Origin of the sequence: Streptomyces sp. NBC_00647, assembly GCF_045207245.1 — a bacterium.
In the GTDB taxonomy this organism is placed as follows: domain Bacteria; phylum Actinomycetota; class Actinomycetes; order Streptomycetales; family Streptomycetaceae; genus Streptomyces.
The window spans coordinates 8,484,384-8,945,756 of record NZ_CP109040.1 but is presented as its reverse complement, the minus strand read 5'-3'; the positions used below and the strand labels follow the sequence as shown (position 1 = coordinate 8,945,756).

The following is a 461,373-nucleotide window of genomic DNA, read 5'->3' as shown; positions in this document are numbered from 1 at the left end:
GTGCTTGCTGTGCTTGCCGCGCATGGAGTCCTTGGCGTCGTGCACGGCTTCCTTCGCCTCGCCCTCCGCCTGGTCCATCTTTCCCTCGGCCTTCATCCGGTCGCTGCCGGTGACTTTGCCGACCGCTTCCTTCGCCTTGCCCTTGGCCTTGTCCATGCCGCCCTTGTCAGCCATGTCCTGCTCCTTGCATGAGAAATCAGTGACGGTGACAAACTAGAGCTTAACTACCCATATCGCTCGGCGAGTGGTGCACGAGACAGGCCCCGGCCAAGGTGACAGCAGGCGGGACATCAGGCCCGGGGAATCCGGGCAGGTTGGAGCAGCAGGGGTCTCGCCTCCGCGATGGGTCCGAGGATTCAGGAGACGCGCAGGAGCGTGGTGGCAGGGCGGATCGCGTCGGTGGCCCGAACTTGGCGCGGATGCGGTCGCCGACTTCTTCGGCGACGAGGCGGGCTTCGCACCAGCGCTCCCCCGCCACCGGTCAGCGAACCGGACCCCTCCACCTTCACCTGCCCCGGCAGCCTGGTCGGCCCGTGTTCCGGCTGCCAGCGACGCACCCACAAGTACGGCAACGGCGGCATGCCCCTGTGCCAGTGGTGCCTGGCCCCCGTCCAGAAGAACTGGGCTCCACCGTCCGCTTCACCAGCAGCCACCCGCAAAGCACCTGATGCGGCGGCCCGGCAGCCCCTGCGGATCCTCGCCTGACCATTCACGCCGATGCCGCCTCTCCCCCGTTCAGCAGCGATGCCTCGCCGTGCTTGGGCCTGCGCCTGCTTCTAGGCTGAAGGCCTCGGGGCTTGTCGCGGAGGTCCCCCATGCCCCGAACCATCTGGTCCGGCGCCATCAGCTTTGGCCTGGTCACCGTGCCGATCCACGTGGTCAACGCCCGGGAGGACCACTCCATCCACTTCCACCAGGTCCACCTGGAGGACATGGGCCGGGTGCGGAACCGCAAGATCTGCGAGATCGAGGACCGCGAGGTGGCCCAGTCCGAGATCGGCAAGGGCTATCAGTGGGGCAAGGACACGATCATCCCGGTCCTCGACGAGGAGCTGCGGGAGATACCGCTGCCCACAGCGAAAGCCATCGAGATCGAGGCGTTCGTGCCCCTGGACTCCATCGACCCGATCCAGATCGGCGAGGGCTACTACCTCGAGCCCGACGGCCAGGTCGCGGCCAAGCCGTACACACTCCTGAGGCAGGCCCTGGCGCGGTCGTCGAAGGTGGCCGTCGCGAAGTACGCATGGTCGGGGCGCGAGAGGCTGGGCCTGCTCCGCGTCCGCGACAACGTCATCGTCCTGCACTCGATGCGCTGGGCCGACGAGATCCGCGACCCGGCCCAGCTGAAACCGGAAGAGGTGGAACTCACCGAAGGCGAGATCGCCCAGGCGGAGCAGCTCATCGACCGGCTGACCCGCGACGACCTCAAAGGTGAGGAATTCACCGACCGGTACACGGAAGCCGTGGAGCAGCTCATCGACGCGAAACGGGAGAACCGTGAACCGCCCACGGCTGAGGAGCCCGAGGCACCGGGGCAGGTCGTCGACCTGATGGCCGCGCTCAAAGAGTCCGTGGCCAAGGCCAAAGCCTCCCGCGGCGAGGACGCCACCGTCCACGACATGCCCAGAAAGAAGACCGCAGCCAATAAGGCGACGGCCAAGAAGACGGCAAAGAAGCAGCCCGCCAAGAAAGCAGCCAAGAAGACGACGGCACGGAAGCCGCGGCGCAGCGCCTAGACCTGCTCACTGCCTGGCCACACAGGATCGAACGCCTGCAGAACAGTGTTGGTGACCGCATCACTGGCCAGGTTCGCTCAGCAGTCTCGGCGAGGCCGTTCAGGGGCACTTGAGTCAGGAGGTACGGCTCTGCCAGTAGGTTCGCCCAGTCATGGGCGTGTCGGGCCATGTTCTTCTTCCAGGCCTGCGGGTCGTTGCGGGCGATCTCGTCCCAGGCTGCGGCGCTGGCGTTGGCGAAGACCGTTGCCCCGGCTGTGGGGGCGGATTCCCAGGAGGCGAAGGACGCGCGGGCCCAGGTATCGGCGCCTTCGACACTGTGCCCGGCTTCCATGAGCCGGAGGATGATCACCGCTCGGTCGATCCAGGCCGCGCCTCGCGTGGGCCAGGCCCAGTCGATGATGTGCGCGCGGTCGTTGATCAGGACGTTGTGGGGTGCAAGGTCGGTGTGCAAAAGCGTGTCACCAGCGAGCAGGCCGACGTCGGCGGATCCGGCATAGAAGGCCCAGCGCTGTTCCGCGCGCTGAGTTCGATGCCGGGCCACGACGTGGCCTGGAGTTCCGCCACCGCGCGGGCGACGAGGGGGAGATCCGGGGAGCCGGACGCGTAGTTGGCGCGTGACGGCCGGCGAGACGCTGATAGCCCATCAGGTCCCAGCCGCCGGCATTCACGTGCCACAGCAGGCGCGGGCACGCTTGGGGCAGGTGCGGGTTGATCGCAGCTTCGCGGTGCTGGGTACGCACTTGCGGGTGATGGGCGGGCACGCCCTTGACGAACAGGGACGTCTCGGCGGTGCGGAGGGTGGCGGCGATCCCGGAATTCACTCCGCCCTGGGCGGTCTCCGCTCTGAGGACGGGGCCAGTACGGGCTTAGACGGCGGCGCGAGCCGCGACGGGAAGGTCGGTCCAAGGGAGGCAGGCGACAGGCATGTGGTTCCTGATGGTGAAGCGGGTGCCGGACACGAAGTACGAGGGCGAAGCGCCGCCGCCGACCCCGGAGCTCTACGCGGCACTCGCCGACCTGGGTCACAAACTCCACTTCACGGAGTACATCCGCACACGTATGCCCAGTCCTGTCCGGCAAGGTCCAAGTGCAAGGTGCTCCTCCGGGGTGGGCCGGATGCCTGGGCACGCGCGAGGGCACCGGTTGCTCTTCTTCTTCCTCAGCCCTTCGGGCTTTGGCCAAGAAGAAGCAGCAGGGTGTCGGCGGCCGCCATGGCTGCTTTGGGGGCGATGCGGGCAAGGGTGGGCAGCGCGGGCGGACACGGACCAAGGCGTAGCGCTTCGGCGACAAGCGCGGCGGCCTTATCGGATTCGGGGTCGGCGTCAGCACGGGCCAGGAGTTGCTGGGCTTGTCGCGAAGGGTCGGCCGTGAGGTTGTCCCTTTCCTCTACAGGGGGTGGGGTGGATTCGGTCCCCGTCTGGTCGGCATCCTGAGCGGATGCGTCAGGAGCGACACCCGAATCCTTAAGGTTGTTTGGCGGAGCGCAGTGCCGGGCGCGTGCTGCCTCAAGGCCAAGGGCATGCCACCCTGGGTCGACGATGGATGCCACGACGTTCTCCGCGCGGGCGAAGTCACCGGCCCGGGCGGCTTCCCAGGCCAGGGCAACCAGCGCGGGCGATCGTCCACCTCGGACGGTGATGGCTCGTGCGGCCTCCTCTGCGATGTCGAACTCACCTTGAGTTGCCGCTAGCCGTGCCACTTCCGAGAGCGCGTCGGCCTGCCGGTCGGGCGGATCAACTCGTAAGGCTGCCTCGATGGCGCGGGTCGTCTGTCCAGCAGCGGCGCGGGCTCGCGCAACGTCGACCAGGGCGAGCGCCCGTTGGTCCGGATGGCCGATGCGCTCTGCGGCGTCCGTGGCCTGGTCGAGGTCGCCGAGCGTGAGAGCGGTGGCAACCTGTGTTTGTATCGCCCGGACCTGGTCGTGCTCTCCGGCGATCTGCCGTGTGAGATGCCCTAGGGCACGCACCTGCGCGCGGGCGGTGTCCAGGTCACCGCGGTCGGCTGTGGCCAAGGCCCGGACCGCCAGATGCTCCGCCCAGGTGCATGGGATGGCCACGCAGCGTGCCGCTTCCTGGAACAGTCGGTCTGCGCGGTCCGTGTCACCCGCCACGGCCACGACGGCGCCCACGTCTATGAGAGCGGCCGCGCGTGACGGTGCGTGATGGGGTGTGTGGGCGGCAGCTTCCGCTGCCGTCGTTAACATGCTCGTCCGGCCGATGTCGGCGGACGGCAGGACGGCCCAGGCTGCTTCTGCCAGTGTCTTGGCCCTCCAAGCGGGGTCCGGCGCGGTACGCATGGCGGTTTCCCAGGCTTCCAACACTTTCCGGGCTTGGACCGGGGTAGCGGAGGCAACGGCAGCCTGGCCCACCATGAGCCACAGCATCGCCCGCAGATTTTCGTCGTGGACTGCGTCGACCAGCGTTGCGGCGCGCAGATAGTCACCCGTGTCCAGGGACGCCTGGACGACATCCATGACGAGCCTGTCGCGCTGGTACTCGTAGACGTCGACTGTGCGTTGGACGGCCTCCAGCGCCGCCCAGGGGTCCCCGGCAAGGAGATGCGCGCGAACAAATTCTTCCTGGCGCTGGTCCCGCACCCTCGGATCCGGGATGAGGTCGGTGATAGCTTCGGCTTTCGGCAGGTCTCCGGCCTTGAGGACCTCTCCTCTGATGCGGTCGAGCACCATCGATCGAGCGTAGGTGGCCGCCAGGGACTGGGCCGCCGCGAGAGCTTCGTCGGTGCGGCCGACTCGTGTCGCGAGCCCGACTGCCTCTGCGAGCGGCTCGCCTGCGTACCCCACGTCACTGGCCCGTGCCTGCCGAAGAGTGCGGACGGCTAGGGCGTCTGCTGTCGCCTCGTCGCCGGCGTTCAACGCGGCCCACGCCAGGGCCAGCAGCACGCGGAGTTGAGTGGAGGCGTCGTTCAGCTCTGCCGCCCTGGTCATTGCTTCGTCGAGGCAACCGATCTCTGCGAGGAGGGCTAGAGAGTCGACCATCGCGTCCTGCGCGTGCGCCGATATCTCGCCGGGGGGTTCAGCTTCCAGAATTTTCACGATCAGCGCCCGACCAGAGCCGTCACCGTGCCGGCGGCAGACAGCGCGGGCAACTTTGAGCAGCGCCTTTGGACCCCGACCTTCGGTCCTCAACTTTTGGGCGATGCGCTCGGCGTCGTCGAGGAAGCCGCCTTCTACTGCCGCGTCAACCAGGCGGTCCTGTGCCACGTCCTTCTCGTACCACCCATCGAGGGTGTCGGTGAAGCGCTCGGCACGGTCCGGATCGCCCGCCAGCGTCACACGTTCGATCCAGGAGAGCAGGGGCTGCGTCGAGGAGAACCAAGAACGGGCTGTGCGGATCACTGCCTCCGCATGGTCGATGTCGCCCCTATCGAGCATGCGCTCTACGACACGCTCGACAGGGTCGCCCCGTCCCGTGACGTCGGATCGCCCCGCAACATGGTCGACAGGGATGGCCCGTCCCTCGACATCGGGCTGTGGAAAAGCATGCTCTGAAACGGGGTGCTCTTGCCGGTGGTCGATACCACGGACCGTGGAGAGATCGTTCCACAACTCGGCGCGAAGGTCCGGGTCCCGGGCGGTATACGCCGTAGCCTCTGCCGCCTCAAGCAACGTCAGTCTGTCGACACCTTTACGGGAGCGGGCTACGGCGATGAGTATCGCCACATCGTCCCGTACAACTGCGTCGTCGTGAGGCTCCTCAGCACGCCTCACGTGCGATGGGAGCGGCGGCAGTGACGGTCCGGAGGACTGCTGTTCTTCACTGGCAGCGACCGTGGGTGCCGTTGCGTCAGCGACCGCCTCCAGCGCGGCGGCCCGCTGTTCGGGATCGACGATCGATTGAGCAAGGGCTTCCGCCCGTGCGTACGCGCCGAGTTGGGCCCACAGTCCAGGAAGCTCCACTGGGATGTTCCGGTTGCGCCGCGCCATCACGTCGCGATGGACGGCAACCGTCGCCAGCGCCATCAGATCAAGCGCATCCGCGCTCTGGATCGCGTCCTGGACAGTAGCGAGTTCCGCCATGGCAGCGCTCTCGGCGCCCGAGCGCTCCAGGAGTCGCGCATGCCGAGCAGAATCGATGACCAACTCGATCATTTGCTTCACCGAACCCGCCGTCCGGAGCAGACGGAAGTAGCCGTGCAGCGCAAAGTCCGGGGTGTCCTCGGGCCACCCACCGTCGCGGTAGGCCTTGACCCACTCATGCAGTTGCCCGCGGTATCGGTCCACCTCTTCAGAGCCGAACAGGGCCAAGGCATCATTTTGGAGCTCTTCGTGGCCCAGTACGTAACCCTCCCTCTGCTGCCACAATCCCTCGCGCGTGCTGAAGGTCCGGCCAGCGACCGCGTCGAGTCGCTCCTCGACCTGCCAGGGGAGCAGGTCCGTCAACTCGGCTAGGTCGCGGGCTGTGAGGCCGCCACCTGCGCTCGCAACGAAGCCCAGCAATTGCCGGTCGACTGGATTGGCCAGCAGTCGCTTGACCTCTTGCTGCGTGGTGTTCCGGGTCAGCAAGGCGTACGAGGAGGACTCCAGGATGCGCACCGTCGCCGGGTTGCGCAGGGGATGATCTTCGACGACGTCTGCTGGCAACGGAGGGTTGAGCCGCCCCGCAACGACGACCCGCATACCGGCGACTGGCCGTACCGGCAGCAAGGCGGCGATGCTGTCACCGTCCGCGCTGCGATCCTCGTCCAGCCCGTCGAGGGCGAGGACCAACCGTTCCCCCCGCGCTCGGCACAGCGCGGCGGCCTCACCCAGCTTGGTCAGCAGGTGCGCATCCCGCGTCGTGTCCGTAAGCAGGACCGGGGCGGACTGCCCGAGCAGTGCCAGCAGTTGCTCCAGTACGGCATCGGCGAAAGCCACGCGGTCGTCTTGGCCGGCAAAGCGGGCGGTGACGAAAAACGAGACCACTCGGACGCCCGGTGGCGGATGCAGGACGAACCACGACAGGAGAGCCGATTTACCTGCCCAGGCAGGTGCCCGCAGCCACCGGTAGTGCCCGGAGTCCGGTCCCGCGCAAAAGTCCTCCAGTTCGGCCAACTCGGCGTCCCGGCCACGTAGTTCCACAGGGGCGATGCGCTCCACTTGGGCCAGGTACGCAGACCTGCACTCCGTCGGCGCCTCGTTCCTCGGAAGCGGATCCAAGTCCTGCACGCCTTCGACGCCAAGCTGGCGCCACCACGACCCGGGATCGGTGACGCCAGGACCCCAGCGCGGCCGCTGCGGGTCGGCCTCCAACGCCGTCAGCGGCACCACCGTGAGGGCTGAGGCGCCCTCCGGGAGGCCGTGCTCGGAAACCACGCCAAGGAGGCGTTGATCGGCGACAACTGGACCGCCGGACATCCCCGACCAGGGCGACTCCCCCGCCCGGGGCGTCGGCTGGCTGGAAACCACCATGCTCAGCAGGCCGCGGGTCAGCTTCGACAGAGGCGCGATAAACCCGGTTGCCTGGATCACATCACGGGCAGCAGCGGCCCCGGAAGACAACCGCGTCTCGGCGAAGACGGGATACCCCAAAGCATGGCAGCGTTCGATGACTGCGGTCGCCGGAGCGTCCCGTACCGCCCGCGCCAACGGCATGGCCGGTAAGCCCTCCCCCGGCAGACCATCGGCACGCAGCAGCGCCAGGTCGGGGCCCGGCCCGTCGGGGTCACCGATGAAAGCGGCGTCGGCCGTGGCCGGATACTCGCGCTTGCGCACGTCACGGATACGCAAGGCGTCTGCACCGGCTACGACATGGGCGGCGGTGAGAACCGTCTTGCCCGCCACCACACAGCCGGACCCGTACCGGAGGCCGAACGGTCCTTCGGCGATCACCTCGACCAGTCGATCCGCCCACGGAACTGCCGACAACGGCCTATTCCTTCAGTTCGCCGCTGTGACGGGCTACCTTCACCGGTCTGCCCTGAGCATCGACCGGTTCACCGAACACCACGGTCACCCGCTGCTCCGTGGCCTGCCCGCGCACCCGTCCGGCGCCAAGCTCAGCGCCGGTGAAGGGCACCTTGAAGCCGGCCTTGCCATCCACCGAGCGCGACGCGGTCACCACGAGTTCGACCGTCATCGACTCGACGGGCAGGTGCACGTCGGTCCCAGCTCCCGCGGCGCGGGCACGCAGCAACTCCTGCCGCAGCAGCCCAATAGCTTCCGCCAGCCCGATGCCTGGTATTTCGCCGCTATCGTCCACGAAGTCAGCCACGAAACCCATCCCCCGGAGCACTCATCAGTTGTGACGCTACGTTCATAGGCCATCACCAGTCACGAGCGCAATCCTTCGGCGTATGAGCAGCCGTTGTGGTAGGGGGCTGGCTGTGACGTCCTCCAGTGGCCCCCTACGATCGGCGTCGTGGCCATCCTCGGCGTCACTGACACCGGCATGTACGAACCGGTCGACAAGATCGCCGCTGTCCTCGATGCCGTCCAGCGCGACAGCGGTCCGGGAAACCATCCCCGCGCGTGCGGGGTGCAGGCGACCAGGTACCCGCCTGCACCCACTGCCAGCCGGACAGCGCGCTGGGACACATCGAGGGCTGACGCTAGGCTCGGCCCGCGGCAGGCGCGTCATCTGACATCCCTCGGGATGCGTGGGCTGTAGCCCTACGCCTGCCGCACCTCACGCACTCCGCGGCTTCCGGCTGGTCTTCCGGACCATCCCCGCGCGTGCGGGGATGGTCCTATCGTCGGGGATCCCTCCGCCCTGCTTCTCTTCTGCTCCCCGCGCACCCGGGGATGGGCCCTCCTGCCCTCCCCGCCGCCGGTCGAGGCCCGGTCGAAGGACTGCTCCCCGCTGTCGGTCTAAAATTGACGATCGCCGTTGACACCTGTCGGGGTCACGACGAGCGGACCGGGTATCCCGTCGCGCGGATCTCGTCACGGACGTCGGCGAGGGAGATCTTCGGGTTCAGGCGTCTGACGATGTCCTCGTCCAGCGGGCGCTGCGCGTAGATGTCCCGCACCGCGTCGAGGTCCACAGGCCGTTCGTAGTAGTCCTTCGCCCATGACCGGAACGCCTGCGGTGTGCGCTCGGTGAGCATCGCGAACATCCATCCGGAGCCGTCGGGGTCCCTCTCCCCCTCGGGGAAGTCGATCCGGCCCGTGCGCCACCGGTCGTCCTCCTTCTCGCGCCACAGACAGCAGGTGACCATGGGCATGTCCTCGTCCTGGAAGGCCGGTTCCTCGACGGCGGAGCGGAACACCTCGGGCACCGTGTCCAGGACGCCGGGCCACACCTTGTCGTCCGCGTACGGGCTCATCGCCGACTCATGGTCGAAGCCCCGGATGTACGCACCGGCCGCCGAGAAGACCACGTCGTACTCGTCGCCGCCACCGTTGCGCATCGAGAACCACTTCTCGCCGCCCCGTCCCCGCGCGCCGAAGGTGTAGTACCGATAGGCGCCGCCGTGATTGAGCACGGCCTCCGCGACGGCGATCGAGAGGCACAGGTCGTGCAACTCGGGCAGGTCAGACAGCGAGGCCGCCACGTCATGAACAGTCATGACGTCATCCAAGCGCACACCACCGACAGCGCTGCCGTCGCCGTCGCGCCCCACCCCCAGCGCGCCACCCCCCAGCGCGGCGGACGTCAGGTCCGGTCGGACTGGGCTCGGTGCACGGGCGTCTCTGGCGGCCGGAGCCCGACCCGCCTTGTCTGGGCGGCTTGCGCGTACTCGCCGATGGCGCCGACGTCGGCGCCATCGCTCCGGTCCGCCACCGCAAGACGGAGAATGTCCGCCGGACGGCCGGGCATTGGCTGCGCACCCTCGGACGCGGCCCGTCCCACACGGACCGGGACATCGCCGCCCGGGTCGTCATCGCGGCAGAAGAGGCCTGGGTCCCGCTGCCCGACTAGGACGACGAGGCCTTCGACCGAATCCCGGCCGGCTTGCGCAGCAACCTCTACGGCACGGCCGGCCAAGTCGACCTGCGGCGCGGACGGCTCACCCAGGTCCAGCCCGGCGCCTACCGCCGGCAGCTCCACGCCGCGATCGGCCAGACGCGGTGTACCGCCACAGGCCCGGTTCTTCGGCCAGCACCTGGCCGTCCTGCTCGACGCCGCGCGCGCGGATCTCGGCGCCCCGAACAGCCCGCCGACTACCCAGTTGCCGCACCCGGCAGCGGTGTGACTCGACTGCGACACCGCCCTCATGGTCGGACCTGAACCGGCCCGGGCCTGCGTCCATACCGGCACCCGACAAACACGCCGGCGCCAGGGACAGTGGCCCGTGCCTCAGGCCAGCAGGGCAAGCGCCGCGACCCACAGCACGGCCAGCGCCAGGGCCGCGGGCCAGAGCGGCCGCCCGCGCTCGGGCCCGCTGCTCTCCCCCGTCGGTCTGAGCCGGGGGTCGTCGCGCATGACCGTGAGCTCGGCCGCCAGCGTGTCGTAGGGATGGGTCAGGCCGCGCCGCCGCTCCAGCCATGTCCACTTCGGCGCCCTGACCGACCAGTTGTCGTCCCGCCAGCGCAGCTTCAGCTCGAAGGACTGACGGCGCACGGAGCGGAAGTCGTCCCACGGGATGTGCCGGGGACCGCGCAGCCCGGTGATCCACAGGCCCGTGCTGTCGGCCGTGATGCGCCAGGCGAGCTTCTGGGGGACGCGCACGGCCCCGTAGAGGCCGATCGCGGCGGCGAGGGCCAACTCCCACGGTGACGGGCCCCAGTCGGTGAACCAGGCCCCGCAGAGCCAGCCGCCCCACTGCACCAGCAGCGCCGCCGCGAGCCAGTCGAGCCAGCCCGCCTGCCAGCGGCGCACCGGTACGGCGGGCCGCCCCGCGTCGCGCTCCCTGACCTGCTGCTCCAGACGGCGGCCGCGGGCCTCGCGGGCCTTCTGCCGGGTGATCCGCCGCAGGCCCGCGCCCGGGGTGAGCGGGCGGACCGGCCCCGCCGACCACTCTGTGAGCGGGGGCTGGGCCGGATCCTCGTCGGCGCTCACGACCACGACCTCGGCTCCGTCGAAGGGAGCTCCGTAGAGGACGGCCTCACGGACCGGGCCCGGGGTGTCGTCGTCCATCGCGTCGAACAGCCTCTCCAATTCCTCGTCGGCCTCGTCCGGCTCTTCCGGCTCGTCGTCGGCCGCCTCGGTGTCGCCGTCGTACGACGTCAGTTCCACCGTGAACAGGGGGCGCCCCGCCGCGAGGTCGTCTGCCGCGTACACCTCCGTGGTGCCCTGCGCGTCGTCGCGCACGAGGACCCGCAGGACGGGCGCGGGGTCCCGGCGCAGCGCGACGGCGCGGTGGCGGCCCAGCCAGGCGGAGGCCAGCGCGGTGGCGGCGAGGCCGGCCAGGTAGCAGGCCACGATCCGGGAGCCGTCGCGGTCCTCGGCCGTGCCCCACATGTCCGCGGTGGCGCCGGTGACGACGGCGAGGCCGAGCACGACGAGGCCGAGCGGGCGCAGGAACCGGCCGCGGCGCACCGGTGCGTCGGCGTCCGGGACGCGTGCCGTGCCGTCGGCCGCGGCCCCCAGCGCCCGTTCGAGCTGGGTGCTCCTGGCCCGCAGGCGCACGGCGACGGCGGTCCAGGACACGAGGACGACCAGTGCTCCGGCCAGGGTCACGGCCCAGGGCAGCGAGGGGGCCTCCACGGCGAGCCCGACGAGCAGCGCGGGCGCCCCCACCCAGACGAGCTCGGGCCGCGCGAGCACCCACAGGGTGTACACGGCGAACCCGGCCGCGACGAGCGGCCACAGTCCGCCGAGCATCACGGCCCAGGCGCCCGCGCAGAGCGCGAAGGTGGTCGCCGCGGCGGCGACGGACCTGCGCACGGCCGGGAGGGTCCAGCCCGGTGCCAGTGCCGCCGACCAGTCGGCTGCCGGACCGGCCGTCCAGTCCCGGCAGCCGTCGGGTATCGCGGCCGCGGGCAGGGGCAGCGGCTCGTCGTAGGACACATTCACTCCTGGATCAGGTCGGAACACCGGCGGTGGCGGTGGCAGCCTGAGCCCGGCCACCGGACGCCTCCGCCCGCGCTGAAGGGTGCCACCTTCTCGTACGGCCGCGCGGGTCGATCGCCTCAAGCCGTTGTGCAGGTCGGCGGGAAGAACGGGGTGCCGCCTCAGCCGACGGCCAGTAGCACCGCCGGCAGGACCACCCCGGCGAGCGGGACCCATGATCTCGTACGCCCAGCATACGGTCACCTCGCCCTGGGCCAGGGGGTCCTTGGCTCCGGACTGGGCCAGTTCGCGCAGCTGCCGTCCAGCTGCCGTGGTCGGGCCGACCACGCGCCTTCAACGCGGCACGCAGTCGTACCCGAGGTCCGATTGCGAAGCCCTGGACGAGCGTTGCGCAATCGGGCTGCGCAACCGGTCCGAGGGTTCTGCAGAGGTCGCCATGCGCGGTGCGGCTGCGCAGAATCCTCGGAAGCTTCCGATCCTTGCGGTGCCGAGGTCCGGGTGTCGCACTGCGCAGGTGGCAAGCGCGGCCCGGGTGGGTTCCGTCTGCGCACCGCCGTCACGGACTCCAGGGCCGCGTGACTGGCGGGTGTGACGCGGTCCTCGGCCGTGGCACGTGTGCGGACCCAAGAACCCGTCACAGGCTCGAGCAGCCCATGGTCGGGGTCGTGAGCCCGACCATGGGCCTTTGTGTCCCCATCGTGGTCGGGGTCTGGTGGTCGGGTTGGGGGCGCTCCGTCGAGTCCATACGCGTTCGCGGGCACCGAACCCGCTCGGCCTGTCGGTTCACCGGCTGCGTCTGCTTCGATGATGAGATGCAGCAGGTCCCGGCCGGAACGGCTTCAGGGCCGGTACGTCGGGGGCGAGCTCGGCAGTCTCGCGGCAGATCGCCGCAGCGTCGCCGAGGGACAGGTGCGGAGTGCGCATGCGTCCCCAGCCGCCGGACGTGTCACCGGCCACGGCCAGGCCCGGACGTTCAGCGGGAATGGTGGCAGCGACGCCCACCGCTTCGGAGGCGATGTCGCCAAGGGCCATCTTTGCCGAGGCCTCGTCGTTGACGCGGTGGCAGACGCGTCCGCTGAGTTGAGCGCGCAGCATGGTCGCGCCCTTGCCCAACTCCGCACCGAAACGCTGGCCGCAGATCTCCACGTAGATACCTGCGGCCCGTCCGAGTTGGGCGAGTCGGATCAGTTGGGTGACCATCTCGTCGCGCCGTTCCTCGTCCTTGCGGCTTGCCACGAGGAAGAGTTCGGCCACCTCGTCGACGAACAGCACGATGGGCGGCGGCCGTTCGTCGTCCGGCAGCCCCCACACGTCAGAGGTGATCTCCTCGTCCGGGGTGCCGGGCGCGATGCCCTGGCGTGCCTTGATCAGGTCGTAGCGGTCCTCCATTTCCTGGACGAGGACGGGCAGCAGCTCGGCGGCTTCATCGGAGTCGGTGGCCAGGGCCGACAGTCGCGGAGCGAAGGGCGCCAGCTCGACCCCTCGCTTGCAGTCGATGCCGACCAGGGCGACCGGTTGAGCGGCCAGCCCTGTCAGCAGATTGCGGAGGAACATCGACTTCCCCGACAGGGTGGCGCCGAGGACGAGTTCATGAGGAACGGCCCGGTAGTCGCGGACGAACACGGTCGCGTCCTCCCGCAGAGCCACCGGCACGGCGAGGAGGTCGTGTCCCGCACTGCGAGGCATCTTCACCTTGCGCAGCAGGTCGAACCCGACCAACCGCAGCTCGACCACGCCCGGCTTGATCTCGCGAACGTGGACCGCGTGAACGCCCCAGGCATGCCGCAGCCGCTCACACGAGGCAGCCACGTCCGCCGGCCCCTGGCCGGGGGCGAGCCTAAGCCGGACCCACAGCCCCGTGGAGGTGGAACGAATCAGCCCTCGGCGCGGAGGCACCGGCCGAACCTCATGGCGGGTGGTAGCCCGCACCGCCAGGGCCCGCAGACGAGACGGCTGAACCGTCAGCCCGCACGCGTCCATGGTCGAGCTGTACGAGCCGACCAGCCGGGCCACCGATGAGGGCAGCCCGACCGTGGCCCAGTAGATCGCCGGATGCGCCTTCCGGGCGTAGATCGCCCCGCCTAATAAGGCGAGGGGTCCGCCCAGCCCGGCCATGGTCACCAGCTCGGACACGAGATCAGTTCCCCTGTCCGACGGGGAAAGCACCCGGGACGACAGCGGCCGCCCGGTAGGCGATGCCGTGGCGGGCCTGCCCGCTGAAGACGCTCTCCCAGGGACGGGCGACGAGGCCGGGCAGGGAGACCGGGGCGCCGACCGCCAGGCCGTCCGTGATCCCGCTCTCCGGAACGGTCACCGCGATGAGCGACGACTCCCCCTCGTCGATGTAGACGACGCCGACCTTCATCAGCGCCTCCCCACTGACCGCGTCCTTGGCGATCTCGCCCGTCTGCCGGTCCTTGACCTTCGGCTCAGGGGCCTCGGTCAGCAGGATCGTCGCGGACGAGGTCTCAACTCGGATTGCACGCACAGAACTTCTCCTTCGTAGACACCCACCAGACGACCTGACAGGTTGACTTAGCAAGTTTAAAGTTAGGGATGCCAGGTTGACTTGTCAAGTGACTTCAGCGGCTTGCCGGCCGGGGCTCTGAGACGCCAACAGACCTATTCCTGCAGCTAGTTCGGCTCAGCCAAGGCGGTAGGTGTCTTCGAGCTCCTGCCGATCGGCAGGCAGAAGAACATCCGTGACCTGCAAGGCTTGCCCGGCAACATCGCACGCGACGACCAGCACGCTGAGCACCGGCTCCCCTTGAGGCATCGCCAAGAGGTCAGCCTCTTCCTGGCTTGCCAGTCGGGCCGAGACACGCTCGGTTACGTGATCGAAGCGAACCTTCCTACGCGCTTCCAGGTGTGCACGCTGGCCCTCTCGCAGCGGAGACGAGACAGAAAGATCGGTCCCTTCGACCAGGCCGGCCGGGAAGTAGGACGAAGAGAGCTCAACCGGCTCGCCGTCCTGCTCCACCAACAGCCGCCGAACCAGAACGCTTGCCCTCTTAGGCACCCCGAGGATGGAGGCGACCCTCGGAGGCACGGGAACCTGCTCGACCTGGACAAGGCGAACCTGAACCGAGGATTCGTCGCGCTCCAGCGCGTCACGTCCCCGCTGACCCTTCTGCTCGACAGCTTCCGGCCGTCCGCGAACGATGGTGCCGAACCCTTGCCGAGACTCCAGCCAACCATCCCGCTTCAGCAGCTCCAGCGCGCGGACGACAGTGGGCCGGGACATACCGAAGGCTTGGACCAGCTGGTTTTCACTCGGGACCCGGCTCCCAGGCGGGTACGTACCGTCCTCGATACGCCCCTGGAGCGTCTGCGCCAGCCGCACATACTTGGGTGCAGCCACCTCGTACGCCATAGCCCCGCCTAGTGAGAATCCGCCAAGTCAACCTGTCAACCAGCCTACTCACGTGAGTGGGTACTGAACACCCGCGGACGCGCCGACGCCGCAGATTCGGATCGACCTCACGGCTTCCAGGCTTCGTCGATCTGGAACCACACAACGGTTCCACCGAAGCGGCTGGGGCCGGCCGCCCACGAATCCGCCAGCGCGTCAACCAGGCAAAGCCCCCTGCCGTGCGCGTCATTGGCCCTGGGACTGCGCAGCCGCACGTCCGCCGGGAAGCCGGGGTTGTGGACGCCGACTCGCAGGGACTCTCCCAGGCGCGACCACTCAACGCGGACCCGCCAGGGCTCTTCGGCCTCCCCGTAGAGGATCGCGTTCGTCACCAGCTCGGAGAGCATCAGGACACAGTCATCGATCGAGCAGGCCAGGTTGTACGGCGCGGTGAACTTCCGGAACCATCGCCTGGCCCGAGCCACGGACTCGGGCACGGGATAGAGGGTCATGCCCCCGATCGGCGATGATCCGGCAACCGCGGCTTCGGACTCTTCACGCGCATCCGCCATGAGCGCCACTACTCCCTACCGGTGCCGTCACAGTCGAGACAGCGCCGCTTGGACGTAGCACGGACGCGAGCGTCGGTGGCGGAGAGCGCCAGGGCGGAGCGGGAGCTGACGTGCTTCCACCCTCGCCCCCGGCATCCACGGCAGACCGCTTCCCGCGAGACGTGCCGTAACTCCCCGCACTCCTGGCTCACGTCCGTGCCCCTTCCGGTCAAGTGGCCTTAGCCACTTACTGGATAGCGGCATTAGCCACTCGAAGCCACAAGCGGTTCGCGAAGAGAGCCGCGACTTTCTAGCTGATCGGGTAGCCCTGCTCGAACGCCCAACGCCCGGGCGGATACGTGGCCTCGGCAAACTCCAGAGGCCGATCCTGCATGTCATGGACCACGTGGTGGACAATCAGGACGGCTGCTCTGGGCTCAAGTTCGAGATCAGCGGCCTCGTCCTCGGTCGCCAGTCGGGCGCACATCCGGTCCTCGGCATAGCTTCCCTGGCGACCCGTCATGCTCTCGACGTACATGAGCGTCCCCTCCTGAATCCGTTCAGGGTCAAGGAGCTTGGGGGCCCGCTCGCCGACATCGACACCGAACCACGACGTCGAGATCGTGATGGGGCCGGACTCGTTCTTGGTCACCCGGCGGCGATGAACAGCTCGGGCTCCGACCGCCAGACTCAGCGCATCGGCCACGTAGTCAGGGGCTTCCAGCCAACCGGCGGAGGTGATCACCGCGTACTCGCCCGGCGTGTAGATCTTGCCGGTCTGCTTGGCGCGGCCGTAGAGCTCCCGAGCGCGCCGATTCACCGCGAGGCCCCGCACGTAGGTGCCCGAACCCTGGCGCTTCTCCACCAGGCCTTGGTGACTCAGGGCTTCCAGCGACCGAGCCGCCGTCGGGCGTGAAACGCTCCAGTCGGCGGCCAGTTGGCGTTCCGACGGGACCTCGTCGCCAGGCCTCAAGTCGCCTCGCAGAATCTGATCGCGGATGTGGTGTGCGATCTGGAGGTACTTGGGCTGGGTCTCTTCGATCTGCGGCATCCGAGCCCCTCCCTAAGTGGCTATGACCAGTAGCCACTATAGGGTGAGTGGCCAGCAGGGGAACCCGTACGCTGCGAGGGTGACCCGCTTGATCGTGGCAGCAGGAGGAGGGGGCGACGCAGTCGCCGCCGCAATGCTCGACGCAGCCCTTTACGGAGGCGGCGACAGTCCGGCGGTGATCCTCACGTACGCGTGGGACCGCCTCCTGATCGATCCAGTGCCAGGGCCACGAGGGCCGGCGAACTTTACGGGCCTAGGTCCGTACACGCGAAGCGTCTGGACAGTCCCGGCCGACGCGAAGCCCATCGCCCCCGCAGGCTCAACACTCCCCCGGCTGGCAGCCGAGCTCCCCCACACCTTCGCTCTGATCGACCCGACGCACGGCGCCGAGGGCATCACCCGCCAACTCGAGGAACTCATCGAGAATCTGGCCCCCGAGTCCATCGATCTCCTGGACGTGGGCGGCGACATCCTCGCCAAGGGCGACGAACCCACCCTGCGCAGCCCACTCGGCGACGCCCTCACCCTGGCCGCATGCTGCCAAGTCGACGCGCCTGTGCGGCTCTTGATCGCCGGACCGGGCTTGGACGGAGAGCTCCCGGCAGAGCTGCTGGCCGACCGTATGGGCACGACAGCCCTGACGCTCACGGCCGAGCACGTCGAACCGATCAGCTCGGTTCTGGAGTGGCACCCGTCCGAGGCGACAGCGATGCTGGCGGCCACGGCCCGTGGCGTCCGGGGTCTCTGCGAAGTCAGGGACGCCGGCCTGCCGGTCCCCCTCACCGACGAAGGCCCCACCGTCCACGAGGCGGATCTGGACGACGCTCTCAACCGCAACGAGCTGGCACGCGCCATCCTCGCAACGGAGACCCTGGCCGAGGCTGAGCAATACAGCCGCGAGGTCTGCGGCTACTCGGAGATCGACTACGAGCGCAACAAGGCCGCTTGGCTCAAGGACCAGTCGCTGACCGACCTCGAGCCCGAGTCAGCCCTGTCCAAGCTCATGCAGTTCGAGGCCGAGGCTCAAAGCCGCGGAGTCACCCACACGACGTTCCGGCGTCTCACCGAAGCCCTGCACCTCAAGGGCTCTCAGCGCGATGGCCTGCGCCAACTCCTCCTCAACAGGCAACCGGAACGGTATTCAGCGCCTCTCTGGGCAGTGAGTTGACAAGCCCAGGAGTTACCTCAACTCCGTGGAGGACTCGAGGTCTCCGACGTCCAGCGCTCAAGCCTGCGACGCATGGCTCCAGGGGGATTCTGCTTGACCAGGCGATACAGGTTCTCGTAGTAGCCCTGCCATTGGACCTCATCCGCCGGCCCTCCATACCTGAACCTGCGGTGAGCAAGCACAAGGGGTTCCATGTTCTCCCAGGTGGACACAACAGACCCGCCCAAATAGCCCGAGACTGGGCCAATGTCGACTATCTCGTGAGCAACAAGGGCTCCCAGGTTGTCGTAATACCAGGCGAGGTCGCGTACCAGCTTGCGCTTGTCGGGCGGCAGGCTGTTCAGGCCCTCCGAGACGTCATGTCCGGGTAGGTCTTGGTGCACGAAGAGACGCGCCTCTGCTAAGTGATCACTGCGATGCTCGCGGAACAGTTCGACCAAGACAGGCAACGTGTTGGCCTGCCTAGCCAGAGTCAGTTGACGATACGAAGTCGCTCCCGACACCAGCAGAGCCACAACGGAGACAATGACAGCGGCCACATTCACTAGCCCCCCAAGCAAGCCCAAACGCCGATCGTGTGCCCTAGGCTGCCCGACCGATGTGCGGGAGACACCTATTCCGGCCGGGTGAGAGTCGGCGACGGGCCCCGATAGCTGGCCAACAAGGCGACCGATGGGCACAGCTGCGGCGAGGTAGGCGACCTCGGACATCATCCGAGACAGGACAGCCTCCCAGCCGACGCCTGAGTAACAACTTTCTCTACTGGTTCAAGAGCCCGCGCACGGCGCGGGTGCGCGCCGCCTCTGCGGCGCGGCCTGCCTCCTGTCTGCGCCCCGGCTGGCCGCGCCCGGCGGCGCGCTGCGTGCATGCGGGCGGAAGCGAGAACGTCATCCGCGGGTCATAGACGTGCCTCCGGCGGGGGCGCTCAGACTCTGGGATGGAGGGGGCGCCGTACGCGAGTGCCGGCCGGTTCGTGGTGAGCGTGGTGGGCTCCCATCCCGTCCACCATCGCCCCAGGCAGAGCCGAGCAGACGCGGCCCATGGCGTCCAGGTCGTTCGTACAGTGGCGCGCTCCACCTGGACGCCATGAACCACGCCCGCTCCACGGTGTGTGGGTCGACGGCGGACGGGATGGGAGCTGGGGAGGGCGGTCGGTGAGGTTGTGTCAAAAGCTGGCCTGGACCTATTGGCCGAGAGTCAACGCCCTGCTTTACTTCGCACATGTTTTCGGCGATCTGCGGCGCCCTCGGCGTGCTACTCGGGACTGTGGCTGTCCGTAGGCGAGCGAAACAGGCTATGGCTCGGGTCAATGCGGGGCAGCCAGCCCTCTTCCCGATCGGGGCCAAGCGGCCGGACTTGAGTCACCGATGGAACTTGGGCCGAACGCAAGCCAGTGCTGAAGAGTTCCGATGGGAACCTCGCTGGCCGTGGACGCGGCTGCGTGAACTCCCGGCAGACCTGCAGTGCGTCCGCACACGTGAAATGACCTTCCGCGAGATGCTGTGGCTCCCGGACGGCGCCTTGGTGATCGAGTGCGAATCGTCTGATGGACCCGTGTGGCTGTGGGTCATGCCCGTGCAGGTGAAGCACGTAATAGCGATGATCCGGCGTGGCTGGTGACTGTGCCATTCTCGTGTGGATCCGGACCAGAGCGCTGGTGATCGAGTGTGAATCGTCTACTGGGCCTGTACGGCTATGGGCCCACCCGAGGCAGGCGGTGCACGTTGTGGAGATGATCCGGCGTGCAAGTAGCCCGAACTCGTCGAACACCCCGGTTCCTGACGTCAGCAGCTGACACCCGCAGGCGCGAAACAGCCGCGGTCGAGGCTGGACCTCAGTAGACAGCTAGTCGAGGCACAAAGCGGGTTGGCCGAGGTCGACGTCCCCGTTGATCGACCTGCGAAGGATTGACCCGGGCATTAGAAATCCATCGACCACGCAATATTGTGCCGAACGAGGAGGGGTTTAGTGACCGAGCGGAACCGGAGAGGCGTTGTCTGGTGGCTCCAGGTGGCGCTGACGGGCTACTTTTTGATCATGCTGGCATGGAAAGCGATCGACGACCCATGGGCGAGGATCCCGCTGGCTGTAATACTGATCTTCTCGGCGTACGTCTTTGGGCACGTGATGGGCTTCCGGTCGGCCAACCAACGACAGCCCCGTCCTGACGAACGGCCCACCATCAACGACGGTGGCAGCTAATGGGCGTTTAGCCCAAGCCACTCCATCCACCTCATCTCCGACCGTGCCACTCTCGTGCCAGAACGGGCGGGGGCTCAAAGGGAATCGCGGCACGCAGCGGGCAGTACGGCCGCACTGCGCCAGACCAGGGAACCCGCAGCTCGGTCCCGTGACCGCCCAACCTCGCTCCTAAAGTGGTGATCGGCTGGCAGGACAGGCGGCTGTACAGCATCGAAGTACAGCAACCATCGCGACCAGACCCGACCACCACCGGCCCTGAGCGACCGCCTGACGTGCCCGGCAGACCTCAGTGACCGTCGCGCCCATAGTTCGCATCGAGGGGGCCCGCGCCCGTGCCACATCCGTGCCAGAACGGACGGGGACTCACGGGGAATCGAGGTTAGCCAGGGCGCTTACCGCCCCACACTGCCCAAGGCCAGGATTCACAGGTTAGACCTGTGGTCCCCCAACCTCGCTCCTAAAGCGGTAATGCCCACGCAGCCCAGCTCACGGCCCCGCCACATCTACGCCAGCGCACTCATCTAGGGCCCCCCTGAGTGCCGTTGTCGGTACGGTCGTCGGTGACTGGGCCCTGCTGCCCGTCATGAGATGACGACTTGGAGGCATTGTGTACCCGTTCGCTGCGATGACGGCCCAGAAAGTTGAACCTGCCCTGCGTGAACTGCTGGAGCTGTGCCGGCGACGCGAAGGCCGACCTGCTGGTATACACGCCTTGTTCGAAGCGACCTGCTCCATCGGCGGCGACAACGACACGTCCTACGTCCGGGTCAGTGTGGAGAGGCTCCCCCGCGACTGGGTGAAGATCTATGTGTATGCGTGGAACGTCGGCCACGACCTGGCGCGTTATGTCGGAGGTAACCCGCCACCGAGTTGGAACGACGAACTGCTCCGACTGCGCGGACCTGTGAGCCCGCACCAAAGCAACTCCAGCTGGCGCGTCGCCGAAGCCCTCTGTGCGCTGGTCGGAGGCACGAACGTCGCCAGGCCAGAAGACGGCCTCGCGTCCTTCTCTCTCGCATTGAACAGCGCAGTCGCCCCGAAACCTCCTGGCGAACAGTCATCCAACGCGCCGCTGGATCCGCCGAAGTAGTCGTCCGACCCCTTTGCGATTGATGAGACCCCGCGGGGTCACCGTTGACTACCCGCATTGGCCAACGACTCCTCGCCCTCGCAGCCGCCATCTGGCACAACTGGACCACCGGCGCCAAGATCAAACGATCCCCGATCGCCCACGACCTCTGAGAACATCGGACTCAGTCATCTAGCCCGATCGCTGGCCGTCGCGGGCCGTTCGAGGCCAGCCAATGGCGACCAACGTCGACAACCCACGACAGTACGCCGCAGGTCATCACGTTGATCACATAGATGGCCCCCGGTCAGCGGGGCCCGCGTCACTTCTTCGGCTACTGACCTCGTGGAGGGCACCTCCCCTGCCAGGATCGGTCTGTGATGGAGTCTTCGAGAGTCGCGAGATTGAGCAGAGCCCTCGACTGGGCGGGGTTGATCCCGTCCAGTCTCCTACTGGCGATCGGCATCAAGGACTAACGCGACGGCGGGGCTGTGGGATGGCCGATCGGCGGAGCGCTACTCGTTCTGATCAGCATCTGGGTGGTGTACCGCGGGATGAGTCGCCGGGGTCGTAACACCGCCGCTTCACGGTAGGCGTACAGCAGCGAAGTACCGCAACCCCAGCAACCACCACCGCCCGCTACCGTCCCTCCAGGGCTTCGTAGCGGCCGGTATGGCCGTCGCTGACCGATCCGGCTAGATCTACGGATCAGAAGGTGCCCGCGCCCCTGCCGTACTCGATCTACCGGGAACTGACAGGGAGCCACGGTGGTTGACGGACAGCGCACAAGAGAACGGCCCTCGACCGCCTGGTCAGGGGCGACAGGACTGTTGCCCTTATACGTCGATCAGTGGGCGACCAAGCCAGCCAACCGGGTGACTCAGCCACCTGTTCGATTTATGAATCCATCTAGGAGTAGGACCTCGCCTGTGATGCTGTGATCGGGCCACCCGACCACAGCTCGGCGTCAGCCAGCCCTGTTCAGCCTGGCCATCCATCGATGATGGAACACCCTCGCGGCCCCTTTGCACCCCGCTCTCGCCCTGGCTGCGGTCGAGGGAGGACCATAGGAGTTGAGTGAGCAAGGGAGCCCACCATGAAGACCGGAGCCTCGGACTACGACCGCTGGCTGTACTCTCACACCCCCTCCCAGGCCGAGGGTGAGCGTGACGAACCGGCCGAGCGCGCAGCCATAGATCAGCACCCCGACGTCCCCAGGACCGAGCCGTCCCAGGCCGAGGGCGAGCGGGTGGACGACACCAGGACCACCTGACCGCCGACAAGCGATCAACGAACGGCGCCTGATGGTCTGACTGCGTGACAACGCCGACGTATGACGGCACACGCCTGCGGACAGCCGCGGCAGGCAAGCAACCCACCGTCCTGGGTGGAGCATCCACTCAGGTGCTTTGGGACGAAGAGGCGGTCCGTGGACCATCCGTGGACGAGTCACGTGTTACTGATCAAGCAGACGCCTGTGACCTGCGCACACGCCCAGGACCGAAGGGCCCTCCGGAGGGGTGTGTGGACGGTCAGTGCCGACGGGCACGCCGTCCTCGACTGGAACCATCCGGGGTCGATCGACGAGGCAGCGGTGGCACACGCCATCGACGCGGCGCTGCTGCGCCCCGGCGTGCTGCTGGTGGTGGTCGAGGGCCTGTTCGCGCTGTCACTGCCGTCCGTGGTCCGGCGGGCGGCGTGGCGGGTGTACGTCGACACCCCGACGACATACGCCTGGCCCGCAAGATCCTCCGGAAGATCGAGGCGCAGCGGCAGGACCCCCGGCTGTCCCTGCGCAACTATCTGCAGTCCGGCAGGGACCGCCACGCAGCCCACGTCGCGCCCTCCCGGACAGCGGCCGATCTGGTCGTGGACGGGACCGCGAGCGAGGCGGAGATGCTGGCGGCCGTCATGCCGCTGATCGGGCCGGCCCTCGCGCCGCCGCCCACGGCGCCCTCGCGGGCACGGGGGGTGTGCGGTGAGACCCGTACCCCCGGGGTCCCGGCGTTCGCGCTATGACGTACCCGGGCGCACCGGCCCCGGCGAGAGACACCGCGTGATCACGCTTCAGGCAACACAGCCCAACCCCCGGCGGGCTCTCAGGCGAATCACGACCGATCCAGTTCACCCGCAGCCAGGCTCTTTTCCGTTTCGCCCGGCACCGCATGTGCTCTTCGCGATGCTCCACGACGGCACCTTCTACGCCGACGCGCCTGGGCGAGGACGGTCGCCTTCATTTCGTCGGGCGCACCACTGCCCTCAGTCGCGAGACTGCGGTCGGCGTCGGACATCTACTCCGTCTGCAGACGGGGCAGCATCCGTGGGCAGGCCGCCGGTTCTCGGCGCGCTGGGGCAACACGGTGGCGGTGTGGTCCGCGCGGGACCGCCGGTGCGCCGGGCCTGACGCGGAAGCCCGGCGATCACCTGCATTTTCACGAACGAGAGGGGTACTCGCGCGTCACGCCACACCCGCGCGAGGAAATGGAGGACGCCGTGAGCGAGCCCCGCCCGCAGGGCCCCGGGACCGGCGAGGGGCCAATGCCGAAGCCTGTACCCAAGGACCTGCCCGATCAACAGGCCGCACCCGACGAGGACCCCCTGGACGTCGTAGGCGAACCCGGGCAGTCGGCCCAGAGCCGCCGGACCGGCGCGGAGCGCGCGGAAGGCGAAGCCGAGAACTCGGAGAAGCCCGACGCAGAGGTCCCCGACGCGGACGAGGCGGGCACCGGCCCCAGGGGCGCCCCGCACTCCGGCAGCTCCCGCCCCGAGCACCCGGTGCCGGACGAACCGACGGACTGACACCCTCACGCTCCGCGGACGCTCACGCGGGTGACGCGGGCAGCGAGGGCCCACGACCGGCTCCGGGCCGGGAGGAGGTCCTGAACCGGCGACCGTATGCCACCGACTGGGAGCCGCCGGACTTGGGGACGGTCACGGGGCGCCGTCGTGCGCGGGCTCAGCGCTGTCGTACGCGGCCTCACCGCCCCGCACGCCGAACGCCCCGTCACCGTCCCCACGGAGGAGGCCGCCCACGCCTGCCTCACCATTCTGCGGGCCCGAGAGCTGGACGTGGAGGAAGAAGAAACGGATCCTCCCAGCTCATCCACTGCAGCCGCGCCGAAATCCGACGCTTGATCACCCGCCTCACCCATCGGGCACCCGGCCCCGGTCGACCACAGTCTGCCGGTGACCGAAAGTAGACCCACTCGTCAACGGAGCATTGATCTCCATTATCGCTCCCGGCCCTGACGACTGCCATATTCCCTTGACCCTGTGACCGCGCCTTCCCCGAATTTCCCATGTTGGGTGGGATTGACGCGCTCGGACTTGGATTTAGCTGTTGCTCCTCATTCGCAGGCGACTCGTCCACCGAGGGATTCAACTCCAACTCTGAAATTGTCGGAGTGGGAGCAGGTCTGGTTCGCTCGGCCGATATCGTTACTCCATGCTCCTCCTGTGAAGTCAAGGAAGAAAACCCGCCAGTGAAAAGCACGGTGAAAACCGCAACGACAATTCCTGCTAGAATTGGGCCAAAGGTGGCAGGCCAATAGAAGGTCGGTTCACGCCAAAGGGGAGTGCTCCCGCCTCCGGTGCTCATTGGCCCCCCTTAGACCTTCGAATTCTGGGACATTGAGGATGTCATCGGAGCGGCTGAAATAGGGCTAAATGAACGACATAAGTGAGAGTCGACGTCGGTTCTGTTCCGGTACGACCAATCCCCGCATGCGGGTGAAGAGCGGTGTGAGTCCGAGCGGGTCGCAGCCCTACGCCGCTAGCAAGGGATCGTGTTCCCGAAGATCGCGGTCGCTGCCGCCTTCCTCGCCCTGCCGTTCACCGTCACCCCCGTCCATGCGCCCGATGCGCGCACAAAGTCGTTGCCGATGTCCGAAGCGGTTGGTCTTCTGTCGGCGGCCGCCGAGTCCCGTGACGGCTATCAGCGCAGCAGCTTCAAGCACTGGGTCGACGCCGACCGCGACGGCTGCACCACCCGGGCAGAGGTCCTGATCGCCGAGTCGCGCGTGGAGCCGACGATCGAGACGGGCTGCAAGGTCACCGCGGGCCAGTGGTACGCCCATCCTTCCGGGACCGCCACGAGCGCGAGGTGCACCTCGGTGCCGTGCTTGTGCGCGGCGTCGAAGAGGGCCTGCAGCACCTGCAAGCCCGCTAGGTCGAGCGCGCCAAGACGCACACGCCACGTCTGCGTCGTCGGGTCGTATCCGGCGATGGGGCGGAGCATGTTCAGCTGCTCGCGCCAGTCCGGGTCGGCGCCGTGCGCGGCCTTGCAGGTGGCCTCTAATATCCACGCAGTGTCAGGAGAGGTCGGCGAAGTGGTCATACTGCGACGGTAGTTGCCGCCACTGACACCGTGGCCGAGCGGATGCGTCAGGGACGGGCGTGGAGCAGGGCGATGACGGCGGCCGGGCACGCGCGGGAGCGGTCCCAGACGGCGAAGTAGTCGGTGTTCATCTGCCTGGCCTCCTGGTACAGGCCGACTCGGTCCGGATGCCGCTGCCGCGTCTGAGGGGAAGCTTTACACGGCGGCTCATCACGGCGCCAAGACGATCCGGCGTGGCTTGAGAGGGTCCCCAGGGGGTCCGGTCAGGGCTTCCAGGTCCGCAGGAACGATGTGATCCGGTCGGCGGTGCAGCGCGGGTTGTTCAGTTCGTGGGCGAGCGCGGTGAGCTGTTCGCGGGTGGGGTTGACGGGGATATTGCTGGCCTCGAGATACATGACGGCGACGGCGCAGGCCACGGTGAGGTTGGAACGCTCCAGCCAGCGGCAGCGGCCGAGATTGTGCACCAGAGCAGCGGCCCGGGCGTACGGGCCGTCGTACACGGCGGTGTCGAGGAGTTCGCCGCGGTGGCGGGCGACGGAGGCGATGGGCACGCCGTAGTCGTCGGGGGCCGGGTCGCGGTGCCCGGCCCGTTCCGCCACCTCGAGGATCCAGGATTCGTCGACGTGCAGGATCACGCGGCGCCCGCCTGCGGATCGGCGTACGGAGCATCGAGCTGCTGCTCCAGATCGTCGAGGAACGTGCCGTGCTCATCGATGAGCCGCTGGGCGGCCGTCATGCCGGCGGCGCGGACGCCGGTGGTGTCCTCGATGATGAGCCGCTCCACGTACCGGTTGAAGTCCAGCCGACGGGCGGCTGCGGCGGCCTTGCCGGCCGCGAGCACGCCCTCTTCCAGCCGGACCTGCGTCTGCCTCTTCGCGGTGTTCACACTCGCATGGTAGCAGGGTGGTAGCACGCGTGGGCGGGGAACGAGTATGACGACGTGCGGACAGCGCCCCGAGCCTGCGGAGCGCCCCTGGGCCATGAAGGACCAGCCTGTCTCCGAGTTCATCGACGGGACACGGACACAGCCAGGCGCGGCCTTTCGGCACGCGCGTACTCTTCGGGGGCGAAAGGAGGCAGAGGAGAGTCCATTCTGGTCCGTACGAGGACGGAACCAGCGGATCCTGGGGTCGGCTGATGCCCTGGGACGGTTGAACGCCACGTCCTTGGTGGTAGCGCTGAGCCCATGGAATGGCGACTGCCCGAGGCAATGCTGGCCAAAGCCGTCAAGGACCTCCCAACGGGTCCCTTCGCCTATGAGGCTAAAAGGGACGGGTTCCGGGCGATCCTCAGTCGGAACCCCGAGTACGCTGTGGAGATCCGTTCACGGCAGGGGACTCTCCTGAATCCCGGATTCCCAGAGCTCGCTGCTGCAGCCCGCGACCTGCCACCGGTCATCCTGGACGGCGAGATCGTGATCTGGCACGACGGCCGCCTGGCTTTCGTACGACTGCTGCGCCGCCTCAACCGGAGTCCGGAGTCCGTGGCTGCTGAGGTCCGTTCTACTCCAGCCCACTACGTGGTCTTCGATCTCCTGCGCGACGAGGGTGCGGGCGGCAACGTGCCCCGTCTCCCCTACCAGGATCGCCGGGCACGTCTGGAAGCCCTGTTCGCCGAGCATGAGCTCAAACCGCCGTGGACGCTGTGTCCCATGACGCTCGACCGGAGCGAGGCGCTGTCGTGGATGCGGGAGTGGGCTCCGGCCGGGATCGAGGGCGTGGTCGCGAAGCGACTGGCGGGCACCTACCAGGGCGGAGCGCGCGGCTGGGAGAAGGCCCGAAAATGGACGCCCTGGTAGACCTGCCGCCCATGGTCATCGCCGACCTGCTCGGCATCCACCCCAAGACAGCCGAACGCTGGGCCACCCTCGCCGGCGGGAACTGGTCCGAATACTTCGCAGCGCGACGGGCCGCCCCGCAGAGTTAGGCAGTTGAGCAGGGCATTGTTCCGAGTCCGCGCTATTGGGGGATGGTGACCAGGATGCGGCCGTGGCCACCGCCGGCGTCGACGTGGTCGTGGGCCTTGGCGATGTCGTCCAGCGGGTAACAGTCGCCGACGGCGACAGTAAGGGCGCCGACGGCGGCGGCAGAGGTGAGGTCGCGGACGGCCTGGCGCTTGGCCTCGGCCGGGAAGTCGTCGCTGCCGAGCAGCCGCAGGGTGACGTTGTTGAACAGCAGAGGCCAGAAGGGGATCTCAGTGCGATCCGTGCGGGTGGCGTAGGCGGCGATGACGGCGTTGTTGGCGACGACGGCGTTGTCGAGATCGGCGTTGTCGGACAGCGCGACCTCGATGATCCGGTCGACGCCCCGCGGCGCGTACGAGCGGATGGCAGCGGCGGGCTCGCCAGTGTCCAGGGCGATGGCGTGGGCGACGGCCGGGTCGACGCGGTCGAGGTCCGCGGTGCGGCGGACGGTGGCGATCACGGTGGCGCCGGCCCAGTGGGCGAGCTGGGCGGCCAGGGAGCCGACACCGCCGAGAACTCCGTGGACCAGGACCAGTTGGCCGTCGACCGGGCCGTCGGCGAAGACGGTGCGGTGGGCGGTGATGCCGGGGATGCCGAGGCTCGCCCCCAGCTCATCACTCAGATGATCTGGCAGAGGTACGGCATGGTGGTCAGGTACGACGGTGTACTGGGCGGCTGTGCCGAAGGGGCGGTAGGACTGGGCGCCGTATATCCAGACCTGCTGTCCGACGCGGCGGGCGTCGACTTGGGCGCCCACGGCGTCGATGACTCCGGCGCCGTCGCTGTGCGGGATCACCCGCGGGAAGGGCATGGACGAGCCGAGCCAGCCGCGCCGTTTCTTGGTGTCGCCGGGGTTGACGCCCGAGACGGTGACGCGGACGCGGACCTCGCCGGGGCCGGGGACGGGATCAGGGAGTTCGCCGACGTGCAGGACATCGGCGGCGGGTCCCTGGTCGTCGTACCAGGAAGCAAGCATGGGGGTACCTCCGTGGGCAGTCAGCTCGCGGGAGCGGCGGGCGCATGTGGATCGCTGTCGGTGCATGCGGTGTCGAATGCGGGCGGTTCCTCGCCGAGGGTCTCGCGCAGCCAGGTCCGTTCGGCGCGGCTGGTGGCGCGGGCGGTGAGCAGCATGCCCCGCCGGTAGGGGTCGGTGATCTCCTCGGCACGCAGGGGCCGCTCGTTGTCGTAGAAGAAGCTCGCCGGTTCGTCCAGGAACTCCAGCCGTCTGCGCAGCACCGCGTGCTGTTCGGCCGGGTCGGGCAGGTGGGAGAGGAACGCCAGGACGACGTAGAACCGGGTGAAGTCGGTGATCTCGTGGTCGGCGGGCTCGCGCAGGCGCTGAAGCATGTCGGCCCGCCCGGCCGCGGTCAGGCTGAGCATGTATCGGGACGCCCCCGCGTCAGGGGCGGCGCGCCGCTCGATCAAGCCCGCCCTGGTCAGGCGGTTGATCGCCGGATACAGGCTGCCGTCACTGACCGGCCGCGTATAGCCGGTCAACTGTGAGACGCGGCGGCGCAGCTCGTGTCCAGGCAGGGGTCCCTCGGTGAGGAAGCCAAGTATCGCGAGTTCCAGCATGAGTCCATCTTTGCACGCAAACATCGAATCGATGTGAACATCGATTCGATGTTACGCTCGCAGATACCCGTCCAAACGTCTCTGGAGAGGCACAGCAAGATGCCATCGCAGTCCACCGAGTCAGTGATGAACCGTTTCGTCGAGTTCATCAACACGGGCAACGAGGATTTCGCCCGCGAGGTCATTTCTCCGGACGCGGTGTTCCACGCGCCAAGCCACCCGGAACCACTGCGGGGGCCCGATGGGTACTTGGAAGTCATCGGGATGATGCGCAGCGCATTCCCCGACGTCCAGTGGACGCTGGAGGAGACGGTCACCGAAGGCGACACCGTGGCCGCGCGGTTCACCATGCGGGGAACCCACGACGGTGAATTCTTCGGGATCCCGGCGAGCGGCAACAAGATCTCGGTGCAGGCCATGAACTTCTACTACCTGGCCGACGGCCGGATCGTCGGCGAACGGGGCCAGCCCGATCTCCTCGGGGTGATGCAGCAGATCGGTGCCGTACCGGCGCCGTGAACCTTGTAGCGCCGGGTGAGCCTTCTGCCGCGCGGGATTGCCGATGCCGGTAGGGGGCCGTACGGCGCTGCGGCAGAGGGCGAAGGCCCGCACCGGAGCGCGGGCGGCCGGCGGGTTCACCGCAAGAGGCCGGTCTTCTTCTTGATTCGGCGTCTTCGCGCAGACAGCGCCCGTTGCGGCGAGAGCTTTACACCTTGTCACCGCTGACGTGACCGAGCCGAGTACGGAACTGCTCGCTCTACGGCGAATACTGCAACCCTCGAATAAAACGACAGTCCACCAGTGTGTCCGCCATACGAGCGACGCGATCGTCGGTGCGGTGACCGGACGTGTCCCTGCGCCGTCCAGTCTGCTGCTCGGCCGACTCAATGCCGAGGGCCGTCTGCACTTCGTTGGCCGCACCACGCCCCTCAACCGGGAGCTCGCTGCCAGCGTAGGAGGCCTGCTTCAGGAGCAGGCTGGCCGGCACTCGTGGACAGGGCGTCGGTTCTCGGCGGGCTAGGGCAGCACACAGACTCTCGACGTCCACCTCGTCCAGCCGGAGCTCGTCGTCGAAGTGAGCGTCGACATCTCCTTGGATGCTGGCGGCCGATGGCGTCACCCCGTGCGGCTCGTACGCGCCCGACCCGACCTGGAACCCTCCGGTGTCCCGTCTGTCGGTGAGTGCTGCAGGGCGACACCAGGAACGGCGCAACCGTCGCCGCCGGGCCCAGCGCTCCTCGACCAGAGGCGTGGCTTGATGAGCCTTTGCGTGGACGAGGTGGGGCCACAACCAGGAGGCATCCTGGCCCTCGCGTCCGTCTTCTGCTGGTCAGGGGATCTCGAGAGGGCTTCGACTATGGCCTTGCGAGTCTCCTCGATGCGGGCGGGATCACGTTCGCCGTCACCCGCGCTGCGCCTGCTGCGCCGTTCTTGAGTCACCTCAGGGTCGTTTGACGAATTCCCGCTTGAGCTTCGGATCAGGCGGGACCGTGATGCGCACAACACCGTGCGATGGCGGGCCAGTACGCCCACACACCCGGCTCGCCACCATCCACCCCCGAACAGCCTCGAACGACCCCTGAAACGACGAAGGGCACTCCTGCCAAGGCCCCACCACACGGGAAGAGCCAGAGCCACAAGATCGCACGAGCTGTCCGCCAAAGACCGCAAGCGATAACTGGAGCTCATTCAGCGGCAATTGATAGCGGCAGTGAGGGCGTCTACGAACCCGTCCGTGGCGCTCAGCGAGCGTCGGCTGTGGGGATCTCGCCACGCTGGGCTTGCTGTAGGCGTTTGGCCTGCATGCGCGCCAGGGACAACAAGGTCTCGGGGGAAGCTGTCGCCTCCTGGGTGTAGACCATCGCGACCACCACCGTGTCGACCCGCATCACCATCGAGACAAGCGGCTGCCCGCTGTACTTGTGAAAACCGGTCCGCGCGATGCTCTCATCGCCCACCTTAGGCATGGAGACCTCCCGGTCCTTGGGGCCGGCAAACGAGGCCCTTCGTTGCTCGAACCCGGACCGGGCAGTCCCGCTGTCGTCAAATGCTGATGCCTCGATGTAGACGTTGCCCGTGCTCTCGGCGTTGTCATACTGCACCGCCGCATTGCTCCTCTTGCCTTGGCAACCGCCCTTGGGCCTCCGGCACGGCGCGTCCCTGGGGGTGTCACGACCTTGAAGCCGTGTTGCCCCCGCCTTCCAACCGGTGGGCATGCTTTGCAGATCAGGCATAGCTTGTTTGAGCCGGGAAAAGTCGAGCGGCACCGCACGATCTCGAGACACCGCGGGATTGCGCGGCTTCCCGCCGCTGGAACCCGCGCCCTCGCTACTGCAGCCTGAAGCCAGCAGAGACACGGCTGTCACTGTCAACAGGCACATACCCATCGCCAACCGCTTCTTGTGCATCAGTTCCCCCTCCATGTGCAACCGCACCGCAGCATAGGGACGAGTCGACACAGTATGGGGAATGATCAGACGACCCCACCGTGTTGGGCTGCGCTTCGCCCCCTGTCAGAGCCTCGATAGCGAGCCGCCAGCCAGTGCCCCGCCCCGGTGGCCACCTCACTGGCGAGGTAGAGGGCCGCCCCGGCAATCTCCTCCGGCTCGGCCGGGCGACCTGCCGGAGACGTCTTGGTCAGGGCGTCGAGTGCGGCGGCGGTGCTGTCCCCGGTGCGGATCGGGCGCATGCTCCGCTGAAGTCTGTGAAGGCTGTACCAACGCACTGTCTTCCAGCGGATTTGCACGGCAGGTGGGAGGGATCGAAACTGGTGAGTGAGGGCGGCCGCTCCGGCAGGCATTGTGAGCTGTGAGCGAGGCGATCACGTTGATGTGCCCTCCTCCGCGGTTGCGGCTGCTCGGTCAGTGCCGGCTGGAACTCGTAAATGATCTTTGAGTTGCACAACCTCGCCCTCGTGGACTCCGTCGCCTTTGAGGCGGCAGTCGCGGAGGATCTGCCAGGTCTTCATCCGGGCGAAGACGTGCTCGACGCGGGCGCGGACCTGCTTGTGGGACTTGTTGTGTGCTTCCTTCCAGTCGGGCAGGTCTTCGCCCTTGCGTCGGCGATGGGGCATGACGAGTCCCGTGCCGGGACAGCCGCCGTCGGCGATCGTGAGTGTCCTGCCGACGGCGGCCTTGGCGCCTGATTCCTCCCACGCCTTGCAGTCGTTGCGGTTGCAGCGCGCGGGCAACGGTCTCGCCGGGGCCCGTTGCTGCCCGACTGCGGCCGGCCTGCTGCTCGTGCAGCACGCTTGTGCTGTACGGGTCGTGCGAATACTGCGCGCCAGTCCCCGACATCGAGCAGCAACCGGCCTTGCACCCTTCACCACCAGGAGCAGCAGCTGGTTGCACAACGGGCGCTGCACCGCGCAGGACAGGAAGGGTGCAAGAGACTCCAGGAGCAACCCCTTGCAGCAACGGCAGACTCCACCGGGGGCGCCGGGGCCCCAGCGAGGACGGCCTGACGACACCGAATCTCGCACCCCAACAGTGGTTACCGAGGTCTTTTTGTTCCGTCTTCGGTGGTGACAGATGGTGATCCGTGTGGTGAGCGGCTGAGGCCGGGTCTTGTCGGACCCGCGTGGCCCGTGTCCAACATCCGGGGTCAAGGCCCTCGTCAGCCTCCTCCCATCAGCCTGCGATCGCCCGCAAGATCGGCTGGCCGAGTGCGCCGAGCCAGCCCGCGAGCGCTCCGAGCGGCCCGATCAGCCCGGTGCCGGCCGCGGCCAGCGCACCCGCCGAGGACAGCAGCCGGGTGATCCGGCCGAGCCGGCCCGCCACTGCCTCCCGGTCCGGCTCCGGCCGGGCGACCTCCTCGTCCAACGAGTCCAGCTCGGCCCGCACCTCGGGCTCGATTGCTGGCGGCAGCGCCGTCCGCTCGATCGACGCCCTCAAGTCCCGGACCAGGCCGCGCACCTCCTGCCCGCCCGCCGTGAAGACGGCCGACTGGCCACCGTGAACGGTCTGGTTCCCGGCGACGTTGTTGACCACGCCGCCCTGCTGGTTGCCGATGTTGAAGGCCATGGCTCCCCATCTCCTCACCGCTGCCGCCAGGACGCCTGCCGCTCGGCATCCTCGAAGCGGCGGCGCCGGGACGTCGTCACGATGTGCAGAACGATCCCGATGACCATCAGAACCATCCCGATAGCCGCCATCGCGAACCCGACCGCCCCCACCGGCACCCCGGCCACCTTCGGACCGAGCAGCTCCGGGGAGGAGTCGAAGGTCGAACTCCCCGACGAAATACCGTCGTTGGTCCCGGCAATGAATCGAATGATCACCCAGCCGTAGATCCCGCCCCCGACCAGAAAGACCAGGAAGCCGAGCATGATCAGGTGTCGTGCCCTGGTACGGGTCGCGGCGATCTCCTTGAAAAAGCTCTCGCGCTGCGCCTGCTGAACGTAGTTGTACTGGTCCCCGGCAACGTTGCTCAGCCGGTCGGCCTGCTGCTCCCCGATGTCGAACCGCCGCTCGCCGCCGGGCGGCATACGGCCGGCCTCGCGCGGTGCCGGGCGGCCCGGCGGGCCGGCGGGTGGCGGCCCTGCCGCGGGAGCGCCGTGAGGCGTGGGCCCGGGCCCAGGGGCGGAGCCCCAGCCCGGCATGGTGTCCGAGGTACCGCCCGGGGTGCCGCCGGCTCCGGGCTTCGGGGCCTGAACGGTCCGGTCGGCGGCGCGCAGGTCTTCGTAATGCACCTCTAAGGGCCCAAAATCCAGCACGTCGCCCGAGTGCAGCACCTGCTGCCCGAGCACCGGGTGCCCGTTCAGCATGGTGCCGTTGGTGGAGGCGAGATCCTCGACGGTGGTCCGGCCCGAGGCCCGCCACACCACCGCGTGCCGTCGGCTGACGCTCGGATCGCCCACCTGGATCTGGCAGTCGGAGTCCCGCCCGACCAGCATCGGCTGGTCGTCGAGGACGAAGACCCGGCCACGCAGCCGGTCCGGGCGGTCGACCACGAGGTGCGGTAGGTCGCGCTCTCGCAGAGGCGGGTCCATGGCACGACCTCCTGCCTTGGCAAAACATCCGGCGTCGGGCGAAACGATTCGCTCGCCTAGTCCGGTGATCCTCACCTTCCAGTAAAGGCCGATCGGCCCCGTCCTGCCACAGCATCCCGGACGGCCGGAACTCGGCAGTGCGCTCGGCCGCCGTCCCCTCGGTCCGCAGCCCTCCGATCCCGACAGGCTGGCCTCCGCGACTCCGCCCCGTGCCCGTCCGGCCGCCCGCCTCTCCGCGATCCACGGCGCCTTGATCCAGGACGCGACAGCACCGCCGTGATCGCGCCGAAGGCCAGGCCGCGGGTCAGGTCACCGTCTGTGCTGCCCGTCCGCTCGCCCCGGCCCGCTCGACAGGCAGCCACGTCGGCGTCGGTCATCCGGTACAGCACCAGCGCCACAAGCAGCATGACGCGGGTACCGGGCCGCTTGGCCTCCGGCACGTCGGCCAGGGCCACCCCGGCCGGGTCCCCGCCCAATCGCTGGAAGCCGATGCTCTCCCACAGCGCGGCGATCTTCTTCTTCGCCTGGCGCCGCCACGCCTCGGTGAGCTGCTCCCGGTCCTCGGGGTATTCGCCCATGTCCGGGTACACCGCCACCGCACAACAGCCGCCGGACAGGCGGCGGATCGCCTCGGCCGCCAGGATCGGTCCTAGCCCGAAGCCCCTCCATGCCCTGTCGAGATGGACACGGTCGAGGATCAGCAGATCACCGACGCGATGAGTGACCGCCTTCTCGAACGCGGTGAACCGCCTCGGGACAACCTGACAAGGGACGAGCGGCAAAGGCTCTGGAAGTACAAGCAGCGGATCGTTGCGGGCGAGATGCAGGACCGTCGTGCCACGCGTGAGCAGGACAGCTGGCCGAACCGTCCAACGCGATCAGGGGCCGAGCAGAACAAGGCGCCCCAGTTTCCGCTTGTCTGGGTACGCCCGCCCGAGCTGGATCGAATTCAGGAGCAACGCCAGGCCGCAGCAGCGCGGACCCGGGCGGCAGCAGAGAAGAAGCGGCAAGAACGCGCGACCATGGACCGGATAGAGCCCGTGGTGGACATGCTGCTGGGGCGCTGCGTGTCAGGACGGCTGTGAGGGGAGGCGGTACTCGTATTTGCGGGGGCGCAGGTCTTCTTCGGCGGGTTCCCAGTCCTGATGGTGGGTGACGGTGTCTCCCGTGGCGGTGTAGGGGTCGGTGCGGGTGTAGACCTTGATGTCGCTGACGACGTACAGGTCGACGGTGTTGTTCTGATCGCGGGCATGGAGGACTTCGTTGATGGTCAGCTCCACGCTGGTCGCTGCGCCGGTGGGTGCCTTTGACTTCGACGTGGCGTTCCTCGCTGCCGCGGGTGCAGCGCAAGTCGTAGGGCTTGCCGAGGCGTTCGACGTTCCAGCCGCGGCTTTCGTAGTAGGCGACGGCATGGTCTTCGGGGTGCTTTTCGATGGCGGTGCGCTTTTTCGGGTCGGAGATGTAGCCGGCGCCGCGGCGGCGACGCTGAGGTTTCTTCTTGCCCTCGACCTGATCGGCGGTGAAGCCAGGGGATTTATCGAGGGGAACCGTCTCGGGTTGGGCGGGGTCGATGGGGATGCCAGCCTGCTGCAGAAGCGGCAGTGCAGGCATGGGGACGAGTTTGCCCATACCGCGATCGGTGCCGGAGCGGCGGATGGCATCGCTCCCAGCTTCGGTGAGAGGACCTCCCGGACCCAGGGGCACATCGTGCAGGACGGCCAAGGGCTCAATACCAAAGCGGCAGGGGTACTTGATGCGCTGCTCGGCCTCTTCGTCAGGCCAGTGCCAAGCCGTACCGGTGTAGAAGCCACCTCACTGACGGGGCACCAGTTCGCACGGTGACGGGGCCAGGCAGGCAGGATCGGCGCACTCGCGAACTTGCAGAGCGAAGTACGACTGAACGTGCAAAGTGCGATCGGCGAGGATAGACAGTCGACGGACAGGACCTGTTGCAGCACCATTCAGGGCAGGGTCCGACGACAAGGAGCAAGGTGATCACCCAGGGCGTGAAGATCGCAACGCGATGCGATGCCTGCGGCGGCGTGCTGACACGCGACATCGGCCAGTTCATCGACCACGGACGCCTATGGTGGGGAACTGAAGGCGCCTGCCAGTCATGCACCGTCGCGTGGTGCGAGCAAGACAGCGACGGCAGAACTCCGGAAGAGATCCGCCACGCCCTCCTGTCCGAACACGGGCCCGCCCGGCTCCGCCTGATGGGGCCCCAGACAAGCCCGGTGGCCATCCTGCGCGCTCTCCGCGAGAAGAATGGCTTGACACTCACGCAAGCAAAGGCCCTGGCAGCTGAGTTGAAGGCGACCGGGCTCGTGGGGACCCTGGTCGAGATGGAGTTCATCGCCGCCCGACTCCGGCAGCACTCAATCAGGGCGGCAGTTGAGACATCACCCAGCTGACCCAGGAGCGAGATCGTTGGGTGCTCGATCAGGCGACGCCGGCTTCGCCCTCGATGGCGGTGAGGCGGTTCTTGAGGCGGTAGCTGGGGCCGTTGATCGGGACGACGTCGCAGTGGTGGAGGCGCCGGTCGAGAATCGATGGCGAGACTTCGTCGCCGAAGACCTGTCCGAATTCCGAAAGTCGACGACCGCGAAGCCCATCCTGCAAAGTACGGACCGACGGGCCGGATCTACGACCTGATTCGCCGATCGCAGCAGAACGGCACCTGGCACGCTTTCCCGCCATCGTTCACCAGTCCCGGCTGGCGGTCGGCTCCTCCGCATCCGCGTCCGTGAACCCGTATGTCGACGCGACGAAGCAAACCTCGTCACAGATCCACTCACGCGCAACCGCCTCGATCCCGCTCCCGGCCGCCGCGAACTCCCTGTCCAGCAGGTTGAACTCCTGCGTCGCAGCCTGGGCGAGCGCACAAGGTCCCCAGATCCGACGGCTGCTCAGCCTCAATTCGTTCGCACAGCCGCAACAGGATCGCCTTCCCCCCGGTCAACTATGCGATCAGGGAAGTATGAGTCGTCGTACATCTGCCGTAGGAACGCATGTCCTGCTATCTGCTGGCCTGTGATCGGCATGGTGCTTCCCTACCTCCGCAAAGACCTGACGCGCCGATCATGCACAGCACCACTGATAACGACGCCCCTATGTACACCAGACCCCACGCGACCAGGACTTTCACCACAGGCCGTAGGGGGTGGCCCACCACTCGCCTAGGGCAGCGGGCGCACCATGCAGTCATACAGTGGTGCGCCCTCCCACGGATGGGATGTCCCGACCAGCTTGTAGCCCCACGAGAGGTACGCGGCCCGAGGGGCTACGGCCTCCGGCTCGGGTCGCACCGTGAGTGTGACTCGCTCGGCGTCCACACCGTCGAGAAGCCGCTCATGGAGAGACGCCGCGATCCCCCGGCAGCGCCATGGCTTGCGGACCGCCATTTCGATGATCACGAAGGTGCGCCGGCCGTCCTCCCGTGCGAACTCGGCCGTCAGTTGCGCGTCCTGGATGTTGGTCCACCATCGGGTACCGGGGGCGAGGTAGTAGCCGTACGTGAAACCAACCAGCTCCTCGCCCTCGCGCGTGCCTGCACGGCGTAGTGCTCGATGAACTCCGCGACGTCGTGGGGGCCCTCGCGGTACGGGGGCTCCACGTAGATCTCTTCGTAGGCGGGCACGAAGTCGTCCAGTTGGGCTGCCGCATCGGTGCCGCTGTATCGGCTGTACGTGATGACCGTCATCAGGCGGCTCCCCTGTCCTGCACGTAGTCGGTCAGTTCCTCTGCTGCGTGGCGGGCGCTGACGGCGTCGGTGTCGGCGAGGAGATCAACGACCTCGGCCAGCCTCCGCAGAACTCTCCCGGACTCCACCTCGTTCAGGTGATCCAGGCTTTCGACGGCCTGGGCCGCCCCCTCGTCAACGTCGCCAGAGTTGATGAGGCTCCGGGCAAGGGTGAGCCGGTACAGGGCGCGGTTGCGGCCGTAAGTGCGGTGCTGGTGGTCGAGCGCGGCACGAAGAAGCGAGGTGGCCCGTCCGTGGTGGCCGGCCTCGGTGTAGAGCAGCCCCTGCGCGTAGTCGAGTTGCAGGTGTGCGGTACCGACGGTGCCCTTGCTGCGCAGCGCCGTATTGGACGCGGCTGAGGTGCTGTGAGACAGGCTGGCTGCTGCGGTTGCGCCGATGGTGTCGGCTAGGAATGCCCGTCGGTGCACGTTGATGCTGCCTTCCTGTGTGACGAGCGCTGTGCTCCTCACGGTGACACCAGGCGGGGGGTTTAGGAAACCGAGGCCGGTTGGTCTACGCCAAACATCGCGTGGATCACGCGCCATGGCCGGGCCCGAGGAGTAGGCGGAGGGATCTCTCGCATCCAGCGCCGGACGTGACGGGTAGTCACGGTCACCGGCTCGCCTAAAATCTCTGCCGTTTTCTCGAACGCCGCCACGAACTTGCCTGGCTGATCCCAGCCTTGAGCGATGCAGGCCTGCTCGAACGGTGTCTGATCGTCGGCCACGTCATAGCTCCACTCGTCTGCCCGTCTACCGACGGTAGCCGCTTCCCAGGTTCTCGAATGTCCGCTCGCTGAAATGTCCGCCCTAATGTCCGGGCGGACGTCCACACACGGGAGTTGAACGGCTGTTGGCTTTCAAGGCGGGCCCAGCCGGCCCGCTTCGAGGGAACGTAGGACAGCCGATTGGGAGCGTCGACCATGGCAAGCATCAGCACTCGTGACGCGGTCACCGCCGCGCGCGCCTACACCGAGATGCGATGGCCTCTACGCTGGGGGCACACCGGCCTGCGAGTATTGCGGTCACCCACGTGGGGCCGTGTCACAGGTATCTCGTAGGCTTCCGGCCATGAGCGAGGGTGATTCCGGCAGACGGGTCATAGAGGGGCGCTTCGAGCTGGAGACGCGGCTCGGTGGCGGTGGCATGGGCACGGTGTGGCGTGCACGCGATCTGGTCCTTGACCGGGCCGTGGCGCTCAAGGAGGTACGGCCGCCCGACCCGGGTCTTGCCGAGTACGACCCGCAGGGCGCGGCAATGCTCCGGGCCCGAGTACTGCGCGAGGCACGGGCGCTGGCTCGCGTCGATCACCCCAATGTCGTGACCATCCACCACGTGGTGGACGGCGGCGAGTACGTCTACCCGTGGCTCGTCATGGAACTGGTGACCGGCGGATCACTTCAGGACCGGCTCGACAAGGGGCCGTTGGCGCCCGCCGACGCCGCCCGGCTGGGTCGCGAGGTGCTGGCCGCGCTACGCGCCGCGCACGATGTCGGCATCCAGCACCGGGACGTGAAACCCGCCAACGTGCTGATGAGACCCGACGGACGTCCCGTCCTCACCGACTTCGGCATCGCGACCATCAGGGACTCGACCGCCCTGACCGCGACCGGGTCGATCATCGGCACGCCCGACTACATGGCACCCGAGCGCGTCTCCGGCGGCGAGGGTGGCCCGGGCTCCGACCTGTGGTCGCTGGCGATGATGCTGTACGTCGCCGTCGAGGGACATCACCCGCTGCGCAGGGGAAGCACCCTCGCCACGCTGGCGGCACTGTTGAGCGAGCAGCTTCCGCCACCCGCCCGAGCCGGAGTCCTGACCGAGTTCCTGAACGCCGTGCTCGTCAAGAACCCGGCCGACCGGGCGGACGCGACGACCGCGGACCGGCTGCTCGCGGAGGCGATCGAGGGCAGCAACACGGTTCCGAGTGCTCCCGCCGGGTCGGACGGGGCCACGTCGTACAGGCTGGCCCCTCCGCCGGGTGCAACGCCCGCACCCTCCGCACCGGTTGGGTCCGGACGGCCTGCCGGCTTCGGACCAGCTGCCGGCTTCGGACCGTCCACCGGCTTCGGGCCGGCCTCGGGCTTCGGCCCTCCGACTCCGTACCCCGCGGGCCCCACACGGCAGACGCCGGCGCGGCCGGGCAACCATGCGAAGAGCCGAATCGCGATCGCCTCGTCCGTCGTCGGGACCGTGATGGCAGGAGTCCTGGTCTGGACCCTGCTGCCGGACGGAGGCAACAAGGACAGCGGAAAGCCCGCCGATTCAGCCAGCGCTACTTCCTCGACCAGGACGACGGACCCCACTCGCACACCGTCCCGCTCGACCCCGACGCCTCAGGCCGACGCGAAGACGGATCTGCTCACCCCCGCCGGCATCCGGACGGCGGTGAAGGAGATCGAGGCCGCGACCGGCACGGACCGCGCATGCGACCTCACGGTCTATCCGACCTATGTCTCCGCGGACATCATGGTCAAGGGCAGCGACACCAAGTACGACAGCTACACCTACCGCCCGGGCCAGGGCGTCGAGAAGGGCATCATCAGCAGCGCGATCATCGGCGGCAAACGCTCCTTCAGTCTCGACAACTTCGACTGGGACGTCCTTCCCGCCCTGCTGAAGCGGGCGGAGAAGGACCTGAACGTCCAGCGGCCGACCATGCGTTACATCCTGGTCCGCCCTGCCGACGACACGTTCGACACCCCACTGGGACTGGCTGTCTATCTCGCCGACGACCACGTCACCGGCTATCTGGATGCCGACCTGAAGGGCAAGGTGACCCGGGTGATGCCGGCCCAGGACTGAGCGATCTGTCGGCATCGCCCGCGCCCTCGACCTGCTCGTGTGGCCCGCCAACGGCGCCGTCCTGTCCGCGCCCCGCCGCGCAGGCCTTGCCTCTGCCCTGCGCTACCACGCCGAACACGGCCACCTGCGCGTTGCCGCCGACCACAGAGTCATACAACAGAAAACAAACGGGAGAAAGAACGCGCAAGTTGGCAGTAGGCGCCCTCACGGCCGGCCTCTTCGCCATGGGGGCGGGCACAGCGTTCGCCGCCTCGTGGCACGACATTCCGACACTGTCGACCGGCGATGCGAAGTTCCACCACGGCGAATACGCGTGGCATCCCGCAGGCGACGAGCACGGCGCCTTCGAGTGGAAAGGCCAGCTCCAGGACGCTGACCGCGGTGACGACCACAACGTGTACGTACAGGTGAAGGTCGAGGGCTACGACTGGAGCCGCTACAACGGCAAGCAGCGGCAGACGGCTCCGCTGAACTACTCCAACGCCAGCCGGAACCGTCGCCTCGCCTCCGTGCGTCCGTTGGGCCTGAGCACCAGCCCGCCAGCGGGTCAAAGCTGGTAAGGCACTCTGACGGATGCATCGACGGCAAGGTGACGCGGCTCAGTGATCCGACCGCGGGCACCGGCCAGGGGGCGCGCCCTGGTGACACGCTCCCCTTCCGCAATCCGAAGGGCGGTCTCAAGACCCTGATCGCCGTCGGCATGATCATGGGTCCAGTCATCGGAACTGCGGCCTTCGTCGTCTCAACCCCAGCGTCGGCAGCCCAACGCAAAGGGCTGCCCCGCTCGCCCCGATCGCCAACCAAGCGTCGCAGGTGGCGGTGTGCTGTTCCTGCTGCCGGGCGCCGGAACCGTGTCCTGGTCGGCCGATCAGCCGATCGCCCTGAACCAGGCACGCGCCATCGGAAGCTGGCCCGTCGCACCCCACCCAGCACTACGGCACCGTGCCGCTCTCGCAGCGGCGGATCCGGTGTACCGCTGGATCGCGAGCAATGGAAGCAGCCGCTCTGCACGCTGGTGTGGGCTGCGGCCATCACGATGCTCGTGGAACTGGTCGCGGGCGCCGCGAGCAACTCGGCGCCCTCGATGCCCTCGAGGGCGAGGACGAGCAACGCGCCGTCGTCCTGGGCGACCTGGCCGCCGTCGAGGCCGCCGTCGGCCGGCCCGAGGAAGCCTGCCGATTCGCGCTCCACGCGCTCGACCAACTTGAGCGCACCTAAACGATCAAGTCCTATGTCGGGGCGGGGAGTCACCGAAGTGACAACTCCCCGTGAGTGTCACCGCGTTCGGAGCAGCAGATCACCGGGCTGGGGTTTCGGCGGTGACACGAGCTCGGGCCCCTTCGATCTCGTTGATGTGGGCTTCCGTCCATTGCCGGAGTGCGGTGATGGGCTCACCAAGGCTCTGGCCGAGCGTGGTCAGGTCATACTCGACCCGGGGCGGGATGGTCGGGTGCACCGTGCGGGTGATGAAGCCGTCAGCTTCGAGGCTGCGCAGCGTCTGGGTGAGCATCTTCTGCGAGACGCCCTCGATCCGCCGACTCAAGTCGGTGTAGCGCATGGTGCCTTCGAGGAGGGCGTCGACGACAAGGATCGTCCACTTGCCGGCGATGTGGTCGAGGACCTGGCGCGTCGGGCACTTCGCAGAGTAGGCGTCGGCCGGTAGTCCGGAGGATTCCACCACGGTCTTCATACCGGGAGAGTAGCGCACCAAAAGGTGCCCTCTTCCCAAGAGAGAGTCTCTCTCCAATAGTGAGTTCCATGACGAATCACATGCTCTCTGTCGCGGACGCGATCCGCACACGCCGCACCGTGCGCCACTATCAGCCCGATCCGATCCCGGAAGCCGTCCTGTCATCGTTGCTCGAACTCGCCGTCGAAGCTCCTACCAGCTGGAATCTGCAAGACCGGTCGATCGTCGTGGTCGCCAGCGACGAGGGCCGCGAAAGGCTCGCCTGGGCCACCGGTGGACAGCCGCAGCCGCAGGAAGCCCCCGTCGTGCTGGTCTTCGTCGCGGAGCCGCAGTCCTGGCGTGACGACCACAGCGACGTCTACGACCGGGCCCGGCTGGTCGGAGCATGGAGCGATGACTTCACCGCCATGTTCTCAGCGGCATCAACAACGTTCCAGGAAGATCTCGACAAGCGCGGCCTGCTCCGCGAGTACGCGGTCAAGGACGCAATGATCGCGGCCTCGTTCGTGATGCTCGCCGCGACCGAGGCGGGTCTGGCGACATCGCCGATGAACGGCTGGGACGAGGACAAGGTGAAGAAGGCGATCGGGATCGACAACCGCGACGACCTGGCCATCGCACTGCTCGTGTCCGTCGGCTACCCGGCGGAAGAACGGCGTCATCCCGGCCGGCGTCCCTTGGAACGCAACGTCTTCTACGAACGGCACACTGCGCAACGCGGCACCGCACACCAGAAATAGGCATCCTGCCCAACTCCGCGTCCAGGGACGGCAAGCAGGGCGTCCAAGATCCCCCTGCGAGGAAGGACCTGGACACCCTGCTGACTACCTTGTACATGAAGATCGACGACGACCTGCGGGCGCACCGGTGGATGGGCAGACCACCCAGGTGGACGGACGCCGAGCCCGCCGCCTGACGGTCGCGCAGGCACGGCTCGGCTTCGCCTCCGAGACACGCTTGCTGCGTCACGCGCACGCGCACCTGGCCTCGGTCTCGTACTGCCTGCGGGCGTCGCAGTCGGGCGAGGAGACTGAGATCCACGTCCCGAACCGCTCGCTCGCTCGCCCCGGTGACGAACGTCTACTTCGGAGTTCGGGAGGACTGCGAGGGGTTCTACGTCGGCGTTCTGGCCAGTGGTCTACCTCCGTGTATTGAGGAGGTCTTCGACACCCGGAAGGTATCCCTGTACGCCAGCAAGAATTGGGCTGGCCGGAAGCATGGGGAGCACTACTCGGAGACGCGGACCAACTTCGCATACCTGGCGTTCGTTGACAGCCACGGCAAGGAGTGGGTGCGCAGTGAGACCGACCTTCGCTACCAGCCGAAGGCCCGAGACACTATCCGTGGATACGTCGAGATGGGTAGGACTCGCGTGAGGAAGGCCGACGCCTGTGGCGACGATCGCGGTTGAGCTGGGATCGGGAGAGGCCCGTCGTCCTCACGGATGACGGGCCTGAGCGGCACGCCGAGCAGCGCAGCCCGTCTCGTCGTCGACCGTAAAGCCCCGCGTCCGCGTTGCGGGTTCAGGGATGGTGCGGGAACGACTCTGACGAAGTACGTCCGCGGTTCGCCGACCCCACGTTCCACAAGTGCGGGGAGGAAATGAAGAGTTGTGATCAATACGTCATGCACATCTTGATCACGGTAGATGACAAGTCCGGCCGCCTACGACGTCTCCCCGCTCCGATGTTGGTCTTTCGGCAGTTCAGCCGGTGCCGGCATGCCCTGCTGACCGGAGCGGGTGAAGTCCTCGGTTCTCGGGGGCTGGGTCATCATGACCTCGGTGGTGTTGACCTCGACGATCAGGTCGAGGCCCGTGGCGAAGTGGGCGGTGGAGACGATGGTGCATTTGTCCGCCTTTTGAGCCGAGAAGTCGAGGAACCTTTCGCGTGCTGGGTCCCCGTCGTTGAGTCCTCCTCCGTCATGTCCGTGATCCTCTCGTGAAGGCGCGGGCCGGTAGCGCGACCTTGCAGCCGTCCCAGCCGTGCGTCTCTCCCACGCACAGGTAACTCGATTGCCCAGCCACCGGTGTGAAAGGTGGCCGCCTCTGTCATATGCCAGTGTCGAATTCCTCTCCGCGTGGTAACCCCTGTAAACGTGAATATCGAAGACGTCGCATACTGCGAAATCCATCCCACGCTCGGTGTCGCGCGTGTCGGAGACAGTCCTGCCGAATTCTTCGTGGGACCCGAGGCTCCGGGCGTCGCCGTTCATCCGCCAGGCGGTTTCAAGGACTCCGAAGGACGCGTCAAGCGCCAGGCGGCACGCTTCCGCCTCTACGCGTACGACAAGGACCACAACGTGCTCGGCGAGGTGACCGCGGCGCAGGCACAGGTCCGCTGGACGGTAGAACTCGCGAACGCGAAGGCGGACTGGTACCGGTTCAACGGACGCTTCAACCAGTCGGACCAGCCCGCCAACCGACGCAACGCGAAGATCGACCCGGCCGACCCGCAGGCGCGTGCCGGTCTGGTCATCAAGCCCGGGCCCCGCAGTGTGGGCGGGCCGAACATGAACGGCGCAGGCACCCGGTTCGACACGGGAACGTTCCTCGGGACGCCCGTCGCCCTGGGCGAGCTGCGCACGGACGAGGCCGGACGACTCCTCGTACTGGGCGGACATGGCCGCTCGGAGTCCGTGAAGCGGCACAACCCCCTCGTGCACTACGCGAACAACGACTTCTGGTTCGACGACACCTCGGACGGGCCGGTCACGGCGACCGTGACCGTCGACGGTGGACGCGCGGTCCCCGTCACGCCCGCGTGGGTGATCGTCGGGCCCCCGGATTTCGCCCCGGACGTCACCAACCTGGTGACGCTCTACGACGTCGCCCGTGAGGTCGCCGAACAGGCCGGCTGGCTTCCGGCGGCGGAAGACGTGACCTTCAGCCGCGACATCCTCCCCCTGCTCGAACGCATCTGCGGCTACCGGTGGGTGAACGGCAACGCCCTGCGGGGACACGGCAAAGGTGCCCGCGGCGACTTCGTCGACGAGGAGCGCCTGGCGCGGCTGTCCTCGAACGCCACCGAGGACGCGTCGTTCCGCAACGAGGTGTTCACCCGGCTGCGCACCCCTGGGGCGCAGGACGTGACCCAGGCCAACTACACGTTCATGCCTCAGCTCGCGGGCGACGGCGGCGACCCGTTCGAGGGCAATCCGCGCAGGTGGATGACGCTGCTCGCCGGGCAGTACGAGCGGATGCGCCGTTGGGCCGCGGGGGACTTCGTCGCCGACGCGACGAGCGGTCCCCTGCCCGTGCGGCTGGCCGATCTGCCGTTGGCCGAGCAGCCGCACGCACTGGTCCGGGCCGCGCTGGAGGCGTGTGTCGGGGGCCCTTTCTTCCCCGGCATCGAGATGACGTTCATCGCGGACGACCCCGCGACCTGGTCAGGTCCCTTCCGGCTGCGCGACGGGCTGGCGCCCGGAGACGTCACCAAGTACATGGCGGTGCCATGGCAGGCCGACTTCTACGAGTGCAACACGCACTGGTGGCCGGCCCAGCGCCCGGACGACGTCCTGCCCGAGCAGGAGTACCAGCGTCTGATCCAGTCGGCGGCCACGGCCGCCGGGGAACTGCCCGAGCACGAGGTGCGCCGGCAGCCCTGGGCGCGTGGCGTCGGGCTCCAGGTGGTGTACAAACCGGAGCTGGACCGGCTGCCGGGCGAGAGCGACAGTGACTACGACGCACGGGTCAACCGCCTCTGGCAGAGGGCCCGCGACCACGCCGGGGACAACGACCTGGTCGACAAGTGGAGCACCCTGGGCTTCGTGGTCGCGCGCGCCGGCACGACGGGCGAGACGGTGCTGGTGGAGACCGAGCGGGCCGACCAGGTGGGGCTCAGCGACCGCGAGTGGTTCTACGTGCTTCAGCACCCGGAGCGCTACCCCGAGCAGGCCAAGGCCGCCAAGGCCTATGCGAAGGCCGTGCTGGACCGTGCCGAGTCCGAGCAGCACAACAACCCGATGCTGCCCCTGACGCTGCGCCCGTTCCGGTATTCGCGTGAGGCTCTCGAGTCACGCCTCGACCTCATCTACGCCGGTCTCTCGATGGACGCGGAGCAGGCCGACGACGGCCTGGCCCTGTACAGCCGCAAGAGCGTCATCGAGCGGCTCCGTCAGCTCGCGCCGTTCAACCTGCTCGACGGAGCCTGGCTGCGCAACGTCACTCCGGCCGGGCCGACCAACGAGGTCCACGCGCTGCTGTTCGCGATCTGGGTCGACGAGATGGGCAACGGCAACCCGGCACTGAACCACGCCAACCTCTACTCGGACCTGTTGCACAGCGTGGGTGTGTACCTGCCGCCGGTCGACTCCTACGCGTTCGCCATGCTGCCCGAGATGCTCGACTCGGCCTACACCGTCGCCGCGTTCGAACTGGCCATCTCCCAGCACTCCCAGGAGTACCTCCCCGAGCTGCTCGGTATGACACTGAACCTGGAATGGGAGGTGCTGGCGCTGAAGCCGACGGTGAAGCTGATGGAGTACCACGGCATCGACCCGCAGTTCTACACGATGCACATCGGCATCGACAACGCGGCGGAAGGGCACGGCGCCAAGGCCCGCGACGCAGTCGTGCAATACCTGGAGGAGATCTACAACGAAGGCGGGGACGCGGCGGTTCAGCACCACTGGCAGCGGATCTGGAACGGCTACGTGGCCTTCGCCAACACCGGGACGCTGGGCAACGACCTGGCGGAGCTTCTCTTCAATCCGCCCTCCCCGGAAGCCCGGCTGATCGACCTGATCGTCCGCAAGGCGCCGTACGCTTCCCGCAACCACGGAGCGAAGCTGCTCGGCGGTACCAGGCTGAACGACTGGTTCCTCGACCCCTCCGGACTGCTCCAGGAACTCCAGGACTCCGGCCTCATCAAGCCCGGCGACCCGGAGAACAGCCCCTTCTTCGAACTGACCGCGTTCACCGGCCCCATGTACAAGGTCTTCACGGACGCCGAACTGGACCTGTGGCGGCTGTGGACCCGGTCGCTCACCGCGCCTCCCCCACCACCCGAGTTGACGCCGCTCGACGCGATGACCAAGCTGGTCGAATTCCTTCGTGCCCGCCAGGCGGGCAATCCCGCCCACACCAACGCCGTCATCACCGGCCCCGACCCGGCGGATCCCACCCGTACCCGGACGGGGCCGGTGGCCTGGTGGTTCACCCAGCCGACCGGCGCGCTGCTGGCGGCGATCGCCCACCCGGACAACCGGCTCGTGCAGCCCGGCCGCCCTGAGGCGAGCCCCTTCGTCACCGACCTGATCGCTCCCACCAACGCCATGGGCAGGGCCTTCGACGTGGTGGTGCCCGGTACTACCCGCACCGGGCGGGAGATCACCGTCGCGTGGATCGGCGCAGGCTGCCCGCTCCCGGACCTCAAGCCGCCGCAGGCCCGGGTCCTGCTCTCCTCGGTGGTGCCGCTCGACGGCGCCATGGCGGGAGCCGAAGGCGTCAGCCTGCCGACGATCCACGGAATGGGCGCCGTCCACTGATGCTCGCTTGCGCGCGGTCGCAGTTCTGTGACGTGCTGATCGCGGGGGGCGGACCGGCGGGAGCGTCGGCCGCCCTCGCCCTTCGGCGTCAGGGCGCCACGGTCGTTGTCGCTGACCCGGGGCGGCGACAACACTGGAAGCCCGGCGAGAGCCTCTCGTCGAGGGCCCGGCCTCTGCTCGAGGGCCTCGGCGTACTGGACCGGGTGACGGCCGGACCGCACACGCCGTGTCACGGGAACGAGTCGGCCTGGGGCGGGAGCACGCTCACCCGGACCGACTTCCGCCTGGACCCTCACGGCCCTGGGTGGCATCTCGACCGCCTCCGCTTCGACAGCGTGCTGCTCGAGGCGGGCCGTGACGCAGGCGTCGGGCAACGCCGTTGTCAGATCCGGGCGTTGGAGCGCCGTGCCGGGCACTGGCGGATCTCGCTCGGCGACGAGACCGTACTCGCCCGGTACGTCATCGACGCCACCGGCGCCAGTGCCGCCGTCGCCAGGCGCGTCGGCGCACAGGTCGGACGCGACGACCGACTGGTCGCACTCGCGACTCGGCTGCCGCTGGGTGCTGCGCACGGGGACGTGCCGCGGACATCGCTCGTGGAGTCCGTGCCTCTGGGCTGGTGGTACACCGCACCGCTGCCCGGTGGCACGGCCCTGGTCATGATAGTGACCGATGCCGACGTGGTCGCACGGTACGCGCTGCACCAGCCGGCGCTCTGGTGGCGGGAGCTCACCGCGACCACACATGTCCGAGCCCGCCTGCGCCTCCGTGCGACACCCCCTCCCGTCGATCTGCTGATCACGCGGGCCTCGACCGCTCGTGCCCGTCCCGCGGCCGGGCCGGGATGGGCCGCGGTCGGCGACGCGGCCACGGCCTGCGACCCCATCGCCGCGCGCGGCATCACCACGGCCCTGGCCACCGGCATCTCAGCGGCCGACGCCGTGCGCGCGGACGCGGACGGCGCGCCCCGGCCACTGCAGCGGTACGCCGAACGAATCGAGGCGGTCCACCGGGAGTACCTCCAGGCGCGAACCGTCTGCTATGGAATCGAACAACGCTGGGACACACCCTTCTGGACACGACGCCGGCCAGAACCCTGACCTCGTGGGTGAGGAGCTCACGGAAGTCGGCCGGAACACCCCGCGTCAGCAGGGAAGACCGAGACACCCCCTGTCCGCGCGGCCCGACCGTGTGTCGGACGACGATGATCAACCGCCATCCCTTCTCAGCGAGCGGCTGCACGGCCTCCCAGCAGGCCCGAGTCTTCCCGGTCGACGAAGTACCCACCAAGACCACAATCCGGCTGCTGCCAGCCGCAGCACGCCGTACCGCTTCGGCCAGCACCCCGTCGTGCTCGCGCTCCACGTATCCGGGCAGCGCCCTTGTCCCGGACCCACCAGAGCCTGAAATCTGTCCAGGCCCCGCGGGGGTGAACCTCCAAATCGTGCGGCTCCCACTCCCCAATCGGCCTGCCGGCCCCGAATGCTCACCGCCCCCACCTCCGCCGACTCCGGCCGCGTCCCGCTGCAACGTCAGCAGCTCTGCGGCCGGCAACTTCAGCACGCGAGCCAGCACGGCCACAGTCTGCGCCGACGGCACCGGCCCATCGCCCTGGAAAGCCTGCGACACCGTCGTTCGCCCCAGCCCCGCCCGGACGGCCAGAGCCTTCTACTCCAAACGCATGCGAGCCAGCCCGCCATCCAGCGCCCTGCGTAATTCAGTGAGTGCCGGATTGTCGCCGTACTGCTCGTCGCGCACGTGCTCGCCCCCGGGCCGTGATGTGTCCACCGGCGTTCATCTTCGTCCCGGCGAACTACGGCGCGCACGATTTCCGCACCCTTCGGTCACGCCAACACCCCACCGTGTACAGGAAGTACTGCCGTGACCGTCGCCATTGCCCTCCTCATCACCACACTCGTCATCGTCATCGCGCTGCTGACAGCCACCAGCACGGCCACACTCGCCCGCACGGACGGCGCCACCTACCCCACCGCCCTCACCCGCGCCGCCACCGCAGTCGCCGCAGTCATCACCCTCGCCACCGCCGTGACCACAGCCACCGCCGCCCTACTCACCCAAATCCCTGAATCCCAAGCCGCGGGGACCCCGACCGAGGCACTCATCACCTACTGCAATCCCGCCGAACCCCCGGGGAAGGTCGTCAGACCTTGCGTGCGGCGGTGGCTGCCCCAGGTCCAGCGCGGCGGCCACCGCCAGCAGCCTGCTTCAGCCGCAGGCCGGGCGCGACGGTGCAGCCGCGGCGCGCAAGCAGCGGCCGGACCTCGCCGATGGCACGGGTGATGGTTGAGCGGTCCACGCCGAAGCAGCAGGCCAGCACGTCATGAGTGGTGCCATGCCACAGGTTCACCAGCGTGGCCAGCAACCGGTCGACGAAGACGAAGACGAACCTCTGCTTCGCCCCCGCTCCCACAGCCCGCCTTCGCGGACGAGCCGTGAGCCGAGCCTGAACTGCTCGTGCCACAACGGCCCCACCTCAGCGATGAGTTCAGCGATCACACCCGGCGACAACCCCGTGACCCGGTCCTCCGCCACGATCAGCTCACGTGCCCCAGCCCCCACCATGCACAGTTCAACGAGCCACCCAGGCGCCGAGCCACGGCCAACCGTGCACGAGGTCGTTAGGAGGCGCCGTCCGTCTTCTGCTGGTCAGATGATCTCGAGAGGGCTTCAAGCATGGCCTGGCGAGTCTCCTCGATGCGGGCGGGGTCACGTTCACCCGCGCTGCGCCTACTGCGCCGTTCTTGATTTAGCTCAGGGTCGGTTGACCAAATCCCCCTTGATCTTCACATCTCGCAACGGAGTTCCTGCGGTGTACAACCTTCACTCGCAGTGGTCCGTCTCCCGTTACGTCACACACGTTCCGCACAGGAGGCACAGTGCCCCGCCGCACTCTCACCGCCGCGATCGCCGTCACCGCGCTCGCGACCCCCCTCACGCTCTTCGCCACCTCCGGCACGGCGTCGGCCGCGCCCGTGCCGCCCCGCACGCCGATGACCGACTTCAACCACGACGGACACGCCGACCTCGCGGTCGCGGCGCCCTTCGGCACCGTCGGCGGTGTGGAGAAGGCCGGTTACATCTCGGTCGTGTACGGCACCGCCTCCGGGCCCGGAACGGCGCGCCACCAGATGATCAGCCGGGCCACGCCCGGCGTCCCCGGCGACCTCCAGGGCACCTTCGCCTTCGGTGTCCAGACGCTCCCCGGTGACCTCGACGGCGACTCGTACACCGACCTGCTCGTGGCGAGCGGCGGCGACGACGGCGAGCCGACCGTGCTCTGGGGCTCCAAGGACGGCCTTACCGGCCAGAACACCGTTCTGCCGTACCGGTACTCCGAGTTCGCTCTCGGTGACTTCAACGGCGACGGCAAGCGCGACCTCGTTGTGAACTCCGACCCGAGCGACGACCCGGACGTCTCCGGGATGACGATCCAGTACGGCCCGTTCACCCGCGACGGCAAGACGCGCACCCAGGACAGCATCACCACGGACGACGGCCCCTCGGGTCTGCGCTCCTTCATCACCGGTGACCTCACGGGCGACGGTGTCGACGACATCGTCACCACGCACGGCTTCGAGGAGATGCAACACGAGGCCCGCTTCTGGAAGGGGTCGAGGACCGGCGTCGGCCACACCTCCAAGGCCCTCGGCACGGCGTACAGCGGCACCGTCGGCGATGTCGACGGCGACGGCTACGGCGACCTGATCACCCGCGACATCGGCTCCGTCACCGAGGTCATCGACTCCGCCCCGGGCAGCATCACCATCCAGTACGGCGGCTCCACCGGGCCGAGCAGCACGCGCAAGAAGGTCATCACCCAGGCCACCGCGGGGGTTCCCGGGGCGAGCGAGGCGAACGACGCCTTCGGCGCGTCCCTCAGCGCCGGTGACGTGAACGGCGACGGCAAGGCGGAGGTCGCGGTCGGCGTTCCCGGCGAGAGCCTCGACGCCGCCGCCGGTACCGGCGCGGTGATCCTGCTCAAGGGCGCGTCCAAGGCCGCCGGCGGCATGACCGGCAAGGGCGCGATCGCCTACAACCAGTCCACTGCGGGCGTGCCCGGCGTCTCCGAGTCGGGCGACGACTTCGGCCGCCAGGTGAGACTCTCCGACCTGAACAAGGACGGCAAGGCGGACCTGACCGCGACGGCCCCCGGCGAGGACGGTGCCTTCGCCGACTCGGGCGCCCTGTGGAACCTCTACGGCTCCGCGAGCGGCCTGACCACGACGGGCGCCGGTACGCTCAGCCCGGTGAAGCTCGGCGCCCCCGAGAAGGACGCCGAGTTCGGCCACACGCTCGGCGGCTGACCCTCCCCCCTCTCTCGCCTTCTGACAGGTCAAATGGGTAGTGATCGCTTCCGCTGTGGTTCAGCGCAAAGCGGGGGAGTCGGTACAGCTGGCTTTGGCGGCAGCGGAGCGCTCAGACGTCGTCGATTGGACGAGCTCGAGGGCGACTTGTTGCGCAGGAAGTTGTTCACCCTGAGCCAGCACTCGATGACTCGCGGCCGAGGTGGCGGTGACCTGCGACGGACCCGTCGCCACGGTCGTTGTCAGTGAACCCTTCCAACGTTGCCTCTCAACGGTGAACAATGCTCCGGATGAGCCAGCTGTGGTGCGCACAAGGGCTTCCGCGAGTGCTCCGGAGCGGTCACCATGGAGGTCCGTCGGCGACCCGGGGGGGGGTGGGGGATGAGCGAGAGTGGGGACGTTCTGGACGGGCAACCGAAGCAGGACGGACCCGCGTGGTGGTTGGCGCTGGCCTGCCTGGTCGGGCTGCTTCTGGCCTACGTCGTGCTGACGAACTTCACCGGAGAGCTGCGGGCAGCGCTGTGGGGCGAGCCCGGTACCGTGACCGAAGCCCGCTGCCGGACGTACGACAACACCGTCGCCAACGCGGGAACATCGACGTCCTGCTCGGGCACTTTCACCTCAGACGACGGCAACTCGTCGTTCGACGTCACCATCGAGGGCGACATCCGCTCGCAACCGGTCCGTGCGTGGTTGGCGGACGGCACGTCCGGCACCGCATACGTCTCACCGACGCTGTGGACGGGGGTGCTCCCGGTGGGGCTCTCCCTCCTCCTGGCCGGTGTCCCGGCGGCGGTGACGGTGGGGCACGCGCGCCGCGTCCGCACACAGCGCCCGAGGCCGGCCCCACCCGCCCGGCCCGGTCCGCAGTGGCCGGCTCCGAGTGCGGACGACCCGGGGATCTCGGACTTCTGATCACACCACCCCTGCGGTCGCGCCACAGTCTCTACGTCGTCTGCCCGCCGGTAACCGCAACTACCCCAGTTACAGCGGTCCGACTGCTTTGTCTTATGTCGGCGAGTCATTCCTGGACAGCTGCGGCGAGGGTCGTGACACCGAGGAAGGAAGCCCCGGCCTAGGCCGTTTCCTTTGGATCACCTCGCCGACCAGATGAAGATGGCGGCGAGGTGGAGCCCGGCGAGGTAGATGGTGGCGGTCTTGTCGTAGCGAGTGGCCAAGCCGCGCCACTGCTTGAGCTTGTTGATGCAGCGCTCGACGGTGTTCCGCTGTTTGTAGGCCTCGCGGTCGAACGGTGACCGCGTCCGCCTCCGCGACGGCCCGTAACAGTGGGCCGGGGCAGGCCGGTTCGCCCGGTCGCATCGGACGCCTGTGGCGAGCACGCTCGGGTGCGCCTCGGCCGTCGCGCTCTCCTGGCGCGGCCGACTCGGTAGCTCCCGCTCAGGAGTTGAGGAACTCCAGCAGATCGGCGCTCAGTTGGTCCTTGTGCATGTCCGTGATGCCGTGCGGCGCGCCCGAATAGACCTTGAGCGTCGCGTTCTTGATACGGGCGGCCGACGCCTTGCCGCCGACCTCGAACGGCACGACCTGGTCGTCGTCGCCGTGGACGACCAGCGTGGGGACGTCGAAGGCGTCCAGGTCGGACCGGAAGTCGGTGGCGGAGAAGGCCGCGACGCACTCGTAGGCGTTACGGTGCCCGGCCTCCAGACCCTGCCGCCAGAACGCGTCCCGGACACCCTGCGAGACCTCGGCGCCGGGCCGGTTGTTGCCGAAGAACGGTCCGTCGGCGAGGTCGTGGTAGAGCTGCGAGCGGTCGGCGATGGAGCCGACGCGGAGCGCGTCGAACTCATCAAGGGGCACGCCGCCGGGGTTGTCGTCGGTCTTGAGCATGAAGGGCGGTACGGCGGAGACCAGGACGAGCTGCGCGAGGCGTGCCGTGCCGTGCCGGCCTACGTAACGGGCGACTTCGCCGCCGCCGGTGGAGAAGCCGACGAGGGTCGCGTCCCGCAGGTCGAGGGTGTCGATGAGGGTGGCGAGGTCGTCGGCGTAGGTGTTCATCTCGTTGCCGTGCCAGGTCTGGTCGGAACGGCCGTGCCCGCGCCGGTCGTGGGCGATGGCGCGGAAGCCGTTCGCGGCGAGGAACAGCTGCTGCGCCTCCCAGCTGTCGGCGTTCAGCGGCCAGCCGTGGCTGAGCACGACCGGCCTGCCCTGGCCCCAGTCCTTGTAGTGGATCCGCGCTCCGTCGGCCGCGGTGACGTACGGCATGGGTGCTCCCGTCTTCGGACGATTCCCGACCGGTTGATCGTCCGCCGGGACCGGGCGGCCCCGAATCCCGTGCGGCGCGTAGTCGTGACCGCCGCGCGCGGGTCGCGTCATCGGTGTCCCCGCCCCGTGGCCGATCCGCCCAGCAGCCTGGACGGGTGGACCGACCACGGCAACGCGGGTCCGAGAGGAGCTCCTTGAACGCGGGTTCGCGGGCAGCGCCTGTGACGCGGGCCCGAGGGCAACGCCTGGGACGCGGCTCCGGGTTCAGAGCCCCGGCGCCTCGCCGAGCCGGCGCCGGGAGGTGACGTCGAGCTTCCGGAAGACCTTTCTCAGGTGGTAGTCGACCGTGCCGGCGCTGATGAAGAGCTGGGCGGCGATCTCGGCGTTGGTCGCGCCGTTCTTCGCGAGCCGGGCGATCGTGAGCTCTTGCGGGGTCAGCGCGGGCTGCGGCCCCGTCGATCCACGACGGGGATGTTCGCCGGTCGCGGCCAACTCCTGGGCGCTGCGCGCCGCGTAACCCATGGCCCGCATGCCGTCGAACATCGCGAGGGCCGTACGCAATTGCTCACGGGCGTCCTTCCGGCGCTTGCGGCGGCGCAGCCACTCGCCGTACAGCAGATGGGCGACGGCGCGATCGGAGCGGGCCCTGGTGCCGGTGAGCAGGGTGATCGCCTCGCGAAAGAGCGGTTCGGACTCGTCGGCGGGGGCGAGCAGCGCTTCCGAGCGAGCCAGCAGGCCCAGCGCCCACGGTGTGTTCGCCGCCCTGGCGCGGGAGGTGAGCGTGCGCAGTGCGGCCGAGGCCAGCACGCGGTCGCCGCAGCGCACCGCCGCCTCGACAAGGTGGGGCAGCAGCCGGGAGTGCACGCCGAGGACGTCGTGCTCGATCAGTTCGTGGGCGGTGGTGCGTGCCCGCGCGTAGTCGCCGCGGCTCAGCGCCAGGACGACGGCGCCGATGCGGGCGATGGACGCGACGGCGCCCGCGCCGAGCCAGGTTCCGGCCTCCATCGAGCCACGCAGGACGGTGTCGAGATCGTCGGCCTCACCGTGCCAGGCGAGCAGTTCCGGGTGCCGGTAGATGGCCCACACATCGTCGTTGGCGCCGATCGCGGAGCGGATCTGGTGCCCCTCGGTCAGCAGGTCGTCGGCGGCGGCCAGTTCGCCGAGATTGGTCTCGGACATGGAGGCGCAGTACAGGGCGGAGTCCAACTGCCAGAGGGCGCCCGCCCGTCGGCTGATGTCGGCGCCGCGCCGGATGACGGCGGTGTGCGCCTCCTCGTCCCACAGGACCATGGTCATGGTGATGACGGGCACCTGGCCGCGCAGCACGTCCTCGTCACCGGTCCGCGGGTCGAGCAGCATCGCGGCAGCCGTCCGCAGATGGGGCACGGCGCTCTCGTACCCGTCGATGGCCAGGACGGCGAACGCCCGCAGCACGAGGTCGACACCCGTGGCGGGCGCGTCCCGCGGCACCAGTTCCTCGATGGCGCGGGCGATCTCGGCCGGTGTCGTCCCTTCCGTGAGGTGTTCGGCGGTGATGACGCGTTCGACGGCCCTGAGCAGTGCATCACGGGCGAGGCCGGGTGCTCCGCCGGTCAGGAAGCGGGCCGCGTTCAGGCACAGCGCCGGCGCCTTGGCGAACGAACCGGCGTCGCCGAGCGCGATGATGGTGTGTGCGCGGACCAGCAGCGCCCTGCCCCGGCCGACGTCGTCGAGCAGTCCGACGTCGAGGGTGTCGAGGAGCGACTCCGCCTGCACCGGCGCTCCGGCGCGCAGCGCGGCCTCTGCCGCGGCCAGCAGCCGGTCGGCGCGTGTACCGGCCTGTGGGGTGAGTTCGGCGGCCCGGGTCAGGAAGGTGGCGCGGGCCGCGTAGCCGCCGCGCGCGCCCGCCCGGTCGGCCGCCCGTTCCACCTCGGCTGCGACGGCCTCGTCCCGGCCGAGCGCCGCCGCGGCGAGGTGCCATGCGCGCCGGTCGGAGTCGGCCGGGCGGTCGGTGGCCTCGGCCAGGGCACGGTGGGCGCGTCGGCGCTCGCCGCCGCTCGCGCCGCCGTAGACCGCGGACCGCACCAGGGGATGCCGGAACCGCGCGGTGGTCCGCAGCACCACGAGGCGCTCGGTCTCGGCGGGGCCGGAGGCCTCGGGGTCGACGCCGAGGTGCCGGGCCGCGCTGGTGACGTACCCGAGATCGCCGCCCGGCTCGGCGGCGCCGAGCAGCAGCCAGGTCCGGGTCGGTTCCGGCAGGGCCCGCACCTGGCGGAGGTAGTGGGCCTCCAGCCGGCCGCCGAGGGGCAGCGGTTCGGGCAGGGCGAGTCCGCCGGAGAGCTGCTCGGCGGAGAGCTCCTGTCCGAGGTCGGCCAGCGCCAGGGGGTTCCCGGACGTCGCGGTGACGATCCTGGCCGCGACCCGGGCGTCGAGCTGTCCGGCGACGGCCTCCCGCAGCAGTTCCAGCGCGAACTCGTCCGCCAGGCCGCCCACTTCGGTGACGGGCAGCCCCGCGGGCACCTCGAAACCGGTGCGGGCCGCGAACAGCAGACCGACGCCTTCGGCGTGGAGGCGTCGGCCCACGAAGGACAGGACTCCCATCGATTCGTCGTCGAGCCACTGGATGTCGTCGACGCAGCACAGCACCGGACGTTTCCTGGCCGCTTCGGCGAGCAGGGTCAGCACCGCGAGCCCGACGAGGAACCGGTCGGCCGGCGGGCCGTCGGCCAGTCCGCAGGCCACGCGCAGCGCGTCGTGCTGGGTGGGTGGGAGGGCGCCGGAGTGCTTGAGCGCGTCCAGGCCGTCCCGTCCGTCCACCAGCGGGATCAGCATCCGGTGCAGCGCGGCGAAGGGGAACCCGGCGCTCTCGGACTCGATCCCCGCCACCGTGACCACGCACAGGTCGGCCGCCTCCGCCGCCGCGTACTCCAGCAGCGCGGTCTTGCCGATCCCGGCGTCTCCGCGCAGCACCGTCACCTTGCTGAGCCCGTCACGGATTCCGGCCACGAACCCTTCGAGGACACGGCGTTCCCCGGCCCGCCCCTTGAGAATCAACGCCACGCCTTTCGGATGCCCGGGTGGCGAGTCGACGACGGCACGCTCTCTCGCGCCCGCCGTGTTCTCACACTCCGCCTGTCCTGCTCATCCTGGGGGGATCTGACCGGGAACGGGGGCTGGCGGCGGAAGTCCGAGATCACGTTCCGTTTCGCCGGCTCAGTGGCCCGCAGCGCGTTTCGGGGGCGGTGTCACCCGCGCGCCCGTCGGCACGCCGTCGCATCCGGACAGGGGAACTCGACCGCCTGAAACGGGAGTTCACCGAGACGCCGGCACCGTGCGACCGCGCGGGAGGGTGCCGGGGCGGGCGAGGCGACCGTCACCGCGCCACCCGCCCCGGCCGCTTTACGGGGTCGCCGTCCTGGATTCCAGGTCGGCCCGCGTGTCGTTGCCGTAGACGCCGGACTCGTCGCCCCGGATGCCGTACCAGACCTGGAAGCGGGCGACGGCCGCGGTGAGTTCGGCGTCGTAGCTGCCGCTGGTGCTGCCGTGGTCGTAGACGTTCGGGATGCGGAGCAGGCGTTGCTGAAGCGCCGTCACCTCGGGGCCGCGGTCGCCCTCCCGCAGGGTGCCGGCCCCGTCCGGATCGTCGGCTCCGTCGGGGGCCGGGGCGGCGGACGCTGCCGAGGGTTTGCCTCCGGCTCCCGTCCGGGACGCGTCGTCCTGGCCGTGCGGCACCAGCAGGGCGAGGGCGAAGCCGATCAGGGCCGCCGTCGCGACGGCGACCGTGATCGCGGCGCCGCGCAGCCCCGCACCGCGGTCGAGGCCGTGGCCGTCCCCGTGGCCCTTTCCGTACAGGCGTCCGCGTCCGGTCGTGGGTCCGGCCCCCGCGTCCGTCGGCCCCGCGCCGTCGGTGTAGTCCTCCCCCATCAGGACCGGCGGCAGTTCCTCGGTCTCGTCCTCCTCGGGGGGCGGGAGAAGCCGTGTCGCGGTCGCGGGCACGGCGACCGGCTCGTACCCGTCGTCCGTGTCCATTCCCTCCTGAACCCGCACCTGCCGCAGCAGTTCCGCCAGGGACTCGGAACGGCGGCGTCGCTGGATGTGCGTGGGTTCGATCACGGAGCGCCCGGTGGGCTGCCCGCGTTCGGGCGGTGTCGGCACACTGCTCTCCTTCCGTACGCGCGGTCTCCCGCCGTCCGTGTGAAGTGATACGCGGGGCCGGGCTCGGACGTTCAGCACGCCATCCATCCCGGAAACGATCGATACGCTCAATTCGGTAAGTCTTATTGAGCGTTTGAACGTCGGCGTGCTAGAAACCGCCGTCATGACGACTCGTTGGTCACGCCGTGGTTTTCTGGCCGCAAGCGGCGGCACCGCGCTCGGACTCGGGGCGCACAGCTCCGCCGACGCCGCTCCCCCCACCTCCCCCACTCCCCCCACTCCCCCCACTCCCCTCGCTCCACCCACTTCCCCCATGAGCTTCGAAGCCGAGGAGTCCGGCACGGCCGTGGACGAGTTCGCGACGCTGCGCGCCAAGTGGCGCACGCTGATTCTCGGCGAGGGGTTCAGCCCGACCGCCGACCCCTTCAAGAGCCGGCTGGCCGACCTCGGCAGCACGGCCGGCTCGCTGCGGTCCACGATGGCGCCGGCGTCCGGCTCGCTCTGGCCCGACCTGGTCTACGCCGATCCGGAGCCCGACACCGACCAGGAGTCCTACGGCTACTCCGGAAACATGAACTCCAGCTACAGCCGGCTGAGCACCCTCGCCCAGGCATACGCCCAGCCGGGCACGGGCCTGACCGGCGACAGCGGTCTGCGGGACGACATCCTCACCGGTCTCGAGCACCTCCACTCCGAGGTCTACAACGAGAACCAGGCCCGCTACGGCAACTGGTACAGCTGGCAGATCGGCGCACCGCAGGCGCTGCTCGACGTGTGCGTGGTCATGTACGACCAGTTGCCGGCGACGCGGATCACCGGCTACCTCGCCGCAGTGGACCACTTCGTGCCGGACTCGGCCGTCTCGAGCTACAGCGGTACGAGCACGGGCGCCAACCGGGTCGACCTGTGCCGCGTACTGGCGCTGCGCGGGATCGTCGGCTCGGACGCCGCGAAGATCGCACTGGCCCGGGACGCCCTCTCGCCCGTCTTCCCCTACGTGAACAGCGGGGACGGGCTGTACACGGACGGATCGTTCATCCAGCACACCACGGTCCCCTACACCGGTTCGTACGGCTCGGTGATGCTCGGCGGCCTCGGGATGCTCTTCGCACTCCTGACCGGGTCCACCTGGGCGGTCACCGACGCCGGCCGCCAGATCGTCTTCGACGCGGTGGAGAGTGCCTGGGCGCCGTTCCTCCACAACGGTCTGGTCATGGACGGCGTGTCCGGGCGGGCGATCAGCCGGGGCGTCTCCGCGTCGGACGCCCAGCGGATCCAGCAGGACGACCATCTGCGCGGCCATCCGATCCTCGCCTCGATCGTGCTGCTGGGGCAGAGCGCGAGCAGCACGGAGAACGCGCGCTGGCGCGGCCTGGTCAAGGGCTGGGCGCAGCGCGACTACTACAGCCCGCCGATGAGCAACCCCTCGCTCGGCCTGACAAGTCTCGCCCGTCTGAAGGGAGTTCTGGACGACACCTCCGTGTCCGCGATCGCCGAGCCGACCAGGCACCGCCTGTTCACGAGCATGTCCCGGGCCGCCCACCGCCGACCGGGCTGGGCCGCGTCGATCAGCATGGCCGACCGGCGGATCACCTACTACGAGACGGGCAACGGCGAGAACCTGCGCGGCTGGCACACCGGGTCCGGAATGCTGTACTGGTGGGGCGACACCTTCGCCAACGGCCAGTACAGCGACGCCTTCTGGCCCACGGTCGACCCGTACCGGCTGCCCGGTGTCACCGCCTCCCGCAAGGTGCTCGCGGACGGCGCGGGCGGCGACTGGGGCGCGTCCCTGCCGGACGTGAACTGGGTGGGCGGCAGCACGGACGGACAGCGTGCCGCGATCGGCCAGTACCTCAAGGGACTGCAGAGCACGCTGCTGGCCAAGAAGTCGTGGTTCTGCCTGGACGACTCGATCATCTGTCTGGGCGCCGGCATCACGTGCACGGACGCGGCGGCCGTGGAGTCGACGGTCGAGAACCGCAACCTCGGGCCGACCGGCAACTCCCCCCTCACCGTGGACGGCACGGTGAAGCCCGCCGTCCATCCCTGGTCGGAGACGCTCACCGCCGCGCGGTGGGCGCACATCGGCGGCCACGGCGGCTACGTCTTCCCCGGCGGCGCGACCGTCAAGGCGCTGCGCGAGGCCCGGGACGGCAGGTGGAGCGACATCAACAAGGGCGGTGCGACAGCCGTCGTGAACCGCAAGTACCTGACCCTGTACGTCGATCACGGCACCGCTCCCGCCGACGCCACGTACGCCTATGTGCTCATGCCGGGCGCGACCGCGGCCCAGACGCAGGCCCGGGCCGCGGCCACGACCTGGCTGACGGTCCTCGCCAACACCGACGACCAGCAGGGCGTCAGCGTCCCCTCGCTCGGATTCACCGGTGTCACCTTCTGGTTCGGCGGCACCGTGGGAACCCTCACCGCGAGCGGTCCGTGCTCCGTGATGATCACCGAGAAGAGCGACGGGACCGCGGTCCTGTGCGTGAGCGACCCGATGCGCATGCAGACCGGGCTCACCCTCACCTGGAACAGGGCGGTCGCCTCGGTGACCTCGAAGCCGCCCACCGTCGCCTCGGCCACCACCGGCTCCGCCCTCACCCTGACCTTCGGCGATCTCAGTGCCACCGCGGGCGTCACCCAGAAGATCACCGTCAAGCTGGGCTGACCGTCGCGCCCCCGGGCCGACGACACGAACTCGGGTGCGCTCAGGGCGCGTCGGCAGTCGCGGACCGAGCGTGCGGGTCTCCGGGCGCCCCCTCCGACGCCCTGAGACCCGGGGTCCCGACGGCCGCGAAGGCCCGGCCGTCGAGGGTCCAGTGCCGGTCGGCGTCACGGCCCAGCGAGGCGAACACCTGGGCGGCGACGTCGACATGACGGACCCTCTCGGGTGCGGCCCCGACGCCCGGACCTGCCGCGATCAGCCAGGCGGTGCGTTCCTGCGGCGAACGGCCGCCGTGGCCACCGGAGTCGACGTGCCCGTGATCGGTCACGGCCAGGAACGTCCACCGCTCCCGGTCGTACGAGGGCCGGGAACGCACGGCGTCGAGCAGCAGGCCGACGCGTTCGTCGGCGCGCCGCACCGACCCCTCGTACGCGTCCCCGCAGCCGAGGAGGTGCGCGGTCTCGTCGGGCGCCCCGAGGTAGACGAAGGACGCGTCGACGTCGTCGTCCGCGAGCACGCGTACCGCCTCGGCGGTGATCCGTTCGTCGCAGCGCTCCCAGGCCTCGGGGGTGTCCTGCGTCGGGGAGACGAACGCGGCCCTGGACGGGGCGCGGAAGAGCGGGCCGCCGTCGTCGATCTGCAGGAGCGGCCGCCAGCCGGCCGCGACGAAGGTCCGGAGGCCGCACTGCCGCGCCAGCCTGGTGGCGAAGTCGGGGAACACGTCGAGCCGGTGGCCCCCGAAGTCGTTGCTCCACACCCCGTGCTTGTCGACGCCGACGCCGGTGACGATCGTCGCCCAGCACGGGCCGGACATGGTGGGGGTGCGGTCGTCGACCTCGACCGGCGTCAGAAAGCCCTCCGCCGCGAGGGCGTCCAGGTGCGGGGTGGGCAGACGGCTCAGTGTGTCCAGTCGTACGCCGTCGATGCCGACGACCAGGACGCGACGGGCGGCGGAGTCGGGCATGGTGCGATCCCTTCGGTGGGGTGGACTCGGACCGCGGGGCGCGGCGGGCACGCGGAGATCGCGTTCAGGCCGATCGGGTGAGCTGGTCGGGGCCGACGCCGTAGGCGAACGGGAGCCCTCGCGCATAACGCTGCACCTCGTCGACGGCCCAGTCGGTCATCCGGCCGAGCTCGTTGCCTAGGGAACCCGCGATGTGCGGGGTGAGCAGCACGTTGGGCAGGGTGTAGAGCGGTGACGTGGGAGGCAGTACCTCCGGTTCGGTCACGTCGAGCACGGCGTGCAACCGTCCCGCGACGAGACACGCGGTCAGCGCCTCCGTGTCGACGAGCGAGCCGCGCGCCGTGTTGACGAGCGTCGCTCCGTCCCGCAGGAGTGCCAGCCGGTGCGCGTCGAACATGTGCCGGGTCTCCGGGAGTTCGGGCGCGTGGATGGTCACCACGTGGCTGCGCCGGACGAGGTCGTCCAGGTCCGCGGGTTCCGCGCCCAGGGCTCGCGCCTCGCTCGGGTCCAGGTAGGGGTCGTGCAGCAGGACGTGCAGGTCGAAGGGGCGGAGCAGTTCGATGAGGCGGCGGCCGACGCGGGAGGCACCGATGACGCCGACCGTGCGCCGGTGGTTGCCGTATCCGGTGAAGTACGGCAGCAGCGGCGGCTGTTCACGGGTGAGGGCGTAGTCGTGGGCGATGTCCAGGACGCGCTTGTTCGCGAACAGGATCGCGGCGAGGGTGAACTCGGCGACCGGCAGCGCGTTGGCCTCCGCGGCAGAGGAGACGGTGATGCCGTGTTTCCAGACGGCCGCGGTGATGTGGTGCTTGATGGAGCCGGCCGCGTGGACGACGGCCCGCAGCCGCGGCATGCGGCTCAGCGCGTCCTCGGTGAGCGGCGGCGCGCCCCAGTGGGTGAACAGCACCTCGATCGCGGCCAGTTCGGTGGCGTCGGCCGCGGCGAAGTCGGTGATGGGGGCGGACGCGTCGACGGCCGCGACGCGAGCGAGTCGGTCGAGTGCGCCTTCGGTGACGAGGGAGCCGTGGATCTCGCGTCCCATGGCGAGGGCGGTGCGCGGACGCCGGTCCCCGGCGGACCGGTCCGGGGTGTTCAGGAGGGTGCCTTCCGGTGCGGACATGGTCACTTCACCGCGCCCGCGGTCAGGCCCGAGCGCCAGAAGCGCTGGAGGCAGACGAAGGCGACGACCAGCGGGACGACGGCGACGAGCGAGCCCGTGATGACGAGCGAGTAGTACTCGGGCTGTTGCTGCGTGACGCTGTTCCACATGAACAGGCCGAGGTTGACGGGGTAGAGCTTCTCGTCGTTCAGCATGACCAGGGCTCCGAAGAAGTTGTTCCAGCTCGCGGTGAACGAGAACAGGAAGATGGTCATGAAGCCGGGCGCGAGCATCGGCAGCGCGATCCCCGCGAAGGTGCGCAGCTCCCCGGCTCCGTCGACGCGGGCGGCCTCCAGGACCTCGTTCGGGACGTATCCCTCGGAGAAGACGCGGGCCAGATACACACCGAACGGGTTGACCAGGGCGGGCAGCAGGAGCGCCCAGTAGGTGTTCACCACGCCGACCTCGGTGGCGAGCAGATACATCGGCAGCTGGATCACGGTGGTCGGGACGAGGACGCCGCCGAGCACCGCGGCGAACAGCTTCTCCTTGCCCCTGAAGTCGTACTTGTCGAAGGCGTAGCCGGTGGCGACGCACAGGAACGTCGAGGCGGCCGAGCCGATGACCGAGTACAGGACGCTGTTGCCGAACCAGCGCAGATAGATGCCGTCGTTGAAGGTGAAGACGCGGTGCAGGTTGGTGAGGAGGCTGAAGTCGCCGAGGGTGAAGCCGGACGTGGCGAACAGGTCGCGGTCGTTCTTGGTGGCGGCGACGATCAGCCAGCTCACCGGCATCAGGGTGTAGAGGGCGGCGACGGTCAGCAGTCCGTTGACGACGCCCTTGGAGAGCAGCACGCGGGACGGGGCTCGGCGGGTGTTCGGGACGGGCTCGGGGTCGGTCCGGGGCGGGGCCGGGCGGGTGTTGTGGGCGGCGAGGGTGCTCATGAGGCCGCCTTCCACCGGTTGCCGAGCCGGGTGACGATGAAGGAGAGGACGACGCCGAGCAGGGCCAGCAGCAGGGACGCGGCGGCGGCGAGTCCGTAGTCGTGCTGGACGAAGCCGGCCTTCCAGATGAACAGGGTCGGTGACCACTCGGTGTCGACGGAGGGTGCTCCGCGCTGGTTGAGCAGCTTGGGTTCGGTGAAGATCTGGACGGCGCCGACGCAGGTGAACAGGACGGTCATGACGACCGCGGAGGCGATCAGCGGCACTTTGATCTGCAGGGCGGTACGGATGGCGCCCGCGCCGTCGACGACGGCCGCTTCGATCGTTTCGCGCGGAACGGCCTGCAGCGCGGCGTAGAAGACGACCGTGTTGTAGCCGATCCACTGCCAGGCGCACAGGTTGACCATGGAGGAGAGCACATGGTCGTCGCTGTAGAAGTCCCAGGAACCGCCGAGGGCGCCGATCCCGTCGAGCACGGGGCTCAGCCCCGGGGTGTAGAGGTAGATCCAGACGATCGAGGCGATCAGTCCCGGGATCGCGTGCGGCAGGAACAGCGCGAGCTGGAAGAACCGCTTGGCGCGGGCCATCGTGGAGTCGACCAGCAGCGCGAGGACGAGCGAGCCGCCGATCATCACCGGGATGTACAGGGCGCAGTAGAGCGCGATGTGGGCGAAGGAGTCGCGGAAGCCCGCGTCGGACAGGGCCTCGGTGTAGTTGCCGAGCCCGGAGAAGACGCGTTCCGTGCCGCCGAAGCCGAGTCCCGAGGAGCGTTCCTGGAACAGGCTCATCCACACGGCGTAGGCGATGGGCGCCGCCATCACCGCGGCGAACAGGACGAAGAACGGGGTGACGAAGAGGGCGGCGGCCCGGCGCTGGCCACGCCGGAGCTTCGAGGGGCCCGGGGGCTTCGAGGGGCCCGGGGGCTTCGCCGGGGAGGGGTGCCGGGCCTTCACGGCCGGGGCGAGGGGTGCTGCCACGGTTGGGCTCCTTGGCGGGCTGGACGCTTCGGGGAGAGTGCGGGGAAGGGGGCCGCGTGACCGGGTCCGGCCGCGTCGCCTGGCGCGTGCGGCCGGACCCGTCAGGTCACTCGGCGAGCTTCAGCCCGCGCTCGGTGATCCCCGACTCGGCCTTCTGCTGCCCGGCCTCGACGCCGCCGGAGAAGCCGGACTTGGCCGTGGCGTCCTGGACGGCGGTGTAGACGTCGAGCTGGTCCGGTCCCCAGGTCCAGCCGGGGACGATCGTGTCGACCTGCTCGGAGGCGAGCTTGTAGAGGTCCTGGCCGTTCAGGTACGCGGTGTCGAACTTCGCCGCCGCCACCGCGCGCATCTCGGGGTCGGCCGGAAGGGCGCTGCTGGGCGACGCCAGGTCGGCGAGCCGGGCCTCGACACCGGCCTTGTCCGTGGTGAGCCACTTGATGAACTCGGCGGCCTGCTCGGCGTGTTCGCTGCCCTTGAGGACGCCGTAGGAGGTGCCTCCGTAGTTGCCGGCGGCCGGGCTGCCCCAGTTCGGGAGGGGGGCCGCGGCCCACTTGCCGGAGAGATCGGGCATGGCGGCCTTGAGACTGCCCGCGGACCAGGAGGCACCGAGGAAGGAGAGCGTCCTCCCGGAGGTGCGCGCCTTGGTCTCCTCGGGGCTGTACGCGGTGTACGACTGCACGAGGTCGTCCTTGACGAGGCCGTCCCAGTACGCGGCGACCTTCTTGCTGGGGGCGTCATTCACGGCGGGCTTCCAGGCGTCGCCCTCGGTGGTGAACCACTTGCCGTCGGCCTGCCAGGCAAGGGCGGCCAGCAGCGCGGGGTCGGACTTCGGCATGGAGGCGAGCCGGGCGTTCTTGTCCTGCTTCTTGACCTTCGCCGCGGCGGCCTTGAAGTCGTCCCAGGTCTTGGGGACTTCGATGCCGTACTTCTTGAACAGGTCGGTCCGGTAGTAGTAGAGCTGCGGCGCCACGTCGTACGGGACGGTCCAGGTCCGTCCGCCGAAGGTGACCAGGCTCTGGACGGCGTCGGGGAACTTCGACTTGACCGTTTCACCCGCGTACTTGGTCAGATCGATCAGGTTTCCCTGGCTCGCGAACTCCGGGACCATCTGGTACTCGACGGTCGCCACGTCGGGCGCGTTGCCGCCCTTCACCGCGTTGGCCATCTTGCTGTAGCCCTCGGTGCCGCTGGGGATCTCTGTGAGCCGGACCTTGATGTCCTTGTGGGTCCTGTTGAACGCCTCGACCGTCGACTTGGCCCCGAGCGTCCAGGTCCAGTAGCTGATGGTGACCGGCTTGCCGTCCGACGCGGTGTCGGCGGAACCGCCGTCGCCACCGCATGCGGTGGCGAGCAGGCCGAGGGCTGCGACGGTGGCGGTGGCGGCTATGCGGAACGAACGTGAAGTGCGCGACATGGCACGGCTCCTACGAGACCTCGTACGGGAAGAGGCGGATGCAGGACATCCTTTGTGCGCGCACGATCAGAGTCAAGAGCATTCGACCAAGACAATCAAAACGATCGACTCATGCTCAGTTGTCGATCGTTTCACCACCGCAGGACGAGCGGACCCTCAACTCGGGGAGGAGTTCGAGGTGTTGCCGGGGCGTCGGCCGTCGGCCGCCCGCGCGCTCCGCGAGCCGCTGGAGCAGCAGCTTCGCGGCCAGCTCCCCCACCGAGCGCTTGGGCGGGGCGATGGCGGTCAGCGGGACGTCGGCGAGGCCGGCGACCTCGTCGTCGTAGGCGATCAGGGCGAGGTCCCCGGGCACACCGACGCCGCGCGCCTGGAGCTTGGGCACCAGCACGATCGCGTCCTCGTCGCTGTGCACGAGGGCCGCCGTCACACCGCGCTTCTCCACTGCCTCCACCAGGTAGTCGATGCTCGCCTCGTAGTCCCCGTGCTCACGGACCGACGGCGCCCCGGGGTCGACCTCCAGGCCGAGCGACCGCACGGCCGCCAGGAACCCCGACGAGATCTGCGCGGCGTGAGGGCCCTCCTGGAGCACGGCGGTGAGCCGCCGGTGCCCGAGGGAGGCGAAGTGCCCCACCGCCACGGCCGCCCCGTGCGCCCGGTCGGTGCGCACCCGGTCGAGGCCCGCCGCGGGGTTCCCGGCAGGCGCGGACCGCTCGACCAGGACGGTCGGGACCGGGCAGTCCACGAGCCACTTCTCCTGGCCGTCCACGGGCACGCCGCCGAACCAGCTGGGCGCGACGAGCAGCCCTTCGGCGCCCCCCGCGATCAGGTGTTCCGCCTGGACGGCGTCCTCGGAGTCGACGTATCCGCTCATCCCGAGGACCAGGCGTCCGCCCTGCTCCCCGACGGCCTCGCGGGCCCCGCGGACGATGTCCGCGAAGATGTAGTTGGTGGTCGGCACGATCATGCCGATCACGGCACCCTCGGCGGAGACCGGGCGGGGCCGCTCCTCGGCGGTGGTGTCGCCGGGCCACACCACCGCGCCGTGCAGCCGCTGCACCCGGCCCTGGGCGGCGAGCGCCTCCACGTCACGCCGCAAGGTGACCGCGGAGACGCCGAGTTCGGCCGCGAGATCGGCGACCCGGAGGCTGCCGCGCTCCCGGACCAGTTCGAGTACCCGCTCATGACGCTGATCGACATGCAGTCGCATGGCTCCCCCTGGGGCATTCCGGACGGACGAACAAGGGGCCGACGCGCAGCGTGATCCCGTAGAAACGCGCAGGGTGATCCCGTGTGGTCACTCTACGCCCCACCATCGTATCGATCGATTTCGCTCAATACGATCGATCGAGCCGAGGACGACCGCCTCCCCCGCCTCTCCCCGCCGACCATCGGAGCCCGTTCGACATGGACAAATCAAAAGCCAGTTGGCGGAAGGTTGACCAAATCCCTGGAGATCACTGACGGATACATCCATATCGTCGGCCACATGCCCCCACAACCTCCGAGAACCCCGGCGCTGCCGGTCCTCCCCTATCGGAAACCCACCCGCGACCGGGACTACTGGGTCTTCGACAACGTGCTGCCCGACGCGGATGCGGTGCGTGCCCGGTGCGTCGCCAAGGACGACTGGGTCAAGGGCCATCCGTACACCTCGGAGAGCTGGCCGGGCCTCCGGACGATGCCCGGACTCGAACCCGACGAACTGACGCGCGTAGAGCGATTGGTGAGGACGGCGACCGGCGCGCAGAAACTGTGGCAGCAGGCGACGCCCTCGGGCGCCACGCTCAACCACAACTGCGTCCAGGTCGTCGGCAAGGGTGAGGGCGAACCGCGCCCCCACACCGATTCCCGCGCCCTGTGCCGCTACGCCGCGGTGCTCTACCTGAACCCGAACGTCACCAAGGACTGCGGAACCAGCTTCTTCCGGCAGAGCCTGCCCGGCGGCCGGCTCGGCGGCAACGTCGTCACCGCGCCGCACAACAACCTGGTCGAGGCCCTGGGCACACGCTTCGTCCCACCCGACTCCTTCGTCGAGGACATCCGCGTCCCCCACCGCTACAACCGGCTGCTCCTCTACAACGCCAACCTGATCCACAGCGCCACCGACTACTGCGGGGACACCATGGAGGACAGACGGATGACCGCCGTCTTCTTCTGGATGGCTTGATCCGGACCTCCTCCCGGCGTCGGAAGTGGCCCCGAACATGGAGTCCAGGGCCACTCTCCGCTGTCCTGGAGCGGTCATCGACACGAAGCGTCGTCAATTTCGAGGCGATAACCGGACATTACGGGGCCACCGCCGGATTACGTCTGCCTCAACTCCTGGTGGCCGAGACATGAGCTCGTCATGATGGGCGCATGACCTTGGCCTCCAGAGCCATGACGCGACTGGCGAACTGGCCGGACCTCGCGGAGTCCCTGCCGAGTTGCGGCACGGGACGCGCACTGTGCGCGGCGCAGTGCGAGATCGTCCACTTCCATTCGGACCACGACGTGGACCTGCACCTCACGGACCGGGCCATCCGGCGCTACGAGGACCACCTCAAGGACTCCACCGCGATCCGCATGGTGCCCGGCTCGCGCTGGGTGACCATCCATCTCGAGGTCGACTCGGACATCGACCTCCTGCTGACCCTGGTGAGTGTCGCTCTCCAGGCCCACATGAACGGGCACGTCCCGGGCGACGAGACTCTTTCGGCGACCTGCAACGACCGCTGACCGTCCGGGCCGAGGACCGTGACGGCCGGTCGCTCCCGCGCTCCGCCCGTCGGACCCGGAAGCCGGCCGCCGCCTCCGAGGCCCCGCCGAAGCGTCGCCGCGCGCGGACGAGCCCCGGCACGCGCGCGGGAAACGCATGCCGGGGCTCGTCACGGGGTCATCGGGACGCGATGACGTGGTGCGTCAGGAACGGGTGCCCGTCGCGCGCCGACGGCGGGTGGCGACGGTGATCGCGGCACCGGCCGCGAGGACGGCCACGGCCGCGCCCGCGATCGGCAGGGTGCTGCCGCCGCCGGTCTCGGCGAGGTCGCCCGACGGGGTCGACCCACCGCCGTTCGGCGTGGGGGCGGCCGGCGTGGACGACCCGGGGGCGGACGGGGTCGCGGACGTCTCGGGAGCCGAAGGCGTCGCCGGAGTCGCCGGCGCCGAAGAGGCCGGGGTACCCGGCGTCTCCGCGGGCGGCGTCGAGGCCGGCGGGGTCTCGGGGGTGGTCGGCTGCGCGGTGCAGTCCTTCTTCCCTCCGTTCCACGCCATGATGAGCTTGTCCTTGATGACCGCGTGGTCCGGCCCCGCCGGAAGGTCACCGTGCTCGAAGCCGTCCTGGGCGTCGTGCTTGCCGTCGAACTTGACGGCGCCGCGGTAGAGGTCGATCTGCGCGAAGCAGCCGGCGTCGGGCACCGAGATGTCGAGGGAGTCCGTCGCCCCCGGCTTCACCGAGACGGTGTCGAAGTCGTGGAAGACCTGGACTCCGGACGTCTTGAAGGTGGCACCGTGCGTACGGTACGCGGCCAGCGAGGCGGTGCAGCTGCCGGCGTCGTCCGCGGCCCTGACCTTGATGTGGACCTTGCCGTCGTCGGTCGGCTTCAGGTTCTCGTCGTCGACCCGGACGGAGTCGTAGAAGTGCGTTCCGTCCAGGGAGAACTGGCAGCGGTCGGTCGCGGTCGCCGTACCCGCCCCCTGCCCGGGGGCGAATCCGCTGCCCGTCTTGTCCCACCCGTCACCGCCGGGCTTGTCGGTCGCCGAAGCGGTCGTGGAGACCGCGCAGAGGGCGAACGCCGCCGCGCCCGTCCCCAGCAGGCAGCGAAGGGTGACGCGTCTCGCTATGGACATGTGGATCCCATCCTGATGATGCGAGACCCGGTCGACGGCGGCGGGCAGCACTCGGCAGCCGGGGGCCGTCCCGGGGATAGGTGGTCGAAGAACACTGGACCCCTTGGTCACGGGGGCCACAGCTCGACCACATAGTCGATCACCACCTACGGACTGTCAACTTCACTTCATACGCGAGGACTTCACGAGTGAACACAAACCGCCACATGAGGAATCCTCTGCTCCGAGACCGGCGATCCGGCCGACGCGCGACCGGCCGGGAGGCCACGCGGCCGGTGCGGCGAGGACGGTGCGGTGAGGACGGTGCGGTGAGGACGGTTCGGTGAGGACGGTTCGGTGAGCCCGGTGCGGCAGAAGGGACACACAGCGCGGGCGTTCGGGCGCGTGCGACTCATCGGTTCGAGGCGTGCTGTTCCCCAGCAGAACCTCGAAGGCACTCAGTTCCCTGCCAGGTGCGCACCGAGTGCCATCGTGTCCGTTTCGGTGCTACTTTTCCGACCATGAACGAGGCACCGGGGCGCCGCGAGCCCGCCGACGCGACCGCCGTCAAACCGCCGATGCGGGACGCCCTGGTGAGTGCCGCCTTCCAGCTCTTCCTGGAGCGCGGCTACGAGGCGACCACGGTCGACGACATCGTGGCGCTCGCCGGGGTCGGCCGCCGTTCGTTCTTCCGCTACTTCCCCTCCAAGGAGGACGTGGTCTTCCCCGACCACGAGCGCTGCCTGGCGGACATGACGGCGTTCCTGAGCGAGGAGGCCGGCGCGGACGACCCGGTGCAGCGCGTCTGCGACGCCGCCCGGCTCGTCCTGCGCATGTACGCCGAGAACCCGACGTTCTCCGTCCAGCGCTACCGCCTCACCAGAAAGGTCCCCGGCCTGCGCGCGTACGAGCTGTCGGTGGTCTGGCGCTACGAGCGCGCCCTCGCCGAATACCTGCGCGGGCGCTCCACCGGTCCGCGCGCGGACACGTTGCGCGCCGACGTCGTCGCCGCGGCGGTGGTCGCCGCGCACAACAACGCCCTGCGCTCCTGGCTGCGTTCGGACGGGAAGGGGGACGCCGCGGAGGCGGTCGACCACGCGCTCGGGTACGTGCAGAAGGCGTTCGGCTCCTCGCCCGGCGAACCCGTGGACGAGGGGCCGGAGGACGTGGTGGTCGTCGTCTCGCGACGCGGGGCGCCGATGTGGCGTGTGGTCCAGGAGATCGAGTCGGCCTTCGGGCGGGACTGAGCGCGGACCGGGCCGGCCTCCCGTGCTCGCCTTTTATTTTGAGGGTACGGAGTGTCTTTACGGGTGGCACTCAGTGCCATAACCTGTGGTCGTGCACGGCGATCCGCGCACATCGGATTCCGGCCGAGCGCAGGGAGATGACATCGTGTACCACCCAGGAATCGCCCTTCACCCGGGCATCGGCTCCGCGCCGGACGTGCTCGACACCGTTTCGGAGGAGCACCCCGGGGACGTCCTGCTCTTCCAGCGGTGCCGCTGGTGCGCCACCGCCATGTACAACCGTCTCCTGTGCCCCGTGTGCGCCGGCAGCGACCTGCGGACCGAGGCCAGCGCGGGCACGGGCGTCGTGCGCCACTCCACGGTGATCCACCGCAACACCCCGGCGGCCCGCAACGTCTCCCTCATCGAGATGACGGAGGGATTCACGGTCCGCGGCCGCGTCATGGGCTCGCCCGCCACCATCCACAGCGGTGACCGCGTCCAGCTCTCCACCGCCCAGGACCCGGTGCGCCGGCAGCCGGTGTTCCAGCTCGTCGACGGCTCGTACGGCGGCTGGAACTGAGCACGCCAGACGGTCCGCACCGCGAGCCGCCGTCCGGTACAGCCGTGCGCGGCTGAACGAACCGGCGTGCGGGACCGGTCCGTTCAGCCGTCCTGCGACGGGCGTCAGCCGTAGGTGATGTCGGACGTCGCGTACTTGCAGTAGGTGCCGTCGGGACCGCTGCCGTTCGTCGACGGCTCCGCCCCGGTGTTGTTGCCGATGTACTTCTGGCAGGGGACGATCTTCTTGCTGCTGTCTCCGATGATCTTGATTGACTTGAGGGTCGCGCTGTCGCCGTAGTTGGTGTTGATGCCGACGAGCTTGCTTCCCTTGTAGGTCGCCTCGATGGCACTGAGGTTGATCGTCCGCTTGTACTGCGTCTTGCAGTTGCCGCAGGACCGGACGAAGGTGCCGAAGGTCTGCACCGCGAAGTTCGACACGTTCAGGGTTCCGGCGCCGTTGAACTGGAACACCTTGTCGCTGGCCGCCTTCGCGCCACCGCCGCTGACGGTGTAGACGTTGGACGACGAGGAGCCGAGGAACGTCGCCGCGTCCTCGCCGACGTCCTCCCACCAGACGTTCTGCAGCGTGCAGCTGCCCAGACAGTGGATGCCGTCGGCGGCGGGCGCGCCGATGATGACGTTCTTCAGTACGGTGCCTGCGGCCAGTTCCAGGATCGGCCCCTGGTCCTCGTCCTGGCTGTCCGAGCCCAGGTCACCGGTGCCGTACAGGCGCTTCATCCCGTAGTCCTTGGTGCCAGAGACCGAGATGGTGGAGGAGACGGCCTGACTGCCGTTCGCTGTGGGCCAGGTGGCGGCGCTCGCCGGCGTCAGAGCGCCGTCGGCCATCACCATGGCGGCCGAGAGGCCGAGCGCGGCGAGGGTGCCGGTGAGGGCGCGCCGCCGGGCGCGGGGGCCTGCTGATGACGTCATGTCCCGATGCCTTCTTCCAGGTGGGGGTGGGTGGGGGTGGTCGCGTGGGGACGCTCGGACGTGGGGGCGGTCAGAGCTTTCCGGCGCCCGCACCGGACGTCACCGAGGCGACGACGGTGGAGGCGGGCTCGGCGGTGTAGCTGTAGGACGGCTTGGTGAACGTGCCGACCTGCGAGATCTCGGTGGCGGCTCCGCCGAGGTCGTTGCCGGTGAGGTTGGCGTAGCCGTCCACGTCGCTGTCGCGGTTGGTGGTGACGGCGACCGCCGTGCTCCGGAAGACGTTGTTCTCGACGAGCATCTGGGCACCCATACGCGAGTGCACGGCGCTCTCCGCGCCGACGACGTAGTTGTCGTAGAAGTGCCCGGTGCCGAAACGCAGGCTGGGGATGCGGGAGTTGATGTTGTTGAACCAGTTGTGGTGATACGTCACCCGCAGGTGCCCGGTGTCCTCGCCGGAGTTGCTGTCGCTGTGGCCGACGAGCGAGCCCTTGTAGTGGTCCTTGAAGGTGTTCCAGGAGACGGTGACGTAGTCCGAGGCGTGCGTGATGTCGAGCAGGCCGTCGTAGTAGTCCTTGCCGTGGTCACGGTCGGACGAGAAGGCGTTGTGGTCGATCCACACCTTCGTCGAGGCCTGGACGGTGATGCCGTCGGCGGGCGCGACCGGCTTGCTGATGTTCAGGTTGCGGACGACGACATTGGTGACCTTCTTCAGCCGCAGTCCGCCGCCGGTGAACCCGGACGCCGAACCGACACCCAGGACGGTGGTGTTGGAGCCGATGTCGACCTGACCGCTCAGCGAGATCAGTCCGTTGACCTTGACGACCTTGGCCGAGTTGCCGGTGACCGCGGTCTTGAAGGCGTCGAGCGTCGTGACGGTGACGGCGGTCGCGCTGCCGCCGCCGGTGGTACCGGCGCCGAAGCCGACCGGCGAGGTCTCGGCGGCTCCGGCCGACTGCGGCAGAACGAGAGCCGCGGTGACGGCCAGGGCGGCCCCGGCCGTCACCAGGGCAAGGCGTGAGGAGTGCTTCCGTGGGGGGCGAGTACGCATACGGGAGTGTCCCTTCGGGGTTGACCGTGGGTCATGTTCACGAACTACGTACTTGGATCTGAACAGCATGTGGCGTGCGGCATTACGCGTACGGACTGAAACGCGGCTCATGGATGACGACTTGCCCAGGTGGTGCGGCTCGGAGATCTGATGTCTCGTATACGAGATGTCACACACGGGTCATGCTGCTGAACGGGAACGTAAGCGGTAAGCGCTTTCTAGTCAACGCTTCCCACAGAACACATCCGGCCAACTCCCGCACCACACGGCGCCCACGCGAGCGGAAACTCCCGGGCGTCGGCGTGCACCCGCGGCTGTTCCTGCGATGAAGGCGCACCATGTGCACGAGGGGGAGCCACGACTGTGAACCGGCGCCGGGCTGTGGCGGCTTCAAGCTGGACTGCGTCCGCACAACGTGCGCGATCAGCCCCGGCCATCGATGAACTTCGCTGCCGCGCAGGTGGATTGCCCGGTCGGCATGACGGCGTCCCAGTACGGGCTCAAAGGCACGAACGTGGCTGAGCGCGTCGGGGCCGTTCTACGCCCGGGAAGCCGAGGGCGGTCGTACGGCGGTCCGGATTGTGCGGGACCCCCGTACGACCGCGGGGCTCACGGCGTCACGGGGCCGGAGTGATACGGATGCCGACCGTGCCGCTCGCGCCGCGGCGCAGGCGGCTGCCGAACAGGGTGAGGCGGCCCACCAGCCCGTACTTGCGGGCGATGAGCTTCCGGTAGCGGGCGGTCTCGGCGGCGTCCACGATCTCCGCCGTGGCGGCGACCGGCTCCCCCGTCGGCCTGCCGCGCACGTCGCACGGGCCGACCAGGACGTCGGCCCGGTTGCGGATGCGCTTCACCTTCCAGCTGTCGGCGACGGTCCAGGCGCCGAGCGCCGCGCCGTCGGGCACCACCCACACCGGCGTGGCCACCCCCGTACCGTTCTTGCGATAGCTGGTGATCAGCAGATACTTGCCCGATCCCAGCGTGTTCAGCGAGGCCTCGTCCATGGCGGAAGTGTAAGGCGGGCCGGTGCCGCGGGCCCGCGGCACCGGAGCCGTCCGGGTCAGGACAACTGGCCGTCGTAGTCCGGCAGCTTGAAGGTCCGCTCGGCGTGGCCGCCGACCAGGTCGGTGGTGTTGTTGCCGACGTTGGCGATGATCGTGTAGCCGAGGGACTCGATCTGCGCGCGCTTGCCCGTCTTGTAGGCGCTGACCTCGTCGAACAGGTCCGGCAGGTCCCGCACGTAGAGGCCGTCGACCGGGTAGCCGACGCTCTTCAGGTTCCACTTCGTCTCGGCGGCGATGATGCCCGGCCGCGCGGTCACGAAGAAGACGGCGACACCGCGGGAGTGCGCGTAGCGGGCGAGCGCCAGAGAAGCCTTGACCGCCGGGGTCGGCAGCTCGTACCAGGGGTGGAAGTCGGTCTCCAGCGTGGTGTTGTCGATGTCGAAGACGACCGCGAGCTTTCCGCCGCCCGCGTCGGTGCGCTGCTCGACGTACGGCACCGCCTGGTCGACGACGGTCCGGACGTCCCGCTGCCAGGTGGCGTAGTCGATGTCGGCGGTCGCGGACGTGCTCGCGACCGCCTGGGCCGGAGCCGCGGCGGCGGACCCGGCCGCGGTGACCGTCCCTCCGATCCCCAGCGCCACGACCGCCGACACCACGCCTATCCGGCGCACCACACCGCGTCTCGTCATGCCTGTCCCCTTTTCACGTCTGTTGTGCAGGTCTGCTGTTGGAGTACGCGAACATCGCGACGGCGACGGTGCCTGGTTGCGGGACCGTCGCCGCGGCAGCCATGATCCTGGCAGCGCGTGTACTGAGGGGGAAGAGGTAGTTACTGATCGGTAGAGATCGTGCTTCGTGCGACGTGGGGTACCCGCGGTGTACCTGCGGTGCGGTGGCAGAGGTCCGCGCCGCGTGTGAGCCTGAGGCTCGCGGCTGGCACCAGTGGAGAGAGGCTGCTCGGATGCAAGGACCGAACATCGTCATCGTCGGCGCGGGTTTCGCCGGAGTCGAGGCCGCCCGGAGCCTCGAGCGGACACTCACCCCCGGCGAGGCACGGATCACCCTGATCAGCCCCACCGACTACCAGCTGTATCTGCCGCTGCTGCCGCATGTCGCCGCTGGTGTCGTCACCCCCCAGTCCGTGGCCCCCTCGCTGCGCCGGATCCTGCACCGCACGGCGCTGGTGCCGGGCGGGGTGATCGGTGTCGATCCGGGTGCCAAGGTCTGTGTCGTCCGCAAGATCACCGGGGATCTCGTCGACCTGCGCTACGACTACCTGGTCCTCACTCCGGGGAGCGTGACCCGCACCTTCGACATCCCCGGTCTGGCGGAGGAGGCGCGCGGCATGAAGACGCTCGCCCAGGCCGCGTATCTGCGCGACCATGTGATCGCCCAACTCGACCTGGCGGCGGCCACGTCGGACGACGACGAGCAGGCGGCACGGCTCCAGTTCGTGGTGGTCGGTGGCGGATACGCGGGCACCGAGACCGCGGCCTGTCTGCAGCGTCTGACCACCGCGGCGGCACAGCGCTACCACCCCCGTATCGACCCCGGCCTCATCAAGTGGCATCTGGTCGACGTGGCCCCGAAACTGCTGCCCGAACTCGGCGACAAGCTGGGCGCGAGCGCGCTGCGGCTGCTGAGCGAGCGCGGTGTGCGGATCTCGCTGGGCACGTCCGTCGCCTCCGTCACGAAGGACGCGGTGACCCTCACGGACGGGCGGGTGCTGCCCTCCCGGACGCTGGTGTGGACCGCCGGTGTCGCGGCGAGCCCGCTGGTCGACTCGCTCGGCGCGGAGACCGTACGCGGGCGGATCGCCACCGAGCCCGACTTCAGGGTTCCGGGGCTGGACGGGGTGTTCGCGCTGGGCGACGCGGCGGCGGTGCCCGACCTGGCCAAGGGCGACGGCTCCGCCTGCCCGCCGACCGCGCAGCACGCGGCCCGGCAGGGCCGGCACGCGGCCAAGGTCCTGGCGGCGAGGCTGCGCGGAGAGCCCACCCTGCCCTACCGGCACCGTGACCTCGGCCTGGTCGTCGACCTCGGCGGCCACGACGCCGTGTCCAAACCGCTCGGCATCGGCCTCAAGGGCGCCCCCGCGCAGGTCGTGGCCCGCAGCTACCACCTGTACGCGCTGCGCACGGGCGCCGCCCGGTTCCGTACGGGCGCCAACTGGCTGCTCAACGCCGTCGCGGGCGACGACTTCGTCCGCACCGGATTCCTCGCGGACCGGAAGGGAACCCTGCGGGACTTCGAGCGCACGGATGTGTATCTGACGCCGGACGAGGTGCGGGCCAGGACCCGCGCCCGCGCGTAGGGGCTGTCGTCCGGATCAGGTCGCAGGACACGGACGGCGCATTGTCGACCAGGAGGTACGGACGGCGCCCTGTCGACGAGCAGGTCCGGGTCCGGCGGGATCAGGCCGCGCCGTTCTCCCGGCCTGGTGTGCTCCGCAGCAGGGCGAGGAAGCGCCGGCCGAACAGGTAGGCGTCTCCCGGCCAGCGGGCGGAGAGGTAGTGGCCGTCCTGGACGACGAAGGCGTGGGTGTCGTCGCCCGCGGTGCCGCGCCGGGTGAGCGTGAGCGGGCCGCGTTCGAACCGCCCTCCCGGCTCGGTGAGCGCCGCCCTGACCTCGTCCTCGACGTAGGCGGGATAGGTGCGGTAGTAGCGGCCCAGGCGCCAGGCGGTGCTGAAGTACGCCGTGCGTTCCATGTACTTGGGCAGACAGGTCGTACGGCGGCCGGCCAGGACGCTGTGCCCGGTGGCGGGGTCCTGGGCTCGGGCCAGCACGAGGACGCCGTGGCAGATCGCGCCGACGGGCCGCCGCAGGGCCCAGAACCGGGCGATCTGGCGCTGCAACGACACTGAGCCGAGGTATTGCCGCATGCCGGGCGCGTGTCCTCCCGGGAGCAGCAGTCCGTCGAAATCCTCGATGTCCACGTCGGCCCAGGGCACAGGCGCCCGGAACGCGGCCGACTCGGTCAGTTCCCCGTAGAAACGGCGGGGTTCCGGCTCCGCGCCGAGCTGTCCGAACAGCACGCCCGTGAGCAGTCGCGGGTCCGCCTCCGGCCGGCTGCCCGCGCGTTCGGCCGCGAACACGACGTCGTGGCCGGCTTGCGTCAACATCCGCCAGGGTACGGCGACTTCGGTGACGTCGAAGTCGTGGTCGGGGAGCGGGATCAGCACACGCATGCGGCCATCATGACAGCCGGTGCCGGGGGCGGACCGGCGGCCTCGACAGGACCTGGGAGCGGGGGTGAACGCGCGGGCGTGGGCGCACGTATGAGGGGAGGGCCCTCGACCGGGGCCCTCGGCGGCGTTGACGCCGCTCCGTTCGGCTTCGGGAGCCCATGGATGAGGCACGCACGACGACGGATCGTCCGACGGGGGGCGCGCCTCGCGGCCGTCGGCGGACTGCTCTGCGGGGGGCTGATGGTGACGCACGCGATGGCGAGCGAACCGTCGGACACGTCGCGTGCCACGGAGAGTTCGGCCCAGCTGGCCGCGGACACGGGTGCCGGGCTGGTGTCCCGGCTGGGCGCCTCGCGGACCGCGGGCAGCTGGATCGCCCAGGACGGGCGTCCCGTCGTCGCGGTGACCGACACGGGTGCGGCGGCCGAGGTGAAGCGGGCCGGTGCCCGCCCGAAGGTCGTGTCGCACAGCATGCAGGATCTCAAGTCCGCCACGGAGACGCTCGGTTCGGCGCCCCGGGTGCCGGGCACGGCCTGGGCGGTGGACTACACGAAGAACGAGGTGGTGGTGCAGGCCGACAGCACGGTCTCCGCCACCGACTGGTCGCGCATGACGAAACTGGCCGACGGTATCGGCGACTCCGTACGGATGCAGCGGACCCAGGGCACTTTCACGACACGGGTGAACGGCGCGCAGGCGATCTTCTCGACCAGTGGGCGGTGTTCGGCGGGCTTCAACGTCTCCAGCCCGCAGGGCGAGTTCATCCTCACGGCCGGGCACTGCGGCCCCGAAGGGTCCATCTGGTTCTCCGACAACTCGGGCCGGCAGCAGGTGGGCCGCACAGTCTCCACCGCCTTCCCCGGGAGTGACTTCTCCCTCATCCAGTACGACGCCGGGAAGCAGCAGGCGGCGGCCGGGAGCAACATCGTCGGCATCGGCGGCGGCAACGGCGTACGGATCACGGGCGCCGCCGATCCGGCCGTGGGCCAGCGGGTCTTCCGCAGCGGCAGCACCAGCGGGCTGCACGACGGCAAGGTGACCGCGCTCAACGCGACCGTCAACTACCCGGAGGGCACGGTCACCGGGCTGGTCGAGACGACGGTGTGCGCCGAACCGGGCGACAGCGGCGGCCCGTTGTTCTCCGAGGGCATCGCGCTGGGGGTGACGTCGGGCGGCAACGGGGACTGCGCGACCGGCGGTACGACGTTCTTCCAGCCGGTCACCAAGGCGCTCACCGCGCTGGGCGTGACGCTCGCGGGTCAGCCTCAGGGCGCCGCCGGCGGTGCGGCCCCGTCGTCCCCGGCACCCTCGGCGCCGGCGTCGGCCGCGGCCTCTCAGGGGGCGGCGGCCGGACCGGGCTCGGCGGCACCGGGCGCGGTGGAGCCGGTGGAGAGTACCGGGGCGGGAACCGCGGAGACGTTCGTCACGGAGCTCACGGACCCGCAGAACGTCGGCCCTGGCCTGCTCGTCATCGCGGGAAGCATCATCGCGCTGGTGGCGACCCGGTTCATCCGCACCGAGCAGGACCGCAACGCCTATCGGCGGCAGTATTCGCAGAGTTGGGGCTGAGCGGTCCGGAGTCGGTTCGAAGCGGCCGGAGTCGGGACCGAGCGGCCGGAGGCCGGTTACCGGAGGCCCGGTGCCGGGTTACCGGAGAGGCCGGGGCCGAGGTCCGAGGCGGTGGCTCCCCTCTACGGGGAGCTCCGGCCGGGACGCGGAGGGGTCAGGCCGCCCGGGTCGACGACGGGGCGGCCTCGGCCCATTCCAGCACGAGGCGCTGGTACTCACGCCGCTCTTCCATGCTCAGCGTCCCGCCCGCCCGGAACCAGAGGGCCCGGATCTCCTCGTTGACCTCGGCGGCCGAGCGCTGAGTGTCGGTGTCAGGAGTGGTGGACATGGCGTGAAGCATACGGTCCTTGACGTGAAGACAATGTGAGTAAAGGCGCAGCGGGCGACATAACGGACCGTGAAGCTCGTCACTCACGTGCCGGGCTTGCGGCCGTACACGTAGACGTCGTCGCCGTTCTTGAGTAGTGACCAGTACTTCTTGGCTGTGGTCGAGGTCATGTTGACGCAGCCGTGCGAGCCCGGCGGGTTCCACATGCTGACGCCCACCGAGTGGAAGGCCTGACCGCCGTCGAAGAACTGGCTGTACGGCATCGCCACGTTGTAGATGCTCGAGACGTGGTCGATGTCACGCCAGTAGACCTTCTTCAGGCCGGTGCGGGTCTCGTAACCGTCCCTGCCCGTGCGGACCGGGACCGGTCCGTAGACCAGCCGGCTGCCGTCCTGGATCCAGCTGAGCTGGAGCGTGAGGTTGACGCAGGCGATGCGGCCCTTGTTCACCGGGCACTTGCCGTCCCGGTTCGGGTTGGTCCCCACGGCCTTCTGCTTGTTCATGAGATCCATCACGCCCCAGGTGACAGGTCCCGCGTACCCGATGTTCGGGGTTATGCCGTGCTTGGTCTGGAAGGCCTGGATCGCCTTGCAGTCGGTGGTGGACTGACGGCCGTCGACCGGCCGTCCGAGGAACTTCTCCACCTGCTTCTGGTTCGGGCCGGTCGACGTCGTGCAGCTCGCCGCCTGCGCGGGCGTCGCGCCCAGTGCGAGCGTGAGCGGCGCGACCAGTCCGGCGAGCCCGAGCGCGACGGCACCTCGTCTGTGTGTCTCCCCCATGGCGGGCCTTCCCTGTCGTGTCCATCGTGTTGTCTGCCTGCTAGACCGCCCATGAGGGTATTGCGTTGTACGGCGGTCCGGGCTGGGACCAAACGGTGACATTCCTCGCCGCACCGGCTCCCGCCCGGCGAGCGGTGCACGCACGCCGGGCAGGCAGGATGCCGCGATCCTCGGCATCGGTCCAGTTCTCCCCGATTGGACCGAGGTTTCGAGGGGCCTCCCCCCTACGCTGCCGATATGCACCCCACCCTCGCCGACGACCTCGAACACCTCCCCGGACTCCTCCAGGCCGCCCGTGACTTCGCCGTCGAGGAGGTGAGTGGCCTCGACCGCCGTCCCGTCGCCCAGCTCGGCAAGGCTCCCGCCCCCGCGCCGCTTCCGGCCGAGGGCGCGGGTGCCGAGGGCGCCCTGGCACACTTCGCCGGGCGCTGGGCCCCGGGTTTCTCCGGCTCCGCCGGCCCGCGCTACCTCGGCTTCGTCACCGGCGGCGCGACGCCCGCCTCGCTCACCGGGGACTGGCTGACCGGCGCCTACGACCAGAACGTCTCCGGAAGCGGCGGTTCCTTCGCGAGCGCCCTGGAGCACGAGACGCTGGGCTGGCTGCGCGAGCTGTTCGGGCTGGGCGAGGAACACCACGGGGCCTTCGTGAGCGGGGCGACGGTGTCCAACACGGTCGGCCTCGCCATCGCACGGGAGTGGCTCGGCGAGCGCCGGGGTGTGTCGGTCGCGCACGAGGGGGCCGGTGCGCTCGGTCCGGTGGCCGTGCTGTCGGGCAGCCCGCACTCCAGCGTCGCCAAGGCCCTGTCCGTGCTCGGCCTCGGCCGGGGCAGTCTGCGTCCGGTGCCGGTGCTGCCCGGCAACCGCGAGGCCATGGACGTCGATCGGCTCGACGCCGCGCTCTCCGCGCTCGACGGGCGTCCGGCCGTCGTCGTGGCCAACGCCGGGACGGTGAACACCGTCGACTTCGACGATCTGCGGGCGATCGCCGCACTCAGGGAGCGCCATGACTTCTGGCTGCACGTGGACGCCGCGTTCGGCGGCTTCGCCGCGCTGTCGCCCGCCTACTCCTCGCTGGTCGCGGGGCTCGACGCCGCCGACTCGGTCTGCATCGACCTGCACAAGTGGCTCAACGTCCCCTATGACGCGGCCGTCCAGTTCACCCGCCGCCAGGACCTCCAGGTCCGGGTCTTCCACAACGCCTCGCCCTATCTCGGACTCCCCACCGACGACCCCGACTTCCTGCACCTGACACCGGAGAACTCGCGTCGACTGCGCGCTCTCCCGGCCTGGTTCTCGCTGGCCGCCTACGGTCGCGAGGGACACCGCGAGATCGTCGAGCGGAACGTCGCGCTCGCCCGGCGTCTGGGCGAGCGGATCGCCCGTGTTCCCGCACTGCGGCTCCTCGCGCCCGTCCGGCTGAACGTCGTCTGCTTCACCCTCGCCTACGACCCGACCGAGCAACGCGTCCACGCACTCGCCGATGCCGTCGCCGCCTCGGGCGAGGCCTTCCTGACACCGACGTTCTACGACGGGACGCACGGTCTGCGTGCCGCGTTCAGCAACTGGCGTACGTCCGAGGCGGACACGGACCGGGTGTTCGACGCCCTCGAGCGGCACTGCGCGGAGCGGAGCGGCTAGCGGCCCTCGCTCCCGCCGCCGAACTCGCCGTCGCCGCCGTCGGCCCCGCGCACTCGCCGGAAGCCGGTGTTCACGCCCGTCAGGCCGCCGTCGACGCACAGGGTCGTTCCGGTGATCCAGGCCGCGTCGCGGGAGGCGAGGAAGGCGACGGCGGCCGCGATGTCCTCGGGTTCGCCGACCCGGCCCAGCGGATACAGCCAGGCCGCGACGGCGAGATCGTCCTCGCGGCCCTCCCACGCCGTGGTGCGGACGGTGCCGGGTGCCACCAGGTTCACCCGGACGCCGCGGGCCGCGGCGTGGCCGGCCAGGGTGCGGGTGAGCGACATCAGACCCGCCTTGGCCGCGCTGTAGGCGTGGTTGCCGAAGTCCTGGATGCCGTTGACGGAGCCGATCGAGACGATGGCGCCGCGGCCGGAGGCCACCAGATGCGGGAGCGCCGCGCGGGCGCAGCGGTAGGCGCCGGTGAGGGTGATGTCCAGGTCGCGGGCCCACACCTCGTCGCTCTCGTCCTCGAAGAGCGGGGCGTCGGGGCTGCACCGGTAGGCGTTGTTGACCAGGACGTCGAGCGAGCCGAAGGCGTCGACGGCGTACGCCACGGCGGCCTCGACCTGTGCCCGCTCCCCCACGTCGCAGGTGAACGCCTCGGCCCGCCCGCCGAGTTCACGCAGCAGGGCGGCCGTCTTCTCCGCCTGCGCCAAGTCCGTGTCGGTGACGAGGACATGGGCGCCTTCCTCGGCGAGCCGGCGGGCTGTCGCCGCGCCGATCCCGCGCGCCGCACCCGTGATCAGAACCCCGTATCCCTCGAAGCGCCTCATCGCAGTCATGGCAGCGAAGGTACTGCCAAGATCGTCACGGCGACAGATACGGTGCGCCCATGTCCGCCTTCATACAGCAACTCCCGGCTCTGATCGGCGTGGTCATCGGCGCCCTCGGCTCGTACGTGGCGATCGTGCGGGGCGACCGGGCCCGCTTCGGCCGCGAGCAGACCGCGCGCTGGGAGGAACGACGGCTCGCGGTGTACACCGACTACGCGCGGTGCCTGAAGAAGACGATCACGCTGACGTACCGGGTCGCCGCCCATCTCGGCAACGACCCCCACCCGCATCCGCTGTCGCCGCAGGAGGCGGCTCCGCTGCTGCCCGAGGCCGCCGAGGCCGGGGACCCGGCCGGTGAGGCCCTGCTGCTCCTGGGCAGTCCGGAGGTGGTGGAGAAGTCGCGCGCCTGGGTCGTCGTGGTGATGGAGATGGAGCGCTTCCTGTACGAGGGCACCCGCGACCCCGAGGCATGGCAGACCCTGCTCGAACGCCAGCGCACGGAGCGCGAGGCGTACTACGCGGCCGTGCGCGCGGACCTCTCCCTGATGACCGAGCGGCCGGCCACCTGGCAGGTACCACCGCTCCACGCGCGCACCTGACCCCGGCCCCGTCGCCGGCCCCGGCTCGCTTCCAGGGACCTACCCGCCGTCAGCGGTACCCCGTCGCGTCCGCGGGCTTGTCCTTGTCCTGGACCTCGACCATGTAGCGCCAGCAGTCCGGACGGCTGCCGTCGAGGTCGGTGAAGCCGTACACCTGGGCGACCTGCCCGCTGGAGAGGGACTGCCCGTTCCAGCGCGCGACGTCGGGGTCCGCGGCCAGGGCGGCGACCGCGCGTCCCACGTAGTGCGGCGTCTCGGAGATACCGAAGTGCGGGACGCGTTCCTCGGCGTCGTGCCAGTTCTCCTCGGTCACGCCGAAGGCCTCCAGCATCATCTCCGAGCGCAGCCAGCCGGGGGTGAGGGCCACGGCGGTGGCGCCGCGGGGGCCCAGTTCGTGTCCGAGGGCGAACGCCATGCGCAGCACGGCCGACTTGGCGAGGTCGTAGAAGAAGGAGACCCGGTAGGTGTCCCGGTTGTACTCCGCCGTGCCGTCGGTCATCTCGACGACCAGGCCGCCGGGACGACGCAGCAGCAGGGGCAACGCGTGGTGGCTGGTGATCGCGTGGGTCTCCACGGCGAGCCGGAGCATCCTGAGTCCGTTGTCGAGGTCGTGCTCCCAGACGGGGGCGTCCCACTCGAAGAGCTTCTCGGCGCCCCAGATGTCGTTGACCAGGACGTCCAGGCGGCCCTGCTCGTCCGCGATCCGGGCGACGAGCGCCGCCACCTCGGCCGGGACTAGGTGGTCGGTGGGGACCGCGATGCCCCGCCCGCCGGCCGCGGTGACCAGGTCCGCGGTGTCCTCGATGGTCTCCGGGCGGTCGTACTCCGAGCGCCGTTCGCGTGTGCTGCGGCCGGTCACGTAGACGGTGGCGCCGGCCGCGCCCAGTTCCACGGCGATTCCCCGGCCCGCGCCCCGGGTCCCGCCCGCCACCAGTGCGATCTTGTCCCGCAGCGTGCCTTCCAACGGCCCTGACATGTCCGACCTCCGTGCGCGTAGCGTTCACGGGCTGCTGTCCCCGTGGTGTCTCTACGAGCGTCTCCCGGAAGCCGGACATCTTCTGTCAGGTATCTCGGAGTCGTTTCCGCCGTGTCGGGCCGGGCGGGCGCCGCGCGGTCGGCGCGTCACAGCGGCGGGGCGGCGGGGCGGCGGGGTCAGTGGCCCCGGGCGATCCACTCCTCCAGGTGGGAGGCCTCCGCGCCGATCGTGGTCGTCTCGCCGTGTCCCGTACGGACGACCGTGTCGGGCGGCAGCGTGAGGAGCCGTTCGCGGATCGACTCGATGATCGTCGGGAAGTGGGAGTAGGACCGGCCGGTCGCCCCCGGGCCGCCCTGGAAGAGGGTGTCGCCGGAGAACAGGGTGCCGAGGCCCGGGTCGTAGAGACAGACCGCGCCCGGGGCGTGGCCCGGGGTGTGCAGAACGGTCAGGTCGGTGCCCGCCGCCTCGATCACCTGGCCGTCCTGGAGCCAGGCGTCGGGCAGGCGGTCCGGGTGGGTGAACTTCCACAGCGGCAGGTCGTCGGGGTGGAGCCAGATGGTGGCGCCGGTGCGCTCCGCCAGGGCGGGAGCGGCGTCGATGTGATCGTTGTGGGCGTGCGTGCACACGATCGCCCGCAGTCGCCGGTCTCCCACCGCCTCGGCGATGGCGTCCGCGTCATGAGCGGCGTCGATCACGATCGCCTCGTGATCGTTTCCCACGATCCACACGTTGTTGTCGACGTCCCAGGTGCCGCCGTCGAGGGAGAACGTGCCCGAGGTGACGAGGTGTTCGATGCGCGCGCTCATCACAGCATCACCACCGAGCGCAGCACGTCGCCGTGGTGCATCCGCTCGAAGGCCGCCTCGATGTCGTCCAGCGCGATCGTCTCGCTGACGAACGCGCCGAGGTCCAGGCGCCCCTGGAGGTGCAGGTCGATCAGCATCGGGAAGTCGCGGGAGGGCAGACAGTCCCCGTACCAGGACGACTTGAGGGCGCCGCCGCGTCCGAAGACGTCGATCAGGGGGAGTTCGAGCTTCATGTCCGGGGTGGGCACGCCGACGAGGACGACCGTGCCGGCGAGGTCGCGGGCGTAGAAGGCCTGCTGGTACGTCTCCGGGCGGCCCACGGCCTCGATGACGACGTCGGCGCCGAAGCCGCCGGTGAGTTCGCGGATCGCCTCGACGGGGTCCGTCGCGCGGGAGTTGACGGTGTGCGTCGCACCGAGCTTCTCGGCGGTCGTGAGTTTGCGGTCGTCGATGTCCACGGCGATGATCTTCGCCGCGCCCGCGAGCCGGGAGCCGGCGATCGCCGCGTCGCCGACACCGCCGCAGCCGATCACCGCGACAGTGTCGCCCCGGCCGACGTTGCCCGTGTTGATGGCGGCCCCGATGCCGGCCATCACACCGCAGCCCAGCAGTCCGGCGACCGCGGGGGAGACCGCAGGGTCGACCTTGGTGCACTGTCCGGCCGCGACCAGCGTCTTCTCGGCGAAGGCGCCGATACCGAGGGCCGGGGACAGCTCAGTCCCGTCCAGGAGCGTCATCTTCTGCTGCGCGTTGTGGGTGTTGAAGCAGTACCAGGGACGCCCGCGCAGACACGCACGGCACTGTCCGCACACCGCACGCCAGTTGAGGATCACGAAGTCGCCGGGGGCCACGTCCGTGACACCGGCGCCGACCGACTCCACGATCCCGGCCGCCTCGTGGCCGAGAAGGAACGGGAAGTCGTCGTTGATACCGCCCTGCTTGTAGTGCAGGTCCGTGTGGCAGACCCCGCAGGCCTGGATCTTCACCACGGCCTCGCCCGGCCCCGGATCGGGCACGACGATGGTCTCGACGCGCACCGGTTCGTTCTTGCCCGGTGCGATCACACCCCGTACTTCCTGCGCCATGTGAGTGAGCCCTTCGCTGAGTCGACGTTCCGTCGACCGACCCTACGGGGTGACGGGCCGGTAGCAGGCCAGGTGGCGACCGTGGGCCGCGGCCGCGGTGCGGCGAACGGCCGACCCGTGGGGGACGGCCGCGCCCCCCGCCCCGCCGCACCGGAGGCGGAGGACACGGCCGGGATCAGGGACGCGGGCGAGGAGAGGCGCGTCACCAACTGGCCCCAGATACCCCCGGGGGTACCTCTGCTACCGTGGAGATATACCCCCGGGGGTAATTTTGGTCGAGCCGCGAAGCCTGTCGGGCTTCACGCAGGAGAGGAGTGCTGCCGTGTTCTTCGTCGACACCATCGAGGTGGCGGGCCTGGGCAACCGGAGCTACCTGGCGGGCGGCCCGCGCACCGCCGTGGCGGTCGATCCACCCAGGGACGTCGAGCGGGTGATCACGGCGGCGGCCCGGCGGGGCGTGCGGATCGCCTTCGTCGTCGAGACGCACCTCCACAACGACTACGTGAGCGGCGGCCTCGAACTGGCCCGGCTCACCGGGGCCGCCTACCTGGTCCCGGCCGACGCCCGGGTCGCGTTCGAGCGGGTGCCGGTGGGCGACGGGGAGACGGTGGAGGTCGACGCCGGGCTGACGCTGCGCGCGCTGGCCACGCCCGGACACACCCCGCACCACACCTCGTACGTCCTTCAGGAGAGCGGGCGCGCCCTCGCGGCCTTCACCGGCGGCTCGCTGCTCATCGGCACGGTCGGCCGGCCCGATCTCGTGGAGCCGCGGCTGACCGGGGAACTGGCCCGCGCGCAGCACGCGTCGGCGCACCGGCTCGCCGCGGAGCTGCCCGACGACGCCGCCGTCCTGCCCACCCACGGCTTCGGCAGCTTCTGTTCCGCGGGCGGCGCGGAAGGCGACGCGACAACGACGATCGGGCATGAGCGCGACAGCAACGAAGCCCTGGTCAAGGACGTCGACTCGTTCGTCGCGGACCTCCTGGCCGGACTCGACGACGTACCGGCGTACTACGCGCACATGGGCCCCGCCAACGCCGCCGGCCCCGCCTCCGTGGATCTCACCCCGCCCGCGCTCGCGGACTCCGCGGAGATCGCCGCGCGGCTCGCGGCAGGCGAGTGGGTCGTGGACCTGCGCAGCCGCCTCGCGTTCGCCGCCGGGCATGTCTCCGGGGCGGTCAATTTCGAGGCGGACGGTCAGCTCGCCGTCTATCTGGCCTGGCTGCTGCCCTGGGGCAAGCCGGTCACCCTGCTCGCCGAGTCCCCCGAACAACTCGCGCACGCGCAGCGGGAGTTGTCCCGCGTCGGCGTGGACCGGCCGGCCGCGGCCGCGATCGGCTCACCGGGCGACTGGGTACGCGAGGGGGACCGGCCGCGTACCTTCCGGCGCGCCGGCTTCGCCGAACTCGCCGAGGCGTACGCCGTCCCCGGCCGGGCCGTGATCCTGGACGTCCGGCGAGATTCCGAGCGCGCCGGGGGCCATATCGCGGGTTCGGTGCACATCCCCGTCCATCACCTGCGCGAGCGGCTCGGGGAGATACCCGCCGGAACCGTCTGGGTGCACTGCGCCGGGGGCATGCGGGCCGCCATCGCCGCCTCGCTGCTCGACGCGGCGGGCCGGGAGGTCGTGGCCGTCGACGACTCCTTCGCCGCCGCGAGCACGTCCGGCCTGCCCATGGCACGGATCACCCCGGCCCGGCCCCGCGTTCTCACGGAGTCCGCAACCGACGCCGCCCCACTGGCCGCCCGCGAACCGGGCACGGGGACCGGAGCCGCACCCTCTGACTCCAGCCGCGCCCCTGCCGCCGCCTCGGTCCCGGGCCCCGCCTCGGTCCCGGGCCCCGCCTCGGTCCCGGGCTCCGCCTCCGCCTCTGCTCCTGCTCCTGCTCCTGCTCCTGCCCCTGCCCCTGCCCCTGCCCGGGGCTGCGCCTCCGACACACCCCGCACACCCCATCAGGTGCATGGCGACCCGATACGCGTCGTGCGTGGCGACGGCAACCCGGCCACGCACGACGCGGCGGGCCACGCGTTCGGCGGCCCCACGGCGTGAGCGTCCTGATCCTCGCTCTCGCCGCCGGAGCCGTGACCGGACTCGCGCTCGGAGCACTGGGCGGTGGCGGCAGCGTGCTGGCGGTACCCGCCCTGATCTATCTGCTGGGCTTCACGCCCTCGGCCGCCGGCTCCGCGAGCCTGGTCATCGTCACCGTCACGTCGGCGACCGCGCTGGCCGCGCATGCCCGGGAGGGCACCGTCCGCTGGCGTGCCGGCGCGCTGTTCGCGGCGGCGGGGCTGATCCCCGCGGCGCTGGGCGGGGCGGTCTCGGGAAGGCTGCCTCCCGCCGCGCTGACCGGCGCGTTCTCGGTCATCGCGGGCCTCGCGGCGTTCCGGATGCTCCGGCCGGCGGCCGGTGATCCGGCCGCCGTGCCCGCGCGGCCCGGCCGCATCACCGGGGCGGGCGCGGGCCTCGGTGCGGTGACCGGGGTACTGGGCGTGGGCGGCGGCTTTCTCGCCGTACCGGCTCTGGTGAACGTCGTGGGTCTGCGGATGCGGGCCGCCGTCGGCACCAGCCTGCTGGTGATCACGGCGAATTCGCTGGCCGCGCTGCTCGCCCGCGCGGGGACCGCTCAGAGCCTCGACTGGGCGGTCGTGGCACCGTTCGCCGGGGCGGCCGTCCTCGGCGCGTGGGACGGGAAGCGCCTGGCGGCCCGGGTGTCCGGCGGCACGCTCCAGCGGATCTTCGCCTGCGCCCTGCTGGGCATGGCCGCGCTGATGCTGGTGGACGTCGTGCTGTGAGGGTCACGCGAGCGACAGGAAGAGCTTCTCCAGGCGGGCCCGCATCTGCTCGTTGGTCTCGCCGTTCTTCGCGCCGTTCTCGGCGTCGGTCAGACACTGCTGGAGCCCGGTGGCGATGATCGCGAAGCCGGCCCGGTCCAGGGCGCGGGAGGCCGCGGCGAGCTGGGTGACCACGTCCTCGCAGTCGCGCCCCTCCTCGATCATCCGGATCACTCCGGAGATCTGTCCCTGCGCCCGGCGCAACCGGTTCAGCACTGACTTCAGCTCGGCACCCGCGAGTTCCAGTTCCACGAAGACTCCTTCAGCCATACCCCTAGGGGTATCGTACTCCGCCCTCCGGGGCACCCTCGAAGATCAAGGATGACACTCCTCATGAACACCCCCGTCGCCCTCGACGCCGACCAGGCCCACGGCCGGCTCGCCGAGCTGACCGTCATCGACGTCCGCACCCCCGGCGAATACGCCTCCGGCCATCTGCCGGGCGCCCTCAACATTCCCCTCGACGGACTCCACCGGGCGCTGTCCGTGCTCAGGGACGCCCGCACCGAGCTGCTCGTCGTCTGCGCCTCCGGCAACCGGTCCGCGAACGCCTGCGCCCTGCTGGCCGAGCACGGTGCACCGGCGGCCACGCTCACCGGCGGAACCAGCGCCTGGGCGGAACGCGGCCACGAACTGCGCCGACCGGTCACGCCCACCCGGGCCGGCTGGTCCATGGAGCGGCAGGTACGGCTCGCCGCCGGCACCGTCGTCCTCACGGGCCTCGGCCTCGGACTCCTGCGCCCCGCCTGGCAGTTGCTGTCCGCGGGCGTAGCGGGCGGCCTGGTCTTCTCGGCGCTCACGAACACCTGCGGCATGGCCGCGCTGCTCGCCAGGCTCCCGCACAACCGGCCGCGCCCGGCGGACCTCGACGCCACTCTGGCGGCTCTCGAAGCGCGCGTGTCCTGACTCCGCGCGGACTCGGAGCAGTTGGGACCGGGCCGGGCACGTCACCGACGTAGCCTGAGGGCTCCCTCTCAACTCCAGCAAGGAGCGCCGTGAGCCTGACCGAGGCCGAGCCCGAGGTGCCCGCGTGGCGCCTGCTGCTCGGGTACGTACGACCGCACCGCCGGGCGCTGTTCGCCGGCGCGCTGCTGGCGCTCGCGACCGGGGCGACCGGCCTGGTGCTGCCGCTGGTGGCACGCGGGCTCATCGACAACCTGTCGCACGACCGGCCGATCGGGCGGGCCCTGCTCGGCATGGCGGCGCTGGTGGTCACCAACGCGGCGGTGGGAGCGCTGGGTTCGTACGTTCTGCGCCGCACCGCCGAGTCGGTGGTGCTCGGCGCGCGGCGCGCCCTGTCCTCGTATCTCCTGCGGCTGCGCATACCGGCCGTGGACCGCAGCGAACCGGGCGACCTGATGGCCCGCATCACCTCGGACACGACCCTGCTGCGCGAGGTCACGACCGATTCCCTGGTCGGCCTCGGCACCGGCGGCCTCACCCTCGTCGCGACGGTGGTGATGATGGGCCTGGTCGACGTGGTGCTGCTCGGTGTCACGCTGGGCGTGGTCCTGTGCGCGGGAGCGGTGCTCGGCGTGATCGTGCCGCGCATCAACCGGGCGAGCAGGCAGGCCCAGGACGCCGTCGGGGTGATGGGTGCCTCGCTGGAGCGGATCCTCGGGGCTCTGCGCACGATCAAGGCGTCCGGCGCCGAGCACCGTGAGGAGCGGACCATCCACGCGGCCGCCCAGGAGTCCTGGCGGCAGAGCGTCCGGGCCGCCAAGTGGTCGGCGGCCGCGGGCAATACAGCCGGTCTGGCGATGCAGATCGCCTTCATCACGGTCCTCGCGGTGGGCGGCGCCCGGGTCGCCACGGGCGCCATCGACGTGGGCACCCTGGTCGCCTTCCTGCTCTACGTGTTCTATCTGATGTCGCCGATCCAGCAGGTGGTCGGCGCGATCACGCAGTACCAGACCGGGGCCGCCGCGCTCGCCCGCATCCAGGAGGCCCTGCGGCTGCCCGCGGAGCCCGCAGCCCTGCCCGCGCCCCTGCCGGCCCCCGGCGCGGAACCGGCGGCACTCGCCTTCGACGACGTCCGCTTCCGGTACGCCGACGATCTGCCGTACGTCCACCACGGGGTGTCCTTCACCGTCCCGGCCCGCGGCCTGACCGCGTTCGTCGGCCCTTCCGGCGCCGGCAAGACCACCGTCTTCTCGCTCATCGAGCGGTTCTACGACCCCGAGGCGGGCCTCATCACCGTCGACGGACGTGCGCTGGAGGAGTGGGATCTGCCCCGCCTCCGGTCGGCCATCGGTTACGTGGAGCAGGACGCGCCGGTGCTGTCGGGCTCCCTGCGCGACAACCTCCTGCTCGGCAATCCGGAGGCCGAGGACGGGGAGCTCACCCGGGTGCTGAAGACGACCCGCCTCGACGGCCTGGTCGGCCGGCTGCCGCGCGGCCTGGAGACCCTGGTCGGCCACCGCGGCACCAAGCTGTCGGGCGGCGAGCGCCAGCGTGTCGCCATCGCCCGGGCCCTGCTGCGCCGCCCCCGGCTGCTGCTCCTCGACGAGGCCACGTCGCAGCTCGACGCCGTCAACGAGGCCGCGCTGCGTGACACGGTCGCCGATGTGGCCCGTACGACCACGGTGCTCGTGGTCGCGCACCGGCTGTCCACCGTCACGACGGCCGACCGCATCATCGTGATGGACGCGGGCCGCGTCCGCGCCGTGGGAACCCACCGCGAGCTCGTGGCAGCGGATCCGCTGTACGCCGAGCTGGCCGCCACCCAGTTCCTCGCGACCGCCGGATGACCCTCGGCGGGCAGGTGCCGATCACCTGGGCGGCAGGTTCCTGACGAGCTGGGCGGCGGTTCCTGACACCCTGGGCGGCAGTTCCTCCCGAGGGACCGCCGACGATGCCGCGGACCGGGTCGATGCCGCGCCCCGGTCAGCCGTCCGTCGCCTGCCCCCTGCCCCCCGCCCTCTGCCCGCCCCCGGAGGACTCGCCGAGCATCCCGTTGCATCACCGATGTCCGTGATTTCCTTGGCCACGGACCGGCTCTCCTCTATCGTGATGCCCTCTTTCCGCCACGCGGGGCGGTCGTCGGTACGGCGAGCTCCCCGACCGGGCGGGGAGGCACGTCCCACCCGGATACCCAGGCGACTGATCATGGTCAAAAACCGACACCCGGCCGGGCAGGCCGCCCCCGGGGTCACCTTCACGGCCCCCGTCCGCGCATCCGCCGGCCTGGAAGTGATCTCGCTGGCCGCGCTGCGCGCCCGGTGCCGCGCCCGTGGAACCGATCCCGGCGTGCCCCAGCGACCCGGCTTCCACCACGTGCTCACGCTCGCCTCCGGCACGCTGCGCCCGACCGTGGACTTCACGGCCCACGACGTCGCGCGAGGCGACTGGCTGTGGACGCGCCCCGGGCAGGTCCTCCAGTGGGGCGATCTCACGCGCGCCGAGGGGACACTGATCGTCTTCGAGCGTGACTTCCCGGACGCGGCCACCGTCCGCACGGCCCGGCTCGACGATCCGCACGCGAGGGTCCTGCGCACTCCGAAGGCCGAGGACGCCGCGTCCCTGCGGGTCGCCACCACGCATCTGGAGCACGAGTTCCGGGCGCCGGGACGGCTGCCAGCCGACGCGCACCTCGCCGTACTGCGTCATCTGCTGGACGCGCTCATCCTGCGTCTGGCCCACCTGGAAGGGCCGGGCAGCGCGGCACCGGAGCCAAGAGAAACCTTTCTTCGGTTCCGCGAGGTCGTCGAGCGGGACTTCGCGCGCACCCGCAGGGTGGACGACTACGCCCTCACCCTCGGCTACTCCGCACGCACCCTGTCCCGGGCCGCCCTCGACTCGGCGGGGGTCGGCGCCAAGGAGTTCATCGACCGCCGGGTCGTCCTGGAGGCCAAACGGCTGCTCGCCCACACCGACCTGGCCGCCGCGCACATCGCCGCCCAGCTGGGCTTCTCCAGTGCCACGAACTTCGCCAAGTACTTCCATCAGCGTGCCGGGCAGGCCCCCATCGCGTTCCGCACGACGGTGCGCGAGCAGGGCACGGGCACCGCGGCAGCACGGGACGAAGAGGAGTTCACCCGGCGAACCGGGCGCCCTGCCGACGCGTGAGCGGTCCGGGCGTCCGTCGACCGGACCGGCCCGCTCAAACGACGGCGGGTCCCGGCGGAACACCTCTGTTCCACCGGGACCCGCCGCGGCCGACGCGGGACCGTCGCCCTAGCCCTGGATGCCTCCGAGCAGCCCGGTGGCCGGTGCGGCCAGGTCGGTGACCTGGTGCAGCTGGTTCAGGTCGTTCAGCCGGTTCAGTCCGGCGAGCTGGGCGGAGGGCCGTGGAAGTTGGGCCTGGTGCCCGGCGGGGATCTCGCTCGTGGCGAGCGAGTCGAGCGTCGCGATGGGGCTCAGCTTCCCGGCGTCCTGGACCGCGGGACCCGCGGCGGCCGCCATCGGCGCGGCAAGTCCCGTGACGCCTACGGCGAGACCAACGGCGGCGACGATACGTCGTGTTGAGATCATGTCTTCAGCAACGGCCCCGGCCCCCGGGCGGACACGGCCCGGTCCCCGCGCTCACCCGACAGGCTCATCGGGCCGTTGCGTTTGCCGTGGACCCCGGGGCGGAGGACGCTCGGGTAGACAGGCCCTTCGCGGTCGGCTCCACGCCGGTCCGCGGCCTTCCCGAGGAGGTCACCCATGGGCACAGCGGCATTCCCCACGTTCGACACCGAGGCACTGCGTCGGGGCATTGAGGGACACAGCGCGACAGATCTGCTGTCGCTCTACGCGGACGACGCGGAACTGCGCGTCGTGGACCGCAACGCCCAGCCCAGTCACCCGATGGTCAAACACGGTCGCGCCGAGATCGCCGAGATGCTCGAAGACGTCTACAGCCGGGACATGACGCACAAAATGGACCAGTGCGTCGTCCAGGGCGATCACGTCGCCTTCACCGAGTCCTGCGTGTACCCCGACGGGGTGCGGGTGCTGAGCACGTCGATGATGTCGTTGCGTGACGGAAAGATCATCGAGCAGACACTGGTCCAGGCATGGGACGAGTAGGGAGGAACTGGCCGAAGGTCCAGATCAAGTCGCGTCTGACCTGGACCTTCTCGGCCGGCACGGCGATGGGGAAATCCCGTCCTAGCCGGTCTCGGCGGCTACGACCAGTTTCCGCAGCAGGCCTGCGAGTGTCTGCCTCTCTGCTGGACTCAGTACTGCGAGCAGCGCGTTCTCACCCTCGTCCTCCGAGGCCGCGTGTCGTTCGAAGGCCTCATATCCGGCCGCGGTGAGCCGCACCCGTACCCGGCGGCGGTCGGCCGTCCCGGCGTTCCGGGTGATCAGCCCCGCGTCCTCGATCGGGCCGAGCCGTGCCGACAGCGCGCCGCGGGTGAGGCCGAGCATGTCGGCGAGCTGCGACGGGCTCGCTTCGTAGGGCGGCCCGAGTCTGCGCAGCATCAGCAGGATCTTGAACTGCCCTCGCTGGAGCCCGCCGGACAGGAGCGTGTCCCGGCGGGCCCGGTCCGCGTGCCGGGCCAGAACGGCGAGCCGCGCGAAGATCGCCTCCTTGACCGGATCCATCCAGTCGAGCTCCCTGGACCAGAGGGCGACATGCCGGTCGACGGAGTCCGGGGTCGACGCATCGGCGCGCTCTGTCATGGCGTCCTCCGAAAAGTGGTTTCCTTGTGGATAGTTTTTCGGATTACTACTTTCCTCGCCATGACGAACACCGCAAGCACCATCACGACGGTTGTACCGCTGGACCAACTCCTCTCGGCTGTACGTGAATTGAGCATCTCCGGCAGATGGACGCGCGCGGCGGACCTGCTGGACGCGGCCGACACCCCCGAGGTCCGTGACCGCGCCCGGCTCGCGCTGGCCGCCGCCGAAGTCGCCCTGGACAGCGACTGGTTCGGCGGGACGAGCCTGGCCGGGGCACGACTCGAAGCGGCGGAGCGGGCCCGCGGGGAAGACAAGGAAGCCCGTCCGGACGGCGGTTGGGAGCTGGACTTCCTCCGGCTGCGCCACGGCTACCTCGGTCTGGTCCGGGTCGACGGCCGGTTCCGCCCCGGGCCCGACGGCAAGGACCCGGCCGCTCTCACCGCTCTCCGTACGTCCGCGGAGGACCTGCGCGACCGGGCGCAGAACGCGGTGCGCCGGGGCTGGGCGGAGATGTATCTGGGCCTCATCGCCGACAACCTCCTCGCGGAACGCGATCTCGCGCCGGCCCACTACGAGGCCGCGCTGCGGGCCGGCGAGTCCGGGGACGACCTGTTGTCGCGGGAGGCGCTGCGCCACCTCGGCGATCACGACCACGACCACGGCGACCACACGCGCGCGCTGGAACGCTGGTGCCGTGCGACCGAGTTGGGCGCCCGCGCCGGCACCGTCCCCGGCACGCTCACGCAGCAACTGCTCCTCGCGGTGCTGGCCCGCGACACGGGTGACGAGGCGGGAGCGGCCGCGCTGGCCCGGGAGGTGGCGCGCTGGGCGGGAGCCATCGGAGCCGTGGCCACCGCGGCGCAGGCCAACGCGTTCCTGGCCGGCGCCGACCCCACGGCACCCCCTTCGCCGAGCGCCGCGGGCAGGTGATCGTACGGGCTACCCTGGTCGGCGGGCCGTGACTGGCGCTGAGGTGGAGTACCACCGGGGAGCGGCCTGACACCTGTGTCTCCGCCGCGCGCCTGGGCGACTGTCGGCAGCGCTCCGGAGGAACTCATGTCCCAGGCCCAGCTCATGGACGGCGCCGGTCTCGCCCGCCGGATTCTCGAGGACACGGCGCGGCGCGCGGCCGCCCTCAAGGACCGTACGGGCGTTTCCCCTTGTCTGGCGACGGTGCTCGTCGGCGAGGATCCCGCCTCCGTCACCTACGTCCGGATGAAGCGGAACCGCAGCCGCGGAGCGGGCATCGAGTCCCGGCACGTCGCACTGCCCGCCGGTACGACGACGGCCGAACTCGTCGCCGAACTCGCGGCGTTGTCCGCCGATCCGGCCGTGCACGGCATCCTGCTCCAGCATCCCGTGGGACCGCACATCGACGAGCGCGCCGCCTTCGAGGCCATCGCGCCGGGGAAGGACGTGGACGGGGTCACGCTGAGCTCGTACTCGGCGATGAGTTTCGGTCTGCCGGGCTTCGTGTCCTGCACACCCGGCGGCATCATGCGGCTCCTCGACGCGTACGACGTCGACCCCGCCGGCAAGCGGGCCGTCGTCGTCGGCCGCAGCGCGGTCCTCGGCAAGCCGGTCGGCATGCTGCTGCTCGGCCGCGACGCCACGGTGACGTACTGCCACTCGCGCACCGCGGACCTGTCGTCCGTCGTACGCGAGGCGGACATCGTGGTGGCAGCCGTCGGACGGCCCCGGCTGATCCGGGCGAGGACATCAAGCCGGGGGCCGTGGTGATCGACGCGGGCTACAACGCCGGGAACGTCGGCGATGTCGACTTCGACTCCGCCGTCACCCGGGCCGGGCTGATCACGCCCGTGCCGGGTGGCGTCGGCCCGATGACGATCGCGGTGCTGCTGGAGCAGACCGTCACGGGCGCCGAACGCGCGCTGGGCGTCTGAGCCACCCTCCGGCGGCGAGCGCCCCGTCCGCTGCGGGGGGGGCGGCGGGCGGTCGCCGTGGGCGGTGGTCAGCGGAGCCAGGCGCGGTACGACATCACCGCCCCGGCCTCGACACCGAACTCGGGATCGGCCCGGGTGACGGTGTCCTCCAGGCCGAGGACGGCTCCGGTCTCCGGGTCCAGGATCAGCATGCGGCGGACGGACCGGGCCGCTTCGTCGTACACGTATGCCTGCCCGGGGCGGCCGAGCCGGTCGGTGACCGCGCCCGCTGGACGCAGCCCGGGTGTGTCGGCGAGGACGCGCGCCAGCGCCGCTGTCTCCCGGCCGCCCAGTGTCCAGTTGTCGAGCAACTCAGCCATGGCATCGAGGAGTTGGTCGGTGTCCATGACCTCGTTGCGGTCGATCTCGTCCAGATAGGCGCGCAGCCGTGCGGCGTCCCGCGGCGGCTCGGCGCGCGGCGGGGCGTCGCTCCAGCTCGGCGGGTAGGTCTGCCGGCTGAGGACGTGTCCGTCCTCGACCGTGCGCGGGACGGGGTCGGCGTCGGTGACGACCGGCCTGCCCGGGTGTCTCGGATCGGTCGCCACGACCAGTTCCGTGTGGCTGCCGTCGGCCGCCCAGCGGACGACCCGTTCCTCGGGGAGTGTGACGGGCGGGCGGCCTCCGGGCCCCGAGGTCATGCTCAGGCTCCAGCTCTGGACATGCGTGCCCTGGCGGAGCAGGAGCCCGTCGTCGGACGCGGCGGCCAGGTCGGCCAGCCGGTCCAGGGGCAGCGGGGTGGAGCCGGGCCGGACGACCAGCGGGCGGGGCGCGGCGACGGCCGGGACCGTGGTCGGGCCCGAGAGGGTGAGGGCCAGCACGACCGCGCCGACGGCGGCGGCCGCCCCGAGGCTGAAGGCCCACTGGCGCGGACGGGGTGGGCGCACGCCGCCGAGCAGACGGCCGAGGCGTGGAGCGTGCCTCGGCCGGTCGGGGCGGGGGCTCCCGGCGTGGGTCAGGACGCGGAGCCGGTGCTCGGCCCGCCGGTCGAGCGGACGGTCGTGGAAACGGGGGTCGTCGGAGGGCACCGGGTTGGCTCGGCGCAGGAGTTCGAGTTCGTCAGCCATGGCCGTGCTCCTTCGAGGTGTCGCGGCGGGCCGTGGCCGTGCCGACGGCCACGGTGACGCGCAGGCGGTCGATCTCGGCACCGAGGCGGCGGCGGGCGCGGTGCAGACGCATCGCGGCGGCCCGGCTGCCGCAGCCCAGGGCGACGGCGACCTCGTCGACACCGAGTTCCTCCCAGGCCGTCAGCCGCAGTACCTCCTGGTCGGCCGGGGAGAGCCGGGCCAGTGCCTCGTGCACCCAGTCGCCGGGCGACTCGGCGTCGGGGCCGGGCACGACCTGCCTGCCGTGCGCGCTCTCGTGGTTGCCGAGCCGGTCGAGGAGCCTGCGGCGGCGCCCGTAGCCGCGTACGGCATTGGCCAGACAGTGCCGCGCCACGCCGTAGAGCCAGGGAAGGGGAGACGGCGGGAGGTCGGACCGGCGCCGCCAGGCGACGGTGAAGACCTCGGCCACCACCTCCTCCACATCGCTGTTCCGGCCGTCCAGTCGCCGCGCGACGTAGCGGCTGACCGCCCAGTAGTGCTCGCGATAGGCAGCGGCGAAGGTCTCGTCGTCGCTCATGTTCGGTAGGTGTCCGGCAGGTCCCTTGTCGTCACACCCGTCGATGTGACCCTCGTCGCTTCCCCTCAGTGTGACGTCGGGGGCGGCGCCGGACACAGGCGGGGCATGGAGAGCAACACTGTCACGGCGCTTCCCGCGCCCCCTCCCGTGCGCGCACGGCGTCCCGGCCTCGCCGCGGTGAAGTGGCTGACCACCACGGACCACAAGACGATCGGCACGCTGTATCTGGTCACGGCGTTCGGGTTCTTCTGTCTCGCCGGGGTGATGGCGCTGCTGATGCGTGCCGAACTGGCGCGCCCCGGCCTGCAGATCATGTCGAACGAGCAGTTCAACCAGGCGTTCACGATGCACGGCACCGTGATGCTGCTGATGTTCGCGACGCCGCTGTTCGCCGGCTTCGCCAACTGGATCATGCCGCTGCAGATCGGCGCGCCCGACGTGGCGTTCCCCCGGCTGAACATGCTCGCCTACTGGCTCTATCTGCTCGGCTCGCTGATCGCGGTCGGCGGGTTCCTCACCCCTCAAGGCGCCGCCGATTTCGGCTGGTTCGCCTACGCGCCGCTGTCCGACGCGGTGCACTCCCCGGGTGCCGGCGCCGACATGTGGATCATGGGTCTGGCCTTCTCCGGCTTCGGCACGATCCTCGGCTCGGTCAACTTCATCACCACGATCATCTGCATGCGCGCTCCGGGCATGACGATGTTCCGGATGCCGATCTTCGTCTGGAACGTCCTGCTCACCGGTGTCCTGGTGCTGCTGGCCTTCCCCGTCCTCGCGGCGGCGCTGTTCGCGCTGGAGGCGGACCGGAAGTTCGGCGCCCACGTCTTCGACGCGGCCAGCGGCGGAGCGCTGCTGTGGCAGCACCTCTTCTGGTTCTTCGGTCATCCGGAGGTGTACATCATCGCGCTGCCGTTCTTCGGAATCATCAGTGAGGTGATTCCGGTGTTCTCGCGCAAGCCGATGTTCGGCTACATGGGTCTGATCGGCGCGACCGTCGCGATCGCCGGTCTGTCCGTGACGGTGTGGGCGCACCACATGTACGTCACCGGTGGCGTGCTGCTCCCGTTCTTCTCCTTCATGACGTTCCTCATCGCCGTGCCGACCGGCGTGAAGTTCTTCAACTGGATCGGAACGATGTGGCAGGGCTCGCTGTCCTTCGAGACACCGATGCTCTGGGCCGTCGGCTTCCTCGTCACCTTCGTGTTCGGCGGTCTGACCGGCGTGATGCTCGCTTCTCCCCCGATGGACTTCCCGGTCTCGGACACCTACTTCGTGGTGGCCCACTTCCACTACGTGATCTTCGGTACGGTCGTCTTCGCGATGTTCGCCGGCTTCCACTTCTGGTGGCCCAAGTTCACCGGCAGGATGCTCGACGAGCGCCTCGGCAAGATCACCTTCTGGACGCTGTTCGCGGGATTCCACGGCACCTTCCTCGTCCAGCACTGGCTGGGCGCGGGCGGGATGCAGCGCCGGATTCCCGACTATCTGGCGGCGGAGGGCCTCACGACGCTCAACACCGTGTCGACGATCTCGTCCTTCGTGCTCGGCATCTCGTTCCTGCCGTTCCTCTACAACGTGTGGAAGACCGCCAGGTACGGGGAGAAGATCGAGGTCGACGACCCGTGGGGGTACGGCCGTTCGCTGGAGTGGGCGACCTCGTGCCCGCCGCCGCGGCACAACTTCCTTGTCCTGCCGCGTATCAGGTCGGAGTCTCCGGCGTTCGATCTGCACCACCCCGAAGTCGGCGCCTCGGGAGCCCGGCCGCAGTCGGCGCCGAAGGAGCTCGGGTGACCGCCATGGACGAACGGCCGCCGGGGACCGGTTCCCTGATCAGTGAGCTCGAAGGCCACCTCCTCATCGCGGCCACCCGCGCCGAGGCCCGCGCCGAGGCCGTCCGCTTCACGCGCTCGCTGGCCTGGCTGACGGACACACAGCGGGAGGAGGTGGAGGCCCGCTACGAGGACAACCACCTCGCCCTCGCACGGGTTTCGTGGGAGCGCACCGCCCGCCGGAGCCGGGAGCTGCGGGCCGAGTACGAGCGGAGGTACCGCTCGCTGCGCGGACGGCTGTGCGCGGGATGCCTTCTCGGCACCGCCCTCGCCCTGGCGGCGTTCGCGGTGACGGCCTGGTCGGGGAGGTAGCGCTCAGTGCGGGGCGGGAACCGCTCGGGCGACGGGCTCCACCGCCCGGAGGAGCATCGGCGAGGACCGGTCCACGAGGTCGTGCAGGACGGACAGATGGGCCGCGTCGCCGCCGAGTATGTCCAGGAGCCGATGGGCCCCGTCACGGAAGCCGTTGATGTCCTTCTCGTACCGGCGCAGCACGTCCGGTGCGAGAAGGATGTCGGTGAGTGCGGCGCGGGCATCGGACGACGTGCGTGCGGCGGCGTGCAGTTCCAGGACGCGGGCCCGGGACCCGGGGTCCGCGCCCTCCAGGGCGCACGCCAGCAGGTAGGTCACCGTTCCGTTCACGAGGTCTTCGTTGCGGCCGGTCATGATGTCCTGCTGATCGTTGAACAGCTGCCACAGGATACCGAAGACATTGCCGAACTCCCGCCAGAGTTCCACTCTGTCGTGCGTGCGGCCGGCCAGCTGCGCGGCCATGGCGGTGACCATGCTGTACGGAGCTCCGGACTTCCCGAGGTACGCCGTGACCACGGCGTCGCGCGTGGCGGCGCCCAGATCCGCGCGAAGGTCCCTCAACTGTCCCTCGGTGGCGTTGATCCAGCACTTCACGATCTCGGCCGACAGGGGGCCGCGCGCCGCTTCGGGGATCCGCGGCGACTGGACGACGAGCAGGGGGAGCGGAATTCCACCGATGACCGTGGCGAGCAGCGCCTCGCTCTCGCCGAGACCACCGGCGGCGAGGACGGCCTGGCCGTCGGCGAGGTCGTCCAGATAGCACGCGGAGGTCCACCACAGGTCGTGCACGACGGCCAGGGGGACGGCAGGCCCGGTCGTGCCCGTCTCCACGGCGTGGACGATCACCGGCAGCACGGACAGGGGGTAGGCGAACGTCCGGTGTTCCAGGAGTTCGGCGACCGACGCCCGGACCGACTCGGCGGAGGGTCCCAGCAGTTCGAGTGCGGAGTGCCGCTCCGCCTCGATCTCCGCGGACATTTCACGATGCAGATCCATGTACGACTTCGCCCGCACGGAGCCCACCCCCACCACCGAATTTAATCGAGCACCGATTCGATCATTCGCCACCGTGGCGAGCTAGAGCGATTTTGCGCCATGGCTCATTCTTTGACGAGCCCCGGTCCCTCGCACGGCCGACGGCGAGGCCGTTCGCATACCTCGCCTCCTGTGGAGCCGCGGGCAGTCGGCCGGGAACGCCGCCATACTGACCGTCGTGCGAGTAGCGATCATGAGCGCGGGTTCGCGGGGCGATGTGGCACCGTTCACCGGCCTCGGGCACGGCCTGGTGCGGGCCGGGCACGAGGTCACCCTGGTGACGCACGGATGCTTCGCGGATCTGGTGTCCGGCTCGGGGGTCGGGTTCCACGCGCTGCCCGTCGACCCGCGGGCCGAGCTGGAATCCGCGCGGGGGCAGCGCCTGCACCGCAGCGCCACGGGAGCGGGCAGGATCATCCGGCTGGTCGCACTGACCCGGGCGCTCGTCGGGCGGCTGAGCGACGACATGATCGCGGCGGCCCGCTCCAGCGACGTGCTCCTGGTGTCCGGTTCGCTGGGGCCGCTCGGGTACGCCGTCGCGGAGGGACTGGACCTGCCCAGCATGGGAGTGCATCTTCAACCACTCCATCCCACAGGGGAGTTCGCCCCTCCGGTGATCGGTGTCCGCTCATGGGGGCCCGCCGTGAACCGGGCGGCCGGCCACGGGGTGAACCTGGCCGCCGAGCAGGTCTTCGCCGAGACCGTGCGGACTCTGAGGAGCCGGCTCGGCCTGCCGCCCCTCGGTTCGGTCGCGGCGCGCCGGGCCCGCGAGCGTCGGGCCTGGCCGGTGCAGCACGGGTTCAGCCCTCTGGTGGTGCGCAGGCCGCGGGACTGGCGGCGCGGGCTCGATGTGTCCGGGTACTGGTGGCCCTACGACGGCGAGGACGCCCGGCTCCCCTCCGCGCTGCGGGATTTCCTGGACGCCGGCCCCGCTCCGGTCTTCGTGGGTCTGGGCAGCGCCACCGTCCCCGATCCCGGGCGGCTGAGCGCCGAGGTGGTGCGGGCCCTGCGGTCCGCCGGACTGCGCGGGGTGATCCAGCGGGGATGGGGTGAGCTGCGGGCGGACGGCGACGACATGTTCACGGTCGGCGAGGTGCCGCACTCCGTCCTGTTTCCCCGGATGGCCGCGGTGGTGCATCACGCGGGGGCCGGTACGACAGCGGCGGGGCTGCGGGCCGGGGTTCCCGCCGTGCCCGTGCCGGTCCAGTTCGACGAGGGGTTCTGGGCCGCCCGGCTCGTTTCGCTCGGCGTCTCACCCGGCTCCCTCGCGCTGCGGGGGCTGCGCGCCGAACGGCTGGCGCAGGCTCTGGTCCGGGCGACCACGCAACCCTCGTACCGGCGGCGCGCGAGGGACCTGGCGGAGCGCCTTCGCGCCGAGGACGGGGTGGCGCCGGTCGCGGAGGCGATCGGACGGCTCGGCGGCTGACGAGCGCACCGCTCACGGGCGCGCGGACGCCTCCGCGTACCACCCGGGAGGCCGCAGGATCCCGAGGAGCTGGCGGACCAGTTCCTCGACCACCTCGTCCAGGGTCGCGTCCACCCATCCGGCGTTCCAGTCGTGCAGCAGGCCGTTCACACTGCCGATGAAGGCGGTCGCGGCCACGCGGTAGTCGCGCGGCGTCGCCTCCCCGCGGGCGACGGCGGCCGCCGCCTCGCCACAGATGAACTCCACCCAGCGGGCCCGTCGGGCGAGCCTCTGTTCCTCCAGCCGCGCGCTCACGCCGATGATCTCCACGAAGGTGATGCGGATACGGCGCGGATCGCTGGTGACGTTCGCCGCGTAGGCGTGGAAGACGGCGGTGGCGCGCTCGGCGAGTGGCAGGTCACGCGCCTCGGCGAGCGCCGCCAGGGCCGCTTCCTCGGCCCAGTCGTTGACCTGGAGATGAAGAGCCGCCAGTACGTCTTCGAGGGTGCGGAACGCTTCGTAGAACTGGCGCGTGGACAGTCCCGCCGCCTCGCTGAGGGCGGCCACGGTGGTGGACCGGTAACCGGGACAGGCACCGAACAACTCGAGTCCCGCGTCGAGAAAGCGGCGGCGGCGCTCCGCCTGCCGCTCCTCGGCCGTTCTGCCGCCGTACCGGCCGGTGGGCTGTCTGAGCCTGCCCGCCACGCGTTCCTCCCTCGCCGCCGGCACGAACCCGGCGTCAGCCCTTCCGGCGATTTTGTCGTGCACCGCCCCTTGTGAAGAGAGTCCCCGACTCCTTACTTTCCAGTAAGTGCACTTTGAAGTCGGGCGTGTTCAGATTTCCTCTTGTCGTGCTCGCGCCATTTCCCGCAATCCTGGCCACAGCACCCGCCCCGTACTCCCCCACTACGACAGGGACCCTCCATGTCCGTCCTCAGACCCAGACACCTCTGTTCTCTCGCCGCGGCCCTCACCTTCACCCTCGGCGCCACGTCGACTGCCGCATCCGCCTCCACCGCGCAGGTCACTGCCGCCGATCTGCGCGAGGTGATGTTCGTGGGCAACAACTGGGAAGGCACCGCGGACGTCATCGGGTCCACCGGCGACTTCGCGAAGGTCGGCCGGATCAACGTCGTCCCGGACAAGGCCGAGCGGCTCGCGGCCATCAACGCCGATCCCATCAAGTGGGCCTTCTTCATGGCGATCCGCAACGGTGTCGGCGAGGGGCACGACCAGTTCGTCGACGACATGTACTCCACGCCCGACGGCAGGTCGGTGGTGGTGTCGCGCCCGAGTTTCGCCGACGTCGTGTCGATCGACCTCGGCACCGGTCGGATCAACTGGCGTTTCGCCGTGTCGGGTTACCGCTCGGACCATATGGCCGTGTCCCCCGACGGCACCCGGGTCGCGGTCTCGGCGTCGACCGCCAACACCGTGCACGTGCTCGACATCACGACCGGCAGACAGCTCGGCTCCTTCGCCACCGGTGACAAGCCGCACGAGAACGTCTTCAGCCGGGACGGCAAGTACATCTGGAACATGGCCATCGGCGACGTCAACACCGCTCTCGACGACCCCTGGCTGGACTGGACGAAGGGCGACCGCCACATCACGGTCGTCGACGCGGCCACCTTCCGGCAGGTCAAGGTGATCGACATGCGGCAGCGCCTCGACGCGATCGGTCTCACGGACTTCTCCGACGCCGTCCGCCCGGCCGTCTTCTCGCCGGACGAGTCCAAGCTGTACTTCCAGGTGTCGTTCTTCAACGGATTCCTGGAGTACGACGTCGCCACCGACCGGATCACCCGGGTCAAGACCCTCCCGAAGAACCCCACCACCAGCAGTGACCGCACGACCTGGGTCAACGACTCGCGCCACCACGGCATATCGATGAACCCGACCGGCACCAAGATGTGTGTGGCGGGGACGATGGACGACTACGCGACCGTCGTCGACCGCGCGACCCTCCAGGAAGGCCCGCTGGTCACCGCCTCCAAGCCGTACTGGGCGACCGTCAGCGGTGACGGCAAGGACTGCGTCGTCTCCGAGAGCGGCGCCGACCAGGTCACCGCCATCGACTTCGCCACCGGGCAGAAGAAGGTGTCGGTGCCGGTCGGCGACCACCCCCAGCGAGTCCGCCTCGGCCATGTGGAGGCGAACTGGACCGGACCGTCGGCGGGTTGACGGCGATCAGCCGAACCGCGCCGCGGCCCAGGCGGCCAGTTCGGCCCGGGCCCCGTTCAGCAGGGCGGAGGACGGGGCGCTCGCCCCGTTCGTGACCAGCGCGAAGTGCAAGGTCCCCGGGCCGGGAGCCGTGAGCAGGAGGCGGCGGCTCCCGGTGCCGCCCGGCTCGGGAGCCGCGGCGATCGGTGTGGCCGCGGTGTAGGCGGGTGGGTCCACCGTCGCTCCGAGGTCGGACACCACCGTCGTGGCCGAGGCCGGGAAGGAGGCCGGCAGGTGGAGCTCCGTGGGAGCGCCGTCGCCGTTCGAGCGCCAGACCGACAGCCCGTACTGCCCGGATCCCACGAGCTGGGAGACCTGCGGCAGGGTCGAGGGAACCGGGTTCCAGGTCAGTGTGGTGGTGCCGTCGCGGGAGCGGTCCTCGTAGGTGAAGGCGAGGGTGGAGCCCGCGGTGGCGCTGGGGTAGACGCGGTCGAGGAGCCGGGCGTCCTGGCGCAGCACGGCCGTATCCGAGCCGTCGAGGCGCACGGCGGAGAGATCCTCGTCGTTCCAGGCGTCACCCGCGGTCAGGACCTTGTCGGGGTTGTCGTTCATCAGCTCGTGGTGCCGGCCGCTGTAGATGTCCCACTGCCATTGGGTACCCGACAGAACCGGTCCCGACGCGGCCGTCCCCGTCCACCAACGGGAGCCCGGGAGACGGGAGTCGAGGGCCTGGTACATCGCCTTGTCGACCGTCGGCGCCTTGTCCGAGACCGTTCCCGAGAGCGGGTGGCCGAACTCGCTGACGACCGCCGCCGTCCCGGCCGCCGAGGCACGGTCCCGGACCGTGCCGAAGTCCGTGGCGTACTGACCGTCACCCGCTTTGCCCCACATGAGGATGCCGGAAATGGCCTTCTGGTCGTAGAAGTGGGTGTTGAACACATAGCGCGGGCCGAGTGTGCCCGCGTCCAGCAGTCCGCCCTCCTGCTTCTGCGAGCTGATGTTCGCGTTCCAGAAAAGGTTGGGTTCCACGAAGGCGGGCTTGTCCTGCCAGCCGGCCGCGTCCATGCGGGCCCGGAACTTCCCGTAGAACGGCCAGAGCAGGTCGCGTTCCCAGGTACGGCTGGTCTGTCCCGAGTCGTAGGTGCCCGCGTAGGGCTCGTTGAACGGGTCGAAGCCGGCCACACCCGCGAACTCGGCGGCGGTGAGGTGCTGTCGGACGTACGTCATGGTGGCCTGGGCCGTGACGAGGAAGGCGTCCTGGAGCCCGTGGGCGTTGTGCCAGAAGTCGTACTGCGCCGCTTTGACGGCACCGTTCTGGGTGATGTTCTGGCCCCAGAAGAGGCAGATGCCGCAGGACTCCTGGGGGTAACCGCCCTCGGTCACGGCCCACTTGGGGGCACCGTCGCCGGAGTACCAGCTGCCCGTGTTGAAGAGGTGGCGGGAGTAGAGGTCCTGGTGGAAGTCGGGGAAGACACGGACGCCCGCGTCGAGGAAGGCGCGCATCTGGTCGGTGGCGGCCCCGAGATAGGCACTGTCGACCTGGCCCCGGGCGGGTTCGGCGTGCGCCCAGGAGAGCAGGAAGCGCACGGAGTTGCCGCCGCCCAGGGCGCGCAGCGCCGTCGCGGACTTCCGTGCGTCGGAGACCGAGGCGAAGGGCAGTCCGCTGTTCTCCTCCAGCTTGGTCTCGCCGGAGACGTTGTAGCCGCGCAGCACGACCTCGCGGCCGAGGCCGTCGATGAAGCGGCCGTTCGCGACCGTGAGGGTGGCGGCGGGTTCGTCGAACCAGAGGGAGTCGGGGAGTCCGTCCGCGGCGGCGGGCCGGGGGCCCGCCGCCGTGAGGAAGCCGGTGAGGAGTACGAGGACGCCGAGCAGACGCGCACGTAACTTCGACATGTTCACAACAGTCCCGCCGGTACCGGAAGGCGTCAACACCCCTGACTCATGAGTAAGTTTCTCGTTTCACCCGCCCGGGCCGCCCGCCTCGTCACGCGCCTCGTCACTCGCCTCGCCGCACGGCGCCGGGAGGTCGGCGGCCGGCTCACCCGCCGACCCGGCGCGTCAGGTTCAGCAGGTACTCCTTGCGGTCCAGCGGGTTCAGATCCGTCCGGGGGCGGTCCGGGACCGCGCCGTGCGCCGCGGGCGCGTAGTGGTCGAAGGTGCATTCCAGTTCACCCTCGCCTCGCGTCAACCCCGGGAGCCGCTGCTCCAGTTCATGCGTCCGGACCACCGGCAGGACTCCCTCCAGCACGCAGGAGGACCCGTGCAGCCTGGTGGTCTGCGGCACGGCCCGCTGTCCGGCCAGCACGGGCAGTACGGCGGCCAGCGTGTCCGCGGGCGCCTCCAGACGGAAGTGGTGCATCGGCTCGTACACCTGGCTGCCGGCCTCCCGCAGCGCGTCCATGAGCACCAGCGGGGTGAGGCCGCGGAAGTCGGCACCCGTGCTGGACATGCTCTTGTCGAAGCCCTGGTGGGCGTGGCTCTGGCGTGGCGAATAGCCCGAATGCGTCATCGTGACGGTGCAGTCGGTGACCTGCCAGCCGTGCATTCCCTGCCCCAGCGCCTCGATGGCGGTGTCCTCGACCGCCTTGAAGAACGCGTACGGCATCGATCCGAGTTCGACCTCCCGGCGGAATTCCACACCGGAACCGACCGGCGCCGGATCGATGCGCAGTCCCACGGTCGCGAGAAACGGATTGGCGTCCTTCTTGTTGAACTCGACCGACGCGCCGGATCCGACGGGCCGTTCGACGCAGAGCGGAGTCGTCTCGCGGAACACGACGTCGATGCCGAACTCGTCGGCCAGGGTCGCCTGGATGACTTCCTTCTGCACCTCGCCGTAGAGCGACACGGAGATCTCCCCGCGCACTTCGTCCTGCCGGAGATCGATCAGCGGGTCCTGTTCGGCGAGTTGGGTAAGCGCGAGATGCAACGCGCCTTTCCTGGTGGGACTGCTGGGGGAGACGACGGTTTCGAGGGTCGGCGGGGCGAAGTGGTGCCCGCCCGCCGGCGAGGTCCGCGGAACGCCGATGGTGTCGCCGATCCGGACCGCGCCGAGTCCCCACAACTTGCCGATGCGCCCGGCGGTCACGCACGCCTCACGGACGTCCGAGCCCTGGTCGAAGACGCTGATCGCGGTGACCTTCCCCTCGTCGCCGCCGCGCAGGGCGAGCCGGTCGCGGGTCCGCAGGGTCCCCGAGAACATCCGCGCGTACGCGATCTTCTCCCCGGCCGCTCCCCGCTCGACCTTGAAGACGGTGCCCGACACCGGGCCGTCGGTGTCCGCCTTCGCCGCGGGCAGCAACTCCCTCATCCCTGCCATCAGTTCGGCGATGCCCGCGCCCGTCATGGCCGATCCGAAGAACACGGGATGCACCAGCGCCTCGCCGGTCTGCGTGACCAGTGCGGCACGCAGTCGCTCGTACGACACCTGGTCCTCGACGTACGCGGTGAGCAGTTCCTCGTCGTGTTCGGCGAGCGGATCGAGGAGGTGCGGCCGCAGCAGCGCGGCCGGGTGGGCGGTGAAGCGGGCCTCGCGCGCGCCCGGTTCGGCGACCTCGCCCATCGGGACGATCGCCGGGGTGAGCCGCTCGGCGATCCTCTCCAGCACGTGGTCGCAGCGCGCCCCGCGGCGGTCGATCTTGTTCACGAAGATCAGCGTGGGAATGCGCAACCGCTGGAGCGTCCGCATCAGGACACGCGTCTGTGCCTGGACGCCCTCCACGGCCGAGACGACGAGGACGACGCCGTCGAGCACACCGAGCACCCGTTCCACCTCGGCGATGAAGTCCGGGTGACCGGGGGTGTCGATCAGATTGACGGTGAGGTCGTCGATCGCGAACGAGACGACGGCGGATTTGATCGTGATCCCGCGCTGCCGCTCCAGCGCGAGGGAATCGGTCCGGGTGCTGCCGTCGTCGACGCTGCCGATCTCGTCGATGACCCCGGCCGTGTACAGCAGCCGTTCGGTCAGGCTCGTCTTACCGGCGTCTACGTGCGCCAGAATTCCCAGGTTGAGCATATGCACCGGGCGTCATGTCCTTCGAAGTGTGAGTGATTCCTTCCTGGGTGGACATGAACGGTGTGCGCATTGCTGCTCCTCGATCCGGTGAACGCGTCCTCCGTAGTGCAGCAGTCGGCCGCCCCCGACAGCAACGTATTAACGCTCGCCGAGAGCCCGCCGCGGAGCGGACACCGGAGGATGACCGGATCCTGGAGACAGACGCCCACCGCGGCGAGAGGAGCGGACGATGCGTGAGATCCTCCCGGCGCTGTACGAGTGGTACACGGCCGGATCTCCCTTCGGGCTGGCCACGGTGGTAGCGGTCGGCCGCAGCGCGCCCCGCGACCCGGGGGCCGCCATGGCGGTGGGTCCCGACGACGAGGTCGTGGGCAGTGTGTCCGGCGGCTGCGTGGAAGGCGCGGTGTTCGAACTGGCCCAGGAGGTGATCGCCTCGGGCGAGGCGCGCCTGGAGACGTTCGGGTACAGCGACGCGGACGCCTTCGCCGTGGGCCTTACCTGCGGCGGCGAGATCACGCTGCTGGTCCGGCGGGTGTCGCCCGCCGACGATCCGGCCTTCGGCGCGCTGGCCGAGTCGGTGGCCGCGGGCCGCCCGGTGACGGTGGCGACCGTACTCGACGGCCCCGCGCCGCGCGGAGCCACGCTCGCCGTGTGGCCGATGGAGGAGCCGGGACCGCCCGGCGGGGGCGCTGCCGGGGCTCCCGGCGGGGCGACGCGGCCCGCGGCGACCGGCGAGGCCTCGGCCGAGGCGGCCGGCCCAGTGACGGTCGGGATGGGGGACGGGGCGGCGGCCGGCCCGGTGACGGCCGGGAAGGCCGACGGGGCGGCGCCCGGAATGGCCGACCCGGCGGCGGCAGGAGAAGCCAGCGGAGTTGCGGCCGGAGCGGCCGACGCGACGGAGCCCGGGACAACCGGCGGGGCCACGGCCGAGGCGGCCGGCCCGGTGACGGCCGGGAAGGCCGACGAGGTGGTGCCCGGAGTTGTAGGGGTCGACGCCGCGGGGTCCGGGGTGGTCGGACGGGTGGTCGGTTCGCTCGGTTCGGCGGGGCTGGATGTCGCCGTCAGCGCCGACGCGCGTGGCGAACTGGCCCAGGGCGCCACGGGGCAACGGCACTACGGCCCGCACGGTGAACGGCGCGAGGACGCCGTCACCGTCTTCCTGCACTCCTTCGCGCCGCCGCCGCGCATGCTGGTCTTCGGCGCGATCGACTACGCGGCCGCCGTGGCCCGCATCGGCGACTTCCTCGGCTACCGCGTCACGGTGTGCGACGCCCGCCCGGTGTTCGCCACGCCGAGGCGGTTCCCGGCGGGCGTGGAGGTCGTCGTGGACTGGCCGCACCGCTATCTGAGCGGCACGACGACCGACGCGCGCACGGTGATCTGCGTCCTGACCCACGACCCGAAGTTCGATGTGCCGCTGCTGGAGGAGGCGCTGCGCCGCCCGGCCGCGTACATCGGGGCGATGGGCAGCCGTCGTACCCACGACGACCGCGTCGAACGGCTGCTCGCGTCCGGGGTGTCGGAGCGCGAGCTGTCCCGGCTGCGCTCCCCCGTCGGCCTCGACCTCGGGGCCCGTACGCCCGAGGAGGTGGCCGTGTCCGTCGCCGCGGAGATCGTCGCGCTGCGCTGGGGCGGCAGCGGGATGCCCCTGACGGCGACAGGCGGGGCGATCCATCCGCGGTAGCCGTGGGGTCAGCCGGCGCGCGGGGGCAACCGGTGCAGGGTCACGTCGGTGAGCCGGCCGTCGTCGGTCACCGTCGCGGTCATGTACGTACAGTGCGGCTGACGGCGGCGGTCGGTCGGCGAGCCGGGATTGAGCAGGCGCAGGCCGGTCGGCGCGGTGGTGTCCCAGGGGATGTGGCTGTGGCCGAAGATCAGGACGTCGAGGTCGGGGAAACGTTCCGCGCAGCGCTGCTCGCGGCCCCGCGCGGCGCCGGTCTCGTGGACGACGCCGACGCGCAGGCCGCGCAGCTCGGCGCGGGCGATCTCGGGGAGGCGGGCCCTGAGGCCGGGGCCGTCGTTGTTGCCGTACACGCCGATGACCCTGCGGGAACGGGCTTCCAGCAGGTCGAGGGTGGCGGTGTCCACCCAGTCCCCCGCGTGGATCACCACGTCGGCGAGCGGGAGTGCGGCGAGCAGCGGGTCGGGAAGCACCCTGGCCCGCTTCGGGAGATGGGTGTCGGACAGCAGCAGGAGGCGCACCGCCCCAGGGTGTCACTTCGTCCGTCAGTCCAGCGCGATCTCGCTCCAGACCTGCTTGCCCCCGCTCACCGGCACCGTGCCCCACGTCGCCGACATCGCCTCGACGAGGAGGATGCCACGGCCCCCGGTGGCCTCCCAGCCGATGCTGGTGGGCTTGATCGGCGTACGGGGCGAGTTGTCGGCGACCGCGATGCGCAGGCGGTGGTTGATGAGGGTGAGGTCGAGCCTGACCTGGCCGTCGGTGTGCACCAGGGCGTTGGTGACGAGTTCGGAGACGATCAGCAGGGCGGGGTCCACGTAGGCGCTCACGCCCCAGGCGCGCAGGGCGCGCCGGGTGTAGCGGCGGGCGTGCCGGACGGCCTCGGGGACCCGCCAGACGGTCCAGCTCTCGCGGAGCGGGAGCACCGCCATGCCGTCGTAGCGCATCAGCAGGAGCGCCACGTCGTCGCTGCGGTTGGCGCCCGTGAGCAGTCCGTCGGCGACCAGACCGAGGTGGTTCGGGTCGGCGCCGGCCAGGCCCTCGGCGAGCCGGTTCAGGCCGTCCTCGATGTCGACCTCGACGGACTCGACCAGACCGTCCGTGGTCAGCGCCACGATGGTGCCGGGCTGGAACCGCAGCGGGCTCATGGGGAAGTCGGTCTGCCGGATGACGCCGAGCGGTGGCCCGACCTCCGATTCGGGGACCTCGGTACGGCCGTTCGGGTGACGCAGCACCGGCGGGATGTGTCCGGCGCGCACATACCAGGCCGATCCCTCCTCCATGTCGACGTCGACATAGCAGCAGGTGGCGAAGAGGTCGGTCTCCAGATCGAGCAGGAGCCGGTTGGCGTGCGAGACCACCACGTCCGGAGGATGCCCCTCCACGGCGTAGGCGCGCAGCGCGGTGCGCATCTGGCCCATGAGGGTCGCGGCCGAGGCGTTGTGCCCCTGGACGTCGCCGATGACGAGAGCGACGTGGTTGTCGGGCAGCGGGATCACGTCGTACCAGTCGCCGCCGACGTCCAGGCCCGATGTGGTCGGCAGATAGCGGGCGACGGCGACCGCGCCGGGCAGCCGGGGCAGCCGTCGCGGCAGCAGGGTCCGCTGGAGCATGCCGATCAGTTCGTGCTCGGCGTCGAAGGCGTGGGCGCGCACCAGGGCCTGCCCGGCGAGACCGGCGGAGGCGGTGAGCAGGGCGCGCTCGTCGGGGCCGAACTCGTGCGGGGCGTCCCAGCCGATCAGGCAGGCGCCGGCCATGCGTCCGCCCGCCGGCAGCGGCAGGACGGCCAGGCCGCCGGGGCCGACGTCGGCGAGCGCGGCCTCCAGGTCCGCGCCTGCGGGCCAGATGGCGGGGCGCCCCTCGGTGAGGGCCGCCGCGAGCGTGGGCATGGCCCGGACGGGGGCGTCGGGCCACTCCGAGCGCCATTCGCTGCGCCACAGCTCCGGCCAGGACTCCGGCTCGGGCGGGTCCAGCAGCGTGACGACGAGGCGGTCGCCCTCCAGCTCGGCGACGGCGACCCGGTCGGCCTGGAGGGGCTTGCGCAGGGCGGTGACGACGGCCTGGCCCACATCGCGGACGGTGCCGGCGGTCGCGAGGGCGGCGGCGAGCCGCTGGACGCGGCCCACGTCGTTCAGGCCGGAGCGCAGCTTGGAGGCGTCGGAGACGGTGCCCACGAGCCGTGCGGGGCGGCCCTCTCCGGAGGGAAGCAGGCGGGCGCGCAGCCGGAGCCACTTGTGTCCCCCGGACGGCTGGAGGATGCGGAACTCCAGCTCGCGCTCACCGATCGACATGTGGTCCGGTTCCACCGCGGACATCAGCGAGGGGAGGTCCTCGGGCACGGTCATGGACAGCAGGGTCTCGACCTTGCCGTCGAACGCGGTGGAGCTCAGCCCGAACAGGTCGAGCACCTCGCCGTCGACCTCGACGTGCCCGGTGTCCATGGCGAGGCTGAAGGAGCTGGCGGGCAGGTCGGCCACGTCCTCCGGCAGCGGGGGCGGCGGGCAGACGACGGCGTCGGCGAGCATCCCCAGGCAGACCCGGTCCTCGGCGCCGAAGCCTCGCGGGCTCTCGCTGACGGCGACCAGGCAGCCGGTGTCCCGCAGGGGCAGGACGGCCAGGGAGAAGTCCTGGGAGGACAGCCGCCGGGCGTCGGCACAGCGGGCGACCTCCTCCGGTCCGAGCCAGCTCGGCGCCGCGGAGCGCAGGGCCTCGGCGGCCGGGGAGCCGCCGGACAGGGGGTAGCTGTCGCGGAGCCCGTACAGCGTCCTGGGCACCCCCGCGGACTCGGCCAGATGCAGTTCGTCGCCGCTCACGTTAGGTGAGTACACGGCGGCGACGGTCGCACCGGTGAAGACGAGTGCCTGTTCGAGCAGGCGGTGCAGCCGTTCGCGCGGGTCGAGGTCCGCGGTGAGCGTCTTCAGGGCGAGTTCGGCGCGCGACGTTCTCGTTTCGCGTTCCGCAGCACCCTCACTGACCACGTCCGCAATTACAGCGCTTCCGAGGCTCCGGCGCAGCCCCTGTGACCGTTCCGAACCCGTCGGGCCTGCGAAGGAGCCCATGCAGGACATCGTATCGAACGAAATCGAACTCATCTTGATTCGGGCGTTTCGCGCGGTGTTCTCGTGGGTGATCTCGTGACAGGCGTGACGGTCCGCGCCTCCGGCCGGGTGGAGGGTCGGGTGGCACGGCGGCGAAGGCCGAAGGGGCGTCGCGCGGACGAGCGGTACGAGGTCCTCGCGCTCGCCGTGCGCGATGGGCGTTCACGAGGGAGCCTTGATCCCTGGAAGTCCGGAGGCCGGCAGCGGCCCCGCGAGGAGGTGGTCGGCGTGTCCGACAGGCAGGGGGCCGCACAGGCGCCGGCGAGTCGGCCGGCCCCGGTGGGACAACCGCTGCTGTCGCTGACGCTGGCCGCCATGCTCGACGACGTGCACGCCCACTCGGGAGCCGTGTACCTGCTGGCGTCCCACGAGCCGGTGCTGGAGATGACCGTCTCCGCCGGTCTGCCGAGAGCGTTCGCCGCGCCCTGGGAGCGCGTGGGGCTCAGCGCCCCGATCCCGGTCGCCGAGGCGGTACGGGAGCGGCGGCTGATCTGGGTGGGGGGCGAGCACGAGATGGCCCGCCGGTACCCCCGGATCGCGCTGGTGCTCCCGTACCCCTTCGCGCTCGCGGCCCTGCCGGTGGCGACGGCGACCACCGTGTACGGCGCCGCCTACGTGACGTGGCCCGGCTCGCATCCGCCGGACCTCTCCGACCGGGAGCGGGACCACCTCACCGCCGCCTGTGACCGGCTCGCGCTGCGGCTGGAGCGGGCGGCCGTGGAACACCGCCCGATGCGCCACGAGCCCGACCTGCTCACACCGACCGCGGCGGCGCCGGGGGGCACGCTCGGCACGGTGGAGGCGACGCGGATGGTGGCGCGCCTGCCGTACGGGCTGTGCTCGCTCGATCTGCACGGTCGGGTGGTCTTCGCCAACGCCGCGACCGCCGAGCTGCTCGACGTGCCCGTCAGCCGCCTCCTGGGCACCCAGCTCTGGGCGGCCGTGCCCTGGCTGAACGACCCGGTCTACGAGGACCGCTACCGAGCGGCGCTGATAAGCCAGCACGTGACCTCGTTCGTCGCGCTGCGCCCGCCGGGCGACTGGCTGTCGTTCCGCCTGTATCCGAGCACGAACGGACTGAGCGTCCGTATCTCGCGGGCCCGGCCGGTGTCCGAGATGACACGGGCGGGGCCGCGGCGGCGCGACGGCAGCTCACGCCTGGTGACGATCTCCCACGTGCTGAGTCTGGCGAGCGCGCTGACCGAGGCGGCGGGCGTCCAGGACGTGGTGCAGCTGGTCGCGGACGAGATCTCGCCGGCCGTCGGCAGTCAGGCCCTGGTCGTCCTCGGCAGCCGGGCCGGCCGCCTGCACGTGCTCGGGCATCGCGGCTATCCGGACGCACACGTCGTGGAGCGCTTCGACGGGCTGCCGCTGAGCGAGCAGACCCCGGGCACCCAGGCGCTGAACACCGGTGTGCCCGCCTTCTTCGACTCGCGCGAGCAACTGGAGCGCCTGTATCCGTCGCGGAACGCGACACCCGACGGCATGGGCGCGTGGGCGTATCTGCCTCTGATCGCCTCCGGACGACCGGTGGGCACCTGCGTCCTCGGGTACGCGCAGTCGCACCACTTCGCGGCCGACGAGCAGGCGGTGCTGACCAGTCTGAGCGGGCTGATCGCGCAGGCCCTGGAGCGTGCCCTGCTGTACGACGCGAAACTCCAGCTGGCCCAGGGCCTCCAGGCCGCGCTGCTGCCGAGCTCGCTTCCGCCGCTGGCCTCGATCGAGGCGGCCGCGCGCTATCTGCCGGCCACCCAGGGCATGGACATCGGCGGGGACTTCTACGACCTGGTGTCCTCGCACGGCCGGGCGGCGGCGGTGATCGGGGACGTGCAGGGGCACAACGTGACGGCCGCCGGCCTGATGGGCCAGATCCGCACCGCCGTGCGCGCGTACACGGCGGTCGGCCAGGCTCCGGAGGAGGTGATGAGGAGCACCAACCGACTGCTCATCGACCTCGGCACCGAGCTGTTCGCCAGTTGTCTGTATCTGCGCCTGGACCCGGCGCGCGGGGTGGCCGTGATGGCCCGCGCCGGGCATCCGCCCCCGCTGCTGCGCCGGCCGGACGGCAAGGTCAAGGTGCTCGACCTGGCCGGCGGACCCCTGCTCGGGATCGACGCCGACGCCACCTATCCGACGACGGAGGTGCCGCTCGTCCCCGGGTCCGTGCTCGCCCTCTACACCGACGGTCTGATCGAGTCCCCCGGCGTCGACATCGAGGACGCCCTCGCCGACCTCGGGCGACGGTTCGCCGCGACCGGGGACCAGCCCCTGGACGAACTGGCCGACACGCTGCTCCAGCGGGGCGAGGAGGCGGGTCAGGAGCGGCCCGACGATGTCGCCCTGCTTCTGCTGCGGGTCCGGCCGCTCGGCTGACACGGCTCACCTGGCAAGGGAGCCGTCCGATCCGGGGAAAGGGAACGGTCCGACCCTGGAAAGGGAGCGGTCCGACCCTCCCGCCGGAGGGCCGGACCTTTCCACTGCCGACCGGAATTCCCTGTTCCGTTGGCCGAGTCAGTGGTTCTTGACCGCCGGAGTCTCCGGCTTCATCAGGGGGTGGTCACCAGCCCGAGCCGTCGTCCGCGGCGGCTCCGGACTGGTCGTGGCCCGCACCGGCCTGGTCGTCCGCTCCGGCCCCGGCCTGGTCGTCGGCACCCGCCCCGGCCTGCTCGTCAGCTCCGGCTCCGGCCTGGTCATCGGCACCCGCTCCGGCCTGGTCGTCGGCACCCGCACCGGCCTGGTCGTCGGCACCGGCGCCCGCCGGGTCACTGGCGCCGGCGCTCGGGTCGACAGCGCCACCCGCACCGGCGTCACCCGCGCCGGCGTCACCGGCTCCGGCGTCACCGGCTCCGGCGTCACCCGCGCCCAGCGTCGCGCCGGTCGCCTCCAGCGCGGTGGTGACCGGCTGGAAGAAGGTCTCGCCGCCGACGGTGCAGTCGCCGCTGCCGCCCGACGTCAGGCCGATCGCACTGCCGTCCTGGGTGAACAGCGAGCCACCGCTGTCGCCCGGCTCGGCGCACACATCGGTCTGGATGAGGCCGGTGACCGTGCCCTCCGGGTAGTTCACGGTGGCGTCGAGGCCGGTGACGTTGCCGTCGTTGAGACCCGTGGTGCTGCCCATCCGGAGAACCGGCTGGCCCACGGCGGCGTCGGCGGCCTGGTTGATCTGGACGGTCTTCCCGTCGCCGACGTTGACCACGCTGTTGGCCTGTGTGTTCGGGTCGTCGTACTTGACGAGCGCGAAGTCGCCGTCACCGGGGAAGGTGGCCTGGTCGACGGTGGCGATCGGCGCGCCGTCCTGCGCGTCCGACCACTGGGCGGCGGCGACTCCGCAGTGACCCGCGGTGAGGAAGGCGGGACTGCCGTCGCCCGCGGTGACGTTGAAGCCGAGTGAACAGCGCGCGCCACCGCCGAAGATGGCGTCGCCGCCGTCGACGAAGGTCTTGAAGGTGCCCGCGGACTTCTTGACGCTCGCCACGTCGGAACCGAGGCCCTTGACGGTCGACTCCAGCGTGTCCCACTTGTCGCCCGTGACGGTGGAGTCGGCGGTCACGCGGATCTCGTTGGTCTTCGGGTCCACGGACCACGCCGTACCCGGGATCGTCGCGTCCGCCTTCAGCGTCTTGGCGGCGGCCTGCAGCGTCGAGGTGCTGTTCTGCACCTGGTGCGCCACGGCTCCGGCCTTCTCGATCTGGTTGACGACATTGCTGTTGTTACCGACGACGTTGACGATGATCTGCTGCTTCGACGCGTCGTAGTACGACCCGGCGAAAGCGTCACCCAACTGGGAGGCGAGCTGCGAGGCGACGTCCGAGACATCGCCGGCCTTGAAGGTTCTGGGAGTGGCGTCGTCCCCGTTCGACTGCGAGGCGTTGGCGTTGGGCAGCAGCAGAGCCGCTGCTCCGAGCGCCGCAACGCTGCCCACCGCGATGGCGGCCTTGCGCTTGGGTATCCGTTTGTGACTCAACTCTTGACCTCCTGGGGACGGGGTCGATGCCGCCGTCCGGCAGCTGACTGGGGGGCGCCTGGTTGCCTGTTGATACGCGTGGGTCACCCGAGGTGTTCAACTGCCATTGCAAATTGCGGGAGTTAGCCGAGCCAAAGGCGTTGATTGCGGAGACAATCAGGCCTTTCCGCCGCGCGCGCGGCCGTGCGTGAACCGCCGGCCCGAACGGGAACAATGCGTCGCATGACGACGACACCACTGACCCTCGCAGAAGCCGACAAGATCCTCGCCGACAACTTCGCTCCCTGGGTGCTCGACCTCGGTCTGTCCGTGGCGGAGCTCGACAGCCGGCGCGCCGTCCTGCGGCTGCCGTGGTCCGCGCGGCTGGCCCGGGAGGGCGGCGGCCTGTCCGGCCAGGCCCTGATGGCGGCCGCCGACACCGCGACGGTGATCGCGGTCTCCGCGGCCCGCGGCGCTTTCGTCCCCATGACGACGGTTCAGCAGTCCACGAGCTTCCAGCGGGCGGTGACGGACGCGGACGTCCTGATCGAGGCGGTCCTCACCAAACTGGGCCGCCGCATGGCCTTCGCCGACATCACCATGACCGCCGAGGGGTCGACGGAGATCGCGGCGCGGGCGAGCACGGTGTACGCGATCCTCGGCTGACCGACGACGACCGCGCCGCGGTGCGGCGCACTCCCCCGCGGGGCGCGTGGAGTTCACGCTCCCGCCCGGCCGACGGACTCCGCCGCACCGCCCATCCCGCCAGTACACCGTGCGACCGGTCGGCGACGCTCCGTCGTCGATCCGGAACGGAATCCTGGATTCAGCGAATCTGCACAGCCCATGCTCAAGCAAGTCACCGCCTGCGAAGGATCTGCACAGGCGCACGCCCTCCTGCGCGCCATTGGGCCGGGACTGCCCATTCGGTCGCGGAGCCGCAAGGGCTCGCGTGAATCGATGCCGCGCAGCATGTGAAGAAGTGGCCGCAGAGGCGTGTGGGCGCCTGCACGGTTCCCCGCCGGTGGGGCGCAAGTGCGCAGGTGAGAGCCCTGGTTGATTGGAAGCGCGCCCCGTGGCCGTGCTTTGATCCGTTGCACCGCGGAGGTCGCAGCAGTGCTCCCGGGAACGGGAGCCGCACCCCTGCGGTGGCGGCCGTCATCTGTCCCCCAGAGGGGGCCGCTCTCCCCCTTGTGAATATCCATATGAAGGGAAGTTCCATCATGAACTCCACCCCCCGTGTCGAGACCGCCGAGATCTCGGACGCCGACCTCGACAACGTCTCCGGTGGCCTCGCGCTGAACGCCGTCGGCACCGTCACCGGTCTGGTGGACGGCGTTGCCCCGGTCTCCGGCATCCTGGGCACGGCCGTCGGCACCGTCGAGGGTGTGACCGGCCTGAACACCGCCCCGGTCACCGGCCTGGTCGCCGGTCTCTGATCGCGTTTCACGCCGCCGAGTCCCGGAACCGCCCCACCGGTTCCGGGACTCTCGGGTGCCGTAGACCTCTCTGACAGGTGAGGGAAGTCCCGTGCAGTTCCGTCAACAGGCCCTCGCCAAGCTGCGGTCGCCCGAAGAGCTCGACCTTCCGGTGCGCTTCGCCCGCCCCCAGGGCTGGCTCGTGCTGTCCGTGACCGTCGTCGCCATGGCCGCCGCGTCCGTGTGGGCCGTGACCGGCACCGTCGCCTCCACTGTCGGCGCGCCCGCCGTCCTCACCCACGGGGAGGGCAGTTACATCCTGCAGAGCCCCGTCGCCGGCCAGGTCACGGCGGTTCTCGCCGAGGAGGGCGAACGGCTCCCCGCGAACGCCCCCGTACTGAAGGTGCGTACGGCACAAGGGGAGACCGCGGTCGTCCGTACGGTCGCCGCGGGCCGCGTCACCGCGCTCGCCGCCACCATCGGCGCCATCATCTCGACCGGCGCGAACGTAGCGGCCGTGGAGAAGGTCGCCCACGCCGACGACCCGCTGTACGCCACGGTGTACGTCTCCGCGGGAAGCGCCGCCACGATTCCCGCCGACGCCGCCGTCGACCTCACCGTCCAGTCGGTCCCGGCCCCCCGGTTCGGGGTGCTGCGCGGCCATGTGAAGACGGTGGGCCGGAGCGTGCAGAGCCGGCAGCAGATCGCCTCCTACCTGGGCGACGACCAGTTGGGCGAGCAGTTCACCGACAAGGGCAGGCCGGTGGCCGTCCTGGTCCGGCTCGACCGTTCGTCCACCACGAAGAGCGGCCTGAAGTGGTCGTCGGCCGGCGGCCCGCCGTACGCGCTCACCTCCATGACCCTGGCCACGGCCTCGATCCGGCTGGCCGACCAGCGCCCCGTCGATTGGCTCCTGCCGTGACCACCGCACCGGACACCCGGCACCGACGGCGCGCCGCCCCGCCCCGACGCGGAGTTCCCAAGGGCCGGGGCAAGAACGTCCGCACCCCCAGCGTTCTCCAGATGGAGGCCGTGGAGTGCGGTGCGGCTTCCCTCGCCATGGTGCTCGGCCACTACGGCCGGCACATCCCGCTCGAAGAGCTGCGCATCGCCTGCGGTGTCTCGCGGGACGGTTCGCGCGCGAGCAACCTGCTGAAGGCGGCCCGCAGTTACGGCCTGACCGCCAAGGGCATGCAGATGGACACGGCCGCGCTCGCCGAGGTGCGGGCGCCCGCGATCCTGTTCTGGGAGTTCAACCACTACGTCGTGTACGACGGCATGGGCCGCCGCTTCGGGCGCCGGGGCGTGCACATCAACGACCCCGGCAAGGGCCGCCGTTTCCTGCCGATGGAGGACTTCGACACCAGCTTCACCGGAGTGGTCCTGGTCATGGAGCCGGGTCCCGACTTCCGCAAGGGGGGCCGCAGACCGGGGGTGCTGGGGGCCATGCCGGCCCGGCTGCGCGGCACGTCGGGCACGATGCCCGCCGCGGTGCTGGCGAGTCTGCTCCTGGTGGCGGTCGGCGCGGCGGTGCCCGCGCTCAGCCGGACGTTCATCGACCAGTATCTGATCGGCGGTCAGAGTTCGCTGCTCGGCGTGCTGTTCGCGTCGATGGGCGCCTCCGTACTGCTGACCGTGGTGCTGACCTGGTTGCAGCAGGCGAATCTGCTGCGCGGCCGCATCATCTCCTCGACACTCTCCAGCGCGCGCTTCCTGCGCCATCTGCTGCGGCTGCCGGTCACCTTCTTCTCCCAGCGCAGCCCGGCCGACCTGGTGCAGCGGCTCCAGTCGAACGACGCGGTGGCCGAGACCCTGGCCCGCGATCTCGCGGCCGCGGGTGTCGACGCGATCGTCGTCGTCCTGTACGCCGTGCTGCTGTACACGTACGACCCGCAGCTGACGGCCGTCGGCATCGGTGTCGCGCTGCTCAACGTGGTGGCGATGCGGGTGGTCATCCGGCTGCGCGCGACCCGCACCGCCAAGCTCCGGGCGGACACCGCCCGGCTCACCAACACGGCTTACACCGGGCTCCAGTTGATCGAGACGATGAAGGCCACCGGTGGTGAGGACGGCTACTTCCGCAAGTGGGCCGGGCAGCACGCCACCACGCTGGAGGAGCAGCAGCGCCTCGGGGTGCCGAGCGCCTGGCTCGGGGTCGTCGCGCCGACCCTCGCGATGCTCAACAGCGCGCTGATCCTGTGGATCGGCGGTCTGCGGGCGGTCGAGGGGCACGTCTCCGTGGGTCTGCTGGTCGCGTTCCAGGCGCTGGTCACCCGGTTCACCGCGCCGATCACCCGGCTCAACGGAGTCGCGGGCCGCATCCAGGACTTCGCCGCCGACGTGGCCCGTCTCAAGGACGTCGAGAATTTCCGCGCCGACCCGCTCTACGCCCGCTCGGGCACCGGCGATTCCACCCGGCGTCTGCAGGGCCATGTCGAGCTGGAGAACATCACGTTCGGCTACAGCCCGCTCGACAAGCCCCTGCTCACCGGGTTCTCGCTGACGGTCGGCCCGGGTCAGCAGGTCGCGCTGGTCGGCGGCTCGGGCAGCGGCAAGTCGACCGTCTCCCGGCTGATCTCGGGGCTGTACGCACCCTGGGAGGGCACGATCCGCATCGACGGCCGGCGCCTGGAGGACATCCCGCGCGGCGCGCTCGCGGCATCCGTGTCCTTCGTCGACCAGGACGTCTTCCTCTTCGAGGGGACGGTCCGCGACAACGTGGCTTTGTGGGATCCGTCGATCCCGGACGACGCGGTGGTCGCCGCCCTTCAGGACGCGGCGCTGTACGACGTCGTGACGCGCCGCCCCGGCGGCATCCACAGCCGGGTCGAGCAGGACGGCCGGAACTTCTCCGGCGGCCAGCGGCAACGCCTGGAGATCGCGCGGGCGTTGGTGCGCAGGCCCAGCATCCTGGTGCTCGACGAGGTGACCAGCGCCCTGGACGCGGAGACGGAGCAGACCGTCATGGACAACCTGCGCAGGCGCGGCTGTGCCTGTGTGGTGATCGCCCACCGGCTGAGCACCGTGCGGGACAGCGACGAGATCGTCGTACTCGAACACGGCACGATCGTGGAACGCGGGCGGCACGAGGCACTGGTGGCGGCTGGCGGCCCGTACACCGCTCTGGTCAGGGAGCGATGACATGACGACGGTTCACGAGAGCGTCCACGAGGGGGACGTCGTACTCGGCGCGCTCGGCGGGATGGGCACACCGGTCGACTGCGCGGGGCTGAGCCGCCTCGATCTGGAGGGTCCCCAGGTTCTGTGGCTGGTGGCCGCGGGCGCCATGGACCTGTTCGCGGTCGACGCCGCGCAGCAGGGTCACTGGCATCACCTCGGCCGGCTCGAGGCGGGCTCCCTGCTGCTCGGCCCGGTGGCGGGCCCTCAGCACACCCTGGTCGGGCGGCCGTTGCGCGACTGCGTCGTGCGCAGGATCGGGTTGCGGGAGCTGTACCAGCAGGCCGACACGGCAACCTGGTCGTACGACGAGTACGGCAACCCGCGCTACGTGCCGCCGACGTCGAGCCCTCTGGAGTACGCCCTCGCCCTCGGGGTCGGACGCAGTCTGTCCATCCTCTTCCAGGCGCCGATGGCCACGGAGAACGCGGCGGCGCCCACCGACGACGACGTGTTCTGGATGCAGGTCCCGCCGGGAAGTGTGCAGTACGGCTCCCTGTACGGGGCCGAGGCGGCGGCCGACCTGCTGATGGACTCCGGTGTCTGGCAGGGCATGGTCGACCACCAGTTCCGGCTGCTGTCCACCCTCGACCGGTGGATCGAGCAGGTCGAGGCCGGTCACGAGGACCGTACGGCGGCGGGCATCAAGGCCGGTGAGGCCGTTCGCGCCCAGGCCGACCGCACGCTGCTCGCCTCGATCGGCAGGTCGTCGGCCAAGCGCCCGACCGCGGCCGACACGGACGCCTCGTACGCGGCCTGCGCGCTGGTCGCCCGCGCAGCCGGGATCACCCTCGCCGAGCAGGCGCAGAGCGGCACGGAGAGCGACCGGCTCGACCCCGTGGAGCGGATCGCGCTCGCCTCGCGCGTCCGTACCCGTGCCGTGCGTCTCGACGGGCGCTGGTGGCGCGACGACATCGGACCGCTGGTCGGCCACCGGGCGGTGTCCGGCGCACCGGTGGCGCTGTTGTGGCGGCGCGGCGGATATGTGGCCGTGCAGCCGTCGTCCGGCCGGGAGACGCCTGTCGAGAAAGCCAACGCGGCGGAGTTCGAGGCGCAGGCCGTGATGTTCTACCGTCCGCTGCCCGAGCGGAGACTGAGCCCGCTGAGGCTGCTGCGGTTCTGTCTGACGGGCACCGGCGGAGATCTGCGCAACCTCGCGGTCAGCGGTCTGGTGACCGTGGCGATCGGCGCGCTGGTGCCGATCGCGACCGGCAAGGTGCTCGGCGAGTACGTGCCGAAGGCCCAGCACGGCCTCATCGTGCAGGTCTGTCTCGCGCTGATGGTCACCAGTGTCGTGTCGGCGGCGTTCATGCTGTTGCAGAACCTGAGTCTGCTGCGGATGGAGGGCCGGATCGAGGCGAGCCTCCAACCCGCTGTCTGGGACCGGCTGTTGCGGCTGCCGACGGCGTTCTTCGCCTCCCGCTCGACCGGTGAGCTGGCCGGCGCCGCGATGGGCATCAGCGCGATCCGCCGTCTTCTCGCGGGTGTCGGCCCGACGCTCGCGCAGGCCGGCACCGTCGGCGCGATGAACCTGGGCCTGCTGCTCTGGTACAGCGTGCCCATGGCGCTGGCCGCCATCGGCATGCTGGTGGTCATCGCGGCCGTGTTCCTCGGCCTCGGTCTGTGGCAGGTGCGGCGCCAGCGCCACCTGGTGGTGCTGAGCAACAAGCTCAACAACCAGGCCTTCCAGACCCTGCGCGGACTGCCCAAGCTGCGGGTCGCGGCGGCCGAGAACTACGCGTACGCGGCCTGGGCGGGCGAGTTCGCCCGCAGCCGTGAACTCCAGCGGCAGGTCGGACGCATCAAGAACCTGACGACGGTGATGGGCGCCGTGTATCTGCCGCTGTGCTCCCTGCTGATGTTCATGCTGCTGGCGGGCCCGGCGCACGGCTCGCTGTCGGCCGCCGACTTCCTCACCTTCAACACGTCGATGACGATGCTGCTGACCTCGGTCACCCAGATCACCGGCGCGTTCGTCTCGGCGGCGGCCGCGCTGCCGATGTTCGAGGAGATCAGGCCGGTGCTCGACGCGACGCCCGAGGTGCGCGTCGCGAGCACCCGTCCCGGTGTGCTGTCCGGCGGGATCGAGGCGCGGCGGCTGTCGTTCCGGTACGCCGACGACGGTCCGCTGGTCCTCGACGACGTGTCGTTCGACATCCGGCCGGGCGAGTTCGTGGCGATCGTCGGACCGAGCGGCTGCGGCAAGTCCACCCTGCTGCGGCTGCTGATCGGCTTCGACAGGCCGGTGTCGGGCAGTGTGCTCTACGACGGCCAGGACCTGGGAGCGCTCGACCAGTCCGCCGTACGCCGTCAGTGCGGGGTGGTGCTCCAGCACGCGCAGCCGTTCACCGGGTCGATCCTCGACTGTATCTGCGGCACCGAGCCGTACACGCCGGAGGAGGCGATGGCGGCGGCCGAGATGGCGGGTCTGGCCGAGGACATCAGGCGGATGCCGATGGGCCTGCACACGCTCGTGTCGGGCAGTGGCGCGATCTCGGGCGGCCAGCGCCAGCGTCTGATGATCGCCCAGGCGTTGATACGACGGCCTCGCATCCTCTTCTTCGACGAGGCGACCAGCGCCCTCGACAACGCGACGCAGCGCACGGTGATCGAGAGCACCAAGGCGCTCAACGCCACCCGGGTCGTGATCGCACACCGGCTGTCGACGGTGCTGGACGCGGACCGTGTCATCGTGATGGAGGACGGCCGGGTCGCCCAACAGGGCCCGCCCGCACAGCTGTTGGCGGACACGGCCGGGCGGCTGCACGAACTGGTGCGGCGACAGCTGGCCTGAGCGGTCAGTCCGTCCCCGGGACCGGGGCACCGGAGGGGACACCCGCCTCGACATAGCGGCGGTAGATCTCTTTCCAGGGCGCGTTCCCTCCGGCATGGGGACCGTCGGACCGCTCGCCGCGTGCCGCCGCGTCGAGCGCGGTGAGGCACACCTCCCAGCCGGCGCCGTTGCGGGCGGCCGTGTTCGGCTCGGCGAGCACATTGGTGAGCGTGAAGCGGGTACGCCCGCCGTCGAGGACCTCGAGGTCGAAGCGCAGTTCGTCGCCGCCCCACTCGAAGGAGAGGTGGCGGGGCGGGTCGACGGCGAGGACACGGCCCGTCGATTCCGGCATGTTCGGATCGCCGCTGAACGTGATCGTGCCGCCGGGGCGCAGCTCCATCTCGGCGCGGGAGGGAAACCACGCGGCCAGTTCGTCGGGGTCGGTCACGAAGAGCCAGACCCGGTCGGCGGGATGGTCGTAGGTGCGGCTGAAGCGGACGGCGGGGCGGCCGTCGTCCAGGGTGAGGTACGTCCCGGTGAGGGCGGTGGGTTCGGCGGACATGGTGGCTCAGTCCTTCGGTGAGGGTTCCTTCGGGGCGGGTTCCTTCGGGGCGGATGCTTCGCCGTTCGGCTGCCTTCGATCGTGCGGGAACGGCTCTCCGGGGTGGTCCGACGGCTCGCCCGCCACGTGGTCCGGGTCCCCGTCCAGACGGCGGCCGAGAGCGTCCAGGCTCTCGTTCCAGAGCTTGCGGTACGGGGCGAGCCAGGCGTCGAGTGCGGCGATCGGGGCCGGGTCGAGGGCGTAGACCCGGCGTTGCGCGTCCTGTCGTACCCGGACGAGCCCCGCGTCGCGCAGCACCCGCAGATGCTTCGAGGTGCCCGGCTGACTGAGCCCGCACGCCTCGACGATCTCACCGACGGCCCGCGGCCGCTCCAGGAGCAGCGCGACGATGGCCCGCCGGTGGGGGTCGGCGAGGGCGGCCCAGAGGGAGGCGTCGGACATGGTTCCAATATGCCTGCCGAGTTATATGAACGTCAAGGAATAGGTGGGACGCACCTCACACCCGACCCGTCCAGCGAAACGTTGCCGTTTCGCTCGACGGGGTCTAGCCTCGAGACGTCGATGTGTACGAAACCGTTTCGTTTACGTGCACGCAACGAGCGACTTCCCTGGAGTGCTTCTCCCATGTCCCAGACCCTGACCAAAGGCACCGGCACGGGTGCCGCGGACGTGACGTCCGCGCCCTCGTCGAAACGGCGATGGTGGATCCTCTCGATCATCGGCATCGCGCAGCTGATGGTGGTCCTCGACGCCACCATCGTGAACATCGCCCTGCCCTCCGCCCAGGCGGACCTCGGCTTCTCCGACGGCAACCGGCAGTGGATCGTCACCGCCTACTCGCTGGCCTTCGCCTCCCTGCTGCTGCTCGGCGGGCGCATCGCCGACCTCTTCGGCCGCAAGCCCGCCTTCCTCGTCGGCGTCGCCGGATTCGCCGGGGCCTCCGTCCTGGGCGGCGCCTCGACCAGCTTCGGGATGCTGGTCACCGCCCGCGCACTGCAAGGTGTGTTCGGCGCCCTCCTCGCGCCGGCCGCCCTCTCCCTGCTGAACACGACGTTCACCGACGCCAAGGAGCGCGCGAAGGCGTTCAGCGTGTACGGCGCGATCGCCGGTGCCGGTGGCGCGGTGGGCCTGCTGCTCGGCGGCGTCCTGACCGACGCTCTCGACTGGCGCTGGACGCTGTTCGTCAACCTCGTCTTCGCGGTCGTCGCCTTCGCCGGCGGCTGGGTACTGCTGAGCGGTCACCGGGACGCGGCGAACTCCAAGCTCGACCTGCCGGGCACCCTGCTGGTCTCCACCGGTCTCTTCGCCGTGGTCTTCGGCTTCTCCAACGCCGAGACGCACGACTGGAGTTCACCGGCCACCTGGGGCTTCCTCGTCGCGGGCGGAATCCTGCTCAGCGCGTTCACCTGGTGGCAGACGCGGGCCAAGCACCCGCTGCTCCCGATGCGCGTCCTGCTCGACCGCAACCGGGCCGCCTCCTTCCTCGCGGTGCTCATCACCGGCGCGGGCATGTTCGGCGTCTTCCTCTTCCTCACCTACTACCTGCAGCTGAACCTCGGCTTCAGCCCCACCAGGACGGGTGTGGCGTTCCTGCCGATGATGGCGGCCCTGATGGTCATGGCCCAGATCTCCACCACGGTCCTGGTGCCCCGGATCGGTCCGAAGGCGGTCATCCCCGCGGGCTTCGCGGTCGCCGCGCTCGGCATGGCCTGGCTGACCGGCATCGGCGTCGGCTCGTCCTTCTCGACCGACGTCCTGCCGCAGCTGCTCCTCATCGGCGCCGGACTCGGCATGGTGATGCCGCCCGCCATGTCCCTGGCCACCAGCGGGATCGCTCCCGAGGACGCGGGCGTCGCCTCCGCGACCGTCAACACCATGCAGCAGGTCGGCGGTTCGATCGGCACCGCGCTGCTGAACACGCTGGCCGCGAGCGCCGCGACCAGCTACCTCGCCGGCAAGGACCCGACGGACAAGCTGGTCCGGGCCCAGTCCACGATCGAGAGCTACACCACCGCCTTCTGGTGGTCGGCCGGCTTCTTCGCCGCCGGAGCCCTCATCGCGCTGGCCCTCTACCGTCGCGGCAAGCCGGTCCAGGACCCGGACGCCGCACCGGTCGTCCACATGTGATCGTGTCCTGACCGATCACCCGTCAGGCCGAGGGGCCGCCGTCCGCAGGGAGACGGCGGCCCCTCACCCGTCGCCGGTAGCGGGCCGTCGCGGCGACCCGGCGCGCCTCCTGGCGCAGTTCGTTCCCCGGCCGGGCGGGCCGGTACACGACCAGGGCCCGGCGCTCCTTCTCCAGCCGCAACCCGGCCGCGCCGGGGTGGACCTCTCCGTCGTACGCGATGGTGTCCGCGCCGGTGATCCCGTCCAGCTCCACCCAGGGGACCCGCTCGGCGCTGTAGACCCGCGAGTGGCGCAGGGTCCCCAGGAGGGCGGAGGCGACGACCCGGGTACGGGCCAGACGGTGGTCGCCGTCGACCAGGCGCAGATCGAGCAGCCCGTCGTCCAGGCGCGGCCGGAAGGAGGGGGCGAAGCCCTCCGGGACGTAACGCCCGTTGCCCGCGAACAGCAGCCACAGGCGGCGGGGACGCCCGTTGATGTCCAGCTCGATCGGGCCCGCGGTGTTCAGCACCCGGACCAGGGCGACGGCCGCCGCCGGCCACTTGCCCCAGCGCTGCTCCAGTTGCTCCCGGAGGCGTACGAGTTCGGGGTACAGGCCGATGCTGAAGGTGTTCAGGAACGGCATGTCCTGTCCGGCGCCCGAGCGCGCCACGCCGATGTCCACCGCCACCGCCTCGCCACCGGCGACCGCCACGGAAGTGTCCTCGAAGTCCGGGACGCCCACGTCCAGTGCGAAGTGGTTGAGGGTGCCGCCGGGGAACACGGCCAGCGCCAGCCCCCGTTCGGCCGCCGCGCGGGCGGCGGCGTTGACGCTGCCGTCGCCGCCGCAGACGCCCAGCGCTCCACGGACCTCCGCGGCCCGGTCGGCCGCCGCGCCGAGCAGCTCCGCGAAGTCGTCACCCGGGCCGCGCTCGATCAGCTCGGCCTCGGGCAGCAGGACGCGCAGCCGCTCGGCGGGCGGCAGCGGCGCCGCGGGGGCACCGGCGCCGGCCCGGCTGTTGACGAAGACGACCAGCCCCTTCCCGAGCGGCAGAGCGGGTGCCTGCGCCGGAGGTCGCTCCCGTTCCGGTACGGCGGCGCGCGGCGGCCACCAGCGGCAGGTGAGAGCGGCCGCGCCCGCGCCGATGGCCACGCCGGCGAGCACGTCTCCCGGGTAGTGCACCCCGACGTACACGCGCGAGAAGGCGACGGCGGCCGCCACAGGTGCGACCACGGCGCCGTAGCGCGAGGACTCCAGCGCTACCGCGGTGGCGAAGGCCGCGGCGGAGGCGGAGTGCCCGGAGGGGAAGGATGTGGTGTGCGGCTGACGGGTCAGGTGCCGGATCGACGGGACGCCCTCCAGCAGCGGGCGGGGGCGGCGGGCGCTCCACTTCACCAGCGTGTTGACGGTGAACGAGGCCAGCGCCAGTGAACCCAGCCCGCGCAGCGCCGCCCGTCGCGCCGTGTGCCCGCCGACCAGACTGATCCCCGCCGCCGTTCCGAGCCACAGGCGTCCGTGATTGGCCGCGTGGCTGAGCCGCCGCAGCGCCGGATCGGCTCCGGGCACCCGCGCCCCGGCCACCCGTGTGAAGAGCCGCTGGTCCCATTCGCCGAGTGCACCCATGCTCCACGGCTACGCCGTCCCGGCCGTGCGGGCATCCGGGGTGACTCGGAACGGTGAAGCGCGTGGGCCGTGCGGCGCACGGGGGCAGACCGTTCGCGGGACGCGGGACACTCCGGGGCGGGTCGGCCGTCCGGCCTCCGCACCGGCCGTCCACGCTGCCACACCGCCCGTACGCCCTGCCGCTCCGGCCGTACAAGATGCCGCCCCGGCCGTACACGCTGCCGCTCCGGCCGTTCAAGCTGCCGCCCCTGCGGTACCCGCGGACAGGGCGGTACACGCGGAAATGCCGAGGGCCGGCCGACAGCCCCACTCTGTCCGGCCGACCCTCGGTGCGAAATCACATGGCACCTCGCGACGGGGCTCGCGCTCCCCAGCCACGCACCCCGGTCCATGTCCACAAGGACCACGCGATCCCGGTCTCAGAACGCGAAGACGGTCATCCCGTAGGAGTTCTTCACGCACTCGTTGGCGAAGGTGTGCTCGTACGCGACGCGCTTGCCCTGCCAGACGCCGGCCACCGTGATCACGACAGGGTCGTACTGCCTGGTACAGAAGACGTCGTTTCTGGCCGTCAGCCCTTCGAGGTCACCCTTGATCCCCCGGAGTTCGGCGCAGGCGTCGACCGCGGCCGGGTGGGTCCCGGAGGCCGTCGGGGCGCAGTTGAGGGTGACGGCGCGTTCCGGAGTCGCGACGGCCGCGCTCTGGCCGTGGCCCGTGGTGAGCACCAGGGCAGAGGGGGCGTAGAGCCCGGACGGGGCGAGGCTGGGGGCTGCGTGGGCGGACCCCACCAGGGGGCCGCAGACGGCGGTGGCCGTCAGAGTGAGAGTCGCTGCCCAGCGCGCGGTGTTCGGCATTGTGTGCATCCTTCCGCTCGATCGAATGCGATACCGGCTCGGTCGAGTGCCGGTTCGGCGAGCGCGAGTCTGCCGAGTCCGCACAGGAAACACACATCGACCCCATGCGTTTCAGTAACTTTGAGTATTGAAACAGTGGCGTGAAGTTACGGAATTCGAACGCCTGAGGCCCGGAACTGAGCGGTTGTTGATCGTCGCCGATGGCCACCTGGCCGGATTGACATGGCTCAGCAATAGGCCTGAAACATTCCGCTTCAACCCGCATGGCGGCTTGCCTTCCGCTTACGGCGGACTTCTTCCGCACCCCTTGCACATCTCCCGCAATGGAGTAATCGTCATTACATGATTACAACGGAGCAACGCGAGAAGCTGCGCGGCTGGTTCGCCGGCCGCCTGCCCGACGATCTCTTCGCGAGCCTGACGGAGGTGACGGTCGACCGTGAGGAGATCACCGTCGTCGGCCGCATCCCCGAGCCGAAGCTCGCCGAAGGCGCCTCGGACGCCGAGAGGGACGCGGCCCTCCGGGCCCGTATCCAGGAATTCCGCGAGCGCACCCGCGAGGACCGCGTCGCGGTCGCCCGCGAGGCCGAGCACCGCTTCAGCAAGAAGGTCTCCTGGGGTGTGGAGTGCGGCACGGAGCGGGCCCTGTTCACGCATGTCGCCGCGCCGGTCATGACCCGGCTGCGCCAGCCCGAGCGCGAGGTCCTCGACACCCTCATCGCCGCCGGGGTCGCCCGCAGCCGCAGTGACGCCCTGGCCTGGTGCGTCCGGCTGGTGCAGCGGCACACGGACGACTGGCTCGCCGAGCTGCGCGACTCGCTGGAGCATGTGCAGCGGGTCCGCTCCCAGGGCCCGGACGCCGAGCACCAGGACACCGCCGACGACGAGGAGTGACCCGGCCGGAACGGCCATGACCGCCCCGCTTCCGGGTACCGCGCCACACTGGCAGCAGGTGCCGAGGAGACGAGGTGGTCACGGATGAAGTTCGGGGTGTCGACGTTCCTCACCGACGAGGGCATCGGTCCGGTGGCGCTGGGCCCGGCCTTGGAGGAGCGCGGGTTCGACGCGCTGCTGATCGCCGAGCACACGCACATTCCGGCCGGCCGGGAAACGCCCTACCCGCCCGGCGGCGAACTGCCGCGCATGTACTACCGCACGCTCGATCCCTTCGTGGCGCTCGGCGCCGCCGCGGCCGTGACCAGCGAGCTGCTGCTGGGCACCGGGATCGCCCTGGTGGTCCAGCGCGACCCGATCATCACCGCGAAGGAGGTCGCCACCCTCGATCTGATCTCCGGCGGCCGTGCGGTGTTCGGGGTGGGCGCCGGCTGGAACCGGGAGGAGATGCGCAACCACGGAACGGACCCGGCCCGCCGCGGACGCCTGATGGACGAGCGGATCCGCGCGATCATCGAGCTGTGGACGAAGGAGGAGGCCGAGTTCCACGGCGACTTCGTCGACTTCGACCCGGTCCACCTCCGGCCGAAGCCCGTCCAGCGGCCGCACCCGCCGATCTGGGTCGGGGGCGACGGCGAGCGGGCCTTCGGCCGGGTCGCCGAGTACGGGGCGGCCTGGATGCCGAGCGGCGTGCCGCCCGAGGAACTGGCCGCACGGATCGGCCACTTGAGGAAGACGGCGGGTGACCGGCCGGCCGTGGTGGTGTACGCGGCCCGGCACGACCGGGAGTCCCTCGACCGCTACGCGGAGCTCGGCGTCGAGCGCGTCCTGCTCTACCTTCCGACCCGGCCCGCGGACCAGACCCTGCACGAGCTGGACGAGTTGGCCGAGGCCGTGGCCGCCCACCGCTGACGGCCGGAGGACCGCCGCCGGGGAATGGGAGCCGATCGTGCCCGACATGGACGAGGACCAGGCGCGCCGCCGCTTCCTGGCGGCGCGGGTGGCCCGCCTCGCGACCGTCGACGCCGAGGGCCGCCCGCATCTGGTGCCCCTGGTGTTCGCGCGCTACGGCGACGGACTCGTCACCGCGGTCGACCACAAGCCCAAGCGGTCACCACTGCTGCGGCGGCTGCGCAACATCGCCGCCCGTCCGGCCGTCTGTCTGCTGGTGGACGCCTACGACGAGGACTGGGAGCGGCTGTGGTGGGTGCGGGCGGACGGCGACGCGCGCGTCGTGGCGCCGCCCGGGTGGCCCGACCCCGGTGAGCCGGGGCTCGGGCTGCCTCGGTCCGACGAGGTCCCGCACGTCTACGCCGCGGCGATCGACGCGCTGCGGGACAAGTACCCGCAGTACCGGAACCGGCCACCGGACGGCCCGGTGACGGTGATCACCGTCCACCGCTGGCTGGGCTGGCAGGCGACGCGGGAGCTTTGAGCGGCACCCGGGGTACCGAAGGGGGTTCGCCACCTCCGCCCCTGCCCTCCCCCCGAGGTCTCGGCTTCGCTCGCCCCGGGGGCACCCCCATCGCCCTCGGGGCTGAGCCCCGGACCCCGCTCCTCAAGCGCCGGAGGGACTGAATTTCCCCCGTCCGGCGCCGTAAGTCTCAGCCCGGCCGCGGTTCAGTCGCGGATCGTTCGGGCGATGTCCAGGGTGAGCCGCTGCCAGGGGTCACGCGGGTCGCGGCCGGTCAGTTCCTGGACGCGCCGCAGGCGATAGCGCAGGGACTGCGGATGAAGATGCAGTGTCCGCGCGGCCGCGTTCGCCGAGCCCGAGTCGATGTACGCCGTGAGCGCCTCCAGCAGATGCCGCTGAGCGGTGTCGGTGAGCGGCCCGAGCACCAGCCGGGCGATGTGGTCCGACGCCGCGGCGGGGCGCCCGGCGAGCAGGGCGAGGACCTGCGCGTCGGCGTCCGTGAGAACGTGCCCGGACCGGTGGGCGTGGGCGGGCGCGGTGTCGAGGGCGTCGGCGGCGAGCCGGTGCGCGACGGCGACCCGGTCCATGCTCTCGCCGGTGATGACGCACCCGCGCCAGGACCGGTCGCCCAGGACGGCGCCCACCCGCTCGGACGCCGCGAGCGGCAGCAGCAGAACGGCCCTGGACCCTCGTACCGTCGCCAGGGGCGTCGCCTCTCCCCCGGGACCGGCCAGCGTGTCGAGCAGGTCCGTCGCCGTCTCGTGCGCCAGGTCGGGCCGGTCCGCGGCGACCGGCTCCGCCGCCAGCAGGCAGAAGGGATCAGGGAGCTGGATGCCCAGCCGGGCGGAGCGGTCGGTCAGCGCGCCCACCGAGGCGTGCCGCCCGGCGATCAGGTCGTCGAGCAGCAGCCGCAGCGCCCGGGTCCGGTCACCGGCCAGATCCTCGCTGGTGGCGGCGTACGCGGTGGCCATCTCCTCGGAGAGGGTGTCGAGCGTGGCGAGCAGCATGCGGGCGAGCGCGAAGGCGTCGGCGGCGGCGAGCCGGGGCGCGCGGGCGGCGACCTCGTCAGTGAGGACGGTGCCCGCGACCCGGTAGGCACGCAGCACGGCCTGCACCGGGCGCCCGTCCGCCGCGCGGGCCGACGCGATGCCCCGGAAACGCCGCAGATCGGCAGGCCCCAGCGTGCCGTCGGTGGCCCAGAGATGGAGCAGCCGTTCAAGGCCCCAGGCCGCGATCGCCCGTACCTCGGGCAGCCTGCTGTCGTCGAGCGCCGCGTACACCGGGACCTGTTCGTGGACCGCCGCGACGATCGCCTCCACGACGCGCGGGTCGGCGACCATTTCCTGCCGGACGCGTTCCCGGACCTCGGACGGCTTGTTTGTCACAGGGTGATGATCCCAGCCGCACGTTGTGCGCACCACGGTGGACGGGACTTGTCACAGTCGCCAGGATCGTCGTCGTACAGCGCGGTCTCAGGGACGAGAGGCGGGACGTACGGATGGCTAAGCATTGGGCCGACTTCCAGTACGAGATCTATCTCAACGGAATGACGGGCGCCGTACCGCGGCTGCCCACCGATCTGACGCGGCTGGAGGAGCTCACCGAGCAGCGGCTCGGGCCCGGTCCGGTCGGCTATGTGGCGGGCAGCGCGGGCAACGGCAGCACGGCACGAGCCAACCGGGCGGCCCTGGACCGGCGCAGGATCGTGCCGCGCATGCTGCGCGACGTCCATGAACGCGACCTGTCCGTCGAGGTGTTGGGGCGCCCGCTGCCCGCGCCGCTGGCGCTCGCCCCGATCGGCGTGCTGTCGATCATGCATCCGGACGCGGAGTGCGCCGCGGCACGGGCCGCCGCCGCGCAGGGCGTCCCCTACATCCTGTCCTCCGCCTCCAGCACCCCCATGGAGCAGGTCGCCGAGGCCATGGGCGACGCCGAGCGCTGGTTCCAGCTGTACTGGGCGAAGGACCGCGAGGTCACCCGGAGCTTCCTGGACCGGGCTAAGGCGGCCGGGTTCACGGCGCTGATCGTCACGCTCGACACGCCCCTGCTGGCGTGGCGCCCGCGCGATCTCGACCAGGCGTATCTGCCGTTCCTGCACGGCGTGGGCACCGCCAACTACTTCTCGGATCCGGCGTTCCAGGCCGGTCTGGCCAAGCCCGTCCACGAGGACCCGAACGCGGCCGTGATGCACTTCGTGAGCATGTTCGCGGACCCCGGCAAGACCTGGCCGGACCTTGCCTTCCTGCGGGAGAACTGGGACGGGCCGATCGTCCTCAAGGGCATCCTGCACCCGAACGACGCCCGGCGGGCCGCCGAGGCCGGGATGGACGGCGTGGTGGTCTCCAACCACGGCGGCCGGCAGGTGGCGGGATCGGTGGCGGCCGCCGACGCGCTGCCGCGGGTCGTGGAGGCGGTGGGCGACCGGCTCACCGTCCTCTTCGACAGCGGGATCCGCACCGGCGACGACATCTTCAAGGCGCTCGCGCTCGGCGCGCGGGCGGTGCTCGTCGGACGTCCCTACGCCTACGGGCTCGGCCTCGACGGGCAGGCGGGCGTCGAACACGTCGTCCGATGTCTGCTCGCCGAGTTCGATCTCACCCTCGCTCTGTCCGGGCACGCCCGCCCGGCCACCATCGACGCCGACGACCTCATCGAGGAGACCGCATGACCGTCACGAAGAACGTGCTGGCCGTCGTCTCTCCGCATGTGGGCGGCCGTACGGCGGGAGCCGCGCTCGCGACGCTCTTCCCCGGGCAGGTCCGTGTCACCGTCGTGGAGGCGGCGGACGAGGACCCCGGGGCGCTGCGCGAGGCCCATGTCGTCATCACGGGCCTCGGCCCGGTGACCGCCGAGCACATCGCCGCCGCACCGGACCTGGAGCTGATCCAGTGCGCGAGTCACGGCTTCGACTACGTCGATCTCGACGCGGCGCGCGACCGGGGCGTGCCCGTGTGCAACATCGGTTCCAGCGGCGCCGAGAAGCAGAACGTGGCCGAGCAGACTTTCGCCCTCATGCTCGCCCTGGCCAAGCAACTGGTGCCCGCCCACACCGCGTTGACCGAAGCCGACTGGGCGCTGCCCCGGCTCCAGCAGTCCATCACCGAGCTGTCCGGCAAGACGCTCGGCATCATCGGACTCGGCCACATCGGCGAGGAGGTCGCCCGTCGCGCGCTCGCGTTCGACATGAGCGTCGTGTACGCCGGGCCCAAGCCCGTGTCCGCCGAGACGGAGGCCCGGCTCGGCGCCCGCCATGTCGAACTCGACGAGCTGCTGCGCACGTCGGACTACATCAGCCTGCACGCCCCGCTCACCGAGGCGACACGGCACCTGCTGAACGCCGAGCGGCTGGCGCTGCTCAAGCCGACCGCGTTCGTCGTCAACACCGCGCGGGGCGCCCTGATCGACCAGGACGCCCTCGCGGACGCGCTGCACGCAGGCACCCTGGCCGGAGCCGGCCTCGACGTCTTCGACCCCGAACCGCCCACCCCGGCCCTGCGGTTGCTCAAGGCGCCGAACGTGGTGCTGTCACCGCACGTCGCCGGTGTCACGCGCGAGACGCTGGTACGGATCGCGCTGGCCGCCGTCCAGAACGCCGCGGACTTCGTGGCGGGCAAGCCACCGCGGGACGTCGTCTCTTGACATCCTCTCCCCCCCCTGAAGGGGGGAGATTCCCGCCTACCGCGCCGTTGAAGGCTGCGGTGTCGAGTGGGTTCCTGCTTCGCCGCGCGGTGCCGGGACAAGTCCCGGTCTTACCTGCGCTCGACAGGCTGTTGCCGCCAGTCCGGCGGCCTTGGCGACGTTGACCGCCGCGTTGATGTCCCGGTCCAGGACTGCCCCGCACGCCCCACATGTCCACATGCGGACGTTGAGGGGCTTGGGGCCGTCCTTGACGCCGCAGTGTGAACACACCTGGGAGGTCGGCTCGAACCGGCCGATCCGGTGGAAGGCGCGCCCGTACCGGGTGGCCTTGTACTCCAGCATGGCCACGAACGCGGACCATCCGGCGTCGTGGACGGACTTGGCCAGGCGCGTGCGGGCGAGTCCCTTCACCGCCAGGTCCTCCACGGCGACCGCTTGGTTCTCGCGGACCAGTTTCGTGGAGAGCTGGTGGTGGAACTCGCGGCGCGCGTCCGCAACACGGGCGTGTGCCCGTGCGACGCGGATCCTGGCCTTGTCCCGGTTCTTGCTGCCCTTCTCCTTGCGGGAGAGGGCCCGTTGCGCCTTCTTCAGGCGCTTCTCCGCCCGGCGCAGGAAGCGCGGGGAATCGACCTTGGTTCCGTCGGAGAGGACCGCGAAGTGCCCGAGGCCGAGGTCGATGCCCACCTCGGGCGTCATCTCCGGCAGCAGTTCCTCGGGCCCGGTCTCCACGACGAAGGATGCGAAGTACCGACCCGCTGAGTCCTTGACCACCGTCACCGCGGACGGCGTCGAGGGCAGCATGCGGGACCACTTCACCTTCAGGTCGCCGATCTTCGGCAGCCGCAGCTTGTGCCCCGGCGTGATCGACCAGCGGGCGTTCGCGGTGAAGCGGACGGCCTGCCGGGTGTCCTTCCGCGACTTGTACCGGGGCGCGCCCATGCGCGGGCGCTTACCCTTCAGTGCGTCGAAGAAGTTCTCGTACGCGGTGTCCAGGTCGCGCAGGGACTGCTGGAGCACGACCGCCGACACCTCGCCGAGCCAGGCACGCTCCGGCGTCTGCTTGGCCTCGGTGATCAACGTCTTCGACAGGTCGCCGGTCTTCGGGAACGGCATGCCTTCGCTGCGGGCCCTCTCCCGCGCCCGCAGAGCGTCGTTGTAGACCACCCGCGCACACCCGAACACCCTTGCCAACGCTGTGCGCTGACCAGCCGTCGGGTACAAGCGGAAGCTGTACCGAAGCTGCACACGGATCACGATACGCAGTTGGTTTACGGGTATCGATGAGAACATTCGTACAGGCCGTCACTGTGTCTTCCGCATGCACGTCCACTTGGTTTTCGTGACGAAGTACCGGCACTCCGTCTTCTCCGGAAGCACCTGACGCGGTGCGAGGAGCTCATGCGGGCCGTGTGCGAGGACTTCGAGGCCGAGCTCGTGGAGTTCAACGGCGAGGCCAACCACGTCCACCTGCTCGTGAACTTCCCGCCGAAGGTCGCCGTGTCCAGGCCGGTGAACTCCCTCAACGGCGTCTCCTCACGCCGCCTCCGCCAGGAGTTCCCCGACCTCGTCCGCCACTCCTGGCGGGCACAGCGCCTGTGGTCCGGCTCCTACTTCGCCGGATCCGTCGGCGGCGCGCCACTCAGCATCGTGAAGCAATACATCGAGCAGCAGAACCGGCCGCTCTGACACGGCTGAAGTCAACCCTGCGGATCCGTGCCCACAGCCGAGGTCAGAGCAGTTCTCAGATTCGCTTCACCACCGGGCTGAAGCCCGGTGCACTGCGAATAGACCCGGTAGCCGCACACTCGCGTGGCGTCACGGCCACGTGGCGTGGACGTCCCTCGCGTGGACGTCCCTCGCGTGGACGTCCCGTCGCATGGACGTCCCGTGGCGCTACGAGCCGAGCCCGCCGATGATCTCGCCGACACCGGTGACTCCGGCGGCTTCGGCAGCCTCGGCGGCTTCGGGGAGGCCGGTGGCATCGGGGAGCGGCAGCGGCAGGACGGGCTGGGAGCCGGGCTCGGCGCGGTGGCCGTCGCTGACGGCCACCGCCCTCGGCCGTCCCCGATAGGTCCCCACCGACGTGGCCCCCGGGTCCGACGGCACGCCGGCCCGCGGTTCCTCCACGGGCTCGCTCGGGGAGGCGGGCGTGCCGTCGGCGGACGAGGGTTCGCCCGTGGGCCGTGGCGAGGCGGGCGACGTGCCCGCGATCGACAGCGAATCGGGGCGGGCCGACGAACCGTCGGTCCGCCACCGCTGCGTGTCGGAGCCGTCGCGGACCTTGACCACGACATCGGTGTCGGGGTCCGTGGACGCGGGCGTCACGGCCAGCCCGTCGTCCCGGCGGAGCAGCAACTCGCCCTGCGTGGTGAGGTCGTAGCGCATGTCCTTGCCCTGCTTCGCGTCCTCGGACACGCAGGGGCTGAGGAAGAGGACACCGTTGTCGGCGCCCGAGTCGAGGCACAGTCCGGGATCGGCGACGCTGCGCAGCAGTCCGTCGCCCTCGTACGACCACTGCTGGGTCCAGGCCGACGAGCACACCGCCAGCCTGGTCTCGGCGCCCTCCCCCAGTTTCTCGCCCCGGATGTCGAGGCACAGGTCGGCGCCCAGGTTGCGCAGCCGGGTCCGTTCGGCGTTCGTGGGAAGTGCGGCCGATTTGGGCGGCGCGGATACGGCGGGCGGACTCTGCGTGCCGGAACCGGGGTCGGGGTCGGGGTCGGGCGCCAGCGTGTGGTTGCTGCTCGCGCCGGTGGTGGTCGCGGGATCGGCGCCACCCTCCTCGTGCGGCCACAGGCTGACCGCGAGGACGGTCGCCAACAGGGCGGCCGAGAGACCGGCTCCGGTGAGCAGCGCCTGCTGGGGCCGGTCACCGGGCCCGGCGGCGCGGCGTCCGGTCGAGGAGATCTGGGACAGCAGACGATGGCGTCCGCCCGTCCCGCGGTGTCCGGCGCTCACGGATCCTCCGCCGTCCGCGGAGATTCCGGACGCTCCGGAGCGTGTGCTCTTGGAGGGGCGTCCGGCGCCTCGCTGCCGTCTGCCGCCGAGGGGCGAGACGCTCCGGTGGCGTAGCGCTTGCCCCGCGCGCGCCGGGCGCGAGTCGAGATAGCGCCGGGCGCCCCAGCCGAGCACGGACTCGGCGATCAGAATCCCCAACTCGCCCTCGAAATGGCTGAGTTGCTCGGCCGCGTGTCGACAGTAGGAGCAGACCGCCAGATGCTGCTGGACATCCGGCAGCAAGGCGCCGCCGCGGCGAATCGGTACGTCGAGAAGTCTGTTGTAGAAACCGCATTCCCGGCTCGGCGCGAGTTCCCGATGGGCGCGAACACAGCCCTCGCGGAATTGCTCGCGGGCCTGCTCCCAGGCCGCGGCCGCGATGTCGGTGTCCATACCCGAAAGGCCGGCGGGTACGGATAGGGACTCCGCCTCCACCTCGGTGTGCCACAGCAGACAGCGGGCGAGGCCGGGAAGAGCCAGGAATGCACGCTCGGCGACTTGGCGGTTTTCGGCCGTCATGGACTTCGCCGCGCGCAAACCGCGGCCTCCCGCGGGTTTCCTCAAGTCCGGCAGAACGCTGGATATCCGATCGTCCGCCGACCAGGCCTTGACCGTGTCCCTCACGGTCACGAGCAGTTCGGGACGCAGCGCGAGCGCCTGCTCGCCCACCGCGAGACGGCCGAGCACGTGATGGAAGGAGGCTTCCGCGACTGTCGAGGCCACCTGCCCCGAGGTGGCGAGGCAGATCACCGCGTAGTCGTACGCCGGCTGCCAGTGGCGGGCCGTCAGCTGGGCGACGGGACGGGTGGTGTCGCCCTCCGTCCGGCCCCTCAGCAGCGCGGCGAGGTCCTCGTCGGATTCGCCGGGAACGCCGCCGGGCGGATAGGCGGGAAGCGGTGGGTGGGGGGTGCGCACGGGAGCGGGGTTCCTTCCGAGGTGCAAGGTGGCACACATAAGGTGCTTGCCCGCCGAAAAGGATTCCTGATTGGTGTGGACCTTTTGACGGAGCGCCGGGAAACGGCCGGGGGACGAAGGCCGTGCGGCGACCGTCGGTCAGGAGCCTTTTGAGCTCGTCGACAGCCGGGAATGGCGAACAGCGATTCAGACCCGGCCATTGACCAAGCGCAGGAGGCTCACCCTCGCACAACACGCTCATGACCAACAAGGCGCGTGGGCAAGATCGGGCCTATTGAATGAATGTCAAAAGCGGCACGGCAACTCACCGGGTTCGCACCGGCTTTCGATATATCACGCGCCCCGTGTGAACCGTGCGCACGCGCCGGGCTCTCGCGCACGCTCCCGGCGCACAGAACTCCGCAGTCCACTGGGACCGGCCCTTCTCGGGGGCCCCGCGCGGGACGGCGGCTCTCCCGCGCGAAACCGGCCGCCGACCCCGTTCAGCCCGCCCTCGGTCGGCGGCCCCGAGGGGGCCCGCTCGGGACGGGCCCGGGTCCGTGCTCAGGCGGCCTTCCGGCCGGTCAGCGCGAGCAGCCGCTCCAGGGGCGTGGCGTCGGGGGCGGCCTCGACCTCGGGTCCGAAGGCCCCGTTGGCTCGGGCACTCTCGGCGATCTGTCCGGCGACGGCCGCGGCGGTCGCGATCACGTCGTCGTCCGCCGTGAACGACTGGCCGGTGGCGGTGGCCAAGTCCCAGCCGTGCACGGTCAGCTCCATGATGGTGATCATCCCGGCGACCGGCGCGGGGCGGACGCTTCCGGCGAAGGGCGTCTCACCCTCCCAGGCGCCCGGCTCGGACCAGGCGGCGGCGAGCTTGTCGACGAGCGGCGGGAAGACCACCCAGGGGGCTTCGGTCAGGGCCGTCGGGGCGTCCGCCGCCGGCGGCTCCTTCGCTGCCGCGCGAGCACCGGTGACCAGCACGCCGAGCAGGTGCTCGCTGAGCCGGTGGACATCGAAGTCGGCGCAGGGAGTGGGGAATTCTCGTTTGCCGGTGAGGGCGGACGACTGCGTGTGGTCCCGCAGGTTGTGTGCCGCGCGGGCGACCTGGCCGGCGAGTTCCACGGAATCGGCGTTCATGACGGTTTCTCCTGTCCGAAGGGCGTGACCCGTCGACGCGGCGGACGGGTCACCCTGTACAGACCGGGCTCGGCCGGAAAAGGAAACGGTCCCGCCGGCTGCGCCCTCTCCCGCCTCGCACGGGGCCGCGTCCGACCCGACCTGAGACGTGCGTCACATGTGGGCCCTCGGATGTCACATCCGGGCCCGTTCCTCCCCTCGCAGTGGTGAGCGCATCAAGGGAGGCGAACCATGTCCGAAAGCCCCGAAGCGGTCGCCGACGGCCCCACGCGGGTCTTCGTCGAACACCGCGAGCTCATGTTCGCGATCGTCTACAACATCCTCGGAACCGTGGCCGACACCGAGGACGTCCTCCAGGAGTCCTGGCTGTCGTGGACGGGCCGTGCCCACCGCTCCCCGGTCGAGGACATCAGGAACCCGCGCGCCTACCTCGTCCGCGTCGCGGTCAACCACGCGCTCACCCGGCGCGCCGCCATCACCCGCCGCCGCGAGACCTATGTGGGCCCCTGGCTGCCGGAACCCCTGCTGGACGAACCGGCCGACGACGACTCCGCGGACGACCGCGTCCTGCGCTTCGAGTCCGTGTCACTGGCGATGCTGATCGTCCTGGAGTCGCTCACCCCGCTGGAGCGCGCGGTGTTCGTCCTCAACGAGGTGTTCGGCTACCCCCACACCGAGATCGCGCGGGTCATCGACCGCACTCCCGCGGCGGTCCGCCGGCTCGCGCACCGCGCCCGGGAACACGTGCACGCCCGCCGTCCCCGCTTCCGGACTCATCCGCGCGTCCGCCGCCAGGCGACCGAACGTTTCGTGGAGGCGGCGCTCGGCGGTGACATCGCCGCGCTGATGGAGATCCTCGCTCCGGACGTCACGGTGTGGACGGACGGCGGCGGCAAGGCCCGCCCGTCCGGTCTGCGGCCGGTGCGCGGCCGGGACAAGGCGGCCCGTCTGCTGGCCGGCTACGCCGGCCGCCGGCGGTCCGGCCTCGACGTCCGCTACCGGCGGGTCAACGGCGACGACTCGGCGGTGGTCTTCGACGGCGCGTCGCCCTACGCGGTCATGGTCATGGACCTCACCCAGGACGGCGAGCGGGTGTCCGACGTCTACATCGTCACCAATCCCGACAAGCTCGCGCACGTCCGGCGCGAGGAGGAAGCCGGCGCGGACGCGTTCACCGGGGCGGCGGGACGGGGGCGGGCATGACGGCCACCGAACGGCCGGGCGGGCGGGCGTCCTCCGGCGAGCGGATCGCCGACTGGCTCGACGGCCGACTCGGTCTCCACTCCCTCGGCAGTCGCTATCTGCGCAAGGTGTTCCCGGACCACTGGTCCTTCCTGCTCGGCGAGATCTGCCTCTACAGCTTCGTCGTCCTCGTCCTCACCGGCGTCTACCTCACCCTGTTCTTCCATCCGTCGATGAACGAGGTGGTCTACCACGGCAGTTACGTCCCGCTGAACGGCGTCCGGATGTCGGAGGCGTACGCCTCCACGCTCGACATCAGCTTCGATGTGCGCGGCGGACTGCTCATCCGGCAGATCCACCACTGGGCCGCGCTGATCTTCCTCGCCGCGATGCTCACGCACATGATGCGGCACTTCTTCACGGGCTCGTTCCGCAAGCCCCGCGAGGTGAACTGGGTCTTCGGCTGGACCCTGTTGCTTCTCGGCATGTTCGAGGGCCTGTTCGGCTACTCGCTGCCGGACGACCTGCTGTCCGGGACGGGACTCCGGTTCGTGAACGGGGCGCTCCTGGCGACGCCGGTCGTCGGCACGTACCTGTCGTTCTTCCTGTTCGGCGGGGAGTTCCCGGGCCAGGACATCGTGGCGCGCTTCTACTCGCTGCACGTCCTGCTGATCCCGGGCATCATGGCGGCGCTCGTCGTGGCCCATCTGATCCTGGTCGTGTACCACAAGCACACCCAGTTCGCGGGGCCGGGGAGAACCGAACGCAACGTCGTGGGAACGCCGTTCATGCCGGTCTACCTCGCGAAGGCGGGCGGCTTCTTCTTCCTGGTGTTCGGGGTCCTCGCGCTGGTCGCGGCGGTCGCTACCGTCAACCCGGTCTGGTCGTACGGCCCTTACCGCGCCGACCAGGTGTCGACGGGCGCCCAGCCTGACTGGTACCTCGGGTTCGCGGAGGGACTGGTGCGGGTGATGCCGGGCTGGGAGATCACCCTGGGGGGCCACACCCTCGTGCTCGGGGTGCTGATCCCCGTCCTCGTCTTCCCGTTGCTCCTGGTCGCCCTCGGTGTCTACCCGTTCGTCGAGGCCTGGATCACCGGCGACCGGCGCGAACACCATCTGCTGGACCGGCCCCGCAACCGGCCCGTCCGCACAGCGATAGGGGCGGCATGGATCAGTCTGTATCTGATCCTGCTGGCGGGCGGCGGCAACGACATCGTCGCGACCCGGCTCCATCTGTCGATCAACGCGGTCACCTGGACCGTACGGATCTCCGTACTGGTCGTCCCCGTCGTCGTGTTCGTCGTGACCCGCCGGATCTGTCTGGGTCTGCAGGCGCGGGACCGCGCACTGGTGGCGCACGGCCGTGCGACAGGCGTCGTCAGGCGCCTGCCGCACGGCGAGTACGTCGAGGTGCACCGCCCGCTCGGGCCGGCCGAGCTCCACACGCTCACCGAGCACGAGCGGCGGCCCCTCGCCACCGGCACGTCAGACGACCGGGACCTCCAGACGGCTGATCCGCATGCCGCCGTCGGAGGCGCCCGGGTGACCGCTCGCCATGACGAGACGCAGCCGTGAGCCGCGGACGGCGTCGAAGGTGATCACGGTCGGGGCGTCCGACGTCGTGGCCCAGTCGACGGCGGTCCCCCGCACCGGCGCGTACCGCCTCCCGTCCCACACCGACACCTCGACCGAGGCCGGGCGGGTGTGGGTCGCGTCGACGGTGAAGGAGACCTCGACGCGGTCGACGCGGCGGGGCCGCGCCCAGGCGACCGAGACCCAGTCCCCGGGGCGGGCTCCGCCGAAGGCGGGCAGCAGTGCCGTCGCCGACTTGTAGAAGGCGTTGGACCATCCGGTGGCCGTGTCGCCGTCGAGCATCGCGGCCGGCAGGGTGTCCGTGCGGCCCGAGTAACTGGCGTCCGCGTGCGGGTAGTTCGGCGCCGCCGGGTGGTCGGGCCCGAACGGCGTCACCGGGGTGGCCGCCCCGGACCCGGCGCGGGTGGCGCGCACGGCCGTCGTGCCCGCCCGGAGCCCCTTAGCCCGCGCGGTCACCTTCAGGGTGCCCGCCCTCGTCCCGGACCGGACGATGGCGAGTGCCTTGCCGTGGAAGGCGGTCCGGCTGCTCGCCTGATAGCGCTCGGCACTCTCCTGGCGGCCGTTGTCGAGGCCGGCGAGCGATCCGCCGTCGACGTCGAACGCGATGGGGTGTTCCGCGTCGGGCACGACGACACCATGGGCGTCGACCACTTCGGCGGTCACGAACACCAGGGAACGCCCGTCGGCCGCGAGAGAGGTACGGTCCGGCGTCAGGCGTACCGCGTGCGGGGCCCCGGCCGTGCGCAGGACGTCCGTCGCGACCGCCTTGCCTGCATGCCGGGCCACGGCCTTCAACTCCCCCGGGGCATAGGGGACCTTCCAGGTGAGGTGCAGTTTGCCCGCGCTGTCGTTCGGGCTCGTGTAACTCCCGGGATACGGGCCGCCGGTGAAGGTCTTGTCGTCGCCGGTCGCTTCCGTGGTCTCCAGGTACGTGCGCCCGTCGGTGGTCTTCTTCGTGTCGAACGTCCGCGTGCCGAGGGACGTCCCGTTGAGGAACAGCTCGACGGTGTCGACGTTCGCGTAGGCCCAGACCTCGACGGTGTCCCCCACCGTGTGGTTCCAGCTCATGGGCAGCAGGTGGACCATGGGCTCGCTCGTCCACTGGCTCTTGAACAGGTGGTACATGTCCTTCGGGAAGCCGGCCGTGTCGACCGCCCCGAAGAAGGAGGCCTTCACCGGGAAGACGTCGTACGGCGTGGGCTCCCCGATGTAGTCGATGCCCGACCACAGGAACTGGCCCGCGAACCATTTGCGGTCGCGGTCCTTCTTGTGGCCGTACTCGCCGCTCATCGTCCAGGAGGCGAGATTGTTGTCGTAGGAGGAGACCGCGCGCCTGCCCGGGGTGTGGTTCTCCCCGGTGTTGAGGTGTTCCGGCTCCTGGTACGCGGAGCGGGTCGAGGTCTCGGAGGACGACTCGGACTCGAAGAGGAACAGCCGGGGGTAGGCGGCGTGCAGGGCGTCCACCGATTTGGCGGTGTTGTAGTTCAGGCCGAGGCCGTCGAGCTTGGCGAGCATGAGGTCGGCCGCGGAGCCCTTCGTGGGAAGGCGGCGGTATTTGTCCGAGCCGATGACCAGCGGACGGGTGTCGTCCGCTGCCCTGATGGCGCCGATGATCCGGTCGGCCATGGCGAGCCCTGCGGTGGAGGTGGAGTCGGGCACCTCGTTGCCTATGGACCAGAGCACCACGGCGGGCGAGTTGCGGGCCGCGAGGACCATCTCGGTGGCGTCCTTCTCGGCCCACTCGTCGAAGAAGCGGCCGTAGTCGTAGGTCGTCTTGCCGGTCCGCCAGCAGTCGAAGGCCTCCACCATCATCACGATGCCCAGTTCCTCGCAGACCTGGACGATCTGCGGCGAGGGCGGGTTGTGGGAGGTGCGGAAGGCGTTGACGCCCATCGACTTCATGATGGTCATCTGGCGGCGTACGGCGTCGATGCTGATCGCCGCGCCGAGGGCGCCCTGGTCGTGGTGCAGGTCGACGCCCTTGATCTTGGCGTGGACGCCGTTGAGGTGGAAGCCCTCGTCCGGGTCGAAGCGGAACGTGCGGATGCCGAACGGCGTGCTGAAGGTGTCGACGACGTCGCCCCCGACGCGCAGTTCGGTCTCCAGCGTGTAGCGGTGCCCGGGGGTCGCGAAGTCCCACAACTTCGGCTTTTCGACGGTGAGTTCGTGGGTCTCGTCGGTCCGGTCGCCGACCGTGACCGTGCCGTTCGCGCGGGCGGCGACCCGGCCGTCGGGGCCGATGACCGTCGAGATCATCTGCACCTCGGCCGGGGCGCCGGAGTCGTTGACGACGGTCGTCCGGGCCCGGACGACCGCCCGCTCCCCGTCGACCTCCGGTGTCGTGACACGTGTCCCCCAGCGCGCGACATGGATCGCCTCCGTCACGACCAGCCGGGCCTCACGGTAGATGCCGCTGCCCGAGTACCAGCGGCTGCTGGGGAGTTGGTTGCGGACCTGGACCGCGATGACGTTCGCGGTACTGCCGTCCGTGTGCAGCGAGCCGGTCAGATCGAAGGCGAAGCCGGTGTATCCGTACGGGTGGCGGCCGACCTCCTCGCCGTTGCAGTACACGGAGGCGTCCATGTACACCCCGTCGAACTCCACGGAGATCCGCTTGCCCGCGAAGGCCGGCGGCAGGGTGAAGGAGGTGCGGTACCAGCCGAGGCCGCCGGGGAAGAACCCGGTGCCGCTGGTGGTGCCGTGCTCCGTGGTGGGGGTCTGCTCGATGCTCCAGTCGTGCGGCACCGCCACCGCCCGCCACGCCGAGTCGTCGTACTCGGGCCGCTCGGCCCCCGAGTAGGCGCCGGTCGGGTCGATGATGCCGCCCGCGTCGACCAGGGCGAAGCGCCAGCCGTCGCGCAGGGCGCGTGTGCGGCGTCCCGCGGCGTGCCCGGGGGACGCCGGCCGGGCGTCGGCGACGCCGGCGAGCGCGCCCACAGCGGGTACGGCCGTTCCTGCGATCAATACGGATCTACGAGCGACCGTCACGGCGTCTCCCTCATCAGTTCCCATAAGTCATCACAACTGATCGTGAACAAACAGATTCTGACGGTGGGACACACGGCGGAGTCAAGGGTCAGGCGGTCACTTCCGTCCCGCCGGTCGCATCGGCCGAAAATTCACCGTACGAATGGCTGTCCGGGACGTCCGTGTTCGGCGGTGCGCGGCGCGCGCAGCCACTAGGCTGGAACCCGGATGACGCGCTTGTTCACGGTGAGTGTGCACAAGGGAAAGTGGCGACGATGAGCCCGGTCCACCCTCTCGACGAGGCCGCCACTGCACGGGCGGTCATCGACGAGAACGGCACCTTGATCCACTGGAACGAGGGCGCCCACCGGCTCCTGGGGTACGCGCCCGAGGAGGTCGAGGGCCGCCCGGCGGCGGGACTCCTCGCTCCCGAGGCCACCGGCGCACCGCCGGGATCCACCGACTACCACTGGCACGGGCTGCTCGCCCTGCGGCACCGCGACGGCCGTGTCCTGACCGTGTGGCTGCTCGCCCACCGCCTCGAACGGAACGGCGACTGGCTCGTGGTCACCCCGCTGGACGCCGAGGAGCTCCGCGCCGTACGTTCCCAGGCCCTCAGCGCCCTGGACGCCCCGCTGGTCCGCGCGGTCCTCGCCCAGTCCCCGTGCGCCATGGCCGTCTACGACGACCGGCTGCGGCTGTACGGCGTCAACGACGCCATGTCCGAGGTGATCGGCCTCCCGGAGGACCGCATCCGGGGCCTGCGGATCTCCGAGATCGGCGACCAGCGGGCCGGTGCGCAGCTGGAGCACGAGATGGCCGACGTCCTCGCCTCCGGCCGCGGGCGGGACGTGGAGACGTACACGCGCGGCGGCGGCAGGGACCGGCCGCACCACTGGCTCGCGCGGATCGCGCCGCTGACCGACACCGAAGGACGCGTGCACGGCGTGTGCGTGGCCGCGCACGACTTCACCGAGCAGTACCGGGCCCGCGAGCGGCTCCAGCTGGTCAACGAGGCGAGCGTGCGCATCGGCAGCACCCTGGACGTCACGCGGACGGCCGAGGAACTCGCCGACGTCTGCGTCCCCGCTCTCGCCGACTTCGTCAGCGTCGATCTGCTGGACCCCCCGGACAACGGCGGTGAGTACCGCGCCGAACCGCCGACCGCCCCGATCACGCTCCGCCGCGCCGCCCACCGGTCGGTGAACCCGGGCAGCCCCGAAGCGGTCGTCGAACCCGGCGACGTCGACGTCTACCCCGCGTCCTCCCCGCAGGCCGACTCCCTGATCGCGGGCCGGCCGCTCGTCGCGCCGAACGCCGACGGCACGCTGGAGGAATGGCTGAACTGGGACGAGGTCCGCGGCAAGCGTGTCCGCGAGTACGGCATCCACGCCACCATGTCGGTGCCCATCCGGGCCCGCGGCCGCACGCTCGGGGTGGCCGTCCTCAGCCGGTTCCGGCGGGCCGAGCCCTTCACCGCCGACGACATACTGCTCGCCGAGGAGGTCACGGCCAGGGCCGCCGTCTGCATCGACAACGCCCGCCGCTTCTCCCGCGAGCGCCAGACCGCGCTCGCGCTGCAGCGCAGCCTGCTCCCCCAGTCCCTTCCTCGCACGGCGGCCCTGGAGGCGGCGTCGCGCTATCTGCCCGCGGCGCGCGCCGGGGTGGGCGGCGACTGGTTCGACGTGATCCCGCTGTCCGGGATGCGGGTCGCCATGGTCGTCGGCGATGTCATCGGCAACGGCATCCAGGCCTCGGCGACGATGGGCCGGCTGCGCACCGCCGTCCGTACGCTCGCCGACATCGACCTGGCCCCGGACGAGTTGCTCACCCACCTCGACGACCTCGTCGTCCGGCTGTCCGCCGAGGCCGGTGCGGAGGGCACCACCGGAGAGGTCGGCGCCACGTGCGTCTACGCGGTGTACGACCCGGTCTCCCGGCGCTGCACCCTCGCCCGGGCGGGCCATCCGCCGCCCGTCGTCCTGCTGCCGGACGGCGTGCCCCGGGAGATCGACGTGCCGCCCGGTCCCGCGCTCGGCCTCGGCGGGCTGCCCTTCGAGTCCGTCGAGCTCGATCTGCCCGAGGGCACGGTGCTCGCGCTGTACACCGACGGCCTGCTCGAGAGCCGCGAACGGGACCTCGACACCGGCCACCGGCTGCTGTGCCGGGCACTGGAGGAGTCGTCGCAGTCCCTCGAGGAGGCGGCGCACGCGATCCTCCAGGCGCTGCTTCCGGCGGGCGGGGCACCGGACGACGTGGCGCTGCTGCTCGCCCGTACCCACGGGCTCGCCGCCTCGGACGTGGCCACCTGGGACATCCCCGCCGACCCCGCTCTCGTCGCGCCGATCCGCAAGCAGGTCGCCGAGCAGCTGGAGGTCTGGGAGCTGACCGGGGCCACCTTCACGGCCGAGCTCGTGGTGAGCGAACTCGTCACGAACGCCATCCGCTACGGCGAGTCACCGATTCGGCTGCGGCTCATCCACGACGACGAGACCCTGATCTGCGAGGTCTCGGACAGCAGCCACACCGCGCCGCATCTGCGGCGTGCGAAGACCTTCGACGAGGGCGGGCGCGGGCTGCTCCTCGTCGCCCAGCTCACCCAGCGCTGGGGCAGCCGGCACACGCCGGAGGGCAAGACGATCTGGGCGGAGCTGTCACTCCTCGGCGAGGAGTGAGCGCGCGCCGCTCCCGGCCTGACGGACCGTTCAGGGGCGAGTAACGGGCAGGTCGGCGACGCGGGGGTGCGGGCATCACAGGAGCGACGCGCAGAGAGCGCCTTCGCCGAGGCGGAGTGAAGGGGTTCGGGAGCGAGCGCGGGCAGGTCGGCGACGCGGCGTGCAGGGATCACGGGAGCGTGGCGCAGGGCCCTTTCGCCGACGCGGCGTGCAGGCTTCGGTAGCGAGCGCGAAGCAGGTCGGCGACGCGGGGTGCGGGCCCTGAGGGACGAGGGATGTCCCGTCTGATGTGATGGGAGCGCGCCGCCATCACCGCCCGGAGGACCGAATCCTGAACAGCCCGCTCGTCCAAGGAATCTCCGGCCCGGCCGGCACCCCCCTCGCCGAAACGCTCGCCGCCGGCCCCGGCGCCCATCTCGCCGCGCCGCACTTTCCCGGGCTCGGCGCGCAGGTGGCCGCGCCGCACTTCCGCGGGCTCGGCACGCAGATCGCCGCGCCGCTGTCCGCCGCTCTGGGCAGTCCGTTCGCCGAGGCGCTGTCCGTCGTCCTGCTCGCGGCCGTCCTCGTGTGCGCGGTGGTGCGGCCGTTCGACTGGCCCGAGGCGGTCGTGGCCGTGCCCGCCGCGGGGCTGGTCCTGGCCACGGGGGCGATCTCCTGGGACCACGTCCGCGCGGAGGCCGCGCACCTGGGTCCGGTGATCGGTTTCCTGGCGGCGGTCCTCGTCCTGGCCAAGTACTGCGACGACGAGGGGCTCTTCCACGCCTGTGGCGCGTGGATGGCCCGCTGGGCAGCGGGGCAGCCCGGCCGCCTGCTGACGGCGGTCTTCGTCCTCGCCTCGGCGATCACCGCCGTGCTCAGCCTGGACGCCACCATCGTGCTGCTCACGCCGGTCGTGTTCGCGACGGCCGCGCGGATGGGTGCCCGCCCGAAACCGCATGTGTACGCGTGCACCCACCTGTCGAACACCGCCTCGCTCCTCCTGCCGGTCTCCAACCTCACCAACCTGCTCGCGTTCACCGCCAGCGGTCTGAGCTTCACCCGGTTCGCCGCGCTGATGGTGCTGCCCTGGCTGGTCGCGATCGGCGCCGAGTACGTGATCTTCCGCCGCTTCTTCGCCCGCGACCTCGGGGCGGGCGCCCTCCCCCGTCGGACGGAGGAGGCCCCGGACGTACCGCTGTTCGCGCTGATCACCGTGGGCTGCACTCTGGCCGGTTTCGTGGTCGCCTCGGCGGTCGGCATCGATCCGGCCTGGTCCGCGGCGGCGGGAGCACTCGTCCTGGCCACCCGCGCCCTCGTCCGCCGCCGCACCACCCCGCTCACCGTGGTGCGTGCCGCCGCGCCCTCCTTCCTCGCCTTCGTCCTCGCGCTCGGCATCGTGGTCCGCGCGGTGGTCGACAACGGTCTGGCCGACGCCCTCGGCCGGCTCCTGCCGGACGGCGGCTCGCTGCCCGCGCTGCTCGGCATCGCCGCGCTCGCCGCCGTATTGGCCAACCTGATCAACAACCTGCCCGCGGTCCTCGTCCTGCTGCCGCTGGCCGCCGACTCGGGTGCGGGGGCGGTGCTGGCCGTCCTGCTCGGAGTGAACATCGGGCCCAATCTGACGTACGCCGGTTCCCTGGCGACGCTGCTGTGGCGGCGTATCGTGCATCAGCACGAACACGGCGTCGACCTCAAGGAGTTCACCCGGCTGGGCCTGATCGCCGTGCCCGCGGCGCTGGTTCCCGCCGTACTGGCCCTGTGGGTCTCGCTCCAGGTCATCGGAGGCTGATGGGTATGCGGGTGGTCGTCTGGCTGGTCGAGGGAACCTGGCCCGCGTGCGTGGACGCCGTGCACACGCACGCTCCCGGTGCGACGGACGTGGTGCTGCTCCATGTCGCGGACCCCGGAGTGCCCGGCCTCGCGCACGGTGCCTTCGCGGGGCTGCTCGGCCGCGGACGCTCCGAGCCCGACCCGGGCGACCTCCTGGAATCCCTCGGTACGGCCTCGGGCGCGGAGCTCCTCGACACGGCGGCCGCGCGGCTGGGCGGCCCGGCGACGCGGCTGGAGCGTTCCGGCCGCGTCGAACGGGAGGTGGTCGCCGCGGCCGAGGGGGCCGATCTGCTCGTGCTGGCCCGCGACGGCGACCGCAGCCGGCTCGGCCCGCACAGTCTCGGACCGGCCGGGCGTTTCGTCGTGGACCACGCGCCCTGCCCGGTGCTGCTCGTCTGGCCCGAGCCGGCACCGGACGTCACGACCTTGCCGCCCCCTCCCCCGCATCCCCCGCATCCCCCGCGTCACTGAGGTGCCGTATCCCGTGGGGCCCGGTGGCGTCCCGTCCCGCGGGCGGGGCGGCGGGCGGCACGGTGCGGCGGTCTCCCGCGGGCGTCACGCGCGCAGGCATCCCCCGGGCGGGGTATCGGCCCGGCGTGAGGCATGAGGGACACGGTGAGAAGGGACGGTCGTATGACAGTCACGGACGCGATCGGGCTCGGCCGGTTCGAGGAGGACGGCTTCGCGGTGGTACGCGGGCTGTTCACCCGCGCCGAGATCGAGGAACTGTGCAAGGAGTTCACGGCGCTCCACGCGGCCGGCCCGGTCCCCGGGCACTTCGAACCCCGCGCCGCGAAGACCGGCGGCACGGAGACCGGCGGCACGGAGGCGGGCGCCGCGAAGACCGGCGGCAGGTTGACGGGCGGCGGGCAGACGGGCGGCAAGGCGACCGGCGCCCCGGCCGACCCGCTGCACGTCTACCCCCGTGTCATGCACCCGCACCGCATCAGCGGCCTGTCGCTGCGTCTGCTGCTCGACCCGCGGGTGCGGGACATCCTCGAAACCCTGCTGGGAGAAGAGGTCCTGGCCGCGCAGAGCATGTTCTACTTCAAGCCGCCCGGAGCCCGCGGGCAGGCACTGCATCAGGACAACTTCTACCTCCGCGTCGAACCGGGCACCTGTGTGGCCGCCTGGATTGCCTGTGATGACATCGACCGCGCGAACGGCGGCCTGGAGGTCGTGCCGGGCACCCACCGGATGGACCTGTTCTGCCCGCAGGAGGCGGACCCGGCGCTGTCGTTCGCCCGCGAGTACGTGCCGCCGCCGTCCGGTCTGGTCCCCGTGCCCGTCGACATGGAGCCGGGGGACGTCCTGTTCTTCAACGGCAGCCTCGTCCACGGCTCCGGCCCCAACCGGAGCGCGGACCGATTCCGCCGCTCCTTCATCGGCCATTACGTCGGCCGCTCCACGCTGCGCATCGGCGGCTTCTACCGCACGCTGACGATGGACGGCGAACCCGTCGCCCTGCCCGAGAGCGAGGGCGCGGGTCCGTGCGGCACGGACTTCCCGGTGGCGGGTCCGCACTGAGGGCGGGCGGACTATTCCGGCAAGTCGGCCAGCGCGTCCCGGAGTTGACCCCGGGAGGTGATGCCGAGTTTGGGAAAGATCCGGTACAGGTGGAAGCCGACCGTGCGCGGGGAGAGGAAGATGCGTTCCCCTATCTCCCGGTTGGTGAGTCCGGTCGCAGCGAGACGGGCGATCTGCACCTGCTGCGCGGTCAGTTCGGCGAGGACGTCGAGGGAGGTCCGGGGTTTGGCACCGGGAGTGACACCGGCGGCCCGGAGCTCCGCGCGGGCCCGTTCGGTCCAGGGGCGGGCGCCGAGCCGCTCGAAGACGTGCAGCGCGGCGCCGAGCAGCGAGCGTGCGGCCACGGCACGCCGGCGGCGGCGCAGCCACTCGGCGTAGTCGAGGCGGACCTGGGCCCGTTCGAAGGGCCACTGGTCCCCCGCGGGGTCGGCCAGTGCCCTCTCGAAGTGCCGCTCGGCGTCGTCCGGTTCGGCCAGCAGTGCGGCGGCCCGGTGCACGATCGCGTCGAGCCGTGGCGACATCTCGCCGCGCGCGAGGCGTCGGCGGGCCGCGTCGAGGACGCTCCGCGCGTCCTCGGTCCGTCCGGTGCGGACGGCGGCGGCGGCGAGGTCGGCGAGGTAGTAGTCCGAGGCGTGGAAATGAAGGGGTGCGGGCTCCGGCTCCTGGGTGTAGACGGCCCGGAAACGGTCGTAGGCCGCCGCATGGTCGCCGTCCGCGAGCGCTGCCGCCCCGAGCGCGTAGTGGGCGCGTACCTGGAGGCTGAGGCAGTGCGGCAGGTCGATGCCGTGGACGGCGCGCTGCACGGCCGTCCGGGCGGCCTCGGTCTCCCCGCGCAGGGCGAGCAGGGTCGCGCGCAGCAGGGGCGAGCCGACCGCGACGTTCTCCAGGCCCGCTTCGGCGGCCGTGCGGTAGGCCTCGTCGAGGGCGCCGCGGCACTCCGCCCAGGCGCCGCTCTCGTAGAGGGCCAGTGCGAGCGCCTGGGCGACGGTCGCGTTCGCCCCGGCGGTCGGGGAGCGCCGCAGATGTTCCAGGGCGGCGCCGAGCAGGCGGACCGCCTCGGCGGTCTCGTCCAGCACCCAGGCGGTTCCTCCGGAGACGACCAGGCGGGAGAGCGGGAGGTCGGTCCCGTCCCCGGCCGCGCTCGCGGTCCGCGGGTCGGTCCGGACGTCCGCGAGCAGGTCGAGGGCCCGCCTGCGGTGGCGTAGGGGATCGCAGGCCGCTAGCGCCCACATGCGGCCCGCCTCGTCCTCCTGGGGCGGTACGCGTTCGACGAGGGCGAGGATCTTCTCCCGGTGTTCCGGAGCACCCGAGTTGTACGCGGGCGTGGCGGCGGTGCTGAGGGCGTCGAGGGCGAGGACCGGATGCGCATCGACGGCGGCTTCGGCGACGGGCAGCAGGAAGCCGAGCGAGCCCGCGAACTGGGTGGTCACGGCGAGTGCCCAGCCGGCGCGCAGGGCCGCTTCGGCGAGCAGGGCCGGGTCGTCGGTGATGGTGGCGACGCGGGCGCTGATCTCGCCGACCCAGCGGGGATGTCCGGCGTACATCGCCATGGTCGCGGCGCGCACCAGGCGCCGGGCGCGGACGGCGGGGTCGGGGCTGAGCCGGGCGGCGCGTTCGAGGGCCGTGGCCGCTGCCGCGTATCCGCCGCGGCGCTGGGCGCGGGCCGCGCTGTCCTCCAGTCCCCGGGCGGCCTGCTCGTCGACTCCGGAGACGGCGGCCGCGTGGTGCCAGGCGCGGCGGTCGGGGTCGGCGACGAGGACGCCGGCGAGTGCCCGGTGGGCCGTCCGGCGTTCGGCGTAGCCCGCGGCCTGGTAGACGGCCGAGCGGATCAGCGGGTGACGGAAGCGGATGTGGTCGTCGTCGATGCGGACGAGTCCGGCGCGCTCGGCGGGGAGCCAGTCGTCGGGGGTCGCCGTGTCACCGGCGGCGGAGAGGATGACGGCGAGTTCGGCGCTCTCCGCGGCTGCCGCGAGGAGCAGCAACTGTCGTGTCTCCTTCGGCAGTTCGGGCAGGTCGGCGGCGAAGATGGCTTCCAGCCGGTCGGTGAGGGGCAGCGTGCCCTGCTCGGCGTTCGCGGGGTCGCGTCCGACGGCGCGGGCGAGTTCGACGAGCGCGAGGGGGACGCCCGCGGCCTGTTCGAGGACGTGCGAGCGGGCCCGCCCCGCGGGCGGTTGCGGCTGGTGGTCGAGGAGGAGCGCGGCGGACACCTGATCGAGCGGCTCGACCGTCAACTGCCGTATTTCCCGGGCCAACTGGGGCGGTACGTCGGTGTCCCGGGACGCCAGGACCAGGGTGACCGGCTCGCCTTCCAGCCGCCGGGCCACGAAGGCGAGGACGTCGAGCGTGCCCAGGTCCATCCAGTGCGCGTCGTCCACGATCAGCAGGACGGGGCCCCGTTCGGCCGCGTCGGAGAGCAGCGTCAGGGCGCCGAGCGCGGTCAGCATCGGGTCGGACGCGGGCTCGGTGCCGTCGTCGAGTCCGAACACGCCGAGCAGTGCGGTGCGTTGACGCGGGGGGAGGCCGTCGGCCAGGTCCAGGACGGGGCGCAGGAGTTGGTGCAGTCCGGCGAACGCCAGCTCCGACTCCCCTTCGCTGCCCCGGCAGCGCAGTACCCGTACGCCGGCCCGCCGCGCGGTGCGGGCGGTGGCGTCCAGCAGGACGCTCTTGCCCGCGCCGGGGCCGCCCGTCACCACCAGGGACTCGGAGCCGCCCGCCGCGAGCTCGTCCACCAGGCGGGCCAGCAGTGTCATTTCCCGGTCGCGGCCGACGATCCACTCGTCTCCGGCCGGCGTCATACGGCGGGTCCGGGGATCGCCGTGGAGGTGAAGTCGAGGACGGCGTCGGCGACGCCCTTCGGGTTCTCCAGGAGCATCGCGTGGGTTCCGTCGATCTCCGCGATCGTCACATCGGGCCGCTCCTCGGCCAGTCGGGCCAGGTCCCGGGCGAGTCCTCGCGCGTAGGCGGCCATCAGCGCGTCGAACCACTCCATCCCGTGGATCGCCGGGCCGGGCCGCAGCGCGCGCCCGATGAGCTGGGGAACCGGCGTGTCGCGGAACAGGGCGAAGAGGTCGAGCGAGTCGATCGCGGCGAGCATCTCCCGCGCGTGTTGCCGCTCCGGTCCGACGTCGAGCGTTCCGTCGGGCCGCTCCCGCAGCGACCGCACGGCGCCGGCCTCCAACAGCTCGTAGGGGATGCCCAGTCGGGCGGACGTGGCGCGCTGCTGGGCGAGCAGCTCCCGCAATCCGTCGGCGGGCAGCGGGAGGCCGAACCGGGAGTGCGCCAACTTCCTGACCCGGAGGAGGCGTTGCTCGACGTAGGCGGGGTCGAGTCCCACGTACTGGTCGGGGCGGCCCCATCCGTACCCGTCGAGGTTCACCGCGCCGGGCGTGACGTCGGGGTGCCGTGACGCGTGGAGCACGGCGAGCATTCCGCCGAGGGAGTGGCCGACCGGCAGCGCGTGGGGGATGTCGTACTGCTCCAGGACGCGTTCGAGGTCGGCGAGCACCTCCGGCAGGCTCCAGGTGCCCTCGGGTGAGCGGCCGTGGCCGCGCAGGTCGACGGCGAGCACCCGGTGCCGGGCGACGAGCAGCGGGGCGACGGCGGCCCAGTCGGCGAGCGTGCGTCCCGCTCCGTGGAGGAGGAGCAGGGGTGGACCGTCTCCCCCGTGGTCGTGTACGGCCAGTTCGATGCGCTCTCCGGTCATATCCTGACAATAAAGCGTCAGGTCAGGGCTCCATGACGAGTTTGAGTGCGGCGAGCGGACCGCCGGGGAACTCCTGGAGCCGCCCTCCGTCCGCGAGTCGGCCGAGATCCGTGGCGGCCCAGCCCACGCGCCGGGCGAGACGGGCGACGCGTTCGTTGGCACGGGCGTGGTCGCCGGAGAGGAAGATCACACGCCGTCCGGCCGGAGTCAGCGGATCGGCGCCGAGCACGTCCGGCGGCAGGGTGTTGAAGGCCTTGACCAGCCTGGCGCCGGGCACCAGCCCGGCGACGATCTCGCTGGAGACGCGGCCGCCGAGGTCCGCGGCCCTGAAGTCCGGCGGGCCGAGCGGGTTGGTGGGGTCGACGACGATCCGTTCCTGCCAGTCGGTGACGTCCGCCGCGGCCACCACCTCGCCGAGCCGCCGCCACGGCACGGCGAGGACGACGATCTCCTGGTCCGCGGCCTCGCCGACGGTGGCGGGTCTCAGCGCGGATCCGGTCCGGGCGGCGAGGGCCCGCAGCGACGCGGGGCCACGGCTGTTGCTGATGACGACCTGCTCGCCCGCCGCGAGAAACCGCCCCGCGAGGGCCTGGCCGACGGCTCCGGCGCCGATGATTCCGATGGGCATGGCATGCCTGCTCTCCTCGATGTCCCCGCGGTCCGCTCCTTGGCCGCGCCCGGCCTCCCGACGGGCGCCCGGCCAGCATCGGGGCACTTCCCCGGCGGCGGCATCCGTCGTATGACCGGCCCGCGCTCCGGCCGGCGGGCCGGGGCCGGAGCGTGCCCGGGGCCGAGGCAGGCCCTTGACGAAGTCGGGCATGCGCGATTTGATCCTCGCGTGCCGTGGTGCGACCCGGCACGCAGAGGTACGCCCAGCCGGTAGCGGACACGGTTCAAGTCCGGCCAAAGTCGCCAGGATCGCGCTCAGCGTCCGAGGCGGGGACGTACTCGCGATTGATGGAGCGGACATGCCCCCCGTCAAACGTGTTCTCCGCGCCGGAATTCTGGGTACGGCCACGGCCCTGGCCGGTCTTCTGACGCTCGCGGGCTGCGACTCGGGCAAGAGCACGAGCGCATCGCCGAAGAGCCCGAGCAGGAAGTCCCGGACCCCGGCCGCCTCTCCGGAGCCCTCCGGAACCCCGGCCGAGCCCTCGACGGCGGCCGGTTCGCCGAAACCGACGCCCCGCCCCGACCGGACGGCGAAGGTGAAACTCCCGCCGCTCCACGCGGGTTTCGACTACCAGATCGGCGGCGCCTATCCGCCGGCCGCCGGTGTCCGCATCGTCAGCCGCGACCGCTCGTCGTCCCCGGCGCCGGGCCTGTACAACATCTGCTACGTCAACGCCTTCCAGGCACAGCCGGAGGAACGCGGGAAGTGGCCCGCCGACCTGCTGCTGCGGGACGCGCACGGCAAGGTCGTCGTCGACGAGGACTGGAACGAGGCGCTGCTCGACATCCGCACGCCGGCCAAACGCGAGCGGGTGGCCGCGCGCGTCGACCGATGGATCGACGACTGCGCCCGCAAGGGATTCGACGCGGTCGAGCCGGACAACTTCGACAGCTACACCCGCTCCCGGAAGCTGCTGACCGCCGACGACGCCACCGCGTTCATCCGCCTTCTGTCGGATCACGCGCACGCCCGGCAGCTGGCGATCGGGCAGAAGAACACCGTCGAACTGGCGGGGCTCAGGTCGCGGACCGGGCTCGACTTCGCGGTGGCGGAGGAGTGCGGCGAGTACGACGAGTGCGGGGAGTACGCGAAGGCGTTCCACGACCGGGTGGTCGTCGTCGAGTACACCGACAGCGGTCTGCGCAAGGCCCGTTCGGCCTTCGGTGACCGGCTGAGCATCGTGCGCCGGGACGTGCTGGTCTCGACGCCCGGCAGCGCGGACTACGTCCGCAAGACGCGCTGACGGGGGCCGGGATGACACGCGCGATCGCGCGGCGCCGGCTGCTCCTGGGCGCGGCCGCCGCCGGGACCCTCGCCGGCTGTGCCGGCCCCTCGGACGGCGTCGGCGCCGACGGCCGGGTGACCGTCGAGCTGTGGCACGGCCAGAACGACACGGCCAGGAAGGCCGTGGAGGCGCTGGTGGCCGAGTTCAACCGCACGCATCCACGTATCCGCGTGGACAGTTCGGGCGGCGGGGTGCTGGCCGACGCGATGCTCCAGAAGGTGACGGCCGCGCTCGCCGCCGGCTCCTACCCCGACATCGCCTACATCTTCGGCTCGGACCTGGCCAGCGTCGCCCGCAGCCCCCGGGTCGTCGACCTGACCTCCGCGCTCCACAAGGGCTCCCCGCCGTGGAACTCCTTCTGGGCGCCGGTACGGGACGCGGTCACCGTCAACGGCAAGGTGCGCGCCGCCCCGGCGGTCCTCGACTCGCTGGCCGTCGTCTACAACAAGAAGCTGTTCCGGCAGGCCGGGGTCCCCTTCCCGGAGCCGGGCTGGAGCTGGGACGAGTTCACCGACACCGCACGGCGGCTGACCGACTCCGGGCGCGGCGTGTTCGGCACCGGCTGGCCGGGGACGGGCGACGAGGACACCGTCTGGCGGCTGTGGCCGATGATCTGGGACCTCGGCGGCGACGTGGTCGCCGCCGACGGCAAGGGCATCGGCTTCGCCCGGCAGGGCACCCGGGCCCTGGAGACCCTCGCCCGGCTGACCCGCGACAAGAGCGTGTACGTCGACCCGAAGCCGGGCGGCGAGCAGATGTACCAGGTCTTCCTGGGCGGCCGGATGGCCATGGTGGCGACCGGGCCCTGGCAGCTTCCGGACATCATCACCGCGAAGGTCGACTACGACGTCGTCCCCCTGCCGACCTACAACGGCAGACCGGTCACCATCTCCGGGCCGGACACCTGGACCGTGTTCGACAACGGCGAGGCCCGTTCCCGGGCCGCCGTCGAGTTCGTCCGCTGGATGAGCCGGCCGGCCCAGGACGCGCGCTGGGGCATCTCGGCCGGCAGCCTCCCGCTCAGCTCGGGCACCGCCCGGCGGCCGGAGTGGCGCGCCCACTCCGCGACGACCAGGGGGCTCGACGTGTTCACCGACGCGCTGGATTCCGCCCGGGTCCGGCCGGTGCACGCGGCCTACCCGCAGATCTCCCAGGCTCTCGGCGAGGCGATCGTCTCGGTCCTGCTCGGCAAGGACTCCCCCGCCCACGCCATCCGCCGGTGCGCCGACAGGGCCGACGCGGCCCTGCTCATCCCCCGGTGACCTCGACTTCCGACGTTCCCAGCTGACTTCCAGGTGAAGGAGGCCGTCATGTCCACTCTTCCCCGCGCCCTCACGCTCGCACCGGGCGCCGCCGTGAACCCCGCCGCCGCACGGCGCGCCGCCCGCCGCCGGGCCCGTCGCGAGACGGCCACCGCCTGGGGGTTCATCAGCCCGGCGGTCGTCGTGATCCTGGGTCTGAGCATCGTGCCCGTCATCTGGTCGCTGCTGCTCTCCTTCAGGGCCGACGATCTGGTCACCCCGGGCCGCTGGGTCGGCCTCGACAACTACCGGGCGCTGATCCAGGACCCCGACTTCCGTACGGCCGTGGGCAATACGCTGCTGTACACCGCCCTGTACGTGCCGCTCAGCCTGCTCGGCGGACTGGCGCTCGCCCTGGCGCTGAACCGCCGCATCCGCCTCATCGGCCTCTACCGCACGCTCGTCTTCGTTCCGTTCGTCGTCTCGGCGACCGCGCAGGGCGTGCTGTTCTCGTTCATCCTCGATCCGGAGTTCGGTGCCGCGAACTCCCTGCTGCACAAGATCGGCCTCTCCCCTCAGGGCTTTCTGACCGACCCGGACCAGGCGATCTATCTGCTGGTGCTGATCTCGCTGTGGAGCGGCGTCGGCTTCTGTGTGGTCGTCTATCTGGCCGCGCTCCAGGACGTCCCGCCCGAACTCGTGGAATCCGCGCGGATCGACGGGGCGGGCCGCTGGCGCGTGCTGCGCCACATCACCCTGCCGACCCTCACCCCGGTCACCGTGTTCCTGCTGCTGTGGCAGCTGATCACGGCGCTCCAGGTCTTCGACCTGATCTATGTGACGACGAAGGGCGGGCCCCTCGGCTCGACCGGCGTGGTCGTCTACTTCGTCTGGCAGCAGGCGTTCCAGATGTTCACGGCGGGCTACGGGGCCGCGGCGGCGTACGTCCTCGCGGCAGCCCTGCTGGTGGCGGGCGGGGCGCTGCACCTCGTACGGCGCCGGCAGGCCCCTACGGAAGGAGCGGTCCGATGAGTTCACCCACCGCCTCCCGGAGGCCGAGCGCCTGGCACCTGTTGCTGGCGCCGCTCACGCTGTGCTTCGCGCTGCCGCTGATGTGGCTGGTGCTCAGCTCGGTGATGTCCAACGCGGAGATCAACCGGTTCCCGCCCGCGCTGTGGCCGAAGGGCATCGACCTGGGCGGCTACCGCTATGTGCTCGGAAACGCGATGTTTCCCCGCTGGTTCGCCAATTCACTGATCGTCGCGTCGGCGGCCGTCCTGTCGAATCTTCTGCTCGGGGCCCTGGGCGGTTACGCCTTCGCGCGGATGCGGTTCGCCGGATCTCGGGCGCTGCTCGGGCTGATGCTGGCGACGATGGTGATCCCCTTCCAGCTCACGATGATCCCGACGTTCCTGGTGATGAAGGAGCTGGGGCTCATCGACACGCTCGGCGCGCTGATCGTGCCGTCGCTCGTCACCCCGTTCGCGGTCTTCCTGTTCCGGCAGTTCTTCCTCGCCCTGCCCCGCGAGATGGAGGAGGCGGCCTGGATCGACGGGTGCTCGCGGCTGCGGGTGCTGTTCTCGATCGTGCTGCCGCTGGCCCGGCCCGCGCTGGCCACGGTCGCGGTGCTGACGTTCCTGAGCACCTGGAACGACCTGTCCTGGCCGCTCATCGCGATCAACCACGACACCCAGTACACGCTGCAACTCGGTCTGACGACGTTCCAGGGACAACACCACACGCGGTGGTCGGCGGTGATGGCGGGCAATGTGATCACCGTGCTGCCCGTCCTGATCGCGTTCCTGCTGGCGCAGAAGACCTTTGTCCAGTCGCTCACTTCGAGCGGGCTGAAGGGCTAGGCGGCATGAAATCCTTCGATCTCCTGGTCGTCGGCGACGCCAATCCGGATGTCGTGGTCGGCCCGCTGCGCGGCCCCCTTGTCTTCGGGCAGCGCGAACAACTCGTCGAGCACGCCGGGCTGGTGCTGGGCGGCTCCGCGGCGATCATGGCGTGCGGGGCCGCTCGGCTCGGGCTGCGGGTCGCGTTCGCGGGCCGGGTCGGTGACGATCCCGCGGGCGCCTTCGTGCGCGAGGCGCTCGCCGGACGCGGCGTCGACGTCGGCTTCCTGGTCACGGACCCCGTTCTGCCCACGCCCCTCACGACGGTCGTCACGGCCGGGGACGGGGACCGGGCCATCCTCACCGCACCGGGCTGTCTCACGGCGACCGGTCCCGAGGACGTGCCGCGGGACCTGCTCGCGGCCTCCCGGCACGTGCACGCGGCGTCGTTCTTCCTGATGCCCCGTCTGGCACGGTCGCTGGCCGGGGTGTTCGCCCTGGCCCGGGAGACGGGCGCGACGACGTCCCTCGACACCAACGACGACCCCTCCGGGCGATGGGATCACCAACTGCTCGACCCAGTACTGAAGTTCACCGACTTCCTGCTGCCCAACGCGGCCGAGGCGTGCGCCCTGTCCGGGGAGACCGAGCCGGTCCCGGCCGCCGCCCTCCTGGCCGGCCGGGGGCCGACGGTCGTCGTCAAGGACGGCGCGAACGGAACCCTCGCCTGCACGGGGACACGGCTGTCGCGCGCGCCCGCCGTCCCCGTCGACCCGGTGGACACCGTCGGCGCGGGCGACAGCTTCGACGCCGGATTCGTCGCCGCGACCCTGCGGGGTCTCGACCTGCGCTCCGCGCTCACGCTGGCCGCCGCCTGCGGTTCACTGTCGACGCGGGCGCACGGCGGGACGGCGGCGCAGCCCACCTGGGACGAGGCCCACGCCGCGATCTCTTCCCGGTCCTCATCCTCCCGGTCCGCCTCCTCCCGGTCGTCGTCCTCCGCGGCCTTCGACCGCACGGGCCACCCGGGCACACCTGAAAGCGCGGACCTCCCTGACGCCACCCCGCACCCCTCGAAGGCCCCGAACACCGCCGAAGGCCCGGGCACTTCAGAAGCCCCCCGCACCTCCGACACCTGGAGCCGCTCTTGACTTCCTCCCCCGCCTAAAGGCGGGGGATTCCAGCGGTCGCCCGTTGGGTTTCCTGCTTCGCCGACGACCGCCCCGTCCGGGAGGACTCCCGTTGAGGTCTTACACCGTCTCCACAGGCAGACACCGCCAGCCCGGCGGCCAGAATGTTGCATGCCGCGTTCACGTCGCGGTCATGCGTGGCACCGCAGTCGCACGTCCACTCACGGACGTTCAGCGCCAGCGTGCCGCGGACCGCTCCGCAGGCTCCGCACTGCTTCGAGCTGGGGAACCAGCGGTCGATCACGACGAGTTCGCGCCCGTACCAGGCGCACTTGTACTCGAGCATCATGCGGAGTTCCGTCCAAGCCGCGTCGGAGATGGCGCGTGCGAGCCTGCCGTTCTTCAGCAGGTTGCGGACGGCGAGGTCCTCGATCACGACCGTTTGGTTCTCACGGACGAGACGCGTGGTCAGCTTGTGCAGGAAGTCGCGGCGCCTGTCGGCGATCCGGGCATGCACGCGGGCGACCTTGCGGCGGGCCTTCTCCCGGTTGGAGGAGCCCTTCACCTTGCGGGACAGCTCCCGCTGGGCCTTCGCGAGTCGGGCGCGGTCGCGGCGCTCGTGCCGGGGATTGGCGATCTTCTCCCCGGTGGACAGGGTCACCAGGGAGGTAATTCCCGCATCGATCCCGACGGCCGCCGTGGTGTCGGGGGCCAGGGTGACCGTGCCTTCGCAGAGCAGCGACACGAACCAGCGGCCCGCGCTGTCGCGGGACACGGTCACCGTGGTCGGCTCCGCGCCCTCGGGCAGAGCACGCGACCAGCGAATGTCCAGGGGATCCGCCATCTTCGCCAGTGTCAGACGCCCGTCGCGCCACGCGAAGGCGCTGCGCGTGTACTCAGCCGAAGCGCGAGACCTCTTCCGGGACTTGTAGCGGGGGTACTTGGCCCGCTTGGCGAAGAAGCTCCCGAACGCCGTCTGGAGATGGCGCAGCGCCTGCTGGAGCGGGACAGAGGACACCTCAGCCAGGAAGGCGAGTTCCTCGGTCTTCTTCCACTCCGTCAGTGCGGCGGACGATTGCACGTAGGACATGCGGCGCTGCTCGCCGTACCAGGCTCGCGTGCGCTCTTCCAGCGCCTTGTTGTACACGAAGCGGACGCAGCCGAACGTGCGGGACAGCTCAACTGCCTGCTCACCCGTGGGGTAAAAGCGGTACTTGAACGCCCGCTTGACCTGCTGCACCACGCCTCACACCCTATCGACTTCCGTGTGAGCAAAGGGAGTCGACCGCTAACAGGCGAGCACCGAATGGGCCTGCCAGTAGTCCGGCTTTCCATGCCCTGCTCCGCAGGAGTCCGCATCCATCCCAGCCTGAAGGCCGGAGTATCCACGGAGGTAACCCGATGAACGCACTCACCACCCCGAAGATCACCTTCATCGGAGCCGGGAGTGTGGTGTTCACCCAGGGGCTGCTGGCCGATCTGTTCACTTTTCCCGAACTCGCCCACGCGCGGATCGCGTTGCACGACATCGACCCGGAGCGGCTCGCCACGGCGGAGGGCGCCGCCCGGTACATCGCCGGTGTGCGCGGCGCCAAGCCCACGATCACCTCGCATGCCGAGCGGCGCGCGGCCCTGGAGGACGCCGACTTCGTCATCAACATCATCCAGGTCGGCATGGACGGGGCGACCCGCACCGACTTCGACATCCCCGCCCGCTACGGACTGCGCCAGACCATCGGCGACACACTCGGCATCGGCGGCATCTTCCGCGCCCTGCGCACCTTCCCGGTGCTCCGCGGACTCGCCTCCGATATGGCCGAACTTTGCCCGGACGCACTGCTGTTGAACTACACGAACCCGATGGCGATGAACGTCCTCTACCTCAGCCGCGTCGCCCCGGCCCTGCGCGTCACGGGCCTGTGCCACTCGGTGTACTGGACGATGCACGACCTCGCCCACCTGATCGACGTCCCCTTCGAGGAGGTCACCCATCTGGCCGCCGGGGTCAACCACCAGGCGTGGGTGCTGCGTTTCGAGCGCGCCGGCCAGGACCTCTACCCGCTTCTGGACGAGGCCATCGCCAAGGACCCGGGACTGCTGCGCCGGGTCCGGGTGGACATGTACCGCCGCCTCGGCCACTACCCCACCGAGACCAGTGAGCACTCCTCGGAGTACGTGCCGTGGTATCTCCACCACGACAGCGAGATCGAGCGGCTCAGGCTGCCGGTCGGCGCCTATCTGGAGATCATCGAGGAGAACGCGGCGAGCTACCGGCGCACCCGCGACGCCCTCGCCTCGGGGGAACCCCTCCCTGTCGAGGGCACCCTGGAGTACGCCCCGCAGATCATCCACAGCACACTCACCGGCACCCCGCGCACGATCTACGGCAATGTGCCCAACCGCGGCCTGATCGACAACCTCCCGGCGGACTGCGTGGTCGAAGTCCCTTGTCTGACCGACGCGTTGGGGGTGCAGCCGACCCGCGTCGGCGCGCTGCCGCCGCAGTGCGCGGCGCTGAACAGCGCGTACGTCGCCGTCAACGACCTGGTGGTCCGCGCCGCCACCGACGACGAGCCGCGCCACATCCGGCACGCCGCGATGGCCGACCCCGCGACGGCCGCCGCCCTCCCTGTCGAGCGCATCTGGGACCTGTGCGACGACCTCGTACGGGCCCACGGTGATCTGTTGCAGCCCGAGCTGAGGGCGCAGTTGGGCCACTGAGCCCAGTTGCGCCACTGAGAAGCCGGAGGCCGGGGCCGCGGCCCGCCGGAGTCGCGGTTCCCCGGACTCGGGTCACAGCGCCCGTCGCCGGGTCGGTGCCCTCGTCGGTTCTCGGTCCCCGGTCTCCCGGTCTCTCGGCCCTGGTCTCCCGGCCCTGGTCTCTCGGGCTCCGGCCGTGGTCCCCGGTCCCTCGTTCCCGGACTCGGGGACGCGTGGCCGTTCATCGTCACCCCTAGGGGGTGAGGCCGGAGGGGGTCGCCTGTCGCAGGCTCGGTGATGAGTGGCTGCGATCGCAGCCCCTGCATCGGAGGTTCTGCCATGGCAACCACCCAGCATCACACTCACTCCAAGACCTCCATGACGGCGGCCGGCGGCTTGATGATCTTCGCCTCGGTGATGCTGTTCGTCTCCGGCGTCCTGGACATCCTGCGGGGCGTCATGGCGATCGCCCAGGACGACGTCTTCGTCACCAGCCCGAACTACGTCTTCAAGTTCGACCTGCCGAGCTGGGGCTGGATCCACCTGGCACTCGGCGCGGTCGCGGTGGTCGTGAGCCTCGGCCTGTTCACGGCGGCCACCTGGGCGCGCGTGATCGGCGTGGGCATCGCGGCGCTGCTGATCATCGCCAACTTCCTCTCCATCCCGTACTACCCGGTCTGGTCGCTGACGCTGATCGCCCTGTACGGATTCGTCATCTGGGCACTCTGCGTGGCACGGCCGGACTCGGGCGACGAATTCTGAGTCCACCACCGACCGCGCCCCGACGCGTCCGCTGATCACAGGAGGTGCAGGTCGCGGGCTCGTCGTACGGCCTCGCCCCGGCGGGTCGCGGCGAGCTTGCGGTAGACGCTCTTGAGGTGGGTCTTGACCGTGTTGACCGACAGATGCAGGTCGGCGGCGATCTCCTCCCTCGACATCATCTGCGCCAGGCGTTCCAGCACCTCCCGCTCGCGGTCGCTGAGCGCTTCGATCACCGGTGCCGGACCCATCTGCGGGGCCGGCACCGTGGCCCGGACCCCGGCCATCGACGGAAGCCAGTCCTGGCCCTGGGCCAGCGCGGGCCGGCGGCGCACGAGTGACCGCAGCCAGGGGCCGACCTCCACGAACGGCCGTCTCAGGTGCTCCGGCCTGGCCAGGCGCAGGGCCCGGGCCACCAGCCGCTGGGCGGTGGACTCGTCGCCCAGCGCGTCCGCGGTCTGCGCCCGCGCCAGCAGCACCCGGACGATGACGCCCGGCCCCTCGTCCGGCTCGGTGGAGAGTTCGTCGAGCAGCACGAGCGCCGCCTCCTCGTCGCCGGTCGCGAGCCGGGCGCGGGCGGCGGCCACCGTGGCCCCCGGCCCGACGGTCCCCTCCTCCGCGAGCACCTCCAACGCGACGAGCGGATCACCCAGGGCCAGGTGCGCGGTGGACATGTCCAGGGCGACCCGGTCGCCGACCCACGGTGAGGGCTCGACACCGTGCGGGGGTCGCCGCAGCTCCTGAAGGACGCGCAACGCCTCCTTCGGATGCCCCTTGGCCAGCAGTATCCGGGAGCGCACGAGACCGAGGCCCGCCGTCGCGACGGGATCGTGCGAGGCCGAGGAGGAGGCGGTCGCCTGGTCCAGGTGCGTCTGTGCCGCGGCCAGATCGTCACGGTCGACGGCGACCGCCGCCAGGACGAGCTGGGCGACCCCGGTCCGGGCGGCGGGCGGCAGGCCGGAGCGCTCCGCCTCGGCCACCGCCGCCCGCGCGTGCGACTCCGCGCGGCCGGGCCGGCCGCACAACAGGTCGATCAGGGCGAGCCGGCTGAGCGATTCGTGCCGGGGGTACGCGGTGGAGGGTCCGTCGTCCACCCGCACGGCCGAGGACAACGCCGCCCGGGCGGCGTCGAACCGCCCCGCCCACAGCTGCGCCGATCCCAGGTCCGTGAGCATCAGGGCCGTCAGCTCCGGGTGCTGTTCGAGCCGCTCGGCCGGCAGGGACCGCTCCGCCGCCGTCACGTCCTCGGCCGCCGCCTCCGCCATGTCGGCCGAGCCGATCAGCCGGGCGGCGAACACCCGCAGCAGCGCGTGGCTCAGCCGCAGGGCCGCCGCGTGGGCGTCCTCGCCGGCCAGGTTCTCACCGGCGCGGCGCAGATGGTCCAGGCCCCGGTCGACGTCGTGCCGGCTCAGCTCTCGGGCGGCGCGGACCAGGCACGCGGCCGGCCCGGCGGCGTCCGGGGCCATGGCGGCGAAGAGTCCGTCGAGCCGCTCGGCGTCGAGTCCCGTCAGCAGCTGCCCGATGGCCAGTTCGTCGATGAACCGGCCCGCCGCGAGCTCCCACTCGCCGGACCCGGCCGCGTGCGGCAGTGCCTCCGCCAGCAGTCCGGCGTCACTCAGCCAGCGGGCGGCCCGCCGGTGCAGTTCGGGTTCGACTCCCGGAAGCCTGACGCGCAGATGGACGCGCAGGATCTCCGCGAACAGGGGGTGCAGCCGGTACCACGAGTGGCCGATGGCCTCGACGAACGCGTTGGCGTGCTGGAGTCCGGCCAGGATGGGTTCCGCGTCGTCCCGGCCCGTCAGGGCGTTGGCCAGCTCCGGGTTGATCTGTTCGAGGATGCTCGAGCGCAGCAGCAGGTCCTGTGTCTCGTCCGACTGCGCCTCGAGCACCTCGGCCAGCAGGAAGTCCGCGAGCGTGCTCTGGCCCGCCTCGAAGTTCTTGATGAACGTGTCCGGATCGTCCACGTGCTGTGCCGCGAGGATGCACAGCCGCAGCCCCGCGGCCCAGCCCCCGGTCCACTCCGTCAGCGACCGCGCGCCGTCGTCCGTCAGCCGGATGCCGTGGCGGCTCAGCAGGGCGGCCGTCTCGCCCGGCACGAACGCCAGGTCGGCGCCCCGGACCTCGGCGACCTCTCCGGCGGCGCGATAGCGGTGCAGCGGCAACTGCGGTTCCGTACGGCTGATGATCACAAGGCGCAGCCCGTCACCCGCGTGGCGCAGGACGAACTGGAGTTCGTCGGCGACCTCCGCCGAGGCTCCCACCCGGTCGAACTCGTCGAGCACGAGGATCACCGGATCCGCGCGCTCGCTCAGCCAGGCCGCGAGCCGGGTCAGCAGCGAGTGGTCCACATCGCCGGGGCTGGAAGGGCTTCCGATGTCGTCCGGGACATCCGCCCCGTGACGCCGCAGGGATTCCAGGACGTACGTCCAGAAGATGCCGGGTCCGGTGTCCTCGTGTTCCACGGTCAGCCAGGCCACGTCACCCGGGTGGTCCATGGTGGAGATCCAGTGGGCGACCAGCAGTGTCTTGCCCGCGCCCGCGGGCCCGTTCACCAGGGTCAGGGGGCCCTGAACACCCTCGGCGAGACGTCCGACCAGACGCGGTCTGCGCACGAAGGTCTCCGTCAGGTCCGGGACCGTGAACCGGACGGCGAGCAGGGGGTCACCCCCTGGGGTCAGGAGCCCTGCCATGGGGTTCTGCCTCCGCGATCTCTCGGCTGCGGCGACGCGTTCGATCCGATGCGGTCGGGGTCCACAGCTCCCTCCCCGGTGTAACCCCCGCACACTGATCGTCACCCGCTGTGCCGAAAGTCGCAAGGCAGACTCCGGTCGCCCGCGGCGGGTGAGGCGCGGAGCGCGTTCTTCGGGTGTGATGGGAGCGGAGCAGGGGCCGGACGCCACTCTCCGGCGCACCAGCGTCGCGGGCCGACTCGATGAGGTGGTTACCGGTGAAGCACTGGCGCGCTCTGATGGTGCTCGGCACGGCCCAGTTCCTGATGGTCCTGGACACCTCCGTGATGAACGTGTCCATCAGCCAGCTGGTCGAGGATTTCGACACCGAGGTCACCGCCATCCAGGCCGTCATCACGCTCTACGCGCTGGTCATGGCGGCCTTCATGGCCACCGGCGGGCGGCTCGGCGACATTCTCGGACGCCGTCGCCTGTTCATCATCGGACTGATGGTCTACGGCGTCGGGTCCGCCCTGACCGCCGTGGCTCCCACCCTGTGGGTGCTCACGCTCGGCTGGTCGGTCATCGAGGGCCTCGGTGCCGCGATGGTGCTGCCGGCCATGGCGGCTCTCGTGGCGGAGGCCTACACCGGACGGGACCGGGCCGTCGCCTACGGCGTCATCGGCGGGCTCGCGGGCGCGGGTATCGCGGTCGGACCGCTGCTGGGCGGCTGGGTGACGACCTACCTCACCTGGCGGCTGGTCTTCGCGGGTGAGGTCGTGGTCGTCGTCGCCATGCTCCTCTTCCGCGGGGTGATCACGGAAGCGGCCCGGCCCGAGCCCCGGCCCCGCCTGGACGGCGTGGGTTCCGCGCTGTCGGCGGCAGGGCTGGCGCTGGGCGTGTTCGGTGTGCTCCAGAGCAGTTCCTGGGGATGGGTACAGCCCCGGAACCCGCCGTTCACCATCTTCGGGTTCGCTCCGACGCTGTTCGTCGTCGCCGCCGGAGTGCTCGTCCTGGCCGTCTTCTCCAAGTGGGAGCGCCGGAGGGAGGAGCACGGCGCCGACCCCCTGATCCATCTGTCGCTGCTGCACAAACTGCCGCTGCGCTCCGGACTGCTGACGCTGGTCAGCCAGAACCTCATCCTGCTGGGGCTGTTCTTCGCCATCCCGCTCTACCTCCAGGTCGTGCAGGGCTTCGACGCGTTCGAGACGGGACTGCGGCTGCTCCCGGTGTCCGTCACCATGCTGGTGGCCTCCGTACTGGCGTCCCGGCTGGGGCGGGTCATGGGGCCGCGGCGTGTGGTCAGGCTCGCCCTGCTGACCCTGCTCGGAGCCATCACGTGGCTGCTGGCCACCATCGACCCGGTCATCGACGACGCCCAGTTCGCCGGGGCCATGGCCCTGCTGGGCGTCGGCATGGGCCTGATGGCCTCGCAGCTGGGCAACGTGGTGCAGTCCAGCGTGGGCGAGGAGGAGCGCAGCGAAGTCGGCGGGCTCCAGTTCACCGCCCAGAATCTGGGCTCCGCGCTGGGTACCGCGCTCATCGGATCGATCCTCATCGGCGCCCTAGCCCAGGCCTTCACCACCCAGGTGGCAAAGAATCCGGACGTGTCGGAGGAGGCGCGCCAACAGACCAGCATCGCGCTCGAAGCGGGTATCAGTTTCGTCCCGACCGACGAGGTGCGTTCGGCGGCCGAGCAGGCCGGGCTTCCGCCGGCCGAGGTGGACGCCGTCACGGACTCCTACGCGACCGCGCAGCTGAACGGACTCAAGGCGGCGATCCTCGCGGCCGGCGGCATCACCCTGGCCAGCTTCCTGGTCACGACGCACCTGCCGACCGGGCGGTCGGGCCGGAAGGAATCACCCGACCCCGGTGCCCCGGCCGGATCCCTCGGCCCGGCGTGAAGGCGAGAGGCGGGATCCCCGGCCGAGGTGGCTCCTCCAGGCCGAGGTTCACCTCTTGCGGGTGAGGGCGGGCGGGGCCGCGCGGCGGATGATCGTGGGGAAGGGTGCCGTCCGCCTGCCCCAGGCCGCTCGCCGTGGGGAGCCCCACATGCAGTACGAGATCCGCGTCGAGGGACATCTCTCGGAGACGCTCTCCGAAGCGTTCCCGGAGATGGACCACGTGCTGATCTCCGGACAGACCATCCTGTTCGGCCCGGTCGTCGACGAGGCACATCTGTACGGGCTGCTGGCCCGCTGCCGCTCGCTGGGGCTGCGCGTGGTGGAGATGCGCCAACTGCCGGAGCAGCCATGAGGATCACCCGTCGGGGGTGACCCGCCGGACGCCGGCGCACGGGACGCTGGAGGCCGGGAATCCACCCACCGTCCCGTGGGCGGTCCGGCAGTGGTCCGCTCGACCGTGTGAGGAGGAACCATGACCGAATCACGTGGTTCGGCGCCGTACACCGGATCGGAGCCCAGGGCCGACGGGTCGGCCTCCGCGCCCCCGGGTGACCCCGCGGCGGTGCTGGCCGGCGTCGGCGCCTCGTGGACCTGGCTCCTCGGCTCGGCGTTCGCGACGCTGATCCCAGGCATCCTGGTCCTGGTCTGGCCGGAGGAGACTCTGCACATCCTGGCGGTTCTCCTCGGTCTCTATCTGCTGGTGATCGGCCTGTTCCGCTTCGTGTCGGTCTTCGGCCACCGGGAGCAGGGCAACCGGTTCGCCGCACTCCTGATCTCGGTGCTCTACGTGCTGGCGGGCGTCCTGTGCCTGCGCAACCCGCTGCAGACCATCGCCGCGCTGTCCCTGATCGTCGGCGTCGTCTGGCTCGTGTCCGGCGTGCTGACCGCGTACACGGCAATCGCCAGCAAGGACCTGCCCCATCGCGGCTTCGTCCTGTGCGCGGCGGCGATCGGCATCATCGCCGGGATCGTCGTGCTGGCGCTGCCGACCGAGTCGGCCCGCGCCCTGACCCGGCTGCTCGGCCTGTGGATGGTGCTGATCGGCCTGGTCGAGCTGGCCGTGGCCTTCGCCTGGCGAGCCGCCCTGCGCAGGGCGGTCTCGACGGGACCACGTGACCCGGCCTCCCCCTACTGAGCGCGTTCGAGCACAGCCCGCGGCACGCACAGAGCCCCGCGCGACCCCTTGAGTCGCGCGGAAGGCCGGGCATACTCATGATCCCCTGCCCGGGCGCCGGCCGGATGATCACGGCCGGCACCTCGACGCGCGCCCGAATCCGGGCGCCGGCCGATGAGCAGGCCCCTAGTGAGCGGACGTAACAAAGGGCATGCCGACATTCATGGCCAGCAGGCACGACGACCGCGTGCCGGTGAACAGCGAGGGGGCGCCGCCGAGGCGCTTCGAGCGGCTGCGGCGGCACCGGCGGGCGCTGTTCGTCGTGGCCGTGGTCCTGCTGCTGGCCCAGATGGCCTTCGCCATGGTCACTACGGCCGTGGAGCAGACTCCGACGATCGACGAACCGGTGTACGTGGGCACGGCGGCGGTCTACGTCCAGCAGCACGACCTGCGCTACAACCCCGAGCATCCACCGCTGGGCAAGCTGATCATCGGGAGCGGGCTGCTGTTCGAGCGTCCTCACCTCGATCCCGCGTTCCAGGGTGATCAGACGGAACTCGGGCGGCATCTGCTGTACGAGTCCGGCAACGATCCCTGGCGGGTGATGCTGTGGGCCCGGTTGCCGGTGATCGTCCTGACGCTGCTGTTCGGCCTGGTCGTCCTCGCCTTCGCCCGTGAACTCGTGGGCCGCGTGGGCGCGTCGGTCGCCCTCGCGCTCTACACGTTCTCCCCCGACGTGATCGCGCACGGCTCGCTGGCAACGCTCGACGTGCCGGCGTCGGGATTCCTGCTGACGTCGGTGTGGCTGGTGTGGCGGGCCAGGCGACGGCCGCTTCTGTACGTGCCCCTTTCCGGAGTGGCGCTCGGCGCGGCGGTGGCCACGAAGATGAGCATGCTGCCGGCCGTTCCGTTGCTGCTGCTCCTCACGGTCCTGTCCGTCTGGCAGGCGGGCCGTCCCGCCCCCACCGCGATGCCGCCGAGCGACACGCGGGCGAAGGTCCGGCTGCTCGGACTCGGTGCGGCGGCCGCGGCCGGGACGGCTCTGGTGGCGGTCGCGGTGGTGTGGGCGACCTATCTGGCCGTCGATCCGCGGCTGCGCTGGACGGCGCCCGCGGACCTCCCCGCCGTGCACGGGCTGCGCGCGCTGGTCATCGACGGGCTGCCCGTGCCGCAGCCGTACCGGGACGGGATGCGGGTCCAGTTCGGCTTCGAGAACACGGTCTGGGCGGGCTTCCTCTTCGGCCGTCTCTACCGCGGCTCCCTCTGGTACTACCTGCCGGCCGCGCTGCTGGTGAAGACCCCGCTCGGCATGGCGACCCTGTGGACGGCCGGTTCCGGAGCGCTGCTCGCCGTGCGCCGGCTGCGGCCCGCCGCCCCGTACCTGCTGCTCCCTCCGGCGCTGCTCCTGGCCACGGCGATGACCGGCTCCCGCGATCTCGGCGTGCGCTACGCCCTGTTCATGCCGGTGTTCCTCGCGGTCGCGGCGGGCTGTGTCGTCGTCGTGCGCCGGCGGTGGGCGGGGATCGTCACGGCGGCACTGGTCCTGTTCGTCGGCGTGAGTTCGCTGCTGACGTACCCGTACTACCTGCCGTACTCGAACGAGGCGTTCGGCGGGCCGGAGAAGACGTACCTGCGCCTGCACGACTCGAACGTCGACTGGGGTCAGGACCTCGGACGCCTCGCCGACCGGCTGAAGCGGAACCACCCGCGCGAGAAGGTGTGGCTCGTGTACAAGGGCGCCGGTGTGCCGTCCGCCTACGGCATCGACGCGGCCGATCCGCGCACGGTGCCCGCGGACCGGGTGCACGGGCTGCTCGTCGTCTCCGACACGTCGATCGACAAGGCCGACGCCCGGCTGAAGGCCCTGCTCGCCACCAGCCGCCGGGTCGACGAGGTCGGCCACTCGATCACGATCTTCCGCCGGCCATGAGCCGATCCGAAGCCACCGGTGACCGGTCACCGGCTACCCGGTCACCGGTCACCGGGTAGCCGACGCCTGGCACGCGCTGTCTGCCGTCTACTGCCCGCCCATCGTGAGGCGACGCGACGTCACCCGCCAGGGATGAGCAGGTCGAATACCCGCTCCCACCGGAAGTCCTTCCGCTCGCCGTCCTGTTGGACTTCCCCGGCGTACGGGTCCCCGAAGCGCACGCCCATCCCGCGCAGCCGCTCGACACTCGCGCGATAGGCGGGGTGAGCCGCCAACGCCTCGTTCACACAGGGCAGTACGGCGATCGGGACGCCGAGTCCGTACGCCTCGCACAGCGTTCCGAGGGCGAGGGTGTCGGATATGCCGGCCGCCCACTTGTTGACGGTGTTGAAGGTGGCCGGCGCGAGGGCCACCGCGTCCGGCGCGGGGAAGGGACGCGGGTCGCCGGGAGCCCGCCAGGCCGAGCGGATCGGGCGGCCGGTGCGCGCCTCGACCGCCTCCGCGTCGAAGAAGCCCAGGCCCTGGGGGGTGGCGATGACGCCGACCTCCCAGTTCCGCTCGTGGGCCGCGGTGATCAACGTGCCGATGTCCTCGGCGATGCCCGCCGCGCAGACGACGACATAGAGGAAGGGCTTCTCGGTGGGTGCGCTCACACGGGAACCCTAGTGAGGATCCGGGACCCCTACTGGAGTGGGAAGGCCGCTCCGCGTTCCGACTCCGGGCGCGGCCCGAAGATCCGGCGCTCCTTCTCCTCGATGGGCACGTCGTTGATGGAGGCCTCGCGCCGGGTCATCAGACCGCGCTCGTCGAACTCCCACAGCTCATTGCCGTACGAGCGCCACCACTGGCCGTCGGCGTCCCGCGACTCGTACTGGAAGCGTACGGCGATGCGGTTGCCGTCGAAGGCCCACAAGTCCTTGCGCAGGGCGTACTCCCGCTCGCGCGCCCATTTGTCCGTGAGCAGCTCGACGATCTCGGCGCGGCCCGTGACGAAGGTGTCCCTGTTGCGCCAGCGGGAGTCCTCGGAGTAGGCGAGCGCGACCTTGTGCGGGTCGCGGGTGTTCCAGGCGTCCTCGGCGGCCTGGACCTTCTGGAGGGCGGTCTCGCGAGTGAAGGGCGGCAGCGGCGGGCGGGCGGTCATGGGGACTCCTCGGCGCAGGGGCGTGGATCCGACGAGAGGAGAACGGACGTTCTCCTCTTCTCTTCGGCTAAGGTAGAGAACGACCGTTCTCCCGTCAAGGAGCCCTCCGCATGGACAGCACGACCGCCCGGGAGCAAGCGCTCACGCTCGCCCGGGAGCAGGCCCTCGACGCCGCGGAGCGGCTGTTCTACGGCCGCGGTATCCAGACCGTCGGGATGGACGACATCCGCGGATCCTCGGGCGTCTCGCTCAAACGGCTCTACCAGCTGTTCCCGGCGAAGGAGCAGCTGGTGGAGGCGTACCTGGAGCGGCGCGACATCCGCTGGCGGGAGCGGCTCGCCGAGCACGTCGACGGGCAGCGCGATCCCGAGCGGAGGATCCTGGCCGTCTTCGACTGGCTGGGCCTGTGGTTCGCGGAACCCGACTTCCGCGGCTGCGCGTGGATCAACTCGTACGGCGAACTCGGTGCCACCTCGGAGCGCGTGGCCGGGCAGGTCCGCGCGCACAAGGCGGCGTTCAGGACGTATCTGGCCGGGCTGGTGAGCGCCGCGGAACTGCCCGCCGCGCTCGGCGATCACCTCTTCCTGCTCGCCGAGGGCGCCATGGTCACGGCGGGCATCACCCGGAGCGCCGAGCCCGCCGCCCAGGCGCGCGCGGCGGCCCGGCTCCTGCTGAAGTCAGCGCGGTAGGGCCCCGGTTCAGCCGGCGCGCTCCGTCACCGTGATGGCGGCGACCGGACAGGCCCGCGCCGCCTCCCACAGCATCGGGTCACCGCCACCGCCCGTGCGGCCCGGCAGCAACTCGCTGAATCCGTCGTCGTCCTGGGTGAAGACGCCGGGAGCCGCGAGGGCGCACTGGCCCGCGCCGATGCAGACGTCCTTGTCGATCGCGATGTCGGGGTCCATGCCCATCCCCACAACCCCCTACCAGGTCACGGGGAGTTCGAGCATCCCCTGGATCGTGTCGCCGGGCTTGAACGGGATGGCGTCGGCGGGAGCGGCGAGCCGCAGGCCGGGAAACCGGTCGAAGAGCGACAACAGCGCGATCTCCATCTCCGCCCGGGCGAGGTTCTGGCCGAGGCACTGATGGATGCCGAAGCCGAACGCGACATGGTGCCGTGCCGAGCGGTGCCAGTCCAGGGCGTCGGGCTCGGGGAAGGTGTGCTCGTCCCGGTTGATGACGGAGGTGGAGAAGACCACGCCCTCGTCGGCGCGGATCGTCTTCCCGGCCACCTCGATGTCCTCGGTCGCGACCCGCAGCAGCCCGTCCGCGATGGACAGGAACCGCAGCAACTCCTCGACGGCGGAGGGCATCAGGCCCGGCTCGGCCCGTAGTTCGGCGAGCTGCTCCGGATGCCCGAGCAGGGTGAAGGTGCCCAGCGAGATCATGTTCGCCGTCGTCTCGTGTCCGGCGACGAGCAGGATGGTGGCCAGCGAGATCAGCTCCTGCCGGTCGATCCTTCCCTCGCGGAGCTGATCGTGGATGAGCTCGTCGAGGAGTCCGTCCCCGGGGTCCTTCTCCTTGCGGTCGATCAACGAGGCGAAGTAGGAGTCCAGTTGGTCGCGGGCGTCCTCGCTGTCGGCCGCGGCCGGGCCGCGCAGCAGGCGGCGGGACTGAGCCTCGAAGAAGTCGTGGTCGCCGTAGGGGACGCCGAGGAGAGCGCAGATCACCATGGAGGGCACGGGGAGCGCGAAGTCGTTCACCAGCTCGGCCGGCGGGCCCTGTTCCGCCATCCGGTCGAGCAGCCGGTCGACGGTCACCTGGATCCGGGGGCGCAGCGCGCCGGTCCGCTTGAGGGTGAAACTCGGTACCAGCATGCGCCGTTGGACGTGATGCTCGGGGTCGTCGACGCCGAGCAGCGCGACCCGGCGCTTGCGCGAAGCCGCCAACCGCTCGGTGGTCGCCGGGAACGCGGGCAGCGTGCGGTCCGAGGACAGCCGAGGGTCGGCGAGGAGTTCGCGGGCGGCGCCATGCCCGGTCACCACCCAGACTCCACGCCCGTCGAACAGGGAGATCCGCGTGAGCGGACGCCCCTCGCGCAACGGCGCGTAGGCGGCGGGCGGGTGGTAGGGACACGTGCGGTCCTGCGGAAAGACGACCGGTGGAGATGCCTGGGCGACGGCGGGCCGGGGTCCGGCTGCCTCCGCTGCGGGAGACCGGGAAGCGGGCGGCCGGGACGCGGCGGCCTCCGCCGCGGGGCGCCGAGACGCGAAGGGCTCGGACGCGGAGGGCGGGGATGCCAGTGACTGAGACGTGGAGGACCGGGAGGTGGAGGGCAGGGACGTAGTGGGCTGAGACGTGGAGGACCGGGAAGTGGAGGGCTGAGGCGTGGGGGGCTGGGACGTGGGGGGCTGGGTCGGGCGGGCTTCTGTCATGCGTGACCTCGCAAGCGACGGTTCCCTCTTGCCGATCTTCATTAGATGCCCCAGGCACCTATAGGGCCACGCGAAGTTCGGCCAGATGAGCGGTTCGCGCGATCTGGCCGAAGCGCGGCGGGCTCGCCTCCCGTTGCCTCGCGTTTCCGCACCCGCCGCGGCACCGACACCGCGGGCGTGGCTCGATCTCCTCCAGAACACCCCTTCCGAAAATCGGTTGCGCGGCCACACCCGGTGGCCCGAGCATCGGCCCATGTTCACGATCGAAGCCTCCCTGCCGCCGACCTCCGCCGCCGTTCGTCCGGTGCGGGTCCAGCAGCAGCCCGGCCGACCGCGGAGGCCCGAGCTTCCCCGGTCGTGACCGCCGCGCTCGTCGCGGGGCTTCTCGCGGGCTATGGCATCGCCATGCCCGTCGGAGCGGTCGCGACCTATCTCGTCTCCCTCACCGCCCGTACGTCCCTGCGGATCGGCGCCTCGGCCGCGCTGGGCGTCGCGACGGCCGACGGACTGTACGCCCTCGTCGCCGCCCTCGGCGGTACGGCGCTCGCGGCCGGGCTCCAGCCGTTCCTGCTCCCGCTGCGCTGGACCTCCGTGCTGGTCCTCGCCGCGCTGGCGGTCCGCGGTGCGATCGGCGCGGTCCGCCAGTACCGCGAGCGGCGGCTCCCCGTGCGTGCCGGGCAGGATCCCCCGCACCCGGCCCGCGCCTACCTGGCGCTGCTGGGGATCACCCTGCTGAACCCCACCACGGTCGTCTACTTCGCCGCCCTGGTGCTCGGCAGCCGGACGGCCGAGGCCGTACGCCCTCTGGAGCAGGGGGTGTTCGTCCTCGCCGCGTTCGTGGCGTCCGCGAGCTGGCAGCTCCTGATCGCCGGAGGCGGCGCATTGCTCGGCCGGACTCTGACGGGTCACCGGGGACGGCTGGTGACGGGACTCGCGTCGAGCGCCGTGATCATGCTGCTGGCCGTACGCGTGCTCGTGGCCCGGCCGTGAGGTCCCGTCGCCTGTCACATTCCCGCGCCGGGCTCCGTCTCGACGCGACCATCAAGGAGCCGGCGGGGCGACCTGAGGCTGAACCGGTTCCGGGGCGGCGACACGCCGGGCGCCCGCCCGGCGCGCGGAGCCACGCGGGGCAGCGGTGCGGAAGATTCGCGTCCGTACTGGTGTTGAATCATGCCGAGACACGACCATTCCGACGCGACGATGGGACGGAAGTCATGCCACTTGAGGGCGAGTACGAGCCCAGCCCCACGCAGTGGGTGCGGGAACAGGTGGAGTTGTACGAGGGTTCCGGCGGGACCAAGGGCACGACGCTGATGGACACCGGGATGCCCGTCATCATTCTCACCACGCGCGGCGCCAAGAGCGGCAAGATCCGCAAGACCCCGCTGATGCGCGTCGAGCACGACGGACGGTACGCGGTGGTCGCCTCCCTGGGCGGCGCTCCCAAGCACCCGGTCTGGTACCACAACGTCACGTCCGATCCTCGCGTCGAGCTCCAGGACGGGCCCGAGCGCAAGGCGTTCACGGCCAGGGAGATCACCGGCGACGAGAAGGCCCGGTGGTGGGAGCGCGCGGTCGCCGCGTATCCCCCGTACGCCGACTACCAGAAGAAGACCGACCGGGAGATCCCCGTCTTCGTACTGGAGCCGACCGACTGACCTCGGCCGCCCCGACCGACTGCGGCGGCCCCGGCCGACCGGCACCGGCGCCCCGGCGGGCACCGATCGCTCCCGGATTCCACGCGATCGGTGTGCATGAGCCGCCGGGCGTCGGGCACCCGTACGTCAGGCCCCGCCGCGTCCCCCCGTCGCGGCGGGGCTTCCCGCTGTCGCGTCGTCGGCCCCCGCACGGTCGCTGGCCCCGGTCTCGCCGCGGCGGGCGGCGGCTCGCGCCGCCCGGGCGTCGGTCACGTCGAGGAAGATCTGGTCGGCCTCGGGGAAGGTGTGGGCCACGGAGCGCTTGATGCGCACGGCGACATCCTCGACCTCCTCGCTGTCGAGCCCCGGGACGAGGTCGATCCGGGCGGCCACCAGTGTCGAGCCGAGACCCAGCTCCATGGTCAGCAGCGCCTCGACGCTGTCGATCTCCGGCTGCGCCTTCAGCAGTTCACGGATCCGGCCGCTCTGCTCCTCGTCGACGGCCCGCCCGATGAGCTGGTCGCGCGCGTCGCGGCCCAGCCAGAAGGCGACGAGCACGAGCAGCAGCCCGATGGCGAAGGAGGCGGAGGCCTCCCACACGACCTGGCCCGTGACCATGTGGAGCACCATGCCGATGATCGCTAGGGTCACGCCGAGAACCGCGGTGCCGTCCTCCGCGACGACCGTCCGCAGGGCCGGGTCACGCATGCCGTCGCCGTCCTTGCCGCGTACCTGGAAGAGTGCCCTCAGCAGCGAGGCGCCCTCCGCGAGCAGGGCCACGCCGAGCACCGCGATCCCCGCCATATAGCCGCTGAAGGACTCCTCGGCGCCGTTCCGGAGCGCCTCGAAACCCTGGAAGAAGGAGAAGCAGCCGCCCATGACGAAGATGCCGACGGCCGCGAGCAGGGACCAGAAGAACCGTTCCTTGCCGTAGCCGAAAGGGTGCCTGCGATCGGCGGGGCGGCGGCTGCGGCGGAGCGCGGTCAGCAGGAACACCTCGTTCAGGCTGTCCGCCACGGAGTGTGCGGCCTCCGAGAGCAGCGCGGGCGATCCCGCGAACAGGCCGCCGACCGCCTTGGCGACGGCGATCAGCAGATTGGCGCCCAGCGCCACCCATACGGTGACCCGGGTTCTGTTGTCCGCCCCGTCCTCCTTGTCCTTCGTCCGCTGGTTCTCGTCCGGCCGTTCCTTCGTGTCATCGCCACTCACTCCGGCCGGTTTCCCCTGCCCTCGCGCCTCACACCGCAAGGACGGAGGGAATCGGGGGCCGCACATCGGGCACTCTTACCGGATCGGAGCAGGCCGTCGCACACCCGCGGCCTCGGGAGCGAAGAAGGAGCCCCAGGTGTCCAAGAAGCAGAAGAAGCGCAAGCTGTCCCTGGCCTACAAGCCGGTCGGTTTCGTACTGAGCTGGGCGGGAGGCTCCCTCGCCGGACTCGCCTTCCAGAAGGCCTGGATGGCGATACGCCACGAGGAAGACGCACCCGACGCCCTGGACAAGGAGCGCGGTTGGGGTGAGGTGCTGCTCGCCGCCGCCCTCCAGGGCGCGATCTTCGCCGTCGTGCGCAGCGCGGTGGACCGCACGGGCGCGAAGGCGATCGAGCGCTCCACGGGCGTGTGGCCCTCCCCGGACAAGTCCGGCCGCGACTGAGGAGGTACGCGTTCAAGCTCTCGTCGCCGCGTTCGCCGAGGGCCGGCCCCGCTTCGGCGGGAAACCCGCGGGCGAGTCCCTCCTCGGCGCGCCGGCTGTGGTAGCCGTAGCCGGTGGGGGCCGGGCTCCAGGTGCCGTGGTCGGCCGTGAGGATCTTGCCGACCTGCGCGGTGCCACTGACGCCCGGTGCGGTCGTCGCCTTCGGGGCGGCGCCGGCGATCACTCCGGTGAACAGGGGGCCTCACGCAATTCGGCCTCCGTCTGCTCAGCTCATCGCCGGGGGCTGGATCGGCCGCTCCGGGCGTCCGCCCTCTTCGCTCCCGTCGGCCGCGGGAAGCCCGCGCCGCTTCTCGTGGCGCAGCGCGACGCCGGTGGCCACGGCTCCCATTCCCTCCCACAGGCCCACGCCCAGGAAGCCGTCCGGGGCACGGCCGCCGAGTACCGCGAGCGTGAAGACCGTGCAGGTCAGCAGCCGGAAGGGGACGGTCCAGCGGAAGAAGGCCCTCCAGTCGGAGAGGGAGGCCAGCACGTAGTACACGCCCATGTTCAGCGCCGCCATGGACGAGGCGGTCAGGAAGACCAACGTGTAGTCGTCGTGGGCGCGTTCGGGTCCCGCGTCCGGCGCGAAGCCCATGAGCGAGAGCAGGGTCTCCGGAGCGATCAGCCCCAGTGCCCCCATGGCGGCGGCGAGAAGGCCGAAGACCGCGATGGTCCAGCCCGACAGGGAGCGGGGCAGGATCTGCATGGGCCCTCCGAGTGTGAAAGAACGCCGTGGATTCTCCCCGTGCGTCCCGCGGGGGACGAGCCCGGCACCGGATCGGTCGAGGGGCACCCCGAGCGCGCGGGCGAGGTCGTTCGCATGAGGTGAGCAGACCCGCGGCCGTCATGGATCCGCGAGCCGGCAGGGTCTGCGATGTCTGCCAAGATTACGGCAACCCCGTTGCGCGGTAGCGGTGTTCACCACGACACCGGTGCGGCCCGGTGCGGACCGGCCGGACCTGCTCGCCGCGCGCTACGGCGCGGCCGTGAAGGACCGGCGGTAGGAGCGGGGCGGTACTCCCCTGCGTCGGACGAACTGTTCGCGCAGGACGGCCGCGCTTCCGTATCCGACGCGGCGGGCGATCTCCTCCACCGGGAGGTCCGTGGTCTCCAGGAGTTCCTCGGCGCTGCTCAGACGCAGGCTCCGCAGCCAGGCGTGGGGGGTGGTGCCGGTCGCGGCGGTGAAGCGGCGGGCGAAGGAGCGCTTGCTCATCACGGCGCGCCGGGCCAACTCCGCGACGGGAAGCGGTTCGTGGAGGTTCTCGCGGGCCCACGCGAGAACCTCGGCCAGTCGCTCGTCGCCGCAGTCCTCGGGGGCGGGGGCGGCCAGGTACTGCGCCTGCCCGCCGTCGCGGTGGGACGGCAGGACCACGTCCCTGGCGACGGCATTGGCCATCGCGGCTCCGTGCTCGCGCCGCAGCAGGTGCAGGCACAGGTCGAAGCCCGCGGCGGCTCCCGCGCCCGTGAGGATGCGCCCTTCGTCGATGTAGAGGGCGTCGGGTTCGACGGTCGTGCCGGGGTGGCGGCGGGCGAGCAGGTCGGCGAACCGCCAGTGGGTGGTGGCCCGTCGGCCGTCGAGCAGTCCGGCGGCGGCGAGCGCGAAGGCGCCGACGCAGTGCGCCGCGACCAGCGAGCCGCGCCCGTGTGCGTCCGACAGCGCGTCGAGCACGGCGGGAGCGGGTGGTGTGCGGAAGTCGGCCCAGGGCAGGGCGATCACGAGATCGGCGGAGGCGAGCCTGTCCAGGCCGTGTGTGACGGTGAGCGGTATGCCCACGTCGGTGGGGACGGGGCCAGGCCGGTCGGTGCACAGGGTGAAATCGAAGCCGGGCAGTGTCGCGCCGTGCGGTCCGAAGACCTCGGCGACGATACCGACGGCGAGCATGCCGACGCCCGGCGGGGCGTACGCGGCCACGGTGGCGAAGGGAGGCATGCGGGAAGTGTGGCACGAATCCTGCGATCAGCGGCAGATGTGCCACTCGTGGGCGGTCCGCCGTCCCGGAATGATCGAAGCCATGACAGACGCACCGCTCGGCCGCGACGCCGTGTACACGATCCTGACCACCGGCTACACGGGCTCCACCGGCCCGGGGGTCGCCGCCACCGTCTCCTACGTCTTCGACGCGGGCCGGCATGTGATCTTCGACCCGGGCATGGTGGCGAGCCGCGACCGAATCCTCGCCCCGCTCGCGGAGTTGGGACTCGGCCCCGACGACATCACCGACGTGGTGCTCAGTCACCACCACCCGGACAACACCATGAACGTGGGCCTGTTCGGGCGGGCCCGTGTGCACGACCACAAGGTGGAGTACCTCGGCGATCAGTGGAGGAACCGGGACGCGGAGGGGTACGACCTCACGCCGTCGCTGCGTCTGATCCGCACACCGGGCCACAGTCCGGAGGACATCACGCTGCTGGCCGGTACGGACTCGGGTGTGGTCGCCTTCGCCGGCGATCTGTGGTGGGACGCGAACGGCCCGGCGGACGACCCCGTGGCCCCCGACCGTGACGTGTTGCGCGCCTCCCGGCTCCGGGTGCTGGATGCCGCGGACCTGATCGTGCCGGGCCACGGCGGCCCGTTCGAGGCCGACGACACCACGCCGCGCTGACCGGGAACGGTCCCCGCCCGGGCGCGCAGCTCCGCCGATCGGCGGCGACATGAACGTGGTGAGCCGGTCGGCGTCGTGGACCGGCAGCCCGCGTGCCGTGATGTGGGGCACGCGGGCTGTCCCCGGCCCCGCCGGCCGGGAGGACCACGTCCGTGACACCGGCGGAGGGAGCCGGGGAGTCCGGCCGGGCGGTCAGCCCTGCTTGGGTGCGGTCGAGCGGGTGCACCGCAGGGTGAAGGAGTGCCCGGCCGGGTCGGCGTAGCCGCGTTCCTCGTAGGGGCCGGACGCGTCCTTGGTCTCCAGTGCCCGCCCGCCCAGGCCGATCACCACGAGCTCCACCGTGTCGAGGTCGTCGACGTGGAAGTCGATGTGGGCCTGGAAGGCGTTCTCGGGACGCGGCCAGCTGGGCGGTGTGGCGTTCCCGTCCCGGCGGAAGGCCATGCGCATGCCGTCGGTGCCCTTGATCTCGACGCGGTTCGCGCTCGTGTGCGTGTCCTCGGCGTCGAGCAGTTCCTTGTAGAAGGCGGCGAGCTTCTCGGGCTCGGCGCAGTCCAGCACCACGACGGCTGCCGTGACCAGTGCCATGTTTCCTCCGAAGGGAGTTCCGGGAGGGCGCGGCGACCGGACGGCCGCCGCTTGTGCGTATCCGCCGCCCTGCCGTCCCGGGTTACCCCGTCCGGGCGATTCAGTCGGCCTCGAGTGCCCGTAGGGTGCCGTCGATCACGACCACGTCCCGGGTCGGCCCGCGGCCGAGCCGTACCGTGCCGGTCGCGCGGGACTCAGTGTGACGCGCCGGAGGCGTGTGACGGGCCGGAGGCGTGTGACGGGCCGGAGGCGTGTGACGGGCCGGGCGGGTGCGACGGGGTTCCCGACGGGTTCCCGCCTGCCGTGATCTCGGCGAGCCGGGCCGCCGCCGCGCTCAGCAGCATGTCGAGTGCCGTCGGATACGCGCTGCGCCGCATGTCGCGCACGAGGTGGACGGACGTCGCCGCGATGTTGGGGTGGCTGTCCGCCGGCAGCCGGGCGTACATCGCCCGCCACACGCCGGCCTCGGCCTCGCGCGCGGCCCGGGGCAGGGCGACACTCGCGGCGTCCAGGGCCGCGAACGCGAGCGCCTGGTCGACGAAGGCGTGGTAGATCCGTACGGCCTCGGGGTCGGGGAATCCGGCGCCGCGCAGCACGCCGATGATCGCCTCCACCGCCTCGATCTCGTGGACGCGGCCGGTCACGCGGTAGGAGCTGAGGACGGCGGCCTGTGGATGGGCGAGGGAGCCGGAGTGCACGCGCAGGCCGAGGTCCCTGAGGTCGGCGCGCCAGTCCCCCGTGGGGTGCCAGGTGCGCAGGGTCCGGCCGATCAGCTCGTCGGCGATGGCGAGCAGCAGGTCGTCGGTGTCGCGGAAGTAGCGGTACAGGGCGCTGGGGTCGGCGCCGAGAGCGAGGCCGAGGCGGCGGACGGTGAGTGCGTCGGCGCCGTGTTCCTTGAGCAGGCGCAGGGCGGTCTCGACGATCAGTTCCTCGGAGAGGACGACGCCGGTCTTGGTGGGGCGTCTGCGCCGCCGGGCGGCGGGCGGGACGACGCGGTCGTTCGTGGACGTCATGGGGTCTCCCTCCGGTGCGGGCACCTTATGTCAACAGCGTTGACCTGTTAAGGCCCCGGGCAGTTTCATTTCCGGTCATCGGGCCGGAATCAGGCCCCGGGTGCGATCGGAGCTGGTCATGACGCAGAAGCCGTACGGTGTGGACCCCCCGTCCTTGCGCAGGACTCTCGGCGTCGCGGACGGTGTGGCCATCGCCGCCTCCAGTACGGCGGCGACGACCAGCATCGGCATCGGCCTGGGGGTGACCGCCGGGGTGGTCGGGCTGCATCTGCCCGCGATCATGCTGCTGGCCTTTCTGCCCATCCTCGGGATCGCGGGCGCCTTCACCCGGCTGAACCGGGTCGAGCCGAACGCGGGCAACGGCTATGTGTGGGTGGGCCGTTCCCTCAGTCCCTGGCTGGGGTTCCTGGTCGGCTGGGTGAGCATCGTGGCCACGGTGGCGTTCCTCGCGTACACGACGGCGGTGACCGGTTCGGCGATGATCCAGCTCGCCGGCGAGGCGGGGCTGCACACGGTGGCGGGCCTGGTGCTCGATCCGGGTTCGACCGCCCAGACCACGGCCGTGGGCATTCTGGTCCTGGTCGCCGTCACCCTGACCGCGGTGACCGGGGTCAAGACCGCCGCGCGGCTCCAGAGCGGGCTGCTGGTCTTCGAGTACGTCGTCCTGCTGGGCTTTTGCGGATACGGCATCGTCACCGGCCCGCACCCCTTCAGCCTGAGCTGGTTCGACCCGTTCCAGATCCCCTCGGCGACGGCGCTGGCGCAGGGGCTGCTGCTGTCGGTGTTCTGTTACTGGGGCTTCGAGGCGGCGTTCACCGTGAACGAGGAGGTGCGCGATCCGCGGGACGCCTCGCGGGCCGGGACCATCACGCTGGTGACCATGCTCGGGCTCTTCCTGCTCGGCTCCGTGGCATTCCAACGGGTGCTTTCCGAGGACGAGTTGGCCGGACACGGCGCGGAGGGGCTGGCCTTCCTCGGCAACCGGCTCGCCGACCAGCCGCTGGCCGCGCTGCCGCTGGTGGCGCTGATGTTCTCGGCGGTCGCCTCGCTGCAGGCCGGCGTGATCCCGACCGCGCGCGGGATGTTCGCGATGAGCCGGGACCGTACGCTCGGGCCCGTGTGGTCCAGGGTCAGCGCCCGTTACGGGACTCCGGCGGTCGGCACGCTGCTGATCGGCGCGATGGCGGTCGTCGTGGCCACCCTCTCCCTGGTGATCCCCCGGCTCGCCGACATGATCATGGCCACGGTCAACGCCGTCGGGATCGTCGTGGCGCTGTCGTACGCGCTCATCGCCCTCGCGGCGGCCGCGCGGTTCCGCGGACTGCTCCGCGAGGACTGGCGGGAGGGGATACGCGCGGTCGTCCTTCCCACCCTGAGCGCCGTGGCGCTGCTCGGCCTCGGCGGCTATCTCGCCTGGTCCTTCTACACCTCGACCGATCACTTCGAGGTGAGCGCGGACAACGGCTGGTTCCTGCTGCTGGCTCCCACCGTCATGATCGTCTCGGGTTTCGCGGCCGCCGCGTGGGCCAAGTGGGCCCGCAAGTCCCCGTACTTCACCACCGGACGGGGAACCGACGCCGACGCGCCCCAGCTCCTGGCCACCCCCAACTGAGCACCTCAGGCCACCCCGACCAAGGAAACGGAACCATGCACGCTGACCTTCTCTTCACCGGCGGCCCGGTGTTCACCCCCGAGGGCCGCACCGCGACCGCGGTGGCCGTCACCGGCGAGCGGATCACCGCCGTCGGAAACTCCGAGGTCCATGAACTGATCGGCCCGGGCACCGAGGTCGTCGACCTGGCCGGGCGGCTCCTGCTGCCCGGGTTCCAGGACGCGCACGTCCATCCGGTGCCCGCGGGCCTGGAACTCACCCAGTGCGATCTGACCGGCGCGAAGACGGCCGAGGACACCGTGGCGGCCGTCCGCGCGTACGCCGACGCCCACCCCGAACGGGAGTGGATCACCGGCGGCGGCTGGTCCATGGAGGCCTTCGTGGGCGGCACGCCGACCAGGGAGCTGCTGGACGCGGTCGTGCCGGACCGGCCGGTGTACCTGCCCAACCGGGACCACCACGGGGCCTGGGTCAACAGCCGCGCCCTCGAGATCGCCGGGGTCACCCGGGACACCCCCGACCCGGCGGACGGACGGTTCGAGCGGGACGCCTCGGGCGAGCCCACCGGCATGCTGCAGGAAGGGGCCATGCAGTCCGTCGGCCGGCTCACCCCCGCGGCCACGTCCGCCGACCGGCTCGCCGCGCTGCTGCACGCCCAGCGGCATCTGCACGCGCTCGGCATCACCGCCTGGCAGGACGCGATCGTCGGCACCTTCCTGGGCATGGAGGATCCCTCCGAGGCGTACATGACGGCGGCCCGCGAAGGGTCCCTGACCGCTCGGGTGGTCGGCGCCCTGTGGTGGGACCGCGCGCGGGGTGCCGAGCAGATTCCCGAACTCGTCGAGCGGCGGGCCGCGTTGAACCACGGCCGGTTCAGGGCGACCAGCGTCAAGCTGATGCTGGACGGCGTCGCCGAGAACGGCACCGCCTCCCTGATCGACCCCTACCTCGACAAGTGCGGCTGCGCCACGGCCAATCGGGGCAAGAGCTTCATCGATCCCGCCCACCTGCCCTCGTACGTCACCGAGTTGGACGCGCTCGGGTTCCAGTGCCACTTCCACGCACTGGGCGACGGCGCCGTCCGCCACGCCCTCGACGCGGTCGAGGCGGCGCGCAAGGCGAACGGACCCAGCGACACGCGCCCTCATCTGGCCCATCTCCAGGTCGTACACCCCGACGACGTGCCGCGCTTCGCGCAGCTCGGCGCCACGGCGAACATCCAGCCGCTGTGGGCCGCGCACGAACCGCAGATGGACGAGCTGACCATCCCCTTCCTCGGGCCCGAACGCGCCGCCTGGCAGTACCCGTTCGGAGCGCTGCTGCGCTCCGGGGCGCGACTGGCTGCGGGCAGCGACTGGCCGGTCAGCAGCCCCGACCCGCTCCAGGGCATCCACGTCGCGGTCAACCGGGTGAGCCCGGACGAACCGGGGCCGGTGTTCCTGCCGGCCGAACGCATCGACCTGACGGCCGCGTTGACGGCGTACACCGCGGGAACGGCGTACGCCAACCATCTCGACGACACCGGGAGCGTGCGGGCGGGCGCCCTCGCGGATCTCGTCGTCCTGGACCGCGACCCCTTCGCGGGACCGCCGGAGGCGATCAAGGAGACCGGGGTCGCGCTCACCTATGTCGGAGGGGAGCGCGTGTACGCGGCGCCGGACGCCTGAACCACGCCGGCGCGAGGCACCTGAACCATCCGGTCGCAGAAGCTCGTACCCCGGCCCGGGACCGGGAGCTCGCCCCGGCCCGGCTCCGGGGGCTCATCCCGGAGCCGGGTACCGGGGGCTCACCCTGGCCGGCTGCCGGCTGCCGGCGGGTCACGACCTGCGGAGCATGCGATTGGCACCCGCGGCGGCCGTCGTCGCCAGGAGCCAGCCGAGGCATACGAGGACGGCGGCCGCCCACTGCAGTCCGCCGCGAGGACTGAACGCCTCCTCCTGCCCGAAGTCGACCAGTGGCAGCACCAGGTCGAAGGTGTAGATGGCGGCCTGGAAGTGAGGCGGCTTGGCCGGGTCGACCGCCTGCGGGGGCCAGCGCGTGAACATCAGGATTCCGCTGAACATGATCGCGCACAGCCACCACACGGCCCGCAGGGGACGGTAGCCGTAGCCGACGGTGAGGTCCTGAAGCCCGCTCCACACCCGCCCCGGCCACGCCAGGGTGGTGCGCCTGCGTCGTTGCTTGGCGAGCAGCACGGTGCGGGCGTCGGCGTCGTGCCCGTGCAGCCGGTAGGCCGCGGCGAGCTGCTCGTACGGCTGCGGGGTGAAGCCCTCCGGGTCGCGAGCGAGGAGCGGAAGCCGCTGGGCGGCGGGGAGTTGGGGGAGCAGGCTGTCGTAGACGACGCCTTCCAGCCGGGCGGCGTACGGCCAGGAGTCCGGCGCGCCGCGCAGTATGGTCAGCCGGGTGTGACTGAGGTCGACGACTCCGCGTATGGACTCGCGGGGAGTCAGGGCGAGTTCGGACGCCGTGGAGCGGCGGCAGGTGAGCGCGGGTGAGCCGGACGGCACGTCGATGGCGGCGTCCTGGAAACAGATGCGGCTGCGCACGGTGACGCTGCTGATGGTGATCCTGCCGCGGGCCGTGAACCCGTCGCAGCAGTTGAACACCGCGCCGATCGCAATGCCGTGGGCCCGCAGCGCCGGGCCGTGCTCGGCGGTCAGCGAGGCCTCCTCGAAGAGGGCGCCACCACCCACCTGGGCATCGCACAGATCGATGGTCCCCTCGGCGACGAGTCCGCCTCGGCAGTTCAGGTCCCCGCCGATGTGCAGCCTGTTGGCCTTGAGCGCCGTCCCGGCCGGGTTGATCAGTTCGGCGCGCTTGAGGACGACACTGCCCCGCACCGAGGTGTCGCGCAGGTCCGTGCAACCGTCCACGCGCAGCCCCGTGCCCGCCTGGATGTCCCCACCGACAGTGGCGCACAGCAATTGCAGCGCCCGTTCTCCGCGTCGCTCGCCGTGTCCCGTCAGGCGGCTGTTCTCGAGGTGCAGGGTGCCGCCGATCGAGGCGCCGTAAAGATCGATGGGCCCCTCGACACGGCAACCGGAGATCTCGCACTTCCAGCCGGTCGTGAGGCCCACGGCCGACAGGCCGGGCAGCACGCAGTCCCGTAACTCCAGGGCCCCCAAAGAGGCCCCGTCGAGGCACGGAACCTGTTCGAAACGGCAGTCGTGCAGGCGCAGGGTCCCCGCGACGAGAGCCTCGGCGAGATCGAGGCGGCCGGTGATCGTCACGCCCCTGAGCCGCAGCCGTGGCAGCTGTCCCGCCTCGGCCGTCGGCGGCGCCAGCAACAGCCCGCGTACGGCGGCCGCCCGCACCTCGCCCCGGTCCTCGAACCACTCCCCCCGCCGGAACGCGGCCCACATCTCCCGCTCGTTCCCGCTCCACCCACCCGGACCGAGGCTGCCCGCCACGTCAACTCCCCTTCCACTTCCACCAAAGGAACCGGGTGCATCGCTACCCCCGAGGCACCTGGGACAACCTGAGGCACGGCTATTTCCTGTACACCTGTCCATGTATAGTGGACACCTGTCCATGAAATAACGACGCGCAACGGAGCCTGCCGACGATGGAGACAGTCGCGAACGTGCTGGTGGGCCTGGTGGCCGCACTGCACGTGTACATCCTGGTGCTGGAGATGTTCCTGTGGGAGAAGAAGCCGGGGCGGGGGCTCCATGGATTCGACCCGCAGACGGCACGGGCGACCGCACCGCTCGCCGCGAACCAGGGGCTCTACAACGGCTTCCTGGCCGCGGGCCTGATCTGGGGCCTGATCGCCGCGGACCCGACCGGTCATGACACGCAGGTCTTCTTCCTGTCCTGCGTCGTGATCGCGGGCGTGTACGGATCGGTCACCGCCAACCGCCGCATCCTCTTCGCACAGGCCCTGCCGGGCGCGCTCGCCCTGGCCGCCGTCCTCGTCGCCGGATGACGCCCGACGACCCGCGCGCCGCCCGGACCCGCGCCAGACTGCGACTGGCCCTGCTGGAGGAGTGCGCCGAGCATCCACTGGAGGAGATCGGCGTCGCCGCGCTGGTACGGCGGGCCGGGGTCGGCCGGGCCACCTTCTACGTGCACTACGCCGACCTGGAGGCGCTGGCGGTCGACGCGTGCGCCGATGTCGTACGGGAGGCCGTGGAGGCGCTGCACGCCTGGCGCGGACGGCCCGACCCGGTGTCCGCGCCTCCCGCCCTGCGCGCCTTCTTCACCGAACTCGCCCCGCACACAGGTCTCTACCGCGCCCTGCTCAGCCCGGGCGGCGGTGGCCCGCTGGGCCGCGTGCTCCACCATGACCTGCGAGCCCGCAGCCTCGCCGAACGGACCCTCGCCGGCGCACCGGACGCCCCCCTCGTCGCCTCCGCGGTCGCCGCCACCTTCGCGGGCGTCCTGGCGGACTGGCTGCACGGCCTGCTGGAGGGCACCCCGGACGCCGTAGCCGACCAGGTCTGGCAACTGCTCGTGACGCTGCACATGAGCCGGTGACACCTCGGGTCAGGAGCCGCTGAGGCCGGGGACTTCGCGCGACAGCTCCTCGACCCGCCGGTCGGCCATGTCCTGCCGTCCGTCGAGACACTTCGCATGACGGGTCGGCGGGCCTCAACGCTGTTGCCGGCCCGCTCGGCCACCTCGGCGGGGCCGACACCCGCGTCGGGCCGGCGCTTCGGGACGGGCCGCCCAGCCCCTCGGAGCCGACCCCTCCACGCCGCCGGCCGCGGACCGACGTGCACCGGTCGACGAGTGGCCTCACCTGGTCGTATACGATCCCCGGCCATGAAAGCGTTCGATCTCAATGGAGTCCCCTCCAGAGACTGCGCGATCTCGGTCGACTGTGGCTCTCTGCCGCCCGAAGGCTCCTGGAGGCGCCCGATGCACACCTTCGTTTTCCTGCTGCGGAGCACGCTGGGCCTTGGCGGCGGTCTGGTGTTCATGTGGGAGCTGAACCGCCAGGCTTCGGGCCCGGGCTGGAGGAAGCCGCGGGTCTTCGCCGCGGTGGCCGTTGTCCTGCTCGCCGGGCTGCTGGCCATCTAGAGACCGCCGGCCGACGCGCCCGTCCCGTACCGGTTCGGCCGGAACCAGCGGGCTTACCCAACGGGCCGTTCCTGAGGGTGCGATCGGCTCGGTGCCGCAACTCCACCCCCGGGTTGTCGGCGCTGACCGCATACCGGGCCGGTGTGTATCCGTCAGTAGTCAGTAAGATCCACGATCACATCGCAGTTCGGATCGCTCGAAGGTCGATGCAGATGCTCGTTCGCCAAGAAGGCGGGGGAAGCCATGGCCCCGAGCAGGCCGGGCCCCGTATGGCTGATCAGCACGTCCACACCGTATGTACGGTCCCGCTCGGGTGAACGGAAATAGAGGCGCATACCGTCGTCACCCGTGATGACCGCGCCGATGAGCAGCGGTTTCCACGACACATGCGTCGTGATGAAGGAGCGGACGAGATCGAGTAGGCGGGCCGTGGCCGCCTGCTCGATGCCTGGCTCAGGAGAGTTCACAGCCTGTCCCATGTACGGCACTACGGGCATCGGAGCACCACAGGCAGTCCCCGACATGAGCGAGGCTGCTTCTCGTATGCCTCACGCCACAGCCGTGCCACATGGTGCCATCAACGACGGCTCGACGCAGTCGAGATGCCCGGTTCACCTGGGCTGTCGTTTCAGCTGGAGTGACCTGAGGACCTGCGCCGCCGACCACGTCTGCCCCTACAAGGCAGTGACCCCTCTGCCCCCTACAGAGTCTTGCCATGAAGCCACGCAGCTACGTCGAGGACTCGCAGCACGCTGATGTCCTCGCCGATCTCTGCCAAGTCCCGAACATCTTCGAGCCAGGACGCCAGTGCCCCTTGGTCACGGCGAAGCTCGGTCCGCACGTCGGACCAGAACGTCAAGTCCTGTGCTGGACGCTCGAACACCTTCTTGACCACTGAGTCATAGACAGGCAGAAGGCGCGGGCGCTTGCGGGCGAGCAACTTGCCGGCACCGACCGGGCCAATGCCGTCGACCTCACACAGGCGTGTCCACAACGTCCATGCCGGACTCCCTTGAGCCACGTGTCCCGGCGCCGCATCGACCAACTCGGTATCCGAGGGGATTTCGGACAACAAGCCGTTGAAGTAGGCGGACTCGACCGGCTCCAGGACATGCAGGATTGCTCGCGCGGGAATGTTGACGCTGAGCATGGCCACGGCAACGAAATCCTCAGCCGTGAAGTGGTCGACCACCTCTCGACGGTCCCCGCCGCCTCCGAGCCTCTCGAACCTCGCGCCCGTGTACGCCGGCGATCCTTCGGGGAGGGTGGCCCAGTAGCGCCTCAGCAGGTCGGCGACGTACACCCGGTCCCGCAGAGCGACCGGCATCTTCAGGTTCATGGGGTCTCCCCGCGGCTGACTGCGACTGCCCACCTGGGGCACGGCACGACGTCGAGGGTGGCACGTGGGACCGATGATTCGGCGGAAAACAAAGAAGGCCGACCGCCTCTTTCTGACATCACGAGGTCGCCGCCGGACGACAGCGCATCAGGGCGGACCGGCCAGAACGCCGCGTAGGTCGGACGAGTGGGCTGCCGCGGGCCGCACAAAGCCTTGAGCGGACCTACAAAGCCGCGCTTGAGGCAAGGTATTCGTGTGCTTCTCCGGCTGGCCCCAGCTCAAGCCTTCCGGCCCGGTTGATCTCAACTGGCAGACGATTGAACCGGAATGAACAACCTGACAATGGTTGCTTGAGGAGCGTCAAGAGCGAACCACTCGGCCAATCGTGTCAACCACCGCTGCCGTGGAAGCACGCACGCGCGCTGCTCGGGCAGCCAAGTCTGCTTCATCAGCGGCGTAGTGCAGTTTGAAGGAGGCGTCAGTCAATTCTGCGAGCCGCTCGCGTATCTCCGCATTGTCCGTGAGCAGTTGCACGTCGACCAAAGCTGCGATCACTCCCGAGCGGGCCTCCAGGGCGGCGGCCTCTGCTGCCTCCTTCTCGGGATCAGCAGCATCGCGTTTCCCCCACCGGTTGTACTGGAGACGGCGGAACGCTGTCTCGCAGGCGAGTAGACGAGCAGTCGCCTGGCGCAGTTCACGCCGTGTCTCAGCATGGAGCGCACCAGCATGGAGTCGTTCGGCTGCACGGGTCTGGAGGACATGCGAGACCACGACGCCCAGCAGGGTTCCCACGACCGCGACAACAGCCGTCAAGGACTCCACCTCGTGGCCTCCCTCCCCCTGAGCAACTGGTCTCTGCCTGCCCAACAGGACGCCTGCCCAAAGCTGCGCGACCCGCTCGAACCGGCCGATCGTTGTGCAATGGCTTCGTCACCGCAGCCGAGCCCGACCAGTCAACGTATGACTGCGGACCGGACAACGGACATCGGTGTTGGAGTACAAGTAACCAGGCCATACAGCAGCTACGGGCGGAGGACCCCAGCTTCCCAGGCCGAGAATCCTCGGCCGAAGGGCTGTTGCCAGTTCCCCGGCGCGCTGCCGGTCCCAGGGAGCTATTTGCACCCGAGGCCGGGCTTCGCCGCCGGCCAGGCCTCCACCCCGTCGGACGTCCGGACGTACGCCGTGGACCTGTCCGGTGTCAGCCAGAGTTTCCAGTCGTGGTAGCGGTAGCCGGTGTCTCGCGCGTCCGCCGGCATGCGGACGTCTCCGTCGTAGGCGGCGGTCAGCACCTCGCCGTCGAAGACCCCGCGCGGATCGCGCACGTACAGCCGGCCGCGGTCGCCCAGGTCGAGGAAGTGCGCGCTCTGCCAGTCGCAGTGCTCCGCGCCGACCGAGCTGGTCACCACGGTGGTCGGCACCCGGTGGCCGTCCCGGTCCGTCCAGATCTCGTCCCCCCGCGCCTCGGTGTAGCTCGCCGGGAACTCCGAGGGATCGCAGGACGCGCTGGTCTCCGGGCCCCAACCCGGGCGCCCTGGCTGGTCCTTGGCGACGACGACGGCGACCTTGGTCCGGCCCTCGACGTCGTACGAGAACAGGACGCGGTCCCCTTCCTCGCGCTCGACCCGGTAGCCCTGCTCCGGCAGGTCGGGCTGGGAGATGTCGAAGTACGCGTTCAGCCCCTCCTCCGGGGTCGAACCGCCGTCACCCTTGCTCCACGTGTCGCCCGCGCCGCCCATGTAGATCGCGCCGTCGCACTCCAGTGCCTGTCCGGCCGAACCCGACGTCTTCTTCGCCCCCCGTTCGCCGCCGTCCGAGCTCTCCTTGTACGGCAGGTCCAGCGGCCCGGCGTACGGAGTGGCGGGCGAGGTGCCCTTGACCACCAGGCCGTCGCGCTCCCCCGCGCCGCACCCCACCGCCGCCAGCCCCACCAGCACCAAGGCCGCCACGTTCCCCTTGCGCATCCCCACCCCTGTTCCTCCGAACCCTGTTCCCGACCGTCGTTCGTGCTCCTACGACGCGCGGGTGCGGACGAACGTTCGCCGGTCAGCGCGCGGCCTGGAACGTCCGCCGGTACGCCTGCGGGGAGACGCCGATCGTCGCGTGCAGGTGCTGGCGCAGCGAGGCCCCCGTCGCGAAGCCGACCTCGCCCGCGATCCGGTCCACCGACAGATCGCTGGCCTCGAGCAGATGACGGGCCCGGGCGACCCGCTGCTGGATGAGCCAGCGGCCGGGGCTCAGACCGACCTCGTCGCCGAAGCGGCGGGCGAAGGTGCGCAGGCTCATCCCGGCGTGATCGGCGAGCTCGGTCAGGGTCAGCGGGTCGCCCAGGCGCGTCAGCGCCCAGTCGCGAGTGGCGGCGGTGCTCGCCGTCGAGGGCTCCGGAACGGGCTGCTCGATGTACTGCGCCTGGCCGCCCTCGCGCAGCGGCGGGACCACGCAGCGCCGGGCCACCCTGTTGGCCAGTTCGCTGCCGTGGTCCCGGCGGACGATGTGCAGGCAGATGTCGATGCCGGACGCGGCGCCGGCCGAGGTGAGGATCTCGCCGTCGTCGACGAACAGGACGTCAGGGTCCAGGTCGACCCGGGGGAAGCTGCGCCGGAACTCGTCCGCCACACACCAGTGCGTGGTCGCCCGGCGCCCGTCCAGCAGCCCGGCGGCGGCCAGCACGAACGCGCCCGTGCAGATGGAGACGATGCGGGTGCCCGGGCGGATGTACGCGAGGGCGGCGGCGACCTCGCCGGTGAGGCCGGTGGTGATCGCCGCCGGGGTGACCGCCGCGATCACCACCGTGTCCGCCGTGGCCAGGACCTCGGGACCGTGGTCGACCGTGACGGAGAAATCGGCGTCCGTGCGGACCGGTCCTCCGTCGACGGTGCAGGTCACCACCTCGTACCGGCCTTCCGCCGCGCCGAAGATCCGGCTGGGCATACCCAGCTCGAAGGGATAGACGCCGTCGAGCGCCAGGACCACGACCCGCTCCACATGCTGCATGGCACGATCTTATCGAAGGTTGGCAATTCTGCCATTTCCCGAGAAGGCGCACCCCGGCAGGCTGGTTCACCATGAGCACTGTGAACACGATGCGAGCCATCGGCCAGAACGTCCTCGGCGGCCCCGAGGTCCTCGAGGAAGTAACCATGGAGCGGCCCGCGCCGCGAGCGAACGAGATCCTGGTCCGGGTACGGGCCGCCGGGGTCAACCCGACCGACTGGAAGCACCGCGCGACGGGCGGGTTCCTCGGCGAGCCGCCCTTCGTCCTCGGCTGGGACGTCTCCGGCACGGTCGAGGCCACCGGGATCGGCGTCGCCCACGTCAAGCCCGGGGACGAGGTCTTCGGCATGCTGCCCTACCCCTACGGCCACGGCTCGCACGCCGAGTACGTGACCGGTCCCGGCCGCGCCTTCACCCTGAAGCCGTCGGCACTCGACCACACGCAGGCCGCCGCGCTCCCGCTGGTCTCCCTGACCGCGTGGCAGGCGCTGACCGAACGGGCCGAGGTGCGGTCCGGGCAGCGGGTGCTGATCCACGCGGCGGCCGGCGGGGTCGGCCACGTGGCCGTGCAGATCGCGAAGGCGCTCGGCGCGTATGTGATCGGCACCGCGAGCGCCGGCAAGCACGACTATCTGCGGTCCATCGGCGTGGACGAGCCGATCGACTACACCGCCGTCGACTTCGCCGAGGCCGTACGCGATGTCGACGTCGTACTGGACACGATCGGCGGCGAGACCGGAGTCCGCTCGCTGCGCGTGCTGCGCCCGGGCGGCGTGGTCGTCTCCATCCTGCCGGTCGGGACCGACGAGTTCTACGACGAGGCCGAGCGGCTCGGGGTCCGGGCGGTACGGATGCTCGTCGATGCCGACCAGGCCGGGATGAGGGCGGTCGCCGACCTCATCGAGAAGGGTGCGCTGCGCCCCACGATCGCCGAGACCTTCCCGCTGGCCGAGGCCGCCAAGGCACACGCGCTGGGCGACACCGGCCGGACCACCGGGAAGCTCGTGCTGGTCGTCGACTGACGGCCGGGACCGCGCGCGTCGACTGTCGGCTGACGCGCGGGACTCCGCGCGCCGAGTCGGCCGACTCACCCGTGCACAGTCGGCCAACTCGCCGCGCACAGCGGAGACATATGTCAATCGAACATGCTGAAATTCACTCCAACGAGGGTAACTTGCAGAGCGAGGAACGCTTTTGCACCCACCGGTGCCCTGGGGCCGTGTCTAGGATCACTTGACGTGACGTCACCCCGGCCCCCGGTGACCCTGACCCCCGCGTTCGGGGGCAGGTCGACTGCCGGTTGGAGGTGATGTCCGCGTGGTGAGCGACCCCGCACCGTGTTCCGGGTATCTGCGTATCCATCATGACCGCGGTCATGTGGTGCTGGAGTTGCACGGGGAGATCGATCTGCTCGCGACGACGGAGATCACCTCGCTCCTGGACTCGGCCACCTCGGGCCCGGCACCGCAGGTCGTGATCGACCTGCGGTGCGTCGAGTTCTTCGACTGCTCGGGCCTGCGGCTGCTGTACCGCGCCAGACGCCGCGTCCTCGCCCGCGACGGCCGGCTGGGCCTGGTCTGCACCCATCCGCTGACCCTCCGCATGCTCCGGGTGACCGGACTTACGCGGATCCTGCCGCCCTCGGCCTCGCTGGAGGAGGCGCTGAGCCCCTCGGAGGCCGCGGAGGCACCGGAGGCCACGTCGGACGCGTACTGAGAGCGCCGGGACCCCGCCGCCTACGCGCGGATCTTCGTGACCTGCCCGGCGCCGACCGTCCTGCCACCCTCGCGGATGGCGAACTTCAGCCCCTCCTCCATCGCGATCGGCTGGATCAACTCCACCTCCATGGTGGTGTTGTCGCCCGGCATGACCATCTCCGTGCCCCTGGGCAGGGTCACGACTCCGGTCACATCCGTCGTGCGGAAGTAGAACTGTGGGCGGTAGTTGTCGAAGAACGGGGTGTGCCGGCCGCCCTCGTCCTTGGAGAGGATGTAGGCGCGCGCCTCGAACCGGGTGTGCGGGGTCACGGAGCCGGGCTTGATGACGACCTGCCCCCGCTCCACGTCCTCGCGCCTCACTCCCCGCAGCAGCAACCCGACGTTCTCGCCCGCCCGGCCCTCGTCGAGGAGCTTTCGGAACATCTCGACGCCGGTGACGGTGGTCCGCGTCTTCTGCTCGTGGATGCCGATGATCTCGACCTCGCTGTTCACCTTCAGCACCCCGCGCTCGATCCGGCCGGTGACGACCGTGCCGCGGCCCGTGATGGTGAAGACGTCCTCGATCGGCAGCAGGAACGGCCGGTCCACATCACGCACCGGTTCCGGCACGAACGCGTCGACGGCCGCGAGGAGTTCGAGGATCGACGCGCTCCACTCCGGGTCGCCCTCGAGCGCCTTCAGCGCGGACACCCGGACGACCGGGACGTCGTCGCCCGGAAACTCGTACTCCGTGAGCAGCTCACGCACTTCGAGCTCGACGAGCTCCAGGATCTCCTCGTCGTCCACCATGTCGGTCTTGTTCAGCGCGACCACGATGTACGGGACGCCCACCTGCCGGGCCAGCAGGACGTGTTCCTTGGTCTGCGGCATCGGGCCGTCGGTCGCCGCGACCACGAGGATCGCGCCGTCCATCTGCGCGGCGCCCGTGATCATGTTCTTGATGTAGTCCGCGTGACCGGGGCAGTCCACGTGCGCGTAGTGCCGGTTCTCCGTCTGGTACTCGACGTGGGCGATCGAGATCGTGATGCCGCGCTGTCGCTCCTCGGGCGCCTTGTCGATCTGATCGAACGGCGTGTACGGGTTCAGGCCGGGGAAACGGTCGTGCAGCACCTTGGTGATGGCCGCCGTCAGTGTCGTCTTGCCGTGGTCGATGTGCCCGATGGTGCCGATGTTCACATGGGGCTTGGTCCGCTCGAATTTCGCCTTGGCCACTGCGAGCCCTCCTGATCACCTGGGTGACGCCGAGCGTTGCTCCGCGGCTTCCCGGCCGGGCACGGCAGCCGCTCCTGGTGACCGAGCGGACGGGAGGGAAGTTCCGCTCCCTCCTGTCTATTGGTTCTGCGGCGCGTCGAACAGAGCGCTGACGGACTCACCGTTGTGAATGCGCCGCACCGCCTCGGCGAGCGCCGGGGCGATGGACAGGACGCTCAGCTTCTCGGTGTGCTCCTCGGCCGGGATCGGCACGGTGTTCGTGCAGACGATCTCCAGCACGTCGGGCTGTTCGCTGAGCCGCTTGAGCGCGCCCGCCGCGAACAGCCCGTGGGTGCACGCGACCCGGATCGACCGCGGCCCCAACTCACGCAGCCGCTCCAGGAGTTCGAGGACCGTGCTGCCCTTGGCGATCTCGTCGTCCAGCACGATGACATCGCGTCCGGCGATCTCACCGATGACGGAGCTGATGCTCACCCGGTCGTCGGCGAACCGCTGCTTGGCGCCGGCGGCCACCTGGGCACCGATCAGCCGCGCGAACGCCGCGGCCTCCTTGGCGTTGCCGAGGTCCGGCGAGACCACCGTCGTACGCGACAGGTCGTTGGACCGGAAGTGCGCGGCCAGCTCGCGCAGGGCGTGCAGATGGTCGACCGGCACCGAGAAGAAGCCGTGGACCTGCGGGGAGTGCAGGGTCATCGCGAGGACACGGCTCGCACCGGCCGCGACCAGCAGATCCGCCACGAGCCGACCGCCCATGGAGATCCGCGGCATGTCCTTCTTGTCCGAACGTGCGTACGAATAATGAGGCATCACCACGGTGATCCGCCCGGCGGAGGCACCGCGCGCCGCGTCGCACATCATCAGCAGCTCGACGAGGTGCTCCTGCACCGGAGTGACCAGCGGCTGCACCAGGAAGACATCACGCTCGCGGCAGTTGGCCTGGAGCTGGACCTCCAGGCAGTCATTGGCGAACCGGCTGACGCGGGTCGGGCTGAGCGGCACACCGAGATGCGCGCAGAGCTCGGCCGCCAGCTCGGGATGGGCACTACCGCTGAACACGGCGATGTCACGCACGACCGCTCCTCGCATGATCGAACCGGGTTGTGTCGCCGGTTGGCAAGATCGGCCCGGAGTGCGTACCTCATGCTACTGGGCGCCTTTCGAGCCTTCGACCGGGGGGAAAACCGGTTGCGGACCACCGCCCTGGTCACGCCATGATGGCGCGACCAGGCCCCCTCACGAGGGGTGCCCCTCGAACGCAGGAGAACGAATGCGCCGTTTCCTCGGAATGACTCAGCGCCCCCACCGGACGACTGTCTTCGAGGAATCGACCACGCATGCACACCCTGAACATCGGAATTCTGGCCCACGTCGACGCGGGTAAGACCAGCCTCACCGAGCGACTGCTGTTCGACGGTGGCGCCATCGACCGGCTCGGCAGCGTCGACGCCGGGGACACCCGCACGGACGACGGAGCGATCGAGCGGCAGCGCGGGATCACCGTCCGCTCGGCCGTCGCCGCCTTCAGCGTGGGTGATGTACAGATCAACCTGATCGACACCCCCGGGCACTCGGACTTCATCGCCGAGGTCGAACGGGCCCTGGAGGTCCTGGACGGGGCGGTCCTTCTGCTGTCCGCCGTCGAGGGCGTCCAGGCGCAGACCCGCGTCCTGATGAAGACCCTGCGGCGACTCGGCCTGCCCACTCTCGTCCTCGTCAACAAGATCGACCGGGCGGGAGCGCGCCAGGACGACCTCCTCGACGACATTCGGCGCCTCCTCACGCCGCACGCCGTCCCGCTGTCGCGCGTGGAGGACATCGGCACCCCGGCGGCCCGCGTACTGGAGCGCCCCCTCGACGACCTCGCCGCCGGCACGCTCGCGGAGGTCGACCCGGGCGTCCTGGCCGCTCTGGTGGACGGTCCGCCGCCGACCCGGGACGCGCTGCGGGCCGCGCTCACGGCGCGTACCGGCGACGGCTCGCTCCACCCGGTCTTCTTCGGATCGGCAATCGGCGGCCAGGGCGTCGCCGCGCTGGTCGAGGGGCTGATCCAGCTGATCCCCCGCCCCCTCTCCCCCGCCGACGCCGCGCCGCGCGGCACGGTCTTCGCCGTACGGACCGCACCGGGCGGCGAGCGCACGGCCTATCTGCGTTTGTACGAGGGCGAGGTGACACACCGTCAACGGCTGTCCTTCGTACGCCGGGAGACAGACGGCCGAACCCGAGAGGTGCCGGGCCGGGCACGGGATCTCGAGGTGATCGGGCGGCCCGGAGCGGCCACCCTCACCGCGGGCGACATCGCCGCGATCCGCGGGGTCCCCGGCGTCCGGGTCGGCGACCGGCTCGGCCATGTCACCGACCGCGCACCGCAGTTCGCCGCGCCCACGCTGGAGACCCTGGCACGGGCGAAGCACCCGGATCAGGCGGCGGCGCTGCGCACCGCCCTGCTCACGCTGTCCGACCAGGACCCCCTGCTGCACGCCGGGCCCGCCGTGTCCGGCAGCACCGCGCTCCTGCTCTACGGGGAGGTCCAGAAGGAGGTCCTCGCGGCCACGCTCGTACAGGACTTCGGCATCGAGGCCGAGTTCGAGCCGAGCCGGGTGCGGATGCTGGAACGGCCCGACGGCACCGGTGAGGCGTACGAGGAGATCCAGCGGGACGGGCACACGGGGTTCTGGGCGACGGTGGGTCTACGCGTCGAGCCCGGGCCACGCGGCTCCGGTGGCGTCTTCACGTACGAGACCGAACTCGGCGCACTCCCCCGGGCGTTCCACCAGGCGATCGAGGACACGGTCCACGCGACCCTGCTGGACGGACCGCACGGCCGGCCGGTGACCGACTACCGGGTCACCCTGACCCGCTCCGGGTTCGTCGGGCCGCTCAGCACCGCCGCGGACTTCCGCGGACTCACCCCGATCGTGCTGCTGCGCGCCCTGCAGCGGGCGGGGACGCGGGTGTACGAGCCGTACCACGCGTTCGAGGTGGAGATCCCGGCCGACGCGCTCTCCCCAGTGACGGCCGAACTCGCCTCCGCGGGAGCTGAGTTCAAGGAGACGACCGGAGGACGTGACACCTGGGTGGTCACCGGCGGACTGCCCGCCCGAAAGGTGCGGGAGGTCGAACTGCGCCTGCCGGGACTGACCCACGGCGAGGGCGTCTGGTGGTCCCGGCCGTCGGGAGACCGGGCGGTCCGGGCGGCGCGCCGGCCGTATTGACCCGCATTGATCGGCATTGAACCGAGTCCTGGGCGGGCCCGTCGACCATTGATATGGCTCACCCGGAACGGTCTCCCGCGCACGACGGGTTCAGGCCACGAGCAGCCGGAGGCCGAGCTCTGCCGCGTCGAGGGCGACGAGCTCGCGGTTGCGCTCGGCCCACCGGCCCGAGGAAAGGTCGTCGCGGAGTCTGTCGACCGCCCGCTGCTCGGCCTCCGGCCCCACCCTGGTCCATACCGATACCGCGCGGCGCACAGGTTCGTCGAGGTACGCCTCGGGCCGGCGCCAGTAGGCCTCGAAGAAGCCGTCAGCGCAGTCCCACGGGATGAGAACCGGCTCCATGCGGGCCCCGATCGCACCGGCCAGCTGGTCCACCGAGGGGCGGCCGGCGACCAGACCGGCGACCTCAGGCAGGTAGTCGCGGGTGAGCCAGAACCGGTGACGCCAGCCGGTGTCACTGGAGTCGTGCGTGAACACCACGACGCGGCGGGCCACGCGCCGCATCTCCCGCAGCCCGGCGATCGGGTCCCGCCAGTGATGAACGGTGCTGAAGGCCAGCGCGGCGTCGAAGGACTGGTCCTCGAACGGCAGGCTCTCCGCACTGGCGGCCACGCACGGCGCCGCGCCCGCGGGACGCTGTGCGCGCATGGTCGGCGACGGTTCCACCGCGGTGACGTCACGGTCGGGGGGCTCGTAGGAGCCGGTGCCGGCCCCGACATTCAGCACCGTCCGTGCGTCCCCGAGCGCATTCCAGACGCTCGCGGCGATCCGCGGCTCGGTGCGCCGCGTCGCCGGGTAGGCGGACCCGATGGTTTCGTACAACTGCGCCCCGAACACTTTGAGTTGCTCCTCCGGTGTCGTCCTGATCCCCATGGCCCGTGCCTCCAGTTCGCCGTCTATGGCCGTCACCATGGCCGCGGCGCGGTCGCGCTGTTCCAGCAGCAGGCCGCGCAGCCGCCGCAGGTGCGCGACCGCGTCCGTGGCCGGGTCGTCGACCAGAGCCGCGATCTCGCGCAGTCCGAAGCCCAGCCGCCGGTAGGCGAGCACCTCCCGAAGTCGCTCCACGTCGCCCGCCGAGTAGGTCCGGTACCCGGCCGCGGTCCGCGAGGACGGCCGCACGAGGCCGATCTCGTCATAGTGATGCAGCGTGCGGACGCTCACACCGGCCAGTTCGGCCACACGTCCCACGGTCAGGTGCTCCTCCACACCACCGACCATGCGGCATGACGCCACGTGAGGGTCAAGCAATGCGCTCGTTAATCCGGTGGGCGATCTGCCGCCCTCGGAGTCAATTCACCCCGGAGGTGAGTTCACTGAAGAGCTGGTTCGCCGCGGGCGAGGTGAACTGGCGCTGCAGTTCGGCTCGGGCGATCTGCTTCCGGAACTCGCCTTCGTGAGAGGCGTCGCCGGCGTTGTGCATGAGCTCGGTGATCCACGCGGCGAAGGCCTGGTAGTTCCAGATGTGGCTCAGGCAGTCGTCGGAGTAGGTGTCGAGCAGGCTCGCGTCGCCCAGCTGGACCCGCTGGATGACGGCGCGAGCCAGGACCTCGGCGTCGTTGAGGGCGAGGTTGATCCCCTTCGCGCTCATCGGCGGGACGATGTGGGCGGCGTCGCCGAGCAGGTACAGCCTGCCGTAGCTCATCGGGCTGTAGACCACACTGCGCAAGGGCAGGATGCGCTTCTCGGCGATCGGCCCGGTGGGCACGGGTGTACCGAACCGGGCGTCCAGTTCGCTCCAGATGCGCTCGTCGGGCCACTGTTCGACGGTGGCGTCGAGCGGGCACTGGAGGTAGACACGGCTGGCGTTCGCGCCCCGGGGGATCAGTCCGGCCAGGCCGCGGGAGTGGATCGCCATGCCGGAGGGGTGGCTTGCGGGTACGTCGGCGAGGACGCTCAGCCAGGAGTATCCGTATTCGTGGGAGAAGCGCGTCAAGGCGTCTTCGGGGAGGCTGGCGCGGCTGACGCCGTGGTGGCCGTCGCACCCGGCGACGAAGTCGCAGCTGATGGTCTTCGCCGAGCCCGTGCCGTCCCGGTAGCGCACCTGGGGATCGGGGCCGTTGAGGTCTTCCAGGGTGACGCCGGCGGCCTCGAAGCGGAGGTCTCCGCCGTCGCGGAGTAAGACATCGGTGAGGTTGCGGACGAGGACCTGCTGGGGGCAGTACAGGCTTTCGTTGTCGTCGCCGGTGTCGATCGGCATTTCCTCGCCGTCGATGAAGAAGCCGCCCTCGGCCTCGACGATGGGGTTGCCCTCCACGACCTCATCGAGTCCCCACGCCCGGAACAGGCGCACTCCGCGGGTGTCGATGGTGCCGGCGCGCTGGCGCAACTCGACGTAGGCGCGGCTGTGCTTTTCCAGCACGGTGCAGCTGATGCCCTCGCGGAGCAGGAAGTTGCCGAGCGTGAGCCCAGCCACCCCAGCTCCCACGATGACGACGGTCGTGTTCTCGGGTGTTTCTGTCATGTCGGAGCCTTCTCGGAAGCGGGCGGCACACGGTCCTGGCAGAGCAGGGACGGGTGTGCCGCCTTGTGATGGTTCGCCTTTCTGACCACCACTGTGGAAGCCGACGACGCCTCCACCAACCGGTGAATGAACTCCAGATACCGAAAAGCCGCCAAGTTCCTCGGGGGCTACTTCGCGTGACCGCGCAGCTCCGCCTGATAGCGGCCAGGAGTCTGGCCGACGACCTCGGTGAAGGCGTCGATGAAGCCGGAGGGATTCGACCACCCGCACTCGGTCGCGGTGTCGGTGACCGACCGGCCGGCGGTGAGGTGCACCAGGGCATGGTGGATACGCAGGATGGTGCGCCAGCGTTGGAAGCTCATGCCGAGTTCGGTGTGGAACAGGCGGCTCAGGGTGCGCTCGCCGGCCCCGGCGGCACGCCCCAGCTCGGTGAGGGTCGCGGCCCGGCCGGGGTCGGCGTGCAGAAGATCGGTGACGGCGCGCAGGCGGTCGTCGGCCGGTTCGGGCAGGTGCAGCGACTGCTCGGGCGTCTCGGCGACCTCGTCGATCACCACCGCGAGCAGCCGCCCGAAAGCCCCCGGTCGTGCCTCTGCCCGCCCGGTCAGCGCCAGGAGGGCTTCGCGCAGCAGAGGGTTCACGGTGAACACACTGGGGCGGGCGGGCAACGTGTCGCACAGGTCGGCCGGGATGGTGAGCAGGCGGACGTCGGTCTCGCCGTAGAACCGGTGGGAGTGTTCGAAGCCGGGCGGCGTCCACGTCGCCCGGTTGGCCGGAGCGACCCAGGTCCCGCGTTCGGTCGTGGTGGCCACCGCGCCCGCGGCCGCATAGACCAGCTGACCATCGCCATGGGAGTGCGTGTCGAGGCGGTAGCCGTGCGGAAGCCGGCCTGCGCCGGTGGGCGTTGTCGGGTGCGGCGCAGGGGGCCGCGAGGAAGCTTGGCGGGTTTTCGGCATAGGTGGCCAGTTTACCGACGGTTCGGACCGAAAGGCTGTCCCGGCCGTGTCACCTCATCCCCCGACCACGCCCTCGCGCCCGCATCGCTGACTGGCGCTGACCCTGGGCTAGGGCTAGGGCCAGGGCCAGGGCTGTTGGGCTAAGGCTGTTGGGCTAGGGCTGTTGAGGCTGCTCTGCCGCGCAGCGCCGGCGTTCGCGACTCAAAGGTCCGTGATGGCCATCCACAGGTCCACGTCGGAGATCATCAGTCGGCCCGGCCGCTGTGTGGCCCCGTCCGGGACGACCGCACGCACCACGGGCTGGTCGCCCTTCTCGATGGTCACCTTCGTGCCGTCGAACTTCGCCGACTTGGCGCGGACGACCGAACGCAGCTTGGCCGCGACGCGGTCGGCGGTCGCCTCGTCCTTGACCACGAGGCAGAGCGTCTCGATGTTCTTGGCGGCGGAGGCAGCCCGCTGGCCGAGGGCGGACAAGCGCACCGGCTTGGTGGAGGTGAGCGGATTGAAGTCGGCACGGTAGACGTCGCCCAGGCACTCGACTGCGCGCCGGTAGTCCTTCTTGTCGGCCAGCGAGGCGCCCTCCTTCGGGTTGACGGCCGCCATGGGGGTGTCGCCCTGGGCGGAGTAGGAGATCTCGTCCTGCGAGACCTGGAACGACACCCCCGTGCCACCGGGATGCGCCCAGGTCCGTCTGCCGTCGTCTTCGCGCTGCTTGTAGCCGTTCGCCTTCAGTGATGCGGTGATGGCGGCCGCGTCGAACGAGCCCTCCCAGCGGCCCGCGCCCTTGGTGTCGACAGCCGTGTCGATCTGGGTCACCTTCAAGTCCTGCCCCCACGGCCCGGGTTCGTACGCGTTCAGCAGGCTGCTGCCCGTCTGGCCGACAGAGGCGAACCGCTTCTCATCGCCCTTGCTCAGCTCACGCACCTTGGCGGCGTCGAGGTAGGTCACTTGGCTCGTGCCGTTGTCGTCGGCCAGGGCCCCCAGCCCCTCCAGCACCTTGGAGCTGTCACCGCCGTTGCCGGAGTCGGACGAACAGCCGGTGCCGGCGGCCAGGAAGACGGCGAGAGCGGCGCCGCCGAGGACAGATCTGAGCGCTGTTGTGAGCATGACGAGGAAGCGTACCGGCGTGATCCGGAGAATCTGTCCTGGAGACACCTATGCTCAGGCGTGCGCCAAGAGCAGCGGTTGGAAGAAGCCTGTCTCCTGCGGCATCCGCCACCCGGGATCCACAAAGCCTGCGTCCGCCGCAAGGACGGCCAGTCGGTTCCGGCTGAGCGCCCAGTAGGTGGTCCGGTGGACCTGGACGCGCCACTCTCCGCCTGCCGACAGGAGTTGGAAGAGTTCCACGTCGTAGTGCTCGCCGTCCTCGTGCCAGTGCCAGAGCTGGAAGGTGACGGTCCGTTCTCGCCCATCCGCGGGCCGGTGAACCTGCGGAGGCGTGGAAACGGGGCGGTTGCGCAGCAGGTCGTCGTAGGGGCGTGTGCTGACCAGCAGCAGTCCGCCGGGACGCAGCACCCGGCGCATCTCCACCAGGGCGGCATGGACGTCCTGCTCCGTCAGAAGGTGGGGCAGGGAGTTGTCGGCGCAGACGACGGCGTCGAACCGGGCGTCTGGAAAGGGGAGGCGCCGCATGTCGGCGACGGCGGCGCGCAGCGTCACATTCCGGAGGGCGGCCTCACGGGCAGCGCGGGCGGCGGCGCGGGGACTGAGGTCCGTCGCGGTGACGCTGTGCCCGCGCAGCGCCAGGCCGATGGCCTGCGTGCCGATGCCGCACGAACAGTCCAACACCGCTGCCCGGTCCACGCCGATCAGGGCGTCAAGGGCGTCCCCCTGCCGGCGAATACCGGCGTCCCAGTCCGCGTAGATCAGGTGGTAGTCGTCGGCCAGTCCGTCGTAGAACTGTGCCACCGAGGTCTCGGGCATGGCCCGAGGCTACTGTGCCTGAGCTCCCTCCCGCCGGCCGTCGCCGCCCTCGTCATGGCCTTCACCTCACTCGGCCACCAGCTGCGCCCCGTCCACCACCAGCCCCCTCGTACTCCGTGGGCAGCGAACCGGCAGCGAACCTTCCCCGGCCCAACCAGTCGGCCTGTCAGGGGGCTTGGCGGGTACACGGACGGTTGAAAGGAGGACCGTCGACATGACGACGTCCATCAAGCGCATGCCCGGTTGGGCGAAGGTGGTCTCCGCCTTCGTGCTGGTGCTCGCGGTGCTCTTCGCCGGGCTGCGGCTGGCCGTTCTGCCGGGACTGCGCGATGTGTTCGGCACGGAGACACGCGACAATTCGGGCCCCACACTTCTCAAGTCGATCCAGGACATGAGCCGTTACGACGCCGCTTCGGGCAACTTCCAGGTTGTCGTGGACCTGGAGAAGGACGCCAAGTACCTGCCCGACGCGATCCGCGGCACCCGCACGCTGTACGTGGGGGCCGGCACGGTCGACGCCTATGTCGATCTCGGCCATCTCGGCGAGAAGGACGTGAAGGTCGACAAGGACCGCACGTCGGCCACGCTCCATCTGCCGCACGCTGCGCTGGGCAAACCCGCACTCGATCCCGACCACTCCTACGCCGTCTCGAAGCAGCGCGGTCTGCTCGACCGGATCGGCGACATCTTCTCGGGCAACCCGAACGACGAACGGGCCGTGCAGCGGCTCGCTGCCAAGCACATCGGCGCGGCCGCCAAGGACAGCCGGCTGACCGCGCGGGCCGAGGAGAACACCACCGGCATGCTCGAAGGCCTGTTGCGTTCTCTCGGCTTCAAGGAGGTGACCGTCACCTACGGTGCCTGAGTCCGGGCGGCACCGGCGGCGCCGGGGGCGATCACGCGGTCGCACCCGGCGCCGGAGGCGGTCCCCGGATGGCAGTCCCGTCCGTGCGGGCAGACGATGGAAGGAGGCAAGGAAGGGAACCGTCATGCTGGAGATCAAGACGGTCGACAAGCCCGATGAGCGACGCGATTTCCCGCGCGGCCACCTCGAAGCGGTTCACATGAGCGGGCTCGACTTCGCCGTGGGAACCTTCGAACCGGGCTGGCGCTGGTCCGAGTCCGTGGGCCCGATCGCCGGGACGAAGAGCTGCGAGGTCCACCACAACGGCTATGTCGTACAGGGACGGATGCACCTCGTCATGGACGACGGCGGCGAGGGCGAGGTAGGACCCGGCGACGTCTTCGTCTGTCCCCCCGGGCACGACGCGTGGGTCGTGGGTGACGAACAGGTCGTCGTGTACGACTTCGCGGGAGGCATGGCCACCGACTACGCGAAGGCGAAGGACGCCTAGAGCCTGACCTACTCCCCGTGGGCCGGACCGCGTCATCCTGGCCTCTCGTGGCGCGGCCCCGGACCGCGTCCACTGCATTCTCCCGTGCACGGACCGGACCGCGTCATCACGCCCTCTCGCGGCGCTGACCTGCCCTTTCGCGACCCCGTCGCGGCACTGACCACGCCGGGGTCATGGCGCTGCCGCAAAAGCCCTCCCCTTTGCCGAGTCCTGGGCATCCTCGGCCCCATCGGGGGTATCCGGGCTGCACCAGAGGGCAGTTCGACAAGGGGAGGGTCGCATGGTCCGCACCGCATTGCGCACGCGTGCCGCGAAGGCAGGTCGCCGGAAATCGGCACCGAAGTCAGGATCGGACCGGGGGAAGTCGACGCCGAAGTCCGAGCGGGGGAAGTCGGCGTCGAAGCCCGAGCGGGGCAAGGGGGCCTCGAAGTCCGAGCGGGGCACGTCGCAGAAGTCGCGGTCCTTCTTCGGCCGACGGACGACGTCGGCACAGGCACCGGCACGAGAGCCCAGTGCCCTGGCGCTGCCCTTCCGGCTGCTGGCCATGCTGATCGCCTTCGCGGCCATGGTCGCCTTCGCGGTCGCACTGGCCCGGCTGACGCTGGAGCCCTCACCGGCGTCGACCGCGCTGATCCACGACAACCTTCACCCCGGGCGCTCCCTGCGGGCCTATCTCGACCAGCCGGAGCTGCGCGACGCCGTCAAGCAGATCGGCGGGAACCTCCTGCTCGGGGTGCCTTTCGGAGTGCTGCTCCCCGTGGTGGCTCCGAAGACCCGCGGAATCCTGCGCGTCCTCGCGCTCACCGCGGCGGTCATGCTCCTGGTCGAGCTCGTTCAGGGAGCTCTCATCACCGGGCGTTCCTTCGACATCGACGACGTCATCCTCAACACGACCGGGGCGCTGGTGGGTTACCTGCTTCTGGGGCGCCGGTTCGGCAGGGCGGTGCACCCGAGGAAGCGTCTTCGCGCCTGAGACATCACCCCAACTATTGGTCCGGACCAGAGTCTTGACACTCCCTTACCTCACTTCTTAAATCAAGAGGCGAAGCATGCACCCCCCACCTCAGTCGGCTCACTCTCCCCCCGGGTAGCCGTACGGAAATGAGAGTCATGGACTCCCCACGCCTGCTCCGAAGATGCCTCTTCGCCGCACTGTCCGCCGCACTCGTCGCCTCCGCCTCGGCCGTCGTCGCTCCCGCCCACGCGGGTCCGGCGGCCGCCGCGGCGGCCGTGACGTTCCAGGACACCTTCGACGGTGCGGCCGGTTCGGCCGTCGACTCGTCCAAGTGGCAGATAGAGACCGGCGACAACGTCAACAACCATGAACGGCAGTACTACACCTCGGGCAACAAGAACGCGGCGCTGGACGGCCAGGGCCATCTGGTGATCACGGCCCGCAAGGAGAATCCGGCCAACTACCAGTGCTGGTACGGCACATGCCAGTACACGTCGGCCCGGCTGAACACCTCCGGGAAGTTCACGTCGACGTACGGCCATGTCGAGGCCCGGATGAAGATCCCGCGCGGGCAGGGCATGTGGCCCGCGTTCTGGATGCTCGGCAGCGACATCGGACAGGTCGGCTGGCCGAACTCCGGTGAGATCGACGTCATGGAGAACGTCGGCTTCGAACCGTCCACCGTCCACGGCACGATCCACGGTCCGGGGTACTCCGGGTCCGGCGGTATCGGCGCCGGCTACACCCTGCCGAACGGCCAGGCCTTCGCGGACGCCTTCCACACCTTCGCGGTCGACTGGGCACCGAACACGATCACCTGGTCGGTGGACGGAACGGTCTACCAGCGGCGTACGCCCGCCGATCTGGGCGGAAACAGCTGGGTGTTCAACAAGCCGTTCTTCCTGATCCTGAACCTCGCGGTCGGCGGGTACTGGCCGGGCGACCCCGACGGCTCCACCACGTTCCCGCAGCAGCTCGTCGTCGACGAGGTGAAGGTCACGACGAGCGACAGCTCCGGCGGCACCGGCGGTCCGATCAAGGGCCTCGCAGGCAAGTGCGTGGACGTGGCCGCCGCCAATTCGGCCAACGGAACGCCCGTACAGCTCTACGACTGCAACGGGACCGCCGCCCAGCAGTGGACGGTGTCCTCGGACGGCACGATCCGCGCGCTCGGCAAGTGCCTGGACGTCACCGGCAACGGCACGGCGGACGGCTCCACGGTCCAACTGTGGGACTGCAATGGCGGCCCCAACCAGAAATGGACGGTCACCGCGGCGCGCGACATCGTGAACCCGCAGGCCAACAAGTGTCTCGATGTCACGGGCAACAACTCGGCCAATGGCACACGACTGCAGATCTGGTCGTGTTCCGGCGGAGCCAACCAGAAGTGGACGGTCGGCTGACAGACCGCCGGGTCGAGACAGGACGCATCCCCGTCGTTGCTGACAGGTGGAGCGGCTTGGCACCTGCGGTCGTCCGGGACCCCGGCCAGATCGGCTCGCTGATGACGCTGATCAACTGCGTCTGTCGGCGGGCCGATCGCGCCGGTGTCAGCATCCTCGACCAGCAGCTCCTCGTTCGGACGGGCCGCCACAAGCGGCCCTCCAGACACCAGCCAGAAGTCCTGTGGCCGCAGGCCGGACGTCTCGGTCCACCGGGGCAGCAGCCCCGTACGGCGTCCCCTCGCGTGCACCCGCCGACCTGCGTCTGCCGGTGAGGAGAGATACAAGTGAGAAGGGAGTCGACGCGACGGGACGACACGTGGGCCGCGCCGCTGCTCTGCTGTGCCTCTGCGGGACCCGAGAGCCCGGGGGCAGGATGGGCGATGAATGGACATGGAGAACGCCGGCCCCCTCGGAGACGGCCACCTTCCGGATCCGGTCACCGCGGCCACGGCAGTCGTGGATGCGCGCGGGATTGTGACGGGGTGGAGCACCAGTGCCGAGCAGTTTCTCGGGTACCCGTCCGAGGACGTCGTCGGGCGTCCGGCAGCCGGCCTGCTCGGCCGGAATGCCGACACCCCGGTCGATTTCTCGTCAGCCGACGAGGGGTGGCGGGGGACGCCCCCTCTGCGGCACCGGGACGGCCACGATGTGGAAGCCGAGCTCCGGGCCTACGCGTCGCTCGACCGCGAGGGCGGCACACAGTGGCTCATCGTAGCCACGCCGTCGCAGCGGCCGTATCCGCGTCGGGCGCCACATCCGGTTGAGGCCGAGGCGACGACAGAAGAAGCCTTCGCTCAGTGCCACCTGCCTGTGATGATCTACGACGCCGAGTTGCGGGTTCTGCGCGGAAGCGCCGGGGCGGTCCGCGCGCTGGGCCTCTCGGAGCGGCAGATACGTGGTCGGCGTGTCACCGACATCCTGCCTCCCCACATCTGCACGAAGGTCGAAGAGGGCATGCGCAGGGTTTTCGAGACGGGAGAGCCGGAGTTCTTCCAAGTGCGTGGCCGACCACACCCCGAAGCCCGCGGACATTACTGGGCCGTTACCGTGGCGCCCGTCAGGAACCCGGCAGGGGAGGTGCGCCACGTTCAGCTCATGGCGCTCGACATCACTGAACTGCACCTGGCCCGAGAGCGGCTCGCTCTGCTGAATGACGTCAGCACGCAGGTGGGCAGCACTCTGGACGTGACGCGCACGGCCCAGGAGATGGCCGACGTGGCAGTGGGCCGACTCGCCGACTTCATCAGCATCGACCTGCTGGACTCACTGCTGCGTGGTTTCGAGCCCAGACCCTTCGACGAGGGTTCCATCGGGCTGCGCCGCGTTGCTCAGCAGTCCGTGCTGCCCGGTGTACCCGAGTCGCTGATCCAGCCTGGAGACGTGGACTATTACCCAGCGTCCTCACCTCCCATCCGCTGCCTGCTCACAGGCCGTTCGTCGCTGCACCGCACCCTGGACGAAGCCGTCGGCAGCTGGCAGACGGCAGACCCCGAGCGCGCGGAGAAGGTCCGCGCCTTCGGAATACACTCGATCTTGGTCGTACCGCTGCGCGCCCGAGGTATCACGCTCGGGGTGGCCGTGCTCGTGCGCCACCGGCGCCCGCACCCCTTCGACGAAGACGATCTGCTTCTCGCTGAGGAGATCGCCGCTCGCGCTGCCGTCGCCGTGGACAATGCCCGCCGTTTCACCCGCGAGCGGACCACCGCACTGGCCCTGCAGCGAAGCCTGCTTCCGCAGCACCTGGCCGCCCAGGATGCCGTGGAGGTGGCTCATCGGTACCTGCCGGCTCGCTCCCAGGCAGGGCTTGGCGGCGACTGGTTCGATGTCATACCCCTGTCGGGCGCCCGCGTCGCCCTGGTGGTCGGAGACGTCGTCGGCCACGGCCTACGGGCCTCAGCCACCATGGGCCGGCTACGGACTGCGGTGCGCACGCTTGCCGACGTCGACCTGCCTCCCGAGGAGCTCCTCGTCCATCTCGATGACCTGGTCGGTCACCTCAAGACGGAGGAAGGCACTGCCGCGGAGTCGGAACCCGACATCGCCAGCGATCTCATCGCCACCTGCTTGTACCTGGTCTACGACCCGGTGTCGCGCCGCTGCACCGCCGCCGCCGCGGGCCATCCCCCGCCGGCCATGGTGACGCCCGACGGCAGAGCGGATTTCATCGAGCTGTCTGCCGGACCTCCGTTGGGCGTGGGCGGTCTCCCCTTCGAATCGGTCGAATGGGAAGTACCTCAGGGCAGCATCTTGGCGCTGTACACGGACGGCCTCCTCGAAGTCGCCGAACACGACATCGGCAAGGGCATGACACTGTTGCTGCAACGCCTGGAACGCCCCGCGCGCTCACTGGATGCAGCCTGCGACGACCTGATCCAGACCATGCTCCCCGCGCAGCCGTCGGACGACGTCGCCCTCCTCCTGGCACGTACCCGGTCCCTCGACTCGGACCAGGTCGCCACCTGGGACCTGCCCTCCGATCCGGCAGCGGTGGCGGACGCTCGGCGCAAGGTCTCCCAGCGCCTGACGGACTGGGGGCTGGACCAGGTCACCTTCACGACCGAGTTGATCGTGAGCGAACTGGTCACCAACGCGATCCGCTACGGGGGCCCTCCCGTCCAGCTGCGCCTGATCCGCGGCGCTGCGCTCATCTGCGAGGTGTCCGACAGCAGCAGCACCGCCCCGCACATGCGCCGGGCCCGTATGTTCGACGAAGGCGGGCGCGGCCTGATGATGGTCGCCCAGCTGACCGAACGCTGGGGGACGCGCCATCTGCCCGGAGGAAAGGCGATCTGGGCCGAGATCGGCATACCGAACGAGCGGCCGTGAGGACTGCCGGCAACAAACTTGGACCTCCCCCCTCCTTGCCGTTCCTCCTGAACACTCACGACAGCCGCACAAACACGTGTTCGCGCCGCAGAGTCGAAGCGCTCGAGGAAAACCGAGAGGAAAACCGACTCGAGGGATCCGATCGGTCACGTCACTGCCTGGCGACACGAGCCCTTTCGGACCAGTGAGCGTGGTCAGTCACCGGAGCTCTGACGCTCACCGTAGGGGACCACCGCCACGGGGCAGTGCGCATGGTGCAGCACAGCATGGACGACGTGCCCCAACGGCGTGCCGAGCCTGTGCGCCGGCCGACGGGCACCGACCACAACCAAATCCGCGTGAGCGGACGCATCGACAAGAGCACCGGCCGGGGATTGGGCTCGCACCAGTTCACTGGTCACCGTCAGGTCGGGATATTCGTCCCGCACAGGTGCTATCAGGCGGGCGATGGAACTCGCCTGCTCCTCGGCGACCTCCGTGAGGTCGCCGAGCATCGGCACCATGCTCCCGGCGTACTGGTAGTAGGTGTAGGCGCTCAGCACACGCAGCGAGGCCTTGTGGCGGTAGGCGGTCTCCGCCGCGAACCGCATCACGTCGAGGTCACGCTCGTCGCGTACGGCGACCAGCACGGCGTCTGTGGTGACGTGACCGGGCGTGCCACGCACCACGACGACAGGAGCGGTCGCGCAGGCGGCGACGCGGAGTCCCACTGAGCCGAGCAGGAGCGCCGAGAATCCGCCGGCTCCACGGGTACCCACCACCGTCAGACCATCGTCACCCGCTTCGCCGAGCAACGCCGCGGCAGCGGCGTCGCGGCTGACCATGGAGGTGACGCGGATGCCAGGGGCCTGGTCTTCCGCTTGTGCAGCCGCACGTTCCACGGTGTTCAGACCTGCACCGAGGACCCGCTGGACCACGGAGTCGCGGGCCAGTTCCGTGCCCCAGGTATCGAGGCCAGTGGCGCACACGATGTGCAGGGGCACGCCTCTGGATGAGGCTTCGACGGCGGCCCACCTCACCGCCAGTGCGGCACCCTCGGAACCGTCCGCCCCCACAGTGATCGGTCCGTGCACGGCAACCATGATCCCTCCAAGGTTCAAGGCCATTCCACCCTGACACCGCATGCAAAGCTCTGGAAGCTGCCGTTCGTCCCGAGGCGGGGCCGAACGGCCCTATGCGATCACCGTCGCCGAATGAGGCAGAGTCCTGATCGCCACCCGACTCGTCATGTTCGACTCGCGTGCGGGCACGGCCGAGCGCACACGAGAGCGCGCCCAGCCGTGGGGCACGCGGTGCGGGAGGTGACGCTGCCGCGCACGTGGTCGTCGAGGAGGCCGAGGGCGACTTCCTGCGGGGCGCGGTTGGCGACGGTGGTCATGGGCGTTCGTCTCCCTCGCGCGTACCGCCGGCCGTGGGAGCGGTGTAGCGGTCAGGGTCGGCGTCGAACATGGCGGCGCAGTGCGCGGAGCAGAAGTGGCAGGTGCCGTTTTCGGTTTGCCGGTGCTCGGTGGTGGTCGCCTTGTCCACCCGCATGCCGCACACCGGGTCGGCGACCATGCTGTCGCCGTTGCCTGCGGAGGTGGACTGGTAGTGCCCGTGGCCCGCCGGGGCGGCCGTGCCGACAACTGGGGCTCGGGCAGCGGCGTACTCGGCACGGGGCTGGATCTGGGCGGGCCGGGCATCGGGCAGCGGCTGAGCGTGCCAGCGGCGCAGCCGGGAGGAGTTGGTGACGACCGAGAGGGAGCTGAGCGCCATGGCCGCGGCGGCGATGATCGGGCTGAGGCGGATGCCCCACAGCGGGTACAGGGCGCCGGCGGCGAGGGGGATGCCGACGGCGTTGTAGACCAGGGCGAAGAACAGGTTCTGCCGGATGTTGCGCATCGTGGCCCGCGACAGCTGGATGGCCGTGACAACTCCGCCGAGTGAGCCGGAGATCAGGGTGATGTCGGCGGCCTCGATGGCGACGTCGGTGCCGGTGCCGATGGCCAGGCCGACGTCTGCGGCGGCCAGGGCGGGGGCGTCGTTGATGCCGTCGCCGACCATGCCGACAGTGCGGCCTTCAGCCTGCAGGCGACGGATCTCGTCGGACTTGTGCTCGGGCAGCACTTCGGCGAGCACCCGGGTGACGCCGACCTGCGTGGCGATGGCGGCGGCGGTGCGGGTGTTGTCGCCGGTGAGCATGACGACGTCGATGCCCATGCGCTGCAGGGCGGCGATGGCGGCGGCGGAGTCGTCCTTGACGGTGTCGGCGACGGCAAGCACGCCGGCAGGCTGTCCGTCGACCGCGGCGAGGACGGGGGTCTTGCCCTCGGCGGAGTGAGCGGCCGCCACAGGGGTCAGTGCGGTGGCGTCGATGCCGACGTCGCTCAGCAGCCGGGCGGTGCCGACCACGACGGTGTGCCCGTCGACGGTGGCCTGGACGCCCTTGCCGGTGACGGAGTCGAAGCCGGTCGCTGTGGGCGGGTTGAGGCCGCGGTCGTGGACGCCGTTGGCGATGGCCCGCGCGAGTGGGTGCTCGCTGTCGGCCTCGGCCGCCGCGACCAGCCGCAGCAGCTCTGTCTCGTCGAACCCGTGGACGGGGTGGACGTCGGTCAGGACGGGCTTGCCGACGGTGACGGTGCCGGTCTTGTCGAGCACGACGGTGTCCAGCTTGTGCGCGGTCTCCAGGGCTTCGGCGGAGCGGATCAGGATGCCGGCCTGGGCTCCCTTGCCCGTGCCGACCATCACCGACAGTGGAGTGGCAAGGCCCAGCGCGCACGGGCAGGCGATGATCAGCACCGCGACCGCGGAGACCAGTGCCAGGGTCAGCGCGGGGGACGGGCCCAGGGTGAACCAGATGGCGAAGGTGCCGATCGCGATCGCGATGACCGCAGGCACGAAGTACGCCGATACGGCGTCGGCGAGCCGCTGGATGGGGGCCTTGGACGCCTGGGCCTGCTGCACGAGGCGGATGATCTGGGCGAGCATCGTGTCGGCGCCGACCTTGGCCGCTCGCACCCGCAGGGATCCGGTGCCGTTGACAGTGGCCCCGACGACGACGTCGCCGCTGCGCTTCGTGACGGGCATCGGCTCGCCGGTGACCATAGACTCGTCGACGGCGGAGGAGCCCAAAACAACCTCGGCGTCGACGGGGATCTTCTCTCCTGGCCGTATGACGAGCTCGTCGCCGACCACGACGTCCTCGACCGGGATCTCGGTCTCGATTCCGTCCCGCACGACGCGGGCGGTGCGGGCCTGCAGGCCCAGGAGGGCTCGGATGGCCTCGCCGGTGCCGGCCTTCGCCCGGGCCTCCAGCAGTCGCCCGAGCAGGATCAGGGTCAGGATGACGCCGACGGCCTCGAAGTAGACCTCCCGCACGTCCTCGGGCAGCAGGCCGGGGACGAGGGTGACCAGCAGGCTGTAGCCGTAGGCGGCAGACGTGCCGAGGGTGATCAGGGAGTTCATGTCGGCGGCCCGGTGGCGCAGGGTCAGCCAGCCCGTCACGTGGATCGGCCACCCGGTGTAGAACATCACCGGCGTGATCATCACCAGCTGCAGCCAGTGATTCAGTATCCAACCGGGCACCCAGTCTGCGCCGAAGAGTTCGTGCGCCATCACCACGAACAGCACCGGGGCAGTGAGGACCGCTCCCACCAGGACCCTGCGGGTGAGGTCCTTGATCTCTGCCTGTCGCTCTGCGACATCCGCGGCCTCCGACTCGGCTGCCGTCCGCTCCTCACCTGCCGACCTGCCGCCAGCGGCAGGAGGAGCAACAGGAGGAGGCGTGGCCGCGGCGCCATGACCGTCCGAGGCAGGCTGTGCGGAGGCTTCCACAGGTTCGACCAGCAGCGTGCCGTGGATCATGTTCATGCCGCAGGCGAAGCCGAAGGAGCCCGGCCGGTCGGGGTTCAGCCGCACGGTGGTGCGCTTGTGGGCGGGCAAGCCAGCACCGACCTTCAGATCGGGGAAGACCACACGGGACGTGCACTCGCCTGCCTCCTGCCGGTCGAAGACCAGCTCCACCGGGATGCCCTGGCGGACCTTGATCAGGTCGGGACTGTAGCCACCTCGTACCGTGACCTCCACCCGCTGAACCCCGCCCTCCAGCCGGGCGGCACCGGCGCGCCGAGGGCCGAAGAAATACCAGCCCAGCGCGGTGATCAGGACGGCCGAGACCAGGACGACGACGATTTCGAGAGCACCCATGAACTCCTCGCCTCCCTTGCCGGTTCACTCTCCAGCCTGTACCCGGCCGCCCCTGAGGGCGCAATGGCCTACTGGTCCTGGACCATTCGGCCCCAGCCCCCCACACCCAGAAGCGGAACGATGCAGGTGAAGGCAAGAAGTCGCTGGGTGCCCCTCATCTGGCCACGGAACAAGGCCGAAGCAGGTGAATAACGATGATGTTCTGGTACGACCACGACGTCAGCGGCTGGGGCTGGTTCGCGATGTCGGCCGGCATGATCCTTTTCTGGGCGCTGATCATCACAGTCGCCGTGCTGCTCTTCCGCACCCTCAACCAGCCCCAAGAGAACACCCACGTCCCGGCCACGCCCTCCCCCCAGGACATCCTCCGTGAGCGGCTGGCCCGAGGGGAGATCGACGAGGACGAGTACCAACGCCGCCTGAACGCACTGCACGCCAGACCTCTCACAAAACCCTGAAACGCGCTGACCGCGCTGGTTGCGCAGGTACGCCCTCGCCGCCGTGGTCGTCGTCGGCGCCGTGGTCCTCGGTTCATCGCAGGGTTCCCTGATCTGGCTGACCGTTGCCGCCGCATGCCCACGCGAAGGGAAGCCACCGTGAACGCAGAACCTCTTCACGTGAGCACCGTCGAGGCGCTCGTAGCGGACGCCACGGCTGCGCCCTCGCTGCACAACGCACAGCCCTGGGCGTTCCGCTATCTGCGGGACATGGGCGTCCTGCGGTTGTACGCCGACCTGGAGCGCGCACTGCCGCGTACCGATCCGGAGAATCGAGGACTGCTCATAAGCTGCGGCGCCGCGCTGCTGAATCTGCGCGCAGCCGCCGCCGCGGCTGGGCTGGCGCCGGTCCTCCGGCTGCTACCCGATCCCGCATTCGCAGAGTTCCTCGCCGAGGTGGACCTGCGCGGCTCCGGATCACCGGACGGCACGCTCGCCCCCCTGGCCCCCTCGATCCACCGCCGTCACTCCAGCCGCCTACCCTTCCACGACGAGGGAATCTCCGTCGCCATGAAGGAAATGCTGTCCGAGGCGGCCCGTGTCGAGGGCGCGGAATTGGTGTTCCCCGACCCCTGGCATGTGCAGTCGATCCTCGAGCTGGTGCGGGACGCCGAAGGCCGGGAGGCACTCGACCCGGGAGTGCGCGAGGAAACGGCTCGGTGGACGCGTGCAGAGCCGTCAGCTGCCACCACCGGGGCGACAGATGGCATCCCCGGCGAGGCCTTCGGCCCCCGGCAGCGCGGAACCTCGGCGCCTGTACGTGACTTCGCCGTCGGCCGTCCGGTGCCCGGGCGCGGCTGGGCACTCTTCGAGAAGAACCCGAATATCGCTTTGCTCGGGACGGCCCGTGACGAGCCGGTGGACTGGCTGTGTGCCGGTCAGGCACTGGAGCGGGTCCTGCTCCGGGCCACCACAGACGGACTGGTCGCCTCCGTCACTTCCCAGCCACTGGAGTGGCCGGAAATCCGGTGGGCCGTCCGTGACCCCGTCTCGGCTATGACGCACGTCCAGATGGTGATCCGCCTGGGCTACGGCCCCGAGGGCGAGGCGAGCCCACGGCGGCCGGTGGCCGATCTGCTCGATGTCCTCTGACGCCTTCCCATCAGTGAGGAGTAGTCGCATGAAGGTCTCGGAAGTGATGACTACGCCTCCCGTGTGCGTGGCTCCTCATGTCCCCCTGGTCGAGGTGGCCAGACAGATGGCTGAGTACGCCGTCGGGTCGGTTCTCGTGGTCGAGGACGGAGTACTGCACGGCATAGTGACCGACCGCGACCTCGCGGTACGCGGTATGGGTGGCAGCCTGGGCACAAGGGCCCGGGTGGACGCGGTCATGTCACCACGCGTCATCACGGTCCAAGCCACCGACGACCTCCAGGCGGCCTACGGGACTTTCCGTCGCACGGGCGTCCGCCGGCTTCCCGTCCTTGAGGCAGACCGGGTGGTGGGCGTACTGGCGATCGACGACCTGTTTCTGGACGTTTTCCGCAGGCTCGCCGACCTGCTCGGCCCGCTCGCCGGAAGCGTCCTACGAGAGCCTCCGGCACCATCTTCACAGGCCGGTTCCCAAGGATGAGCGCCAAATCGGCTGAGGAGGGGACGGCCGCTCTGCACGAGGACGGGCCCACCCACGAGCGTCACTGGCACAGCAGCAGCGCCGCTTCTGGATCGGCATGCCGTCGCATCATCCCTCCCCTCCCTGCCGGTCCCTGACGTCTTCGCCGCCATGGGCAGCACCCCGCGCGGCCCCCTCCGACCGAGGCAGCTGAGCGGCAGGCCCGCCCTGGCCCCAACGAGCTGCCCGGCGTGAGCCATGGCCACGTGTGGCGTCAGCTTGTCACGCAGTTCACCGACCTCTTCGCGGTCGTGCTGCTCGTCGCCTCGGCGATCACCTTCCTCGCATACTTCCTGGAACAGCCTCGGGATCCCGCCACGCTTCAACTGGCCGTGGCCATCGTTGGAGTGGTGCTCCTGAACGCCGGCATCGGCTTCGCGCAGGAATACGCCGCCGAGCGCACGGCGGAATCTCTGCAGGCGATGGTGTCCCACAGCTGCCGTGTGCTGCGGGACGGGGAACGGCGGGAGCCGCCTGCGCCAGAGCTGGTGCCGGGCGATGTCGTGATTCTGGAGGCCGGGGACGCGGTGCCGGCCGACTGCCGGTTGGTCGAGGCCCAGGAGGCCGCCGTCAACAACGCGGCGCTCACCGGAGAGCGATCACGAGGTGATCCTCATTGAACAGGACGACGACCGCGTGGCCGAACTTGCGGCCCTGCCGCGCGTGCGCATGGTGGCCGGGGACGCCTGCGACTCCTCCCTCCTGGAGCACGCCGGAGCGCTCACCTGCGATCTCGTCATCTCCACCACTGGCAGGGACGAGGACAACCTCGTCATCAGCCTGCTCGCCACGCGGCAGTTCGGAGTCGGGCGGGTCGCCGCACGCGTCAACGACGCCGAGAACGCCTGGCTCTTCGACCAGCAGTGGGGCGTCGACGTGGCCGTACCCGCGGCCACCCCGCTGATCTCCCTCATCGAGGAGGCCACCGGTGCCACGGACACGGTGGCGCTCCTGCGACTGAGCAAAGCGGGTGTCGAGGCGATCGAGACCGAGATCACCGAGCGGTCCCGAGCCGCGGGGCACGTACTGAGCGAGATCCCCCTGCCATCCGGCACAGTCGTCGCCACCTTCGTCCGCGACGGCCGGCCCACGGTTCCCGGTCCGGGGGTACGGCTCCAGCCGGGCGACGAACTGCTGCTCGTGTCACACGAGGCGACCGAGCAGGAGATCCACGCGGCCTTCCAGTAGCCGAGATCCGACAGCGACCCCTGCCTCGGGTCACTTCTTCTCGGTACGAACGATCACGACCGGGCAGGTCGCATGCTGCGACACGTGCTGGCTGACGGACCCGAGCAGCGCACTCGCGAACCCACCCCTGCCCCGGCTGCCGACGACCAGAACCTCGGCACCCTCGGCAGCCCGCAGCAGCACGTCGGCGGTATTGCCGTGCACCACATGGGTCCGAACCGAGTCGGCCGCGTCCGGGCCGAGGACATCGGCCATCTCCGTCCGGATCCGCTGCCCGGTCTCGTCCTCGTCGACATCCATGTCCACAGCGGGCCCCGACCAGCCGTACAGGCCCGGAAGCTCCCACACCGCAACCGCTTCCACGACGGCACCGACCAAACCCGCATAGTTCACGGCCCAGCGCAAAGCCTCGTACGAGGACGGCGACCCGTCGACACCGACCACCACTCGTCGCTCGGAGACATCCCTGTCCATGTGTCTCGCCTCTCCCTGGTAGGTGGTCGCCCACCTGGCCGGTCCGCCCCTGGTCTCCACGTTGCGGGCCCCATCGCCAGACCGCCAGAGATGCGCATCCGGCGGGATGACGGACGTCGGCGCGCCCTCAGCGCCTACAGCGCCTCGTCCAGTCGGGCTCCACGCTCTCCCACTCGCGGTTCCACCGGGCCAGCCGACGGCGCCCGACGCTCCTGTCGACGGTCCCACACGCCATAGGCGGTGGCACCGCCGCCGAGCGCGGTAGCGAAGCCATCACCACACCAGCGATCACCGCGAAGTCCTGACCCTCGGGCGGCTTGGCGATGACACCATGGTGGCATCAGCGCCTTGGCATCGAAGACGGGCGCCGCGGCACAGATCTGAGGACGGAGCGGCGATGAGTGAACCGACCCGAGTCGGCCCGCGAGCCAAGCGCGCCCGCCACGGCACCCCGTTGCCGCCGATCAGGAAGGTCCCACCACCCGCCGCCTGGACCGTGGATCCCGTCCGCCTGCGCGCTTACGGCACGGTCGACGAGCGGATGCTGCTGCCGGACGGCAAGTGGCGGCGCGTCGAAACCATCCGGGTGCCGAACCTCTTCGGCTGAGAACGGGACACGCAGGCCGGCTTGTCCGTTGCATGCCCCGATCCTGGAAAGCGCGGGAGGCTCTCGGCCCACGTCCATGCTCTTCGGCCCCCTACGGCTCATCCCTCCGCGCGTAGGCCTGTCGTACGGAAGCGGCGGCTCGGTCGGTCAATTCGGGGAGGGCGGACCGCACCGCATCGCTCAGAGGCGTGCCGAGCTCGACATCGGCCACCTCCACCGCGTGCACCACGAGCCTCGGCGGCAGCAGGTCGAGGGCCTCCGCCAGGGCAAGGCAGTCCCCGAGACCGAAGCCGTGCGTGCTCGCCGTGCCCCGTGAGTGGCCGGCCGCCTCCGCCGGTGTCAGGGTGTGCAGCGCACCCGGGCGGGCGGGCCGGGTGCGCAGGGCTTCCACGATGACCACGGTGTCGGCCCCACGCCATATGCCTAGCAGGCGCGCGGGTTCACCGTCGCTGACTGCCAGGACGGTGCCGTCGGGCACACGGCCTCGCAGTGCCTCCACCACCGCCGGGCCGATCCCGTCGTCCCCGCGCAGGGGATTGCCCACGCCGATCACCACGATCCGGCCGCTCATGCGCGGTCCAGGGTCAGGTCGAGGAAGTGGGCGGCGCAGGAGATGCAGGGATCGTGATTGCGGATGGCTCGTTCGCACAGGTGGGTCAGCTCCTCGTCGTCGGCAGCGGGTCCCTCTCTGTCCAGGCGGGCCTGGACCGCCCTGCGCACGTCCTCCTCGATGGCCGTCTGGTTCTGGGCGGTGGGCGGAATGATGCGGGCCGCAGTGAGCGTGCCGTCCTCGGCAAGGGCATAGCGGTGGTACAGCAGACCCCGTGGTGCCTCAGTGGCCCCCGCACCGACCGCCTCGCGCGGCGGGACCTGCACCGCCGGCCGGGAAGGCGGTTCGTATCCGTCGATGATCTGCAAGGCTTCCTCGACGGCCTGCACCACTTCCACGGCACGTACGACGATGCTCCGGAAGGGATTGTCACAGACCGCACCGTCGGCCGGATCGCCCAACCCGGCGTCCCGTGCCGCCTCGGCCGCCACGGGATACAGCCACCGGCCGCTGATCGCATAGCGGGCCAGTGGACCGGTGAGGACGCGGCGGCCGTCCAGCGTGGCAGTCCGGGCGGTGGAGTACGGTACCTGTCCTTCCCGGACGTGCTCCTCGAAATCCAGCACCGGGAACTCGCGCAGCGCCGGGCCCTGCTCCGCGGCCATGACAGCGGGTATCCCGGAATCGATGGCATAGCGGCCAGGGTCGCGCAGTGCGAGCAGATCGTGGTCGTACACGGCATCGGGGAAGTCGAACGCCGCCACCCAGCGGACGGTTTCCAAGGCATCCTCACGGGCCCGCCACAGCCGTTCCGCCAGTGGTCGGAGTTCGGCCGGTGCCGGCGTCCGGTAGAAGCCGCCCACCCGGACGTTGACCGGGTGGATGGACCGGCCGCCGAGCTGCTCCAGGATCGCGTTACCGGCCTGTTTGATTCTCAGCCCGCGCTCCACGGCGGCGCGTTGGTCGCGGGCGAGTCCCAGTACGTCCGCGCAGCCGAGAAAGTCCGGCGCGTGCAACAGATAGATGTGCAGGGCGTGGCTCTCGATCCATTCTCCGCAGTACAACAGGCGGCGCAGCTCCGCGATAGGGCCGTCCACCGTGACGTCGCAGGCCTTCTCGATCGCCTGACAGGCACTCATCTGGTAGGCGACCGGGCAGATGCCGCAGATGCGTGAGGTGATGTCGGGGGGTTCGGCATGGCCCCGGCCGATCAGGAACGCCTCGAAGAACCGTGGTGGTTCGTAGATGCGAAGACGTGCCTCGGTGACCGAACCGTTCTGGACGCGCAGGTGGAGTGCCGCTTCGCCCTCCACTCTGGCCAGCGCGTCCAGCCTCAGGACGCGGGTTCCGCGATCGTTCATGCGGGCCTTTCCGGACGGGGTTCCGTCCTGGCCCGAGGGCTGTGCTGCTCCTCGGCGGCGAGCTCGGGCACGGGGGCGTATTCCGGCGACGCGGCGTTGAAGGTCCGGAAAACACGCTGGATGTCAGGCTCGCTCATCCCGTCGCGGCGCAGCTCATCGATCATGGAACGCAGATTGGGCCGGCCCGTGGGCCCGAAGCAGCCGTAGCACCCGCGTCCGTAGGCGGGGCAGATGGCGCCGCACCCGGCGTGCGTGACCGGGCCCAGGCAGGGGGTTCCATGGGCCACCGTGATGCAGGTGGTGCCGCGCCTCTTGCACTCGAAGCAGACGCTGTGGCTGGGGATGCGGGGCTTTCGTCCGGCCAGGCAGGCGGTGATGACTTCGAGGAGCTGGCGACGGTCGATGGGGCAGCCGCGCAGTTCGAAGTCGACCGGGACATGGGTCGAGATCGCTGTCGAGGTCTCCAGCGTGGAGATGTACTCGGGGCGGGCATAGACGGCAGCGAGGAAGTCGTCGACGTCGGCGAAGTTGCGCAGTGCCTGGATGCCGCCCGCTGTTGCGCAGGCTCCGATGGTCACCAGATACCGGGATACACGGCGGATGTACTGGATCCGCTCGGCGTCCTCGGCGGTGGTGACCGACCCTTCGACCAGGGAGAGATCGTACGGTCCTCGGCCGTCCAGTCGCGCGCGCTCCCCTTCGGTGCCCTCGACCGGGGTCATCTCCAGGAAGTGGTCGATCCGCACGCGGTCGGTGAGCGCGAGGAGTTCGTCCTCACAGTCGAGCAGGGTGAGCTGGCAGCCGTCGCAGGAGGCGAACTTCCACACGGCGAGCGTCGGCCGCGCGTCGGTGGCCGTTCCCGGATCGCTGGTCATGTCACAACTCCCTCACCTGGAGCAGATGTGCCACGCGGTCGTAGCCGACGACCGGGCCGTCCCGGCACAGCAGGAGCGGGCCGAGCTGGCAGTGACCGCAATGGCCGGTGGCGCAGCGCATGTTGCGCTCCAGGGACAACTGCACGCGGTGCGGCACCAGGCCCCGGACGACCAGGTCGCGGGCAGTGTGCCGCATCATCACTTCCGGCCCGCACACGAGCGCGCAGGTGCGTTCGGGGCCCAGTTCGAGGCGATCGAGGAGCGTGGTCACCACGCCCACGGCACCGTGCCAGCCCGGGGCGTGGCGGTCGACAGTCACTTCCAGTTGGGCCAGCCCGCGCCAGCTCTCGATCTCGTCCCGAAAGGCCAGGTCGGCCGGGGTACGTGCGCCCAGCAGGATGGCGATTCGGCCGTACGCGTCCGGTCGGCCCAGGACTTCGTGGACGACCGGCCGCAGCGGGGCCAGCCCGATGCCGCCCGCGATCACCAGTAGGTCGTGCCCGGCAGCCGATTCCAAGTCCCAGCCTGATCCGTACGGCCCGCTGAGCCCGACTGTGTCGCCCGGGCGCAGTCGGTACAACGCGGTCGAGGCCGCACCCACCGCACGCACGGTGTGCACGAGACCTCCGTGACGGCCGCGCAGACCGCTGGCCGAGATGGGCACCTCCCCGACCCCGAAGGCGTAGATCATCGCGAACTGCCCCGGTGCGAAGGGCGGGAGCTCCCGTCCGGCCGGCACCAGTTCGATCGACCGGGTGTCGGCGGTCTCGGCCCGCGTCTCGGCGACGCGGTACGGCAGCGGGGGCATCACGGTGGTCATGGCTGCCCGCTTCCCGGCAGCCGCGCGGCCGGGCCGGAAGCCTGGGATGCGGGTACCCCGGTCATGGCGCCGCCTCGTGCGGCGTCGGTGGGCCGGACCGGGTCCAGTCGTGCAGGGCGGCGGCCTCCTCGGTGATGTCGATGCCGACCGGGCACCATACGATGCAGCGACCACAGCCCACGCAGCCGGACGATCCGAACTGGTCGTACCAGGTGCCGAGTTTGTGGGTCATCCACTGCCGGTAGCGGCTGCGCGAGGAGGCGCGGACCGGCCCGCCGTGCAAGTGGGAGAAGTCGAGGTCGAAGCAGGAGTCCCACAGCCGCCACCGCTCCGCGTGGTCGCCGGTGAGGTCGGTGACGTCCTCGGTGGTCGTACAGAAGCAAGTGGGGCACACCATCGTGCAGTTGCCGCAGGTCAGGCACCGCCCGGCGACGTCGTCCCAGCGGGGCGCGTCGAGCGTTCCGGCCATCAGTTCCCGCAGATCGGCCTCGGGCATGATCCGTCCCATGCGGTCCGCGGCAGCCGTGACGCCCGCGCGGGCAGCCTCCCGGGTTTCCTGGTCGGCCGAACGTGCGGGCAGCTCCGCCAGGATCTCCGCACCTTCCCGGCTGCCGCTGCGAACCCAGAAGCGGTGCCCGTCCTCATCGGCCACTTCGGTCATCACCAGGTCGTAGCCAGGACCGGAAGCGGGTCCGGTGCCCATCGAGACACAGAAGCACGTGGCGCCGGGCTCCGTGCACTCGACGACGATCAGCAGTGCTCCGGAGCGCCGACCCTCGTAGACGGGGTCGTGGTACAGCCCGCCTGTCATGACCTGGTCCTGGATGGCGATGGCCCGCAGGTCACAGGGGCGCACACCCAGAAAGGCATACCGAGGAGGCGCGGCGTCGTCGGCGGTGAGAACCAACTCGCCCTTCACCCGGTCGGCGCTCCACTCCCGCACCCGTGGCGGATGCAGGAACGACTTCCACGACTGTGGGCCCGCCGCGTTCGCGAAGGCTGCGCCGTCCACCCGCTCTCGAAGTCGGTACCGTCCGGCCTCGAGCTCAACCCCCCATCCATACGGCAGCTCGTCGGCCGAACACAGCTCCGCCAGCACGATCGCACCGTCCCGGACCGTGGGCCCGACCACGGTGAACCCGCGCCGGAGCAGGACGTCGACAAGCGCGGCCATGCCGTCCTTGCCCATCACCTGGCTGTCCGACTCGGCAGGCGGGGAGGAGTCCATCTCGGCGTCCGTACTCATGGCCGATCTCCTTCAGCACCGCGGACGGCGGGCGCAGCTTGCCGTCCTTACAGTCCTATTACCGCAGCATTTCGGGCGGGGCGGTGCGCCGACAGAGCCATACGGGGAAGTACGAGGGACCGATGGTCCCTGGTACTTGCCCGCTGCCGACAGCTTGTGGACGGGATGGTCGAAGGCGGCCCGACGGAAGGAGGGCCGCCATGCGGTGGGAGCCGATTTGAAACGACACCCTCCCCCGGATCGCCCCTGACCTGGGCGACTACGACACGGAGCGCGCGGACTGCTCGCCCAGCTCAGTCCGGCTCCATGTAGGGGCGGCGGAACACCGGCGCCTGACCGGTGCCCCACGGGCGCACGGCAACGCGGCCTTTGTGGTGCGGGCCGTCTAGGTCGATGACCCCAGACCACCTGGGGCGGTCAGGTGTTCTGATATCGCTGCCGATACGTCCGCTGCCGCCGCGCTGGAGCAGAGGAGGGGAAGACTGCGGGTCCAGTGGCGGCTGGGGCTTGATACTGCTCGGGTGGTGGTGATCGGGACGGGGCCGGGTTGTCGGTGGCCGCGCGTCTGCTGGCCACCCGTGCTGGTATTCGGCCAGGTGACGGGCAGCTGGCGGCATGCGCTGGCCACCGGGATGTTCCTGAAGTCGACTCCGGATGCCACGGATTTGTCGGCGCCGATGGCAGGGCCGGTCCAGTCGCCTGGCCGAGCGGGGGCAGGCCCGGCTCGTCCACCGCCTGTGTGGCGTCGACGGTGACGTCCGCCGACGGCGTGGGGACATCCGTTATCGGGGCAAGGTCTGGGTGACGCGCCATAGGCGACGGGGCAGCGCGCCTTCCTCGAAGGCGTGGACTTCGTTCAGGATCCAGCCGGCGGCAAGGGCGTCGACCAGCTCGCGCGGGAAGAAGTGGACCGCGAAGCCGCTGTGCTCGAAGATGTCGTCGTCGTGCGCGGTGCCGGCGCCGTAGTGGGCGTCGCCGGTGTGCCGAACGGTGTACACGAACGCGCCGCCGGCCCGCAGGACACGGCGGACCTCGCCGACCAGGGCGTGGATCTCCTTCGTCGACAGCGCCATGCACAGCAGCATGTGCGCGAAGACCGCGTCCACCGAGGCGTCCGACAGCGGAAGGGGCTCGCGGACGTCGTGCACCACGGTGGTCACCCGCTCAGCGACTCCCTCGGAGCGGGCGGCGTCGCGCAGTTGCTCCAGCCCGACGGGGCTGAAGTCGGTTCCCTGGACGGTGAAGCCCTCGCGGGCGAGGAACAGCGCGTCCCGGCCGTGCCCGGCCCCCAGCTCCAGCACCTCCTGGGCCCCTGCTGCCCTGAACACGGCGGCGGCATGGACCGCGGGCTCGGACGGCTCCTCGCCGTACATGCCCGGGTGGGCGGCGTAGGTGTCCTGCCAGTGCCGCCGCTGGATCTCAGCCAGCTCCTGCTTGTGTGCCACGGTCTCCCTCTTCCCTCTGTTTCCGGGGGCAGCCTGGACGTGTCCCTGCCTGCTCAACGGCTGCGGAGGGCGTACTCGATCACGGCCGCCGTCGGCCGGTCAGGAGACCTGACGGGCGGCGCCGAGGCATGCTGCCAGCGCCGGTGATCACGCAAGAACGAGTCCGGGCCGGTAGCCGGTCCCGCAGGGACCTTTGGCCCTGTGGCCGAGGGCCGTCGCCGTTCGATCGTGGAAGACGAGATGGCCGACCGACACCTGCCGGAGGCCGACACCGCTTGCCGGGACATCTCGCCCGTCCCCTGGTGCCATTTCGAGCGCCGCTCGAATCACGGAGTCCAGCAGGACGCGGCCACGCGGGCAAGGAGAGAGCGATGGCGCACACGGGACAGTGGAACGTACGTCTCCACCTCTTCGAGGACGACGACGGCACGACGAAAGCGCACGTCGTGGTGGACACCGGCACCACGACGCTCACCGGCCGCGGAACCGCGCACTGCAGTCCGGCGGACACGGGCGTGCCGGAGATCGGCGACGAACTGGCAGCGGGCCGGGCCATGCACGACCTCGCCCACCAACTGCTGCACACCGCCGAACAGGACATCCAAGGCGCGGCAGGGCATCGGCCCAGCACCCCTGAGCCACTTGGATGGCCGGTATAGACCGGGGCGGCATTGATGGACGGCCCAACGATTTCAGGCCCGTCCGCCCTGTTCAGGTGCCGGTTGCCGCGTCCCGGGCGTCCGTCCGGTAGCCGAGGTTCCCCGAGACCGACACCACGCCGTCGACGCCACGGCACAACTGCTCAAGGACGGGAATCAGACTTCTGTGCCCCAAAGTGCCGGTGAGGGTGACCCGCCCGTCACGCACCTCTGCGGTCACGTCCCGTGGATCGATCCCCAATGTGTGCCGCAGAAGATCCCCCGTGATCTCCTCGCGGATGGCCTCGTCGCGGCGCAGGAAGATCCGCAGCAGATCCCCACGGCTGACGATGCCGACGAGCCGGTCCGCCTCGTCCACTACCGGCAGCCGCTTGACGTTCTGGGTCTCCATGAGACGGGCTGCCTCGACCACGGTCCACTCCGGACGCGCGCACACCGCGGGAGCGGACATCAGTTCGTCGGCCCGCGATCCCTCGGCCTTGGCCCGCTCCCAAGCCTCCAGGTGCGGGACGGGGGTCCTGCCCGACGGGTCGCTCTGGTCGGCGCTCTTGCGCAACAGGTCGGCCTCTGAGACGACTCCCGCCGGGCGGCCCAGCTCGTCCACCACCGGTACGGCGGTCACGTCGTTCTCCTCCAGCAGCCTGACGAGCTCCTTGAACGGCGTGTCAGGCCGTGCCCGGACGACGTCCCGGCTCATGAGTTCCTCGACCGTTCGGTGGTGCATGTCGCCTCCCGGTACACGCCACCCACCTCGCGGATACGGGACCGCCGCCCTGTGCGGCGCTGTGTCCCGCGTGGCAGGTTGGACACAAGACCATTCTGAGGAGAGGGCGGCGATGATGCGAGCTCACCTCGGCGACCAACTCGTCATCGAGAGCCAGGCGAGCGGCGCCGCCAGACGCGACGGCGAGATCGTCGGACTCCATCACGAGGACGGAACGCCCCCGTACGACGTGCGCTGGTCGGACACCGGCGAGGTGACGCTCGTCTTTCCCGGACCCGATGCCCACGTCCACCATCTCGAGCAGGAAGAGCCGATGCGTGAGGCGCAGACGGGCACGGGTGAGGCAGACGCGCTGTCCATTGCCGCCCCACCGGCCGGTGCGCCCGGACCGGGCGACATAGGCCGGCGAGTGGCCGTCGAACGGCGGAGACAGGGGCTCAGCCGGGAGGCGACAGCCGGCCGCGCCCACATGTCACCGGGCTACCTCGCCTACGTGGAGGAACGTCCCGCCGACCCGACCCTGGCGACGCTCATCAGGCTGGCCGACGCGCTGGGCACCACCGTCACCGCTCTGCGTGGTGGAGGTACCGATCTCCCGCCCGGGCAGGGCTACGCACTGTTGCACCCCCAGCTGCGGGACCTCAGCGTGGGCGAATGCCGCACCCTGCTCTCCACGCACGGCGTGGGGCGCGTCGCGGTGTCGCCGTCCGACGGCAGCCCGGCGGTCGTTCCGGTCAATTACGACGTCGTCGATGACGCCATCGTCTTCCGGACCGCCCCCGGCTCCGTGACCGCGGCCGCCGCAGGAACGACTGAGGTCGCCTTCGAGGTCGACCACGTGGACGAGGCTCTGAGCCAGGGCTGGAGCGTACTCGCCGTCGGCCCCGCCGAGCTGGTGACGGACCCCGAGGCCGTGGCCAGGCTCACCCGAGACGCGCACACCACACCCTGGGCGGGCGGTGCGCGCGAGATGTGGGTGTCGATCCGGCCCGCGAGCCTCACGGGCCGCCGTATCACCGCGGCCGATCAGTAGACGGTGACGGTTCGGTTCCACGCCCTCCGGAATCCTCGACGCTGATTCGGGACCCGACGCCCCCACCACGGCCGCCACTCCGCTGACGCACGCTCGGCGCCGCGGTCATCACACCTCTCACGCTGCACGGAGATCCGCCCCACCCGGAGTCGGTCGCGTGTCGCGGCACGGAGCGTGCAGTGCGACGGTATTGACAGAACTGTCGGCAGCTGGACGGAGCCAAGGCGGTGACGGCGATGGAACTTCCGCTGGTCGTGGGTGTCGACGGTTCGGATTCCAGTCTGCTGGCGGTGGACTGGGCGGTGGACGAGGCGGTACGACACGAACTTCCCTTGCAACTTGTCCACGCCTCCCGTTGGGAGACCTACGAGGGAGTCCAGCCGTCCTTCAGCACCGGCCGCTCCGCTGAGGAGGTCATGGCCGAACACATCGTCGCCTCCTCTGTGGAGCGGGCCCGGCGTCGCCATCCCGAGGTGAACGTGTCGGGCAAGGCACTCGCGGAGGACGCAGTGTCCGCGCTGCTGAGTGCGGGACGCGAGTCGTTCGCCGTGGTCACGGGTTCACGTGGGCGTGGCCAGATCGCCGGGATGCTTCTGGGCTCGGTCAGCCTCGCGGTGGCGGCACGCGCCGTCTGCCCCGTCATGGTGATCCGAGGCGCGGAGTCCAACCGCCTCGGACGCTTCGGCCGCGTCGTGGTCGGCGTCGGTGCGGCGTCGGGCGGAGCGGCAGCCGTGCGGTTCGCCTTCCTCGAAGCTCAGGCACGCGGATGCGGTCTGACGGCGGTACGGGCCTGGCGCAACCCGTCGCAAGAGCCCGTGGACCACATGCTGCTCGCCGATGACGCCGCCCGACTGCGCGAGGAGCGGGCCACGGCCGGCCTCGATGACGCGTTGCGCGAGGCCGTACGGGAGCACCCCCGGGTCGATGTCCGTCGCCGTACCGTCGAAGGCCCCACGCACCGCATCCTGCTGGAGGCCGCGGCCCAGGCCGACCTGGTCGTCGTCGGCGCTCAGCGGCGGCAGGGCCACTTCGGCCTGCAGTTGGGCAGGGTCGCCCACACTCTGCTGCACCACTCGGAATGCCCGGTCGCCGTCGTCCCCCAGCCGGTCTGAGGACGGGCGCACATGGATGGACCCTTCACGACCTCCGGAGGAGAGGGACGGGTGGCGAATCTCCGACAACGCATACACCAACGTCACCGCCGCCTGGGTCATCACCCGCACTCTGGAACTCCTGGCGCGGCTTCCCGCGTGGCGCCGCGACGAACTGTTCTCCCGGTTGCGGCTGGAAGCCGACGAACCGCCGAAGTGGGAGGAGGTCTCCCGGCGATTGCACGTGCCGTTCCAGCAGGGCGTCATCAGCCAGTTCGAGGGCTACGACGACCTTGCCGAACTGCGCTGGGACGCCTACCGCACCCAGCACGGCGCCATCCGCCGATTGGACCGGATCCTGGAAGCCGAGGGCGACACGGTCAACCGCTACAGGGCGTCCAAGCAGGCTGATGTCCTCATGCTCGGCTACCTGTTCTCACCCGCCGAACTGTCGGCGCTGTTCCGGCGCCTCGGATATGGCCTGGACGACGACATCTGGCGGAGAACCGTCGACTACTACCCGCGGCGCACCACGGGCTGGTCCTCGCCAAGGCCAGACGGGCCGACGCATGGCAGTACGTCCACGAGGCCCTGGAGGCCGACATCGCACCCGGGGAATCCTGCTCGCTCGTCGTGCCCGAAAGTGAGACCCGGGGACGTCGCGGGCGATGCCGGCGCGACGGTCCCAGCCGATCGGCTTCGGACCGGTCCCTCGCGTTGCGGCTGACCGCGCCTGAACGCGCCTGAACGCCGACGATGAGTGCGGGACCGCCGGACCGCCTCAGATCGACGGACTCCTGGATCGAGCGAACGAGGCAGAAGGGTTCGGGGCTGAGCGCGGCTGAGCCCCGAACCCCGGGACCACCCCGATCACCGCCCGGCGTCGTCAAGCGCCTGTCGGCCAAGAGGTGCGGCTCAGGGGCTGGTCGGGCGCGGGAGCGGGCACGCGGTTCAGACGGAGCGCCATCACCGGACACGCGGCGACCGCGCGTCGGGCGTGGGACAGCAGGTCCGGTGGGACCGCGGATTCCCGGAGCACGGGGTAGCCCCATTCGTCCGAGCCGATCAGTTCGGGCAGCAGTTCAGCGCAGAGTCCGTGGCCGTCACAGGCGGCGAAATCGACGGCCAGGACGTGGGTCTGGGTACGGGTCATCGCCATTCCCCCTCTTCCGGGGGCCGGGCGGCGGGCACCGGCAGGACGAGAGGGGCGAAAGCGGCGCCGCACGGTCCGTGCACATGCCGGTGGACGTCGTCGGCGAATACCCGCAGCGCCGAGGCGGCCAGCCGTGCCGCGCCGTCGGGATGGCTGCATGCGCCGCGCCGGGGGAGCAGTCCGAGGCGGTGGTGCAGCCGGTTCAGCAGCTGGGCGTCGACGCTGCCCCGGGCGAGCGCGGTGAAGTCCTCGGCGACGGAAGGCAGGCCGAACCGGCACGGCCCGCACTGGCGGGCGCTCTGCGCGGCCAGGTAGCCGAGCGCGGCCGCCGTCTCGGCCAGCCCGCAGGTGCCTTCGGGCAGTGCCACCAGGACGCCCGCGCCCCGGTCCGGAGCCGTGGTGCTCAGCGGCACCGGAAGCCAGCCGCCGAAGAAGCCGCCCGCGAGCACGGCGCCGAGCCGTCCCCGCGGGCCGCCGGCACGGCTGAGTGCCGCCGTCACCGGGCTTCCCGCCGGGATCTCGTACACCCCCGGCCGATGCACGGCGCCCGAGACCGTGACCAGCGTGGTGCCCGGTGCTCCTGAGTTTCCGCTCGCGCGGAACCATGCGGGGCCGTAGCGGGCGATCAGCGCCAGGTGGGCCAGGGTCTCCACGTTGCCGATCAGGGTGGGCCGTTTCCCGACGCCCTTCTCGAAGGGGCGCGGCGGGGTGGACCGAGGGCGGGCGTCGCCGCCGTTCAGCCAGTTCACCAGGGACGTCTCCTCGCTGGAGACGAAGTGATGAGGCAGCGCGTGGACCTGCACCCGTACCGGGTCGAGCCCGGCACGGCGCCGCTCGGCGACCGCCGCGGTGAGCTGGTCCACCTGCGCCGCCCGGGTGCGGGGCAGACACAGGTGCACCGCTTCCGCGCCGACCGCGACGGCGGCCAGCGCCGCGCCGTCCAGAACGAGGTGCGGGGCGAAGGAGAGCAGCACCTCGTCCTTGTGGCTGGCCGGCTCGCTCTCCATCCCGTTGGCGACGAGCACGGCCGGCCCCTTCGCCCCGGCGACCGACCGGAGCTTGCGGCCGGTCGGAAAGCCCCCACCGCCCCGGCCGGTGAGCCCGGCCTCCTCCACGGCGCGCACCAACGGCATGGCGGTCCCGCGGCTGCGTGCCTGGAACAGCGGCGGAGGGCCGTAGCGGGCGAGGTGTTCCGTGAGGTCGGCGGGCCGGCCGGTGTCGTACCAGCCGGCCAGCAGGCGTTCGCCGTGCGGGCCGCACGGCGCCGCCGGATGTTCTCCGGCGAGGACGGTCCCGGTGTCGTGGTTCATTCGCCGTCGTCTCCCTCGTGTTCGTCTTCCTGGGCGGGCTGCTGGGGTGTCGGCGACTGGTGGGGGACCGCCGGCGCGGTGGCGGGCACCGGCGTGGGCGCCGCGCCACCGGCACGGTGCGCCCAGCCGGGCCGCAAGGGCCCCACGGCCAGGAACGCGACCAGCGTCGCGGGCACCAGCAGCAAGGCCGCCGTCGCCCACCTGCGGACCGGGGTCGCCCGCGTCCCGGCCCGCACCAGCCGCCACCAGACGGCAGCCACGACCGTCAGCAGACAAGCGGCGTACAGCGCCAGTTGCGGACTCAGCCGGGTGTCCGTGCCGGTACCCGCCGCGTGGAAGAGCGCCACCGGCCATGCCGCGTACGCCAGCCAGTGCACCGCCTTCCAGCGGCGGTGGCCCAGCCGCCCGCGGATCGCGCTGGTGAGAGCGACCGCCAGCAGGAGGTCGAGGGCGACCGCGCCCAGGCCCACCCACAGCGGACGGTAGGAGCCGATGAACGGCACGAAGGCCGTCGGCCAGGTGAGGTGGGCGTAGCTGTCGGCGATGGCGGTGACGATGTGCAGCGCCAGGAAGGCCAGGGTGAGCAGCGACAGGTTGCGGTGCAGCGCGGACACCTCGAACCGCCCCAGGCGCACCGGCGCGTACCGTCCCGCCGCCGCGATGCCGAGCGCGACCGTCGCGGTCAACAGGACCAGCGACACCGTGCCGCCTGCCCGGGTGGCGTACCAGAGGGGGCTCGGGCCCGAGGCGAGCAGGACGGCGCCGGTCATCGGTCGCCTCCGTCGGCGGGCCAGGCCCCCAGGTACAGCACGTTTCCGTCGGTGCGGACGAGGCGGGCCGGAAGTCCGGTGCCGCGCAGCCAGCTGGGGGCGCTTTCGCCGAGGACCAGGGCGGCGGTGCTGGCGGTGTTGGCGTCCACGCAACTGGCCGCGGCGACGCTGACGGTGCGCCAGACGGGCGGCGGGATGTCGCCGGTGGCCGGGTCGACGATGTGGTGGAGCGTCCGGCCGCCGCGCCGCCAGGACCGTACGGCGGTGCCGGACGTGGCGAGGCCGCCGTCGCGGATCGAGACGACAGGGCGCCCGGGTCCCGCGTCCGGGGCCGCGTGGTCGTCCGCGATCGCGACCCGCCAGCCGCCGTGCGGCGGTTCGCCCGCCGCCGACAGGTCGCCGCCGAGGTTGACCAGGACCCCGCAGCCCACCGCCGCGGCCGCTCGGTGGGCCGCCCGGTCGGCGGCCAGGGCCTTGGCCGTGGCGCCGAGGTCGAGCGTGGTTCCGGCGGGAAGGCGCAGGAGGCGCAGTGCCGGGTCCCAGCGGACGGTGCGCCAGCCCGCGGCCGGCCGTGGTGCGGTCGTCGGCCCGGTGTCCTCGGGGCGCAGCGCGGCCACCTGGGCGAAGGTGCGGTCGTAGCCGAGGGCCACGACCGCCGGACCCACCGTGGGGTCGACGGCGCCGTCGGTGAGGTCGGCGGCGCGCAGGGCCGCCTCCAGGGCTTCGGCGAGCAGGGCGCTCACCGGTACCGGCCGGGTGCCGGCGGTGGCGTTGGCGCGGGACAGCTCGGAGTCGGGGCGGAACCGGCTGCACGCCGCGTCGATGGCGGCCAGCTCGGCCCGCAGGATCAGCAGCGCGTCGTCGGCGCGGGCGGGGTCCGCGGTGAGGAGCACGGCCGTGGTGCCGAGCGCGGCGAAGACCGCGGTGGCGGGCTCGGTGCGGGCCGGACGAAGGGGGGCGGGGTGAGCCGCTCCGGCCGGGAGCGTGGTGCTCGCGGTGCTTCCGGCGCGGTCGACGGCGCCCGCCGGTGTGGCGTTCACGACGCACCCGACTGGGTCTGCGGCGCTTGCGGGGTCGGCGCGGGCGCCTGCCCGGAAGGCCGCAGTCCACCGCTCGTCCCGGTGGACGTGCCGCTGCCGTGACCGGCGGGCGCCGCGGTCTGGGCGATTCCGGGGATCACGTGTGCGTAACCGGCACCCAGAACCGCGGTACCCGCGACGGCCGCGGCCGTCGCCCACCGGGTCGTGACGCTCACGCGCCGCCGCCCTCGTTCACGGCGCCGAACCGCGTCCTCCACGGATCGGTCGGAGTCTGCGGGCTGCTCAGGAAGAGGCATGGATGAACTCCTCGCAATGGGGCCGGTTGTCCCACTGACCAGGCTGCCTCGTGGCCCGTCGGGAACCGGTTCAGGAGTTCTTCACAAGTGGTTAAGATCCCGCCCGCAGGCCTTGCGGCGCCCCCTGCGGCGGCAGCGGGGGAAGTTCCAGCAACACGGTCAGCCCCCCGCCCGCCGTGTCCTGAAGCCGTACGGTGCCGCCGTTGGCGGTGATCAGCCGATGCACGATGGCCAGCCCCAGGCCACTGCCCGACGCCTCAGGATTGCCGAACCTACGGAACGCCGCCTCGCGCACCGCCTCGCGCATTCCGGGCCCGTTGTCCACCACGCGCAGCACCACCCGCCCACGCGTAGCCTCGCCCTCGATCCGGATCGCCGCGCCTTCCCCCACGACGTCCAGCGCGTTGGCCACCAGGTTGTCGATCACCTGCTCCAGATCCCCCGTACTCAGGTAAGCCGTCAGCCGTACGCCGCAGCGCCCGGTGAGCGACACCCGCCGCTCCCGGGCCACCGGCTCCCACGCAACGACCCGGTCGTCGACCACCTGGTCCACTCGGACGGGAACCGGCCTGGGCACCGCGTTCTCCGCCCGGGACACCGCCAGCAGCCCGTCCACCAGCCGGGACAGCCGGGCGATCTCCTCCTGCGCTCCGGCGAACTCCGCCGCCGTGGCGTCGTCGGCGCCCGCCGCCAGCAGGTCGAGCCGCAGCCGCAGCGCCGTCAACGGCGTACGCAGCTGGTGCGAGACGTCGGCGACGACCGCCCGGTGCCCGTGGATCAGGGCCTCCATGCGGGCCGCCATGGTGTTGAACGTCGAGGCGAGCCTGCGCACCTCCTGCGGCCCGCGCCCGCCCGGCGCCCGTACGTCCAGCGCGCCCTCGCCGAGCCGCAGCGCGGCGGCGTCAACGGCCCGCAGCGGGCGCCCGACCCAACGGGCCAGCGCCACCGACAACAGCACGCCCGCCACCAGGGCGCCGGCGCCGATCAGCGCCAGTCGCCACCACATCGAGGCGATCCGGTCGTGCATGCTCTCCGCTGACCGGGACAACACGGCCGCCCCCACCGGATGCGTGGTGTCGCCGATCGGCTCCGCGACGACCAGCCGGTCGTCCCGCTCACGCGCTGCTGTTCCCGGGTGGACGAGCACCTGGTGTGCCAGGTCGCCCCAGTTGCCGGCGGCCTGATCGTCTTCCTCGCCCTCGCCTGTTCGTCCGGGGCACCCGGTGGCCGCCACGGGGCGTCCCGCCGTGTCGAAGACCGCGGCGCAGTCGCCTGCCCGCTCGGCCTGTTCCAGGAGCCGTCGCATGGCGGCGGGAGAGCGGTGGTCCGACAGGTATTCCTCGGCCGCGGCGGCGATCGTCCGGTTCGCCGCCTGGGTCGTGTCCCGGAACGAGGTCTGCTCGCGCTGCGTCATGGACAGCCCCAGCGGCACCACCGCCAGCACCAGCAGCAGGACGATCAGCGCCATGAAGGTCAGTGCGATCCGCCGGGTCATCGCGCACCGGCGTCCGGGTCCCGGCCCGGCTCGGGTACTCCGAGGCGGAATCCGCGGCCGTACACGGTCTCCACCAGCCCGGGGACGCCGAGCTTGCGGCGCAGCGCCGCGATGTGCACGTCCAGCACCTTGGTGGGGCCGTACCAGTGGGCGTCCCAGGCGCGCTCCAGGACCTCCTGCCGGGTGATCACCCGCCCAGGGTCGGCGGCCAGACACTCCAGGATGTCGAACTCCTTGGGTGTGAGCGCGACTTCGTGGCCGTCGACGGTCACTTTGCGGGTCCGCGGGTCCACCGTGAGGGGGCCGTGCCGCAACAGCTCGGAGCCGGACGGCTGGACGCGGCGCAGCACGGCCCGGATCCGTGCCAGCAGCTCCGCCAGGCCGAAAGGTTTGACCAGGTAGTCGTCGGCGCCCTCGTCCAGGGCCGCGACCCGGTCGCCTTCCTCGCCACGCGCCGTCACCACGATGATCGCCGCGTCGGAGCGGCTTCGTATCCGGCGGCAGACCTCGATGCCGTCCAGGTCGGGCAGCCCCAGGTCCAGAAGCACCACATCGGGCTCCGGGACCGCCGCCAGGGCTTCCTGTCCGGTGCCGACGCCGCGCGCCCGGTACCCGGCCCGCTCCAGGCCCAGTACCAGGGAAGCGGCGATCCCCGGGTCGTCCTCGACCACCAGAACAAGCACACCGACATCGTACGATTCCGTCTGCCGTGCCCGGATTGGCCGGTGGGCCTCTCTCTGTGGACCGTTCGGCCCTGCCGTCCGGCGCGGTACGCGCGGTTGCATGGATACCCGGAGACGCCGTCGCGCCCGCAGGCGTGACACGTCCGGAGACGCCGGAGGGCCGCTGCCGTGTCGCACACGAGAGACGCCGGAGACGGCCGGGCATCGCGGGCCCGTGATGTCCGTCGGCTGCTCGAACCGGCGCTGCTGGTCGCGACGGCGGTCGCCCTGCTGAGCGGGGGCATCGCCTGGGCGGCCGGGAGCCAGAGCGTCGCCGACGCCTGCTGGGCGGCCGGCACGGTCCTGGCCGTCGTTCCGGCCGTGGCCTGGGTCGTGGCCGCGTTGCAGAAGGGGCGGGCCGGCGTCGACCTGATCGCGGTACTGGCGCTGGTCGGTACCCTCGCGGTGGGCGAGTACCTGGCGGGGGCGCTGATCGCATCGATGCTGGCGACCGGCCGGGCGCTGGACGCCGCGGCCGAGCGCCGCGCCTCCCACGACCTGCGGGCCCTGCTGGAGCACGCCCCTCGCTCGGCCCGCCGCCGGACCGGCCGGAAGGTCTCCGTGGTCCCGCTCGCCGACGTCATCGTCGGCGACGTGCTCGTGGTCGGTCCCGGAGACGTGGTCCCCGTCGACGGCAGCGTCCTGACCGGTACGGCGGAACTCGACGAGTCCGTGCTGACCGGCGAGTCCGCCCAGGTCGAGCGCGGCACGCACGAGCCCGTACGCAGTGGCGTCGTCAACGCGGGCGGTGTCTTCGAGCTCCGGGCGACCGCCACCGCGCAGGACAGCACATACGCGGAGATCGTACGGATGGCTCAGCACGCGGGCGCGGAGCGGGCGCCGACCGTGCGGCTGGCCGAGCGCTACGCGGCGTGGTTCCTGCCGCTGTCTCTGGGGATGGCCGGTCTCGCCTGGCTGCTGAGCGGATCAGCCGACCGCGCGGTCGCCGTCCTCGTCGTGGCGACCCCCTGCCCGCTGCTGCTCGCCGCGCCGGTCGCCGTCGTCTCCGGACTGTCGAGGGCGGCCCGTCGCGGTGTCATCGTCCGGGACGGCGGGGCGCTGGAGCGGCTGGGCCGGGCGCGCACCCTGGTGATCGACAAGACCGGCACCCTGACCGCGGGCCGACCGCGCGTCCTGGCGGTCGCCGCCGCGCCCGGGCGCTCCCCGTCCGAGGTGCTTCGGCTGGCCGCCTCTCTCGACCAGGTCTCGGCGCATGTGCTGGCCGACGCGATCGTCCGCGAGGCACGCATCCGGAACCTCACGCTGTCCATGCCCGCCGATGTCACGGAGGAACCCGGACACGGCCCCGCCGGCACCGTGGACGGTCTCCGTCTCGGTGTCGGCAGGTCCGGTCTCTCCCAGGCGGCACTCCCCGACTGGGCCCGTGCCGTGGACAACCGCGCCGTTCTCGATGGAGCCGCCGTCGCCTGGCTCACCGTCGACGACGCCCTCGCCGGTGCCGTCCTGCTCCAGGACCCGCTGCGCCACGACGCCCCACGCACCGTCCGCAGGCTGCGGTCGGCCGGGCTGACCCGGCTGCTGATGCTCACCGGGGACCGCGCGGAGCCCGCCCGCGAGGTGGGAGCGGTGCTGGGCCTCGACGATGTCCGGGCCGGTCAGCTTCCTGCCGACAAAGTGGCGGCGGTACGGGCCGAACGCGCACGGGCCGTCACCGTCATGGTCGGCGACGGCGTCAACGACGCACCCGCCCTGGCCGCCGCCGACATCGGCGTGGCGATGGGCGCCCGCGGCTCCACCGCGACCTCCGAAGCCGCCGACATCATCCTCGCGACCGACCGGGTGGACCGTCTCGCCGACGCCATGGAGATCGCCGTCAGGGCCCGCCGGATCGCGGTCCAGAGCGCCGCAGGCGGGATGGCGCTGTCGCTGGTCGCCATGATCGCGGCCCTCCTGGGGTGGCTGCCGCCCGCCGTCGGAGCCCTTCTTCAGGAAGCCATCGACGTCGCCGTCATCCTCAACGCCCTGCGCGCGTTGCTGCCGGCTCGCAGCGCCCGTACCGCTCTCGAACCGGACGCCGAGGACCTCATCCACCGCTTCGCGGCCGAACACGACGACCTCAGGGACGCGCTGGACGCCATCCGCGAAGCCGCCGGCCTGCTTTCCATGCAGGACGCTCCGGGTTCGCTGGCCGCCGTGCGCGACGTCGACCACCTGCTCACCACACGGCTGCTCCCTCACGAACTCGCGGAGGAGCACCAGCTCTACCCCGCGCTGAACAGACAACTCGGCGGACCTGAAACAACCGAGACCATGAGCCGTGCCCACACCGAGATCGCCCGCCTGTCCCGCCGCATCACGACCCACCTGCGCATGGCGGACGAGGCAGGAGAACTGGGGCCCGAGCAACTCGACGACCTGCGCGCCTGCCTGTACGGGCTCCATTCCGTTCTCCTCCTGCACTTCAGCCAGGAGGAGGAGAGCTACTTCTCACTCGCTCCCTGAGCCGGACCGCCTGGGCCCCGAGGCGGCAGTGATCCCACTGCAGCTCAGAGGGAACTGAGAAGTCCCTGTGAAAAGGTGCGCGGGTTCCTCCGAAGATCCAGCCCGCGCTTTCGGTCCGACCTCTCCTGGAGAAAGCCCACATGAGTCTCACGATCGTCAACGGACTGCCCGCACACATCTTGTTCGTGCACTTCGTCATCGTGCTCGTGCCTCTGAGCGCCCTGGCACTCATAGCGTGCGCGGTGTGGCCCGGCGCAGCCCGGCGACTCGGCCTGATCCTGCCCGTCCTCACGCTCGTGACGTTGGCAACCGTGCCGGTGTCCACACACGCGGGCGAGTGGCTGGAACAGCACGTCGGCAGCGACCCGCTGGTGCGCAAGCACGCCGAACTCGGCGACGGCCTGCTTCCGTGGGCTATCGGCCTCTTCGTGATCTCGGCCGTCGTCTGGTGGGCGGCCCGCCGCTCGGCGCCCGCGGCGGACGGCACGTCGGGGGCCTCGCGGACTCTCCCGGTACCGGTCCGGGGCGCGATCGCGATCCTTTCGGTCGCCGTCGCGGTCGGCGCCGTGGTGGACGTCTACCGGATCGGCGACTCGGGCGCCAAGGCCGCCTGGCACGACAACTACTCGAAGGCGGCCACGCAGCACGGCGACGACTGACGGACGAGACCGGCGTCGGGCCCTGCCACGGACACGATTCGAACGTGCTGTCGGACCGCGACGGCGGCCGGAGCCGGTGCACGCCAATCCGGCCGGGGCCGCCGGGTGAGCTGACAGCATGCGCCCCACGCATCTGGACCTGCGCCCGTTCCCGCACGCCCCGGGGATCCGTGGGACACGGAAGCGAGCGGTCACTGTGATGGCCGCGGGTGGACCGCGGCCGGACGGCAGCCTGCGCCCGGCCTCGGAATACCTCCTCGGCGCCGGCGCGCGCTCATCTCCGGCCTACATGTCCGCGGAGGGGGCGGGCCCGCTCTCCGCGGAGGCCGCGCATACGGCGAATGCACCGTCGGCATCCCCCACGCGGTCAACGGCAGCGTCTCGGGCCGGGAGCTGGCCGCGGCGGGTTTCGCCGAGGACCTGGCGATCGGGGCGCGACCTGCTACCACGAGCCCCCACCCACAGCGGCCAGGTGAGGGTTCAGGCCGAGCAGTCAGCACAGAGGGCAAAACAGGCAGTCCGAACGCGCAGGTAGCGACTTGCGGCGGGCCAGGACGGCATGCGCTGTGGGGACGGGCCATGTCCCCAGTGCACTTCGTCGCCCGGCGACGCCCGTCCGGTCGCCTGCTCCGTGCAGCCAGCTACCCCGGGAGCTCCGTGCGCTCCCACCACTCGTAGACGGGCAACTGGCCCTGCTCTGTCTCCTGCTGACGCGTCGTGGCCCGGAAGTGCTCGTACCCTCCGCGGAACGGCACTTTGATGTCGAGGTCGGGCGCCGGAACCGAAACGATCCGCTCAGGAAGATCGTCAGGGCCACCCTCAAGAACTGCTTCTGTCGCGTCGGTCATGACCAGATCTTCTCTGCATGCCGGACCGGCACCCCCACGGCGCGCCGACGGCCCTCCGGCTGCTCCCGTGGCGGGCGATACCGACCGACCTTCCGTCGTGGGACCGGCTTTCACCTCGATCAGGGTCGATCGGCCTGGTGGAACGGGAAGGCGCGTGATGTGCCGGTACCGGCGGGAAGGACCCCCTTCGAGAACTGGAGAAGCGGCTGGCCGCCCCGGATCCGGGGCGCTCTCCGCCGCACGCGTGCCGGACGGGAAGGGCTGCTCCAGCGCCCGTCGGCGCCAGTGGGACAGCACGGTCCCGGCCGACGTTCTCGTCGTGCCGGGGCAGCTCCCGGACGGCGATGCACCTGGGCACACTCACGGTGCCCTTCCTTCCCCTGCGTGTTCTCCCGGTGTGAGGGGTCGTGAACGCCTCGGAATGAGGGGTCTGCCCAGCCCCTCTGTCCTGCGACATGACCTTGCCTTTGCGCGAGTGGGCCCAAATGTCCCTAGCCAGGCCCGAGCGGCCTGTGGCACCGGAAGCGGGACGCGCCCAGTCTGGAAGAACCACTCATGAAGGGAGCCGGTGCAATGACCTCCGCCACCACCATGAACACGGCTCTTGAGCCCGTACATCGCGAACGCTTGATCCGCCTCGCCCGCGAGGTCTCCTTCGAGGCCGGTACCCGTCTGTTCGAGGAAGGCACGCGCGCCGCCCGCTTCTGGATCGTGCGCACCGGCACCGTCGCCCTGGACCTGCACATACCCGGTCGGCGGCCCGCCGTGATCGAGACACTCGGGCACGGCGAACTCGTCGGCTGGTCCTGGCACTTCACGCCGTACATCTGGCAGTTGGGCGCCGAGGCGATGAGTCCGGTAAGGGCCTGGGAGTTCGACGCCGGGGCGGTTCGAACGCTGTGCGCCGAGGACCCCGAGTTCGGCCGGGCGGTCGCGGTCTGGGTCGGCCGGGTGGTCGCCCAACGGCTGCACGCCTCCCGGGTCCGGCTGCTGGACCTGTACGCCCCCTACGGCAGCGGCGGCCTGACATGACCTCCCGGGCCTGTGAGGAGAAGACCATGCAGAGCAGCCCGCCCCGGGTGAGCGACGTGATGACGGGTGCCGTCATCGCGGTGGGCCGCAGGACCCTGTTCAAGGACATCATCGAACGCATGGATCAGTGGTAGGTCAGCGCCCTTCCGTTGCTGGAGGGCGACGGCCGGGTGATCGGGCTGGTGTCCGAGGCCGACCTGCTGCCCAAGGAACGGTTCCGGGACAGCGATCCGCCTCGGCCGGATCGGACAGCCGGCGCTGCTGGGTGAAGCGGTCCGCGTCGTCGGTGCTGGCGGCGGTTGAGCATCGCGGGGCGATCCGCCCGCTCCGCCGAACCGCACCGGGGCCGAACGGTCCCCCTTCGCACCCGATCGGCTCATCGGCCCGCCGTGCCGCCCGCGTTCCACTGGAATCAAACAGCAGGAACATCGTCCGGGGAGGCCGGCCATGACAAGCGCAGCACCGGATACGACAGCCGAGCGGGAGCCGCAGGAAACAGTCGTTCACGAGGTGGACGTCACCCACGTTCACGGTGACGCGTACGCGGTGGACATCCGAGGTCACCGGCTCCTGGTCGACCAGCCCGTGGACGCGGGCGGAACGGACACCGCGCCGACCCCCGTCGAGTTGTTCGCCGCGTCACTGGCCGCCTGTGTGGCCTTCTACGCGGGCCGCTACCTCCAGCGCCACGGTCTGCCCCGAGCCGGACTGCGGGTCCGCACGGGTTTCACCATGGCCACGGACCGTCCGGCGCGCGTCGAGTCCGTACGCCTGGTCATCGTCCCGCCACCCGCGCTGTCCGCCCAACGCCACGCGGCGATGCTCGCGGTCGCCTCTCACTGCACCGTCCACAACTCACTCCACGAGCCCCCGGTGATCGGCATCGAACTGGAGGCCTGAAGCCGGGCTCGCCCGGTCCGTACACCGCTCGCCCCGCGAGTGAGGGACCCATGCCCCCGCGGGTTCGGGCTCTTCGGCCCATGACGGGCGAACGTCCTGCACACGGGCAGCGGCCCACAGCTCGGCAAGAACTGAACTGATCGATCGACCCGAACCGTGCCGGATCGGGGGCGTCCTGTCCGCAGACTCCGGTTTCCGCGGTCACCCGGCCGGCACCGCACGCCCGGGGCCGCCGTGGAATAGTGGAGAGACGGGAATCGCCCTTCCGTGAATGGCCGGTCGGCCTGAAGGGAGGCAGGTCCGATGTCCGTACGTGAACTCGACACGACGACCGTGAAAGCCCTGGTCGAAGACGCGGCGGCAGCCCCCTCCATGCACAACGCGCAGCCGTGGAGATTCCGGTTTCGGCGCGCTGACAGCACCTTCCGGTTGTACGCGGATCTCGAGCGCGCCATGCCGCACGCCGACCCCACCACCCGCGGTCTTCACCTGGGTTGCGCCGCCGCCCTCCTGAACCTGCGCATCGCCGCCACTCATGCGGGCTGGGCACCGGTCACCGAGCTGCTGCCCGACCCCGCCGACACACGGCTGCTCGCGGTGGTACGGCTCACCAGCCCTGCCCTTGCGGTCAACGAATTCGTGGAAGACCTCGCGCCGCTGTATCCGGCGGTCCACCGTCGCCACACCAGCCGTCAGCCTTTCACCGACGAGCCGATACCGCAGGCCATCAAGGACGCTCTGTGCGCCGCCGCTCTTCTGGAGGGCGGACATCTGGTCTTCCCCAGCGCATGGCACGTGGAGACACTGCTGGACCTGGTGCACGACGCCGAGGGCCGCGACGCCATGGACTCCGCCGCCTCCGAGGAGCTGAGGCAATGGACCCGTACAGGCACGGGAGCGGCGGAGGCGGCGAGCGACGGGGTACCGGAGAACGCCTTCGGCCCTCGCGAACGCTCCGGCAGGGCGCCCGTGCGTGACTTCGCCGGCAGGCACCCCGTTCCCGGCCGCGCGGCCGCCGCGTTCGAGAACACGCCCCAGCTCGCCATACTGGGCACCGCGGGCGACGGGCCGAGGGACTGGCTGCTGGCGGGCCAGGCCATGGAACGCGTTCTGCTCCAGGCCACCCTGGACGGGCTCTCCACCTCACTCACCTCCCAGGCCCTCGAGTGGCCCGAACTCCGCTGGGCCGTGCGCGACCCGGAGTCGGCGATGGGATTCATCCAGATGGTGCTCAGGCTCGGATACGGCCCGGCAGGCCCCGGCACACCCCGCCGCCCCGTGCACGAGGTACTCGACATCGAGTGAGCCCTCTCATGGGCTCTGGTGGCGGCCTCCGTCGGATGGAGAGGCCGCCGGCGAGAAGGTGCGGTGGCCTCGGGCCCGCCGAGCGCGGGGGCAAGAGCCGGACAGAGCTCGTGCTCTTCGGCGTTCTCGTGCGGCAGTAGCCGCTCGGTGAGCAGGTGCGCACCTCCTCGACAGCCGCGAGGGCTTGGGGGGCCGGGGCTGTCGGAGACCCGGTCGGCCGCGCCGCGCACGGCTTCGAGGACGTCCTGAAGCTCGTCGTGTTCGGCCGCGCGGTCTGGTCGACGCGCAGCGCGCGCAGGGCGTTGAGGACGACCGCGACGTCGATCCCTTCCTGGAGCAAAACACCGACGGCCGGTAGGAGCAGGGCGAACACGGCCGCGGTCACGGCGGCCGACGACATCAGCGTGCCTCCCAGAGCGCTCTGCACGGCGATTCGCCGGGCTCGTACGGCGATCGAGACGGCGTCCGTCAGACGGTCCACACGGTCGGTGGTCAGCACGATGTCGGCCGCCTCGGAGAACGCGATGGACCCGCGCGCTCCCATGGCCACGCCGATGTCGGCCGCCGCGAGCGCGGGGCGTCGTTGACGCCGTCTCCGACCATCACGGTGACCGCGTGCGCACGCTCGGCGCGTACGACGGCGACGCGCCGTCCGGCCTGCGTGGCAGGGGACGGACGGCCCGGCTGTCAGACCGTCGCCTCACCCGTCGCCGGGCCCGGCCGGAATACGTTCCCGGGGCCGGGCGGGGCGGGCGGCGACCGAGCGGCGCGACTGTCAGTCGTGCGGGACCAGCACGACCGGCTGGGGCATGTGGTGGAGCAACGCGTGGGCCACCGGACCGGTGTGGGCGCCGACCGCGGTACGCCGCCGCCGACGGCCCACCACCAGCAGTCCGGCCCCTCCTGCCGCGCGTACGAGGACGTGGGCGGCGCGGCCCTCGTGGAGGTTCGCGTGGACGACCACGCCCGGGTACTTCGCACGCCAGGGTTCGAGCACTTCCGCGAGTGCGCGCTCCGCCGCCTCCCGGATCCTCGTACGCTCCTCGACGCCCGGGACGCCTCTGGTGAATGGCACGTGCCAGGCGTACGCGGCGCGCAGCGGCGCCGCACGGAGTTCGGCCGCGCGGAACGCGTGGTCGAGGACGGCGTCGCAGGGCGCGCCGACGTCGACGGCGACCGCCACGTCACGGTGGGGGGTATCGGTCGACGCCTTTCCGAAAGCGTCGGGGAGGTGTTCGTCCGTCGCCGTCTCGCGCGCCCGCACGAGGACGACGGGCCGGTCGGCATGAGCCACGGTGGCCATGGCGACCGACCCCGAGAGGAACCCCCCGACACCGCTCGTCCCCTGGCTTCCGATGACCAGCAGCTCAGCGTTCTCCGCCTCGGCGAGGAGCGCTGGACCTGGCTGCCTGCACACGTGCTCGGCGGCGATGTACAGCCCCGGATAGCGCTCATGCAGTACGTCGACGGCCCCGCGCAGCACCCGCCGCGCGTGGTACTGCGGTGCCCGGATCTCGGGCAGGTCCGCGGCGGTGCCGTCGTCGGGCAGGCCTTCCCAGGCGTGCACCAGACGAAGGGGCAGTCCCCGGCGAAGGGCTTCCCTGGCCGCCCAGTCGGCTGCGGCGAGGCTCTCCTTCGAACCGTCCAGGCCGGCTACGACTGGCCTTGTCATGGCCGTCACCTCCTTCGTCCGTTCGGGCTGTGGCGAGTCCGTCGAGAACAGGCCCGCGCTCTCGGGGCTCTTCTAGTAGTGGGGTACGACGGCGACGGGGCAGCCGACGTGGTGGATCGCGGCATGGGTGACGGGTCCGGTGCGGGGGCCGAGCGGGCGTTCGGCGAGGCGGTGGCCGACGACGAGGAGACTCGCTCCGGTCGCGGCCCTCACGAGCGCCGTCGAAGGCTTGTCGTCCACCACCGTCTCCAGGACCTCGACGTCGGGGTACTTGTCGCGCCACGCCTGGAGCACGGCCTTGAGGAAACCCAGCCACTCCTCACCCTGCCAGGACTCCTCGGCCATGCCGATGTCGCCGGCTCCCAGGCCGATCGGGCCGGCGGCGTGCCAGGCGTGCACGGCCCGCAGGCGTGCGTGCCGGAGCCGGGCGGCCTCGAAGGCGAACTCGATGACCTCGTCACAGGCCTCGTCGAGGTCCATGGCCAGCACGACGTCCCGGTAGCCGGTATCCGTCGAGGAGCCGCCGTCGCGTGTCGGCACGTGTTCGTCGGCCGCCCGTTCGTCCGCCCGGACGAGGACGACGGGGCGCGTCGCCTTCGCGACCACGCCGAGCGCCACGGAACCCACGAGGAACCCGGTGAATCCGCTCAGTCCTCGTGAGCCCAGGACCATCACATCGGCTTGGTCCGCCGCCTTCAACAGGGCGGCGGTGGCGGGGCCTTCCGTCTGCTCGTCGGTCAGGCGGACGTCGGGGCACTCGGCGCGGACGCGTTCCTCCGCCCCACGCAGCGAACTCCGGGCCAGATGCCGCTGGGCGGCGCCGACGATCTCGCCTTCCTGCCGACGGGGGTGCCAGTCCCAGGCGTGCACCAGGTGCAGCGGTCGGTCCCGCCGCTCGGCCTCGCGGGCCGCCCATACGGCGGCGGCCAGACTCTCGGCGGATCCGTCGACTCCTGCGACTACGGACGAAAGCATGTCGGCACCTCCAGAGTTCGGTCTGTCGTGCGATACCAGCGTCACGCTGCGGGCAACGCGGGGGCAGAGGCTGGCCGGGCCCCTCCCCGGGCCGTCCGGCCCCTGTCCGTGAGGCACGACGCCGGTCCGGAAAAACGAGACGGCACGTCTCGCCAAGCCGAACGCAGACCGCTCGATCCGGCAGCCGTATGTCGATCGATGAGCGGCCGGGGAGGCATACAGAGTTCGGCCGGCGAGAAAGGGAGACGGAGCATCAGCACGTCGGCCTGCGCGGACGCCACGCGGAGCCATGTACGACGCTCACCCCGCGTGGGGCACGACCGCCACCGGGCAGTCCGCGTGGTGGAGGAGGGTATGACTCACCCGGCCGAGCTGAAGCCCGAGGTGGCCGTGCCTGCGCGTGGCCCCGACGATCACCAGGTCGGCGGCTGCCGAGCGGCGCACGAGGACGTTGTGGGCCGGTCCCTCGACCATGACGCGCTGCACCCGGACATCCGGATGGTCTGCCTCGGCGTCCCGCAGCAGCGCGTCGAGCAGGTCGGAGGCCCGCTCGTCGTGCCCGCGTGCCGGTTCGTCCGCGAGCGCGGGATCGTCGGCGCTCTCGTGCGCCGGGCGGCGCCAGGCTCGTACGACGTCCAGGGCACATCCGCGTGCCTCGGCCTCGCTGAAGGCGAAGCGCACGGCCTCGGCACCGGTCACCGGCTCGCCCGCACCCAGCAGGATCCTCTCGTGGGAGCCGGCCAGGCCCGCCTTGTCGCCCCGGACAACGATCACCGGGCAGCTTGCACGGGCCGCCACGGCCAAGCCCACGGAGCCGAGGAGCAGGCTCTTCAACTCACCTCGGCCGCGAGCTCCCGTCACGAGCGCGGACGCGTTGTCGCCCTCGCGCAGGAGAGCGTCCACCGCGTCGTCGGGGACGATTTCGGTGGTGACCTTCACCTCCGGATCGCGGCGCCCGGCACGTTCAGCCGCGGTGGCCACGAGATTCTCGAGGAATACACGCTCCGACGGGCGGCTGAGACTGTGGGACGGAACGGCCCGCTCGTACCGCTCCCAGCGTGAGGCGTGCACCAGTCTCAGTGGGAGACCGTGCCGGGCGGCCTCGTCCACCGCCCAGTCGACCGCCGTCAGACTCTCATCGGAACCGTCGATGCCCGTGACCAGGGGAAGTGTCATCGTCCCCACCGCCTTCCATGCAGCACAGGGGTCCACTTCACCGTCGCACCCGTCGGCGCGCCGCACGAGGGGCGGATCGGCCCTCGGCGGGGACGTTCGGCCCATACCGCCGCTCGTCGCGGGAGTCTGTTCGGTGTCTTCCTTCGCACCACCGACGAGAAGTCGATGGAATCGTCGAAAGCTGCGCTGCCGTGTCCTGGAGCCGTCAAGCGGTGCAGTGGTGTGCGCGGCCGGTGGATCACCGACCGCGCACACCTGATGCGGCCCGGCGTGCCCGCCCTCAGCCGCGCCGCACCTGGATGGTCCTGGTCCCCGTCTTCTCCTCCGGGGCCGGGACCGTGATGGTCAGAACTCCGTCCTTGTAGTCCGCTGTCGCCTCCTCGCCCTTGGCTCCGGCCGGCAGACGAACGGAACGGGCGAAGGAGCCGTAGCGGAACTCCGTACGGCGCTTCTCCTTCGTCTCTTCGCCTCGTTCGGCCCGTAGGGTCAGCACGTTGTCGTCGACGGTGATCTCGACGTCCTTGTCAGGGTCGAGACCGGGAGTTCGGCGCGCAGGACGTAGGAACCGTCCTTCAGTGGTCCTCCCCCGCACACGCCGGCGTGCCGGCGCCGCGGACGGGCCGCTTCACTGTCAGTCGTGCGGCACCACCGCTACCGGCGCGGAGGCGTGCTGCAGCACCGCGTGTGCCACCGGGCCGATCCGACCGCCGACCGACGCGTGGCGCTCCTTGCGCCCGACGACGACCAGCGACGCGTCCCGCGACGCGTGCACGAGGTGACGACCCGCGCTGCCGATGACGGTCTGTGCCCGCACCTCCACCCCGGGGAACTTGTCCCTCCACGGGCGCAGGAGGTCGCGCAGTCCAAGCCGTTTCTCCTCGGCCAGTTCTGCGTCGAGTTCCGAATCCTGGGCAGCGGCGTGGCCGTAGACGGCAGCCGGGTTCCAGCCGTGAACGACCCGCAGGCCGGCCGCACGGCCTGCGGCTGTCTCGAACGCGAACGCAAGGACGGCGTCGCCCGGTTCCTCCAGGTCCAGCCCCAGCACCACGTCACGATACGGAGTGTTGCTCGCTGCGGCGCCCGTGACGTCGGGCAGATGCTCGTCGGTGGCGTGCTCACCGGCCCGTACGAGAACGACGGGCCGCTCGGAACGCGCCACCACGGCGTGGGCGACGGAACCGACCAGGAACCCGGCCACGGCGCCCAGGCCCCGGGACCCGAGAACCAGCAGTTCGGTGTCCTCCGCTCCTGCCAGCAGAGCCGGAACAGCCTGTTCCTCGGCCTGCTGGGTGGTGATCCGCAGACCCGTGTGGCCCTCCCTGAGCCGGGATTCCGTCTCGCGCAGCAAGTGGGCAGCCCAGTCGCGCTGCGCTGCGATCGCGTCCGGCGCCGGAATCCCCGGGAAGGGGGTGTACGACGAGCCCGGTGAGGCCACGGCATGCAGGAGACGCAGGGGTGCCTCTCGTTGCACTGCTTCGCGGGCGGCCCAGTCCGCGGCGGCGAGGCTTTCGGGCGAGCCGTCGAGGCCGACGGTGATGGCAAGCATGGACGAACCTCCTTCGGGGATGCACCGTCAGTCTCCAAGCCACGCACCTCCCCCAGGAGGGGCCAAAGGTCCCGGTCGGGATCCGATCGGTCCCAGGACTTGGAGATTGACGTCATGTCAGTTCGGGAATGTGGTGCCGCAGCGAGCCGGGCTCGGGGAGATGAACCTGCCGACAGACCGGCGGAGGGAACGAGCCTCCGACCGGGCGGAGCGACGACCTCGACACGGGTGCCGCCCCAGCGGCATGGGCCGAGGACCAAGTCCCCGGCCCAGCACAGCGCTTGCCGCACTGCCCGTCAGCAGTGCACCGACGTGTGGCGGTCCCTCCGAACCGGCCGGTGGGGCGCCTTCGGCAGCCCTTTGAGCGGCGGACGCCTCAGCAGCCGGACGGCGAGACCGTCCAAGGCCGCCGTGAGGACACCGATCAGACCCACGGCCAACACGAGCAGCACCGCGAACCGTTCCCAGAACTCCGGTGTGAGACTGGTACCCACTGTCCTCGCCCTCCCTGGTTGGCGTCGTCCTCCTTGCCTTCAGCCAACTCGCCCACGGTTCCCGGCACATGAGCCGATGGGGCCGTACATGGGTCCGGATCGGACCTTACGAGCGGGGCCGCGCGGGCCTTGAGCCCGCCGGGAGCCGGGTCGGGGCGGTCGCACGAACCGGCCATCCGTCGCGGGCGAGGCTCGGTCGAAGCCTTGATCCCCCAGGAAGCCCTCTCCTCCGACGAGCGCCACCGAGAGATCGCAGGCCGGCACCCTCAGCGGACGAGCACGTGGCTCCCCGGAGCGGGGCTCGTGCGCGGCGAAGCGTGCGGATCACAGCGTCGGCGAAGTGGATACGCCCCGTCTCGTCGTCGTCCCTCCGGTTGCCGTGGGTCGGCTCCTTGATGTCCGGTCGCCGGTCGCCCTGGGATCGGGGCCGTTCGGCCCTGGTGTCCCTACCGTCCCGGTGGTCTGCTGGAACCGGCGGGAAGGACCCGAGAGAGGCGCGGAGAAGCGGTCGTAGGGGCCGCGCACCGCGCAATCAGGATCCGCGAGAAGCGGGTGGCGCTCTTCCCGCCACATCAAGCCACGCCACTCCGCGGGGCCACTCCCGACTTCCGTACGGGACTTGGTCAGCTCTTTCCGTTTCTGGGTGCCGTGTACCTCAGGCCTGCAGCCTCTGCGCCGGCACGCGCCACACCAGCCTGGTGCCTCCGCCCTCCGGCTCTCCCAGCTCCAGCCGCCCGCCCAACTGCTCGGCGCGCTCCGTCATGTTGCGCAGCCCGCTGCGGCGGCCGTCTGCGGGGATGCCCACGCCGTTGTCCGTGACCGACAGCCGTACCTCCCGCCCGTCCGTGGCCAGGAGCACGTCGGCGCGGTCCGCGTGGGCATGGCGGGCGATGTTGGTCAGGGCCTCGGAGAGCACCGCCACGACATGGTCCGCGATCTCCTTCGGCACGTCGGTGTCCAGCAGGCCCTCCATACGGAGGCCGGGGGCGAAGCCGAGGACCTGCGCGGCCTCTCCGGCCACCCGTACGGCACGGGCCCGCAGGCCGACCTCCCCCGGGCCCTCGCGGGTACGCAGGCCGAAAATCGTGGACCTGATGATCTTGATGGTCTCGTCCAGATCGTCCACCGCGCGCCCCACGCGCTCGGCGGCCTCCTCATGCCCGATGAGACGGCTCGCACTCTGGAGCGTCATGCCGGTGGCGAACAGTCGCTGGATAGCGAGATCGTGCAGGTCGCGTGCGATGCGGTCGCGGTCCTTGAGTACCGCGACCTGCTCGGCGTCCTGTCGGCGTTCCGCCAGCTCCATCGCGATGGCGGCCTGCCCGGCGAAGGCCTGCAGGGTCTCGGTCTCCGTCGTCGAGAACTCCGGCTGACCAGACTTTCGTGCCAAGAGGACCACGCCTCGTGGACCCGAGTCGCCCGCGCCGATGGGCACGGCCACGGCGGGACCGAGTCCGCCGAATCGCGGAGGCTGCGGGGAGATGCGTTCATCATCGGTGACGTCGACGCTGGTGACCGGGCCAGAGCGGGAGAACGCCAGCCCCATCAGGCTCTTGTCCATGGCCAGGACGAGGCCCCGGTGCGCCTCGGCGTCCATCCCGACGGCGATCTCCACGGCGAGCGACCTGGTGTCCTGCATGGGCAGCGCGACGGCCGCAAGCGCGGATCCGGTGATCTCACCGGCCCGCTCGGCGATCAGAGCGAGGACCTCGGTGCCCTCGCCGCCGGACATCAGACTGTGGGTGATCTCGGCGTTCGCCTGGAGCCAGCGTTCGCGCAGCCGGGACTCCTCGTACAGCCGGGCGTTGTCGATCGCGACGCCGGCGGCAACGGCGAGCGTCTGCGTGACCGAGACGTCGTCCTCGTCGAACGGGGCACCACCCCGCTTCTCGGTCAGGTACAGGTTGCCGAAAGCCTGGCCCCGCACCCGGATGGGGACACCGAGGAAGGTGTTCATCGGCGGGTGATTCGCCGGGAAGCCGTACGAGGACGGGTGCTCGGAGATCTTCGCCAGCCGGAGCGGTTCGGGATGCCTGATCAGTTCCCCGAGGATGCCGTGGCCCTCCGGATAGGGTCCGATGGCGGCGATCTGCTCCTCGCTGACACCTACGGTGTGAAACGCGGACAGGCGCCTGCCGTCCGGGCCGATCACGCCCAGCGCCGCGTACTCCGCGTCAACCAGTACCGCGGCGGCCTCCACGATGCTGTGCAGGGCCTGCTCGAGATCCAGCTCCCGGCCGACCGACAGCACCGCCTCCAGCAGGCTGTGCACCCGGTCGCGGGTGCCACGGGCCGCGTCCAGCCGCGCCTGCAGTTCCTCCAGCAGCTCGTCCAGCCGCAACTGCGGCAGCCGCACGCGAGCCTCCTCGGGGCTTTCCACCCTGTATTCCTCCAGGTCCGCTCAACGCCCGACCACACAACGGTCCGGTCATGTTCACGGTAATGGTCAGCCGTACGGGGCGGTAGCGAATCGAGCCGAGTTCCGGGTACACCCCTTCTGGGCCTCCGACCTGGGCCGCAGTCCCTTCCGCTTTACGCACGACGACGGAGCGCTTTCGGGCGCACCCATGGGGAGGAGCGGGCCTCCACTGGGCCGATCGGCCCAGTGGAAGGGACCGACAGCACCTGCCTCTCGGGTCCTCCGGGTCGGACGCTGGGGACATACCCAGCCCGGAGCCCGTCGAAGGAGACCGGTGTCATGGTCCGTTACGTGTACGACTTCACAGAGGGCGGCCGTGAGCTGGCCGATCTGCTCGGTGGCAAGGGAGCGAACCTGGCCGAGATGACCCGGCTGGGGCTGCCGGTCCCGCCGGGCTTCACCGTGACCACCGCGGCCTGCCGGGCCTTCCTTGCCACCGGCACCGAGCCGGACACCCTGGCCGGTGAGATCTCCGAACACCTCACCGCCCTGGAACAGACCGCGGGACGACGCCTGGGCCGGCCCGACGATCCACTGCTGCTGTCCGTCCGCTCCGGGGCACGGTTCTCGATGCCCGGCATGATGGAGACGATCCTCGACATCGGCCTCAACGACGACTCCGTGCTCGGGTTGGTGAAGGTCTCCGGGAACGAACGCTTCGCCTGGGACTCCTACCGCCGCCTGGTGCAGATGTTCGGCAGCACGGTCATGGGCGTCGACAGCTCGCTGTTCGAGGACGCCATGGCCGCCCTCAAGCGATCGCGTGAGGCGACGAACGACCTGGGGCTGAACGCGGCGGACCTGGCCGAGCTCGTCAGGACGTTCAAGGACCTGATCCGCGAGGAGACCGGCGAGGACTTCCCGCAGTCACCTGCCGAGCAGCTGCGCCGCGCGGTGCTCGCCGTCTTCGAGTCGTGGAAGGGCGAGCGCGCCCGGGTGTACCGCCACCGCGAGCACATCCCGGACAGCCTGGGCACCGCGGTCAATGTGCAGATCATGGTCTTCGGCAATCTCGGGTCCGACTCCGGCAGCGGCGTCGCCTTCACCCGCGACCCGGCCACGGGACAGCCGGGCCTGTACGGCGACTACCTGGCGAACGCGCAGGGCGAGGATGTCGTCGCCGGCATCCGCAACACCGTTTCCCTGGCGGCTCTCGAGGAGCTGGACCCGGTCTCCTACGGCCGACTGCGCGATCACATGCGAACGTTGGAGACTCACTACCGGGATCTGTGCGACATCGAGTTCACCATCGAGCGGGGCCGGCTGTGGATGCTGCAGACCCGGGTGGGCAAGCGCACCGCCGAGGCCGCGTTCGCCATCGCGGCCGAACTGGTCGACGAGAAGCTGATCACCCCTGACGAAGGCCTGGACCGGGTCGGCGGGGACGGTCTGGCCCGGCTGATGTTCCCCCGGTTCGACACCTCCGCCGTCGGCGAGGCGCTTGCGCACGGACTGCCGGCTTCGCCGGGTGCGGCCGTGGGCGCGGCGGTGTTCGACTCGGCCGAAGCGGTCCGCCGGGCCGCCGCGGGCGAGAAGGTCGTCCTCGTACGTCAGGAGACCACCCCCGACGACCTGCCGGGCATGATCGCCGCACAGGCGGTGCTGACCAGCCGCGGTGGCAAGACCAGCCACGCGGCCGTGGTCGCCCGTGGCATGGGCACGGTGTGCGTGTGCGGTGCCGAGGAACTCACCGTCGACTCCGGGGCACGTCGCTTCACCGTGGGCGACACCGTCGTCGAAGAAGGCACGGTCGTATCCGTCGACGGCTCCGAGGGCGCCGTGTACCTGGGTGCAGCCCCTCTCGTCGATTCCGTGGTGATGCGCTACTTCGAGACGGGCGAACGGTCCGACGGACTGGTCGAGGCCGTGGCCCGCGCCATGGAACGGGCCGACGGCCTCCGGCGGCTGGAGGTGCGGGCGAACGCCGACACCCCGGAGGACGCCGCCCGCGCTCGCCGGTTCGGTGCACAGGGTGTCGGGCTGTGCCGCACCGAGCACATGTTCCTCGGCGAGCGTCGCAAGCTGGTCGAGGCGATGATCCTGGCGCGCGAGGAGAACGAGCGCGAGAAGGCGCTGGGCGCCTTGCTGCCGCTCCAGCGGCAGGACTTCATCGGCATTCTGAAGGCGATGGACGGCCTGCCGGTCACCATCCGGCTCATCGACCCGCCCCTGCACGAGTTCCTGCCCGACCGCACCGACCTCGCCGTGCGCATCGCCACCACCGCGGCCCGGGGCACCGTGCCCGCCCCGCACGACACCGAACTCCTCGACGCGGTCAACCGTATGCACGAGGAGAACCCGATGCTGGGCCTGCGCGGTGTCCGTCTGGGGCTGGTCGTCCCGGGACTGGTCGCCATGCAGGTGCGGGCGATCGCCGAGGCGGTCGTGGAACGGACCAGGGCCGGGGGCTCCCCTCGGGCGGAGATCATGGTCCCGCTGGTCGGCGCCGTCGAGGAACTGCGCATCGAGCGGGCCGAGGTGGAACGCGTCCTGGCCGAGGTCTCCCAGGAGTCGGGCGTCCCCGTGCACTGCCCGGTCGGCACGATGATCGAGCTGCCCCGGGCCGCACTCACCGCCGGCCGGATCGCCGAAGCGGCGGAGTTCTTCTCCTTCGGCACCAACGACCTCACCCAGACCACCTGGGGCTTCTCCCGCGACGACGTCGAGGCGGCCTTCTTCTCCGCCTATCTCGACAAGGGCATCTTCGCCACCTCCCCCTTCGAGACCCTCGACCGCGACGGTGTCGGCCGGCTGGTGCGGATCGCCGTCGACGAGGGCCGCGCCGCGCGCCCCGACCTGAAGATCGGCGTCTGCGGCGAGCACGGCGGGGACCCCGACTCCGTTCACTTCTTCCACGCGACCGGCCTGGACTACGTCTCCTGCTCGCCGTTCCGCGTCCCGGTCGCGCGACTGGAAGCGGGACGGGCCGCGCTCCCGGAGTCGGGAACGAGTGACAGGAGGTGACCGGGAGACGCGGAGAAGGTGGTCGGCATGGCCCGCAACGTCGGTGAAGTGATGACCCACGACGTCGTCGAGGCACGCCGGGAGATGTCCTTCAAGGATCTCGTACGACTGCTGGACCGGCACCGGATCAGCGGGCTGCCCGTCGTGGACGACGACGACAAGGTCGTCGGAGTGATCTCCCGGACCGATCTGATCCGCCGCCAGGCGGCCCGGTCCGCGAACGCCCGGGCGCGACCGTTCCCCTCGCTGCGCCGGTCCGCCCGGCGCGCCGCCGCCGTCGCTCACGCCACGACGGCGGGGGAACTGATGTCGACGCCCGCGATCACCGTGCATCCGGAGCAGCGGATCGCGGACGCCGCGCGCGTGATGGAGCGTCATGGTGTCGAACGCCTGCCGGTCGTGGACGAGGAGGACCGGCTGATCGGCATCGCCACCCGGCGCGATCTGCTGCGGGTCTTCCTGCGCACGGACGACGAGATCCGCCGAGAGGTCCGTGACGAGGTGCTGGCCCACGTCCTCGGCCGGCCGGACCATGGCGTGGCGGTCTCGGTCCGCGACGGCATGACCACGCTGGAAGGAACCCTGGAACGCAGCGGAGACCTTCCGCTCGTGATCCGGGGGACGTATCGGGTGGACGGTGTGGTGGGCGTCGTCAACGGGCTGACCGTCCGCATCCCTTCGGGGCCGGTCGGCCCCGCGAAGGGACCAAAGGGGCCTGGGGCGGAGCACTGCTGACGAGAGACGCTGCTGATGTGAGCGGTGCCGGCCACCATCCCCCGCGGTGCCGCTCCCTCCCCGCGCCGCCGACCGTGCGGTGCCGCCCTTTCAACGACGGAGGCTCGCCGCCATGACCCGCCACGACGACCGCAGCGCCACCACCGCCCCCGCCGCCGCGCCGTCCGACATCGCCATAGCGGTGGACCGCCTGGTGACGAACGGGCTCAAGGCACTTGCCGACTACGAGACGCTCGATCAGGAACAGGTCGACCACATCGTGAAGAAGGCCTCGGTAGCAGCACTGGACCAGCACACGAAGCTCGCACGGCTCGCGGTGGAGGAGACCGGACGTGGCGTCTTCGAGGACAAGGCGGCCAAGAACATGTTCGCCTGTGAGTACGTCACGCACAGCATGGGCCCGATGAAGACCGTCGGCGTCATCGCCCGCGACGACATCGACGACATGACCGAGGTGGCCGAACCGGTCGGTGTCGTATGTGCGATCACCCCCGTCACCAACCCGACCTCGACCACCGTCTTCAAGGCGCTCATCGCGCTGAAGACCCGCAACCCGATCGTGTTCGCCTTTCATCCCTCCGCCCAGCGCTGCAGCGCCGAGGCGGCCCGCATCGTGCGCGACGCGGCGGTCGCGGCGGGTGCGCCGGAGCACTGCGTGCAGTGGATCGAGATCCCGTCCGTGGAGGCGACCGGCGCCCTGATGCGGCACCCGGGTGTCTCGCTGATCCTCGCCACCGGCGGCAACGCCATGGTCAAAGCCGCCTATTCGGCCGGCAAGCCCGCTCTCGGCGTGGGCGCCGGCAATGTCCCCGCCTACGTCCACCGGAGCGCGGATCTGCGCCGGGCCGTCAACGACCTGGTGCTGTCCAAGTCCTTCGACAACGGCATGATCTGCGCCTCCGAACAGGCCGTCGTCCTGGACGAGGAGATCTACGACGCGGTACTCGCCGAATTCCGCGTCCTGCACGCCCACGTGGCCAACGCCGAGGAGAAGGCGAAGCTGGAGGCCTTCCTGTTCCCCGTCGGTGCCGCGGGCGCGGGCTGCGAGCCCAAGGTGAATTCCGCGGCCGTCGGGCGGAGTCCGGTGTGGATCGCCGAGCAGGCGGGCTTCACCGTGCCCGCCGACACCTCTCTCATCCTGGTCGAGGCGGCCCGGGTCGGCCCGGACGAGCCGCTCACCCGCGAGAAGCTCTGCCCGGTCCTCGCCGTCCTGCGCGCCGGCTCCGAGCAGCAGGGTTTCGACCTGGCGGCCGACATGGTCGCGTTCCACGGCCAGGGCCACAGCGCCGTCATCCACACCCAGGACCTCGCGCTGGCGGAGTCGTACGGAAGGCGCATGAAGACCGTGCGGATCATCGTCAACGCCCCGTCCTCGCAAGGTGCCATCGGCGGCATCTACAACAGCCTGCTGCCGTCGCTGACACTCGGCTGCGGTTCCTGGGGCAGTACGTCGGTGTCCAACAACGTCTCCGCCGCCCAGTTGCTGAACGTCAAGCGCGTCTCGGTGCGCCGCAACAACCTGCAGTGGTTCAAGGTCCCGCCGAAGATCTACTTCGAGCCGGGGGCCATCCGCTACCTCGCCTCCATGCCGGACGTCCACCGCGTCACCGTCGTCACCGACGCGACCATGACCCGTCTCGGCCTCGTCGACCGGGTCGAACGCGTACTGCGGCGACGCCGCGAGCCGGTCACCATCCAGGTCATCGACAACGTCGAACCCGAGCCGAGCATCGACTCCGTCCGGCGCGGCGCCCGCCTCATGGGCGACTTCCGCCCGGACACCATCATCGCCCTCGGCGGCGGCTCCCCCATGGACGCCGCCAAGGTGATGTGGCTGCTGTACGAACAGCAGGCCGAGGGCAAGGACGTCGACTTCGCCGACATGCGGCACAAGTTCTCCGACATCCGCAAGCGCGCCTTCCGGTTCCCCGTGCTCGGCAAACTCGCCCGCCTGGTGTGCATCCCCACCACCTCCGGCACCGGTGCCGAAGTGACCCCGTTCGCCGTCATCTCCGACCCCGCCACCGGCAAGAAGTACCCGCTGGCCGACTACGCGCTCACCCCCAGCGTGGCCATCATCGACCCGCTCCTCACCACCGCGCTGCCCCGGGCGCTGGCCGCCGACAGCGGTTTCGACGCCCTCACCCACGCCATCGAGGCCTATGTCTCCGTCTACGCCAACGACTTCACCGACGGCCTCGCCCTGCACGCGATCCGGATGGTCTTCGACAACATCGAGGCGGCGGTGAACGACCGCGCGGCCCGGCCTCAGGCCCAGGAGAAGATGCACAACGCCGGGACCATCGCCGGCATGGCGTTCGGCAACGCCTTCCTCGGCATCGTCCACGCGATGTCCCACACGCTCGGCGCCACCTTCCACGTCGCGCACGGCCGCACCAACGCCGTACTGCTGCCGCACGTCATCCGCTACAACGGGACCATTCCCACGAAGCTCACCGGCTGGCCCAAGTACGAGAGCTACCGCGCCCCCGAACGCTTCCAGGACATCGCCCGCACCCTCGGTCTGCCCGCCGCCACCCCCGCCGAGGGCGTCGAAGCACTCGCCTCGGCAGTGGAACGGCTCCGCGACGCGGTGGGCATCGAACCGACCTTCCAGGCTCTCGGCGTCGACGAGCACGCCTTCCTCGACGCCCTGCCCCAGCAGGCCCTCAACGCCTACGAGGACCAGTGCGCGCCCGCCAACCCCCGGATGCCGATGCTCGACGACATGGCGGAGCTGATGCGTGCGGCCTATTACGGCCATGGCGTGGAGACCGGCGGCACCATTCCGGCGAACTGAGACGCGCTGACCGGGCCCGTCCCCTCCCCTTGCCCTTCGCCCCGCCCCTCTCAGGAGGTTCCATGCTGTCCGCGGAATCCGCCGCCCTCGTACGGGCCACCCTGCCCGCCGTGGCCGGAGCACTCGACGAGATCACCGCCCGCTTCTACGCCACGATGTTCCACGACCGGCCGGAACTCGTCGACGGGATGTTCAACCGGGGCAACCAGGCCAGCGGCGCACAGCGCCGGGCCCTGGCCGGCTCGATCGCCGGATTCGCCGGCGCGCTGCTGAAGAACCCCGACGCGCGGCCGGACGCCCTGCTGTCCCGGATCGCCCACAAGCATGCCGCTGTCGGCGTCACCGACGACCAGTACACGCTCGTGCACAAGTACCTGTTCGGTGCGATGGCGGAGGTCCTCGGCGACGCGGTCACCCCGGAGGTGGCGGCCGCCTGGGACGAGGTCTACTGGCTGATGGCCGGAGCCCTGATCGCCCGGGAAGCCCTCCTCTACCAGGACGTGGACGTACAGCCCGGCGACATCTGGCGGCCCTGGACGGTCGTCGAGCGCCGTACCGAGACCCCCGACGTCGTGTCCTTCCTGCTCCGCCCCGCGGACGGCGGACGCACGCCGCGCGCCCGCGCGGGCCAGTACGTGAGCGTCCGCGTGCGCATGGCCGACGGAGTGCACCAACTGCGCCAGTACAGCCTGTCCTCGGACCCGGGCGGAAAGCTGAGGCGGATCACCGTGAAGCGAGTGACGGGTGACGTCCACGAGCCGGACGGCGAGGTCTCCAACCTGCTCCACGACCGCGTCCGCGAAGGGGACGAGCTGCTGCTGTCCGCACCGTTCGGTGACGTCTTCCTCGACGACCCGGTCGATGCCACCACCCCCGTCGTACTCGTCTCGGCCGGCATCGGCTGCACCCCCATGACCGGCATCCTGGCCCACCTGGCCGCCCTCCGCTCGATCCGCCCGGTCCTGGTCCTGCACGCCGACCACTCTCCCGCCGACCACCCTCTGCGGGCCGAGACCCACGACCTCGTCGAGCAATTGCCGGGCGCCCGGGCCGTCTTCTGGTACGAGCGCCCCGGACCGGAGGAACCCGGCGCCCGCACCGGCCCGATGGACCTGAGCACCACCGAACTCCCGGACAACGCCACGGTGTTCCTCTGCGGTCCGCTGCCCTTCATGCGAGACGCACGCGGACAACTGCTCGGAGCCGGGATACCCGCGCGACGCATCCGCTACGAGGTCTTCGGACCCGACCTGTGGATGCCCGACACCGCAGCCTGACCCCACCACATCTCCTGAAGCCCCGACGAAAGGACCCTCATGACCACCCACAGCGCCCAGGAGACCCCTCTGGTCCGGCTGCGCTCCGACGGCGCCGTGGACGAGGAGACCCTGGCCTACGCCCGTACGAAGATCGACGTGGTCGTGGGCAGGCCGGGCCTGCCCGTCGTCACCGGCGAGGTGCACATCATGCGAGCGGCCGCCCATCACGCGGGCCGGCCGTGGTCGGCCACGGCCGACCTGCGCGTCGGCGGCCGTCAGGTCGTGGTGGCGGCCGAGGAGGCGACCGGTACGGAGGTCGTCGATCGGCTCCAGGACCGGCTGCGCCGCCAGACCGAGAAGGCTTCCCCAGCCTGGGACAACGGACACCGGACGACGGCCCCGCCGTGGCGCGGTGCGACCGATCGGCCGTCCACTGCCGCAGGACCCGGAAGCGCGGCCGAGGACTCCCCCACGGCGTAACCCCGCAGTCACGACGGGCCCGGTCGGCCGCAGTGCACCGACCGGGCCTGTCCGCCGCCTGCGGGCGATGCGCCGGTACCGGCTTCGAGGGCCGTCCGGACCAGCAAGGTGCCCAACGGCCCACTGACACAAGACCTGTCGGCAGGAAACCGTGGGAGGCGCAGTACCCGATCGACCGGCGAGAACGAGGAGTTGTGTGATGGCGAAGGCATATCTGGTGGGGAGCGGGATCGCGGCCCTGGCCGCGGCTACGTTCCTGATCCGCGACGGCGGCTTCGAAGGCTCCGACATCCACCTCTTCGAGGAACAACGCTCCCTCGGCGGCAGCCTGGACGCAGCCGGCACTCCGGACGCCGGCTACACCATGCGCGGCGGGCGCATGTTCGAAGCCGAGTTCCGCTGCACCTACGACCTGCTGTCCGGAATCCCCAGCCTCGACGACCCCGCCGTCTCGGTGACCGAGGAGATCCTGGCCGGACATGACGACTTCGCCTGGGACGACATCGCACGGCTCGTCGACGGGGACGGCAAGATCGTCGACACGACCTCGATGGGATTCTCCGAACGTGACCGGCTGGATCTGGTCCGCTGCCTGGCCACTCCCGAAGCGCACCTGGACGGCAAGCGGATCACCGACTGCTTCGGCGAACACTTCTTCACCACCGCCTTCTGGTTCATGTGGTGCACGACCTTCGCCTTCCAGCCGTGGCACAGCGCGATCGAGTTCCGCCGCTATCTGCGTCGCTTCGTCCATCTGTTCTCCGAGTTCGCCTCCATGTCGGGCATCCACCGGACCCGCTACAACCAGTACGACTCCATCGTCCGGCCCCTGGCGGCCTGGCTCCAGGAGCGCGGTGTCACCGTGCACACCGCCTGCCACGTCACCGACCTCGGCTTCGCACCGGGCATCAGGAGCGGCACGGTCGAGACCATCCACCTCAACCGACGCGGCCGCGCCGAGAAGATCACCGTCGCGGCACAGGACCTTGTCCTCGTGACCAACGGTTCCATGACCGACGCGTCCAGCCTCGGCTCCCACACCTCCGCGCCCCCGCCGGCTCCGCACCGCTCGGACGCCTGGCTGCTGTGGCACCGGCTGGCCCGTGGCCGCGAAGACTTCGGGAACCCCGACGTCTTCGACAAGAACGTCAAGGAGTCCCGCTGGGAGTCGTTCACGGTCACCACCAAAGACCCCGCGTTCCTCAAGGCCCTCCAGGAGTTCAGCGGCCGGCCGACCGGCAAAGGCGGGCTGATGACCTTCACCGGGTCCAACTGGCTGCTCACCATCGTCGCCAACCGCCAGCCCGTCTACCGCGACCAGCCGGCGGACGTCGGGGTCTGGTGGGGTTACGGCCTGTTCCCCGGCCGCGCGGGCAACCAGACGCCCAAGCCGATGACCATGTGCACAGGCCGCGAGATCCTCGATGAGGTCCTGCACCACCTTCCCTTCGACGAGCGGACGGCGGCCCGGATCCGGGACACTTCCACGGTCGTGCCCTGTGTGATGCCGTACATCACCAGCCAGTTCCTCGCCCGCAGCCGCGACGACCGACCCCGAGTGGTCCCGAAGGGAGCGGTCAACCTCGCCTTCATCGGTCAGTTCGCCGAGGTGCCCGACGACGTCGTCTTCACCGTCGAGTACTCCGTACGCACCGCATGGACGGCTGTGGCGCAGCTCCTGAAGCTGGACAAACAACCGCCGCAGGTCTACAAGGGCCATCACGACCCCCACGTCCTGGCGGCCGCACTGGAGACCATGCACCGTCGATAGGTCGCCGAGGTGGGAGGGCTGTTCGGCCCACGATGGGGACCATCGGCACCTGTGCGAACGGTGTGGCCCGAGAGACAGTGACTGCGTGAGCGACACCGGTCCCCCGCGGTGTCGCTCACGTGGCCACGTGGGCGTTCGATCCTCCGCAGGATCGAGAGATCTCTGACGCACGTGTGGCTGCGGCTGCGGGAGACGAATGAGCATGAGCGACCCGACGATACGGAACCCTGCCATGGCCGACGACAACAACCCGTCGAACGCCCCAGAAGCGCGGAACAGTGTCGAGCTGGACGGCGGCGAGGCATTGCGGCTCCTGGGCAGCGTTTCCCTGGGGCGGATCGTCTTCACCAGGCACGCGCTGCCGGCCATCCGCCCGGTCAACCATGTCCTGGTCGACGGCGACATCGTCATCCGCACGCACGGTGACGCCGCGCTGACCCGTTACACCCGACAGTACGAGGGTGAGGGGGCCGTCGTCGCGTACGAGGCCGACGACATCGACCCCGACACCCACCTCGGTTGGAGTGTGGTCGTCACGGGCTATGCGCGGCTGGTCACCGATCCGCGGGAACTGGCCCGCTACCGGACGTTGTTGCGTCCGTGGGTGTCACGGAGGATGGATCACACGGTCCGCATCAGCCCCGATCTGATCACCGGGGTTCGCCTCACAGCCGACGGTCCGGCCCCGTCGGCCTGAACGGCGTTCGCCCTGCGGGACCGGCCGGCGGGCGGCGGATCAGCCCTGGGGTACGACAACCACCGGGCAGTGTGCCCGGCGCAGGAGTGTGTGGGCGACCGGACCAAGGCGCGGGCCCAGGACACTGGCCCGGCGGTGGGCGCCGATGACGACCACGGCAGCCTTCCGGGTCGCTGCCAGGAGTTCGTCCCCAGGAGCGGCGCGGACCGTGCGGGTCTCCACGGTGACTCCGGGGTACCGGTCCTGTAGTTGCGTGAGGGCGTACCGGGGTACGGCCTCCTCCGCCTGGGCCTCCCTGACCATGTGTTCCTGGCCCGGACTGCGCGTCGGAATGAGGGAGGGCAGTTCGGGGGTGATGTGTCGGTGGCTCCAGGAATGCAGGACCCGGAGCCTCGCGCCGCGTCGCTCGGCCTCTTGGAAGGCGTACTCAGCCGCCGGCGTGTCCGTTTCGTCCGCCAGGCCGAGGAGAACGTCCTGCCCGTCGTCGCACGGGTGGTCCCCGCGGACGACCAGGAGCGGTCCTTGAGTGAGCGCGGCCAGCCTCAGGCTCACCGACCCGAACACCGGGCCGGTCAACGCGCCCAAGCCGCGTGTTCCCACGACGGTCAGGACCGCGTCCGCGGTCTCGCAAGCCAACGCATGTGCCGCACCCTCCTCTGTCGCGACGGTCTCCACGAGCAGTTCCGGATGCCGCGCACGGACGCGTGACACGGCGTTGCCCAGGACCGGTGCGGCCTCGTCCCGGTCGGTGACCGCGTACAGCACACACAGGCCGGTACCGTGCCGTACGGCCTCAGCCGCGGCCCAGTCCAGCGCCCTTGCGGAAATCAGAGAGCCATCCACTCCGACGACTATGTGATGCGAGGTCATGGCCGTACCCGTCCCTTCCTTGAAATGACCGTTCGGCGGAAGCGACGCTCGTCCGACGCGTGGGCCTCCTCCGACGATGCTCCTCGTGGGCCATCACCTCGGGCAGAAGCCGGGAGGTCCGAAGGGGAGCCGAACGGCCCTTTTTCCAGGGGCCGTTCGGTCAGGCGGGACAGGGGGATGGAGTCCTGACGGTCGGGATGACGAGGGCTCAGGAACGGGGAAGCACGCCGTACATGGTGCGTCCGCCCACAAGTTCGCGTCCGGTGACCAACTCCTGGGCGATGCGCACGAAGACCTCCTGCGGTGCAGGCACCCAGGAACGCGGCCCGGTCCTCAGAAGTCGTGCGTGCTCGACGGGATCGGTCACGCGGGTGGCCAACCCCATGGCCACGACGCTCCAACCGGAGTGTGCGGCGGCGTCGACCTCGTCGGCCTCGAAGGCCACCACGGCTCCGTCGAGGGCGCTCGCCAGCTCCGAATCGGCTGAAGTGCGCACCACCACCGCGCCGTCATGGTCCAGGCAGAAGTTGACCGGCAGGACGGCGGGCAACGCCCGCCGCGTGTACACGATGCGCCCTACGGGCGCTGTGGCCAGCAGGCTCAGGCACTCCTGCCGGTCGAGTTCGCGGAATCCGTCGTTGGCGTACATATGCCTTCTCGTCTCTCACCTGACATGCGGTACTGCGCTGGTCCATCCTCGATCGGGTGAGGCCCCCCTCAGCCAGGGACCCTGGGCCCCTGGCCTCCCGAGAGAGGCCCTGTTCAGGTCACGATGCGGCGTCCCGTGACGGCATACGGCTCGATGCACACCCACATGTCGCGCCGCCCACCGCTCCACGGCGCGCTGTACGCCTGCTTCGCGAGCCGTTGTTCTTCGTCTGTGTCTGTCACCGTGCGCGCGTATCCGCGCGTCAGCACGCTCCAGCCCTGGCTGAAGGTGTCGTCGACACGGTCGACCTCGAAGGCGACCACGCACCCGGACGCCAGAGACGGTGTCGCACCGCGGGCGGTTCTGAAGACGATCGTGTCCTCAATGACGCTGTAGTTGACGGGGACAATCACCGGTCCGAGCTCTGTGGGCACCGCGAGCCTTCCGACGCCGTGCGTCGACAGCAGCTCGGCGCACTCGGCCCTGCTCAGCTCGGTGAATTCGGGGGCGCGCCTGGCCTGTTCACGACCGGGTGGCACATCAGCATCGCCGCCGGTGAGCGCCGAGACCGTGGTCCGCAGTGCTGCCGCCAGGGAGAGCAGTGCGCCTCGGCCGGGCGCGGCGTCAGGGTGCTGTTCCACGTGGGTCACGTAGCTGGGGGCCATGCCTGCTCGGGCGGCCGTCTCCTCTGTCGTCAGCCCGAGTTGGGCCCGGCGTGCGGCGAGTCGGCGGCCCAGGTCGCCCGAGGGCATACCTTCCGTCCCGTTCGCCTGTGTCTCTTCGGTCATGGCCCGTCATGTCCTCTCATCAGTAGTCGAGATGGCGACCTCCTCGTGCGACGGCTCGCCGAGCACCTCCTTGAGGGCTCCGGTGTCGGCGGCGTGGGCGAAGACGTCGCAGGCCTCCTCCATGCGATCCAGAGGGAAGGTGTGAGTGACCGGCTGCGCGGCGGGAAGCCGGCCGGCGGTGGCCATGCGCGGCAGGGTGGGTGTGGAGTGCGTGTCCACGAGACCGGTGGTGATCGTCACGTTCTTGATCCACAGGTCTTCCAGGTGCAGCGTGGCGGGCTTGCCGTGAACGCCGACGTTGGCGACGTGGCCGCCGGGCCGCACCATGCGCGTGCACAGTTCGACGCTTTCCGGCACGCCGACCGCCTCTATGACCACGTCAGCACCGAGACCGTCGGTGAGATCGGCGATCAGCTGCTCGGGCTCGTCTCGGGCGTCGGCCACGGCGTCGGCACCGAGCCGCCTGGCGACCGCCGGCCGGGAGGCGGCCACGTCGACGGCGACGATCCGCTCGGGGGCGAACAGACGCGCCGCGGCGATCGCCGCGAGCCCGATGGGACCGGCCCCGACGACGGCGACGGTGTCGCCCGGACGTACGGTCCGAACGTCGCTGCCGACCTCGACGATCTCGCCGACTGCCTCGTGCCCCAGGACCCTACCCGGGCGCACCTCGGGCACGTCGCCCTTGAGGATGTGCGAATCGGTACCGCAGATGGTGACAGTACCGACCCTCACGATGGCGTCGGTGGGTTCCTTGATGGCAGGGTCCGGGACATCGTCCCAGGCGGATTGCCCGGGACCGTGGAAGACAAAGCCTTTCATGACGCTCCTCCCCCTCCCTGTTTCCGAGTCCGAGATTGCCCTATACATCCACCTTGTCCGGTAATCTCCCGTTCCGCTTGGGCCGTCCGGCCCCATCACTCGCCGAACGGTCCCTGCCGTCAGGCCGGTCGCGACCAGTGGTGGGTCCGGAGCCCGAGCGGCCCACAGTCGATCCACTCCTGGTGCGCGGCGTGGAGTGGCCGGGCTCGCGGGCCGCATCCGAGGCGTACGAGCACCTGCGGATTCGGTGCGGTCGATGCCGTCGCGACGAGTCACAGGTGTTCCAGGTGCATGGGCGCCGCGCCTCCGCTCCCGGCAGGGGCGAAAACCTGGACGGGCTCCGCCGGGCCTCTCCACCTGTTGGGCTGAACGACCCTTCCCAACGGTGGAGTTGGTCCCGAGCGGCCCTGCGGCGGCACCTGCTCGGCCCATGTCGTGGCACGGCCTCGGCTGTCACCGTCGGAAGTGTCACGACGACGAGGAGGTGCGGACCGATGCCCCATGCCAAGTACGCGAAGAATCGGTTGTGGCGATGGCGCAGCAACCCGTTGCGACGACGCGACGACATCGTCGAAGCCTGGATCGTCCTGGCCGCGTGGACGGTGTTCGCCGTGGGCGGTTCCGTCGCCGGGCTCGTGACCGCCCATGCCGCGGACGAGGCGTTCGCGGCACAGCGAACCGAGCGGCAGCGCGTCCGAGCCATGCTCCTGACCGACGTCCCCCGCGCCCCCGCGCTCGGCGGCACCTCCGGTCGCCGGACGACAACGGTGCGTTGGACGTCCTCCGACGGCTCGACCCGCACCGGCCGAACCCAGGTGGACACGGGTCTCAAGGCCGGATCCAGGGTCACGGTCTGGCAGGACGGCCATGGCCGCCTCACCGCAGCGCCGCTGAGCTCCACCGAGGCGGCGATCGAGTCGGGCTTCCTGGGCGTCGTGGCGGCGGCCGGTCTTGCCGGCTTGGTGTTCGGTGCCGTAGCGGTTGTCCGGTGGCAGCTCGACCGCCGCCGCGTCGACGAGTGGGGCCGGGAATGGGATCGGGTGGGACCACGGTGGGGTCACAAGACCAGCTGAACGCACGACGGAGCGTCGAGACAGCCGGTCGACCGCGAGACGGCCTGAAGGGCGCTCAACGCACGACGGTCTCCGCCGCCTCCGCAGTATGCGGGGACACGTCCGGCACGCCTGACTCGCCCGTCACCGAGCCGCCCTGCCACGTCACGGGACGGCCGGCCCGTCGGGTTTCCGCTCGCCGGGTCGAGGACCTTCCGGCTCGGCGAGTCTGAGAGTCAGTACGTATGCGACGACCACCGCCACGATGACCAACGGCATCACGGTCAGCCCATCGCTGCCCAGGAGCAGGGTGGCCAGCAGGACCGCGGTCATCGGCAGTTTGAGCATGGCGACGCTCAGGGCGCCCATGCCGAGCGCGAAGCCGGTGGTGGGGTCGAGGCCGGGAAGGTGGGACATGGCCAGCCCGACCGCACCGCCGACGAACAGGGACGGGAAGACCGGGCCTCCCCGGAAGGCGCTGAGGGAGGCGCTGTAGGCGAGGGACTTGAAGACGACGAGGAGCAGCAGGGTGCCCAGGGAATAGGTGGCCTGGTCGGCCAGGAGGGGGCCGATGGTGGTCTCGCCGGAGAACAGCACGCCGGAGATCGGTTTGCCGGTGATGGTGGCGTAGAGCAGGGCGAACAGTCCGATGGATACGCCCATCACCACGGTGAGGAGCAGCCTGCGCCGCTCGACGTGCTTCTGCAGGTGCCGGCCGGAGCGGCGGATGGCCTCGCCGAGGATCGCGGCCGCGAGGCCGGCGACGATCGCCCAGCCGAACGCGGCGAGTGTCGGCCGGTCGGGGGGCGGCACCTGGTGCAGTGACAGGGAGTAGGTTCCGAGTCCGGTCCAGTTGTCCAGGCCGGTGAAGATCAGGGAGCCGACGCCCGCGGCGAGCAGGCCTGGCACCAGTACGACGCCGAGCATCGGACCGGCCAGGCCGGAGGCTTCCATGAGCAGGAACGCTCCGAGCAGAGGTGAGCCCAGCAGTTCGCTGATCGCTGCGAAGCTGCCCGCCGCTGCGACGACGGCGAGGGCGGTGGGAGGGGTGTCGCGTTTCAGCATCCGGATCGCGCCGGCCGCCAGTCCGCCGCCGAGGGCGATGAGCGGGGCCTCCGGGCCGAGGACGGCGCCGAGGCTGAGGGTGGCGATCGCGGCGAGGGCGACGCCGGGCACCGTCGTCACCGACGGGGTGCCGCCGGTCTTGAGTCCCTCGGCCGGCTCGTGCCCGCCCTTTCCGGGCAGGTGGCGAATGGTGAGGGCGACCAGCACGCCGGCCACGGCGAGCAGGGGCATGGCCCACCAGTCCGGTGTTCCGCTGAAGCCGAGGCCCTTGGGCAGGTCCTCATAGAGCAGGGACTGGAGTTCGGAGACGAGGGCGAGGAACCCGTAGGCCACGCAGGAGATGGGGACGCCCAGTGCGGCCGAGATCACCAGCAGGGAGATGTAGCCGCGACCGCGGACGATCTCGAGCGGCTCCTGTGGGGCTGTGGCGGGCCCGGCTGCCGGTCCGACCGGCATACGCATCCACTCCTCGCAGACGGGACTGGGGCCGCAGGCTCAGTCAACCCCGTCAGGTGATATCACGGCACGCGAAAGCAGCCCGGCTGCTGTGCTCATGGAGGCCTCGAGTCCACGGAGTTCATCCATTTGAGCTGGTCCGGGCGCGAGCACGTGGCCGGACTTCCGCGCTTGCCGCGAAGGCAGTTGGCGGCGCCGCGGTCGACCCGCTCGGCGAGGTGGCCAAGCCCCTCCCTCCGTCTTCATCCGGATCTCCACCTTCGCCGTCGCCGATGACTGAGGAGAGGGAACCTGAACCTTGACCGACCCGGCCCCGCCGCACAGGTCCGCTGCACCGCCACCACCCCGCGACGCGGCCGGGCCGATCCCATGGCCTTCGGCTCCTTCGATCGTTCGGTGGAGTGCGGGAAGAGCCCGTGGCGTGCACCGCGGGGTGTCCCGTGGCCGGTCGGCACTCCTTGCGGCCGCCGACCGGCCCGCTTCCGCCGTCGCCTTGAGCGGCCGGGACGCGTCAGTCAGTCGTCCGCCACGAGGGCCGTCAGGTCCAGGAGGCGGTTGGTGTAGCCCCACTCGTTGTCGTACCAGCCGAAAACCTTGACCAGGGTGCCGTTGGCCTGGGTCAGGGCGGGATCGAAGATGCAGGACGAGGAGTCGCCTATGACGTCGCGGGAAACGATCGGGGCCTTCGTGACCCGCAGGATGCCGTTCATCGGGCCGTCGGCAGCCGCCTCGAACGCGGCGTTGATCTCGTCCGCGCTCGCCTCCCGGGCGAGGACCACGGCGAGGTCGGTGAGCGAGCCGTCCTCAACCGGCACTCGGACCGCGATCCCGTCCAGTGCCCCTGCCAGTTCCGGCACCACCAAGCCCACGGCGCGGGCGGCACCGGTGCTGGTGGGGATGATGCTGAGGGCTGCGGAGCGGGCCCGGCGCAGGTCCTTGTGCGGGCCGTCCAGCAGCGACTGGTCATTGGTGTAGCCGTGGATGGTGGTCATCACACCGCGCTCGACACCGAAGGCGTCGTCGAGCACCTTGACCATCGGGGCGACGCAGTTGGTTGTGCAGGAGGCGGCGGAGACGATCCGGTCGCTGTTCCGGTCGTAGGCGCGGTCGTTCACGCCCATCACGATGGTGGCGTCCATGCCCTTGCCTGGGGCCGACAGCAGCACGGTGTGGGCACCGCCCTTCAGGTGCAGGGACGCGGACTCCCGGTCACGGAAACGCCCGGTGGACTCGATCACGACGCCGGCGCCGTAGTCGGACCAGTGCAGGGCGGCCGGGTCACGTTCGGCGGTGACGGCGATGCGCCGTCCGTCGACCGTGATGGAACTGTCGTCGTGCTGGACGTCGCGTCCGATGCGTCCGAACGTCGAGTCGTACTCCAGCAGGTGGGCCAGGGTGGCGGGTGAGGTGATGTCGTTGACGGCGACCACCTCGATGTCCTGCATGCCTTCCTCGGCGCGGTCGAGGGCGGCGCGCAGGTAGGTGCGGCCGATGCGACCGAAGCCGTTGATGCCGACGCGTACGGTCATGGCAGTGAGTTCCTTCCGGGAGTGAGGGGCGGGTCAGCTGTTCCAGGTCCAGTCGGCGACCTCGGGCAGGTCGGTGCCGTGCTCGCGGATCCAGGCCTGGTGTCGGGTGCGCGCATCGGCCATCTGCTGTCGCACGGTGGCGGCGCGCACCGCGAGTCCCGGAACGCGGTCGATCACGTCCATGACCAGCCGGTAGCGGTCGAGGTCGTTGCGAACGACCATGTCGAACGGTGTGGTCGTGGTGCCGGACTCCTTGTAACCGCGCACGTGCAGGTTCTTGTGGCCGGTACGGCGGTAGGCGAGCCGGTGGATCAGCCACGGATAGCCGTGGTAGGCGAAAATCACCGGCTTGTCGGTGGTGAACAGGCCGTCGTACTCGAAGTCGCCCATCCCGTGCGGGTGTTCCTCGCGTGGGAGGAGCCGCGTCATATCGACCACATTGACCACGCGGACGGCGAGGGCCGGGAGGTGTCGGCGCAACAACTGCGCAGCGGCCAGTACCTCCTGAGTCGGGACGTCCCCTGCGCAGGCCAGAACGACATCGGGCTCGCCGCCGTTCTCTGTGCCCGCCCACTCCCAGATCCCGGCGCCGCGGGCGCAGTGGGCGCGTGCCTGGTCCATGGTCAGCCAGTCGAAGCTGGGCTGTTTGCCGGCCACGATGACGTTGACGTAGTCGCGGCTGCGCAGCGCGTGGTCCGCCACCGACAGCAGAGTGTTGGCGTCCGGCGGGAGGTAGACCCGTACGACTTCAGGGCTCTTGTTGAGGACGTGGTCGACGAATCCCGGGTCCTGGTGGGAGAAGCCGTTGTGGTCCTGGCGCCACACGTGCGAGGTCAGCAGGTAGTTGAGCGAGGCGATGGGTGCCCGCCACGGCAACTCCCGTGATGTCTTGAGCCACTTGATGTGCTGGTTGACCATGGAGTCGACGATGTGCACGAACGCCTCGTAGCTGGAGAACAGACCGTGCCGGCCGGTCAGGAGATAGCCCTCCAGCCAGCCCTGGCAGGTGTGTTCGGACAGGATCTCCATGACCCGGCCGTGATGGTCGAGGTGCTCGTCGACCGGCAGGTGCTGGGCCTGCCAGGCCTTTCCGCTGACGTCGAGGACAGCCTGAAGCCGGTTCGAGGCGGTCTCGTCCGGGCCGACGAGGCGGAAGTCCCTTCGGGCACCCGTGTCTTTCATCACCCGGGCCAGGAGGTCCCCCAGAACGCGGGTCGGCTCGTGCAGGGTCGTACCCGGTTTGTCGACCGGCACGGCGAACTCCTGCAGTGGGGCGACGGGCAGGTCGCGCAGGAGCAGACCGCCGTTGGCGTGCGGGTTGGCACCGAGCCGCTTGGCGCCGTCCGGGACGCAGGCGAGGACGTCGGCGGCGGGGCAGCCTTCCTGTCCGAAGAGCTCCTCCGGCCTGTACGAACGCAGCCAGGTCTCCAACTGACGCAGGTGTTCGGGGTTTTCGCGCACACCGGCCAGAGGCACCTGGTGGGCGCGCCAGGTGCCTTCGACGGGCTCGCCGTCGACCTCCGCGGGCCCCGTCCAGCCCTTCGGGGTGCGCAGCACGACCACGGGCCAGTGCACGCGCTCGCTGACACCGTCCTCGCGGGCCGTCTGCTGCATCAGGGCGATGCGGTCCAGCGCGTCGTCCATCGCCGCCGCCATGGCCCGGTGCACCTGGGCCGGGTCGTCGCCGGTCACGTGGATCGGCTCGTGGCCGTATCCGCGCAGCAGAGCGTCGAGTTCGCTCTCCGGAAGGCGGGCGAGAACCGTCGGGTTGGCGATCTTGTAGCCGTTGAGGTGCAGGATCGGCAGGACGGCGCCGTCGTGGACCGGGTCGAGGAACTTGTTGGAGTGCCAGGCCGCGGCCAGCGGCCCGGTCTCCGCCTCGCCGTCGCCGATCACACAGGCGACGAGCAGGTCCGGGTTGTCGAACGCGGCGCCGTACGCGTGGGAGAGCGAGTAGCCGAGCTCGCCGCCCTCGTGGATGGAGCCAGGGGTCTCGGGGGCGACATGGCTGGGCACGCCTCCGGGGAAGGAGAACTGCCGGAACAGCCGTGCCATACCCGCCGCGTCACGCGACACGTCCGGGTAGGTCTCGCTGTAGCTGCCCTCCAACCAGGCGTTGGCCAGGATCGACGGACCCCCGTGACCTGGACCCCACACGCACAACGCGTCGAGCTCCCGGGCCTTGATCACCCGGTTGAGGTGCGTATACACGAGGTTGAGGCCGGGCGAGGTGCCCCAGTGGCCGAGCAGCCGGGGCTTGATGTGCTCCGGCTTCAGGGTCTCGGTCAGCAGAGGGTTGGACATCAGGTATATCTGTCCGGCGGTCAGATAGTTGGCGGCCCGCCAGTGCGCGTCCAGGGAGTGCAGCTCTTCGTCGGTGAGTACGGTGGCGTCCTGGTGTTCGGCCTTGGACATGGGTGGGACTCCGGAGGTCGTCGGGATGAAGGGCATCGGGCGGTGCGGGCGTTCTGACTGCACGTGGTGCGGCGGAACTGCCGTGCCGGACGGACGAGATCAGTCCCCGACCGCGGTCCGAGACTCCGAGCAGCCGCCCCCTCTCACGCTCTCTCACGCCTGCTCGGGTACGACCGCGACGGCGCACGCGGCATGGTGCAGCACCGTGTGGGCGACGCGCCCCAGCTGGAGTCCGAGGTGTCCCGGGTTGCGCCGCGCGCCGACCACCAGCAGATCGGCGTTGTACGAGGCGTCCAGCAGGACCCTGCGGGCGGGTCCCTCGACCGTGCGCCGCTTCAGGTCCAGATCTGCGGGTACGTCCTCCAGCGCCTGGTCCAGGACATCAGAGGCATGCAATGCGTGCAGACGCGCGGGTTCACCGGCCAGCAGGGGGTGGTCGGTGGTCTCGTGCGCCGGACACCGCCAGGCCCGCACGGCGTCCAGGGTCGCGTGGCGCAGCTTCGCCTCCTGAACGGCGAAGCGCAGTGCGGCGGAGTCCGCCGCCTTTTCGCCGACGCCCACGACGACCCGGCCGCGCGCCCCGGCGCGGACCTGGTTGTCGTGGCTGCCGCGCAGCACGATCACCGGGCAGTCCGCACGGGCGGCGACGGTCAGGCTGACCGAACCGAGCAGCATCTCGACGAAGCCGCTGCGACCGCGGGTGCCGAGCACCAGCGCGGCGGCGTCGTGTCCCTCGCGGACCAACGCGTACTCGGGCTCCTCCGGCAGCACGTCGGTGGAGATCTCCAACCCGGCCTGGCGCAAGCCGGCGCGCTGTGCGGCGGTCCGTACGATGCCCTCGGCCGTGACCTCCTCTGACGGCCTGCCGAGGTCCTGTGCGAGAGCGGCGCCCTCATAACGCTCCCAGAGCGAGGCGTACACCAGCCGGAGTGGTGCCCCCCGCAGGGCGGCCTCGTCGGCCGCCCAGTCGACGGCTCGCAAGCTGGGTTCGGATCCGTCGACGCCGACGACGATCGGAAGGGCCGTCTTCATGGATCTCTTCTCCTCGGGGTGCGTCAGCTGTGCGGGACGACGGCGACAGGGGCGGTGGAGTGATGCAGGACGGAGTGCGTGACGTGTCCGATGTGAGCGCCGAGGGGACTGCGCCTGATGCGTCGGCCCACGACGACGAGCGAGGCCTCGCGCGAAGCGTCCACGACGAGGACGGCCGCACTGCCGTAGCGGGACACCTCGACGACCTCCACGTCCGGGAACTTCGTCCGCCATGGGCGCAGCACCTCGGCCACGGCCTCGGACGCGCTCAACGCAAGTGCCTCGTGCAACGCCGGGTTGGCGAGCGTGCCGTACGCGTAATAGGGCGGCGGGTTCCAGCCGTGGACGACCCTCAGTGATGTCGAACGGCGCTCGGCGGCGGCGAAGGCGAACTCGATCAGCGTCTCGTCCGGATGGTCGACGTCGAGTCCGAGGACCACGGGTCGGAACGGCGTCGCGGCGGACGGAACACCAGCCGGGTCCAGCTCGTGCTCGTCCGCGGCGGCGTCCAGCGCGCGGACCAGTACGACAGGGGTGTCTGTGTGCGCGACGGCGGACAGGCCGACCGAGCCGACCATGAACCCGCCGATCCCGCCGAGGCCGCGCGATCCCAGTACCAGCAGTTCGGCGCTCTTCGCGGCCTCGGCCAATGCGTCACCCGGGTGGCCGGAGAGCTGCTCCGTGCGCACCTCGATGCGGGGGTGACGCTGCCGGAGCCCCTCGGCGGCTTCCCGGGGAATCCGCTCGGTCCAGTGCTGCTGGGTCTCGGCTCCCAGGAGGGGGGCCTGAATCATGGGCTCCGGCACCGGCTCCCACACGTGCACGATCTTCAGCGGCAGGCCGCGCAGTTCCGCTTCGCGAGCCGCCCATTCCGCGGCGGCCCTGCTTTCCTGCGAGCCGTCGAGACCTACGGTGATGGTGCGGAGCATGATCTCCACCTCCTGGGGCGAGGGTTCTGATTCCAGAGTCGTCTTCACGCGGTTCCTCGTGCAGGGGCCACTGGTCCCGAATACGGGCCGACCGACTCCCTGCACGGCGGGGCGCGGTGGACCGTGCGACCGGCCCACCGCGCCGTCGGTACTCAGCGCAGCCAGCTGTGGTCGCGGACGAAGGGCAGCCTGGCCCAGAGCCTGCCCGCGCCGAGGGTGTCGCCGGCGGCGACTGCGGCCAGGACGATCAGGGCGACGGCGTAGATCACGTGATAGTCGACGAACGGGTTCGTCGACATGCTCGGCGAGCCGTCCGAGAGGTGCTTGGCCGGCGGCCATTCGGCGATCCACATCAGCGCCATCATCGCGGTGCCGGCGACGGCGGCGATGCGCAGCGCGACACCGCCGACCAGGGCAAGGCCGATCCCGAGCAGACCGAGCATGAACAGCCAGTTCGCCCACGGGTCGCCGGCCCAGGAGTGGAAGGTCGACTCCATCGGCCCGACCGCGACGGAGCCGAGGAAGCCCTGCGTCGGCGAGCCGCCGTCGATCCAGCCCTTGCCGGAGGGCGTGGCGTACCCGAAGCCGAAGGTCTTGTCGAGGAACGCCCACAGGAAGACGAAGCCCGTGAGCAGGCGCAGGGACGCGAAGGCATAGGCCCGCGCGGTGTGCGTGCCGGTCCCTGCCGACACGGCCGACTCGGATGCGGAGGCGGTCCGGTTCCTGCGGAACGACGGCAGGCGGAAGCCGGAGCTCCGGTGAGGGTGCTCGTGCACGGCCATGGTCATGGTTCCCTTCGAGGGCATCGGTGTCTGACACGACTCACTCTGGCCCTGGCCGCCGGTCGGCGACGGATGCCGAAGGTCCGCGGCAGGGGGCCGAACGGCCCTGTTCTCAAAGGCCGTTGGGCAACCGGTGGCATCGAGGCCAATGTCGAGGTCGAGATCACCGCTCTTGACGCGGTCGACGAACTGCGCCGCGAACCGACCCACCGCGGCGTCGTGTCCGCCCTCGCCCGGGTGAAGCAGGACCTGCTGGACGACCTGAGGGCGTACGGACTGGTGGACTCGGTCGGCAAGGAGCGGATCCTCCCGACTCTCCCGACGGCCGTGGCCGCGTACGGTGCGTGGCCCGGACCTCAGTCGGCGGGCATGCCCCGCTCCCCGAAGCGCCCGCGAACCCTGTCGATCGGGGCCGGGCCGGGAAGGGTGCGTTGCGCAAACGGAAAAGGCAGTCCAACCGCCTCCTTGCAGGTGCGCAGCACCCCGCCGGTGACGTCGGTTGCAGCAGTGGTTCTCCACCGGTGATCGGTACTCCACCCTCGCCTTCGGACGGGCCGTCCGGTCCCTTGGCCCAGAGGGCCGGACGGCCCGGCGGCTCGCCGCACCCGCCCGTCAGCCGGCCGCGAGGTCCGGTCGGATCAGGGTGCCCGACCGGCCGTGCACGATCTCGTACGCCGCATCCAGGGCTCCTATGGCAGCGAGGCCTCCGGTCCGCTCGACGAATCGCGCGGCGGCCTCGGCCTTCGGCCCCATGGAGCCCTCCGGGAAACCCTTGCGGCGCAGCTCCGCCGGGGTCGCGTCGAGCACGGGCTGTTGGTCGGGGGTCCCGTAGTCCTCGTAGACGCACGGGACGTCGGTGAGGATGAGCAGGAAGTCGGCCTTGAGGTCCTCGGCCAGCAGGGCTGCGGTGAGGTCCTTGTCGATGACGGCCTCTACACCGGTCAGTGCGCCGGTGTCGAGGTCCGCGGTGACGGGGACGCCTCCACCGCCCGCGCAGATCACGAGGGTGCCGCTGTTCAGCAGTTCGTGGACGGTGTGGGTCTCCACGATCCGTTCCGGCACCGGGGAGGGTACGACGCGGCGCCAGCCGGTGGTGTCCCGCGCGATGTGCCAGCCGCGCTTGCGGGCGAGGGAGCCGGCTACCTCACGCGGGTAGATCTGGCCGACGAACTTGGTCGGGCGTGTGAACGCCGGGTCGTCGGACCGTACGAGGGTGTGGGTGACGAGGGTGGCGATGTGGCGGTCCGGGAGGGCGTCGTGCAACGTGCAGGCCAGCAGGGAACCGATCATGCCCTGGGTCTGGGCGCCGAGCAGCTGGAGCGGGTAGGGGGCGCTGAGTGCCGGGTCGCTCGCGCTCTCCATGGCGAGAAGCCCGATCTGGGGGCCGTTGCCATGGGTGATCACGAGCTCGTGCTCGTGGGCCAGAGCCGCGAGGGCGGTGGCGACCCGGTCGATGTTGGCCTGCTGGACCACGGCGTCAGGGCGTTCGCCCCGGTGGAGCAGGGCGTTGCCGCCGAGGGCGACGACGATACGCATGGCTTCAGTCCTCCAGGGTGACGACGAGCACGGCCTTGATGGTGTGCAGCCGGGCGGTGACCGGGTGACGATCAGCCGTTGCCCTCTTCCACCGGGCAGGCAGGCAATCCCGGCCCCGAGCACGGACCCCTTCGGTGCCGGCCCGTGCCTTGCTGGGGCTTCTCATCACGGCACCCGGCCCTCAGTAGGCAGACAGACCGCAGTCCCTGAACTGTCCACGGACGCGCTCGGTCAGGGCCGCGTCAGGTACGGGGTTGTCCCGCAGGGGGAAGGGGATGCCCAGGGCTTCGTACTTGGGGGCGCCCAGTTTGTGGAACGGCAGGACGTCCACGCGGTCGACGTTTCCGAGGCCCGAGAGGAAACGGGCGAGCCCGTCGATGGGCTCGGGGGCGTCGTTCCGGCCGGGGACGAGGACGTACCGGATCCACACCGGGATGCCGAGACGGTCCAGGCGGGTGGCGAAGTTGAGCGTGGGGGCGAGTGCGCCGCCGGTGAGTTCGCGGTAGGCGGCGATGTCGAAGGACTTGATGTCGAGCAGTACCAGGTCGGTGTCGGCGAGGAGTCCGCCGGTGGCGCGGGCGCCGAGGAAGCCGGAGGTGTCCAGGGCGGTGTGCAGTCCGGCTTCCTTGCAGCGGCGCAACAGCGCGCCGGTGAAGGCGGGCTGGAGCAGTGGCTCGCCGCCCGTGACGGTCACTCCTCCCCCGGCGGCGGTCACGAACGGCCGGTACTTCTCGATCTCCGCCATGACCTCGTCGACGGTCGTCTCCTTCCCGTCGCGCATGTGCCAGGTGTCGGGGTTGGCGCAGTAGAGGCAGCGCAGCGGGCAGCCGCTGACGAAGAGGACGAACCGGGTCCCGGGACCGTCCACGCCGGTGGAGAGGTCCCAGGAGTGGATCCGGCCCGTCGTCATCGTCCTCACAGCGTTCCGTGGAAGGTTCGGCTGATCACGTCGAGCTGCTGTTCCCGGGTGAGGCGGACGAAGTTGACGGCGTATCCGGAGACCCGGATGGTCAACTCCGGGTACTTGTCCGGGTGTTCCATCGCGTCTTCCAGGGTGGCCCGGTCCAGGACGTTGACGTTCATGTGGAAGCCGCCGGAGGCCATGTAGGCGTCCAGGATGCCGACGAGATGGCCGGCGCGCTCGCCGGGCACGTGTCCCAGGCCCTCCGGGGTGATCGTCGTGGTGAGCGAGATGCCGTCGCGGGCGTGTTCGTAGGGCAGTTTGGCGACGGACAGGGCGGAGGCGGCGACCCCGTGCCGGTCGCGGCCGTTCATCGGGTTGGCGCCGGGTGCGAAGGGCTGTCCCGCGCGGCGGCCGTCGGGGGTGTTGCCGGTGTGCTTGCCGTAGACGACGTTCGAGGTGATCGTCAGCACCGACTGGGTGTGTTCGGCGTCCCGGTAGGTGGGATGCTCGCGCACCTTCGCCATGAAGGAGTCGACCAGGCCGACGGCGATGGCGTCCGCCCTGTCGTCGTTGTTCCCGTACGCCGGGTAGTCGCCTTCGATCTCGTAGTCCACGGCCAGCCCTGTCTCGTCACGGATCACCCTGACCCGGGCGTACTTGACGGCGGACAGGCTGTCGGCGGCGACGGAGAGGCCGGCGATGCCGCAGGCCATGAAGCGGTGGACGGGGTAGTCGTGGAGCGCCATCTCGACGCGCTCGTAGGCGTACTTGTCGTGCATGTAGTGGATGACGTTGAGCGCGTCGACGTACGTCTGTGCCAGCCAGTCCAGCATCCCGTCGTAGGCCTTCGACAGCTCGTCGTACTCCAGGTACTCCCCGGTCAGGGCCGGGGCTTCGGGGGCGATCCGCTCGCCGCTGATCTCGTCCCGGCCTCCGTTGATCGCGTACAGGAGCGCCTTGGCGAGGTTGACCCGCGCGCCGAAGAACTGCATCTGCCGGCCGACGGCCATCGCGGAGACACAGCAGGCGATCGCGGTGTCGTCGCCGGTGCGGGGCCGCATCAGCTCGTCGGACTCGTACTGGACCGCGCTGGTGTCGAGGGAGACCTTGGCGCAGAAGTCCTTGAATCCGGAAGGCAGTCGGGGCGACCACAGCACGGTGAGGTTGGGCTCCGGGGCGGGGCCGAGGTTGTAGAGGGTCTGGAGGAAGCGGAAGGAGGTGCGGGTGACGAGCGGGCGGCCGTCCTCGCCGATGCCGCCGATGGATTCCGTGACCCAGGTCGGGTCGCCGGAGAACAGCGCGTCGTACTCGGGGGTGCGCAGGAACCGTACGATGCGCAGCTTGATCACGAAGTCGTCGATCAGTTCCTGGGCGTGCGTCTCGTCCAGGACGCCCGCGACCAGGTCGCGTTGCAGATACACGTCCAGGAAGGTCGAGGTGCGGCCCAGGGACATCGCCGCGCCGTTCTGCTCCTTCACGGCGGCGAGGTAGCCGAGGTAGAGCCACTGCACGGCCTCGTGGGCGGTTTCGGCGGGGCGGGAGACGTCACAGCCGTACGTCGCGGCCATTCGGGTCAGTTCGTCCAACGCCCTGATCTGCTCGGCGAGTTCCTCGCGGTCGCGGATGATGTGCTCGGTCGACGGCGCGGCGTCGAGGCCGGCTCGTTCGGCGTGCTTCCCGGCGATGAGCCGAGCCGTGCCGTAGAGCGCCACCCGCCGGTAGTCGCCGATGATCCTGCCGCGGCCGTACGCGTCGGGCAGTCCGGTGATGATGCCGGCCTTGCGAGCGGCGCGCATCGCCGGGGTGTACGCGTCGAAGACGCCGTCGTTGTGGGTCTTGCGGTAGGTGCCGAAGACACGGGTGACGAAGTCGTCGGGCTCGTAGCCGTACGCCTTCAGTCCGTTCTCGACCATCCGCAGGCCGCCGTTGGGCATGATGGCGCGCTTGAGCGGTGCGTCGGTCTGCAGGCCGACGATCAGCTCCCGCTCGCGGTCGATGTATCCGGGCGCGTGCGAGGTGATCGTCGACGGGGTCCTGGTGTCGACGTCGAGGATTCCCCTGCGCCGCTCCTCCGGGAAGAGCGCGCTGATCTTGCCCCAGACGGTCCGGGTACGCTCGGTCGGGCCGGCCAGGAACGCCGCGTCTCCTTCGTAGGGTGTGTAGTTCGCCTGGATGAAATCGCGGACGTCGATGCCATCGCGCCACGCCGTCCCGGCGAAGCCCTGCCATGCCTCGGCCGTCCGGCCTCCAGCCGTCACCGTTGCGGTCATCGCCGGTCTCCCCTCGCGCTGTGCCGAAGTGTTCTGCACTTTCGATACTTGTCGTTCGGAGTGACCGGGACGAGGGCCGGACAGCACCGGCAGGCGTGCCGAACCGCCTCGTCCAGGGGCCGTTCGGCCCAACTCGTGATCACACACGGCATGAGGCGCCCGGGGTCGAGTACCCCGGGCCCCTCATGCCGTGCGGGACCACCGCGACCGGTGCGGCGGCGTGGTGGAGCACCGCGTGGGCCACCGGACCAAGGCCGGTGCCGTAGCGGGTCTCCCGTTTCCTGCGTCCCACCACGATCAGGGCGGCGCCCGCGGAGGCGCGGATCAGCTCACCGGCCGGACGGCCTTCGGCCACGGTCTCGGCGACGGGAACCTCGGGGAACTTCTCGCGCCAGGGGCGCAGGGTGGCGGCGACGGCGTGCTCGTGCTCGGCCGACAGCTCCGGGCCGCTCACCCGGACGAGCCGGTCCGTGGCGGAGAGGGAGTGCGGGGTGCTGAAGGCGTGGATCACCCGCAGTCCGGCGCCACGGCGCCGGGCCGCGTCGAAGGCGAACTCGATCAGCTCGTCGCACGGCCGGCCGGTGTCGAGGCCGAGGACCACGTCGCGGTACGGGACCTGCGGTATCTCGTCCGGGGAGATTCCGTCCGGTGCCGCGAAGTGCTCGTCACAGGTGCCGACACCGGCCCGCACCAGGACCACGGGGACCGGTGACCTGGAGACGATCCGCTGGGAGACGGACCCCAGCAGGAATCCCGTGACTCCGCTGAGCCCGCGGGACCCGAGGACCAGCAGGCCGGCCTCGTCGGCCGCGGCGAGCAGAGCGGCCACCGGCGCTTCGGCCACGGACCGGTCGAGCACCCGCAGTCCGGGATGCGCCGCGCGCAGACCCTTCGAGACCCGTGTCAGCAGGTCCTCGGCCCAGGCCCGTTGGGACATGTCGGCCGGCACGGACGGGGCGGGCCGCGGATGCCATTCCCACGCGTGCAGCAGACTGAGGGCCGTGCCCCGGCGCAGGGCCTCACGGGCCGCCCAGTGGGCGGCGGCCAGACTCTCCGGGGACCCGTCGATCCCCGCGGCGACCGGTCGAAGCATGATCCGCACCTCCAGCGTCGTGCGCTCGGCGGAGAGTCCCTGGGCCTCGCGGCGATCGCCGCGCCCGTGGGATCCCTTCTCCCGTCGAGCCTGATACGAGGCGGGACCCGTGCGCTGGGGCCAGGCAGTACCTTCCGCCGGGCCGAACGGCTCCGGCCGATGACATGTGGCCCGCAGCGGGGGCCGGGTGGCCCATGGTGTCCTGCCGGGGGCGGGAAGAGATTGGGGGTGGGAGGGTCACGCGCCAGGAAGAGGCAGATCATGAACACTTCCACCAGGTCCACCATGCTGCGGGCGCTGCCCGCCGAGCACCGGGACCGGCTGATGCAGGTGGCCCGCGAGGTGTCGTTCCCCGCGGGCGCCCGGCTGTTCGGGGAAGGCCGGCACGCCGACCGGTTCTGGATCATCCGGACCGGCACGGTGGCCCTCGACCTGCGGGTTCCGGGCCGCCGCGCGGCCGTCGTCGAGATCCTCGGGCACAACGAACTCGTCGGCTGGTCCTGGCTGTTCCACCCGCACACCTGGCATCTGGGCGCAAAGGCGACCAGCCCGGTACGTGCCTATGAATTCGACGCGGAGACGGTCAGGGGGATGTGCCGGGCCGATCCCGAATTCGGCATCGCCGTGGCTCAGTGGACCGGTGCGGTCGTCGCCCACCGGCTCCAGTCGACCCGGACCCGGCTGCTCGACCTGTACGCGCCCTACGGCAGCGGCGACCCCCGCTGACCGACGTTTCCGGAACCTACCGAGGAGCCACCGTGCACGGCAGTCCGCACATCGTGAGCGACGTGATGACCCATACCGTCGCCGCCATCGGCCGCGGGGCCGGTTTCAAGGAGATCGTGGCGCTGATGGAGCAGTGGAAGGTCAGTGCCCTGCCCGTCCTGGAGGGCGAGAGCCGGGTGATCGGAGTCGTCTCCGAAGCCGACCTGCTGCCCAAGGAGGAGTTCCGCGACGGCGACCCCGACCGGTACACGCAGCAGCGGCGGCTGACCGATCTCGCCAAGGCCGGCGGGGTGACGGCCGAGGAGCTGATGACGTCGCCGGCCGTCACCGTGCACGCGAACGCGACCCTCGCGCAGGCCGCCCGCGTCATGGCGCACGCCAAGGTCAAGCGGCTGCCCGTCGTCGACGACCTCGGCGGCCTCGAGGGAGTCGTCAGCCGCGGCGACCTCCTCAAGGTGTTTCTGCGCAGTGACGGGGAGATCGCCGAGGAGGTCCGCAGGGAGATCGTGTCCTACCTCTTCCACGGGTCGCCGTCGTCAGTCCGCGTCGAAGTGCGGAACGGTGTCGTCACCCTCTCCGGACGCGTCCGCGACACCTCGCTGGTGCCGGTGGCCGCCCGTCTGGTGCGGGCCGTCGAAGGAGTGGTGGACGTCGGCTTCGACCTCACCGGCCCGGACCACCATCAGGAGTGATGAGACGGCTGCCGCCGGTGCGCCGTCGTGTCGGACCTTGAGGGTCCTGCTCCGCCATCGTGATACAGCACTCCGCTCAAGGCCGGCTGGCCCCCGAAGGATCAACGCGGTACCGGACTGGACTCGAACGGGCCCGGTCGGCCCTGGTGCATCCGGGCCCGAAGGGTGATGATCGGCCTCAGCGGGCTCACGGTCCGTGGTCAACCATCACTGAACGAGGGGTCGTCATGGCCGAGGCGGGTACCTTCTCCGAGCAGAACCCGATCCGGGTCTTCCTGCTGGACGACCACGAGGTGGTGCGCCGCGGTCTGACGGATCTCCTGGACGCGGAGCCGGACATCTCGGTGGTGGGCGACGCGGGCAACGTCGAGCACGCCCTGGTGCGCGGCCCGGCGCTGCGCCCGGACGTGGCCGTCCTCGACGTACGGCTGCCGGACGGCGACGGCATCAGCGTCTGCCGGGAACTGCGCAGCCAGATGCCCGAGCTGTCCTGTCTGATGCTGACGTCGTTCGACGACGAGGAAGCCCTGCTCGACGCGATCATGGCCGGCGCGTCGGGCTATGTGCTGAAGCAGATCAAGGGATCCGATCTGGTCTCGGCGGTCCGCACCGTCGCGTCGGGCCAGTCGATGCTGGACCCCACGACGACCGCCCGGCTCATGCGCAAGCTGCGCACGGACCCCGCCGAGGAGCCGGCCCTCTCGCCCGAACTCGCCAGTCTCTCGCCGCGTGAACGGGACATCCTCGCGCTGATCGGGGACGGACTCACCAACCGCGAGATCGGCAAGAAGCTCTACCTGTCCGAGAAGACGGTGAAGAACCACATCTCCCGGCTGCTGGCCAAACTCGGCGTCCAGCGCCGTGTCCAGGCCGCGGTGATGGCCAACCACCTCGAACACCCCGATACGAGGGACCAGCACCCCACGCGCTGAACTCGCGACCGGCTGACGGTCGACCTGCTGTTCGGACCCCGTCCGGCGATGCGTGCACCCGTCGCTCCAGCCGTGTGCCGCCGCTCTCCTCGCGTTCGCCGTGCGTCAGGGTCCCGGCGAGGGCGGCGGCAGGTGAGCTGCGCCAGTTCGTGGCCGGGCGAGGTTCGCCCGGCCACGACGTCCGGCGACGTGGGGAGTCAGCCCTCTTGGCCCTTCGACGTCAACTCGGCGCGGATACCGGCCGCCCACCCCTCGATCTGCTCGAAGTCACGGAAGTCGCCGCCCTTGCCGGAGGAGACGATCTTCCGGGCGATGAATCCCTTCGCCCCCTCTTCCAGGCACCCGCCGAACGTCACGTGTTCCGTCACGTCGAGCCGGTCCATCGCCCGCTTCACGCCCGGCACGGGCGGGATGTCCCGTTCCGAGGCGGACGCGTCCAGCGGGCCACTGCTGAAGAACCACAACGGCAGCCCTGCCAGCGCGCGGCGGTGCCGCCGTACGAAGCGGCGAGCGTCCCTGTGCCAGCGCCCGGCGTACAGACCACCGCCGACCACCACGGCGTCGTACGGCTCGACGCTCGTCACGGAGCCGGCGGGCAGCGCCTCGGCGGACATCCCCTCCTTGCACAGCACCTCGGCGACGGTCTCCGCGATCCGCGCCGTGGATCCGTTGGTCGATCCATAGGCGACCAGAACGTTGTTCGGCATGGTGGTGCGCCTCCTCTCACAGCTTGCGCAGCCAGTCTTCGGTGACGCCGTGCACGGCCGGGCCGTCGGGGCGCAGGTGCGCGTCGTCGAAGCGATAGGTGAGTTTGTCGACGACACCGACGGCCCCGTCGATGCGGCGGCTCATGGAGACCGCGATCTCCGCCTCGCTCCGGCGCTCCACGTGACCGTCGAGCGTGATCACCCCCTGATGGACGGTCACCGTCACGGTCTGCGGTGTCAGCCACAGCGACCGCACCAGGACCTCGTCGATCACCTCGGAGCGGATCTCCCGGTCCGGACGCAGGAAGACCTGGAGCAGGTCGCGGCGGGTCACGATGCCGACGAGCCGGTCCTCCTCGTCCACCACGGGCAGCCGCTCCACCCGGTTCTGCGCCATGGTCCGGGCGGCCTCGGCGATGGTGTTCTCCGCGTACACGGTCACAGGCGGTACGGACATCAGTTGTCCAGCCGTACGCGCCCGTGCCTTGGCCGCCTGCCGCCGGGCTCCGCGGGTCGGCGGCAGGAGCCGGAAGCGGCGCTTCGGCGCGTACGGGTCAGGGGTCTCCGCCTGGCGGGCCAGCAGGTCGGACTCGGAGACGACCCCGATGACCTTCTCATCCTCGTCGACGACCGGCAGCCCGCTGATGCGGTGCCCGGCGAGAAGCCGTGCCACCTCTTTGAACGGGGCGCCGTACGGTGCCCGGACGACCTCCGTCGTCATCACGGATCCGACCTTGTCGTGCTTCATGTTCGTTCCTCCTCAGCGCAGTCGGCGCAGATAGGGGTCCTGGGCTCGGCGTGGCAGCAGGCGGACGCGTGCGTCGAGCACGCTGACCGCGCCGGGGGTCGCGAGGACGGGGTTGAAGTCGGCCTCGGCGAGCTGGGGGAGATCACTCGCCATGCGGGACAGGCGCAGCAGCACCTGTTCCAGACCTTCGAGGTCCACCGGTCCGCCGCCGTGCGCACCGAAGAGCAGGGGCGCGCAGCGCGGTGAGGTGATCAGGTCGTGGACGTCGTGGTCGGTCAGAGGGGCGAGGCGGGCCGCGTGGTCGGCCAGCACCTCCGTCGCCGTGCCGCCCAGGCCGAACAGCACGAGGGGTCCGAAGACCTCGTCCTGGACGACCCCGGCGAACAGTTCGGTGCCGCGTGCGGCGAGCGGCTGGACGACCGCTCCCGTCAGGAGTCCGCCGAACCTGGTCTCGAAGTCGCGGAAGGCGGCGCGGACTTGGGCGTCGCCCTGGAGGTCGAGGTGTACGGCGCCCTGTTCGGTCTTGTGGAGCAGGCCGGGCCAGTGGGCCTTCATGACGACGCGGCCGTCGGGTCCGCGCAGCCGTTCGGCGGCGATGACGGCGTCGTCCTCGGTCTCGGCCCAGGCCCAGTCGAGTTGCGGAATGCTGTAGCAGTCGAGCAGTTCGCAGCAGGTGCGGGGGTCGAGCCAGCCGCCGTCGGGGTGCGCGAGAAGGAAGTTCTCGGCGACCGTCCGGGCGCGCCCGGTGTCGACGTCCGCGAGGTCCGGGACGATTCCGGCGGGCCGGCTCAGCCAGGCCGCACGATGCGCGGCGTGGGCCAACGCCCCTGCCGCCGCGCCCGGTTCGGCGTACGACGGGACGGTGCCGCCGTCCACGGCGGGCAGCAGCTCGACCGGCAGTGCCTGCTCCAGTCGTACGACGGCGACCGGACGTTCATGGCGAGCGGACCCGTCGGTGAGCGCCCGGACGAGGTCGTCGCCGGTCGCCGTGGCGACGGCGGTGGGGACGAGCGCCACGAGGACGGCGTCGAAGCCCGGGTGCCGGGCGACCCGTTCCACGCACTCCCAGAGCTGTTCCTCCGTGACGGCGGCGGTGGCGTCCACGGGGTTGCCCACGGCGGCGCCGTCCGGCAGCACGGAGAGCAGGTCGTCGGCCAGCTCGGCGGTAGGCGTCGGCAGGGCAAGTCCGGCCTCCGCGCAGGCGTCGGCGGCGAGGACGCCCGCTCCGCCCGCGTTGGTGACGATCGCGACGCGGCTGCCGGACGGCAGCGGCTGGGCGTACAGCAGGGCCGCGGTTTCGAGGAGTTCACCCACCGAGCGGGTGGCGGTGATGCCGGCCTGGGTGAACAGGGCCTGCCGGGTCATGGTCCGGGTGGCGGCGGCCGCGGTGTGCGAGGCGGCCGCACGGCGGCCCGCGTCGGTGCGGCCCGCGTCGACCGTGAGTACGGGCATTCGGCGGGTCACGCGGCGGGCGGTACGGGAGAACGCGCGGGGGTTGCCGAACGACTCGAGGTGCAGCAGGGCGAGGTCGGTGCGGCCGTCGGACTCCCACCACTGGAGCATGTCGTTGCCGCTGACGTCGTACTTGTCGCCCAGCGAGGCGAAGGACGAGACGCCGATACCGAGCCGGGACAGCCCGTCGAGCAGGGCGATGCCGACGCCGCCCGACTGCACGGCGACGCCGGCTGTGCCGGGGCGCGGATGGGCGGCCGCGAACGTGGCGTCGAGGCCCAGTTCCGGGTCGGTGTTGGAGACACCGAGGCAGTTCGGGCCGACCAGTCGCATGCCGTACGTGCGGCACGCGCCCAGCAGCCCCTCGGCCTGGCCGGCGTCCAGCCCGGCCGTCACCACCAGCAGCGCCCGTACGCCGGCCTTGCCGCACTCCTCGGCGGTGGCGGGCACCGCGGCGGCCGGTATCGCGAGGACCGCGAGGTCGGGAATCCTGGGCAGGGCGCTGACCGAGGGGTAGGACCGCATACCGAGGACCGAGGTCGCGGAGGGGTTCACGGCGAACAGGCGCCGGGTGAAGCCGCCTTCCTGGAGATGGTGCAGGAGGGCCCGGCCCACCGATCCGGGCCGGCGTCCCGCGCCGATCACGACCACGGCGTCGGGGCGCAGCAACGGCTCCAGGCTCGCCACGTCGGCGCCCCGGCCGCGTGTCTCGACGGCCGCGAGGTAGGTGTCGTCCTCGTCGAGTTCGATGGTGCAGCGCACTTCGGGGCCCTCGAAGTGCCGGGAGGTGCGCAGGCCGAGGTCGGCGAAGAGCCGCAGCACCTCGTGGTTCTCGGACAGGGCGTCGGCGGTGAACGTGCGGACGCCGTCCGCGCGGGCGGCGGAGACCAGGTGTTCGACGAGCAGGGTGCCGACGCCGCGGTGGTGCAGACCGTCGGCGACCGCGATGGAGATCTCGGCCGTGCCGCGATCCTCACCGGTCTCGCCTCCGGTCCCGCCGCCACTCCCGCCACCGGTCTCACCGCTCGTCGCACCACCGGTGTCGTACTCGGCGAGACCGATGACCTGGCCCTGCGTCTCGGCGAGCAGCGCCCGGTAGCCGGGCCGCGACGGGGCGCACGCCCGGTCTGCGGCCATCTCGGCCGAGCGTCGGCTCATGGAGAAGAAGCGCAGCCGGAGGTTCTCCGGGGACATCTCCTCGTACAGGCCGCGCAGTTGCTCGTGGTCACCGGGGCGCACGGAGCGTATGCACACGGTCGTGCCGTCCTGGAGCAGCGCGTGGACCAGGGGGCGGTCGTGGTCGTCGTCCGTCATCACGGGCCTCCTCGAAACCTGTCGGCCCTTCGAGCATCCAGCGATCCCGGGGCAGGCCCCAGAGGCTGACCGGGTGCACCGCATGGGCCGATCGGCCCCGATCTCGGCGTCCGTTCGAAGTCCGGCCTCACACTCGCGCGGTGCGACCGCCCCGTCCGCTCAGTCCGTACATCTCCCCGTGCCCACCCGGCCCGAGGCATGGGGCCGGTCGGCCCCTTGGCAACCTCTCGCCCTTCTGCAGTGTGAGGAGATCCGCACCAGTCATCGCACCTCCTCCGGCGTCATGAACGACCTCGTGGAAGCCGCTCAGCTCGAGGGCGCGCGGCTGACCATGACCGCCCCGCGCGAGACGGAAGAAGGACGACGGTGCCGGCATTCCGTCCGCCGCCCTCGGACCGCAGGACGCTTCCGAGCACCTGCCCATGCGCGACTTCTCCGCACAGCGAGTACGTGACGGGTCCGGCAAGGGAACCGACTGCTCGATCATCCGCGTCAAGCCCAACTGGTACTGATGGGAAGGTGCGTATGAAGAAGAGGGTCATCCTGCTGGTCGGCGGCGTACTCGTCGTTGCTGTCGGGCTCGGCGCGGCCGTGTGGTGGAACTGGTTCCGGGCACCCTACGCCCTGGCCGACTCGCCCGAGGTCGACGTGACCGTGCGCGCCGAGAGGTCCGAGTACCCCGACGTACAGGAGACGGCCGACGACGTCGACACCCTCGTCCGGATCTATGTGCAGCGGCTCAAGGACGGCGACGCGAAGGGAATTGCCCAGCTCGCCGGGCCCGCGTACAAGGAGCCCGGGCAGGCCTCGGCCGAGTACGTGCGCGCGTACGGCGAAGCCGCGGGCGGGCACGTCGAAGTCACTGTGCTGGAGGGGGCCGTCGACTACTTCAACCCGGTGACGGTGACGTACCAGGAGACCGGCCAACGGCAGGAGCTGCTGCTGGTCAAGGATGACGGAGACTGGTGGATCGGCCTCGGCGACGGCGACCCGGCGGCGGGCATGTAGCGACAACCGCGGAAGGCGCCGCACGGCTCCCTTGGGCAGGGCAGGAGCGGCGACGCGCCCAGGGCCCCGCCGCCGAACCGGCACGGGCTCCGAACGCCGACGGCGGATTCCGGGGAACCGGCTTACAGGATCCGGACCCGGCACAACGCGGACCCGGCGCGGATTCCGCGACCGAAGCGGATTCCGCGGCCGGCGCGGACCCTGGAATCGGCGCAGACCGGGGCCGGGCTGCGTCAGCGCGGCTGCCAGGTGAGTTTGTCGCCGCCCACCCAGCGGACCACGTCGGGGTCGTCGAGGTCGTGGACGGTGATGCCGTACGCCGCCGCGTACTCCAGGACGTCCGTGATCGCCTTCGCCTCCCCGACCATCTCGCCGTCGATCTCCATGATCCGGAACGGCGGCGTGCCCGGTTGCACCCCGAGCACCATGATCCGTGGGTGAGAGATGTGAGGGCTCGCGCTTTCGGTCATGGCTAGAGCGTAAAGCGGTTCTCGCGGGTCAGCGGCGGAGCACCGGGAGCCTCCCGCCCGCGCCGCCCGGCACGCGGCGGAACAGCGGAGATCCCCGGGTTCGCCCAGGTGGGTGAGCCGCCCGCCGCGCCCGCCCGGAGAGCCACCGCATCACCGCCCGCCGAGCATCCGCCGTGCGGTCCGGCGGCGGCTGGGCAACGCTGGGGGGAGCGCGCGGCGGCCGACGTGACCGCAGGGAGGAATGCCGATGGACCCCGTCGAGGCCCTGGACCGGATCGCGTTCCTGCTGGAGCGGAGTCTGGCCCCCACCTATCGCGTACGGGCCTTCCGTACCGCGCAGGCCCTGCTCGCCGGGATGCCCGCGGACGAGGTGCGCGAGCGCGCGGCGACCGGGGCGCTGGAGTCCCTCAAGGGCATCGGCCCGAAGACCGCGCAGGTGGTGCGGGAGGCGCTGGCCGGTGAGGTGCCCGGGTACCTGGAGAAGGTCGAGCGGGAGGCCGGGGGTCCGCTCGCCGACGGCGGAGAAAGTCTGCGGGCGCTGCTGCGCGGGGACTGCCATCTGCACTCCGACTGGTCGGACGGAGGCAGCCCGATCGAGCAGATGGGGCGTACGGCGGCAGCGCTGGGTCACGAGTGGGCGGTACTCACCGACCACTCGCCCCGGCTGACGGTGGCGAGCGGCCTGTCGCCGGAACGGCTGCGTGAGCAACTGGCGGTCGTCGCGGACCTGAACGAACGCTGGGCCCCCTTCCGGCTGCTCACCGGGATCGAGTGCGACATCCTCGACGACGGATCGCTCGACCAGGAGCCGGAGTTGCTGGAACAGCTGGACGTGGTGGTCGTGTCCGTCCACTCCAAGCTGCGCATGGACGCGAGGCCGATGACCCGACGGATGGTCGCCGCCGTACGCAATCCGCTCTCGGACGTGCTCGGGCACTGCACCGGGCGACTGATCAGCGGACGTGGCCGGCCCGAGTCCGCGTTCGACGCGGACGCGGTCTTCGCGGCCTGCGCCGAGACCGGCACGGCCGTCGAGATCAACAGCCGTCCGGAGCGCCTCGACCCGCCACGCCGGCTCCTGCGCAGGGCGGTCGACGCGGGCGTCCTGTTCTCCCTGGACACCGACGCGCACGCTCCCGGGCAATTGGACTGGCAGATCTACGGCTGCGCGCGAGCCGAGGAATGCGACGTGCCCGCCGAACGCGTCATCACCACGTGGCCCCTGGACGACCTGCTCACCTGGGCGAGGACCCGGGAGACACCAAGCGGCGCGCGCGGCCGCTGAGACGGAGCGGGCGGCGGGCAGCATCGAGCCCGCCTTCGCGGCGTTCGGCACGGCCTCCATCGCGGCCCCCATCGCGTCCCTCTGAGTCTCCGCCAGAGCGTTCACTCCCTGTTCATTGCAACGTGCGACTCACGTTCGTTGCGTTAGCTCCAGAGTCATTGCAACGATATCCATGCAACTACCTGCGTATATAGCAAGATTGCACAACAAGTATGTTGTCGAATCGATGAATGCAACGTAGCGTTTCCTTCATAAGAAACACGGGCCGCAGAAGCGTACGCGGCAGAAGAAGGAGAGCACGATGCAGAAGTTCGACACCACCGCCCCGATCTCCGCCGTCCTCGACATCCCCGCGGGACAGATCCGGTTCGTCGCCGCCGACCGCGCCGACACCACCGTCGAGGTCCTGCCCGCGGACGCCTCGAAGGGCCGCGACGTGAAGGCCGCGGAGCGGATCGAGGTCACGTACGACGGCGGCGTTCTGCGGATCGAGGCCCCCGAGGCGAAGAACCGGATCCTCGGCACTTCCGGGTCCGTCGCGGTGACGGTCCAACTGCCCGCCGGTTCCCGGGTCGAGGCGAAGGCGGCCGTCGCAGAGTTCCGGAGCGTCGGGCGGCTCGGCGACGTCACCTTCGAGGGCGCTCAGGGCTCCGTCGCGCTCGACGAGACCGCGAGCACCCGCCTCACCCTCCTCGCCGGTGACATCTCGGTCGGCCGCCTGGGCGGCCCCGCGGAGATCAGCACCCAGAAGGGCGACCTGAACATCACCGAGGCCGTACGCGGCACGGTCGCCCTGCGCACCGAACACGGCGACATCTCCATCGGCGCCGCCCACGGAGTCTCCGCGTCCCTCGACGTCGGCACCAGCCACGGCCGGATCCACAACGCGCTCAAGAACACGGACGGCACCCCCGACCTGACCATCCGCGCGACGACCGCCTACGGCGACATCACCGCCCGCAGCCTGTAAGGAGCACCAGCATCGCCAACTCGGTCGAGGCGGCGGCGAACAGACCGCGCCACAAGCGCATTTGACGATTCGGCAGATCGTTCCACGGTGCGGGATCACCAAGTCGGCCGTCTCCGGTCGGCAAGTCGATTCACCGGACGTGGTGATCAACGGGCGGCACAATGACGGCGACGGTCCGTCGCCACGTCGGCGGCCGTACCCGCCCCGAAGACAGCGTGGGCGCACAGGGAGGAGACGAAGTCGTGAGCGAGAGCCGGCGCCCGTCAGGCGAGTCACCGAGGCTGGACACCAGCGTGGCGCACAACGCGCGGGTCTGGAACTACTGGATCGGCGGAAAGGACAACTACGCGATCGACCAGGCGGTCGGGGATCAGGTCGCGTCCATGTTCCCGATCATCCGCGAAGTGGCCCGCGCGGACCGCGACTTCCTCGGCCGTGCCGTCCACCACCTGACCGCCGACCGGGGGGTGCGGCAGTTCCTGGACATAGGCACCGGACTGCCGACCCTGGACAACACCCATGAGATCGCGCAGCGGATCGCCCCCGAGTCGCGGATCGTGTACGTCGACAACGACCCGATCGTGCTGGTCCACGCCCGCACGCTGCTGACCAGCACGCCCGAGGGCACCACCGACTACATCGACGCCGACGTCCACCACCCGGACGCCATCGTCGAGGGCGCCGCGGCGACGCTCGACCTCGGCCGGCCCGTCGCGGTCATGATGCTCGGCATCCTCAACTTCGTCCTCGACACGAAGGAGGCACAGGACATCGTGCGCCGAATCATGGCGGCGGCCCCCTCGGGCAGCTTCCTCGTCCTGACCCACCCGACCACCGACGCCGACCTCGGCGGCGAGGGCAACATCGAGGCGATGAAGTTCTGGAACGAGAACGCCACCCCTCCGATCACCGCCCGCACCCGCGCGGAGATCGAGGCGTTCTTCGACGGCCTGGAGTTCGTCACCCCGGGCCTGGTCTCGTGCTCGCAGTGGCGCTCCGAGCCCGGTTCCGCACCCACTGTTCCGCAGTTCGGAGCGGTCGCGGTGAAGCCCTGACCTCGTCGGGGCCGAATCCGGGTCCGAGCCTGCCCACCCCGCAGGCAGGCGGCAGGCGGCAGGCGGCAGGCGGCAGGCGGCAGGGCACCGTGACGCACGTCACCGCCGATGGCGTTCTCCCGGGGAACACTGATAGGTAGTTGCCCGTTGAACCACCCGTGGGTGCGGATGGGACAGTGTCCCCGGGCCTCACCTTTTGCCCACAGGGACGATCGTTCGGCTGAAGCCCTGTGGAGCGTTTCGCCGAGAGGCGACCGCCATCCGTGCCCACCACAGACGGCCCCGACCGAGATTCCCCCATCCGGTCGGGGCCTTTCCCTTCCCCGAAGCGGCTCCCCGGCCGACCGCCCGCCCGGACAGCCGTGTCCGGGCGGTCTCGTGTCCGGGTGGTCTCGTGTCCGGGCGGCCTCGTGTCCGCTTGACTTCGAGTCCGCTCCAATTCGTAGCGTTCCAGGCATGAGCACTGCACAGCACAAGATCGGTTCGGGCTTCGGCGCCCGGAGCACCGCCGACGACGTCCTCCACGGAATCGACCTCTCCGGCAAGCTCGCGATCGTCACGGGCGGCTACTCGGGCCTCGGCCTGGAGACGACCCGGGCACTGGCCGCGGCGGGCGCCCGGGTCGTGGTGCCGGCACGGCGCCCGGCGACCGCGCGCGAGGCGCTGGAGGGCATCTCCGGAGCGGAGACCGACGAGCTCGACCTCGGCGATCTGGAGAGCGTGCGCGCCTTCGCCGAGCGGTTCCTCGCCTCGGGCCGCGTCATCGACATCGTCATCAACAGCGCCGGCGTCATGGCCTGCCCGGAGACCCGTGTCGGCCCCGGCTGGGAAGCCCAGTTCGCGACCAATCACCTCGGCCACTACGCGCTGGTCAACCGGCTCTGGCCGGCGATCGAGCCGGGCGGAGCACGGGTCGTGTCCGTGTCCTCCGCAGGCCACCACTACTCCGGCATCCGCTGGGACGACGTGCACTGGCGCAGCGGGTACGACAAGTGGGAGGCGTACGGGCAGGCGAAGACGGCGAACGTGCTGTTCGCCGTGGAGCTCGACCGGCGCGGCCGGGAGTCCGGCGTACGGGCCTTCTCGCTGCACCCCGGCGGCATCCTCACCCCGCTCCAGCGGCACCTGCCCAAGGAGGAGATGGTCGAGCGCGGCTGGATCGACGAGAACGGCGAGCCGCTGAACCCCGAGGGCTTCAAGACGCCCGAGCAGGGCGCGGCCACCCAGGTGTGGGCCGCGACCTCGCCGCAGCTGGCCGGTCTGGGCGGGGTGTACTGCGAGGACTGCGACATCGCCGAGCCCGCTCCGGCGGACGGGGCCCGGACCGGCGTACGCGCCTACGCGACCGACCCCGGCGAGGCCGCCCGGCTGTGGGACCTGTCGGCGGAGCTGACCGGGGTGAACGCCTTCGCGTGAGCCGCGCGGCGGACGCCGCGTCCGTGGCCGCCGCGGTCTCGCGAGGCAGACGGCCGGCTCGGCATCGCCCTCCCGGGCCACCCGCCCGACCCCGTGCCGGGTCAGGCAGCGGCGTCCAGTACGGCGCTCGGCCCCACCCCGTCAGTGCGGCGCACGCTCCTGGAGGGCCGTGCGCCATGCCGGGGAGGGGCCCGTCGGCGCGGGTTCCGCGCGCCTGCCGCCGCGGGTGAAGAAGTCGGCCAGCGGCAGGATCGCGGCGCCCACCGTGACGGCGTCGGGGCCGAGGCGGCCGAGGTCCACGGTGACCCGCTCGGCGGGGTAGCGCAGGGCGTACGAGGAGGCGTAGCGGCGTACGGCGGGCAGGAACCGGGAGCCGAGCTGGAGGCCGGCCCAGCCGCCGATGAGGATGCGCTCGGGCTGGAAGAGGTTGATCAGGTCGGAGAGTCCGGCGCCCAGGTACTCGGCGGTCTCCTCCAGGACGGCGAGCGCGATGGGATCGGCCTCGGTGCCGTCGGGTGGGTAGGCGGCCGCGAGCATCGCGGTGAGCGCGGTCTCCTCGTCGGTGCCCTCCGGGGGCCGTCCGCCCTCCTCGCGCCAGCGGTCCAGGAGCGCCTCCGCACCCGCGTAGGCTTCCAGGCAGCCGAGAGCGCCGCAGCGGCAGCGGCGGCCCCTGACCCGTACGGTCAGATGCCCCCATTCGACGGACCGGCCGTTCTCCACCTCCTCGGTGACCAGACACGCGCCGACGCCGGAGCCGAAGAGGACGACCACCGCGTTGCGGGCGCCGCGTCCCGCGCCGAACCACATCTCGGCCTGGCCGAGGGTCCGGGCGCCGTTGTCCGCGAAGTAGGGGACGGTGTCGGGGAGTTCGCAGGCGGAGCGGAGCAGGGATTCCAGCGGGACGGCGTCCCAGCCGATGGTCTGGCCGTGTACGACCGCGCCGCGTTCGGGGGTGCGGGCGACGATGCCGGGCACGCCGATGCCCACTCCGAGGAGCTGGTCGGGGGCGATGTCCGCCTCGGCGAGGACCTCGGCGATGCCGTCGCGGATGTGGCCGACGATGACGTCGACGTCGTACTCCTGGCGCCTGAGCGGGCGGTCGGCCTCATAGCCCTGGCGTTCCAACGGTCTTTCGGCGCGGGCGAGTTCGGTCAGGGTCAGGTCGAACAGCTCGATGCGGACGCGGGTTTCGCCGACGTCGACGCCGATCATGTGGCCGCTGCCGGGCACCACGCGCAGCAGGGTGCGGGGGCGGCCTCCGTCGGAGTCGACGCTGCCCGCCTCCTCGACGAGGCCGTCGGCGACGAGTTCGGCGACCACGTTGCTGATGGATCCGGAACTCAGTCCGGTGGCGGGACCGAGCTCGTAGCGGCTCATCGGCCCGTCGAAATACAACCGTTGTAGTACGGCGGTGCGATTGCCCCGCCGCAGGTCACGCACTGTCCGACCGTTCCGCCCCGCCATGTGATGTCCCTTCCGGCCTGCCCGACCTGCAAGATACCCCTGCGCGATCCCTTGACGCGACTTTCTTCCGGGTCTTAACTCACGTCCTAAATTAAGCCATGAGGATCGTTCGGGAAGTGAACGCGGGCGCTCCTCATGCGCTCCCTCCGGGAAAGGGACAAAAGCAGCCATGCGCAGAATCCGAGCCGCGGCCGCAGGTGCGGTCACCATCTCACTGCTGACCGCCGCGACCGCCTGTGGCGGCGGCTCGTCGAACGGCGGGTCCAACGACTCGCCGAAGACGCTGACCTATTGGGCGTCCAACCAGGGTGCCAGCATCGAGATCGACAAGAAGGTCCTCGCGCCCGAACTCAAGAAGTTCGAGAAGCAGACCGGCATCAAGGTGAAGCTGGAGGTCGTCCCCTGGTCCGACCTGCTGAACCGGATCCTCACCGCCACCACGTCGGGTCAGGGCCCCGACGTCCTCAACATAGGCAACACCTGGAGCGCCTCGCTCCAGGCCACCGGCGCGCTGCTGCCGTGGGACGCGAAGAACTTCGCCAAGATCGGCGGCAAGGACCGTTTCGTCGACTCCGCGCTCGGTTCGACGGGTGCCGAGGGCAAGGACCCCGCCGCGGTGCCGCTGTACTCGATGGCGTACGCGCTCTACTACAACAAGAAGATGTTCGCCGACGCCGGCATCGCCAACCCGCCGGCCACCTGGGACGAGCTGATCGCCGACGGCAAGAAGCTCTCCAAGGGCGGTAAGTGGGGCATCGGCGCGGAGGGCTCGAACGCCTCGGAGAACATCCACCACGCGTTCGTCTTCGCCAAGCAGCACGGGGCCGACTTCTTCACCGCCGACGGCGCGGCCGACTTCACCAACGACGGAGTCGTCGCCGCGGTCAAGCAGTACGTCGACCTGATGGCGAAGGACAAGATCATCGCCCCGGGCAACGCGGAGTACGCGCAGAACCAGTCGGTGAGCGACTTCGCCAAGGGCAAGAACGCGATGCTGCTGTGGCAGTCCGCGTCCGCCAACCTCAAGTCGCAGGGCATGAGCGAGGACGCGTACGGCATCGCCCCGGTGCCCGTGCAGTCCGGCACCCCGGGGACGGGCACGAACGTCAACTCGATGGTCGCGGGCATCAACCTCGCGGTGTTCAAGAACACCAAGAACCTCGACGGCGCCGCGAAGTTCGTGAAGTTCATGACCAGTGACGCCGAGCAGAAGATCCTCAACGGGGCGTACACCTCGATCCCGCCGGTCAAGGGCGCCCAGACGGACGCCGCGTTCAACTCCCCCTCGAACGCGGTCCTCAAGGACACCCTGGCCAAGAGCGCGGCCGCGCTGCCGCAGGTCGCCGACGAGTCCCAGTTCGAGACCGCGGTCGGTACGGCCATCAAGGGCCTGTTCGCCGACGCCGCCGGCGGACGCGCGGTGACCACGGCGTCGGTGAAGGCGGCGCTCGAGAAGGCCCAGCAGCAGATGCCGAAGAAGTGAGTGCGGACACCGCCATGACCACCACGACCGCCGCCTCCGCCGAACCCGGCGAGCGGACGGTGCGCAAGAGCTCCCCCGGTGCGGCGCGCGGCCCGCGCCGCACCGGGCGGATCAAGCGCATCGGACTCCCTTACCTGCTGCTTCTGCCCGCCCTGTTCCTCGAACTGCTGGTCCACCTGGTGCCGATGGTGATCGGCATCGTGATGAGCTTCAAGGAGCTCACGCAGTTCTACATCCGCGACTGGGGCACCGCGCCCTGGGCCGGTTTCGACAACTACTCGGTGTCGGTGGACTTCGACGCGCCCGTCGGCAAGGCGCTGCTGCACTCGTTCTTCGTCACCATCGGCTTCACCCTGCTCTCGGTCGGCCTGTGCTGGCTGATCGGCACGGCGGCCGCGGTCTACATGCAGGACACCTTCCGGGGGCGCGGCATTCTGCGGGCCCTGTTCCTGGTGCCGTACGCGCTGCCCGTGTACGCGGCCGTCATCACCTGGGTGTTCATGTTCCAGCACGACAACGGCCTGGTGAACCACGTCCTGCACGACCAGCTGCACCCCACCGACAAGCCGTCGTTCTGGCTGATCGGCGACAACAGCTTCTACGCCCTGCTCACCGTGTCCGTGTGGAAGGGCTGGCCGTTCGCCTTCCTGATCGTCATGGCCGGCCTGCAGAACATCCCGGGCGAGCTCTACGAGGCGGCGGCCCTGGACGGTGCCGGTCTGTGGCAGCAGCTGCGCCGCATCACCCTGCCGTCGCTTCGGCCGGTGAACCAGGTCCTTGTCCTGGTGCTGTTCCTGTGGACGTTCAACGACTTCAACACGCCGTTCGTCCTGTTCGGCAAGACCGCCCCTGAGGCAGCGGACCTCATCTCGGTCCACATCTACCAGGCGTCCTTCGTGACATGGAACTTCGGCACCGGCTCGGCGATGTCCGTGCTGCTGCTGCTCTTCCTGCTCGTCGTGACCGGCGTCTACCTGCTGCTGACCTCCCGGGGAAGGAAGACGGCCGATGTCTAGCACCTCCACCACCCCTCGCTCGCCGATGGCTCCCCCGCGGTCCTTCGTGTGGTCCCGGCGGATCTTCCTCACCCTGCTCACCGGGTTCGTCCTGATACCCGTCTACGTGATGGTCTCCAGCTCGCTGAAGCCGCTCGCGGACGTCTCGGGGAAGTTCCGCTGGGTGCCGAGCGGCCTGACACTGCGGCCGTACGTCGACATCTGGTCGACCGTGCCGCTGGCGCGGTACTTCGTGAACTCGCTGATCGTGGCGGGTGCGGCCACGGCCTGCTCGGTCGTGATCGCCGTCTTCTCCGCCTACGCCGTCAGCCGCTACAACTTCCGCGGCAAGCGCGTCTTCACGGTCACCGTGCTGTCCACCCAGATGTTCCCCGGCATCCTCTTCCTGCTGCCGCTGTTCCTGATCTACGTCAACATCGGCAACGCGACCGGCATCGCGCTGTTCGGCTCGCGCGGCGGTCTGATCCTCACGTATCTGACCTTCTCGCTGCCGTTCTCGATCTGGATGCTGATCGGGTACTTCGACTCGGTGCCGCGCGATCTCGACGAGGCGGCGCTGGTGGACGGCTGCGGGCCGCTCGGCGCGCTCTTCCGGGTCGTCGTGCCGGCCGCGATCCCCGGCATCGTCGCGGTCGCCGTCTACGCCTTCATGACCGCCTGGGGCGAAGTGCTGTTCGCGTCGGTGATGACCAATGACGCCACCCGCACCCTGGCCGTCGGACTCCAGGGCTACTCCACGCTCAACGACGTGTACTGGAACCAGATCATGGCCGCCTCGCTGGTCGTCAGCGTCCCCGTGGTGGCCGGATTCCTGCTGCTCCAGCGCTATCTCGTCGCCGGTCTCACGGCGGGAGCCGTCAAGTGACCGACCCCATTGATGACGAAGGGACTTCAGTGACCATCGACCTTGCCGCCCTCCCCGAGGACTTCCTTTGGGGCACGGCCACGTCGGCCTACCAGATCGAGGGAGCCGTCGCCGAGGACGGCCGCTCCCCCTCCATCTGGGACACCTTCTCGCACACTCCCGGCAAGATCGACAACGGCGACGACGGGGACGCCGCCTGCGATCACTATCACCGCTGGCGTGAGGACATCGGTCTCATGCGCCGGCTCGGGACCAACGCCTACCGGTTGTCCATCGCCTGGCCCCGGGTGATGCCGGGCGGCGACGGCCCGGTCAACGCCAAGGGGCTCGACTTCTACGACGCGTTGATCGACGGGCTGCTGGAGGCGGGCATCACCCCCTCGGTCACCCTCTACCACTGGGACCTGCCGCAGACGCTCCAGGACCGGGGCGGCTGGCCTGCCCGTGACACGGCGCACCACCTCGCCGCCTACGCGTCGGTCGTCGCGGAGCGGCTCGGCGACCGCGTCCAGCACTGGACCACCCTGAACGAGCCGCTGTGCTCGGCCTGGATCGGTCACTTGGAGGGGCGGATGGCCCCGGGCCTCACCGACCTCACGGCGGCGGTCCGCGCCTCGTACCATCTCCTGCTCGGCCACGGACTCGCCACGCAGGCGATCCGCGCCGCCGCGCCCGGTGCCCAGATCGGCATCGTCAACAACCTGTCCAGCATCGAGTCGGCCACCGACCGCCCCGAGGACATCGCGGCGGCGAAGCGTCTGGACGGGCACACCAACCGCTGGTGGCTCGACCCGGTGCACGGCCGCGGCTTCCCCGCCGACATGGTCGAGGTGTACGGGGTCGAACTTCCCGAGGTCGCGGGGGACTTGGAGACGATGGCCGCGCCGCTGGACTGGCTGGGGCTCAACTACTACTTCCCGTCCAGCGTCGCCGACGACCCCAGCGGTCCGGCCCCCCACGCCCGCACGGTCCGCCGGCTCGGCGTGCCCCGCACCGGCATGGACTGGGAGGTGGAGGCCGCCGGGATCGAGAGCCTGCTGCTCCGCCTGACGCACGACTACGGCGCCCGCAAGCTGTACGTCACGGAGAACGGCTCCGCCTACCCCGACGTCGTACGCCCCGACGGCACCGTCGACGACCCGGAGCGCACCGCCTATCTCGAACAGCACCTGGCGGCCTGCGCCTCGGCGGCCCGCAAGGGTGCCCCGCTGGCCGGCTACTTCGCGTGGTCGCTGCTGGACAACTTCGAGTGGGCGTACGGCTACGACAAGCGGTTCGGTCTTGTGCACGTCGACTACAAGACGCAAGCGCGGACGATCAAGGGCAGCGGGCAGCGGTATGCGGAGATCGTCCGCAAGCACCGCGGGGGCGCGAGCAAGGCGGCCTGAGCCGATCGGCGGCGGGCCGGCCGGCTGGAACGCCCGGCCGGCCCGCCGGAGGCGGAGTGCGACGAGCGCCGGACGGGCGTGACGGCTGGCCCGGAATGGCCCGCCGTCAGTCGGATGGGCATACGTGTCCCGCTGACTTGTCATGGAGGTAGGTCACACGTTCTTCCGGAGTGAGGTCACGGCCGAAGGTGTGGCAGATCTGCTTGATCGCCTGGGCGGGCTTGAGGGAGGTGTCGACGTCCCACAGCTGGGCTGTCGCATTGATCCCGTCGGCGGTGGCGAGAGTGCGGCCGCCAGGGCTGAACGCCAGCGAATAGATCCCCTCGACTTCGAAGCTGGTGCGGACTTTGCCAGTGGCCCCGTCCCACAGCCGTACTGTCTCGCTGTACGCGCCGCTGCTGGCGGTGTCGGCAGTGGCGAGGGTGTGGCCGTCGGGACTGAACGCCACCGCGCTCGCCCATCCGACGTGCGCGGTCAGAGAGATACGCACGTCACCCGTGGCTGCGTCCCACAGCCGTACGGTCTCGTCATCGCTGGCAGTGGCAAGGGTATGGCTGTCGGGACTGAACGTCACCGCGCTCACCCCGGCATTGTGTCCCTTGAGTGTTCTGCGGGGCTTTCCGGTGGCCGCGTCCCAAAGCCGTACGGTGGAGTCGTCACTAACGGTGGCGAGAGTGCGGCCGTTGGGACTGAACGCCACCGCCTTCACCTCGCCGGTGTGTCCTGTGAGCGTGCGGCGGAGCTTGCCGGTGGCCACATCCCAAAGCCGGGCGGTTTTATCGGCGCTGGCGGTGGCGAGGGTGCGCCCGTCGGGGCTGAACGCCACCTCGTGCACCGTGCCCTTGTGTCCCTTAAATGTGTGGCGAGACTTGCCCGTTGCTACATCCCAGAGCCGTAGGTTGGAGTCGAGGCTGGTGGTGGCGAGGGTGCGACTGTCGGGGCTGAACGCCACCGCCTTCACCTCGCCGGTGTGTCCTCTGAGCGTGCGACGGGACTTGCCGGTGGCCACATCCCAAAGCCGGGCGGTTTCATCGGCGCTGGCGGTGGCGAGGGTACGGCCGTCAGGGCTAAACGCCACCTCGTACACCACGTTGGTGTGTCCTTTGAATATGGTGTGCTTCTTGTCGGTGGTGACGTCCCACAGACGTGCCGTCTTGTCCCGGCCAGCGGTGGCGAGGGTACGTCCGTCCTTGCTGAAGGCCAGCGCGAGAACCTCGTTGGCGTGCCCATCGAGGGTGGCTCGAGGCGAGCTGGTGGCTGCGTCCCACACCTGTACGGTGTGTCCGCTGGCTGTGGCGAAAGTTCTGCTGTCCGGACTGAATCTCATCACGAGCGCTGGGCCTAGATATGTGTCGCGGCTCTTGCCGGTGACAGCGTCCCGCAGGATGGCGTCAATGCCGTCGGTGGTGGCGAGGGTGTGGCCGTCGGGGCTGAACGCCACTGACGTCACCGGTTCTGTGTGGTCTTTGAGTGTGGTGCGGGTCCTGCCGGTGGCCGGGTCCCACAGACGAGCCGTCCGGTCGGCGCTGCCCGTGGCCAGCGTGCGCCCGTCGGGGCTGAACGCCACCGCGTACACCTCGGCCTTGTGTCCTTCGAGTGTGGTGCGGATCCTGCCGGAGACCGGATCCCACAGACGAACTCTCCCGTCGGCACAGCCTGTGGCAAGGGTCTGACCCTCGGGGCTGAACGCCACCGCGTACACCCCCTCGGCCTTGTGTCCTTCGAGTGTGGTGCGGATCCTGCCGGAGACCGGGTCCCGCAGACGCACTGTCCCGTCGGCGCTGCCTGTGGCAAGGGTGTGAGCGTCGGGGCTGAACGCCACTGACGTCACCTGGCCCGCGTGTTCATTGAGTGTGGTGCGGGTCCTGCCGGAGACCGGATCCCACAGACGAACCGTCCCGTCGGCGCCGCCTGTGGCCAGAGTGTGGCCGTCACGGCTGAACGCCACCGCGTACACCTCATCGGTGTGACCGGACAGACGGCGATGCACCGGCAGGGCCGCGGCGCTTCGCAGGCTCTCCAAGGCCTCGGAGGTATGACTGGTGCGGTACGCCTTGACGGCCAGCAGCGAGGCCAGTTCCGGGTTCGTGGCGAAGAGTCCGTCGGACTGGCCGGCGAGTTGCCGCGACAGAGCCGCCTGCCGCGTGGCGATCACCGTTCGCCACTGCCAGATCGCGCCCCCTGCGGCGAGCAGGGCGAGGACCAGCAGACCGCCGAGGACCCCGTTGAGCCGCCTGCTGCGGCGGATCGCGGCCCGCTGTCGCTGCCTGCTGGCGTCGAGATACCCCGTGATCTCGGCCGGCAGCCGACGCCGCCGCGACCATTCGAGGCCTTCCGCGAGCGCTGTCCCGCCCAGCAGGTCCCCGGGGTCCTTCGCCGGGGCCCAGTGGGCCTGCCGTTCGCGGGTGTGGTCGAGCCACTCCTGGAAGCGGTGGTCCTGGTTGACCCACTCGCGCAGTGCGCCCCAGTCGCGGATGAGCGCCTCGTGGATCAGCTCGGCCACCGGTGCCCCGGAAGGAGCGCCGGGGTCATGCGGGGCGTGAAGCGCTTGGGTGGTGATGATGCGATGGCGCGCGAGGGCGGCGATGACGTCGTTGACGGCCGCCTTCTCAGCGTCGGGAGGGTCGCCGGGTTCCGCCGCCAGCTCGCGCAGCTCGTCGAGGGGGACCTGCGTGCGGACGGCCGTGATGTTGTGACCCGGGTCTGCGGGGTGCACCAGGGACGTCAGCGCCCGCTGGGCGATGGTCCGCTGTTCTGGGGACAGTTCGCTCAGGACGCTGTCGCACCACGTGGTGACGCTGCCGCTGACCGCTCCGATGCGACGGTACGCCTCGTGCGTGAGGTACCCGTCCTGCCGCCGGAGCCACAGCTGGCTGAGCGCCATCTCCAGCAGGGGCAGCACGGTGACCGGTGCCTGGCAGGTGATGGCCGCTTCGGGTGTGATCTCCAGGACGTCGCCGATGATCCGCTCGGGCAACCCCGATTGGAAGCGGAGCCCGACGTCCCGGGCGGGCAGAGTGATGATGTCGTGCAGGTCCTGCTGGCTCAGCGTGCCCGGTACGTTGAGGAGTCCCGGCATCGCAGCTTCGAGCAACTTTGGCGCCAGGGAGGCCAGTTGAGGGTAGAAGTCGTCACGCATGATCAGGATCACGGTGACCTTGGTGTACGCGTCGGCGGCTGTGGTGACCTCATCGATGACGGACAGGAAGTCCCGCAGCCGACCGTTGGCCGTCTGGACCAGGAGCTCCTCGAACTGGTCGATCACCAGCAGGACACGTTGATGACCAGGGTCGGCGACAAGCCTCCGGTTGACCGCCGCAACGATCCCGTCACCCTTCGCACCCGGCAGTCCAGCCCGTTCGATCTCGGCGAGCATGTCCTGCCTCGGCCGGGTGAGAACAGGCAGCCAGCGGTCACTGCCCGGCAACTCCCCCGCCGCCAGCGCCCGCAGCACGCCGGCCTGGATCAACGACGACTTACCCGACCCCGACGGCCCGAGCAGCAGCGTCAGCCGCCGTTGCTGTGCCAGGTTCGTCAAGACCTGCTGCACCGCGTCCTGGCGCCCCTCGAACCACCGCGCGTGTTCCGCGGTGAACGGCTCCAGCCCTCGGTAAGGGCAGACCTCACGCTCGGCGAGCTCCGGCAGGATCTCCCGCAGGACCTGCGTCGGCGTCACGTAGGCGATGCCCTGCCCCCGTTCGTACATGTCGGGTGCGGTGATCTCGGTGAGCATGCCGATGACCAGGCCGGTCGTCTCATCGAGAACAGGTCCGCCACTGAAGCCGGTGGTGAGGTCGTTGGCGGCGGTCAGTTGGAGATGTGCACATCTGCCGTCCGCGCCCGGCAGCAGATCACCGGTCACGCCGAAGCCGAAGTGTCCCTCCGCCGGGGCCTGGGCGGGAAATCCGAAGGAGCGGACCTGGTGACCCCGGCATCCTTCCGCGGAGCCCAACGGCATCGTCCGCATGGCCGCCGCTGTGCCGCTCAGCCGGATGAATGCCACGTCCTCGTCCTCGACGGAACGCCACAGCTCGCCCGGGACACGTCCCTCCACCCGGTCCGCACCCCGCACATGAGGAAAGGACAGCAGGATCTCCTCCCCGGGCCCGCTCCCGGCCGCTTCGACGACGTGCGCACACGTCACCACGACCCCATCGGCGACCAGGAATCCCGTCCCGGCCACGGCCCCGTCCGGCCCCACGATCTGGGCCACGGCCGCGGCCAGATCCGATGCGCTGCCGTCACCCGGCTTCTCTTCCTCGCTGGTCACCCGGATCAGCCCGTACTCTCGGCCGAGTCCGGGTGCCGCGATCCGTCGCTCTTCCAGGACACGGTCACGTTCAGGTGGCAACTGGCCTGGCTCTTGGTGATGACAGCCCCGGCCTCGGCCGCGAGGTCGACGCCGAATTCGACGGTGATCGCGTCGGGACGGGCTTTGCGCAGCTGTTCGAGAGTGGCGCGGGCTGCCTCTGTGATCGGCTCCAGCGCCCCCTGCAGCGTCACCGGCAACTCGCGTACGGCATCCCCGAGGCGGCCGGCTTTCACCGGTCCGTCCCACGCGGCGGCCGGTTGCTCGACCAGAACGCTGCCTCCGCCGTCCAGCGGAATCCGAGTCAGAGGTGTCATCACGCCTCGTCCACCTCTCGTACCGGCTCTCCCATGACTCCACCAGCATTCTTGACGCTGACATATGCCGCACGCAGGAGGGAGCCACACGTGTGAGGGGGCAGAGTTTCGATGACCCCAGGGCTGCTGCCCGACCGGTTCAGACACCGCCGTCGGCGGCGTCACGTCCCTCCGGACCCAGTTCCGCGAGAGCGGCCGTCAGCTGCGGGCCCACCGTCTCGCGCACCCAGGCGACCCGTTCGTCGCCAGACGCTCGGGGCACCGTCTCGACGAGCATGATCAGGTAGAGGTAGCTGCGGTAGAGGGCCAGGCGTTGACGGGCGGGTCCGTCGAAATCGACTGTCCCGCCCGCCTCCTGATAGCCCGCCAGGAAGTCCGCGTCCCGCCGGATGTCGTCGAGCAGGGCCAGCGAGACGAAGTCGGCGAGCGGATCGCCCCAGAGCATGCGCTCGCCGTCGATCAGACCGCCGATCCGCGGGCCCGCCTCGGCACGCTCGACCAGGATGTTCCCTCGCCACAGGTCGAAGTGGACGAGGCGGGGGACGGTGACCTCGTCCAGCGCGTCATGGGCGGTCCGCGCCACGCGGGCCACCTCGTCGACGGGGAGGGGCAGCCAGGCACAGTAGTGGCGGGCGTCGTCCAGGACGGCGTCGTACATCCCGGCGAAGGCGGTCCGCCAGTCGGGGGCGAGCGGCCCGAGTGCGCCGGACGGGTAGCCGAAGCCCGGGCCGGTCACCTCGTGCAGCCGGGCCACCATGCGCCCCAACTCTCGTCGCAGGGGCCCGCGTTCACTGACGGACAGATCTCCCCAGGGATCGCCCGGACAGTGCGTCATGAGCAGATGACCGTCGCGACGATCTCCGACCACCCGGGGCGCCGGTACGCCGACGGTGGCCGCCCGGCGGTAGAACTCCGCCTCGGAGACGAGGAGTTGCCGCTCGTACGCCAGAGCGGGGGCGGTGTCGGGCGGAGGCACCTTCAGCACGTATCGGGTGCCGTCGACGAGCAGAAGCTCCTCGACCGCGTTGTACGTGCCGCCGGTCAGGGTCCGGCGGCCGGCGAGGCTTCCGGGTGGCAGTCCCACCCCATCAAGAGCCCGCCGTGCCCGCTCCCAGCCGTGCGCACCGGCTCCATCGGTCGCCTCGCCCATGGGCCCACTCTGCCAGTTGGGGAGTGCCGTATCCACCGCCCCGACCGAGCGCCTGGGCACGGGCCCCTTGGCCAACCGGCCGCCCCGGCGCCTACACGCTGGGCGCCCTGACGCCCCGGGTGTCGCCCTCCGCCGTACCGGCGCCCCGAGGAGCGCCGAAGCGGGCGAGGCAGTGCCAGACCTTCTTCAGGTCCTGGAGGCCGTGGCGGCCGGTGCGGGCGGCGTCCCCGATCATGCGCGGGTCGAGAAAGCCGTCCTCGGCGATGCGGGTGCCGAGCTCGACGTATTCGGGGCCGCGGAAACCGGGGTGCAGGTGGAGTTCCTCGACGCCGAGCCGGTATCCGGGGTGCCAGGCGATCGGGCAGGGCAGGAGACGTGCCGCGGCCTCGACGGGTGTGCCCCGGAAGGACGCGTCGAGGACCAGTGCCTCCACGTCCCGGGCCGGCACGACCCGCCCGTGCACCTGCGCCTCGATGTAGTCGTCGAGGGCGTCCCGGTCGTCCGCCTCGGCGGTCTCGATGAGCGACATCCCGGCGGCGACGCCGAAGGCGGACGGTTCGGCGGCGCTGTCGGGGTAGCAGAAGGTGGCGCGGCGCAGCGTCTCGCCGGTCAGCCGGAAGTGCGAGGAGCCGAACCGGGGTGCCGCGCCGACGAGTTGGCGACGGAAGTCGAGCCCTCCGTAGACCGGGCGCTCCTCGGCGGGCGCGGTGTCGTAGGCCCCGCCGAAGATCCGGCTCTCCCAGCGCCACCGGTCGCCGCCGGGGTGCGCGGTCAGGCCGCCGTTGCTGGTGCCCGTGACGAACTGCGAGCGGTACACGCCGTCCCGGGCCAGTGCCTCAAGGATCGGGACCCCGCGCACGAGCCGGTCCGGATGGAAGTTCAGGGTCAGCCGCACCGTGGGATCCACCGCGGGGCCGGAGGACCGGGCCGCGACATGGCGCAAGGCCAGCTCCTGCGGCGTCCACCGGTTCCGTGTCCCGCGACCGCCCTCCGCGAAATCCATTGGCTCCCCCTCATTGAGCTAGGTATCTTCGGTCAAAACCTAGGACCCCTAGGTTTTGACTGCCGGCACCCAGGAGGACTCCCCCCATGAGATCAGTCACCGAGCGGGACATCCGCGACTCCTTCGTCAACTGCTCCCGAGGTGAGGCCGAACGGCTCGCGACGCCTCGCCCTCTCCACGAACTCCCTTGGGACGACCTGGACTTCCTCGGATGGCGAGATCCCGGCGCGCCCGATCGCGGCTACCTCGTCACCGAGCGGGAAGGGGGCCTCGTCGGCGTCTGCCTGCGCCTCCCCTCATCCCGGCGCGGGCTTCTGCACCGCAGCTTGTGCTCGCTGTGCCTGACGACGCACCCGGGCAGCGGGGTCTCGCTGATGACCGCCCGCAAGGCGGGCACGGCGGGCCGCGAGGGCAATTCGGTGGGCGTGTACATCTGCGCCGACCTCGCCTGCTCCCTCTACGTGCGCGGGAAGAAGTCCCTGGAGTCGGGGAGCCGCTTCGAGGAGACCCTCACGACCGAGCAGCAGATCGCCCGGACGGTCGGCAACCTGTCGGCCTTCCTGGCGAAGCTGCACGACTGATCCCGCCACACCGCCTCGCTCCGCCGGGCTCACGGCGGACCGTCCTCGCTCCCCCGGGAGCCCGGCGGACCGACCTCGCGCCGCCGGGCCCTCGCCCTGCCGGGCCCTCGTCCTGCGCCGGACGCATCAGGAGCCGGCAGGTGCCCACTGCGGGTCACGGCCCAGGAAGGCGAGCAGCGCCTCGGCCCGGCCGGCGCCCTCCGGCACCTCGCGCGCGGCGGCGAACACGCCGAACGCGTCCCGGAGGTGATCGGCCAGCCGGTCCGCCGCGAGGCCGATCCCCGCCGCGAGGTCGTCGTCGAGGGGGGATTCCTGACCCGTCGCGACGGCGATGTCCCAGGCGTGCACGGCCGCGTCCATGGCACCCGCGGCGGCGGCCACCCGGAACGGCAGCGGACCGAGCGGCGTCGCCACCTCCTCGGCGTCGGCGGACAGCCCTCCGTAGACGTCGGCGACGTCGGCGAGAACCTTGTCGAGCGCCGCCGCCGCGTCGGCCTCCAGGCCGTCCACGGGGTGGAAGGGGTCCGCGTCGGGCCATCCGCTGCCGGTGATCGCCGCGCCGTACGCCTGCTGATCGAGCCGCGCGTGGTTGAGCACCTGCCGCACCGTCCACTCGCCGCACGGCGTCGGCGCTCCCCACGCACCCTCCGGCACACCCGCGACCACGTCACGCAGCCGTGCGTGCGCCCGCGTCAGCAGTTCGATGCCTTCGAGGTCGCTCATCCTGATTCCTCCTGATGCCTGTCCGACCGAGCTGATGTCCTCAATCTAGGACCCCTTGCGGACAGATACGGTCCGCAAGGAAGACGTTCGGTACCGGTGGGAAACGGGAAGGCCCCAAGGATGCAAGAGGCACGTGGTGAGTGGACGGCATCCGTCGCGAAGATCGTGGAGCGACGCCGGGAGCCGGTTGTCGTCCAGACACTTCGTTCGACGGCCGCCGCGACGCTCGCGTACGTGGTGGCCCTGCATCTCAGTCCCGAGCCCGCGCCGCTGACCGCGCCCCTGACCGCGCTGCTGGTCGTCCAGGTCACCCTGTACTCCACGATCACCACCGCCATCAGGCGGGTGAACTCCGTGGTGGTCGGCGTCGTGATCGCCATCGGCTTCAGCAGTCTCGTGGGCCTGACCTGGTGGAGCCTGGGCCTGATCATCCTCGCTTCGCTGGCCGTGGGCCATCTGGTCCGGGTCAGCGAGTTCGTGCCCGAGGTGGCGATCAGCGCCATGCTGGTCCTCGGCGTCACCAGAGTGGGCGACACCGCGTGGGCCCGCGTGCTGGAGACGCTGATCGGGGCGGTCGTGGGTCTCGCCTGCAACCTCGTGCTCGCGCCCCCCGTGTGGGTGGGCGTGGCCGGTGAGTCCATCGAAGATCTGGCACGCCGGGTGCGGCAGTTGATGCTGCGGATCGGCGAGGAGGCCGCCGGGCACACCCCCTTCCGGATCGCGGCCGAGCGGCTGCACGAGGCCCGCCAGCTCGACCATGACATCGCCGGGGTGGACGCGGCCCTGCGGCAGGCCGAGGACAGCCTGAAACTCAATCCCCGTGTGCGCGAGGGGCTGCTGCACCGGGTCGTGCTGCGCACCGGCCTGGACACCCTGGAGATCTGCACCGTGGTCCTGCGGGTCCTCGCGCGCAGTCTCACCGACCTCGCCAAGGAGCGGGAACCCCAGCCGCTGTTCGAACCGCAGGCGGGGGCCGTCCTGGAGGAACTGCTGTCCGAGGTCGCCGACGCGATCGTGAGCTTCGCGGTCCTGGTGACCACCGATGTCTCCCAGAGCGCCGCGTCCGCCGAGGCGCGGCTCAGCGCGGAACTCACCACGGCCGCCGCCACCCGCGACAAACTGGCCCAGCTCTTCCTGGACGAGGTCCAGCGCGACGCGAGCCAGTGGCAGCTGCACGGCTCCGTCCTGACCGAGGTCAACCGCATCATCGACGAGCTCGACACCGAACACCGGACCCGCAAGCTGCTCGAGGAGCTGGACCGCTGCGCCGCCGAGGAGCGCGAGCGCCGACCGCGCCTCACGCGTATGCGGCGCCGGCTGCGCCTCCCGCGCCCCCTGCGCCGCGACCGGAACCGTGCGGCCGCTTCCGGTCGTTCTAAGTGACGGGTTCGGTGTGAGAGAGCGGCACGGCGTCGCCGAAGGCGAGAAGCGCGATACGACGAGGGGCGGGCTGATGACCGAGGACACCGTGCGGATCGACGGGAACGCGCTGCGGCTGCCGGGCGGGGTGCAGGTGCGGTTCATCCGGACCCTGCGCCTGCCCGAGACGGGCACGCACGCGTTGCCGCCGGGGCTCGGCGAGTTCCCCGTCCGGCGGATCGAGGACTACGGGGACCGGGTGCCCGTCGAGTGGCGGGCCCGTGGCGGTGTGATGCTGCCGGTGTATCTGCGCGAGGCCATGTGGCTGAGTTTCGCCGGGACGACCGAGCCGGCCGCGCTGCAGGTCGGCGTGGGCAAGGTGTGCGCCGTCTCCGGCAAGCCGTGGAGCTCCCGGCTCGGCCGCGACCCGCAGAACTACGTGGTACTGCCGCGCCAGCCCTGGCTCGACGGCATCAACTCCGGCAAGGGGACGGTCCGCCAGTTCGTGGCCGTGCCGCTGGGTCTGGGGGCGACGGTGGAGGGTCAGGTCACCGGCGAGGAGGTCTGGGGCGGTGTCCAGCTGCAGGCGTTCCCCCTCGACGCGGGGGAACTGGCGGCGTGGCGCGAGGCGGAGCGCCGCAAGGCGGAGGAGCGCCTGCGAATGCCTCCGATGCCTCCGTCGATCGGCGGGTACGGCGGAGCCGTGCCGATGATGGCCGCGCCCGGTTCCCCGCCGCCCGCACCGGGGTCCGCCCCGGCCCCCGCGGGAGCCGCACCGGCCCGCCCGCGGAGCGCCCCGGCGATGGGTCTCGGCGTCGGCGGCTCGATGCGCCAGGAGGTCTACCGGGACGACCGGCCGCTCGGGGCCTGGGCCGAGGAGCCGGCCGGGCGCGTGTTCGTCCATCTCGTGACGCCTCCGGAGTGGCGCCGCATCACCGGCGAGGCGCCGCCTCCGTCCCCGGTGGACCGTGCGGCGTACACCCGAGCGGGGCTTCCCTGGTTCGACTACTACGACCAGGACGCCGCCGATCTGGCCCCCGCGGACGAGCTGGGTTCGGTGCGGCCGGTCGGCGACTGGCTGGGCGACGACCACGAACCCTGGCAGGCCCCCTCACCCCACCAGGTGAAGCCGCTCGGCGACGCGCCGGGCAAGCCGGTCGGGGACGGTGACTGGTAGGAGACCCGCGGCACCACCCGTCCGCGTCCGTCGCCGAACCGCCGAGCACCCGCCCACCCGTTGCAGCTCACGCAACGCTCATTGCCGTTCTTGCACTTCCGGGGTGTCGCACGCCAAGGTGGCTGTCACAGCCGAGGCAACCGACACCCCGAGGTGCAGGCATGAGCAGTGGTGCGCAGCCGTCGCGAGGCGCGGGCGGCGGCTGGACCAGGCGCCGCTTCGTCGGCGCGCTGGCGGGAGCCGCCGCGATCACGACGGTCCCGGCACCGGCCGCTCCGCGGGCGGACCCCGCTGATGCGACACCGCCCCCGAAGGCGCCGTCGGCCGGCCCCACCCCCTCGGCGTCCCTCTCCACGTCTCCGTCCGTGTCCTCGTCCCCGGCGTCCCGCTCGGGCCCCCGCCCGCTGTTCCTCGGCACGTACACCTCGGTCGACGGAGGCGGCAAGGGGATCGGCGTGGCCACGTACGACGCGGAGACCGGCGTGATCACCGGCGGCGGTGTCGTGACGGGCGTCGACAACCCCTCGTATCTGGCGGTGCATCCGGACGGCCGTACGCTGTACGCCGCCGACGAGCAGAGCGCGGGAGCGGTGACGGCCGTACGTCTCCCCCGGACCGAGGTCCTCGGCACGCGCGCGACCGGTGGCGCGGGCCCCTGCCATCTGTCCGTGCATCCGAGCGGGCGCTGGCTGCTGAGCGCGAACTACGCCTCGGGAAGCGTCGCGGTGCATCCCATCGACGCGTCCGGCGCGCTCGGCGAACGCACCGACCTGGTCACGCACTCAAGCCCGGCCCCCGGCCCCGGCCAACAGGGCCCGCACGCACACCAGTTCATCACCGGCCCGGACGGCGGCCACCTGCTCGCCGTCGACCTGGGCACCGACACGGTGTACACCTACCGTCTCGACGAGGCCGAGGGCACCCTCACCGAGGTGTCGCGGGCGCGGACCGAGCCGGGCGCGGGGCCGCGTCATCTCACGTTCCACCCCGGCGGCCGGTACGCCTATCTCGCCAACGAGGTCGACAACACGGTGACCGTCTGCGGCTACGACCGGGCCACCGGGCGCCTCACCATGGGCGAGCCGCAGTCCACGGGCACGGGCGGCGGGACGAACTACCCGGCGCAGATCCTGGTGACATCGAACGGCTCGTACGCCTATCTCGCCAACCGGGGCCACAACAGCCTGACGCGGTACGCGATCGAGGCGGACGGTGCCCGGCTGCGACTGCTGGACACGGTGCCCGTCGGCGGCGACTTCCCCCGCCACATCTCCTTCTCCCCGGACGGGCGGCTGCTGTTCACGGCGAACCAGCGGTCGAGCACCGTCAGCGTCTTCCACGTCGACGGCGGCAGCGGTGAACTCCGCCGCGCGGGTGAGCCGTTCGCCTCACCCGTCGCGGTCTGTGCGCTGCCGCTGTAGGGCTCGCGGGCAGGAGGCCGCGCTCGCCTGCGTGAGCAGGACGTGCATGCGTTCCGTGAGCTGGGAGACGTCGTCGGCGGGCGCGTGGAACGGCAGGCGTACGTCGCCGTTGCCGCGCGCCCGCTCGATGCGCAGGGTGAGTCCATGGCGGTCGACGGCCAGGGGCTGGACGCGCACCGCGCCGTGCAGGCTGTCCGGTTCGACGAGCCGGGTGAGCCGCTCGACGGCGTCCGGGTGGGCGTCGGCGAGATGGGTGAGCAGCTGCGCCTCGGCGAGGGCGAGCGGGTCGGGCTCGGCGTCCGCCAGTTCGTCCAGGTCCACCACCACGGTCCCGCCGGGACGGCGCAGCACCGCGCGGGTCGCACGGAACGACAGGTGCCCGTCCTCGGGGAGGAACCAGCCGGCGAGCCAGAGCCGGGCGCGGATCCGGTTCCGTACGGGAACCGGCGCGACGTCGGCGAACTCCAGGACGGCGGACGGTTCTCCGCGCGGCGAGCAGATGGCGGCCGCGAGCAGTGCGCTGTCCTCCGGCACCCGCAGGAGCACCCGGCCGTCCGCGGCGACGGTGTGCGCGCCGACGAACTCCTCCCGGCCACCCTCGGCGGTCACCGCGCAGGACCAGGCCGCGGCGACCACCGAGCGGGCGTGCTCCGCCGCGGCGGGCGCGGCCGTCCAGGTGTGAGGGCCACCCATCGTTTCCTCCTTAGGTAAGGCTTGCCTAACCTATCGAAGATCCGGGTGTACGCCAACCACGCCTCACCGAGACGGCGGAACATCCGTCGGATCGCGGCCCTCGAACAGGCCGCCGCTCAGGGTGCGATCGCCCCGAGCAGCGCCCGCGCGCACAGGTCCCGCACCTGGGCGTGGGTCAGGTCCGCCCCTCTGAGCCACTCCAGGCACACGGCCGTGGTGAAGGCGAGCCAGCCGCGGACCGCGACGCGGAGCTCCGGACGGTCCTCGGGGGCCCAGCCGAGCTCGGGATCCGCGGCCAGCGCCTCGAGGATCTGCGACTCCTGGGCGGCCAGTGCCTGCCGGTAGACCCGGCGGACGGCCTGGTCACCGGCGGCGTCGGCGCGATGGAAGGCACGGAACCCGTGCGCGTGCTCCTCCACGTACCCGAGGAAGACATCCAGGCCCGCGCCGAGCTGCTCGCGCACCGGAACGCCGGGCACCGCCGCGGTCAGCCGCAGCATCCGCCCGCTCTCCCGCTCGACCACGGCCGCGAAGAAGTCCCGCTTCGTCGGGAAGTAGTGGTAGAGCAGACCGCGCGAGACTCCGGCGATCTCGGCGACCTGCTCGATCCACACCTCGTCGTACGGACTCTCCGAGAACAGGCGGGCGCCGACCGAGAGCAGTTGCTCCCGGCGCTCCTCGGTGCTGAGCCGCCGACGTGGGCGCTCCCCCTGCTTCCCGGTCATGCCCGCACCTTACTTGACGTCGGTTCAACAAGGGCAGCAGACTGAGTGCCGCTATTGAACTCGCGTACAACAGAGTCAACGTGCCCGGGAAACAAGGGAGATGGCGTCATGGCGGAGACGACGGAGGCCGCGCGCCCCAAGGGGTTCCGCAGCGCGGAACTGGGCTGGCCGGAGCTGCACCGCATCCCGCACCCGCCGCGCCGCGTACCCCTGGTCGGCGATGTGCTCGGCGCCCATGTCCGTTCTCCCCTGCAGGACTCCATGAAGTTCGGGCGCATGCTCGGACCGGTCTTCCGGCGCAAGGCCTTCCGCAACGAGATCGTCTTCGTCTGGGGCGCGGATCTCGCCGCCGAGCTGGCCGACGAGTCGCGCTTCGCGAAGCACGTGGGCCTGGGCGTCGCCAATCTCCGTCCGGTGGCCGGGGACGGACTGTTCACCGCCTACAACCACGAGCCCAACTGGCAGTTGGCGCACGACGTCCTCGCCCCCGGCTTCAGCCGCGAGGCCATGGAGGGCTACCACCCGATGATGCTGGCCGTGACCGAGCGGCTGACGGACCGCTGGGACCGGGAGCAGGCGGCGGGGCGTGCGGTGGACGTGCCGGGCGACATGACGAAGCTGACGCTGGAGACGATCGCCAGGACCGGCTTCGGTCATGACTTCGCCTCCTTCGAACGCTCCCGGCCGCACCCCTTCGTGAACGCGATGGTGGGCACGCTGACCTACGCCCAACGCCTCAACGTCGTCCCGGTGCCACTGGCCCCGCTCCTCCTGCGGGGAGCCTCCCGGCGCAACGCTGCGGACATGGCCCACCTCAATCGCACGGTCGACGCGGTGGTGGCCTCCCGCCGGACCGCCGGCGGCGAGGGGGACCTGCTCGACCGCATGCTGGAGACGGCGCACCCGGAGACCGGGGAGCGGCTGAGCCCCGAGAACATCCGCCGCCAGGTGATCACCTTCCTGATCGCCGGCCACGAGACCACCTCCGGCGCCCTCTCCTTCGCGTTGCACTACCTCGCCCGGCACCCGGAGGTCGCGGCCCGCGCCCGTGCCGAGGTCGACCGCGTCTGGGGCGGCACGGACCGGCCGGGCTACGAGCAGGTCGCCAAGCTCCGCCACGTCCGCCGGGTCCTCGACGAGTCGCTGCGCCTGTGGCCGACGGCGCCGGCGTTCGCGCGCGAGGCCCGGCAGGACACCCTGCTCGGCGGCGTCCATCCGATGCGGGAGGGGGCATGGGCGCTGGTCCTCACCGCGATGCTGCACCGGGACCCGGCGGTGTGGGGCGCCGACGCGGAGGCGTTCGACCCGGACCGCTTCGACGCGAAGGCGGTACGGGCCCGGCCCCCGCACACCTTCAAGCCGTTCGGCACCGGGGCGCGCGCCTGTATCGGCCGGCAGTTCGCGCTGCACGAGGCGACGCTGGTCCTCGGACTGCTGCTGCGCCGTTACGACCTGCGGCCCGACCCGGGCTACCGGCTGCGGGTGTCCGAGCGGCTGACCCTGATGCCGGAGGGCCTGCGGCTGCACCTCGAACGGCGGACGCCCGGAGCGCCGGACCGGGAAGTGCCTCTGGCCCGCACGGCCGATTGAGGCTGCGCCACCGGGCCTGGGCGGCCGATTGAGGCTGCGCCACAGGCCTGGGCGGGTCCCCTTCCGTTCGATCCCCTCCCGGCGCTCACGGCCTCCGGGCTGACCGGGCCGGGAGACATCCTGTTCCCGGCCCGGGCAAGTGCCCGCCTCAGCCCTGTGAACTCCAGTGACCGGGGCGTTCGACAGATTCCGGGAGCCGGGTACCGGCGCTGCCGCGGGCCGCGTTGAGCTGCGGCTGGGTGAGGAAGAAGGCTCCGGTCAGATCGGCGTCGGTGAGGTCGGTGTCCCTGAGGTCGGCACCGATCAGATCGGCGCCGCGCAGATCTGCCCCGGTCAGATCGGCGGCGATGAGGTAGGCGCCGCGCAGACTCGCGCCCCGCAGGTCGGCACCCTTGAGACGGGCGCCCATCAGATCGGCGCCGCGGCGGTCCTTCTTCCTGCCCCGACCGACCCCCGCCCGTACGAGTTCGCTGGTCCGCAGCAGTACTTCGTTGACCTCCTGCCGGTGCGCGCCCACATCCAACTCGCCCAGCTCCTCGGGGGTTTGCCGGACGAGGCGTTCCGTCGTGGCGAGCAGGCGCCGGACGTCGTCGTGCACCGGCCGCGCCGCGGGGAGTGTCAGTGCCTCGTTCAGGTACCAGAGCAGTTCGTGGAGCGCGCGTACGACGGGGAACACGTCGAACATCTGCCGGGCGCGCTCCGGGGTCCCCGAGCGCCAGTCCACGCCGCCGAAGGTCACCTGGGAGACCCGCTGCCCGGCGCCGAAGCAGTCGTAGACCGTGCAGCCCGTGAAGCCCGTCTCCCGCAGCCGGGTGTGGATGCCGCACCGGAAGTCGCTCTTCAGATTCGGGCAGGGCCTGCCCGCGTCCTTGTCGATCGCGAAGTCGGCCGAGCGGGCGAAGGGCAGGGCGACACAGCACAGTCCGAAGCACTGACCGCAGTCGGCTCGCAGCTCGAGGCGTGGGTCCGGGTCCGTGGTGCCGTGATCTCGCATGGTCCCCAGCCTACTGAGCCCGGACGCATGCACTGAAATGCGCCGACATGACGGCCCGGCCCCTGCGCAGGTGATCGGTACGGTCCTTGTCTGGATGTTTCACGGCGCACCGGGTATCGAGACCGCCATGGATTCCACAGCGCTCCCCGGCCTCCCCGCTCCTCCCCCGCTGGGCGCGAGCGCCCTGCCGGCCGGAACGTACGACGGCTCTCTGGTGCTCGTCACCGGTGGCGGCACCGGACTCGGGAGGGCGATCGCGGCGGAGTTCGCCCGGTTGGGCGCCGATCTGCTGATCGTCAGCCGTCGCGAGCGGCATCTCGCCGCGGCCCGCGAGGAGTTGGCGAAGCTGGGCACCCGCGTGACGTCCGCCGTCTGCGACATCCGGGACCCGAAGCGCATCTCGGAGGTGTTCGACGGGAGCGCGCTGCCCGACGTGCTGGTCAACAACGCGGCGGCCAACTTCCCGGTCCCGACGGAGGACATGTCCCCCAACGCCTGGCAGGCGGTCGTCGACATCACCCTCACCGGAACCTTTCTGATGACCCGTGAGTTCGGACGGCGGCATCTGACCGCGGGCACACCGGGATCGGTCATCGACGTCGGCGCGTCCTACGCGTGGACGGGCGGCCCCGGTTTCGCGCACAGCGCGGCGGCCAAGGCGGGCGTGGAGAGCCTCGTACGGACGCTGGCGGTGGAATGGGGCCCGTACGGCATCCAGGTCAACGGTCTGGTGCCCGGGCTGATGCCGCACGAGGACATGACGGACGACATCCGCGGCAATCTGGCGCGGGCCGCGACCCGCGCGGCCACCACGAGCGGCGGGGACAATGGGAGCGGCGGGGACGGCAGGGACGGCGAAGGCAACGGGCCCGACGGGGGGAGCGCCGACGACGAGAACGGCCCGGACGGCGCGGGGCGCCGGGCGCACGACCTGCGGCAGCCGGCCCTGCGCGTCGGCGCACCCCGCGAGCTCGGCTGGGCCGCCACCTTCCTGGCGTCCCCCTACGCCCGGTTCATCACCGGCCACACCCTGGTGGTGGACGGTGCGAACTGGCAGCGCAGAGAGCTCGTCGGCCCGCCGGTGACGACGGTGCGGGAGCAGCTGGGGCGCGGTCCCTTCACCGGCTGACCGTCAGTCCCCCGCGCCCGCCTGCGCGAGGCCGAGCCGGGCGAGCCGGTCGGGGTCGGCCAGGATGTGCATCGCGACGATCCTGCCGTCGGCGACGGTGACGCCCATGACCGACATCGGCCGGCCGTCGACGAGCGCGACGACGCCCGCCTCCCCGTTGACCAGGACGAGCCGTGAACTCGCCGCGAACCGGGCGAAGGTGAGCGCCTGCCGGGCCACCGCCGCCGCGCCGCGGACCAGTTTGGACGCGGCCGCGCCGCCGACCAGCGGGCCCGCGTCGGCGCGCAGCACGACATCGGGGTCGAGGACGGCGACGAGGCCCTCGAAGTCCCCGCCGCGCGAGGCGGCGAGGAAGGCGTCGAGGACCTTCCGCTGCCGGATGACATCCCGCTCGGGCTCCGGGGCGTTTCCCTTGACGCGGCGGCGCGCCCGGCTCGCGAGCTGTAGCCGTCGTACGGAACAGCGACCGATCAAAACACGGCGGTCACTTTCCCTCGAAGCGGGGCACGCGGCGGGCGCCCTGGGCCGCGTATCCCTCGCCCGCGTCGTCGGAGGTCAGGGTGAGCGCGGCCGACAGGGCGGTCCGGTCGAGGGCCGCGCCGAGACCGGCGTCGGCGTATGCGTCGATGTCGTGCTTGACGCCCTGCACGGCGAGCGGCCCGTTCGCCGCGATCTCCGCGGCGACGGCGCGGGCCGTGTCGTCCAACGCGGCTTCCTCGGCGACGAGTTGGACGAGGTGCAGGCGTTCGGCCGTCGTGGCGTCCAGTCGTCTCCCGGTCAGCGCGAGAAACTTCGCCCACCCCGCGCCCGCCTCGCGCGCGATGCGCAGGTCCCCGCCGGCGTCGACCGCGAGCCCCAACTGGGCCTCGGGCAGGGCGAACACGGCGTCCCGGGAGGCGATCCTGATGTCCGCCATCAGCGCCAGTTCGAAGCCGAAGCCGAGGCAGTAGCCCCGCACGGCCGCGACGACGGGCTGCGGCAGCCGGGCGAAGGCGGCGAAGCGCTCGTGGGCCCAGCGGATGCCCTCGTAGTACGCACGGGCACGCTCGGCGCCCGAGCGGCCGGTGATCGCGCCGCCCGGGGCGGTCACGTCGATCCCCGCGCAGAAGGCGCGCCCCTCGGCCCGCAGCAGGACCACGCGGATCGACGGGTCGAAGCGGATCCGGTCGGCGAACAGGCCAAGTTGGCGCGTGGACTCCCAGCTCCACGCGTTGAGTTTCGCCGGACGGCAGAGGGTGAGGACGCCGATACCGGCCTCGATGTCGAGGCGCAGCCGCTCCTCGCCCTTCGGGATGTCCGTACGCGTGGTGTCGATCATCCGTACCCCCTCAGGATTCTGACAGACCGTCAGAATCCTAGGAGGCCCCGCCCACCGGATGAAGGGGTCGAGGAACGCCGTTACACGACCAGGGTGTTGTGGATCTCGACCACCGCCGTTTCGAACGGGGGCAGGCCGAGGTCCTGCGCGGCGGGCGCGATGACCTCGACCTCGAACCGCCGGTAGGCGTCCTCCGACTCCCATACGTCGACGACCTGGAAGCCGCCCGACGCGAGGGGCGCGCTGTAGTGGGCGACGAGCCCGGTGGGCGGCTTCGCGCGGTCCGGGATCACCCGCTCGAAAATGGTGTCGTAGAGCTTCTGATTCCACGCCGCACTCTGGTTGTGCACCAGAACAGTCATGCCGGTCCCTCGATCCGCAGACGACTTCATGTCGCCTGCGACGCTATGTCCGCGTCCGGTCGTCGGCGAGCGGTGACGGACACGGCTGCGCCGTCCGGCGGAACCCGTGGGCGGGGCCGGACGGCGCGGGGTGCGGGACCTGTCAGACGTCGTCGCGCGTGAGCGCGAGCAAGCGGTCCAGGACGCGCGGGCCGCCGGCCCGTACCCCGTCGTGCTCGAACTCGTCCGTCACCCAGGTGCGCAGGCCCCGGACGGCACGCGCGGTGCGCAGGGAGTGTTCGGCGTCGACGTACATGTCGTCGTGGTAGACCGCCGCCGCGACCGGTACCTCGTTCGCGGCGAGCCGGGCCGGATCGTACAGCGGCGCCCAGTCGGTGCGGGCGGCCAGTTCCTCGGCGGTCTCCCGCAGCGGGCGCAGCGCCGGGTCGGTCTCGAAGGTCCAGGGGTGCACGGACTCGCCGGTGAACAGCAGCGGTCCGTCGTCCGCGAGGGTCTTGGCCGCGTCGAACTGCGGGAACTCGGCGCGCACGCGTTCTGCGGACCAGGCGGTGGGGCGGCCGCCCTGGGCGTAGCAGGCCTCGTGGACCAGCGCGTACAGGGGGTGTCCCGCGAACGAGAGCAGCCCCTGGACGTCCTCCTGGAAGGCGTCGGAGAGCGCCGGGCCCTGCGGGGTGCGGACGAAGGCGTCCTCCAGCAGGAAGTGCAGCCGGTGGCTGCCCTCGCTGCCGCCGAGGAGGATGCCCAGCGACTGGAACGCCTCGACGGTCAGGCGGTAGCCGCCGCTCAGGACGGGCTCGTGCTGGAGCAGGTGCTCCGCGATCCGTCGGGCGCGCTCGACATCCTGCGGGTAGCGCGCGTAGTGCGCGGCGACCTTGCGCTCGATGCGGGGGTACGCGGCGCGGTAGACGTCGTCCGCGTGTCCGTCGAGGGTGGGCAGGCCGCCGGTGATGACGGCCGCGCTCAGCCCCTCGGGGGCGCTGGACAGGTAGTGCACGGTGCAGAAGCCGCCGAAGCTCTGGCCGAGGACCGTCCAGGGCGCTCCGCCGGTGAGTCCGGGCCGGATGGCCTCGCAGTCCCGGACGATGGAGTCGGCGCGGAAGAGCGCGAGGTAGTCGGCCTGCTCGCGGGCGCCGCCGCGCAGCGGGAGCGTCTGCCGGTTGGCGGGCGTGGAGTGTCCGGTGCCGCGCTGGTCCAGCAGCAGGACGCGGAAGTCCTTCAGGGCCCGGTCGAGCCAGGCCTGCCGGCCGACGAAACGATTCGCCCCGAACCCGGGGCCACCCTGGAGGTAGACCATCCAGGGCAGGTCCTGATGCGCCTTGTCGCTCGCGACGACCTCGCGGGCGAACAGTTCGATGGTCTCCCCGGCCGGGCGGTCGTGGTCCAGAGGCACGGTGAAGCGGTGGTCGGTGAGGACGACACCGGGCTGGCGGTAGCTGACGGTCAACAGGGCTCCCGAGACGTACGGATTCCAGGCTGCGTCCCAGTTGAGCACATGTTCCTGGGGCTCCGCGGCCCGGGGATCAAGAAAATGAACTGAACAGTGACTCAGCAGGCTGGTGACGGGGAACTGAACCGCTGCTCAGCGCGCCGCCAGGCTGGAATGGCGCACCACCAGCTCCGGCTGGAGCACGACCCGCCGGTGCTCGTGCGGTGCGGGCGCCGTCTCGGAGTCGATCTCCTCCAGGAGCAGCTCCGCGGCGAGGGCGCCCATGGTCACGGCGGGCTGGCGCACGGAGGTGAGCGGGACCGCCGCGGCGGCGGCGAACTCGATGTCGTCGTAGCCGACGATCGCGAGGTCGTCGGGCACGCCGACGCCGGCCGCGTACATGGCCTGGAGGACGCCGAGCGCGAGCAGGTCGTTGGCGCAGAAGACGGCGGTGGGCCGCTCGGCGAGGCCGAGGAGCCGCGCGCCCGCGTCGCGCCCGTCGGCCACGTCGAGGCGTTCGGTCGGCAGCTCGCGCAGATGGCCCGGGCCGAGGCCCGCCTCGGCCAGGGCGTTCAGCGCGCCCGTGCGGCGGTCCCTGACCTGGCTGAGGCCGGGCGGTCCGCTGACGTACGCGATCGAGCGGTGTCCCGCGTCCACGAGGTGCCGGACGGCGAGGGCCCCGCCCGCCACGTCGTCGACCGAGACGGAGCACTCGGTGGTGCCCTCGGCGACCCGGTCGACCAGTACGAAGGGGATGCCGTTGCGGCGGAACGCCTCGATGTTGCGCCCGCTCGCGTCGGACGGCGTCAGCAGCACCCCGCGCACCCGCTGCTCGGCGAAGAGCGACAGGTAGTCGGCCTCCTCGCTCGGGCTCTGCGCGCTGTTGCAGACCATCACCCCGAGCCCGGCGTCCCGTGCGGCGCGCTCGGCGCCGCGTGCGACGTCCACGAAGAACGGGTTGCCCATGTCGAGGACGAGAAGCCCCATGATGCGGCTGCGCCCGGCCCGCAGTTGGCGTGCCGACTCGCTGCGTACGTATCCGAGCCGGTCGATGGCGGACAGGACGCGTGCCCTCGTCTCGGAGGCCACCGAGTCGGGGCGATTGATCACGTTCGAGACCGTGCCGACGGAGACTCCGGCGGCACGGGCGACGTCCTTGATACCCACCGACTGGGCCATCAGGCGGGAACCTCCGGGAGAAGAACGAAAAGCGGCGGGCAGGCCCTCACATTACCCGCGAGCGGGCCGGAACCAGTGGTCATGCGGGCAGCCGGAAATCGATGACGCGCAGCGCCGAGGGTGTGGTCCCGCTGGACTTCTCCTGGTACATCACGGACAGGATTCCGTCCTGCGGGACGCGCGTCTCGTCGATCACGACCTCGCCGAAGGCGTTGAGGCCGCTGCCGTCGAACAGGAGCTTCCAGTCGGTGTGTCCGGAGGACTTCGAGGCGCCGGCGATCCGACCGAACGGCAGGATCGCGTAGGCGTTGTCGTACCGGTCCAGGACCAGCCTGGTGCGCTGGCTGGAGTTCAGGCCGATCGGGATCTCGGTCTTGGTCCAGCCGCCCGAGGCGTTCTTCCGCAGATGGAAGGCCCGGCCGTTGGCCGTGCGGTCCGTCACGTAGTTGGTGGTGCACTGTCCGAAGCGCCCGGGCACATAGCTGATGATCGCGTGCGGCAGGCCCGCCGAGTCGGTGGCCTGGCTCTCCTGGTTCATCAGGGAGTGGTCGGGGTCGAGGGAGTCGACGACGAGTCCGGCGTCGGTGACGGCGACGGTGTCGGAACTGCCGGTGGTGCCGACGAGGGTCCCCGCGTCGTTGCGCCAGCTGCGGCCCCGGTCGGTGGAGTAGACGTAGCCGGTGTCGTGGTTGGTGATGCCGCCGGCGTTGCACATCACGGCGGCGTTCTGCTCGCGCCAGGTGAAGAAGGAGTGCAGCCGGCCGTTGGTGTCGTAGTCGATGCCGTGCAGGTACATGTTGCGGGCCGTGCTGGACCCGTGCGCGCTGGTGTACGTCCCCGTCGAGGCGGACCATTCGCCGAGCGCGGTCCAGGCCGAACCGTTGTACTCGGCGAGGGCGTTGCGTCCGTTCCCGGAGACGCCGACGCGGTAGCTGAGCTGGAGTCCGCCGGCCGGGGTCGCGACGAACTGCGGGTAGGTGAACTGCGTGGTGAGGGCGAGTCCGTCCAGGGAGGTCTGGACGGACCCGAACACGGCGGAGGTCCAGGCCGTCGACGCGGCGTTGTCGAGCAGCCCGGCCACCGACTTGACGTAGAAGAAGCCGTCGCTGTGCGAGTCCATGTTCAGGTGCAGCCGGCCGTCGGTCCTGGAGACGCCCATGGAGATGACGTTGTGGGAGTCGCTGCTCTTGAGCTTGTGGGCGAGTGTGATCCTGGACCAGGTGGTGGCTCCGAGCGCGCGGCGGGCGACGACCGCGCTGCGGTCGGCGGTGTACCAGGCCGCGTACTGATAGCCGCGGTGGGTCAACAGGCCGTTCTTCTGGAACGAGTTGTTGTTGACCAGACCGTCGTAGGAGACGAAGTAGAGGGCTTGGGAGTCGAGTTGGGTGGTGCCGGACTGGGTGACGGAGGGGCCGGGGTCGGCCGCCCGTGCCGTCCCCGCGGTGAGGGCGGGGCCTGCCACGGCGCCCAGCAGGGCCGTCGTCAGCACGGTGCGTCGTCTCATCTACGGGCTCCTTGATCGGGCTGCGGGCGGGCGGCTCAGGCGAGATGGAACACTTCGGTGAGGGGTTTCATGGCCTCGTCGGGTCTGGCGCCGTCCAGCGATGTGAAGAACGGCGCCATCTCCGCCTGCCAACGGGCATTGACGTCGGTGGCTTCCATGGCGGCCTGCGCGGCCGCGAAGTCCTCGGTCTCCAGGTAGCCGACGAGCAGGCCGTCCTCGCGCAGGAAGAGCGAGTAGTTGTGCCAGCCGGTGGCCGAGAGCGCGTCGAGCATCTCGGGCCACACGGCGGCGTGCCGCTCGCGGTACTCGTCGAGGCGGTCCGCACGGACCTTCAGCAGAAAGCACACACGCTGCATCAATGACCCTCCGGGGCCTGGGAGTCGAACCGGCGGGACCGGCAGGACATCAGCACGTCGAGACGTCGGACCGTCAGACGTCGGACCGTCAGAGGTCGGACGGTCAGGGGTCGGACCGTCAGAAGTCGAACTGGTCGATGTTCTTCGCGTCGAAGACGGTCGGCTTGCCCAGGTTGATCGCGCCGTCCTTGCCGATGGTGAAGGAGCCCATGTCGCCGGCCTTGAAGGTCTCGCCCTCCTTGCCGGTGATCTGTCCCGAGGACAGCGCCACGGCGGTGCGGGCGGCCAGTTCACCGAGCTTCGCCGGGTCCCACAGCTCGAAGCCCTCGACGGTGCCGTTCTTGACGTACTTGCGCATGTCGTTGGGGGTGCCGAGGCCGGTCAGCTTGACCTTGCCCTTGTACTTGGACCCGGACAGGTACTGGGCGGCGGCCTTGATGCCGACGGTGGTCGGGGAGATGATCCCGGCGAGCTTGGGGTGCTCCTGAAGGAGGCCCTGGGTCTGCTGGAAGGACTGCTGGGCCTCGTCGTTGCCGAAGGCGACCTTGACCAGCTTCATGTCCTTGTACTTGGGGTCCTTCAGCTCCTCCTTCATGAAGTCGATCCAGGTGTTCTGGTTGGTCGCGGTCTGCCCGGCGGACAGGATCGCGATCTCGCCCTTGTAGCCGATCTGCTTCGCGAGCAGCTGCACCTCGGTGCGGCCCAGGTCCTCGGCGCTGGCCTGCGAGACGAAGGCGTTGCGGCAGTCGGCCTTGGTGTCGGAGTCGTAGGTGACTACCTTGATCTTGTTCGTCATGGCCTGCTTGAGCGCGGTGCACAGGGCGCCCGGGTCCTGCGCGGAGACGGCCATCGCGTCGACCTGCTGCTGGGTGAGCGTGTTGACGTAACTCACCTGGCCGCTGGTGTCGGTGGCGCTGCTGGTGCCGACCTCCTTGTAGGTGGAGCCCAGTTCCTTGAGCGCCTTCTCGCCGCCCGTGTCCGCGGAGGTGAAGTAGGGGTTGTTGACCGCCTTGGGCAGGAAGCCGACGGTCAGCCCCTTCTTGGTGACCGCGTTCGGGTCGGCCTTGCCGTCGGCGACGGCGCCCGAGCCGACCGTGTCCTTGACGTCGTCCTTGGTGGTGCCGCCGCAGGCGCTGACGGCCAGGGCGAGGGAGGTGACGGCGGCGAGCGCCGCGCAGGTGCGGCGGATCGATGACTTGCGCATGGCTGAGGGTTCCTTTACGAGGGTGAGCGGAGCGGGTTACGAGATCGGAGTCGAGGCGGCTCTGCGGCCCGCCCTCGCTACGGAGATCTGCCGTGCGACCCGGGGGCCGAGCACGGAGACGACGAGCAGAACGCCGGTGACGACGATCTGCGACTGCGCGGAGACATTGAGGAGACTCATCACGTTCTGCAGGGCGCCGAGCAGGAAGACTCCCGCGATGGCGCCGCCGAGCGTGCCCTTGCCGCCGTCGAAGTCGATACCGCCGAGCAGGACGGCGGCCACGACGGAGAGTTCGAGTCCGGTGGCGTTGTCGTAGCGGGCGCTGGCGTAGTGCAGGGCCCAGAAGATGCCGGTCAGGGAGGCCATGAGTCCGGTGGCGACGAACAGGAGCAGCTTCTGCCGCTTGACCCGGATGCCGGCGAAGCGGGCGGCTTCCTCGTTGGCGCCGATCGCGAACGCCGACCGCCCGAAGGGGGTGGCGTGCAGCACGACGACGGCTGTCGCGAGCAGCACCAGGAAGAGCGGGAGGGCCCGCGGGACGAAGGTGTCCCCGACGCGTCCGGCGGCGAAGTCCAGGTACTGGGTGGGGAAGTCGGTGACCGCGTCGGAGCCCAGCACGATCTGTGCGATGCCCCGGTAGGCGGCGAGCGTACCGATGGTGACGGCGAGGGACGGCAGGCCGAGCCGGGTCACCAGCAGACCGTTGACCAGCCCGCACACCACGCCGAGCAGCAGACAGATCGGGATGATCGTCTCGATGGACATGCCCTGGTTCCACAGGGCGCCCATCACCGAGCCGGAGAGGCCGGCCGTGGAGGCGACGGACAGGTCGATCTCGCCGGCCACCACCAGCAGGGTCATCGGCAGGGCGATCAGCGCGATCGGCAGGGTGTTGCCGATCAGGAACGAGAGGTTGAGCGCGTTGCCGAAGCCGTCCACGAGGGAGAAGGAGAAGAGCAGCAGGACGATGAGGAGGGCGCCGACGACCGTGTCCCAGCGGACGGCGCGCGCGAGAGCGGAGTCAGCCATGACGGGCGTTCCTCTTCTTCAGGGCGGAGGCCACGCGCAGCGCGACGATCCGGTCGACCGCGATGGCGAGGATGAGCAGGATGCCGTTGATGGCGAGCACCCAGACGGAGCTGACGCCGAGCGCGGGCAGCACGCTGTTGATGGAGGTGAGCAGCAGCGCGCCGAGCGCGGCTCCGTAGACGCTGCCGGAGCCGCCGGTGAAGACGACACCGCCGACCACGACCGCGCTGACGACGGTCAGTTCGTATCCCGTGCCGGTGCCGGAGTCGACGTTGCCGAACCGGGCGAGGTACAGGGCGCCGGCCAGCCCCGCGAGGCCGCCGCAGACGATGTACGCGGTCAGGAGGCGGTTGCGGACCGGGATGCCGGCCAGGCGCGCGGCCTCGGGGTTGGAGCCGAGCGCGTACAGCTCGCGGCCGCTGCCGAAGTGCTTGAGGTAGTACGCGGTGACCACCAGCACGGCCACGGCGATCAGGGCGAGATACGGGACCGCCGAGATGCCGCCGGAGCCGAAGTCGACGAAGCCGCCGGGCAGGTCGGCCGCGGTGATCTGGCGGGAGCCGACCCAGATGGAGTCGATGCCGCGGATGATGTAGAGCGTGCCGAGGGTGACGACCAGCGCGGGTACCTGCCCGAGGCTGACGAGCAGTCCGTTGACGAGTCCGCAGCCGATGCCGAGCAGTACCGCGAGGAACACCGCGACGACGGGATTGCCGCCGCCCTGAAGATAGGTGCCGGCCGCGAAGGCGCTGATGCCGAGCGTGGAGCCGACCGACAGGTCGACGTTGCGGGTGATGACGACGAGGGACTGGCCGGTGGCGACCAGCACGAGGATGGTCGCGTTCAGCAGCAGGTCCTTGATGCCCTGCTCGGAGAGGAACTCGCTGTTGCCCATCTGGGTGATGACGATCATCACCAGGAAGACGGCCAGGATGGCGAGTTCGCGCATCCTGAAGACGCGGTCCACCAGCCGGGTGCCGCTCGACTTGGGCACCTCGGTGGCGGGGGCGGGAGTGGGCGCGGTCACCGTCATGCGGCGGCCCTCCGGGGGATGATCGGGGTCATTCGGGCAGCCCTCTCGATGGCTGTCATGCGGCGGCCCTCCCGGTGGCGGCGGCCATCACGGATTCCTCGGTGGCTTCGGAACGTGGGATCTCTGCGGTGAGCCGGCCCTCGTGCATCACGAGCACGCGGTCGGCCATGCCGAGGATCTCGGGCAGATCGGAGGAGATCATCAGGACGGCCACCCCGTCGGCGGCCAACTCGCTGAGCAGGCGGTGCACTTCGGCCTTGGTGCCGACGTCGATGCCGCGTGTCGGCTCGTCGACGATCAGCACCTTGGGGCCGGTGGCCAGCCACTTGGCGAGGACGACCTTCTGCTGATTGCCGCCGGACAGCGTGGAGACGGTGTCGGCGATCCGGGCGTACTTGACCTGGAGCTTGACCGCCCAGTCGAGGGAGCGGCTGCGCTCGGCGCCGCGGTCCATCAGGCCCGCCCTGACCGTCGTACGCAGCCCGGTCAGGCCGATGTTGCGCTCGATGGACATGTCCATCACCAGGCCCTGGGCGCGCCGGTCCTCGGGGACGAGGGCGAGCCCGGCGGCCATGGCGGTGGAGGGGGCACCGTTCGTCAGTGCGTGGCCGTCGACCTCCACCTCTCCGGCGTCCCAGCGGTCCACGCCGAACACCGAGCGCGCGACCTCCGTGCGGCCGGCGCCGACGAGCCCGGCGAGTCCGACGATCTCGCCGCGCCGGACGTCGAAGGAGACATCGGTGAAGACGCCCTCCCGGGTCAGCCGGCGCACGCTCAGGGCGACTTCGCCCGCCTCGACGTCCTGCTTGGGGTAGAGCTCGTCGAGGTCGCGGCCGACCATCCGGCGTACCAGGTCGTCCTCCGTCATGCCCTCGAGCGGCTCACTGGATATCAGGGCCCCGTCGCGCAGGGTCGTGACCCGCCGGCAGATCTGGAAGATCTCCTCCAGCCGGTGCGAGATGAACAGCACCGCCGAGCCCTGTTCGCTCAGGGTGCGGACCACACCGAACAGCCGGGCCACCTCGCTGCCGGTCAGGGCGGCGGTCGGCTCGTCCATGATCAGGACACGGGCGTCGAAGGAGAGCGCCTTGGCGATCTCGACGATCTGCTGGTCGGCGATCGACAGACCGCGTGCCGGGCGCTCGGGGTCGAGTCCGACACCGAGGCGCTTCATCAGGGCGGCGGTCGCCGCGTGGGTCGCCTTGTGGTCGATGCGGCCGAGTGCCCGCCGGGGCTGACGGCCCATGAAGATGTTCTCGGCGATCGAGAGGTCGGGGAAGAGCGTGGGCTCCTGGTAGATCACCGCGATGCCCGCGTCGCGGGCGTCCGCGGGACCGTGGAAGACGGTGGGTTCGCCGTCCAGGAGCACCTGGCCGGCATCCGGTCGGTGCACGCCGGCGAGCGTCTTGATGAGGGTCGACTTGCCCGCGCCGTTCTCTCCGGCGAGCGCGTGCACCTCGCCGGGGAACAGTTCCAGGGACACGTCCCGCAGGGCGCGCACGGCGCCGAAGGACTTCGAAAGGTCCTTCAGTGCCAGCACCGGGGTCGGTCCCGTGTCGGACGGGTGGGTCATGAGGGGCTCCTCGACGACGCCGGCGGGACGGCCCCCACAGCGTCGTGAAAGGTTTCAATTGGGTTGCCGGGACGTTAGGCAGGTCACCCAGGTCACGTCAATGGGTTCGTGGCGAAATTCTTCGGCAGCCGTGTGTCACAACAGAGTCACGGCGAACGGTCCACGCCGGAGGGGTTGACAGCCCTTCGGGGGGCTCATAGCTTCAGCTCCTGAATCGTTTCAGACGTCGCGTTCAGGAAGCCCGGTGAGCAGCACCGCGGGAAGCCCTGCGGGAACTCCCTCGGGACGCGTCCCGGACAGCCGTCGCGACACGGTTCCGCAAGCCGTCGAAGAAGCCGTTCCACTCGAAGTCGTAGGAGTCCCGAAGTGACCGAGTTCGCCGCGGTGAAGGCCGCGCTCAAGACCCAGGCCGTCGAGACGCCGTCGTGGGCGTACGGGAACTCGGGAACCCGATTCAAGGTGTTCGCGCAACCGGGCGTGCCCCGGACCCCCCAGGAGAAGCTGGACGACGCGGCCAAGGTGCACGAGTTCACCGGCGCGGCCCCGACCGTCGCGCTGCACATCCCCTGGGACAAGGTCGACGACTACGCGGCGCTGGCGAAGCACGCCGAGGAACGCGGCCTGAAGCTGGGCGCGATCAACTCCAACACCTTCCAGGACGACGACTACCGGCTCGGCTCCGTCTGCCACCCGGACGCTGCGGTGCGCCGCAAGGCCGTCGATCACCTGCTCGAATGCGTCGACATCATGGACGCGACGGGTTCCCAGGACCTGAAGCTGTGGTTCGCCGACGGGACGAACTATCCCGGCCAGGACGATCTGCGTGAGCGCCAGGACCGGCTGGCCGAGGCGCTGGCGCAGGTCTACGCGCGGCTCGGCGACCACCAGCGGATGCTGCTGGAGTACAAGTTCTTCGAGCCCGCCTTCTACGCCACGGACGTCCCCGACTGGGGCACGGCGTACGCGCACTGCCTCAAGCTCGGCCCCAAGGCGCAGGTCGTGGTCGACACCGGGCACCACGCGCCCGGCACCAACATCGAGTTCATCGTCGCCACGCTGCTGCGCGAGGACAAGCTCGGCGCCTTCGACTTCAACTCGCGCTTCTACGCCGACGACGACCTGATGGTGGGCGCGGCCGACCCCTTCCAGCTGTTCCGGATCATGTACGAGGTGATCCGCGGCGGCGGCTTCTCCCCGGACGTCGCGTTCATGCTCGACCAGTGCCACAACATCGAGGCGAAGATCCCGGCGATCATCCGCTCGGTCATGAACGTGCAGGAGGCCACCGCGAAGGCTCTCCTCGTCGACCGCGGCGCGCTCGCCGAGGCCCAGCGGGCCGGGGACGTGCTCGCCGCGAACGCGGTGGTGATGGACGCGTACAACACGGACGTGCGGCCGCTGCTCGCCGAGGTCCGTGCCGAGCTGGGGCTCGACCCCGACCCGGTGGCCGCGTACCACCGGTCGGGGTGGGCGGAGCGGATCGCCGCCGAGCGGGTCGGGGGCACCCAGGCCGGGTGGGGGGCCTAGCCCCTTACTGGGGCCTTCTCTCTCACCGAGGGGCTGTGGCGGGGCGGGCTCGGGTCCCGGTGCCGCCCCGCCGCCCCTCGACGCGCGGGCCCTGACGGGGTCGGGGCGCGGGCCCCGACGGAGTCGAGGCCCAGCCCTCCGTGTCGCGTCCGCCCGGCGAAGCGGGCCGGGGTCCGACCCCGTACCGCGTCTGCCCCGCGAGGCGGGATGCGGACTGCGGGCCGTAGTGGGCCGGTCGCGCAGTTCCCCGCGCCCCTGACGGGCGCTCCTCCTCGGGTTCGTCCCCAGTTCACGTACACACTCTCTCTAAGGACCTGGAACATGGCACCCCATCCCGAAGCCGCCGCTCTGCTGGCCCGGTCGCGTCGGCTCGGCGCCGATCCCCGCAACACCAACTACGCGGGCGGCAACACCTCCGCCAAGGGCACCGACACCGACCCCGTGACCGGCGGTGACGTGGAACTGATGTGGGTGAAGGGGTCGGGCGGTGACCTCGGCACCCTCACCGAGGCCGGGCTCGCGGTGCTGCGGCTCGACCGGCTCCGGGCGATGACCGAGGTGTACCCGGGTGTCGAGCGCGAGGACGAGATGGTCGCCGCGTTCGACTACTGCCTGCACGGCAAGGGCGGTGCGGCCCCGTCCATCGACACGGCGATGCACGGGCTGGTCGACGCCCCGCACGTCGATCATCTGCACCCCGACTCGGGGATCGCGCTCGCCTGCGCGGCGGACGGGGAGAAGCTGACCGCAGAGTGCTTCGGCGACAGCGTGGTGTGGGTGCCGTGGCGCCGGCCCGGTTTCCAGCTGGGACTGGACATCGCGGCGGTCAAGGAGGCCAACCCGGGGGCCGTCGGCTGTGTCCTGGGCGGCCACGGCATCACCGCCTGGGGCGCCACCGCCGAGGAGTGCGAGCGCAACTCGCTGCACATCATCCGCACCGCCGAGGCCTTCCTCGCCGACCGCGGGAAGGCGGAGCCGTTCGGGCCCGTCATCGAAGGGTACGAGGCGCCGGCCGCGGCGGACCGCCGCGAGCGGGCAGCGGCACTCGCGCCGCACATCCGGGCCATCGCCTCCCAGGACCGTCCGCAGGTCGGCCACTTCACCGACTCGGAAGAGATACTGGACTTCCTCTCCCGGGCCGAGCACCAAAGGCTCGCGGCACTCGGCACCTCGTGCCCGGACCACTTCCTGCGCACCAAGGTCAGGCCCCTCGTCCTCGATCTGCCGCCGACCGCCTCCCTCGAGGACGCGATCGCCCGGCTCGGGGAACTGCACGCCGAGTACCGCGTGGAGTACGCGGCCTACTACGAGCGGCACGCGCTGCCCGACTCCCCCGCGATGCGCGGCGCGGACCCGGCGATCGTGCTGGTCCCCGGGGTCGGGATGTTCTCCTTCGGCAAGGACAAGCAGACGGCGCGCGTGGCGGGCGAGTTCTACGTCAACGCGATCAACGTGATGCGGGGCGCGGAAGCCGTCTCGACGTACGCGCCGATCGAGGAGTCGGAGAAGTTCCGCATCGAGTACTGGGCCCTCGAGGAGGCCAAGCTCCAGCGGATGCCGAAGCCCAAGCCGCTCGCCACGCGGGTGGCACTGGTGACGGGCGCGGGCAGCGGTATCGGCCGGGCGATCGCCGAGCGGCTGGTGGCCGAGGGCGCGTGTGTGGTGGTCGCGGACCTGAACGCCGAGGGCGCCGCCGAGGTCGCCGCCGGGCTCGGCGGTCCCGACAAGGCCGTCGCCGTGGCCGTGGACGTCACCTCCGAGGAGCAGATCGCCGAGGCCTTCAAGGCGGCGGCGCTGGCCTTCGGCGGGGTCGACCTGGTGGTCAACAACGCGGGCATCTCCATCTCCAAGCCGCTGCTCGAGACCACCGCGAGGGACTGGGACCTCCAGCACGACATCATGGCCCGCGGCTCCTTCCTCGTCGCGCGCGAGGCGGCCCGGGTGATGATCGCGCAGCGACTGGGCGGCGACATCGTCTACATCGCGTCCAAGAACGCGGTCTTCGCCGGCCCCAACAACATCGCCTACTCCGCGACCAAGGCCGACCAGGCGCATCAAGTACGCCTCCTGGCAGCCGAGTTGGGCGAACACGGCATCCGCGTCAACGGCGTCAACCCCGACGGGGTCGTACGCGGCTCGGGCATCTTCGCGGGCGGCTGGGGCGCGCAGCGGGCGGCGACGTACGGCATCGAGGAGGAGAAGCTCGGCGAGTTCTACGCCCAGCGGACCATCCTCAAGCGGGAGGTGCTGCCGGAGCATGTCGCGAACGCGGTCTTCGCGCTGACGGGCGGGGACCTGACGCACACCACGGGACTGCACGTCCCGGTCGACGCCGGCGTCGCCGCCGCGTTCCTGCGATGACGTCGATGAACGCCCCGCGCACCTACGCCGCGGTCGACCTCGGCGCGTCCAGCGGGCGTGTCATGGTCGGCCGCGTCGGCCCGGACACCCTGGAGCTGGCCGAGGCGCACCGCTTCCCGAACCGGCCGGTCCGGGTCCCCGAAGGGCTGCGCTGGGACATCCTGGCGCTGTACGCGGGGATCCTCGACGGACTGCGCGCGGCCGGTCAGGTCGACTCCGTCGGCATCGACAGCTGGGCCGTGGACTACGGCCTGCTGGACGCGGACGGGGCGCTGCTCGGCAACCCGGTGCACTACCGCGACGCCCGCACCGAGGGCGTCGCGGAGAAGGTGTGGGCCACTGTGCCCGCCCCCGAGCTGTACGCGGCGACGGGGTTGCAGTACGCGCCCTTCAACACCCTGTACCAGCTGACGGCCGCGCGTTCCTCCGTCCAATTCGCCTCCGCGCAGCGCCTGTTGCTGATCCCGGACCTGCTGGCGTACTGGCTCACGGGCGAGGCGGGCACCGAGCTCACCAACGCCTCCACCACCCAGCTGATCGATCCCCGGACCCGCGACTGGTCGTACGGTCTCGCGGAGCGGCTCGGTATCGACCTCGGGCTGTTCGCCCCGCTGCGCCGTCCCGGCGACCCGGCCGGGACCCTGCTGCCGCGCGTGCTGGAGGAGACCGGGATGACCGGCCCGGTGCCGGTGACGACGGTCGGCTCGCACGACACCGCCTCGGCCGTGGCCGCCGTTCCCGCCACCGGCGAACGGTTCGCGTACATCTGCACCGGCACCTGGTCCCTGGCGGGCCTGGAGCTGGACGCGCCCGTCCTCACCGAGGCCGGCCGGGCCGCCAACTTCACCAACGAACTGGGCCTGGACGGCACGGTCCGCTATCTGCGCAACATCATGGGCCTGTGGCTGCTCCAGGAGTGCGTACGCGAGTGGGGCCGGCCCGACCTCGGTGAACTCCTCACGGCCGCCGCCGAGGTGGCGCCGCTGCGCTCCGTCGTGGACGCGGGCGACCCGGCGTTCCTCGCGCCGGGACGGATGCCGTCACGGATCGCGGACGCCTGCCGGGCCTCGGGGCAGCCGGTGCCCGAGTCCCGTGCCGAGATCACCCGCTGCATCCTCGACTCCCTCGCGCTCGCCCACCGCCGGGCGATCGAGGAGGCGCAGTCCCTCGCCGACCATCCGGTCGACGTCGTGCACATCGTCGGCGGCGGCACCCGCAACGAGCTGCTGTGCCGGCTCACCGCCGACGCCTGCGGTCTGCCGGTCGTGGCGGGACCGGCGGAGGCGGCCGCGCTCGGCAACGTCCTGGTCCAGGCGCGGGCGCACCGACTCGTCGGCGAACGTGCCGAGATGCGCGCTCTCGTGGCGCGCACGCAGCCGCTCCGCCTCTACGAACCGCGGGGCGACACGGCGGCGTGGCGCGCGGCCGAGGCGCGGCTCGGCGCACGGTGAGACCCGGCCGCTCCGGTGGCGCGCGCTGCCTCCCCCGTCGCGCGCCCGCCGCGTACCCTGCACCCATCCGATGATCGAGACCAAGGGGCTGCGATGCGTATCGCGCTGTTCCTGACCTGTGTCAACGACACGCTGTATCCGGACACCGGCCGCGCCGTGGTGAAACTGCTGACCAGACTGGGTGTCGACGTCGATTTCCCGATGGGTCAGACCTGTTGCGGGCAGGCGCACTACAACACCGGGTACCGCCATGAGGCCGAGCCGCTCGCCCGGCATTTCTCCGATGTGTTCGGGAACTACGAGGCGATCGTGACGCCGTCCGGATCGTGCGGGGCGATGGTGCGGGAGCTGTATCCGCGGATGGGCGAGCGGGCCCGCGCGGAGGGGCGCGGCGACACCCTGGCCAGGACCCTGGCACCGGTCGTGCCGAAGACGTACGAGCTCACGGAGTTCCTCGTCGACGTCCTCGGAGTGACGGATGTCGGCGCGTACTACCCGCACACGGTGACCTATCACCCCACCTGTCACGGCCTGCGCAGCCTGGGCCTCGGCGACCGGCCGCGCCGGCTGCTCCAGGCCGTCAAGGGACTCGAGCTGCGCGAGCTGCCCGGAGCCGACGAGTGCTGCGGCTTCGGCGGGACGTTCGCCGTCAAGAACTCCGACGTCTCCGCGGCGATGGGTGCCGACAAGGTGCGCAACGCCGAGTCGACGGGTGCCGAGGTGCTGTGTGCCGCGGACAACTCGTGTCTGATGCACATCGGCGGCACGATGGGCCGCCTCCGGACGGAGATGCGGCCCGTGCACATCGCGGAGATCCTGGCGAGCACGGAAGAGGAGCCGAGCGCATGAGCGGAACGTTCGTCGGTATGCCGGCCTTCCCGAAGGCGGCGCACGAGGCCGTGCACAACGCCACCCTGCGCGGCAATCTGCGCCACGCCACGCACACCATCCGCGCCAAGCGTGCCAAGGCGGTGGCCGAGGTCTCCGACTGGGCGGAGCTGCGCGACGCCGGCAAGCGGATCAAGGACCACACGCTCCGTCATCTCGACCGCTATCTGGTGCAGTTGGAGGAGGCGGTGACCGCGGCCGGTGGCGTCGTGCACTGGGCCGCCGACGCCGAGGAGGCCAACCGGATCGTCACGGCCCTGGTGAAGATGACCGGCGAGAGCGAGGTCGTCAAGGTCAAGTCGATGGCCACTCAGGAGATCGGCCTCAACGAGGCGCTCGAGGCCGAGGGCATCCACGCGTACGAGACCGATCTCGCCGAACTCATCGTGCAGTTGGGCAAGGACCGGCCGTCACACATCCTCGTCCCCGCGATCCACCGCAACCGCGGCGAGATCCGTGACATCTTCGTCCGCGAGATGGGCGAGTGGGGCCGCCCGGCGCCCGAGGGACTCACCGACACGCCCGCCGAGCTGGCCGAGGCGGCGCGCCTGCATCTGCGCGAGAAGTTCTTGAGAGCCAAAGTCGGAATCTCCGGTGCCAACTTCATGGTCGCCGAGACCGGCACCCTCGTCGTCGTGGAGTCCGAGGGCAACGGCCGCATGTGCCTGACGCTTCCCGAGACCCTGATCTCGGTCGTCGGCATCGAGAAGATCGTGCCGACCTGGCGGGACCTGGAGGTGTTCCTGCAGACGCTGCCCCGCTCCTCGACGGCCGAGCGCATGAACCCGTACACCTCGACCTGGACGGGCACCACGGACGGGGACGGCCCCCAGGCCTTCCACCTGGTCCTGCTGGACAACGGCCGTACCGACACGCTCGCCGACGAGGTCGGCCGCCAGGCACTGCGCTGCATCCGCTGCTCGGCGTGTCTCAACGTCTGCCCGGTGTACGAACGGGCGGGCGGCCACGCCTACGGCTCGGTCTACCCGGGACCGATCGGCGCCATCCTCAGTCCGCAGCTCCGGGGCACCGCGAGCGAGATCGACGCCTCCCTCCCGTACGCCTCCTCGCTGTGCGGGGCCTGCTACGAGGTCTGCCCGGTCGCCATCGACATCCCGGAAGTCCTCGTCCATCTGCGCGAGCGGATCGCGGAGGGCGGCCGGGCGACGCGGGACGGGAACACGGTCGTGCTCAAGCCGGCCAAGGGGCACGCCGCCGAGCGGGCGGCGATGCGCGCCGCCCGCTGGGCGTTCAGTCACCCCGGCGCGCTGCGCACCGGGCAGCGGCTCGCGTCCCGGACCCGGCGCTTCCATCCACGGACCCTGCCGGGCCCCGGCAGGGCGTGGAGCGAGACCCGTGATCTGCCCGTGGTCCCGGCCGAGTCGTTCCGCGACTGGTGGCAGCGCACGCGGGGCGGAAAGGACACGACGAAGTGAGCAGCAGGGATCTGATCCTCGGCCGGGTGCGGCGGGCCCTCGCGGACGTACCCCCGGACGACACTCCCCCGGTGCCTGAACGGCCTGGGCGGGACCCCCGGTACGAGCAGGCCGTCGACCGGAGCTATCTGCGGGAGCACGGTGCGCGCAGTGTCGCGGAGACGGTGGATCTGCTCGCGGAGAACCTGGCGGACTACCGGGCGATCGTGCACCGCAGCACCGACGAGGAGCTGCCGAACCTCGTCATGCGGCTGCTCGCCGAACGCGGGACCCAGCACGTGCTCGTGCCTCCGGGACTCCCGCCGGAGTGGATGTCGGCGGCGGATCCCACCCTGGTCCACGACCGTGCCGTGAGCACGCCCCGGGAGCTCGACGAGGTGGGGAGTGTGGTGACCGGCTGTGCCGTCGCCATCGCCGAGACCGGCACGATCGTCCTCGACGGCGGCCCGGACCAGGGCCGACGCCGGATCACCCTGATCCCGGACCACCACATCTGCGTCGTCAAGGTTCCCGGCCAGGTGGTGGCCTCCGTACCGCAGGCCATGGAGCGCCTCGATCCGGCGCGCCCGCTGACCTGGATCTCCGGCCCCTCCGCCACCAGCGACATCGAGCTGGACCGGGTCGAGGGGGTGCACGGTCCGCGCACCCTGGAGGTGGTGCTGGTGAGCGCTGGGTGACGGGCGCCTGGTGAGCGCTGAGTGACGGGCGCGGCCAGCGTGAGGTCATGATCCGGTTCGAGCAGGTCACCAAGCGCTACCCGGACGGAACGACGGCCGTGGACGACCTCTCCTTCGAGGTGTCCGAGGGCGAACTCGTCACGCTCGTCGGCCCGTCGGGCTGCGGCAAGACGACGACGATGATGGTGAACCGTCTGATCGAGCCGATGTCGGGCCGGATCCTGGTGGACGACGAGGACATCGCCACCGTCGACCCGGTGCGGCTGCGGCGGCGGATCGGGTACGTCATCCAGCAGGTCGGTCTGTTCCCGCACCGGACCGTCAGCGACAACACGGCGACGGTTCCGACGCCGGTCGGCTGGAAGAAGGCGAAGGCGCGGGCGCGGGCCGCCGAGCTGCTCGACCTGACCGATCAGGACATCACGATCGGACAGCCGCGGCGCAGCACATGCTGGGCGGCACGCAGGTACAACGCCACGTAGAAGGCCGCGTCGAGGTCTTCGGTCCACGGGCCCGGGCGGACGGCGGCCGTGTCCTTCGCCGCCCCGTCCAGGAACCACGTGGTCAGCTCCAGGTTGTCGGACGTCGCCGGTATCTCGGGCGGCAGGCCGATGATCCGCGCCAGCCGCTCAGCGATCGCGAGCACCTGGGGAGCGCCTGCGACCGTCGTCTCGTGCGCGTAACCGGATTCGACGGGCAGACAGATCTCCTCGTCCAGCGATATCGGCACGAGCGCCGACCAGCCGCACAGCGTCTCGGTGTCCTCCGCCGACAGATGGGCCCGGCACAGCCCGATGAAGCCTTCCATGGGAGGGACCAGCTTCTCCTCGAACGTCGTCCCGGAACCCCGGACGAAGGGCGCCTCCTCGGGCAGGAAGGTGTACGGCGGCAGGCCGCGCCGCAGCAACGCGCCGTTCAGCGCGGAGGCGAGCTCACCGAATCCGACCTGTTCCTCGTCCCTGTCGTCGTCCTCGCCGAACCATTCCCGCGCACCGATGCTGACCAGATAGACGCCCATGGACGCAACGTACTGCGCGGCACTGACAATCCCGGCCCGCCGGACCCACCCTCACTTCAGCAGGCCCTTGTCCTGCAGATACGGCGAGGACGAGCGCGACGAGGACGGAGACCGCCGTGAGCCGGAGGTGCTGCACCGTCGCGTCGACGAAGGTCTGGCTACGGGTGCTCAGATACGCGCCGCAGATCCACTCGTTGCGCGCGAGACGGTCGTCGGGGGGCGCGGTCACGCGTCCATTGCACCGGGCGGGCGAGGGCGACCGTGCGTTGTGGTGACCCGTACGGGGTGGCGCCGGACGCGTCGGGCGCCAGGAGTCGGTGCGGACCGGCACCGGAGGGACTGGCTCGCGGGTACGGGCCACGCGGGTGTCCCGGCTGCCCGCCCCACCGCCGCGTGAGCCGCGCGGTGCGGCCCCTCGGCCGCGCGGCCGGTCCAAGAGCCGCGCATCCGTGGGGCGCGCGGTGTTTGGATCGAGCCGACCTCGGTAGTGCGAACAGTGGCGGCGCACAGCCAAACCGTTCCCGGGAGGGTTCGGCAGTGAGCTCGCCCTCCGGCCGCCCGGGCCGAGGAGAAGGGCCCGGGCGGCCGGGCGAGCACTCGCGTGCCGCGCGACCGCGCTACGCGACGTCCGCCAGCGCCTGTTCGCGCACCGTGTGGCAGCAGGTGCTGATCAGCCGGGACACGTGCATCTGCGAGATGCCGAACTCCTCGGCGATGCGGCTCTGTGTCATGCCGCGGAAGAACCGCAGGTAGAGGATGGTCCGCTCACGCTCGGGCAGTTCGCCGAGCAGCGGCTTCACCGCTTCGCGGTCGACGACCAGATCGAAGCCGGCGTCGGGCTCGCCCAGGGCGTCGGCCAGTGCGTTGCCGTCCTCGGCGCCCGGCTGCTCGGCGTCCAGGGAGAGGGCCGCACAGCAGTCCAGGGCCTCCAGGGCGGTCCGTACGTCGTCCTCGTCGAGGTGCGCGCAGGCGGCGATCTCGGCGACGGTGGGGCGATGTCCCGGCACCGTCTGGGACAGCTCAGTGAGCGCGGCGCGCACCTGGTTGCGCAGCTCCTGGACGCGGCGCGGCACATGCAGGATCCACATGTGGTCGCGGAAGTGGCGCTTGATCTCGCCCGTGATGGTCGGGATCGCGTAGCTCTCGAAGGCGTGACCCCGGCCGGGGTCGTACCGGTCGACGGCCTTGACCAGGCCGAGCGCCGCCACCTGGACGAGATCCTCGACGGATTCACCCCGGCCGCGGAACCGGCCGGCGATGCGTTGCGCCATGGGCAGCCAGGACCGGACGATGTCGTCGCGCAGCGCCTTGCGCTCGGGGCCGTCGGGCAGCTCGGCGAGCCGGACGAAGGCCGGGTCGGTGTCGGGCGCGTCGTCGTGCGGGTGCCGCTTCGTACTGACCGGGACGCTCATGTCTCTCACGTCTCCCTCAGGAGGTGCTGAGTGGACAGTCACCGTGGGAGGGAGCGCGCGGACGGCCGACAGGAGACCTTCGCGGTCCGGTGCACCCGGTTACCACGGGCGTGCCTCCTGTCCGAAGCACTGAGACGACACATGCCCCGCATGAATACACGCAAACCAATTCGTGCATCAGACCACGCATGGCGATCGGCCGACCCTGGAGCGCGACGACGCCCCGCGAGCCGGGTGCTCCCTTCGCACCGGCGGGATCACGGCGCCGACCAGGCATGGCCCGCGGGCGCTCACGCCGCCTTCACGCGGCCGCCCCGGGCGCCGTGAGCGCGGGCACGCTCCATGGCCCGCGGCCCGGTCCGCGCCGGCCGATGCGACGCCCACGGCCGAGGGCGCACCGGCCGACACCCGGTGCGGGCGTCCCCGCCGACTCCCGGACGCGGAACCGGCCACGCCCCTCGGAAGCTCCGCCGCACGCCTCCGGGACGGGGTCAGCGCACCCGGCCACGCGGCTTCAGCGGCACCGGGGGCAGGGCCGGGGCGGGCAGCGGCGCACCGTCGTATCCCTTGACGTCACCGAAGCGGGAACCCTCCGCCCAGTCCCGGCGGGCGTGCTCGATGTCCTCCTGAGTACGGCCGATGAAGTTCCACCACATACCACGGAAGCAGCGGTTCTTCCCAGGTCAGCGATCCAGCGCACCTTCGGTGCGCGCCGGGGGCGTGGTAAATCCCGTGTGCGCGCCGGAGGTGCTTCTGTCTGCCCTGACCTGGGGTGATGTCGTTCGGGATCGTGGTGGTGTCCGTTCCGGCCGAAACCGATACTTCTGTGATGCCGGTGAGCTCGCAGGTCAGCGTGGTACTGGGGGCCGTCCACGGATCCGTGGAGTGTTGCTGCGAAGCACGTGCGTCAGAATTCCTGATTCACCCTGGCCCTCCCGGAACGGCGTACCCGGCTGTTCGGTGAGGGAGGGAGCAAGGCCGTGGACGTGCTGCACGAACGCTGCGCCGGCCTCGACATCAGCAAGAAGGACGCCAAGGCATGTGTGCGCACCCCCAGTGCGAAGCGACGGGGGTCCTTCACGACCGAGACCACGACGTGGGGATCGACGACGAACGCGGTCCTCGCCCTGCGGGATCATCTGCTCGCTGCACGGGTGACGCTGGTGGTGATCGAGGCGACCTCGGACTACTGGAAGCCCTTCTACTACGTACTGACCGAGGGCCTGGACGTGATCCTGGTCAACGCGCGGCAGGTCAAGAACCTGCCGGGCCGCAAGACGGATGTCTCGGACGCGGCCTGGCTGGCCCAGCTCGGTGCCCACGGCCTGGTCCGGCCCTCGTTCGTGCCGCCCGAGCCGGTCCGCGCACTACGGGACCTCACTCGCGCCCTGACGACGGCCACGCGCGAACGCGGCCGGGTGGTCCAGCGGCTGGAGAAGCTGCTGGAGGACACCGGCATCAAACTGTCCGCGGTCGCCTCCGACATCATGGGCGTCCCCGGCCGGGCCATGCTCGAAGCCCTCATCTGCGGCGAACGCGACCCGCAGGTCCTCGCGGACCTGGCCAAACGCAAGCTCCGCAACAAGATCCCCGAACTCACCGAGGCCCTGACCGGACGCTTCCGCGAGCACTACGCGTTCCTGACCCGCCTGCATCTGGACCACTACGACCAGCTCACCACCATGATCGACCAGCTCACCGGACGCATCGAAGAGGCGATGGCCCCCTTTCGTGACGCCCTCGACCTCCTCGACACCATTCCCGCAATCAACCGGGCCGTCGCCGAAGTGATCATCGCGGAGACCGGCGGGGACATGAACCGCTTCGCCACCGCCAAACACCTCGCGTCCTGGGCCGGGGTCTGCCCCGGCCACCACGAGTCCGCAGGCCGCACCAAGAACACGAAGGTCCGGCCCGGCAACCCCTACCTCAAGGGTGCCCTCGACATCGCCGCGTTCGGCGCGGTGAGAACCAAGGACACCTATCTGCAGGACCGTTACAAGCGGCTGACCGCCCGCCGCGGCCCGCTCAGGGCGCTGGTCGCCGTCGAGCACTCGATCATCACCGCGATCTGGCACATGCTCACCGACCACGTGCCCTACCAGGAACTCGGCGGCACCTACTTCACCCAACGCGACCCCGAACGCGCCGCCCGCCGGGCCATCAACCAGCTCAACCATCTCGGCTACACCGTCACCCTCAACCCGAGGGAGGCCGCCGCCTGACCGGGAGCCCAGACACCCGGCGGCCCGCCACGGTCACCGGGCACACAGCCCTGCCCACACCCTGATCGACCCGATCGACACCACCGACTCGCGCGTCGTCAGCATCGGTTCCACCAACTGGGCGGGTGGTCGCTCAGCGACCGAGCACGTCATCAGGCTGCGCCACCGCAGGATCGCCTGGATCGGCGGCCCGCTGGGTTCCACTCCCTCGGCAGAGCGCTTCCACGGGTACCAGGCCGCGCTGCACTCGGCGGGCATCATGCCGGACGGCGTAATGATCCGCCACGACGCGTTCTCCGTCGAAGCGGGACTTCAGCACGCCCATGACATGCTGGCGCTCGACGAGCGGCCAACCGCGATCGTCGCGGGCAACGACGAAATCGCTGTCGGGGCGCTCGCTGCGGCTAATGAACTCCATATCACCGTCCCGGGGGATCTATCGGTTACCGGGTTCGACGACACGCCGCAGGCACAATGGACAACCCCCCGGCTGACGTCCGTCGGGCAGCCGCTCGTCGGCATGGGCCGGATGGCCGTCGAGACTGCCCTCGGTATGGCGAACGGCGTCCAGCCCGCCTCCCGGCACCTCCAGCTGGCGACCACCCTCAACGTACGTGACTCCACAGGCCCTGCCACATGACCTGATCTGCTCCACCTCGGATATCCACCGCATAGTGGTGACCATGCAACCGGGAGCCATGTCCATCCGGCGGTGTCGCGAGCATGCCACGAACCATCCGCCCGTACGCCAGTGGCGAGGCGCTGCAGAAGCCGCTGCCTCGTGCCGAGGCGTGCCTGGCGGGACTCGGGGCCAGGTCTCCGGATCAGGCAGTGCCTTCCCTGTACCTCTGTCAACTGCCGCGATACCGCAGACGCGCCGTTGGCTGGTCTCGTGAAGAGGCGCCGCCCTGTGGGCCGGCTCGATGCCGGCCTGGTGCGCCGCGCCCGGCGTGAGCGGGTTGGTCGGCGCCGTCCCAGGAGGCCAAGTCGCTGTCGGTGCCGGCCTCCACGAAGGTGGTGAAGTAGCTGTCGACTGAGGGGGCCCAGTTGCGCGGCGTGCGGTCCTTCTGACATGGCCCCCAGTGCCGCCGCCCGGCGGAACGCAGCCAGGTCACCTGCCGCAGCCGCGGCACGTCGACGTGGCCGATGCCCCGCTGCGCACCCCGCCCCCTGGATGGCCCGGCAGGCGCGCTGGAGTTCACGTGATCCGTCCGCTGGCCGACGCGCAGAACGTGAGGCAAAACGACCACTGCGGCGGCCCCGTGCGAGTTCCTCCTGGATGCGGGGCAGGGCCGGTGCGGCAGTAGGCCCCATCCGGATCAGGCAGACCAGGACATGGTTCGAGGCGGCATCGTTGGCCTCCCATGCCGTCAGCAACGTCTGCACTACGGGCTCGGCTTCGGCCTCGCCTGCGATGTCCCACAGTCTGCTGCGGCGTGCCCCCGCTGACGGACAGGTCAGTCCCACTGCTCGTCCGCGAGGGAGCTGACGGGCTGCGGCTTGCCGATGACGGCCAGGGCGATGAAGAAGTTGATCTGGCCGATCGCGATGGTCAGGGTGGCCAGCGCCTTCTCGTCGTAGTGCTTCGCCACCTCGGCATACAGCTCGTCGGAGACGCGCTCCTTGCCGTTCGGGGCGGGCTGGAGAGTGGCCTCCACCAAGGCTAGGGCGGCGCGCTCGGCGTCGGTGAAGTACGGGGCGTCCTGCCAGGAGGAGACGGCGGTGATGCGCTCCTCGGACTCCCCAGCCTTGCGCAGGAAGCCAGTGTTCAGGATCGTCAGGTAGGTGTTGCCGACGATCTGCCCGGCGCGCAGGTGGACGAGGTTCATCGTGGTGCGCGGCACCGAGTGGTTGCCCGTGGCCCGGAAGAGGGCGGCGCTGATGTCGTTCAGCTCGGGCACGAACTCGGCCGGGTTGGGCATCCGGGAGATGGAGGAGTTCGTCATGACTGCTCTCCTTCGCTTCGGCCTGGTTGGCGTCTTCACAGCACTGACGGAACGACGCACGCAGATGTGACAGGAATCCGGAAAAGTTCTCCGGGGTGCTCCGGACCTGGTGACAACCCTGTCCTTCCCGGGCCGCGCCTAGATGGGTGAGCCCGATGTTCTCAGCTTGACTCTGTCGGGGATCTTGGAGCGTCGAGGTCAGCTGCCCAGGGTTCGCCAGGACTTCGGCCGGGGTATCTCGCGCTGGTCGAGGTAGTTCTGGAAGGCAGTCGGTCGGCGGGGCGTGCGGGCTTCTTCGGTTGGAGACAGTCCGCTGAGGCGCTCGATGTTGACGGCGATGGCCGTCAGGACGTGCTGGATGTGGGCCTTTCCCTGTCCGCGGTAGCGGCAGCGCCGCATGCCGTGTCCGTGGGCGAACTCGTTGACCGTGCCCTCCACTCCGTAGCGGACCGCGTAGCGGGTTTTCCACTCGAGTGTCTGTTGTTCGGTGCGGACTCGAAGTTGCAGGTCGCGGAGTTCTCGCGGGGGAAAGCCCACGGTGCGGGTGCTTTCGCGGGAGGTGGTGCACTGGGTGCGGGCCGGGCAGGGCTGGCACTGGCTTTTGGTGAACCTGGCCACGATGAGCGGGGCCGCGGTGGGTGAGGAGGTCGGGTAGGGGCCGTGCCAGCCCTGGCTGACCTGGCCCTGGGGGCAGGTGACCTGCTGGCGGTCGTAGTCGATGTGGAAGTCGTCCCGGGCGAAGCCCTCGTCCCGGCGGTGTTGCCGGGTGGGGTTGCTCCGGAGTGGCCCGGAGACGGTGACCTGGTGTTCACGGGTGGCTTGCTCCAGGTGGGGCAGGGAGGTGTAGCCGGCGTCGACCAAGTGCTCGGCCGGCAGCAGTCCGCGGCGTGACAGACGGGTGTGGATGCCGGGCAGGACCTGGCTGTCGTGGGTGGTGGCCGCAGTGGTGGCCACGTCCGTGATCACGTTGGGGCCTTCGGGAGCACAGGTCTCGGTCAGGTGAGCGGAGAACCCCTTCCAGCTGATGATGTGTCCGTGCCGTGCGTAGCGGGCCGAGGTGTCGTAGGGAGAGACGACCGCACGGGACGAGGGCGGCAACCCGGGCCCGCCTTCCTTCTCGGCGGTGCGCCAGCGCAGGTGTCCTGCGGCGTCACGGTGGTAGTTCTGCACCATGATCTGGCGCAGGGCCTGGATACGAGGGCCGGATGCGCAGTCTGCTCCGGGCCGGTAGAGGTGTTCCAGGAGCCGGACGGCGTCGTTTCCGGTGGCAAGGATCCTGGTCTTGGGCTTGGTGGGGTTCTTTCCCAGGCGGACCGGTCGGCCGTAGCGGCGCCCCCAGTCCTCATCGACCAGCTCGTCGAGCAGCTGAGGGGAGGTGTAGGCGACTTCTTCCAGTGCGGCGCGGACCGCCTCGGTGATCAGCTCCAAGCGGGTCAGGTCACGCACCGCGGCCAGGACATGGGTGGAGTCGGTGCGCTGGGTTTTTGCGCTCGTGCACCAGGCCAACCTCCTTGAGGCGGGCCAGCGCGAGGTCGAGGAGGCGGTCAGCACGGTCGCCTTCGACGAGACGATCACGGAAATCGGCCAGCACACTGTGGTGGAACCCGGGGTCATCCAGCTCCATGGCCATCGCGTACTTGAAGTCGATGCGGCAGCGGACCGCCTCCGCGGCCTGCCGGTCCGACAGACCGAGCAGGAACTGCAGCACACAGACGGTACCCAGTTGAGCAGGCGAGAGACCTGGACGCCCGTCACGCGGGTACCAGTCGGCGAAGTCCTCGTCGTGCCACAGCCCGTCGAGGCGGTCTCTCACCCATATCGCCGTCGTACCGCCCGGGTTGCTCGCCCGCGTGACCTGCGCAGTCAGAGGCGGGACCTGCTCACCGGAACGTGGGCGGAGGGACAACGGGCACCTCGACAGCTGCATCGGTCATCGGAACTACCCGAGCATGCCCGTTGACCATGCTGCCGCACCGCGAAACTCCAAGATCCCCGACAGAGTCAAGCTCAGAGCCTGTGTCTGAGCCCCGCATGACAAGTTGAGCGGGGCTTCGACACAGGTCAGGGCCCTATCGCATGGACGGATCCGCCCGCTGACCTACTGCGGTGTCAACGGGTGCAACGCCGACGCCCCTCCCCAGGTTCGGGAACGGCTCGGCGTACGCGCCGACCCCGTGCTCCCCGGCCGTTGCCTTCCGGCTGAGACAACGTTCCGCCGGCTCATGGCTGGCATCGACGGTGATGCCCTGGACCGGGCAGTAGGCCGCTGGCTCGCCGACCGCTGTACTGGAGCGGGCGAGCTGTGCGACAGGCCCACCGCCCCCGGAGCGAAAAACCCCGGGGGCGCGTCGCGCCGTACGTGAGTCAGGCCTTGCGGGTTACGGGGCGGTGCCCCACACGAGCTGGCCGCCGGAGTAGACGCCGATCTTGGGTGCGTCCGTGTACGAACTCGCGGTCCCGTGGCTGTAGTCGTCGGCCTCGTTGAAGTTCGACCAGTCGGCCCGGTGCAGCCGCAACTGGATGTCACCCGTCGAGGCACCCGCGGCGAGCGTGCCGCCGGTGACATTGACCTTCAGGTAGCGACTGGCCCCGGTCGTCGTGCCGTTCGTCGACACCGAGTGGGTGAGGTTCGAGCAGCCGATCTGCGCCCAGTCACACCACGTCGTGTACGAGGAAGCCGAGTCGTCGAACCAGTAGCGGATCTCGACATCCTTCAGACTCTGCGCACTGCTCCCGGTATTGACCAACTGCAGGTTCATCCCGATGGCGTTGTCCGTCAGACTCGTATCGCTCGTCTTGTACTGCACCTTCAGGTTGCCGGTACCAGTCCCACCGCCCGAAGTCGTCGTGCCGGCGACCTGGGCGGACTGGGCCGAGGCGTTCCCGGCGGCGTCCCGCGCCCGCACCTTGTACTGGTAGGTGGTGGAGGCGGTCAGACCGCTGTCGGTGTACGTCGTGCCGCCGGTGGAGCCGACGAGGGTCCCGTTGCGGTACACGTCGTACGACGCGACGCCCACGTTGTCCGTCGAGGCGGTCCAGGACAGCGACACCGACGACGAGGTGACGCCCGTCGTCTTCAGCCCCGCCGGGACGCTCGGCGCCTCGGTGTCGGTACCCGGGTCCCCGCCGCCGTTCAGCGGCGGGTAGGCGTTGGTCAGCAGCATCTGGAACTGTGCGGAGAACCAGCGGCCGGCCAGCGGGGCGTTGGCCATGGCGCCGGTCGGGTTGTTGCCGTTGCGCGCGTTGCCCCCGTAGGTCGGGTCGCACATCCGGTCGAAGCCCTTGCCCTCGTCGTTGTCGATGGGCTCGCTGTTGCCGTCCGACTCGCCCGGGGGCTTGGCCCACACGTACGCGTCGATGCCCGGCTCGGGCGCGGTCTGCGGGCGCTCGCCGACTCCGGCGCCCTGCTGGTTGCACCAGTTGCCGGTGTGGAGGCGGCGGTCGATGCGGCCGCCGTCAACGTAGGCGTCGACGGAGGTCTGCGGGCCGGGTCCGGTGGGTCGTGCGGTGCCGCCCCAGCCGTTGCGGGCGGTGTCGATGAGCATGCCGAGGCCGGAGTTGAAGCCGCCGCGGCTGACCAGACGGTCGCGCAGCGCCTGGGCGTAGGACAGCTCGTCGACGTAGTAGTTCCAGTCGACCCACTTGGACTGGCGCACGGTGGTGCCGTTCACCGAGTCGGTGACCTTGAAGTTCGGCTCGTGCAGCGCCCCGTAGTTGGCGGTGTTGACGATGAAGCCGGCGACATCGTCGACCGTCGCGCCCTCGGTGGTGGCGGCGATCTTGAACTCGTCGACGGCCGGGTCGAAGTTGGTGTCCCAGCCGAGCCAGCCGTGGTGGCCTGCGTCGATGTAGTTGTAGACGTTGGGGATGTCGCCGAGCTTGTTCAGCGCGTAGCCCACGCCGTGCTCGTACGCCCCCAGCTCTTTCACGTGCCGGCAGGCGTCCGTGGCGCCGGCCGCGCTGCCCGCGTTGGTGACCATGTTGGGCAGCGAGTCCGGCTCGATCAGCGCGGAGATCCGCAGTGCGGCGTACTTCGGGTCGGCGAGGATCGCCGCGATCGGATCGATGTACTCCGACTTGTACCGGCTGAGCTCCTCCGCCTTCAGCTCGCCGTTGGAGGAGAGCGCCGAGCAGTCGCGGCCCGGCAGGTCGTAGATGACGACCTGAAAGAGCGTGGCGCCCTGCGTCAGCGCGGTGTCGAGGTGGGCGCGCAGGCCGCGGCCGTTGGAGGTGCCGGTGATCGCGGCGATCCGGTCCATCCAGACGAAGCTGGGCTCATCGGCGATGGCGGAGCCGCCCGGCTCGGCCTTCGCCTTGGCGGACCAGTCGGGGTTGACGTACGGCTTGGCGCCAACGTACGGGTTGTCGACGCGGGCCGCCGCGGCCGCCGAGGCGGGCGCGGCCGGCAGTGCGACGCTGAGCGCGGCGCCCATGGCGAGCGCCGGCAGCAGCGCCGCGAGCCTCCTGAAGCGGCTCCTGCGTCTGAGGTGCGTGGTGGTGTTCATCGCGGCTCTGGTGCTCCTCTCGAATAAGGGTGTGCGGAGGTACGGCCCGGTGGCGGGAGGCAGCGGGAAGGATTCCCGCCACCGGGTGTCTGGGGGTGGATCAGGGCGCGGTGCCCCACACGAGCTGGCCGCCGGAGTAGACGCCGATCTTGGGTGCGTCCGTGTACGAACTCGCGGTCCCGTGGCTGTAGTCGTCGGCCTCGTTGAAGTTCGACCAGTCGGCCCGGTGCAGCCGCAACTGGATGTCACCCGTCGAGGCACCCGCGGCGAGCGTGCCGCCGGTGACATTGACCTTCAGGTAGCGACTGGCCCCGGTCGTCGTGCCGTTCGTCGACACCGAGTGGGTGAGGTTCGAGCAGCCGATCTGCGCCCAGTCACACCACGTCGTGTACGAGGAAGCCGAGTCGTCGAACCAGTAGCGGATCTCGACATCCTTCAGACTCTGCGCACTGCTCCCGGTATTGACCAACTGCAGGTTCATCCCGATGGCGTTGTCCGTCAGACTCGTATCGCTCGTCTTGTACTGCACCTTCAGGTTGCCGGTACCAGTCCCACCCGCCGACGCGGTGGTGACGCTCACCGGACCGGCGGGCGGCGAGACGTTCCCGGCCGCGTCCAGGGCGCGCACGGTGTAGCTGTACGCGGTGGACGCCGTCAGCCCCGTGTCGGTGTACGCCGTGCCGCCGGTGGAGCCGACGCGCGTGCTGCCGCGGTAGATGCCGTACGCCGTGACGCCGACGTCGTCCGTGGCGGGATCCCAGGCCAGCGAGGCGGACGACGAACTCGATCCGGTGGACCGCAGGTTGCGGGGCGCGGTCGGCGGCGTGGTGTCCCCGCCCCCGCTTGAGCCCTTGCTGGCGTCGAACGAGAAGGAGTTCACGCCAAGGCCCTGGCCGCCCTGCCAGATCTCGAAGCCGGCCTCGGCGTCGATCAGGTAGTGCGCGGGGTTGATCTGGCCGCGCGCTGTGGCGTCATCGGTGAGGCGCTTCACGTCAAGTTCGGTCACCGCGGTGGCACCGCCCTGGAGCACGTACGAGATGACCTTCCACCCGGAGGCGCCGGGTCCGGTCCACACGTCCCAGGTCCGGCCGTCCAAGGTGACCGTGGCCGTGCGGGAACCGATGGGCTGGACGCCGCCGCGGTGGTTGATCCAGATCATCAACTCGGTGCCGTCCGGCTGGTCGTCGGTCGTCGGCGTGGAGTTGAACCACAGGTCGTACGCGGCGTCCCAGACACCGGAGGCCACCTGCGTGGTGTCGAACGTCGAGCGGGCGCTGCCCAGTTCGCTCACCTTGATCGGCAGGCCGCTGTTCGTGGTGCACGCGCCCCAGTGGCAGCCCTTGTAACTGGACGGATAGGTGGCGGGTGGTCCCGCCGTGGTGAGCGAGAAGTTCGCCTCGGTGACCTTCCAGGCGCCGGTCGCGGTGTCCACGTCGACGCACTGGCGGGCCGAGGAGTTCCACTCGTTCTGCTGGTACGTGTACGCGCCGCCCTGCATTTCGGTGGTGCCCCACTGCGTGCAGTCGGTGACCGACGCGGCCGCCGCCGTGCCCGCGCCGGTGAACAGCGCGAGCCCGGCGAGCAGGATGCTCGCGGCGAGGACGGCGAGGGCGCCGCGCACGTGGTGTCCCGTCACGGCGCCGTCCCCCACACGAGCTCGCCGCCGACATACGCCGTGATCTTCGAGGCGTCCGCGAAGGACGTGTTCGTACCGCGGCTGTAGTCGTCGGCCTCGCTGAAGTTCGACCAGTCGCCCTTGTGCACGCGCAGCTGTATCTCGCCGGAGTCGCCGCCCGCGGCGACGCTCCCCGCGCCGGCGCTGAAGCCGACCTCCAGGTAGTGGTCCGCGCCGGTCTTCGGACTGCTCAGGGCGACCACCCGGTGGGTGATGTTGGCGGCCCCGAGCATCGCCCAGTCGCACCAGGTGCTGTACGTGGACGCGGCGCCGTCGCCGGTGAAGTAGTAGCGGACGGTCACCGTGGAGAGGCTGAGCGCGCCGCCGCCGGTGTTGCCGACCTTCAGGGACATCCGGATGGCGTTGTCGGTGGCGTTGGAGTCGGTGCTCTTGTACTGGACCTTGGCCCCGCCCGTGCCGCCGCCCGCCTTGGTGGTGCCGGTGACCTCGGCGGACAGCGCGGAGGCGTTGCCCGCCGCGTCGCGCGCGGCGACCCGGTAGTGGTAAGCGGTGGACGCGGAGAGCCCGGAGTCGGTGTAGGTCGTGGCGGTCGGGGTGCCGACCGGGGTGCCGTCGCGGTAGACGTCGTACGCCGCGACGCCCGTGTCGTCGGTGGACGCCGTCCAGCTCAGCGACACGCTGGTGCCGGTCGTCGCCGTCACCGTCAGGCCGGTCGGGACGGTCGGCGCGGTGGTGTCCCCGCCGCCGGGGCCGCCCTCGTCCCCGAGGAGTTCGGCGTACGAGGCGAAGGAGAGCGCCAGCGCCGCCTGCGCCCAGAAGCGGTGGTACGTGAAGACCGGCGGGGCGCCGCCGTCGAGGTACGTCTGCACCTTCGACCAGCCCGGCTCCTGCTTGAGCCACGGCCGCATCCCGATGAAGGTCGTACCGGTGCCCAGCTTCACGCCCTGCGGGGAGGTGCCGGACCAGCCCGCCGGGAAGTACACCGGGTCGTCGAAGCGGTCGTAGTCGCCGCGGGTCTCGGGGACGGCGATGCCCTTGGTGTCCGCGTGCCCGGCCATGGCGTCGAGCAGGGACTTGGCGAGTCCGGCGGCGTCGGCGTCCCCGGACTTCGCGGCGTAGTAGATCAGCGTCATGGCCAGCGCCGCGCCCACGCCGACGTCGTCGCTGTAGTCGACGACGGACACGTGCAGGCCGGTGTTGGCGCCGGGGCTCGTGGCGTTCCAGGTGTCGGGGGCGCCGGTCCAGCCCAGGGTGGAGGGGAAGCGGTAACTGCCGTCGGAACCGACGGTGGTCTGCTCGGAGGCCCAGGCCACCCACTTGTCGAGGACGGCCTTGGCGGTCGCGTTGTTGGTGACGTAGTAGTACTGGGCGACGCGCTCCATGCACCAGACCTGGAAGCCGAACCAGTTGTTGCTCGGCGGGTCGTGGTAGACGGGCTGCCAGTCGTACGCCATGCCGTAGAAGGTCGGTGTGCCGGCTGGCGGGGTGCCGTACTGGCCGTCCCAGCTGTTGGAGCAGCCGCCGGCGAGCGCGCCCTCGGCGGACTGCAGCCAGCGCAGGAACTCCAGCTGCCGGGTGAGCGACTTCTGCCAGTCGCCCTTCGCGGTCGGCGACTTGGGGGTGAGGGCGGGGATGGTGGACAGCGCCCAGGCGGCGAGGGGGTTCTGGTAGCCCTGGTGGGCGATGCCGTCGCCGATGCGCCAGGCCCAGCCGCCGCCGGTGCCGGCGGAGCCGCCCCAGGCGTAGTACCAGGACAGCAGGTAGTGCTGGGCATCGCGGCCGGAGGCGGGCTGGCAGCCGGTCGGGCTGGTGCAGTTGCCGATTTTCTTGAAGTACTTGTCGAACATCGCGTAGCGCAGGTAGTCGCCCATCTTCGCGGCCCTGGCCACGGAGGCGGAGACCTGGCTCGCCTTGCCCTGCGCCGTCGCCCACGTCAGCGCCCAGTACGCGGCCTGCACAGCGCGCGCGTCGGCGTCGGGGGCGTTGGTGTACTTCCACTGCTTCGCGTACGAGGCGTCCTTGACGAAGAGGTCGAGGTAGCCGTTGGGACCGCCGTACTTGAAGAGGTCGGTGCTGGGCTGCGGGACGGTCTCCCAGACGGACTCCTGCGCGCCGCGCTGGTAGCTGTTGACGAACGACGCCATCTTGCCCGGGCCGAGCTCGTCGCCGGTGCCGGGCTTGTTGCCGAAGCCGTAGACGTTGTCGAGGTCCATCAGCCAGTGCATGCCGTAGACGTCCATCGTCCCGTACGCGGAGGCGAGTTCGGTGGCGATGGGGTCGGAGCCGACGGAGACGGACGAGTCCATCTGGGACGGGTAGCTGGTGACCTGCGGGTGCTCGGGCGCGTAGGTGGCGGGCTTGGAGGGGGTGTACGAGTCGTTGGTGGGCTGGTCGATGTGCGGCGGGATGATCGAGGCCTCGGCGACCTCCCAGGACTTGTTGAACGGGGCCCAGTCGCCGGTGACCCGGCCGTACGCCGCCTCCAGCCAGATCCAGAAGCTGAACGCCTCGGAGGTGGTCTGGTGGCCGTGGTCGGGGGCCTCGACAATCAGGGTCTCGGCGCAGTGGTAGGGGATGCCGTCCGGGCTGAAGTAGCCGCTGGCCGGGTTCTTGATCTTGTTGTACTGGGTGAGGAAGGCCTCCGTGTAGGGGCCGTTGGCGGCGGCCGCCTGTGCGGCGGAACCGGCCGGGGCCTCGACGGCCCGGGCAAGCGCCTGCCCGGCACCGAGGGCGACGAGCGCGCCGCCGGCCACGCCGACGAAGGACCGCCGGGAGAGTGACGCGGACCTTTCGGGCCATTCGGGGTGTGCGGACACAGGTCCTCCAAGAGAGGGTCCGGGTGCGAGTGGTGGAGGTGGTGGAGGTGCCGCCGTGCCGGGGCTGCTCCCCATCCCGGCACGGCGGCACGCTGGAACGGTCCGGGCGGGCGGGGCCTGCCGCCCGGACCGTGCTTCAGGGGGCGGTGCCGTAGACCGTCTGGCCGTCGAGGTGGACGGTGATCTTCGGTGCGTCCGCGAAGGACGTGTTCGTGCCGCGGCTGTAGTCGTCGGCCTCGCTGAAGTTCGACCAGTCGCTCTTGTTGAACCGCAGTTGCGCCTCGCCGCTCGAGGCCCCGGGGGCGAGGCTGCCCGCCGTGGCGGAGAAGCCCACCTCCAGGTAGTGGTCGGCGCCGGCCGTCGGGCTGCTCATCGCGACGACCCGGTGCGTGAGCGTCTCGCAGCCGAGCACCGCCCAGTCGCACCAGGTGCTGTACGTCGTGACGCCGGACTCGCCGCTGAAGTAGTAGCGGACGCTCACCTTGGAGAGATCGACGGCCGAGTCGCCGGTGTTGACCAACTGCAGCCCGGGTTTGATCGAGTTGTCGCCGGCGGACTGGTCGTTGTTCTTGTACTGGACCTTCAGGGCGCCGCCGCCCGTGCCCGCCGGCTGCGTCGTGGCGCTCACCGGAGCGGACTGCGCCGAGACGTTCCCGGCGGCGTCGCGGGCATGCACCGTGTAGGCGTACGCGGTGGAGGCGGCGAGCCCGCTGTCGGTGAAGGACGTACCGGAGGCCGTCCCCACCTTCGTACCGCCGCGGTAGACGTCGTACCCGGTGACGCCGGTGTCGTCGGTGGCGGCGTTCCACGCCAGGGAGACGGAGGCCGAGGTGGTGCCGGTCACCCGCAGCCCCGACGGCACGCTCGGGGCCTGGGTGTCGACCGCGCCGGTCTCGCCGAGGGCCTTGCGGATCGCGTCCATGACGACGGGCTTGGGCTGCAGGTTCCCGTCCCACGGGAGGGCCGAGCCCTCGCCGTTGAAGACGCCGGGGATCCAGGAGTACTTGTCGGTGTAGTCCCAGACCGTGATCCCGACGCACCGGGTGACGGCCAGGCAGGCCTCGGTGACCCGGCGGTAGTAGTCGGCCTGGGTGGCCTCCTTCGCCGTGTCCTTCGGCAGTTGCATCCGCACGTCGAGCTCGGTGACGGCCACGTCGAGGCCGAGGTCGGCGAAGCGCTGGATGTTCTGCTGCATCTGGTTCGGGAATCCGTACTGGATCGCCAGATGCGCCTGCAGCCCGACGCCGTCGAGCGGCACGCCGGCGGCCTTCAGATCGCGGGCGAGTGCGTAGAGGGAGTCGCTCTTCGCGCCGAGCCCCTCGACGTTGTAGTCATTGATGTACAGCTTGGCGTCGGGGTCGGCGGCCCGGGCGGCGCGCAGGGCGTGGGCGACGAAGTCCTTGCCCATGGCGTTGTAGAACGGCGAGTTGCGAAAGCTGCCGTCCTCGTTGAAGGGCTCGTTGACGACGTCCCAGGCGAACACCTTGCCGCGGTAGTGGCCGGCGACATTGGCGATGTGGTTCTCCATGGCGGGGCGCACCTGCGCGGCGGGCAGCTGCCCCACCCAGCCGGGCAACTGGCTGTGCCACACCAGCGTGTGGCCGCGAACGCTCTGGCCGTGCGCCTCGGCGAAGTTCACGATCTGGTCGCCGCCCGTGAAGCTGAACTGCCCCTGGGTGCGCTCGGTGCTGTCCCACTTCATGGAGTTGCCGGGGGTGATCGGCCCGAACTGGGAACCCAAGGTCTGGGTGTACGGGGCGTCGGACAGCTCCCCGTTGTCGGTCGCCGAGCCGAAGTACCTGCCCTTGGCGTCGGCGAGCTGATGCAGCGTCGGCGGCTCGGCCGCGGCCGCCGGCGACGGCGTGAGCCCGATCGCGGCCGCCGCGAGGGCGAGAGTGGCGATCAGGGCGGCGATGCTCCGAGACGCCCATCTTCGGGCGGGGGGTATGGGCTCCAGCGTCATGCTGGTTCCTCTCTCCGAATGCGGGAGGGGGACGCTCAAGCGTCACCGAAGCCCTGCGACCGGGGTCCCACCGGTCGCGGCGCACCGTCTCCTCCCCCGCGGCTCTGACGGGAGATGTTGCAAGCCTTGAAGTCGTGGGAGCGCTCCCAAGTTGCTGTAGTGGAGGTGCACCTGTCAAGAGGCGAGTCGAAACTTGCGGGTGGTCTGGCGAAATTGTCGACGGCCCGGACCTTGCGGATGTCAGCACTCCGCCAACATGTGAAGCCCCGGACTATGCCTTCCCGTCATGTACTGAAACCGACATGAGGGAACTCGCGGACTACGACTCGCTGCTGTCGACGTGTTCCTTCAGCCAGCGCTCGGTCGTGCTGATGAGCAGCAGTGCGGCGGCTTGGCTGAGGGACGCGTCGCGCGTGGCCAACGCCGCGTAGATGGCCTCGTGTTCGGCGAGGGTGCGCTCCGAGGCCTGCGCGTCGACGAGGCCGCGCCAGACGCGTGCGCGCAGGGTGCGACCCGAGACGCCTTCCAGGAGTGTGAGCAGTGCGTCGTTCCCGGCAGCCGAGATCACGGCGCGATGGAAGGCCGCGTCGTGGGAGTTGAGCTCCTCCGCGTCGTCGCGTGTCTCGCGCATGGCGTCCAAGTGCCGCCGCACATCGGCCAGTTGTGCGTCGGAGATCCGGGTGGCGGCGAGTGCGGTGGCCGCCGGTTCGAGGAGACGGCGGACCTCCATCAGGTCGAGCAGCGCCGCCGGGTCGCTCTGCAGGAGTTCCACCGCTCCGCCCAGGCCCTCGAACAGCAGGCTCGGTCGGCGAGTTCGGGCTCGGGCGGCGGTTTCGACCCCGGTGGCAGCGCACCGGTGCGGATCAGTTCGCGGATCTGCTCGATGGCCTTGTCGGTCAGCGACACCCTGCGCTCCTCCAGCCCCCGGAGGCCGTCGGGGACACTTGGGCGTGCCCGGGGTGACGTTGATGATTTTGGGGTGGCTGCGGGGAGAGGAGATCGCTGCGGCCTGGCCCGGGGCGGAATTGCGGGCCGCGGGCCAGGCCGACCGTGGATTGATCAGGTGCAGGTCTTCCCGTTGAGAGTGAAGGCCGTGGGCGTGGGATTGGTCCCGCTGTAGGTCCCCTGGACTCCGAAGCTCGCTGTCGCGCCGGGCGCGATCGTCCGGTTCCAGTCGGTGCCGCGGGCGACGACTGCGGTGCCGTTCTGGGTGACGGTCGCGTTCCAGGCGCTCGTGACGCGCTGCCCGGCCGCGTAGGCCCAGCTCAGCTGCCACCCGTCCACGGCGGTCGGGCCCGTGTTCTTGGCGGTGACCGTCGCGGTGAAGCCCGTGCTCCACACACTGTCGGTCTTGTACGTCACCGCGCAGGCACCGGTGGGCTGTTCGCCGGTGGAGGTCCGCTCGGCGGCGTAGGCGGCGAGCCAGGCCAGCGGGGCGTTCCAGTTGACCGCCACCTCGTTGGTGGAGTATGAGCCGATGTCGTCGATATAGCAGGCGGCGGGCGCGCAGCCGGCCAACTTCTCCTCCGCCACCGGGTCCTGGAGGCCGCTGTTGGGCCCGCCCGCCAGCGATCCCGCCGGAGGATGGGGCAGCGAGGCGTCCAACTGGTGGGCCCAGAAGCGATGATGCTGGTTCTGCGAGGACGTCTCGCCATAGCCGGTCACGTAGGACTGGCCGAGGGAGTTGCGGCCGAGGAGGTAGTCCATCGTCTCCAGCGCGCCGGTGCGGTAACGCTCGTTACCGGTCAGTTCTCCAGCGACGGCCAGGACGATCGCGTCGCCCGCGACCTCTCCGTTGGAGCCCCAGAAGTAGCCGTCCGCCGGTACGGGCACCGCGTAGCCCTGGGCGGCCATCCGGGACAGGTAACCGTCGGCGGCTGCCGTGACCGAGGTCCGGACCCGGTCCCGGTCGGCGGCGGGCAGGCCGTTGGGGACGGTGGCCAGGGTGAGCCGGCCGAGTGCGGCCGTGTCCGCCCAGCCGAATCCGTAGGCGGAGAAGGCAGTTGAGGAGGTGTGCCAGGAGGAGTCGGTGACCGCGTCCCGGTAGCCGCTCTCGCCGGTCGTGGCGTACAGCTCGGCCGCCGCCCAGTAGAACTCGTCGCTGACCGTGGTGTCGCCGTAGGCACCGCCGCCGGTGCTGTCCGAATCCGGCGCGTACAGCGCCGGGTTGGCGCGGGCCGCCGTCCAGGCCCGGCGCGCGGCCGACAGGCAGCGGTCGGCGAAGGCGGTGTCGTAGGCCCTGTAGACCCGGGCGCACTGCGCTGCGGCCGCCGCGAGGTTGAGGGTCGCCGCCGTCGACGGACGGTGCAGCTCGCGGGGCTGGGGGTCCTGGTCGGGGCGCAGCGGCATGCCGGTCCAAGCCGCGTCATGGATCTTGTGGAACGCCATGCCCGCGTACGGCTTGCCCTCGGGCACCTGCATCCGCATCAGGAAGTCGAGTTCCCAGCGCGCCTCGTCCAGCACGTCGGGTACGCCGTTGCCGCGCTCGGGGACTTGGAGCGAGGAGTCGCCCAGCGCCGCGTCCTTGCCCGCCCGCTTGGCCCGCTCGAAGGAGTTGACCATCAGCCAGGTCGAAATGCCGCCGTTCACCACGTACTTGCCGTGGTCACCCGCGTCGTACCAGCCGCCCCTGACGTCTTGGGTGTAGTCGCACACGGTGGCCTGGCACGGGACGGAGGTGTCGCCCTTGTTGGGCGCGACACCGAGGTGTCCGGCCGGGCGCGCGTAGGCGGAGCCCACAAGAGAGGCGTCGATGGGTATGCCGCTGCGCTGGTGGTAGAAGAACGCCATCGCGTCGGAGCGCAGAGAGTCGTACAGGTTCGCGCGGAGGTCGAAGGGCACGCTGCTGCTGCCGTCCACCGTCAGGACGTAGCCCGACCCGGACCCCTGGAACGAGGAGAAGTCGGCCACTTGGACGGACTGTCCGGAGGGGGCGTCCGCCCCGCGCGGGACGGTCGCACCGGAGGCGACCGCCGTCCCTGACGCGTCGCGCAACTGCCAGGTGAGCGGCTGCGTCGCCGTGGTGACCACGGTGGCGCGCTTGGGGCCGTCCGGCAGATAGCCGACCTGGTTGACGCGTACGGCCGTGGTCGCCGCCGCATCGGAGACGACGGCCGCCGCGGCGGGCGTGGTGAGGAGGCCGCCGACGAGGGAACTCGTCAGCAGGGTGGCGGCGAGGCGTCTGGGGCGGGGTACCGAAGGAACGGAGGGCATGAGCGGCTCCTATGTCGAGGCTGGTCAGCAGGAGGAGTTGGGCTGGGTGAGCAGGCCCGTTCGCCAGGGCAGGCGGAGGTGGTCGACTCCCCGGCGCCGGACGTGTGGGAGCTGTTGCGTGTACGCCGGCGCGTTGGACGAGGGCATGGTGAGGTGCAGGCCGGATCTGTCCTGGGTCGGTGCGGGCAGGTCGATGTAGGTGCCTGCGGCGTTGTTCAGCAGTTGGGCGCTCGTCAGGCTGCTCAGGTTGATCCGGTCCGAACTCAGCGTCGTGATGGTCATGGCGGCGCCCTGCCAGCCCAGCGCGGTGGCGTAGAGGACCTTGCTGTCCCGACTGCGAGTGAACCGGATGTCCTTCGCCGTGCCGGCCACCGGGCCGCTGAACGAGCCTCCGCCCATCTGGGTGGGGCCCTCGCCGTAGCCGGTCCAGGAGCGGGTGGCGTAGATCGCCTCTCCGAAGCGGCCGAGCCAGTCCCCCATGGCGAGCAGGATCGACTGCTGGCCGGAGGGGATGGTGCCGTCGGCCATCGGCGCAATGTTCAGCAGCATGCTGCCGCCCTTGCTGACCCGGTCGAGCAGCGAGTGGAGCAGTGCCTGCGTCGAGTAGTAGCCGATGCCCACCGTGTAGCACCAACTGGAGGAGGAGATGCTGTCGTCGGTCAGCCAGTAGGGGGTGAGCAGCCCTGCCGGTCCGCCGCGCTCGAAGTCGTAGACCTCGCCCTTGTTGTTGAGGCCGTCCTTGTAGGTCGCGACCACGTCCTTGTTCCACGCGACGGCCTGGTTGTAGTAGTGCGCGAGGAACTGGAGCCGGTAGGTCTCCTGCACTTGGCCCAGGTTGAAGTCCTGCCAGACCAGGTCCGGTTGGTAGCCGTCGATGACCTCGGCCAGCTTGTCGTACCAGAGCTTGTTCTCCGCGGCCGAGCCCTGCTGGCCGAAGAGGATGCGCAGCGTCGGGTCCGACTGGTTCGGCACATGGTCGTAGAAGCCGTTGAAGTGGTAGGCGTGGTGCAGGGAGGTCATGAACTTCAGCCCCTGTCCGCGGATGGCCTGCGCGTGCAGCCCCAGGAGGTCGAGTCGGGGGCCGTGCTGGACCGAGTTCCACGGGTTGGAGCGGCTGTTCCACATGGAGAAGCCGTCGTGGTGCTCGGCGACCGGGCCGGCGAACTTGGCGCCCGGGCCCTGAACAGCTGCGCCCAGGCGTTCGGCTCCCAACTGCCGTCCTGGTAGGCGAGTTTGGGGGCGAACTGCACGTAGTCGCCGGCCTTGTCGCGGGCTCCGTCGATGAAGTTGTTGTACGGCCAGACTGAGGGGTCGCCGTAGGTGGCGATGTGGTGTTTGTTCTCGTTCGAGCCGCCGATGTACATGTTGCGCGGGTACCACTCGTTCCCGTACGCGGGAACGCTGAAGACACCCCAGTGGTAGTAGATGCCGAACTTGGCGTCCTGGAACCAGGCGGGGGCCGGGGGGTGTTGGTCCAGGGAGGACCAGTTCGCGGTGTAGCTGCCGGGGCCGTCGGTCGCGGCGGCCTCGGGTGCGAAGCGCAGCAGGCCGATGGCCGTGGCCGCGCTGGCCGCCGCCAGCAGTCGGCGCCGGCTGACCGGAAGGGAAGAGGCAGGCATGTGGGGGCCTCTCGGGGGGAATGGGCGGTGGTGATACGGGAGTTGGTGATCGTCAGCCGGTCATCGAGATCAGCTGCGCGTCCACTTCTGGTTGCTGTCGCCGTTGCAGGTCCAGATGTCCACCTTGGTTCCGGGGCCGGTGCCCTGGCCCGAGGCGTCCAGGCAGTCGCCGCCGGGACACGTCCCTGCCGCTGCTGATGACCGGTGACTTCAACGTCGCCGCGCACGGCAATCCGGTCTACGACCAGCTCGTCGCCCTGGGCCTCAAGGACACCTGGGACGCGGCCGCGCAGCGCAGCAAGCTCTACGCGACTTTCCACGGCTACCGTCCGCTCGTTCCGGACGGCGACCGCATCGACTGGATCCTCGCCACGGCCGGCGTGACCGTGCACTCCGCCACCATCAACACGTACGAGCCGCGCGGCCAGTACCCCAGCGATCACCTGCCGGTGCAAGTGAGCCTGACACTCGGGTGAAACGCGTGGCGGCCGGCGTTGACCGCGGTGAGCAGGCCGATCCCGAGGGTCGCCACCACCATGGCGGCGACCCGGGACCATCAGCGATGTCTTCGTGGAGGGGCGGGAGCCGCACCGTAGGTCTTCATCAGGTGCGGGTCCAGCGCTGGTTGCTGCCGTTCGAGCAGGTGTAGAGCTGGATCAGGGTGCCGTTGGCAGTACCGGCCGAGACGGCGTCGAGGCAGAGTCCGGACTGGACGCCGACGATGGATCCGTCGGAGTTGAGGCGCCATTTCTGGTTGTCGGCGCCCCAGCAGCTGTAGATCTGGACTTTGGTGCCGTTGCCGGTGCCGCCGGCGTCCAGACACTTGTTGCCGTAGACCCTGAGCTCACCGGCGGCGGAGTACGTCCACTGCTGATTGGTGCCGTTGTTGCAGTCCCACAGTTGGAGCTGGGTGCCGTCGGTGGTGCTGCTGCTGGGCACATCCAGGCAGCGGCCCGACCCGACGCCCTTGATCTGTCCGGAATCCGAAGGGGGCGTGGTGGAGCCGCCGTTGAGTGCGTTGAGGACGGCGGTGTACGCGGGCTTCTTGCTGCCGTCGCCGTTGAACAGCAGCGGCGTGTCCTGCGAGCGCCAGGAGTCGGTGTCGCGTACACCCCAGACGGTGATGCCGAGGCAGCGCGAGACGGCCAGGCAGTCGTTGGTCACGTTGGCGTAGGTCGTGGACGAGGCGCCCTGGATGTCGAGTTCGGTGATGGCCACGTCGACGCCGAGGGCGGCAAAGTTCTGCAGGGTGGTGCGGAAGTTGCTGTTGTAGGGGCTGCCGCTGTTGAAGTGCGACTGGAAGCCGACGCAGTCGATCGGCACGCCACGCTGCTTGAAGTCCTTGACCATGGCGTACACGGCCTGGGTCTTGGCCCAGGTCCAGTCCTCGACGTTGTAGTCGTTGTAGCAGAGCTTGGCAGCCGGGTCGGCGGCGCGCGCGGTGCGGAAGGCGACCTCGATCCAGTCGTTGCCGGTGCGCTGCAGATTGGAGTCGCGCCGGGCGCCCGAACTGCCGTCGGCGAAGGCCTCGTTCACGACGTCCCACTGGGCGATCTTGCCCTTGTAGTGGCCCATCACGCCGTTGATGTGGTCGATCATCGCCTGGCGCAGCGTGCTGCCGCTGAGGCTCTGCATCCAGCCGGGCTGCTGGGAGTGCCAGGCCAGGGTGTGACCGCGCACCTGCTTGCCGTTCTGCACCGCCCAGTTGTAGACGCGGTCACCGGCGGTGAAGTTGAACTGGCCCCGCTGCGGTTCGGTGGCGTCGATCTTCATCTCGTTCTCGGGCGTCACCATGTTGAACTCACGGCCCGCGATCGTCGTGTACGCCGAGTCGCCCAGCCTGCCCGAGGCAATGGCGGTGCCGAAGTAGCGGCCGCTCTGCGCCGCCGCGGCACCGAGCGTGCCCTCGGCGGCGTGTGCTCTCGGCGGGGCGACCAGGGCGCCGACCGCAACCAAGACGCCGACGACCAGCGCCAACAGCAGCCCGCGGGTTTTCCGGCGGATATCGGGTCTGGGAAGGGCGTACGAGCCCATGACTGTGCCTCCAAGGTAGAAATCACGGAAGGACTGAAGCGCAGGGGTCGACCGGCACGAAAGGACTCCATCGCGGCCCAGCCGGGGAACCACCACGCGGCGTCGCGTACCTCTCCAACTACGCGAAGAGCCAGGATGCGTGGGTGCGAACCTCACCGGAACGAAACGGGATGGCGCAGGTGCTGTGGTGCGCGGATCTGCCGCGCGGCTGTGCGTGGACCTGGATCTGCCGTGCAGAACAGAGCGTCCAGGGTCAACATGGTTCGAAATCCCGGACTATGGCCGGTGTCTCAGACAGGGATGATTGAGGTATTGACGATGGCTCGTCAATACTCCCCGCAGAAGAAGTTTCCGTTCCTCGCCCGAAACTTTCCGAAATCCCATCGAGTCAGCGGCGAACTCCTGACGCCACGACCAGTGGACGCCGTAAGGCCGGTTCGGGGTGTTGTGCACGGTATTTCCAGTCGGCACGACAGCCTGTCGAGCCCAACGGGGAGGCGCCGTTTGTAGACAGATCGGCGACAGGCCTTGACCGGAGGGCCTCTCATTCCTAGCTTGTGGCGTCAATGAATCCGGGAACCTTCCGAAAAGTTTTCGGGATCGCCCCTGTCCCCCTACCCCGGCGTGGCCGCTCCGCGGTTCATCGGGGCCACCTCACCCCCGCCCCCAAAGGAGACCCTCTGATGCGGTTCCGCCATCCGTCCCCGGTCCGCCTGAGACGTTTACTCGCCGTCCTTGCGCCCTTGCTGCTCGTGGCCACCTTCCTCGGTGCCCATCCCGCCGGCGCGGCGACCGTAGACCCCAACACCTCGTATGTGCTGGTCAACCGCAACAGTGGCAAGGCCCTGGATGTCTACAACATGGCGACCGACGACGGCGCCCGCATCACCCAGTGGACCAGGAACGATCAGAACCAGCAGCAGTGGCAGTTCGTCGATTCCGGGGACGGCTACTACCGCATCAAGTCCCGGCACTCGGGCAAGGTGCTGGACGTCCACAACTGGTCCACCGCGAACAGCGGCGCGATCGTCCAGTGGACCGACCTGAACGCCACGAATCAGCAGTGGCGGCTGGCCGACAGCTCGGACGGCTACGTGAGGCTCATCTCGCGCCACAGCAACAAGGCCCTCGAGGTACAAGGCGCCTCCACCGCCGACAGCGCGAACATCGTCCAGTACGACGACTGGGGCGGCACCAACCAGCAGTGGAAGCTCGTCAAGGTCGGCGGGGACACTCCCGGCGCCTGCGATCTTCCGTCGACGTACCGCTGGACATCAACGGGCGCGCTTGCGCAGCCCAAGCCGGGATGGGCCTCGCTCAAGGACTTCACCGTCGTCCCGTACAACGGCAAGCAGCTCGTCTACGCGACGACGCACGACACGGGGACGAGTTGGGGTTCGATGAACTTCGGCCTGTTCACCAACTGGTCGGACATGACCTCGGCCAGCCAGAACACGATGTCTTCCGCCACCGTCGCGCCCACGCTCTTCTACTTCGCGCCGAAGAACATCTGGGTGCTCACCTACCAGTGGGGCGGGACCGCCTTCTCCTACCGGACGTCGAGCGACCCCACCAACCCGAACGGCTGGTCATCACCGCAGGTGCTCTTCTCCGGAAGCATCACCGGCTCCGGAACAGGACCCATCGACCAGACGCTCATCGGTGACGGGACGAACATGTACCTGTTCTTCGCCGGTGACAACGGCAAGATCTACCGGGCCAGCATGCCGATCGGGAACTTCCCGGGCAGCTTCGGCACGAACTCGACAGTGGTCATGAGCGATACGACGAACAACCTGTTCGAAGCCCCGCAGGTCTACAAGCTACAGGGCCAGAACCGCTACCTCATGATGGTCGAGGCGATCGGCTCCCAGGGCCGCTACTTCCGCTCGTTCACCGCCACCAGCCTCAACGGCTCATGGACACCCCAGGCCGCGACCGAGAGCAACCCCTTCGCCGGCAAGGCCAACAGCGGCGCCACCTGGACCAACGACATCAGCCACGGCGAACTGATCCGCACCAGCGCCGATCAGACCATGACCGTCGATCCCTGCAATCTGCAGTTGCTCTACCAGGGGCGCAGCCCCAACTCCGGTGGCGACTACGGCCTCCTGCCCTACCGTCCGGGTCTGCTGACACTGCAGCGCTGACGGCGTGACACGGGTCCGGGTCCGGCATGGAGCCGGCGTGGCGGGCTCGGCGAAAGGCCGAGCCCGCCCCGGTCGCGCGACACGAGCTCCTTCGAGTGGTTCCCCACGATCCCGATCCACCGCTCCCGGGACCTCGCCCGCTGGGAGTACGCGGGGCATGTGCGAGGCGCGGTCCCGGGAACTCCCTGGCCGGGGTGCCGGACTCGGGCGGGGTGTGGGCGCCCTCCCTGAGCTGGGACGGCCCGGTTCTGGCTGACGTCCTCGGTGGTCCGCTCGGTCGGCACGCCGTACTTCGACCTGGACACGTACGTGACGACGGCGCCGTGCGTGTCGGGCCCGTGGTCCGCGCCGCGCCGGGTGCCCGGGCACGGTTTCGACCCGGCCCTCTTCCACCACGAGGGGCGTCTCTGGCTGCTCAACCTCCAGACGAACCACCGGCCGGGCGGGCGCCGCTTCTCGGGCATCGTCCTCACCGAGCTCGACCGGGACACGCTCACCCCACTGAGCCCCTCCCAACTCTTGCTCCAACACGACGAGTTGGTGGAGGGCCCGAAACTGCTGTACCGCGACGGCTGGTTCGTACTCCTCCTGGCGCACGACGGCACGGGGTTCGAGCACGGCGTCCTCGTGACGCGCAGCCGCTCCCTCACTGGCCCGTACGAGCTCGACAGCCGGCCTCTGCTGACGTCACGGGACGACCCCGCGCTGCCGTTGCAGAAGGCCGGACACGCCGAACTGGTGGAGACGCCGGACGGCGACTGGTTCCTGAGCCATCTCACGGCCCGCCCCCTGCGCACCCCGGACGGGCCGCGCTGCACGCTGGGCCGGGAGACGGCGCTCCAGGCGGTGGCCTGGGACGCGGACGGATGGCCGCGGTTGCGGCACGGAGGACACCGTCCGGCCGTCGAGGTCGAGGTCCCGGATGCCGCCGCGCTGCCCCAACCCCCTCTGAACTCAAGACCGTTGGGGTGGCCCTGGAGCACCCTGCGCGCACCGGTCGACTCCTCGTGGGCGGACACCACGAGCCGCCCCGGATGGATCAGGCTGCGCGGCCGTCAGGGTCCTGAATCCCTCTGGGAGCACAGCCTGTTGGCGCAGCGGATCACGGAGCACCGGGCGCGCGTCGAGGTAACCGTCAACGCGCGCCCGGCCACGTTCACCCAGTCCGCCGGGCTGGTCCTGCGCTACGACTCCCTCTCCTACCTCACTCTGGACGTGACCTGGGCCGAACCCGAGGGCGAACCGCAGCGCGGCCAGCAGTGGCAGGGCTCGGGCCGCCGTGTGCTCAGCCTCGTGGAGCGCACCCTCGACGGCACCCATCAGGTCGCCCTCGTGCCGCTCGACCCTGACACGCCTGTGGTCCTGGGCGCGGACATCGACCGCGCGTCGGCACAGTCTTCAGCCGCCTCTCCGACGACGACTGCGGGCGGCTCCGCTTCACCGGATCGCTTACCGGGATCCACGCGGACGACCTCGTGGACGCGGCGTTCACCGCCGACTTCACGGGATTCCGGCTGGACTGCACCCCCGCGTGATCCGGGGCTGACGGACGGCACGACAGTCGCTGTCGTGGACGCTCGCGTCACCACGCCGCTTGGGCCCGGATGCCCACGTCCCAGCGATGAAGTCGCGCCGCGCCACCAGGAAGGCGGGATCGGGACGACGTACATGGACCGCCTCCTCCAGCTCGCGGGGCAGCCCGGCGAAGAATTGGCGGAACGAAAGGCCAGAACGCGCGACCGCATCGGGATCACACCCCCGACTCGGGCGGCTTGAAGGAGCTCGCGCGGCGCGTCCTGGAGACCGGCCAACGAGATCAGGACAAGCACCGGGCGCTTCGGGACCACCCTCGCTCCACCGTGGCGTGGACGGCACCGCTGCCGTGCGTCAGACGCGGCGAGCCCAAAACGATGTCGCCAAGGTCAACCGTGAGCGGTGCCGCACGGCGGCGCCCCTCAAGAAGCAGGTGCCGCCGTGCTCTTGCGGACGACGAGGCTCGTCGCCAGTTCGAGACGCGTGGTCACCGGTTCCTGGTCACGCAACCGCATGATCATCTGCACCGCTTCCTCGGCCATCTCCCGCAATGGCTGGTGCACCGTCGTCAGGGCCGGGCTCGACCAGCGAGCCACCGGCACGTCGTCGTAGCCGACCACCGACAGGTCCTGCGGCACCCGGAGACCGCGGACTCGGGCCGCCTCCAGGACGCCGAGTGCCTGCAGGTCGCTGCCCGCGAAGATCGCGGTGGGCGGCTCGGGCAGATCGAGGAGTTCGAGGGCGCGCTCGAAGCCGCCCTCGACATGGAAGTCGCCGTAGCGGACGAGGGCGGGGTCGGCTTCGATGCCCGCCATGCCGAGCGCGGAGCGGTAGCCGTCGAGGCGGGCGTGGGAGCAGAGCATGTCGTCTGGCCCCGTGATGATCCCGATGCGGCGATGGCCGAGTTCCACCAGGTGCCGGGTGGCGACCCGCCCCCCGTTCCAGTTCGCCGAGCCGACCGAGGGTACGTCCGGGTCGGGGTCGCCGGCCGGGTCGACGATGACGAACGGGATGGAGCGCGACTGCAGCCGCTGCTTGACCTCGGCGGGCAGCGCAGAGAAGACGAGCACCACGCCGCGCGGCCTGCGCTGCATGACGCCTTCGATCCAGTCGGGGGCGGGTGCGTGGCGGGTGCCGCTCTCGGTCAGCACGAGGCTTGCCTGGTGCGCCTTGGCGACGTTCCCCACGCCACGGATCAGCTCCATCGCCCAGATGCTGTCCAGCTCGTGGAAGACCAACTCGATGAGGGGCGCCTCGCGGGCGGCCCGCGTCGTGCGCCGGTAGGAGTGCGTCTCCAGAAGGCGCTCCACCTTGACCCGGGTCGGGGCGGCCACATCCTGCCGCCCGTTGAGCACCTTCGAAACTGTCGAAATGGAGACGCCTGCCTTTTGGGCCACCTCGGCGAGGGTGATGCGGCCCAAGTCCTCGTCATCACGCATGCCTTGGAGCATAAGGCACGGTCAGACCTCTCGACATCGTAACGCTTTGATAACTCGACGAATCGGGCTTGACCGCCCACCGGGCGCGATCTAGCGCCCCGAATCGTTAACTTTCGGTGATAGTGCCGAAACAGTGTCGAGAGGCGAGGCGATGACTCTACGCGCACGGTTGCCGAGATCGGTCGCAGCGGGCGGTGCTGCCCTGGCCCTGCTGCTGTCCCTGTCCGGGTGCGGCGGCGGCTCATCCGCGGCAGGCGGCGACGACGGGAAGATCCACGTCCTGGTCTACGGGGACGCGGCGAACAAGGTCGAGAAGCTGGTCGCCACGTTCCAGTCGCGCTCCGACTACGGGTCGGGCGGCCCGCTGTCCCTCCCGGAGCACATCACGCTCGACAACTACATCAACGACTTCAACAACGGCTTCGGCCAGTACTTCGTCAACACCGTCGTCGTCACCGTCTGCGTCGTCGGCATCATCCTGCTGCTCGTGCCGCCGCTCGCGTACGCGAGCGTACGGGGCCGCGGTCGGCTCACGAGCGGTGTGTTCCGGCTGTTCCTGCTCGGCCTCGCGATCCCCGCGCAGGCCGTCATCGTCCCGATGTTCTACGTGATCAGCGAGGCAGGCCTCTACGACAACCTCATCGGCGTCATCCTGCCGACGGCCGCCTTCGCCATTCCGGTGTGCACGCTGATCCTGACCGGGTCGATGCGCGACATCACGCCGGAGCTGTACGAGGCGATGACGATGGACGGCGCGTCGCCGCGGCGGATCTTCTTCCGCCTGGTGCTCCCGCTGTCCCGCAGCGGCCTGTCGACCATCATCGTGTTCTCCGCGCTGCAGGCGTGGAACGGCTTCCACTTCCCGCTGGTCCTCACCCAGTCCGCGAGCACCAAGGTCATCACCATGGGACTCTACGACTTCCAGACGGAACACGGCGTCGACATCCCGGGCCTTCTCGCCGCGGTGGTGCTGTCCATGCTGCCCATCCTGATCGTCTACCTGTTCGCCCGTCGTGCCCTGGTCCAGGGGCTGATGGGAGTCGGAGGAAAGTGACCGAGCACCTGGCCGTACCGGCCGAAGAGACCGCCGCGACTCGTGCGCCTGTTTGGCGCGACGCGAATCGCACCGCCGAGGCCCGTGCCGACGCGCTGCTCGCCGAGATGACGCTCGAGGAGAAGATCGCCCGACTCTTCGGCGTATGGGTGGGCGCCTCGGCGGAGGGCGGCGACGTCGCCCCGCACCAGCACGACATGGAGGAGCCGGTCGACCTCGACGAGCTGCTCCCCCATGGGCTCGGCCAGTTGACGCGGCCGTTCGGCACCGCGCCAGTCGATCCCGCGCTCGGTGCCCTCTCCCTCGCCCGCACCCAGCGCCGCATCGTGGCCGCCAACCGGTTCGGCATTCCGGCGCTGGCCCACGAGGAGTGCCTGGCCGGATTCGCCGCGTGGGGCGCCACCGCGTACCCTGTTCCGCTCGCGTGGGGCGCCTCGTTCGACCCGGACCTGGTCCGGCGGATGGCCGCGGCGATCGGCCGCGACCTTCGTTCGGTCGGCGTGCGCCCCGGTCCTCGACGTCGTACGCGATGCCCGCTGGGGCCGCGTCGAGGAGACCATCGGCGAGGACCCGGACCTCGTCGGCACCATCGGCACGGCATACGTGCAGGGCCTCGAGTCGGCCGGGATCGTCGCCACGCTCAAGCACTTCGCCGGATACTCGGCCTCCCGCGCGGGCCGCAATCTCGCGCCGGTGTCCATGGGCGGTCGGGAGTTCGCCGATGTGGTGCTCCCACCGTTCGAGATGGCCGTGCGCGAGAGCGGCGTACGGTCCGTCATGCACGCCTATACCGACGTCGACGGCATTCCGTCCGCCGCCGACGAGCGGCTCCTGACCGGACTACTCCGTGACACCTGGGGGTTCGAAGGGACCGTCGTCGCTGACTACTTCGGCATCGCGTTCCTCAAGACCCTTCATGCAGGGGCCGGTTCGTTCGGCGAGGCCGCGGGCGCCGCGCTCGCGGCGGGCGTCGATGTCGAACTGCCCACCGTGAAGACGTTCGGCGACCCCCTGCGCAAGGCCCTCGCCGACGGGTCCGTACCGGAATCCCTCGTGGACCGCGCGGCCCGTCGAGTGCTCGTCCAGAAGGCCGAGTTGGGTCTGCTCGACGAGGACTGGGACCCGACTCCGACCGCCCTCGCGGGAGTCACTGCCGACCGGGCCCGGGCGACCATCGACCTGGACGGCCCGTTCAACCGCGACCTGGCGCGCCAGGTCGCCGAGGAGTCGGTGATCCTGCTGGCGAACGACGGCACCCTGCCGCTCGCGCCCGACACCCCGGCCCGCATCGCCGTGATCGGACCGAACGCCGAAACGCCGACGGCCGTACTCGGCTGCTACTCGTTCCCGGTGCACGTCGGCAGCCGTACGCCCGGCACCCCGCCAGGCATCGAACTGCCCACGCTGCGCGAGGCGTTGGCGGCGGAGTTTCCCGGCAGCGAGATCGTCACGGCCGCCGGTCTCGCCGAGGCCGACGCCACTGACACCGACTCCGAGGGCTTCGCGGCGGCCGTCGCGCTGGCTCGCGGGGCCGACCTGGTCGTCGCCGCGCTCGGCGACCGAGCGGGGCTCTTCGGGCGCGGCACGAGCGGCGAGGGCTGCGATGCCGCGTCCCTCTCCCTGCCCGGCGCCCAGGAACAACTCCTCGACGCCCTTCTGGACACCGGCACCCCCGTCGTCGTAACACTGCTCGCCGGCCGCCCGTACGCCCTGGGCCGCGCGGCCCGGGAGAGCGCGGCGCTCGTGCAGGCCTTCTTTCCCGGCGAGGAGGGCACGACCGCCCTGGCCGGAGTGCTCAGTGGTCGCGTACGGCCATCGGGCAGGCTGCCTGTCAGCGTCCCCCGCGGACCGGGCGCGCAGCCGACGACGTATCTCGCGCCTCGCCTCGGCCACGGCCACCGAGGTCTCGAACCTGGACCCGGCCCCGGCATTCGGCTTCGGCCACGGTCTGACCTACACCACGTTCGACTGGAGCGACCTGCAAGTCGGCAACGAACTCAGCGCCACCGACGGCCAGTTCGAGCTCGAGTGCACCGTCCGCAACACCGGCACACTGCCCGGGACCGAGGTCGTACAGCTGTATCTGCACGACCCGGTCCCGTCCGTGGTGCAGCCGGTGCAGCGGCTCATCGGCTACGTACGCCTGCCGGAACTAGCGCCGGACGAAGCCGTACGGGTACGGGTGCGCGTGTCCGCCGACCTCGCTTCGTTCACCGGGCGCGAGGGGCTGCGCCTCGTCGAACCCGGCGAAATGGAGTTGCGGCTCAGCGCGTCGAGCACCGAGCCGCGCCTGACGGCACGGTTCGCTCTCACCGGGCCCGTCCGGGAGGTCGATCACCGGCGCCGCCTGCACGCGCACTTCGCGTTCACTGTCGAACCATAGATCCGACAGACCGAAACTTTTCAGTCGCCCCGGCTCACCTGGAAGCCCCAACTCCCTTACAGCTAACAACCGATGGCACGAGAACCTGGCCCAGGCAGTTACTTCCCAAGGTCACGGCCTCTATTCCACTCACCCAAGACAGCAAAAGTCTTTCGCGTCAAGTACCGAAACCATTGACTCGACCGAACCTCAAGGCCAGCATGTGTCGCACCGATCCCGGCAACAGATGGCCCTGTGCTCTCCTGTGCTCGGCCATCACCTTCACGAGGAGGATGCGTGCACGAGGACGACACCCGCACCCGGATCAGCCGCAGAGGCGTCATCGGCGGCGTCGGCGCACTGGCGCTCGGCGCCGCGTCCGGCCTGCTGCTCCCAGCTTCGGCACATGCGGACACGACCATCACGACGAACCAGACCGGCACCAACAACGGGTTCTACTACTCGTTCTGGACCGACGGCGGCGGCTCCGTCTCCATGACCCTGGCCTCAGGCGGCAACTACCGCACGTCCTGGACGAATTGCGGCAACTTCGTCTGCGGAAAGGGCTGGAGCAACGGCAGCCGCAGGACCGTCCAGTACTCGGGGAGCTTCAGCCCGTCCGGCAACGGCTACCTGGCCCTCTACGGCTGGACGTCGAACCCGCTCGTCGAGTACTACATCGTCGACAACTGGGGCACCTACCGGCCCACCGGCACCTACAAGGGAGCGGTGACCAGCGACGGCGGCACCTACGACATCTACCAGACGACGCGGTACAACGCCCCGTCCGTCGAGGGCACCAAGACCTTCAACCAGTACTGGAGCGTGCGGCAGTCGAAGCGCACCGGCGGGGCCATCACCACCGGAAACCACTTTGACGCGTGGGCACGCGCCGGCATGCCTCTGGGCAGCTTCAGTTACTACATGATGCTGGCGACCGAGGGGTACCAGAGCAGCGGCAGTTCCAACATCACCGTGAACAGCTGATCCGGCCGCCTCGCGTCGGTTGCGCACCGCTCCGGTGCGCAACCGACGCGAGCAGTCGGCCCTGAGAGGCCTAGAACTGCGTGAAGAACTTCCAGACCTCCTGCGGCACCCAGGTCCTGGGTCCGCTGTCGCCCGCGGCCCCGTCCTGCGGAGCGGCGATGTGCCCTTCGTCGAAGGCGGCCCAGACGACCGGGTGCCCGGCCGAGCAGCCCGCATAGGCGGTGACCCGGTGCGTCAGGCTGCCCTGGAGAGGTTCCGGCGCGTTCTGGGGAGTGCATCCGTTGTTCCTGACGAACCTGTCCCGCAGTGCCCGTCCGCCGGAGATGCCGACCCGGCATTGGCCCAGCCGTTGTTGAGGCCTTGGGGCGCGACGAAGATGGTGCTGTTGTTCGCCAGTCGCTGGAGCCCGTAGTAGGCCCAGGTGCCGGTGTCCACGGTGCGGCCGGTGGCGACGTCGGTGGACGAACCGCCCAGCCAGTGGAATCCGAAGACCAGCCGGTAGGCGTGGTTCCGGTCGTAGCCGTCGGGGATACGCAGAATGAAGTCGCGGTTCTTGCCACCGCTACGGATCGTGTGCGTGCCGCTCGTCAGGGTGGGCGCCTTGCCGCAACCGGAGCTCGGGCTCGCGGAGTTGGCGGACGCCGCAGCCCGTGCCAGGGGCTGCCGTGCCGCCGATACCCAAAACGACCAGAACCGCGACCACGACGGACCATAAGACGGATCTTGTTGTCCTCGTCATCGTGAAACTCTCTTCCTCAAAGCGCGGTTGCTACGCGCGATTCCATTTCTGGTTGGCCTGGCCGTTGCAGGTCCACAGGACCAGTGGGGTTCCGTTCGCGGTGCCGGCCCCGTTGGCGTCGAGGCACAGTCCGGCGTGGACGTTGCGGATCGATCCGTCGGAGCCGACCGTCCACTTCTGGTTGTCCTGCCCGTTGCAGGGCCAGGTGATGACCCGGGTGCCGTTGACGGTGCCCTGGTCGTAGGCGTCCAGACACTTGTCGCCGAAGACGCGGATCTCGCCGCCAGCCCACGTGGTCCACAACTGGTTGGCCGCCGTGTGGCAGTCCCACAGCAAAGCCGTGGCCCCTGCGGCGGTGGAGGCGTTGTCCACGTCGACGCAGCGGCCGGAGCCGGCGCCCCGCAGACGCGAGGTCGTTACGGCGAGCGGGCTGCCTCCGCTCACCCGGAAGACGGCGACACCGTGCGCGGGGACGCTCGCCGATATCTGCCCCGACGTGCTCGACGTGCCGCCGGTCCACAAGTCGGTGAGGGTGAACTGCCCGCCGAACAGGCCGACTTGCGCGGCCGAGGCGGTGACCGTCGCGGCGCCTTCCCCTCGGTTGAACAGACCCACCGCGACCGAACCGTCCGACAGGGGCTTGGCGAACACCTCGGTGCTGCCGTCGTCGCGCACCCTGCGCCCGCCCGCGCCCAGCGAATCCTGGTTCACCGCCAGCAGACGCGGGTTGCGCAGGATGGCGCTCACGTCGGCGGACATGGTGCGGATGTCGTTGCCGGCCATGAGCGGGGCACTCATCAGCGCCCACAAGGCGAAGTGGGAGCGTGACTCGGTCAGTGACAGGCCGGGGCGGCCCACGACCAGCATGTCCGGGTCGTTCCAGTGTCCGGGACCCGACTGCGCCGCCAGCGGCGCGGTGACGTCCAGGACGTTGCCGACTCCCATCGGATAGCTATTGGTGTTGCCGTTCTGCCAGATGTCGAGCAGATCCTCTGTGGTCCGCCACAGGTCGGCGACCTCGCCCCAGTTGTACGTGGAGCCGGTGATGGCGTGGAAGCTGTTGGGGTTGATGCTGTAGGTGATCGGCCGCCCGGTGGCACGCAGGGCGTCGCGCATCAGCGTGAAGCGTGCGACCTGCTCGTCGCGGGTGCCGCTCGAGGAGCACCAGTCGTACTTCAGGTAGTCGACGCCCCACGAGGCGAAGGCAGTCGCGTCCTGAGCCTCATGCCCCCTGCTGCCCGTCGACCCGGGATAGGCGCCGCTGGTCTGCGCGCAGGTGCGCTCGCCCGGCACCTGGTAGATCCCGAACTTCAGGCCCTTGCCGTGGATGTAGTCCCCGAGCGCCTTCATGCCGCTGGGGAACTTGGTCGGGTTGGCCCGCAGGTTGCCTGCCGCATCACGCTGCGGGTCGAACCAGCAGTCGTCGACCACCACGTACCGGTAGCCGGCGTCACGCATCCCCGAGGAGACCATCGCGTCGGCGGCCTGGCGCACCTGAGCCTCGGTGACCCCACAACCGAAGCTGTTCCAGCTGTTCCAGCCGAGCGGTGGAGTGAGCGCGGGGCTGCCGGGTGCGGCCGAAGCGGTGGAATGGACAGAGGCCGTGACGGTGGCGGTGACCGTCAGCACGGTGGTCGCGAGGAGGCGGAGCAGTCGTCCGCCTGATCGTCTGGACACCAAGGGCTCCTTCACGGAAGGGCGCCATGGGAGGGCGACGCGAAGATCGATGTCACGTCCATGACACTGACAGAAGCGAGGGAAAGCGGGTTCGAAATTTCGTGAGTCATTCCGAAACTGACGGCCTCACGGATATTAGGGATCCGACCGAACATGTCAACACCCTTAACATGGCTGCCTTCCCCGTTCGGTCACACAGGCCAGCAGTAGGCGGCCTTTCGGAATAACCTCGGCAACTCGCTTACGAAGACGGGGAATCTCCCACTTCGAATGTTTCGCGATCGTTGTCGATTCATGCGAGAGGTATTGACGGGATCAACCGGCCCTCTATCATCCTGGTTGCTCGACAAGCCAACCCACGTTCGACATTTCGCACATGGGCAGCCGCTCCGTGCAGCCGGACAGGGCACCTCGGGACAACTCCAACCACCAACACCTGGGCGACAGAAGGGGGACACCACGCATGCAAATGCCATGGACCCATCAACACGCCCTGTCCCGCCGTCGCGCACTGACTGACGCCACGGGCCTGGCCACCGGTGCCCTGATTCCTCAGACAGCGGCCCCCGGCACCGCCTCCGCCCAGAGGCCGGCCCGCGCTGCCGCGGCGACCTACACGAACCCGGTGATCTGGCAGGACTTCGCCGACATCGACGTCATCCGCGTCGGTGACACCTTCTACGCCTCCGCCTCGACCATGCACTACTCGCCGGGCGCGCCCGTCCTGCGCTCGTACGACCTGGTCGACTAGGAGATCGCCGGGCACGCGGTGCCCCGCCTGGACTTCGGCGCCAAGTACGATCTCAACGGTGCCCGCGGCTACGTCAGAGGGGTCTGGGCGTCGTCGCTCGCCTACCGGCCCAGCAACAGGACGTTCTACTGGCTTGGCCAGATCGACTTCGCCAAGATGTACGTCCATACGGCCACCGCCGCCGAGGGGCCCTGGAGCAGACACGCGACGATCGACACCCCCTACTACGACGCGGGGCTGCGCGTCGACACCGACGACACCCTGTACGTGGCGTACGGCAACACCACGATCAACGTGGCACAGCTGTCCCCGGACGGGCGCAACCAGGTCCGCACGCAGCAGGTGTTCACGACACCGTCGAGCGTGGGCACCCTGGAGGGCTCCCGCTTCTACAAGATCAACGGGCATTACTACATCTTCCTGACCCGCCCCGCGAACGGGCAGTACATCCTGAAGTCGAGCGGTCCCTTCGGTCCGTACACGATGCGGCAGGTCCTTCTCGACCTGCGCGGGCCCATCCCCGGCGGCGGGGTCCCACGCCAGGACGGCCTTGTGCAGACACGGAACGGTGTCTCACAGTCCCAGATGCGCACGATCGGTGCGCCGAGTTGCTGGTGGGCGTCGTTCAGCAGGTCGCGGTACTCGGTCCAGGTGAAACTGCGTCTACCGCCCCGTTTGTGGTCGACATGCCGCTTGGGTCTGAAGATCAGGCGCGAGCGTTCCCCCCGGCTTGTAACAGGCCATGGCGGCAATGGAGAACCGGCGCTGGGAACGTCCTCGCACCCGGATGACGGGAGTGTTTCCGCGCCCGGCCCAGGTGCGCGTCGAGGGCGGCGTCATCGAGAATCCCGGCTTCGTCTTCGAAGCCGACCCAGGCCTTGAGCGCCGCCGCGGTGTTTCCAGCCGGGGCCAGGCTTCCTTCACCCAGCCACTGACGGCTTCCTCGTCGCGCTCGACCGCGCGCCGGGCCGGTACCTGGTGGCTGAAACCGTGCCGGTGCAGCATCTGTGCGATCGCCGACAAGGTCATGCCCTTGTGGAACCGGCGTCCGATCAGAGTCTTGATCCGCGACAGCGTCCAGGTCTGATCCGGCCAGCCGTGTGCCACCGGCCCCCGGGCCAGTTCCCGCTCCAGCACGATGAACACTGCTTCACTCAATTTGGGTTTGGACACCGGCCCCTTCGGTGCCAGGGCGCGCTCCCCACCCTGTTCCCAGGCCCGGCGCCACCGCTGCACCGACCGCACGCTGACACGTAATTCCCTGGCGACCGCGGCACTGCCAAGCCCAGCCGCGAACAACTCGGCCGCCTGCAACCGAATGTGCCCACGAAACGCCTGCCGTTCCGCAGTCAATGGGCGACCACCACCGTCAATGACCTCGCCCGTCACACCGGCCACACCCCGCAACAGATCATCGATCAGTACGAGACCGACATCATCGCCGACTGGGAGGACCTCGCCTGACAAGTGCCATTCGTGAAGAGTGCCGACGGAGCGGAATGGAGGTGCGGCGATCTGTGGAAGCCGCACAAACGCCCCTTCGAGTCGGCAAGGATCCGCAGGAATCGCGCTTCACGGGGATGAGCGCCTGCGCCCGGCGTTGGGGCACCCCCGCCCGGGGGCCCTGAAACGGGAGCTCAGATGGTCGGGCGTCGACCGGGTCACTGTGCCGACAGGGACTTGACGTGGCGTCAGGAAAGTCAGCATTGGGTCAGCATAAGTCTGATGACAGCTGCCCACGGGTGACGAAACCTGTGACTCGCGAACGTGGAGTCAAAGTCCCCGAACAGCGTTTGCGATCGCAGTGAAGGGAAGCCGGGCGAGTCGACTCCCCCCGTGCGTCCGGCCCCGCATAGGTCACGCCGCAAAGAGGCAGTTCAACGCACCCGGCCTCGAGGCTTAAGCGGCACAGGCGGCAGCTCGGGCGCAGCCAACGGACCCCCGTCGTACCCCTTCACTTCCCCAAATCTCGACCCACCCATCCAATCCTCCCGGGCCTGACTGATATCGTCCTGCGATCTGCCGATGAAGTTCCACCACATGATCAGCTCCTCCTCGAACGGCTCGCCGCCCAGGAGCATGAGGCCCGCGTCCGACGCGGCGTGCAGCGGGAGTTCGGTGCGGCCGCAACCGAGGTAGAGCATGGAGCCGGGGAGCACCGGCACGCCGTCGACCCGGGCCTCGCCCGACATGGCGAGAACGGCGTACTCGAAGTCGGGGTCCAGCGGCAGGCGTACGTCCGCGCCGCTCGCCAGGGCCAGATCGGCGCCGACGATCGGCGTGTACGTCGTTCCGGGCGAGGCCGTGCCGTCGAGCGTGCCCAGCAGAAGCGTGGCCCGCAGGCCGGGGGCGGTGACGACGGGCAGTTCGCCGTGGTGCTCGAAGTGCGGTTCGGTGTGCCGGTGGCTGTCCGGCAGGGCGACCCAGAGCTGCGCGCCGTGCAGGAGGCGGGAGTGCGAGCGGGGGCTCTCCTCGGAGTGGCTGATGGCGCGGCCCGAGGTCATGAGGCCGAGTTCGCGCGGGCGGATCGTCTGGAGGCTGCCCGTGGAGTCGCGGTGCAGCACTTCGCCCTCGTGCAGCCAGCTGACGGTCTGCAGGCCCATGTGCGGGTGCGGCGGCACCTGCATGCCGGGCTCGCCGGCGATGTCGTCGGGACCGTAGTGGTCGACGAAGCACCAGGCGCCGACCATGCGGCGGCCCAGATTGGGCAGCAGGCGGCGGACTTCGGTGGACTCGCCGAGCTTGACCCGGCGGGGGCTGAGGAGTTCGCGCACCGGCTCGGCCACCACGAACCCGCGGCCACCGCAGAGGGCGGGAACCGCCTCCCGATCAAGATTGCTCATGGCGCACAACCTAGCCCTGTCGGGGACCTCTCGTCAGGTCATCGATCCGCCCATTGAGGGGCACTTGGCTCAGAACCGGCACGGCGACCGAGAACCCGGACCACAGGTCCGTACGCCAGGGGACGGCTCGTCGGCGAACTGTCGACGGACCGTTCGAGGGACCGCCGACGGACCGTTCGAGGGACCGCCGACGGACCGTTCGAGGGGCTGCCGACAGGGCTCCGGCACACGGTTCGAGACAGCACCCCAGAAATAGTAGCCATGGATATAATATCTATGTACTGTATCTGGCATGAGCTCAGCGAAGTCGGTATCCGAGAACGCGACGCCCGGTTTCCTCGTCTGGCGACTGTCCATGAGATGGCGTGTCGCGGTCGACCGGGCGGTGGGCCCGCTGGGCCTGACGCACGCGCAGTACTCGCTGGTGGCATCGCTGTACGGCATGCATCGGGACGGCCTGCGCCCCAGCCAGCGCCAGCTCGCCGACCACACCGGGCTCGAACCGCTCTACGTGTCGAAGCTGGCGCGCTCCCTGGAATCGGCCGGCATCGTCGACCGCGTCCGGGACCCGGCGGACCCCCGGGCGGTGCGACTGTCCCTCACCGAGGACGGGCGCGCGGTCACCCGCCGCGCGATCACCGTGGTCCAGGGCCTGCTGGAACAGCTTCTCGAACCACTGGGCGGCCTCGGCGGCGAACGCACTCGGGCGTTCAGCCGCGAACTGGCCACCCTGCTCGACGTACCGCTCGATCCGCACACCGGAGCCGAGCCGTACTCCGACGAGGATTCACCGAAGGAGCAGTCATGACCACCTCCCCTCCCCCTGTCAACGGCCAGGTCATCGGCCTCGCCCACTACGCGAGCCGCGCCGCCCTGGAGCGGGTGCTGGCCCGCAGCGGCACCACCTTCGAGCAGTCCGTGGCCCTGCGGGCCGTCTCCGACAACGGCGGAACCGTCGAGCGCGACCGGCTCGTGGGCCGACTGACCGGCGCGCTGAAGATCGAGGAGCCGGCGGCCCGGCGGACCGTCGACGCGATGACGGCACTGAAGCTGCTGGAGGAGCCCACGGCCGGGCAGGTGTCCCTCACTGACGCCGGCCGGGAGCTGTTCGAGTCGATCCGCACCGCCGGCAACGCGATCGCGGCCCGGCTGTACGCCGGGATTCCGGCCGAGGACCTGGCCACCGCCGGACGCGTCCTGACCCTGGTCACCGAGCGCGCCGACGCGGAACTGGCCGGGGCGTAGCCACTCCGCGACCGCACCCCCGACAGGTCGTGGAATATTCAACCAACCAGCGCGGTTGAGGCCCGTCGAAGGAGGTCAGTGGTGGAAATGACGTACTACGACCACGGGACGGCCGCGGAGCGCTGGGAGCGGGCGCGGCTGTTCTTCGAGGCCAAGGACTACGCCGCGGCGGCGCGGGTGCTGGGCGGACTGGTCGAGGAGGCGCCGGAGCAGACCGGACCCCGGCTGCTGCTGGCACGCTCCTACTACCACTCGGCCCAACTGCGGCGCGCCGAGACCGAGTTGCGGGCGCTCGTGGAGCTCGACCCGGTCGAGCACTACGCCCGGCTGATGCTGGGACGCACGCTGCAGCGCCTGGGACGGGGCGACGAGGCGGCATCGCACCTGCGGATCGCGTCCGCGCTCGCGGGCGACTTCGAACAGGCTTGATCCGCCCAGGAATCACCCAGGCTCCGACTCGGGTCCGGACCCGGGTCCCGGCTCGCGTCGGGACCCGGGTCCGCGCTGATTTCGACCCGGGCCACCCCGGTGATTTCGGGTCTCGGACGCTTGGTTGTCCAAGTCTCGGACTGCTCGGTGATCCGGGTCCCGGACGTTCGGTGATCCAGGTCCCGGACTGCTCGGTTATCCGGGTCTCGGACCCTCGGTGATCCGGGTCCCGGACGCTCGGCGATCCAGGTCCCGGACTGCTCGGTTATCCGGGTCCCGGACTGCTCGGTGATCCAGGTCGCGGACCCTCGGCGATCCGGGTCCCGGACGCTCGGCGATCCAGGTCCCGGACTGCTCGGTGATCCGGGTCGCGGGCACGGAGAACCCTAACTCCGCGCCCCTCCCGAGAAGGCCGGCCACTCGCGTGACCGGTTCTTCTCGCGCAACCGGGCCGCCCGGCGGCCGGGGAGAGCGGAAATCGATCAGGGAGAGCGGATCGGCCCCGAGGTGGATCTAGAACGGCGTCGCCGCGTGCAGGATCAGAAACATGGTCACCGCCGAGTTGGCCGAGGACATCGCGGAGACGAGCGTCCCCGCGGCGGCGCACCAGGCCGCCAGCCCCACCGCCGTGAACACGGACGGCAGGCTGCGGGCCACCGGCTCGGGTGCCAGCAGGGCGGCGACCCGGCGCGGCACCGGACCCACGGCCGCGAACCCGGCGAGCGCGGGCAGCGGACCGCCGCCGGACAGCAGCGCGGCCTTCCCGATCGCGCGCGCCACCACCCTGCGGCTGCCGACCGACCGGGCCGCCTCCTCGTCCGCCCACCGCTCCGCCGTGTAGACGACGGCCGTCCGCAGCGGTCCGAGGAAGGGGTTGGCGGACGCGGCGAGCCGCACCGCCAGCAGGTGACGGTGGTGCCGGGCCGAGAGATGGGCGCGTTCGTGGGCGAACAGGGCCCGGCGCTCGGCAGAGGTGAGCCCGGCGAGCAGGGACGAGGTGACGACCACCCGGTCACGGCGGCCGCCGGGCAGCGCGTACGCGTAGGGCGCGGCTTCGGGAAGCACGACCACGGAGGTGACGGGGAGTCCGGCGAGCGCCCTGCGTGCTCGGCGGGCGACCCGGCGGTTGCGCCACAGGGTCCGCCCGCAGAGCGCGGCCACCAGGATCAGGGCCGGGATCGCCGCCTTGCCCGCGATCTCGTCCTGGGGCAGGGCCGCGCGCACCTCGGGGTCCGACCAGGCGTCCGGCAGTGGATTGCCCGGCAGTTGGGCGGTTCCGACGACCATCAGGAGGGCGAGGCTGAGCGTGCTGCACAGGGCCATGACGGTGGCGACGGCCGTCAGCAGCCGGGTCGCCGTCCGCGGGTGCAGACGCAGTTCGGCGAGGCGCGCGACGGGCCAGGCGCTGAGCGGCAGGAAGAACGGCAGGAAGACGAAGACCCCCATGAGGCGTCAGTCTTCCGTACCGCCGGGCGCCCCGTGCGGCACTCGCGGCTCATCGCTCCCCCGAGTCGCACCGCCCCTGCCCGCACCACCCCGGTCCGCAGCGCCCCGGTCCGCACCACCCCGGTCCGCAGCGCCGTTCGCCCGTGGCACCGCGGCCGTGGGTGCCGCCTCCAGCAGCGCGCGCACAACCTGTTCGTCGTCCGGCGACAGCGCGGTGACGAAGCTCGCGAGCACGGCCTCCCGGTCGTGTTCGCCGTCGAGGAGCCGGCGCATCTTGAGCGCGGCGAGGCCCGCGACGTCGGCGGTCGGCGTCCAGACGAAGGACCGCCCCCGCCGTTCGCGGGCCACCGCGTCCTTCGCGAGCAGCCGGGTCAGGATGGTGACCACGGTGGTGTAGGCGAGGTCGCCGTCGAGGCGTTCCTGCACCCAGGCGGCGGTCACCGGGACATCGCTCCCGCGCAGGGCGGCGAGCACCTGGACCTCCAACTCGCCCTGACCGCGGCGCCGGTATCGGGGCGGCCGGTCCTCGCGGTCGCGGTGCGCCATGTCCCTCTCCCTCCGGCTGTCGCGTGTCGGGTCACGCTACCTGGCCGTCGCGGGTGCTCCTGCCCTTCCGGTGCGCGATCTCGCCGAGGAGCACGTCGACGGCGATGAACACGGCGAGCGGGATGCCGAGCAGAGGGACGAAGTAGCCGAGGACGGCGACGGTCGCGAGCGCCGGGACCAGGATCTGCGGCGGCACGTGCTGCCAGGCGCCGCGCGGGATCGGCCGGCCGAACGCGGAGGCCCGGCCGCGCAGCCACCACATGCGGTAGCCCCACACGATGAGCAGGATCAGCGACAGCGCGAGCGCCATCAGCGCGATCTGGTTGACCAGGCCGAAGAGTGTCCCGGTGTGGGCGTCGATGCCCCAGCGGGTGAGCTTGGCGAGCAACGGGTAATCGGCGAAGCGGAGTTCGTCGACGACCTTGCCGCTCGCCGGGTCCACGGCCACCGCGTCCTGCTTCTCGGGCCAGCTGCGCTGGATCTGCTTCACCACGTACGCCGAGGAGGCGTCGGCGGGCGGGACGATCTCGACGGGGTCGCCGAGTCCCTCGGCGCGGGCGGCCGCGAGGATCGTGTCGAGTTCCCGCGGGGTGGCGGCGTCCTTTCCGGCACCGGTCCCCGAACCGTTGTGGCCCCCGTGGTCGCCGCCGGCCGCCGCCGAGATCGAGGGGGTGGCCTGGTGGAGCGCGGTCCGCAGGGTGTCGATGTTGGCTCCGGCGTACGTCGACCAGGTCAGGCCGGTCGCGGAGAGGAAGACGAATCCGACGGCCGCCCAGACGCCGACCGTGCCGTGCAGTCCGAGGGTGCGGCGGCGCCCGCTGGTCCCCCGCACCTTGCGCTGTGCCCTGCGCCGGCCGAACCACAGCGCGAGGCCGCCGCCCGCGATCACCCACAGCCAGCTCGCGGCGAGTTCGCTGTACAGCCGGCCGCTCTCGCCCAGATGAAGATTGCCGTGCAGCCCGTCGAGCCAGGTGCGCAGCGGCAGCGCCCCGGTCGAGCCGTACTGCTCCAGCGAGCCGCGCACCTTCGCGGTGTACGGGTCGACGAACACCGCGAGGCTGTGGTCGGGGCCGACACCCGGGACGCCGGAGAGCAGGACGCGGGTCGTGGCGTCCGCCTCCGGGGAGGGGCGGACGGCCGAGACCGTGCCCTCGGGGTGGGCCTTGCGGGCCGCCGCGACCTGCTCGGACAGCGGCAGCTTGTGGTCACCGGCGGGAACGGTCAGTTCGTGCGCGTACAGGATCTTCTCGGCCTGGAACGACGCGGCGTACAGCAGGCCCGTGGTGGCGGCCACCAGCAGGAACGGGGCGACGAGCACGCCCGCGTAGAAGTGCAGACGCAGAATCAGCGGGCGCAGGACGGACCGGACACTTCGGGCCGGCGCGGGGGCGGCGGACTGCGGGGACGCGTCCGTCGTCGGGGCGGGAGCGGTGGACATCGGCGGTGTTCTCCGGTTGTGCGGGGGACGGAAAGAAGCCGTGGGCCGGGGAGTTGGACTCCCTTCACCGGTGGCGGTCCAGTAGTCGGGGCGCGGAGGCGGCCAGTTCCCGCGCCCCCGTGTGGCCTGCGTCACATACGGAAGTCGCGGGACTCGCCCGGCGCCGCCTCGATCGGCTCGATCCGGCTTGGCATCCTGGCGCGATGGCATCCGAACGTGACCCCAGCGTCTCCCCCACCTCCCTGAGCGACCTGGTCGAGGAACTTCTCGGCCACGAGGGTCCGTTGCCGATCGTCGCGGCCGGTGACCCCGTGCTGCGCCGGGGCGCCGAGCCGTTCGACGGGCAGTTGGACCCGAACCTGCTGGCCCGGTTCGTGGCCGCCCTGCGCGCCACCATGCACGCGGCGCCGGGTGTCGGGCTCGCCGCGCCGCAGGTCGGCGTGCCGCTGCGGCTCGCCGTCATCGAGGACCCGGCGCCGGTGTCGGAGGAGGTACGCCGCGCGCGCGGGCGGGTGCCGCAGCCGTTCCGGGTCCTGGTCAATCCGTCGTACGAGGGGACCGGTTCGGGTCGGGTGGCGTTCTTCGAGGGCTGCCTGAGCGTTCCGGGCTGGCAGGCCGTGGTGGCCCGGCACACCGAGGTGCGACTGACCGCGCTGGACGAGCACGGGCGACCGGTCGACGAGGTGTTCAGCGGCTGGCCCGCGCGCATCGTCCAGCACGAGACGGACCACCTGGACGGCACGCTCTACCTCGACCGCGCGGAGCTGCGCTCGCTGTCCTCGAACCGGGCGGCTTCGGAACTCTGGGCCCAGCCGACACCGGAGCACGCGGCCGAGGCCCTGGGCTTCAGCCTGCCGGACTGACAGGACTTATAGGACTGACAGGACTGACATCCCGGGCGGATGCCACCGGCCCGACGAGCGGACGCCATGGCCTACCCGGCGGGCGCGACCGGACCGTCCGAAGGAGGCCACGGGGCGCCCGGCCGACGCATCGGAGGCGCCGCGGTGTCGGCCTCGCCGACTTCAGGACATGTCCACATCCCACCAGCTCCCGCCGCGCCCTGGCCATGTGTCAGCAGTGGCAGAAAGCGAGCAGGGCGCGCGGGCCTCCGGCGCAGACGCCCGGGGCGCTGGGGCGGGGTGTGCCGTCCAACGCGGGGTCGTCATGAATGAGCCGGGGATCGTCCGCGAACCCGGGGGCCACGGCGAAACCCAGGCCGTTGCCGCCGCCGCGGATGCGGCGGGAGTCCCACATGCCACGCTGGACGGGGTTGGCCCCCGAGTCGGAGCTGAAGGGCGCGAGGGCCGTCTCCAGCGCTCTTCGAGGTCGCTCGCCGCCTCGGGAGGCAGGCGGACCGTCACGGTCACACCGGCCATCACCTCTCCTTGCCCTGTCGGCGAACAGCATGATCGCACGCGTGCGGATACACGTCGCGGGCCAGGTCGTCATAGGCCGGGCCGATTGCCGTGACGCCGGGTCGGACCGGAGTCCCCCGCACGACCGAGGAAGCCGGGTCCCTCTTGAGACGTGCTCGCGTGCGGTCGCTCCGGTGCCTGCCACCGTGTTGTCGGCGACATACCTCGCGTGAAACAAGTCACGGTTGCGCGCTGTGCCAAACAGCCTGCTCCAGCATGTAAGTTCCTGCGTCCAAGGGGTGCGGACTCCCCCCTGACTCGACATTCGTGCCAGCACATCTGCGTCCCCTGAGGGAGACATCGCCATGCCCGCAGAAGAATCGGCCCACCATCCGCCCCAGCGCATCGGAGTGGTGGCCGAGTCCACTCCCGGGGAGACCCGTGTCGCGGCGACGCCCGCCACAGTGCGCCAGTTGGTGGGGCTGGGCTACGACGTCGTCGTCGAGTCGGACGCCGGCACGGCGTCAGGCTTCGCGGACGACACCTACGGTGACGCGGGGGCACAGATAGGCGACGCCTGGCAGGCGGACGTCGTACTCAAGGTCAACGCCCCTTCGCCGGGCGAGATCGCGCGCGTGCCCGACGGCGCGACACTGATCGGGCTGATCAGCCCGGCCCAGCGGGCAGACCTGCTCGAGGAGCTCGCGAGCAGGCCCATCACCGTACTGGCCCTGGACGCGGTACCGCGGATCTCGCGGGCGCAGTCGATGGACGTGCTCAGTTCCATGGCCAACATCGCCGGCTACCGGGCCGTGATCGAGGCGGCGCACGTGTTCGGGCGCTTCTTCACCGGCCAGGTGACGGCCGCGGGCAAGGTCCCGCCGGCGAAGGTGCTGGTGGCCGGCGTCGGTGTGGCCGGACTGGCTGCCATCGGTGCCGCGTCCAGTCTCGGCGCGATCGTGCGGGCGACCGATCCACGTCCGGAAGTGGCCGACCAGGTGCGGTCGTTGGGCGGCGAGTACCTCCCGGTGGACGTCGCGCAGGAGGAGAGCACCGACGGCTACGCCAAGGCGACCTCCGCCGACTACGACCGCGCCGCGGCCGAGCTCTACCACGGGCAGGCGAAGGACGTGGACATCGTCATCACGACCGCGCTGATCCCGGGCCGTCCCGCCCCGCGCCTGCTCACGGCGGAGGATGTCGCGGCGATGAAGCCCGGCAGCGTCATCGTCGACATGGCCGCGGCCCAGGGCGGCAACGTCGCCGGAACCGTCGCGGGCCGCACCGTGGTCACCGACAACGACGTCACCATCATCGGCTACACCGATCTCGCGTCCCGGCTGCCCACCCAGGCCTCGCAGCTGTTCGGCACCAACCTGGTGAACCTGCTCAAACTGCTGACGCCCGGCAAGGACGGTCGGCTGGTCATCGACTTCGACGACGTGGTCCAGCGGGCGGTGACCGTGGTACGCGAGGGCGAGATCACCTGGCCTCCGCCGCCCGTGGCCGTCTCGGCCTCGGCCGCCACGCAGCCCGCCCCCGTGGCAGCGGCCGCACAGCCGAAGGAGTCACGGCTCACCCCGGCGGCCCGGTTCGGGCTGATCGGCGCCGGCATGCTCGCGATGTTCGCCCTGGTCGCCTTCGCACCGGCGCAACTCGCGGCGAACTTCACGGTCTTCACGCTGGCGGTGGTGATCGGCTACTACGTGATCGGCAAGGTGCACCACGCGTTGCACACGCCGCTGATGTCCGTCACCAACGCGATCTCCGGGATCGTGGTGATCGGAGCGTTGCTGCAGATCGGGCACGAGAGCGCGGTCGTCACCACGCTCGCGTTCGTGGCGATCCTGTTGACGAGCGTGAACATCTTCGGCGGCTTCGCCGTCACCCGCCGCATGCTGTCCATGTTCTCGAAGGGCTGAGCCGCAATGACTACAACTACAGCCTCACACGCTGCGGACCTGGTCGCCGCCCTGCTGTTCATCCTCAGCCTGGCGGGGCTGTCCCAGCACCGCACCTCCCGTGCCGGTGTCGTGTACGGCATCGCCGGCATGGCCCTCGCCCTGGTCGCCACCGTCGTGCTCGCGGCACAGAGCATCACCGCGGGCGCGGTCGCGCTGATCGTCGTCGCGATGGTTCTCGGCGCCGTGATCGGCATCTGGCGAGCGCGGCAGGTCGAGATGACCCAGATGCCCGAGCTCATTGCCGTACTGCACAGCTTCGTCGGTCTCGCCGCGGTGCTGGTCGGCTGGAACAGCTACCTGGAGGTCGAGGCGCACGGAGCCGCGCAGACACACGTCGCGGCCGACCTGCTGGAGATCCACCACGCCGAGGTGTTCATCGGAATCTTCATCGGCGCGGTCACCTTCACCGGCTCGATCGTCGCGTTCCTCAAGCTGTCGGCGCGCGTCAAGTCCCGCCCGCTGGTTCTGCCGGGCAAGAACGCGCTCAACATCGGGGCGCTGGTGGCGTTCGCGGCGCTGACGGCCTGGTTCACGATCAGCCCGAGCCTCGGTCTGATGATCGCCGTGACGGCGCTCGCGCTCGTCCTGGGCTGGCATCTCGTCGCCTCGATCGGCGGCGGCGACATGCCCGTCGTCGTCTCCATGCTCAACAGCTACTCCGGCTGGGCCGCGGCGGCGGCGGGATTCCTGCTCGACAACAACCTGCTGATCGTCACGGGCGCGCTGGTCGGTTCCTCGGGTGCCTACCTGTCCTTCATCATGTGCAAGGCGATGAACCGGTCCTTCTTCTCGGTCATCGCGGGCGGATTCGGCATCGAGGCTCCCGCGCAGGGGGACGAGGAACAGGGCGAGCACCGCGAGGTCCACGCCCAGGAGGTGGCCGAGCTGCTGGCACACGCCCGGTCCGTCGTCATCACCCCCGGCTACGGCATGGCCGTGGCACAGGCGCAGCACCCGGTCGCCGAACTCACGCGTCAACTGCGGGAGCGCGGCGTGGAGGTCCGCTTCGGCGTCCACCCCGTGGCGGGCCGTCTGCCCGGGCACATGAACGTGCTGCTGGCCGAGGCCAAGGTGCCGTACGACATCGTTCTGGAGATGGACGAGATCAACGACGACCTCGCCGACACTTCTGTCGTCCTGGTCATCGGCGCCAACGACACCGTCAACCCGGCCGCGACGGACGATCCCACCAGTCCGATCGCGGGCATGCCGGTGCTGCGGGTGTGGGAGGCGGAGCAGGTCGTCGTCTTCAAGCGCTCCATGGCCTCCGGCTACGCGGGCGTGCAGAACCCGCTGTTCTTCCGCGAGAACAGCGGCATGCTCTTCGGCGATGCCAAGCAGAGCGTCGAGGAGATCCTTCGCGCCCTCGGCTCCGACCCCCGCACCCAGGCGCCGAGCGAAGCCGCCTTCGCCCGCTGAGGCCCGTCCCCCGCCGGTCGCGAGGCCGGCGGGGGAAGGGGCCCCGGTTGCCGGTGACCGCCGCTTCCCGTTCCGCCGGGCACTGGGCCAACCGGCCGTACGGCACGCGGACGAGAGCGGGCGCGCACAACGCCACGTGTCCGCGCAGGGCCGGGATGTCCGGCTCTCCCGGCAGACGCGGTGTCTGTGTCACAGCACCCCCGCTGCGCCGCCGGATCCTCACGATCCGGCGGCGCAGCGGTCTTCCTGTCCTTCCGAGGCGATACAGGCTTCAGGAGCAGACGCGCATGAGCGGGGCGGCTCTCCGGGGCACGTGCGGTGACCCGCCGGTACACCGCTCCCGGGTCACGCGTCCCGGTACGCCTCGAGAAGCCGCAGCCACACCTCGCTGACCGTCGGATAGGACGGGACGGCGTGCCACAGACGGTCGACCGGCACCTCCCCGACGACGGCGACGGTCGCGGAGTGGATCAGTTCGCCGACGCCGGGGCCGACCAGGGTGAGACCGCGGACGATCTCGCGGTCGAGGTCGACCACCATGCGGGCCTTGCCGCGGTAGCCGTCCGCGTACAGGCCGGCCCCGGCCACCGAGGCCATGTCGACGTCCACGGCCCGGACCCGGTGCCCGGCCTGTTCCGCCTCCGCGAAGGAGAGGCCCACGGCAGCCGCCTCCGGGTCGGTGAAGACGCACTGCGGGACGGCCGCGTGGTCGGCGGTCGCGGAGTGCGCGCCCCAGGGGTCCGTCTCCAGCAGCGGCACCCCCGCGGCGCGGGCGGCGATGGCGGCGCCGGCGATCCGGGCCTGGTACTTGCCCTGATGGGTGAGCAGGGCGCGGTGGTTGACGTCGCCGACCGCGTACAGCCACTCGCTGCCGACGACCCTGAGGCTGTCGTCGACGTCGAGCCAGGAGCCCGCTTCCAGGCCGACCGTCTCGAGGCCGATGTCCTCGGTGCGCGGCGCGCGGCCGGTGGCGAAGAGGATCTCGTCGGCCTCGATGCGGTCACCGGTGTCGGTGAGGGCGACCACGGTCGAGCCCTCGCGCGAGACCGCGGTCACCGAGGTGCCGGTGCGCACGTCCGCGCCCGCCTCCGCCAGGGCCTCGGCCACCAGCTCCCCGGCGAAGGGCTCCATGCGGGGCAGCAGGCCCTTGCCGCGGACCAGGAGGGTGACCTGGGAGCCGAGGGCCTGCCAGGCCGTGGCCATCTCGGCGGCGACCACGCCGCCGCCCACCACGATCAGCCGTCCGGGCACCTCGTGCGCGCTGGTGGCCTCGCGGCTCGTCCAGGGTTTGACCTGTGCGAGCCCCGGCAGATCGGGGAGCTGGGCGCGCGTGCCGGTGCAGACGGCGACCGCGTGCCGGGCGGTCAGCACCCGGCGGACGCCGTCGGGCCCGTCGACCGTCACGGTGCGTGATCCGGCGAGCCGGCCGTGGCCGCGGTAGAAGTCGGCTCCGATGCCGTCCAGCCAGGCGAGCTGGCCGTCGTCCTTCCAGTCGGAGGTGAACCAGTCGCGGTGGGCGAGCACCGCGGCGGCGTCGAGGGGGCCTTGCACCGCTTGGGCGAGACCGGGTACGCGGCGGGCGTCGGCGCGGGCGATGGCCGGGCGAAGGAGGGCCTTGCTGGGCATGCACGCCCAGTACGAGCACTCGCCGCCGACCAGCTCGAACTCCACGACCGCGGTGGAGAGGCCGGCGGCGCGGGCGCGGTCGGCGACGTTCTCCCCCACGGGCCCGGCACCGAGCACCACGACGTCGTAGGCGATGGATTCCGTTTCCGTCATGGGGCCAGTCTGGTTGCTGGTGTGCGCCGTGGCCACACGGGTACGGGCGCGGAATACGCCCCCGGTGGGTGGCGTTGTGGAAACCGGCATGACCCTGACGTGAGGAAGAGGGAAAACGCATGAGCAGCACCGTGGAGCTCACCAAGGAGAACTTCGACCAGACGGTCACGGACAACGAGTTCGTCCTGATCGACTTCTGGGCGTCCTGGTGCGGGCCGTGCCGTCAGTTCGCCCCGGTCTACGAGAAGGCGGCCGAGGCCAACCCCGACCTGGTCTTCGCCAAGGTCGACACGGAGGCCCAGCCGGAGCTGGCCGCCGCCTTCGACATCCAGTCGATTCCGACCCTGATGATCGTCCGCGACCAGGTCGCGATCTTCGCCCAGCCCGGAGCGCTGCCCGCGGCCGCCCTCGACGACGTCATCGGTCAGGCCCGGAAGCTGGACATGGACGAGGTCCGCAAGTCGGTCGCCGCCCAGCAGGCGGCCAAGGCCGCGGAGTAGACCCCCGGGCGGGTAGGCCCGCGCCCGTGGGACCCGGGCCTTCGAGGCCCGAGACCCCTGGAAGCCGGAGCCCGGTTCTCCGAGAGCCCGGTCCCCTGGAACCGGTTCTCCGAGAGCCCTGGTCCCCTAGAAGGGGTACGTCGCCACGTCCCCACGCACCGTCGTCCACCGCACGTCGGTGAAGGCCTCCAGATTGGCCTCACCGCCGAAGCGGGCGCCGGTGCCGGAGGCGGCGGTACCGCCGAAGGGAGCGACGGCCTCGTCATTGACGGTCTGGTCGTTGATGTGGACGATTCCGGTCGGGATGCGCTCGGCGAGGTCGAGGCCGCGCGCGGTGTCCCGGGTGACGATGCCCAGCGACAGGCCGTACGGTCCCGCGGACGCGAGGGCCGCCGCCTCGTCCAGGCTGCCGAAGGAGCGGACCGGCGCGACCGGACCGAACACCTCCTCGGCGTACGCCGGGGTCGCGTCGTCGACTCCGGCGAGCACCGTCGGCCGGTAGAAGAGCCGGTCGTGCGTACCGCCCGCGGCCAGCTTCGCCCCGTGCGCCGTGCTGGACTCCACCAGCCCGTGGATCTTCGCGAGTTGGGCGTCGTCGATGATGGGGCCCAGGTGCACCTGTTCGCGGTGCGGGTCGCCGACGGCCAGTGAGTCGGCCTTGGCCGCCAGCCGTTCGACGTACTCCTCGTACAGCGAGGCGTGGACCAGGTGGCGGCCGGTCGTCATGCAGATCTGGCCCTGGTGGAAGAACGAGCCCCAGGCCGCCGTGGAGACGACCGCGTCGAGGTCGGCGTCCGAGAGGACGACCAAGGCGGAGTTCCCGCCCAACTCCAGGTGTGCGCGCTTGAGATGACGGCCCGCCGCCTCACCGACCGCGCGTCCGGCGGCGGTCGAGCCGGTGAACGAGATGACCGGGACCAAGGGGTCCGCGACCAGCGCGCGGCCGGCCTCGGGGCCGCCGGGCAGCACCTGCAGCAGCCCGTCCGGGAGTCCCGCCTCGGCGAAGACGGCGGCGAGCGCGAGGCCGCCGCACACGGCGGTGCGCGGGTCCGGCTTCAGAACGACTCCGTTGCCGAGCGCGAGCGCCGGGGCGACCGAGCGGATCGAGAGGATCAGGGGCGCGTTGAAGGGCGCGATCACGCCCACGACCCCGACCGGGACGCGGCGCGTGTACGACAGTCGCGGTGCCTCGGAGGGCAGGACCTGGCCCGTCGGGCGCGAGGCGAGCGCGGCGGCCTCGTAGCACTCCTGGGCGGCGACGTGCAGCTCGAAGTCCGCCTTGCCCGGGATGGAGCCGGACTCCCGCACGATCCAGTCGCGCAGTTCGTCGGCGTGCGCGGTGAACAGGTCCCCCGCCTTGCGCAGCACGGCGGCGCGCACGAAGTGCGGGGCTCCGGCCCACTCGGCCTGGGCGGCGCGGGCGGTCCGCGCCGCCGTCGCGATGTCCTCGGCGGCGGCGAGCGTGACGGTGCCGAGGCCCTCACCGGTGGCGGGCTCGGTGACGGCGTACTCCACGCCCGAGAGCGGGCGGGACTGCCAGGTCGTGGGGTCGAGCAGCGGCATGTCGGCTCTCCGATCGTTCACTGATCACCTGCGGGACTCGGCGGCCCCTACGGCTCGGGGCTTCTGTCTCTTCCGTGGCTTCCGTGGCTTCCGTGACCTTCGGGTCCCTGTCTCCGGGGCCCGGCGAACTCAAGGGGCGAGCGGAAGTCCCGTGTAGTTCGCGGCCAGTTCGGCGGCGGCGGGGCGGGATGCCGTGATCCGGCGCAGTCGTGCGAGCTGCATCCGGGTCTCGAAGGCATCTCCATCTTGTTGAGCGTGCAACATCCTAGTCATGTCGTACGAGAAGCGCGTCGCCTGCCACACACGCTCGAGAGCCAGTTCCGAGTATCGGTCCAGGAGTTCGCTCGATCCCGTTCGATGCAGCTCGGCGAAGCCGCGCGCCAGGAGCCGCACGTCGGACACCGCGAGGTTGAGCCCCTTGGCACCGGTCGGCGGCACGATGTGGGCGGCGTCCCCGGCGAGGAACAGCCGCCCGTGGCGCATGGGTTCGTGGACCCAACTGCGCATCGGGGTGACCGACTTGGCGGTGACGGGGCCACGCTCCAACCGCCAGTCCCCGTCGACGGCGAAGCGCGCGGCCAGTTCGTCCCAGACGCGTTCGTCGGGCCAGTCGGCGGTGTCGGTGCCGTTCGGGACCTGGAGGTAGAGCCGGGAGACCGTCGGTGAACGCATGCTGTGCAGGGCGAAACCGGTGGCACCCCGGGCATAGATCAACTCCTCGCAGGAGGGCGGCACATCGGCGAGGATCCCGAGCCAGGAGTACGGATAGTCGTGCGCGTACGTGCGGCTCGTCCCGGCCGGGAACGCGGCGCGCGCGATGCCGTGGAAGCCGTCGCAGCCCACCACGTAGTCGCAGGTGAGCGTCCGCTCGCGTCCCTCGTGCACGAACCGTACGACGGGTGAGTCGCTCTCCGGCTTCTCCACGGCCAGCGCCTCCGCCTCGAACAACAGCGGTGGCCCGTCCTCGAGTTGGAGAGCGACGAGATCCTTCACGATCTCCGTCTGGGCGTAGATCGTGACCGTGCGGCCGCCCGTGAGTCCGGGGAAGTCGATGTGGTGGCTCTCGCGGTCGAAGCGCAGCTCGATGCCGTGGTGGACCAGGCCCTCGGCGTCCAGCCGCCCGCCCGCGCCGCACCCGCGCAGCGCGTCGACCGTGCCCTGCTCCAGCATGCCGGCCCGCTGGCGCCGCTCCACGTACGCGCGCGTCCTGCTCTCCAGGACGACGCAGTCGACCCCCGTCCGGTGCAGCAGCCGGGCCAGCAGAAGCCCTGCCGGGCCGCCGCCGATGATGCCGACCGTGGTCCGCATGACGCGCCTCCGGTGTCCGGTGCCGCCGGGGCGGAGCTCCGGCGGGGGACCAGCCCGGCCGCGCTCGGGCCGGGCGAACAGGCCCAGCCTCTCTCAGCTGGACGCGCGGTGCACGACGCGTGCGCCCAGCACCTCGTGCGTCTCGGGCTGGGCGCCCGGCTCGCGGACGGCGCGGTCGACCAGTTCGGCGAGGTCCCGGCCGGAGGGCAGCTCGATGTGGACGGTGCTCAGCCGGGGCCGGAGCAGCCGGCCGAGCATGAGGTCGTCGGCGCCGACGACGGCGGTCTCGTCCGGGACGGCGACACCCTCGTCCTGGAGGGCGCGCATCAGGAGCATCGCGTACTCGTCGTTGTACGCGAAGACGGCGTCGAGGCCGAGGGAACGCCAGCGCGCCGCGAGCCGGGCGGCGGCCTCCTCCTCGTACGCCAGGGGAAGCTCGGTCACCGTCGCGTCCGTACCGCGCAGGGCCCGCCGTACGCCGTCGAGGCGGGGCTTGGAGAAGATCTCCAGGCCCGCCTCCCCGGGCATCACCACGCCGATGCGGCGGCGGCCCACGGACAGCAGATGGACGCCCGCGCAGTGGCCGACACGGTCGTGGTCCATGAGCAGCGCGTGGGCGCCCTCGACCCGTTCGGGGCCCAGCGTCACCACGGCACGGGCGCCGGCCCGTTTGAGGACCGCCACACCCTGCGGGCCGAGCCCGCTGCCCGGCACGAGGACGGCGACGGGCCGCAGTTCGGCCCAGGCGCGGGCGGCCTCGTCGCCGCGCAGCCCGACGCTGCCGTACTGCACGACGGTGTAGTCGAGCCGGCCGAGCGCACCCTGGAGCTCAGAGAAGAACTGGCTGTAGAGCGGACCCACGGGCACGGTCGGGGCGGGCATCAGGACCATACGGCTGTGCCCGGCGCGCAGGCTGCGGGCGGCGGCGTGCGGGACGTATCCGAGTTCCTCGGCGGCCTCGCGGACCCGGCGCCTGGTGGGTTCGCTGATGCGGACGGCGCTGGTGTTGTTCAGGACGTACGAGACGGTCGCGCGCGAGACACCCGCGAGGCGTGCCACGTCGGCACTCGTCGGCACCGGTCGTTGCGCGGGCGACTGCTGGGCGGGCTGCTTCGGTATCTGCACCATGACGTACGGCATCCTTGCAGAAGCCCTGGACGCCGCTTCGTGCCGGGGCACCCGGGCGGCCCCCGGGCGCCCGGAACTCCCGCTTCCGCAAAGTGAGTTGCTCATCCCGTACCGATTGGCCCGCGCAGAGGTTACCGTTCGGTAGACCATTGCTTCGGAGGTGACCCGGATGGCTCCCGACCGTGCCGCAGGCCTGACCGAGAGCGTGCGCGCCCTGGCCGACGGCGAGGTGACCTCGCGCGAGCTCGTCGAGCGGGCTCTCGCCCGGATCGAGGCCGCCCGGCCCACGGTGAACGCGTTCCGGCTGGTGCGTGCCGAGGCGGCCCTCGCCGAGGCCGACGCGGCGGACAAGGAGCTGGCGGCGGGCCGACGGCTGCCGCTGCTCGGGGTGCCGCTGGCGGTCAAGGACGACATGGACGTGGCGGGCGAGCCGACCGCGTTCGGCTGCCCGGGCGACTTCCCGCCGGTGGCCGAGGACGGCGAGGCGGTACGCCGGCTGCGCGCGGCCGGTGCCGTCGTGATCGGCAAGACCAACACCTGCGAGCTGGGCCAGTGGCCCTTCACCGAGGGCCCGGCCTTCGGCGCGACCCGCAATCCCTGGCACCACGGGCACACCCCGGGCGGCTCGTCGGGAGGCTCCGCGGCCGCCGTGGCCGCGGGTCTGGTCCCCGCCGCGCTGGGCTCGGACGGCGCGGGCTCCGTGCGCATACCGGCCGCGTGGACGCACTTGATCGGCATCAAGCCGCAGCGCGGCCGGATCTCGACCTGGCCGCGCCCTGAGTCCTTCCAGGGCATCACGGTCAACGGCACGCTCGCCCGCACCGTCGCGGACGCGGCCCTGCTGCTGGACGCGGCGAGCGGCCACCACGACGGCGATCTGCACCGGCCCGCCGCACTGCGCGTCCGTGACGCCGTGGACCGCGATCCGGGCCGGCTGCGCATCGCCCTGTCGCTGAAACCGCCCTTCACCGCGCTGCCCGCCCGGCTCGACCCCGCCGTACGGGCGAAGGTCGTCGCGCTCGCGGAGCGGCTCGCCGGGCTCGGGCACACGGTGGAGGAGGCCGATCCGCGCTACGGCCAGATCGGGCTCACGTTCCTCCCGCGCGCCACGGCCGGTCTCGCGGAACACGTGCGCGACGTGCCGTTCCCCGAACTCCTCGACCGGCGCACCCGCGACGCGGCGCGCCTCGGCCGGCTGCTCGGCGGAGCGCCGCTGCGGGTGGCCCGCCGGGCCGAGGCCGGCCTGCACCGGCGCATCGGCGCCCTCTTCGACACCTACGACGTCCTGCTCGCGCCGACGACCGCCGCTCCCCCGCCGAGGATCGGTGAGATGACCGGCCTGAGCGGCTTCGGCACCGACCGGGCCATGATCGCCGCCTGCCCGTACGCCTGGCCGTGGAACATCCTCGGCTGGCCCGGCGTGAACGTCCCGGCGGGCTTCGTCGGCGAAGGGCTCCCGGTCGGCGCGCAGTTGCTCGGCCCTGCGGACAGCGAGCCGTTACTCGTGTCGCTGGCCGCGCAGTTGGAGGCGGACCAGGGCTGGCACGAACTGTGGCCGCCGCACGAGGCCGTCGCGGACTCCCCGGCCGCGTGAGCGAGTTCCAGCCTTACGCTGTGACCATGGACGATGCGTCGATGGTCGGTTTGATGGGGCGGGTCACCGGCACGGTCGGCCCCGGGCTCGTCGGCGAGGTGATCGTCCGGGTGCGTGGCGGCGCCGAGCACTTCCTCGCCTATCCGGCCGCCGCGAAGGAACGCATCGAGCGGGGCACGGTGGTGATGGTGGTGGAGTACCTGCCGCCGCGCACGGTGTACGTCTCGGCCGCGTACGACGCCTGACGGGGTATCGGGACGCCGGCGGGCGGGCGCTCGCGGCCTTCACCCGCGCGGGCCGCGGCTCGGCCGGAGGCTGCCCGCGCGGCGACGCCCGAAGGTGCCCGCTCGCCCCTCCGTAGGCCGGCGAACTCACGCCGTCCATACGACAGTTGAGCATGCCTCGTCCCAGGTGAGAGCCGTATGCGTCAAGAACGCAACAAGGATTCGCCGGGCTCTGTACCCCGGCGTCGGCAAGGAGCACACTCCCGTTCGTTCGGTGCCGACAGGGCACCATGCAAAGGGGGCGTATGCCGATGGTCATCGGCGTCGTGGCGGGGGCGGTTGTCCTCGCACTGATCTTCATCGTTGTGGTCTTCAAGCTCATGTGGCGTGTCGCGGAGCCCAACGAAGCACTCATCATCTCCGGTTCGAAGCATCGGACCGAGGGCCTTGAAGAGGGCATGGGATTTCGCATCGTGACGGGGCGCGGCACGCTGGTGATGCCGGGTGTGCAGGCGGTGCGGAAGATCTCGCTCGACCTCAACGAGACCGAGCTGCACGTGGACTGCGTGACCACCCAGGGCATTCCGCTGAAGGTGCGGGGCGTGGTCATCTTCAAGGTGGGCGACGACTTCGTGTCGATCGCCAACGCGGGCCGCCGTTTCCTCGACCAGCAGAAGATGATGGCCGAGCGGGTGCACAACGTGTTCGCCGGTCATCTGCGGTCCATCGTCGGCGGGTTGACCGTCGAGGACATGATCCGCGACCGGGAGAAGCTGACCGGCCAGACGCGGGCCGCGTGCGGTACGGAGATGGAGAAGCTCGGTCTGATCGTCGACTCGCTGCAGATCCACGAGATCGAGGACCCGACCGGGTACATCAAGAACCTCGCGATGCCGCACGCCGCCGCCGTCCAGCGGGACGCGCGCATCGCGCAGGCCGAGGCGAACCGTCTGGCCACCGAGGCCGAGCAGAAGGCCGCGGCCCGGATGTCGGAGGCGACCCGGGACAGCGAGATCCTCCAGGCCGGCTACCAGGCCGAGCGCGACAAGGCGGCGGCGAAGGCCCGGCAGGCCGGACCGCTCGCCGACGCCGCGGCCCGGCAGGACGTCGTCGTGCAGGAGACCCGGATCGCCGAGCTCGACGCCCTCCGCCGCGAGCAGCAGCTCCAGGCGGACGTCCGCAAGCCCGCGGACGCCCAGGCGTACGAGACACGGGCCCGTGCCGAGGCCGAGCGTGACGCGCGTATCTCGGCGGCGCAGGCCAAGGCCAAGGAGACCGAACTGGCCGCCGCGGCCGAGGCGAACCGGGTCAAGACCGCCGCCAACGCGGAGGCCGAGGCCACGAAGGCCCGGGGTGCGGCCGCCGCGCTGGCGACCAAGGCCACCGGTGAGGCGGAGGCGGCGGCGGCCCAGGCCAAGGGTCTCGCCGCCGCCGAGGCGACCCGCGCACAGGGCCTCGCGGAGGCGGAGACCATCAAGGCGCGGGCCGCCGCGCTCGCCGAGAACCAGGAGGCGGTGGTCGCCCAGCAACTCGCCGAGAACTGGCCGGAGATCGTCCGGGCGGGCGCGAGCGCGTTCGGCAACGTGGATCACATGGTGCTGCTCAACGGGGCCGACGGCATGTCGGAGCTGTTCGCCAAGGCGCTCACCATGGGCGGCACCGGCCTGGGCCTGGCACGCCAGTTGCTCTCGTCGATGAACCAGGAGGGGAGCCAGGGGCAGAGCCCGGCGGCGGGGGTCAACGGATTCGTGCCGCCCCTCACCGAGAAGGTGCCCGTCGAGAAGGACGAGCGGTGAGCACGACGGGTGAACGCGAGGGACGCGAACGGGGGATGAGGACGACGCGGTGAGGCGCACGGGCACCGGCACGGGCGCCTCGACGAGGTGAGGCCCGGGCGTACGGGAGTTGGAGCACGGCTCCCGTACGCCCGATGCCGTACGGACGCGGACCCGCCCGGCGCCCTCTCCCGCGAGGGCTCTACCGTGGCCCGCGTGACTGCCTCTACCGAAGAAGACGTCCCCGGCCGCTACGGCCCCTCCGCGACCTCCGAGGCCGAGCCCCGCGAGGTCGGCCCGGTGAAGACCGAGTACTCCCCCGCGCACGACGGAGACCCCGACCCCGGCGAGATCGTCTGGACCTGGGTGCCGTTCGAGGAGAACGACGGCCGGGGCAAGGACCGCCCGGTGCTGGTCGTGGCCCGGGAGGCCGCGGGCACGCTGCTGGCCGTCCAGCTCTCCAGCAAGCGGCACGACGGTGACCGCGAGTGGGTGGCGATCGGGAGCGGTCCGTGGGACCGGACCGGGCGGGACTCGTGGGTGGGTGTGGACCGGGTGCTCCGGCTGCACGAGGACGGGATGCGGCGGGAGGCCTGCGCGCTGGACCGCATGCGGTTCAACTCCGTGGTGCACCGGCTGCGGGAGCGGTACGGCTGGCGCTGAGCGCCGCGAGGTGAGGGTCGGCGGGCGGGCCCGCGGTGGAAACCCGTGGGTCCCCGCGCGCGGTGGTGTCGGCCTTCGGATGCCGAGGCCGGCCGGTGCAGGCCGTGAGGCCCGGACCTGCCATGACGGCCTACAGGTGCGGGGCCACCCGATGGCGGCCGGGGAGGTGTCGTTCCGGGGGCGGACCGCCGGAGAGGGTCCGTCATGCTCCCCTGAGCTCGAATGCGAACGCCTGCTCGAACGCCTGGTGTGTCGTCCGGCCCGGGGTGCGGTCCAGGATTCCGAACACCACGTGGTCGAAGTACCCCGCGAAACGTCCCTCGACCAGCAGTCCCCGGAAGGCGCCCGCCACGTGCGCCGGGTCGTTCCGGAACACTCCGCAGCCCCAGGCCCCGAGGACCAGGCGGCGGTAGCCGTGGGCGGCGGCCGTCTCCAGGACGCGTTCGGCGCGGATCGCGAGCGCGCCCGGCAGCTCGGCCGCACGCTGCGGGGTGGCGCGCAGGACGACTCCCGCGTTGGGGGCCGCCGCGGTCAGGAATCCGGCCGGAAACGGCTCGTCGAGGAGCCGGCCGCGGTCGTCACGGAAGACGGGTACGCCGGGTGAGTGGATGACACGGTCCGTGTAGAACGCGTCGCGGTGGGCGCGGTGATGGTCGTAGAACCCCCGGGCCCGCAGCAGGCAGGTGTACAGCGCGGAGGCCCGGCACAGGGCCTCCTCCTGGGCCTGGGCGCCGTTCAGATAGCCGCCCCCGGGATTGCGGGCCGAGGAGAAGTTCAGGACGGCGACCGGATCCCCGCCCAGGGCGGTCAGCCGACGGGCCGCCTCCAGGCTGCTCTCGCCCGTGACCTCGAACGATGTGCCGACCGGAGTCACCGACGGTGCCCGAACCGGTTCCGGTCCGTGCAGGCGTGTACCGGCCCGCGCGGCCTCGACCGCCGCGGCGATGGACACCGCGCCGCCGGCGGGCCCGCGATAGCCGCCCGCCGCCACGATCTCCTCGGTCTCCCGGGCGATCGCACGCAGGCGCGCGCTCATGGCGCCACCCCCGTACGCGCCACGAGCACGGCCTGCGTGCGTTCCCCCGTCGTGCCCATGAACGCATCGTGAGCGATGCTGGTCCTGCGGCGCAACAGAGTTTCGCGGCCCCGCAAACAGTGGTTCCCGGTCCCGAAAGCGACTATTTGCACCCTTGTGCGAACCGCCGCGAGGGTCTTGGGTGGGACAGGTGATTGCCGGTCCGGCCCACCAGACCCCCGGGCCGGCGGCATGGTGGAATCTCAGGAGGATCCCCAACATGTCCGATTCGGTGAGTGACTGTACGGAGCGACGACGCTCCGCCGTCACCGAGGCCGAAGTGGAGGCGCTGGTCCGCGGCATCTGCTTCAAGACCGGTCCCCCTCGCTTCCTCGGTGTCGAAGTTGAATGGCTCGTTCACGAGCTGCGCAGACCGCGGCTCCCCGTACCACCTGAACGACTCGAAGCGGCGTACGCCGCACTGCGGACCCTGCCCCTGAGTTCGGCGCTCACCGTCGAACCCGGTGGACAGCTGGAGCTGAGCTCCGCTCCCGCCACCTCCCTGATGGAGTGCGTGGGGTCCGTCTCGGCCGACCTCGACGCCGTACGCGCCTGCTTGCGCGAGGCGGGTCTCGGCCTCAGTGGCTACGGCCAGGACCCCTGGAACCCCCCGAGCCGCTATCTCCGTGAGCCCAGGTACGACGCCATGGAGCGGTACCTCGACCGCGCGGGACCCGAGGGCCGCGCCATGATGTGCACGTCGGCCTCCGTCCAGGTGTGTCTGGACGCGGGATACGAGGAACCGGGCCCGCTCGGGCACGGACGCCGCTGGTGGCTGGCCCACCAGCTCGGCGCGGTCCTGGTGGCCGCGTTCGCCCATTCGCCGATGGCACGGGGACGGCACACCGGCTGGCGCTCCACACGGCAGTCGCTCTGGGCGTCCATGGACCCGGGCCGCATCGACGCGCCCGCTCTGGGCGGCGACCCCCGCGCCGCCTGGGCCCGGCATGTGCTGGACGCGCCGGTGATGTGCGTGCGGGCGCCCGAGGCACCCTGGGACGTCCCGGAGGGACTGAGCTTCCGGGACTGGACCCGGTCCGACGAGCCGCCGGACCGGGAGGACCTCGACTACCACCTGACGACGCTGTTCCCGCCGGTACGGCCGCGCGGCCATCTGGAACTCCGGATGATCGACGCGCAGCCGGGCGAGAACGGCTGGATCGTGCCGCTCGCGGTGACGGCGGCGCTCTTCGACGACCCGGAAGCGGCCGAGATCGCCTACCGCACCGTGAAGCCTCTCGCGGAGCGGGCCGGCCCGGCTCCGGCGCCCCGCAACCCGCTGTGGGAGGACGCCGCGCGGTTCGGCCTCGCCGATCCGGAGCTGCGCGAGGCCGCGGCGATCTGTTTCGCGGCGGCGTCCGAGGCACTGCCCCGGCTCGGCGCCGGCCCCGAGGTCCTCGACGCGGTGGCCGAGTTCACCGTCCGCTACGTGGCACGCGGCCGCTGCCCCGCCGACGACCTGGCCGTCGCGGCCCGGTCCCGGCACGACGGTTCGTCCGGGCGCGGCGACGGAGGCCGCTCGCAGGGTCGGTTCGACGGGAAGGACATCAACACATGACCGAGATGACCGCCACCGATGCGCTCACCGATCCGGAGTCGCTCAGGCGGCGCGCACTGGACGCGCTCACCACGGCCCGCGACCGCACCGCCCTCCTCACCTCGTGCGTGGAGGACCCCGACCTGACCGCGCAGCACTCGCCGTTGATGTCCCCGCTGGTGTGGGACCTCGCGCACATCGGCAACCAGGAGGAGCTGTGGCTGCTGCGGACGGTCGCGGGGCGTGAGGCGATGCGGCCCGAGATCGACCGGCTCTACGACGCGTTCGAGCACCCGCGTTCCGAGCGGCCGTCCCTGCCGCTGATGGCGCCCGCCGAGGCCCGGACGTACGCCGCCGAGGTGCGCGGCCGGGCGCTGGACGTGCTGGAGAGCACCGCGTTCCGGGGCACCCGGCTGACCGAGGCGGGGTTCGCCTTCGGCATGATCGCGCAGCACGAACAGCAGCACGACGAGACCATGCTGATCACCCATCAGCTCCGCACCGGGCCCGCCGCCCTCACGGCGCCGGACCCCGCGCCCGCGCCGCCGTTCACCGGGCCCGCCGAAGTCCTCGTGCCCGGCGGCCCGTTCGTGATGGGCACCTCCACCGAGCCGTGGGCGCTCGACAACGAGCGCCCCGCGCACCGGCGTACGGTTCCGTCGTTCTTCATCGACACCACTCCCGTGACGAACGCCTCGTACCAGGCCTTCATCGAGGAGGGCGGCTACGACGAGGCACGCTGGTGGACCCCCGCGGGCTGGGACCACATCCGCACGCACGGCATCGAGGCCCCGCAGTTCTGGCGACGCGAGGGCGGGCAGTGGCTGCGGCGGCGCTTCGGCGTCACCGAGGTCGTGCCGCCCGACGAGCCCGTCCTGCACGTGTGCTGGTACGAGGCCGACGCCTACACACGCTGGGCGGGGCGGCGGCTGCCCACCGAGGCCGAGTGGGAGAAGGCGGCCCGCCACGACCCGGTGTCCGGCCGTTCCACGCGCTATCCGTGGGGCGACGCCGACCCGGCCCCGGACCACGCCAACCTGGGCCAGCGCCATCTGCGCCCGGCCCCGGCGGGAAGCTACCCGGCGGGCGCGTCGCCGCTCGGCGTACGGCAGTTGATCGGCGACGTGTGGGAGTGGACGTCGAGCGATCTGGAGCCCTACCCCGGCTTCGTGGCCTTCCCCTACCGGGAGTACTCGGAGGTGTTCTTCGGCCCGGAGTACAAGGTGCTGCGCGGCGGTTCCTTCGCGGTGGACCCGGTCGCCTGCCGCGGCACCTTCCGCAACTGGGACTACCCGATCCGGCGGCAGATCTTCTCCGGGTTCCGCACGGCCCGCGACGGGGATTCCTGATGTGCCGTCATCTGGCGTACCTCGGCGACGAGGAGCGGCTCGGTGCGCTCCTCGTCGAGCCGGAGCACAGCCTGTACCGGCAGTCGTGGGCACCCCGGCGACAGCGGCACGGGACGGTCAACGCCGACGGCTTCGGGGTGGGTTGGTATGCCGAGGGAGACCCGGTGCCGGCCCGGTACCGGCGCACCGGGCCCATCTGGGGCGACCAGTCGTTCGCGGATCTGGCCCGGGTGGTCGGGACGCGGGCGCTGCTCGCGGCGGTGCGGGACGCGACCGTGGCGGGCGCGGACGGCGAGGCCGCGGCGGCGCCGTTCACCGCGGGCCCCTGGCTGTTCAGCCACAACGGAGCGGTCGCCGGGTGGCCCGACGCGCTCGCCCCGCTCGTACCGGGCCTGCCCCCGGCCGAGTTGCTGTCGTTGGAGGCCCGGTGCGACTCCGCGTTCGTCTGGGCGCTGGTGCTGCACCGGCTGCGCGCCGGTGACGAGGAGAGCCAGGCGCTGGCCGACACGGTCCTGGAGGTCGCCGAGGCGGCTCCCGGGTCCCGGCTCAACCTGCTCCTCACCAACGGCGAGACCATCACCGCGACCGCCTGGGGCGACACCCTCTGGTACCTCGCCGAGCCGGGCCGTCACACCGTCGTGGCCTCCGAGCCGCACGACGACGACCCACGCTGGCGGGAGGTCCCCGACCGCACCCTCCTCACGGCGAGCCGCACCGAGGCACTGCTCACCCCGCTCAAGGACATGAGCGACGACATGGCATCCGCACAGCGCAAGGAGCCCCGTACGTGAGTCCGTTCCTGCTGACCCGCACCCTTCCCGAGGACACCACGGACGCGGCCCTGCGCGCCGACGTCCTGCACGGCCTCGGACACCTGCCCAAGACACTGCCGCCGAAGTGGTTCTACGACGCCCACGGCAGCGAACTCTTCGAGAAGATCACCGAACTCGAGGAGTACTACCCGACACGCGCCGAACGCGAGATCCTGCTCGCGCGGGCCGGCGAGATCGCCGCGGCGAGCGGTGCGCGCACCCTCGTCGAGCTGGGTTCCGGCTCGTCGGAGAAGACCCGCCATCTGCTCGACGCCCTGCCGGAGTTGCACACCTACGTGCCCGTGGACGTCAGCGAGAGCGCCCTCACCCAGGCCGGGCACGCGCTGATCGCCGAGCGGCCGGGCCTGAACGTCCACGCGCTGATCGCCGACTTCACCGGCGGTCTCGCGCTCCCCGGCACCCCCGGGCCGCGGCTCGTGGCCTTCCTCGGCGGCACCATCGGCAATCTGCTGCCGGCCGAGCGGGCCACGTTCCTGGCGTCCGTACGGTCGCTGCTGTCCCCCGGCGACACCCTGCTGCTCGGTACCGACCTGGTCAAGGACGAGTCGGTCCTCGTCACCGCCTACGACGACGCGGCGGGGGTGACGTCGGCGTTCAACAAGAACGTGCTGACCGTGGTCGACCGTGAACTCGGCGCCGATTTCGACCTCGACGCGTTCGAGCATGTCGCGCTCTGGGACGCCGAGCACGAGTGGATCGAGATGCGGCTGCGGTCGCGCACCGCGCAGACCGTGAAGATCCCGGCCCTCGACCTGGCCGTCCACTTCGCGGAGGACGAGGAGCTGCGGACCGAGATCTCGGCGAAGTTCCGCGAGGACGGCGTCCGCGGTGAACTGGCCGCGGCGGGCTTCGGCCTGACCCACTGGTGGACGGACACGGAGGGCCGCTTCGCCCTGTCGCTGAGCGCGGCGGCGTAGCACCCGGTCCGGGCGGTCACGGCGGAGGAGCGCGGTCGGCCGGGACGGCGGCCGCGCACCCGGTGTTCGCCGTGACGTCCCGGACAGATCCTGGTGCGGGAGGGCGCGGACCCTCACCTTCGGTCGGCCTCCAGGATCTTCGTGATGCGGCTGGAGGCGCGCCGGGCCTCCGTGGCCGGGTCGGCTCCGCCGAGGATCTTCGACATGCAGTCCTTGATCGGGTTGTCGGCCTCGACGGCGGCCCACTGGGGTGAGGGCGGGGTCGCCCGGCCGTGCGCGGCGCCCGCCGCCATGGCGGCGACTCCCTCCTCACCCGATACGGCGTCGGCGAGTTTCGTCTTGTTGGGTACGTAGTTCATCGTCCGGGCCAGCTCCGTCTGCCACTTGGCGCCGACGAGGGCGGAGACGACGTCGGTGGCGCCGGCGCGGTCGTCGGTGTTCTTGGGCACCACGAGGTCGGACCCGCCGGTGAAGACCGCGCCGGGCGCCGCGGCGGTCTTGCCGGGGACCGGGAAGAAGCCCAGCTTGCCCTTGAGGTCCGGGTTCGTCCGCTCGATGGCCTGGACGAGTCCGGGCACGGCCACGATCTGGGCGACCCGCCCCTTCGCGAACACTCCCGACTGCGGCGGGTGTTCCTCGTCGGCGTCCACGGGGCCTTTGCCGAGTGCCTGAAGACGCCGGTAGAAGTCCATGCCGCGCAGGGCGGCCGGCGTCCCCAGCGAGCCCTCCCAGTGTCCGGAGCTCGACTCCTCGGCGAGGTCGCCGCCCTCGTCCCAGATGAATCCGGAGAGGGTGTACCAGTCCTGGCCGGCCAGGTAAATGCCTTGATTCCCGTCGGCGTTGAGCCGCTCGGTGTCCGTGAGCCACTGCTCGCGGGTCTTCGGAGGCTGCTTGATGCCGGCCCCGGCGAACAGGTCCTTGCGGTAGATCACGACGCGGTTGGCGGCGTACCAGGGGATGCCGAACTGGCGGGTGTCGATCCGTCCGGGTCCGGCGAGGCCCGGCAGCCAGTCGTTCATGCCCCAGTCGCGCATCGACTCCAGGGTCAGATCGCTCAGGCCGCCCCCGTCGACGTACTGCGCGACCTGGGTGTTGCCGACCTCGATGACGTCGGGCACGGCCTCGTCCTCCGCCTTGAGGGCCGCCTGGACCTTCTCGCCGATCCCGGTCCACTCCTGGATGCGGATGTCGAGCCGGAGGTCGCCGTGCCGGTCCTCGAAGTCCTCGGTGAACCGCTTGAGGAATTCCTTGGAGGCACTGTCCTTCATCAGCCACACCGTGACGGTCCGGCGCTGCGCGCCGCTGCCCGGCAGGGCGCCACAGGCGGTGAGCAGGGAGGCCGTGACGCAGACAACGGCGAGGAGGCGACGTTTCACGAGGGGTCCTGTTCTGTCTTGCGGACAGGGGCAAGGGGCCCGACATGGGGGGACGAGCCGGTCGCTCGCACGGGTGTCTGGAGTTTGGTATGGACCAATCGGCCCCGTCAAGGGCCCCCCGTCACCCGGGCCACCCCCGCCGTCTCGCGGAGCGCCACGCGGTGGGGCACCGTGGAATGACGCCTGGCACTCGCGCCACGGCGGAGAGGAGCAGCCGCATGTCCGACCACACCTACCGGGTCACCGAGATCGTCGGGACCTCCCACGAAGGCGTCGACCAGGCCATTCGCAATGGGATCACCCGGGCCTCACAGACCCTGCGCAACCTCGACTGGTTCGAGGTCACGCAGGTCAGGGGCCAGATCGAGAACGGGCAGATCGAGCACTACCAGGTCGGCCTGAAGCTCGGCTTCCGGCTGGAGGACGCCGACTGACACGACCCTCCCCCACGGGTCCCGCACCCGCCGAGAAAACCCCCTCAGGTCCGCCCCTCCCGCTCCTGCGCGTCCTTCAGTGCCGCTGACGCGGCCGCCCACCGTGCCCGTACGACCGTGAAGCCGGCCCGCTCCGCGTCCTCGCAGACGAGTTCGTCGTCGTCGACGAGGACCCGGATCTCCCGGTCGCGGGCCAGCCGGCGAAGGATCTCCAGTTTGGTGCGGCGGGCGGGCCTGCGGTCGTCGTTGCGCCGCATCCAGATGCGCCCCTCGGGCAGGCCCTGGGCGGCCAGCCAGTCCACGGTGGCCCGCCGGCACCGCTCGGGACGGCCGGTCAGATAGACCACCTCGCACTCCCGCGCGCTGTTCAGCGCCAGCGCGACACCCTCCGCGAGCGGCGGGTCCTCGGGCGCCGCGGCGAAGAACGCGTCCCAGTCCCGCGGCGTGCGCTCCAGAAACCGCTGTCGGTGCGCGGTGTCCGCGAGAGTGCCGTCCAGGTCGAACACGGCAAGTGGCCTGCTGCTCTGTTCCTTCACGCGAGCCAGCCTAGACAGCGACACCGACAGCGGCACCGACAGCGGCCCGCGTCACGGCCCGCGGCCCCGCGCGGGAACACGCTCAACTTCCGCCTCGACAGGCCCTGTTCACACCACCCAGCAAGCCCTTACCGTAATGCCTCGCACAGCATGTCGCACAGCATTCGGTATTTCGAACGGAGAGGGGCGGCGGAGGGACACCACCGCCCCGCTCTTCGGCATGCGGAGGTCCAGGTGAACCCCCCTCCCTTCATGGTGAACCCCCTCTCGCCGGCCGAGTGACCGATCCGAGGAGAGCCGCACATGACCACACCCGACACCGCGCCGCGCCCACCGCAGCCGTCCCGCCGCAGCCTGCTCCGCGCCCTGGCCGCCCTGCCCGCGGCCGCTCTCGCCCTGGGCGAGCTGCCCGGGCTGCTCGGCACCGCCGCCGCGGCACCCGCCCGCGGCTACGCCACCCGCTACACCATCGTGCCGTTCCTCAACAGCGACGACGGCACCGTCAACGTCTACGAGTCGGACGACGCGACCGACTTCCGGCTGCTGAAGGCGTCCGCGTACACGCCGCCGAGCAACCGGATCCGCGACGCCAGCGTGTTCAAGCACACCGACGGCTACTACTACGTCACCTACACCACCCACACCTGGCAGGACGTCAGCACGACCATCGGCTTCGCCCGCAGCGCCGACCGGGTCAACTGGAGCTTCCTGTACGACTACACGGTCCCGGTCACGGGCCTGTCACGTGCCTGGGCGCCCGAGTGGTTCGTGGACAGCGACGGCAGCGTCAACATCATCGTGTCCTGCTCGCTCACCAGCGACGAGTGGATCTTCACGCCCTATCTACTGAAGGCAACCAACTCGGCACTGACGGCTTGGAGTTCACCGACAGCGCTGGCCGGCATCGGCCCGAACCACATCGACACCTTCGTCGTGAAGACGGGGTCGACCTACCACGCGTTCACCAAGAACGAGACGACGAAGTACATCGAGTACGCGACCGCCTCCGCCCTCACCGGGCCGTACACGATCCGGCGGACCGGCGACTGGGCGGGCTGGGGCGGCAGCCGTGAGGGGCCGGCGCTGATCCAGCTCGACAACGGCGGATGGCGGATCTTCTTCGACGGCTACGGCGACGGCAGTTACTACTGCAGCGACAGCTACGACACGTTCGCCACCTGGAGCGCGCCGAAGAAGCTGCCGGGAATCTCCGGCACCGCACGCCACTTCACCGTGATCAAGGAGACGGTCTCCGGCGGGGCCGCCCTGGCCACCGGCGTCACCCGGTCCTTCCGGTCGGGCAACTACACCACCCGCTATTGGCAGGAGCAGTCCGCGCTGCTCAACCTCCCCGTGGTGAGCGCCTCCAGCACCGCAGCCGAGAAACAGGCGTCCACCTTCACCGTCGTGGCGGGCCTCGCCGACGCGAACGGCTGCTCCTTCCAGGACATGGCCGGCAACTATCTGCGGCACTACGACTTCCGCGGCCGTTTCGACGCGTACGACGGGACGGCGACGTTCGCCAAGGACGCCACCTTCATCGCCCGGACGGGCACGTCGAGCGGTTCCCTGCGCTTCGAGTCGTACAACTACCCGGGCTACTACCTGCGCCACTACAACTACCAGCTGCGCATGGACATCGCCGACGGCACCGCCCTCTTCCGCCAGGACAGCTCCTTCGTCCCCGTCACGGCCTGGGCCTGACCCCCGCACGATCATCGAGGAGACCGCCATGAACGACAGTCCCCTTCAGCCGTCCCGGCGCGTCGCTCTGGGGGCGATGGCGGGCCTCACCGCCGCCGTCGCCCTCGGCGCCCCGACCGCCCGCGCCGCGGCCGGAACCGCCTACGTGATGGGCTACTTCACCGAGTCCCCGAATTTCAGCGGAGCGGACTACGGCCTTCATCTGGCCGTCAGCACCGACTCCCTCCAGTGGACGCCGCTGAACCAGAACAAGCCCGTCGTGACGCCGACCGGCGGCACCGGCGGCCTGCGCGACCCCTTCGTCCTGCGCAAGCAGAACGGCACGTTCGTCGTGATCGCCACCGACCTCAAAGGCACCGACTGGAGTCTGCAGAGCCAGTACATCCACGTCTGGGACTCCGCCGACCTGCGGTCCTTCAGCGGCTACCGCCGGCTGAAGCTGCACGACATGGCCACCCACAGCTGGGCGCCCGAGGCCTACTGGGACGCGGGCCGGGGCCAGTACGGGATCATCTACTCCGCCGTCGACTCCAGCGGCCACAACGTCATCATGGTCAACTACACGACCGACTTCGTGACGGCGTCGGCGGCGCAGGTCTTCTTCGACCCCGGCTACGACGTCATCGACGGCGATCTCGCCGTGGGCGTCGGCGGCGTCAACTACCTGTACTTCAAGAAGGACCAGACCCTGGTGGGCGCCAGGTCGTCGTCCCTGAACCCCGGCAGCTTCACCGTGTTCAGCACTCCGGTCGCGCACGGCGGCACCGAGGCCCCGATCCTCGTCAAGTCCCCGTCCACAGCGACGTGGTTCCTCTGGGGAGACACCTACACGCCGAACGGCGTCTTCTACGCCTGGCAGTCCGCCGACCTCGCGAGCGGCACCTGGACCCCGGTCGACCAGCGGCTCTACACACAGCCGCTCAACTCCAAGCACGGGAGCATCCAGCCGATCACCACAACGGAGTACGACAGCCTCCTCGCCAAGTGGGGCGCCCCCGCCTGGAACCGGCTCAAGTCCTACAACTATCCGGCGCGTTACGTCCGGCACTCCAACTACGCCGCCCGGATCGACGAGTACCCCTTCGAACCGTACGCGGACGCGCAGTGGACGCTGGTGCCGGGACTCGCCGACACGGCGGGCGTCTCGTTCCGCTCGGTCAACTACCCGACGCGCTACCTGCGGCACAGCAACTACCAGATGGCGCTCGCCGTCGACGACGGGACCACGACCTTCGCGCAGGACGCCACCTTCCACCGGACGGCGGGTCTGGCCGACACGTCGTGGTCGTCCTTCCGCTCCTACAACCACCCGGACCGCTACCTCAGGCACGCGGACTACGTGCTGCGCATCGATCCGATCTCCACCTCCACCGACAAGGCCGACGCCACCTTCTCGGTCGGCTTCTGACGCCCCTTCGTCCTCAGGAGACACCCCCATGTCCCCGCTCCGCAGACTTCTCGCCGGTGCCGCGGCGGCAGCCGCCGCACTCGGCGGACTCACCGCGGCCGCGCCTCCCGCCGCTGCCGCCGACTCGGGCACCTTCAGCGTGCTCACCTACAACGTCGCCGGACTGCCCGACGGCATCTCCAGCGCGCCGACACCCCGTGGGTCCAGCACCACGACGATCGGCGGGCGCATCTCCCCCTACGACATCGTCCATGTCGAGGAGGACTTCAACTACCACGCGAACCTGTACGCGGCCGACGCCGCGCACCCCTACCGCACCCCCACCAGCGGCGGCGCCGGCATCGGCAGCGGCCTCAACTCCCTGTCGAAGATCCCCTACGACACCGACGACTTCGAGCGGGTCGGCTGGAACGCCTGCCAGCTCGACTCCGGCGACTGCCTCACCCCCAAGGGCTTCACCTTCATGCGGGAACGGCTCGCGGAGGGCGTCTACGTCGACTTCTACAACGTGCACACCAACGCGGGCACCAGCGACGGCGATCTCGCCGCCCGCGCCGACAACCTCGACCAGCTGACCGCCTTCATCGGCACGCACTCGGCGGGCAACGCCATCGTCGTCATGGGTGACACGAACACCCGCTACACCCGCTCCGGCGACACCATCGCGGAGTTCGCCGCGGCCAACGGTCTGACGGACGCCTGGGTCCGGCTCGTCCGCGGCGGCACCCCACCGGCCAAGGGAAGCGACGCGCTGGTCTGCGACCAGACCGGCGCCACCGTGCCCAACACCTGCGAGGTCGTCGACAAGATCCTGTACCGCGGCAGCAAGCTCGTCACGCTCGACGCCACCGGCTACGACAACGAGCACGCGCGCTTCCTGACCACCGACGGTCTGATGCTCTCCGACCACGACCCGATATCCGCCGCGTTCAGCTGGTCACGGAACGCGGACTTCCAGCTCAGTGACCAGTTCGGCGGGCCGCACGGCGACCACTTCAACGACATCGCCAAGGTGCCGGCCGGCGCCCGCCCGACCACGGTCTCACTGAGCAGCGGCGCGCGGGTCGACCGGATGGGGCTGACCCTGAGCGACGGCACCACGCTCGCGCACGGCGGTACGGGCGGCATCGCCGCCTCGCTGACCCTGGGCAGCGGTGAGTACATCACCTCCGTCCAGCTGTGCCAGGGCGTGAAGGACGGTCACACCCGGATCTTCTCCGCGAGGTTCACCACAAACCTCGGCCGCGCCCTCGCCGGGGGCACGACGACGCCGGACTGCGTGACCCGCACCGCGCCGACCGGCGGGCAGATCGCCGGCTTCCACGGCCGCGCGGGGACCGAGGTCGACAAGATCGGCGTCATCTACACCCGGCGCTGACCGGACGCCTCCGAACCCGTCCCCGCCGATCGTCCGGACCCGGCGGGGACGGGCCTGACGTACAACTCGCCGAGGGACAAGACGACTTGACGGACCGGGATGGATCACGACACGCGGTCACCCGGCGCGCGGGCGGCCTGTCTGATCCGGCCGATCGCGAGGGCCGTACCCCGGGCGACCGCGATGGCGGCCACAGGCCGCGACGGACGACCTGAGCCGGCAGACCGCGGGCCCGATCGTCAGGAGGCGTCGGACAGCCAGGGCCTGACCTTTCTGCGCGCCTCGTACAGACGGGACTTGAGCGTGCCGAGCGGCACCCCGAGACGCTCGGCGACCTCCGCGTACTCCAGCCGGCAGATGTCGCGGTAGACCAACGGTGCCACCAGGTGCGGATGTTCGCGCTCCAGCCGTTCCAGCGCCTCCAGGAGGTCGATCCGGGAACCCGCGATGACGCTCGTGGTGCGCGGATCGACGTACCGGCCGGCGTCGATGTCCTCCGGCCGCTCCGCCGCCCGCCGCTTCAACTCGCGGTACTTCTGCCGGGCGCAGTTGGCGACCACCGTGTGGAGCCAGGTGCTGAAGCGGCTGCGGCCCTCGAACGTGGCGATCTTCCGGGCCACTTGGAGCAGGACGTCCTGGGCCGCCTCCTCGGCGTCCTCGCGGCAGGGCAGGAAACGTCCGCACCGCCGCACGACCTCGGGCCGGATCCGCTGGAGCAGCTCGTCGAGTGCCGCCCCGTCACCGGCTGCCGCCCGCAGGGCGAACTCCTCGGTCTCGGCGGGTTCCTGCACCGGGCGCTCCCCTCGGTGTCGATCAGAGGCCAGGCATGATAGTCGCATGGACTCCCTGGAGCGGATCGGCCGCTACCGTCTGGAGCGGCGACTGGGCGCCGGTGGTTTCGGCGTGGTCTGGCTCGCCCACGACGACGTCCTCGACGCGAGCGTCGCGGTCAAGGTGCTCTCCGAGAACTGGATCGACCGACTGGACATCCGGGAGCGGTTCCTCTCCGAGGCCCGGCTGCTGCGCAAGGCCGATTCGAACCGGGTCGCGCAGGTCTACGACATCGGTGAACTCCCCGACGGCAGGCCCTACTTCGTCATGGAGTACGCCGACGGCGGCACCCTCGCCGACCGGATCGAGGCCGGACCGCTGCCCGTCGCCGAGGCGCTGCGCCTGACGGCACGGGCGGCCCGGGGCGCGGCCGCGCTGCACGAGGCCGGGATCGTGCACCGCGACATCAAGCCGTCCAACGTGCTGCTGCGCACCTCGCCCGGCGGAGCCGACCGGGTGCTGCTGGCCGACCTCGGACTGGCCAAGAGCCTGGCTCAGGCCTCCGGCCTCACCATGGCGGCGGGTTCGGCCGGCTACACCCCGCCCGAACAGGCCCGGCCCGGCTCCGGGATCGACGCGCGGGCCGATGTGTACAGCCTGGGCGCCCTCGGCCACCACCTCGTCACCGGCTCGGTGCCGGGCCCGCCGGGCAAGGTCGAACGGGCCGACCGGCTCCGTGCGGACGTCGGCCCGGACGTCCGGCGGGCGCTGCTGCGCGCCATGGAACCCGACCGGGAGCGGCGCTGGCCGACCGCGGCCGCCTTCGCCGCGGAGCTCGACCGGCTCGCCGAGGAGGCCTCGGACGGGGGCGTGCCCCGGTCCCGGCGCCGTCGGCGCACCGCGCTGTCGGTACTGGCCGGCGTCGTCGTGGCCTGCGCGGTCGTCGCCACCACCCTGCTGGTGACCCGGGACCCCGCTGCGAGGACCCTCCGGGTCGAGGACGGCACCGGCCGGGTCACGGTGGAGGTGCCGGCCTCCTGGGGCGGGCAGCTGCGCGACTCCGGATGGAATCCGGGGACGCTGGGCCTCGAGGACGGCACGGAACCCGGTCTCGCCGTCGCCGATCACCTGGCGCGCTGGCAGGACCTCGGTTCCGGCGTCGACGGCGCTTTCGTCGGACTCAGCGAACACGGCGACGTGACCGGCGCGGTCCGCGTGATCGCGCACGCCGGATGCCACTACGCCGGCAGCCGCGGCTACTCCGGTGCGCGCTGGCGCGGGCTGATCCGGGCCTGGGACGGCTGCCCGGGCCGGACCGGGTCCCTGACCGAAGCGGCGCTCACTCCGGCGGGCGGCGCCGGACAGCCTCAGGTCTACGTCCAGATCCGCCAGGAGAGCGGCGACGACGACACGGCCGACGGCGTCATCGGCTCCCTACGCGTCAAGGCCTGATCCTGGGCGGGCGCACCCGGCGGAATTCGTCGGCCGGTGCGGCGAACTTTTCGGTCCCGGGGCGCATCGGAGAGTGGTGACGGGGCACAACGCGCCGTGCGCACGTGCGAGGAGCCCGTGCGGAGAGACCCAAGGAGTGCACATGTCGACCTTCCGGCGCGCGGTGGCGGACACGGACCGGCCCGACGAGGTGTCCGCGCACCTCACCTCACCCGCCGAGCACCGCGGTTCACCGGCAGCCCGGCGGGCCGCGCTGCTCGCGGCTGCCGCGTTGCTGAGCCTGCTCACCGCCTGCGGCAACGACACCCCGAACAGCTCGCCGCGGAACCTTCCCGGCACGGCCCAACCGGCTTCCGGGGACACGAGCGCGAGCGCCCGTTCCACCGGACCGTCCGGCCCGGCGGCGAGCGCTCCGTCGAAGGAGACGGGATCGGGAACGGGCGCGGCCTCGGAATCCGCCTCGGCCCCGGCCTCCGCGGGGAACGCCGCGGCAGGCCGCCGCTGCCACACCTCGGAGCTGCGCGCCTCGGTCGGCGGCAACGACCCGGGAGCGGGGCAGGAGAACTTCCCCATCGTCCTGACCAACCGCTCCGGGCGCACCTGCACCGTGCGGGGCTACCCCGGCGCGGCGTTCGTCGACGCGTCCGGCAAGCAGCTCGGCCCCGACCCGCGGCGGTCCTCGGGCACGCCGACGACGGTCGAGCTGGCACCCGGGCGGAGCGCGTGGTCGGGCCTGACCTTCTCCAACCCGGAGATCAGCGGGGCCCGTACGGCAACGCCCGCCTCCCTGATCGTCACGCCGCCCGACGAGAGGGACTCCCTCACGGTGAAGTGGACGCAGGGCGAGGTGCCCGTCTCCGGCAACTCGTCGTCGGTCTCCCTGACGGTCGTCCGCGCCGGGAACGGCACCTGAAGTCCGGCTCGCGAGACGCCCCTCAGCTGCGCCGCCGGCTTCGGGCGCCGCGCCCCGCGGACACCACGACGGCCCGACGGCTCGACGGCTCGACGGCTCGACGGCTCGACGGCTCGACGGGAGAAGGCACGGGACCGCCGAGCGCACCGGGTCACCTGGTCACCTGGTCACCTGCGGCCTCCCTGGCCTCCGCCGCCGGTGATGTCTCCGGCACCGGAGCCCGTGCCGTAGCCGCCGTCCCGGTCCGAGCCGTCACCCCCGTCCCAGTGACAGGAGTCGTAGGAGGAGGAACAGGAGTCGTCCCCCGGCGCGGCCGACTGCGTGGCCTGCTCCGGAGTGGACGGTGTCACGGCGGGCGTCCGGGTCGCGGCGGGTACCGGTGCCGTCGAGGACGTGGACTCCGGGGTGGAGGAGGCCGTCGCGCCACCGTGCGAGGAGTCCCAGTTGACGACTTCCAGCTGGAGCGAGGGCGACGGGGTCTCGAGCGTCCAGCGCTGGGCCGGCTCGACCTTGCGGAGTTTGAGGACGAGTGCCGACTCGCCCTTCGCCGCCGCGGGAGCGAGGGCCAGGTCCTGGTTCCAGCGCGGCACCAGCATGCCCTGGAGGGTGAAGTCGTAGCGGACGTTCTTGGCGCCGGCCCCCGACGTGCCGGGACAGGAGGCGAGTTGGACGGAGTAGCCCAGGTGCGCGTCGAGACACAGGTCGGGGTGGGCGGCGTCGCGCAGCAGCCCGTCCGCCGTGTACGACCATTCCATCGCCGACTCCGAGGTGCACGAGGTGAGCCGGGTCTCCACGCCCTTCACGGGCTTCTTCCCGGCGATGCCGACGCACAGCCCGGTCGCGGCGTTGCGCAGCCGGCCGCGCACGGTGCCGTCCGCCTGCTTGTCGGTCCCGACCCAGGACGGGTTCGTACCCGGACTCGGCTTTCCCGAGGTGGCGTTTCCGTCGGCCGTCCCGCTCCCGCCGTCGGAACCCGAATCGGCCGCCCACAGGACCAGCGGGACCAGGATCAGTGCGCCGAGGGTCAGCACCGCGAGGGCGACATTGCGGCGGTGCGGGGCGCGCCGGGGGGCCTTGTGCGGCGCGGCCCTGCGGGACGAGCGCCTGCCCGTGCCGGACAGCGGCGCGGCTCGACGGGAGGGGCGGGCGCCTCCTTCGGGCGTGGATTCGCCCGGGCGGGCCGGGGCTGCCGGGTGCCGCGCGGTCGCGTCATGGGCCGGGGACGGGGAATCGCCGGCGGGCGGAGCGTTCGGCGGTGTGCGCGGGGGAAGGCCGGGCGGGCGTACGGCGTCGGTCTCGGGCCGGAACTCGACGATCGGGTCGGCCTCGGCGGCCCGCCCGCTCCCGGCGCCGGCCGCTCCCCCCGCGCCCTCGGCGCCCCCGCCGGTCCCCGGCGCTTCGGCCGCCTCCGCGCGCGCCTGCCGTGAAGCCACATAGGCGGGCGCTCCCCAGCCGAGGACGGCCTCGGCGAGCGGGACGGCGAGGACGCCGTTGAACTGGTTCAACTGGTCGGCGGCGGCACGGCAGTGGCCGCATCGGGACATGTGGCGCCGCAGGTCCGGGTCGAGATCGACGCCGCCGCGCCGGAAGGAGACGTCGAGCATCCGGTGGTAGCGGCGGCACTCCTCGCTCGGGGCGAGTTCACGGTGGATCTCGAGGCACCCCTCGCGCAGGCGTTCCCTGGCCCGATCCCGTTCGACGACCGCTTCGTCCGGCGAGAGGCCCAACAGAGCTGCGGGGAGCTCCAGTTGCTCGCCCTCGATCTCCCCGTGCCACAGCAGGCAGCGGGCCGGTTCGGGCAGCCGCTGGAAGGCCCGGGACAGCAGGCGCCTGCCCTCCGGCGGCAGCAGCCGCGCGGCAGCCCGGTCCTCGCGGTCCGCGTCGGCGAGGAGTTCGGGGTCGAGCAGTTCGCGCCGCTGGTCCATGAGCCACTCGGAGGCTATGCGGCGGACGGTGACGAGCAGTTGGGGCCGCCACGCGGCGCTCGGCCCGCCCTGATGCAGCGAATCACCGAACAGGCGCGTGAATGAGGCGGTGGTGAGCATTCCGGCGGGACGTACGCCGTCGGTGCACAGCCGCGCGTAAGAGAACACCGCTTCCCAGTGGCGGTCCAGGAGTTCCCCGACGGGATAGTTCGCGGGTGTGCCTCCCGGGCTCTTCCTCAGCTCGGCGGCGAGCCGCTCATCCGAAACCTCGAACAAGCGGCCGGGGTCAGACGAATGAGACAGCGTTCCGTCATTCACGTCCGCTTTCCTCCCAAAGGTAGCGTGGCAATTAGTCCATACCAATGGGTATGTAGACCGCCCGACAGAGTCGGGAGGTCTACCCATGGGGGGTCACGCCGCGAACGACCACCTCTGACGGCCCGTCGGGGCGAGGAGGGAACGGGCGCGCCGTAAGCGCGCAGAAGGAAGCCACTATTGTCTGCACGCCGACAACGCCCACCTTTGCACAGGGCGGCGAGCCGGAACAAGCGATCCCGGATTTTCTCCGAATTACGCCGCGGCCCAGGATATTGACCAAATGTCAGTCACCCTCGACCAATAGGAATTCGGAAACCCGAGGGCTCTGCCATCCGTCCCGAACTCTCCACAATGGGAGCGCTCTCACGCGCTCATCCGAGCACCATTCCGCACGATATTCCGGTCCTTCGCGCGTCGCCCCTCTCCGCGGTCCGTGCCGGGTGCCACGAAACTGCCACCGACGCGCCGGCCGTCGTGACCCGATGGGGGTGACGGCGGGCGCGGTGAGGGCGGGCGGGGCGTCAGTGACCGCTGATCGCGCGGGGCGTGTACGGCTGTTCCAGCGCCTCGGTCTCCTTGTCCGTGAGCACCACGTCGAGCGCGGCGACCGCGTCGTCGATGTGCGGCGCTCTGGTGGCGCCGACGACGGGCGCGGTCACCGTGCTCTGCCGCAGCAGCCAGGCGAGCGCGATCCTGGCGCGCGGCACCTCGCGCTCGGCGGCGATGCGCGCGACCGCGTCGACGATCTCGCGGTCGCCGTCCTGGTACAGGTTCCGGCCGAACGCGTCGTTGCGGCTGCGTGCGGTGGCCGTGTCCCAGTCGCGGGTGAGCCGGCCGCGGGCCAGCGGGCTCCACGGCAGGACGCCGACACCCTGGTCGGCGCAGAGCGGCAGCATCTCGCGCTCCTCCTCGCGGTAGAGGAGGTTGTAGTGGTTCTGCATGGAGACGAACCTGGTCCAGCCGTGCAGCGTGGCGGTGTACTGGGCCTTGGAGAACTCCCAGGCGTACATCGAACTCGCCCCGATGTAGCGGGCCTTGCCCGCCTTGACCACGTCGTGCAGGGCCTCCATCGTCTCCTCGACGGGGGTGACGCGGTCGAAGCGGTGGATCTGGTAGAGGTCGACGTAGTCGGTGCCGAGGCGGCGCAGGCTGTTGTCGATCTCCGTCATGATCGCCTTGCGGGACAGACCACGGCCGTTGGGCCCCTCGTGCATCGCGCCGTGGACCTTGCTGGCGATGACGATCTCGTCGCGGCGCGCGGACTCCGCGAGCACCCGGCCGACGATCTCCTCACTGGTGCCGTCGGAGTACACGTTCGCGGTGTCGAAGAAGGTGATCCCGGCCTCCAGGGCCTGGCGGATCAACGGACGCGAGGCCTCCTCGTCGAGGGTCCATTCGTGGACGCCTCGGTCGGGCAGGCCGAAACTCATGCAGCCCAGGCAGATCCGGGAGACGTCCAGACCCGTCGAACCGAGCTTCACGTACTCCATGCTCACTCCTGCTCTCGTGCCGGTGGGGAGGGGAGTTCCGAGGACAGATCCCTGCCCGCCGCGAGGGCCCCGCAGCCCTACTCCACGGGGGCTTCCACGTCGTCGTACACGCGCGCCGACGCGATCAGGCCATCGCCTCCCCGGGCACAGACGGTGAGCCCCGGCTGCGGCGGCAGCTCGGTGTCGCCCCAGCGGTCGCAGATGTACTCGAACGCGCTGCGGATGCCGTCCTCGGTCACGGTGCACAGCTTGAGCGGGATGCCGCCGCCCGCGGAGAAGTAGGACTCGTAGAGCTCGGTCAGCTCCTTGGTCCCGACGCGCCGGCAGGCGTCGCCGGACGGCCCGCGGAAGGTGCCGTCCGGCGCGAAGGCCGCGACGACGGCCGCGGTGTCCCCCGCGTCGACGGCGGCCTTGTAGGCGCCCACCACGTCGGAGGCGTGCGCCCTCGGGTCCGGCCGCAGCATCGGGCGGCGGACGACATGCCGGCCGAGCAGCGGCCGGCGGGAGTGGTGGATCCGCACCGGCAGCGGGGAGGCGGGATCCACGGCGGCGGCCACCGGCAGCCCGGTGCGCTCGCCGTCGGGGCCCTCCAGGTGCACGACCCACTCACCGACGGCCCGCCCGTCACCGAACGTGGTCGCGACCTCCTCGATGTCCACCTTCCGCTCCGCGCGCCAGCTGTCCTGCACGGCCAGCCAGGCGGCCAGGACCCCGACACCGCTGATCCGGCCCGCCTCCGGGTCGTCGAGGGCGACGGGTACGGTGGCGGACGCCGGGTCGCGCAGCGCGTCGGCGAGCTCGGCGGCGCCGAGCCGGTCGACGAGGTCGGGGATCTGCGGGATCCAGACCATGGGGACTCCTGGGCCGTGCGGAGTGGTCGTCTTCGATCGTGGGCCCGTACCGGCCCGGGCGCGACCTCAGCGGGCGGGACGGTGACGCACCCCCCGCCGCGCGTTCCGCGTTCCGCACACCTCCAGCCCGGCCGTCGGCGCAGCGCGATGTCCGAATCCCGCCGGACGGAATGTCGCGAGGGGAGCACTGTTGAGGGTGAACACGGAAGACGACCTTGGAGAGGAACCGGCCCGATGACGGTCTACACGACGATGGACAGCCCGCTCGGCCGGCTGCTGCTGGTGGGCGAGGAGTCGGCCACCGCGAAGGGCGGCACAGCGCTCGCCGCCCTGTCCGTGCCCGGCCAGAAGCAGGGCTCGGTCGTCCAGGACGAGTGGCGCGAGGACGCGGACGCCTTCCGGGAGATCGTGTCCCAGCTGCGCTCGTACTTCGACGGCCGGCTGACCGCCTTCGACATCGAGTACGTGACGCGCGGCAGCGACTTCCAGCGGCGCGTCTGGAAGGCCCTGGAGGCCATCCCGTACGGCACCACGCTCAGCTACGGCGAGATCGCCGCGCGGATCGGCGCGTCGAGGGCCGCGGTCCGTGCCGTCGGTACGGCGATCGGGGCGAACCCGCTGCTCGTCGTGCGCCCCTGCCACCGCGTGATCGGCGCGAGCGGCGCGCTCACCGGCTATGCCGGGGGCCTGGAGCGCAAGCGGCAGCTCCTGGACCTGGAGAACGTGCCGTCCTGACCGGCGTGAGCGCCTTGCCCGCTCCGGGCACCTGACGGATCATGGACGGCGCGGGTCGACCGGCGGCGCGACACCGAGACGACAGGTATCAGTTCTCCGGAGCGGTCATGCAGAGCGAGCAGCGTCACGACACCCCGCGGGAGCCGGGCCCACGTCCGTGGTCCGTGCGCCTCTCGGTGCTGGACCGCTCCCGCACGCGCGACGGGCACGAGTCCGCCGAGGCCCTGCGCGACACGGTGGAGCTGGCGCGCGCGGTGGAACGGCTCGGATATCACCGGTTCTGGGTCGCGGAACACCACGGCGTCCCCGGTGTCGCCGGGTCCGCGCCCACCGTGCTGGCCGCCGCGGTCGCCGCCGCCACCCGGACGATCCGGGTCGGCACCGGCGGCGTGATGCTCCCGAACCATCGGCCCCTCGTCGTGGCCGAGCAGTTCGGCGTCCTGGAGTCCCTGTTCCCCGGACGGATCGACATGGGTCTGGGCCGCTCCGTCGGCTTCACCGACGGGGTCCGCAGGGCGCTCGGCCGGGACAAGGACGCCGCCGGGTCCGCGGGCTACGCGGCGCAGCTGGACGAGCTGCTCGGCTGGTTCCGCGGCACCTCCCCGACCGGGGTGCACGCGCGCCCGTCCGAGGGCCTGACCGTTCCGCCGTTCGTGCTGGCCCTCGGCGAGGGTGCCGCGATCGCCGCGCGGGCGGGACTCCCCCTGGTCATCGGGGACCTCAGGAACCGGGAGAAGACGCGGCACGGCATCGACCGGTACCGCGAGGCCTTCCGCCCCTCGGTCTGGGCGTCGGAGCCCTACGTCGTCGTCTCCGGCACGGTCGCGGTGGCCCCGAGCCCGGAAGAGGCACGCCGGCTGCTGCTCCCCGAGGCGTGGTTGATGGCGTACGCCCGCACCCACGGCACGTTCCCGCCGCTGCCGCCCGCCGAGCGGGTCGAGGCCCTGACCATGACCGCCAGGGAGCGCGGCTTCTACGAGTCCGGTCTGACCGGCCACATCGCCGGCACCGAGGACCAGGTGGCCGACGAACTGCGGACGCTCGTCGAGGAGACCGGCGCCCAGGAGCTGCTGATCACCACCAGCACCTACGACCGGACCGCCCTCCTGGACTCCTACCGCCGCCTCGCCCGGGTCGCGGGTCTGGTCGCGACCTAGAATCGTGGGGTTTGCCCCGTGCCCCACCGGCGCCCGGGCCCGGGCCCGCCGGCTCGCGGTACCGGGCCGCGCTCAGGAGTCCCGCCGATGCCCAGCCCCGACGGCCGCCCCCACGACCCCTACGTCCGCGTCCGCGGTGCGCGGGAGCACAATCTGCGGGGTGTGGACGTCGACATCCCCCGGGACGTCCTCGTCGTGTTCACCGGTGTTTCGGGGTCCGGGAAGTCGTCGCTGGCCTTCGGGACGATCTACGCGGAGGCGCAGCGGCGGTACTTCGAGTCGGTCGCCCCGTACGCGCGGCGGCTGATCCATCAGGTGGGGGCTCCGAAGGTCGCGGAGATCACCGGGCTGCCGCCGGCGGTGTCCCTCCAGCAGCGGAGGTCGGCTCCGACCTCGCGCTCGTCCGTGGGCACGGTCACCAATCTGTCCAACTCGCTGCGGATGCTGTTCTCGAGGGCGGGTGAGTACCCGGCCGGCGCCGAGCGGCTGGACTCGGACGCGTTCTCGCCGAACACCGCGGCCGGGGCGTGCCCCGAGTGCCACGGTCTCGGTCAAGTGCACCGGACGACGGAGGAGTTGCTCGTCCCCGATCCCTCGCTGTCGATCCGCGAGGGCGCGATCGCCGCCTGGCCGGGGGCGTGGCAGGGCAAGAACCTGCGGGACATCCTCGACACGCTCGGGTACGACGTGGACCGGCCCTGGCGCGAGCTGTCCGCCGAGGAGCGGGAGTGGATCCTGTTCACGGACGAGCAGCCGGTGGTCACCGTGCATCCGGTGCGCGAGGCCGAACGCATCCAACGCCCGTACCAGGGCACGTACATGAGTGCGCGCCGTTATGTCATGAAGACGTTCTCCGACACCAAGAGCGCCACCCTGCGGGCGAAGGCGGAGCGGTTCCTCTCCGCTGCTCCCTGTCCGCTGTGCGGCGGCAGCAGGCTGCGGCGCGAGGCGCTGGCGGTGACGTTCGCGGGGCGGAGCATCGCCGAACTGGCCGCGCTGCCGCTGGTCGAACTCGCGAAGTCCCTCACGGGCGACTCCGAGACCGCCCGTGTCCTGACCGAGGACCTCACGTCCCGTATCGCGCCCGTCGTCGAACTCGGGCTCGGCTACCTCAGCCTCGACCGGGCGACCCCCACCCTGTCGGCCGGGGAACTCCAACGGCTGCGTCTGGCGACACAGTTGCGCTCCGGGCTCTTCGGCGTGGTGTACGTCCTCGACGAGCCGTCCGCCGGACTGCACCCGGCGGACACGGAGGCTCTGCTCACCGTGCTGGAGCGGTTGAAGGCGGCGGGCAACTCGGTGTTCGTCGTGGAGCACCACTTCGATGTCGTACGCGGCGCGGACTGGCTGGTCGACGTGGGCCCGCACGCCGGGGAGCACGGCGGGCGCGTCCTGCACAGCGGCCCGGTCGCCGCGCTCGAGGACGTACCGGAGTCCGCGACGGCGCGCTTCCTCTTCGACCGCTCCCCCGCCCCGGCCCGCCCGGTGCGCCCGCCTCGCGGCCGGGTGACGGTCGGCCCGGTGAACCGGCACAATCTGCGCGGCGTCACCGCCGAGTTCCCGCTCGGTGTGTTCACCGCGGTCACCGGGGTCTCCGGCTCCGGGAAGTCCACGCTGATCGGCGAGGTGACGGAGGAGCTGGCGGGCGTCGGCCGGCTGGTCGGTGTCGATCAGAAGCCCATCGGTCGTACCCCCCGGTCCAATCTGGCCACGTACACAGGGCTGTTCGACGTGGTGCGCAAGGTGTTCGCCGCGACGGAGGAGGCCACGGCGCGCGGCTACGGCGTGGGGCGGTTCTCCTTCAACGTCGCCGGAGGGCGCTGCGAGACCTGTCAGGGCGAGGGCTTCGTCAGTGTGGAGCTGCTGTTCCTGCCCAGTACCTACGCCCCGTGCCCGGACTGCGGCGGCGCGCGCTACAACCCCCAGACCCTCGAAGTGACGTACCGGGGACGGAACATCGCGCAGGTGCTGGATCTGACGGTCGAGGCGGCGGCGCGGTTCTTCGCCGAGACGGACACCCCGGCCGTCACGCGCAGCCTCGCCACGCTGCTCGACGTGGGCCTCGGCTATCTGCGACTCGGCCAGCCCGCGACGGAGTTGTCGGGCGGCGAGGCCCAGCGCATCAAGCTGGCGAGCGAGTTGCAGCGGGTTCGCCGGGGGCACACCTTCTATCTGCTCGACGAACCGACGACGGGACTGCACCCGGCCGATGTCGAGGTGCTGATGCGGCAGTTGCACGGTCTGGTGGACGCCGGGCACACCGTCGTGGTGGTGGAGCACGACATGACGGTCGTCGCGGGTGCCGACTGGGTGATCGATCTGGGTCCCGGCGGGGGCGAGGAGGGCGGTCGCGTCGTCGCCGCCGGGCCGCCCGCGCGGGTGGCGACAGCGGCCGGCAGAACGGCGCCCTACCTCACCCGCGCGCTCGGGCGGCTCCGGTGACGGACCTGTCCGGTGGCACGGCCCTCGGACGTGAGGGGTGTGCGCCGGAGGGCGAGCCGGCGGGCGCGGTCCCGCGGATCTACGGTGCGCCGCGGAAGGGAAGCGAGGCGGCACCGCCCCGGGCCTCAAGGGTGCGCCTCGGAACGTGATCCGGTGCGGCGCTCACCCCCCTGTGCCGCTTCGGCCAGGGCGCGTCGGTCCGTGTGGGCGGCCGGCGTGAGTGCGGGACGCAGGGTGACCTCGGCCACCAGGCCGCGCGCCGACACCACCCGCCACAGCGAGGCGAGCAGCGCGTCCTCGCCGACGAAGGCGGGCGCGGTGCTCGCCGCGCCGCCGGCGAGCCGGTAGTGGATGCGCACCGGCTGGACCGACACTCCGGCGTCCAGCGCGGCCTGGAAGACGGCCCGGCGGTAGCGCCCCTGGGCGCGCCCGCACCAGGTACTGCCCTCGGGGAAGACGGCGACGGCCGAGCCGCCGCGCAGGGTCTCGGCGATCCGCTCGACCGTGCCGGGCAGGGCCCGGAGCCGGTCGCGGTCGATGAAGAGGGTGCCGCCACAGGCCGCCAGCGGCCCCGCGACGGGCCAGCCGCGCACCTCCGTCTTGGCGACCATCCGCGCCGGGCGGACGGCGGCGAGCAGCGGGATGTCCAGCCACGAGATGTGGTTGGCCACGATCAGCAGTCCGCCGGTGGGCCGGGCCGCTCCGGTGATCCGCGTGCGGACCCCGGCGGTACGCACCACGGCGAGGCACCAGCGGCGGATCGACCGGTCGCGCGTCTCCGCCCGCATCCGGCCCACCAGCGGAATCAGGCAGACGCCGAGGACGACCACGAGCAGGAGCGCGGCCAGCCGCAGGACAGCACGTGGCACGCCCGTCCAGGTCCGTGGGGACTCCACGCAGCCGCGCGGTGAGCAGGGCGCGGTGGGCAGCCAGGCACTGACCCGCGGGGCGGGACGGCCGGCGAGTGGCCGCCGTGGCGCGGGGACGGCTCCGGGGAGCACCCCCGTTCCCGGCCGTCCGCCGGCCCGGGGGCGGCGGACGGTCACGAGGCGTGGCGCTCCCGTGCGGGGCGCGCTCATCAGGCGGGAACGAGCGAGAGGAAGTGGCGGAGGTAGCGGGGGTTGACGCGGCTCATCGACAGCAGCACGTACATGTCCGCGACACCGAAGTCCACGTCGTGCGCGGGCTCCCCGCACACCCACGCGCCCAGCCGCAGATAGCCGCGCAGCAGCGGGGGCAGCTCGGTGCGCCCGGGGCGGGCGACGCCCTCCGCGCTCCAGGGCAGCAGCGGACGGACGCGGAACTCCTCCGGCGCCAGGTGTTTGGCCCGCACCCGGTCCCAGGTGCCCGCGGCGAGCGTGCCGCCGTCGGCGAGCGGTATGGAGCAGCAGCCGGCGAGCCACTCGTGGCCGCCGTCGACCATGTAGCGGGCGATCCCGGCCCAGATCAGGCCGATGACCGCGCCGTCACGGTGGTCGGGGTGGACGCAGGAGCGGCCGACCTCGACCAGCCCGGAGCGGATTCCGGCCAGCGGTCCGAGGTCGAACTCGCTCTCCGAGTAGAGGCGTCCGGCGATCGCGGCACGCTCGGGCGGCAGCAGCCGGTAGGTGCCGACGACCTGGCCGGTCTCCGTGTCACGGACGAGCAGGTGGTCGCAGTACGCGTCGAAGGCGTCGATGTCGAGGCCCGGCTGCGGGGTGTTCAGGAGGGCGCCCATCTCCCCGGCGAAGACGTCGTGGCGCAGTCGCTGGGCGGCCCGGACGTCGGCCTCGTCGCGGGCCAGGGTGACGGTGTAGCGGGTGGGAGCGACGGGCTGGGGCGGGCTGTCGAGGGTGGAAACGCCGGTCATGGCACTCTCCTGGTCACGGGCCGGTTCGGCGGAGGGGGTACCCCTTGCTCGAAAGGAGCTGAGAGCTCGGGGGAGGCAGGCCGGATCCGTTCGGTCTGCGCGCTCCTGTTCTTCCGATGCCGGTTGGCGTGCGCGTGACCAGTGCCAGGAGGACGGATGTGAGGATGCTGAATGACAGGGGTGGCCCGGAAACGCGAGACGGGACCGGGGAGGAGCACCACACCCGGTCCCGCCCGTCCGCACCGTACGGCGAACGACTTTGCGGCTAACGCCTGCCCTGCTTGCGGGTGGCGCGCAGCCACTCCTTGTTCATGCCGGTGATGGAGACCAGAGGGATGCCCTTGGGGCAGGCGGTCGCGCACTCTCCCGCGAGGGTGCAGCCGCCGAAGCCCTCGTCGTCCATCTGCGCCACCATGTCGAGCACCCGGGTCTCCCGCTCCGGCGTGCCCTGGGGCAGTACGTTCAGGTGGTTGACCTTGGCCGAGGTGAACAGCATCGCGGCGCCGTTCGGGCAGGCCGCGACACAGGCGCCGCAGCCGATGCACTCGGCGTGCTCGAAGGCGAAGTCGGCGTCGGGCTTGGGTACGGGCGTGGCGTGTGCCTCAGGAGCGGCCCCGGTCGGGGCGGTGATGTAGCCGCCGGCCTGGATGATCCGGTCGAAGGCGGAGCGGTCGACGACGAGGTCCTTGACGACCGGGAATGCGGAGGCCCGCCACGGCTCGATGTCGATCGTGTCGCCGTCGTGGAAGGAGCGCATGTGCAGCTGGCAGGTGGTGGTGCGCTCGGGTCCGTGGGCGTCGCCGTTGATGACCAGGCTGCAGGCGCCGCAGATGCCCTCGCGGCAGTCGTGGTCGAAGGCGACGGGGTCGTCGCCTTCGAGGATGAGTTCCTCGTTGAGGGTGTCGAGCATCTCCAGGAAGGACATGTCGGCCGAGATGCCGTCCACCTCGTACGTGGACATCGCTCCGTCGGCGTCGGCGTTCTTCTGCCGCCAGACGCGCAGGGTGAGCTTCATGCGTAGCTCCGCTGGGTGGGGTGGACGTACTCGAAGACCAGGTCTTCCCTGTGCAGGACGGGCGCGTCACCGGTGTCGGTGAACTCCCAGGCGGCCGCGTACGAGAACTCCTCGTCCCGGCGGGCCGCTTCGCCGTCCGGGGTCTGGGACTCCTCGCGGAAGTGGCCGCCGCAGGACTCGGCGCGGTGCAGCGCGTCGAGGCACATCAGCTCGGCGAGCTCCAGGTAGTCGACGATCCGGTTGGCCTTCTCCAGGGACTGGTTGAACTCCTCGCCGGTGCCGGGAACCTTGATGCGCCGCCAGAACTCCTCGCGGATCTGGGGAATGCGCTCCAGGGCCTTGCGCAGGCCGCTCTCGGTACGGGCCATGCCGCAGAACTCCCACATGAGTTCGCCGAGTTCGCGGTGGAAGGAGTCGGGGGTGCGGTCGCCGTCGACGGCGAGGAGCAGCCGCAGCCGGTCCTCCGTGTCGGCCAGCACCTCCTGGACGGCGGGGTGTTCGTCGGTGATCTCGTCGTGGTGGGGGTTGCGGGCGAGGTAGTCGTTGATGGTCGACGGCAGAACGAAGTAGCCGTCGGCGAGTCCCTGCATGAGGGCCGAGGCGCCGAGCCGGTTCGCGCCGTGGTCGGAGAAGTTGGCCTCACCGATGGCGAACAGGCCGGGGACGGTGGTCTGGAGGTCGTAGTCGACCCACAGTCCGCCCATCGTGTAGTGCACGGCGGGGTAGATCCGCATGGGCACGGTGTACGGGTCCTCGGCGGTGATCCGGGCGTACATGTCGAAGAGGTTGCCGTACTTCTCCTCGACCCGGGCGCGGCCCATCCGCCGGACGGCGTCGGCGAAGTCCAGGTAGACGCCCTGGCCGCCGGGGCCCACCCCCCTGCCCTCGTCGCAGACGTTCTTGGCGGCGCGGGAGGCGATGTCACGGGGCACGAGGTTGCCGAAGGCGGGGTAGATGCGCTCCAGGTAGTAGTCGCGCTCGTCCTCGGGGATCTCGTTCGGCGGCCGGGTGTCGCCGTGCGCCTTGGGAACCCAGATACGGCCGTCGTTGCGCAGCGACTCGCTCATCAGCGTCAGCTTCGACTGGTGGTCGCCGGTGCGCGGGATGCAGGTGGGGTGGATCTGGGTGAAGCAGGGGTTGGCGAAGTACGCGCCGCGCCGGTGGGCCCGCCAGACGGCGGTGGCGTTGGAGTTCATGGCGTTCGTCGAGAGGTAGAAGACGTTGCCGTAGCCACCGCTCGCCAGGACGACGGCGTCCGCGTAGTACGTGTCGATCCTGCCGGTGATCAGGTCGCGGGCCACGATGCCGCGGGCCCGTCCGTCGACCACGATCAGGTCGAGCATCTCGGTGCGCGGGTGCATCTCGATGTTGCCCGCGGCGATCTGCCGGGACAGCGCCTGGTAGGCGCCGAGCAGGAGTTGCTGGCCTGTCTGGCCGCGGGCGTAGAAGGTGCGGGAGACCTGGACGCCGCCGAAGGAACGGGTGTCGAGGAGTCCGCCGTACTCGCGGGCGAAGGGCACGCCCTGCGCGACGCACTGGTCGATGATCTCGACCGAGATCTGCGCCAGGCGGTGGACGTTGGACTCGCGCGCCCTGAAGTCGCCGCCCTTGACGGTGTCGTAGAAGAGCCGGTGGACGGAGTCGCCGTCGTTGCGGTAGTTCTTCGCCGCGTTGATGCCGCCCTGCGCGGCGATCGAGTGGGCACGGCGTGGGGAGTCCTGGTAGCAGAACTGGACGACGTGGTAGCCCTGTTCGGCGAGCGTGGCGCCCGCCGATCCGCCCGCGAGGCCGGTGCCGACGACGATCACGGTGTGCTTGCGGCGGTTGGCCGGGTTGACCAGCCTGGCCTCGAAGCGGCGCTTGTCCCAGCGCTCGTTGACGGGCCCCTGCGGGGCCTTGCCGTCGACGACCGGTTCACCGGTCCGGTAGGCAGCGTATGCGGTCATGTCAGCTCACCACTCCGGTCATGACACCGACGGGTACGGAGATGAACCCCGCCGTGAGCACCAGCGCGAGAACGTTGGCGACGGTTTTGAGGGCACGGTCGCGGGTGCGGCTGCCGGCCCCGAGGGTCTGGGCGGCGCTCCAGAAGCCGTGCCGGACGTGCAGGCCGAGCGCGAGCATGGCGACGATGTAGACGACGTTGCCGTACCAGGTGGAGAAGGTGTCCACGACGTTCTGGTAGGGGTGGCCCTCCTGGAAGCCGCCGGAGTGCACCGTGCCGGTCGTCAGGTCGAGGAGGTGCCAGACGATGAACAGGCCGAGGATGATCCCGCCCCAGCGCATGGTGCGCGTGGCGTAGCTCGCCCGCCGCTTCCGGTGGACGTACTTGTCGGGGCGCGCCCTGATGTCGCGGCGGCTGAGCTGGTAGGCGGAGACGGCGTGCGCGACCACGGCGACGACCAGCACCACACGGATGAGCCACAGCGTCCACTCGTAGTGCATGAAGGGTTCGCCGACGGTGCGCAGCCAGTGCGCGTAGTGGTCGAACTCGCCCGCGCCGAAGTAGATCTTCAGGTTCCCGATCATGTGGGCGACCAGGTAGAGCAGCATGATCAGGCCGCTGACGGCCATCACGGTCTTCTTGCCGACGGAGCTGTCCCACACGGTGCGCGCCATGGACGGCCGTCGGTCCGTCCGCGTTGCCAGAGCCATGGGACAGAACGCTAAGACCCGGGGAACCGATCAGTCCAAGACATGGTCCAGCTGGTTTCCATAGGCATGAACTATCGTCGAAGGATGCAGTTCCAGCAGCTCCAGTACTTCGTGGCCGTCGCGGAGACCCGGCATTTCACCCGGGCCGCCGATCTGGTGCATGTCGCGCAGCCCTCGCTGTCCCAGCAGATCAAGTCGCTGGAGCGGGAGTTGGGGGCGGATCTCTTCCTGCGGGCGCGCGGGAACATCACGCTCACCGACGCGGGCGAGGCGTTGCTGCCGCTGGCCCGGCGCATCCTCGCGGACGCGGACACGGCCCGGCACGAGGTGCAGGAGCTGGCCCAGCTGCGCAGCGGCCGGGTGCGGCTCGGCGCGACCCCGAGCCTGTGCACGGGCCTGCTGCCCGACGTGCTGCGCGCCTTCCACGACCGCTACCCGGGCATCCGTCTGCTGATCGAGGAGGGCGGCTCGCACGATCTCGTACGGGAACTCGCGCGCGGCGCCCTGGACCTCGCCCTGGTCGTCCTCCCGCTGCCCACCCCGTCCCCCGCGCTGACCACGGTGGAGCTGCTGCGCGAGGACCTGGTGGTGGTGTCGTCGCCGGACGCCCCGGCGCCCGGCGGGGGCGGCCGGCGCACGGTGCGTGTCGCCGATCTGGAGGGCGAGCGGCTCGTGATGTTCCGGCACGGCTACGACCTGCGGGAACTGACCGTCGCCGCCTGTCGCGCCGAGGGCTTCGAACCCGACTTCGCGGTCGAGGGCGGCGAGATGGACGCGGTCCTCGGCTTCGTCCGGGCGGGCCTCGGCGTGGCCGTCGTCCCGCGTATGGTCGCCACCCGGTCCGGGCGCGGCCTGCGGGTGACACCGCTGGCCCGGCCCGGTCTCCACCGGACGATCGCGCTGGCGCACCGCAGCGACGTGGCGCCGCCGCGGGCGGCCCGGGAGCTTCAGCGGATGCTGCTGGAACGCTGAGGGCGGGCGGACCCGGGCGCGCGGCGCGGCACCACGGGCCCGGCCCGGTTCACCAGGTGGGGATGAAGCCGCCGTCGATGACGAAGTCGCTGCCGGTGATGTTGCGCGCGCGGTCCCCGGCGAGGAAGAGCACCAGGTCGGCGACCTCGGACGGCTTGGAGAAGCGGCCGGTGACGGTCGCGCCGGACGCCTGGGCGACCACGTCGTCGGGGGTGAGCCCGGCCGCCGCCGAGACCGTCGCCGCCACTCCCCCGCCGCCGAGCCACAGGTCGGTCTCCACCGGGCCGGGGCTCACGGTGTTGACCCGGACGCCCTTCGGGCCGACCTCCTTGGACAGCGCCTTGGAGAACGCGACCAGGGCGGCCTTGCCGGCGCTGTAGTCGATGACCAGAGGGTCGGGCAGGGTCGCGTTGACCGAGCCGATCGTCACGATCGAGCCCTGCCCGGCGGCCAGCATCGACGGCAGGGCCGCACGGGTGACCCGTACGGCCGTCAGCAGGTTCAGATCCACGGTGCGCCGCCACTCCTCGTCGGTCACCGAAAGGAAGCCACCGGTGCGGGCGGGGGCCGAGCCCACGTTGTTGACCAGGACGTCGATCCGCCCGCCCGCCGCCTCGACGAGCCGTCCCGCCGCGTCGGGTTCGGCGAGGTCGACGGGCACCCAGGTGACGTGACCCTTGCCGACCAGCGCGTCGAGGCCCGGGGACGTGCCGCGGGAGCCGGCGATCACCGTCGCGCCCGCGCCGGCCAGCGTCTCGGTGACCGCGAGTCCGATGCCCTTGCTGGCTCCGGTGACGACGGCGGTCCTGCCCTGAAGTTCCGTACTCATCCGTCCGGCTCCATCTGTGAGAGGTGCGTCCTGTCAGTGAGACATACGGAGGGCCGGGCGCGCGAGGCGTGCGGGCGGCGGGCGCCCCGGCCGCCGGGCGGGTCATGACATCCGGCACGGTGCGGCGCGCCGTCCTCCCACGCCGACGCGGCGCGGCCTCCGTTCCGGGAGACCGCGCCGCGTGGATGCGCTCAGGCGGTCGCGTCGACCAGCGCCAGCTCGTGCAGCCGCTCCGGCGGCCCGGGCCGTGCGTAGTACCAGCCCTGGGCGGTGTCGCAGCCCAGTATCCGCAGCTGTTCGGCCTGGGCGCCGGTCTCCACGCCCTCGACCGTGACCGCGAGGTCGAGACTGTGGGCGAGCGAGACGATGCCCTCGACGATCTTCAGATCGACCGGATCCGCCGGGAACTGCTGCATGCCCTGGGTGAAGGACCGGTCCAGCTTGAGGATGCTGACCGGCAGGCGGCGGAGGTTGGCGAGATTGGAGTAACCGGTGCCGAAGTCGTCGAGGGCGATGTCGACGCCCATCTCCGCGAGCCGGCGCAGGGGTTTGAGCAGGTCGTCGTCGGCGCCGATCAGCGCGGACTCGGTGACCTCCAGGCACAGCGCCCGGGCGTCGAGGCCCTCGCGTTCCAGGATGTCGACCGTGTCCTGGACCAGGCCGGGATGGGTCAGCTGGCAGGGCGAGAGATTGACGTTGACGCGGAGCGGGCCCGCGCCGGAATGCCGTTCCTGCCAGGTGCGGGCCTGGCGCACCGACTGCTCCAGGACCCAGCGGCCGAGCGGCACGATCAGTCCGGTGTGCTCGGCGAGCGGGATGAAACGGTCGGGGCCGAGGACGCCGTGCTGCGGGTGCAGCCAGCGCACCAGCGCCTCCGCGCCGCGCACACTGCCGTCGCCGAGGTGCACCAGCGGCTGGTACTCGATGAAGAACTCGCCCCGGTCCAGGGCGGCGGGCAGCGCGGTGGTGAGGCCGTTGCGGGTGATGGCGCGGGCGTCGGCCTCGGGGTCGGCCAGTTCGAAGCGGTTGCCGCCCGCGGACTTGGCCCGGTACATCGTGATGTCGGCGCTGCGCAGCACCTCGGCGGCGCCGCGCTCCCCGGCCGGGCCCTCGACGACGCCGACGCTGCCCCGCACGGTCAGGTCTCGGCCGTCGACCCTGATCGGGGTCACCAGCGCGTTCATGATGCGCCCGGCCAGCTCGTCGACCTCGCGCTCGGTGTTCGGGCCGGTGGTGAGGGCCACGAACTCGTCGCCGCCGAGCCGGGCGACCATCTCGCCGGGAGCGGTGGCACAGGACTGGAGACGGTCGGCGACCTCGACGAGCAGCCGGTCGCCGGCCGCGTGCCCGAGGCTGTCGTTGATGGTCTTGAAGCCGTCGAGGTCGAGGTAGCACAGGCCGAAGCGCTGGCCCTTCCCCGCCGCCAGCGCCTTCTCCAGACGCTCGAAGAACAGGGTCCTGTTGGGCAGTCCGGTGAGCGCGTCGTGCGTCGCCTCGTAGCGCAGCCGCAGATTGAGCAGCCGCCGCTCGGTGGTGTCCTCCATCAGCGCCAGCTGGTACTGGGGTTCGCCGTCCGCGTCGCGCAGCAGCGAGACCGTCAGGTTGGTCCACAGGGCGGTGCCGTCGGGGCGGTAGAAGGCCTTCTCGACGTGATAGTGCTCGCGCTCGCCGCGCACCAACTCCTCGTACAGCCGCCACACTTGGGGCGCGTCCTCGGCGTGGGTCCACTCCGTGACCCGGCGGCCGCGCATGGACTGTTCGGAGCCGCCGAACATCCTCAGCAAGGCTCCGTTGACCTGGAGGATGTTGCCGTCGAGGTCGGCGATGCCGATGCCTATGGCCGCGCCCTCGAAGACCGCGCGGAAGCGGGCCTCGCTGTCGTGCAGCGCCTCGGCGACCGCGCTGCGCGCGGTCAACGCCGCCTGGGAGATGGCCTGCTGCTCGGCCAGCGTCCGCTCCCGGAGCGCCTGCGCGTATCCGGCGGCCATGGCGTGCTGGAGGCGGGCGGAGCGGGTCCGCAGCGCCTCCTGGGGCCCGTCCTCGCCGCAGTAGAGCACCAGATAGGCGTCGACGCAGTCGAGGGCGCGGCTGAGCGCCTCGGGGTCGGTGCAGTGTGCGGCGACGAGCGCGGCGCCGACGGCCCGGCCCTCGGCCGCCTCGAAGTTCCTGGCGCGCAGCGCCTCACTCAACCGCCGTGCGAGCGGCAGCAGTTGTTCCTCGAACTCGGGCCGGGTCAGCGAGGTGGAGGTGACGGGGAAGACCGCGCGGCTCCAGATCGTCGCGAACCGGCGCAGTCTGTCTTCCGGCCCGTCCGGCTCGGCGGTCACGCCGTGCGTCCCACGCCGCCGAACCCGGAGAAGGAATAAGGATCCTCGTCCTCGGGTGCCGTGTCGGGCCGCCAGTTCGGCATCGGCACCAGTCCGGGTTCCACCATGTCGTACCCCTCGAAGAACCGCGCGATCTCCTCGCGCGTGCGCATGATCAGCGGGTTGCGGATGTTCTTGTAGACGTCGACCGTGCCCTCGGCCTGCTCCTTCGGGAGCGGAATTCCCTCGAAGGAGGCATGCGTGACGACGAGCAGGCTGCCCGGCGCGAGGGCGTCGCGCAGTTCGGCCACCGCCCGGTACGGGTCGTCCGCGTCTTCCACGAAGTGAAGTATGGCAACGAGAAGCAGGGCGACCGGCCGGTTCAGGTCGATCAGTTGCTGAACCTGGGCGCTCGCCAGGATTTCCTGGGGCTTGAGAAGATCGGCGGCGACGACGTCCGCGTCCTCGTTGTCCCGCAGCACGGCCTGGCTGTGTGCGACGGCAACCGGATCGTGGTCGACGTAGACGACCCGTGCGCCGGGCCGGGTGGCCTGGGCGATCTCGTGGACATTGCCGAATGTCGGGATGCCCGAGCCGATGTCGAGGAACTGATCGATGCCCTCGCCGGCCGCGAAGCGAACGGCCCGGCGCATGAACGCCCGGTTCGCCTGCATGACCTTGGGAAGTCCCGGCACGAACTCCATCGCCTTGCGTGCCGCTTCCCGGTCGACCTCGAAGTTGTGCGAACCGCCCAGGTAGTAGTCGTAGATACGGGACACGCTCGGCACTGAGATGTCAATGCTGCGGGGGGCCCAGGCGGGACGCTCCATCTATCTCTCCAAGGCGTAGGCGACGGCGTAGACGATCCGGTGTTCGAGCAGAGGCTACTGATCGCCCGCCAAAGGAGCGAGTCAAAACGGAAATTGGCCGTCCGTTCCCGGTCACTGCCAAGGGCAAGTGCCGAATTGGCGCCTGCGAACGTCGCTGCCGCACGCAACTCACCGCCGCCGCGAAATCGCTCCGAAGCATTCCAAAAAGCTCCGCGGAGTCACGAAGCGTGGCCACCTCGCGCGGAGAACAGCCGCGTTCTTTCACATCCGGGCCGGCCGTCGGGACCTTTCACGTCGCCACGCAGCCGAAATGTTTCGGCCACGTCCGGACACACCACCGCCCATGACAAAGGTCCGCCCCCTCCGTGCGGTGCGGAGGGGGCGGACCCTGGAGAGGCGATTCCCTACTCGGAGGCGCCGACCGGCTTTCCTTCGGGCGAGACGGCGTACCACGTGCCGCCGACGCCCTGACCGTTGGTGTCACCGGGAGCGGTGTCACCGGAGAAGGTGTAGATCGGCCAGCAGTTGACCGACATCTGCTTCACGCCGTCCGGGCGGGTGAAGGGCATCAGGCCCTTCTTCTTGACGCCCTTGGTGTCGTCCTCGGAGACCGGCGCGACAGCGGGCCACTTCTCCAGGCAGGCGCCGATGCAGGCCGACTTCGAGACGGGCCAGGCCTGGTCCTTCATGAAGCGGTAGACGGTCATGCCGTTCTTGTCGACGACGATCTCGCCGAGCTTCGGGTCCTTGCGGACCGACAGGCCGGGCAGGTCGGCCAGCGTGGCCTTCTTGCCGTTGGGCGCGGAGGCGAACCAAGTACCGCCCACACCCTGGCCGTTGGCGTCTCCGGCCTTGGTGTCCTTGGCGTACCGGTACATGGGCCAGCCGCCTATGGTCAGCTGCTTCGTACCGTCGGACCGGGTGACCTCGCCGAGCAGTGCCTTGTCGACGCCGGTGGCGGCCTCGGCGCCGTCGGCGGGCACGGGCGGCCAGGCGGTCGCGCAGTCGCCGTTGCAGCTCGACTTCGGCGGTTCGGCGGTGTCCTTGTCGAAGCGGTAGAGGGTGAGTCCGGCCCCGTCGGTGAGTACCTTGCCGAGCTTCGCGCTCTCCGACACGGCGAGCTGGCCCGCGGTTTCCGCCTTGGCACCGGCGGTCTCCTTGGAATCGGCGCCGTAGCCATTGCCCGCGGTGGTGCTCGTCCCGTATCCACCCGCGGCGGCGGTAGCGCCCACGTTCTGGCTGCCCGTCGAAGGGGTGCCCTGTTCCTGACCACACGCCGTCGTGAGCGCCAGCACGGCCGCAGCTGACGCTACGAGTGAGGCGCTCCGCCAGGAGGTCTTCATTGGTAACTCCCGCTGTTCGCGTAAATGTTGCAGCGCCCTACTGCGCCGCGCATGGCCCTAGATACGGGCGGGAGGGGCAGGAGTGTTCAAACAGGCCTCAACTTTCTTTCGGAAACCTGTGACGCGAGCGACGCGTCTAGCACACACGTGCACACGACGGCCGCGTTTCCCGCCGCGCACGTCAAGTCGCCGGGAGTCGGACGTACCCCCTTCGGGGGCAATCCCCGACACTGCGGCACGGCCCGGTCCGGCGCGCCCCATGATCTTCGTCGTGCATGGACCCCAACGGACCCGATCCGCCCTCGTCATACGGGCATTGGCGCTGACGGCGCTCACCTGGCTCCTCGTCGGCGCGCCGAGCGGTACGGCCGCGGCCGACGCCTGCGCCTACGCCTCCACGGGCCCGGACAGCGGCGGGACCACCGCGGTGGCCGTGGCGGGCGGCGGGGCGGTCGCGGTCGCCGGGAACACCATCCGGTGCCCGGCCCCGACCACACCCCCGCCCTGCCCGCCGACCCCCACACCGACCCCGCCACCGCCCCCGAAGCCCCCTCCTCCGCCGAAGCCGAAGCCGACGCCGCCTCCTCCCCCGCCCACCCACGCGCCGAAGCCCCAACCGCCTCCTCCGCCGCCTCCGCCTCCCCCAGCGCCGAAACCGAAGCCCGCGCCGCCACGGCCGGCGGCGGTCCCGGCGCCGAGACCCACGCCGAAGCCCGAGCCCACGCCGAGCGCGCGTCCAGCGCCCTCGCCGGCCCCGGTCAGCTATCCGGCGTACCGCACCCCGCCGCACAAGCACCCGCCCCGCAGCGGTCCGTCGCTGGTCTCGTTCACCCTGCTCATCACCGCGCCCGCGGTGCTCGCCGTCGCGGCGCTGCGCCCGCGCTGACCCTGGAGGCAAACTTTGTCGGATTGGCTTGTTCTCGCCCTCGCGATGGCGGCCGCGTGCCTCGTGGTCCTCATCGTGACCCTCGTACGCCATCGCAGGGCCCGCGAGGACGAGGACCCCACCGAGACCCCGGACGTCATCGAGTACATGACGATGATGATCGGCGTGGTGTACGCCATCGTCCTCGGTCTGGCCATCGCCGGTGTCTGGGAGGCCCGCGGCGGCGCCCAGGACCATGTGCAGGCGGAGGCCCAGGCCCTGCACGAGATCTCCGAGCGGGTCCGGGTCTACCCGCCCGACGTGCGCGACCGCATCCGCGGCGATGTGGACGCGTACGTTCACTTCGTGGTCACCACCGAGTGGAAGGCCATGGCCGAGCACGGCGAGGTGACCGCCGAGGGAGCCCGGCTGTTCGAGAACATCCGGCACGACGTCACCGACTACGAGCCGAAGTCGGACTTCGAGGCGCAGACCTACCAGCCGCTCCTCGACCAGGTGACGGCGGCCGACGCCGCCCGCAGCGCCCGGGCCGACTCGACCGGGGCCACCATGCCGGGGGTGGTGTGGTTCGGGCTCATCACCGGCGCCGTCGTCACGGTCGGGATGATCTTCGCGCTGCAGATCCGGCGCACCGCCCGGGAATTGATCCTGGCCGGGCTGTTCTCCGCCCTGATCGCCTTCCTGCTGTTCCTGATCTGGGACTTCGACGCGCCCTACAGCCGTGGGATCACGGCGTCGGTGGAGCCCTTCACGGCTCTCTTCCCGAACCTTCCCGGGTGACGGACCCTCCTTCCCGGGCGGCGGACCCCTGAGCGGGACGCGGCGGCCGGGGGACACACGCCACGCCGTGTCCGTCCCCCGGCCGTACGCGTGCCGCCCCCCGGACGGCCCACACGATTGACCCGTTCGCGCGACTGGGATCGCGCCGGCGGGCACCCTTTCCTAGCGTTTCGATCATCGAGGTGCATTTCTGGCGCAAGCGGAAAAGGTCCGCAGCAAGGCTCCTCGGGGACCTGGAGGCTCACCATGCGCGCGATACGCGTCGCTTCGGCCGCACTGCTGGGCGTGACCGCCCTGACCTTCACCGCACCCGCCGCCTTCGCCGGTGACGGCGACAGCCACAACATCACCCCGTTCGCCTTCAGCGTGCAGCCGTCGACCGTCTCCGCGGGCGGTCAGGTGTCGCTGCTCCTGAAGCGGGACGGCGGGTGCAAGGGAAACGCCACGGTCACCTCCGGTGTCTTCGACACCGTCACCATCCCGCCGGGGCAGTCCTCGGCCACCGCCATGGTCGACTGGGACGCCAGACCCGGGGCCGTGTACGACGTGACGTTCTCGTGCGGCGGAGCGAGCGGCAGCACCGGTCTCACCATCGCCGGGGGCCGGCCGGTCACGCCGACCCCGGTCCCGCTCCAGCGGGGTGTCCGGGCCGGTGTCGGCGGCAGCGCCGGCGGCTTCGACCTGAAGGAGATCGGCATGGGAGCGGCGCTCATCGCCGGTTCCGTCGGCGCGGCCTGGTACATGTCCCGCCGGCGCACCTCGTCCGACGACTCCTGACGGAGCGGCACAGCCCTTCGCCCCGGACCCCCTCGGGAGGGTCCGGGGCGAAGGGCTGTCTCGCGCGCGCACCGCGCGCTGCCCGCGGGGGACGGCCGGCCCCGGAAGGGGACGGGACCGGCAGCCCGCACGCGGAACGGTCAGATGCGCTTCTCCGATCTGCGGCGCATCCAGAACACTCCGCCGCCGACGGCCGCAGCGGCCACCAGACCGCCGCCGATCGCCATGTCGGTGGACGTGGCGCCGGTGGTGCTGCTGCCGCCGAGACCACCGCGCACACCGCCGATGACGGTGAAGGCGGCCGGGCGGGTGAGCGGGCCCGTCCCGTCGCAGTTGACGGTGATGTCGTACGAGCCGGGACGGGCGTCCTGGTTGATGGTGGCCGTCCCGCTGGACGACTCGCTGTTGCTGCCCAGGAGCGGCGAGAGCCTCGCCTGACGGAACGCGGGCGAGGTCATGGTGCCTCCCCTCGGGCACCCGTCGACCGTCACGGTGAGCTGGCCGCCGCGGGCGATGACGCTGGGCATCGCGACGATGTTGCTCGGGGTGTTCCACGCCGCGGCCATCGGGGCGGCGAGCCCCACGGCGGCGACCGCGGCGGCAGACACCGCCAGGGCACGAGTAGTACGCATGTGATCCTCCGCGGGGGCGCCCCGGGAACCGTCCCCGGTGGATCGGCGAGAAAGCGCCTCCCAGACAGACCCTCAGATGCCGTGCACGGGCCCGCATTTCGGGAATGGTCCGTCCTGGTGAGAAGACACGCCGAAGGAATTCCACACAATCGGATATTGCCGCAGGTCACGGACCGTCAGAAAATTCCTGGTCACGGCAACTCGGATGGCGCACGGGGGATTCGCCCCGCCACCCGTTCGCCCGCTCCCCGTCGCCCGGCGGCCCCGCTGCCATTAGCGTGCTCATATGCGCGAATGACGAGGCGACGGCCGCGTCGAGAGGGGATTGCCGAATGTCTGCGTCCGAGCTGGCCGAAGAGGAGGAGCGGCAGAGGAAGCGCGCTCCCTGGGGCGTGATAGCGCTTGTTCTGCTGACCGGCCTCGCACTCATTCGGAATGGTTCCGGTGAGTTCGACGTGGGCCCCCCGCAGCCCGCTTCGGCGGCCGCGGCGGACAGCCGCACGCCCGGTGGCACCTTCTCGAACACACCGGCCCCGCTGCCGTATTCCGTGGCCGACCGGGTGCGGATCCCCGCCATCCGCGTCGACGCCCCGGTGATCCCGGTGGGTCTGGACAACGACGGATGGGTCGACGCGCCACCGCCCGACGACCCGAATCTCGCCGGATGGTTCACCGGTGCCGTCTCGCCCGGCGAGAAGGGCACGGCCGTGGTCGTGGGCCATGTCGACAACCTGCGGGGTCCCGCCGTCTTCTACGGTCTCGGCGCCCTCAAGAAGGGAAACCGGGTCGAGGTCCTGCGCAAGGACGGAAAGACCGCGGTGTTCGAGATCTACGGCATCGAAGTCTTCGCGAAGAACGATTTCCCGGGCGACCGTGTGTACAACAGCAAGGGCACCCCGGAATTGCGTGTCATCACGTGCGGGGGCGGTTTCTCCAAGCAGCACGGATACGACGGGAATGTGGTCGTCTTCGCCCGCATGGTCGAGGCGCGCTGAGCGTTCCCCGGATCCCCGCGCCCCACGGTGCGCGGGGATCCGGCGGCGGTTCTAGGCGTATTTCCGGCGCGGCACCATGATGTGATAGCCGTCGTCCAGCAGATGCGGGAGATAGTCACGCAGCGCCCGTACGCTCTGCGAGCGGTCGCCGCCCGCGTCGTGCGAGAGGACGACGACGCCCGGGGCGGCCTCGCCCTGGACCCGGCCGACGATGGAACGGGTGCCCGGTGTCGTCCAGTCGAGCGTGTCGACGGTCCAACCCAGCGGCTCCATGCCGAGTTCGGCGCCGATCTGGAAGGTCGCCCGGTTCCAGGCTCCGTAGGGCGCCCGGAACCACGCGGGCGGCTCGCCGTAGGCGTCCTCGATGACCTCGCAGGTGCGCTCGATCTCGGAACGGATCGCCGAGCGCGAGAGCTTGGTCAGCAGCGGATGGCTCCAGGTGTGGTTGCCGACGAGGTGTCCGTCGTCGGCCATCTCGCTCAGCAGGTCCTTGTTGCCGGCTGCCATCTCCCCGCACACGAAGAACATCGCGCGCACGTCGTACTCGCGCAGGGTGCGCAGGATGTCGGGGGTGTAGCGCGGGTCGGGGCCGTCGTCGAAGGTCAGCACCATGCTGCGGCCGCGCCCGGACATGCGCAGGAACGGCTCGTGCCGGACGAGGGTCCGGGTCTGCGCGCTGTGCGGCGCGCCGTATCCGGCGATCGGCTGGAGGCGGTAGGCGGACGGCTTGAGGGCACGGGACGCCTGCGGCCCGGAACGGGGGAGGCTCCGCGCCGGTTTCGCGGCCGGGCCGGCGGTCAGGACATGGGCTGTGCCCGCCGCCCCGGCCGCCCCCAGGACGGCGGCGCCGGCGATCAACGCCCGACGCCGGGTAATCAGCTGATCCTTTTTCATGACTAATCAGTCACCCGGCGGAGGGGCGACGCGGCCGAGCAACACCGATGGGGCCTCGCGAAAGCACCCGCCTGGACCATTCAGCGGCGGCGCACCAGGGGGAACGGCAGCGTCTCACGGATCGTCAGTCCGGTCAGGAACATGACGAGCCGGTCGACGCCGATCCCGAGGCCCCCGGTGGGCGGCATGGCGTACTCCAGCGCGTCGAGGAAGTCCTCGTCGAGCTCCATCGCCTCGGGGTCTCCCCCGGCGGCCAGCAGCGACTGCGCGGTGAGCCGCCGGCGCTGCTCCACCGGGTCGGTCAACTCGGAGTAGGCGGTGCCCAGTTCCGTGCCGAAGGCGACAAGGTCCCAGCGTTCCGCGAGCCGCGGGTCGGTGCGGTGCTGCCGGGTGAGCGGCGAGACGTCGGTCGGGAAGTCCTTGTAGAACGTGGGCAGCTCGGTCTTCTCCTCGACCAGACGTTCGTACATCTCCAGTACGACATCGCCGCGGCCGTCGTCCGCCGTGTACGGCACGCCCGCACGGTCGCACAGCCGCAGGAGCGCCTCCAGGGAGGTGTCGGCGTCGATCTCGTCCCCCAGCGCCTCGGAGACGGCGCCGTACACCGTCTTGACGGGCCAGGCCCCGGAGATGTCGTACTCGGTGCCGTTCTTGCGGGCCACCGGTGAGCCGAAGGCGGCGGTCGCTGCGCCCTGGATCAGTTCGCGGGCGAGGTCGAGCATCACGTCGTAGTCGGCGAAGGCCTGATAGGCCTCCAGCATCGTGAACTCGGGGTTGTGCTTGTAGGAGACGCCCTCGTTGCGGAAGGTGCGGCCCATCTCGAAGACCTTCTCCAGACCGCCGACGCACAGCCGTTTGAGGTAGAGCTCGGGCGCGATGCGCAGATACAGGTTCAGGTCGTAGGCGTTGATGTGGGTGGTGAAGGGCCGGGCGTTGGCACCGCCGTGGATCTGCTGGAGCATCGGGGTCTCGACCTCCAGGTAACCGCGCTCCAGGAGACCCTGGCGCAGCGCCTGGACGGCCGTGGAGCGGGCCCGTACGACGTCACGGGCGCCGGTGCTGGACACCAGGTCGAGGTAGCGGCGGCGGACCTTGGCCTCGGGGTCGGCGAGGCCCTTGCGCTTGTCGGGCAGCGGGCGCAGGCACTTGGCGGTGAGCTGCCAGGACGTGACGAAGACCGTGGGTTCGCCCGTGTCGCTGGCGCCCGCGAGGCCGTCGGCGCTGATGTGGTCGCCGATGTCCACGACCTGCCGGAAGCGGTCGAGCGCGGGTCCGGACTCCTGGCGGCTGAGGGCGAGCTGGAGATCGCCGGACCAGTCGCGGAGCACGGCGAAGAGGATGCCGCCGAAGTCGCGTACGAGCATCACGCGTCCGGCGACGGTCACGTCCTCGCCGCCGCGGACGTCGGCCAGGACGTGGGTGCGCGGCGGGATGCCGACCGGGTAGGGGTCGGTGCCGTCGGCGCGCAGCCGGTCGAGCTTGCGGTGCCGCACACGGACCTGGTCGGGCAGGCCGGCGGCGGGGTCGTCGGCCGGGGCCCCGTCCCCCGTGTCGAGGCCGAGGGCCGCCAGCGAGGGCAGTCCCGCGGTCGTCGCGGGCCGGGGTCCGCCGCGCAGGTGTCCCTTGCCCCACAGCGTGCGCAGCGAGGGCACGGAGACGAAGCCCTCGGCGATGGCGGACGCCATGCCGATGCGGGCGAGGGCGCCGGTGTCGCCGTAGCAGATGAAGCGTGGGTACCACTCGGGGTGGTATTTGGCGTTGGAGCGGTACAGGGCCTCCAGCTGCCACCACTTGGAGAAGAACAGCAGCAGTCGGCGCCAGAGCCTGAGCACCGGGCCCGCGCCGATGCGGGCGCCCTCCTCGAAGACCGAGCGGAACACCGCGAAGTTGAGGGAGATGCGCCGGACGCCGAACTTTCCTGCGACCGCGCACACTTCCGCGACCATGAACTCCATGACGCCGTTGGGCGCGCTGCGGTCGCGGCGCATCAGGTCCAGGGAGATCCCGTCGCGGCCCCAGGGCACGAACGAGAGCAGCGCGAGGAGCTTGCCGTCGGACCCCATCGCCTCGACGAGCAGGCAGTCGCCGTCCTCGGGGTCGCCGAGCCGGTCGAGGGCCATCGAGAAGCCGCGTTCGGTCTCGGTGTCGCGCCAGGCGTCGGCCCGGCTGACGATCTCCTCCATCTCGGCGTCGGTCAGGGTGGAGTGCCGGCGTACCCGGCAGGTGGCGCCGGTGCGTTTGACACGGTTGACGGCCTGCCGGGTGACCCGCATGTCGCGGCCGCCGAGGTCGAAGCCGGCGACGTGCAGAATCGCCTCGTCGCCGAGCTGGAGGGCGCCGAGCCCGGCCCGCGCGAAGGCCTTGGCGCCTTCCTCGGAGGCACCCATCGCGGCGGGCGCCCAGGCGTAGCGGCGGGCGATGTCCAGCCAGGCGCCGATCGCGTGCGGCCAGGCCTCCCGGTCGCCGACGGGGTCACCGCTGGCGAGGCACACCCCGGCCTCGACGCGGTAGGTGACGGCCGCCTTGCCACTGGGCGAGAAGACGACGGCCTTGTCGCGGCGGGTGGCGAAGTAGCCGAGCGAGTCGTCGCCGCCGTACGCCTGGAGCAGCGCGCGGATACGGGTCTCCTCGTCGCCGTGCAGGGCGGCCACCAGGCGCTGGGAGCGGAAGAGCGTGGCGGCGGCGTTGAGCAGGGCGAGGGCGCCGAACAGGCCGAGGACGAAGAACAGCCAGCGCGGTGGACGGCCGTCGAAGGACTGCCCGGAGACCAGTCCGCCGCAGACCCGGTTGGCGGCCCACAGCAGCCGCTGACCGCGCGGCAGCGTGCCCGGGAACAGCTCGACCAGGCCCCAGCCGACCAGGATCGCCACCAGGAGCCCGGCGAACAGGACGAGGAGGGCCCGCCGTACGGCGGCGCGCCGCGAGTCCGCGTAGAACTCGCGCCGGGCCACGATCAGCAGCCCCAGCAGGAGCCCGCAGACGACGAAGGAGGGGATCGAGGCGGCGTACAGGCCGGCGGCGATGCCGAGGGCGTCGACGAGGACCAGCAGGCCGAGGTAGACGACCACCAGCCACCAGGCGATCTTCTTGCGGGCGGCCGTCGCGGCGGCGAGCAGGAAGAGGAAGACGGCGTACGCCAGGTTGGCGCTGACCGGGATGATCAGCAGGTCGAGGAAGCGCACCACCGGGCGCAGCAGTCTGCGCAGCGGGGGGATGAAGGCGAGCAGGGCACAGAGGAGTCCGATGGCGCCGAAGAACGCCGCGAAGCCCTCGGGCACCTTGCTGAGGAAACCGTTCCGGGGCGGCCGTTTCGGGCCGACGGTGTCCTTCGGCGGACGGGCCGCCACGGTGGCACTCATGGTTCCGACTGTAGGAAGAGCGGCGCCGCCCCGCCCGTCGAGCGACTCCTCACCGCTCCCCCGCGGCCGTGGGACCTGCGGGTTCCGATAGCCTCACAGCCGTGACGGAAGAGCAGCACGCACATCGGTTCGAGCGCGGCACGGACGGCCCCAAAGTCATCGTCGTCGGTGTGGACGGCTCCGACTCCTCGCTGCGCGCCGCGGCGTACGCGGGCGGTCTGGCGAGGCGGCAGCGGGCGCTGCTCGCGGTCGTCTACGTCCAGCCGGTGATGGCGGCGGGGGCGGCGCTCGGGGTGCCCGTGGCGGAGACCACCGACGAGATCGCCGAGGACCTGGTGCGGTACATCCGCGACGCGGCCGAGCGGGTGAAGGACATATTCGATGTGCGCTGGGAGTTCCACACCTTCCGTGGCGACCCCTACAACGGCCTGGTCACCGCCGCGGACGAACTCAAGGCGGACGCCGTGGTGGTCGGGGCCTCCGAGCAGGCGGGGCACCGGATCGTCGGTTCGGTGGCGATCCGGCTGGTGAAGGCGGGCCGCTGGCCGGTCACGGTCGTGCCGTAGAGCGGCCCCGCGTCACCTGGCCATGACGAGGCCGGACTGGGCCGCGCCCCGGCTCAGGACGACGTCCCGGATCCGGTCGCGTACGGCTCCGACCGTGGCGCCCTGCTCCAGCGCGGCGTTGAGATCGACGACCCGGCCGGCGTCGAGGTCGAAGGCCTGCGGGACGAACTCCGCCTTCGTCACCTCCCAGCGCGCTCCCTTCCGCGCCGGCGGGGCGAAGGTGAAGCGTCCGATGGTGCTCTCGTTGCCGCGCGGGTCCTGGACGCCCTGGCCGTTGAACATCTCGCCGGCGATCTGGTCGCCCATGCCGTAGACGACCCAGGTGCCGTTGACCTTCTCGTAGGCCTGCGGGACGTGGGCGTGGGTGCCGAGGATCAGGTCGATGTCGGGCCGCCCGTCGGTGCGGGACGCGGTCAGCAGCTTGCTCAGCCGCAGTTGCTGCTCATCGGGCTCGTCCTGCCATTCGGTGCCCCAGTGCAGCGAGACGACGACCACGTCGGCGCCCGCCTTCCGGGCGGCACGGGCGTCCGCGACGATCCGGTCCGGGTCGATCAGGGCGACCGCCCAGGGCTGCCCCTGTGGGAGCGGGATGCCGTTCGTGTCGTAGGTGTACGCGAGTTGGGCCACCCGGGCGCCGCCCGCCCGCATCATGGCGGCGCCGCTCGCCTCCTGCGCCGTGCGCGCCGATCCGGCGTGCCGCACACCCGCGCGGTCCAGCGCGTCCAGGGTCCGCCGGATGCCGTCGGCGCCGTCGTCCAGGGTGTGGTTCGAGGCGGTGGAACAGGCGTCGTAGCCCGTCGCGGCGAGGCCGTCGGCCACCTGGGGCGGGGACTTGAAGGTGGGATAGCCGGTGTAGTCGCCGGCGGCGCCGTACACCGTCTCCATGTGACAGATCGCCAGGTCGGCGCCCGACACGATGGGTTTGACGCCCGCGAGCATCGGCCGGAAGTCGTACCCGTTGCCGCCCGCGTCGGAGTTCGCCCGCTCGATGATCGAGGTGTGAGGCAGGACGTCGCCGGAGGCCACGAGGGTGAAGCCGCGGACGGCGGCGGGGGCGGGCTGCCCGCTCCGGTGGTGCCCGGCCGAGTCGTGCGCCTGGCAGGCGGCCGCGGCCGCGATGAGGGCGGCCGCGAGGGCCAGATTGATCTGCCGCGCGCGTGTGATCATGCCGGACCCCATTCGGTCGTATTTGATTACTAATCAAGGGGAATCCACATACACGGGCGACCGGCAGTCAAGGAGACACCACGGCCGCTAGCCCGTTCGGCGCTCGCGGGCATGCCCGTCGGGGCGAAATCCGGTGCGGCGGCGGTCACGGAATCCGGGGCTCCACCCCGGCGGGACCGTTCGGCGCACCGTTCACCGACGGCTTCGACCGCCCACCGCACGACCGTGTTCCCGCCCTGTCCGCGCGGGGCGCGGCGCGCTGGCATACACGCCATGACGGCCGGAACCACCACCATCAGCCACGGAACGACCGCCGAGCACGAGCTGGCCGCGCTGCAGCGCGAGCACGGCCGCCCCCTCTTCGCCCTGCTGCTGCGCCTGTCCGACGGCGACCGGCAGCGCGCCGAGGACCTGGTGCAGGAGACGTTCGTACGCGCCTGGCAGCATCCCGAGGCCCTGCGTGCCGACGAGTTCGAGTCCGTACGCCCCTGGCTGCTGACCGTGGGCCGCCGGCTGGCGATCGACGCGCGGCGGGCCCGTCAGGCACGGCCGCCGGAGGTCGGGGACGCGGTGCTCGAGAGCGCGCGGATCTGTGCCGATCACGCCGAACGGTCTGCGGCCACGCTCGATGTGCGGGAGGCTGTGAAGACACTCACTCCCGAACACCGTGAAGTCCTGGTGCTGGTGTACTTCCAAGGGGCGAGTGTGGCGGAGGCCGCCGCGGCACTCGGAATTCCGCCCGGTACCGTGAAGTCGCGCGCGTACTACGCGCTGCGCGCCCTGCGCCGGGTTCTTCCGGGATACGCGGCCGACCTGCGGTGAAACCGAAGGCTGAGTCAAACCTCCGTAAAGCGCCTTGCTGAGGACCATGGTTGAGCAATCAGCTTGCCTCATCCGTTTTCCGGACTGGGGCCCGGGGTCGGGCGACGCGCACGCACCGGAGGAAGGCAGGAAGGGATGCTGCACAGAGGTCAAGAGAGCACGGGCGGCACCGGCGGGGACGAACTCACGGTCCCCATGGCCTGGTTGTACGCCGAGTACATCGCCGACGAGCTGCTGCGGACGGGCGACCTGATGCCGCCCACATCCTTCGAGTTCCGCGCCGGGCGCGACGCCCTCGCGCTGACCATCTTCCTGTCCGACAGCGGTGGCGAACTCTCCGGGATCCGGGTCATCACCCAGCTGGAGACCTGGCTTTCGCTGACGGCGTACGACCAGCCCTGGCACGAGTGGGTGCGCGAGCATCTGGCTCTGCGCGCGGCCGAGTCCGCCGGATCCACCGCTCCCGATCCCGACCTGGAGTTGGCGTCGGCCGCCTGGCGATGGCTGGAGGAGACGGAACTGCTCGCTCCGGACCTCGACGCGGTGCCCGGCGGCGGTCCCGTGCCTGGTGAGGACGACGGCCCGAAGGTGTGGACGGCGGCCTGGCGACTCGGGCTGCCGCTCGGGCATCTGGCCATCCACCTCTTCTGACGGCGGTCGCGACCGCGCCGGGGAAAGTTTTCTCGAGCTCGCACCAATCCGCGAGCGCCGGTGCTCCGAAGGTCTTGGCCGCGATTCCGAATGAGTCTTGAGTGATTCGGCGGTCTGGTGCGTACCCGTGGGCAACAGCAACACCACTCACAGTCCGCACCAACGCCACGAGGATTCGGTATTCGGTATGAGGTCCCTGGAACGGCATCGCGACGTCGGCGCCTATGCGCTCGGCGTGCTCGGCGAGGCGGAAGCCTTCCGCTTCGAGGACCACCTCGCGGAGTGCCCTCGGTGCACGAAGTACGTCAGCGAATTCCGCCCCGCCGCACGGCAGCTGATGCTGTACCGCCGGTCGACTCCGCGCACCGTGCACCCTTTCGCCGCGCCCGGGCCGCGGCTGCTCGACCGGCTGCTCGGTGAGGTGGCCTCACGCAATCGGGCCGGACGCCGGCGCTTCCTGTACGCCGTGGCGGCCTCCGTGGTCCTCGCGGCGGGCGGCCCCGCGATCGCCGTCGTCGCCGCGCACGACTCCTCGTCCGACCGGATCGCCGCGGCCGACCCGCCGGTGAACAAGATCGCCAGGACCGACGCGGAGACCGGGGTCTGGGCCCAGGTGACGGCCCAGGACCGGGTCTGGGGCAGTGAGGTCGGGGTCGAGGTCAAGGACGCCGGAGGCCCCCGCTCGTGCCAGCTCGTCGCCATCGGCAAGGACGGCTCCGAGCAGACGGTGACGAGCTGGATGGAGCCCCCGCACAACGGCGACGTCATCGCCATGCAGGGCGGCTCGTCGATGCGGACCGGGGAGATCGTCCGGTACGAGGTGCGCACAGCCAAGGGTGAACATCTCGTGACCCTCAACTCCCCCTGAGTCACGCCCTTCCCACCGCTCGCCCACCGCTCGCCCACCGCTCGGGCGACCGGATGGCGGTCCCGCCGAACGGTCGCGGCTGAAGAGTCCGGCTTCGACGGGACGGACCGCGGGTCCCTACTTGAGCAGCCGGGACATCCGCCGGTCCGCCAGCGGTTTGCCGCCCGTCTGGCAGGTGGGGCAGTATTGCAACGAGGAGTCGCTGAAGGAGACCTCGCGAACGGTGTCGCCGCACACCGGGCAGGCCTCTCCCGTTCTCCCGTGCACCCGCAGACCGCTCTTCTTCTCCGCCTTCAACCGCCCGGCGGCCAGCCCGTGGGAGCGCTCCACCGCCTCGGCGAGCGTGCCGCGCAACGCCTCGTACAGCCGCCGGGTCTCCTCGGGGGTGAGCGAGGAGGCGATCTTGAAGGGCGACATCCTGGCGGCGTGCAGGATCTCGTCGCTGTAGGCGTTCCCCACGCCCGCGATCAGACTCTGGTCGCGCAGCGCGCCCTTCAGCCTGCGCCGCTCCCCCTGGAGCAGCCCGGCGAACCGCTGTTCGTCGAAGTCGTCGGCGAGCGGGTCGGGCCCGAGGCGGGCCACGCCCGGAATCTGCTGCGGGTCCCGGACGACGTACACGGCGAGCCGCTTCTGAGTGCCCGCCTCGGTGAGGTCGAAGCCCTCGCCGGTCTCCAGCGCGACGCGCAGCGCGAGCGGCCCCTTGCCGGGCCGGGGCGGGCCGTCGGGAAGCGTGTCCTTCCAGTGCAGCCAGCCCGCGCGGGCCAGATGGGTGACGAGATGCAGGCCGTCCTGGTCGATGTCGAGAAACTTTCCGAACCGTCGTACGGCCGTGACCTCGCGCCCCTCCAGCGCGGAGACGGGAGGGTCGTACGTCTTCAGGACACTGATGGCGACGGGCAGCACGCGCACGACCCGGCGACCGACGAGATGATCGGCCAGGAAGTCCTTGAGCGCTTCGACCTCGGGCAGTTCCGGCATACGTCCAGAGTGCCATCCGGCGCCGCCGACGCCAGGGATCAGTTCCGTTCCCGGACGATGAACTCGCACCACACGCACTTGCCGCCGCCGCGGGCCTCGACGCCCCAGACATCGGTGAGGCGGTCGACGAGCAGCAGTCCGCGCCCCGAGACACCGGACACTCCGGCCTCGCGACGGCGCGGCAGCGCACTGGAGGAGTCCTCGACCTCGACGCGCAGTCTGCGGTCGGATCCGGACAGGACGCGCAGGGTGACGATCGCCGAGCCCTCGGTGTGCATCAGGCCGTTGGTGATCAGTTCGTCGGCGACCAGCTCGATCTCGTCGGCCCGCTCAGCGGCTCCCCAGGCCCGGACCGCGGCCCGGATCATGTGGCGGGCCTCGGCGAGCGCCTCCGGGTCGCCGGGGGCCACGTGCTGCTGGAGACGTCCGCCGGAGCGGTGGTCGCTGACCCCGCGGCGGCGCAGGAGCAGCACGGCGACGTCGTCGTCCCCGCCGCGCTCCTCGGCCATGTCGATGAGCCGGTCGGCGAGGTCACCGACGTCGGTCGGGCCGACCCGGATGCGTTCCCTGAGGGCGTGCATGCCGTCGTCGAGGTCGACGCCCGGCTCCTCGACGAGCCCGTCGGTGCACAGCAGCAACGTCTGGCCGGGGTCGAGTTCGATGGTGGCGACGGGGTATTCGAGGCGTCCGAACTCGGCGGACAGACCGAGCGGCAGGCCGCCTTCCACGGGCAGCCGGCGGCACCTCCCGTCGGCGTACCGGACCAATGGGTCGATGTGGCCGGCCCGCACCAGCTGGGTCACTCCGGTGGACAGGTCGACCTCGGCGTACAGGCAGGTCGCGAAGCGGTCGGTGTCGAGTTCGTCGAGAAAGACCGAGGCACGGGCCATCACGGTGGCCGGGGTGTGGCCCTCGGCCGCGTAGGCGCGCAGGACGATGCGCAACTGGCCCATGACCGCGGCGGCGTGGGTGTCGTGGCCCTGGACGTCGCCGATGACGGCGCCTACACGGCCGCCCGGCAGCGGGATCAGGTCGTACCAGTCGCCGCCGATGTCCCGGCCGAGGGAGGCCGAGCGGTAGCGGACGGCGATGTCGGCGCCGTCCACGCTGGGGATGGAGCGCGGCAGCATGGCCTGCTGGAGGCCCTGGGCGAGGTCCTTCTCCTGCTCGAAGAACATGGCCCGCTGGAGGCTCTGGGCGATGCTGCTGCCGAGGGCGACGAGGACGTTGCGCTCGTCCTCGGAGAAGCCGTGCCGGTCGTTGTAGAGCAGGCCGATGGCGCCGATGGGGCGGGCCTGCACGATCAGCGGCAGGTAGGCGGCCGAGGTGATGTTCAGGCCGGTGATGTTCGGCCAGAGGAGCGGGTACGACTCGGCGAACTCCTCGGGTGACTCGATGAAGTGCGGCGCGAGCTTCCGTACGACCTCGTTCATCGGGTACTGCGCGTCCAGCCGCGTGACCCGGGTGCCGGGGACGTAGCTGTGCTGCGGGCCCGTGGCGACCATCCGGATGCGGCCGGCCTCCACCAGGCCCATGACCAGACTGGCCGCCCCGAGGTGGGTGAGGCCGTGGGTGTCCTGGAGGACGTCGATGACGTCCTGGACGGTGACGGCGTGGGCCAGCGCGGCCGTGGTCAGCTGGACGACGCTCGTCTGCTGGCGCCGCGCCTCGTTCTGGGCGGCCTGATCACGGCCCGCCGCGACCTCGGCGAGTTCCTCGGTGGCGTCGCGGACGATCCCGATGATCCGGCGCGGCCGGCCGGTCTCGTCGCGGCGGATGTAGCCCTGGGTGTGGGTCCAGCGCAGGGAACCGTCGCGGCGGCGGACGCGGAAATAGGCGCCGTAGTTCTCGCTGCCGTCCTTCAGCGCGTGGGACACCATCGTGTCGAGGCGGAGCGACTCGGACGGCGGGACGCGCATGGCCAGGGTGGCGGGGTCCCCGTCGTACTCGTCCGGGCGCACGTCGAAGACCTCGTGGGCCTGGGCGTCCATCTGCATCAGACCGGTGTCCAGGTCCCAGTCGAAGCTGCCCATGCGGTTGAGCGCCAGGATCGGAGCCGGGTGGGCGGGCCAGTCGTCCGGGAGTGACAGGGCGCTCGCTCCCCGATCAACCATGGGCCCACCTTGCCAGCATTTGCCCGATTATTCGACTCCTGGGGAGCCCGGTTCGGGACTCCCCGGACACGAGGCCTCTCAACTGTCGAAGACGTCGGCCGAGACGTCGAAGACGCTGTCGGGGCCGGTCGGCTCGCCGGGGATCAGACCGCCTCCGTCGGGTACGCCGGGGCTCTCGGGGACGGTGTCCGGACCCGTGTCCTCGGTGGGCGTTCCCGGCCCGGCGGACGGAACCCGCGGTGACGAGGGCTCCGGGGCGGCGGAGCGGTCGGGGGCGGCCGTGTCCTTCCGCGGGGCGGTGGTCCCTCCCGAGGGGGCCGGGGTGATCCCCGGTCCCGTGGTCGGCGGTGGCGCGAGGGAGGCCGTCGGGCAGTCCGAGGGCCTGTCCTCCGGGCGTGGCGAACGGTCCGGCCGGGACACGTCCATGGCGGAACCGTCCGTCGGCAGGCCGGTGGGCCCGGTGCCGGACCCGGCGCTCTCGCCCGGGCCGCTCTCGCGATCCCCCGGCGGCGGGGTCGGCGTCGCGGTCGGCGTGGCGCAGTCGGACGCGTGAGCGTCGGGGGAGCTGCTCCCGTCGCCGGGCGTGGCGCTGGAGGAAGGGGTGTGCGGGGTGGACTCGTGCGGCCTCGGGGGCACGGTCCCGCTGTCGGGCGGTGCCACGACATGGTCGTGACGGTGACCGCCCTGGCCCACCGGGCGTTCGATCCAGGCGTGGTCGTCGACGTCGATGATCGTGATGTCGGTGATGACCACGGGCGCCGGTGTCACCACCACGACCCGGGCGGGCCGGTAGCCGCTCCAGGGCCTGCCCCGGGTGCCCGGGTCCCCGTCGAGCGCGATGGGCCGGTTGAGGGGGTTGCCGCAGGCGCAGCGGACCCGCGGGACACCCCGGTTGTCGACGAGCACGGCCGTACCGACCTGGAGCACGGCCTGGAAGCCGGTCGCCTGTCCGTTGCCGAATCCGTGGTTCGTGACGCGGGTGTCGGCGCGCAGCACGACCGGGGTCAGTCCGCGCAGATAGTCCGGGACGGACCCCGGAGAGATGCCGGAGGCCTCGGCGAAGGCACGGGCCCTGCCCCGGTCGGCGTCGAGAAGCCGGACCTGCTGGTCGATGTCGCAGCTGCCGGCGTTCCGGGTGCCGCCGTACAGGCCCGGCGTCGCGCCCGAGAACGAACGTGGGCCGTCAGTGCCGGTGGGCGGGGATTGCGGCGTTCGGGTGACGGGTGGCCCGGTCGCGGCGGGGGTGACGGTGGAGGCCGTGAAGGGGTCCGGCCCCGCGGCTTCGAGGGGCTGGAGGAACACCTCACCGCCGGTCGGCCCGCTGAATTCCGCGCCCCTGTCGCTGCCGCCCGCGCACCCGGCGACGAGGAGTGCCGCCCAGAGCGCGCAGGCCGCGACGAGGGTCCTGGTGGGTATGTGCACCACGTTCTCCCGTTCGTCCCGGGCAATGTGTGGACCATTCTCTGCGTCACCCTCTTGGCGCACGCAAGCGGAGATCGATCACCCAGCGTCACAATGGAGGGGAGAGGAGCACACCTCATGGAGTGGTTCGTCGCACCCGGCTACGAGCTGAGCCGACTGGTCTTCCAGCGGGCGCTGGCCGTGCTGTATCTCGTCGCGTTCCTGGGCGCGGCCCTGCAGTTCCGCGCGCTGATCGGGGAGCGCGGGATGCTGCCGGTGCCCGCCTTCGTGCGGCGGGTCGCGTTCCGTGACGCGCCGAGCGTGTTCCATCTGCGCTATTCGGACCGCTTCTTCGCCGCCTGGTCCTGGACCGGCTGCGCCGTCTCGGCGGCGCTGATCGCGGGCCTCGACGGGTATCTGCCGCTCTGGGGCGCGATGCTGCTGTGGCTGGTCCCGTGGGCCCTGTATCTGTCGATCGTGAACGTCGGCCAGACCTGGTACTCGTTCGGCTGGGAGTCCCTGCTCCTGGAGGTGGGCTTCCTCGCGGTCTTCCTCGGCAACGACGAGGTGGCGCCGCCGGTCGTGGTGCTGTTCCTGATGCGCTGGATACTGTTCCGCGTCGAGTTCGGCGCGGGGCTGATCAAGATGCGGGGCGACGCGTGCTGGCGGAATCTCACCTGCCTCGACTACCACCACGAGACGCAGCCGATGCCGGGTCCGCTGAGCTGGTTCTTCCACCACCTGCCCAAGCCGTTCCACCGGATCGAGGTGGCCGCGAACCACTTCACCCAACTCGTGCTGCCGGTGCTGCTGTTCACCCCGCAGCCGATCGCGACGGCCGCGGCCGCGCTGATGATCCTGACCCAGCTGTGGCTGGTCCTGTCCGGCAACTTCGCCTGGCTGAACTGGACGACGATCGTGCTGGCCCTGAGCGTGGTGGAACTCCCCACCACCGCGCCGCGGGCCACCGGAGCGCCGCTCTGGTACGAGGTGGTCGTCCTCGCCGTGGCGGCGGGGCTGCTGGCCCTCAGCTACCGCCCCGCGCGCAATCTGCTCTCCCGGCGGCAGGTCATGAACCGCTCCTTCGACCCGCTCCATCTGGTCAACACCTACGGAGCGTTCGGCAGTGTCAGCCGGGTGCGCCACGAGGTGGTCGTCGAGGGAACGGCCGACGCGGTGCCGCGCGAGGACGCGGAGTGGCGGGAGTACGAGTTCAAGGGCAAGCCGGGCGATCCACGGTACTGGCCGCGCCAGTTCGCGCCGTACCATCTGCGGCTCGACTGGCTGATGTGGTTCGTGGCGCTCTCCCCCGGGTACGCCGGCGCGTGGTTCTCGGGTCTGGTGGAGCGGCTCCTGGAGAACGACCGGGACACGCTGCGGCTGCTGCGCCGCTCCCCCTTCCCCGCCGACGCGCCGCCCCGCTTCGTCCGCGCCCGCCTCTTCCGCTACCGGTACACGACCTGGCGCGAACTGCGGGAGACGGGCGCGTGCTGGCACCGGACCTACGTGCGCGACTTCCTGCCGCCGACACGGTTGGAGGGCGCCGACGAGCGGCGGATTCCGTACTAGACCGGGCGGCGGGCGACACCGCCGGCCGGCACCGCCCCCTGGCGCCCCACGCCTCGGCAGGCAGGCGGGCGGGCAGGCAGGCAGGCAGGCAGGCAGGCAGGCAGGCGGGGTCAGAGGCGGTAGACGCGGGTGGCGGTTCCGGCGAAGACGGCGTGCCGCTCGCTCTCGGCCAGGCCTGCCGTCAACGCCTCCGCTGTCCGAAGGACCTGGCCGTAGGTCGCGGCGAGTGTGCACACCGGCCAGTCGGAGCCGAACATCATGCGGTCGGGCCCGAAGGCCTCCAGGACCGTGTCGGCGTAGGGCCGCAGGTCGTCGGGCATCCACCGTGCGGGGTCCGCCTCGGTGACCATCCCGGAGAGTTTGCACACGGTGTTGGGCAGTGCCGCCAGCTCGCGGACGGTGCTCGCCCAGGGGTCCAGGGTGCCCTCGGCGATCGGCGGCTTGCCCAAGTGGTCCAGCACGAAGGTCAGTCCGGGGTGATCGGCGGCCGCGAGTGCGCAGGCGGGCAGCTGGTGCGGCAGGACGACCAGGTCGTAGACGAGTCCCGCCTCCGCGACGGCGGCCAGTCCGCGCCGTACGTCCGGCCGCAGCAGCCATCCGGGGTCGCTCTCGGCCTGGACCTGATGGCGGATGCCCCTGAGACGACGGCCGCCGGGCACCTCCAGGAGCCGCGCCAGTTCCTCGGCGACGTCCGGCCTGGTCAGGTCCGTCCAGCCGACCACGCCCGCCACCAGCGGACTCTCCTCCGCGAGAGCGAGGAACTCCGGGGTCTCCTCGGCCACGGTGACCGTCTGCACGAGGACGGTACGGTCCACACCGGCGGCCCCTGCCACCCGTGCGAGGTCCGTGATCCCGAAGTTCCGCCGCAATGGCTGGAGTTCGGGGCCGGTGATCCACTCCTGGTCACGGACCGACAGGTTCCAGACATGGTGGTGCGCGTCGACGGTCACGGCAGCGCCCGTACGGGGAGGGGAGCGTCGGCGGGCAGCAGGCCCTCCGTGCGCAGTTCCTGCCAGAAGTCCAGGGGTACCGGCGTGACGGACTGCCGTACGCAGTCGTGGACTTCGTCGGCCGAGCGGGCGCCGACCAAGACGCTCGCGACGGCCGGGTGGGCGGCCGGGAGGGCCAGGGCCGCGGCGCGCAGGGTCGTGCCGTGCCGCTCGGCGATCTCCTTCAGGCGCAGGGCGCGGGCCAGCAACTCCCTTGGGACGACAGAGTAGTTGTACGTCGCTCCCGGTCCCGGGTCAGCCAGCAGGCCGGAGTTGAAGGCGCCGCCGATGACGACGGAGACGCCGCGGGCCTGGGCGGCGGGCAGCAGCCCGGTGAGCGCACGGTGGTCCAGGAGGGTGTAGCGGCCCGCGCACAGCACCACGTCCACGTCCGTCTCGCGGACGAAACGGGTGAGCATCTCCGTCTGGTTCATGCCCGCGCCGATCGCCCCGAGCACGCCCTGCGAGCGCAGCTCCTCCAGCGCGGGGTAGCCCTCGCGGAAGGCCTGCTCGGCATGGTCGTCGGGATCGTGCAGGTAGACGACGTCCACCCGGTCGAGGCCGAGCCGTTCGAGGCTGGCGTCCAGGCTCCGGCGTACACCGTCGGCACTGAAGTCCCAGACGCGGCGGTGCGCGGCGGGCACCGCGAAGCCGTCGGCCAGGTCGTCGCCGCCCGTGTCCGCGGGCTCCAGGAGGCGGCCCACCTTGGTCGAGACGGTGTACGCGGCGCGGGGCCGGTCGCGCAGGGCCGCGCCGAGGCGCCGCTCGGAGAGGCCGAGGCCGTAGTGCGGGGCGGTGTCGAAGTAGCGGATGCCGCTCGCCCAGGCGGCGTCGACGGCCTCGTACGCCTGCTCGTCGGCGACCTCGCTGAACAGATTGCCGATACCGGCGGCGCCGAAGGACAGCCCGCCGACGCGGACGCCGCTCCCGCCGAGGGAGATCACCGGCCCACCGGGCGCAGCCGCAGCCCCTGCATCCCGCCGTCCACCGCGAGCGTGGTGCCGGTGGTGGAGCCGGACAGGGGGCTCGCCAGGTAGGCGATGGCGCCGGCGACCTCCGGTGCCGACACCAGGCGGCCGGTGGGCTGGCGGGCCTGAAGGGCGGCGCGCTCGGCGGCCGGATCGGGGGCCGCGTCGAGGAGCCGTCCGACCCACGGAGTGTCGACCGTGCCGGGGTTGACGCAGTTGACGCGGATGCCTTCGCGGACGTGGTCGGCGGCCATGGCGAGGGTGAGGGAGAGGACGGCGCCCTTGGACGCCGAGTACAGCGCCCGCTGGGGCAGGCCCGCGGTGGCCGCGACGGAGCAGGTGTTCACGATCGCCGCGTGCGCGGATTCCCGCAGGCAGGGCAGGGCCGCACGGGTCGTCCGCACGATGCCGAGGACGTTGACGTCCAGAACCCGGTGCCATTCCTCGTCGTCGTTGTCCTCGACCGTGCCGCGCGCCCCGATGCCCGCATTGTTGACCAGGACGTCGAGGCCGCCCAGGTCCGCGACCGCGGCGGCCACGGCCTCCCGTACGGAGGCGTCGTCGGTGACGTCGGCACGGTGGCCGGTCAGCGGCTTGTCGACGGACGACGGATCGAGGTCGAGGACGGCGACCCGGGCGCCGCGGGCGACGAGCAGGTCGGCGGTGGCCCTGCCGATCCCGGAAGCGCCTCCGGTCACCAGCGCCTTGAGCCCGTAGAAGTCCTGAAGGTCCGTCATACGGCCTGCCCCTTCCCTTCGTTGCCGTTTCGCTGAGCGAGGTCGGCGGCCCAGAAGGTGCCGCCGGGGTAGGTGAACTCCGCGATGGAGGCGGGCCGCATGGTGGCGGAGAAGCCCGGCGCGGTCGGTGCCGTGTAGTGGCCGTCGCGGATCACCACCGGTTCGGTGAAGTGGTCGTGCAGATGGTCGACGTACTCGATGACGCGGTCTTCGGTGGTGCCGGACAGGGCGACGAAGTCGAACATCGCGAGGTGCTGGACGAGTTCGCACAGGCCCACGCCCCCGGCGTGCGGGCAGACGGGCACGCCGAACTTAGCCGCGAGGAGCAGGACGGCGAGGTTCTCGTTGACACCGCCCACGCGCGCCGCGTCGATCTGGAGGACGTCGACGGAGCCCGCCTGGAGGAGCTGTTTGAAGACGATCCGGTTCTGCGCGAGTTCGCCGGTGGCGACCTTCACGGGGGCGACCGCCGCGCGCACGGCGGCGTGCCCGAGGATGTCGTCGGGGCTGGTCGGCTCCTCGATCCAGTACGGCCGGCACTCGCCGAGCGCGTTGGTCCAGGTGATGGCCTCGTCCACGTCCCAGCGCTGGTTGGCGTCGATCGCGATACGGATGTCCGGGCCGACCGCCGCACGGGCGGCGCGGCAGCGGCGTACGTCGTCCGCCAGATCCGCTCCCACCTTCAGCTTGATCTGCCGGAATCCCGCGGCCACCGCCTCGGCCGCGAGACGGGTGAGCTTCTCGTCGCTGTAGCCGAGCCAGCCGGGCGAGGTGGTGTACGCGGGGAAGCCATGGGCGCGGAGTGTCGCGGCCCGGTCCGCGGCTCCTTCCCGGCCCCGGCGCAGCAGTTCCAGCGCTTCCTCGGGCGTCAGCGCGTCCGTGATGTACCGGAAGTCGACCTGGCCGACGAGCCAGGCGGGATCGGCCTCCGCGAGCAGCTGCCACAGCGGTCGGCCGGCGCGCTTGGCGGCCAGATCCCACACGGCGTTGACGACGGCGCCGATCGCCATGTGCATCACGCCCTTCTCGGGTCCGAGCCAGCGCAGCTGGCTGTCGCCGATCAGGTCCCGGGACAGGGAGCCGGGGTCGGCGCACAGCTCGTCGACGGACCGTCCGACCACGTGCGCGCGCAGCGCGTCGATCGCGGCGACCTGGACGTCGTTGCCCCGCCCGATCGTGAAGGCGAAGCCGTGCCCCTCGGCTCCGTCGGCCGTGTCGGTGCGCAGGACGACGTACGCCGCCGAGTAGTCGGGGTCCGGATTCATCGCGTCCGAGCCGTCGAGTTCGCGTGAGGTGGGGAAGCGGATGTCGTAGGTGTCGACCGCGGTGACGCGGGCCGGGGTGGCGGACACGGAACGCCTTTCTGTCGGTGACAGGGGGTCCTCGGTCGGGGTCCGGGAGATCGGTCCTGGAAATCTCTCTGCCTACCGGGACGAATATTTATCAGACCAATTCGAGATGACGACACCCTTCGGCGGCATGTTTTCCCGATTCTCGACACCAGTGGTCCGACCTCTTCGCTGGTTAGACTGCGCCGCACCCGGCAACAGGAGGACGCGGCGTGGACGAGACCCCTCACGGTGGCACGGAACCCGGCACGGACCCCGCTCCGCCGAAGGGCACCGTGACGCAGCGCGCCATCGAGCGGATCAAGGCGATGATCCGCGAGGGCCGTCTGGAGCCGGGGCAGCGCCTGCCGACCGAGCGGGATCTGGCGGCCGACCTGGGCATCTCGCGCAGTTCGATGCGCGAGGCGATCCGCGCGCTCACGGTCCTCGGCGTGCTGGAGGCGCGGCACGGATCGGGTATCTACGTCACGCGGTTGGAGGCCGGAGACCTGCTGGAGACCTTCGGTGTCATGGCCGACCTCTCCCGCGGCCGGCAGCTCGTCGAGCTGCTGGAACTGCGCCGCGTCCTGGAGTCCGCCGCGACGGCGACGGCCGCCGCGCGGATCACCCCGGACCGGCTCGCCGAGGTCGAGAGGCATCTGACCGCGATGGACGCGACGGACGATCCGGAGCGGATCCTCGCCCACGATCTCGCCTTCCACCGCGAGATCGTGGCCGCCGCGGGCAACGAGACGATGACCGCCATCCTGGACGGCCTCTCCTCGCGCACCTTCCGTGCCCGGGTCTGGCGCGGCTACCAGGAGGAGGGCGCCTTCGAACGCACCCGTCGTGAACACGCCGCGATCCACCGCGCGCTGGTGGCCCGCGACCCGGAGGCGGCGAGGGTGGCGGCGGCCGCGCACGTCGGTGAGGTGGAGCAGTGGCTGCGGAACCGGCTCGATCCGTAGCCACCGGGCCGGTCCGGGCGCGGCCCCCGGTCCGCCGGTCCCGCGCCATGAGGCCCGTCCGGACGTGCGACCCCGGTTCCACCGGACCGGCGCCATGAGGCCCGTCCGGACGTGCGACCCCCCGGTCCCTCCGGTCCGGCGCCATGAGGCCCGTCCGGACGTGCGACCCCGGTTCCACCGGACCGGCGCCATGAGGCCCGTCCGGACGTGCGACCCCGGTTCCACCGGTCCGGCGCCATGAGGCCCGACCGGACGTGCGACCCCCGGTTCCACCGGTCCAGCGCCATGAGGCCCGACCGGACGTGCGACCCCCGGTTCCACGTCCGGTGGAACCGGCGCCATCGGGACCGGGCCCGCGGGACCTGAGGCGACCGGCCCCGCAGAGGGTCGCCTGTCACGAAGCCCGGCCGGGCCGGACGTCGTGGAGGCCGGCCCGCCGCCCCGACGTCGGGGTCGCCTCCACGACGGCCGGGGCGCCGGTCAGACGCGTGCGAGTCGGAGCGTCACCAGCTCGAACGGGCGCAGCCGCAGGCTGATCCGGGCCCCGTCGCGCGACGGGGACGCGGCGTCCGTGAGCGGCCGCTCCAGCAGGTCCGTCACGGTGACCTCGCCGACCTCGAACCCGGCCGTCAGCGTGACCTTCGTGCGGCCGCCGCGGGACTCGTGGAAACGGACGACCACATCGCCGCTGCCGTCGTCGGCGAGCTTGACCGCCGTCACGACGACCGCGTCCTGATCGACGGTGACCAGCGGCGCGACCTCGCGCGCACCGCTCACCCGCCGCTCCGGCAGGTTGATCCGCCAGCCCTCGCGCACCGCGTCACCGATGGCGGCGCCGGGTACGAGCGCGTGCCGGAAGCGGTGCACGCCCTGGTCGGTCTCGGGGTCGGGGAAGCGCGGGGCGCGCAGCAGCGAGACGCGCACGGTGGTGGTCGTACCGGAGTCGCTGTCCCGCACGGCGCGGGTGACGTCGTGGCCGTACGTCGAGTCGTTGACCAGGGCGACGCCCCATCCCGGTTCCTCGATGTGCACGAAGCGGTGGTTGCACGCCTCGAACTTCGCCGACTCCCATGAGGTGTTGGTGTGCGTGGGCCGGTGGAAGTGCCCGAACTGGGTCTCGGACGCGTACCGTTCGGCGTGCACGTCGAGCGGGAAGGCGAGCTTCAGGAACTTCTCGGTCTCCTGCCAGTCCACCTCGGTGTCGATGCCGAGCCGCCGCTCCCCCGGGGCCAGCGACAGCACCTGGGTGACCCGGGACGCCCCGAACGACCGTACGATCCGGACCGACGCGCCGTCCTCGGCGGGCGCGACCTCGTCCACGTCGACCAGGTCGGTGACCGTGTTGCGGTAGCACTCGTCGACGTCCCAGGCGTCCCACATGTTCGGGAAGTCGGGGTGGATCTGGAGCAGGTTGGCGGCCCGACCGGGCGCGACCGTCTCGCGCTCCGCCTCCAGGTCGTACGCCGAGACCACGAGTCCCCGCTCGTCGATCTCCACGCGCAGCAGGCCGTTGTCGAGGGCGTGGCCTCCGCCGGTACGCGGAGTGAGTCCCACCTCCCCGTCGACGCGCGGGGCGGCGGCGCCGCCCGCCGGGACCCCGTCCCTGCCGTGCGGAGCCGAGTTGAACACCAGCGCCGTCGCCCCGTCGCCGGCCAGCGCGTGCTGGGCGGCGTCGATGACGGCGTTCAGCTCCTCGGCGACCCGCTCGTAGGTCCGGCGGGCCTCCCT

Annotated in this window: 385 protein-coding genes, 24 pseudogenes and 1 riboswitch (2 of these 410 running past the window's edge); of the genes and pseudogenes, 191 read left to right on the top strand and 218 right to left on the bottom strand. The window is 70.8% G+C overall.

All coding sequences use genetic code 11. The features are described 5' to 3' along the window. A protein-coding gene (locus OG788_RS39240; RefSeq protein WP_406375719.1) for a CsbD family protein crosses the window boundary here: on the bottom strand, nt 1–174 show its 5' portion. It extends 3 nt beyond the left edge of the window; 174 of the gene's 177 nt are visible here — the first part of the coding sequence; its start codon is at nt 172–174; its stop codon lies beyond the left edge, outside the window. 641 nt (nt 175–815) lie between these two features. Here OG788_RS39240 and OG788_RS39235 point away from each other — a divergent pair. Continuing rightward, on the top strand, nt 816–1,736 hold the full coding sequence (locus tag OG788_RS39235) for a Ku protein (RefSeq protein ID WP_406375718.1): 921 nt from the start codon (nt 816–818) through the stop codon (nt 1,734–1,736). Between the two features lie 1,159 nt (nt 1,737–2,895). On the opposite strand, the gene OG788_RS39230 is transcribed toward OG788_RS39235, so the two are convergent. The 3 genes from OG788_RS39230 to OG788_RS39220 all read right to left on the bottom strand — a co-directional run bounded on the left by OG788_RS39230 (nt 2,896) and on the right by OG788_RS39220 (nt 9,242). Then, a complete protein-coding gene (locus tag OG788_RS39230) occupies nt 2,896–7,563 on the bottom strand; it encodes a trypsin-like peptidase domain-containing protein (protein WP_406375717.1) in 4,668 nt (1,555 codons plus the stop codon). Between the two features lie 40 nt (nt 7,564–7,603). After that, nucleotides 7,604–7,945 (bottom strand): trypco2 family protein, encoded by a 342-nt coding sequence (locus OG788_RS39225; protein WP_406375716.1) that lies wholly within the window; start codon nt 7,943–7,945, stop codon nt 7,604–7,606. A gap of 631 nt (nt 7,946–8,576) precedes the next feature. Then, the gene (locus tag OG788_RS39220; RefSeq protein ID WP_406375715.1) at nt 8,577–9,242 is read right to left on the bottom strand and encodes a hypothetical protein; all 666 of its coding nucleotides are present in this window, start codon (nt 9,240–9,242) and stop codon (nt 8,577–8,579) included. A gap of 161 nt (nt 9,243–9,403) precedes the next feature. Between OG788_RS39220 and OG788_RS39215 the strand changes: the two genes are divergently transcribed. Further along, the gene (locus OG788_RS39215) at nt 9,404–9,595 is read left to right on the top strand and encodes a hypothetical protein (protein ID WP_406375714.1); all 192 of its coding nucleotides are present in this window, start codon (nt 9,404–9,406) and stop codon (nt 9,593–9,595) included. 378 nt (nt 9,596–9,973) lie between these two features. On the opposite strand, the gene OG788_RS39210 is transcribed toward OG788_RS39215, so the two are convergent. The 6 genes from OG788_RS39210 to OG788_RS39185 all read right to left on the bottom strand — a co-directional run bounded on the left by OG788_RS39210 (nt 9,974) and on the right by OG788_RS39185 (nt 16,583). Then, nucleotides 9,974–11,626 carry a hypothetical protein gene (locus tag OG788_RS39210; protein ID WP_406375713.1) on the bottom strand — a complete coding sequence of 551 codons (1,653 nt, stop codon included), beginning with the start codon at nt 11,624–11,626 and terminating at the stop codon, nt 9,974–9,976. Between the two features lie 786 nt (nt 11,627–12,412). Continuing rightward, nucleotides 12,413–13,762 (bottom strand): FtsK/SpoIIIE domain-containing protein, encoded by a 1,350-nt coding sequence (locus tag OG788_RS39205; protein WP_406375712.1) that lies wholly within the window; start codon nt 13,760–13,762, stop codon nt 12,413–12,415. A 4-nt stretch (nt 13,763–13,766) separates the two neighbouring features. Then, the gene (locus OG788_RS39200; RefSeq protein WP_406375711.1) at nt 13,767–14,117 is read right to left on the bottom strand and encodes a hypothetical protein; all 351 of its coding nucleotides are present in this window, start codon (nt 14,115–14,117) and stop codon (nt 13,767–13,769) included. A 156-nt stretch (nt 14,118–14,273) separates the two neighbouring features. Beyond that, on the bottom strand, nt 14,274–15,002 hold the full coding sequence (locus tag OG788_RS39195; protein ID WP_406375710.1) for a GntR family transcriptional regulator: 729 nt from the start codon (nt 15,000–15,002) through the stop codon (nt 14,274–14,276). A gap of 107 nt (nt 15,003–15,109) precedes the next feature. Continuing rightward, nucleotides 15,110–15,553 (bottom strand): ATP-binding protein, encoded by a 444-nt coding sequence (locus OG788_RS39190; protein WP_406375709.1) that lies wholly within the window; start codon nt 15,551–15,553, stop codon nt 15,110–15,112. 289 nt (nt 15,554–15,842) lie between these two features. Further along, nucleotides 15,843–16,583, bottom strand: coding sequence for a GntR family transcriptional regulator (locus OG788_RS39185; protein ID WP_406375708.1), 741 nt, complete (start codon nt 16,581–16,583; stop codon nt 15,843–15,845). A gap of 79 nt (nt 16,584–16,662) precedes the next feature. Between OG788_RS39185 and OG788_RS39180 the strand changes: the two genes are divergently transcribed. Beyond that, nucleotides 16,663–17,751, top strand: a complete 1,089-nt coding sequence (locus tag OG788_RS39180) for a DUF1152 domain-containing protein (protein ID WP_406376966.1) — start codon at nt 16,663–16,665, stop codon at nt 17,749–17,751. A 17-nt stretch (nt 17,752–17,768) separates the two neighbouring features. On the opposite strand, the gene OG788_RS39175 is transcribed toward OG788_RS39180, so the two are convergent. Then, the gene (locus OG788_RS39175) at nt 17,769–18,191 is read right to left on the bottom strand and encodes a hypothetical protein (protein ID WP_406375707.1); all 423 of its coding nucleotides are present in this window, start codon (nt 18,189–18,191) and stop codon (nt 17,769–17,771) included. Nucleotides 18,192–19,788: 1,597 nt separating this feature from the next. Between OG788_RS39175 and OG788_RS39170 the strand changes: the two genes are divergently transcribed. The 6 genes and pseudogenes from OG788_RS39170 to OG788_RS39145 all read left to right on the top strand — a co-directional run bounded on the left by OG788_RS39170 (nt 19,789) and on the right by OG788_RS39145 (nt 23,821). Further along, nucleotides 19,789–19,953 carry a hypothetical protein gene (locus OG788_RS39170; protein WP_406375706.1) on the top strand — a complete coding sequence of 55 codons (165 nt, stop codon included), beginning with the start codon at nt 19,789–19,791 and terminating at the stop codon, nt 19,951–19,953. A gap of 607 nt (nt 19,954–20,560) precedes the next feature. After that, on the top strand, nt 20,561–21,043 hold the full coding sequence (locus tag OG788_RS39165; protein WP_406375705.1) for a hypothetical protein: 483 nt from the start codon (nt 20,561–20,563) through the stop codon (nt 21,041–21,043). A gap of 53 nt (nt 21,044–21,096) precedes the next feature. Then, nucleotides 21,097–21,195, top strand: a pseudogene (locus OG788_RS39160) (IS982 family transposase); the annotation flags it as partial. 923 nt (nt 21,196–22,118) lie between these two features. Continuing rightward, a complete protein-coding gene (locus OG788_RS39155; RefSeq protein ID WP_356755303.1) occupies nt 22,119–22,295 on the top strand; it encodes a hypothetical protein in 177 nt (58 codons plus the stop codon). Nucleotides 22,296–22,720: 425 nt separating this feature from the next. Next, nucleotides 22,721–23,041 (top strand): hypothetical protein, encoded by a 321-nt coding sequence (locus OG788_RS39150; RefSeq protein ID WP_406375704.1) that lies wholly within the window; start codon nt 22,721–22,723, stop codon nt 23,039–23,041. A 474-nt stretch (nt 23,042–23,515) separates the two neighbouring features. Further along, nucleotides 23,516–23,821, top strand: coding sequence for a hypothetical protein (locus OG788_RS39145; RefSeq protein ID WP_406375703.1), 306 nt, complete (start codon nt 23,516–23,518; stop codon nt 23,819–23,821). 1,135 nt (nt 23,822–24,956) lie between these two features. Here the strand turns inward: OG788_RS39145 and OG788_RS39140 are convergent. The 3 genes from OG788_RS39140 to OG788_RS39130 all read right to left on the bottom strand — a co-directional run bounded on the left by OG788_RS39140 (nt 24,957) and on the right by OG788_RS39130 (nt 26,244). Then, nucleotides 24,957–25,358 carry a hypothetical protein gene (locus tag OG788_RS39140; protein WP_406375702.1) on the bottom strand — a complete coding sequence of 134 codons (402 nt, stop codon included), beginning with the start codon at nt 25,356–25,358 and terminating at the stop codon, nt 24,957–24,959. Between the two features lie 263 nt (nt 25,359–25,621). Then, the gene (locus tag OG788_RS39135; protein WP_406375701.1) at nt 25,622–25,993 is read right to left on the bottom strand and encodes a fic family toxin-antitoxin system, toxin component; all 372 of its coding nucleotides are present in this window, start codon (nt 25,991–25,993) and stop codon (nt 25,622–25,624) included. Further along, a complete protein-coding gene (locus tag OG788_RS39130) occupies nt 25,990–26,244 on the bottom strand; it encodes a hypothetical protein (RefSeq protein ID WP_406375700.1) in 255 nt (84 codons plus the stop codon). Before OG788_RS39130 ends, OG788_RS39135 begins: the two co-directional genes overlap by 4 nt. 300 nt (nt 26,245–26,544) lie before the next feature. Here OG788_RS39130 and OG788_RS39125 point away from each other — a divergent pair, with 300 nt between their 5' ends. Next, nucleotides 26,545–27,156, top strand: a complete 612-nt coding sequence (locus OG788_RS39125; protein WP_406375699.1) for an ATP-dependent DNA ligase — start codon at nt 26,545–26,547, stop codon at nt 27,154–27,156. Beyond that, entirely contained in the window at nt 27,141–27,284 is a 144-nt protein-coding gene (locus tag OG788_RS39120) for a hypothetical protein (protein ID WP_406375698.1), read from the top strand. Before OG788_RS39125 ends, OG788_RS39120 begins: the two co-directional genes overlap by 16 nt. Nucleotides 27,285–27,316: 32 nt before the next feature. Here OG788_RS39120 and OG788_RS39115 read toward each other — a convergent pair whose 3' ends face one another. Continuing rightward, nucleotides 27,317–28,297, bottom strand: a complete 981-nt coding sequence (locus OG788_RS39115; protein ID WP_406375697.1) for an NADPH:quinone reductase — start codon at nt 28,295–28,297, stop codon at nt 27,317–27,319. 20 nt (nt 28,298–28,317) lie between these two features. After that, nucleotides 28,318–28,896, bottom strand: a complete 579-nt coding sequence (locus tag OG788_RS39110; protein WP_406375696.1) for a PadR family transcriptional regulator — start codon at nt 28,894–28,896, stop codon at nt 28,318–28,320. Between the two features lie 33 nt (nt 28,897–28,929). Between OG788_RS39110 and OG788_RS39105 the strand changes: the two genes are divergently transcribed. After that, nucleotides 28,930–29,415, top strand: a complete 486-nt coding sequence (locus OG788_RS39105) for an ester cyclase (RefSeq protein WP_406375695.1) — start codon at nt 28,930–28,932, stop codon at nt 29,413–29,415. 1,223 nt (nt 29,416–30,638) lie between these two features. Here the strand turns inward: OG788_RS39105 and OG788_RS39100 are convergent. The 4 genes and pseudogenes from OG788_RS39100 to OG788_RS39085 all read right to left on the bottom strand — a co-directional run bounded on the left by OG788_RS39100 (nt 30,639) and on the right by OG788_RS39085 (nt 33,886). Next, on the bottom strand, nt 30,639–31,304 hold the full coding sequence (locus OG788_RS39100) for a hypothetical protein (RefSeq protein ID WP_406375694.1): 666 nt from the start codon (nt 31,302–31,304) through the stop codon (nt 30,639–30,641). A gap of 413 nt (nt 31,305–31,717) precedes the next feature. Beyond that, nucleotides 31,718–32,083: pseudogene (locus OG788_RS39095) on the bottom strand (transposase family protein); the annotation flags it as partial. A gap of 442 nt (nt 32,084–32,525) precedes the next feature. Next, nucleotides 32,526–32,918, bottom strand: coding sequence for a hypothetical protein (locus OG788_RS39090; protein WP_406375693.1), 393 nt, complete (start codon nt 32,916–32,918; stop codon nt 32,526–32,528). 14 nt (nt 32,919–32,932) lie between these two features. Beyond that, a complete protein-coding gene (locus OG788_RS39085) occupies nt 32,933–33,886 on the bottom strand; it encodes an FHA domain-containing protein (protein ID WP_406375692.1) in 954 nt (317 codons plus the stop codon). A gap of 680 nt (nt 33,887–34,566) precedes the next feature. Between OG788_RS39085 and OG788_RS39080 the strand changes: the two genes are divergently transcribed. Next, nucleotides 34,567–34,971 carry a hypothetical protein gene (locus OG788_RS39080; RefSeq protein ID WP_406375691.1) on the top strand — a complete coding sequence of 135 codons (405 nt, stop codon included), beginning with the start codon at nt 34,567–34,569 and terminating at the stop codon, nt 34,969–34,971. Here OG788_RS39080 and OG788_RS39075 read toward each other — a convergent pair. Continuing rightward, nucleotides 34,957–35,166, bottom strand: coding sequence for a hypothetical protein (locus OG788_RS39075; RefSeq protein ID WP_406375689.1), 210 nt, complete (start codon nt 35,164–35,166; stop codon nt 34,957–34,959). The genes OG788_RS39080 and OG788_RS39075 overlap by 15 nt on opposite strands. Between OG788_RS39075 and OG788_RS39070 the strand changes: the two genes are divergently transcribed. Further along, entirely contained in the window at nt 35,153–35,728 is a 576-nt protein-coding gene (locus OG788_RS39070) for a hypothetical protein (RefSeq protein WP_406375688.1), read from the top strand. The genes OG788_RS39075 and OG788_RS39070 overlap by 14 nt on opposite strands. Before the next feature lie 149 nt (nt 35,729–35,877). Further along, on the top strand, nt 35,878–36,300 hold the full coding sequence (locus OG788_RS39065) for a hypothetical protein (RefSeq protein WP_406375687.1): 423 nt from the start codon (nt 35,878–35,880) through the stop codon (nt 36,298–36,300). A 28-nt stretch (nt 36,301–36,328) separates the two neighbouring features. On the opposite strand, the pseudogene OG788_RS39060 reads toward OG788_RS39065, so the two are convergent. The 5 genes and pseudogenes from OG788_RS39060 to OG788_RS39040 all read right to left on the bottom strand — a co-directional run. Beyond that, nucleotides 36,329–36,487, bottom strand: a pseudogene (locus OG788_RS39060) (ATP-binding protein); the annotation flags it as partial. A gap of 102 nt (nt 36,488–36,589) precedes the next feature. Then, nucleotides 36,590–36,930, bottom strand: a pseudogene (locus OG788_RS39055) (DUF5713 family protein). Between the two features lie 410 nt (nt 36,931–37,340). Then, nucleotides 37,341–37,589, bottom strand: coding sequence for a hypothetical protein (locus OG788_RS39050; RefSeq protein ID WP_406375686.1), 249 nt, complete (start codon nt 37,587–37,589; stop codon nt 37,341–37,343). Then, nucleotides 37,589–38,098: a hypothetical protein gene (locus OG788_RS39045; protein WP_406375685.1), complete on the bottom strand. Its 510-nt coding sequence runs from the start codon at nt 38,096–38,098 to the stop codon at nt 37,589–37,591. Before OG788_RS39045 ends, OG788_RS39050 begins: the two co-directional genes overlap by 1 nt. 20 nt (nt 38,099–38,118) lie before the next feature. Then, the gene (locus OG788_RS39040) at nt 38,119–38,355 is read right to left on the bottom strand and encodes a hypothetical protein (protein ID WP_406375684.1); all 237 of its coding nucleotides are present in this window, start codon (nt 38,353–38,355) and stop codon (nt 38,119–38,121) included. Nucleotides 38,356–38,698: 343 nt separating this feature from the next. Here OG788_RS39040 and OG788_RS39035 point away from each other — a divergent pair, with 343 nt between their 5' ends. The 3 genes from OG788_RS39035 (at nt 38,699) to OG788_RS39025 (ending at nt 41,650) form a co-directional block, all read left to right on the top strand. Then, on the top strand, nt 38,699–40,432 hold the full coding sequence (locus tag OG788_RS39035) for a serine/threonine-protein kinase (RefSeq protein ID WP_406375683.1): 1,734 nt from the start codon (nt 38,699–38,701) through the stop codon (nt 40,430–40,432). Nucleotides 40,433–40,620: 188 nt separating this feature from the next. Beyond that, nucleotides 40,621–40,992: a hypothetical protein gene (locus tag OG788_RS39030; protein WP_406375682.1), complete on the top strand. Its 372-nt coding sequence runs from the start codon at nt 40,621–40,623 to the stop codon at nt 40,990–40,992. Between the two features lie 430 nt (nt 40,993–41,422). Continuing rightward, nucleotides 41,423–41,650 carry a hypothetical protein gene (locus tag OG788_RS39025; protein WP_406375681.1) on the top strand — a complete coding sequence of 76 codons (228 nt, stop codon included), beginning with the start codon at nt 41,423–41,425 and terminating at the stop codon, nt 41,648–41,650. A gap of 79 nt (nt 41,651–41,729) precedes the next feature. Here the strand turns inward: OG788_RS39025 and OG788_RS39020 are convergent, their stop codons facing one another. Then, the gene (locus tag OG788_RS39020; RefSeq protein ID WP_406375680.1) at nt 41,730–42,122 is read right to left on the bottom strand and encodes a winged helix-turn-helix transcriptional regulator; all 393 of its coding nucleotides are present in this window, start codon (nt 42,120–42,122) and stop codon (nt 41,730–41,732) included. Nucleotides 42,123–42,190: 68 nt separating this feature from the next. Here OG788_RS39020 and OG788_RS39015 point away from each other — a divergent pair, with 68 nt between their 5' ends. From OG788_RS39015 to OG788_RS38985, 7 genes are all read left to right on the top strand, one after another. Continuing rightward, a complete protein-coding gene (locus tag OG788_RS39015; RefSeq protein WP_406375679.1) occupies nt 42,191–42,862 on the top strand; it encodes a nitroreductase family protein in 672 nt (223 codons plus the stop codon). 329 nt (nt 42,863–43,191) lie between these two features. Continuing rightward, entirely contained in the window at nt 43,192–43,533 is a 342-nt protein-coding gene (locus OG788_RS39010; RefSeq protein WP_406375678.1) for a hypothetical protein, read from the top strand. 686 nt (nt 43,534–44,219) lie between these two features. Then, nucleotides 44,220–47,609, top strand: coding sequence for a LodA/GoxA family CTQ-dependent oxidase (locus tag OG788_RS39005; protein ID WP_406375677.1), 3,390 nt, complete (start codon nt 44,220–44,222; stop codon nt 47,607–47,609). Next, the gene (locus OG788_RS39000) at nt 47,609–48,709 is read left to right on the top strand and encodes an NAD(P)/FAD-dependent oxidoreductase (protein WP_406375676.1); all 1,101 of its coding nucleotides are present in this window, start codon (nt 47,609–47,611) and stop codon (nt 48,707–48,709) included. Before OG788_RS39005 ends, OG788_RS39000 begins: the two co-directional genes overlap by 1 nt. 781 nt (nt 48,710–49,490) lie before the next feature. Next, complete coding sequence (locus tag OG788_RS38995) at nt 49,491–49,910, top strand: hypothetical protein (RefSeq protein WP_406377044.1); 420 nt, start codon at nt 49,491–49,493, stop codon at nt 49,908–49,910. Nucleotides 49,911–50,506: 596 nt separating this feature from the next. Continuing rightward, nucleotides 50,507–51,934 (top strand): FG-GAP-like repeat-containing protein, encoded by a 1,428-nt coding sequence (locus OG788_RS38990; protein WP_406375675.1) that lies wholly within the window; start codon nt 50,507–50,509, stop codon nt 51,932–51,934. Between the two features lie 381 nt (nt 51,935–52,315). Then, nucleotides 52,316–52,849 carry a hypothetical protein gene (locus OG788_RS38985; RefSeq protein WP_406375674.1) on the top strand — a complete coding sequence of 178 codons (534 nt, stop codon included), beginning with the start codon at nt 52,316–52,318 and terminating at the stop codon, nt 52,847–52,849. Nucleotides 52,850–53,028: 179 nt separating this feature from the next. On the opposite strand, the pseudogene OG788_RS38980 reads toward OG788_RS38985, so the two are convergent. The 4 genes and pseudogenes from OG788_RS38980 to OG788_RS38965 all read right to left on the bottom strand — a co-directional run. Continuing rightward, nucleotides 53,029–53,175 (bottom strand): annotated as a pseudogene (locus tag OG788_RS38980) (IS5/IS1182 family transposase); the annotation flags it as partial. A 157-nt stretch (nt 53,176–53,332) separates the two neighbouring features. Then, nucleotides 53,333–54,157 (bottom strand): alpha/beta fold hydrolase, encoded by an 825-nt coding sequence (locus OG788_RS38975; protein ID WP_406375673.1) that lies wholly within the window; start codon nt 54,155–54,157, stop codon nt 53,333–53,335. Nucleotides 54,158–54,421: 264 nt separating this feature from the next. Continuing rightward, nucleotides 54,422–57,196 carry a LuxR C-terminal-related transcriptional regulator gene (locus OG788_RS38970; protein ID WP_406375672.1) on the bottom strand — a complete coding sequence of 925 codons (2,775 nt, stop codon included), beginning with the start codon at nt 57,194–57,196 and terminating at the stop codon, nt 54,422–54,424. Nucleotides 57,197–57,535: 339 nt separating this feature from the next. Further along, entirely contained in the window at nt 57,536–58,291 is a 756-nt protein-coding gene (locus OG788_RS38965; RefSeq protein ID WP_406375671.1) for a peptidoglycan-binding protein, read from the bottom strand. Between the two features lie 163 nt (nt 58,292–58,454). Between OG788_RS38965 and OG788_RS38960 the strand changes: the two genes are divergently transcribed. Next, nucleotides 58,455–60,965 (top strand): polysaccharide lyase 8 family protein, encoded by a 2,511-nt coding sequence (locus OG788_RS38960; protein WP_406375670.1) that lies wholly within the window; start codon nt 58,455–58,457, stop codon nt 60,963–60,965. Between the two features lie 130 nt (nt 60,966–61,095). Here OG788_RS38960 and OG788_RS38955 read toward each other — a convergent pair. The 6 genes and pseudogenes from OG788_RS38955 to OG788_RS38930 all read right to left on the bottom strand — a co-directional run. Next, nucleotides 61,096–61,926 (bottom strand): annotated as a pseudogene (locus OG788_RS38955) (alkaline phosphatase family protein); the annotation flags it as partial. 64 nt (nt 61,927–61,990) lie between these two features. After that, nucleotides 61,991–63,046, bottom strand: coding sequence for a hydroxyacid dehydrogenase (locus tag OG788_RS38950; RefSeq protein WP_406375669.1), 1,056 nt, complete (start codon nt 63,044–63,046; stop codon nt 61,991–61,993). Between the two features lie 2 nt (nt 63,047–63,048). After that, nucleotides 63,049–63,969: a carbohydrate ABC transporter permease gene (locus tag OG788_RS38945; protein ID WP_406375668.1), complete on the bottom strand. Its 921-nt coding sequence runs from the start codon at nt 63,967–63,969 to the stop codon at nt 63,049–63,051. After that, nucleotides 63,966–64,946 (bottom strand): carbohydrate ABC transporter permease, encoded by a 981-nt coding sequence (locus OG788_RS38940; protein WP_406375667.1) that lies wholly within the window; start codon nt 64,944–64,946, stop codon nt 63,966–63,968. Before OG788_RS38940 ends, OG788_RS38945 begins: the two co-directional genes overlap by 4 nt. 106 nt (nt 64,947–65,052) lie before the next feature. After that, nucleotides 65,053–66,360: an ABC transporter substrate-binding protein gene (locus tag OG788_RS38935; RefSeq protein ID WP_406375666.1), complete on the bottom strand. Its 1,308-nt coding sequence runs from the start codon at nt 66,358–66,360 to the stop codon at nt 65,053–65,055. Between the two features lie 115 nt (nt 66,361–66,475). Then, on the bottom strand, nt 66,476–67,567 hold the full coding sequence (locus OG788_RS38930) for a substrate-binding domain-containing protein (protein WP_406375664.1): 1,092 nt from the start codon (nt 67,565–67,567) through the stop codon (nt 66,476–66,478). Between the two features lie 279 nt (nt 67,568–67,846). Between OG788_RS38930 and OG788_RS38925 the strand changes: the two genes are divergently transcribed. Together OG788_RS38925 and OG788_RS38920 are read left to right on the top strand one after the other, a co-directional pair. Continuing rightward, nucleotides 67,847–68,527, top strand: a complete 681-nt coding sequence (locus OG788_RS38925; protein ID WP_406375663.1) for a DUF6445 family protein — start codon at nt 67,847–67,849, stop codon at nt 68,525–68,527. 191 nt (nt 68,528–68,718) lie between these two features. Beyond that, nucleotides 68,719–69,078, top strand: a complete 360-nt coding sequence (locus OG788_RS38920) for a luciferase family protein (RefSeq protein ID WP_266764422.1) — start codon at nt 68,719–68,721, stop codon at nt 69,076–69,078. A 183-nt stretch (nt 69,079–69,261) separates the two neighbouring features. Here the strand turns inward: OG788_RS38920 and OG788_RS38915 are convergent, their stop codons facing one another. After that, nucleotides 69,262–70,188 carry an LAETG motif-containing sortase-dependent surface protein gene (locus OG788_RS38915; protein WP_406375662.1) on the bottom strand — a complete coding sequence of 309 codons (927 nt, stop codon included), beginning with the start codon at nt 70,186–70,188 and terminating at the stop codon, nt 69,262–69,264. Between the two features lie 500 nt (nt 70,189–70,688). Between OG788_RS38915 and OG788_RS38910 the strand changes: the two genes are divergently transcribed. Both OG788_RS38910 and OG788_RS38905 read left to right on the top strand, forming a co-directional pair. After that, a complete protein-coding gene (locus tag OG788_RS38910) occupies nt 70,689–71,414 on the top strand; it encodes a TetR family transcriptional regulator (protein WP_406375661.1) in 726 nt (241 codons plus the stop codon). A 142-nt stretch (nt 71,415–71,556) separates the two neighbouring features. Beyond that, complete coding sequence (locus tag OG788_RS38905; RefSeq protein WP_406376965.1) at nt 71,557–71,976, top strand: Zn-ribbon domain-containing OB-fold protein; 420 nt, start codon at nt 71,557–71,559, stop codon at nt 71,974–71,976. A 104-nt stretch (nt 71,977–72,080) separates the two neighbouring features. Here OG788_RS38905 and OG788_RS38900 read toward each other — a convergent pair whose 3' ends face one another. From OG788_RS38900 to OG788_RS38885, 4 genes are all read right to left on the bottom strand, one after another. After that, on the bottom strand, nt 72,081–72,887 hold the full coding sequence (locus OG788_RS38900) for a pectate lyase (RefSeq protein WP_406375660.1): 807 nt from the start codon (nt 72,885–72,887) through the stop codon (nt 72,081–72,083). 70 nt (nt 72,888–72,957) lie between these two features. Next, nucleotides 72,958–73,935 carry a polysaccharide lyase family 1 protein gene (locus OG788_RS38895; RefSeq protein WP_406375659.1) on the bottom strand — a complete coding sequence of 326 codons (978 nt, stop codon included), beginning with the start codon at nt 73,933–73,935 and terminating at the stop codon, nt 72,958–72,960. A 617-nt stretch (nt 73,936–74,552) separates the two neighbouring features. Continuing rightward, nucleotides 74,553–74,939, bottom strand: a complete 387-nt coding sequence (locus tag OG788_RS38890; RefSeq protein WP_356750840.1) for a PPOX class F420-dependent oxidoreductase — start codon at nt 74,937–74,939, stop codon at nt 74,553–74,555. Nucleotides 74,940–74,995: 56 nt separating this feature from the next. After that, on the bottom strand, nt 74,996–75,628 hold the full coding sequence (locus OG788_RS38885) for an HAD family acid phosphatase (RefSeq protein WP_406375658.1): 633 nt from the start codon (nt 75,626–75,628) through the stop codon (nt 74,996–74,998). A gap of 272 nt (nt 75,629–75,900) precedes the next feature. Between OG788_RS38885 and OG788_RS38880 the strand changes: the two genes are divergently transcribed. Then, nucleotides 75,901–77,253 carry an NAD(P)/FAD-dependent oxidoreductase gene (locus tag OG788_RS38880; RefSeq protein WP_406375657.1) on the top strand — a complete coding sequence of 451 codons (1,353 nt, stop codon included), beginning with the start codon at nt 75,901–75,903 and terminating at the stop codon, nt 77,251–77,253. A gap of 100 nt (nt 77,254–77,353) precedes the next feature. Here the strand turns inward: OG788_RS38880 and OG788_RS38875 are convergent, their stop codons facing one another. After that, nucleotides 77,354–78,127, bottom strand: coding sequence for a type 1 glutamine amidotransferase domain-containing protein (locus OG788_RS38875; RefSeq protein WP_406375656.1), 774 nt, complete (start codon nt 78,125–78,127; stop codon nt 77,354–77,356). A 162-nt stretch (nt 78,128–78,289) separates the two neighbouring features. Between OG788_RS38875 and OG788_RS38870 the strand changes: the two genes are divergently transcribed. Beyond that, entirely contained in the window at nt 78,290–79,696 is a 1,407-nt protein-coding gene (locus OG788_RS38870) for a S1 family peptidase (RefSeq protein WP_406375655.1), read from the top strand. Between the two features lie 154 nt (nt 79,697–79,850). On the opposite strand, the gene OG788_RS38865 is transcribed toward OG788_RS38870, so the two are convergent. After that, on the bottom strand, nt 79,851–80,036 hold the full coding sequence (locus tag OG788_RS38865) for a hypothetical protein (protein ID WP_266764413.1): 186 nt from the start codon (nt 80,034–80,036) through the stop codon (nt 79,851–79,853). A 71-nt stretch (nt 80,037–80,107) separates the two neighbouring features. After that, the gene (locus tag OG788_RS38860; RefSeq protein WP_406375654.1) at nt 80,108–80,803 is read right to left on the bottom strand and encodes a L,D-transpeptidase family protein; all 696 of its coding nucleotides are present in this window, start codon (nt 80,801–80,803) and stop codon (nt 80,108–80,110) included. 237 nt (nt 80,804–81,040) lie between these two features. On the opposite strand from OG788_RS38860, the gene OG788_RS38855 reads away from it, so the two are divergent. Then, nucleotides 81,041–82,441 (top strand): pyridoxal phosphate-dependent decarboxylase family protein, encoded by a 1,401-nt coding sequence (locus OG788_RS38855; RefSeq protein ID WP_406375653.1) that lies wholly within the window; start codon nt 81,041–81,043, stop codon nt 82,439–82,441. Here the strand turns inward: OG788_RS38855 and OG788_RS38850 are convergent. Then, nucleotides 82,438–83,265, bottom strand: coding sequence for an SDR family NAD(P)-dependent oxidoreductase (locus tag OG788_RS38850; protein ID WP_406375652.1), 828 nt, complete (start codon nt 83,263–83,265; stop codon nt 82,438–82,440). The two genes, OG788_RS38855 and OG788_RS38850, sit on opposite strands and share 4 nt — an antisense overlap. A 50-nt stretch (nt 83,266–83,315) precedes the next feature. Between OG788_RS38850 and OG788_RS38845 the strand changes: the two genes are divergently transcribed. Beyond that, nucleotides 83,316–83,855: a hypothetical protein gene (locus OG788_RS38845; RefSeq protein ID WP_406375651.1), complete on the top strand. Its 540-nt coding sequence runs from the start codon at nt 83,316–83,318 to the stop codon at nt 83,853–83,855. Nucleotides 83,856–83,904: 49 nt separating this feature from the next. On the opposite strand, the gene OG788_RS38840 is transcribed toward OG788_RS38845, so the two are convergent. From OG788_RS38840 to OG788_RS38830, 3 genes are all read right to left on the bottom strand, one after another. Beyond that, on the bottom strand, nt 83,905–84,831 hold the full coding sequence (locus OG788_RS38840; protein WP_406375650.1) for an SDR family oxidoreductase: 927 nt from the start codon (nt 84,829–84,831) through the stop codon (nt 83,905–83,907). Nucleotides 84,832–85,007: 176 nt separating this feature from the next. Next, nucleotides 85,008–85,637: an MBL fold metallo-hydrolase gene (locus tag OG788_RS38835; protein WP_351554416.1), complete on the bottom strand. Its 630-nt coding sequence runs from the start codon at nt 85,635–85,637 to the stop codon at nt 85,008–85,010. After that, a complete protein-coding gene (locus OG788_RS38830) occupies nt 85,637–86,722 on the bottom strand; it encodes an S-(hydroxymethyl)mycothiol dehydrogenase (RefSeq protein WP_351554413.1) in 1,086 nt (361 codons plus the stop codon). The genes OG788_RS38835 and OG788_RS38830 overlap by 1 nt, the downstream gene beginning before the upstream one ends. A gap of 322 nt (nt 86,723–87,044) precedes the next feature. On the opposite strand from OG788_RS38830, the pseudogene OG788_RS38825 reads away from it, so the two are divergent. Beyond that, nucleotides 87,045–88,394, top strand: a pseudogene (locus tag OG788_RS38825) (rhodanese-like domain-containing protein); the annotation flags it as partial. Nucleotides 88,395–88,768: 374 nt separating this feature from the next. After that, entirely contained in the window at nt 88,769–89,515 is a 747-nt protein-coding gene (locus OG788_RS38820) for a sulfite exporter TauE/SafE family protein (RefSeq protein ID WP_406375649.1), read from the top strand. A 3-nt stretch (nt 89,516–89,518) separates the two neighbouring features. Here the strand turns inward: OG788_RS38820 and OG788_RS38815 are convergent, their stop codons facing one another. Further along, nucleotides 89,519–89,806: a metal-sensitive transcriptional regulator gene (locus tag OG788_RS38815; RefSeq protein WP_356466982.1), complete on the bottom strand. Its 288-nt coding sequence runs from the start codon at nt 89,804–89,806 to the stop codon at nt 89,519–89,521. Between the two features lie 81 nt (nt 89,807–89,887). Between OG788_RS38815 and OG788_RS38810 the strand changes: the two genes are divergently transcribed. The 3 genes from OG788_RS38810 (at nt 89,888) to OG788_RS38800 (ending at nt 93,622) form a co-directional block, all read left to right on the top strand. After that, complete coding sequence (locus tag OG788_RS38810; RefSeq protein WP_406375648.1) at nt 89,888–90,460, top strand: rhodanese-like domain-containing protein; 573 nt, start codon at nt 89,888–89,890, stop codon at nt 90,458–90,460. 89 nt (nt 90,461–90,549) lie between these two features. Next, complete coding sequence (locus OG788_RS38805; RefSeq protein ID WP_406375647.1) at nt 90,550–92,304, top strand: ABC transporter ATP-binding protein; 1,755 nt, start codon at nt 90,550–90,552, stop codon at nt 92,302–92,304. Nucleotides 92,305–92,662: 358 nt separating this feature from the next. Next, nucleotides 92,663–93,622 carry a helix-turn-helix transcriptional regulator gene (locus OG788_RS38800; RefSeq protein WP_406375646.1) on the top strand — a complete coding sequence of 320 codons (960 nt, stop codon included), beginning with the start codon at nt 92,663–92,665 and terminating at the stop codon, nt 93,620–93,622. A gap of 108 nt (nt 93,623–93,730) precedes the next feature. Here the strand turns inward: OG788_RS38800 and OG788_RS38795 are convergent, their stop codons facing one another. After that, nucleotides 93,731–94,027, bottom strand: a complete 297-nt coding sequence (locus tag OG788_RS38795) for a hypothetical protein (RefSeq protein WP_406375645.1) — start codon at nt 94,025–94,027, stop codon at nt 93,731–93,733. Between the two features lie 174 nt (nt 94,028–94,201). Between OG788_RS38795 and OG788_RS38790 the strand changes: the two genes are divergently transcribed. Continuing rightward, nucleotides 94,202–94,567, top strand: coding sequence for a nuclear transport factor 2 family protein (locus tag OG788_RS38790; protein ID WP_406375644.1), 366 nt, complete (start codon nt 94,202–94,204; stop codon nt 94,565–94,567). Between the two features lie 81 nt (nt 94,568–94,648). Here the strand turns inward: OG788_RS38790 and OG788_RS38785 are convergent, their stop codons facing one another. Further along, the gene (locus tag OG788_RS38785; protein ID WP_406375643.1) at nt 94,649–95,164 is read right to left on the bottom strand and encodes a MarR family winged helix-turn-helix transcriptional regulator; all 516 of its coding nucleotides are present in this window, start codon (nt 95,162–95,164) and stop codon (nt 94,649–94,651) included. Between the two features lie 60 nt (nt 95,165–95,224). Here OG788_RS38785 and OG788_RS38780 point away from each other — a divergent pair, with 60 nt between their 5' ends. Together OG788_RS38780 and OG788_RS38775 are read left to right on the top strand one after the other, a co-directional pair. Beyond that, nucleotides 95,225–96,097, top strand: a complete 873-nt coding sequence (locus OG788_RS38780) for a hypothetical protein (RefSeq protein WP_406375642.1) — start codon at nt 95,225–95,227, stop codon at nt 96,095–96,097. An 18-nt stretch (nt 96,098–96,115) separates the two neighbouring features. Next, nucleotides 96,116–96,202: riboswitch (ZMP/ZTP riboswitch) on the top strand. 21 nt (nt 96,203–96,223) lie between these two features. Next, nucleotides 96,224–97,071, top strand: a pseudogene (locus OG788_RS38775) (bifunctional 5,10-methylenetetrahydrofolate dehydrogenase/5,10-methenyltetrahydrofolate cyclohydrolase). A gap of 68 nt (nt 97,072–97,139) precedes the next feature. On the opposite strand, the gene OG788_RS38770 reads toward OG788_RS38775, so the two are convergent. After that, the gene (locus OG788_RS38770; protein WP_406375641.1) at nt 97,140–98,174 is read right to left on the bottom strand and encodes a CU044_5270 family protein; all 1,035 of its coding nucleotides are present in this window, start codon (nt 98,172–98,174) and stop codon (nt 97,140–97,142) included. After that, on the bottom strand, nt 98,167–98,730 hold the full coding sequence (locus tag OG788_RS38765; RefSeq protein ID WP_351554376.1) for a sigma-70 family RNA polymerase sigma factor: 564 nt from the start codon (nt 98,728–98,730) through the stop codon (nt 98,167–98,169). Before OG788_RS38765 ends, OG788_RS38770 begins: the two co-directional genes overlap by 8 nt. Nucleotides 98,731–98,835: 105 nt before the next feature. Between OG788_RS38765 and ctaD the strand changes: the two genes are divergently transcribed. After that, entirely contained in the window at nt 98,836–100,521 is a 1,686-nt protein-coding gene (gene ctaD / locus OG788_RS38760; RefSeq protein WP_406375640.1) for a cytochrome c oxidase subunit I, read from the top strand. A 5-nt stretch (nt 100,522–100,526) separates the two neighbouring features. Then, complete coding sequence (locus OG788_RS38755) at nt 100,527–100,871, top strand: hypothetical protein (protein ID WP_406376963.1); 345 nt, start codon at nt 100,527–100,529, stop codon at nt 100,869–100,871. 3 nt (nt 100,872–100,874) lie between these two features. Here OG788_RS38755 and OG788_RS38750 read toward each other — a convergent pair whose 3' ends face one another. Continuing rightward, on the bottom strand, nt 100,875–101,867 hold the full coding sequence (locus OG788_RS38750; protein WP_406375639.1) for a polyprenyl synthetase family protein: 993 nt from the start codon (nt 101,865–101,867) through the stop codon (nt 100,875–100,877). A gap of 232 nt (nt 101,868–102,099) precedes the next feature. On the opposite strand from OG788_RS38750, the gene OG788_RS38745 reads away from it, so the two are divergent. Continuing rightward, nucleotides 102,100–103,332: a glycosyltransferase gene (locus OG788_RS38745; protein ID WP_406376962.1), complete on the top strand. Its 1,233-nt coding sequence runs from the start codon at nt 102,100–102,102 to the stop codon at nt 103,330–103,332. 12 nt (nt 103,333–103,344) lie between these two features. Here OG788_RS38745 and OG788_RS38740 read toward each other — a convergent pair whose 3' ends face one another. After that, entirely contained in the window at nt 103,345–104,016 is a 672-nt protein-coding gene (locus OG788_RS38740; protein WP_356750794.1) for a TetR/AcrR family transcriptional regulator, read from the bottom strand. Nucleotides 104,017–104,235: 219 nt separating this feature from the next. Between OG788_RS38740 and OG788_RS38735 the strand changes: the two genes are divergently transcribed. Next, nucleotides 104,236–105,495: a YncE family protein gene (locus tag OG788_RS38735; RefSeq protein ID WP_351538287.1), complete on the top strand. Its 1,260-nt coding sequence runs from the start codon at nt 104,236–104,238 to the stop codon at nt 105,493–105,495. 6 nt (nt 105,496–105,501) lie between these two features. Here the strand turns inward: OG788_RS38735 and OG788_RS38730 are convergent, their stop codons facing one another. Together OG788_RS38730 and OG788_RS38725 are read right to left on the bottom strand one after the other, a co-directional pair. Continuing rightward, complete coding sequence (locus tag OG788_RS38730; RefSeq protein ID WP_406375638.1) at nt 105,502–107,367, bottom strand: endoglycosylceramidase; 1,866 nt, start codon at nt 107,365–107,367, stop codon at nt 105,502–105,504. 145 nt (nt 107,368–107,512) lie between these two features. Further along, the gene (locus OG788_RS38725; protein ID WP_406375637.1) at nt 107,513–109,498 is read right to left on the bottom strand and encodes a GTP-binding protein; all 1,986 of its coding nucleotides are present in this window, start codon (nt 109,496–109,498) and stop codon (nt 107,513–107,515) included. Nucleotides 109,499–109,721: 223 nt separating this feature from the next. On the opposite strand from OG788_RS38725, the pseudogene OG788_RS38720 reads away from it, so the two are divergent. Next, nucleotides 109,722–109,943: pseudogene (locus OG788_RS38720) on the top strand (XdhC family protein); the annotation flags it as partial. 207 nt (nt 109,944–110,150) lie between these two features. After that, entirely contained in the window at nt 110,151–111,176 is a 1,026-nt protein-coding gene (locus OG788_RS38715; RefSeq protein WP_406376961.1) for an XdhC family protein, read from the top strand. A gap of 8 nt (nt 111,177–111,184) precedes the next feature. Here the strand turns inward: OG788_RS38715 and OG788_RS38710 are convergent, their stop codons facing one another. Both OG788_RS38710 and OG788_RS38705 read right to left on the bottom strand, forming a co-directional pair. Then, nucleotides 111,185–111,694, bottom strand: coding sequence for a metallophosphoesterase family protein (locus tag OG788_RS38710; RefSeq protein ID WP_406375636.1), 510 nt, complete (start codon nt 111,692–111,694; stop codon nt 111,185–111,187). Between the two features lie 24 nt (nt 111,695–111,718). Further along, nucleotides 111,719–114,151: a SpoIIE family protein phosphatase gene (locus OG788_RS38705; RefSeq protein ID WP_406376960.1), complete on the bottom strand. Its 2,433-nt coding sequence runs from the start codon at nt 114,149–114,151 to the stop codon at nt 111,719–111,721. 339 nt (nt 114,152–114,490) lie between these two features. Here OG788_RS38705 and OG788_RS38700 point away from each other — a divergent pair, with 339 nt between their 5' ends. Further along, nucleotides 114,491–116,644, top strand: coding sequence for a SpoIIE family protein phosphatase (locus OG788_RS38700; RefSeq protein WP_406376959.1), 2,154 nt, complete (start codon nt 114,491–114,493; stop codon nt 116,642–116,644). Between the two features lie 184 nt (nt 116,645–116,828). Here the strand turns inward: OG788_RS38700 and OG788_RS38695 are convergent, their stop codons facing one another. Then, complete coding sequence (locus OG788_RS38695; protein WP_406375635.1) at nt 116,829–118,235, bottom strand: alpha-lytic protease prodomain-containing protein; 1,407 nt, start codon at nt 118,233–118,235, stop codon at nt 116,829–116,831. Between the two features lie 222 nt (nt 118,236–118,457). Between OG788_RS38695 and OG788_RS38690 the strand changes: the two genes are divergently transcribed. The 5 genes from OG788_RS38690 to OG788_RS38670 all read left to right on the top strand — a co-directional run bounded on the left by OG788_RS38690 (nt 118,458) and on the right by OG788_RS38670 (nt 125,603). Beyond that, entirely contained in the window at nt 118,458–118,880 is a 423-nt protein-coding gene (locus tag OG788_RS38690) for a PaaI family thioesterase (protein WP_356750782.1), read from the top strand. Between the two features lie 557 nt (nt 118,881–119,437). Then, on the top strand, nt 119,438–119,653 hold the full coding sequence (locus OG788_RS38685; protein ID WP_351538265.1) for a type A2 lantipeptide: 216 nt from the start codon (nt 119,438–119,440) through the stop codon (nt 119,651–119,653). 91 nt (nt 119,654–119,744) lie between these two features. Then, nucleotides 119,745–120,554, top strand: a complete 810-nt coding sequence (locus tag OG788_RS38680) for an HlyD family efflux transporter periplasmic adaptor subunit (protein ID WP_356750778.1) — start codon at nt 119,745–119,747, stop codon at nt 120,552–120,554. Continuing rightward, on the top strand, nt 120,551–122,773 hold the full coding sequence (locus tag OG788_RS38675) for an NHLP family bacteriocin export ABC transporter peptidase/permease/ATPase subunit (RefSeq protein WP_406375634.1): 2,223 nt from the start codon (nt 120,551–120,553) through the stop codon (nt 122,771–122,773). The genes OG788_RS38680 and OG788_RS38675 overlap by 4 nt, the downstream gene beginning before the upstream one ends. Nucleotide 122,774: 1 nt before the next feature. Continuing rightward, the gene (locus OG788_RS38670) at nt 122,775–125,603 is read left to right on the top strand and encodes an NHLP bacteriocin export ABC transporter permease/ATPase subunit (protein WP_406375633.1); all 2,829 of its coding nucleotides are present in this window, start codon (nt 122,775–122,777) and stop codon (nt 125,601–125,603) included. A 4-nt stretch (nt 125,604–125,607) separates the two neighbouring features. Here OG788_RS38670 and OG788_RS38665 read toward each other — a convergent pair whose 3' ends face one another. Next, complete coding sequence (locus OG788_RS38665) at nt 125,608–126,144, bottom strand: SRPBCC family protein (protein WP_406375632.1); 537 nt, start codon at nt 126,142–126,144, stop codon at nt 125,608–125,610. A gap of 6 nt (nt 126,145–126,150) precedes the next feature. Further along, the gene (locus tag OG788_RS38660; RefSeq protein WP_406375631.1) at nt 126,151–126,585 is read right to left on the bottom strand and encodes a metalloregulator ArsR/SmtB family transcription factor; all 435 of its coding nucleotides are present in this window, start codon (nt 126,583–126,585) and stop codon (nt 126,151–126,153) included. A 183-nt stretch (nt 126,586–126,768) separates the two neighbouring features. Here OG788_RS38660 and OG788_RS38655 point away from each other — a divergent pair, with 183 nt between their 5' ends. Then, complete coding sequence (locus OG788_RS38655) at nt 126,769–128,271, top strand: MFS transporter (RefSeq protein ID WP_406375630.1); 1,503 nt, start codon at nt 126,769–126,771, stop codon at nt 128,269–128,271. Nucleotides 128,272–128,293: 22 nt separating this feature from the next. Here OG788_RS38655 and OG788_RS38650 read toward each other — a convergent pair whose 3' ends face one another. Beyond that, the gene (locus OG788_RS38650; protein ID WP_406375629.1) at nt 128,294–129,871 is read right to left on the bottom strand and encodes a phosphatase PAP2 family protein; all 1,578 of its coding nucleotides are present in this window, start codon (nt 129,869–129,871) and stop codon (nt 128,294–128,296) included. A 419-nt stretch (nt 129,872–130,290) separates the two neighbouring features. Beyond that, nucleotides 130,291–130,725 carry a protease inhibitor gene (locus OG788_RS38645; protein ID WP_406375628.1) on the bottom strand — a complete coding sequence of 145 codons (435 nt, stop codon included), beginning with the start codon at nt 130,723–130,725 and terminating at the stop codon, nt 130,291–130,293. Nucleotides 130,726–131,067: 342 nt separating this feature from the next. On the opposite strand from OG788_RS38645, the gene OG788_RS38640 reads away from it, so the two are divergent. From OG788_RS38640 to OG788_RS38630, 3 genes are all read left to right on the top strand, one after another. Beyond that, nucleotides 131,068–131,619, top strand: a complete 552-nt coding sequence (locus tag OG788_RS38640; RefSeq protein ID WP_406375627.1) for a hypothetical protein — start codon at nt 131,068–131,070, stop codon at nt 131,617–131,619. Nucleotides 131,620–131,703: 84 nt separating this feature from the next. Continuing rightward, nucleotides 131,704–132,531, top strand: coding sequence for an LLM class F420-dependent oxidoreductase (locus OG788_RS38635; protein WP_406375626.1), 828 nt, complete (start codon nt 131,704–131,706; stop codon nt 132,529–132,531). Nucleotides 132,532–132,577: 46 nt separating this feature from the next. Next, the gene (locus tag OG788_RS38630; RefSeq protein ID WP_406375625.1) at nt 132,578–133,054 is read left to right on the top strand and encodes a TIGR03668 family PPOX class F420-dependent oxidoreductase; all 477 of its coding nucleotides are present in this window, start codon (nt 132,578–132,580) and stop codon (nt 133,052–133,054) included. A 185-nt stretch (nt 133,055–133,239) separates the two neighbouring features. On the opposite strand, the gene OG788_RS38625 is transcribed toward OG788_RS38630, so the two are convergent. Further along, nucleotides 133,240–134,418 (bottom strand): PucR family transcriptional regulator, encoded by a 1,179-nt coding sequence (locus tag OG788_RS38625; protein WP_406375624.1) that lies wholly within the window; start codon nt 134,416–134,418, stop codon nt 133,240–133,242. A 113-nt stretch (nt 134,419–134,531) separates the two neighbouring features. Here OG788_RS38625 and OG788_RS38620 point away from each other — a divergent pair, with 113 nt between their 5' ends. Further along, entirely contained in the window at nt 134,532–135,701 is a 1,170-nt protein-coding gene (locus tag OG788_RS38620) for a lactate 2-monooxygenase (protein ID WP_406375623.1), read from the top strand. Next, entirely contained in the window at nt 135,698–136,672 is a 975-nt protein-coding gene (locus OG788_RS38615) for a 2-hydroxyacid dehydrogenase (protein ID WP_406375622.1), read from the top strand. Before OG788_RS38620 ends, OG788_RS38615 begins: the two co-directional genes overlap by 4 nt. Nucleotides 136,673–136,708: 36 nt before the next feature. Here the strand turns inward: OG788_RS38615 and OG788_RS38610 are convergent, their stop codons facing one another. Further along, nucleotides 136,709–137,917: an RNA-guided endonuclease InsQ/TnpB family protein gene (locus OG788_RS38610; protein WP_406375621.1), complete on the bottom strand. Its 1,209-nt coding sequence runs from the start codon at nt 137,915–137,917 to the stop codon at nt 136,709–136,711. A 73-nt stretch (nt 137,918–137,990) separates the two neighbouring features. Between OG788_RS38610 and tnpA the strand changes: the two are divergent. Beyond that, nucleotides 137,991–138,358, top strand: a pseudogene (tnpA, locus tag OG788_RS38605) (IS200/IS605 family transposase). Nucleotides 138,359–138,565: 207 nt separating this feature from the next. On the opposite strand, the gene OG788_RS38600 reads toward tnpA, so the two are convergent. Beyond that, nucleotides 138,566–140,581 carry an RICIN domain-containing protein gene (locus tag OG788_RS38600; protein WP_406375620.1) on the bottom strand — a complete coding sequence of 672 codons (2,016 nt, stop codon included), beginning with the start codon at nt 140,579–140,581 and terminating at the stop codon, nt 138,566–138,568. A gap of 543 nt (nt 140,582–141,124) precedes the next feature. Beyond that, nucleotides 141,125–141,697 (bottom strand): TIGR03086 family metal-binding protein, encoded by a 573-nt coding sequence (locus OG788_RS38595; RefSeq protein WP_406375619.1) that lies wholly within the window; start codon nt 141,695–141,697, stop codon nt 141,125–141,127. Nucleotides 141,698–141,928: 231 nt separating this feature from the next. Here OG788_RS38595 and OG788_RS38590 point away from each other — a divergent pair, with 231 nt between their 5' ends. Next, nucleotides 141,929–142,900 (top strand): sigma-70 family RNA polymerase sigma factor, encoded by a 972-nt coding sequence (locus OG788_RS38590; RefSeq protein WP_406375618.1) that lies wholly within the window; start codon nt 141,929–141,931, stop codon nt 142,898–142,900. Then, nucleotides 142,897–144,456, top strand: coding sequence for a cytochrome bc complex cytochrome b subunit (locus OG788_RS38585; RefSeq protein ID WP_406375617.1), 1,560 nt, complete (start codon nt 142,897–142,899; stop codon nt 144,454–144,456). The genes OG788_RS38590 and OG788_RS38585 overlap by 4 nt, the downstream gene beginning before the upstream one ends. On the opposite strand, the gene OG788_RS38580 is transcribed toward OG788_RS38585, so the two are convergent. Next, a complete protein-coding gene (locus tag OG788_RS38580) occupies nt 144,367–147,462 on the bottom strand; it encodes a glycoside hydrolase family 2 TIM barrel-domain containing protein (protein ID WP_406375616.1) in 3,096 nt (1,031 codons plus the stop codon). The genes OG788_RS38585 and OG788_RS38580 overlap by 90 nt on opposite strands. A 254-nt stretch (nt 147,463–147,716) precedes the next feature. Here OG788_RS38580 and OG788_RS38575 point away from each other — a divergent pair, with 254 nt between their 5' ends. From OG788_RS38575 to OG788_RS38560, 4 genes are all read left to right on the top strand, one after another. Then, nucleotides 147,717–150,116, top strand: a complete 2,400-nt coding sequence (locus tag OG788_RS38575) for a SpoIIE family protein phosphatase (protein WP_406375614.1) — start codon at nt 147,717–147,719, stop codon at nt 150,114–150,116. A 511-nt stretch (nt 150,117–150,627) separates the two neighbouring features. Next, nucleotides 150,628–151,884: an arsenic transporter gene (locus tag OG788_RS38570; protein ID WP_406376958.1), complete on the top strand. Its 1,257-nt coding sequence runs from the start codon at nt 150,628–150,630 to the stop codon at nt 151,882–151,884. A 5-nt stretch (nt 151,885–151,889) separates the two neighbouring features. Then, nucleotides 151,890–152,396 carry a universal stress protein gene (locus OG788_RS38565; protein WP_406375613.1) on the top strand — a complete coding sequence of 169 codons (507 nt, stop codon included), beginning with the start codon at nt 151,890–151,892 and terminating at the stop codon, nt 152,394–152,396. A 162-nt stretch (nt 152,397–152,558) separates the two neighbouring features. Then, nucleotides 152,559–153,452 carry a phytanoyl-CoA dioxygenase family protein gene (locus OG788_RS38560; protein ID WP_406375612.1) on the top strand — a complete coding sequence of 298 codons (894 nt, stop codon included), beginning with the start codon at nt 152,559–152,561 and terminating at the stop codon, nt 153,450–153,452. A gap of 11 nt (nt 153,453–153,463) precedes the next feature. Here OG788_RS38560 and OG788_RS38555 read toward each other — a convergent pair whose 3' ends face one another. The 3 genes from OG788_RS38555 to OG788_RS38545 are packed head-to-tail and all read right to left on the bottom strand — an operon-like array spanning nt 153,464 to nt 157,975. Next, nucleotides 153,464–156,247 carry an AAA family ATPase gene (locus OG788_RS38555; protein WP_406375611.1) on the bottom strand — a complete coding sequence of 928 codons (2,784 nt, stop codon included), beginning with the start codon at nt 156,245–156,247 and terminating at the stop codon, nt 153,464–153,466. Continuing rightward, entirely contained in the window at nt 156,244–157,155 is a 912-nt protein-coding gene (locus OG788_RS38550) for an alpha/beta fold hydrolase (RefSeq protein ID WP_406375610.1), read from the bottom strand. The genes OG788_RS38555 and OG788_RS38550 overlap by 4 nt, the downstream gene beginning before the upstream one ends. 22 nt (nt 157,156–157,177) lie before the next feature. Then, a complete protein-coding gene (locus OG788_RS38545; RefSeq protein ID WP_406375609.1) occupies nt 157,178–157,975 on the bottom strand; it encodes an NADPH-dependent F420 reductase in 798 nt (265 codons plus the stop codon). 148 nt (nt 157,976–158,123) lie between these two features. Between OG788_RS38545 and OG788_RS38540 the strand changes: the two genes are divergently transcribed. The 5 genes and pseudogenes from OG788_RS38540 to OG788_RS38520 all read left to right on the top strand — a co-directional run. Continuing rightward, nucleotides 158,124–159,068, top strand: a complete 945-nt coding sequence (locus OG788_RS38540; RefSeq protein ID WP_406375608.1) for an endo alpha-1,4 polygalactosaminidase — start codon at nt 158,124–158,126, stop codon at nt 159,066–159,068. Between the two features lie 11 nt (nt 159,069–159,079). Then, nucleotides 159,080–160,372, top strand: coding sequence for an ABC transporter substrate-binding protein (locus OG788_RS38535; protein WP_406375607.1), 1,293 nt, complete (start codon nt 159,080–159,082; stop codon nt 160,370–160,372). A gap of 48 nt (nt 160,373–160,420) precedes the next feature. Further along, on the top strand, nt 160,421–161,383 hold the full coding sequence (locus OG788_RS38530) for a carbohydrate ABC transporter permease (protein WP_406375606.1): 963 nt from the start codon (nt 160,421–160,423) through the stop codon (nt 161,381–161,383). Continuing rightward, nucleotides 161,380–162,210, top strand: coding sequence for a carbohydrate ABC transporter permease (locus OG788_RS38525; RefSeq protein ID WP_351538182.1), 831 nt, complete (start codon nt 161,380–161,382; stop codon nt 162,208–162,210). Before OG788_RS38530 ends, OG788_RS38525 begins: the two co-directional genes overlap by 4 nt. 5 nt (nt 162,211–162,215) lie before the next feature. Beyond that, nucleotides 162,216–163,142 (top strand): annotated as a pseudogene (locus OG788_RS38520) (carbohydrate kinase family protein); the annotation flags it as partial. A 211-nt stretch (nt 163,143–163,353) separates the two neighbouring features. On the opposite strand, the gene OG788_RS38515 reads toward OG788_RS38520, so the two are convergent. Next, nucleotides 163,354–164,562: an RNA-guided endonuclease InsQ/TnpB family protein gene (locus OG788_RS38515; RefSeq protein ID WP_406375605.1), complete on the bottom strand. Its 1,209-nt coding sequence runs from the start codon at nt 164,560–164,562 to the stop codon at nt 163,354–163,356. A gap of 158 nt (nt 164,563–164,720) precedes the next feature. Between OG788_RS38515 and OG788_RS38510 the strand changes: the two genes are divergently transcribed. Both OG788_RS38510 and OG788_RS38505 read left to right on the top strand, forming a co-directional pair. After that, nucleotides 164,721–166,040, top strand: coding sequence for an alpha-glucosidase/alpha-galactosidase (locus OG788_RS38510; RefSeq protein ID WP_406375604.1), 1,320 nt, complete (start codon nt 164,721–164,723; stop codon nt 166,038–166,040). Between the two features lie 318 nt (nt 166,041–166,358). Then, the gene (locus tag OG788_RS38505) at nt 166,359–166,781 is read left to right on the top strand and encodes a hypothetical protein (RefSeq protein ID WP_406375603.1); all 423 of its coding nucleotides are present in this window, start codon (nt 166,359–166,361) and stop codon (nt 166,779–166,781) included. Between the two features lie 35 nt (nt 166,782–166,816). Here OG788_RS38505 and OG788_RS38500 read toward each other — a convergent pair whose 3' ends face one another. After that, nucleotides 166,817–169,468 carry a LuxR C-terminal-related transcriptional regulator gene (locus tag OG788_RS38500; protein ID WP_406375602.1) on the bottom strand — a complete coding sequence of 884 codons (2,652 nt, stop codon included), beginning with the start codon at nt 169,466–169,468 and terminating at the stop codon, nt 166,817–166,819. A gap of 257 nt (nt 169,469–169,725) precedes the next feature. Here OG788_RS38500 and OG788_RS38495 point away from each other — a divergent pair, with 257 nt between their 5' ends. From OG788_RS38495 to OG788_RS38480, 4 genes are all read left to right on the top strand, one after another. After that, nucleotides 169,726–171,351, top strand: coding sequence for an MFS transporter (locus OG788_RS38495; RefSeq protein WP_406375601.1), 1,626 nt, complete (start codon nt 169,726–169,728; stop codon nt 171,349–171,351). A 148-nt stretch (nt 171,352–171,499) separates the two neighbouring features. Further along, nucleotides 171,500–171,703 (top strand): hypothetical protein, encoded by a 204-nt coding sequence (locus OG788_RS38490; protein ID WP_261707285.1) that lies wholly within the window; start codon nt 171,500–171,502, stop codon nt 171,701–171,703. Between the two features lie 120 nt (nt 171,704–171,823). Continuing rightward, nucleotides 171,824–172,486 carry an HdeD family acid-resistance protein gene (locus OG788_RS38485; protein WP_406375600.1) on the top strand — a complete coding sequence of 221 codons (663 nt, stop codon included), beginning with the start codon at nt 171,824–171,826 and terminating at the stop codon, nt 172,484–172,486. Between the two features lie 202 nt (nt 172,487–172,688). Continuing rightward, entirely contained in the window at nt 172,689–174,395 is a 1,707-nt protein-coding gene (locus OG788_RS38480; protein WP_406375599.1) for an ArnT family glycosyltransferase, read from the top strand. Between the two features lie 119 nt (nt 174,396–174,514). Here OG788_RS38480 and OG788_RS38475 read toward each other — a convergent pair whose 3' ends face one another. Both OG788_RS38475 and OG788_RS38470 read right to left on the bottom strand, forming a co-directional pair. Next, the gene (locus OG788_RS38475) at nt 174,515–175,048 is read right to left on the bottom strand and encodes a flavoprotein (protein WP_406375598.1); all 534 of its coding nucleotides are present in this window, start codon (nt 175,046–175,048) and stop codon (nt 174,515–174,517) included. A gap of 29 nt (nt 175,049–175,077) precedes the next feature. Next, on the bottom strand, nt 175,078–175,536 hold the full coding sequence (locus OG788_RS38470) for a nuclear transport factor 2 family protein (protein ID WP_406375597.1): 459 nt from the start codon (nt 175,534–175,536) through the stop codon (nt 175,078–175,080). 110 nt (nt 175,537–175,646) lie between these two features. Here OG788_RS38470 and OG788_RS38465 point away from each other — a divergent pair, with 110 nt between their 5' ends. Continuing rightward, nucleotides 175,647–176,225 (top strand): TetR/AcrR family transcriptional regulator, encoded by a 579-nt coding sequence (locus OG788_RS38465; protein ID WP_406375596.1) that lies wholly within the window; start codon nt 175,647–175,649, stop codon nt 176,223–176,225. 9 nt (nt 176,226–176,234) lie between these two features. Here OG788_RS38465 and OG788_RS38460 read toward each other — a convergent pair whose 3' ends face one another. Both OG788_RS38460 and OG788_RS38455 read right to left on the bottom strand, forming a co-directional pair. Next, nucleotides 176,235–176,447 (bottom strand): ferredoxin, encoded by a 213-nt coding sequence (locus OG788_RS38460; protein ID WP_406375595.1) that lies wholly within the window; start codon nt 176,445–176,447, stop codon nt 176,235–176,237. Nucleotides 176,448–176,459: 12 nt separating this feature from the next. Beyond that, complete coding sequence (locus tag OG788_RS38455; protein WP_406375594.1) at nt 176,460–177,578, bottom strand: cytochrome P450; 1,119 nt, start codon at nt 177,576–177,578, stop codon at nt 176,460–176,462. Between the two features lie 690 nt (nt 177,579–178,268). On the opposite strand from OG788_RS38455, the gene OG788_RS38450 reads away from it, so the two are divergent. Beyond that, nucleotides 178,269–178,901 (top strand): LysE family transporter, encoded by a 633-nt coding sequence (locus tag OG788_RS38450; RefSeq protein WP_351538151.1) that lies wholly within the window; start codon nt 178,269–178,271, stop codon nt 178,899–178,901. Nucleotides 178,902–179,125: 224 nt separating this feature from the next. Beyond that, complete coding sequence (locus OG788_RS38445) at nt 179,126–179,569, top strand: nitroreductase family deazaflavin-dependent oxidoreductase (RefSeq protein WP_406375593.1); 444 nt, start codon at nt 179,126–179,128, stop codon at nt 179,567–179,569. Nucleotides 179,570–179,695: 126 nt separating this feature from the next. Here the strand turns inward: OG788_RS38445 and OG788_RS38440 are convergent, their stop codons facing one another. Continuing rightward, entirely contained in the window at nt 179,696–180,823 is a 1,128-nt protein-coding gene (locus tag OG788_RS38440) for a cation diffusion facilitator family transporter (RefSeq protein ID WP_406375592.1), read from the bottom strand. A 70-nt stretch (nt 180,824–180,893) separates the two neighbouring features. On the opposite strand from OG788_RS38440, the gene OG788_RS38435 reads away from it, so the two are divergent. Beyond that, nucleotides 180,894–181,199, top strand: a complete 306-nt coding sequence (locus tag OG788_RS38435; RefSeq protein WP_351538132.1) for a DUF4235 domain-containing protein — start codon at nt 180,894–180,896, stop codon at nt 181,197–181,199. A 265-nt stretch (nt 181,200–181,464) separates the two neighbouring features. On the opposite strand, the gene OG788_RS38430 is transcribed toward OG788_RS38435, so the two are convergent. Both OG788_RS38430 and OG788_RS38425 read right to left on the bottom strand, forming a co-directional pair. Then, complete coding sequence (locus tag OG788_RS38430; protein ID WP_406375591.1) at nt 181,465–181,944, bottom strand: hypothetical protein; 480 nt, start codon at nt 181,942–181,944, stop codon at nt 181,465–181,467. A gap of 267 nt (nt 181,945–182,211) precedes the next feature. Further along, complete coding sequence (locus tag OG788_RS38425) at nt 182,212–183,168, bottom strand: helix-turn-helix domain-containing protein (RefSeq protein WP_351538126.1); 957 nt, start codon at nt 183,166–183,168, stop codon at nt 182,212–182,214. Nucleotides 183,169–183,250: 82 nt separating this feature from the next. On the opposite strand from OG788_RS38425, the gene OG788_RS38420 reads away from it, so the two are divergent. After that, nucleotides 183,251–183,844, top strand: coding sequence for an MBL fold metallo-hydrolase (locus tag OG788_RS38420; RefSeq protein ID WP_406375590.1), 594 nt, complete (start codon nt 183,251–183,253; stop codon nt 183,842–183,844). Between the two features lie 192 nt (nt 183,845–184,036). Here the strand turns inward: OG788_RS38420 and OG788_RS38415 are convergent, their stop codons facing one another. Further along, entirely contained in the window at nt 184,037–184,429 is a 393-nt protein-coding gene (locus OG788_RS38415) for a VOC family protein (RefSeq protein ID WP_351538120.1), read from the bottom strand. A 194-nt stretch (nt 184,430–184,623) separates the two neighbouring features. Then, a complete protein-coding gene (locus OG788_RS38410; protein WP_406375589.1) occupies nt 184,624–185,442 on the bottom strand; it encodes a TetR/AcrR family transcriptional regulator in 819 nt (272 codons plus the stop codon). A 118-nt stretch (nt 185,443–185,560) separates the two neighbouring features. Between OG788_RS38410 and OG788_RS38405 the strand changes: the two genes are divergently transcribed. Both OG788_RS38405 and OG788_RS38400 read left to right on the top strand, forming a co-directional pair. Beyond that, the gene (locus tag OG788_RS38405; RefSeq protein ID WP_406375588.1) at nt 185,561–187,054 is read left to right on the top strand and encodes an APC family permease; all 1,494 of its coding nucleotides are present in this window, start codon (nt 185,561–185,563) and stop codon (nt 187,052–187,054) included. 35 nt (nt 187,055–187,089) lie between these two features. Beyond that, nucleotides 187,090–188,721 (top strand): amidohydrolase, encoded by a 1,632-nt coding sequence (locus tag OG788_RS38400; protein ID WP_406375587.1) that lies wholly within the window; start codon nt 187,090–187,092, stop codon nt 188,719–188,721. Nucleotides 188,722–188,871: 150 nt separating this feature from the next. Here OG788_RS38400 and OG788_RS38395 read toward each other — a convergent pair whose 3' ends face one another. After that, a complete protein-coding gene (locus OG788_RS38395; RefSeq protein WP_406375586.1) occupies nt 188,872–190,464 on the bottom strand; it encodes an oxidoreductase in 1,593 nt (530 codons plus the stop codon). A gap of 155 nt (nt 190,465–190,619) precedes the next feature. Here OG788_RS38395 and OG788_RS38390 point away from each other — a divergent pair, with 155 nt between their 5' ends. From OG788_RS38390 to OG788_RS38380, 3 genes are all read left to right on the top strand, one after another. After that, a complete protein-coding gene (locus OG788_RS38390) occupies nt 190,620–190,982 on the top strand; it encodes a DUF1304 domain-containing protein (RefSeq protein WP_266764332.1) in 363 nt (120 codons plus the stop codon). Continuing rightward, nucleotides 190,979–191,533 carry a TetR/AcrR family transcriptional regulator gene (locus OG788_RS38385; protein ID WP_406375585.1) on the top strand — a complete coding sequence of 185 codons (555 nt, stop codon included), beginning with the start codon at nt 190,979–190,981 and terminating at the stop codon, nt 191,531–191,533. The genes OG788_RS38390 and OG788_RS38385 overlap by 4 nt, the downstream gene beginning before the upstream one ends. A gap of 384 nt (nt 191,534–191,917) precedes the next feature. Next, nucleotides 191,918–192,079, top strand: a complete 162-nt coding sequence (locus OG788_RS38380; protein ID WP_406375584.1) for a hypothetical protein — start codon at nt 191,918–191,920, stop codon at nt 192,077–192,079. A 152-nt stretch (nt 192,080–192,231) separates the two neighbouring features. On the opposite strand, the gene OG788_RS38375 is transcribed toward OG788_RS38380, so the two are convergent. The 5 genes from OG788_RS38375 to OG788_RS38355 all read right to left on the bottom strand — a co-directional run bounded on the left by OG788_RS38375 (nt 192,232) and on the right by OG788_RS38355 (nt 196,409). Next, nucleotides 192,232–192,558, bottom strand: a complete 327-nt coding sequence (locus tag OG788_RS38375) for a hypothetical protein (protein WP_406375583.1) — start codon at nt 192,556–192,558, stop codon at nt 192,232–192,234. Nucleotides 192,559–192,779: 221 nt separating this feature from the next. Then, the gene (locus OG788_RS38370) at nt 192,780–193,418 is read right to left on the bottom strand and encodes a DUF6308 family protein (protein ID WP_406375582.1); all 639 of its coding nucleotides are present in this window, start codon (nt 193,416–193,418) and stop codon (nt 192,780–192,782) included. A gap of 360 nt (nt 193,419–193,778) precedes the next feature. Then, nucleotides 193,779–194,231 carry a hypothetical protein gene (locus tag OG788_RS38365; RefSeq protein ID WP_406375581.1) on the bottom strand — a complete coding sequence of 151 codons (453 nt, stop codon included), beginning with the start codon at nt 194,229–194,231 and terminating at the stop codon, nt 193,779–193,781. Between the two features lie 299 nt (nt 194,232–194,530). Next, nucleotides 194,531–195,379 (bottom strand): hypothetical protein, encoded by an 849-nt coding sequence (locus tag OG788_RS38360; protein WP_406375580.1) that lies wholly within the window; start codon nt 195,377–195,379, stop codon nt 194,531–194,533. 82 nt (nt 195,380–195,461) lie between these two features. Further along, on the bottom strand, nt 195,462–196,409 hold the full coding sequence (locus OG788_RS38355) for a GlxA family transcriptional regulator (protein ID WP_406375579.1): 948 nt from the start codon (nt 196,407–196,409) through the stop codon (nt 195,462–195,464). 71 nt (nt 196,410–196,480) lie between these two features. Here OG788_RS38355 and OG788_RS38350 point away from each other — a divergent pair, with 71 nt between their 5' ends. Both OG788_RS38350 and OG788_RS38345 read left to right on the top strand, forming a co-directional pair. After that, complete coding sequence (locus OG788_RS38350) at nt 196,481–197,431, top strand: NADP-dependent oxidoreductase (protein WP_406375578.1); 951 nt, start codon at nt 196,481–196,483, stop codon at nt 197,429–197,431. A gap of 295 nt (nt 197,432–197,726) precedes the next feature. Continuing rightward, nucleotides 197,727–198,125 carry an anti-sigma factor antagonist gene (locus tag OG788_RS38345; RefSeq protein WP_406375577.1) on the top strand — a complete coding sequence of 133 codons (399 nt, stop codon included), beginning with the start codon at nt 197,727–197,729 and terminating at the stop codon, nt 198,123–198,125. Nucleotides 198,126–198,145: 20 nt separating this feature from the next. Here OG788_RS38345 and tuf read toward each other — a convergent pair whose 3' ends face one another. Together tuf and OG788_RS38335 are read right to left on the bottom strand one after the other, a co-directional pair. Then, nucleotides 198,146–199,339 (bottom strand): elongation factor Tu, encoded by a 1,194-nt coding sequence (tuf, locus tag OG788_RS38340; RefSeq protein WP_406375576.1) that lies wholly within the window; start codon nt 199,337–199,339, stop codon nt 198,146–198,148. 117 nt (nt 199,340–199,456) lie between these two features. Beyond that, complete coding sequence (locus OG788_RS38335) at nt 199,457–200,410, bottom strand: ribose-phosphate pyrophosphokinase (RefSeq protein ID WP_266764322.1); 954 nt, start codon at nt 200,408–200,410, stop codon at nt 199,457–199,459. A gap of 263 nt (nt 200,411–200,673) precedes the next feature. Here OG788_RS38335 and otr(A) point away from each other — a divergent pair, with 263 nt between their 5' ends. Continuing rightward, nucleotides 200,674–202,551, top strand: a complete 1,878-nt coding sequence (gene otr(A) / locus OG788_RS38330; protein WP_406375575.1) for a tetracycline resistance ribosomal protection protein Otr(A) — start codon at nt 200,674–200,676, stop codon at nt 202,549–202,551. Nucleotides 202,552–202,641: 90 nt separating this feature from the next. On the opposite strand, the gene OG788_RS38325 is transcribed toward otr(A), so the two are convergent. The 5 genes from OG788_RS38325 to OG788_RS38305 form a co-directional block, all read right to left on the bottom strand. Continuing rightward, a complete protein-coding gene (locus tag OG788_RS38325; protein WP_406375574.1) occupies nt 202,642–203,769 on the bottom strand; it encodes a methyltransferase domain-containing protein in 1,128 nt (375 codons plus the stop codon). A gap of 70 nt (nt 203,770–203,839) precedes the next feature. Then, nucleotides 203,840–205,012, bottom strand: a complete 1,173-nt coding sequence (locus OG788_RS38320; RefSeq protein ID WP_406375573.1) for a 4-hydroxybenzoate 3-monooxygenase — start codon at nt 205,010–205,012, stop codon at nt 203,840–203,842. Between the two features lie 167 nt (nt 205,013–205,179). Next, nucleotides 205,180–205,965, bottom strand: a complete 786-nt coding sequence (locus tag OG788_RS38315; protein WP_406375572.1) for a helix-turn-helix domain-containing protein — start codon at nt 205,963–205,965, stop codon at nt 205,180–205,182. A 201-nt stretch (nt 205,966–206,166) separates the two neighbouring features. Continuing rightward, the gene (locus tag OG788_RS38310; protein WP_406375571.1) at nt 206,167–207,072 is read right to left on the bottom strand and encodes a hypothetical protein; all 906 of its coding nucleotides are present in this window, start codon (nt 207,070–207,072) and stop codon (nt 206,167–206,169) included. Between the two features lie 54 nt (nt 207,073–207,126). Beyond that, a complete protein-coding gene (locus OG788_RS38305) occupies nt 207,127–207,888 on the bottom strand; it encodes a class I SAM-dependent methyltransferase (protein WP_406375570.1) in 762 nt (253 codons plus the stop codon). A 214-nt stretch (nt 207,889–208,102) separates the two neighbouring features. Here OG788_RS38305 and OG788_RS38300 point away from each other — a divergent pair, with 214 nt between their 5' ends. The 5 genes from OG788_RS38300 (at nt 208,103) to OG788_RS38280 (ending at nt 214,469) form a co-directional block, all read left to right on the top strand. Further along, entirely contained in the window at nt 208,103–208,753 is a 651-nt protein-coding gene (locus OG788_RS38300; protein WP_406375569.1) for a DUF4230 domain-containing protein, read from the top strand. 124 nt (nt 208,754–208,877) lie between these two features. Next, nucleotides 208,878–209,243, top strand: coding sequence for a cupin domain-containing protein (locus OG788_RS38295; protein WP_406375568.1), 366 nt, complete (start codon nt 208,878–208,880; stop codon nt 209,241–209,243). Nucleotides 209,244–209,523: 280 nt separating this feature from the next. After that, entirely contained in the window at nt 209,524–210,216 is a 693-nt protein-coding gene (locus tag OG788_RS38290; protein ID WP_406375567.1) for a VanZ family protein, read from the top strand. Between the two features lie 137 nt (nt 210,217–210,353). Further along, on the top strand, nt 210,354–211,601 hold the full coding sequence (locus tag OG788_RS38285; protein ID WP_406375566.1) for a ricin-type beta-trefoil lectin domain protein: 1,248 nt from the start codon (nt 210,354–210,356) through the stop codon (nt 211,599–211,601). A 426-nt stretch (nt 211,602–212,027) separates the two neighbouring features. After that, nucleotides 212,028–214,469, top strand: coding sequence for a SpoIIE family protein phosphatase (locus OG788_RS38280; protein ID WP_406375565.1), 2,442 nt, complete (start codon nt 212,028–212,030; stop codon nt 214,467–214,469). A 194-nt stretch (nt 214,470–214,663) separates the two neighbouring features. Here OG788_RS38280 and OG788_RS38275 read toward each other — a convergent pair whose 3' ends face one another. Together OG788_RS38275 and OG788_RS38270 are read right to left on the bottom strand one after the other, a co-directional pair. Further along, entirely contained in the window at nt 214,664–215,542 is an 879-nt protein-coding gene (locus OG788_RS38275; protein ID WP_406375564.1) for a universal stress protein, read from the bottom strand. 301 nt (nt 215,543–215,843) lie between these two features. Next, nucleotides 215,844–218,654, bottom strand: a complete 2,811-nt coding sequence (locus OG788_RS38270; RefSeq protein ID WP_406375562.1) for a heavy metal translocating P-type ATPase — start codon at nt 218,652–218,654, stop codon at nt 215,844–215,846. Nucleotides 218,655–218,848: 194 nt separating this feature from the next. Between OG788_RS38270 and OG788_RS38265 the strand changes: the two genes are divergently transcribed. The 5 genes from OG788_RS38265 to OG788_RS38245 all read left to right on the top strand — a co-directional run bounded on the left by OG788_RS38265 (nt 218,849) and on the right by OG788_RS38245 (nt 221,951). Beyond that, a complete protein-coding gene (locus OG788_RS38265; RefSeq protein WP_406375561.1) occupies nt 218,849–219,112 on the top strand; it encodes an SHOCT domain-containing protein in 264 nt (87 codons plus the stop codon). A 138-nt stretch (nt 219,113–219,250) separates the two neighbouring features. Further along, nucleotides 219,251–220,243 (top strand): Acg family FMN-binding oxidoreductase, encoded by a 993-nt coding sequence (locus OG788_RS38260; protein ID WP_406375560.1) that lies wholly within the window; start codon nt 219,251–219,253, stop codon nt 220,241–220,243. Next, nucleotides 220,233–220,724, top strand: a complete 492-nt coding sequence (locus OG788_RS38255; RefSeq protein WP_406375559.1) for a CBS domain-containing protein — start codon at nt 220,233–220,235, stop codon at nt 220,722–220,724. Before OG788_RS38260 ends, OG788_RS38255 begins: the two co-directional genes overlap by 11 nt. A gap of 230 nt (nt 220,725–220,954) precedes the next feature. Beyond that, on the top strand, nt 220,955–221,383 hold the full coding sequence (locus OG788_RS38250) for a hypothetical protein (protein WP_406375558.1): 429 nt from the start codon (nt 220,955–220,957) through the stop codon (nt 221,381–221,383). Beyond that, nucleotides 221,370–221,951, top strand: coding sequence for a potassium channel family protein (locus OG788_RS38245; protein ID WP_406375557.1), 582 nt, complete (start codon nt 221,370–221,372; stop codon nt 221,949–221,951). Before OG788_RS38250 ends, OG788_RS38245 begins: the two co-directional genes overlap by 14 nt. A gap of 30 nt (nt 221,952–221,981) precedes the next feature. Here the strand turns inward: OG788_RS38245 and OG788_RS38240 are convergent, their stop codons facing one another. Then, nucleotides 221,982–222,425 (bottom strand): universal stress protein, encoded by a 444-nt coding sequence (locus tag OG788_RS38240; protein WP_406375556.1) that lies wholly within the window; start codon nt 222,423–222,425, stop codon nt 221,982–221,984. Nucleotides 222,426–222,822: 397 nt separating this feature from the next. On the opposite strand from OG788_RS38240, the gene OG788_RS38235 reads away from it, so the two are divergent. After that, on the top strand, nt 222,823–223,032 hold the full coding sequence (locus tag OG788_RS38235; RefSeq protein WP_406375555.1) for a hypothetical protein: 210 nt from the start codon (nt 222,823–222,825) through the stop codon (nt 223,030–223,032). Nucleotides 223,033–223,123: 91 nt separating this feature from the next. Here the strand turns inward: OG788_RS38235 and OG788_RS38230 are convergent, their stop codons facing one another. The 6 genes from OG788_RS38230 to OG788_RS38205 form a co-directional block, all read right to left on the bottom strand. After that, complete coding sequence (locus OG788_RS38230; protein WP_406375554.1) at nt 223,124–223,603, bottom strand: hydrogenase maturation protease; 480 nt, start codon at nt 223,601–223,603, stop codon at nt 223,124–223,126. Further along, complete coding sequence (locus OG788_RS38225; protein ID WP_406375553.1) at nt 223,600–224,943, bottom strand: Ni/Fe hydrogenase subunit alpha; 1,344 nt, start codon at nt 224,941–224,943, stop codon at nt 223,600–223,602. The genes OG788_RS38230 and OG788_RS38225 overlap by 4 nt, the downstream gene beginning before the upstream one ends. Further along, nucleotides 224,940–225,818 (bottom strand): oxidoreductase, encoded by an 879-nt coding sequence (locus OG788_RS38220; RefSeq protein WP_406375552.1) that lies wholly within the window; start codon nt 225,816–225,818, stop codon nt 224,940–224,942. The genes OG788_RS38225 and OG788_RS38220 overlap by 4 nt, the downstream gene beginning before the upstream one ends. Nucleotide 225,819: 1 nt before the next feature. Then, entirely contained in the window at nt 225,820–226,638 is an 819-nt protein-coding gene (locus OG788_RS38215) for an FAD/NAD(P)-binding protein (RefSeq protein ID WP_406375551.1), read from the bottom strand. A gap of 61 nt (nt 226,639–226,699) precedes the next feature. Then, on the bottom strand, nt 226,700–227,866 hold the full coding sequence (locus OG788_RS38210; protein ID WP_406376957.1) for a 4Fe-4S dicluster domain-containing protein: 1,167 nt from the start codon (nt 227,864–227,866) through the stop codon (nt 226,700–226,702). A gap of 800 nt (nt 227,867–228,666) precedes the next feature. Beyond that, nucleotides 228,667–229,329, bottom strand: a complete 663-nt coding sequence (locus tag OG788_RS38205; protein ID WP_406375550.1) for a class I SAM-dependent methyltransferase — start codon at nt 229,327–229,329, stop codon at nt 228,667–228,669. A gap of 371 nt (nt 229,330–229,700) precedes the next feature. Here OG788_RS38205 and OG788_RS38200 point away from each other — a divergent pair, with 371 nt between their 5' ends. Next, on the top strand, nt 229,701–229,988 hold the full coding sequence (locus OG788_RS38200) for a dsRBD fold-containing protein (RefSeq protein ID WP_406375549.1): 288 nt from the start codon (nt 229,701–229,703) through the stop codon (nt 229,986–229,988). 52 nt (nt 229,989–230,040) lie between these two features. Here the strand turns inward: OG788_RS38200 and OG788_RS38195 are convergent, their stop codons facing one another. Beyond that, nucleotides 230,041–230,712 (bottom strand): CBS domain-containing protein, encoded by a 672-nt coding sequence (locus OG788_RS38195; RefSeq protein ID WP_406375548.1) that lies wholly within the window; start codon nt 230,710–230,712, stop codon nt 230,041–230,043. A gap of 115 nt (nt 230,713–230,827) precedes the next feature. On the opposite strand from OG788_RS38195, the gene OG788_RS38190 reads away from it, so the two are divergent. The 3 genes and pseudogenes from OG788_RS38190 to OG788_RS38180 all read left to right on the top strand — a co-directional run. Further along, on the top strand, nt 230,828–231,745 hold the full coding sequence (locus tag OG788_RS38190) for a pyridoxamine 5'-phosphate oxidase family protein (RefSeq protein WP_406376956.1): 918 nt from the start codon (nt 230,828–230,830) through the stop codon (nt 231,743–231,745). A gap of 236 nt (nt 231,746–231,981) precedes the next feature. Further along, on the top strand, nt 231,982–232,857 hold the full coding sequence (locus tag OG788_RS38185) for a universal stress protein (protein ID WP_406375547.1): 876 nt from the start codon (nt 231,982–231,984) through the stop codon (nt 232,855–232,857). 31 nt (nt 232,858–232,888) lie between these two features. Continuing rightward, nucleotides 232,889–233,445 (top strand): annotated as a pseudogene (locus OG788_RS38180) (glycoside hydrolase family 65 protein); the annotation flags it as partial. Between the two features lie 277 nt (nt 233,446–233,722). Here the strand turns inward: OG788_RS38180 and OG788_RS38175 are convergent. The 7 genes from OG788_RS38175 to OG788_RS38145 all read right to left on the bottom strand — a co-directional run bounded on the left by OG788_RS38175 (nt 233,723) and on the right by OG788_RS38145 (nt 239,583). Next, nucleotides 233,723–233,989 carry a ferredoxin gene (locus OG788_RS38175; protein WP_406375546.1) on the bottom strand — a complete coding sequence of 89 codons (267 nt, stop codon included), beginning with the start codon at nt 233,987–233,989 and terminating at the stop codon, nt 233,723–233,725. Next, nucleotides 233,986–235,299, bottom strand: a complete 1,314-nt coding sequence (locus tag OG788_RS38170) for an NADH-ubiquinone oxidoreductase-F iron-sulfur binding region domain-containing protein (RefSeq protein WP_406375545.1) — start codon at nt 235,297–235,299, stop codon at nt 233,986–233,988. Before OG788_RS38170 ends, OG788_RS38175 begins: the two co-directional genes overlap by 4 nt. Continuing rightward, entirely contained in the window at nt 235,296–236,069 is a 774-nt protein-coding gene (locus OG788_RS38165; protein ID WP_406375544.1) for a ferric reductase-like transmembrane domain-containing protein, read from the bottom strand. The genes OG788_RS38170 and OG788_RS38165 overlap by 4 nt, the downstream gene beginning before the upstream one ends. After that, nucleotides 236,066–237,109 (bottom strand): FAD:protein FMN transferase, encoded by a 1,044-nt coding sequence (locus tag OG788_RS38160; protein ID WP_406375543.1) that lies wholly within the window; start codon nt 237,107–237,109, stop codon nt 236,066–236,068. The genes OG788_RS38165 and OG788_RS38160 overlap by 4 nt, the downstream gene beginning before the upstream one ends. After that, nucleotides 237,106–237,324, bottom strand: a complete 219-nt coding sequence (locus OG788_RS38155) for a hypothetical protein (protein WP_406375542.1) — start codon at nt 237,322–237,324, stop codon at nt 237,106–237,108. Before OG788_RS38155 ends, OG788_RS38160 begins: the two co-directional genes overlap by 4 nt. Nucleotides 237,325–237,496: 172 nt before the next feature. Further along, nucleotides 237,497–238,900 carry a sensor histidine kinase gene (locus OG788_RS38150; protein ID WP_406375541.1) on the bottom strand — a complete coding sequence of 468 codons (1,404 nt, stop codon included), beginning with the start codon at nt 238,898–238,900 and terminating at the stop codon, nt 237,497–237,499. After that, nucleotides 238,897–239,583, bottom strand: coding sequence for a response regulator transcription factor (locus OG788_RS38145; RefSeq protein ID WP_406375540.1), 687 nt, complete (start codon nt 239,581–239,583; stop codon nt 238,897–238,899). Before OG788_RS38145 ends, OG788_RS38150 begins: the two co-directional genes overlap by 4 nt. 168 nt (nt 239,584–239,751) lie before the next feature. On the opposite strand from OG788_RS38145, the gene OG788_RS38140 reads away from it, so the two are divergent. Further along, nucleotides 239,752–242,085: a heavy metal translocating P-type ATPase gene (locus tag OG788_RS38140; protein ID WP_406375539.1), complete on the top strand. Its 2,334-nt coding sequence runs from the start codon at nt 239,752–239,754 to the stop codon at nt 242,083–242,085. Nucleotides 242,086–242,225: 140 nt separating this feature from the next. Next, complete coding sequence (locus tag OG788_RS38135) at nt 242,226–242,744, top strand: DUF2231 domain-containing protein (protein WP_406375538.1); 519 nt, start codon at nt 242,226–242,228, stop codon at nt 242,742–242,744. A gap of 641 nt (nt 242,745–243,385) precedes the next feature. On the opposite strand, the gene OG788_RS38130 is transcribed toward OG788_RS38135, so the two are convergent. Further along, nucleotides 243,386–243,592 carry a DUF5988 family protein gene (locus tag OG788_RS38130; protein ID WP_406375537.1) on the bottom strand — a complete coding sequence of 69 codons (207 nt, stop codon included), beginning with the start codon at nt 243,590–243,592 and terminating at the stop codon, nt 243,386–243,388. Between the two features lie 573 nt (nt 243,593–244,165). Here OG788_RS38130 and OG788_RS38125 point away from each other — a divergent pair. The 4 genes and pseudogenes from OG788_RS38125 to OG788_RS38110 all read left to right on the top strand — a co-directional run bounded on the left by OG788_RS38125 (nt 244,166) and on the right by OG788_RS38110 (nt 246,829). Continuing rightward, nucleotides 244,166–244,624 carry a Crp/Fnr family transcriptional regulator gene (locus tag OG788_RS38125; protein WP_406375536.1) on the top strand — a complete coding sequence of 153 codons (459 nt, stop codon included), beginning with the start codon at nt 244,166–244,168 and terminating at the stop codon, nt 244,622–244,624. Between the two features lie 26 nt (nt 244,625–244,650). Continuing rightward, a pseudogene (locus tag OG788_RS38120) lies at nt 244,651–244,863 on the top strand (CBS domain-containing protein); the annotation flags it as partial. Nucleotides 244,864–245,071: 208 nt separating this feature from the next. Further along, nucleotides 245,072–245,524, top strand: coding sequence for an OsmC family protein (locus OG788_RS38115; RefSeq protein ID WP_406375535.1), 453 nt, complete (start codon nt 245,072–245,074; stop codon nt 245,522–245,524). A 303-nt stretch (nt 245,525–245,827) separates the two neighbouring features. Further along, complete coding sequence (locus tag OG788_RS38110) at nt 245,828–246,829, top strand: Acg family FMN-binding oxidoreductase (protein WP_406375534.1); 1,002 nt, start codon at nt 245,828–245,830, stop codon at nt 246,827–246,829. A 47-nt stretch (nt 246,830–246,876) separates the two neighbouring features. Here OG788_RS38110 and OG788_RS38105 read toward each other — a convergent pair. The 8 genes and pseudogenes from OG788_RS38105 to OG788_RS38070 all read right to left on the bottom strand — a co-directional run. After that, nucleotides 246,877–247,477 (bottom strand): annotated as a pseudogene (locus tag OG788_RS38105) (heavy metal translocating P-type ATPase); the annotation flags it as partial. A gap of 127 nt (nt 247,478–247,604) precedes the next feature. After that, entirely contained in the window at nt 247,605–248,501 is an 897-nt protein-coding gene (locus OG788_RS38100; RefSeq protein ID WP_406375533.1) for a universal stress protein, read from the bottom strand. A 72-nt stretch (nt 248,502–248,573) separates the two neighbouring features. Beyond that, entirely contained in the window at nt 248,574–249,476 is a 903-nt protein-coding gene (locus OG788_RS38095) for a universal stress protein (RefSeq protein WP_406375532.1), read from the bottom strand. Between the two features lie 300 nt (nt 249,477–249,776). Further along, nucleotides 249,777–250,652, bottom strand: a complete 876-nt coding sequence (locus OG788_RS38090) for a universal stress protein (RefSeq protein ID WP_406375531.1) — start codon at nt 250,650–250,652, stop codon at nt 249,777–249,779. A 280-nt stretch (nt 250,653–250,932) separates the two neighbouring features. Next, on the bottom strand, nt 250,933–251,145 hold the full coding sequence (locus tag OG788_RS38085) for an Hsp20/alpha crystallin family protein (RefSeq protein ID WP_406375530.1): 213 nt from the start codon (nt 251,143–251,145) through the stop codon (nt 250,933–250,935). A gap of 138 nt (nt 251,146–251,283) precedes the next feature. After that, a complete protein-coding gene (locus OG788_RS38080) occupies nt 251,284–252,198 on the bottom strand; it encodes a universal stress protein (RefSeq protein WP_406375529.1) in 915 nt (304 codons plus the stop codon). 296 nt (nt 252,199–252,494) lie between these two features. Continuing rightward, the gene (locus OG788_RS38075) at nt 252,495–252,692 is read right to left on the bottom strand and encodes a hypothetical protein (RefSeq protein ID WP_406375528.1); all 198 of its coding nucleotides are present in this window, start codon (nt 252,690–252,692) and stop codon (nt 252,495–252,497) included. Between the two features lie 655 nt (nt 252,693–253,347). Next, nucleotides 253,348–255,072 (bottom strand): GAF domain-containing protein, encoded by a 1,725-nt coding sequence (locus OG788_RS38070; protein WP_406375527.1) that lies wholly within the window; start codon nt 255,070–255,072, stop codon nt 253,348–253,350. Nucleotides 255,073–255,390: 318 nt separating this feature from the next. On the opposite strand from OG788_RS38070, the gene ppdK reads away from it, so the two are divergent. From ppdK to OG788_RS38035, 7 genes are all read left to right on the top strand, one after another. Then, nucleotides 255,391–258,075 carry a pyruvate, phosphate dikinase gene (gene ppdK, locus OG788_RS38065; RefSeq protein ID WP_406375526.1) on the top strand — a complete coding sequence of 895 codons (2,685 nt, stop codon included), beginning with the start codon at nt 255,391–255,393 and terminating at the stop codon, nt 258,073–258,075. Nucleotides 258,076–258,102: 27 nt separating this feature from the next. Further along, the gene (locus tag OG788_RS38060) at nt 258,103–258,810 is read left to right on the top strand and encodes a CBS domain-containing protein (protein WP_406375525.1); all 708 of its coding nucleotides are present in this window, start codon (nt 258,103–258,105) and stop codon (nt 258,808–258,810) included. A 112-nt stretch (nt 258,811–258,922) separates the two neighbouring features. Next, complete coding sequence (gene adhE / locus OG788_RS38055; RefSeq protein WP_406375524.1) at nt 258,923–261,610, top strand: bifunctional acetaldehyde-CoA/alcohol dehydrogenase; 2,688 nt, start codon at nt 258,923–258,925, stop codon at nt 261,608–261,610. A 62-nt stretch (nt 261,611–261,672) separates the two neighbouring features. Continuing rightward, nucleotides 261,673–262,887, top strand: a complete 1,215-nt coding sequence (locus OG788_RS38050; protein ID WP_406375523.1) for a globin domain-containing protein — start codon at nt 261,673–261,675, stop codon at nt 262,885–262,887. A gap of 39 nt (nt 262,888–262,926) precedes the next feature. After that, on the top strand, nt 262,927–263,349 hold the full coding sequence (locus tag OG788_RS38045) for a hypothetical protein (RefSeq protein WP_406375522.1): 423 nt from the start codon (nt 262,927–262,929) through the stop codon (nt 263,347–263,349). Nucleotides 263,350–263,500: 151 nt separating this feature from the next. After that, nucleotides 263,501–265,120: an oleate hydratase gene (locus OG788_RS38040; RefSeq protein ID WP_406375521.1), complete on the top strand. Its 1,620-nt coding sequence runs from the start codon at nt 263,501–263,503 to the stop codon at nt 265,118–265,120. A gap of 232 nt (nt 265,121–265,352) precedes the next feature. Continuing rightward, nucleotides 265,353–265,817 carry a pyridoxamine 5'-phosphate oxidase family protein gene (locus OG788_RS38035; protein ID WP_406376955.1) on the top strand — a complete coding sequence of 155 codons (465 nt, stop codon included), beginning with the start codon at nt 265,353–265,355 and terminating at the stop codon, nt 265,815–265,817. A gap of 39 nt (nt 265,818–265,856) precedes the next feature. Here the strand turns inward: OG788_RS38035 and OG788_RS38030 are convergent, their stop codons facing one another. The 4 genes from OG788_RS38030 to OG788_RS38015 form a co-directional block, all read right to left on the bottom strand. Beyond that, entirely contained in the window at nt 265,857–266,687 is an 831-nt protein-coding gene (locus tag OG788_RS38030; RefSeq protein ID WP_406375520.1) for a universal stress protein, read from the bottom strand. A 208-nt stretch (nt 266,688–266,895) separates the two neighbouring features. Further along, nucleotides 266,896–267,336 carry a pyridoxamine 5'-phosphate oxidase family protein gene (locus OG788_RS38025; RefSeq protein ID WP_406375519.1) on the bottom strand — a complete coding sequence of 147 codons (441 nt, stop codon included), beginning with the start codon at nt 267,334–267,336 and terminating at the stop codon, nt 266,896–266,898. A gap of 113 nt (nt 267,337–267,449) precedes the next feature. Further along, entirely contained in the window at nt 267,450–268,124 is a 675-nt protein-coding gene (locus OG788_RS38020) for a helix-turn-helix domain-containing protein (RefSeq protein ID WP_406375518.1), read from the bottom strand. Nucleotides 268,125–268,130: 6 nt separating this feature from the next. Beyond that, nucleotides 268,131–268,946, bottom strand: a complete 816-nt coding sequence (locus OG788_RS38015) for a zinc-binding dehydrogenase (protein WP_406375517.1) — start codon at nt 268,944–268,946, stop codon at nt 268,131–268,133. A gap of 494 nt (nt 268,947–269,440) precedes the next feature. Here OG788_RS38015 and OG788_RS38010 point away from each other — a divergent pair, with 494 nt between their 5' ends. After that, nucleotides 269,441–270,019, top strand: coding sequence for a hypothetical protein (locus OG788_RS38010; RefSeq protein ID WP_406375516.1), 579 nt, complete (start codon nt 269,441–269,443; stop codon nt 270,017–270,019). 144 nt (nt 270,020–270,163) lie between these two features. On the opposite strand, the gene OG788_RS38005 is transcribed toward OG788_RS38010, so the two are convergent. From OG788_RS38005 to OG788_RS37980, 6 genes are all read right to left on the bottom strand, one after another. Next, nucleotides 270,164–271,519, bottom strand: a complete 1,356-nt coding sequence (locus OG788_RS38005) for a chloride channel protein (protein ID WP_406375515.1) — start codon at nt 271,517–271,519, stop codon at nt 270,164–270,166. Between the two features lie 515 nt (nt 271,520–272,034). After that, nucleotides 272,035–273,048 carry a type I glyceraldehyde-3-phosphate dehydrogenase gene (gap, locus tag OG788_RS38000; RefSeq protein WP_406375514.1) on the bottom strand — a complete coding sequence of 338 codons (1,014 nt, stop codon included), beginning with the start codon at nt 273,046–273,048 and terminating at the stop codon, nt 272,035–272,037. Between the two features lie 33 nt (nt 273,049–273,081). Further along, complete coding sequence (locus OG788_RS37995) at nt 273,082–275,463, bottom strand: phosphoketolase (RefSeq protein ID WP_406375513.1); 2,382 nt, start codon at nt 275,461–275,463, stop codon at nt 273,082–273,084. Between the two features lie 153 nt (nt 275,464–275,616). Continuing rightward, a complete protein-coding gene (locus OG788_RS37990) occupies nt 275,617–276,495 on the bottom strand; it encodes a universal stress protein (RefSeq protein WP_406375512.1) in 879 nt (292 codons plus the stop codon). A gap of 23 nt (nt 276,496–276,518) precedes the next feature. Further along, nucleotides 276,519–277,424, bottom strand: a complete 906-nt coding sequence (locus tag OG788_RS37985; RefSeq protein ID WP_406376954.1) for a universal stress protein — start codon at nt 277,422–277,424, stop codon at nt 276,519–276,521. A 152-nt stretch (nt 277,425–277,576) separates the two neighbouring features. Beyond that, the gene (locus tag OG788_RS37980; RefSeq protein WP_406375511.1) at nt 277,577–278,206 is read right to left on the bottom strand and encodes a hypothetical protein; all 630 of its coding nucleotides are present in this window, start codon (nt 278,204–278,206) and stop codon (nt 277,577–277,579) included. 138 nt (nt 278,207–278,344) lie between these two features. Here OG788_RS37980 and OG788_RS37975 point away from each other — a divergent pair. Then, nucleotides 278,345–278,560 (top strand): annotated as a pseudogene (locus OG788_RS37975) (sodium-independent anion transporter); the annotation flags it as partial. A gap of 258 nt (nt 278,561–278,818) precedes the next feature. On the opposite strand, the gene OG788_RS37970 reads toward OG788_RS37975, so the two are convergent. The 4 genes from OG788_RS37970 to OG788_RS37955 form a co-directional block, all read right to left on the bottom strand. Further along, nucleotides 278,819–279,742, bottom strand: a complete 924-nt coding sequence (locus tag OG788_RS37970) for a carbamate kinase (protein ID WP_406375510.1) — start codon at nt 279,740–279,742, stop codon at nt 278,819–278,821. A 181-nt stretch (nt 279,743–279,923) separates the two neighbouring features. After that, the gene (pflA, locus tag OG788_RS37965; RefSeq protein ID WP_406376953.1) at nt 279,924–280,652 is read right to left on the bottom strand and encodes a pyruvate formate-lyase-activating protein; all 729 of its coding nucleotides are present in this window, start codon (nt 280,650–280,652) and stop codon (nt 279,924–279,926) included. 5 nt (nt 280,653–280,657) lie between these two features. Continuing rightward, nucleotides 280,658–282,916, bottom strand: coding sequence for a formate C-acetyltransferase (pflB, locus tag OG788_RS37960; protein ID WP_406375509.1), 2,259 nt, complete (start codon nt 282,914–282,916; stop codon nt 280,658–280,660). A gap of 139 nt (nt 282,917–283,055) precedes the next feature. Further along, nucleotides 283,056–284,009 (bottom strand): universal stress protein, encoded by a 954-nt coding sequence (locus OG788_RS37955; RefSeq protein WP_406375508.1) that lies wholly within the window; start codon nt 284,007–284,009, stop codon nt 283,056–283,058. Between the two features lie 261 nt (nt 284,010–284,270). Here OG788_RS37955 and OG788_RS37950 point away from each other — a divergent pair, with 261 nt between their 5' ends. From OG788_RS37950 to OG788_RS37940, 3 genes are all read left to right on the top strand, one after another. Next, complete coding sequence (locus tag OG788_RS37950; RefSeq protein ID WP_406375507.1) at nt 284,271–284,735, top strand: cyclic nucleotide-binding domain-containing protein; 465 nt, start codon at nt 284,271–284,273, stop codon at nt 284,733–284,735. Between the two features lie 32 nt (nt 284,736–284,767). Next, nucleotides 284,768–285,427 carry a CBS domain-containing protein gene (locus tag OG788_RS37945; protein ID WP_406375506.1) on the top strand — a complete coding sequence of 220 codons (660 nt, stop codon included), beginning with the start codon at nt 284,768–284,770 and terminating at the stop codon, nt 285,425–285,427. Between the two features lie 227 nt (nt 285,428–285,654). After that, a complete protein-coding gene (locus tag OG788_RS37940; RefSeq protein ID WP_406375505.1) occupies nt 285,655–286,359 on the top strand; it encodes a response regulator in 705 nt (234 codons plus the stop codon). Nucleotides 286,360–286,556: 197 nt separating this feature from the next. Here the strand turns inward: OG788_RS37940 and OG788_RS37935 are convergent, their stop codons facing one another. The 3 genes from OG788_RS37935 to OG788_RS37925 are packed head-to-tail and all read right to left on the bottom strand — an operon-like array spanning nt 286,557 to nt 290,580. Beyond that, entirely contained in the window at nt 286,557–287,066 is a 510-nt protein-coding gene (locus tag OG788_RS37935; RefSeq protein WP_406375504.1) for a flavodoxin domain-containing protein, read from the bottom strand. A gap of 16 nt (nt 287,067–287,082) precedes the next feature. Beyond that, a complete protein-coding gene (locus OG788_RS37930) occupies nt 287,083–287,814 on the bottom strand; it encodes a CBS domain-containing protein (RefSeq protein WP_406375503.1) in 732 nt (243 codons plus the stop codon). A 12-nt stretch (nt 287,815–287,826) separates the two neighbouring features. Continuing rightward, nucleotides 287,827–290,580, bottom strand: coding sequence for a GNAT family N-acetyltransferase (locus OG788_RS37925; RefSeq protein WP_406375502.1), 2,754 nt, complete (start codon nt 290,578–290,580; stop codon nt 287,827–287,829). 525 nt (nt 290,581–291,105) lie between these two features. Between OG788_RS37925 and OG788_RS37920 the strand changes: the two genes are divergently transcribed. Further along, nucleotides 291,106–291,588: a hypothetical protein gene (locus tag OG788_RS37920; RefSeq protein WP_406375501.1), complete on the top strand. Its 483-nt coding sequence runs from the start codon at nt 291,106–291,108 to the stop codon at nt 291,586–291,588. Nucleotides 291,589–291,821: 233 nt separating this feature from the next. Here the strand turns inward: OG788_RS37920 and OG788_RS37915 are convergent, their stop codons facing one another. Next, on the bottom strand, nt 291,822–292,058 hold the full coding sequence (locus OG788_RS37915; RefSeq protein WP_351545335.1) for a hypothetical protein: 237 nt from the start codon (nt 292,056–292,058) through the stop codon (nt 291,822–291,824). Nucleotides 292,059–292,305: 247 nt separating this feature from the next. On the opposite strand from OG788_RS37915, the gene OG788_RS37910 reads away from it, so the two are divergent. From OG788_RS37910 to OG788_RS37895, 4 genes are all read left to right on the top strand, one after another. Then, complete coding sequence (locus OG788_RS37910; RefSeq protein ID WP_406375500.1) at nt 292,306–293,343, top strand: PHP domain-containing protein; 1,038 nt, start codon at nt 292,306–292,308, stop codon at nt 293,341–293,343. A gap of 301 nt (nt 293,344–293,644) precedes the next feature. Beyond that, nucleotides 293,645–294,313 carry a DUF4097 family beta strand repeat-containing protein gene (locus OG788_RS37905; protein ID WP_406375499.1) on the top strand — a complete coding sequence of 223 codons (669 nt, stop codon included), beginning with the start codon at nt 293,645–293,647 and terminating at the stop codon, nt 294,311–294,313. Nucleotides 294,314–294,555: 242 nt separating this feature from the next. After that, entirely contained in the window at nt 294,556–295,368 is an 813-nt protein-coding gene (locus OG788_RS37900; RefSeq protein WP_351545344.1) for an SAM-dependent methyltransferase, read from the top strand. Between the two features lie 456 nt (nt 295,369–295,824). Continuing rightward, nucleotides 295,825–296,784 (top strand): SDR family NAD(P)-dependent oxidoreductase, encoded by a 960-nt coding sequence (locus OG788_RS37895; RefSeq protein ID WP_406375498.1) that lies wholly within the window; start codon nt 295,825–295,827, stop codon nt 296,782–296,784. A gap of 141 nt (nt 296,785–296,925) precedes the next feature. Here the strand turns inward: OG788_RS37895 and OG788_RS37890 are convergent, their stop codons facing one another. Next, nucleotides 296,926–298,248: an ROK family protein gene (locus tag OG788_RS37890; protein WP_406375497.1), complete on the bottom strand. Its 1,323-nt coding sequence runs from the start codon at nt 298,246–298,248 to the stop codon at nt 296,926–296,928. A 169-nt stretch (nt 298,249–298,417) separates the two neighbouring features. Between OG788_RS37890 and OG788_RS37885 the strand changes: the two genes are divergently transcribed. The 4 genes from OG788_RS37885 to OG788_RS37870 are packed head-to-tail and all read left to right on the top strand — an operon-like array spanning nt 298,418 to nt 303,000. Next, nucleotides 298,418–299,731, top strand: a complete 1,314-nt coding sequence (locus tag OG788_RS37885) for a sugar ABC transporter substrate-binding protein (RefSeq protein ID WP_351545351.1) — start codon at nt 298,418–298,420, stop codon at nt 299,729–299,731. Between the two features lie 14 nt (nt 299,732–299,745). Further along, complete coding sequence (locus OG788_RS37880) at nt 299,746–300,747, top strand: carbohydrate ABC transporter permease (RefSeq protein ID WP_406375496.1); 1,002 nt, start codon at nt 299,746–299,748, stop codon at nt 300,745–300,747. Then, nucleotides 300,740–301,612 carry a carbohydrate ABC transporter permease gene (locus tag OG788_RS37875; RefSeq protein WP_351545357.1) on the top strand — a complete coding sequence of 291 codons (873 nt, stop codon included), beginning with the start codon at nt 300,740–300,742 and terminating at the stop codon, nt 301,610–301,612. The genes OG788_RS37880 and OG788_RS37875 overlap by 8 nt, the downstream gene beginning before the upstream one ends. 29 nt (nt 301,613–301,641) lie before the next feature. Further along, nucleotides 301,642–303,000 (top strand): GH1 family beta-glucosidase, encoded by a 1,359-nt coding sequence (locus OG788_RS37870; RefSeq protein ID WP_406375495.1) that lies wholly within the window; start codon nt 301,642–301,644, stop codon nt 302,998–303,000. Nucleotides 303,001–303,106: 106 nt separating this feature from the next. On the opposite strand, the gene OG788_RS37865 is transcribed toward OG788_RS37870, so the two are convergent. The 4 genes from OG788_RS37865 to OG788_RS37850 form a co-directional block, all read right to left on the bottom strand. Beyond that, complete coding sequence (locus tag OG788_RS37865) at nt 303,107–307,270, bottom strand: trypsin-like peptidase domain-containing protein (protein WP_406375494.1); 4,164 nt, start codon at nt 307,268–307,270, stop codon at nt 303,107–303,109. 5 nt (nt 307,271–307,275) lie between these two features. Further along, nucleotides 307,276–307,626 (bottom strand): CU044_2847 family protein, encoded by a 351-nt coding sequence (locus OG788_RS37860; RefSeq protein WP_406375493.1) that lies wholly within the window; start codon nt 307,624–307,626, stop codon nt 307,276–307,278. A gap of 139 nt (nt 307,627–307,765) precedes the next feature. Then, nucleotides 307,766–308,776: a phosphotransferase family protein gene (locus tag OG788_RS37855; protein ID WP_406375492.1), complete on the bottom strand. Its 1,011-nt coding sequence runs from the start codon at nt 308,774–308,776 to the stop codon at nt 307,766–307,768. A 91-nt stretch (nt 308,777–308,867) separates the two neighbouring features. Further along, nucleotides 308,868–309,779, bottom strand: coding sequence for a DUF3626 domain-containing protein (locus OG788_RS37850; protein ID WP_406375491.1), 912 nt, complete (start codon nt 309,777–309,779; stop codon nt 308,868–308,870). 86 nt (nt 309,780–309,865) lie between these two features. Between OG788_RS37850 and OG788_RS37845 the strand changes: the two genes are divergently transcribed. After that, nucleotides 309,866–310,360, top strand: coding sequence for an FBP domain-containing protein (locus OG788_RS37845; RefSeq protein ID WP_406375490.1), 495 nt, complete (start codon nt 309,866–309,868; stop codon nt 310,358–310,360). Between the two features lie 126 nt (nt 310,361–310,486). Here the strand turns inward: OG788_RS37845 and OG788_RS37840 are convergent, their stop codons facing one another. Beyond that, nucleotides 310,487–311,083 (bottom strand): TIGR03086 family metal-binding protein, encoded by a 597-nt coding sequence (locus OG788_RS37840; protein ID WP_406375489.1) that lies wholly within the window; start codon nt 311,081–311,083, stop codon nt 310,487–310,489. Nucleotides 311,084–311,203: 120 nt separating this feature from the next. On the opposite strand from OG788_RS37840, the gene OG788_RS37835 reads away from it, so the two are divergent. From OG788_RS37835 to OG788_RS37825, 3 genes are all read left to right on the top strand, one after another. Then, nucleotides 311,204–312,466 (top strand): FUSC family protein, encoded by a 1,263-nt coding sequence (locus tag OG788_RS37835; protein ID WP_406375488.1) that lies wholly within the window; start codon nt 311,204–311,206, stop codon nt 312,464–312,466. 70 nt (nt 312,467–312,536) lie between these two features. Continuing rightward, nucleotides 312,537–313,619, top strand: coding sequence for a hypothetical protein (locus tag OG788_RS37830; protein ID WP_406375487.1), 1,083 nt, complete (start codon nt 312,537–312,539; stop codon nt 313,617–313,619). Nucleotides 313,620–313,780: 161 nt separating this feature from the next. Further along, nucleotides 313,781–315,040, top strand: coding sequence for a lactonase family protein (locus tag OG788_RS37825; RefSeq protein ID WP_406375486.1), 1,260 nt, complete (start codon nt 313,781–313,783; stop codon nt 315,038–315,040). On the opposite strand, the gene OG788_RS37820 is transcribed toward OG788_RS37825, so the two are convergent. Together OG788_RS37820 and OG788_RS37815 are read right to left on the bottom strand one after the other, a co-directional pair. After that, nucleotides 315,008–315,733, bottom strand: coding sequence for a DUF2470 domain-containing protein (locus OG788_RS37820; protein WP_406375485.1), 726 nt, complete (start codon nt 315,731–315,733; stop codon nt 315,008–315,010). The two genes, OG788_RS37825 and OG788_RS37820, sit on opposite strands and share 33 nt — an antisense overlap. A gap of 116 nt (nt 315,734–315,849) precedes the next feature. Further along, on the bottom strand, nt 315,850–316,458 hold the full coding sequence (locus OG788_RS37815; RefSeq protein WP_406375484.1) for a TetR/AcrR family transcriptional regulator: 609 nt from the start codon (nt 316,456–316,458) through the stop codon (nt 315,850–315,852). 108 nt (nt 316,459–316,566) lie between these two features. Between OG788_RS37815 and OG788_RS37810 the strand changes: the two genes are divergently transcribed. Continuing rightward, a complete protein-coding gene (locus tag OG788_RS37810; RefSeq protein WP_406375483.1) occupies nt 316,567–318,048 on the top strand; it encodes a cytochrome P450 in 1,482 nt (493 codons plus the stop codon). Nucleotides 318,049–318,196: 148 nt separating this feature from the next. Here the strand turns inward: OG788_RS37810 and OG788_RS37805 are convergent, their stop codons facing one another. Then, nucleotides 318,197–319,042 carry a pentapeptide repeat-containing protein gene (locus OG788_RS37805; RefSeq protein WP_406375482.1) on the bottom strand — a complete coding sequence of 282 codons (846 nt, stop codon included), beginning with the start codon at nt 319,040–319,042 and terminating at the stop codon, nt 318,197–318,199. 127 nt (nt 319,043–319,169) lie between these two features. Between OG788_RS37805 and OG788_RS37800 the strand changes: the two genes are divergently transcribed. Beyond that, a complete protein-coding gene (locus tag OG788_RS37800) occupies nt 319,170–320,171 on the top strand; it encodes an SDR family oxidoreductase (protein WP_406375481.1) in 1,002 nt (333 codons plus the stop codon). 3 nt (nt 320,172–320,174) lie between these two features. Here the strand turns inward: OG788_RS37800 and OG788_RS37795 are convergent, their stop codons facing one another. From OG788_RS37795 to OG788_RS37745, 11 genes are all read right to left on the bottom strand, one after another. Beyond that, nucleotides 320,175–320,645 carry a nuclear transport factor 2 family protein gene (locus OG788_RS37795; RefSeq protein WP_406375480.1) on the bottom strand — a complete coding sequence of 157 codons (471 nt, stop codon included), beginning with the start codon at nt 320,643–320,645 and terminating at the stop codon, nt 320,175–320,177. A 10-nt stretch (nt 320,646–320,655) separates the two neighbouring features. Further along, nucleotides 320,656–321,489, bottom strand: a complete 834-nt coding sequence (locus tag OG788_RS37790; RefSeq protein WP_406375479.1) for an enoyl-CoA hydratase/isomerase family protein — start codon at nt 321,487–321,489, stop codon at nt 320,656–320,658. An 80-nt stretch (nt 321,490–321,569) separates the two neighbouring features. Continuing rightward, nucleotides 321,570–321,851: a hypothetical protein gene (locus OG788_RS37785; protein ID WP_406375478.1), complete on the bottom strand. Its 282-nt coding sequence runs from the start codon at nt 321,849–321,851 to the stop codon at nt 321,570–321,572. 142 nt (nt 321,852–321,993) lie between these two features. Then, entirely contained in the window at nt 321,994–323,295 is a 1,302-nt protein-coding gene (locus tag OG788_RS37780; protein ID WP_351545541.1) for an alpha/beta fold hydrolase, read from the bottom strand. Nucleotides 323,296–323,430: 135 nt separating this feature from the next. Then, on the bottom strand, nt 323,431–324,456 hold the full coding sequence (locus OG788_RS37775; RefSeq protein ID WP_351545414.1) for a LacI family DNA-binding transcriptional regulator: 1,026 nt from the start codon (nt 324,454–324,456) through the stop codon (nt 323,431–323,433). Between the two features lie 79 nt (nt 324,457–324,535). Then, on the bottom strand, nt 324,536–325,960 hold the full coding sequence (locus tag OG788_RS37770; protein ID WP_406375477.1) for a BNR repeat-containing protein: 1,425 nt from the start codon (nt 325,958–325,960) through the stop codon (nt 324,536–324,538). A 35-nt stretch (nt 325,961–325,995) separates the two neighbouring features. Next, a complete protein-coding gene (locus OG788_RS37765; RefSeq protein ID WP_266764286.1) occupies nt 325,996–326,316 on the bottom strand; it encodes an L-rhamnose mutarotase in 321 nt (106 codons plus the stop codon). A gap of 118 nt (nt 326,317–326,434) precedes the next feature. Further along, the gene (gene rhaS / locus OG788_RS37760) at nt 326,435–327,520 is read right to left on the bottom strand and encodes a rhamnose ABC transporter substrate-binding protein (RefSeq protein WP_406375476.1); all 1,086 of its coding nucleotides are present in this window, start codon (nt 327,518–327,520) and stop codon (nt 326,435–326,437) included. A gap of 36 nt (nt 327,521–327,556) precedes the next feature. Next, nucleotides 327,557–328,549 (bottom strand): ABC transporter permease, encoded by a 993-nt coding sequence (locus OG788_RS37755; protein WP_406375475.1) that lies wholly within the window; start codon nt 328,547–328,549, stop codon nt 327,557–327,559. After that, on the bottom strand, nt 328,542–329,582 hold the full coding sequence (locus OG788_RS37750) for an ABC transporter permease (protein ID WP_406375474.1): 1,041 nt from the start codon (nt 329,580–329,582) through the stop codon (nt 328,542–328,544). Before OG788_RS37750 ends, OG788_RS37755 begins: the two co-directional genes overlap by 8 nt. A gap of 55 nt (nt 329,583–329,637) precedes the next feature. Next, entirely contained in the window at nt 329,638–331,155 is a 1,518-nt protein-coding gene (locus OG788_RS37745) for a sugar ABC transporter ATP-binding protein (protein ID WP_406375473.1), read from the bottom strand. 366 nt (nt 331,156–331,521) lie between these two features. On the opposite strand from OG788_RS37745, the gene rhaI reads away from it, so the two are divergent. The 7 genes and pseudogenes from rhaI to OG788_RS37710 form a co-directional block, all read left to right on the top strand. Next, nucleotides 331,522–332,682, top strand: coding sequence for an L-rhamnose isomerase (gene rhaI, locus OG788_RS37740; RefSeq protein WP_356757891.1), 1,161 nt, complete (start codon nt 331,522–331,524; stop codon nt 332,680–332,682). Nucleotides 332,683–333,003: 321 nt separating this feature from the next. Next, nucleotides 333,004–335,043, top strand: a complete 2,040-nt coding sequence (locus tag OG788_RS37735) for a bifunctional aldolase/short-chain dehydrogenase (RefSeq protein WP_406375472.1) — start codon at nt 333,004–333,006, stop codon at nt 335,041–335,043. Nucleotides 335,044–335,048: 5 nt separating this feature from the next. Further along, entirely contained in the window at nt 335,049–336,494 is a 1,446-nt protein-coding gene (locus OG788_RS37730) for a rhamnulokinase family protein (protein WP_406375471.1), read from the top strand. A 93-nt stretch (nt 336,495–336,587) separates the two neighbouring features. Further along, on the top strand, nt 336,588–337,343 hold the full coding sequence (locus OG788_RS37725) for a (Fe-S)-binding protein (protein ID WP_406375470.1): 756 nt from the start codon (nt 336,588–336,590) through the stop codon (nt 337,341–337,343). Next, nucleotides 337,340–338,818 carry a LutB/LldF family L-lactate oxidation iron-sulfur protein gene (locus OG788_RS37720; RefSeq protein WP_406375469.1) on the top strand — a complete coding sequence of 493 codons (1,479 nt, stop codon included), beginning with the start codon at nt 337,340–337,342 and terminating at the stop codon, nt 338,816–338,818. The genes OG788_RS37725 and OG788_RS37720 overlap by 4 nt, the downstream gene beginning before the upstream one ends. Continuing rightward, nucleotides 338,815–339,495 (top strand): lactate utilization protein C, encoded by a 681-nt coding sequence (locus OG788_RS37715; protein WP_406375468.1) that lies wholly within the window; start codon nt 338,815–338,817, stop codon nt 339,493–339,495. Before OG788_RS37720 ends, OG788_RS37715 begins: the two co-directional genes overlap by 4 nt. A 47-nt stretch (nt 339,496–339,542) precedes the next feature. After that, nucleotides 339,543–339,914 (top strand): annotated as a pseudogene (locus tag OG788_RS37710) (ATP-binding cassette domain-containing protein); the annotation flags it as partial. Here OG788_RS37710 and OG788_RS37705 read toward each other — a convergent pair. The 4 genes and pseudogenes from OG788_RS37705 to OG788_RS37690 all read right to left on the bottom strand — a co-directional run. Further along, entirely contained in the window at nt 339,908–340,513 is a 606-nt protein-coding gene (locus OG788_RS37705) for a hypothetical protein (RefSeq protein ID WP_406375467.1), read from the bottom strand. The pseudogene OG788_RS37710 and the gene OG788_RS37705 sit on opposite strands and share 7 nt — an antisense overlap. 79 nt (nt 340,514–340,592) lie before the next feature. After that, nucleotides 340,593–340,742 (bottom strand): annotated as a pseudogene (locus OG788_RS37700) (ABC transporter permease); the annotation flags it as partial. Between the two features lie 388 nt (nt 340,743–341,130). Beyond that, a complete protein-coding gene (locus tag OG788_RS37695; RefSeq protein ID WP_406375466.1) occupies nt 341,131–341,925 on the bottom strand; it encodes a SigB/SigF/SigG family RNA polymerase sigma factor in 795 nt (264 codons plus the stop codon). 491 nt (nt 341,926–342,416) lie between these two features. Further along, nucleotides 342,417–342,581 (bottom strand): annotated as a pseudogene (locus OG788_RS37690) (pirin family protein); the annotation flags it as partial. Between the two features lie 324 nt (nt 342,582–342,905). On the opposite strand from OG788_RS37690, the gene OG788_RS37685 reads away from it, so the two are divergent. Continuing rightward, complete coding sequence (locus OG788_RS37685; protein WP_406375465.1) at nt 342,906–344,150, top strand: IS110 family transposase; 1,245 nt, start codon at nt 342,906–342,908, stop codon at nt 344,148–344,150. A 33-nt stretch (nt 344,151–344,183) separates the two neighbouring features. On the opposite strand, the gene OG788_RS37680 is transcribed toward OG788_RS37685, so the two are convergent. Continuing rightward, nucleotides 344,184–344,411 (bottom strand): hypothetical protein, encoded by a 228-nt coding sequence (locus OG788_RS37680; RefSeq protein WP_406375464.1) that lies wholly within the window; start codon nt 344,409–344,411, stop codon nt 344,184–344,186. Here OG788_RS37680 and OG788_RS37675 point away from each other — a divergent pair. After that, nucleotides 344,302–344,790 carry a substrate-binding domain-containing protein gene (locus OG788_RS37675; RefSeq protein WP_406376952.1) on the top strand — a complete coding sequence of 163 codons (489 nt, stop codon included), beginning with the start codon at nt 344,302–344,304 and terminating at the stop codon, nt 344,788–344,790. The two genes, OG788_RS37680 and OG788_RS37675, sit on opposite strands and share 110 nt — an antisense overlap. Nucleotides 344,791–345,607: 817 nt before the next feature. On the opposite strand, the gene OG788_RS37670 is transcribed toward OG788_RS37675, so the two are convergent. The 10 genes and pseudogenes from OG788_RS37670 to OG788_RS37625 all read right to left on the bottom strand — a co-directional run bounded on the left by OG788_RS37670 (nt 345,608) and on the right by OG788_RS37625 (nt 361,848). Beyond that, nucleotides 345,608–346,096: a carboxymuconolactone decarboxylase family protein gene (locus OG788_RS37670; RefSeq protein WP_406375463.1), complete on the bottom strand. Its 489-nt coding sequence runs from the start codon at nt 346,094–346,096 to the stop codon at nt 345,608–345,610. Nucleotides 346,097–346,294: 198 nt separating this feature from the next. Beyond that, nucleotides 346,295–347,542, bottom strand: coding sequence for a transposase (locus OG788_RS37665; RefSeq protein ID WP_406375462.1), 1,248 nt, complete (start codon nt 347,540–347,542; stop codon nt 346,295–346,297). Further along, nucleotides 347,535–347,804, bottom strand: a complete 270-nt coding sequence (locus OG788_RS37660) for a transposase (RefSeq protein WP_406375460.1) — start codon at nt 347,802–347,804, stop codon at nt 347,535–347,537. The genes OG788_RS37665 and OG788_RS37660 overlap by 8 nt, the downstream gene beginning before the upstream one ends. Before the next feature lie 670 nt (nt 347,805–348,474). Further along, the gene (locus OG788_RS37655) at nt 348,475–350,601 is read right to left on the bottom strand and encodes a glycoside hydrolase family 6 protein (protein ID WP_406375459.1); all 2,127 of its coding nucleotides are present in this window, start codon (nt 350,599–350,601) and stop codon (nt 348,475–348,477) included. A 100-nt stretch (nt 350,602–350,701) separates the two neighbouring features. Next, nucleotides 350,702–352,237, bottom strand: a complete 1,536-nt coding sequence (locus OG788_RS37650; protein WP_406375458.1) for a GH12 family glycosyl hydrolase domain-containing protein — start codon at nt 352,235–352,237, stop codon at nt 350,702–350,704. Continuing rightward, entirely contained in the window at nt 352,234–355,053 is a 2,820-nt protein-coding gene (locus OG788_RS37645) for a glycoside hydrolase family 48 protein (protein WP_406375457.1), read from the bottom strand. Before OG788_RS37645 ends, OG788_RS37650 begins: the two co-directional genes overlap by 4 nt. Before the next feature lie 136 nt (nt 355,054–355,189). Further along, on the bottom strand, nt 355,190–357,016 hold the full coding sequence (locus OG788_RS37640; protein ID WP_406375456.1) for an endo-1,4-beta-xylanase: 1,827 nt from the start codon (nt 357,014–357,016) through the stop codon (nt 355,190–355,192). Between the two features lie 319 nt (nt 357,017–357,335). Further along, nucleotides 357,336–357,922, bottom strand: a pseudogene (locus tag OG788_RS37635) (FadR/GntR family transcriptional regulator). Nucleotides 357,923–358,075: 153 nt separating this feature from the next. After that, entirely contained in the window at nt 358,076–360,229 is a 2,154-nt protein-coding gene (locus tag OG788_RS37630; RefSeq protein ID WP_406375455.1) for a glycoside hydrolase family 9 protein, read from the bottom strand. Nucleotides 360,230–360,253: 24 nt separating this feature from the next. Continuing rightward, nucleotides 360,254–361,848 (bottom strand): annotated as a pseudogene (locus tag OG788_RS37625) (alpha-L-fucosidase). A gap of 20 nt (nt 361,849–361,868) precedes the next feature. Here OG788_RS37625 and OG788_RS37620 point away from each other — a divergent pair. Continuing rightward, nucleotides 361,869–362,324, top strand: a complete 456-nt coding sequence (locus OG788_RS37620; RefSeq protein ID WP_406375454.1) for an endonuclease/exonuclease/phosphatase family protein — start codon at nt 361,869–361,871, stop codon at nt 362,322–362,324. Nucleotides 362,325–362,451: 127 nt separating this feature from the next. Here OG788_RS37620 and OG788_RS37615 read toward each other — a convergent pair whose 3' ends face one another. Then, on the bottom strand, nt 362,452–363,882 hold the full coding sequence (locus OG788_RS37615; protein WP_406375453.1) for an endo-1,4-beta-xylanase: 1,431 nt from the start codon (nt 363,880–363,882) through the stop codon (nt 362,452–362,454). A 683-nt stretch (nt 363,883–364,565) separates the two neighbouring features. On the opposite strand from OG788_RS37615, the gene OG788_RS37610 reads away from it, so the two are divergent. Together OG788_RS37610 and OG788_RS37605 are read left to right on the top strand one after the other, a co-directional pair. Then, the gene (locus tag OG788_RS37610) at nt 364,566–366,032 is read left to right on the top strand and encodes a non-reducing end alpha-L-arabinofuranosidase family hydrolase (RefSeq protein ID WP_406375452.1); all 1,467 of its coding nucleotides are present in this window, start codon (nt 364,566–364,568) and stop codon (nt 366,030–366,032) included. Between the two features lie 264 nt (nt 366,033–366,296). After that, nucleotides 366,297–367,808, top strand: a complete 1,512-nt coding sequence (locus OG788_RS37605) for a family 43 glycosylhydrolase (protein ID WP_406375451.1) — start codon at nt 366,297–366,299, stop codon at nt 367,806–367,808. 179 nt (nt 367,809–367,987) lie between these two features. On the opposite strand, the gene OG788_RS37600 is transcribed toward OG788_RS37605, so the two are convergent. Then, on the bottom strand, nt 367,988–369,016 hold the full coding sequence (locus OG788_RS37600; RefSeq protein WP_406375450.1) for a LacI family DNA-binding transcriptional regulator: 1,029 nt from the start codon (nt 369,014–369,016) through the stop codon (nt 367,988–367,990). 139 nt (nt 369,017–369,155) lie between these two features. Here OG788_RS37600 and OG788_RS37595 point away from each other — a divergent pair, with 139 nt between their 5' ends. From OG788_RS37595 to OG788_RS37585, 3 genes and pseudogenes are all read left to right on the top strand, one after another. Next, nucleotides 369,156–370,058, top strand: a complete 903-nt coding sequence (locus OG788_RS37595; RefSeq protein WP_406375449.1) for a carbohydrate ABC transporter permease — start codon at nt 369,156–369,158, stop codon at nt 370,056–370,058. Between the two features lie 107 nt (nt 370,059–370,165). Continuing rightward, nucleotides 370,166–372,441 (top strand): annotated as a pseudogene (locus OG788_RS37590) (glycoside hydrolase family 3 N-terminal domain-containing protein). Between the two features lie 276 nt (nt 372,442–372,717). Beyond that, nucleotides 372,718–373,407 (top strand): glycoside hydrolase family 11 protein, encoded by a 690-nt coding sequence (locus tag OG788_RS37585; RefSeq protein WP_406375448.1) that lies wholly within the window; start codon nt 372,718–372,720, stop codon nt 373,405–373,407. Between the two features lie 73 nt (nt 373,408–373,480). On the opposite strand, the pseudogene OG788_RS37580 reads toward OG788_RS37585, so the two are convergent. Continuing rightward, nucleotides 373,481–374,146, bottom strand: a pseudogene (locus OG788_RS37580) (hypothetical protein); the annotation flags it as partial. Nucleotides 374,147–374,176: 30 nt separating this feature from the next. Beyond that, complete coding sequence (locus OG788_RS37575) at nt 374,177–375,823, bottom strand: glycoside hydrolase family 27 protein (protein ID WP_406375447.1); 1,647 nt, start codon at nt 375,821–375,823, stop codon at nt 374,177–374,179. Nucleotides 375,824–376,286: 463 nt separating this feature from the next. On the opposite strand from OG788_RS37575, the pseudogene OG788_RS37570 reads away from it, so the two are divergent. Then, nucleotides 376,287–377,144, top strand: a pseudogene (locus OG788_RS37570) (glycoside hydrolase 43 family protein); the annotation flags it as partial. Nucleotides 377,145–377,423: 279 nt separating this feature from the next. On the opposite strand, the pseudogene OG788_RS37565 reads toward OG788_RS37570, so the two are convergent. After that, nucleotides 377,424–377,888, bottom strand: a pseudogene (locus tag OG788_RS37565) (winged helix-turn-helix domain-containing protein); the annotation flags it as partial. Between the two features lie 6 nt (nt 377,889–377,894). On the opposite strand from OG788_RS37565, the gene OG788_RS37560 reads away from it, so the two are divergent. After that, on the top strand, nt 377,895–378,038 hold the full coding sequence (locus tag OG788_RS37560) for a hypothetical protein (RefSeq protein WP_406377043.1): 144 nt from the start codon (nt 377,895–377,897) through the stop codon (nt 378,036–378,038). Between the two features lie 413 nt (nt 378,039–378,451). On the opposite strand, the gene OG788_RS37555 is transcribed toward OG788_RS37560, so the two are convergent. Beyond that, on the bottom strand, nt 378,452–379,417 hold the full coding sequence (locus tag OG788_RS37555) for a pirin family protein (RefSeq protein ID WP_406375446.1): 966 nt from the start codon (nt 379,415–379,417) through the stop codon (nt 378,452–378,454). Between the two features lie 292 nt (nt 379,418–379,709). Between OG788_RS37555 and OG788_RS37550 the strand changes: the two genes are divergently transcribed. The 3 genes from OG788_RS37550 to OG788_RS37540 all read left to right on the top strand — a co-directional run bounded on the left by OG788_RS37550 (nt 379,710) and on the right by OG788_RS37540 (nt 381,091). Next, nucleotides 379,710–380,225, top strand: a complete 516-nt coding sequence (locus OG788_RS37550) for a MarR family winged helix-turn-helix transcriptional regulator (RefSeq protein WP_406375445.1) — start codon at nt 379,710–379,712, stop codon at nt 380,223–380,225. Continuing rightward, nucleotides 380,222–380,662, top strand: coding sequence for a MarR family winged helix-turn-helix transcriptional regulator (locus tag OG788_RS37545; RefSeq protein ID WP_406375444.1), 441 nt, complete (start codon nt 380,222–380,224; stop codon nt 380,660–380,662). The genes OG788_RS37550 and OG788_RS37545 overlap by 4 nt, the downstream gene beginning before the upstream one ends. Before the next feature lie 81 nt (nt 380,663–380,743). Next, nucleotides 380,744–381,091 carry a tetratricopeptide repeat protein gene (locus OG788_RS37540; RefSeq protein WP_406375443.1) on the top strand — a complete coding sequence of 116 codons (348 nt, stop codon included), beginning with the start codon at nt 380,744–380,746 and terminating at the stop codon, nt 381,089–381,091. A gap of 513 nt (nt 381,092–381,604) precedes the next feature. Here the strand turns inward: OG788_RS37540 and OG788_RS37535 are convergent. Genes OG788_RS37535 through OG788_RS37525 form a run of 3 tightly spaced genes read right to left on the bottom strand, consistent with a single transcriptional unit; the run spans nt 381,605 to nt 384,521 of the window. Continuing rightward, entirely contained in the window at nt 381,605–382,537 is a 933-nt protein-coding gene (locus OG788_RS37535) for a M56 family metallopeptidase (RefSeq protein WP_406375441.1), read from the bottom strand. 6 nt (nt 382,538–382,543) lie between these two features. Continuing rightward, a complete protein-coding gene (locus OG788_RS37530; protein WP_406375440.1) occupies nt 382,544–383,083 on the bottom strand; it encodes a BlaI/MecI/CopY family transcriptional regulator in 540 nt (179 codons plus the stop codon). Between the two features lie 31 nt (nt 383,084–383,114). Then, nucleotides 383,115–384,521 (bottom strand): PepSY-associated TM helix domain-containing protein, encoded by a 1,407-nt coding sequence (locus OG788_RS37525; RefSeq protein WP_406375439.1) that lies wholly within the window; start codon nt 384,519–384,521, stop codon nt 383,115–383,117. 203 nt (nt 384,522–384,724) lie between these two features. Between OG788_RS37525 and OG788_RS37520 the strand changes: the two genes are divergently transcribed. Continuing rightward, nucleotides 384,725–385,384 (top strand): peptide deformylase, encoded by a 660-nt coding sequence (locus tag OG788_RS37520; protein WP_351553328.1) that lies wholly within the window; start codon nt 384,725–384,727, stop codon nt 385,382–385,384. Between the two features lie 211 nt (nt 385,385–385,595). Here OG788_RS37520 and OG788_RS37515 read toward each other — a convergent pair whose 3' ends face one another. Next, entirely contained in the window at nt 385,596–385,778 is a 183-nt protein-coding gene (locus tag OG788_RS37515) for a hypothetical protein (RefSeq protein WP_406375438.1), read from the bottom strand. Nucleotides 385,779–386,244: 466 nt separating this feature from the next. Between OG788_RS37515 and OG788_RS37510 the strand changes: the two genes are divergently transcribed. Beyond that, entirely contained in the window at nt 386,245–387,801 is a 1,557-nt protein-coding gene (locus OG788_RS37510; protein WP_406375437.1) for a Re/Si-specific NAD(P)(+) transhydrogenase subunit alpha, read from the top strand. Between the two features lie 6 nt (nt 387,802–387,807). Further along, nucleotides 387,808–389,262 (top strand): Re/Si-specific NAD(P)(+) transhydrogenase subunit beta, encoded by a 1,455-nt coding sequence (gene pntB, locus OG788_RS37505; RefSeq protein ID WP_406375436.1) that lies wholly within the window; start codon nt 387,808–387,810, stop codon nt 389,260–389,262. A gap of 345 nt (nt 389,263–389,607) precedes the next feature. Here the strand turns inward: pntB and OG788_RS37500 are convergent, their stop codons facing one another. Next, on the bottom strand, nt 389,608–391,041 hold the full coding sequence (locus tag OG788_RS37500) for a dihydrolipoyl dehydrogenase family protein (RefSeq protein WP_406375435.1): 1,434 nt from the start codon (nt 391,039–391,041) through the stop codon (nt 389,608–389,610). A gap of 119 nt (nt 391,042–391,160) precedes the next feature. Here OG788_RS37500 and trxA point away from each other — a divergent pair, with 119 nt between their 5' ends. Then, complete coding sequence (gene trxA / locus OG788_RS37495) at nt 391,161–391,541, top strand: thioredoxin (RefSeq protein ID WP_351553343.1); 381 nt, start codon at nt 391,161–391,163, stop codon at nt 391,539–391,541. A gap of 126 nt (nt 391,542–391,667) precedes the next feature. Here the strand turns inward: trxA and OG788_RS37490 are convergent, their stop codons facing one another. From OG788_RS37490 to OG788_RS37480, 3 genes are all read right to left on the bottom strand, one after another. Then, nucleotides 391,668–393,104, bottom strand: coding sequence for an aldehyde dehydrogenase family protein (locus OG788_RS37490; protein WP_406376951.1), 1,437 nt, complete (start codon nt 393,102–393,104; stop codon nt 391,668–391,670). A 129-nt stretch (nt 393,105–393,233) separates the two neighbouring features. Beyond that, complete coding sequence (locus OG788_RS37485; RefSeq protein WP_406375433.1) at nt 393,234–394,412, bottom strand: 4-hydroxybenzoate 3-monooxygenase; 1,179 nt, start codon at nt 394,410–394,412, stop codon at nt 393,234–393,236. A gap of 93 nt (nt 394,413–394,505) precedes the next feature. Continuing rightward, entirely contained in the window at nt 394,506–395,540 is a 1,035-nt protein-coding gene (locus tag OG788_RS37480) for a LacI family DNA-binding transcriptional regulator (RefSeq protein ID WP_406375432.1), read from the bottom strand. A 169-nt stretch (nt 395,541–395,709) separates the two neighbouring features. Between OG788_RS37480 and OG788_RS37475 the strand changes: the two genes are divergently transcribed. The 4 genes from OG788_RS37475 (at nt 395,710) to OG788_RS37460 (ending at nt 399,796) form a co-directional block, all read left to right on the top strand. Continuing rightward, entirely contained in the window at nt 395,710–397,134 is a 1,425-nt protein-coding gene (locus OG788_RS37475) for an amidase (RefSeq protein WP_406375431.1), read from the top strand. A gap of 20 nt (nt 397,135–397,154) precedes the next feature. Continuing rightward, nucleotides 397,155–397,379, top strand: coding sequence for a hypothetical protein (locus OG788_RS37470; RefSeq protein ID WP_351553359.1), 225 nt, complete (start codon nt 397,155–397,157; stop codon nt 397,377–397,379). Nucleotides 397,380–397,663: 284 nt separating this feature from the next. Next, nucleotides 397,664–399,154 carry a flotillin family protein gene (locus tag OG788_RS37465; protein ID WP_406375430.1) on the top strand — a complete coding sequence of 497 codons (1,491 nt, stop codon included), beginning with the start codon at nt 397,664–397,666 and terminating at the stop codon, nt 399,152–399,154. Nucleotides 399,155–399,349: 195 nt separating this feature from the next. After that, nucleotides 399,350–399,796: a type II toxin-antitoxin system PemK/MazF family toxin gene (locus OG788_RS37460; protein WP_351553365.1), complete on the top strand. Its 447-nt coding sequence runs from the start codon at nt 399,350–399,352 to the stop codon at nt 399,794–399,796. A gap of 202 nt (nt 399,797–399,998) precedes the next feature. On the opposite strand, the gene OG788_RS37455 is transcribed toward OG788_RS37460, so the two are convergent. Continuing rightward, nucleotides 399,999–400,832, bottom strand: coding sequence for a TIGR02452 family protein (locus OG788_RS37455; RefSeq protein WP_351553372.1), 834 nt, complete (start codon nt 400,830–400,832; stop codon nt 399,999–400,001). 259 nt (nt 400,833–401,091) lie between these two features. Here OG788_RS37455 and egtA point away from each other — a divergent pair, with 259 nt between their 5' ends. The 4 genes from egtA to egtD are packed head-to-tail and all read left to right on the top strand — an operon-like array spanning nt 401,092 to nt 405,507. Beyond that, a complete protein-coding gene (gene egtA, locus OG788_RS37450; RefSeq protein ID WP_406375429.1) occupies nt 401,092–402,429 on the top strand; it encodes an ergothioneine biosynthesis glutamate--cysteine ligase EgtA in 1,338 nt (445 codons plus the stop codon). Next, nucleotides 402,426–403,757, top strand: coding sequence for an ergothioneine biosynthesis protein EgtB (gene egtB / locus OG788_RS37445; protein WP_406375428.1), 1,332 nt, complete (start codon nt 402,426–402,428; stop codon nt 403,755–403,757). The genes egtA and egtB overlap by 4 nt, the downstream gene beginning before the upstream one ends. Continuing rightward, entirely contained in the window at nt 403,757–404,548 is a 792-nt protein-coding gene (egtC, locus tag OG788_RS37440; RefSeq protein ID WP_406375427.1) for an ergothioneine biosynthesis protein EgtC, read from the top strand. The genes egtB and egtC overlap by 1 nt, the downstream gene beginning before the upstream one ends. Beyond that, nucleotides 404,545–405,507 carry an L-histidine N(alpha)-methyltransferase gene (gene egtD / locus OG788_RS37435; protein WP_406375426.1) on the top strand — a complete coding sequence of 321 codons (963 nt, stop codon included), beginning with the start codon at nt 404,545–404,547 and terminating at the stop codon, nt 405,505–405,507. Before egtC ends, egtD begins: the two co-directional genes overlap by 4 nt. Before the next feature lie 113 nt (nt 405,508–405,620). On the opposite strand, the gene OG788_RS37430 is transcribed toward egtD, so the two are convergent. Further along, on the bottom strand, nt 405,621–406,883 hold the full coding sequence (locus OG788_RS37430) for an extracellular solute-binding protein (RefSeq protein WP_406375425.1): 1,263 nt from the start codon (nt 406,881–406,883) through the stop codon (nt 405,621–405,623). A 218-nt stretch (nt 406,884–407,101) separates the two neighbouring features. On the opposite strand from OG788_RS37430, the gene OG788_RS37425 reads away from it, so the two are divergent. Continuing rightward, nucleotides 407,102–407,317 (top strand): dodecin, encoded by a 216-nt coding sequence (locus OG788_RS37425; protein WP_266764246.1) that lies wholly within the window; start codon nt 407,102–407,104, stop codon nt 407,315–407,317. A 44-nt stretch (nt 407,318–407,361) separates the two neighbouring features. On the opposite strand, the gene OG788_RS37420 is transcribed toward OG788_RS37425, so the two are convergent. After that, nucleotides 407,362–407,853, bottom strand: a complete 492-nt coding sequence (locus OG788_RS37420; protein WP_351553386.1) for a hypothetical protein — start codon at nt 407,851–407,853, stop codon at nt 407,362–407,364. 303 nt (nt 407,854–408,156) lie between these two features. On the opposite strand from OG788_RS37420, the gene OG788_RS37415 reads away from it, so the two are divergent. Genes OG788_RS37415 through OG788_RS37405 form a run of 3 tightly spaced genes read left to right on the top strand, consistent with a single transcriptional unit; the run spans nt 408,157 to nt 412,343 of the window. Then, nucleotides 408,157–409,557, top strand: a complete 1,401-nt coding sequence (locus tag OG788_RS37415) for a glycoside hydrolase family 43 protein (protein ID WP_406375424.1) — start codon at nt 408,157–408,159, stop codon at nt 409,555–409,557. 28 nt (nt 409,558–409,585) lie between these two features. Continuing rightward, the gene (locus OG788_RS37410; protein WP_406375423.1) at nt 409,586–410,965 is read left to right on the top strand and encodes a glycoside hydrolase family 43 protein; all 1,380 of its coding nucleotides are present in this window, start codon (nt 409,586–409,588) and stop codon (nt 410,963–410,965) included. Between the two features lie 28 nt (nt 410,966–410,993). Then, nucleotides 410,994–412,343 (top strand): jacalin-like lectin, encoded by a 1,350-nt coding sequence (locus tag OG788_RS37405; protein WP_406375422.1) that lies wholly within the window; start codon nt 410,994–410,996, stop codon nt 412,341–412,343. A 239-nt stretch (nt 412,344–412,582) separates the two neighbouring features. Here OG788_RS37405 and OG788_RS37400 read toward each other — a convergent pair whose 3' ends face one another. Beyond that, nucleotides 412,583–413,134: an RNA polymerase sigma factor gene (locus OG788_RS37400; protein WP_406375421.1), complete on the bottom strand. Its 552-nt coding sequence runs from the start codon at nt 413,132–413,134 to the stop codon at nt 412,583–412,585. A gap of 46 nt (nt 413,135–413,180) precedes the next feature. Here OG788_RS37400 and OG788_RS37395 point away from each other — a divergent pair, with 46 nt between their 5' ends. Next, the gene (locus tag OG788_RS37395) at nt 413,181–414,566 is read left to right on the top strand and encodes a serine/threonine-protein kinase (RefSeq protein WP_406375420.1); all 1,386 of its coding nucleotides are present in this window, start codon (nt 413,181–413,183) and stop codon (nt 414,564–414,566) included. A 142-nt stretch (nt 414,567–414,708) separates the two neighbouring features. Further along, complete coding sequence (locus tag OG788_RS37390) at nt 414,709–415,479, top strand: DUF4232 domain-containing protein (protein WP_406375419.1); 771 nt, start codon at nt 414,709–414,711, stop codon at nt 415,477–415,479. 167 nt (nt 415,480–415,646) lie between these two features. Here the strand turns inward: OG788_RS37390 and OG788_RS37385 are convergent, their stop codons facing one another. From OG788_RS37385 to OG788_RS37375, 3 genes are all read right to left on the bottom strand, one after another. After that, complete coding sequence (locus OG788_RS37385; RefSeq protein ID WP_406375418.1) at nt 415,647–417,680, bottom strand: ricin-type beta-trefoil lectin domain protein; 2,034 nt, start codon at nt 417,678–417,680, stop codon at nt 415,647–415,649. Between the two features lie 563 nt (nt 417,681–418,243). Further along, nucleotides 418,244–419,212 (bottom strand): aldo/keto reductase, encoded by a 969-nt coding sequence (locus OG788_RS37380; protein ID WP_406375417.1) that lies wholly within the window; start codon nt 419,210–419,212, stop codon nt 418,244–418,246. Nucleotides 419,213–419,289: 77 nt separating this feature from the next. Next, nucleotides 419,290–420,063, bottom strand: a complete 774-nt coding sequence (locus OG788_RS37375; protein WP_406375416.1) for a nuclear transport factor 2 family protein — start codon at nt 420,061–420,063, stop codon at nt 419,290–419,292. A 234-nt stretch (nt 420,064–420,297) separates the two neighbouring features. Here OG788_RS37375 and OG788_RS37370 point away from each other — a divergent pair, with 234 nt between their 5' ends. The 3 genes from OG788_RS37370 (at nt 420,298) to OG788_RS37360 (ending at nt 424,397) form a co-directional block, all read left to right on the top strand. Beyond that, nucleotides 420,298–420,798, top strand: a complete 501-nt coding sequence (locus tag OG788_RS37370; RefSeq protein ID WP_406375415.1) for a methylated-DNA--[protein]-cysteine S-methyltransferase — start codon at nt 420,298–420,300, stop codon at nt 420,796–420,798. Nucleotides 420,799–420,905: 107 nt separating this feature from the next. Continuing rightward, on the top strand, nt 420,906–421,955 hold the full coding sequence (locus OG788_RS37365; protein ID WP_406375414.1) for an LLM class flavin-dependent oxidoreductase: 1,050 nt from the start codon (nt 420,906–420,908) through the stop codon (nt 421,953–421,955). A gap of 87 nt (nt 421,956–422,042) precedes the next feature. Continuing rightward, nucleotides 422,043–424,397 carry an ATP-binding cassette domain-containing protein gene (locus tag OG788_RS37360; RefSeq protein WP_406375413.1) on the top strand — a complete coding sequence of 785 codons (2,355 nt, stop codon included), beginning with the start codon at nt 422,043–422,045 and terminating at the stop codon, nt 424,395–424,397. A gap of 125 nt (nt 424,398–424,522) precedes the next feature. On the opposite strand, the gene OG788_RS37355 is transcribed toward OG788_RS37360, so the two are convergent. The 5 genes from OG788_RS37355 to OG788_RS37335 all read right to left on the bottom strand — a co-directional run bounded on the left by OG788_RS37355 (nt 424,523) and on the right by OG788_RS37335 (nt 429,880). After that, nucleotides 424,523–425,398 (bottom strand): lysophospholipid acyltransferase family protein, encoded by an 876-nt coding sequence (locus tag OG788_RS37355; protein ID WP_406376950.1) that lies wholly within the window; start codon nt 425,396–425,398, stop codon nt 424,523–424,525. Between the two features lie 77 nt (nt 425,399–425,475). Continuing rightward, entirely contained in the window at nt 425,476–426,246 is a 771-nt protein-coding gene (locus OG788_RS37350) for a GNAT family N-acetyltransferase (protein ID WP_406375412.1), read from the bottom strand. 265 nt (nt 426,247–426,511) lie between these two features. Further along, nucleotides 426,512–427,261 (bottom strand): succinate dehydrogenase/fumarate reductase iron-sulfur subunit, encoded by a 750-nt coding sequence (locus OG788_RS37345; protein WP_356756138.1) that lies wholly within the window; start codon nt 427,259–427,261, stop codon nt 426,512–426,514. Further along, a complete protein-coding gene (locus tag OG788_RS37340) occupies nt 427,258–429,207 on the bottom strand; it encodes a fumarate reductase/succinate dehydrogenase flavoprotein subunit (RefSeq protein WP_406375411.1) in 1,950 nt (649 codons plus the stop codon). The genes OG788_RS37345 and OG788_RS37340 overlap by 4 nt, the downstream gene beginning before the upstream one ends. 1 nt (nt 429,208) lies before the next feature. Then, entirely contained in the window at nt 429,209–429,880 is a 672-nt protein-coding gene (locus OG788_RS37335) for a succinate dehydrogenase (RefSeq protein WP_351554659.1), read from the bottom strand. A gap of 120 nt (nt 429,881–430,000) precedes the next feature. Between OG788_RS37335 and OG788_RS37330 the strand changes: the two genes are divergently transcribed. Continuing rightward, entirely contained in the window at nt 430,001–430,888 is an 888-nt protein-coding gene (locus OG788_RS37330) for a LysR family transcriptional regulator (RefSeq protein WP_406375410.1), read from the top strand. Between the two features lie 49 nt (nt 430,889–430,937). Here OG788_RS37330 and OG788_RS37325 read toward each other — a convergent pair whose 3' ends face one another. From OG788_RS37325 to OG788_RS37310, 4 genes are all read right to left on the bottom strand, one after another. After that, complete coding sequence (locus OG788_RS37325) at nt 430,938–431,717, bottom strand: oxidoreductase (RefSeq protein ID WP_351554617.1); 780 nt, start codon at nt 431,715–431,717, stop codon at nt 430,938–430,940. Between the two features lie 191 nt (nt 431,718–431,908). Continuing rightward, complete coding sequence (locus tag OG788_RS37320; protein ID WP_406375409.1) at nt 431,909–434,044, bottom strand: putative bifunctional diguanylate cyclase/phosphodiesterase; 2,136 nt, start codon at nt 434,042–434,044, stop codon at nt 431,909–431,911. Further along, nucleotides 434,041–434,853 carry an SAM-dependent methyltransferase gene (locus tag OG788_RS37315; RefSeq protein WP_406375408.1) on the bottom strand — a complete coding sequence of 271 codons (813 nt, stop codon included), beginning with the start codon at nt 434,851–434,853 and terminating at the stop codon, nt 434,041–434,043. The genes OG788_RS37320 and OG788_RS37315 overlap by 4 nt, the downstream gene beginning before the upstream one ends. Nucleotides 434,854–435,257: 404 nt before the next feature. Next, nucleotides 435,258–436,196, bottom strand: a complete 939-nt coding sequence (locus tag OG788_RS37310) for an SCO0930 family lipoprotein (protein ID WP_406375407.1) — start codon at nt 436,194–436,196, stop codon at nt 435,258–435,260. A gap of 271 nt (nt 436,197–436,467) precedes the next feature. Here OG788_RS37310 and OG788_RS37305 point away from each other — a divergent pair, with 271 nt between their 5' ends. The 3 genes from OG788_RS37305 (at nt 436,468) to OG788_RS37295 (ending at nt 438,639) form a co-directional block, all read left to right on the top strand. Then, entirely contained in the window at nt 436,468–437,082 is a 615-nt protein-coding gene (locus OG788_RS37305) for a hypothetical protein (protein WP_406375406.1), read from the top strand. A gap of 15 nt (nt 437,083–437,097) precedes the next feature. Continuing rightward, nucleotides 437,098–437,862, top strand: a complete 765-nt coding sequence (locus tag OG788_RS37300; RefSeq protein WP_406375405.1) for a hypothetical protein — start codon at nt 437,098–437,100, stop codon at nt 437,860–437,862. Between the two features lie 246 nt (nt 437,863–438,108). Then, nucleotides 438,109–438,639, top strand: coding sequence for a hypothetical protein (locus tag OG788_RS37295; RefSeq protein ID WP_406375403.1), 531 nt, complete (start codon nt 438,109–438,111; stop codon nt 438,637–438,639). Between the two features lie 140 nt (nt 438,640–438,779). Here OG788_RS37295 and OG788_RS37290 read toward each other — a convergent pair whose 3' ends face one another. Next, nucleotides 438,780–439,271, bottom strand: coding sequence for a hypothetical protein (locus OG788_RS37290; RefSeq protein WP_351540673.1), 492 nt, complete (start codon nt 439,269–439,271; stop codon nt 438,780–438,782). A 332-nt stretch (nt 439,272–439,603) separates the two neighbouring features. On the opposite strand from OG788_RS37290, the gene OG788_RS37285 reads away from it, so the two are divergent. After that, nucleotides 439,604–440,266 (top strand): class F sortase, encoded by a 663-nt coding sequence (locus OG788_RS37285; protein WP_406375402.1) that lies wholly within the window; start codon nt 439,604–439,606, stop codon nt 440,264–440,266. A 51-nt stretch (nt 440,267–440,317) separates the two neighbouring features. On the opposite strand, the gene OG788_RS37280 is transcribed toward OG788_RS37285, so the two are convergent. Together OG788_RS37280 and lysX are read right to left on the bottom strand one after the other, a co-directional pair. Continuing rightward, on the bottom strand, nt 440,318–441,160 hold the full coding sequence (locus OG788_RS37280) for a polysaccharide deacetylase family protein (RefSeq protein WP_406375401.1): 843 nt from the start codon (nt 441,158–441,160) through the stop codon (nt 440,318–440,320). Between the two features lie 80 nt (nt 441,161–441,240). Further along, nucleotides 441,241–444,519 carry a bifunctional lysylphosphatidylglycerol synthetase/lysine--tRNA ligase LysX gene (gene lysX, locus OG788_RS37275; protein WP_406375400.1) on the bottom strand — a complete coding sequence of 1,093 codons (3,279 nt, stop codon included), beginning with the start codon at nt 444,517–444,519 and terminating at the stop codon, nt 441,241–441,243. A 101-nt stretch (nt 444,520–444,620) separates the two neighbouring features. On the opposite strand from lysX, the gene OG788_RS37270 reads away from it, so the two are divergent. Continuing rightward, the gene (locus OG788_RS37270) at nt 444,621–445,085 is read left to right on the top strand and encodes a universal stress protein (protein ID WP_266764214.1); all 465 of its coding nucleotides are present in this window, start codon (nt 444,621–444,623) and stop codon (nt 445,083–445,085) included. Nucleotides 445,086–445,097: 12 nt separating this feature from the next. Here OG788_RS37270 and OG788_RS37265 read toward each other — a convergent pair whose 3' ends face one another. Continuing rightward, the gene (locus OG788_RS37265; protein ID WP_406375399.1) at nt 445,098–446,252 is read right to left on the bottom strand and encodes a CapA family protein; all 1,155 of its coding nucleotides are present in this window, start codon (nt 446,250–446,252) and stop codon (nt 445,098–445,100) included. Between the two features lie 273 nt (nt 446,253–446,525). Between OG788_RS37265 and OG788_RS37260 the strand changes: the two genes are divergently transcribed. The 3 genes from OG788_RS37260 to OG788_RS37250 all read left to right on the top strand — a co-directional run bounded on the left by OG788_RS37260 (nt 446,526) and on the right by OG788_RS37250 (nt 448,593). Next, on the top strand, nt 446,526–447,074 hold the full coding sequence (locus tag OG788_RS37260) for a sigma-70 family RNA polymerase sigma factor (protein ID WP_406375398.1): 549 nt from the start codon (nt 446,526–446,528) through the stop codon (nt 447,072–447,074). Between the two features lie 135 nt (nt 447,075–447,209). Further along, a complete protein-coding gene (locus OG788_RS37255; protein ID WP_351540689.1) occupies nt 447,210–447,725 on the top strand; it encodes a hypothetical protein in 516 nt (171 codons plus the stop codon). Between the two features lie 187 nt (nt 447,726–447,912). Continuing rightward, nucleotides 447,913–448,593 carry a zf-HC2 domain-containing protein gene (locus OG788_RS37250; protein WP_351540692.1) on the top strand — a complete coding sequence of 227 codons (681 nt, stop codon included), beginning with the start codon at nt 447,913–447,915 and terminating at the stop codon, nt 448,591–448,593. A gap of 117 nt (nt 448,594–448,710) precedes the next feature. Here OG788_RS37250 and OG788_RS37245 read toward each other — a convergent pair whose 3' ends face one another. From OG788_RS37245 to OG788_RS37235, 3 genes are all read right to left on the bottom strand, one after another. Further along, nucleotides 448,711–449,571 carry a DNA-formamidopyrimidine glycosylase family protein gene (locus OG788_RS37245; protein WP_351540694.1) on the bottom strand — a complete coding sequence of 287 codons (861 nt, stop codon included), beginning with the start codon at nt 449,569–449,571 and terminating at the stop codon, nt 448,711–448,713. 38 nt (nt 449,572–449,609) lie between these two features. Then, nucleotides 449,610–451,685 carry a SpoIIE family protein phosphatase gene (locus OG788_RS37240; protein WP_406375397.1) on the bottom strand — a complete coding sequence of 692 codons (2,076 nt, stop codon included), beginning with the start codon at nt 451,683–451,685 and terminating at the stop codon, nt 449,610–449,612. Nucleotides 451,686–451,763: 78 nt separating this feature from the next. Further along, nucleotides 451,764–453,107: a DUF6777 domain-containing protein gene (locus OG788_RS37235; RefSeq protein WP_406375396.1), complete on the bottom strand. Its 1,344-nt coding sequence runs from the start codon at nt 453,105–453,107 to the stop codon at nt 451,764–451,766. 117 nt (nt 453,108–453,224) lie between these two features. On the opposite strand from OG788_RS37235, the gene OG788_RS37230 reads away from it, so the two are divergent. Continuing rightward, nucleotides 453,225–454,655: a lipase maturation factor family protein gene (locus tag OG788_RS37230; protein ID WP_406375395.1), complete on the top strand. Its 1,431-nt coding sequence runs from the start codon at nt 453,225–453,227 to the stop codon at nt 454,653–454,655. Between the two features lie 110 nt (nt 454,656–454,765). Here OG788_RS37230 and OG788_RS37225 read toward each other — a convergent pair whose 3' ends face one another. From OG788_RS37225 to OG788_RS37210, 4 genes are read right to left on the bottom strand one after another with little or no spacing between them, the layout of a single operon-like run. Beyond that, complete coding sequence (locus OG788_RS37225; RefSeq protein WP_406375394.1) at nt 454,766–455,605, bottom strand: amidohydrolase family protein; 840 nt, start codon at nt 455,603–455,605, stop codon at nt 454,766–454,768. After that, nucleotides 455,602–456,588, bottom strand: coding sequence for an aldo/keto reductase (locus tag OG788_RS37220; protein ID WP_406375393.1), 987 nt, complete (start codon nt 456,586–456,588; stop codon nt 455,602–455,604). The genes OG788_RS37225 and OG788_RS37220 overlap by 4 nt, the downstream gene beginning before the upstream one ends. Continuing rightward, complete coding sequence (locus OG788_RS37215) at nt 456,585–457,349, bottom strand: SDR family NAD(P)-dependent oxidoreductase (protein WP_406375392.1); 765 nt, start codon at nt 457,347–457,349, stop codon at nt 456,585–456,587. Before OG788_RS37215 ends, OG788_RS37220 begins: the two co-directional genes overlap by 4 nt. Beyond that, a complete protein-coding gene (locus tag OG788_RS37210) occupies nt 457,346–458,701 on the bottom strand; it encodes an enolase C-terminal domain-like protein (RefSeq protein ID WP_406375391.1) in 1,356 nt (451 codons plus the stop codon). The genes OG788_RS37215 and OG788_RS37210 overlap by 4 nt, the downstream gene beginning before the upstream one ends. 209 nt (nt 458,702–458,910) lie before the next feature. Between OG788_RS37210 and OG788_RS37205 the strand changes: the two genes are divergently transcribed. After that, nucleotides 458,911–459,645: a FadR/GntR family transcriptional regulator gene (locus OG788_RS37205; RefSeq protein ID WP_406375390.1), complete on the top strand. Its 735-nt coding sequence runs from the start codon at nt 458,911–458,913 to the stop codon at nt 459,643–459,645. 480 nt (nt 459,646–460,125) lie between these two features. On the opposite strand, the gene OG788_RS37200 is transcribed toward OG788_RS37205, so the two are convergent. After that, nucleotides 460,126–461,373 carry the final stretch of an alpha-mannosidase gene (locus tag OG788_RS37200; protein ID WP_406375389.1) on the bottom strand. The gene runs 1,770 nt beyond the window's last position, so 1,248 of the gene's 3,018 nt are visible here — the last part of the coding sequence; its start codon lies off the right edge, out of view; its stop codon occupies nt 460,126–460,128.

Coding starts and splice junctions, on each gene's coding strand:
- OG788_RS38885 (WP_406375658.1), bottom strand. CDS start 75,628: ATGACGAGACGCGGTGTGGTGCGCCGGATAGGCGTGGTGTCGGCGGTC.
- OG788_RS37595 (WP_406375449.1), top strand. CDS start 369,156: ATGACTCTACGCGCACGGTTGCCGAGATCGGTCGCAGCGGGCGGTGCT.
- OG788_RS37750 (WP_406375474.1), bottom strand. CDS start 329,582: ATGACGGTGACCGCGCCCACTCCCGCCCCCGCCACCGAGGTGCCCAAG.
- OG788_RS38910 (WP_406375661.1), top strand. CDS start 70,689: ATGAACGAGGCACCGGGGCGCCGCGAGCCCGCCGACGCGACCGCCGTC.
- egtA (WP_406375429.1), top strand. CDS start 401,092: ATGTCCGATTCGGTGAGTGACTGTACGGAGCGACGACGCTCCGCCGTC.
- OG788_RS38150 (WP_406375541.1), bottom strand. CDS start 238,900: ATGACCCGGCGGATCGCACTGACCTTCATGGCGCTGATCGTCCTGCTG.
- OG788_RS38240 (WP_406375556.1), bottom strand. CDS start 222,425: ATGGACAGGGATGTCTCCGAGCGACGAGTGGTGGTCGGTGTCGACGGG.
- OG788_RS37775 (WP_351545414.1), bottom strand. CDS start 324,456: ATGGCCCAGTCGGTGGGTATCAAGGACGTCGCCCGTGCCGCCGGAGTC.
- OG788_RS37555 (WP_406375446.1), bottom strand. CDS start 379,417: ATGAGCAATCTTGATCGGGAGGCGGTTCCCGCCCTCTGCGGTGGCCGC.
- OG788_RS38900 (WP_406375660.1), bottom strand. CDS start 72,887: ATGACGTCATCAGCAGGCCCCCGCGCCCGGCGGCGCGCCCTCACCGGC.
- OG788_RS37515 (WP_406375438.1), bottom strand. CDS start 385,778: ATGTGGGACTCCCGCCGCATCCGCGGCGGCGGCAACGGCCTGGGTTTC.
- OG788_RS38780 (WP_406375642.1), top strand. CDS start 95,225: ATGACGAACACCGCAAGCACCATCACGACGGTTGTACCGCTGGACCAA.
- OG788_RS37755 (WP_406375475.1), bottom strand. CDS start 328,549: ATGGCTGACTCCGCTCTCGCGCGCGCCGTCCGCTGGGACACGGTCGTC.
- OG788_RS37375 (WP_406375416.1), bottom strand. CDS start 420,063: ATGGTCTGGATCCCGCAGATCCCCGACCTCGTCGACCGGCTCGGCGCC.
- OG788_RS37610 (WP_406375452.1), top strand. CDS start 364,566: ATGCGGTTCCGCCATCCGTCCCCGGTCCGCCTGAGACGTTTACTCGCC.
- OG788_RS39235 (WP_406375718.1), top strand. CDS start 816: ATGCCCCGAACCATCTGGTCCGGCGCCATCAGCTTTGGCCTGGTCACC.
- OG788_RS39120 (WP_406375698.1), top strand. CDS start 27,141: ATGGACGCCCTGGTAGACCTGCCGCCCATGGTCATCGCCGACCTGCTC.
- OG788_RS37770 (WP_406375477.1), bottom strand. CDS start 325,960: ATGAGACGACGCACCGTGCTGACGACGGCCCTGCTGGGCGCCGTGGCA.
- OG788_RS38300 (WP_406375569.1), top strand. CDS start 208,103: ATGACGACGTCCATCAAGCGCATGCCCGGTTGGGCGAAGGTGGTCTCC.
- lysX (WP_406375400.1), bottom strand. CDS start 444,519: ATGAGTGCCACCGTGGCGGCCCGTCCGCCGAAGGACACCGTCGGCCCG.
- OG788_RS37820 (WP_406375485.1), bottom strand. CDS start 315,733: ATGGGTGGCCCTCACACCTGGACGGCCGCGCCCGCCGCGGCGGAGCAC.
- OG788_RS37350 (WP_406375412.1), bottom strand. CDS start 426,246: ATGACCGGCGTTTCCACCCTCGACAGCCCGCCCCAGCCCGTCGCTCCC.
- OG788_RS39080 (WP_406375691.1), top strand. CDS start 34,567: ATGGACACGGTCGAGGATCAGCAGATCACCGACGCGATGAGTGACCGC.
- OG788_RS38235 (WP_406375555.1), top strand. CDS start 222,823: ATGAGTGAACCGACCCGAGTCGGCCCGCGAGCCAAGCGCGCCCGCCAC.
- OG788_RS37425 (WP_266764246.1), top strand. CDS start 407,102: ATGTCCGACCACACCTACCGGGTCACCGAGATCGTCGGGACCTCCCAC.
- OG788_RS39115 (WP_406375697.1), bottom strand. CDS start 28,297: ATGCTTGCTTCCTGGTACGACGACCAGGGACCCGCCGCCGATGTCCTG.
- OG788_RS38355 (WP_406375579.1), bottom strand. CDS start 196,409: ATGCAGCATGTGGAGCGGGTCGTGGTCCTGGCGCTCGACGGCGTCTAT.
- OG788_RS37480 (WP_406375432.1), bottom strand. CDS start 395,540: ATGGTGCAGATACCGAAGCAGCCCGCCCAGCAGTCGCCCGCGCAACGA.
- OG788_RS38730 (WP_406375638.1), bottom strand. CDS start 107,367: ATGTCGAAGTTACGTGCGCGTCTGCTCGGCGTCCTCGTACTCCTCACC.
- OG788_RS37340 (WP_406375411.1), bottom strand. CDS start 429,207: ATGACCGCATACGCTGCCTACCGGACCGGTGAACCGGTCGTCGACGGC.
- OG788_RS38210 (WP_406376957.1), bottom strand. CDS start 227,866: ATGGACTCCTCCCCGCCTGCCGAGTCGGACAGCCAGGTGATGGGCAAG.
- OG788_RS38360 (WP_406375580.1), bottom strand. CDS start 195,379: ATGCGCAAGGGGAACGTGGCGGCCTTGGTGCTGGTGGGGCTGGCGGCG.
- OG788_RS38305 (WP_406375570.1), bottom strand. CDS start 207,888: ATGCCCGAGACCTCGGTGGCACAGTTCTACGACGGACTGGCCGACGAC.
- OG788_RS38060 (WP_406375525.1), top strand. CDS start 258,103: ATGGCCCGCAACGTCGGTGAAGTGATGACCCACGACGTCGTCGAGGCA.
- OG788_RS39020 (WP_406375680.1), bottom strand. CDS start 42,122: ATGAAGACCGTGGTGGAATCCTCCGGACTACCGGCCGACGCCTACTCT.
- OG788_RS38390 (WP_266764332.1), top strand. CDS start 190,620: ATGGAGACAGTCGCGAACGTGCTGGTGGGCCTGGTGGCCGCACTGCAC.
- OG788_RS37805 (WP_406375482.1), bottom strand. CDS start 319,042: ATGCGAGATCACGGCACCACGGACCCGGACCCACGCCTCGAGCTGCGA.
- OG788_RS38530 (WP_406375606.1), top strand. CDS start 160,421: ATGTCCACTCTTCCCCGCGCCCTCACGCTCGCACCGGGCGCCGCCGTG.
- OG788_RS37875 (WP_351545357.1), top strand. CDS start 300,740: ATGTCTAGCACCTCCACCACCCCTCGCTCGCCGATGGCTCCCCCGCGG.
- OG788_RS38370 (WP_406375582.1), bottom strand. CDS start 193,418: ATGAACCTGAAGATGCCGGTCGCTCTGCGGGACCGGGTGTACGTCGCC.
- OG788_RS37910 (WP_406375500.1), top strand. CDS start 292,306: ATGGACCCCGTCGAGGCCCTGGACCGGATCGCGTTCCTGCTGGAGCGG.
- OG788_RS37310 (WP_406375407.1), bottom strand. CDS start 436,196: ATGAAGACCTCCTGGCGGAGCGCCTCACTCGTAGCGTCAGCTGCGGCC.
- OG788_RS37285 (WP_406375402.1), top strand. CDS start 439,604: ATGTCTGCGTCCGAGCTGGCCGAAGAGGAGGAGCGGCAGAGGAAGCGC.
- OG788_RS39035 (WP_406375683.1), top strand. CDS start 38,699: ATGAGCGAGGGTGATTCCGGCAGACGGGTCATAGAGGGGCGCTTCGAG.
- OG788_RS38090 (WP_406375531.1), bottom strand. CDS start 250,652: ATGACACTTCCCCTGGTCACGGGCATCGACGGTTCCGATGAGAGTCTG.
- OG788_RS38575 (WP_406375614.1), top strand. CDS start 147,717: ATGAGCCCGGTCCACCCTCTCGACGAGGCCGCCACTGCACGGGCGGTC.
- OG788_RS38930 (WP_406375664.1), bottom strand. CDS start 67,567: ATGCGACTGCATGTCGATCAGCGTCATGAGCGGGTACTCGAACTGGTC.
- OG788_RS37600 (WP_406375450.1), bottom strand. CDS start 369,016: ATGCTCCAAGGCATGCGTGATGACGAGGACTTGGGCCGCATCACCCTC.
- OG788_RS38800 (WP_406375646.1), top strand. CDS start 92,663: ATGGTCAAAAACCGACACCCGGCCGGGCAGGCCGCCCCCGGGGTCACC.
- OG788_RS38715 (WP_406376961.1), top strand. CDS start 110,151: ATGGAGGAGCCGGGACCGCCCGGCGGGGGCGCTGCCGGGGCTCCCGGC.
- OG788_RS38295 (WP_406375568.1), top strand. CDS start 208,878: ATGCTGGAGATCAAGACGGTCGACAAGCCCGATGAGCGACGCGATTTC.
- OG788_RS38790 (WP_406375644.1), top strand. CDS start 94,202: ATGGGCACAGCGGCATTCCCCACGTTCGACACCGAGGCACTGCGTCGG.
- OG788_RS37455 (WP_351553372.1), bottom strand. CDS start 400,832: ATGAGCGCGCGCCTGCGTGCGATCGCCCGGGAGACCGAGGAGATCGTG.
- OG788_RS37985 (WP_406376954.1), bottom strand. CDS start 277,424: ATGCTCCGCACCATCACCGTAGGTCTCGACGGCTCGCAGGAAAGCAGG.
- OG788_RS37215 (WP_406375392.1), bottom strand. CDS start 457,349: ATGACGGACCTTCAGGACTTCTACGGGCTCAAGGCGCTGGTGACCGGA.
- OG788_RS37995 (WP_406375513.1), bottom strand. CDS start 275,463: ATGTCCAAGGCCGAACACCAGGACGCCACCGTACTCACCGACGAAGAG.
- OG788_RS37860 (WP_406375493.1), bottom strand. CDS start 307,626: ATGACACCTCTGACTCGGATTCCGCTGGACGGCGGAGGCAGCGTTCTG.
- OG788_RS37315 (WP_406375408.1), bottom strand. CDS start 434,853: ATGGAGCGTCCCGCCTGGGCCCCCCGCAGCATTGACATCTCAGTGCCG.
- OG788_RS38255 (WP_406375559.1), top strand. CDS start 220,233: ATGTCCTCTGACGCCTTCCCATCAGTGAGGAGTAGTCGCATGAAGGTC.
- OG788_RS37465 (WP_406375430.1), top strand. CDS start 397,664: ATGCCGATGGTCATCGGCGTCGTGGCGGGGGCGGTTGTCCTCGCACTG.
- OG788_RS38755 (WP_406376963.1), top strand. CDS start 100,527: ATGGACGAACGGCCGCCGGGGACCGGTTCCCTGATCAGTGAGCTCGAA.
- OG788_RS38035 (WP_406376955.1), top strand. CDS start 265,353: ATGGCCGACGACAACAACCCGTCGAACGCCCCAGAAGCGCGGAACAGT.
- OG788_RS37510 (WP_406375437.1), top strand. CDS start 386,245: ATGCCCGCAGAAGAATCGGCCCACCATCCGCCCCAGCGCATCGGAGTG.
- OG788_RS37705 (WP_406375467.1), bottom strand. CDS start 340,513: ATGGGCGTCTATCTGGTCAGCATCGGTGCGCGGGAATGGTTCGGCGAG.
- OG788_RS38560 (WP_406375612.1), top strand. CDS start 152,559: ATGACAGTCACGGACGCGATCGGGCTCGGCCGGTTCGAGGAGGACGGC.
- OG788_RS38110 (WP_406375534.1), top strand. CDS start 245,828: ATGTCCGTACGTGAACTCGACACGACGACCGTGAAAGCCCTGGTCGAA.
- OG788_RS38550 (WP_406375610.1), bottom strand. CDS start 157,155: ATGACCGGAGAGCGCATCGAACTGGCCGTACACGACCACGGGGGAGAC.
- OG788_RS38100 (WP_406375533.1), bottom strand. CDS start 248,501: ATGACAAGGCCAGTCGTAGCCGGCCTGGACGGTTCGAAGGAGAGCCTC.
- OG788_RS39090 (WP_406375693.1), bottom strand. CDS start 32,918: ATGGCCTTCAACATCGGCAACCAGCAGGGCGGCGTGGTCAACAACGTC.
- OG788_RS38025 (WP_406375519.1), bottom strand. CDS start 267,336: ATGTACGCCAACGACGGATTCCGCGAACTCGACCGGCAGGAGTGCCTG.
- OG788_RS37830 (WP_406375487.1), top strand. CDS start 312,537: ATGACCGAGGACACCGTGCGGATCGACGGGAACGCGCTGCGGCTGCCG.
- OG788_RS37840 (WP_406375489.1), bottom strand. CDS start 311,083: ATGAGCGACCTCGAAGGCATCGAACTGCTGACGCGGGCGCACGCACGG.
- OG788_RS38935 (WP_406375666.1), bottom strand. CDS start 66,360: ATGTCGCGCACTTCACGTTCGTTCCGCATAGCCGCCACCGCCACCGTC.
- OG788_RS38745 (WP_406376962.1), top strand. CDS start 102,100: ATGAGCGCGGGTTCGCGGGGCGATGTGGCACCGTTCACCGGCCTCGGG.
- OG788_RS38220 (WP_406375552.1), bottom strand. CDS start 225,818: ATGACCAGCGATCCGGGAACGGCCACCGACGCGCGGCCGACGCTCGCC.
- OG788_RS37530 (WP_406375440.1), bottom strand. CDS start 383,083: ATGGCGCACCGCGACCGCGAGGACCGGCCGCCCCGATACCGGCGCCGC.
- OG788_RS37330 (WP_406375410.1), top strand. CDS start 430,001: ATGCAGTTCCAGCAGCTCCAGTACTTCGTGGCCGTCGCGGAGACCCGG.
- OG788_RS37245 (WP_351540694.1), bottom strand. CDS start 449,571: ATGCCGGAACTGCCCGAGGTCGAAGCGCTCAAGGACTTCCTGGCCGAT.
- OG788_RS39125 (WP_406375699.1), top strand. CDS start 26,545: ATGGAATGGCGACTGCCCGAGGCAATGCTGGCCAAAGCCGTCAAGGAC.
- OG788_RS37880 (WP_406375496.1), top strand. CDS start 299,746: ATGACCACCACGACCGCCGCCTCCGCCGAACCCGGCGAGCGGACGGTG.
- OG788_RS38770 (WP_406375641.1), bottom strand. CDS start 98,174: ATGGCTGACGAACTCGAACTCCTGCGCCGAGCCAACCCGGTGCCCTCC.
- OG788_RS38735 (WP_351538287.1), top strand. CDS start 104,236: ATGTCCGTCCTCAGACCCAGACACCTCTGTTCTCTCGCCGCGGCCCTC.
- OG788_RS38535 (WP_406375607.1), top strand. CDS start 159,080: ATGACACGCGCGATCGCGCGGCGCCGGCTGCTCCTGGGCGCGGCCGCC.
- OG788_RS37970 (WP_406375510.1), bottom strand. CDS start 279,742: ATGCGTATCGTCGTCGCCCTCGGCGGCAACGCCCTGCTCCACCGGGGC.
- pntB (WP_406375436.1), top strand. CDS start 387,808: ATGACTACAACTACAGCCTCACACGCTGCGGACCTGGTCGCCGCCCTG.
- OG788_RS38870 (WP_406375655.1), top strand. CDS start 78,290: ATGAGGCACGCACGACGACGGATCGTCCGACGGGGGGCGCGCCTCGCG.
- OG788_RS37735 (WP_406375472.1), top strand. CDS start 333,004: ATGGCACCCCATCCCGAAGCCGCCGCTCTGCTGGCCCGGTCGCGTCGG.
- OG788_RS37940 (WP_406375505.1), top strand. CDS start 285,655: ATGGCCGAGGCGGGTACCTTCTCCGAGCAGAACCCGATCCGGGTCTTC.
- OG788_RS39195 (WP_406375710.1), bottom strand. CDS start 15,002: ATGGCGTACGAGGTGGCTGCACCCAAGTATGTGCGGCTGGCGCAGACG.
- OG788_RS37765 (WP_266764286.1), bottom strand. CDS start 326,316: ATGCAGCGTGTGTGCTTTCTGCTGAAGGTCCGTGCGGACCGCCTCGAC.
- OG788_RS37395 (WP_406375420.1), top strand. CDS start 413,181: ATGGACTCCCTGGAGCGGATCGGCCGCTACCGTCTGGAGCGGCGACTG.
- OG788_RS37990 (WP_406375512.1), bottom strand. CDS start 276,495: ATGAAGACGGCCCTTCCGATCGTCGTCGGCGTCGACGGATCCGAACCC.
- OG788_RS37390 (WP_406375419.1), top strand. CDS start 414,709: ATGTCGACCTTCCGGCGCGCGGTGGCGGACACGGACCGGCCCGACGAG.
- OG788_RS38135 (WP_406375538.1), top strand. CDS start 242,226: ATGAGTCTCACGATCGTCAACGGACTGCCCGCACACATCTTGTTCGTG.
- OG788_RS37725 (WP_406375470.1), top strand. CDS start 336,588: ATGCGTATCGCGCTGTTCCTGACCTGTGTCAACGACACGCTGTATCCG.
- OG788_RS37745 (WP_406375473.1), bottom strand. CDS start 331,155: ATGACCCACCCGTCCGACACGGGACCGACCCCGGTGCTGGCACTGAAG.
- OG788_RS38500 (WP_406375602.1), bottom strand. CDS start 169,468: ATGGCAGGGCTCCTGACCCCAGGGGGTGACCCCCTGCTCGCCGTCCGG.
- OG788_RS37885 (WP_351545351.1), top strand. CDS start 298,418: ATGCGCAGAATCCGAGCCGCGGCCGCAGGTGCGGTCACCATCTCACTG.
- OG788_RS38470 (WP_406375597.1), bottom strand. CDS start 175,536: ATGACCGCCCGCCCGCCGCTGCCGCCCTTCACTCGCGAGACCGCCCTC.
- OG788_RS37855 (WP_406375492.1), bottom strand. CDS start 308,776: ATGGGCGAGGCGACCGATGGAGCCGGTGCGCACGGCTGGGAGCGGGCA.
- OG788_RS37785 (WP_406375478.1), bottom strand. CDS start 321,851: ATGACTGTTCTGGTGCACAACCAGAGTGCGGCGTGGAATCAGAAGCTC.
- OG788_RS37490 (WP_406376951.1), bottom strand. CDS start 393,104: ATGCCGCTGCTCGACCCCACGACCTGGCAGTCCCGCCCGCTCTCGGGC.
- OG788_RS37790 (WP_406375479.1), bottom strand. CDS start 321,489: ATGATCGACACCACGCGTACGGACATCCCGAAGGGCGAGGAGCGGCTG.
- ppdK (WP_406375526.1), top strand. CDS start 255,391: ATGGTCCGTTACGTGTACGACTTCACAGAGGGCGGCCGTGAGCTGGCC.
- OG788_RS37695 (WP_406375466.1), bottom strand. CDS start 341,925: ATGAGCGTCCCGGTCAGTACGAAGCGGCACCCGCACGACGACGCGCCC.
- OG788_RS37380 (WP_406375417.1), bottom strand. CDS start 419,212: ATGGAGTACGTGAAGCTCGGTTCGACGGGTCTGGACGTCTCCCGGATC.
- OG788_RS39025 (WP_406375681.1), top strand. CDS start 41,423: ATGGAAGCAGCCGCTCTGCACGCTGGTGTGGGCTGCGGCCATCACGAT.
- OG788_RS38595 (WP_406375619.1), bottom strand. CDS start 141,697: ATGAACGCCGATTCCGTGGAACTCGCCGGCCAGGTCGCCCGCGCGGCA.
- OG788_RS37720 (WP_406375469.1), top strand. CDS start 337,340: ATGAGCGGAACGTTCGTCGGTATGCCGGCCTTCCCGAAGGCGGCGCAC.
- OG788_RS38175 (WP_406375546.1), bottom strand. CDS start 233,989: ATGACCCGTACCCAGACCCACGTCCTGGCCGTCGATTTCGCCGCCTGT.
- OG788_RS37335 (WP_351554659.1), bottom strand. CDS start 429,880: ATGGCGCGCACCGTGTGGGACAGCTCCGTCGGCAAGAAGACCGTGATG.
- OG788_RS38860 (WP_406375654.1), bottom strand. CDS start 80,803: ATGGGGGAGACACACAGACGAGGTGCCGTCGCGCTCGGGCTCGCCGGA.
- OG788_RS38875 (WP_406375656.1), bottom strand. CDS start 78,127: ATGCGTGTGCTGATCCCGCTCCCCGACCACGACTTCGACGTCACCGAA.
- OG788_RS38480 (WP_406375599.1), top strand. CDS start 172,689: ATGGCCAGCAGGCACGACGACCGCGTGCCGGTGAACAGCGAGGGGGCG.
- OG788_RS37485 (WP_406375433.1), bottom strand. CDS start 394,412: ATGCGGACCACGGTCGGCATCATCGGCGGCGGCCCGGCAGGGCTTCTG.
- OG788_RS38030 (WP_406375520.1), bottom strand. CDS start 266,687: ATGACCTCGCATCACATAGTCGTCGGAGTGGATGGCTCTCTGATTTCC.
- OG788_RS39185 (WP_406375708.1), bottom strand. CDS start 16,583: ATGCCGCAGATCGAAGAGACCCAGCCCAAGTACCTCCAGATCGCACAC.
- OG788_RS38315 (WP_406375572.1), bottom strand. CDS start 205,965: ATGCCGAAAACCCGCCAAGCTTCCTCGCGGCCCCCTGCGCCGCACCCG.
- OG788_RS37260 (WP_406375398.1), top strand. CDS start 446,526: ATGACGGCCGGAACCACCACCATCAGCCACGGAACGACCGCCGAGCAC.
- OG788_RS38010 (WP_406375516.1), top strand. CDS start 269,441: ATGCCCCATGCCAAGTACGCGAAGAATCGGTTGTGGCGATGGCGCAGC.
- OG788_RS38485 (WP_406375600.1), top strand. CDS start 171,824: ATGACCGAATCACGTGGTTCGGCGCCGTACACCGGATCGGAGCCCAGG.
- OG788_RS38320 (WP_406375573.1), bottom strand. CDS start 205,012: ATGACAGAAACACCCGAGAACACGACCGTCGTCATCGTGGGAGCTGGG.
- egtB (WP_406375428.1), top strand. CDS start 402,426: ATGACCGAGATGACCGCCACCGATGCGCTCACCGATCCGGAGTCGCTC.
- OG788_RS37295 (WP_406375403.1), top strand. CDS start 438,109: ATGCGCGCGATACGCGTCGCTTCGGCCGCACTGCTGGGCGTGACCGCC.
- OG788_RS38975 (WP_406375673.1), bottom strand. CDS start 54,157: ATGCCGTACGTCACCGCGGCCGACGGAGCGCGGATCCACTACAAGGAC.
- OG788_RS38890 (WP_356750840.1), bottom strand. CDS start 74,939: ATGGACGAGGCCTCGCTGAACACGCTGGGATCGGGCAAGTATCTGCTG.
- OG788_RS38795 (WP_406375645.1), bottom strand. CDS start 94,027: ATGATCTCAACACGACGTATCGTCGCCGCCGTTGGTCTCGCCGTAGGC.
- OG788_RS38810 (WP_406375648.1), top strand. CDS start 89,888: ATGAACACCCCCGTCGCCCTCGACGCCGACCAGGCCCACGGCCGGCTC.
- OG788_RS38855 (WP_406375653.1), top strand. CDS start 81,041: ATGCACCCCACCCTCGCCGACGACCTCGAACACCTCCCCGGACTCCTC.
- OG788_RS38350 (WP_406375578.1), top strand. CDS start 196,481: ATGAGCACTGTGAACACGATGCGAGCCATCGGCCAGAACGTCCTCGGC.
- OG788_RS37680 (WP_406375464.1), bottom strand. CDS start 344,411: ATGATGCCCGCCGAGTGCAGCGCGGCCTGGTACCCGTGGAAGCGCTCT.
- OG788_RS38540 (WP_406375608.1), top strand. CDS start 158,124: ATGCCCCCCGTCAAACGTGTTCTCCGCGCCGGAATTCTGGGTACGGCC.
- OG788_RS37500 (WP_406375435.1), bottom strand. CDS start 391,041: ATGACGGAAACGGAATCCATCGCCTACGACGTCGTGGTGCTCGGTGCC.
- OG788_RS38510 (WP_406375604.1), top strand. CDS start 164,721: ATGAACGCACTCACCACCCCGAAGATCACCTTCATCGGAGCCGGGAGT.
- OG788_RS38020 (WP_406375518.1), bottom strand. CDS start 268,124: ATGACCGAAGAGACACAGGCGAACGGGACGGAAGGTATGCCCTCGGGC.
- OG788_RS38440 (WP_406375592.1), bottom strand. CDS start 180,823: ATGTGCGGCCCCCGATTCCCTCCGTCCTTGCGGTGTGAGGCGCGAGGG.
- OG788_RS37230 (WP_406375395.1), top strand. CDS start 453,225: ATGGAGTGGTTCGTCGCACCCGGCTACGAGCTGAGCCGACTGGTCTTC.
- OG788_RS38290 (WP_406375567.1), top strand. CDS start 209,524: ATGGTCCGCACCGCATTGCGCACGCGTGCCGCGAAGGCAGGTCGCCGG.
- OG788_RS38565 (WP_406375613.1), top strand. CDS start 151,890: ATGCGGGTGGTCGTCTGGCTGGTCGAGGGAACCTGGCCCGCGTGCGTG.
- OG788_RS37545 (WP_406375444.1), top strand. CDS start 380,222: ATGACCACCTCCCCTCCCCCTGTCAACGGCCAGGTCATCGGCCTCGCC.
- OG788_RS37850 (WP_406375491.1), bottom strand. CDS start 309,779: ATGGATTTCGCGGAGGGCGGTCGCGGGACACGGAACCGGTGGACGCCG.
- OG788_RS39190 (WP_406375709.1), bottom strand. CDS start 15,553: ATGGCGGATGCGCGTGAAGAGTCCGAAGCCGCGGTTGCCGGATCATCG.
- OG788_RS38050 (WP_406375523.1), top strand. CDS start 261,673: ATGCTGTCCGCGGAATCCGCCGCCCTCGTACGGGCCACCCTGCCCGCC.
- OG788_RS38280 (WP_406375565.1), top strand. CDS start 212,028: ATGGACATGGAGAACGCCGGCCCCCTCGGAGACGGCCACCTTCCGGAT.
- OG788_RS37410 (WP_406375423.1), top strand. CDS start 409,586: ATGAACGACAGTCCCCTTCAGCCGTCCCGGCGCGTCGCTCTGGGGGCG.
- OG788_RS38665 (WP_406375632.1), bottom strand. CDS start 126,144: ATGTCCGCCGAACCCACCGCCCTCACCGGGACGTACCTCACCCTGGAC.
- OG788_RS38200 (WP_406375549.1), top strand. CDS start 229,701: ATGGCGCACACGGGACAGTGGAACGTACGTCTCCACCTCTTCGAGGAC.
- OG788_RS37280 (WP_406375401.1), bottom strand. CDS start 441,160: ATGAAAAAGGATCAGCTGATTACCCGGCGTCGGGCGTTGATCGCCGGC.
- OG788_RS37405 (WP_406375422.1), top strand. CDS start 410,994: ATGTCCCCGCTCCGCAGACTTCTCGCCGGTGCCGCGGCGGCAGCCGCC.
- OG788_RS37325 (WP_351554617.1), bottom strand. CDS start 431,717: ATGAGTACGGAACTTCAGGGCAGGACCGCCGTCGTCACCGGAGCCAGC.
- OG788_RS38945 (WP_406375668.1), bottom strand. CDS start 63,969: ATGAGCACCCTCGCCGCCCACAACACCCGCCCGGCCCCGCCCCGGACC.
- OG788_RS38845 (WP_406375651.1), top strand. CDS start 83,316: ATGTCCGCCTTCATACAGCAACTCCCGGCTCTGATCGGCGTGGTCATC.
- OG788_RS37520 (WP_351553328.1), top strand. CDS start 384,725: ATGGCATCCGAACGTGACCCCAGCGTCTCCCCCACCTCCCTGAGCGAC.
- OG788_RS38325 (WP_406375574.1), bottom strand. CDS start 203,769: ATGGTCGGTGGTGTGGAGGAGCACCTGACCGTGGGACGTGTGGCCGAA.
- OG788_RS38405 (WP_406375588.1), top strand. CDS start 185,561: ATGACGCAGAAGCCGTACGGTGTGGACCCCCCGTCCTTGCGCAGGACT.
- OG788_RS39050 (WP_406375686.1), bottom strand. CDS start 37,589: ATGACGGTCATCACGTACAGCCGATACAGCGGCACCGATGCGGCAGCC.
- OG788_RS38830 (WP_351554413.1), bottom strand. CDS start 86,722: ATGGCGCAGGAAGTACGGGGTGTGATCGCACCGGGCAAGAACGAACCG.
- OG788_RS37535 (WP_406375441.1), bottom strand. CDS start 382,537: ATGGGGGTCTTCGTCTTCCTGCCGTTCTTCCTGCCGCTCAGCGCCTGG.
- OG788_RS39000 (WP_406375676.1), top strand. CDS start 47,609: ATGCTCGCTTGCGCGCGGTCGCAGTTCTGTGACGTGCTGATCGCGGGG.
- OG788_RS37950 (WP_406375507.1), top strand. CDS start 284,271: ATGAACACTTCCACCAGGTCCACCATGCTGCGGGCGCTGCCCGCCGAG.
- OG788_RS38660 (WP_406375631.1), bottom strand. CDS start 126,585: ATGTCCGACGCCTCCCTCTGGGCCGCCCTCGCCGACCCCCACCGGCGG.
- OG788_RS38230 (WP_406375554.1), bottom strand. CDS start 223,603: ATGAGCGGCCGGATCGTGGTGATCGGCGTGGGCAATCCCCTGCGCGGG.
- OG788_RS37525 (WP_406375439.1), bottom strand. CDS start 384,521: ATGTCCACCGCTCCCGCCCCGACGACGGACGCGTCCCCGCAGTCCGCC.
- OG788_RS38645 (WP_406375628.1), bottom strand. CDS start 130,725: ATGCCGAACACCGCGCGCTGGGCAGCGACTCTCACTCTGACGGCCACC.
- OG788_RS38125 (WP_406375536.1), top strand. CDS start 244,166: ATGACCTCCGCCACCACCATGAACACGGCTCTTGAGCCCGTACATCGC.
- OG788_RS38270 (WP_406375562.1), bottom strand. CDS start 218,654: ATGGGTGCTCTCGAAATCGTCGTCGTCCTGGTCTCGGCCGTCCTGATC.
- OG788_RS38785 (WP_406375643.1), bottom strand. CDS start 95,164: ATGACAGAGCGCGCCGATGCGTCGACCCCGGACTCCGTCGACCGGCAT.
- OG788_RS37730 (WP_406375471.1), top strand. CDS start 335,049: ATGAACGCCCCGCGCACCTACGCCGCGGTCGACCTCGGCGCGTCCAGC.
- OG788_RS38285 (WP_406375566.1), top strand. CDS start 210,354: ATGGACTCCCCACGCCTGCTCCGAAGATGCCTCTTCGCCGCACTGTCC.
- OG788_RS38215 (WP_406375551.1), bottom strand. CDS start 226,638: ATGACCACCGTGATGCCCCCGCTGCCGTACCGCGTCGCCGAGACGCGG.
- OG788_RS38170 (WP_406375545.1), bottom strand. CDS start 235,299: ATGAACCACGACACCGGGACCGTCCTCGCCGGAGAACATCCGGCGGCG.
- OG788_RS37360 (WP_406375413.1), top strand. CDS start 422,043: ATGCCCAGCCCCGACGGCCGCCCCCACGACCCCTACGTCCGCGTCCGC.
- OG788_RS38130 (WP_406375537.1), bottom strand. CDS start 243,592: ATGACCGACGCGACAGAAGCAGTTCTTGAGGGTGGCCCTGACGATCTT.
- pflB (WP_406375509.1), bottom strand. CDS start 282,916: ATGACCGCAACGGTGACGGCTGGAGGCCGGACGGCCGAGGCATGGCAG.
- OG788_RS37365 (WP_406375414.1), top strand. CDS start 420,906: ATGCAGAGCGAGCAGCGTCACGACACCCCGCGGGAGCCGGGCCCACGT.
- OG788_RS38960 (WP_406375670.1), top strand. CDS start 58,455: ATGACGACTCGTTGGTCACGCCGTGGTTTTCTGGCCGCAAGCGGCGGC.
- OG788_RS38840 (WP_406375650.1), bottom strand. CDS start 84,831: ATGTCAGGGCCGTTGGAAGGCACGCTGCGGGACAAGATCGCACTGGTG.
- OG788_RS37930 (WP_406375503.1), bottom strand. CDS start 287,814: ATGAAGCACGACAAGGTCGGATCCGTGATGACGACGGAGGTCGTCCGG.
- OG788_RS37890 (WP_406375497.1), bottom strand. CDS start 298,248: ATGGCGGGGCGGAACGGTCGGACAGTGCGTGACCTGCGGCGGGGCAAT.
- OG788_RS37825 (WP_406375486.1), top strand. CDS start 313,781: ATGAGCAGTGGTGCGCAGCCGTCGCGAGGCGCGGGCGGCGGCTGGACC.
- OG788_RS38655 (WP_406375630.1), top strand. CDS start 126,769: ATGTCCCAGACCCTGACCAAAGGCACCGGCACGGGTGCCGCGGACGTG.
- OG788_RS39155 (WP_356755303.1), top strand. CDS start 22,119: ATGAAGACCGGAGCCTCGGACTACGACCGCTGGCTGTACTCTCACACC.
- OG788_RS38545 (WP_406375609.1), bottom strand. CDS start 157,975: ATGCCCGACTTCGTCAAGGGCCTGCCTCGGCCCCGGGCACGCTCCGGC.
- OG788_RS38265 (WP_406375561.1), top strand. CDS start 218,849: ATGATGTTCTGGTACGACCACGACGTCAGCGGCTGGGGCTGGTTCGCG.
- OG788_RS39220 (WP_406375715.1), bottom strand. CDS start 9,242: ATGACTGTTCATGACGTGGCGGCCTCGCTGTCTGACCTGCCCGAGTTG.
- OG788_RS38640 (WP_406375627.1), top strand. CDS start 131,068: ATGATTACAACGGAGCAACGCGAGAAGCTGCGCGGCTGGTTCGCCGGC.
- OG788_RS37290 (WP_351540673.1), bottom strand. CDS start 439,271: ATGCGTACTACTCGTGCCCTGGCGGTGTCTGCCGCCGCGGTCGCCGCC.
- OG788_RS38430 (WP_406375591.1), bottom strand. CDS start 181,944: ATGCAGATCCTGCCCCGCTCCCTGTCGGGCTGGACCATCGCGGTCTTC.
- OG788_RS39110 (WP_406375696.1), bottom strand. CDS start 28,896: ATGCTGGAACTCGCGATACTTGGCTTCCTCACCGAGGGACCCCTGCCT.
- OG788_RS38045 (WP_406375522.1), top strand. CDS start 262,927: ATGACCACCCACAGCGCCCAGGAGACCCCTCTGGTCCGGCTGCGCTCC.
- OG788_RS38225 (WP_406375553.1), bottom strand. CDS start 224,943: ATGAACGATCGCGGAACCCGCGTCCTGAGGCTGGACGCGCTGGCCAGA.
- OG788_RS39015 (WP_406375679.1), top strand. CDS start 42,191: ATGACGAATCACATGCTCTCTGTCGCGGACGCGATCCGCACACGCCGC.
- OG788_RS38410 (WP_406375589.1), bottom strand. CDS start 185,442: ATGACGTCCACGAACGACCGCGTCGTCCCGCCCGCCGCCCGGCGGCGC.
- OG788_RS38620 (WP_406375623.1), top strand. CDS start 134,532: ATGGCTAAGCATTGGGCCGACTTCCAGTACGAGATCTATCTCAACGGA.
- OG788_RS38415 (WP_351538120.1), bottom strand. CDS start 184,429: ATGGCACTGGTCACGGCAGCCGTCGTGGTGCTGGACTGCGCCGAGCCC.
- OG788_RS37640 (WP_406375456.1), bottom strand. CDS start 357,016: ATGACGCTGGAGCCCATACCCCCCGCCCGAAGATGGGCGTCTCGGAGC.
- OG788_RS37265 (WP_406375399.1), bottom strand. CDS start 446,252: ATGATCACACGCGCGCGGCAGATCAATCTGGCCCTCGCGGCCGCCCTC.
- OG788_RS38505 (WP_406375603.1), top strand. CDS start 166,359: ATGGCAACCACCCAGCATCACACTCACTCCAAGACCTCCATGACGGCG.
- OG788_RS37980 (WP_406375511.1), bottom strand. CDS start 278,206: ATGGCCGTGCACGAGCACCCTCACCGGAGCTCCGGCTTCCGCCTGCCG.
- OG788_RS39070 (WP_406375688.1), top strand. CDS start 35,153: ATGGTCAGCTCCACGCTGGTCGCTGCGCCGGTGGGTGCCTTTGACTTC.
- OG788_RS37255 (WP_351540689.1), top strand. CDS start 447,210: ATGCTGCACAGAGGTCAAGAGAGCACGGGCGGCACCGGCGGGGACGAA.
- OG788_RS38525 (WP_351538182.1), top strand. CDS start 161,380: ATGAGTTCACCCACCGCCTCCCGGAGGCCGAGCGCCTGGCACCTGTTG.
- OG788_RS38385 (WP_406375585.1), top strand. CDS start 190,979: ATGACGCCCGACGACCCGCGCGCCGCCCGGACCCGCGCCAGACTGCGA.
- OG788_RS38015 (WP_406375517.1), bottom strand. CDS start 268,946: ATGAAAGGCTTTGTCTTCCACGGTCCCGGGCAATCCGCCTGGGACGAT.
- pflA (WP_406376953.1), bottom strand. CDS start 280,652: ATGACGACGGGCCGGATCCACTCCTGGGACCTCTCCACCGGCGTGGAC.
- OG788_RS38590 (WP_406375618.1), top strand. CDS start 141,929: ATGTCCGAAAGCCCCGAAGCGGTCGCCGACGGCCCCACGCGGGTCTTC.
- OG788_RS38460 (WP_406375595.1), bottom strand. CDS start 176,447: ATGGGCATGGACCCCGACATCGCGATCGACAAGGACGTCTGCATCGGC.
- OG788_RS38765 (WP_351554376.1), bottom strand. CDS start 98,730: ATGAGCGACGACGAGACCTTCGCCGCTGCCTATCGCGAGCACTACTGG.
- OG788_RS38635 (WP_406375626.1), top strand. CDS start 131,704: ATGAAGTTCGGGGTGTCGACGTTCCTCACCGACGAGGGCATCGGTCCG.
- OG788_RS38115 (WP_406375535.1), top strand. CDS start 245,072: ATGACAAGCGCAGCACCGGATACGACAGCCGAGCGGGAGCCGCAGGAA.
- OG788_RS38690 (WP_356750782.1), top strand. CDS start 118,458: ATGACGACGACACCACTGACCCTCGCAGAAGCCGACAAGATCCTCGCC.
- OG788_RS37920 (WP_406375501.1), top strand. CDS start 291,106: ATGAAGAAGAGGGTCATCCTGCTGGTCGGCGGCGTACTCGTCGTTGCT.
- OG788_RS37835 (WP_406375488.1), top strand. CDS start 311,204: ATGCAAGAGGCACGTGGTGAGTGGACGGCATCCGTCGCGAAGATCGTG.
- OG788_RS38555 (WP_406375611.1), bottom strand. CDS start 156,247: ATGACGCCGGCCGGAGACGAGTGGATCGTCGGCCGCGACCGGGAAATG.
- OG788_RS38195 (WP_406375548.1), bottom strand. CDS start 230,712: ATGCACCACCGAACGGTCGAGGAACTCATGAGCCGGGACGTCGTCCGG.
- OG788_RS38750 (WP_406375639.1), bottom strand. CDS start 101,867: ATGGATCTGCATCGTGAAATGTCCGCGGAGATCGAGGCGGAGCGGCAC.
- OG788_RS38310 (WP_406375571.1), bottom strand. CDS start 207,072: ATGCTCACAACAGCGCTCAGATCTGTCCTCGGCGGCGCCGCTCTCGCC.
- ctaD (WP_406375640.1), top strand. CDS start 98,836: ATGGAGAGCAACACTGTCACGGCGCTTCCCGCGCCCCCTCCCGTGCGC.
- OG788_RS37240 (WP_406375397.1), bottom strand. CDS start 451,685: ATGGTTGATCGGGGAGCGAGCGCCCTGTCACTCCCGGACGACTGGCCC.
- gap (WP_406375514.1), bottom strand. CDS start 273,048: ATGACCGTACGCGTCGGCATCAACGGCTTCGGTCGCATCGGCCGCACC.
- trxA (WP_351553343.1), top strand. CDS start 391,161: ATGAGCAGCACCGTGGAGCTCACCAAGGAGAACTTCGACCAGACGGTC.
- rhaS (WP_406375476.1), bottom strand. CDS start 327,520: ATGCGCAAGTCATCGATCCGCCGCACCTGCGCGGCGCTCGCCGCCGTC.
- OG788_RS38615 (WP_406375622.1), top strand. CDS start 135,698: ATGACCGTCACGAAGAACGTGCTGGCCGTCGTCTCTCCGCATGTGGGC.
- OG788_RS37925 (WP_406375502.1), bottom strand. CDS start 290,580: ATGACGGACGACGACCACGACCGCCCCCTGGTCCACGCGCTGCTCCAG.
- OG788_RS37415 (WP_406375424.1), top strand. CDS start 408,157: ATGACCACACCCGACACCGCGCCGCGCCCACCGCAGCCGTCCCGCCGC.
- OG788_RS38880 (WP_406375657.1), top strand. CDS start 75,901: ATGCAAGGACCGAACATCGTCATCGTCGGCGCGGGTTTCGCCGGAGTC.
- OG788_RS37250 (WP_351540692.1), top strand. CDS start 447,913: ATGAGGTCCCTGGAACGGCATCGCGACGTCGGCGCCTATGCGCTCGGC.
- OG788_RS37620 (WP_406375454.1), top strand. CDS start 361,869: ATGGGCGGTGGTGATACGGGAGTTGGTGATCGTCAGCCGGTCATCGAG.
- adhE (WP_406375524.1), top strand. CDS start 258,923: ATGACCCGCCACGACGACCGCAGCGCCACCACCGCCCCCGCCGCCGCG.
- OG788_RS38190 (WP_406376956.1), top strand. CDS start 230,828: ATGCGAGCTCACCTCGGCGACCAACTCGTCATCGAGAGCCAGGCGAGC.
- OG788_RS38670 (WP_406375633.1), top strand. CDS start 122,775: ATGACGACGGTTCACGAGAGCGTCCACGAGGGGGACGTCGTACTCGGC.
- OG788_RS38420 (WP_406375590.1), top strand. CDS start 183,251: ATGACAGACGCACCGCTCGGCCGCGACGCCGTGTACACGATCCTGACC.
- egtC (WP_406375427.1), top strand. CDS start 403,757: ATGTGCCGTCATCTGGCGTACCTCGGCGACGAGGAGCGGCTCGGTGCG.
- OG788_RS38585 (WP_406375617.1), top strand. CDS start 142,897: ATGACGGCCACCGAACGGCCGGGCGGGCGGGCGTCCTCCGGCGAGCGG.
- OG788_RS38950 (WP_406375669.1), bottom strand. CDS start 63,046: ATGTCCGCACCGGAAGGCACCCTCCTGAACACCCCGGACCGGTCCGCC.
- OG788_RS38005 (WP_406375515.1), bottom strand. CDS start 271,519: ATGCCGGTCGGACCGGCAGCCGGGCCCGCCACAGCCCCACAGGAGCCG.
- OG788_RS39100 (WP_406375694.1), bottom strand. CDS start 31,304: ATGCACAAGAAGCGGTTGGCGATGGGTATGTGCCTGTTGACAGTGACA.
- OG788_RS37955 (WP_406375508.1), bottom strand. CDS start 284,009: ATGCTTCGACCGGTCGCCGCGGGGATCGACGGGTCCCCGGAGAGTCTG.
- OG788_RS38425 (WP_351538126.1), bottom strand. CDS start 183,168: ATGCCTCCCTTCGCCACCGTGGCCGCGTACGCCCCGCCGGGCGTCGGC.
- OG788_RS38490 (WP_261707285.1), top strand. CDS start 171,500: ATGCAGTACGAGATCCGCGTCGAGGGACATCTCTCGGAGACGCTCTCC.
- OG788_RS38895 (WP_406375659.1), bottom strand. CDS start 73,935: ATGCGTACTCGCCCCCCACGGAAGCACTCCTCACGCCTTGCCCTGGTG.
- OG788_RS38915 (WP_406375662.1), bottom strand. CDS start 70,188: ATGTCCATAGCGAGACGCGTCACCCTTCGCTGCCTGCTGGGGACGGGC.
- OG788_RS37905 (WP_406375499.1), top strand. CDS start 293,645: ATGCAGAAGTTCGACACCACCGCCCCGATCTCCGCCGTCCTCGACATC.
- OG788_RS37630 (WP_406375455.1), bottom strand. CDS start 360,229: ATGCCCTCCGTTCCTTCGGTACCCCGCCCCAGACGCCTCGCCGCCACC.
- OG788_RS39170 (WP_406375706.1), top strand. CDS start 19,789: ATGCTGGCATGGAAAGCGATCGACGACCCATGGGCGAGGATCCCGCTG.
- OG788_RS38080 (WP_406375529.1), bottom strand. CDS start 252,198: ATGCTTGCCATCACCGTCGGCCTCGACGGCTCGCCCGAAAGCCTCGCC.
- OG788_RS38465 (WP_406375596.1), top strand. CDS start 175,647: ATGGACAGCACGACCGCCCGGGAGCAAGCGCTCACGCTCGCCCGGGAG.
- OG788_RS37915 (WP_351545335.1), bottom strand. CDS start 292,058: ATGACCGAAAGCGCGAGCCCTCACATCTCTCACCCACGGATCATGGTG.
- OG788_RS37800 (WP_406375481.1), top strand. CDS start 319,170: ATGGATTCCACAGCGCTCCCCGGCCTCCCCGCTCCTCCCCCGCTGGGC.
- OG788_RS38835 (WP_351554416.1), bottom strand. CDS start 85,637: ATGAGCGCGCGCATCGAACACCTCGTCACCTCGGGCACGTTCTCCCTC.
- OG788_RS37615 (WP_406375453.1), bottom strand. CDS start 363,882: ATGGGCTCGTACGCCCTTCCCAGACCCGATATCCGCCGGAAAACCCGC.
- OG788_RS37550 (WP_406375445.1), top strand. CDS start 379,710: ATGAGCTCAGCGAAGTCGGTATCCGAGAACGCGACGCCCGGTTTCCTC.
- OG788_RS37815 (WP_406375484.1), bottom strand. CDS start 316,458: ATGACCGGGAAGCAGGGGGAGCGCCCACGTCGGCGGCTCAGCACCGAG.
- OG788_RS37475 (WP_406375431.1), top strand. CDS start 395,710: ATGGCTCCCGACCGTGCCGCAGGCCTGACCGAGAGCGTGCGCGCCCTG.
- OG788_RS37670 (WP_406375463.1), bottom strand. CDS start 346,096: ATGACGAACTCCTCCATCTCCCGGATGCCCAACCCGGCCGAGTTCGTG.
- OG788_RS38165 (WP_406375544.1), bottom strand. CDS start 236,069: ATGACCGGCGCCGTCCTGCTCGCCTCGGGCCCGAGCCCCCTCTGGTAC.
- OG788_RS38925 (WP_406375663.1), top strand. CDS start 67,847: ATGCCCCCACAACCTCCGAGAACCCCGGCGCTGCCGGTCCTCCCCTAT.
- OG788_RS37370 (WP_406375415.1), top strand. CDS start 420,298: ATGACGGTCTACACGACGATGGACAGCCCGCTCGGCCGGCTGCTGCTG.
- OG788_RS38445 (WP_406375593.1), top strand. CDS start 179,126: ATGCCACTTGAGGGCGAGTACGAGCCCAGCCCCACGCAGTGGGTGCGG.
- OG788_RS37655 (WP_406375459.1), bottom strand. CDS start 350,601: ATGAACACCACCACGCACCTCAGACGCAGGAGCCGCTTCAGGAGGCTC.
- OG788_RS38685 (WP_351538265.1), top strand. CDS start 119,438: ATGAACTCCACCCCCCGTGTCGAGACCGCCGAGATCTCGGACGCCGAC.
- OG788_RS37345 (WP_356756138.1), bottom strand. CDS start 427,261: ATGAAGCTCACCCTGCGCGTCTGGCGGCAGAAGAACGCCGACGCCGAC.
- OG788_RS38380 (WP_406375584.1), top strand. CDS start 191,918: ATGCACACCTTCGTTTTCCTGCTGCGGAGCACGCTGGGCCTTGGCGGC.
- OG788_RS37935 (WP_406375504.1), bottom strand. CDS start 287,066: ATGCCGAACAACGTTCTGGTCGCCTATGGATCGACCAACGGATCCACG.
- OG788_RS38095 (WP_406375532.1), bottom strand. CDS start 249,476: ATGCTTTCGTCCGTAGTCGCAGGAGTCGACGGATCCGCCGAGAGTCTG.
- OG788_RS38985 (WP_406375674.1), top strand. CDS start 52,316: ATGAGCGAGAGTGGGGACGTTCTGGACGGGCAACCGAAGCAGGACGGA.
- OG788_RS38850 (WP_406375652.1), bottom strand. CDS start 83,265: ATGACTGCGATGAGGCGCTTCGAGGGATACGGGGTTCTGATCACGGGT.
- OG788_RS38185 (WP_406375547.1), top strand. CDS start 231,982: ATGGAACTTCCGCTGGTCGTGGGTGTCGACGGTTCGGATTCCAGTCTG.
- OG788_RS39085 (WP_406375692.1), bottom strand. CDS start 33,886: ATGGACCCGCCTCTGCGAGAGCGCGACCTACCGCACCTCGTGGTCGAC.
- OG788_RS38375 (WP_406375583.1), bottom strand. CDS start 192,558: ATGGGACAGGCTGTGAACTCTCCTGAGCCAGGCATCGAGCAGGCGGCC.
- OG788_RS38920 (WP_266764422.1), top strand. CDS start 68,719: ATGACCTTGGCCTCCAGAGCCATGACGCGACTGGCGAACTGGCCGGAC.
- OG788_RS39140 (WP_406375702.1), bottom strand. CDS start 25,358: ATGACCACTTCGCCGACCTCTCCTGACACTGCGTGGATATTAGAGGCC.
- OG788_RS37895 (WP_406375498.1), top strand. CDS start 295,825: ATGAGCACTGCACAGCACAAGATCGGTTCGGGCTTCGGCGCCCGGAGC.
- OG788_RS38865 (WP_266764413.1), bottom strand. CDS start 80,036: ATGCTTCACGCCATGTCCACCACTCCTGACACCGACACTCAGCGCTCG.
- OG788_RS37845 (WP_406375490.1), top strand. CDS start 309,866: ATGAGATCAGTCACCGAGCGGGACATCCGCGACTCCTTCGTCAACTGC.
- OG788_RS38400 (WP_406375587.1), top strand. CDS start 187,090: ATGCACGCTGACCTTCTCTTCACCGGCGGCCCGGTGTTCACCCCCGAG.
- OG788_RS37810 (WP_406375483.1), top strand. CDS start 316,567: ATGGCGGAGACGACGGAGGCCGCGCGCCCCAAGGGGTTCCGCAGCGCG.
- OG788_RS38630 (WP_406375625.1), top strand. CDS start 132,578: ATGGACGAGGACCAGGCGCGCCGCCGCTTCCTGGCGGCGCGGGTGGCC.
- OG788_RS38650 (WP_406375629.1), bottom strand. CDS start 129,871: ATGGGTGCACTCGGCGAATGGGACCAGCGGCTCTTCACACGGGTGGCC.